The sequence below is a fragment of the Candidatus Pelagibacter sp. HIMB1483 genome (assembly GCF_052048135.1).
Taxonomy (GTDB): Bacteria; Pseudomonadota; Alphaproteobacteria; order Pelagibacterales; family Pelagibacteraceae; genus Pelagibacter.
This window is the reverse complement of sequence record NZ_JBNAIM010000002.1, coordinates 1-461373: the sequence shown is the minus strand read 5'-3', so window position 1 is coordinate 461373 and position 461373 is coordinate 1. Positions and strand designations below refer to the sequence as shown.

General features: G+C 28.5%; 477 protein-coding genes, 7 tRNA genes, 1 other RNA gene and 2 riboswitches (1 of these 487 only partly in view). Of the genes, 214 read left to right on the top strand and 271 right to left on the bottom strand.

Annotation, left to right across the window (positions count from 1 at the left end; genetic code table 11):
* Positions 1 to 531 carry the 3' portion of a 4-hydroxythreonine-4-phosphate dehydrogenase PdxA gene (locus tag ACTTAV_RS03085; protein ID WP_440670129.1) on the top strand. 438 nt of this gene lie to the left of the window's left edge, so 531 of the gene's 969 nt are visible here — the last part of the coding sequence; the start codon falls outside the window, past its left edge; the stop codon is at positions 529 to 531.
* Positions 528 to 1307: a 16S rRNA (adenine(1518)-N(6)/adenine(1519)-N(6))-dimethyltransferase RsmA gene (rsmA, locus tag ACTTAV_RS03080; protein ID WP_440670127.1), complete on the top strand. Its 780-nt coding sequence runs from the start codon at positions 528 to 530 to the stop codon at positions 1305 to 1307. The genes ACTTAV_RS03085 and rsmA overlap by 4 nt, the downstream gene beginning before the upstream one ends.
* On the opposite strand, the gene gmk is transcribed toward rsmA, so the two are convergent.
* The 4 genes from gmk to fabD are packed head-to-tail and all read right to left on the bottom strand — an operon-like array spanning position 1302 to position 3892.
* On the bottom strand, positions 1302 to 1934 hold the full coding sequence (gene gmk / locus ACTTAV_RS03075) for a guanylate kinase (protein ID WP_440670126.1): 633 nt from the start codon (positions 1932 to 1934) through the stop codon (positions 1302 to 1304). The two genes, rsmA and gmk, sit on opposite strands and share 6 nt — an antisense overlap.
* 8 nt (positions 1935 to 1942) lie before the next feature.
* Positions 1943 to 2182: an acyl carrier protein gene (locus tag ACTTAV_RS03070; RefSeq protein ID WP_008544320.1), complete on the bottom strand. Its 240-nt coding sequence runs from the start codon at positions 2180 to 2182 to the stop codon at positions 1943 to 1945.
* Between the two features lie 49 nt (positions 2183 to 2231).
* Entirely contained in the window at positions 2232 to 2969 is a 738-nt protein-coding gene (gene fabG, locus ACTTAV_RS03065; protein ID WP_440670124.1) for a 3-oxoacyl-ACP reductase FabG, read from the bottom strand.
* Positions 2966 to 3892 carry an ACP S-malonyltransferase gene (gene fabD / locus ACTTAV_RS03060; RefSeq protein ID WP_440670123.1) on the bottom strand — a complete coding sequence of 309 codons (927 nt, stop codon included), beginning with the start codon at positions 3890 to 3892 and terminating at the stop codon, positions 2966 to 2968. Before fabD ends, fabG begins: the two co-directional genes overlap by 4 nt.
* Positions 3893 to 3978: 86 nt before the next feature.
* On the opposite strand from fabD, the gene rpsF reads away from it, so the two are divergent.
* The 13 genes from rpsF (at position 3979) to ACTTAV_RS02995 (ending at position 16802) form a co-directional block, all read left to right on the top strand.
* Positions 3979 to 4332, top strand: coding sequence for a 30S ribosomal protein S6 (gene rpsF / locus ACTTAV_RS03055; RefSeq protein WP_440670122.1), 354 nt, complete (start codon positions 3979 to 3981; stop codon positions 4330 to 4332).
* Between the two features lie 2 nt (positions 4333 to 4334).
* Positions 4335 to 4607, top strand: a complete 273-nt coding sequence (gene rpsR / locus ACTTAV_RS03050; RefSeq protein WP_440670121.1) for a 30S ribosomal protein S18 — start codon at positions 4335 to 4337, stop codon at positions 4605 to 4607.
* Between the two features lies 1 nt (position 4608).
* The gene (gene rplI / locus ACTTAV_RS03045) at positions 4609 to 5067 is read left to right on the top strand and encodes a 50S ribosomal protein L9 (protein ID WP_440670119.1); all 459 of its coding nucleotides are present in this window, start codon (positions 4609 to 4611) and stop codon (positions 5065 to 5067) included.
* A gap of 67 nt (positions 5068 to 5134) precedes the next feature.
* Positions 5135 to 6550, top strand: coding sequence for a replicative DNA helicase (locus tag ACTTAV_RS03040; protein WP_440670118.1), 1416 nt, complete (start codon positions 5135 to 5137; stop codon positions 6548 to 6550).
* A gap of 21 nt (positions 6551 to 6571) precedes the next feature.
* Positions 6572 to 8956, top strand: coding sequence for an efflux RND transporter permease subunit (locus tag ACTTAV_RS03035; protein WP_440670116.1), 2385 nt, complete (start codon positions 6572 to 6574; stop codon positions 8954 to 8956).
* Positions 8957 to 9502, top strand: coding sequence for a CvpA family protein (locus ACTTAV_RS03030; RefSeq protein ID WP_440670115.1), 546 nt, complete (start codon positions 8957 to 8959; stop codon positions 9500 to 9502). It begins immediately after the preceding gene.
* Complete coding sequence (gene purF, locus ACTTAV_RS03025; protein ID WP_440670113.1) at positions 9456 to 10937, top strand: amidophosphoribosyltransferase; 1482 nt, start codon at positions 9456 to 9458, stop codon at positions 10935 to 10937. Before ACTTAV_RS03030 ends, purF begins: the two co-directional genes overlap by 47 nt.
* Positions 10938 to 11495 carry an HD domain-containing protein gene (locus tag ACTTAV_RS03020; RefSeq protein WP_440670112.1) on the top strand — a complete coding sequence of 186 codons (558 nt, stop codon included), beginning with the start codon at positions 10938 to 10940 and terminating at the stop codon, positions 11493 to 11495.
* 29 nt (positions 11496 to 11524) lie between these two features.
* Positions 11525 to 12820 carry a glutamate--cysteine ligase gene (locus ACTTAV_RS03015; protein WP_440670111.1) on the top strand — a complete coding sequence of 432 codons (1296 nt, stop codon included), beginning with the start codon at positions 11525 to 11527 and terminating at the stop codon, positions 12818 to 12820.
* Positions 12810 to 13736 (top strand): glutathione synthase, encoded by a 927-nt coding sequence (gene gshB, locus ACTTAV_RS03010; RefSeq protein ID WP_440670110.1) that lies wholly within the window; start codon positions 12810 to 12812, stop codon positions 13734 to 13736. The genes ACTTAV_RS03015 and gshB overlap by 11 nt, the downstream gene beginning before the upstream one ends.
* A complete protein-coding gene (locus ACTTAV_RS03005) occupies positions 13733 to 14593 on the top strand; it encodes a DMT family transporter (protein ID WP_440670109.1) in 861 nt (286 codons plus the stop codon). Before gshB ends, ACTTAV_RS03005 begins: the two co-directional genes overlap by 4 nt.
* 58 nt (positions 14594 to 14651) lie before the next feature.
* Positions 14652 to 15944: an MFS transporter gene (locus ACTTAV_RS03000; RefSeq protein WP_440670108.1), complete on the top strand. Its 1293-nt coding sequence runs from the start codon at positions 14652 to 14654 to the stop codon at positions 15942 to 15944.
* A 105-nt stretch (positions 15945 to 16049) separates the two neighbouring features.
* Positions 16050 to 16802, top strand: coding sequence for a hypothetical protein (locus ACTTAV_RS02995; RefSeq protein WP_440670107.1), 753 nt, complete (start codon positions 16050 to 16052; stop codon positions 16800 to 16802).
* A 5-nt stretch (positions 16803 to 16807) separates the two neighbouring features.
* Here the strand turns inward: ACTTAV_RS02995 and ACTTAV_RS02990 are convergent, their stop codons facing one another.
* On the bottom strand, positions 16808 to 17254 hold the full coding sequence (locus tag ACTTAV_RS02990) for an MOSC domain-containing protein (RefSeq protein WP_440670106.1): 447 nt from the start codon (positions 17252 to 17254) through the stop codon (positions 16808 to 16810).
* A gap of 41 nt (positions 17255 to 17295) precedes the next feature.
* Here ACTTAV_RS02990 and ACTTAV_RS02985 point away from each other — a divergent pair, with 41 nt between their 5' ends.
* Positions 17296 to 17523 carry a hypothetical protein gene (locus ACTTAV_RS02985; protein WP_440670105.1) on the top strand — a complete coding sequence of 76 codons (228 nt, stop codon included), beginning with the start codon at positions 17296 to 17298 and terminating at the stop codon, positions 17521 to 17523.
* Position 17524: 1 nt separating this feature from the next.
* Here ACTTAV_RS02985 and ACTTAV_RS02980 read toward each other — a convergent pair whose 3' ends face one another.
* From ACTTAV_RS02980 to mobA, 5 genes are read right to left on the bottom strand one after another with little or no spacing between them, the layout of a single operon-like run.
* Entirely contained in the window at positions 17525 to 18640 is a 1116-nt protein-coding gene (locus ACTTAV_RS02980; protein WP_440670103.1) for a serine/threonine protein kinase, read from the bottom strand.
* Between the two features lies 1 nt (position 18641).
* On the bottom strand, positions 18642 to 19859 hold the full coding sequence (locus ACTTAV_RS02975; protein ID WP_440670102.1) for an aminopeptidase P family protein: 1218 nt from the start codon (positions 19857 to 19859) through the stop codon (positions 18642 to 18644).
* A 15-nt stretch (positions 19860 to 19874) separates the two neighbouring features.
* A complete protein-coding gene (locus ACTTAV_RS02970; RefSeq protein WP_075519331.1) occupies positions 19875 to 20780 on the bottom strand; it encodes a DMT family transporter in 906 nt (301 codons plus the stop codon).
* Between the two features lie 49 nt (positions 20781 to 20829).
* Positions 20830 to 22083 carry a molybdopterin molybdotransferase MoeA gene (locus ACTTAV_RS02965; RefSeq protein ID WP_440670101.1) on the bottom strand — a complete coding sequence of 418 codons (1254 nt, stop codon included), beginning with the start codon at positions 22081 to 22083 and terminating at the stop codon, positions 20830 to 20832.
* A complete protein-coding gene (gene mobA / locus ACTTAV_RS02960; RefSeq protein ID WP_440670099.1) occupies positions 22076 to 22684 on the bottom strand; it encodes a molybdenum cofactor guanylyltransferase in 609 nt (202 codons plus the stop codon). The genes ACTTAV_RS02965 and mobA overlap by 8 nt, the downstream gene beginning before the upstream one ends.
* Before the next feature lie 43 nt (positions 22685 to 22727).
* On the opposite strand from mobA, the gene ACTTAV_RS02955 reads away from it, so the two are divergent.
* From ACTTAV_RS02955 to ACTTAV_RS02925, 7 genes are read left to right on the top strand one after another with little or no spacing between them, the layout of a single operon-like run.
* On the top strand, positions 22728 to 23126 hold the full coding sequence (locus ACTTAV_RS02955; RefSeq protein ID WP_075519328.1) for an iron-sulfur cluster assembly scaffold protein: 399 nt from the start codon (positions 22728 to 22730) through the stop codon (positions 23124 to 23126).
* On the top strand, positions 23119 to 23262 hold the full coding sequence (locus ACTTAV_RS02950) for a hypothetical protein (protein ID WP_440670098.1): 144 nt from the start codon (positions 23119 to 23121) through the stop codon (positions 23260 to 23262). The genes ACTTAV_RS02955 and ACTTAV_RS02950 overlap by 8 nt, the downstream gene beginning before the upstream one ends.
* A complete protein-coding gene (locus ACTTAV_RS02945; RefSeq protein WP_075519327.1) occupies positions 23262 to 23738 on the top strand; it encodes an HPP family protein in 477 nt (158 codons plus the stop codon). Before ACTTAV_RS02950 ends, ACTTAV_RS02945 begins: the two co-directional genes overlap by 1 nt.
* A 4-nt stretch (positions 23739 to 23742) precedes the next feature.
* Positions 23743 to 24582 (top strand): formate dehydrogenase accessory sulfurtransferase FdhD, encoded by an 840-nt coding sequence (gene fdhD / locus ACTTAV_RS02940; protein WP_440670095.1) that lies wholly within the window; start codon positions 23743 to 23745, stop codon positions 24580 to 24582.
* A gap of 14 nt (positions 24583 to 24596) precedes the next feature.
* A complete protein-coding gene (locus tag ACTTAV_RS02935) occupies positions 24597 to 26252 on the top strand; it encodes an NADH-ubiquinone oxidoreductase-F iron-sulfur binding region domain-containing protein (protein ID WP_440670094.1) in 1656 nt (551 codons plus the stop codon).
* Positions 26252 to 29020 carry a formate dehydrogenase subunit alpha gene (gene fdhF / locus ACTTAV_RS02930; protein ID WP_440670092.1) on the top strand — a complete coding sequence of 923 codons (2769 nt, stop codon included), beginning with the start codon at positions 26252 to 26254 and terminating at the stop codon, positions 29018 to 29020. The genes ACTTAV_RS02935 and fdhF overlap by 1 nt, the downstream gene beginning before the upstream one ends.
* Positions 29021 to 29025: 5 nt before the next feature.
* Positions 29026 to 30474 (top strand): protein adenylyltransferase SelO, encoded by a 1449-nt coding sequence (locus tag ACTTAV_RS02925; RefSeq protein WP_440670090.1) that lies wholly within the window; start codon positions 29026 to 29028, stop codon positions 30472 to 30474.
* On the opposite strand, the gene ACTTAV_RS02920 is transcribed toward ACTTAV_RS02925, so the two are convergent.
* On the bottom strand, positions 30475 to 31578 hold the full coding sequence (locus ACTTAV_RS02920) for an NAD(P)/FAD-dependent oxidoreductase (protein ID WP_440670089.1): 1104 nt from the start codon (positions 31576 to 31578) through the stop codon (positions 30475 to 30477). It lies immediately after the preceding gene.
* The gene (locus ACTTAV_RS02915; protein WP_440670087.1) at positions 31579 to 32046 is read right to left on the bottom strand and encodes a TspO/MBR family protein; all 468 of its coding nucleotides are present in this window, start codon (positions 32044 to 32046) and stop codon (positions 31579 to 31581) included.
* Positions 32047 to 32070: 24 nt separating this feature from the next.
* On the opposite strand from ACTTAV_RS02915, the gene ACTTAV_RS02910 reads away from it, so the two are divergent.
* Positions 32071 to 32832, top strand: a complete 762-nt coding sequence (locus ACTTAV_RS02910; RefSeq protein WP_440670085.1) for an SDR family NAD(P)-dependent oxidoreductase — start codon at positions 32071 to 32073, stop codon at positions 32830 to 32832.
* Here the strand turns inward: ACTTAV_RS02910 and ACTTAV_RS02905 are convergent.
* From ACTTAV_RS02905 to ACTTAV_RS02860, 10 genes are all read right to left on the bottom strand, one after another.
* Complete coding sequence (locus ACTTAV_RS02905) at positions 32829 to 33377, bottom strand: DUF3833 domain-containing protein (RefSeq protein WP_440670084.1); 549 nt, start codon at positions 33375 to 33377, stop codon at positions 32829 to 32831. The genes ACTTAV_RS02910 and ACTTAV_RS02905 overlap by 4 nt on opposite strands.
* 14 nt (positions 33378 to 33391) lie before the next feature.
* A complete protein-coding gene (locus ACTTAV_RS02900; RefSeq protein WP_440670083.1) occupies positions 33392 to 34570 on the bottom strand; it encodes a class I SAM-dependent methyltransferase in 1179 nt (392 codons plus the stop codon).
* Positions 34570 to 35328, bottom strand: coding sequence for a DUF1365 domain-containing protein (locus ACTTAV_RS02895; RefSeq protein WP_440670081.1), 759 nt, complete (start codon positions 35326 to 35328; stop codon positions 34570 to 34572). The genes ACTTAV_RS02900 and ACTTAV_RS02895 overlap by 1 nt, the downstream gene beginning before the upstream one ends.
* Positions 35321 to 36559, bottom strand: a complete 1239-nt coding sequence (locus ACTTAV_RS02890) for an NAD(P)/FAD-dependent oxidoreductase (protein WP_440670079.1) — start codon at positions 36557 to 36559, stop codon at positions 35321 to 35323. Before ACTTAV_RS02890 ends, ACTTAV_RS02895 begins: the two co-directional genes overlap by 8 nt.
* Before the next feature lie 6 nt (positions 36560 to 36565).
* Positions 36566 to 39436, bottom strand: a complete 2871-nt coding sequence (gene gcvP / locus ACTTAV_RS02885; RefSeq protein ID WP_440670078.1) for an aminomethyl-transferring glycine dehydrogenase — start codon at positions 39434 to 39436, stop codon at positions 36566 to 36568.
* A 2-nt stretch (positions 39437 to 39438) separates the two neighbouring features.
* Positions 39439 to 39816 (bottom strand): glycine cleavage system protein GcvH, encoded by a 378-nt coding sequence (gene gcvH, locus ACTTAV_RS02880; RefSeq protein WP_075519661.1) that lies wholly within the window; start codon positions 39814 to 39816, stop codon positions 39439 to 39441.
* Positions 39816 to 40919, bottom strand: a complete 1104-nt coding sequence (gcvT, locus tag ACTTAV_RS02875) for a glycine cleavage system aminomethyltransferase GcvT (RefSeq protein WP_440670077.1) — start codon at positions 40917 to 40919, stop codon at positions 39816 to 39818. Before gcvT ends, gcvH begins: the two co-directional genes overlap by 1 nt.
* Positions 40920 to 40995: 76 nt before the next feature.
* A riboswitch (glycine riboswitch) is annotated at positions 40996 to 41086 on the bottom strand.
* A gap of 31 nt (positions 41087 to 41117) precedes the next feature.
* Complete coding sequence (locus ACTTAV_RS02870; RefSeq protein WP_440670076.1) at positions 41118 to 41990, bottom strand: DMT family transporter; 873 nt, start codon at positions 41988 to 41990, stop codon at positions 41118 to 41120.
* Positions 41990 to 42937, bottom strand: a complete 948-nt coding sequence (locus ACTTAV_RS02865) for a biotin-dependent carboxyltransferase family protein (protein ID WP_440670075.1) — start codon at positions 42935 to 42937, stop codon at positions 41990 to 41992. The genes ACTTAV_RS02870 and ACTTAV_RS02865 overlap by 1 nt, the downstream gene beginning before the upstream one ends.
* Complete coding sequence (locus tag ACTTAV_RS02860) at positions 42927 to 43601, bottom strand: allophanate hydrolase subunit 1 (RefSeq protein WP_440670073.1); 675 nt, start codon at positions 43599 to 43601, stop codon at positions 42927 to 42929. The genes ACTTAV_RS02865 and ACTTAV_RS02860 overlap by 11 nt, the downstream gene beginning before the upstream one ends.
* Before the next feature lie 27 nt (positions 43602 to 43628).
* Here ACTTAV_RS02860 and ACTTAV_RS02855 point away from each other — a divergent pair, with 27 nt between their 5' ends.
* Together ACTTAV_RS02855 and ACTTAV_RS02850 are read left to right on the top strand one after the other, a co-directional pair.
* On the top strand, positions 43629 to 44402 hold the full coding sequence (locus tag ACTTAV_RS02855; protein WP_440670072.1) for a 5-oxoprolinase subunit PxpA: 774 nt from the start codon (positions 43629 to 43631) through the stop codon (positions 44400 to 44402).
* Entirely contained in the window at positions 44399 to 44893 is a 495-nt protein-coding gene (locus ACTTAV_RS02850; RefSeq protein ID WP_440670070.1) for a tetratricopeptide repeat protein, read from the top strand. The genes ACTTAV_RS02855 and ACTTAV_RS02850 overlap by 4 nt, the downstream gene beginning before the upstream one ends.
* Here the strand turns inward: ACTTAV_RS02850 and ACTTAV_RS02845 are convergent.
* Genes ACTTAV_RS02845 through ACTTAV_RS02835 form a run of 3 tightly spaced genes read right to left on the bottom strand, consistent with a single transcriptional unit; the run spans position 44890 to position 47730 of the window.
* Positions 44890 to 46200 (bottom strand): TRAP transporter large permease, encoded by a 1311-nt coding sequence (locus tag ACTTAV_RS02845; RefSeq protein ID WP_440670069.1) that lies wholly within the window; start codon positions 46198 to 46200, stop codon positions 44890 to 44892. The genes ACTTAV_RS02850 and ACTTAV_RS02845 overlap by 4 nt on opposite strands.
* Entirely contained in the window at positions 46201 to 46683 is a 483-nt protein-coding gene (locus tag ACTTAV_RS02840; protein ID WP_440670068.1) for a TRAP transporter small permease, read from the bottom strand. It abuts the gene before it with no gap.
* 51 nt (positions 46684 to 46734) lie between these two features.
* On the bottom strand, positions 46735 to 47730 hold the full coding sequence (locus tag ACTTAV_RS02835; protein ID WP_440670066.1) for a TRAP transporter substrate-binding protein: 996 nt from the start codon (positions 47728 to 47730) through the stop codon (positions 46735 to 46737).
* Positions 47731 to 47819: 89 nt separating this feature from the next.
* On the opposite strand from ACTTAV_RS02835, the gene ACTTAV_RS02830 reads away from it, so the two are divergent.
* Positions 47820 to 48431 (top strand): YjbE family putative metal transport protein, encoded by a 612-nt coding sequence (locus tag ACTTAV_RS02830; protein ID WP_440670064.1) that lies wholly within the window; start codon positions 47820 to 47822, stop codon positions 48429 to 48431.
* On the opposite strand, the gene panB is transcribed toward ACTTAV_RS02830, so the two are convergent.
* The 8 genes from panB to ACTTAV_RS02790 are packed head-to-tail and all read right to left on the bottom strand — an operon-like array spanning position 48428 to position 55278.
* Positions 48428 to 49201, bottom strand: coding sequence for a 3-methyl-2-oxobutanoate hydroxymethyltransferase (gene panB, locus ACTTAV_RS02825; protein WP_440670062.1), 774 nt, complete (start codon positions 49199 to 49201; stop codon positions 48428 to 48430). The two genes, ACTTAV_RS02830 and panB, sit on opposite strands and share 4 nt — an antisense overlap.
* Positions 49198 to 50760 (bottom strand): glutamine-hydrolyzing GMP synthase, encoded by a 1563-nt coding sequence (guaA, locus tag ACTTAV_RS02820; RefSeq protein WP_440670061.1) that lies wholly within the window; start codon positions 50758 to 50760, stop codon positions 49198 to 49200. Before guaA ends, panB begins: the two co-directional genes overlap by 4 nt.
* The gene (locus ACTTAV_RS02815) at positions 50750 to 51187 is read right to left on the bottom strand and encodes a tetratricopeptide repeat protein (protein WP_440670060.1); all 438 of its coding nucleotides are present in this window, start codon (positions 51185 to 51187) and stop codon (positions 50750 to 50752) included. Before ACTTAV_RS02815 ends, guaA begins: the two co-directional genes overlap by 11 nt.
* Complete coding sequence (gene guaB / locus ACTTAV_RS02810) at positions 51187 to 52263, bottom strand: IMP dehydrogenase (RefSeq protein ID WP_440670059.1); 1077 nt, start codon at positions 52261 to 52263, stop codon at positions 51187 to 51189. Before guaB ends, ACTTAV_RS02815 begins: the two co-directional genes overlap by 1 nt.
* Before the next feature lie 37 nt (positions 52264 to 52300).
* Positions 52301 to 52912: an RlmE family RNA methyltransferase gene (locus ACTTAV_RS02805; protein WP_440670058.1), complete on the bottom strand. Its 612-nt coding sequence runs from the start codon at positions 52910 to 52912 to the stop codon at positions 52301 to 52303.
* Positions 52913 to 53824: a glycosyltransferase gene (locus ACTTAV_RS02800; protein WP_440670057.1), complete on the bottom strand. Its 912-nt coding sequence runs from the start codon at positions 53822 to 53824 to the stop codon at positions 52913 to 52915.
* Positions 53824 to 54630, bottom strand: a complete 807-nt coding sequence (gene pssA, locus ACTTAV_RS02795; RefSeq protein WP_440670056.1) for a CDP-diacylglycerol--serine O-phosphatidyltransferase — start codon at positions 54628 to 54630, stop codon at positions 53824 to 53826. Before pssA ends, ACTTAV_RS02800 begins: the two co-directional genes overlap by 1 nt.
* Entirely contained in the window at positions 54631 to 55278 is a 648-nt protein-coding gene (locus tag ACTTAV_RS02790; RefSeq protein WP_440670055.1) for a phosphatidylserine decarboxylase, read from the bottom strand.
* Positions 55279 to 55351: 73 nt separating this feature from the next.
* On the opposite strand from ACTTAV_RS02790, the gene ACTTAV_RS02785 reads away from it, so the two are divergent.
* Positions 55352 to 56566, top strand: coding sequence for an NADP-dependent isocitrate dehydrogenase (locus tag ACTTAV_RS02785; RefSeq protein ID WP_440670054.1), 1215 nt, complete (start codon positions 55352 to 55354; stop codon positions 56564 to 56566).
* Here the strand turns inward: ACTTAV_RS02785 and alaS are convergent.
* The 6 genes from alaS to ACTTAV_RS02755 all read right to left on the bottom strand — a co-directional run bounded on the left by alaS (position 56558) and on the right by ACTTAV_RS02755 (position 63731).
* Complete coding sequence (gene alaS / locus ACTTAV_RS02780) at positions 56558 to 59224, bottom strand: alanine--tRNA ligase (protein ID WP_440670053.1); 2667 nt, start codon at positions 59222 to 59224, stop codon at positions 56558 to 56560. The genes ACTTAV_RS02785 and alaS overlap by 9 nt on opposite strands.
* A gap of 96 nt (positions 59225 to 59320) precedes the next feature.
* Positions 59321 to 60469, bottom strand: a complete 1149-nt coding sequence (gene recA, locus ACTTAV_RS02775; RefSeq protein WP_440670052.1) for a recombinase RecA — start codon at positions 60467 to 60469, stop codon at positions 59321 to 59323.
* Positions 60470 to 60575: 106 nt separating this feature from the next.
* The gene (locus ACTTAV_RS02770) at positions 60576 to 61871 is read right to left on the bottom strand and encodes a TolC family protein (RefSeq protein ID WP_440670050.1); all 1296 of its coding nucleotides are present in this window, start codon (positions 61869 to 61871) and stop codon (positions 60576 to 60578) included.
* Complete coding sequence (locus ACTTAV_RS02765; protein WP_440670049.1) at positions 61868 to 62797, bottom strand: uridine kinase; 930 nt, start codon at positions 62795 to 62797, stop codon at positions 61868 to 61870. The genes ACTTAV_RS02770 and ACTTAV_RS02765 overlap by 4 nt, the downstream gene beginning before the upstream one ends.
* Before the next feature lie 5 nt (positions 62798 to 62802).
* Positions 62803 to 63168 (bottom strand): GFA family protein, encoded by a 366-nt coding sequence (locus ACTTAV_RS02760; protein ID WP_440670047.1) that lies wholly within the window; start codon positions 63166 to 63168, stop codon positions 62803 to 62805.
* Positions 63169 to 63182: 14 nt separating this feature from the next.
* On the bottom strand, positions 63183 to 63731 hold the full coding sequence (locus tag ACTTAV_RS02755) for an SOUL family heme-binding protein (protein WP_440670046.1): 549 nt from the start codon (positions 63729 to 63731) through the stop codon (positions 63183 to 63185).
* A gap of 163 nt (positions 63732 to 63894) precedes the next feature.
* Between ACTTAV_RS02755 and ACTTAV_RS02750 the strand changes: the two genes are divergently transcribed.
* Both ACTTAV_RS02750 and ACTTAV_RS02745 read left to right on the top strand, forming a co-directional pair.
* Positions 63895 to 64290: a LexA family protein gene (locus tag ACTTAV_RS02750; protein ID WP_440670045.1), complete on the top strand. Its 396-nt coding sequence runs from the start codon at positions 63895 to 63897 to the stop codon at positions 64288 to 64290.
* Positions 64268 to 65545, top strand: a complete 1278-nt coding sequence (locus ACTTAV_RS02745; RefSeq protein ID WP_440670043.1) for a Y-family DNA polymerase — start codon at positions 64268 to 64270, stop codon at positions 65543 to 65545. The genes ACTTAV_RS02750 and ACTTAV_RS02745 overlap by 23 nt, the downstream gene beginning before the upstream one ends.
* A 4-nt stretch (positions 65546 to 65549) precedes the next feature.
* Here ACTTAV_RS02745 and ACTTAV_RS02740 read toward each other — a convergent pair whose 3' ends face one another.
* Genes ACTTAV_RS02740 through ACTTAV_RS02725 form a run of 4 tightly spaced genes read right to left on the bottom strand, consistent with a single transcriptional unit; the run spans position 65550 to position 69596 of the window.
* Positions 65550 to 66383, bottom strand: a complete 834-nt coding sequence (locus tag ACTTAV_RS02740) for a heparin lyase I family protein (RefSeq protein ID WP_440670042.1) — start codon at positions 66381 to 66383, stop codon at positions 65550 to 65552.
* Entirely contained in the window at positions 66383 to 67261 is an 879-nt protein-coding gene (locus ACTTAV_RS02735; RefSeq protein WP_440670041.1) for a glycosyltransferase, read from the bottom strand. Before ACTTAV_RS02735 ends, ACTTAV_RS02740 begins: the two co-directional genes overlap by 1 nt.
* A complete protein-coding gene (locus ACTTAV_RS02730) occupies positions 67261 to 68265 on the bottom strand; it encodes an adenosine deaminase (protein ID WP_440670039.1) in 1005 nt (334 codons plus the stop codon). The genes ACTTAV_RS02735 and ACTTAV_RS02730 overlap by 1 nt, the downstream gene beginning before the upstream one ends.
* Before the next feature lie 5 nt (positions 68266 to 68270).
* Positions 68271 to 69596 (bottom strand): glycosyltransferase family 39 protein, encoded by a 1326-nt coding sequence (locus ACTTAV_RS02725; protein WP_440670037.1) that lies wholly within the window; start codon positions 69594 to 69596, stop codon positions 68271 to 68273.
* Positions 69597 to 69674: 78 nt separating this feature from the next.
* Between ACTTAV_RS02725 and ACTTAV_RS02720 the strand changes: the two genes are divergently transcribed.
* Positions 69675 to 70223, top strand: coding sequence for a TraR/DksA family transcriptional regulator (locus ACTTAV_RS02720; protein ID WP_440670036.1), 549 nt, complete (start codon positions 69675 to 69677; stop codon positions 70221 to 70223).
* On the opposite strand, the gene ACTTAV_RS02715 is transcribed toward ACTTAV_RS02720, so the two are convergent.
* The 4 genes from ACTTAV_RS02715 to ACTTAV_RS02700 form a co-directional block, all read right to left on the bottom strand.
* Entirely contained in the window at positions 70220 to 70846 is a 627-nt protein-coding gene (locus tag ACTTAV_RS02715; RefSeq protein ID WP_440670034.1) for a glutathione S-transferase family protein, read from the bottom strand. The two genes, ACTTAV_RS02720 and ACTTAV_RS02715, sit on opposite strands and share 4 nt — an antisense overlap.
* The gene (locus ACTTAV_RS02710) at positions 70846 to 71862 is read right to left on the bottom strand and encodes an NAD(P)/FAD-dependent oxidoreductase (protein WP_440670033.1); all 1017 of its coding nucleotides are present in this window, start codon (positions 71860 to 71862) and stop codon (positions 70846 to 70848) included. Before ACTTAV_RS02710 ends, ACTTAV_RS02715 begins: the two co-directional genes overlap by 1 nt.
* Positions 71863 to 72183 (bottom strand): 2Fe-2S iron-sulfur cluster-binding protein, encoded by a 321-nt coding sequence (locus ACTTAV_RS02705; protein WP_440670032.1) that lies wholly within the window; start codon positions 72181 to 72183, stop codon positions 71863 to 71865.
* 85 nt (positions 72184 to 72268) lie between these two features.
* Positions 72269 to 73036, bottom strand: a complete 768-nt coding sequence (locus tag ACTTAV_RS02700; protein ID WP_440670030.1) for a bacteriorhodopsin-like — start codon at positions 73034 to 73036, stop codon at positions 72269 to 72271.
* Positions 73037 to 73251: 215 nt separating this feature from the next.
* Between ACTTAV_RS02700 and ACTTAV_RS02695 the strand changes: the two genes are divergently transcribed.
* Both ACTTAV_RS02695 and ACTTAV_RS02690 read left to right on the top strand, forming a co-directional pair.
* On the top strand, positions 73252 to 75153 hold the full coding sequence (locus ACTTAV_RS02695) for a propionyl-CoA synthetase (RefSeq protein WP_440670029.1): 1902 nt from the start codon (positions 73252 to 73254) through the stop codon (positions 75151 to 75153).
* Positions 75146 to 75478: a DMT family transporter gene (locus tag ACTTAV_RS02690; protein WP_440670028.1), complete on the top strand. Its 333-nt coding sequence runs from the start codon at positions 75146 to 75148 to the stop codon at positions 75476 to 75478. The genes ACTTAV_RS02695 and ACTTAV_RS02690 overlap by 8 nt, the downstream gene beginning before the upstream one ends.
* Here ACTTAV_RS02690 and ACTTAV_RS02685 read toward each other — a convergent pair.
* A complete protein-coding gene (locus ACTTAV_RS02685) occupies positions 75471 to 76778 on the bottom strand; it encodes a dihydroorotase (protein WP_440670027.1) in 1308 nt (435 codons plus the stop codon). The genes ACTTAV_RS02690 and ACTTAV_RS02685 overlap by 8 nt on opposite strands.
* A gap of 43 nt (positions 76779 to 76821) precedes the next feature.
* Here ACTTAV_RS02685 and ygfZ point away from each other — a divergent pair, with 43 nt between their 5' ends.
* Positions 76822 to 77709 (top strand): CAF17-like 4Fe-4S cluster assembly/insertion protein YgfZ, encoded by an 888-nt coding sequence (gene ygfZ, locus ACTTAV_RS02680; RefSeq protein WP_440670025.1) that lies wholly within the window; start codon positions 76822 to 76824, stop codon positions 77707 to 77709.
* A 5-nt stretch (positions 77710 to 77714) separates the two neighbouring features.
* On the opposite strand, the gene ACTTAV_RS02675 is transcribed toward ygfZ, so the two are convergent.
* Positions 77715 to 77800 (bottom strand) — tRNA-Leu (locus ACTTAV_RS02675).
* 56 nt (positions 77801 to 77856) lie between these two features.
* Here ACTTAV_RS02675 and nadA point away from each other — a divergent pair.
* Positions 77857 to 78846, top strand: coding sequence for a quinolinate synthase NadA (gene nadA, locus ACTTAV_RS02670; protein ID WP_440670023.1), 990 nt, complete (start codon positions 77857 to 77859; stop codon positions 78844 to 78846).
* Positions 78847 to 78852: 6 nt separating this feature from the next.
* Positions 78853 to 79689: a carboxylating nicotinate-nucleotide diphosphorylase gene (gene nadC / locus ACTTAV_RS02665; protein ID WP_440670021.1), complete on the top strand. Its 837-nt coding sequence runs from the start codon at positions 78853 to 78855 to the stop codon at positions 79687 to 79689.
* Here nadC and ACTTAV_RS02660 read toward each other — a convergent pair.
* Positions 79682 to 80053: a phosphoribosyl-ATP diphosphatase gene (locus ACTTAV_RS02660; protein WP_440670020.1), complete on the bottom strand. Its 372-nt coding sequence runs from the start codon at positions 80051 to 80053 to the stop codon at positions 79682 to 79684. The two genes, nadC and ACTTAV_RS02660, sit on opposite strands and share 8 nt — an antisense overlap.
* A 66-nt stretch (positions 80054 to 80119) precedes the next feature.
* Here ACTTAV_RS02660 and fumC point away from each other — a divergent pair, with 66 nt between their 5' ends.
* Positions 80120 to 81508, top strand: coding sequence for a class II fumarate hydratase (fumC, locus tag ACTTAV_RS02655; RefSeq protein ID WP_440670019.1), 1389 nt, complete (start codon positions 80120 to 80122; stop codon positions 81506 to 81508).
* Here the strand turns inward: fumC and ACTTAV_RS02650 are convergent.
* Positions 81496 to 82950, bottom strand: a complete 1455-nt coding sequence (locus tag ACTTAV_RS02650; protein ID WP_440670018.1) for a hypothetical protein — start codon at positions 82948 to 82950, stop codon at positions 81496 to 81498. The genes fumC and ACTTAV_RS02650 overlap by 13 nt on opposite strands.
* 32 nt (positions 82951 to 82982) lie before the next feature.
* Between ACTTAV_RS02650 and ACTTAV_RS02645 the strand changes: the two genes are divergently transcribed.
* Both ACTTAV_RS02645 and ACTTAV_RS02640 read left to right on the top strand, forming a co-directional pair.
* Positions 82983 to 85016, top strand: coding sequence for an ATP-dependent helicase (locus tag ACTTAV_RS02645; RefSeq protein WP_440670016.1), 2034 nt, complete (start codon positions 82983 to 82985; stop codon positions 85014 to 85016).
* Positions 85013 to 86710 carry a M24 family metallopeptidase gene (locus ACTTAV_RS02640; RefSeq protein ID WP_440670014.1) on the top strand — a complete coding sequence of 566 codons (1698 nt, stop codon included), beginning with the start codon at positions 85013 to 85015 and terminating at the stop codon, positions 86708 to 86710. Before ACTTAV_RS02645 ends, ACTTAV_RS02640 begins: the two co-directional genes overlap by 4 nt.
* Here ACTTAV_RS02640 and ligA read toward each other — a convergent pair.
* From ligA to ACTTAV_RS02540, 20 genes are all read right to left on the bottom strand, one after another.
* The gene (gene ligA, locus ACTTAV_RS02635; protein WP_440670012.1) at positions 86693 to 88723 is read right to left on the bottom strand and encodes an NAD-dependent DNA ligase LigA; all 2031 of its coding nucleotides are present in this window, start codon (positions 88721 to 88723) and stop codon (positions 86693 to 86695) included. The genes ACTTAV_RS02640 and ligA overlap by 18 nt on opposite strands.
* Before the next feature lies 1 nt (position 88724).
* A complete protein-coding gene (locus ACTTAV_RS02630) occupies positions 88725 to 89573 on the bottom strand; it encodes an outer membrane protein assembly factor BamD (RefSeq protein ID WP_440670011.1) in 849 nt (282 codons plus the stop codon).
* A gap of 51 nt (positions 89574 to 89624) precedes the next feature.
* On the bottom strand, positions 89625 to 90545 hold the full coding sequence (gene lpxC / locus ACTTAV_RS02625; protein ID WP_440670010.1) for a UDP-3-O-acyl-N-acetylglucosamine deacetylase: 921 nt from the start codon (positions 90543 to 90545) through the stop codon (positions 89625 to 89627).
* A 63-nt stretch (positions 90546 to 90608) separates the two neighbouring features.
* Entirely contained in the window at positions 90609 to 91313 is a 705-nt protein-coding gene (locus tag ACTTAV_RS02620) for a hypothetical protein (RefSeq protein ID WP_440670009.1), read from the bottom strand.
* Complete coding sequence (locus ACTTAV_RS02615) at positions 91306 to 91971, bottom strand: cell division protein FtsQ/DivIB (RefSeq protein ID WP_440670007.1); 666 nt, start codon at positions 91969 to 91971, stop codon at positions 91306 to 91308. Before ACTTAV_RS02615 ends, ACTTAV_RS02620 begins: the two co-directional genes overlap by 8 nt.
* Positions 91952 to 92866, bottom strand: a complete 915-nt coding sequence (locus tag ACTTAV_RS02610) for a D-alanine--D-alanine ligase (protein WP_440670005.1) — start codon at positions 92864 to 92866, stop codon at positions 91952 to 91954. The genes ACTTAV_RS02615 and ACTTAV_RS02610 overlap by 20 nt, the downstream gene beginning before the upstream one ends.
* Position 92867: 1 nt before the next feature.
* The gene (gene murB / locus ACTTAV_RS02605; RefSeq protein ID WP_440670004.1) at positions 92868 to 93806 is read right to left on the bottom strand and encodes a UDP-N-acetylmuramate dehydrogenase; all 939 of its coding nucleotides are present in this window, start codon (positions 93804 to 93806) and stop codon (positions 92868 to 92870) included.
* Complete coding sequence (gene murC / locus ACTTAV_RS02600; protein ID WP_440670002.1) at positions 93773 to 95170, bottom strand: UDP-N-acetylmuramate--L-alanine ligase; 1398 nt, start codon at positions 95168 to 95170, stop codon at positions 93773 to 93775. Before murC ends, murB begins: the two co-directional genes overlap by 34 nt.
* Positions 95160 to 96221, bottom strand: a complete 1062-nt coding sequence (locus ACTTAV_RS02595) for a UDP-N-acetylglucosamine--N-acetylmuramyl-(pentapeptide) pyrophosphoryl-undecaprenol N-acetylglucosamine transferase (protein WP_440670000.1) — start codon at positions 96219 to 96221, stop codon at positions 95160 to 95162. The genes murC and ACTTAV_RS02595 overlap by 11 nt, the downstream gene beginning before the upstream one ends.
* A 1-nt stretch (position 96222) precedes the next feature.
* On the bottom strand, positions 96223 to 97347 hold the full coding sequence (locus ACTTAV_RS02590; RefSeq protein WP_440669998.1) for an FtsW/RodA/SpoVE family cell cycle protein: 1125 nt from the start codon (positions 97345 to 97347) through the stop codon (positions 96223 to 96225).
* On the bottom strand, positions 97337 to 98632 hold the full coding sequence (gene murD, locus ACTTAV_RS02585) for a UDP-N-acetylmuramoyl-L-alanine--D-glutamate ligase (protein WP_440669996.1): 1296 nt from the start codon (positions 98630 to 98632) through the stop codon (positions 97337 to 97339). Before murD ends, ACTTAV_RS02590 begins: the two co-directional genes overlap by 11 nt.
* A complete protein-coding gene (gene mraY, locus ACTTAV_RS02580) occupies positions 98632 to 99717 on the bottom strand; it encodes a phospho-N-acetylmuramoyl-pentapeptide-transferase (protein WP_440669995.1) in 1086 nt (361 codons plus the stop codon). Before mraY ends, murD begins: the two co-directional genes overlap by 1 nt.
* Positions 99717 to 102560 carry a UDP-N-acetylmuramoyl-L-alanyl-D-glutamate--2,6-diaminopimelate ligase gene (locus tag ACTTAV_RS02575; RefSeq protein ID WP_440669994.1) on the bottom strand — a complete coding sequence of 948 codons (2844 nt, stop codon included), beginning with the start codon at positions 102558 to 102560 and terminating at the stop codon, positions 99717 to 99719. Before ACTTAV_RS02575 ends, mraY begins: the two co-directional genes overlap by 1 nt.
* Positions 102561 to 102563: 3 nt before the next feature.
* Positions 102564 to 104252, bottom strand: a complete 1689-nt coding sequence (locus ACTTAV_RS02570) for a peptidoglycan D,D-transpeptidase FtsI family protein (RefSeq protein WP_440669992.1) — start codon at positions 104250 to 104252, stop codon at positions 102564 to 102566.
* Positions 104245 to 104550, bottom strand: coding sequence for a cell division protein FtsL (locus ACTTAV_RS02565; RefSeq protein ID WP_440669991.1), 306 nt, complete (start codon positions 104548 to 104550; stop codon positions 104245 to 104247). The genes ACTTAV_RS02570 and ACTTAV_RS02565 overlap by 8 nt, the downstream gene beginning before the upstream one ends.
* Complete coding sequence (rsmH, locus tag ACTTAV_RS02560) at positions 104547 to 105557, bottom strand: 16S rRNA (cytosine(1402)-N(4))-methyltransferase RsmH (protein ID WP_440669989.1); 1011 nt, start codon at positions 105555 to 105557, stop codon at positions 104547 to 104549. Before rsmH ends, ACTTAV_RS02565 begins: the two co-directional genes overlap by 4 nt.
* Before the next feature lie 18 nt (positions 105558 to 105575).
* Positions 105576 to 107039, bottom strand: coding sequence for a cell division protein FtsZ (ftsZ, locus tag ACTTAV_RS02555; RefSeq protein ID WP_440669987.1), 1464 nt, complete (start codon positions 107037 to 107039; stop codon positions 105576 to 105578).
* Positions 107040 to 107053: 14 nt separating this feature from the next.
* The gene (gene mraZ, locus ACTTAV_RS02550) at positions 107054 to 107509 is read right to left on the bottom strand and encodes a division/cell wall cluster transcriptional repressor MraZ (protein WP_440669985.1); all 456 of its coding nucleotides are present in this window, start codon (positions 107507 to 107509) and stop codon (positions 107054 to 107056) included.
* 162 nt (positions 107510 to 107671) lie between these two features.
* Positions 107672 to 108025: RNase P RNA component class A (gene rnpB, locus ACTTAV_RS02545), an RNA gene on the bottom strand.
* A 50-nt stretch (positions 108026 to 108075) separates the two neighbouring features.
* Positions 108076 to 108792, bottom strand: coding sequence for an N-acetylmuramoyl-L-alanine amidase (locus ACTTAV_RS02540; RefSeq protein WP_440669984.1), 717 nt, complete (start codon positions 108790 to 108792; stop codon positions 108076 to 108078).
* Between the two features lie 76 nt (positions 108793 to 108868).
* Between ACTTAV_RS02540 and ACTTAV_RS02535 the strand changes: the two genes are divergently transcribed.
* Entirely contained in the window at positions 108869 to 109654 is a 786-nt protein-coding gene (locus ACTTAV_RS02535) for an MlaA family lipoprotein (RefSeq protein ID WP_440669982.1), read from the top strand.
* A 12-nt stretch (positions 109655 to 109666) separates the two neighbouring features.
* The gene (locus tag ACTTAV_RS02530; protein WP_440669981.1) at positions 109667 to 110257 is read left to right on the top strand and encodes an MlaC/ttg2D family ABC transporter substrate-binding protein; all 591 of its coding nucleotides are present in this window, start codon (positions 109667 to 109669) and stop codon (positions 110255 to 110257) included.
* 13 nt (positions 110258 to 110270) lie between these two features.
* Here the strand turns inward: ACTTAV_RS02530 and ACTTAV_RS02525 are convergent, their stop codons facing one another.
* From ACTTAV_RS02525 to ACTTAV_RS02500, 6 genes are all read right to left on the bottom strand, one after another.
* Positions 110271 to 111029 carry an FkbM family methyltransferase gene (locus ACTTAV_RS02525; protein ID WP_440669980.1) on the bottom strand — a complete coding sequence of 253 codons (759 nt, stop codon included), beginning with the start codon at positions 111027 to 111029 and terminating at the stop codon, positions 110271 to 110273.
* 13 nt (positions 111030 to 111042) lie between these two features.
* Positions 111043 to 111119, bottom strand: a tRNA-Ile gene (locus ACTTAV_RS02520).
* Between the two features lie 53 nt (positions 111120 to 111172).
* A tRNA-Val gene (locus ACTTAV_RS02515) sits at positions 111173 to 111247 on the bottom strand.
* A gap of 11 nt (positions 111248 to 111258) precedes the next feature.
* Positions 111259 to 113085, bottom strand: a complete 1827-nt coding sequence (gene rpoD, locus ACTTAV_RS02510) for an RNA polymerase sigma factor RpoD (RefSeq protein ID WP_440669979.1) — start codon at positions 113083 to 113085, stop codon at positions 111259 to 111261.
* A gap of 66 nt (positions 113086 to 113151) precedes the next feature.
* Positions 113152 to 114927 (bottom strand): DNA primase, encoded by a 1776-nt coding sequence (dnaG, locus tag ACTTAV_RS02505; protein ID WP_440669978.1) that lies wholly within the window; start codon positions 114925 to 114927, stop codon positions 113152 to 113154.
* Positions 114927 to 115388, bottom strand: a complete 462-nt coding sequence (locus tag ACTTAV_RS02500) for a GatB/YqeY domain-containing protein (protein WP_440669977.1) — start codon at positions 115386 to 115388, stop codon at positions 114927 to 114929. The genes dnaG and ACTTAV_RS02500 overlap by 1 nt, the downstream gene beginning before the upstream one ends.
* A gap of 126 nt (positions 115389 to 115514) precedes the next feature.
* Here ACTTAV_RS02500 and carA point away from each other — a divergent pair, with 126 nt between their 5' ends.
* Both carA and carB read left to right on the top strand, forming a co-directional pair.
* Positions 115515 to 116711 carry a glutamine-hydrolyzing carbamoyl-phosphate synthase small subunit gene (carA, locus tag ACTTAV_RS02495; RefSeq protein ID WP_440669975.1) on the top strand — a complete coding sequence of 399 codons (1197 nt, stop codon included), beginning with the start codon at positions 115515 to 115517 and terminating at the stop codon, positions 116709 to 116711.
* Entirely contained in the window at positions 116689 to 119913 is a 3225-nt protein-coding gene (gene carB / locus ACTTAV_RS02490) for a carbamoyl-phosphate synthase large subunit (protein ID WP_440669974.1), read from the top strand. The genes carA and carB overlap by 23 nt, the downstream gene beginning before the upstream one ends.
* On the opposite strand, the gene ACTTAV_RS02485 is transcribed toward carB, so the two are convergent.
* The gene (locus ACTTAV_RS02485) at positions 119910 to 120575 is read right to left on the bottom strand and encodes a hypothetical protein (protein WP_440669973.1); all 666 of its coding nucleotides are present in this window, start codon (positions 120573 to 120575) and stop codon (positions 119910 to 119912) included. The two genes, carB and ACTTAV_RS02485, sit on opposite strands and share 4 nt — an antisense overlap.
* The gene (locus ACTTAV_RS02480; RefSeq protein WP_440669972.1) at positions 120562 to 121512 is read right to left on the bottom strand and encodes a mitochondrial fission ELM1 family protein; all 951 of its coding nucleotides are present in this window, start codon (positions 121510 to 121512) and stop codon (positions 120562 to 120564) included. The genes ACTTAV_RS02485 and ACTTAV_RS02480 overlap by 14 nt, the downstream gene beginning before the upstream one ends.
* A gap of 21 nt (positions 121513 to 121533) precedes the next feature.
* Between ACTTAV_RS02480 and trxB the strand changes: the two genes are divergently transcribed.
* The gene (gene trxB / locus ACTTAV_RS02475) at positions 121534 to 122478 is read left to right on the top strand and encodes a thioredoxin-disulfide reductase (RefSeq protein WP_440669970.1); all 945 of its coding nucleotides are present in this window, start codon (positions 121534 to 121536) and stop codon (positions 122476 to 122478) included.
* On the opposite strand, the gene ACTTAV_RS02470 is transcribed toward trxB, so the two are convergent.
* Positions 122479 to 123666 (bottom strand): pyridoxal phosphate-dependent aminotransferase, encoded by a 1188-nt coding sequence (locus ACTTAV_RS02470; protein ID WP_440669969.1) that lies wholly within the window; start codon positions 123664 to 123666, stop codon positions 122479 to 122481.
* Positions 123667 to 123702: 36 nt separating this feature from the next.
* Between ACTTAV_RS02470 and uvrB the strand changes: the two genes are divergently transcribed.
* The 5 genes from uvrB to pgsA are packed head-to-tail and all read left to right on the top strand — an operon-like array spanning position 123703 to position 129448.
* Entirely contained in the window at positions 123703 to 125877 is a 2175-nt protein-coding gene (gene uvrB / locus ACTTAV_RS02465) for an excinuclease ABC subunit UvrB (RefSeq protein WP_440669967.1), read from the top strand.
* Positions 125859 to 126611, top strand: coding sequence for an SDR family oxidoreductase (locus ACTTAV_RS02460; RefSeq protein WP_440669965.1), 753 nt, complete (start codon positions 125859 to 125861; stop codon positions 126609 to 126611). The genes uvrB and ACTTAV_RS02460 overlap by 19 nt, the downstream gene beginning before the upstream one ends.
* Positions 126608 to 127033 carry a dihydroneopterin aldolase gene (locus ACTTAV_RS02455; RefSeq protein WP_440669964.1) on the top strand — a complete coding sequence of 142 codons (426 nt, stop codon included), beginning with the start codon at positions 126608 to 126610 and terminating at the stop codon, positions 127031 to 127033. The genes ACTTAV_RS02460 and ACTTAV_RS02455 overlap by 4 nt, the downstream gene beginning before the upstream one ends.
* Complete coding sequence (gene uvrC, locus ACTTAV_RS02450) at positions 127020 to 128855, top strand: excinuclease ABC subunit UvrC (protein ID WP_440669962.1); 1836 nt, start codon at positions 127020 to 127022, stop codon at positions 128853 to 128855. The genes ACTTAV_RS02455 and uvrC overlap by 14 nt, the downstream gene beginning before the upstream one ends.
* 8 nt (positions 128856 to 128863) lie before the next feature.
* A complete protein-coding gene (gene pgsA, locus ACTTAV_RS02445) occupies positions 128864 to 129448 on the top strand; it encodes a CDP-diacylglycerol--glycerol-3-phosphate 3-phosphatidyltransferase (RefSeq protein ID WP_440669960.1) in 585 nt (194 codons plus the stop codon).
* On the opposite strand, the gene ACTTAV_RS02440 is transcribed toward pgsA, so the two are convergent.
* Complete coding sequence (locus tag ACTTAV_RS02440) at positions 129445 to 130326, bottom strand: branched-chain amino acid aminotransferase (RefSeq protein WP_440669958.1); 882 nt, start codon at positions 130324 to 130326, stop codon at positions 129445 to 129447. The two genes, pgsA and ACTTAV_RS02440, sit on opposite strands and share 4 nt — an antisense overlap.
* A gap of 69 nt (positions 130327 to 130395) precedes the next feature.
* On the opposite strand from ACTTAV_RS02440, the gene ACTTAV_RS02435 reads away from it, so the two are divergent.
* From ACTTAV_RS02435 to ACTTAV_RS02425, 3 genes are read left to right on the top strand one after another with little or no spacing between them, the layout of a single operon-like run.
* Positions 130396 to 130833 (top strand): MarR family winged helix-turn-helix transcriptional regulator, encoded by a 438-nt coding sequence (locus ACTTAV_RS02435; protein WP_440669956.1) that lies wholly within the window; start codon positions 130396 to 130398, stop codon positions 130831 to 130833.
* Positions 130826 to 131503 carry a response regulator transcription factor gene (locus ACTTAV_RS02430; RefSeq protein WP_440669955.1) on the top strand — a complete coding sequence of 226 codons (678 nt, stop codon included), beginning with the start codon at positions 130826 to 130828 and terminating at the stop codon, positions 131501 to 131503. The genes ACTTAV_RS02435 and ACTTAV_RS02430 overlap by 8 nt, the downstream gene beginning before the upstream one ends.
* Positions 131484 to 132803 carry an ATP-binding protein gene (locus ACTTAV_RS02425; RefSeq protein ID WP_440669954.1) on the top strand — a complete coding sequence of 440 codons (1320 nt, stop codon included), beginning with the start codon at positions 131484 to 131486 and terminating at the stop codon, positions 132801 to 132803. Before ACTTAV_RS02430 ends, ACTTAV_RS02425 begins: the two co-directional genes overlap by 20 nt.
* On the opposite strand, the gene ACTTAV_RS02420 is transcribed toward ACTTAV_RS02425, so the two are convergent.
* Entirely contained in the window at positions 132792 to 133028 is a 237-nt protein-coding gene (locus ACTTAV_RS02420) for a hypothetical protein (protein WP_440669953.1), read from the bottom strand. The genes ACTTAV_RS02425 and ACTTAV_RS02420 overlap by 12 nt on opposite strands.
* 51 nt (positions 133029 to 133079) lie before the next feature.
* On the opposite strand from ACTTAV_RS02420, the gene lgt reads away from it, so the two are divergent.
* Genes lgt through ychF form a run of 7 tightly spaced genes read left to right on the top strand, consistent with a single transcriptional unit; the run spans position 133080 to position 139018 of the window.
* The gene (lgt, locus tag ACTTAV_RS02415) at positions 133080 to 133874 is read left to right on the top strand and encodes a prolipoprotein diacylglyceryl transferase (protein ID WP_440669951.1); all 795 of its coding nucleotides are present in this window, start codon (positions 133080 to 133082) and stop codon (positions 133872 to 133874) included.
* Positions 133840 to 134883, top strand: coding sequence for an SAM-dependent methyltransferase (locus tag ACTTAV_RS02410; protein WP_440669949.1), 1044 nt, complete (start codon positions 133840 to 133842; stop codon positions 134881 to 134883). Before lgt ends, ACTTAV_RS02410 begins: the two co-directional genes overlap by 35 nt.
* Position 134884: 1 nt before the next feature.
* Positions 134885 to 135646 carry a peptidoglycan editing factor PgeF gene (gene pgeF, locus ACTTAV_RS02405; RefSeq protein WP_440671026.1) on the top strand — a complete coding sequence of 254 codons (762 nt, stop codon included), beginning with the start codon at positions 134885 to 134887 and terminating at the stop codon, positions 135644 to 135646.
* Between the two features lie 8 nt (positions 135647 to 135654).
* Positions 135655 to 136587 carry a ribose-phosphate pyrophosphokinase gene (locus tag ACTTAV_RS02400; RefSeq protein ID WP_440669948.1) on the top strand — a complete coding sequence of 311 codons (933 nt, stop codon included), beginning with the start codon at positions 135655 to 135657 and terminating at the stop codon, positions 136585 to 136587.
* A gap of 45 nt (positions 136588 to 136632) precedes the next feature.
* A complete protein-coding gene (locus tag ACTTAV_RS02395; RefSeq protein ID WP_440669947.1) occupies positions 136633 to 137349 on the top strand; it encodes a 50S ribosomal protein L25/general stress protein Ctc in 717 nt (238 codons plus the stop codon).
* A 35-nt stretch (positions 137350 to 137384) separates the two neighbouring features.
* The gene (pth, locus tag ACTTAV_RS02390; protein WP_440669946.1) at positions 137385 to 137945 is read left to right on the top strand and encodes an aminoacyl-tRNA hydrolase; all 561 of its coding nucleotides are present in this window, start codon (positions 137385 to 137387) and stop codon (positions 137943 to 137945) included.
* Positions 137945 to 139018: a redox-regulated ATPase YchF gene (gene ychF / locus ACTTAV_RS02385; RefSeq protein WP_440669945.1), complete on the top strand. Its 1074-nt coding sequence runs from the start codon at positions 137945 to 137947 to the stop codon at positions 139016 to 139018. Before pth ends, ychF begins: the two co-directional genes overlap by 1 nt.
* Here ychF and ACTTAV_RS02380 read toward each other — a convergent pair.
* Genes ACTTAV_RS02380 through petA form a run of 3 tightly spaced genes read right to left on the bottom strand, consistent with a single transcriptional unit; the run spans position 138995 to position 141562 of the window.
* Positions 138995 to 139747: a cytochrome c1 gene (locus ACTTAV_RS02380; RefSeq protein WP_440671024.1), complete on the bottom strand. Its 753-nt coding sequence runs from the start codon at positions 139745 to 139747 to the stop codon at positions 138995 to 138997. The genes ychF and ACTTAV_RS02380 overlap by 24 nt on opposite strands.
* Before the next feature lie 27 nt (positions 139748 to 139774).
* Positions 139775 to 141043: a cytochrome b gene (locus ACTTAV_RS02375; RefSeq protein ID WP_440669943.1), complete on the bottom strand. Its 1269-nt coding sequence runs from the start codon at positions 141041 to 141043 to the stop codon at positions 139775 to 139777.
* Positions 141044 to 141052: 9 nt separating this feature from the next.
* The gene (gene petA / locus ACTTAV_RS02370; RefSeq protein WP_440669942.1) at positions 141053 to 141562 is read right to left on the bottom strand and encodes a ubiquinol-cytochrome c reductase iron-sulfur subunit; all 510 of its coding nucleotides are present in this window, start codon (positions 141560 to 141562) and stop codon (positions 141053 to 141055) included.
* A gap of 93 nt (positions 141563 to 141655) precedes the next feature.
* Here petA and ACTTAV_RS02365 point away from each other — a divergent pair, with 93 nt between their 5' ends.
* The 3 genes from ACTTAV_RS02365 to greA are packed head-to-tail and all read left to right on the top strand — an operon-like array spanning position 141656 to position 143436.
* A complete protein-coding gene (locus ACTTAV_RS02365; protein WP_440669940.1) occupies positions 141656 to 142129 on the top strand; it encodes a tRNA (cytidine(34)-2'-O)-methyltransferase in 474 nt (157 codons plus the stop codon).
* Position 142130: 1 nt separating this feature from the next.
* Positions 142131 to 142958 (top strand): oxygen-dependent coproporphyrinogen oxidase, encoded by an 828-nt coding sequence (gene hemF, locus ACTTAV_RS02360; protein WP_440669939.1) that lies wholly within the window; start codon positions 142131 to 142133, stop codon positions 142956 to 142958.
* 1 nt (position 142959) lies between these two features.
* Complete coding sequence (gene greA / locus ACTTAV_RS02355) at positions 142960 to 143436, top strand: transcription elongation factor GreA (RefSeq protein WP_440669938.1); 477 nt, start codon at positions 142960 to 142962, stop codon at positions 143434 to 143436.
* Here the strand turns inward: greA and ACTTAV_RS02350 are convergent.
* The 4 genes from ACTTAV_RS02350 to ACTTAV_RS02335 all read right to left on the bottom strand — a co-directional run bounded on the left by ACTTAV_RS02350 (position 143433) and on the right by ACTTAV_RS02335 (position 147345).
* Positions 143433 to 144707, bottom strand: a complete 1275-nt coding sequence (locus tag ACTTAV_RS02350; RefSeq protein ID WP_440669937.1) for a CCA tRNA nucleotidyltransferase — start codon at positions 144705 to 144707, stop codon at positions 143433 to 143435. The genes greA and ACTTAV_RS02350 overlap by 4 nt on opposite strands.
* Positions 144708 to 144710: 3 nt before the next feature.
* Positions 144711 to 144784, bottom strand: a tRNA-Gln gene (locus tag ACTTAV_RS02345).
* A gap of 32 nt (positions 144785 to 144816) precedes the next feature.
* A complete protein-coding gene (locus ACTTAV_RS02340; protein WP_440669935.1) occupies positions 144817 to 145662 on the bottom strand; it encodes a GHMP family kinase ATP-binding protein in 846 nt (281 codons plus the stop codon).
* Entirely contained in the window at positions 145663 to 147345 is a 1683-nt protein-coding gene (locus ACTTAV_RS02335) for a tetratricopeptide repeat protein (protein ID WP_440669934.1), read from the bottom strand. It lies immediately after the preceding gene.
* Positions 147346 to 147356: 11 nt separating this feature from the next.
* Here ACTTAV_RS02335 and ACTTAV_RS02330 point away from each other — a divergent pair, with 11 nt between their 5' ends.
* The 3 genes from ACTTAV_RS02330 (at position 147357) to ACTTAV_RS02320 (ending at position 149832) form a co-directional block, all read left to right on the top strand.
* Entirely contained in the window at positions 147357 to 148073 is a 717-nt protein-coding gene (locus ACTTAV_RS02330) for a uracil-DNA glycosylase (RefSeq protein WP_440669933.1), read from the top strand.
* Positions 148073 to 148633: a ribonuclease HII gene (locus ACTTAV_RS02325; protein WP_440669932.1), complete on the top strand. Its 561-nt coding sequence runs from the start codon at positions 148073 to 148075 to the stop codon at positions 148631 to 148633. Before ACTTAV_RS02330 ends, ACTTAV_RS02325 begins: the two co-directional genes overlap by 1 nt.
* A 119-nt stretch (positions 148634 to 148752) precedes the next feature.
* Positions 148753 to 149832, top strand: a complete 1080-nt coding sequence (locus tag ACTTAV_RS02320) for a site-specific DNA-methyltransferase (protein ID WP_440669930.1) — start codon at positions 148753 to 148755, stop codon at positions 149830 to 149832.
* On the opposite strand, the gene ACTTAV_RS02315 is transcribed toward ACTTAV_RS02320, so the two are convergent.
* On the bottom strand, positions 149823 to 150962 hold the full coding sequence (locus ACTTAV_RS02315; RefSeq protein ID WP_440669929.1) for an FAD-dependent monooxygenase: 1140 nt from the start codon (positions 150960 to 150962) through the stop codon (positions 149823 to 149825). The two genes, ACTTAV_RS02320 and ACTTAV_RS02315, sit on opposite strands and share 10 nt — an antisense overlap.
* Positions 150962 to 151942, bottom strand: a complete 981-nt coding sequence (locus ACTTAV_RS02310) for an A/G-specific adenine glycosylase (RefSeq protein ID WP_440669928.1) — start codon at positions 151940 to 151942, stop codon at positions 150962 to 150964. Before ACTTAV_RS02310 ends, ACTTAV_RS02315 begins: the two co-directional genes overlap by 1 nt.
* Between ACTTAV_RS02310 and ACTTAV_RS02305 the strand changes: the two genes are divergently transcribed.
* From ACTTAV_RS02305 to rnhA, 15 genes are read left to right on the top strand one after another with little or no spacing between them, the layout of a single operon-like run.
* Complete coding sequence (locus tag ACTTAV_RS02305; RefSeq protein WP_440669927.1) at positions 151943 to 152431, top strand: DUF721 domain-containing protein; 489 nt, start codon at positions 151943 to 151945, stop codon at positions 152429 to 152431.
* Positions 152428 to 153003: a thioredoxin domain-containing protein gene (locus ACTTAV_RS02300; RefSeq protein WP_440669926.1), complete on the top strand. Its 576-nt coding sequence runs from the start codon at positions 152428 to 152430 to the stop codon at positions 153001 to 153003. The genes ACTTAV_RS02305 and ACTTAV_RS02300 overlap by 4 nt, the downstream gene beginning before the upstream one ends.
* An 8-nt stretch (positions 153004 to 153011) precedes the next feature.
* Entirely contained in the window at positions 153012 to 155408 is a 2397-nt protein-coding gene (locus tag ACTTAV_RS02295) for a chromosome segregation SMC family protein (protein ID WP_440669924.1), read from the top strand.
* Positions 155409 to 155423: 15 nt separating this feature from the next.
* Positions 155424 to 155699, top strand: coding sequence for an AtpZ/AtpI family protein (locus tag ACTTAV_RS02290; RefSeq protein ID WP_440669923.1), 276 nt, complete (start codon positions 155424 to 155426; stop codon positions 155697 to 155699).
* Between the two features lie 11 nt (positions 155700 to 155710).
* Entirely contained in the window at positions 155711 to 156445 is a 735-nt protein-coding gene (locus ACTTAV_RS02285; RefSeq protein ID WP_440669922.1) for a F0F1 ATP synthase subunit A, read from the top strand.
* 18 nt (positions 156446 to 156463) lie between these two features.
* The gene (locus ACTTAV_RS02280; RefSeq protein WP_006997791.1) at positions 156464 to 156691 is read left to right on the top strand and encodes a F0F1 ATP synthase subunit C; all 228 of its coding nucleotides are present in this window, start codon (positions 156464 to 156466) and stop codon (positions 156689 to 156691) included.
* A gap of 4 nt (positions 156692 to 156695) precedes the next feature.
* Positions 156696 to 157286: a F0F1 ATP synthase subunit B family protein gene (locus ACTTAV_RS02275; RefSeq protein ID WP_440669921.1), complete on the top strand. Its 591-nt coding sequence runs from the start codon at positions 156696 to 156698 to the stop codon at positions 157284 to 157286.
* Complete coding sequence (locus ACTTAV_RS02270; RefSeq protein ID WP_440669920.1) at positions 157261 to 157773, top strand: F0F1 ATP synthase subunit B family protein; 513 nt, start codon at positions 157261 to 157263, stop codon at positions 157771 to 157773. The genes ACTTAV_RS02275 and ACTTAV_RS02270 overlap by 26 nt, the downstream gene beginning before the upstream one ends.
* A 39-nt stretch (positions 157774 to 157812) precedes the next feature.
* Entirely contained in the window at positions 157813 to 159273 is a 1461-nt protein-coding gene (gene crtI, locus ACTTAV_RS02265) for a phytoene desaturase family protein (protein WP_440669919.1), read from the top strand.
* Complete coding sequence (locus tag ACTTAV_RS02260) at positions 159273 to 160157, top strand: squalene/phytoene synthase family protein (RefSeq protein WP_440669917.1); 885 nt, start codon at positions 159273 to 159275, stop codon at positions 160155 to 160157. The genes crtI and ACTTAV_RS02260 overlap by 1 nt, the downstream gene beginning before the upstream one ends.
* On the top strand, positions 160144 to 161211 hold the full coding sequence (locus tag ACTTAV_RS02255; RefSeq protein ID WP_440669915.1) for a lycopene cyclase family protein: 1068 nt from the start codon (positions 160144 to 160146) through the stop codon (positions 161209 to 161211). The genes ACTTAV_RS02260 and ACTTAV_RS02255 overlap by 14 nt, the downstream gene beginning before the upstream one ends.
* A 5-nt stretch (positions 161212 to 161216) precedes the next feature.
* On the top strand, positions 161217 to 162161 hold the full coding sequence (locus ACTTAV_RS02250) for a Brp/Blh family beta-carotene 15,15'-dioxygenase (protein ID WP_440669914.1): 945 nt from the start codon (positions 161217 to 161219) through the stop codon (positions 162159 to 162161).
* The gene (ispH, locus tag ACTTAV_RS02245; protein WP_440669913.1) at positions 162142 to 163086 is read left to right on the top strand and encodes a 4-hydroxy-3-methylbut-2-enyl diphosphate reductase; all 945 of its coding nucleotides are present in this window, start codon (positions 162142 to 162144) and stop codon (positions 163084 to 163086) included. Before ACTTAV_RS02250 ends, ispH begins: the two co-directional genes overlap by 20 nt.
* Entirely contained in the window at positions 163087 to 164052 is a 966-nt protein-coding gene (locus ACTTAV_RS02240) for a homoserine kinase (protein ID WP_440669912.1), read from the top strand.
* Complete coding sequence (gene rnhA, locus ACTTAV_RS02235) at positions 164052 to 164477, top strand: ribonuclease HI (protein ID WP_440669910.1); 426 nt, start codon at positions 164052 to 164054, stop codon at positions 164475 to 164477. The genes ACTTAV_RS02240 and rnhA overlap by 1 nt, the downstream gene beginning before the upstream one ends.
* Here the strand turns inward: rnhA and ACTTAV_RS02230 are convergent.
* From ACTTAV_RS02230 to ACTTAV_RS02190, 9 genes are all read right to left on the bottom strand, one after another.
* Positions 164469 to 164954 (bottom strand): peroxiredoxin, encoded by a 486-nt coding sequence (locus tag ACTTAV_RS02230; protein WP_440669909.1) that lies wholly within the window; start codon positions 164952 to 164954, stop codon positions 164469 to 164471. The two genes, rnhA and ACTTAV_RS02230, sit on opposite strands and share 9 nt — an antisense overlap.
* Complete coding sequence (gene thrC, locus ACTTAV_RS02225; RefSeq protein WP_440669908.1) at positions 164954 to 166333, bottom strand: threonine synthase; 1380 nt, start codon at positions 166331 to 166333, stop codon at positions 164954 to 164956. The genes ACTTAV_RS02230 and thrC overlap by 1 nt, the downstream gene beginning before the upstream one ends.
* A complete protein-coding gene (locus ACTTAV_RS02220) occupies positions 166334 to 166987 on the bottom strand; it encodes an SURF1 family protein (RefSeq protein ID WP_440669907.1) in 654 nt (217 codons plus the stop codon).
* An 8-nt stretch (positions 166988 to 166995) separates the two neighbouring features.
* The gene (locus tag ACTTAV_RS02215; protein WP_440669906.1) at positions 166996 to 167784 is read right to left on the bottom strand and encodes a cytochrome c oxidase subunit 3; all 789 of its coding nucleotides are present in this window, start codon (positions 167782 to 167784) and stop codon (positions 166996 to 166998) included.
* A 9-nt stretch (positions 167785 to 167793) separates the two neighbouring features.
* Positions 167794 to 168327: a cytochrome c oxidase assembly protein gene (locus tag ACTTAV_RS02210; RefSeq protein WP_440669904.1), complete on the bottom strand. Its 534-nt coding sequence runs from the start codon at positions 168325 to 168327 to the stop codon at positions 167794 to 167796.
* Between the two features lie 118 nt (positions 168328 to 168445).
* Positions 168446 to 169357 (bottom strand): heme o synthase, encoded by a 912-nt coding sequence (gene cyoE, locus ACTTAV_RS02205; protein WP_440669903.1) that lies wholly within the window; start codon positions 169355 to 169357, stop codon positions 168446 to 168448.
* 20 nt (positions 169358 to 169377) lie between these two features.
* On the bottom strand, positions 169378 to 171012 hold the full coding sequence (gene ctaD, locus ACTTAV_RS02200; protein WP_440669902.1) for a cytochrome c oxidase subunit I: 1635 nt from the start codon (positions 171010 to 171012) through the stop codon (positions 169378 to 169380).
* Positions 171013 to 171014: 2 nt separating this feature from the next.
* The gene (gene coxB, locus ACTTAV_RS02195) at positions 171015 to 171827 is read right to left on the bottom strand and encodes a cytochrome c oxidase subunit II (protein WP_440669900.1); all 813 of its coding nucleotides are present in this window, start codon (positions 171825 to 171827) and stop codon (positions 171015 to 171017) included.
* Positions 171828 to 171887: 60 nt separating this feature from the next.
* Entirely contained in the window at positions 171888 to 172589 is a 702-nt protein-coding gene (locus tag ACTTAV_RS02190; RefSeq protein ID WP_440669899.1) for an RsmE family RNA methyltransferase, read from the bottom strand.
* 17 nt (positions 172590 to 172606) lie between these two features.
* Here ACTTAV_RS02190 and ACTTAV_RS02185 point away from each other — a divergent pair, with 17 nt between their 5' ends.
* The gene (locus ACTTAV_RS02185; protein WP_440669898.1) at positions 172607 to 173272 is read left to right on the top strand and encodes a haloacid dehalogenase type II; all 666 of its coding nucleotides are present in this window, start codon (positions 172607 to 172609) and stop codon (positions 173270 to 173272) included.
* A 1-nt stretch (position 173273) separates the two neighbouring features.
* Here the strand turns inward: ACTTAV_RS02185 and ACTTAV_RS02180 are convergent, their stop codons facing one another.
* Positions 173274 to 174332, bottom strand: a complete 1059-nt coding sequence (locus ACTTAV_RS02180) for a homocysteine S-methyltransferase family protein (protein WP_440669897.1) — start codon at positions 174330 to 174332, stop codon at positions 173274 to 173276.
* A gap of 70 nt (positions 174333 to 174402) precedes the next feature.
* Positions 174403 to 174468, bottom strand: a riboswitch (SAM riboswitch).
* A gap of 174 nt (positions 174469 to 174642) precedes the next feature.
* Here ACTTAV_RS02180 and ACTTAV_RS02175 point away from each other — a divergent pair.
* Genes ACTTAV_RS02175 through ACTTAV_RS02160 form a run of 4 tightly spaced genes read left to right on the top strand, consistent with a single transcriptional unit; the run spans position 174643 to position 177092 of the window.
* Positions 174643 to 174879, top strand: coding sequence for a CDGSH iron-sulfur domain-containing protein (locus tag ACTTAV_RS02175; protein ID WP_440669896.1), 237 nt, complete (start codon positions 174643 to 174645; stop codon positions 174877 to 174879).
* A 3-nt stretch (positions 174880 to 174882) separates the two neighbouring features.
* On the top strand, positions 174883 to 175251 hold the full coding sequence (locus tag ACTTAV_RS02170) for a DoxX family protein (RefSeq protein WP_440669895.1): 369 nt from the start codon (positions 174883 to 174885) through the stop codon (positions 175249 to 175251).
* 36 nt (positions 175252 to 175287) lie between these two features.
* A complete protein-coding gene (locus ACTTAV_RS02165; RefSeq protein ID WP_440669894.1) occupies positions 175288 to 176124 on the top strand; it encodes a pirin family protein in 837 nt (278 codons plus the stop codon).
* Positions 176121 to 177092: a quinone oxidoreductase family protein gene (locus ACTTAV_RS02160; protein ID WP_440669893.1), complete on the top strand. Its 972-nt coding sequence runs from the start codon at positions 176121 to 176123 to the stop codon at positions 177090 to 177092. The genes ACTTAV_RS02165 and ACTTAV_RS02160 overlap by 4 nt, the downstream gene beginning before the upstream one ends.
* Here ACTTAV_RS02160 and ACTTAV_RS02155 read toward each other — a convergent pair.
* A complete protein-coding gene (locus ACTTAV_RS02155) occupies positions 177089 to 177493 on the bottom strand; it encodes a DUF2721 domain-containing protein (protein WP_440669892.1) in 405 nt (134 codons plus the stop codon). The genes ACTTAV_RS02160 and ACTTAV_RS02155 overlap by 4 nt on opposite strands.
* A gap of 51 nt (positions 177494 to 177544) precedes the next feature.
* Between ACTTAV_RS02155 and ubiA the strand changes: the two genes are divergently transcribed.
* Genes ubiA through ACTTAV_RS02130 form a run of 5 tightly spaced genes read left to right on the top strand, consistent with a single transcriptional unit; the run spans position 177545 to position 183172 of the window.
* Entirely contained in the window at positions 177545 to 178411 is an 867-nt protein-coding gene (gene ubiA / locus ACTTAV_RS02150; protein WP_440669890.1) for a 4-hydroxybenzoate octaprenyltransferase, read from the top strand.
* Positions 178411 to 180147: an ABC transporter ATP-binding protein gene (locus ACTTAV_RS02145; RefSeq protein WP_440669888.1), complete on the top strand. Its 1737-nt coding sequence runs from the start codon at positions 178411 to 178413 to the stop codon at positions 180145 to 180147. Before ubiA ends, ACTTAV_RS02145 begins: the two co-directional genes overlap by 1 nt.
* Positions 180147 to 181388, top strand: a complete 1242-nt coding sequence (locus ACTTAV_RS02140) for a 3-deoxy-D-manno-octulosonic acid transferase (RefSeq protein ID WP_440669886.1) — start codon at positions 180147 to 180149, stop codon at positions 181386 to 181388. Before ACTTAV_RS02145 ends, ACTTAV_RS02140 begins: the two co-directional genes overlap by 1 nt.
* Entirely contained in the window at positions 181378 to 182319 is a 942-nt protein-coding gene (gene lpxK, locus ACTTAV_RS02135) for a tetraacyldisaccharide 4'-kinase (protein WP_440669885.1), read from the top strand. The genes ACTTAV_RS02140 and lpxK overlap by 11 nt, the downstream gene beginning before the upstream one ends.
* Complete coding sequence (locus ACTTAV_RS02130; protein WP_440669883.1) at positions 182312 to 183172, top strand: lysophospholipid acyltransferase family protein; 861 nt, start codon at positions 182312 to 182314, stop codon at positions 183170 to 183172. The genes lpxK and ACTTAV_RS02130 overlap by 8 nt, the downstream gene beginning before the upstream one ends.
* 2 nt (positions 183173 to 183174) lie before the next feature.
* Here ACTTAV_RS02130 and ACTTAV_RS02125 read toward each other — a convergent pair whose 3' ends face one another.
* Entirely contained in the window at positions 183175 to 183372 is a 198-nt protein-coding gene (locus ACTTAV_RS02125) for a DUF2093 domain-containing protein (protein ID WP_440669882.1), read from the bottom strand.
* 21 nt (positions 183373 to 183393) lie between these two features.
* On the opposite strand from ACTTAV_RS02125, the gene purD reads away from it, so the two are divergent.
* Together purD and rsmD are read left to right on the top strand one after the other, a co-directional pair.
* Positions 183394 to 184659 (top strand): phosphoribosylamine--glycine ligase, encoded by a 1266-nt coding sequence (gene purD, locus ACTTAV_RS02120; protein WP_440669880.1) that lies wholly within the window; start codon positions 183394 to 183396, stop codon positions 184657 to 184659.
* Positions 184656 to 185219 (top strand): 16S rRNA (guanine(966)-N(2))-methyltransferase RsmD, encoded by a 564-nt coding sequence (gene rsmD / locus ACTTAV_RS02115; protein ID WP_440669879.1) that lies wholly within the window; start codon positions 184656 to 184658, stop codon positions 185217 to 185219. Before purD ends, rsmD begins: the two co-directional genes overlap by 4 nt.
* On the opposite strand, the gene ACTTAV_RS02110 is transcribed toward rsmD, so the two are convergent.
* From ACTTAV_RS02110 to ACTTAV_RS02085, 6 genes are read right to left on the bottom strand one after another with little or no spacing between them, the layout of a single operon-like run.
* Positions 185199 to 186365, bottom strand: coding sequence for a glucose-6-phosphate isomerase (locus tag ACTTAV_RS02110; protein ID WP_440669877.1), 1167 nt, complete (start codon positions 186363 to 186365; stop codon positions 185199 to 185201). The genes rsmD and ACTTAV_RS02110 overlap by 21 nt on opposite strands.
* A complete protein-coding gene (locus tag ACTTAV_RS02105) occupies positions 186365 to 186691 on the bottom strand; it encodes a DUF3035 domain-containing protein (protein WP_440669875.1) in 327 nt (108 codons plus the stop codon). The genes ACTTAV_RS02110 and ACTTAV_RS02105 overlap by 1 nt, the downstream gene beginning before the upstream one ends.
* Positions 186678 to 187172: a signal peptidase II gene (lspA, locus tag ACTTAV_RS02100; RefSeq protein ID WP_440669874.1), complete on the bottom strand. Its 495-nt coding sequence runs from the start codon at positions 187170 to 187172 to the stop codon at positions 186678 to 186680. Before lspA ends, ACTTAV_RS02105 begins: the two co-directional genes overlap by 14 nt.
* Complete coding sequence (gene ileS, locus ACTTAV_RS02095; RefSeq protein WP_440669873.1) at positions 187157 to 189886, bottom strand: isoleucine--tRNA ligase; 2730 nt, start codon at positions 189884 to 189886, stop codon at positions 187157 to 187159. The genes lspA and ileS overlap by 16 nt, the downstream gene beginning before the upstream one ends.
* Positions 189883 to 190806: a bifunctional riboflavin kinase/FAD synthetase gene (locus tag ACTTAV_RS02090; protein ID WP_440669871.1), complete on the bottom strand. Its 924-nt coding sequence runs from the start codon at positions 190804 to 190806 to the stop codon at positions 189883 to 189885. The genes ileS and ACTTAV_RS02090 overlap by 4 nt, the downstream gene beginning before the upstream one ends.
* 1 nt (position 190807) lies before the next feature.
* Positions 190808 to 191626 carry a TIGR01459 family HAD-type hydrolase gene (locus tag ACTTAV_RS02085; protein WP_440669869.1) on the bottom strand — a complete coding sequence of 273 codons (819 nt, stop codon included), beginning with the start codon at positions 191624 to 191626 and terminating at the stop codon, positions 190808 to 190810.
* 124 nt (positions 191627 to 191750) lie between these two features.
* Between ACTTAV_RS02085 and groES the strand changes: the two genes are divergently transcribed.
* Entirely contained in the window at positions 191751 to 192041 is a 291-nt protein-coding gene (gene groES / locus ACTTAV_RS02080; protein ID WP_440669868.1) for a co-chaperone GroES, read from the top strand.
* Positions 192042 to 192062: 21 nt separating this feature from the next.
* Positions 192063 to 193724, top strand: a complete 1662-nt coding sequence (gene groL, locus ACTTAV_RS02075; protein WP_440669866.1) for a chaperonin GroEL — start codon at positions 192063 to 192065, stop codon at positions 193722 to 193724.
* A gap of 177 nt (positions 193725 to 193901) precedes the next feature.
* Here the strand turns inward: groL and ACTTAV_RS02070 are convergent, their stop codons facing one another.
* A complete protein-coding gene (locus ACTTAV_RS02070) occupies positions 193902 to 195053 on the bottom strand; it encodes a hypothetical protein (RefSeq protein ID WP_440669865.1) in 1152 nt (383 codons plus the stop codon).
* Between the two features lie 416 nt (positions 195054 to 195469).
* Here ACTTAV_RS02070 and typA point away from each other — a divergent pair, with 416 nt between their 5' ends.
* A complete protein-coding gene (gene typA, locus ACTTAV_RS02065; RefSeq protein WP_440669863.1) occupies positions 195470 to 197296 on the top strand; it encodes a translational GTPase TypA in 1827 nt (608 codons plus the stop codon).
* Here the strand turns inward: typA and yczE are convergent.
* The gene (yczE, locus tag ACTTAV_RS02060; RefSeq protein WP_440669861.1) at positions 197293 to 197940 is read right to left on the bottom strand and encodes a membrane protein YczE; all 648 of its coding nucleotides are present in this window, start codon (positions 197938 to 197940) and stop codon (positions 197293 to 197295) included. The genes typA and yczE overlap by 4 nt on opposite strands.
* A gap of 52 nt (positions 197941 to 197992) precedes the next feature.
* Here yczE and ACTTAV_RS02055 point away from each other — a divergent pair, with 52 nt between their 5' ends.
* Positions 197993 to 198670 carry a DUF6134 family protein gene (locus ACTTAV_RS02055; protein ID WP_440669860.1) on the top strand — a complete coding sequence of 226 codons (678 nt, stop codon included), beginning with the start codon at positions 197993 to 197995 and terminating at the stop codon, positions 198668 to 198670.
* Between the two features lie 6 nt (positions 198671 to 198676).
* On the opposite strand, the gene ACTTAV_RS02050 is transcribed toward ACTTAV_RS02055, so the two are convergent.
* On the bottom strand, positions 198677 to 199993 hold the full coding sequence (locus ACTTAV_RS02050) for a TldD/PmbA family protein (RefSeq protein WP_440669859.1): 1317 nt from the start codon (positions 199991 to 199993) through the stop codon (positions 198677 to 198679).
* Positions 199993 to 201405 carry a metalloprotease TldD gene (gene tldD / locus ACTTAV_RS02045; RefSeq protein ID WP_440669857.1) on the bottom strand — a complete coding sequence of 471 codons (1413 nt, stop codon included), beginning with the start codon at positions 201403 to 201405 and terminating at the stop codon, positions 199993 to 199995. Before tldD ends, ACTTAV_RS02050 begins: the two co-directional genes overlap by 1 nt.
* A 91-nt stretch (positions 201406 to 201496) precedes the next feature.
* On the opposite strand from tldD, the gene ACTTAV_RS02040 reads away from it, so the two are divergent.
* Positions 201497 to 201844, top strand: coding sequence for a thiol-disulfide oxidoreductase DCC family protein (locus ACTTAV_RS02040; protein WP_440669856.1), 348 nt, complete (start codon positions 201497 to 201499; stop codon positions 201842 to 201844).
* Here ACTTAV_RS02040 and ACTTAV_RS02035 read toward each other — a convergent pair.
* From ACTTAV_RS02035 to ACTTAV_RS02020, 4 genes are read right to left on the bottom strand one after another with little or no spacing between them, the layout of a single operon-like run.
* Positions 201841 to 202134, bottom strand: coding sequence for a hypothetical protein (locus ACTTAV_RS02035; protein WP_440669855.1), 294 nt, complete (start codon positions 202132 to 202134; stop codon positions 201841 to 201843). The two genes, ACTTAV_RS02040 and ACTTAV_RS02035, sit on opposite strands and share 4 nt — an antisense overlap.
* A 30-nt stretch (positions 202135 to 202164) precedes the next feature.
* Positions 202165 to 203343, bottom strand: a complete 1179-nt coding sequence (locus ACTTAV_RS02030; RefSeq protein ID WP_440669853.1) for a hypothetical protein — start codon at positions 203341 to 203343, stop codon at positions 202165 to 202167.
* Positions 203344 to 203373: 30 nt separating this feature from the next.
* Positions 203374 to 204561, bottom strand: coding sequence for a class I SAM-dependent methyltransferase (locus tag ACTTAV_RS02025; protein WP_440669852.1), 1188 nt, complete (start codon positions 204559 to 204561; stop codon positions 203374 to 203376).
* A 1-nt stretch (position 204562) separates the two neighbouring features.
* Entirely contained in the window at positions 204563 to 205447 is an 885-nt protein-coding gene (locus tag ACTTAV_RS02020; protein WP_440669850.1) for a dihydrodipicolinate synthase family protein, read from the bottom strand.
* Positions 205448 to 205496: 49 nt separating this feature from the next.
* On the opposite strand from ACTTAV_RS02020, the gene ACTTAV_RS02015 reads away from it, so the two are divergent.
* Positions 205497 to 206456, top strand: a complete 960-nt coding sequence (locus ACTTAV_RS02015; protein ID WP_440669849.1) for a glycosyltransferase family 9 protein — start codon at positions 205497 to 205499, stop codon at positions 206454 to 206456.
* On the opposite strand, the gene ACTTAV_RS02010 is transcribed toward ACTTAV_RS02015, so the two are convergent.
* Positions 206453 to 206956: a J domain-containing protein gene (locus ACTTAV_RS02010; RefSeq protein WP_440669847.1), complete on the bottom strand. Its 504-nt coding sequence runs from the start codon at positions 206954 to 206956 to the stop codon at positions 206453 to 206455. The two genes, ACTTAV_RS02015 and ACTTAV_RS02010, sit on opposite strands and share 4 nt — an antisense overlap.
* A gap of 16 nt (positions 206957 to 206972) precedes the next feature.
* Here ACTTAV_RS02010 and ACTTAV_RS02005 point away from each other — a divergent pair, with 16 nt between their 5' ends.
* Together ACTTAV_RS02005 and ACTTAV_RS02000 are read left to right on the top strand one after the other, a co-directional pair.
* The gene (locus tag ACTTAV_RS02005; protein WP_440669846.1) at positions 206973 to 209048 is read left to right on the top strand and encodes a S9 family peptidase; all 2076 of its coding nucleotides are present in this window, start codon (positions 206973 to 206975) and stop codon (positions 209046 to 209048) included.
* Between the two features lie 100 nt (positions 209049 to 209148).
* Positions 209149 to 209595, top strand: coding sequence for an Hsp20 family protein (locus ACTTAV_RS02000; protein WP_440669844.1), 447 nt, complete (start codon positions 209149 to 209151; stop codon positions 209593 to 209595).
* 47 nt (positions 209596 to 209642) lie between these two features.
* Here the strand turns inward: ACTTAV_RS02000 and ACTTAV_RS01995 are convergent, their stop codons facing one another.
* Together ACTTAV_RS01995 and ACTTAV_RS01990 are read right to left on the bottom strand one after the other, a co-directional pair.
* Positions 209643 to 210965: a uracil-xanthine permease family protein gene (locus ACTTAV_RS01995; protein WP_440669843.1), complete on the bottom strand. Its 1323-nt coding sequence runs from the start codon at positions 210963 to 210965 to the stop codon at positions 209643 to 209645.
* A gap of 114 nt (positions 210966 to 211079) precedes the next feature.
* Positions 211080 to 211382, bottom strand: a complete 303-nt coding sequence (locus ACTTAV_RS01990) for a hypothetical protein (RefSeq protein WP_440669842.1) — start codon at positions 211380 to 211382, stop codon at positions 211080 to 211082.
* Positions 211383 to 211529: 147 nt separating this feature from the next.
* Between ACTTAV_RS01990 and ACTTAV_RS01985 the strand changes: the two genes are divergently transcribed.
* A complete protein-coding gene (locus ACTTAV_RS01985) occupies positions 211530 to 212813 on the top strand; it encodes an NCS2 family permease (protein ID WP_440669841.1) in 1284 nt (427 codons plus the stop codon).
* 53 nt (positions 212814 to 212866) lie between these two features.
* Here ACTTAV_RS01985 and ACTTAV_RS01980 read toward each other — a convergent pair whose 3' ends face one another.
* From ACTTAV_RS01980 to uraH, 6 genes are read right to left on the bottom strand one after another with little or no spacing between them, the layout of a single operon-like run.
* Positions 212867 to 213391 (bottom strand): phosphoribosyltransferase, encoded by a 525-nt coding sequence (locus ACTTAV_RS01980; protein WP_440669839.1) that lies wholly within the window; start codon positions 213389 to 213391, stop codon positions 212867 to 212869.
* Positions 213392 to 213406: 15 nt separating this feature from the next.
* Positions 213407 to 214318, bottom strand: a complete 912-nt coding sequence (locus ACTTAV_RS01975) for a urate hydroxylase PuuD (RefSeq protein ID WP_440669838.1) — start codon at positions 214316 to 214318, stop codon at positions 213407 to 213409.
* Positions 214319 to 214789: a nucleoside deaminase gene (locus tag ACTTAV_RS01970; RefSeq protein WP_440669837.1), complete on the bottom strand. Its 471-nt coding sequence runs from the start codon at positions 214787 to 214789 to the stop codon at positions 214319 to 214321.
* Between the two features lie 4 nt (positions 214790 to 214793).
* A complete protein-coding gene (xdhB, locus tag ACTTAV_RS01965) occupies positions 214794 to 217097 on the bottom strand; it encodes a xanthine dehydrogenase molybdopterin binding subunit (protein ID WP_440669836.1) in 2304 nt (767 codons plus the stop codon).
* Positions 217097 to 218533 (bottom strand): xanthine dehydrogenase small subunit, encoded by a 1437-nt coding sequence (gene xdhA / locus ACTTAV_RS01960; protein WP_440669834.1) that lies wholly within the window; start codon positions 218531 to 218533, stop codon positions 217097 to 217099. Before xdhA ends, xdhB begins: the two co-directional genes overlap by 1 nt.
* Positions 218533 to 218883 (bottom strand): hydroxyisourate hydrolase, encoded by a 351-nt coding sequence (gene uraH / locus ACTTAV_RS01955; protein ID WP_440669832.1) that lies wholly within the window; start codon positions 218881 to 218883, stop codon positions 218533 to 218535. Before uraH ends, xdhA begins: the two co-directional genes overlap by 1 nt.
* A gap of 65 nt (positions 218884 to 218948) precedes the next feature.
* On the opposite strand from uraH, the gene uraD reads away from it, so the two are divergent.
* Complete coding sequence (gene uraD, locus ACTTAV_RS01950; protein WP_440669831.1) at positions 218949 to 219449, top strand: 2-oxo-4-hydroxy-4-carboxy-5-ureidoimidazoline decarboxylase; 501 nt, start codon at positions 218949 to 218951, stop codon at positions 219447 to 219449.
* On the opposite strand, the gene ACTTAV_RS01945 is transcribed toward uraD, so the two are convergent.
* Positions 219446 to 219757: a c-type cytochrome gene (locus tag ACTTAV_RS01945; protein WP_440669830.1), complete on the bottom strand. Its 312-nt coding sequence runs from the start codon at positions 219755 to 219757 to the stop codon at positions 219446 to 219448. The genes uraD and ACTTAV_RS01945 overlap by 4 nt on opposite strands.
* 65 nt (positions 219758 to 219822) lie before the next feature.
* Here ACTTAV_RS01945 and ACTTAV_RS01940 point away from each other — a divergent pair, with 65 nt between their 5' ends.
* A complete protein-coding gene (locus ACTTAV_RS01940) occupies positions 219823 to 220122 on the top strand; it encodes a DUF1330 domain-containing protein (protein WP_440669829.1) in 300 nt (99 codons plus the stop codon).
* On the opposite strand, the gene ACTTAV_RS01935 is transcribed toward ACTTAV_RS01940, so the two are convergent.
* Both ACTTAV_RS01935 and ACTTAV_RS01930 read right to left on the bottom strand, forming a co-directional pair.
* Positions 220109 to 220744: a DNA-3-methyladenine glycosylase family protein gene (locus ACTTAV_RS01935; protein WP_440669828.1), complete on the bottom strand. Its 636-nt coding sequence runs from the start codon at positions 220742 to 220744 to the stop codon at positions 220109 to 220111. The genes ACTTAV_RS01940 and ACTTAV_RS01935 overlap by 14 nt on opposite strands.
* Entirely contained in the window at positions 220737 to 221621 is an 885-nt protein-coding gene (locus ACTTAV_RS01930; protein WP_440669827.1) for a DMT family transporter, read from the bottom strand. The genes ACTTAV_RS01935 and ACTTAV_RS01930 overlap by 8 nt, the downstream gene beginning before the upstream one ends.
* Positions 221622 to 221656: 35 nt before the next feature.
* Here ACTTAV_RS01930 and msrA point away from each other — a divergent pair, with 35 nt between their 5' ends.
* From msrA to ACTTAV_RS01910, 4 genes are read left to right on the top strand one after another with little or no spacing between them, the layout of a single operon-like run.
* Positions 221657 to 222100: a peptide-methionine (S)-S-oxide reductase MsrA gene (gene msrA / locus ACTTAV_RS01925; protein WP_440669826.1), complete on the top strand. Its 444-nt coding sequence runs from the start codon at positions 221657 to 221659 to the stop codon at positions 222098 to 222100.
* 2 nt (positions 222101 to 222102) lie between these two features.
* The gene (locus ACTTAV_RS01920; RefSeq protein WP_440669824.1) at positions 222103 to 222918 is read left to right on the top strand and encodes a sulfurtransferase; all 816 of its coding nucleotides are present in this window, start codon (positions 222103 to 222105) and stop codon (positions 222916 to 222918) included.
* A 6-nt stretch (positions 222919 to 222924) separates the two neighbouring features.
* The gene (locus ACTTAV_RS01915; RefSeq protein WP_440669823.1) at positions 222925 to 223794 is read left to right on the top strand and encodes an efflux RND transporter periplasmic adaptor subunit; all 870 of its coding nucleotides are present in this window, start codon (positions 222925 to 222927) and stop codon (positions 223792 to 223794) included.
* Positions 223795 to 226923, top strand: coding sequence for an efflux RND transporter permease subunit (locus tag ACTTAV_RS01910; protein ID WP_440669821.1), 3129 nt, complete (start codon positions 223795 to 223797; stop codon positions 226921 to 226923).
* On the opposite strand, the gene ACTTAV_RS01905 is transcribed toward ACTTAV_RS01910, so the two are convergent.
* A complete protein-coding gene (locus tag ACTTAV_RS01905; RefSeq protein ID WP_440669820.1) occupies positions 226913 to 227512 on the bottom strand; it encodes a transglycosylase SLT domain-containing protein in 600 nt (199 codons plus the stop codon). The genes ACTTAV_RS01910 and ACTTAV_RS01905 overlap by 11 nt on opposite strands.
* A complete protein-coding gene (locus tag ACTTAV_RS01900; RefSeq protein WP_440669818.1) occupies positions 227493 to 227894 on the bottom strand; it encodes a hypothetical protein in 402 nt (133 codons plus the stop codon). Before ACTTAV_RS01900 ends, ACTTAV_RS01905 begins: the two co-directional genes overlap by 20 nt.
* 44 nt (positions 227895 to 227938) lie before the next feature.
* On the opposite strand from ACTTAV_RS01900, the gene ACTTAV_RS01895 reads away from it, so the two are divergent.
* Entirely contained in the window at positions 227939 to 228652 is a 714-nt protein-coding gene (locus ACTTAV_RS01895; protein WP_440669816.1) for a 2,3-bisphosphoglycerate-dependent phosphoglycerate mutase, read from the top strand.
* Here ACTTAV_RS01895 and ACTTAV_RS01890 read toward each other — a convergent pair.
* The 7 genes from ACTTAV_RS01890 to polA are packed head-to-tail and all read right to left on the bottom strand — an operon-like array spanning position 228630 to position 237105.
* A complete protein-coding gene (locus tag ACTTAV_RS01890; protein WP_440669815.1) occupies positions 228630 to 229319 on the bottom strand; it encodes a sugar phosphate nucleotidyltransferase in 690 nt (229 codons plus the stop codon). The genes ACTTAV_RS01895 and ACTTAV_RS01890 overlap by 23 nt on opposite strands.
* A complete protein-coding gene (locus ACTTAV_RS01885) occupies positions 229316 to 230254 on the bottom strand; it encodes a phosphotransferase (RefSeq protein ID WP_440669813.1) in 939 nt (312 codons plus the stop codon). Before ACTTAV_RS01885 ends, ACTTAV_RS01890 begins: the two co-directional genes overlap by 4 nt.
* 6 nt (positions 230255 to 230260) lie before the next feature.
* On the bottom strand, positions 230261 to 230716 hold the full coding sequence (gene tsaE, locus ACTTAV_RS01880) for a tRNA (adenosine(37)-N6)-threonylcarbamoyltransferase complex ATPase subunit type 1 TsaE (protein WP_440669812.1): 456 nt from the start codon (positions 230714 to 230716) through the stop codon (positions 230261 to 230263).
* Positions 230700 to 231986, bottom strand: a complete 1287-nt coding sequence (gene ahcY / locus ACTTAV_RS01875; RefSeq protein WP_440669811.1) for an adenosylhomocysteinase — start codon at positions 231984 to 231986, stop codon at positions 230700 to 230702. The genes tsaE and ahcY overlap by 17 nt, the downstream gene beginning before the upstream one ends.
* Before the next feature lie 45 nt (positions 231987 to 232031).
* Positions 232032 to 233573, bottom strand: a complete 1542-nt coding sequence (locus tag ACTTAV_RS01870; protein WP_440669810.1) for an ATP-binding protein — start codon at positions 233571 to 233573, stop codon at positions 232032 to 232034.
* Positions 233573 to 234280 carry a response regulator gene (locus ACTTAV_RS01865; protein ID WP_440669808.1) on the bottom strand — a complete coding sequence of 236 codons (708 nt, stop codon included), beginning with the start codon at positions 234278 to 234280 and terminating at the stop codon, positions 233573 to 233575. Before ACTTAV_RS01865 ends, ACTTAV_RS01870 begins: the two co-directional genes overlap by 1 nt.
* A gap of 50 nt (positions 234281 to 234330) precedes the next feature.
* Positions 234331 to 237105: a DNA polymerase I gene (gene polA, locus ACTTAV_RS01860; RefSeq protein WP_440669807.1), complete on the bottom strand. Its 2775-nt coding sequence runs from the start codon at positions 237103 to 237105 to the stop codon at positions 234331 to 234333.
* Positions 237106 to 237151: 46 nt separating this feature from the next.
* Between polA and ACTTAV_RS01855 the strand changes: the two genes are divergently transcribed.
* The gene (locus ACTTAV_RS01855) at positions 237152 to 237703 is read left to right on the top strand and encodes a biotin transporter BioY (protein ID WP_440669806.1); all 552 of its coding nucleotides are present in this window, start codon (positions 237152 to 237154) and stop codon (positions 237701 to 237703) included.
* On the opposite strand, the gene ACTTAV_RS01850 is transcribed toward ACTTAV_RS01855, so the two are convergent.
* Positions 237696 to 238259 (bottom strand): ActR/PrrA/RegA family redox response regulator transcription factor, encoded by a 564-nt coding sequence (locus tag ACTTAV_RS01850; RefSeq protein ID WP_440671022.1) that lies wholly within the window; start codon positions 238257 to 238259, stop codon positions 237696 to 237698. The genes ACTTAV_RS01855 and ACTTAV_RS01850 overlap by 8 nt on opposite strands.
* A gap of 152 nt (positions 238260 to 238411) precedes the next feature.
* Here ACTTAV_RS01850 and ACTTAV_RS01845 point away from each other — a divergent pair, with 152 nt between their 5' ends.
* From ACTTAV_RS01845 to speB, 3 genes are read left to right on the top strand one after another with little or no spacing between them, the layout of a single operon-like run.
* Positions 238412 to 239596 (top strand): type III PLP-dependent enzyme, encoded by a 1185-nt coding sequence (locus tag ACTTAV_RS01845; protein WP_440669805.1) that lies wholly within the window; start codon positions 238412 to 238414, stop codon positions 239594 to 239596.
* A complete protein-coding gene (locus tag ACTTAV_RS01840; protein WP_440669804.1) occupies positions 239596 to 240639 on the top strand; it encodes a 1,9-bis(guanidino)-5-aza-nonane synthase in 1044 nt (347 codons plus the stop codon). The genes ACTTAV_RS01845 and ACTTAV_RS01840 overlap by 1 nt, the downstream gene beginning before the upstream one ends.
* 4 nt (positions 240640 to 240643) lie before the next feature.
* Positions 240644 to 241519: an agmatinase gene (gene speB / locus ACTTAV_RS01835; protein WP_440671020.1), complete on the top strand. Its 876-nt coding sequence runs from the start codon at positions 240644 to 240646 to the stop codon at positions 241517 to 241519.
* Positions 241520 to 241521: 2 nt separating this feature from the next.
* On the opposite strand, the gene ACTTAV_RS01830 is transcribed toward speB, so the two are convergent.
* The 4 genes from ACTTAV_RS01830 to ACTTAV_RS01815 are packed head-to-tail and all read right to left on the bottom strand — an operon-like array spanning position 241522 to position 245051.
* Positions 241522 to 242070 (bottom strand): queuosine precursor transporter, encoded by a 549-nt coding sequence (locus tag ACTTAV_RS01830; RefSeq protein ID WP_440669802.1) that lies wholly within the window; start codon positions 242068 to 242070, stop codon positions 241522 to 241524.
* Positions 242070 to 242384, bottom strand: a complete 315-nt coding sequence (rpmB, locus tag ACTTAV_RS01825; protein ID WP_440669801.1) for a 50S ribosomal protein L28 — start codon at positions 242382 to 242384, stop codon at positions 242070 to 242072. Before rpmB ends, ACTTAV_RS01830 begins: the two co-directional genes overlap by 1 nt.
* A gap of 52 nt (positions 242385 to 242436) precedes the next feature.
* On the bottom strand, positions 242437 to 243489 hold the full coding sequence (locus ACTTAV_RS01820; RefSeq protein ID WP_440669800.1) for a quinone-dependent dihydroorotate dehydrogenase: 1053 nt from the start codon (positions 243487 to 243489) through the stop codon (positions 242437 to 242439).
* Positions 243489 to 245051, bottom strand: coding sequence for a lysine--tRNA ligase (locus tag ACTTAV_RS01815; protein ID WP_440669799.1), 1563 nt, complete (start codon positions 245049 to 245051; stop codon positions 243489 to 243491). The genes ACTTAV_RS01820 and ACTTAV_RS01815 overlap by 1 nt, the downstream gene beginning before the upstream one ends.
* An 88-nt stretch (positions 245052 to 245139) precedes the next feature.
* Between ACTTAV_RS01815 and ACTTAV_RS01810 the strand changes: the two genes are divergently transcribed.
* From ACTTAV_RS01810 to ACTTAV_RS01800, 3 genes are read left to right on the top strand one after another with little or no spacing between them, the layout of a single operon-like run.
* Entirely contained in the window at positions 245140 to 246579 is a 1440-nt protein-coding gene (locus ACTTAV_RS01810) for a TrkH family potassium uptake protein (RefSeq protein ID WP_440669798.1), read from the top strand.
* 2 nt (positions 246580 to 246581) lie between these two features.
* The gene (locus ACTTAV_RS01805; protein WP_440669797.1) at positions 246582 to 247958 is read left to right on the top strand and encodes an AmpG family muropeptide MFS transporter; all 1377 of its coding nucleotides are present in this window, start codon (positions 246582 to 246584) and stop codon (positions 247956 to 247958) included.
* The gene (locus ACTTAV_RS01800; RefSeq protein WP_440669795.1) at positions 247948 to 248700 is read left to right on the top strand and encodes a C40 family peptidase; all 753 of its coding nucleotides are present in this window, start codon (positions 247948 to 247950) and stop codon (positions 248698 to 248700) included. The genes ACTTAV_RS01805 and ACTTAV_RS01800 overlap by 11 nt, the downstream gene beginning before the upstream one ends.
* Here ACTTAV_RS01800 and ACTTAV_RS01795 read toward each other — a convergent pair.
* Both ACTTAV_RS01795 and hisC read right to left on the bottom strand, forming a co-directional pair.
* Positions 248697 to 249593 carry a prephenate dehydrogenase gene (locus ACTTAV_RS01795; protein ID WP_440669794.1) on the bottom strand — a complete coding sequence of 299 codons (897 nt, stop codon included), beginning with the start codon at positions 249591 to 249593 and terminating at the stop codon, positions 248697 to 248699. The two genes, ACTTAV_RS01800 and ACTTAV_RS01795, sit on opposite strands and share 4 nt — an antisense overlap.
* Positions 249590 to 250675 (bottom strand): histidinol-phosphate transaminase, encoded by a 1086-nt coding sequence (gene hisC / locus ACTTAV_RS01790; RefSeq protein ID WP_440669793.1) that lies wholly within the window; start codon positions 250673 to 250675, stop codon positions 249590 to 249592. The genes ACTTAV_RS01795 and hisC overlap by 4 nt, the downstream gene beginning before the upstream one ends.
* A gap of 195 nt (positions 250676 to 250870) precedes the next feature.
* On the opposite strand from hisC, the gene metX reads away from it, so the two are divergent.
* The 12 genes from metX to ACTTAV_RS01730 are packed head-to-tail and all read left to right on the top strand — an operon-like array spanning position 250871 to position 259892.
* Positions 250871 to 251995 carry a homoserine O-acetyltransferase MetX gene (gene metX / locus ACTTAV_RS01785; protein WP_440669792.1) on the top strand — a complete coding sequence of 375 codons (1125 nt, stop codon included), beginning with the start codon at positions 250871 to 250873 and terminating at the stop codon, positions 251993 to 251995.
* The gene (metW, locus tag ACTTAV_RS01780; RefSeq protein ID WP_440669791.1) at positions 251992 to 252588 is read left to right on the top strand and encodes a methionine biosynthesis protein MetW; all 597 of its coding nucleotides are present in this window, start codon (positions 251992 to 251994) and stop codon (positions 252586 to 252588) included. Before metX ends, metW begins: the two co-directional genes overlap by 4 nt.
* Entirely contained in the window at positions 252589 to 253308 is a 720-nt protein-coding gene (gloB, locus tag ACTTAV_RS01775) for a hydroxyacylglutathione hydrolase (RefSeq protein WP_440669790.1), read from the top strand. It abuts the gene before it with no gap.
* A gap of 58 nt (positions 253309 to 253366) precedes the next feature.
* Entirely contained in the window at positions 253367 to 253765 is a 399-nt protein-coding gene (rplU, locus tag ACTTAV_RS01770) for a 50S ribosomal protein L21 (protein ID WP_440669788.1), read from the top strand.
* 12 nt (positions 253766 to 253777) lie between these two features.
* Positions 253778 to 254032, top strand: coding sequence for a 50S ribosomal protein L27 (gene rpmA / locus ACTTAV_RS01765; RefSeq protein WP_440669787.1), 255 nt, complete (start codon positions 253778 to 253780; stop codon positions 254030 to 254032).
* A gap of 28 nt (positions 254033 to 254060) precedes the next feature.
* Complete coding sequence (gene cgtA / locus ACTTAV_RS01760; protein ID WP_440669786.1) at positions 254061 to 255044, top strand: Obg family GTPase CgtA; 984 nt, start codon at positions 254061 to 254063, stop codon at positions 255042 to 255044.
* Positions 255034 to 256140, top strand: coding sequence for a glutamate 5-kinase (gene proB, locus ACTTAV_RS01755; RefSeq protein WP_440669785.1), 1107 nt, complete (start codon positions 255034 to 255036; stop codon positions 256138 to 256140). Before cgtA ends, proB begins: the two co-directional genes overlap by 11 nt.
* Positions 256140 to 257390, top strand: coding sequence for a glutamate-5-semialdehyde dehydrogenase (locus ACTTAV_RS01750; RefSeq protein ID WP_440669784.1), 1251 nt, complete (start codon positions 256140 to 256142; stop codon positions 257388 to 257390). Before proB ends, ACTTAV_RS01750 begins: the two co-directional genes overlap by 1 nt.
* Before the next feature lies 1 nt (position 257391).
* On the top strand, positions 257392 to 257913 hold the full coding sequence (gene nadD, locus ACTTAV_RS01745) for a nicotinate (nicotinamide) nucleotide adenylyltransferase (RefSeq protein WP_440669783.1): 522 nt from the start codon (positions 257392 to 257394) through the stop codon (positions 257911 to 257913).
* A gap of 17 nt (positions 257914 to 257930) precedes the next feature.
* Positions 257931 to 258281 carry a ribosome silencing factor gene (rsfS, locus tag ACTTAV_RS01740; RefSeq protein ID WP_440669781.1) on the top strand — a complete coding sequence of 117 codons (351 nt, stop codon included), beginning with the start codon at positions 257931 to 257933 and terminating at the stop codon, positions 258279 to 258281.
* Complete coding sequence (locus ACTTAV_RS01735; RefSeq protein WP_440669780.1) at positions 258278 to 259414, top strand: S41 family peptidase; 1137 nt, start codon at positions 258278 to 258280, stop codon at positions 259412 to 259414. Before rsfS ends, ACTTAV_RS01735 begins: the two co-directional genes overlap by 4 nt.
* A 1-nt stretch (position 259415) precedes the next feature.
* Complete coding sequence (locus tag ACTTAV_RS01730) at positions 259416 to 259892, top strand: RNA pyrophosphohydrolase (protein WP_440669779.1); 477 nt, start codon at positions 259416 to 259418, stop codon at positions 259890 to 259892.
* Here the strand turns inward: ACTTAV_RS01730 and atpC are convergent.
* From atpC to ffh, 29 genes are all read right to left on the bottom strand, one after another.
* Complete coding sequence (gene atpC / locus ACTTAV_RS01725) at positions 259885 to 260277, bottom strand: ATP synthase F1 subunit epsilon (protein ID WP_440669778.1); 393 nt, start codon at positions 260275 to 260277, stop codon at positions 259885 to 259887. The genes ACTTAV_RS01730 and atpC overlap by 8 nt on opposite strands.
* Positions 260277 to 261692 carry a F0F1 ATP synthase subunit beta gene (gene atpD / locus ACTTAV_RS01720; RefSeq protein ID WP_075519848.1) on the bottom strand — a complete coding sequence of 472 codons (1416 nt, stop codon included), beginning with the start codon at positions 261690 to 261692 and terminating at the stop codon, positions 260277 to 260279. The genes atpC and atpD overlap by 1 nt, the downstream gene beginning before the upstream one ends.
* A gap of 2 nt (positions 261693 to 261694) precedes the next feature.
* Positions 261695 to 262570, bottom strand: a complete 876-nt coding sequence (locus tag ACTTAV_RS01715) for a F0F1 ATP synthase subunit gamma (RefSeq protein ID WP_440669777.1) — start codon at positions 262568 to 262570, stop codon at positions 261695 to 261697.
* An 8-nt stretch (positions 262571 to 262578) separates the two neighbouring features.
* Entirely contained in the window at positions 262579 to 264114 is a 1536-nt protein-coding gene (atpA, locus tag ACTTAV_RS01710) for a F0F1 ATP synthase subunit alpha (protein ID WP_075519850.1), read from the bottom strand.
* Position 264115: 1 nt separating this feature from the next.
* Complete coding sequence (gene atpH / locus ACTTAV_RS01705; RefSeq protein ID WP_440669776.1) at positions 264116 to 264673, bottom strand: ATP synthase F1 subunit delta; 558 nt, start codon at positions 264671 to 264673, stop codon at positions 264116 to 264118.
* Positions 264674 to 264781: 108 nt separating this feature from the next.
* On the bottom strand, positions 264782 to 266737 hold the full coding sequence (gene priA / locus ACTTAV_RS01700) for a replication restart helicase PriA (RefSeq protein WP_440669775.1): 1956 nt from the start codon (positions 266735 to 266737) through the stop codon (positions 264782 to 264784).
* Between the two features lie 22 nt (positions 266738 to 266759).
* Entirely contained in the window at positions 266760 to 268160 is a 1401-nt protein-coding gene (gene lpdA / locus ACTTAV_RS01695; protein ID WP_440669774.1) for a dihydrolipoyl dehydrogenase, read from the bottom strand.
* Positions 268161 to 269459, bottom strand: a complete 1299-nt coding sequence (odhB, locus tag ACTTAV_RS01690) for a 2-oxoglutarate dehydrogenase complex dihydrolipoyllysine-residue succinyltransferase (protein ID WP_440669773.1) — start codon at positions 269457 to 269459, stop codon at positions 268161 to 268163.
* A gap of 6 nt (positions 269460 to 269465) precedes the next feature.
* On the bottom strand, positions 269466 to 272339 hold the full coding sequence (locus tag ACTTAV_RS01685; protein WP_440669772.1) for a 2-oxoglutarate dehydrogenase E1 component: 2874 nt from the start codon (positions 272337 to 272339) through the stop codon (positions 269466 to 269468).
* Positions 272340 to 272373: 34 nt separating this feature from the next.
* Positions 272374 to 273249, bottom strand: a complete 876-nt coding sequence (gene sucD / locus ACTTAV_RS01680; RefSeq protein WP_440669770.1) for a succinate--CoA ligase subunit alpha — start codon at positions 273247 to 273249, stop codon at positions 272374 to 272376.
* Entirely contained in the window at positions 273250 to 274410 is a 1161-nt protein-coding gene (sucC, locus tag ACTTAV_RS01675; RefSeq protein WP_440669769.1) for an ADP-forming succinate--CoA ligase subunit beta, read from the bottom strand. It lies immediately after the preceding gene.
* Complete coding sequence (mdh, locus tag ACTTAV_RS01670) at positions 274410 to 275372, bottom strand: malate dehydrogenase (protein ID WP_440669768.1); 963 nt, start codon at positions 275370 to 275372, stop codon at positions 274410 to 274412. Before mdh ends, sucC begins: the two co-directional genes overlap by 1 nt.
* Positions 275373 to 275380: 8 nt before the next feature.
* Positions 275381 to 276874, bottom strand: coding sequence for a CoA-acylating methylmalonate-semialdehyde dehydrogenase (locus tag ACTTAV_RS01665; protein WP_440669767.1), 1494 nt, complete (start codon positions 276872 to 276874; stop codon positions 275381 to 275383).
* Between the two features lie 42 nt (positions 276875 to 276916).
* Positions 276917 to 277696, bottom strand: coding sequence for a succinate dehydrogenase iron-sulfur subunit (locus ACTTAV_RS01660; protein WP_440669766.1), 780 nt, complete (start codon positions 277694 to 277696; stop codon positions 276917 to 276919).
* Positions 277696 to 279471: a succinate dehydrogenase flavoprotein subunit gene (sdhA, locus tag ACTTAV_RS01655; protein ID WP_440669764.1), complete on the bottom strand. Its 1776-nt coding sequence runs from the start codon at positions 279469 to 279471 to the stop codon at positions 277696 to 277698. Before sdhA ends, ACTTAV_RS01660 begins: the two co-directional genes overlap by 1 nt.
* A complete protein-coding gene (sdhD, locus tag ACTTAV_RS01650; protein ID WP_440669762.1) occupies positions 279468 to 279791 on the bottom strand; it encodes a succinate dehydrogenase, hydrophobic membrane anchor protein in 324 nt (107 codons plus the stop codon). Before sdhD ends, sdhA begins: the two co-directional genes overlap by 4 nt.
* Position 279792: 1 nt before the next feature.
* Complete coding sequence (gene sdhC / locus ACTTAV_RS01645) at positions 279793 to 280176, bottom strand: succinate dehydrogenase, cytochrome b556 subunit (RefSeq protein WP_440669761.1); 384 nt, start codon at positions 280174 to 280176, stop codon at positions 279793 to 279795.
* Positions 280166 to 281173: an aspartate-semialdehyde dehydrogenase gene (locus ACTTAV_RS01640; protein WP_440669759.1), complete on the bottom strand. Its 1008-nt coding sequence runs from the start codon at positions 281171 to 281173 to the stop codon at positions 280166 to 280168. Before ACTTAV_RS01640 ends, sdhC begins: the two co-directional genes overlap by 11 nt.
* Before the next feature lie 15 nt (positions 281174 to 281188).
* Positions 281189 to 282298: a dimethylsulfoniopropionate demethylase gene (locus ACTTAV_RS01635; protein ID WP_440669758.1), complete on the bottom strand. Its 1110-nt coding sequence runs from the start codon at positions 282296 to 282298 to the stop codon at positions 281189 to 281191.
* The gene (locus ACTTAV_RS01630) at positions 282295 to 283071 is read right to left on the bottom strand and encodes an alpha/beta fold hydrolase (RefSeq protein WP_440669757.1); all 777 of its coding nucleotides are present in this window, start codon (positions 283069 to 283071) and stop codon (positions 282295 to 282297) included. Before ACTTAV_RS01630 ends, ACTTAV_RS01635 begins: the two co-directional genes overlap by 4 nt.
* Before the next feature lie 8 nt (positions 283072 to 283079).
* The gene (locus ACTTAV_RS01625; protein WP_440669756.1) at positions 283080 to 284696 is read right to left on the bottom strand and encodes a long-chain-fatty-acid--CoA ligase; all 1617 of its coding nucleotides are present in this window, start codon (positions 284694 to 284696) and stop codon (positions 283080 to 283082) included.
* Position 284697: 1 nt separating this feature from the next.
* Positions 284698 to 286461 carry an acyl-CoA dehydrogenase family protein gene (locus ACTTAV_RS01620; RefSeq protein WP_440669755.1) on the bottom strand — a complete coding sequence of 588 codons (1764 nt, stop codon included), beginning with the start codon at positions 286459 to 286461 and terminating at the stop codon, positions 284698 to 284700.
* Between the two features lie 26 nt (positions 286462 to 286487).
* Positions 286488 to 287594, bottom strand: a complete 1107-nt coding sequence (leuB, locus tag ACTTAV_RS01615; protein ID WP_440669753.1) for a 3-isopropylmalate dehydrogenase — start codon at positions 287592 to 287594, stop codon at positions 286488 to 286490.
* Positions 287587 to 288192 carry a 3-isopropylmalate dehydratase small subunit gene (gene leuD / locus ACTTAV_RS01610; protein WP_440669751.1) on the bottom strand — a complete coding sequence of 202 codons (606 nt, stop codon included), beginning with the start codon at positions 288190 to 288192 and terminating at the stop codon, positions 287587 to 287589. Before leuD ends, leuB begins: the two co-directional genes overlap by 8 nt.
* Positions 288192 to 289595, bottom strand: coding sequence for a 3-isopropylmalate dehydratase large subunit (gene leuC / locus ACTTAV_RS01605; RefSeq protein WP_440669749.1), 1404 nt, complete (start codon positions 289593 to 289595; stop codon positions 288192 to 288194). The genes leuD and leuC overlap by 1 nt, the downstream gene beginning before the upstream one ends.
* A gap of 11 nt (positions 289596 to 289606) precedes the next feature.
* Positions 289607 to 290176 carry a 50S ribosomal protein L19 gene (rplS, locus tag ACTTAV_RS01600; RefSeq protein ID WP_440669747.1) on the bottom strand — a complete coding sequence of 190 codons (570 nt, stop codon included), beginning with the start codon at positions 290174 to 290176 and terminating at the stop codon, positions 289607 to 289609.
* A 16-nt stretch (positions 290177 to 290192) separates the two neighbouring features.
* A complete protein-coding gene (trmD, locus tag ACTTAV_RS01595; RefSeq protein WP_075519325.1) occupies positions 290193 to 290879 on the bottom strand; it encodes a tRNA (guanosine(37)-N1)-methyltransferase TrmD in 687 nt (228 codons plus the stop codon).
* A gap of 14 nt (positions 290880 to 290893) precedes the next feature.
* Positions 290894 to 291301, bottom strand: a complete 408-nt coding sequence (rpsP, locus tag ACTTAV_RS01590; protein ID WP_440669745.1) for a 30S ribosomal protein S16 — start codon at positions 291299 to 291301, stop codon at positions 290894 to 290896.
* Between the two features lie 13 nt (positions 291302 to 291314).
* Complete coding sequence (gene ffh / locus ACTTAV_RS01585) at positions 291315 to 292673, bottom strand: signal recognition particle protein (protein ID WP_440669744.1); 1359 nt, start codon at positions 292671 to 292673, stop codon at positions 291315 to 291317.
* A gap of 161 nt (positions 292674 to 292834) precedes the next feature.
* Here ffh and dapF point away from each other — a divergent pair, with 161 nt between their 5' ends.
* Positions 292835 to 293659: a diaminopimelate epimerase gene (dapF, locus tag ACTTAV_RS01580; protein ID WP_440669742.1), complete on the top strand. Its 825-nt coding sequence runs from the start codon at positions 292835 to 292837 to the stop codon at positions 293657 to 293659.
* Positions 293659 to 294576, top strand: a complete 918-nt coding sequence (gene ftsY / locus ACTTAV_RS01575) for a signal recognition particle-docking protein FtsY (protein ID WP_440669741.1) — start codon at positions 293659 to 293661, stop codon at positions 294574 to 294576. The genes dapF and ftsY overlap by 1 nt, the downstream gene beginning before the upstream one ends.
* Here the strand turns inward: ftsY and ACTTAV_RS01570 are convergent.
* The 21 genes from ACTTAV_RS01570 to hspQ form a co-directional block, all read right to left on the bottom strand.
* Positions 294569 to 295135, bottom strand: a complete 567-nt coding sequence (locus ACTTAV_RS01570; protein ID WP_440669740.1) for a hypothetical protein — start codon at positions 295133 to 295135, stop codon at positions 294569 to 294571. The two genes, ftsY and ACTTAV_RS01570, sit on opposite strands and share 8 nt — an antisense overlap.
* 46 nt (positions 295136 to 295181) lie before the next feature.
* A complete protein-coding gene (locus tag ACTTAV_RS01565) occupies positions 295182 to 295898 on the bottom strand; it encodes an alpha/beta hydrolase (protein WP_440669739.1) in 717 nt (238 codons plus the stop codon).
* A gap of 85 nt (positions 295899 to 295983) precedes the next feature.
* Complete coding sequence (locus tag ACTTAV_RS01560) at positions 295984 to 296889, bottom strand: DMT family transporter (protein ID WP_440669738.1); 906 nt, start codon at positions 296887 to 296889, stop codon at positions 295984 to 295986.
* Positions 296890 to 296900: 11 nt separating this feature from the next.
* Complete coding sequence (locus ACTTAV_RS01555) at positions 296901 to 297077, bottom strand: hypothetical protein (protein ID WP_440669737.1); 177 nt, start codon at positions 297075 to 297077, stop codon at positions 296901 to 296903.
* Position 297078: 1 nt separating this feature from the next.
* Positions 297079 to 298404 carry an amidase gene (locus ACTTAV_RS01550; protein WP_440669735.1) on the bottom strand — a complete coding sequence of 442 codons (1326 nt, stop codon included), beginning with the start codon at positions 298402 to 298404 and terminating at the stop codon, positions 297079 to 297081.
* A 13-nt stretch (positions 298405 to 298417) separates the two neighbouring features.
* Positions 298418 to 299779: a TRAP transporter large permease gene (locus ACTTAV_RS01545; protein ID WP_440669733.1), complete on the bottom strand. Its 1362-nt coding sequence runs from the start codon at positions 299777 to 299779 to the stop codon at positions 298418 to 298420.
* Complete coding sequence (locus ACTTAV_RS01540; RefSeq protein ID WP_440671019.1) at positions 299769 to 300356, bottom strand: TRAP transporter small permease subunit; 588 nt, start codon at positions 300354 to 300356, stop codon at positions 299769 to 299771. The genes ACTTAV_RS01545 and ACTTAV_RS01540 overlap by 11 nt, the downstream gene beginning before the upstream one ends.
* Positions 300357 to 300441: 85 nt before the next feature.
* Entirely contained in the window at positions 300442 to 301599 is a 1158-nt protein-coding gene (locus tag ACTTAV_RS01535) for a TRAP transporter substrate-binding protein (RefSeq protein WP_440669732.1), read from the bottom strand.
* 118 nt (positions 301600 to 301717) lie between these two features.
* Positions 301718 to 302671 (bottom strand): 2-hydroxyacid dehydrogenase, encoded by a 954-nt coding sequence (locus ACTTAV_RS01530; protein ID WP_440669731.1) that lies wholly within the window; start codon positions 302669 to 302671, stop codon positions 301718 to 301720.
* An 18-nt stretch (positions 302672 to 302689) separates the two neighbouring features.
* Entirely contained in the window at positions 302690 to 304063 is a 1374-nt protein-coding gene (locus ACTTAV_RS01525) for an FAD-binding oxidoreductase (RefSeq protein ID WP_440669729.1), read from the bottom strand.
* Between the two features lie 38 nt (positions 304064 to 304101).
* Positions 304102 to 305268 carry a pyridoxal phosphate-dependent aminotransferase gene (locus ACTTAV_RS01520; protein WP_440669727.1) on the bottom strand — a complete coding sequence of 389 codons (1167 nt, stop codon included), beginning with the start codon at positions 305266 to 305268 and terminating at the stop codon, positions 304102 to 304104.
* 5 nt (positions 305269 to 305273) lie between these two features.
* Positions 305274 to 306437: an alpha-hydroxy acid oxidase gene (locus ACTTAV_RS01515; RefSeq protein ID WP_440669726.1), complete on the bottom strand. Its 1164-nt coding sequence runs from the start codon at positions 306435 to 306437 to the stop codon at positions 305274 to 305276.
* A complete protein-coding gene (locus tag ACTTAV_RS01510; RefSeq protein WP_440669725.1) occupies positions 306437 to 307588 on the bottom strand; it encodes an alpha-hydroxy acid oxidase in 1152 nt (383 codons plus the stop codon). Before ACTTAV_RS01510 ends, ACTTAV_RS01515 begins: the two co-directional genes overlap by 1 nt.
* Before the next feature lie 9 nt (positions 307589 to 307597).
* Positions 307598 to 308110 (bottom strand): acyloxyacyl hydrolase, encoded by a 513-nt coding sequence (locus ACTTAV_RS01505; RefSeq protein ID WP_440669723.1) that lies wholly within the window; start codon positions 308108 to 308110, stop codon positions 307598 to 307600.
* 11 nt (positions 308111 to 308121) lie between these two features.
* Entirely contained in the window at positions 308122 to 308487 is a 366-nt protein-coding gene (locus ACTTAV_RS01500) for a cytochrome c-type biogenesis protein (RefSeq protein ID WP_440669722.1), read from the bottom strand.
* Complete coding sequence (locus ACTTAV_RS01495; protein ID WP_440669721.1) at positions 308484 to 309002, bottom strand: DsbE family thiol:disulfide interchange protein; 519 nt, start codon at positions 309000 to 309002, stop codon at positions 308484 to 308486. The genes ACTTAV_RS01500 and ACTTAV_RS01495 overlap by 4 nt, the downstream gene beginning before the upstream one ends.
* Complete coding sequence (locus tag ACTTAV_RS01490) at positions 308992 to 310869, bottom strand: heme lyase CcmF/NrfE family subunit (RefSeq protein WP_440669720.1); 1878 nt, start codon at positions 310867 to 310869, stop codon at positions 308992 to 308994. Before ACTTAV_RS01490 ends, ACTTAV_RS01495 begins: the two co-directional genes overlap by 11 nt.
* A gap of 2 nt (positions 310870 to 310871) precedes the next feature.
* Positions 310872 to 311291 (bottom strand): cytochrome c maturation protein CcmE, encoded by a 420-nt coding sequence (ccmE, locus tag ACTTAV_RS01485; protein WP_440669719.1) that lies wholly within the window; start codon positions 311289 to 311291, stop codon positions 310872 to 310874.
* 10 nt (positions 311292 to 311301) lie between these two features.
* The gene (ccmD, locus tag ACTTAV_RS01480) at positions 311302 to 311529 is read right to left on the bottom strand and encodes a heme exporter protein CcmD (RefSeq protein ID WP_440669718.1); all 228 of its coding nucleotides are present in this window, start codon (positions 311527 to 311529) and stop codon (positions 311302 to 311304) included.
* Entirely contained in the window at positions 311526 to 312233 is a 708-nt protein-coding gene (gene ccmC, locus ACTTAV_RS01475) for a heme ABC transporter permease CcmC (RefSeq protein WP_440669717.1), read from the bottom strand. The genes ccmD and ccmC overlap by 4 nt, the downstream gene beginning before the upstream one ends.
* 169 nt (positions 312234 to 312402) lie before the next feature.
* A complete protein-coding gene (hspQ, locus tag ACTTAV_RS01470) occupies positions 312403 to 312723 on the bottom strand; it encodes a heat shock protein HspQ (RefSeq protein ID WP_440669716.1) in 321 nt (106 codons plus the stop codon).
* Between the two features lie 87 nt (positions 312724 to 312810).
* Between hspQ and ACTTAV_RS01465 the strand changes: the two genes are divergently transcribed.
* Positions 312811 to 313362 carry a septation protein A gene (locus ACTTAV_RS01465; protein ID WP_440669715.1) on the top strand — a complete coding sequence of 184 codons (552 nt, stop codon included), beginning with the start codon at positions 312811 to 312813 and terminating at the stop codon, positions 313360 to 313362.
* Positions 313355 to 313702: a DUF2794 domain-containing protein gene (locus ACTTAV_RS01460; protein ID WP_440669714.1), complete on the top strand. Its 348-nt coding sequence runs from the start codon at positions 313355 to 313357 to the stop codon at positions 313700 to 313702. The genes ACTTAV_RS01465 and ACTTAV_RS01460 overlap by 8 nt, the downstream gene beginning before the upstream one ends.
* 2 nt (positions 313703 to 313704) lie before the next feature.
* Here ACTTAV_RS01460 and ACTTAV_RS01455 read toward each other — a convergent pair whose 3' ends face one another.
* Positions 313705 to 314466 (bottom strand): Bax inhibitor-1/YccA family protein, encoded by a 762-nt coding sequence (locus tag ACTTAV_RS01455; RefSeq protein ID WP_440669712.1) that lies wholly within the window; start codon positions 314464 to 314466, stop codon positions 313705 to 313707.
* An 80-nt stretch (positions 314467 to 314546) separates the two neighbouring features.
* On the opposite strand from ACTTAV_RS01455, the gene ACTTAV_RS01450 reads away from it, so the two are divergent.
* The 6 genes from ACTTAV_RS01450 to ACTTAV_RS01425 are packed head-to-tail and all read left to right on the top strand — an operon-like array spanning position 314547 to position 319316.
* Positions 314547 to 315584, top strand: coding sequence for an aldo/keto reductase (locus tag ACTTAV_RS01450; protein WP_440669711.1), 1038 nt, complete (start codon positions 314547 to 314549; stop codon positions 315582 to 315584).
* A complete protein-coding gene (locus ACTTAV_RS01445) occupies positions 315575 to 316087 on the top strand; it encodes an invasion associated locus B family protein (RefSeq protein WP_440669709.1) in 513 nt (170 codons plus the stop codon). The genes ACTTAV_RS01450 and ACTTAV_RS01445 overlap by 10 nt, the downstream gene beginning before the upstream one ends.
* A gap of 2 nt (positions 316088 to 316089) precedes the next feature.
* Positions 316090 to 317277: an argininosuccinate synthase gene (locus tag ACTTAV_RS01440; RefSeq protein WP_440669708.1), complete on the top strand. Its 1188-nt coding sequence runs from the start codon at positions 316090 to 316092 to the stop codon at positions 317275 to 317277.
* Positions 317278 to 317337: 60 nt separating this feature from the next.
* Complete coding sequence (locus ACTTAV_RS01435; protein WP_075519600.1) at positions 317338 to 317790, top strand: UbiA family prenyltransferase; 453 nt, start codon at positions 317338 to 317340, stop codon at positions 317788 to 317790.
* Positions 317790 to 318170 carry a phosphate-starvation-inducible PsiE family protein gene (locus ACTTAV_RS01430; protein WP_440669707.1) on the top strand — a complete coding sequence of 127 codons (381 nt, stop codon included), beginning with the start codon at positions 317790 to 317792 and terminating at the stop codon, positions 318168 to 318170. Before ACTTAV_RS01435 ends, ACTTAV_RS01430 begins: the two co-directional genes overlap by 1 nt.
* 6 nt (positions 318171 to 318176) lie before the next feature.
* Entirely contained in the window at positions 318177 to 319316 is a 1140-nt protein-coding gene (locus tag ACTTAV_RS01425) for an FAD-binding domain-containing protein (protein ID WP_440669705.1), read from the top strand.
* Here the strand turns inward: ACTTAV_RS01425 and ACTTAV_RS01420 are convergent.
* Genes ACTTAV_RS01420 through ACTTAV_RS01395 form a run of 6 tightly spaced genes read right to left on the bottom strand, consistent with a single transcriptional unit; the run spans position 319313 to position 322567 of the window.
* Positions 319313 to 319534 (bottom strand): hypothetical protein, encoded by a 222-nt coding sequence (locus ACTTAV_RS01420; protein WP_075519603.1) that lies wholly within the window; start codon positions 319532 to 319534, stop codon positions 319313 to 319315. The genes ACTTAV_RS01425 and ACTTAV_RS01420 overlap by 4 nt on opposite strands.
* Before the next feature lie 14 nt (positions 319535 to 319548).
* Positions 319549 to 319890 (bottom strand): heavy-metal-associated domain-containing protein, encoded by a 342-nt coding sequence (locus ACTTAV_RS01415; RefSeq protein ID WP_440669702.1) that lies wholly within the window; start codon positions 319888 to 319890, stop codon positions 319549 to 319551.
* A complete protein-coding gene (locus tag ACTTAV_RS01410; RefSeq protein ID WP_440669701.1) occupies positions 319887 to 320606 on the bottom strand; it encodes a type 1 glutamine amidotransferase in 720 nt (239 codons plus the stop codon). The genes ACTTAV_RS01415 and ACTTAV_RS01410 overlap by 4 nt, the downstream gene beginning before the upstream one ends.
* A 5-nt stretch (positions 320607 to 320611) precedes the next feature.
* A complete protein-coding gene (locus tag ACTTAV_RS01405) occupies positions 320612 to 320740 on the bottom strand; it encodes a DUF2256 domain-containing protein (protein ID WP_440669700.1) in 129 nt (42 codons plus the stop codon).
* A gap of 1 nt (position 320741) precedes the next feature.
* A complete protein-coding gene (locus tag ACTTAV_RS01400; RefSeq protein ID WP_440669699.1) occupies positions 320742 to 321071 on the bottom strand; it encodes a hypothetical protein in 330 nt (109 codons plus the stop codon).
* Between the two features lie 5 nt (positions 321072 to 321076).
* Positions 321077 to 322567 (bottom strand): cryptochrome/photolyase family protein, encoded by a 1491-nt coding sequence (locus tag ACTTAV_RS01395; protein WP_440669698.1) that lies wholly within the window; start codon positions 322565 to 322567, stop codon positions 321077 to 321079.
* A gap of 27 nt (positions 322568 to 322594) precedes the next feature.
* Here ACTTAV_RS01395 and ACTTAV_RS01390 point away from each other — a divergent pair, with 27 nt between their 5' ends.
* A complete protein-coding gene (locus tag ACTTAV_RS01390; RefSeq protein ID WP_440669697.1) occupies positions 322595 to 323305 on the top strand; it encodes an SDR family NAD(P)-dependent oxidoreductase in 711 nt (236 codons plus the stop codon).
* Positions 323280 to 324374 carry a PQQ-dependent sugar dehydrogenase gene (locus tag ACTTAV_RS01385; RefSeq protein ID WP_440671017.1) on the top strand — a complete coding sequence of 365 codons (1095 nt, stop codon included), beginning with the start codon at positions 323280 to 323282 and terminating at the stop codon, positions 324372 to 324374. Before ACTTAV_RS01390 ends, ACTTAV_RS01385 begins: the two co-directional genes overlap by 26 nt.
* A 7-nt stretch (positions 324375 to 324381) precedes the next feature.
* Here ACTTAV_RS01385 and ACTTAV_RS01380 read toward each other — a convergent pair whose 3' ends face one another.
* From ACTTAV_RS01380 to hemC, 7 genes are all read right to left on the bottom strand, one after another.
* The gene (locus ACTTAV_RS01380) at positions 324382 to 324642 is read right to left on the bottom strand and encodes an SHOCT domain-containing protein (protein ID WP_440669696.1); all 261 of its coding nucleotides are present in this window, start codon (positions 324640 to 324642) and stop codon (positions 324382 to 324384) included.
* 3 nt (positions 324643 to 324645) lie between these two features.
* Positions 324646 to 324849: a hypothetical protein gene (locus ACTTAV_RS01375; RefSeq protein WP_440669695.1), complete on the bottom strand. Its 204-nt coding sequence runs from the start codon at positions 324847 to 324849 to the stop codon at positions 324646 to 324648.
* Positions 324850 to 324928: 79 nt separating this feature from the next.
* Positions 324929 to 325774, bottom strand: a complete 846-nt coding sequence (locus tag ACTTAV_RS01370) for a bifunctional 5,10-methylenetetrahydrofolate dehydrogenase/5,10-methenyltetrahydrofolate cyclohydrolase (protein ID WP_440669694.1) — start codon at positions 325772 to 325774, stop codon at positions 324929 to 324931.
* Positions 325775 to 325779: 5 nt separating this feature from the next.
* Complete coding sequence (locus ACTTAV_RS01365; RefSeq protein ID WP_440669693.1) at positions 325780 to 326070, bottom strand: YggT family protein; 291 nt, start codon at positions 326068 to 326070, stop codon at positions 325780 to 325782.
* Positions 326067 to 327152 (bottom strand): mechanosensitive ion channel family protein, encoded by a 1086-nt coding sequence (locus ACTTAV_RS01360; protein ID WP_440669692.1) that lies wholly within the window; start codon positions 327150 to 327152, stop codon positions 326067 to 326069. The genes ACTTAV_RS01365 and ACTTAV_RS01360 overlap by 4 nt, the downstream gene beginning before the upstream one ends.
* 2 nt (positions 327153 to 327154) lie before the next feature.
* Complete coding sequence (locus ACTTAV_RS01355; protein ID WP_440669691.1) at positions 327155 to 327853, bottom strand: uroporphyrinogen-III synthase; 699 nt, start codon at positions 327851 to 327853, stop codon at positions 327155 to 327157.
* Position 327854: 1 nt separating this feature from the next.
* A complete protein-coding gene (gene hemC / locus ACTTAV_RS01350; protein ID WP_440669689.1) occupies positions 327855 to 328772 on the bottom strand; it encodes a hydroxymethylbilane synthase in 918 nt (305 codons plus the stop codon).
* Between the two features lie 56 nt (positions 328773 to 328828).
* On the opposite strand from hemC, the gene tsaD reads away from it, so the two are divergent.
* From tsaD to acs, 3 genes are read left to right on the top strand one after another with little or no spacing between them, the layout of a single operon-like run.
* Complete coding sequence (tsaD, locus tag ACTTAV_RS01345; RefSeq protein ID WP_440669688.1) at positions 328829 to 329902, top strand: tRNA (adenosine(37)-N6)-threonylcarbamoyltransferase complex transferase subunit TsaD; 1074 nt, start codon at positions 328829 to 328831, stop codon at positions 329900 to 329902.
* A complete protein-coding gene (locus ACTTAV_RS01340; protein WP_440669687.1) occupies positions 329899 to 330318 on the top strand; it encodes an EVE domain-containing protein in 420 nt (139 codons plus the stop codon). Before tsaD ends, ACTTAV_RS01340 begins: the two co-directional genes overlap by 4 nt.
* A 10-nt stretch (positions 330319 to 330328) precedes the next feature.
* The gene (gene acs, locus ACTTAV_RS01335; RefSeq protein WP_440669686.1) at positions 330329 to 332428 is read left to right on the top strand and encodes an acetate--CoA ligase; all 2100 of its coding nucleotides are present in this window, start codon (positions 330329 to 330331) and stop codon (positions 332426 to 332428) included.
* Here the strand turns inward: acs and ACTTAV_RS01330 are convergent.
* Positions 332425 to 333048 (bottom strand): esterase, encoded by a 624-nt coding sequence (locus tag ACTTAV_RS01330; RefSeq protein ID WP_440669684.1) that lies wholly within the window; start codon positions 333046 to 333048, stop codon positions 332425 to 332427. The genes acs and ACTTAV_RS01330 overlap by 4 nt on opposite strands.
* A gap of 125 nt (positions 333049 to 333173) precedes the next feature.
* Between ACTTAV_RS01330 and ACTTAV_RS01325 the strand changes: the two genes are divergently transcribed.
* From ACTTAV_RS01325 to purH, 6 genes are all read left to right on the top strand, one after another.
* On the top strand, positions 333174 to 333434 hold the full coding sequence (locus ACTTAV_RS01325) for a DUF4212 domain-containing protein (RefSeq protein ID WP_075519621.1): 261 nt from the start codon (positions 333174 to 333176) through the stop codon (positions 333432 to 333434).
* Entirely contained in the window at positions 333434 to 335248 is a 1815-nt protein-coding gene (locus ACTTAV_RS01320) for a sodium:solute symporter family protein (RefSeq protein ID WP_440669683.1), read from the top strand. Before ACTTAV_RS01325 ends, ACTTAV_RS01320 begins: the two co-directional genes overlap by 1 nt.
* Positions 335249 to 335316: 68 nt before the next feature.
* Positions 335317 to 335673, top strand: coding sequence for a hypothetical protein (locus ACTTAV_RS01315; RefSeq protein WP_440669681.1), 357 nt, complete (start codon positions 335317 to 335319; stop codon positions 335671 to 335673).
* A 28-nt stretch (positions 335674 to 335701) separates the two neighbouring features.
* A complete protein-coding gene (rpe, locus tag ACTTAV_RS01310; protein ID WP_440669680.1) occupies positions 335702 to 336361 on the top strand; it encodes a ribulose-phosphate 3-epimerase in 660 nt (219 codons plus the stop codon).
* A 4-nt stretch (positions 336362 to 336365) separates the two neighbouring features.
* Positions 336366 to 337973 carry a heparinase II/III family protein gene (locus tag ACTTAV_RS01305; protein WP_440669679.1) on the top strand — a complete coding sequence of 536 codons (1608 nt, stop codon included), beginning with the start codon at positions 336366 to 336368 and terminating at the stop codon, positions 337971 to 337973.
* Entirely contained in the window at positions 337973 to 339508 is a 1536-nt protein-coding gene (gene purH / locus ACTTAV_RS01300; RefSeq protein ID WP_440669678.1) for a bifunctional phosphoribosylaminoimidazolecarboxamide formyltransferase/IMP cyclohydrolase, read from the top strand. The genes ACTTAV_RS01305 and purH overlap by 1 nt, the downstream gene beginning before the upstream one ends.
* On the opposite strand, the gene ACTTAV_RS01295 is transcribed toward purH, so the two are convergent.
* Positions 339505 to 339840 (bottom strand): 4a-hydroxytetrahydrobiopterin dehydratase, encoded by a 336-nt coding sequence (locus ACTTAV_RS01295; protein ID WP_440669677.1) that lies wholly within the window; start codon positions 339838 to 339840, stop codon positions 339505 to 339507. The two genes, purH and ACTTAV_RS01295, sit on opposite strands and share 4 nt — an antisense overlap.
* Positions 339841 to 339863: 23 nt before the next feature.
* A tRNA-Gly gene (locus ACTTAV_RS01290) sits at positions 339864 to 339938 on the bottom strand.
* Positions 339939 to 340002: 64 nt separating this feature from the next.
* On the opposite strand from ACTTAV_RS01290, the gene ACTTAV_RS01285 reads away from it, so the two are divergent.
* On the top strand, positions 340003 to 340650 hold the full coding sequence (locus tag ACTTAV_RS01285) for an LON peptidase substrate-binding domain-containing protein (RefSeq protein ID WP_440669676.1): 648 nt from the start codon (positions 340003 to 340005) through the stop codon (positions 340648 to 340650).
* A gap of 2 nt (positions 340651 to 340652) precedes the next feature.
* On the opposite strand, the gene ACTTAV_RS01280 is transcribed toward ACTTAV_RS01285, so the two are convergent.
* A complete protein-coding gene (locus ACTTAV_RS01280; protein ID WP_440669674.1) occupies positions 340653 to 341723 on the bottom strand; it encodes a ubiquinone biosynthesis protein UbiB in 1071 nt (356 codons plus the stop codon).
* Positions 341724 to 341788: 65 nt separating this feature from the next.
* Here ACTTAV_RS01280 and ACTTAV_RS01275 point away from each other — a divergent pair, with 65 nt between their 5' ends.
* Both ACTTAV_RS01275 and ACTTAV_RS01270 read left to right on the top strand, forming a co-directional pair.
* Positions 341789 to 343879, top strand: coding sequence for a DNA translocase FtsK (locus ACTTAV_RS01275; protein ID WP_440671016.1), 2091 nt, complete (start codon positions 341789 to 341791; stop codon positions 343877 to 343879).
* A complete protein-coding gene (locus ACTTAV_RS01270; RefSeq protein WP_440669673.1) occupies positions 343854 to 344426 on the top strand; it encodes a LolA family protein in 573 nt (190 codons plus the stop codon). Before ACTTAV_RS01275 ends, ACTTAV_RS01270 begins: the two co-directional genes overlap by 26 nt.
* On the opposite strand, the gene ACTTAV_RS01265 is transcribed toward ACTTAV_RS01270, so the two are convergent.
* The 7 genes from ACTTAV_RS01265 to hisB are packed head-to-tail and all read right to left on the bottom strand — an operon-like array spanning position 344427 to position 348250.
* Positions 344427 to 344930, bottom strand: a complete 504-nt coding sequence (locus ACTTAV_RS01265; RefSeq protein WP_440669672.1) for a GNAT family N-acetyltransferase — start codon at positions 344928 to 344930, stop codon at positions 344427 to 344429.
* On the bottom strand, positions 344927 to 345292 hold the full coding sequence (locus ACTTAV_RS01260) for an HIT domain-containing protein (protein WP_440669671.1): 366 nt from the start codon (positions 345290 to 345292) through the stop codon (positions 344927 to 344929). Before ACTTAV_RS01260 ends, ACTTAV_RS01265 begins: the two co-directional genes overlap by 4 nt.
* Positions 345289 to 345561, bottom strand: a complete 273-nt coding sequence (gene hisE / locus ACTTAV_RS01255; RefSeq protein ID WP_440669670.1) for a phosphoribosyl-ATP diphosphatase — start codon at positions 345559 to 345561, stop codon at positions 345289 to 345291. The genes ACTTAV_RS01260 and hisE overlap by 4 nt, the downstream gene beginning before the upstream one ends.
* A 1-nt stretch (position 345562) precedes the next feature.
* Complete coding sequence (gene hisF / locus ACTTAV_RS01250; RefSeq protein WP_440669669.1) at positions 345563 to 346318, bottom strand: imidazole glycerol phosphate synthase subunit HisF; 756 nt, start codon at positions 346316 to 346318, stop codon at positions 345563 to 345565.
* A complete protein-coding gene (hisA, locus tag ACTTAV_RS01245) occupies positions 346311 to 347027 on the bottom strand; it encodes a 1-(5-phosphoribosyl)-5-[(5-phosphoribosylamino)methylideneamino]imidazole-4-carboxamide isomerase (protein ID WP_440669667.1) in 717 nt (238 codons plus the stop codon). The genes hisF and hisA overlap by 8 nt, the downstream gene beginning before the upstream one ends.
* Entirely contained in the window at positions 347028 to 347654 is a 627-nt protein-coding gene (gene hisH / locus ACTTAV_RS01240; RefSeq protein ID WP_440669666.1) for an imidazole glycerol phosphate synthase subunit HisH, read from the bottom strand.
* Positions 347655 to 347659: 5 nt separating this feature from the next.
* Entirely contained in the window at positions 347660 to 348250 is a 591-nt protein-coding gene (hisB, locus tag ACTTAV_RS01235; protein ID WP_440669664.1) for an imidazoleglycerol-phosphate dehydratase HisB, read from the bottom strand.
* Positions 348251 to 348341: 91 nt separating this feature from the next.
* On the opposite strand from hisB, the gene hslV reads away from it, so the two are divergent.
* Positions 348342 to 348857 (top strand): ATP-dependent protease subunit HslV, encoded by a 516-nt coding sequence (gene hslV / locus ACTTAV_RS01230; RefSeq protein WP_440669663.1) that lies wholly within the window; start codon positions 348342 to 348344, stop codon positions 348855 to 348857.
* Positions 348857 to 350230, top strand: a complete 1374-nt coding sequence (hslU, locus tag ACTTAV_RS01225) for an ATP-dependent protease ATPase subunit HslU (protein ID WP_440669662.1) — start codon at positions 348857 to 348859, stop codon at positions 350228 to 350230. The genes hslV and hslU overlap by 1 nt, the downstream gene beginning before the upstream one ends.
* A gap of 2 nt (positions 350231 to 350232) precedes the next feature.
* Here hslU and ACTTAV_RS01220 read toward each other — a convergent pair whose 3' ends face one another.
* From ACTTAV_RS01220 to ACTTAV_RS01210, 3 genes are read right to left on the bottom strand one after another with little or no spacing between them, the layout of a single operon-like run.
* Positions 350233 to 350997 carry a sulfotransferase domain-containing protein gene (locus tag ACTTAV_RS01220; protein ID WP_440669661.1) on the bottom strand — a complete coding sequence of 255 codons (765 nt, stop codon included), beginning with the start codon at positions 350995 to 350997 and terminating at the stop codon, positions 350233 to 350235.
* A gap of 42 nt (positions 350998 to 351039) precedes the next feature.
* Positions 351040 to 351450, bottom strand: a complete 411-nt coding sequence (locus tag ACTTAV_RS01215; RefSeq protein ID WP_440669659.1) for a Smr/MutS family protein — start codon at positions 351448 to 351450, stop codon at positions 351040 to 351042.
* Positions 351451 to 352047 carry a Tim44/TimA family putative adaptor protein gene (locus tag ACTTAV_RS01210; protein ID WP_440669657.1) on the bottom strand — a complete coding sequence of 199 codons (597 nt, stop codon included), beginning with the start codon at positions 352045 to 352047 and terminating at the stop codon, positions 351451 to 351453. It lies immediately after the preceding gene.
* A 57-nt stretch (positions 352048 to 352104) separates the two neighbouring features.
* On the opposite strand from ACTTAV_RS01210, the gene ACTTAV_RS01205 reads away from it, so the two are divergent.
* A complete protein-coding gene (locus ACTTAV_RS01205) occupies positions 352105 to 352530 on the top strand; it encodes an FxsA family protein (protein ID WP_440669655.1) in 426 nt (141 codons plus the stop codon).
* On the top strand, positions 352514 to 352936 hold the full coding sequence (locus ACTTAV_RS01200; RefSeq protein WP_440669654.1) for a protein-export chaperone SecB: 423 nt from the start codon (positions 352514 to 352516) through the stop codon (positions 352934 to 352936). The genes ACTTAV_RS01205 and ACTTAV_RS01200 overlap by 17 nt, the downstream gene beginning before the upstream one ends.
* Here the strand turns inward: ACTTAV_RS01200 and dnaQ are convergent.
* The 5 genes from dnaQ to ACTTAV_RS01175 are packed head-to-tail and all read right to left on the bottom strand — an operon-like array spanning position 352933 to position 356377.
* Positions 352933 to 353598: a DNA polymerase III subunit epsilon gene (gene dnaQ / locus ACTTAV_RS01195; RefSeq protein ID WP_440669653.1), complete on the bottom strand. Its 666-nt coding sequence runs from the start codon at positions 353596 to 353598 to the stop codon at positions 352933 to 352935. The two genes, ACTTAV_RS01200 and dnaQ, sit on opposite strands and share 4 nt — an antisense overlap.
* Positions 353599 to 354168: a dephospho-CoA kinase gene (gene coaE, locus ACTTAV_RS01190; protein ID WP_440669652.1), complete on the bottom strand. Its 570-nt coding sequence runs from the start codon at positions 354166 to 354168 to the stop codon at positions 353599 to 353601.
* Positions 354165 to 354959 (bottom strand): shikimate dehydrogenase, encoded by a 795-nt coding sequence (gene aroE / locus ACTTAV_RS01185; protein WP_440669651.1) that lies wholly within the window; start codon positions 354957 to 354959, stop codon positions 354165 to 354167. The genes coaE and aroE overlap by 4 nt, the downstream gene beginning before the upstream one ends.
* Positions 354960 to 354978: 19 nt before the next feature.
* Positions 354979 to 355560, bottom strand: a complete 582-nt coding sequence (locus ACTTAV_RS01180; protein WP_440669650.1) for a nucleoside triphosphate pyrophosphatase — start codon at positions 355558 to 355560, stop codon at positions 354979 to 354981.
* Positions 355553 to 356377 (bottom strand): pyruvate, water dikinase regulatory protein, encoded by an 825-nt coding sequence (locus ACTTAV_RS01175; protein WP_440669649.1) that lies wholly within the window; start codon positions 356375 to 356377, stop codon positions 355553 to 355555. The genes ACTTAV_RS01180 and ACTTAV_RS01175 overlap by 8 nt, the downstream gene beginning before the upstream one ends.
* A gap of 284 nt (positions 356378 to 356661) precedes the next feature.
* Here ACTTAV_RS01175 and hemE point away from each other — a divergent pair, with 284 nt between their 5' ends.
* From hemE to ACTTAV_RS01125, 10 genes are all read left to right on the top strand, one after another.
* Complete coding sequence (gene hemE / locus ACTTAV_RS01170; protein WP_440669648.1) at positions 356662 to 357666, top strand: uroporphyrinogen decarboxylase; 1005 nt, start codon at positions 356662 to 356664, stop codon at positions 357664 to 357666.
* Positions 357663 to 358697 (top strand): ferrochelatase, encoded by a 1035-nt coding sequence (gene hemH / locus ACTTAV_RS01165; RefSeq protein WP_440669646.1) that lies wholly within the window; start codon positions 357663 to 357665, stop codon positions 358695 to 358697. Before hemE ends, hemH begins: the two co-directional genes overlap by 4 nt.
* The gene (gene hemJ / locus ACTTAV_RS01160; RefSeq protein WP_440669645.1) at positions 358690 to 359124 is read left to right on the top strand and encodes a protoporphyrinogen oxidase HemJ; all 435 of its coding nucleotides are present in this window, start codon (positions 358690 to 358692) and stop codon (positions 359122 to 359124) included. The genes hemH and hemJ overlap by 8 nt, the downstream gene beginning before the upstream one ends.
* Positions 359125 to 359188: 64 nt before the next feature.
* Entirely contained in the window at positions 359189 to 360457 is a 1269-nt protein-coding gene (rho, locus tag ACTTAV_RS01155; RefSeq protein WP_440669643.1) for a transcription termination factor Rho, read from the top strand.
* A 9-nt stretch (positions 360458 to 360466) separates the two neighbouring features.
* Positions 360467 to 362146, top strand: a complete 1680-nt coding sequence (locus tag ACTTAV_RS01150) for an O-linked N-acetylglucosamine transferase, SPINDLY family protein (RefSeq protein ID WP_440669642.1) — start codon at positions 360467 to 360469, stop codon at positions 362144 to 362146.
* A gap of 45 nt (positions 362147 to 362191) precedes the next feature.
* On the top strand, positions 362192 to 363523 hold the full coding sequence (gene mnmE / locus ACTTAV_RS01145) for a tRNA uridine-5-carboxymethylaminomethyl(34) synthesis GTPase MnmE (RefSeq protein WP_440669640.1): 1332 nt from the start codon (positions 362192 to 362194) through the stop codon (positions 363521 to 363523).
* Positions 363524 to 363639: 116 nt separating this feature from the next.
* Positions 363640 to 365511, top strand: a complete 1872-nt coding sequence (gene mnmG, locus ACTTAV_RS01140) for a tRNA uridine-5-carboxymethylaminomethyl(34) synthesis enzyme MnmG (protein ID WP_440669638.1) — start codon at positions 363640 to 363642, stop codon at positions 365509 to 365511.
* The gene (locus tag ACTTAV_RS01135) at positions 365511 to 366158 is read left to right on the top strand and encodes a 16S rRNA (guanine(527)-N(7))-methyltransferase RsmG (RefSeq protein ID WP_440669637.1); all 648 of its coding nucleotides are present in this window, start codon (positions 365511 to 365513) and stop codon (positions 366156 to 366158) included. The genes mnmG and ACTTAV_RS01135 overlap by 1 nt, the downstream gene beginning before the upstream one ends.
* Complete coding sequence (locus ACTTAV_RS01130; protein WP_440669636.1) at positions 366155 to 366949, top strand: ParA family protein; 795 nt, start codon at positions 366155 to 366157, stop codon at positions 366947 to 366949. Before ACTTAV_RS01135 ends, ACTTAV_RS01130 begins: the two co-directional genes overlap by 4 nt.
* Complete coding sequence (locus tag ACTTAV_RS01125; RefSeq protein WP_440669634.1) at positions 366949 to 367791, top strand: ParB/RepB/Spo0J family partition protein; 843 nt, start codon at positions 366949 to 366951, stop codon at positions 367789 to 367791. The genes ACTTAV_RS01130 and ACTTAV_RS01125 overlap by 1 nt, the downstream gene beginning before the upstream one ends.
* On the opposite strand, the gene holA is transcribed toward ACTTAV_RS01125, so the two are convergent.
* The 4 genes from holA to ACTTAV_RS01105 are packed head-to-tail and all read right to left on the bottom strand — an operon-like array spanning position 367781 to position 372368.
* Positions 367781 to 368770, bottom strand: a complete 990-nt coding sequence (gene holA / locus ACTTAV_RS01120) for a DNA polymerase III subunit delta (protein WP_440669633.1) — start codon at positions 368768 to 368770, stop codon at positions 367781 to 367783. The two genes, ACTTAV_RS01125 and holA, sit on opposite strands and share 11 nt — an antisense overlap.
* The gene (locus ACTTAV_RS01115; RefSeq protein WP_440669632.1) at positions 368767 to 369222 is read right to left on the bottom strand and encodes a hypothetical protein; all 456 of its coding nucleotides are present in this window, start codon (positions 369220 to 369222) and stop codon (positions 368767 to 368769) included. The genes holA and ACTTAV_RS01115 overlap by 4 nt, the downstream gene beginning before the upstream one ends.
* A gap of 6 nt (positions 369223 to 369228) precedes the next feature.
* Positions 369229 to 371763: a leucine--tRNA ligase gene (leuS, locus tag ACTTAV_RS01110; protein WP_440669631.1), complete on the bottom strand. Its 2535-nt coding sequence runs from the start codon at positions 371761 to 371763 to the stop codon at positions 369229 to 369231.
* Between the two features lie 26 nt (positions 371764 to 371789).
* A complete protein-coding gene (locus tag ACTTAV_RS01105; protein ID WP_440669630.1) occupies positions 371790 to 372368 on the bottom strand; it encodes a DUF3576 domain-containing protein in 579 nt (192 codons plus the stop codon).
* A gap of 214 nt (positions 372369 to 372582) precedes the next feature.
* On the opposite strand from ACTTAV_RS01105, the gene ACTTAV_RS01100 reads away from it, so the two are divergent.
* Positions 372583 to 373554 carry a porin gene (locus tag ACTTAV_RS01100; protein ID WP_440669629.1) on the top strand — a complete coding sequence of 324 codons (972 nt, stop codon included), beginning with the start codon at positions 372583 to 372585 and terminating at the stop codon, positions 373552 to 373554.
* Positions 373555 to 373589: 35 nt separating this feature from the next.
* On the opposite strand, the gene ACTTAV_RS01095 is transcribed toward ACTTAV_RS01100, so the two are convergent.
* Positions 373590 to 374135: a thiamine phosphate synthase gene (locus tag ACTTAV_RS01095; protein WP_440669628.1), complete on the bottom strand. Its 546-nt coding sequence runs from the start codon at positions 374133 to 374135 to the stop codon at positions 373590 to 373592.
* On the opposite strand from ACTTAV_RS01095, the gene ACTTAV_RS01090 reads away from it, so the two are divergent.
* Positions 374130 to 374789: a YggS family pyridoxal phosphate-dependent enzyme gene (locus tag ACTTAV_RS01090; RefSeq protein ID WP_440669627.1), complete on the top strand. Its 660-nt coding sequence runs from the start codon at positions 374130 to 374132 to the stop codon at positions 374787 to 374789. The genes ACTTAV_RS01095 and ACTTAV_RS01090 overlap by 6 nt on opposite strands.
* On the opposite strand, the gene ACTTAV_RS01085 is transcribed toward ACTTAV_RS01090, so the two are convergent.
* The gene (locus ACTTAV_RS01085; protein WP_440669626.1) at positions 374786 to 375277 is read right to left on the bottom strand and encodes a L,D-transpeptidase family protein; all 492 of its coding nucleotides are present in this window, start codon (positions 375275 to 375277) and stop codon (positions 374786 to 374788) included. The genes ACTTAV_RS01090 and ACTTAV_RS01085 overlap by 4 nt on opposite strands.
* Positions 375278 to 375290: 13 nt before the next feature.
* Between ACTTAV_RS01085 and ACTTAV_RS01080 the strand changes: the two genes are divergently transcribed.
* Positions 375291 to 375857, top strand: a complete 567-nt coding sequence (locus ACTTAV_RS01080) for a winged helix-turn-helix domain-containing protein (RefSeq protein ID WP_440669625.1) — start codon at positions 375291 to 375293, stop codon at positions 375855 to 375857.
* 86 nt (positions 375858 to 375943) lie between these two features.
* Here ACTTAV_RS01080 and ACTTAV_RS01075 read toward each other — a convergent pair whose 3' ends face one another.
* The 7 genes from ACTTAV_RS01075 to grpE form a co-directional block, all read right to left on the bottom strand.
* Positions 375944 to 376873, bottom strand: coding sequence for an adenosine kinase (locus tag ACTTAV_RS01075; protein ID WP_440669624.1), 930 nt, complete (start codon positions 376871 to 376873; stop codon positions 375944 to 375946).
* Between the two features lies 1 nt (position 376874).
* A complete protein-coding gene (gene nth, locus ACTTAV_RS01070) occupies positions 376875 to 377528 on the bottom strand; it encodes an endonuclease III (protein ID WP_440669623.1) in 654 nt (217 codons plus the stop codon).
* Positions 377528 to 378304 carry a 4-hydroxy-tetrahydrodipicolinate reductase gene (gene dapB / locus ACTTAV_RS01065; RefSeq protein ID WP_440669621.1) on the bottom strand — a complete coding sequence of 259 codons (777 nt, stop codon included), beginning with the start codon at positions 378302 to 378304 and terminating at the stop codon, positions 377528 to 377530. Before dapB ends, nth begins: the two co-directional genes overlap by 1 nt.
* Positions 378301 to 378471 (bottom strand): hypothetical protein, encoded by a 171-nt coding sequence (locus ACTTAV_RS01060; protein WP_440669620.1) that lies wholly within the window; start codon positions 378469 to 378471, stop codon positions 378301 to 378303. Before ACTTAV_RS01060 ends, dapB begins: the two co-directional genes overlap by 4 nt.
* 2 nt (positions 378472 to 378473) lie before the next feature.
* On the bottom strand, positions 378474 to 379610 hold the full coding sequence (gene dnaJ / locus ACTTAV_RS01055) for a molecular chaperone DnaJ (protein WP_440669619.1): 1137 nt from the start codon (positions 379608 to 379610) through the stop codon (positions 378474 to 378476).
* Between the two features lie 28 nt (positions 379611 to 379638).
* Positions 379639 to 381564, bottom strand: coding sequence for a molecular chaperone DnaK (dnaK, locus tag ACTTAV_RS01050; protein ID WP_440669618.1), 1926 nt, complete (start codon positions 381562 to 381564; stop codon positions 379639 to 379641).
* Between the two features lie 63 nt (positions 381565 to 381627).
* Positions 381628 to 382281 (bottom strand): nucleotide exchange factor GrpE, encoded by a 654-nt coding sequence (gene grpE / locus ACTTAV_RS01045; protein ID WP_440669617.1) that lies wholly within the window; start codon positions 382279 to 382281, stop codon positions 381628 to 381630.
* Between the two features lie 36 nt (positions 382282 to 382317).
* Between grpE and rdgB the strand changes: the two genes are divergently transcribed.
* Positions 382318 to 382920, top strand: coding sequence for an RdgB/HAM1 family non-canonical purine NTP pyrophosphatase (gene rdgB / locus ACTTAV_RS01040; RefSeq protein ID WP_440669615.1), 603 nt, complete (start codon positions 382318 to 382320; stop codon positions 382918 to 382920).
* Here rdgB and ACTTAV_RS01035 read toward each other — a convergent pair.
* Complete coding sequence (locus ACTTAV_RS01035; RefSeq protein ID WP_440669613.1) at positions 382904 to 384058, bottom strand: ABC transporter substrate-binding protein; 1155 nt, start codon at positions 384056 to 384058, stop codon at positions 382904 to 382906. The two genes, rdgB and ACTTAV_RS01035, sit on opposite strands and share 17 nt — an antisense overlap.
* 32 nt (positions 384059 to 384090) lie before the next feature.
* Here ACTTAV_RS01035 and rsmI point away from each other — a divergent pair, with 32 nt between their 5' ends.
* Positions 384091 to 384954, top strand: coding sequence for a 16S rRNA (cytidine(1402)-2'-O)-methyltransferase (rsmI, locus tag ACTTAV_RS01030; protein ID WP_440669611.1), 864 nt, complete (start codon positions 384091 to 384093; stop codon positions 384952 to 384954).
* Complete coding sequence (locus ACTTAV_RS01025) at positions 384944 to 385537, top strand: BON domain-containing protein (RefSeq protein ID WP_440669610.1); 594 nt, start codon at positions 384944 to 384946, stop codon at positions 385535 to 385537. The genes rsmI and ACTTAV_RS01025 overlap by 11 nt, the downstream gene beginning before the upstream one ends.
* Here ACTTAV_RS01025 and ACTTAV_RS01020 read toward each other — a convergent pair.
* Positions 385534 to 387819, bottom strand: a complete 2286-nt coding sequence (locus ACTTAV_RS01020; protein WP_440669609.1) for an NADP-dependent malic enzyme — start codon at positions 387817 to 387819, stop codon at positions 385534 to 385536. The two genes, ACTTAV_RS01025 and ACTTAV_RS01020, sit on opposite strands and share 4 nt — an antisense overlap.
* A gap of 50 nt (positions 387820 to 387869) precedes the next feature.
* Between ACTTAV_RS01020 and murJ the strand changes: the two genes are divergently transcribed.
* The 4 genes from murJ to ACTTAV_RS01000 are packed head-to-tail and all read left to right on the top strand — an operon-like array spanning position 387870 to position 392144.
* A complete protein-coding gene (murJ, locus tag ACTTAV_RS01015; protein WP_440669608.1) occupies positions 387870 to 389399 on the top strand; it encodes a murein biosynthesis integral membrane protein MurJ in 1530 nt (509 codons plus the stop codon).
* A 3-nt stretch (positions 389400 to 389402) separates the two neighbouring features.
* Positions 389403 to 390404, top strand: a complete 1002-nt coding sequence (gene trpS / locus ACTTAV_RS01010; RefSeq protein WP_440669607.1) for a tryptophan--tRNA ligase — start codon at positions 389403 to 389405, stop codon at positions 390402 to 390404.
* A gap of 51 nt (positions 390405 to 390455) precedes the next feature.
* Positions 390456 to 390995 (top strand): NifU family protein, encoded by a 540-nt coding sequence (locus ACTTAV_RS01005; RefSeq protein ID WP_440669606.1) that lies wholly within the window; start codon positions 390456 to 390458, stop codon positions 390993 to 390995.
* On the top strand, positions 390996 to 392144 hold the full coding sequence (locus tag ACTTAV_RS01000; protein WP_440669604.1) for a glucosaminidase domain-containing protein: 1149 nt from the start codon (positions 390996 to 390998) through the stop codon (positions 392142 to 392144).
* Here the strand turns inward: ACTTAV_RS01000 and ACTTAV_RS00995 are convergent.
* The gene (locus tag ACTTAV_RS00995; protein ID WP_440669603.1) at positions 392141 to 393202 is read right to left on the bottom strand and encodes a polysaccharide deacetylase family protein; all 1062 of its coding nucleotides are present in this window, start codon (positions 393200 to 393202) and stop codon (positions 392141 to 392143) included. The genes ACTTAV_RS01000 and ACTTAV_RS00995 overlap by 4 nt on opposite strands.
* Here ACTTAV_RS00995 and ACTTAV_RS00990 point away from each other — a divergent pair.
* The 12 genes from ACTTAV_RS00990 to pnp all read left to right on the top strand — a co-directional run bounded on the left by ACTTAV_RS00990 (position 393195) and on the right by pnp (position 406075).
* On the top strand, positions 393195 to 393536 hold the full coding sequence (locus ACTTAV_RS00990; protein ID WP_440669601.1) for a peptidase M22: 342 nt from the start codon (positions 393195 to 393197) through the stop codon (positions 393534 to 393536). The genes ACTTAV_RS00995 and ACTTAV_RS00990 overlap by 8 nt on opposite strands.
* An 8-nt stretch (positions 393537 to 393544) precedes the next feature.
* Entirely contained in the window at positions 393545 to 393964 is a 420-nt protein-coding gene (locus ACTTAV_RS00985; protein WP_440669600.1) for a Fur family transcriptional regulator, read from the top strand.
* Complete coding sequence (miaB, locus tag ACTTAV_RS00980) at positions 393957 to 395285, top strand: tRNA (N6-isopentenyl adenosine(37)-C2)-methylthiotransferase MiaB (RefSeq protein ID WP_440669599.1); 1329 nt, start codon at positions 393957 to 393959, stop codon at positions 395283 to 395285. The genes ACTTAV_RS00985 and miaB overlap by 8 nt, the downstream gene beginning before the upstream one ends.
* Before the next feature lie 2 nt (positions 395286 to 395287).
* On the top strand, positions 395288 to 396292 hold the full coding sequence (locus ACTTAV_RS00975; protein ID WP_440669597.1) for a PhoH family protein: 1005 nt from the start codon (positions 395288 to 395290) through the stop codon (positions 396290 to 396292).
* Entirely contained in the window at positions 396279 to 396740 is a 462-nt protein-coding gene (ybeY, locus tag ACTTAV_RS00970; RefSeq protein ID WP_440669595.1) for an rRNA maturation RNase YbeY, read from the top strand. The genes ACTTAV_RS00975 and ybeY overlap by 14 nt, the downstream gene beginning before the upstream one ends.
* Position 396741: 1 nt before the next feature.
* On the top strand, positions 396742 to 398286 hold the full coding sequence (gene lnt / locus ACTTAV_RS00965) for an apolipoprotein N-acyltransferase (RefSeq protein WP_440669594.1): 1545 nt from the start codon (positions 396742 to 396744) through the stop codon (positions 398284 to 398286).
* Positions 398279 to 399448 carry a methionine adenosyltransferase gene (gene metK, locus ACTTAV_RS00960; RefSeq protein ID WP_440669592.1) on the top strand — a complete coding sequence of 390 codons (1170 nt, stop codon included), beginning with the start codon at positions 398279 to 398281 and terminating at the stop codon, positions 399446 to 399448. The genes lnt and metK overlap by 8 nt, the downstream gene beginning before the upstream one ends.
* Positions 399449 to 399546: 98 nt before the next feature.
* A complete protein-coding gene (gene nusA, locus ACTTAV_RS00955; protein ID WP_440669591.1) occupies positions 399547 to 401100 on the top strand; it encodes a transcription termination factor NusA in 1554 nt (517 codons plus the stop codon).
* 10 nt (positions 401101 to 401110) lie between these two features.
* The gene (gene infB, locus ACTTAV_RS00950) at positions 401111 to 403330 is read left to right on the top strand and encodes a translation initiation factor IF-2 (RefSeq protein WP_440669589.1); all 2220 of its coding nucleotides are present in this window, start codon (positions 401111 to 401113) and stop codon (positions 403328 to 403330) included.
* Positions 403330 to 403698: a 30S ribosome-binding factor RbfA gene (rbfA, locus tag ACTTAV_RS00945; protein ID WP_440669588.1), complete on the top strand. Its 369-nt coding sequence runs from the start codon at positions 403330 to 403332 to the stop codon at positions 403696 to 403698. Before infB ends, rbfA begins: the two co-directional genes overlap by 1 nt.
* Positions 403699 to 403705: 7 nt before the next feature.
* Positions 403706 to 403954, top strand: coding sequence for a 30S ribosomal protein S15 (rpsO, locus tag ACTTAV_RS00940; RefSeq protein ID WP_440669587.1), 249 nt, complete (start codon positions 403706 to 403708; stop codon positions 403952 to 403954).
* A 48-nt stretch (positions 403955 to 404002) separates the two neighbouring features.
* On the top strand, positions 404003 to 406075 hold the full coding sequence (gene pnp, locus ACTTAV_RS00935; RefSeq protein WP_440669585.1) for a polyribonucleotide nucleotidyltransferase: 2073 nt from the start codon (positions 404003 to 404005) through the stop codon (positions 406073 to 406075).
* Positions 406076 to 406208: 133 nt separating this feature from the next.
* Here pnp and ACTTAV_RS00930 read toward each other — a convergent pair whose 3' ends face one another.
* From ACTTAV_RS00930 to fabA, 4 genes are all read right to left on the bottom strand, one after another.
* Positions 406209 to 407459 (bottom strand): MBL fold metallo-hydrolase, encoded by a 1251-nt coding sequence (locus tag ACTTAV_RS00930; RefSeq protein ID WP_440669584.1) that lies wholly within the window; start codon positions 407457 to 407459, stop codon positions 406209 to 406211.
* 196 nt (positions 407460 to 407655) lie between these two features.
* The gene (locus ACTTAV_RS00925; protein ID WP_440669583.1) at positions 407656 to 408441 is read right to left on the bottom strand and encodes an enoyl-ACP reductase FabI; all 786 of its coding nucleotides are present in this window, start codon (positions 408439 to 408441) and stop codon (positions 407656 to 407658) included.
* 3 nt (positions 408442 to 408444) lie between these two features.
* Positions 408445 to 409656, bottom strand: coding sequence for a beta-ketoacyl-ACP synthase I (fabB, locus tag ACTTAV_RS00920; RefSeq protein WP_440669581.1), 1212 nt, complete (start codon positions 409654 to 409656; stop codon positions 408445 to 408447).
* Positions 409656 to 410156, bottom strand: coding sequence for a bifunctional 3-hydroxydecanoyl-ACP dehydratase/trans-2-decenoyl-ACP isomerase (gene fabA / locus ACTTAV_RS00915; RefSeq protein ID WP_440669580.1), 501 nt, complete (start codon positions 410154 to 410156; stop codon positions 409656 to 409658). The genes fabB and fabA overlap by 1 nt, the downstream gene beginning before the upstream one ends.
* A gap of 72 nt (positions 410157 to 410228) precedes the next feature.
* Between fabA and ACTTAV_RS00910 the strand changes: the two genes are divergently transcribed.
* From ACTTAV_RS00910 to ACTTAV_RS00900, 3 genes are all read left to right on the top strand, one after another.
* Positions 410229 to 410645 carry a Fur family transcriptional regulator gene (locus tag ACTTAV_RS00910; RefSeq protein WP_440669578.1) on the top strand — a complete coding sequence of 139 codons (417 nt, stop codon included), beginning with the start codon at positions 410229 to 410231 and terminating at the stop codon, positions 410643 to 410645.
* 88 nt (positions 410646 to 410733) lie between these two features.
* Positions 410734 to 412914, top strand: coding sequence for a catalase/peroxidase HPI (gene katG, locus ACTTAV_RS00905; RefSeq protein WP_440669577.1), 2181 nt, complete (start codon positions 410734 to 410736; stop codon positions 412912 to 412914).
* A 20-nt stretch (positions 412915 to 412934) separates the two neighbouring features.
* A complete protein-coding gene (locus tag ACTTAV_RS00900; protein ID WP_440669575.1) occupies positions 412935 to 413537 on the top strand; it encodes an aspartyl/asparaginyl beta-hydroxylase domain-containing protein in 603 nt (200 codons plus the stop codon).
* Here ACTTAV_RS00900 and ACTTAV_RS00895 read toward each other — a convergent pair.
* Genes ACTTAV_RS00895 through ubiE form a run of 6 tightly spaced genes read right to left on the bottom strand, consistent with a single transcriptional unit; the run spans position 413530 to position 418624 of the window.
* A complete protein-coding gene (locus ACTTAV_RS00895; RefSeq protein WP_440669574.1) occupies positions 413530 to 413973 on the bottom strand; it encodes an SH3 domain-containing protein in 444 nt (147 codons plus the stop codon). The genes ACTTAV_RS00900 and ACTTAV_RS00895 overlap by 8 nt on opposite strands.
* Positions 413973 to 414710 carry a HesA/MoeB/ThiF family protein gene (locus ACTTAV_RS00890; RefSeq protein ID WP_440669573.1) on the bottom strand — a complete coding sequence of 246 codons (738 nt, stop codon included), beginning with the start codon at positions 414708 to 414710 and terminating at the stop codon, positions 413973 to 413975. The genes ACTTAV_RS00895 and ACTTAV_RS00890 overlap by 1 nt, the downstream gene beginning before the upstream one ends.
* Positions 414707 to 415144 (bottom strand): dUTP diphosphatase, encoded by a 438-nt coding sequence (dut, locus tag ACTTAV_RS00885; protein WP_440669571.1) that lies wholly within the window; start codon positions 415142 to 415144, stop codon positions 414707 to 414709. Before dut ends, ACTTAV_RS00890 begins: the two co-directional genes overlap by 4 nt.
* Positions 415144 to 416343 carry a bifunctional phosphopantothenoylcysteine decarboxylase/phosphopantothenate--cysteine ligase CoaBC gene (gene coaBC, locus ACTTAV_RS00880; RefSeq protein ID WP_440669569.1) on the bottom strand — a complete coding sequence of 400 codons (1200 nt, stop codon included), beginning with the start codon at positions 416341 to 416343 and terminating at the stop codon, positions 415144 to 415146. Before coaBC ends, dut begins: the two co-directional genes overlap by 1 nt.
* An 8-nt stretch (positions 416344 to 416351) precedes the next feature.
* The gene (gene ubiB, locus ACTTAV_RS00875; RefSeq protein WP_440669568.1) at positions 416352 to 417920 is read right to left on the bottom strand and encodes a 2-polyprenylphenol 6-hydroxylase; all 1569 of its coding nucleotides are present in this window, start codon (positions 417918 to 417920) and stop codon (positions 416352 to 416354) included.
* A complete protein-coding gene (gene ubiE, locus ACTTAV_RS00870) occupies positions 417920 to 418624 on the bottom strand; it encodes a bifunctional demethylmenaquinone methyltransferase/2-methoxy-6-polyprenyl-1,4-benzoquinol methylase UbiE (RefSeq protein WP_440669566.1) in 705 nt (234 codons plus the stop codon). The genes ubiB and ubiE overlap by 1 nt, the downstream gene beginning before the upstream one ends.
* A 31-nt stretch (positions 418625 to 418655) precedes the next feature.
* Between ubiE and mutM the strand changes: the two genes are divergently transcribed.
* From mutM to dnaN, 4 genes are all read left to right on the top strand, one after another.
* On the top strand, positions 418656 to 419519 hold the full coding sequence (gene mutM / locus ACTTAV_RS00865; protein ID WP_440669565.1) for a bifunctional DNA-formamidopyrimidine glycosylase/DNA-(apurinic or apyrimidinic site) lyase: 864 nt from the start codon (positions 418656 to 418658) through the stop codon (positions 419517 to 419519).
* Positions 419520 to 419567: 48 nt separating this feature from the next.
* On the top strand, positions 419568 to 419831 hold the full coding sequence (gene rpsT, locus ACTTAV_RS00860; protein WP_440669564.1) for a 30S ribosomal protein S20: 264 nt from the start codon (positions 419568 to 419570) through the stop codon (positions 419829 to 419831).
* 275 nt (positions 419832 to 420106) lie between these two features.
* Positions 420107 to 421522: a chromosomal replication initiator protein DnaA gene (gene dnaA, locus ACTTAV_RS00855; protein ID WP_440669563.1), complete on the top strand. Its 1416-nt coding sequence runs from the start codon at positions 420107 to 420109 to the stop codon at positions 421520 to 421522.
* On the top strand, positions 421512 to 422624 hold the full coding sequence (gene dnaN, locus ACTTAV_RS00850; RefSeq protein WP_440669561.1) for a DNA polymerase III subunit beta: 1113 nt from the start codon (positions 421512 to 421514) through the stop codon (positions 422622 to 422624). Before dnaA ends, dnaN begins: the two co-directional genes overlap by 11 nt.
* Here the strand turns inward: dnaN and ACTTAV_RS00845 are convergent.
* The 4 genes from ACTTAV_RS00845 to argH are packed head-to-tail and all read right to left on the bottom strand — an operon-like array spanning position 422621 to position 426068.
* Positions 422621 to 423322 (bottom strand): lysophospholipid acyltransferase family protein, encoded by a 702-nt coding sequence (locus ACTTAV_RS00845; RefSeq protein ID WP_440669559.1) that lies wholly within the window; start codon positions 423320 to 423322, stop codon positions 422621 to 422623. The two genes, dnaN and ACTTAV_RS00845, sit on opposite strands and share 4 nt — an antisense overlap.
* A 12-nt stretch (positions 423323 to 423334) precedes the next feature.
* Positions 423335 to 424549, bottom strand: a complete 1215-nt coding sequence (lysA, locus tag ACTTAV_RS00840) for a diaminopimelate decarboxylase (protein ID WP_440669558.1) — start codon at positions 424547 to 424549, stop codon at positions 423335 to 423337.
* On the bottom strand, positions 424549 to 424680 hold the full coding sequence (locus tag ACTTAV_RS00835; RefSeq protein ID WP_440669556.1) for a hypothetical protein: 132 nt from the start codon (positions 424678 to 424680) through the stop codon (positions 424549 to 424551). Before ACTTAV_RS00835 ends, lysA begins: the two co-directional genes overlap by 1 nt.
* Positions 424677 to 426068 carry an argininosuccinate lyase gene (gene argH / locus ACTTAV_RS00830; RefSeq protein ID WP_440669555.1) on the bottom strand — a complete coding sequence of 464 codons (1392 nt, stop codon included), beginning with the start codon at positions 426066 to 426068 and terminating at the stop codon, positions 424677 to 424679. Before argH ends, ACTTAV_RS00835 begins: the two co-directional genes overlap by 4 nt.
* Positions 426069 to 426092: 24 nt before the next feature.
* Between argH and ACTTAV_RS00825 the strand changes: the two genes are divergently transcribed.
* Complete coding sequence (locus ACTTAV_RS00825; protein ID WP_440669554.1) at positions 426093 to 426602, top strand: TlpA family protein disulfide reductase; 510 nt, start codon at positions 426093 to 426095, stop codon at positions 426600 to 426602.
* Here ACTTAV_RS00825 and ACTTAV_RS00820 read toward each other — a convergent pair.
* Complete coding sequence (locus tag ACTTAV_RS00820) at positions 426599 to 426802, bottom strand: twin transmembrane helix small protein (protein ID WP_440669553.1); 204 nt, start codon at positions 426800 to 426802, stop codon at positions 426599 to 426601. The two genes, ACTTAV_RS00825 and ACTTAV_RS00820, sit on opposite strands and share 4 nt — an antisense overlap.
* A 49-nt stretch (positions 426803 to 426851) precedes the next feature.
* Here ACTTAV_RS00820 and ACTTAV_RS00815 point away from each other — a divergent pair, with 49 nt between their 5' ends.
* The gene (locus tag ACTTAV_RS00815) at positions 426852 to 427517 is read left to right on the top strand and encodes an alpha/beta hydrolase (protein ID WP_440669552.1); all 666 of its coding nucleotides are present in this window, start codon (positions 426852 to 426854) and stop codon (positions 427515 to 427517) included.
* Positions 427518 to 427548: 31 nt separating this feature from the next.
* Positions 427549 to 428118 (top strand): HNH endonuclease, encoded by a 570-nt coding sequence (locus ACTTAV_RS00810; protein WP_440669551.1) that lies wholly within the window; start codon positions 427549 to 427551, stop codon positions 428116 to 428118.
* A gap of 1 nt (position 428119) precedes the next feature.
* Here ACTTAV_RS00810 and ACTTAV_RS00805 read toward each other — a convergent pair whose 3' ends face one another.
* From ACTTAV_RS00805 to ACTTAV_RS00795, 3 genes are read right to left on the bottom strand one after another with little or no spacing between them, the layout of a single operon-like run.
* Entirely contained in the window at positions 428120 to 428650 is a 531-nt protein-coding gene (locus tag ACTTAV_RS00805; RefSeq protein ID WP_440669550.1) for a demethoxyubiquinone hydroxylase family protein, read from the bottom strand.
* The gene (locus ACTTAV_RS00800) at positions 428631 to 429119 is read right to left on the bottom strand and encodes a disulfide bond formation protein B (protein ID WP_440669549.1); all 489 of its coding nucleotides are present in this window, start codon (positions 429117 to 429119) and stop codon (positions 428631 to 428633) included. The genes ACTTAV_RS00805 and ACTTAV_RS00800 overlap by 20 nt, the downstream gene beginning before the upstream one ends.
* Positions 429112 to 429717, bottom strand: a complete 606-nt coding sequence (locus ACTTAV_RS00795) for a YqaA family protein (protein WP_440669547.1) — start codon at positions 429715 to 429717, stop codon at positions 429112 to 429114. Before ACTTAV_RS00795 ends, ACTTAV_RS00800 begins: the two co-directional genes overlap by 8 nt.
* A 59-nt stretch (positions 429718 to 429776) precedes the next feature.
* On the opposite strand from ACTTAV_RS00795, the gene ACTTAV_RS00790 reads away from it, so the two are divergent.
* Both ACTTAV_RS00790 and ACTTAV_RS00785 read left to right on the top strand, forming a co-directional pair.
* Positions 429777 to 429861 (top strand) — tRNA-Leu (locus ACTTAV_RS00790).
* Between the two features lie 4 nt (positions 429862 to 429865).
* A complete protein-coding gene (locus ACTTAV_RS00785) occupies positions 429866 to 431566 on the top strand; it encodes an AMP-dependent synthetase/ligase (RefSeq protein ID WP_440669546.1) in 1701 nt (566 codons plus the stop codon).
* A 345-nt stretch (positions 431567 to 431911) separates the two neighbouring features.
* Here ACTTAV_RS00785 and ACTTAV_RS00780 read toward each other — a convergent pair whose 3' ends face one another.
* The 6 genes from ACTTAV_RS00780 to ACTTAV_RS00755 all read right to left on the bottom strand — a co-directional run bounded on the left by ACTTAV_RS00780 (position 431912) and on the right by ACTTAV_RS00755 (position 436678).
* Positions 431912 to 432772 (bottom strand): CarD family transcriptional regulator, encoded by an 861-nt coding sequence (locus tag ACTTAV_RS00780; protein WP_440669545.1) that lies wholly within the window; start codon positions 432770 to 432772, stop codon positions 431912 to 431914.
* Complete coding sequence (fdxA, locus tag ACTTAV_RS00775; RefSeq protein WP_440669544.1) at positions 432714 to 433040, bottom strand: ferredoxin FdxA; 327 nt, start codon at positions 433038 to 433040, stop codon at positions 432714 to 432716. The genes ACTTAV_RS00780 and fdxA overlap by 59 nt, the downstream gene beginning before the upstream one ends.
* Complete coding sequence (locus tag ACTTAV_RS00770) at positions 433040 to 433450, bottom strand: TerB family tellurite resistance protein (RefSeq protein ID WP_440669543.1); 411 nt, start codon at positions 433448 to 433450, stop codon at positions 433040 to 433042. Before ACTTAV_RS00770 ends, fdxA begins: the two co-directional genes overlap by 1 nt.
* Positions 433451 to 433456: 6 nt before the next feature.
* On the bottom strand, positions 433457 to 435934 hold the full coding sequence (locus ACTTAV_RS00765) for a helicase-related protein (RefSeq protein ID WP_440669542.1): 2478 nt from the start codon (positions 435932 to 435934) through the stop codon (positions 433457 to 433459).
* A gap of 120 nt (positions 435935 to 436054) precedes the next feature.
* On the bottom strand, positions 436055 to 436480 hold the full coding sequence (locus ACTTAV_RS00760) for a PaaI family thioesterase (RefSeq protein ID WP_440669541.1): 426 nt from the start codon (positions 436478 to 436480) through the stop codon (positions 436055 to 436057).
* Between the two features lie 121 nt (positions 436481 to 436601).
* A tRNA-Arg gene (locus tag ACTTAV_RS00755) sits at positions 436602 to 436678 on the bottom strand.
* A gap of 72 nt (positions 436679 to 436750) precedes the next feature.
* Between ACTTAV_RS00755 and ACTTAV_RS00750 the strand changes: the two genes are divergently transcribed.
* Complete coding sequence (locus ACTTAV_RS00750; protein ID WP_440669540.1) at positions 436751 to 437926, top strand: acetyl-CoA C-acetyltransferase; 1176 nt, start codon at positions 436751 to 436753, stop codon at positions 437924 to 437926.
* Here the strand turns inward: ACTTAV_RS00750 and ACTTAV_RS00745 are convergent.
* Positions 437923 to 438099, bottom strand: a complete 177-nt coding sequence (locus ACTTAV_RS00745; RefSeq protein ID WP_440669539.1) for a hypothetical protein — start codon at positions 438097 to 438099, stop codon at positions 437923 to 437925. The two genes, ACTTAV_RS00750 and ACTTAV_RS00745, sit on opposite strands and share 4 nt — an antisense overlap.
* Before the next feature lie 36 nt (positions 438100 to 438135).
* Between ACTTAV_RS00745 and aceE the strand changes: the two genes are divergently transcribed.
* From aceE to ACTTAV_RS00730, 3 genes are read left to right on the top strand one after another with little or no spacing between them, the layout of a single operon-like run.
* Positions 438136 to 441174, top strand: coding sequence for a pyruvate dehydrogenase (acetyl-transferring), homodimeric type (gene aceE / locus ACTTAV_RS00740; RefSeq protein ID WP_440669537.1), 3039 nt, complete (start codon positions 438136 to 438138; stop codon positions 441172 to 441174).
* The gene (locus tag ACTTAV_RS00735) at positions 441174 to 442433 is read left to right on the top strand and encodes a 2-oxo acid dehydrogenase subunit E2 (RefSeq protein WP_440669535.1); all 1260 of its coding nucleotides are present in this window, start codon (positions 441174 to 441176) and stop codon (positions 442431 to 442433) included. The genes aceE and ACTTAV_RS00735 overlap by 1 nt, the downstream gene beginning before the upstream one ends.
* A gap of 8 nt (positions 442434 to 442441) precedes the next feature.
* Positions 442442 to 443332, top strand: a complete 891-nt coding sequence (locus tag ACTTAV_RS00730) for a DMT family transporter (protein WP_440669533.1) — start codon at positions 442442 to 442444, stop codon at positions 443330 to 443332.
* Here ACTTAV_RS00730 and ACTTAV_RS00725 read toward each other — a convergent pair.
* Positions 443329 to 444096, bottom strand: coding sequence for an undecaprenyl-diphosphate phosphatase (locus ACTTAV_RS00725; RefSeq protein ID WP_440669532.1), 768 nt, complete (start codon positions 444094 to 444096; stop codon positions 443329 to 443331). The two genes, ACTTAV_RS00730 and ACTTAV_RS00725, sit on opposite strands and share 4 nt — an antisense overlap.
* A 182-nt stretch (positions 444097 to 444278) precedes the next feature.
* Between ACTTAV_RS00725 and ACTTAV_RS00720 the strand changes: the two genes are divergently transcribed.
* Both ACTTAV_RS00720 and gltB read left to right on the top strand, forming a co-directional pair.
* Positions 444279 to 445718 (top strand): NAD(P)-dependent oxidoreductase, encoded by a 1440-nt coding sequence (locus tag ACTTAV_RS00720; RefSeq protein ID WP_440669531.1) that lies wholly within the window; start codon positions 444279 to 444281, stop codon positions 445716 to 445718.
* Positions 445718 to 450223 carry a glutamate synthase large subunit gene (gltB, locus tag ACTTAV_RS00715; RefSeq protein ID WP_440669529.1) on the top strand — a complete coding sequence of 1502 codons (4506 nt, stop codon included), beginning with the start codon at positions 445718 to 445720 and terminating at the stop codon, positions 450221 to 450223. The genes ACTTAV_RS00720 and gltB overlap by 1 nt, the downstream gene beginning before the upstream one ends.
* On the opposite strand, the gene ACTTAV_RS00710 is transcribed toward gltB, so the two are convergent.
* On the bottom strand, positions 450216 to 450962 hold the full coding sequence (locus tag ACTTAV_RS00710) for a serine aminopeptidase domain-containing protein (RefSeq protein ID WP_440669527.1): 747 nt from the start codon (positions 450960 to 450962) through the stop codon (positions 450216 to 450218). The genes gltB and ACTTAV_RS00710 overlap by 8 nt on opposite strands.
* A 42-nt stretch (positions 450963 to 451004) precedes the next feature.
* On the opposite strand from ACTTAV_RS00710, the gene ACTTAV_RS00705 reads away from it, so the two are divergent.
* The 9 genes from ACTTAV_RS00705 to ACTTAV_RS00665 form a co-directional block, all read left to right on the top strand.
* Positions 451005 to 452159: a glycosyltransferase family 4 protein gene (locus ACTTAV_RS00705; RefSeq protein ID WP_440669525.1), complete on the top strand. Its 1155-nt coding sequence runs from the start codon at positions 451005 to 451007 to the stop codon at positions 452157 to 452159.
* Positions 452160 to 454079, top strand: a complete 1920-nt coding sequence (thrS, locus tag ACTTAV_RS00700; protein ID WP_440669524.1) for a threonine--tRNA ligase — start codon at positions 452160 to 452162, stop codon at positions 454077 to 454079.
* Positions 454080 to 454625 (top strand): translation initiation factor IF-3, encoded by a 546-nt coding sequence (gene infC, locus ACTTAV_RS00695; protein ID WP_440669523.1) that lies wholly within the window; start codon positions 454080 to 454082, stop codon positions 454623 to 454625. It abuts the gene before it with no gap.
* Positions 454626 to 454678: 53 nt separating this feature from the next.
* Entirely contained in the window at positions 454679 to 454885 is a 207-nt protein-coding gene (gene rpmI / locus ACTTAV_RS00690) for a 50S ribosomal protein L35 (RefSeq protein WP_075519530.1), read from the top strand.
* 1 nt (position 454886) lies between these two features.
* The gene (gene rplT, locus ACTTAV_RS00685; protein ID WP_440669521.1) at positions 454887 to 455243 is read left to right on the top strand and encodes a 50S ribosomal protein L20; all 357 of its coding nucleotides are present in this window, start codon (positions 454887 to 454889) and stop codon (positions 455241 to 455243) included.
* A gap of 43 nt (positions 455244 to 455286) precedes the next feature.
* Positions 455287 to 456354 carry a phenylalanine--tRNA ligase subunit alpha gene (gene pheS / locus ACTTAV_RS00680; RefSeq protein ID WP_440669520.1) on the top strand — a complete coding sequence of 356 codons (1068 nt, stop codon included), beginning with the start codon at positions 455287 to 455289 and terminating at the stop codon, positions 456352 to 456354.
* Entirely contained in the window at positions 456351 to 458756 is a 2406-nt protein-coding gene (pheT, locus tag ACTTAV_RS00675) for a phenylalanine--tRNA ligase subunit beta (RefSeq protein ID WP_440669518.1), read from the top strand. The genes pheS and pheT overlap by 4 nt, the downstream gene beginning before the upstream one ends.
* A 7-nt stretch (positions 458757 to 458763) precedes the next feature.
* A complete protein-coding gene (gene lepA / locus ACTTAV_RS00670) occupies positions 458764 to 460572 on the top strand; it encodes a translation elongation factor 4 (protein WP_440669517.1) in 1809 nt (602 codons plus the stop codon).
* A partial coding sequence (locus tag ACTTAV_RS00665) for a glycosyl transferase family 17 (RefSeq protein WP_440669516.1) occupies positions 460569 to 461373 on the top strand: 805 nt, incomplete at its 3' end. The genes lepA and ACTTAV_RS00665, both read left to right, overlap by 4 nt.

The following is a 461373-nucleotide window of genomic DNA, read 5'->3' as shown; positions in this document are numbered from 1 at the left end:
AAATTTGCCATGTTAATATACAATAACGAACTATCTGTATGTCCTTTAACAACTCATTTACCTTTAAAAGAAGTTTCAAAAAAAATTTCAAAAAAAATGTTAATTGAAAAGATAACACTTATAGACAGCTTCTACAAAAACTACCTTAAAATAACACCGAAAATAGGAGTTGTTGGTCTCAATCCACATTGTGAAAGTATTCATCCATTTGATGAAGATGAAAAAATAATAAAGCCTGCAATCAAATATTTATCTAAATCTAAATATAAAGTTTTTGGGCCTTATGCAGCTGATACAATTTTCTTAAAAAAAAACAGAAAAAAATATGATGTAATAGTTGGAATGTATCATGATCAAGTTTTAACGCCAATTAAAACATTATTTGAATATGACGCTATTAATATTACTTTGGGTCTTCCTTACCTTAGAGTTTCACCAGATCATGGCCCAAATGAAACCATGCTTGGAAAAAATTTATCAAATCCACAAAGTTTGATTAAAGCTTTAACTTTTTTGGATCAACAAAAGTGATTAAACCAAAGAAAAGTTTAGGACAAAACTTTTTAAATGATAAAAATATATTAGCTAAAATAGTCAGTGTGACAAAAATTGATGGTAAATCAATTCTTGAGGTTGGACCTGGAACTGGTAATCTTACTTCATACATCTTAAAAAAAAATCCAAAAAAAATTTTTTTAATAGAAAAAGATAAAAATTTAATATCTATTTTAATAAATAAATTTAAAGATCAGACAATTATAAATGATGATATATTGAGAATTAATGAAAAAAAAATTTGTAAAGAAAAATTAACTGTATTTGGAAATCTTCCATATAATATATCTACTGAAATATTATGTAAATGGATTTTAAATTTAGATAGAAACTATTTTTGGTTTGATAGTCTGGTTTTAATGTTTCAAAAAGAAGTTGCTAATAGAATCGTTTCAGAGACTAACACATCTAATTATGGAAGGTTGTCTGTATTAGCAAATTGGAAATTAGATATAAAAAAAATTTGTGACATCAAACCTAGTAGTTTTTTTCCAAAACCTAAAATTGATAGTTCTTTATTGATTTTTAAACCAAAAAAAAAATTCCATAATATAAAAAATTCCAAAAATTTAGAGACAATTACCAAAGTTTTTTTTAATCAACGAAGGAAAATGTTAAAAAAACCATACAATCAATTATTCAATGGAAATTTTGAAATTGCTAAGAAATTAAATATTGATTTGAATTTAAGACCTCAAAATTTAAGTCATGAAATATATTATGAATTAACTGAAGAATATGAAAATTTATGAGGTAAGCTTTTCTACGTGACTTCTTATATATTCCTTGTCATAGTCTTTTGAGCCATTATTTATTTCTGCATCAATTAAATTTTTAATCTTTTGAAAACATTTTTCTAAATCATTGTTAATTACGACATAATCATAATTTATCCAGTGTAAAACATCACGTCCAAATTGTTTCATTCTCTCATCTGCTATTAATTTATCTTTCATATCTCTATTAGACAATCTATCAAATAATACCTCTTTACTTGGAGGTAAAATAAAAAAAGTAATTAATTTATAGTCTAATTTGTTATTTTTTATTTGATCAGCTCCTTGCCAATCAATATCAAAAAGAACGTTTTTTCCTTTACTTAAATTATTTATTACAGGAGTTCTTGTTGATCCGTAAAAATTATTAAAAACTTTAGCATACTCTAAAAATTCCTGATTATTAATTAGCCTTTTAAATTCAGTTTCATCAACAAAATAATAGTCTTTGTTCGGAACTTCATTATGTCTTGGCTGTCGGGTAGTATGTGAAATTGAAATTTCAAAATTATTTAATTTAGACAGTAAATTAACTAAAGTTGTTTTACCAGCTCCAGAAGGAGATGATAAAATAATCATTACCCCATCCTTATCTGTGGGCATGAAAAAAGTTAATTTGCTTTTCCTTCAATAAATTTTACAGCATCACCTACTGTTAAAATTTTCTCAGCTTCACTATCAGAAATTTCTGATCCAAATTCTTCTTCGAAAGCCATTACTAATTCAACTGTATCTAGACTATCAGCACCTAAATCATCTATAAAACTAGACTCTTCAGTAACTTTTGCCTCATCTATACCTAGGTGATCTGCTACTATCTTTTTAACCTTGCTTGAAACATCTTCTGACATATTCATCCTTTTTGTTATAAAATTCTTAATAGTTTAAATACTTGTTTTGTCAAGCCATATACATGCCCCCATTAACATGTATTGTCTCCCCATTAATATAATTAGATTGATCAGAAGCCAAGAAAAGAACTGCATTAGCGACATCATCAGGTTCACCTAATCTTGCAGAGGGTATTTTTGATATTATTAATTCTTTAAATTTTTCATCTATTTTATCTGTCATAGCAGTTTTAATAAAACCAGGCGAAATACAGTTAATATTTATATTTTTTTTTGCGTATTCAATTGCTAAACTTTTTGACATCGCCACAATACCAGCTTTTGATGCAGTATAATTTGTTTGTCCTAAATTACCTGTGTGTCCTACTACAGAAGTGATATTCACTATCTTGCCAGACTTATTTTTTAACATTTTTTTTATTGCAAATTTACTTAACAAAAATGTTGAGGTTAAATTAATATCTATTACTTTTCTCCACTCTTCTAAACTCATCCGAATTGCTAAATTATCTTGAGTCAAACCAGCATTATTTATAATACAATCTAAATTCCCACCAAGTTCATTAGTTGCATTATCAATAAATTCTTCAATTTTATCACTTTGGGAAATGTCAAATTTTATAATATTAATATTTTTATATTTTGATTTAAGTTCCTCTAATTTTTCAATTTTAGTTCCTGTTGCAAGTATATTTGCTCCGAAATCACTTAATTTTTTTACTATTGAATTGCCAATTCCACCAGATGCACCTGTAATTATTATTTTTTTTTTATTAAGGTTAATCATATTTTTAAATCTTTTATATCACTATCGTTATTTATTGTATTTATTTTTACATTCTTATCTATTCTTTTTATAAGTCCTGACAATACTTTTCCAGGTCCAATTTCAATGAAGTGATCAACTCCTTTGCTAATCATGTTAACAACACTTTCTCTCCATCTCACTCTACTTTCTATCTGTTCTATTAGTAGTTTCTTTAATTCTTCTTGATTGATAATTTCTTTTGCAGTCACATTTGAAATTAATTTATTTTTAGATTCTTGGAAATTCATTTCTTCAATTTTTTTTTTCATTATTTCGGTCGATTTTTTCATAAGTTTACAATGAAATGGCGCACTTACTGGTAATTTTATATTTTTGATATTTTGTATTTTTAATAATGGGATTAATCTAGTTAAATCATTATTTTTTCCACTTAATACAATCTGCCCTTCAGAGTTATCGTTAGCAATTTCAACTGTAAAATCTTTTTCATTTTCTTTTAAAATATTTTCTATAACTTCAACTTTTGAGCCCAAAACAGCTAACATTCCACCTTCTCCTTTAGGCACTGCATTTTGCATAGACTCTCCCCTTGCTCTCAAAAGTTTAATTGTATCTGAAAAATTCAAATAATTTGCAGATGATAATGCTGAATATTCACCCAATGAATGGCCTGCAAAGTATTTTGCTTCATTTAAGTTTATATTAAATTCTGTTTTCATAACCTGAAATATAGAATAACTAACCAAAAAAATTGCTGGTTGAGTATTGATTGTTAAATCTAACTCTTCTTTAGGTCCCTCTAAAATAATTTTAGATAAAGAAATTCCTAAAGATTCGTCAGCTTCTTTAAATAAATTTTTTACTAAACTATATTTTTCAAAAAATTCTTTTCCCATGCCAATTGATTGGGAACCTTGACCGGGAAAAATTACTGAAAACATCTAAAAAAAACCTTTTTTTTATACTTTTTGCTATTGATAAATAAGGGTTATAATAGTATATCCTCACATTTTATTAAAGAACTTAAATGAATTTATACGAACACACAATTATAGCAAGGCAAGATACTTCGCCTAGTGAAATCAAGCAACTAACAGAAAAATATTCTAAAATTGTAGAAAAGAATAATGGTGAAGTAATTAAAACAGAAAATTGGGGTCTTTTAAATTTATCTTATTTGATTAAAAAGAATAAGAAAGGAAGTTACATACACTTTAAAATTAAAGGTAAAGGCAATGTAATTGATGAATTGGAAAAAAATGAAGCAATCGATAAAAAATTATTGAGATATTTAACAGTAAGAGTCAAAGAGTTTGATTTAGACTCTAATTATTTTTCAAGAAAAGAAGAGTCTGAAAAAAAAGAAAGTACTAAAAATTAAATATGCCAAAGAGACAAAGTGGGAATAAAAGAGGAAAACAAAGCAATTTTGCTAAATTAAGTATTTTTCAACCAAATAAATATAAATTTAAAAAAAGTTGTCCTTTATCAGTCAAAGGAGCCCCAAAAATTGACTATAAAAATATTAAACTACTTAAAAGATACGTATCAGAAAATGGAAAAATACTACCCTCAAGAATTACAAACGTTAGTCAAAAAAAACAGAGAGAATTGTCTTTATCTATAAAAAGAGCTAGAAATCTCGCCCTATTATAAAATGAAAGTTATCTTATTGGAAAATTTAAAAAGAATTGGATCTATAGGTGAGGTAATAGATGTTAAAAGAGGTTTTGCAAGAAACTTTTTAATTGCTAATAAAAAAGCATTATACGCTTCGAAAAACAATATAAAAGAAGTAGAAAAAATTAAATCTCAGTTATCTAAAAAAGATAACGAAAAAAAATTAGAAGCAAAAAAAATTGCTGAAAAGATTAATAAAAAAGAATACAAAGTAAAAAAACTTAGCACTGAAAACAAAGAATTATATGGCTCTGTTAAGCCAACAGAAATTTCAAAACTTATTCAAGAAATAGAAAAATTGGAAATTAAACCATCAATGATACAGCCAATAAAAGAAATTAAGTCATTAGGAAAATTTAAAGTAAAGATTTCTTTACATTCAGAGATTGATGCAGAAATACATATTGTAGTTGAGTCTGCAGAAACTATTGGATAATTATACAATTTTTTCCCCAATCAATATTAAGAATTTATTTTTCCTTAAATTTATATAAATTCTTAAAATGGAAAATAACCTAAGTTTAGTTAAAGATCAATTCAAAGAATTACCAAATAATATTGAAGCAGAACAATCTGTCATTGGATCAATTCTAGTTAATAATGAAATTTTTGATGACTTAAATACTATAATATCAAGTAAAAATTTTTTTGATCCAATGCATCAAAAAATCTTCGAAGCAATTGAAAATTTAATCTACAAAGGAATGCTTGCTAATCCAATTACTTTAAAAAACTATTTTGAAAATGAAAAAGATGAATTAAATGTCCCTGAATATTTAGTTAAAATTACAAAATTTTCAACATCTGTAAGACAGGCAACTGAATATTCCAAGATCATATATGATATGTTTGTAAGGAGAGAATTAATAAAAATTTCTGAACAAACAATTGATACTGCTAAATTAAATGACTTAAACACAAATGGTCAAAATATTATAGAAAGACAAGAAAAATTGTTATTTGAATTAGCAGAAAAAGGTACCTCTAGTTCCTTAATTAAATTCGACGAAGCTATCAAACAAACAATTGAAATGGCTTCAGCTGCTTATAAAAATGAAGAAGGTATCGTGGGAGTACCAACAGGTCTTAGAGATTTGGATGATAGATTGGGTGGACTTCATCAATCAGATTTGATCATCATAGCAGGAAGGCCTTCTATGGGAAAAACTGCATTAGCAACAAATATAGCATTCAATGCAGCTCAAAAACTACAAGACAGAGGAAAAAAATCTTCAATAGCTTTTTTTTCACTAGAAATGTCCTCAGAACAACTTTCAACTAGAATACTAGCTGAACAATCAAGAATTAAATCAAATGACATAAGAAGAGGTAAAATCTCAGATGAGCAATTTGATAAATTTATAGAAACTTCAAAAAATATTGCAGAACTACCTTTATATATTGATGAAACACCAGCTATAAGCATTGCCGCAATGAGCAATAGAGCAAGAAGAATTAAAAGAAGATTTGGCTTAGATATGATTGTAGTAGACTACATTCAGCTTATGAAAGGAACTTTTAATAATAAAGATGGGAGAGTTCAGGAAATTTCAGAAATTACACAAGGATTAAAAGCTATTGCCAAAGAACTTGGTGTACCAGTTCTAGCACTTTCACAACTTTCTAGAGCTGTTGAACAGAGAGATGATAAAAAACCTCAATTATCTGATTTAAGAGAGTCAGGTTCAATTGAACAGGATGCAGATGTTGTTATGTTTGTTTATAGAGAGGCATATTATTTAGAAAGAAAAGAACCTAGACCTGCGACTGTTGAACATGCAGAATGGCAAGCAAAAATGAATGAAATTTCAAATTTAGCAGAAATAATTATTGGTAAACAAAGACATGGTCCAACGGGGAATGTCACTCTTGAGTTTGAGGCGATGTTTACCAAATTTAAAGATACTCAAAACAACTAAATTCCAATATAAAAGGGTTAAATGATTGCCCAATTTTATCAAAACATAATCCTTAAAAATCCTAGGTCTATTTTTGTAATTTTGCTAATTACTTTATTGACTTTTGGTTATTATTCTAAAGATTTCAAATTAGATGCTTCATCTGATACTTTGCTAATTGATGGTGATCCTGATTTAAAATATTTGAAAGAAATTACAGAGCGATATGGGTCTAAGGAATTCTTAATTCTTACATATACTCCAAAAGAAGGGATGATTTCAGATGCCTCAATCAATAATCTTTTAAGTTTAAAATATAAAATACAAAGTTTAGATTGGGTTCATAGTGTTGTTACACTTTTAGATATTCCATTATTGAATAGTTCTGATGCTCCTTTACAGGAAAGACTTGAAAATTTCAAAACTTTAAAAGATGAAGAAATCGATAGAGATAGAGGATTTAATGAAATTCTAAGTAGCCCAGTTTTTAGAAACTTCGTTATCAGTGAAGACGCTAAAACTAGTGGAATAATTGTAAACATAAAAAAAGACAGAGAGCTGGAAGATATTTTGAATAAAACAACAAAAGAAATAGAAGCTTACAAGGATGAGATCAAAAAACAAAATCATCAAAATATTCTTGAAATAAGAGATGTTATTAAAAGCTATGAAAATGTAGGAAAAATACATTTAGGTGGGATTCCAATGATAGCTGATGACATGATGACATTTATAAAAAGTGACATCATTGTTTTTGGAATAGGAGTTTTTTTATTTATTATTGGAACTTTGTGGTTTGTTTTTAGAAGATTGATTTGGATTATAGTTCCAATAAGTAGCTGTTTTTTTTCAGTAATAATTATGACAGGATTATTGGGTTTATTAGGGTGGAAAGTAACTGTTATTTCCTCAAACTTTATTGCCTTAATGTTAATCTTAACTATGGCTATGAACATTCATATGAGCACAAGATTTTTACAAATCAAAGAATATCATCCAGATAAAAAAACTGAAGAATTATTAGTTTTAACAACACGTAAAATGTTTTGGCCAATTTTATATACTGCTCTAACAACAATAATTGCTTTTCTATCATTAATTTTTAGTGAAATTAAGCCAATCATTGATTTTGGCTGGATGATGACTTTGGGTTTGGTTACATCATTTTTAATTACTTTTACTTTACTGCCATCATTAATAAATTTTGCACCTAAAGAAAATATTTCACAAAAAAAATATGGTGATTCAAAAATTACATCTTTTTTTGCGGAAATATCCTTGAAAAATCATAAAACAATTTTCACTGTAACAATTATAGTAATTTTACTTAGTCTAATTGGTATAAGTCGTCTAGAAGTAGAGAATAGCTTTATTAATTATTTTAGTAAAAAAACTGAAATTTATAAGGGGATGAAACTAATAGATGAAAAATTAGGTGGCACAACGCCTCTTGAAGTGATTTTAAAATTTCCAAAAAATAAAAATCAAGAAACTGATGATGACTTTGAAGATTGGGATACCGGGGAAAATAAAGATGATGATAAATATTGGTTTACAAAGGATAAAATCGACAGAATTTCCTTAGTGCATAACTATCTTGATAGTTTACCGCAAGTTGGAAAAGTTTTATCATTTTCATCAATAATTGATGTTGCTACGATGCTTAATAATAATAAGCCTTTAGGAACTTTAGAAATGGGTGTGCTTTATTCTAAAATACCTGAAAGTATAAAAACAGAAATAATTGATCCATATATTTCTATAAAAGATAATGAGGCAAGAATTAATTTAAGAATAATAGACTCACAAGATAATTTAAGGAGAAATGAATTAATCAATAAGATAAATTATGATCTTAAAAATAAATTAGGTATTGAAGAAAAAGACTTTAAGTTAGCTGGTGTTTTAATTTTATTTAATAACCTCCTTCAAAGCCTCTTTAAATCACAAATTCTTACTTTAGGTTTAGTAATGGTGGGTATATTTGGAATGTTTTTAGTTCTTTTTAAGAATATTAAACTTTCTTTAATTGGTGTAGTTCCAAATTTTATTGCTGCTTTTTTTATTTTGGGAGTTATTGGATTACTTGGTATTCCTTTAGATATGATGACAATAACTATTGCTGCAATTACAATTGGCATTGCGGTCGACAATAGCATTCATTATATTTATAGATTCAAAGAAGAGTTTGATAATTCAAAAGATTATAAGAAAACTTTAGTGTTGTGTCATTCAACTGTTGGGAAAGCAATTTTGAATACATCAATCACAATTGTTTTTGGTTTTTCAATATTAGTTTTATCAAAATTTATACCAACAATTTATTTTGGTATTTTTACTGGATTAGCAATGTTACTAGCAATGATTTCAGTATTAACCTTGCTCCCCTCCTTAATATTATTTATAAAACCATTTAAAGATATTTAAATGCAGGATGTCTTTGTAAATTTTTATGAAGCTACTTCAATTATTGATTTGATTTATATAATCATAACAATATTGTCATTAATTAAATGTTATAAAAAGGGTTTTGTTTTAAGCATTCTTTCAATGGCGAAATGGCTAGTGGCCTACATAATAACTCTTTTAATATTTCCTAAAATAAAACCTTATTTAAAAGACATTATTGATAATGAGTATGTTCTCGACATTAGTCTTGGAATTGCAATATTTATTGTAGTTATATTTCTCGTTTTAATGGTTAATAAAGGTATAAGTAAAGCCATCAATTATACTGGTCTAGGTAGTTTAGATACTGTATTTGGATTCTTTTTTGGTTTCATAAGGGCATATATCATCTCTATATGCATCTTTTCTGGTGCTCATATAGTCTATAATCATGACAAATGGCCAATAAATTTAGATAGATCATTCATCTTCCCATATTTAGAAAAAGGTAGTAATTATTTATTGAAAGAATTTCCTAATGAAAAAACTTATAAAGACTCAAAAGAAAAAATTGAAGATCTTTAATCCAAAGCTTAAAGAAGAATGTGGTATATTTGGCATTAGTAATGCTAAAGATGCCTCAGCATTAACTGCGTTAGGTCTTCATGCCCTTCAACATCGTGGACAAGAAGGCTGTGGTATAGTTACATTTGATGGAAAACAATATTTTTCTGAAAAAAGATTTGGGTTGGTTGGCGATAACTTCAACAAAGAAAAAATTCTAAAAAAACTTCAGGGAGATTATGCCATAGGACATAATCGATATAGTACAACAGGTGAAAATACTTTAAGAAATATTCAACCTTTTTTTGCTGACACAAATGCTGGTGGTATAGGAGTAGCACATAATGGAAATTTAACAAATTCAATTTTTTTAAGAAAAAAATTAGTTGAAGAAGGTGCAATTTTTTACACAACATCCGATACAGAAACAATTGTGCAACTAATTGCAAAATCAAAAAGAACAAAAACTATAGATAAAATTGTTGATGCTATATTTCAAATACAAGGTGGATATGCTTTAGTAATGCTAACTCAAAGATCATTAATTGGAGTTAGAGATCCATTTGGTATCAGACCGCTAGTAATTGGAAAATTGAAAAATAGTTATGTTTTAGCATCGGAAACATGCGCTTTAGATATAATTGGAGCAAAATTTATTAGAGAAGTTGAGAATGGAGAGATTGTGCTTATTGAAAATGATAAATTAGAAAGTATTAAACCTTTTCCGAAAAAAAAAGTTAGACCTTGTGTTTTTGAATATATATATTTTGCAAGGCCTGACAGTATTCTTGATGGCAAAACAGCCTATGAACATCGTAAAAGTCTTGGAGCTGAACTTGCTAAAGAAAATGATATAGATGCAGATATTATTGTTCCAGTTCCAGACTCAGGTAATGCAGCAGCATTAGGTTTTGCTCAACATTTAGGTATGAATTTTGAGCTAGGATTAGTGCGTAATCATTATGTAGGTAGAACTTTTATTGAACCTAGTCAAAAAATCAGGAGTTTAGGAGTGAAATTAAAATTAAATGCAAATCAATCAGCTATTAAAAATAAAAAAATAATTCTTATTGACGACTCTTTAGTTAGAGGAACTACATCTTATAAAATTGTAAAAATGCTTTATGATGCTGGAGCAAAAGAAGTTCATGTAAAAATTGCTTGCCCAGAGATTAAATATCCTGATTTCTATGGAGTGGATACTCCGACTAAAAAAGAATTGTTAGCTGCAAATAAAACCAATGATGAGATATGTGAATATATAGGGGCAAAATCTTTAAAGTTTTTATCAATAGACGGAATGTATAGAGCTATCGGGTTTGAGAAAAGAAACGAAAGTTATCCCCAATTAACTGATCATTATTTTACAGGAGATTATCCGGTAAAACCAATTGATGAACTTGGTGATAATAAAATTACTCAACTATCTTTATTAAGTACTGCTTCAAATAACTAAATGAAAACAGTTAATTTTACAGAAATGAAATCAGGCACAAAAGATGAATATCTATTGCTAGATAAATATGAACAAGAATACATTAATGGAACAGCTGATAGAATTTTGAATTTTATGAAAGGTCTTACAGCTACCTTGGAAGGATATAAAATATCAAGACTTGAACATTCTCTTCAAACAGCAACAAGAGCATATAAAGATAAGGCCGATGAAGAGATGGTTGTTGCAGCTTTGCTACATGATATAGGTGATGAGCTAGCTCCTTTAAATCACTCTGAATATGCCGCAGCTGTCTTGAAACCCTATGTGAGTAAAAAAACCCACTGGATAATAGAGAAACATGGAGAATTTCAAATGTACTATTATGCTCATCATTTAGGTAAAAATAAAAATCAAAGAGATAAATATAAAGATCATGAATACTACAATGATGCTGTTAACTTTTGTGAAAAATGGGATCAAGCATCATTTGATCCAAATTATAAAAGTATGACACTTGAAGACTTTTCTCCGATGGTAAAGAGAATTTTCTCAAGAAAACCTTACTCTTTACTTTAAATAACAAAAAAAAGTATTATTTAGATCTTATGATTAATACCAAAGAACAAATTATTAAATATTTTCAATCTGGAGTTAAAGATCAAAAAAATTTTAAAATTGGAATTGAACATGAAAAATTTTTATTTGATAACAAAAACAATAAGCGAATAAACTACACAAAAATAAAAGAAATGTTTTCAGCCTTGTTAGAATTTGGTTGGAATCCAATTTTAGAAAAAGATAATATAATTGGTTTAAGTAAAGGTGAAAAAAATATTACCCTTGAGCCTGGGAATCAAATTGAATTGTCTGGAGAAAAATTAAACAATATCCATGAAGCTTGTGCTGAGTCTCAAGATTATTTATTTGAACTTAAACAAGTAACAAAAAAAATAAATATAAGCATTGTAAGTTCAGGCTTTGATCCAATATCAAAACTTAATGAAATTCCAAATAATCCAAAGCAACGGTATAAACTAATGACAAAAGATATGCCTTTAGGAGGAGAATTGAGTCTTGATATGATGTATCGAACTTGTGGAACTCAATTAAATATTGATTACAGTTCAGAGAAAGACTTTGTTAAAAAATTCAAAATTGTAAATTCCATTGTTCCTATTTCAATTGCTTTGTTTGCTAATTCTTCAATTGTTGAAAAGAAAAAAAGTAATTATTTATCTTATCGATCTAAAGTATGGCAGAATACTTCTCGAGGTGGCTTGCCAAAATTATTCTTAGAGGATTTAAATTTTGAAAAATACGCAGATTTTGTAATGAATTTTCAGATTTTATTTATTCAAGAAAAAGAGAGATATATTTCAGGACAAAAATATAGATTTAAAGATTTTATGAATGGTAGTGTTGATGAAATTAATAATCGTTTACCCAATGAAAATGACTTATCAACCCATCTAAGTACAATTTTTACTGAAAACAGATTAAAAAAATATATTGAACTTAGATCTATGGACACATGTGGCTGGGATTGTTTGTGCGCTGGTCCAGCTTTTAATGTTGGTTTGTTATATGGGAACTTAGATGAAGTTTATGATTTAATTTCAAGATGGGATAAAGATAAAATTATTAACGCTTACCTTGAGGCTCCAAAAAAAGGGTTTAATACAGAATTGATGGGTAAAAATCTTCTTTATTGGGCTTCAACTTTATTGGATTTATCTAGAAAAGGATTAGAAAATAGAGATGTTCTTAACAAAAGTAACAAAAATGAAACTTTATTTTTAAGACATTTGCAAAAAGTAATTGATAATAAAACGACAAACGCAGATCATATGATTAATAAATTTTCAAAAAATGAAAATTTAAGTGAACTGTATGATAAATAAAATTGTTGCTATTCAAGGAAATCATCCATCAAAACTTAATCCTTTAACAGATACAAGTATTTTTTTAGCAAATGAAATTCAAAAAAAAAACTATAAAATATTTTATTATGAACCTAAAAATATATCCATCATTAACTCAAAAGTTATTGCTAAAGGATTTTTTGTAAAATTTAATTATAATAAAAAAAATATTTGTAAAATATTAAGAAAACAAAAATTAGATTTGTTAAAATGTAAATTTATTTTAATAAGACAAGATCCTCCTTTTAATCTTGAATATATTTCAACAACTTACATGTTGGATACTATTAATGATAAGGTTAAAATTATAAACAATCCAACATCAATAAGAAATATTTCTGAAAAATTTTACTCAGCAAAATATCAAAAATTTATGCCTAATACTATTTTTTCTCAAAATTTAAATGAAATCAAAAATTTTTTTAAAGCTAACAAAAAAGTAATTCTTAAACCAGTGCATAGCTTTGGTGGTAATGATATTTATTTATTCTCTAAATTTAATTTTAAATCAATCCAAAAACTTCTTAAAAAACATGGCTTCATGATGTGTCAAAAATTTTTACCTAAAATAAGTAATGGAGACAAAAGAGTGTTCATAATCAATGGAAAAATTTCTGGTGCTATATCAAGAGTTCCTAAAAAAGGGTCTTTTTTAAGCAATATGAGCAAAGGTGGTAAAGCAATAAATACAATTCTTACGATATCTGAAAAAAAGATATCAAAAAAAATAGCAAGTGACTTAAAAAAAGAAAATATTTTTTTTGCAGGAATAGATTTTATAGATCAAAAACTTAACGGTGATATCAATGTTACATCCCCAACAGGATTAAAAACTTTATATGATTTATCAAAAATTAACCTGGCGAAAACTTTTTGGAAAGAATTAAAAGCATGAAAAATCTGACCGATCAACAAAAAGGTTCCTTAATGGCTTTTGTGGCAGTAATGTTTATTACACCTGATTCTTTATTTATAAGACTTTCAAATGTAGATACATGGGGATTAGTTTTTTACAGAGGGATAATTCCTTTTTTCACTGTTTTCTTAGGGATGCTTATAATATATCAGTTAAATTTTTTTAAAATTCTTTTTAGCAGTGGTTACCATGGGATTATTTATGTCGCAACATTTAGCTTAACAAATATTACTTTTGTGCTTTCAATTCAAAATACAAATGTTGCTAATACTCTTGTTATGATTGCCACTGCCCCAATGATATCAGCAATACTTGGAGCAATATTTTTAAAAGAACCTCCAGATAAAAAAACGTGGATTTCAATTATAGTTACTTTTTTAGCTATAATTTACATTTTCTTTGATTCATTAAAATTAGGTAATTTTTATGGGGATATTTTAGGTTTCATCACTGCGCTTGGTTTGGCCATCGGTGCTATCACTGTAAGATCAGCTAAATCAAAAAATTTAGTTCCTGCTGCTGTTGTTGGTAAATTATTTGTAGCTACTTTTGCTTTATTTTTTATTGAAAGTTTTGTGCTTATTGACAAAGATTTAATCATAATACCTTTGATGTGTATTCTATGTGTTGCAATACCATTTGTATTAGTAACCATAGCTCCAAGGTTTATTCCAGCAGCTGAAGTAAACCTGTTTTTCTTGTTAGAAACTATTATCGGTCCAATCTGGGTTTGGTTGATAATTAAAGAACAACCGAGCATAGAAACCCTGCAAGGTGGAGTAATTATTATAGTTACAATTGCAATCCACTCATTTATGAAGCTTAAAAATTCTTAAGCTTGTCACAATTAAGTCTTGATTTATTAATACATCGCGAATACTTACGTCGATTTTTATGAATAAAGTTTTAAAAAATTCATGGGCACTATTTTTAGGTATGGGCTTTCTTATGATGGCCTATGGTTTTCAAGGCTCTCTTCTAGGTGTCCGAGCTGTTCAAGAAGATTTTAGTTTGACTGCTACTGGTTTTATGATGTCTGGTTATTTTGTCGGATATTTCATTGGTGCAGCTACAATTCCAAATATTATTTCGAGAGTTGGTCATATCAGAGTTTTTGCTGCTTTTGCCTCATTGGCATCATTAGTAATTTTAGTCCATTCTATTTTGATACATCCATTTATTTGGTTTTTATTAAGAGTATTAACGGGAATAAGTATGGTGTGTATTTATACAGTTGCAGAAAGTTGGTTAAATGACAGATCAAGTAATAAAAATAGAGGAAGTGTTTTATCAATTTATATGGTGGTGCTGTATGGATCAATGGGTGTAGGTATGTTTTTGCTTAACTTTAGTAGTCCACAAAATTTTCAACCTTTTATTTTAGTTTCAGTTATTACCTCAGTAGCATTAATACCAATATTGTTAACTAAAAAAAAAGCACCAACATTTAAAAGAATTCAAGCGATGAGTTTAGTGGATTTGTATCAAGCTTCCCCATTTGGAATGGTTAGTTCGTTATTTTATGGAACTATTCAATCAGCATTATTTACACTTTTAGCTGTTTACGCAACCTCCATGAACTTTTCGATATTAGAAATTTCAATTGTGACCTTTTTATTAGCAACCTCTGGCTCAGTTGCACAATTTCCTATTGGAAAATTTTCAGATATTTATGATAGAAGAAAAGTTATTGTTTATTCTACATTTGCCGCAGCAATATTTGCTATTGTAGCAATAATTGTTTCTAGACAAATGTATTTACCAGAAGGTCTTGCAACAAGTAAAACTTGGTTTTATATATTTTTTATTCTTTTTTCTTTTTGTAGTTTGCCAATGTTTTCTTTAATCTTAGCACACACTAATGATTATATATCAAAAGATAAATTTGTAGCTGCAGGTGCAGGACTTCAATTTGCTTTTGGATTAGGTGCGATGAGTGGTCCTTTTTTATGTTCAATATTTATGGATTTAGTTGGTCCTAATGGATTTTTTATATTTTTATTTTTCTTCCATTCTGTAATAGGAATTTTTGGAATTTATAGAATGAAAGTTAGAAAAACGGTGGATAATCCTGACTCACAGTTTGTTGCAATGCCACAAACTATTACACCTGCTGGTATTGAGTTAAATCCAACTACTGAGCCAATAGATGAACCAGAAAAAATATCTGAACAGGCTACAAATTAATAATTTTATTTAAAAAAAAAATCACTTTCAGGTTGTACCCAATTTAGTCAGATTTTAAAATTTATTTATAAAATTTTGTTGAAAAAAAGTTTTTTCTTTAGTGAAATGGAAAAAATTAAAATGCCACAAAAAAAAAAAATTAAAAATAAAAATTTAAAAAAAAAGGCTGGTTTAGCAAAATTTGCTACGTTTACAACCAAGTCACTTAGCAGTGCATTCAATAATTATAAAAAAAATAAAGAACTTGAAAAAATTAAAACAATTAAATTACAAAAATTAGAGGAAAAAAATAGAATTTCTAATGAAAGAAAAGATCTAAAAATTTGGGAAGAACGACTTTCAAAAGAAAGTAATAAAATTAAAATAAAAGAAGAAGAGTTAAGAACGAAAGAAAAAGAACTTGATTTAAAAGAAAATACACAAAAAATAGAGTCAGATCGTTTAATTAAAAAGGATGAAGATCTTATCCAAATAGCAAAAGAATTAAGAAATAAAGAAAAAGAGCTTAAATTAAAAGAGGAAGCTCAAAATAGAAAAGATATTGATTTAAAAGTTAGAGAAGAAGAACAAAAAAATCTAGAATTAAAAGAAAAAAGACGAAGAGAGAGAGCTTTAAAAGTAATTAAGGAAGAAGAGGAAAGACAAAAAAAATTAGAATATTTAAAGATTAAAGAATGGGAAGAAAAATTTGATAGAGAACAAAAAGCAAAAGAACATCGAGAAAATTTAAGAGAACAAAGACTAAGACAAAGGGAAATGGAAAGACTGAAATCATTTGAGGAAAAAGAAAATTCTATAGAAAACAATATTTCTACTGGTTTAGAAAAATTTGAAATTAGTAAAACTAAAGAAAATTAAAGAAGTCAATCTATAATTTTAATTTGATCTCCAACTTTTATTTTTGCTGAAGTTAAAATCTGACATCTGAGACCACCTCTTCTTAAAAATTCTTTTAAAATGTTTTCTTGATCTAGCATTTCTGTCAAATGTCTACAAGGTCTGCATAAATCTATTCCTTCTATGCTAACTTCTCCAACTTTAATTTTTTTTCCAATTAATTCGTTTAACTTGATACCTTTAGTAACTATATTTCTCCTAAAATTTATATAAGGAATATTCAAACCATATTTAGAATTATAATAATCAATATTTTCTGATTCTATTAAAGATAATTGGCAATAAGGATCGTTAAAATCATCAAAGTGTCTATCTCCTACTACACCTTTATTAGCTAAAACTTCTATAGATGCTACTTCCTTAATTTCACTATTATTTTTATCGGTTATACCTAACTTAAAAACTTTAGACATAATTTACTATTTAAGGTTAACAATATAATATTTCAAAGTAAATGAATAAAGAAAACGCAAGTAAACTCTGGAAAATTATTCAGGAAGCTGGCGATTATTTGAAAGGACAACTACCAGATCACCCTAATCATCCTAAAGGAAGAAATCCATATGCCCATGTTGCAATTTGTATAAAAACTAAATTCAATTCGTCTTATAAAGATATTCCAGATGAAAAATTTAATGAAGTTTTAAGTTATATTGAATTTTTAAAACAAAACCCAAGTTAATCTATTGTTTAGGAAAATAATCTTTTAATTCCCCTTCTCTATAAACATCTGCTGTACAACAATGAAGACCTCCACCAAAAGCATAAGCATCTCTCAAATCTACTGGAATTACCTCCATCCCTAACTTATCTAATTGTTCCGCTTGATATTTTTCACTTTTTTCTACACAGACTGTTTTAGGGTCTAAAACCAAAACATTCATTGAAAGCCAAACTGATGAATAACATAGTGCTGGCGGCTCATTGTGAGCAGGTTGAGCAGCGTCAATTATTTCCCATCCATTTTTTTCAAATAGTTTTCTTTGCTCTTGCGGTAATCTTCTCTGAGGATTGTTTATGATTAAACCTTCTTTAATTGGTGTGAATGTTGCATCAATATGAATTGGATAAGGATCGCCAGGAAAATTTACTGCATGAACTCTGTGATCTTTGTAATGTCTTTTCAACCAATCTATACCTTTTAAATTTGTAGTAAAACCATGTTGAACTACCAAATCTTTTCCAAATCTTAATACATCAGCTGCATCAAACAATGGTTCCTCTTCAGTTGTTACAAAAAATTTATCCTCAGTCCATTTAAGTCTTTTTTGAATCCCTATTTTGTCAGACAAATAATCTTTTCGATAATCAGCATCTGTTAATCTAGGTTTAGGTGCAGACTCATGTCTCATATTAGGGTCATTATTATAATAATCTTTTAAAAGTGGTCGATAACATAAGTATTCAAACCAACGACATCTATAACTCATCGTCGCTTCTAAAATTTCATTTCCAACAGTGAGCAGCACATCTCTTGGAGGCATACACCCAAACATTGTCTCTGACTCCCAATCTGGTGTTGAAGTTTTTTGATTAAAATCAATAGGTGATGGCCTATCTACTTTTATGCCTCTTTTTATTAACATATTTGAAAAATCATCTAAAAGCTGGTTTGCTTTATCAACAGTGTCTTTAGTTCTGGGACCAAATTTTCCTCTCATATCAGAATCTTCTGGAACTTTTGCATCAAGAGCAGGCTCAGGTGCAGGAATACAAGTTCCATCTGCTCTACCAACAATTACATGTTTAAGTGGATCCCATTCATTCCAGCTATTTACAATAACTTTATTTTTATTCATTTTACCCCTTAATTATATTATGTTCAGGTCCAAATGGAAATTTAGTAATATTTTCTGATCCATTTTTACCAATAACTAAAATATCGTGTTCCCTATAACCTCCAGCACCCGGTTTACCCTCAGGAATTAAAATCATTGGTTCCATAGAGACAACCATATTTTCTTCTAAAACTGTATCAATATCCTCTCTAAGTTCTAAACCTGCTTCTCTTCCATAAAAATGTGAAAGGACACCAAAAGAATGTCCATAACCAAAAGTTCTATATTGTAAATATCCAAGTTCAGCAAACAGTTCATTTAACTCATTACAAATATCCGAACACTTAACACCTGGTTTAATCAATTCTAATCCTCTTTTATGAACTTTTACATTTGCTTCCCAAGCTTTTAAAGATTGATTGTCAACAGAATTTAAAAAAAGAGTTCTTTCAAGAGCTGTGTAATATCCTGAAATCATTGGAAAAGTATTTAAAGATAAAATATCACCATTTACTAATTTACGATTAGTTTTTGGGTTGTGAGCACCATCAGTATTTATTCCTGACTGAAACCATACCCAAGTATCCATATATTCAGCAGCAGGATAAGTAATTGCAATTTCTCTTTCCATCTTATCTCTTCCACTAATTGCAATTTCTAATTCTGTTGCTCCTTCTTTAATATTTTTAACTATTTCTTCGCCACCTATATCAGCAATTCTTGCTCCATTTTTAATTATTTTAATTTCCTCATCAGATTTTATCATTCTAAGTTTCATAAGTTCTTTTGAAATATCACTAAAGACTGAAAATGAAAAAATCGAGCGAATTTTTTCACTCATCTCTAAAGTTACATGGTCATTTTCAATTCCAATATTTTTTGGAGGATCATCTCTGCCTATAATTGAAACTATAGCTTTTAAAAAATTATCTCTTTTCCAATCAGTATAAATAATATTATCGCAGTGTGATCTTCGCCAAGGCTGACTTGCGTCTATATTAGCTGAGATAGTTGAAATTTTCTTATTTGTTATAACACAGCCGTAAGGTCTTCCAAAGGAACAATAAATAAAACCTGTGTAATAAGCAATATTGTGCATTGAAGTTAAAATAATCATATCAATATTATTTTTATCCATTACAGATCTTAATTTACTTACCCTTTGATCGTATTCTTTATTTGAAAAAGGAAGTTTTACTTTTTCACCATTCTTTAATGTAAAAAAATCAGGTCTTTCCATAAAATAATTTAGAAATTAATTTAGAGCAATATATCTCTTATTCCATCGCATAATAAGACTATAATAAATTAATGAAACAAAAAGAAAAAATCCACCAACTATTGTGTTTGTTGAAGGAACTTCGTTAATACCAAATAATGGTAACCATACCCAAAAAATTCCACCTATTACTTCTGTTAAAGATAGTAAGGTTAATTCAGCTGCGGGAATTGCTTTTGATCCTATAGAGTACAAAATAAGTCCTAAACAAACTAATGTACCATGCAATGAAAACATCGCGCTGTTATAGCTTGTTGCAAAAAATGGCTGACCTTTGGCCAAAATCATTATAGTAGCAATTACAAAACAAAATAGACCAGCAACAGCAACAGTTGTAAATTTAGGAGTTTCTTTTCTCCATCTTAAAGTAACTGAAAATATAGAAAAACCTATAGAAGATGTGATACCAAAAACAAAACCTATTAAAGAGTTTTTTTCTGTATTTCCTACAGCCATTATAATAATCCCTATGGTAGCAATAATAATTGATATCCAAACATTTAAAGAAATCTTTTCTTTTAAAAATAAAAAAGCTAGTAAAGCAGTAAAAAAAGGCATTGCGGCCAAACATAAAAGAGTGATTGCTGCTGAAGTATTGGTTATTGAATAAATGAATGAAATCATTGCTATTCCAAGCCCTATTCCACCAACAAGTCCAGATTTTCCGACTTTTTTATAATTTTTGTAAAAATTAATTCCTTCTTCAAAATACAAATAAAGATTTAAAATTATAAAAATCGTTAATCCTCTACCAAATATATATTGCCAAGGCACCATATGAGGATCACTCATATATCTTACAACCAAGGGACCAAAGGACCAAAGGATACCAGCAAACAAAACAACAGGAACTGCTATTTTTTCATTTTTAAGCTCAACCATATTCGATATTTAATTCTAATTAGTTTGAACTACAACAAAAATAGCTTTTTCAGATTAAAATTTTTTGTGGATGATTTGGAAGATAACATTCGACAATATCTCCTTTTTTAAATTTAGATTTACCAGATGGTAATAAAGTCCAAATATTAGATTTTATGAATGATTGAATTCTAAAAGATTCTTGACCTTTTAATATTTCAGTTTCAATTTTACCATTTTTAGTTGTACTAATTTTGCTTTTGACGAATCTTGTAAAATTAATTTTCTTAATAAATTTATTTTTTAAAACTGCTTTAAAAGGTTTTTCTTCATCAATTCCCAAAAGATTTTGTAAATATGGATAAACAAAAAATCTAAAACAAGCAGCAGATGAAATGGGATTTCCAGGAAGACCGAAGATAGCTTTGTGTTTGTTTTTAAATTTTGCAAATAAAATAGGTTTACCAGGTCTAATAGAAACACCTTTAAAATAATTCGAAAGCTTATGTTTCTTTACAACACTCGGTACAAAATCAAATTTACCTGCTGATACTGCTCCAGAAGTAATGATAATATCAACTTTTGAACTAAACATCTTTTTAATTTCTTTTTCAAATTTAAATTGATGATTATCTTTTAAAGTTCCGCCATTTATAAAATTAAACAAAAAATTATCACTCAATGAGTTAATATAATGACTATTGGAATTCCTAACTTTCCAATCAGGAATTTTTTTTTGATTTGATATTTCGTTTCCTGTTGAAAAAAATAATATATTGGGTTTTCTCTTCACTTTAACAGAATCTATTCCTAACGATCTTAAAGCTAAAATATGAGCTGGAAGTAAAATAGTGCCTTTTTTAATTAATAAATCATTTTTTTTATAATCAGACCCTTTAAATCTAATATGTTGATATTTCTTAACTCTTTTATTAACCAAAATATATTTAGGGTTTTTTTTATTTGGATAAAAAACTATTTGCTCTATTGGTATAATCGTATCAAAACCTTTTGGAATAATTGAGCCAGTCATTATTTCATAAGTTTGGAACTTTTTAGATTTTTTATTAATTGTTTTGTCCCCTGCTGCGATTGTTCCAATAATTTTGAATAATCTTTTTTTTTTCTTATTCAAATTTCTTGTATCTTTTGAATTAATCACAAACCCATCAAAAGCAGCATTATCAGCTGCAGGATTGTTAGCTTTTGAAAAAATATTATTTGCTGTCACTCTATTTACACAACTATTTATTTTTATAATTTCATCATTTATTTTGATTTTTGATTTTTTAAGTATTTGTATAGAGTTTTTATAACTAATCATTTTCTATCATCTTATATGCTTTTTCTAAATCTTCCCTAGTATTGATATTAAAAAAGGGATCCTTTTCTTTATAATCAATATTTATTATCTTTACGTCTGCTGAATCTGCCCAAAGTTCAACTTTTCTCTCACCTTTATGAAGATCAGATTCTAGCTTATCCAACAGATCCAAAGACCAAAGTCCGAATATATTATGCCTCGTATTTTTATTTTTAATAAAAAATAATTTATTTTTTTTAATATCAATCTTCTCATAAAAAATTTTTAACTCATTTTTTGTAAAAAAAGGTGTGTCTGAGGGAAATGTTGATATCCATTTGTAATCTTTTTTATTATTTTTTATCCATTTCATTGCAGTCAAAATACCACCTAAGGGTCCTAGTCCTTCAATGATATCCTTTGTTGTTGATATCTTTGTTGAGTGCTTAAATTTAATTTGATTATTAGAAATAATTAAAATTTCATTGAATTGATCAATAATTTCCGAAAGAATATAGTCTATTAATAATTTATCATTTAACTTTACTTGTGATTTATCTTCGCCAAATCTCTGAGATTTACCACCTGCTAGTACAACGCCTAAAATCTTGTTATGATCCATTAAAGAAAATATAAAACATTAATATTTGATTTAAAGAGATAATATGGATTTAAGAATTTTAGAAATAGCATCAAATACAGAGAACAATAAAATTCTCGATAAACACACACATAAATCTAAAAACAAAAACCCAATTTGTGGTGATGAAATGGAAATTAGCCTTATAGTCGAAAATAACAAAGTTGTAGATATGGGTTATCAATGTAAATCCTGCGTTTATTGTCAGGCATCTGTAAGTCTTCTATCACGAAATATTAAAGCTAAAACTCTAGATGAAGTAAAAGATTTTATAAACAGTTGTGAAAATATTTTTGAAAATAGTAAAATTGTTTTAGAAAAAAAATGGATAAGTTTTAAAGAACTTTTTGATAAAAAAAATATATCAAGAAAAGAATGCTTACTACTTCCATTACGAACTGTTAATAAAGCAATTAATGATTGAGCTAATAGATCAAATTTTTAATGGATATTTAAGAATATTGGTTGGACTAATATTTGTTGGTTTAATATTTTTAAGTCTTTTTTTTTCATCTAAGAAAACTCTTAAACATCTATTTGAATCTAAAGATAAACATTAATGATTAAGTTAAATAAAGAAATTTTTAAAAAAGCTTTGATTGCTGGTTTCTTTTCAGCATTTACAATTGGCGTGTTGACTGTTCTTACTTACAAAAGTGCCCTAGGTTTATTTTTAGCTGGATCATTTGGATCATCAATGGTTTTATTATTTGGCTTTCCGGAAAGTCCTTTTGCTCAACCACGTAATGTTTTTTTTGGACACTTAGTGACAACTTTGGTTGGAATTCTTTTTGTAAACTTAATACCATTACCAATATTCATCAATATAGCTATTGCTGTCGGTGTAGGAATTTTTTTTATGATATTATTAAATGTAGTACATCCTCCTGCAGGTGGAAATCCTGTAATGGTTATCATTGGAAGCGTATCATACGATTATCTGCTCTTCCCAATAATCTCAGGGTGCTTTATAATTATACTATTAGCAATAATTATTAATAAATTTCTCTTAAAAAAAAACTATCCTTTAAAATAATAAAATGAATTCTAAATATAAAATTACAAAATTTATAAAAGGAAAATTAGAAAAAATTGAAGATTTAATTTCTATTGAAGAACCTTTGGAAATTTCATTAAAATTTAAAGATAAAGAAAAATGGATAACACAAAGTTTATCGATAACAATGAGAACTCCGGGACATGATGAAGATTTAGTTAAAGGATTTTTATTCAACGAACAAATTATTCAAAACTTAAAAGATATCGAAAATATAGAGAGTTTTGGTGATAAAGTAGGTCAATATAACATTCAAAATAAAATTCTTGTTACTTTAAATAATTCTCAAAATGTAAATATTTCAAAAATTAAAAGAGATTTTTTAACAAACTCATCTTGTGGTGTATGTGGAAAATCCTCTCTTGATGCTTTAGAAATTATAAAAAAAGATAAAACTCCTAAATCAAATCCAAAATTATCCAAAGAAATAATAATTAATTCACCATCGACCCTCAGAAAAAACCAATCTGAATTTGCAAAAACTGGTGGTATCCATGCTAGTGGATTATTCTCATCTGATGGTAGTTTAATATCTTTAAGAGAGGATGTAGGTAGACACAATGCGTTAGATAAAATGATTGGAGATTCACTGGCGAATAACTATCTTAAGCCAAATGATCAATTTATTACATGTTCGGGACGTCTAAATTTTGAATTAGTTCAAAAAGTTTTGATGACAAATATTGGCTTAATGATCGGGGTAGGTGCGCCAACTAGCCTGGCAATTGATCTTGCGAATAGATTTGACATGACCTTAGTAGGTTTCGTAAAAGAAGACAGTTTTAATATTTATACAAATAACCAAAAAGTTATTGTAAGTTAATAAGGAGTTTTGCGGTGTCTAAAAATATAAGTAATTTATCAGGAAGAATTGGCTTAAAAGACAATTTATTTAAGAAAATGTCTGAGAATGTTCTTAATGACTCGCCAAAAGATATTAAAGAAATTGCAAAAGAATATAACTTAGGTGTTTCAACAATTCATGGTGCTGAAAGTTTCTATGAATTCCTAAGACCTTCTCATAGAGAAAAAAAAGCTTTTGTTTGTAACGGAAGTGCTTGCATGTGTGCTGGAACCCAAGAAAAATTAAAAGATAAACTAAAAGAAAAATTAGGTGATGACAAAGTTGGAGAAATGTTCTGCTTAGGACATTGTTATGAAAACCATGCATTTCATTATGATGGGGAAAATTATGCTGGAAAAGATATTGAAAAAATTGATCAAATTCTTAAAGGTGAAAATATTAAGCAAGAAAAATTTTTTTCAAAAAGTTATGCTACAACAAGTTTTTTGATGGATGATAAACTTTCTTCTACAGATCAATTCAAGGAGCAATTAAATAAATTTCTTAAAACAGATAAAAAAGAAATCGTAAAATCATTACTGGATTCGAATTTGACTGGTAGAGGTGGTGCTGGTTTTCCTACAGGAATGAAATGGGATTTTTGCAGTAAAGCAAAAGGAGATAAAAAGTATGTTATCTGTAACGCTGATGAAGGAGATTCTGGTGCTTTCTCAGATAGATATTTGTTAGAGGATCAACCTTTAAAAGTTATTTTTGGAATGGTAATTTGTGGTTTTGTAATAGGAAGCAATGAAGGAGTTTTATACATCAGAGGTGAGTATCCTAAATCTATAGAGGCGATAAATGGAAGTATTAATGAACTTAAAAAGTTAGGTCTTTTGGGTGAAAATATTTTAGGAACAAATTTTTCATTTGATTTAGGAATTTGTATCGGACAAGGTGCTTATATCTGTGGAGAAGAAACAGCTCTTATTGCATCAATAGAAGGTAGAAGAGCAGAAGTTGATGTAAGACCACCCTTTCCTGTAACAGAGGGACTTTATAAAAAACCAACAGTAGTTAATAATGTCGAAACCTTAGCTGCTGCATCTGGAATATTAATTAATGGATCAGATAAATTTTCTTCAATTGGAAATAAAAAATCAGCAGGTACGAAATTAGTTTGTTTAGATAGTTTCTTTAATAATCCTGGTGTTTATGAAATTGATATGGGTACTCCAATGAAAAAAATATTTAACGAAATTGGTGGGGGATACAAAGAGGAAATAAAAGCATTTCAAATCGGCGGGCCATTAGGTGGTGTCGTTCCCTTAGCTGAAATAGATAACTTAAACTTAGATTTTCAAGAATTTACTGCCAAAGGATTTATGTTAGGTCATGCAAGTGTCGTGAGTATTCCTAAAGATTTTCCAATGACTGAATATATTCATCATCTATTTGAATTTTCAGCGGAAGAATCGTGTGGCAAATGTTTTCCCGGAAGACTTGGATCTTACAGAGGAAAAGAAATGTTTGATCAGGCTAAGAAAAAGACTGCTAAAATTCCATTAAAATTATTAAATGAATTGTTGGTAACTATGCAAAAAGGCTGTTTATGTGCCCTTTGTGGTGCAATTCCTACTCCCATTATGAACATCTTAAAATATTTTGGTGATGAAATGAAAAGTGATATGGTAAAAGATAATTAATGAGTTCTGAAAAAAGAAAAATTGCTTATATAGATGGTAAGCCATATGAAATTGGTGCAAATCATACCTCTATTCTAAAATTTGTAAAAAGTTATGTTGGAGAAAAAAAAGTTCCAACACTTTGTGATGATCCAAATTTAGCACCTTATGGAGCATGTCGAGTTTGTTCAGTTGAAGTGGCATTAGAAAAAGATGGTCCTACAAAAGTTGTAGCATCTTGCCATACTCCGGTTGCTGAAAATCAGCATATTTTTACTTCAAATGAAAACCTTCAAAATTTAAGAAAAAACATTGTTGAATTGGTTCTTACTGATCATCCAATGGAATGTGATACTTGTGAAGTTAATAATAATTGTGAACTTCAAACTGTTGCTAACGATTTAGGTATTTCTGATCACAGATATAACAGTCCTAAACAACATAAAGGGATTCCAAGAGATACTTCTCATGATTATATGAGAATGAATTTAGATAACTGTATAAATTGTGGAAGATGTGTAAGAGCTTGCGATGAAATACAAGGTTCATTTGTACTTACAATGTCAGGAAGAGGATTTGAGTCTAGAATTACAACTGATAATGACATGATGTTCGGTGATTCATCTTGTGTCTCATGCGGTGCTTGTGCACATACGTGCCCAACTGATGCGATATCAGATGTCTTTCAGTCTAAATCTGCAGCTGTAGATAAAAAAGTTAGAACAACTTGTTCTTATTGTGGAGTTGGTTGTAATTTAGAAGCATCAATTAAAGATGACAAAGTTGTAGCTATTGATACACCAAAACAAACTGAGGTTAACGCAGGTCATACTTGTATTAAAGGTAGATATGCATTTGGATTTTATGATCATCCTGACAGATTAAAAACTCCATTAATCAAAAGAAATGGTAAATTTGAAGAAGCATCCTGGGATGAAGCTTATGATTTTATAAAAAAAGAAATGCAAAGAATCATTAAAGATCATGGGCCAGATGCTTTTGCTGGAATATCATCTGCAAGATGTACAAACGAAGAAAATTATGTTTTCCAAAAAATGATAAGAGCAGCTGTTGGGACAAACAGTGTTGACTGTTGTGCAAGAATTTGTCACTCACCTACTGCCTGGGGAATGCAGCAAACATTCGGAACTGGTGCTGCAACTAATTCCACTGAAGATATTTATCATGCTGATTTATTTTTAGTCATTGGAGCAAATCCTACTAATGCACACCCTGTAACGGGAGCGAAAATAAAACAACAAGTTATGAAAGGTAAAAAACTTATAGTTTTAGACCCAATCACAACCGAACTTGCAAAACTTGCTGATTACCACATCAAATTAAGACCAGGAACAAATGTTGCTGTGCTTAATATGATGTTACATTTTATTATTAAATCAAAATTATATAATTCTGATTTTATTAGAGATAGAACTGAAGGATTTGATAATTTCCTGAAAGAAATTGAAAGACAAGATGTAGACCATTTAGCAAAAGTTGCTGGTGTTGACAAACAATTAGTTAAAGAAGCAGCAATAGCTTATGCAACTGCAAAAAATTCAATGGAGTTTCATGGTTTGGGAGTAACAGAACATGAACAAGGTTCAAAAACTGTAATGCTAATTGCTGATCTTGCAATGATTACTGGGAACATTGGAAGAAAAGGAGTTGGTGTAAATCCATTGAGAGGACAAAATAATGTTCAAGGTGCTGCAGATATGGGATGTCAACCACATCAAGGTGCAGGATATTTTGAAGTTTCAGATGAAAAAAATCAAAAATTTTATTCTGAAAAATATGGTGTAACTCACCCAACAAAAGCAGGATTAAAAATTCCACAAATGTTTGATGCAGCAATTAAAAAAGATATTAAAGGTATCTGGATCATTGGTGAGGATATTGTTCAAACAGATCCTAATAGTGCTCACGTTGTTGAAGCGATGAACTCACTAGAGTTATTAGTGGTGCAAGAAATATTTATGAGTGAAACTGCAAAACTAGCAACTGTTGTTTTACCTGGAACTACATTCTTGGAAAAAGATGGAACATTTACTAATACTGAAAGAAGAGTACAAAGAGTTAATAGAGCTGTTACACCACTGCCTGGCACAAAACCTGATGGTGTTATCGTAACGGAAATGATGCAAAAACTTGGATTTAATCAACCAGACTATGATGCTGATCAAGTATTAGCTGAAATTGCAGATATAGTTCCATTTTTTAAGGGCATTACAAGAGAAAGATTAGGAAAATTCGGATTACAGTGGCCTGTAAAAGAAGATGGGACTGACACTCAAATTTTACATACTGAGGAATTTAAATTAGGAAAAGGACGACTAAAAAGCTTCGACTGGAAAGAATCTACTGAAATTACAAATAACCAAAAAGACTATCCATTAATTTTAACTACTAGCCGTGTTTTACAACATTATAACGCAGCTACAATGACTAGAAGAACAAATAATATAAATATTGTTGATGAAGATGTGTTGTTAATACATCCTAAAGATGCTGCAGATAGAGATTTAAACACAGGAGATATAGGAAGATTGTATTCTGGAAGAGGTGAAGTTGCTCTTAAAGTAGAGGTTACAGATAAAGTTAAAGAAGGTATTGTTTTCACTACATTCCATTTTCCAGAACATATGGTTAATATGGTAACTGGCCATGGTAAAGATGAAGAAACAATGTGCGCTGAATACAAAGTTTCTTCAGTTCAGGTACAAAAAATTTCAAATCAATTTAAAACTGAAGTTAAACCTAAAGAACACCAAGCAGAAGTAAGTTAGATCTAATGACCATTGGATGGTGTTTCGATAATACTTATTCTAAATTACCAGATCCATTTAAAGAAGAAATTGGTCCTATTCCTGTTAAAAATCCAGAATTAATTATTTTAAATAAAAATCTTTCTAAAGATTTAAATTTAGATTTTTCTAATCTAGATAATAAAAAAATTTCTGAGTTGTTTTCAGGTAATACTCTTCCAGAAGGAAGTAGCAGTATCGCTCAAGCATATGCAGGCCATCAATTTGGTCACTTTACAATGTTAGGTGATGGAAGAGCTGTTTTAATTGGGGAACATCTATCTAAAAAAAAAGAAAGATACGATATTCAGTTTAAAGGATCTGGAAAAACTGCATTTTCAAGAAATGGTGATGGAAGAGCTGCCTTAGGACCAATGTTAAGGGAATATATAATTAGTGAGGCAATGCATAGTTTGGGTATTCCTACAACAAGAAGTTTAGCAGTTGTAAAAACAGGAGAAGATGTAATAAGAGAAACAGCTTTACATGGAGCAATACTAACAAGAGTGGCCTTAAGTCATATAAGAGTTGGAACTTTTCAATACATTGCTGCTAGAGAAAAAAAAGATGAATTAGAAATTCTATTAAATTATGTGATCAAAAGACATTATCCAAATATAGAAAAATCCAAAAATAAAGCATTGGATCTTTTAGAAGTGGTAATGGAAAAACAAATTGATCTTGTTGTTGATTGGATGAGAGTTGGTTTTATTCATGGTGTCATGAACACTGACAATATGAGTGTCTCTGGAGAAACAATTGATTATGGTCCTTGTGCCTTTATGGATGCTTATGATCCAAAAACTGTATTTAGCTCGATTGATCATATGGGAAGGTATGCGTATTGTAATCAGCCAGTGATTACAAAATGGAATCTATCAAGATTTGCAGAGTGTCTAATTCCATTAATCGATAAAGATCAAAATAAATCAATAGAACAAGCTACTGAAATAATTAACTCTTTTGAAAAAAAATATGAAGAAAAATGGCTAAATATGATGAGAAATAAATTAGGATTATTTGGAATAGAAGATAAAGATAAGTTTTTAATTCTTGATTTGTTAACTTGGATGCATCAAAAAAAATTAGATTATACAAATACGTTTTGTCATCTAATGAACTCAGAGATAGAAAAAAATGAAAATTTTAAAGATCATGATTTTCAAAATTGGAAAAAGAGATGGCAGGAAAGATTAAAAACTAATAACAATTCTCCTGAAAAATATATTGAATTAATGAGAAGTGTTAATCCAATGGTGATACCAAGAAATTATAAAGTAGAAGATGTTTTAAATGAAGCTAATAATAATAACATAGAACCACTAAAGAGATTTTTAGAGATTTTAAATAACCCCTATTCTGAACAAAAAAATATTAAAGAATTTCAATTACCCTCATTTTCAAAAGAAAAATATCAAACTTTTTGTGGAACTTAATTAAAGAACATAAGGCTCAGGTCTAGCCTTTTTTCCTAAAACTCTTTCGACTGCCATATTCGATATATCAATTGATTGATATGCACCAGTTGTGATTAATTCTGTAAGTGCCCTTCCTATTCCAGGTGCTTGCATTAAACCTCTTCCAGTAAACCCTGTAGCTAAATAAACATTATCGAATTTAGGATGTTTTCCGACAACTGCATTATTGTCTAATCTGTTGCAATCATAATAGCCTGCCCATCCTCCTGTTAATTTCAATTCCTCCATCGCAGGAATTCTATGTGCTAAAGCAGGCCAAACAAGTTCTTCAAAATCATCCCAAGCAGGCTCAAGATCTTTTGCATCAAAGACTGATTTAGGTGATCCTGCTAAATACTCTTTTCCTTCTGGTCGCCAATAAACTCCTGTTGTTAAATCTCCTGTTAAAGGCATTTCAGGAATATGTTTTGGACACTTAACTCTAAACACTGTGTGTTTCTGAGGTTCAACAGGTATATCTTCTAAAAGTTCTTTCGTCCAACATCCTGCAGCTGAAATAATTGTTTTAGCTTTTATTTCTGAAAGTGATCTTACTTCACCCTTAGTAAATTCTGCTCCAAGTTCGGTAGCTTTACTTTTTAAAGCACTATGAAACATAAATGGATCAATCCAGCCTTCACTCTGATTATCGGTAAAAGTTGCCGTTTCAATTCCATCACTATTAATATAAGGAAAAAATTTTGTTAATTCAGAACCTTTAATATTTTTTGTTCCTGCTTCACAAGCTTTGTGATTTTCTAAAGCTTTATATTGTTCTTCTGCATGTTCTGGCCCAAACATTAGTAGATAGCCATTGGTTACCATGCTAGCTGTTGGTTTAGGATTTTTTTCAGTTTTTAATAATTCAGGAATCTGAAAAATAAATTCTCTAGCGAACTTTCCAAGCAAAATATTTTCTTTTTGAAAAAATTGTCTTCTAAATCCACCTAATGAAAGTGGGAATGATGCATTTTTATAAGTTGGATCTCTTTCAATTACTTTTACTTTTCTACCCTCTTTAGATAAAAAATAAGCTGTCGCAGCTCCAATTATTCCACCACCAACTATTACAACATCATCCATTTAATTTAATAATAATATGTTAAGATTCAGAAATAATGCATAGCAGCACCAAAGTAAATAGGGAATCATTAAGTAATAACTCACAAAATTGACACGCTTAAATTTAATAATGAGAGTCATTATTAAAAGTATTAAAATTATTAATACAACTAATGCTAAAAATATTTGATGGAAACCAAAAAAAACAACACTCCAAGTTGTATTGAAGGCTATATGAATAAAGTAAATATAAACTGTATTCATATCTCGGTTTTTAGAATGCCAAAAAAACCATATAGCCAACGTCATCATTAGATATAATGTTGTCCAGACAGGAGCAAATATCCAATCAGGAGGATTATAATTTGATTTTATTAATTCTGAATACCATGGTTCTTTATAAGTTATTGTTGTTAAACCACCAATAAATGAGGCTGAAAAAGTAACAATAAAAAAAAGAATAAATGATAAAAATTTATTTTTTAACATATAAGTATTATACATCTTAATATAATGAATAAAAAAACAATTTGGATAACTGGTGGAAGCACAGGGATAGGCAAAGCTTTAGCTATAAAATTTGCTAATGAAGGTTGGAATGTAGCAATTTCAGCAAGACGTGAAAATCTACTTAATGAAATTTCTGATAGTTACGAAAATATTCATGGATTTCCTTTAGATGTAACTGATAAGTCAAAATGTAGAGAAGTTTTTGAGCAAATTAAAAATAAGTTTCAAAATGTTGATATTTGTTTTTTTTCTACTGGGACTTGGAATCCAAAAAAAGAAAAGGATATCGATGTTGAGCAAATAGAAGAAGTATTTAAGATAAATTTTTTTGGCACACTAAATAGTATCAAGGCTGTAGAAGAATATTTTAAAAATAAAAAAGAAGGTATTATAACTATCGTTTCATCTATAGCTGGTTATAGAGGATTACCTAATTCTACTGGTTATGGACCTTCTAAATCCGCTCTCAATAATTTAGCAGAGAGTTTATATTTTGATTTTAAAAGATCTAATGTGCGTGTTTGCTTAGTTTCACCTGGATTCATTAAAACACCAATGACAGATAAAAATGATTTTAAAATGCCATTTTTAAAAACTACAGAATATGCAGCTGAAAAAATTTATGATGGATTAATAAATAAAAATGTATTTGAAATTCATTTTCCAAAATCATTAACTCTAATACTAAAAATTTTGAGCTTCTTGCCTAGCAAAATATATTTTAGTTTAATTGGAAAAATGACAAAATATCAAAAAAAAAATTAATCTTTAACAAACACAACAGTAAGCTCAGCTACTTTGATTCCAAACTTTGTCATAGTTGCTCTATTTATAGCTACACGGTCATCTTGTTTAAATATCCAGTCATCAAATGTAATTTTCATTTCTTTTCCTTTAACCGGGACTAAAAGTACGTATTCAAATTTAAAAGCTGGTCCATATGAGTAGCCTTTTGCTTTTCCCACCACATCCCCTGCAGTACCTTCATAATTGTTTTCATCAATTTTAGTTATTTGCCATTGTCTATTTTGAATTTCTCCATCATCCCAATTAAATTTTTCATCAAGAATTAATTGGCTTCCATCCCATGTACCATTTAAATCTGCTGAAAACTGTCTCGTAACTTTACCAGATCTATTTTGAAGAACTCCCCAAGCTTTGACATTACCTGATAAATATTCTTCTATAATTAATCTTGGTTCTTTACCTTTAAAATCTTCTGGTTTCATAGCACTATTATTTGAACAATTAGTAATTAAGAATAAAGAAATTATCAATAAAATTGATTTAAAGTTAATTATTTTTCTCACATCTCTCCTTTTTGTTATTTATTTTGTAATGAAAATTGAATTAGGTCAATATTTTTTGATTTAAATCCAGCTTCACAATATGAAAGATAAAATTCCCACATTCTTTTAAATGTTGAGTCAAAACCTTGTTTCTTAATTAATTCCCACTTTTTATTAAATTCATTTCTCCACAATGATAATGTGCTAGAGTAATGGTCTGCGTAAGAATCGTAAGACTTTATCATTAAACTATTATCAGACACATATTTATTTAAACTATTTTTACTTGGAAGAAATCCTCCAGGAAAAATATATTTCTGGATGAAATCTTGTTTATTTTTATACCTATCAAATAAACTATCATCTATTGTTATTGCTTGGATTGCTGCAGTACCACCATTTGCTAAGTTTTCTTTAATGGTTTTAAAATAACTTTGTAAATAATTTTGACCAACTGCTTCGATCATTTCAATTGAAGCTATTGAATCATATTTGTCTTTTAAATCTCTATAATCTTTTATTTGAATATTAACTTTTTCATTTAAACCACAATTATGAATTCTTTCTTTTGCATATTCATACTGTTTTTTTGAAATGGTAATGCAATCTAGTTTTACATCATATTTTTTTCCTAAATATTCTGCAAATCCTCCCCAACCACATCCAATCTCTAAAACTTTATCTCCATTTTTTGGTTTAATTAGATTAATCAATTTTTGATATTTATTATTTTGAGCATCTGATAACTCTTGATTTTTTTCCTCAAAAATAGCGCTTGAATATGTAAGAGTTTTATCTAGCCAAAGTGCAAAAAATTCATTTCCTAAATCGTAATGTTTGGCAATATTTTCTTTACTTCTGTTTTTTGTATTCTTAATAAAAATATTTTTTAAAAAATTTATAAACGGTAAATCTAATAATCCAGAAAATTTATAGATGATTTTTATATTCCGAGCTGTAATTTCAATTAAGTTTGATAGATTATCTGTTTCAAATTCATCTCTCATATAACACTCAGCGAAACCGATACTTCCACCTTTAATTAAATTGAAAGTAAAGTTTGGTTTTTTTATTTTTATATTTGCTTTCAAAGAATCTTCAGGATTTCCAAACTTCATTATTACGCCATCAAAACTTGTAATTTCCAAATAACCGGACTCAATATCCTGTAAAATCTTAAATACAATCTTATCTGCGAAGTTATAAAAGTTCATTAATTTTCAAACGTTATATTATTTCTTATTTTAAATTTTTTTTTAATAAATCTTATTCCTTTAGCCCATAATTTAAACGCTTCAAAATGTATCGCTGAAATAATTTTAAAGGTCATTAATGGATGTTTGAAATATGATTTTATCAGCTGTGAGCTTGTTAGATCCGCTCTTGTTCCATCTTGAGAGGCATATAATATTTTTTCGTTTAATTGATATTGATCAATTATGACTGATATTTTTTCTGAAGGTTTTAAAATTCTAAAAAAGTAATTACAGTTCATTTCAATAAATGGTGAAACATGAAATTTTTTTTCACAATTATGTTGTAAAAGATTGTCATTTTCTACCTTAAAAATATAAGTATGTTGCTCTCCAAATGTGTTTTTAACCTCATACAATATAGAAATTAATTCTTCTTTATTGTTATAAACATAAAAAACACTTAGAGGATTAAACACATAACCTAAAATTCTTGGATAACACAAAAGTTTTATCCTAATATTTTTATTTTCTATTTTATTTTCATTTAAATTTTTTTTAACCCATTCAACTAATGATGTTCCATCTCTCTCTCCATGGTCTTTGTCAAAGAAACTAATTAAATTAAAACTATTATATGAAAAAAAACTTATATTTTTATCTAAAGTGTTTAACTCTGATAAATCGATTAGAAGTGAAAATACTTTATATTTAAAGAAATGTAACTTTGGTTTAAATCTTTTATGAATTACTGTTCCATTATAAATTGCACTAGTCATTAAGGTTTTTTAGCATTTCAATAGATGATTTTATTCCATCTTCATGAAAACCGTAACCAAAATAACTACCACAAAAAAGAATATTTCTTTTATTTTGTAAAATTTTAAGCTTACTTTGATTAGCTAGTGCTAACTGATCAAAATATGGATGAGTAAATTTTACTTTTTTAATAACTTTTGATGAATCTATTTCAAAATATGGGTTCAAGGTTAAAAAAATATTTTCTTTACATTTTAAGTTTTGTAATAAGTTTAACCAATATGTGATTGAATTTTTTTCAATTTCATTTTTTTTAATTGATGAATTCCATGAGGACCATGCCCTTTTATTTTTAGGCATAATATTTTCATCAGTATGAATATAAGCAATATTTTCTTTATAACTAAAATTAGATAAAATTTTCTTTTCATCTTCTGAAGGGTCTTCAATCATTGAAAGCGCTTCATCAGCATGAGTTGCTAAAATAACTTTATCATAATTAAAAAATTCGCTTTCACCACCATAATACAAATCAATTCCATTTGTATTGCATTTAATTTTTGTAACTTGATAATTTTTAAAATGTTCACCACTTATCTTAGATAGAATATTTTCAACATAAGTTCTGCTTCGATTTGAAACTGTGTACCATTGTGGTCTATCTTTTAATTTAAACAAACCATGATTTTGAAAAAATTTTAGAAAAAATTTTAAAGGCATTTGATTTGCTTCATAAGGAGGCATTGACCAAATAGCAGAAACCATAGGTATCAAATGATAATCTATAAATTCTTTTGAGACATTTTCTTTCTTTAAATAATCACCAAGTATTATTTCTTCATTAAACTCAACAAGATTATCACATTTTTTATAAAATTTAATAATATCAAAAAACATTCTTAAAAATTTAAAATTAATAAGATTAGATCTATTTGAAAAAATTCCATTTAATCCTCTACCACAATATTCAAAAGATGAGTCGGGAACTGAAACTGAGAAAGACATATCACTTTTTTCAATTTCAATTTTATTTTCATTAAAAAATTTAATTAAATTTGGATATGTTTTGAAATTAAATACAATAAAACCAATATCTACAGATATTCTTTTTGATCCAAGTGATAATTCTATTGTATGAGAATGTCCTCCAAAATGATCATCTTTTTCAAATAAATCTACTTGATGTTTTTTTGATAAATAGTAAGCAGCGCTTAAGCCTGAAATTCCTGAGCCAACTACAGCAATTTTCATTAAGCTTTATGCTGCATCTTCTTTAAATTCATCCATGCTTGGACATGTGCAAAAGATATTTTTATCACCATATACATTATCTACTCTTGCTACTGGAGGCCAAAATTTATTTGCTTTTAAAAATTTTGCTGGATAAGCTGCCTCTTCTCTAGTGTATTTATGTGTCCATTCATCAGATGCTAATTCAGTATCAGTATGAGGTGCATTCTTTATTGGATTGTCAACTTTATCGAACTTGCCAGTTTTTATTAGATCAATTTCTTGTTTTATCTTAATTAATGTGTCACAGAATCTATCCAGTTCAGATAAACTTTCACTTTCAGTAGGTTCAATCATCATCGTGCCAGCTACTGGCCATGACATTGTCGGTGCATGAAAGCCAAAATCAATTAATCTCTTAGCAATATCTTCCTCGGTTACACCTGTTTCAGATTTTATTGTTCTAATATCAATTATACATTCATGTGCAACATTGCCTTTGGATCCTTTATATAAAATTGGAAAATGATCTTTAAGTCTATTAGCAATATAATTTGCATTTAAGATTGCAACTTGAGTAGCAAGTTTAAGTCCCTCGGACCCCATCATTTTAATATACATCCAAGAAATTGATAAAATACTTGAGCTGCCCCAAGGAGCTGCTGAAACAGGACCGATTCCTGTTGCAGGACCACAATCTTTAACAACTGGGTGGTTAGGCAGATATATTTGCAAATGTCTTTTACAAGCAATAGGTCCCATTCCAGGTCCTCCTCCACCATGTGGAATACAAAATGTTTTGTGCAAGTTTATGTGACAAACGTCTGGTCCAAAATTTCCTGGTTTAGCAATCCCAACTAGAGCATTTAAATTTGCCCCATCCATATAAACTTGACCTCCATGCTTATGAATTAAATCACAGATATCTGATATTTTTTCCTCAAAAACTCCATGAGTAGATGGATAAGTTACCATTAATGCTCCAAGATTTTCAGAATGAGTTTCTGCTTTTTTCTTTAAATCTTCAAAATCAACATTCCCCTCTTTATCACAATTAACCACAACAACTTTCATTCCAACCATCTGGGCACTTGCTGGATTAGTTCCATGTGCTGAGCTTGGTATTAAACATATATTTCTATTTTTATCACCTCTATCTAAATGATATTTTCTAATTACCATTAACCCTGCATATTCACCTTGAGCACCTGCATTAGGCTGGAGTGAAACTCCTGAAAAACCAGTAATTGATCTTAGCCAATTTTTAAGATCTGTGAACATTGTTCTATATCCTTCCATCTGTTCAATAGGCACAAACGGATGAGGCTCTGCCAGTTCTCTCCACGAAATAGGTATCATTTCTGCAGTAGCATTTAATTTCATAGTACATGAACCTAGCGCAATCATAGTTCTATTAAGAGCTATATCCTTGTCCTCTAACTTTTTAAGATATCTAAGCATTTCTGTTTCTGAATGATAAGAATTAAAAACAGGGTGCTCTAAATATTTTGAAGTTCTTAATAAGTTTTTTGGTAGATTAGGTAAACTTACTGTCGGATCTTCTTTCTTAATTGATTCAGCTGCATTAAAAATTTTTAATAGTTGATTTACTCTATAAACATTTTTCTTTTCATCAAAAGAAACAGCAAGCATTTCTGAGTTTACTTTTCTTATATTAACTTTTTGAGCCAAAGCATTTTTAAAAATTTGATCAGTTTTTTCTTTAGTAACAATTGTTACAGTATCAAAAAAATAATCTGAATATAATTCGTATCCAGATTGTTTAATTTTATCAGCAAAGTTTTTGGCTAATTGAGAAACTCTTTCAGAGATACTTTTAATTCCATCAGGTCCGTGATAAATTGCATACGCTGCTGAAACTATTGCCAATAAAGCTTGAGCAGTACAAATATTGCTTGTCGCCTTATCTCTTCTAATATGTTGTTCTCTAGTTTGTAAAGATAATCTGTAAGCTTTATTTCCATGTCTATCAACTGACACACCAACAATCCTTCCTGGCATTGACCTTTTATACTCATCTTTTGTTGCAAAAAAAGCTGCATGAGGTCCTCCATAACCCATTGGAATACCAAATCTTTGAGAACTACCCACTGCAATATCGGCTCCAAGCTCCCTTGGTGTTTTTAGCTTTGCGAGTGCCAGTAGATCACATGCTAAAATTGCTTTACCATTTTTTTTATGAATTTTGCTTATTGCCTCACTAGGATTTTTAATATCACCTAAAGTTCCAGGATACTGTAAAATTCCACAAACAATATCTTCTTTTAACTGCTCCAAAACTTTGTCCTCATTCCCAACAAGAACTTTTAGACCCATAGGCTCAGCCCTAGTTTGTATTACGTCAATCGTTTGTGGATGACAATTTTCTGAGACAAAGACTAAATTACTATCACTTTTATTAAGTCTGTGACTCAAGCCCATAGCCTCTGCAGCTGCTGTACCTTCGTCTAGTAAAGATGCATTTGCAATATCCATTCCCGTGAAGTCAACAATCATTTGTTGAAAGTTTAATAACATTTCCAATCTTCCTTGTGCTACCTCTGGCTGATAAGGTGTGTAGGAAGTATACCAACCAGGATTTTCTAAAATATTTCTTAAAATTACATATGGTGTATACGTTCCATAATAACCCATACCAATAAAATTTGAGTAAACTTGATTTTGTTTTGAAATTGCTTTTAATTTTCTTAATGCTTCATATTCTGAATTTGACTCACCAATGTTTAATTCACCTTTAAACTGTATTTTTTCTGGAACAGTATTATCTATCAAGTCATCCAGTGATTTATAATTTAATCTTTTTAACATCTTTGATTGATCCTCTTCGGAAGGACCAATATGTCTTTTTAAAAAATCTTTTTGTGAATTGTGTAACATTATTATGAGCTCTCCTTTGCAAATTTATCATATTCATCTTTGTTCATTAAAGAGTCCATTTCCGATTTATCTTTAATTTTTAATTTAAAGAACCAAGCAGTATTTTCAGGATCTTCATTGATTTTTGATGGATCATCTACAATAGCTTGATTGGTATCAACTACCTCTCCACTTACAGGTGTGTACACATCACTCGCAGCTTTTGTTGACTCAACGACTCCTGCTGTTCCATCTTTATCTACATTAGAACCTTTTTCTGGAAGCTCTGTAAAAACTATATCTCCTAACATTTCTGTTGCATGTTTTGTAATGCCAATAGTAGCTGTATCCCCTTCTAATTTAATCCACTCATGCTCTTTTGAATATTTAACTTCACTCATTAGTTTACTCCTTTCACATAGTTTTTTTTATAAAATGGTAATCCACATATATTAGCTGGATGTTTTTTTCCTCTTACTTCTAAAAATACTTTTGTATCTTTCTTTGAAAATTCATTCTCTACATAACCCATAGCTACCGGTCCATTTACACTTGGTCCAAACGTTCCACTAGTGATCTCACCAATATGTAAGTCTTCTTGATTAAATATTTTAGTTTTTTCTCTAGCTATTATTCTTCCCTCAGGTCTAATTCCAACTCTAACTTTTTGAACACCAGTATTAAGTTGTTTAATAATAATATCTGATCCAATAAAATCTCCTTTTAAAATTCTCTCTTTTGAAATTGCCCATTTTAGATTTGCCTCGACTGGTGTCTTATCTTTACTTAACTCATGGCCATACAAACATAATCCTGCCTCTAATCTTAGAGTATCTCTAGCACCAAGGCCAATTAGTTTAGCTCCTTTTTCTATTAATTTTCTTGTAAATTTATCTGCTAATTCATTTTCTACAGAGATTTCAAATCCATCTTCACCAGTATATCCAGAACGAGTAATATAAACTTTTTTGTCATTAAATAAAAACCAATTACCTGTCATAAAATTAAGATCCTCAACACCTTTGATAACATCATTTAAAATTTCTACCGATTTAGGTCCTTGAATAGCAATCAAAGATCTTTTTTCATCTAAAACCATTTCATATTTATTATTTAATAACTTACTCAAGATTTCAAAATCACTTTCTTTACAAGCAGCATTAAGTATAATTAAAAAACCATTTTCTATTTTAGTAATTATCAAATCATCATATATTCCAGCATCATTATTCATCAAAAAACTATACTTTGAGTGATTTAATTTTAATTTCTTCAGATCTAACGGAAAAATTTTTTCTAAATCATTTACTAAATCTTCACTTCCATGAATAAATAATTGGCCCATATGTGAAACATCAAAAATACCAGAATGGTTTCTAGTAAATTTATGTTCTTCAACTATCCCATCAGAATATTGAATTGGCATTTGATAGCCTGCAAACTCAACAAATTTTGCATTATTATCTTGATGCAGTTGATACAAAGATGTTTTTTTTGTTTCCATATTAACTCACTTACCCATCTGTATATTTGCCTGAGAGTATTACTCCTTCGGCGAGAATTTAATCTCTTTCCAGAGTTAATATGTTACGGTCCTTTTTGCCTGAGAGATTCCTGGGTAGTTGCTCCTTCGGCGCTACAAATTTATGTAGTCTCTCCCGTATTTATAATTAGTACCACAAAAATAGATAAACTTAAATAATTAAAGTGACTGTTTTTCCTTAATAAATTTATTTAAAAATTGAATAACAACCGCTGTAATTACAATTGAGCCACCGATTAAAACTGTTAATGGAGGATTTTCATTTGCAAACATCCATGCCCAAAAAGGACCCAAGACTGCTTCGGTTAACATTATTATTCCTACAAAAGCAGCTGGTGTTGATCTTGCTCCAATCGTAATAAAAATAAAACCAAACCCAACTTGAAAAAAACCTGCTAAGAAACCTAAAAAAATATCTTTAGATGAAACTATGATTGTCGGTGACAACAATAAACCTATAATCATGGCAAAAATACCAGCAACTAGTTGTAATGGTATCATATCAACTTCAGGGAACTTTCTTACTATTAATATTAATACTGCAAAAGAAATTGGCATGATGAATGCAACAAGATTACCAGTCATTTGTCCTGGAGAAATTGAAGTCCCTAACATTAAAAGTATTCCCGAAATTGCTAGGAAGATACAAAAAAGGGTGAGTTTAGAAATTGTTTCTTTCAAAAAGAAATAACCAAAAATTGCTAAAAATAAGGTTTGTGTTTGAATTATAAAATTAGCATTTGCCACAGTTGTCTCATACATTGCAAAAACATAACTGGCAAATCCCACAGATAAAATTATTCCACCAACTAAGCCTGGTAATCCAGACTTATAAAGTGCACTGAAAACAGTTTTTTTATAACTAATAAAAAGAAAAATACTTATAACAAGTATAAAAAAAACTGACCTCCAAAACAATATTTGCCACAATGTAGACCCTTCAAAAGACTTAACTATAAGACCTCCAAAACTTAAGCTAACAGCACCCAAAAAAACTAGAAATGGACCAGGAATATTTTTTAATAAATTCATTATATTTGAGAAATTAGACTCTGTGTCTCCAAGTCATACAATTTAAAAAAAGTTTCTGCACTAGATAAATTAACTTCTTTAAATTTTACTTTTGAACCAGGAGTTAATTGGACTAATTTGTCATAGTCAGCACTTATAACTACACCTATTTTTGGATATCCTCCAATTGTGCCATGATCTGAAAGCATTATTATTGGATTACCATCTGCCGGAACTTGAATTACTCCTTTGATTAAACCCTCAGACTTTATATTTGTATCAACAATATTTTCTATTTTAGGCCCCTCTAATCTCATACCCATACGATCAGATAATTTAGAAACTGCGAACTCTTTCTCAAAAAAAGTATCTTTTCCCTTTTGAGAAAAATAATCAAAATTTGTCCCTTTCAGCACTCTTATGTTTTCTATTTTTGTATTTATATATTTTAGACTTTTGTGATTTATATTTTCATTAATCTTAGAAATATTTATTTTTTGATTTAATTCCAATTTTTTACCATCATTAGCTCCGATATTTGCTTTAGTATTAGTTGAACAACTAGACCATTGATATTTTACATCTACTTCACCACTTATAGATAAGTATCCGTAAACAGACTTATTAGTAGATAAAATATCTATTTCATCTTCATTTTCCAGAGTAAATGTTTTGTAGCAGATACCATCGATTGTATCTTTTTTCTTTTTTAATAAAAATTTAACATCACCTGTAACAGAAATATTTATTTGATCTCCAAAATATTTTAATTGGGGACCTTGATAAGCAAATTCGATAACAGGCGAATTATAATTATTTCCAACAAGTTTATTAGCAATTAAAAAATTTCTTTTATCCATTGCACCACTAAAAGGGATTCCAATATGATAAAGATTTTCTCGACCTAGGTCTTGAAATGTTGTGTTTATTCCTGCTCTTAAAACTTTAAAATAATTCTTAATCATCATAATTTAGATATTGATCTTTAGTAATTTTTTTAAAAACAATTAAATCACCAGGATTAATTAAATTTGGACTGGTCTCCTTAGAATTGTCGAAAATACTAATCGGAGTGTTACCAATAATATTCCATCCTCCTGGACTTTCAAATGTATAAATATTTGCAAATTGTTCTGTTAAACCAACTGATCCTCTTGGAACTTTTACTCTAGGTGTTTCAAGGCGTTTTACTCTTAAATTTTTATCAAGGTCTCCTAAAAAAGGCATGCCAGCGATAAAGCCTGTCATATAACAAAAAAATTCTTTATCAAAAAAATTTTCATAAATCTTTTCTCGTTGCATCTTTAATTTCTCTTCTAATCTTTTTATATCTAATGAGAAATTGTCATCGCAACAGACAGGTATTTCAATTTTTTTACTACTTAAAGTTTCATTATTAACTATATCTAAATCTTCAATCTCTTTTTTTAAATTTTGAAAATTGGTTTTTTGTAAATCAAAAGAAACTATCAACTTGTTATAAGATGGGGTTAAATTATTTACTCCCTGAATTTTTTTTTTTTGAATACTTTTAAAGTATTTTATTACTCGAGTATTAGTGTCTTTATTTACTTCTTGTCCAAAATCGCAATAAAGTGCTGCGTCACCAAGATTTGATATATTTTTTATCATGCCATGTTATACTTAACTATTAAGAGTATGGAAATTAATATAAATTGTGATTTAGGTGAGAAATCAAAACATCATTCTAATAAATATGATCCTGATTTATTAGAAATAGTAAATTCAGCAAATGTTGCCTGTGGATACCATGCTGGTGACGAAGAAACAATGAATCAAGTTATTGAAATTTCGAAAAAAAATGGAGTTAGTATTGGTGCTCATCCTTCTTTCAATGATCCAGAAAACTTTGGAAGAGAAAGAATGAACTTGTCATCATCTGAAATTAAAAAACTTATTACTAACCAATATGAAATACTTCAGAAAATAGCATTAAAACATGGAGAAAATGTAACTCATATTAAACCCCATGGTGCTTTAAATAATATGGCTTGTGAAGATATTGAATTAGCTACAGTGCTTGCAAAAACAATAAAAGATATAAATAAAGACTTAATTTATTTGGTTCCAACTGGCTCAAAAATGCAAGAAGCAGCTAAAAAATTAGATATGAAATTTGCTTGTGAAATATTTGCAGATAGAAATTATGAAGATGATGGAAATCTTGTTTCAAGAAAAAAACCTCATGCTTTAATTACTGATCCAGAACAAGCCAAAATACATGTTCTTAAAATGGTGAAAACTCAGTCGCTTAATTGTCACAGTGGAAAGCAAATACCTTGTGAAATTGACTCAGTATGCATACATGGAGATAATCTAAGTTCGTTAGCAACTGCTAAATCAATAAAAGAAAATTTAGTTGAAAACGGCTTGGAGCTTAAAACTTTAAACAATATGAAAAAATTTACATGATAAATGAAAAATTATTAGCTTCTATTTTCTTATCAATATTATTAACATTTAATGCTTTTGCTGCAGGCTCAAGTGATAGCGGCTCATCTAAAACAAAAACACAATATGATATGGCAGTTTCACATATTAATGCTGCAAAAAAATTTGAGCAAAAAAATAAATTGGATAAAGCAAAAAAAAGATATGAGAAAGCTCAAAAATTATTAATTAAGTCTAATAAAAAATTTCCTAATAAAGCTGATACTTTAAACTACTTAGGATTTACTACCAGAAAATTAGGTGATTTCGAAAATGGAGAAAAGTATTACTTGCAGGGTTTAGCTATTGATCCAAATCATAAAGGAATAAATGAATACCTTGGTGAATTATATGTTGCAACAAATAGACACAATCTAGCAGTCGAAAGACTTGAAGTGTTAAAGAGTTGTAACTGTGAAGAGTATGAAGAATTAAAAGCTATAATAGCTGGCGAAAAAGTTTCTAAATATTAATTTATATTTTTAACCATTTGATCGGGCATCCATAAAGCTATCTCCGGAAATATTACTACAAGTATTACTGCTAAAACCATTAATAGAAATAATGGAAAAGCACTTTTAGCGATATATCCCATATCTTTATTGGCCATACCTTGAAGAACGAATAAATTAAATCCAACTGGAGGTGTTATCTGTGCCATCTCAACTACAATAACTAAAAAAATACCAAACCAAATCATATCAAAACCTGCCTGTCTTATCATAGGTTCTATAATTGCCATTGTTAAAACTACAGCAGATATACCATCAAGAAACATTCCTAAAATTATATAAAAAATCATTAATACAAAAATCAATACATATGGAGATAAATCCATATTCTGAATCCATATTGCTAAATTTCTTGGTAAACCAGTAAAACCCATAGCTAAAGATAAAAAAGTTGAACCAGCTAATATAAATGCGATCATGCAAGAAGTTTTTGTTGCACCCAACAAAGAAGATTTAAACGTTTCCAAAGTTAAACTTTTTTGAAAATAAGACAAAATTAATGCACCAACAACTCCTAATGAAGCTGCTTCTGTAGCAGTTGCTATTCCTGTATAAATTGATCCAATAACAGCCAAAATTAATAATATAACTGGTAAAAGTTGTTTGGATCTTTTGACTTTTTCCAAAAATGAATATTCCTCAAGGATTTTTGGCATTTCTTTTTTATTTATTAAAGACCAAATGATTACATATGACATAAATATTAAAGCAATCATTATGCCTGGTATAATTCCAGCAATAAATAATTTTGCTATAGACTCTTGAACTGCTACTCCATAAATTATTAAAATAATCGATGGGGGTATCAATAAACCTAGAGTTCCTGAACCAGCTAAACTACCAAGTAAAATTTTTTCCGGGTAATTTCTTTTTCTTAATTCAGGGATCGACATTTTTCCAACTGTTGCAACTGTTGCTGCAGATGAGCCTGATATTGCTGCAAATAAAGCACATCCAACAACGTTAACATGTATTAATCCTCCTGGTAATTTTTGCATCCATGGTGAGAGCCCTTTGAATAGATTTTCAGATAATTTTGTTCTAAATAAAATTTCTCCCATCCAAACAAAGAGTGGTAAAGCAGTCAAAGTCCAAGAAGATGAGGTTCCCCATATTGTTGTTGCCATAGCATCGCCCACTGGCCTTGATGTGAAAAGCATCATACCAATGGCAGATACTCCAATCATGCTAAGAGCTACCCATATACCTGAGCCCAGAAAAAATAATAAAACACTAATAAAGAATATTGTTAAAAATATTTCTACCATTTAATTTTTTTTAAATATTAAAATAAGTTGATGAAGAACACATATAAAAAATATTGTAGATCCAATTGCTACACTAGTTTGAGGTATCCAAATTAAAATTTCATCTGCTCCTTCACTTCTTTCTTGAAACTTGTATGAAATAATTAACATTTTTATAAAATAGAATGCTAAATATCCTGAAAAAAAACTTGCTACAGCTAAACACCAAATTTCAATAATCTTTTTTTTTAATCCTGATAATTTTTCTAAAAAAAGAGTTATTCTGATATGACCCCCTTCAACAAATGTATAAGCTAAAGCAAAAAAAGAGGCTGCAGCCATACAATATCCAGAATATTCAGCAAGCCCCCTTATATAAAAACCAAAAATTCTAGATGAAATACCAATAAGGATAAAAATTGCTACAAAGATTAGAAATGTTGCAGCAATGTATCCGGAAAATTTATAAAGTTTATTTAAATTTCTATTTAAAGATTCAAACATATTTATTTAAGGCCACTTAAATAAAATAAGTGGCCTTAATGTTAAATTTGATTATTTGTAAGCTGATAAAACAGCTGCACCTCTTGATCCAGCTTTATCAGACCATTCCTTAGCCATAGTCTGTCCAACTTTTTCAAAATGAGTTTGTAAAGATGAATTAACTTTGCCCACTACCATTCCAGCATCAGCCAAAGCTTTTTTATCTCCAACATTTCCTTGTTTTGATAGTTGCCAACCTTTTCTTTCAGCTAAAGCAGCTTGCTTCATAACTAGATCTTGAGTTGCTTTATCTAGTTTATTCCAAGCATCTTTATTAACAATCACCATATTTTTTGGAAACCATGCTGCAATGTCATAAAAATATTTCACACCATTTTCCCAAATTTTAGAATTTTTTCCTGTTGTTGGAGATGTGATCATACTTTCAACTGCTCCCGTTGAAAATGCCTGACTTATTTCAGCTGCTTCTATTTTAGTTGGAGCCATACCTGTTAACTCAGCTATTCTAATAGTTGCTGAATTATACGCTCTAAATTTTAATCCTTTTAGGTCGTCAACAGAGTTAATTTCTTTTTTACTGTAAAGACCTTGTGCTGGCCATGGTACAGCGTAAAGAAATACTAAACCCTTTTCGTCCAATCCTTTTATAATCTCAGCTTTTGAAGCTTTATATAATTTCATAGCATCAGCATAAGATGTTGCTAGGAATGGTTGTGAGTCCACTTCTAACAATGGATCCTCTTTTCCTAAAGCAGACATAAATCTTTCACCGATCTGTGCTTGTCCAGTTCTAACTGCTCTGAAAATTTCTCCACCTTTAAACAATGAACCACCTGGGTGAGTAACTATTGTTAGTTTTCCTCCACTTTTTTCAGTAACATTTTTTGCAAATTCAGCAGCATTAGCTGAATGAAAATTACCGGCTCCATATGCTAAAGCCATGTCCCATTTTTCAGCAACTGCTGTATTGATTGACAAAATTAATGAAACTAAAATTGTTGATAAATATTTTATGAATTTCATTTGTCCTCCATTTTTTTTAAACATATTTCATTATGTATTAAATTAATTATCAATAAAAAAATAATACTACTTTTAATTGAATTATTATGAATATCTAATATTATGTTTCTACTTTGTTAGAAGAATTACTTATATTAGCTCAAATTATTTTCATTACGATTATCTTAACAGCAGATAATGCAATAATCATTGGTGTCATTTCAGCAAATTTTATTCCAAAAAATAAAAAACAAATAATTTATTGGGGTGTCGCTGGAGCTTTAATTTTTAAAGTTATATTTGCACTTTTTGCAACTTATTTATTTAAATTTTATTTTGTAAAAATATTAGGTGGTTTACTTTTAATTTGGATAGTGAATGATTTGAGAAAAGACCTATTTGAAATAAAAAAGATAAAATCTCCGACTAAAAAATCTAAAGAACCATCTTTTATTCAAAGTGTTTTCAAAGTTTTATTTGCAGACATAATGATTAGTTTTGATAATGTGATCGGAGTGGTTGGCGCAGCTAAAGGAAATTTTGGTTTTATGATATTTGGACTTGTGCTTTCCGTTGTACTAACAGGAGCTTTAGCAACATATCTTGCAAGCTATATTCAAAAACATTTATGGATTGTTTATATTGGTTTAGGCTTTATCCTATTAGTTGCCATTCAATTGGTCATTGGAGGACTTGAAGATTTAGACATCTTATCAATAAATGAACAGTTTAAAAAATATTTTTAATAAGAGTGCTTTTTAGATGGATATTTTTTAGATCTCACGTCTGAAGCATATTTTTTTAAACCTAAATTTATATATTTCTTTATATTTAAAAATCTTTTTACAAATTTAATTTTTGTTTCATTTAAACCAAGAAGATCATCTGTTACAAGAACTTGACCATCACAATGAACTGAAGATCCTATTCCAATTGTAGGGATTTTTAAATCTTTAGTAATTTGTTTCGCTATTGGTGTCTTCACACATTCTAATACAATTGCAAAAACTCCAGTTTTTTGAAGTAACATAGCATCATTCATAAGTTGTTTAATTTCTCTGGAGGTCTTACCTTTAGATTTAAATTTTCCTTTTACAGATTGTGGAAGCAATCCAAGATGACCCATCACTGGAATTTTATTTTTAATTAAATATTCAACTTGTTTGATAACTTTTTTTCCACCTTCTAATTTGACAGCATCACATTTGGTTTCGTTCAATATTTTTTTTGCATTTTTTAATGCTATATTTTTTGTAGTATAAGTTCTGAAAGGCATATCGACTACCATTAGACTTTTTTTTACTCCTAATCTCACACTCTTAGAATGATTAATCATTTCTGTTAAAGTAACTTTTCTGGTAGATGAATAATTGTAAAGTACTGAGCCTAATGAGTCTCCAACTAAAATAATATCAACATGTTTATCAATTTCTTCTGCTATATTTTTTGAGTATGCTGTGAGACAAACAATTTTCGATCTATTTTTTTTATTGATTATTTTTTTAATTTTCTTCATTCAAGTTCTATTGTGCTTGGTGGTTTAGATGTTACATCATAAACTACTCTATTTATTCCTCTTATACTATTTACAATTTTATTTGAAATCATTTGAATAAATGTTTTTTTAAAATCATAAAAGTCAGCTGTCATTCCATCTTCAGATGTTATTGCTCTTAATAAACATAAGTATTCATAAGTTCGATTATCACCCATGACACCAACAGTTTTAACTGGTAACAAAGCTGCATAAGCTTGCCAAATTTTATTATATAAATTGTTATCTTTTAACGCTTTAATAAAATAATAATCAGCCTCTTTTAAAATCTTAATTTTTTCCTTTGTTATGATTCCAGGCATTCTTATTGCTAAACCAGGTCCAGGAAAAGGATGTCTGGATATAATTTCATTACTAAGATTGAGTTCCAATCCTAATTTTCTGACCTCATCTTTAAATAAAAACTTAAGAGGTTCAACTAATTTTAGCTTCATTTTTTTTGGTAATCCACCTACATTATGATGTGATTTGATCTTGGATGTTTGACTTCCAGTTACAGATTTACTTTCAATCAGATCTGGATAGAGAGTTCCTTGAGCTAAAAATTTTACATTTTTTATTTTTTTCGCGTATCTTTCAAAAATTTTAATAAATAGATTGCCAATTATTTTTCTTTTTTTTTCTGGATCAGAAATATTTCTTAACTTTTTAAGAAATTCATTTTCAGCATTCACATAAATTAAATTTATCTTTAATTTTTTTTTAAATGTTTTGACTACTTGGATTTCTTCGTTTTTTCTTAAAAGACCTGTGTTTACAAAAATACAATATAATTTTTTACCAATTGCTTTATTTAATAATTGTGCAACAACACTGCTATCCACCCCTCCAGATAAAGCACATATAACTTTATTTTGACCCACTTGTTGTCTAACTTCTTTTATAAGCTTAATCTTTTGATCCTTAGAAGACCAATTTCTTTTAATCTTACAAATTAAAAATATAAAGTTTTTTATAATCTTTTTACCATTTTCTGTATGAGTGACTTCAGGATGAAATTGTACACCAAAATGATTTTTAGATTTATTCTCAATGATTGCAAATTTAGAATTTTGACTTGAGGCAACTACATTAAAATTTTTAGGTAGTTTTGAAACTTGATCTGCATGACTCATCCATACTTTATTTATTTTCTTATTATTAAAAAAATTTTTTATCAAAACACTTTCCTTTTTTTTGTGAATACTGGCTAGACCAAACTCTCTATATTTTGACTGTTTAACTCTTCCGCCATTTAATTTTGATAAGATTTGATGTCCAAAACAAATACCTAAAATTGGTTTGTTATTTTCCAAAATTTTTTTATCAAAAGAATATTTTTTAATTTGATAAACATTTAATGGACCCCCAGACAAAATTATTCCTTTAACAGATCTATTGATATCTTTATTCTTAACCTTCTTGTGACTTATTATTTCACAGAATACTCCAAGTTCCCGTATTCTTCTTGCAATAAGCTGTGTAAATTGTGATCCAAAATCAATGATTAGGATTTTTTCTAAACTTTTATCAAGACTCATTTTTTGGTTCTATATTTGCAAGAGTCTCTAAAATATTTTTATTTTCCTCACAAAGATTTTTACAAACTTGTGTAAATGTATTTGATAAATCTTTTACTTTTGAATAATTAGATTTTTCTAAAGCTATTTTCATTGACATCAATATTGCCTCTTCATTATTAGGCTCAATCAGTAAAGTTGTTTCTAAATTTTTTTCCTCTTTATCTTTGTCATCCTCGATATTATAAATTTTTGCTAAATAAAGATAAGAATTTGAGTCTTTTGGATTGAAAACTATACTTCTTTCAAACATAAACTTTGCATCTTCATACTTTTTATCTTTATATAACTTCAAACCTTTATTAAAAAAATTTTCTTCTCCAATTGAAAAATTAGATAAATTGATTGCTAAATAAAATAATAATGTAAATTTAAATATATTTCTCATCAGTACTTATTATCATTTTTTATTATATCAACATTATGCACCATGCTTTCGTAAAATCCTGCTTTCGTAATTTTAACGAATTGTGGTTTATTTCTTAAATACTTTATTTGTTTTGATCCAAGATAACCCATTGAAGACCTTAATCCACCTACTAATTTATAAATTACTTTTTCAACTTTACCTTTATATTTTGATAATCCTTCTACGCCCTCTGGTACATATTTTGATGTATCTTTTTGTTTAGATTGAAAATATCTATCTGCAGAACCCTTATTCATTGCTCCTACTGAACCCATCCCTCTAAAACTTTTAAATAATTTTCCATTTTTCCGTATTAATTTACCAGGAGCTTCATCTGTTCCAGCAAATAATGATCCTATCATGACAGCATCTGCTCCAGCTGCAAAAGCTTTTGCTAAGTCTCCTGAGTATTTTATTCCACCATCTGAAATAATTTTTATATTTTTATTTTTAATTCCATTTCTAACATTTAAAATTGCACTAAGCTGTGGAACCCCAATACCTGCAACTAATCTAGTAGTGCAAATTGAACCGGGTCCAATTCCAACTTTAATTACATCTACACCTAATTTTAAAAGGAATTTAGCCGCTTCTGGTGTTGCAATATTTCCAGCGCATAAAACAGTTTTTTTATTTTTATTTTTTTTAATAAATTTAATCATTTCTGAAACTTTTTTTGTATGACCATGTGCTGTATCTACAACAATCATATCTAAATTTTCTTTTAATATCTTTTCAGCTCTTTTAAATTCTTTAAGGCTAGCACCAACTGCAGCACCGACTAATAGTTTTTGTTTTTTTACCTTTTTAATCTCTAATACTTGTTTATTTATATCTAAATTTCTGTGAATTATTCCTAGCCCACCAGCTTTAGCAATGGCAATAGCCATTTTACTTTCAGTTACAGTATCCATCGCTGATGATAATAACGGTATTTTAAGTTTTAAATTTTCAGTTAATTTTATACTTGTATCAACTTCAGAGGGTAATATCTCTGAATACTTTGGGGCAAGTGTAACATCATCGAAGGTAAGTGCTTCTTTTATAGGAACCATAATCACTTATATATGATTCCTTTTAAATTTAAAGTATCTATCTAAGTTTTTTACAAATAATAAAACTTTCTTTAGAGTCTTTTCTGCTAGACTTCGGTTTAAAAACCTTCACTTCTTTAAAAATCTTTTTTCCAAGTGCGACAATTTCATTAAAAGAACCGCCCATAAATATCTTAGAAATGAAAACACCATTCTCAGCCATAACCTCCTTAGAAAAAATCATAGCCTCTTTACATAATTCACCTGTTTGAATTGAGTCTATATTTTTTATTCCAGTAGTATTCACAGCCATATCAGACATCACTACATCTGAACCTTTGTTAAGATTTTTTTTAATAGTGTTTTGAGTATTTGTTTCTGTAAAATCTCCAATTATTTGAATAGTGTTTTTAATTGGTTCCATCTTTTTTAAATCAATCGAAATTATTTTTCCATTTTTAACGACTTTTGAAACGTACTGAGACCAACTACCTGGAGCGGCCCCAACATCTATCACACTCATTCCACCTTTAAAAACTCTAAACTTTTCATCAATCTCGATTAATTTGTATGCTGATCTAGCTCTATACCCATCCACTTTTGATTGACGAACATACGTATCGCGTCTCTGTTTATTAACCCAATTTTTTGAAATTTTATTTTTTTTCAACTAATTACTAAATCTTAAACTTTTTATTATTTTTTTTCTGTCTAAAGTTTCTAATTCTATTTCTACACTTTTGTCTACTCTCATATCTACACCATTCTTCCATATTCCTGCAGCAAGATGCATTATACCAATTTTATAATTTGGTAAATATGGCTCAACAAATGTATTATTTTTTTCATCAAATTTTGGAAGTAAATTACTTGTAATCCAATTACAATTTAAAGGTAAAAACTCTGTATCTAGATCATCAATATATACTGACATATTTATTGCCAATCCCTCTGAACCAAAAATATTTCCAGCTTTAAGAGTTTTCGATAAATTATTTTGCCAAGATTTCCATCCATTAGAATCTTTTTCCAATGAAAAAACTCCAATATTTATATGAGGAGCAAAAGCTAATTTCCTTGCTTTATCTAAACCAATTTTTGATTTGATAGCATGTTTAAAATTTTGTGATTTGATCAAAGCTATTTTACCAAATAACCAGCTTGCTTTTGAAGTAATCTTATATCCGGGCCCTATAGTTTGCGTAATACCAAGTTTACCATTATCACATGCTTTAAAATATAACTCTACACTACTCCAATCATTTACCCAGGCATCGCAGTCTATCCATAAATACTTTTCATAATTTGGAAAATATTTTGGTAAAAATGCTCTTGAGACTTGACTTTTTAACCATTCTTTTCCTTTTACTTTAAATTCAGGAACTTCAATATCCCATTCTGCAGATTTAATTTCATCTACTTTCTCAAGTAATTTTTCTTTTTGATCTTCATTTAAACCTGCATCTAAAATACAAATTGCTGTATCGCTAGCCTCTTTAAATCTTTTAATAGAGTCTATTAACTCTTCTAGAAGTGGAAAATAATTAGCATCAGCTAATGAAACAATTACATTTTTTTTCATTAAAGTATATCTTCAAGATCATCATCTTCATCTTGAATTTTGTCATTTTCATGTTTCTTTTTAATTTTTTGAAAATGAAGATAACTAATTGGCAGTAAAAGTACGTAAATCATTGCACTTAAGGCAATCACATTAAAAGTGTATATTAATAAAAGCCCAAAAAATAAAACTATTCCAAATAATAAAAATATTGTGGTTCTTCTAGGGATTACAATTTTCTTAAATGAATAAGTTGGAAATTTACTAATTAATAAAAATGAAGTCACAATAAAAAATATTGGGACAATTGTATTGTAATTAAGTTGAAAATAATCAAATCCACTCAAACTTATTATTAAAGGCGTCAGAACTAATATTCCTCCTGCTGGTGAAGGTACTCCTTCAAAAAAGTTATCTTTCCATGACGGCTCTTGGCTAGAATTAATATTGAATCTTGCTAATCTTAAAGCAACACAAATTACATAAACTAAACACAATAACCAACCAAATCTCCCTAAAGAATTAAGGTTCCAAAAATACATTACAAATGCTGGAGCAACACCAAAACTAATCATATCAGTTAGGGAGTCTAATTCTTTTCCAACTTTAGATGTTCCTTTAATTAATCTTGCTATTCTTCCGTCAAGACCATCAATCAAAGCAGCGAAAATTATTGCAATAATTGCCAGCTCAAATCTTCCATCTAAAGCAAATCTGATTGAAGTTAAACCAATGCAAACACCAATTAATGTAAGCATATTTGGCAAAATTACTCTAGCGTTTTTTTTTTCTGCTACAATTTTAAAATTATTTTTTTTTTGTTCCATTTATCTTTTTGCTAAAAGTGTCTCTCCTGAAATAGCTCTTTGCCCAACTTTAACTAAAGGTTCATAATTTTCATAATATACATCTACTCTACTTCCAAATCTAATCATTCCAATTCTATCTCCTTGTTTCAATTCTTGATCTTTACTAGATTCGCAAACAATCCTTCTAGCTACAAGGCCAGCAATCTGGACAACAATTATATCATTATTGTTAGGGTCCTTAATTTTGAAATAATTTCTCTCATTATCTTCACTTGCTTTATCAAGAGAGGCATTAAAGAATTTACCTGGCTTATATAAAATTTCCTCTATCTTTCCGCCACAAGGAGTTCTATTTACATGACAATCAAAAACATTCATAAAAATACTTATCTTTTTAAATTTTTTATTTTCAAGACCAAGTTCTTTTGGTCCATCTACCTCTTCAACTTTGATCACTTCTCCATCTGCTGGACTTACAAGATAATTGTCATTCTCGATGATCACTCTCTCAGGGTCCCTAAAAAAATAGTAAACCCATACAGTTAAAACAAGACCTATTAGACCTAGAAAGTCACTAAAACTATAAAACACTAAGGTTATAATTACAGCTATAACTAAAAACTTATATCCCTCAGCGTGAATTCTTGGAAATATCTTACTAAACATATTCTTCTATTTGATAATTTTTCATTAATATGTATATAAAATCGCGAAATTCAATTATTAAGATAAAATATAAGTGAGCAAAATTACCGTAAAAAACCCAATTGTAGAGTTAGATGGTGATGAAATGACCAGAATAATCTGGGATTTTATCAAAAAAAAATTAATTCTTCCTTATCTAGATCTTGGCATTGAATACTATGATCTTGGAATGAAAAGTAGAGATGATACAGATGATCAAATTACAATCGACTCCGCTAATGCAATTAAAAAAATTGGTGTTGGAATTAAATGTGCAACTATAACTCCTGATGAAGCAAGAGTAGAAGAATTTAAATTAAAAAAAATGTGGAGATCTCCTAATGGAACTATAAGAAATATTATTGGAGGAACTGTGTTTAGGGAGCCAATAATTTGTACTAACATTCCAAAATTAGTACCCTCTTGGTCTGATCCAGTGGTAATTGGAAGACATGCATTTGGAGATCAATATAGAGCAACGGACTTTAAAGTACCTGGTAAAGGCAAAATGGAAATAAAATGGACTTCTGAGGATGGAAAAGATGAAATTAAATATGAAGTTTTTAATTTTACAGGACCAGGAGTTGCACTTTCAATGTACAATTTAGATAAATCAATTGAAGACTTTGCAAGATCTTGTTTTAGTTATGGATTAATTAAAAACTGGCCAGTTTATCTTTCCACTAAGAATACAATTCTTAAAAAATATGATGGAAGATTTAAAGATATATTTGAGGAAGTTTTTAATAATGAATTTAAGAAAAAATTTGAAGATGCTAAAATTACTTACGAACATAGATTGATTGATGACATGGTAGCTTGTGCAATGAAATGGAGTGGTAAATATATTTGGGCTTGTAAAAATTATGATGGAGATGTTCAGTCAGATACTATGGCGCAAGGTTATGGATCACTGGGTTTAATGACAAGTACATTATTAACACCTGATGGAAAAATAATGGAAGCCGAAGCAGCGCACGGAACTGTTACTAGACACTATAGAATGCATCAGCAAGGTAAAGAAACATCCACTAACCCCATTGCATCAATTTTTGCTTGGACAAGAGGTTTGGCCCATAGAGGAAAATTAGATGGTAATGATGAGCTAATTAAATTTGCAAATACAATAGAGCAAGTTTGTATAGAATGTGTAGAAAGTGGATCAATGACTAAAGATCTTGCGATATTAATTGGCCCATCAAGTAAATATCTTACAACAAATCAATTTTTAGATGTAATAGATCAAAATCTAAAAAAAAAATTAAATTAAGCTTTTAATTTTTTCAAAAGCTTCATTAATTTTACTTTGGTCTTGACCTCCAGCTTGAGCAAAATCTTTTCTTCCACCACCACCTTGACCACCAATAATCTCTGAACTTAACTTGACAAATTTTACTGCATCAAATTTTTCAGTTAATTTATCTGTTATACCAACTGCAACACCTACTTTGTCATCCTTACAAGCAAAAACTACTACGATACCTTCACCCAAATCTTTTTTGCCATTGTCTACAAGCTTTCTTAATTCTTTTGAAGGTAGACCTTCAATATTTTGAAATCTTATTTTAACACCTTTGATTTCATCATCTTTAATTTTATTCTTTGTTTTATCATTAAGAATAGAACTAACCGATAAAGTATCTAACTGTTTTGTTAAATTTTTTATCAACAATTTTTGATCTGATTGATTAATATTTGGTTTACCACCTAAACTAATTATCTGTTTAGTTAGATCTTTTATTAGCTCATCATTTTTTTCAGAAGATAAATTTAATTGTTTTTCTTTGTTGTTTAAATAATCTTCTAATTGCTTATCTCTTAAAGCCTCTATTCTTCTTACTCCTGCAGCTATAGAAGATTGGTTTATAATTTTAAACTTACCAATATCACCTGTATTTTTAACATGCGTACCACCACATAATTCAGTTGAAAAATACTTTCCATTATCATCTCCCATTGAAAGTACTCTTACTTCATCGCCATATTTTTCTCCAAACAGCGCTAAAGCTCCATTCTCTACAGCTTCATCTGGTGTCATAAGCCTCGTTCTAACATCTGATTTTTTTGAGACCATTGAATTAACAAATGACTCTATTTTGTCTATTTCCTCATTGGAGATTGGTTTCATGTGACTAAAATCAAATCTTAATCGACTTGGCTCAACTAATGAACCTTTTTGAGTAACATGAGTACCTAGAACTCTTCTTAAAGACTCATGTAATAAATGAGTAGCCGAATGATATGCTCTTGTATCATTTCTTCTAACTTCATTAATTTTCATTTCAACATTTTCACCTAATTTAATTGAACCACTTATTACTTTTCCATAATGAACAAAAAGATCCCCTAATTTTTTCTGGACGTCTGTTACCTCAAATTTAAAATCTCCAGAAATTATTTCACCAGTGTCACCTACTTGACCACCAGACTCTCCGTAGAAAGGTGTTTGATTTGTGATAATCATTCCTTCATCATTTGTTTTTAATTCTTTAGTTTCCTTATTATTTTGTAATAAAGATAAGATCACTCCTTCAGCTTGATTTGTTTCATAGCCTAAAAATTCTGTAGCACCTAATTTATCTCTAATGCCAAACCAAACATCTTCAACTGCAGCATCTCCTGATCCTTTCCAATTTTTCTTAGCAAGTTCTCTGCTTTCTTTCATTAAAGATTGAAATTTTTTTGTATCAATAGAAAGAGATTTGTTTCTTAATATATCTTCAGTAAGATCTAATGGAAAACCATAGGTGTCATATAATTTAAAAGCAACATCTCCTGGAAGCACTTTGTCTATTTTGGATATCTCGTCGTTTAAAATTTTTATTCCTCGATCTAAAAGAACTAAAAATTTCTCCTCTTCCATTTTTAAAGTTTCTTTAATTAAAGACTCGGCTCTTTTTAATTCTGAATAATTGCCTGACATCTCATTTTTCAAAGTTTCAAATAAATTGTAAAAAACTGGTTCTTTAGATCCTAGTAAATGAGAATGTCTCATTCCTCTTCTCATAATTCTTCTAAGAACATAACCTCTACCTTCATTGGATGGCAAAACTCCTTCGGCAATCAAAAATGAACTTGCTCTTAAATGATCAGCTATAACTCTAAAACTTGAAAGATTGCTTTGATCAGGTTTTTTCTTAACAATATCTGAAGTGGATTGAATTAATTTTTTAAAGTGATCAGTTTCATAATTATCATGTGTCCCTTGTAAAAGAGCTGCAATTCTTTCTAAACCCATACCGGTATCAACAGAAGGTTTTGGAAGATTTATTCGTTTATCTTTTGTTACTTGCTCATATTGCATAAAGACCAGGTTCCATATCTCAATGAAACGATCTCCATCCTCATCTTTTGTTCCTGGCAAACCACCTTTTAAATGATCACCATGATCATAAAAAATTTCTGAACAAGGACCGCATGGTCCTGTTTCGCCCATTGACCAAAAATTATCTGATGTTGCAATTCTGATAATTCGATCATCGCTTAAACCAGCTATTTTTTTCCAGAAATTGAAAGCTTCATCATCTTCATGAAATACTGTTACATAAAGTCTATTCTTATCTATTCCAAAATCTTTAGTAATTAAATCCCAAGCATAATGAATTGCCTTTTCTTTAAAATAATCTCCAAATGAAAAATTTCCTAACATTTCAAAAAATGTATGGTGCCTAGGAGTGTATCCAACATTTTCTAAATCATTATGCTTTCCACCAGCTCTTACACATTTTTGTGAAGTAGTTGCTCTTTGATAGTCTCTTTTTTCTAAGCCTGTAAATACATTTTTAAACTGAACCATTCCAGAATTAGCAAACATTAGGGTTGGGTCATTATTTGGGACTAAATTGCTAGACTCTACAATCTTATGATCATTCTTTTCAAAATATTTTAAGAATGTTTCTCTTATTTGATTTAATGATTTTTGAGCCATATTTTTAAAATACAGCTTTTTTATTCTATGTCTAGATGGTGATAAAGGGGGAAAGGCGCTTATTATAAGCGCCTTTTTATAATTTAAAGATGACCTTTAATTCTTTTTAGGAGGTGTAGCTTCTTTAGCGGCTTCTTCTTTTTCAGCTACTTTCTTCTCTTTTTCAATCTTTTCAGGATCTAGTGGATTTCCCTCAATTTTTTTCGAAATCACACCTGCTTTTTCTCTAATTGCCATTTCTATTTCTGCAGCAACCTTAGGATTTTGAGCAAGATAAGTTTTAGCATTTTCTCTACCTTGGCCAATTTTCTCACCTTTATAAGCATACCATGCACCTGATTTTTCAATAATGTCAGCTTTAGCGCCAAGGTCTACTAATTCACCCATTTTGCTAATACCTCTTCCATACATCAAATCAAACTCAACAACTTTAAATGGTGGTGCAACTTTGTTCTTAACTACTTTTACTCTTGTAGTGTTTCCAATAATTTCATCCTTATCTTTAATGGCACCAATTCTTCTAATGTCCATTCTAACTGATGAATAAAACTTAAGTGCATTTCCTCCTGATGTTGTTTCAGGGCTTCCAAACATAACTCCAATTTTCATTCTGATTTGGTTGATGAAAATCATCATTGTATTTGTATTTGAAATTGAACTTGTTAATTTTCTTAAAGCCTGACTCATTAATCTTGACTGAAGACCAACATGATGATCTCCCATCTCACCTTCTATTTCAGCTTTTGGTGTTAAAGCTGCAACAGAGTCAATAACGATAACTGAAATAGAGCCTGATTTTACTAGCGTATCAGCTATTTCTAAAGCTTGTTCACCTGCATCTGGTTGTGAAATTAAAAGTTCTTCAGTATTTACACCTAATTTCTTAGCATAAACTGGATCTAAAGCATGTTCAGCATCTACGAATGCACAAATTCCACCTGCTTTTTGAGCTTCAGCAACAACTTGCAATGCTAATGTTGTTTTTCCAGAAGACTCTGGTCCATATACTTCAATAATTCTACCTTTTGGCAAACCACCAATTCCCAATGCTAAATCAAGACTTAAAGAACCAGTAGATATCGACTCGATATCCATTGCTCTTTTTTGGCCTAGCTTCATTACTGAACCTTTTCCAAAATTATCTGTGATTTGGCTAATTGCTGCTTCTAAAGCCTTATTTTTCTCTTTGTTTTCCAATTCTTGATCTTTTGTAGATTTAACTACTTTTAGGTTATTTTTAGTCATTTTTTGCCTCTTTTTTTGCTTTTTTTAACACTCGAATCATAAAATAAATGTACACATTTTGTTCTCATTAGCAAGATAAATTATTTTTTGTCAAAAAAACCAATAATTATCTAATTTTTAGATAATCGCTATTTAGCAAACCTAAAGATTTAAGAAGGTTGAACTGAGATAAAATATAATTTCTCTCAGAATCGGCTAAAGAAATTTGAGCGTTCAATAGAAGAGAGTTAGATTGAATTACTTCTAAAGTAGTCCTTCCCGCTCCACTATTATATTCAGCTGCAATTCCTTCATTTGCTATTTCGGCAGCTTTGACTTGAGATTGAACTGAATTTAACAAACTTTTGTTTGATTGATAATTAGACCATGCACTAGCTACATCAGTTTGATTTTGTTTAATAGCACTATCTAAAATCAATCTTTTTCTATTTTCTAAACTTTTATTTTTTTTATATTTAGCAATGTTTTTTCCTCCTGAGAAAAATGGCCAAGAAACAGTTGCTTTCAATACATCTTTTTCTCTTTCATCATAAGTTGTACTTAAATCTTCCGTATAAGTTCTCTCAAAAGATAGTTTTGCTGTTGGTGCTAAATCTGATTTTGCAATTGATTTATCTTTCATTGATTGTTCATATTCAAGTTTAGCAATAATCAAATCAGGGTTATTCTTTTTTGATAATTCTATGGCTGATATCAAGCTTCCTGGAAGTTCGTAATCTGATATAGATCTTTTATCTAGAGATTTTGGATCATCAATATTTCCAATAATATTTTCATAATTAAGTTTACTTGTGATTAAATCGTTTTCTGCTTGAATAAATTTTGCTTGCGCTCCAGCTAATGAAGATTCTGATTGTGAAACATCAGATAAAGAAATTTGTCCCCTACTTAATCTAATTTTATCAGTTTCAACTTGTCTACTTAGAAGCTCAACATTAGATCTATTTATTTCTAATTTTTCATTAGCAGAAATCAACCCAGTATATGCTTCGGTAGTTTTATATAAAATATCTTGCTCCTTTTTTAAAAGTTTTGCTTTAGCAAGATCAATTCCAATTTTATTTTTTGCAAAATCAGCTCCTCTTCCAAAATCGATTAAAGTCTGAGTTACTGAAACAGATTTGGTTTCAGGGTCCACATCACTTATAGATGCATTTCCACCACCTTGATTTGTAAGTTTATTTGTCTCTTCCTGACTTCTAGTACCTTCTAAAGTAATTGTTGGCAGATAAGCACTTATTGCAATATTTAAATCTTGTTCTGAAACAATTATGTTTTCTCTTTCAGCATTTAATTCAGAATTATTTTCATATGCCTTTTTAAGTGCAGATGAAAAAGTTTCTGCAAATACATTAGAAAATAAAAACAATGTACTAAAAACAATTAATAAAATTTTTTTCATTTGTTTCTATATACTGCAGATTTTATTTGATGGTTACTATTTAAATTAAGAATAATTGAGGCATATTTAGGCATTTTCTTAAACATATTTTGAGTAATTCTTTGGTAAGTTTGCATAAAATTAATTACATCTCCTTTGCTCATAATTTTTAGATTCGACTTTTTCTTAGTATTTAACCAAAGTTTACGTTCTTGTTTTAATCTCCATTTTTGAAGCAAATTAAAATTTTTTGCTTTTAAATAAATTAGACAATTGAGTTGAGAATATAAGTTTTTATATTTTGATTTCAATTGTTGGTTTACGTATTTTCTCCAAACTTGTTTATGATCTTTTGCTTTTTCTAAAGAATTAATGTTTTTCTTTAAAGAATTATTTTTTTCTGACTTTGCACCAACACACCATCCCTCAAAAATGATAACATCTGGTTTAGCTTTTAAATCATACCAATATTTTTTATTAAATCTGTCATCTACTGCTTTATTAAAAGTTGGAAGTCTTAATCTCTTAAACTTTTTGCTTTTTGCTTTTTTGAAAAAACTTAGCATCATATTAATATCGTGAGTTCCAGGCACTCCTCTTGTTAACAGCATAGGATGAACTCTTTTTGCTAAAATAATTCGTTCTTTTCTAGTTTTATAAAAATCATCAATAGAAATTCTGAAAACTTTTAATTTAAAATATTTGGTTAATATTATTTTTATTATTGAACTTATTGTAGTTTTTCCAGTGCCCTGCCCCCCTGCTAAACCCACAAAATAAGGCCTCTTTTTATCAGCCTTTTTGCTAATCCAAAAACATAATGGAATTAAGAAAGATTTAATCATTCTTTCTTTATTCTTAAATTTATCTGCTTTTGTTTCTTGGGATTGAATAAATTTTAAGCAATCTTTTTTTACCTTACCAAAACAAAAATTGACTGATTGCATTTAAATTATTTTTTCTGATCTAAAGGATGATTGTGACCATCATTTACTGAAACTTCACCTAATTTAAATGAGTCTATTTCATCAATACATCCAACATTGAAACCTGTCATTGCAGGATTACTTCTAGGATTGTGATGTGTATAAATTCCACAAACTGAGCAAAAATAATGTTTAGCAACTTTTGAATGAAATTGATAAAGTGTTAATTTATCTTCACCCTTGATAATTTTGAAATCCTCATTCTTCACCATAGACATTATGGCTCCTTTTCTTTTGCAAATAGAACAATTACATCTTAGAACTTTTTGTAAATCACCCTCTAAATTAATTTCAGCTTCTACTGCACCGCAATGGCAAGTTAGTTTTTTCATTATTTTTTTCCTTTCTATAAATCTACCCTATACATTACTTCATTTCTTTTTAATATTGGCAATGTAAATGGTGAATTATATGATGCTCTTATTGGTGGACTTAAAACCACTATGTTATCTTGTTTGAGTGCTTTATCCAAAATATCTTTATTTTTTAAAAAATTTTTATCTGAAGATCTACCTGAATATTTAATCACAGCATAATATCCACCTTCAATTGTTAAAATTTTTACTTCAGAATTTACTGGTTTGGGTGCATTATCTTTATTAAATCTTGATGGCAAATAAAATTGCATAGTCATATTTCCATTTTTAACTTCTTGAGTAACCGGAACTGTCATTTTTATTTCTTCATTTTCTTTATTATTGCCTGAAATATAATTAAATAGCTTTCTAAAACCATTACCTTGTATTGAATTCGTTTCAATAACTAAACGATCAGAGTATTTTCTGATTTCGTAATTTTTATTCTCTTTTATTATTTCGTAATTTGCTTCTTCGTATGCCATCACTTGAGAACTTAAGATTAATATTGAAGATAGAATTAATAAAATTTTTTTCATTTTCGAATTATTTAAACTATCTCTGGTTAAAGTTATCCACAAGCATACAAAATGTAGTTTTGATGTTCACGTTTTGATTCACTTTTGATTCAGTTACAGACTCAAAATACAACCTCTTGCGTGTATTGTATAAATGCGCTATAAATTAGAACAAAACAAGAACATGAAACTGACTATCCCTTATTATCTACATAAAGCTGGCGCTGGTTTTCCATCACCTGCCACTGATTATATCGAAGAAGATATCGACCTTAATATGCATTTGATCAGAAATGTTCCAGCAACCTTCATTATTAGGGTTCAAGGAAAATCCATGGTCGATGTTGGTATTAATGATGGGGATTTATTGGTTGTCGATAAAAGTTTAAAACCAAAAAACTTTTCAACAGTTATTGCAAATGTTCACGACGAACTTGTAGTTAAAACTTTAGTTCAAGAAAGGGATAAAAAATTTCTAACATCCGGATCTAAAGATTTTTCTAATAGAATTTTGATTAATGAAGAAGAAGATGTTTTTATTTGGGGGGTTGTAACTTATGTCATCCATTCAACATACTAGAAAATTAGCTCTAGTTGATTGTAATTCTTTCTACGTTTCTTGTGAAAGATTATTTAATCCAAAAATAAGAAAGAAACCTGTTGTGGTTTTATCAAATAATGATGGCTGTATTATTTCAAGATCTAATGAAGCAAAAGCTTTAGGAATTAAAATGGGTGAACCTTATTTTAAAGCAAAAGATATTATTCTTAAAAATAAAGTTGAAGTTTTTTCATCAAATTATTCTTTATATGGAGATTTATCTAGAAGAGTAATGAGAACGCTTAAAAGATTTAATACTGAAATAGAAGTTTATTCAATTGATGAGGCATTTATAGATTTATCAAACTTTCCAGACTCTGAGGTTGAAGAGGTTGGAAAACAAATAAGAGAAACAGTTCTACAATGGACTGGTATTCCAACTAGTATTGGTATTGCTAAAACAAAAACTTTAAGCAAAATTGCAAATCATATTGCAAAGAAAAAACAATCAGGTGTTGTTAGTTTAATTGGTGTAGAAAATTTAGATCCAATTTTAGAAAAAGTTGAAATTAATGATGTATGGGGTGTGGGTAGACAGTTAACAAAGTTTTATCAAAAAAATGGAATTTATAATGCAAGGCAACTTAAGAATAAATCTAACACATGGATTAAAAAATGCTCCAATGTTTTAAGTTCAAGAACTGCAATGGAGCTTAGAGGCATTCCTTGTATCAATTTAGAAACTACTCAAACAAAAAGAAAGAGTTGTGTAGTTTCTAGATCATTTGGCAAAAGAATTGAAAGTTTTCAAGAACTAAAAGAAGCGGTTGCAAACTATTGCTTAAATGCATCTGAAAAAATTAGATCAGAGTCTTTAACTGCAAAAGCAATCACTGTTTTTGTTAGAACCAGTCCATTCCAAAGAGATTATGGCTATTATTCAAATGCAAAAACTGTTGATTTTCCAATTGCAACAAATAATAGTATTGAAACTGTTAAAATTGCAGTTTCAATCCTAGAAAATATTTTCAAAAATGGCTATCGTTATCAAAAAGCAGGCGTCATGCTTACAGGGTTACGTAATGATGATGGTAGAAAAAATTTATTTTCATCAGATAAAGATGAGAAAATAAAAAATTTAATGAGATCAATTGATAATACTAACTACAGATATGGAAGATCTACATTAAGTCTTGCAAGTGCTGGGGTTCATAAAAAATGGAATATGAGAAGACAATATTCTTCTAAAATCGATACTGCTGATTTTTATTGTCTACCAACGATTAGAGCTTAGTTAATTAATTTTGAATTAATTTTAAAAGTTTCTCTTTACTGTTAGTTCTAAATAAATTGTCATAATAGACAATTTGTGTTGGATATTCACCATGCACTTCATCGTTCCATCTACTAATCCAACTATGATAAATTCCAAATTTATTGAAAAATTTTCCACCATAACCAGTTCTTCCTCTGTAATGATTGTAAAGGACATCATTTACATACATCTTTACAAATCCTTTATCTGGATCTTTGGACATTTTGGTGTGAAATATAATTGTTGTCCACTTGCCCCGCATATCATCAATTTTAAGATGTTTGTATATCAACCCCTGTGAGTCCATTCCATTTACAGCAAAATATCTTGGTTCTAAATTGCCTCCCTTAACTCTTAACATCACTCTTGGATGTCTTTGTTGATCTGTATTTCCCCATTCGTATATCTGAAAAAGCGAAGTGCTTACAGGTTCAACTGATTTAAAGTCAGTTGGTATAAAAATACTTACTGAAATCCATTTCTCTCCAGTATATCTGTTTGAGGATGTGGAATATTCACTTCTAGCGCGATCTCCTCCTCCATGTCCAACAACAGCATCTCTTCCATTATTTTTACAATCAGAATAGTCACCCTCTTTATCTCTGCCACAATCTCGTGGAAGTAATGTAATTTTCCATGCTTTTTCACCTAAAGCTGGAGAGGTAACAGTTTCTCTAAACTTTGAAAGTTTCTTACCTGTAGCTACACTTTTTTTCCATTGAAGGTTTGTAATTTCTTTAGCATCAGCTTCATTAGATAAATTTGCATTTCCTATAGTTAATAAACTGAAGAGTATTAATACTAAAACCTTATTCATTAATTAATGTCTTTAATTTTTTTAATATCATTTATATTTGATAAAGACTTATCAAACTCAGACATATTTTCTCTTAAAGCTAAATGAGAAATTGAATAAACAGCTATTAAGAGAAAAACTAAAGGAAGGGCTGTAATTACTGAAGCATTACTTTTAATAAAATAAATATACAAAATTATAAATATTCCTGAGCGAATTAAAAAAGTATTTCTAAACACACTAATAATTGATAGCGAATGTTTGATTAATTTATAAAAACTCATTTTAGTAGGACCAAAATATCTTGTTCCTCTTACTGAAGGTATTGATATTAAATCATTTTCTATTTTTCTTAATGATCCTGAAAAACTATTCCAGGTAGCTTTTTCATTAACCATTTTTTCAACAGTTGATTTTGGCAAACAAGTAAAATTCCCAAACTTAATTGATTTACCTGTAAAAGTTAGAGTAATTAACTTATGTAATTCATAACAAGTCTTAAATAATATATCTTCAGATCTTTTAACCCTTTCACCAACAATAGGTTTTCCATTTGTATTTGAAATTTTATTAATAAAATCTTTTATTTCTTCAGGTCTATCTTCTCCATCTCCATCCATTGGAATGACATAGTCAAAATCTTCTTTTTCAAAAATATATTTAAGTCCAGTTGCAATACACCTTCCATGACCTTGATTTATTTTCATATTTAAAATTTTTATTGAATGAATATTTTCAAAATTCTTATCTTCTTCTTTTCGATCATGATTTGAAGCATCATTGATTATTACAACTGAAATCTCATGTTCTAAATTTAATAAATTTGAATTTATATCATCCAATAACTTAGAAACAGATTGCCAATCATTATAAACAGGTATTAAAATTTTAACTTTCATTAATTAATCTTTTCTAACCATTTTTCTTTTTTTTCATTTTCTAAAAATGAAGATTTAAAGGAATTTTCAATTAATTTTTTTATATCCTCAAGATTAAGATTAAGAGCCTTTGACGTTTCAATCAAATTTTTATTTAAATAACCACCGAAATAAGCTGGATCATCAGAATTAACCATTACTCTTAAACCTCTATCAAGCATCTTTTTTAAATTGTGGTTTTCAAGTTTATCAAACACACATAATTTAATATTTGATAAAGGGCATACTGTTAAAGGAATTTGCGCATGGACTAACTTATTAACTAATTTCTCATCATTTAAACATTGAACTCCATGATCAATTCTTTTTACTTTTAAAATATCTAAACTGTCCCAAATATATTCTGGGGGACCTTCCTCTCCAGCATGAGCAACAGTTATAAATCCTTCTTTCATTGCTTGTTCAAATAATCTTTTAAATTTTACTGGTGGGTTTCCTTTTTCAGATGAATCTAATCCTACTCCAATTATTTTATCTTTATGATTACAAGCTTGTTTCAAAACATCAAAACAAGGTTCTTCATCTAAATGTCTTAAAAAACACATTATTATTTTTGAGGTAATACCAAAATCTTTTTCAGCTTTTTTTAATGCTTTATGAATTCCTTTGATAACTGTATCAAAGCTTACTCCTCTTGGTAAATGAGACTGCGGATCAAAGAATATTTCTGTATGAACTATATTATCCTGCTTACATCTTAAAATATATTCCCAAGTTAAATCAAAAAAATCTTCCTCTGTAATTAATACATTTGATCCTTCGTAGTAAATTTTTAAAAAACTATCTAAATTAGTAAAATTGTAAGCAGATCTTATTTCATCAACAGTTTTAAAAGGAATTTCAATTTTATTTCTCTTCGAGAGCTTGAACATTAATTCTGGTTCTAAACTACCCTCAATATGTAGATGTAATTCTACTTTTGGAGTTTTTTTTATAAAATTAATATTGGTATCTAAGTTGTTCATTATCTTTATTTATAAGTGCCAACACAAATATCATCAATACATAGATACTCATCGGCTATGTTAAGTGTTTCATTGTTTATAAACCCTTCCCAAACAGGCCTTGATTTAAGATGATAGGATAAATTTCCAGCTTTCCATTCATCACCAACTACAAAATCTATAGATTTATTAAAATCTTGATCCCAAGCTAATTGAACTTTTTTTGCAATTTCTTTTCCTAGATAATCAGTTCTTTTATTTGTTTCTGAAATTGAAATATATGAATAAAGCATAGGTGATAAAAAAAATAAAAATAAAAATCCATATAAAAATGAATTAATTTTTTTTAAGTTTATTTGAGAGTGAAATATATAAACAAACAACACACCAAAAAACAAATAAAAAGGTGTCATCCACATAGTTCTTATTTTAGAGCCCGTGATCATAGAAGTAACAAGCATTAAAAAAATTGGCAAAATATTTACAAACAATAAAAAAAGTAATTTTTTATCTTTTAAATTAATCTTTAATTTAATCTTTTTTGCTAAAAGCCAGATTAAAAAGAAAAAAGGAATTAATATTCCTATTTGTTTAAAAATAAAAATTGTTGGATGTTTTAAGTGATCTAAAATATTAGATCCTTCTAATCCTGTTCTTTTTAGACCGTAAAAAACTGTAATAAAGTCATTGTTATAAAGCCACATAAAATGGGGTATCAATAAAACAATAAAAACTTCTAATGTTATCAAATACTTAAAGTCAAATTTTTTAATATTTTTAAAATAAATTAAATAAATAAACAGGAGCGTAATAGACAATAAAAGATAAATAAATAAATACTTAGATAAAAAACCTATTGCAGCAAATAATCCAATAAGAAAACAATCTTTAAATTTTATGTCTTTTGATTGAAATATTCTCCAAGAGTAATAAACAACCAAAGACCAAAAAGGTAATTGACATACATTCACATTAAATTCTGGGGTTGTAAAATTATAAAAAAAAATTGATGAGAGTAAAAATACAGAAATTAAACTTAATTTGATATTATCAAAAATTTCATTGGCAAATTTAAATACATAATAAAATGAAATTAATACAAAAATCTGACTTAAAAGATAATAAGCCCAGTCTTGAGGACCAAAAATTTGATAAAAAATTTCAGGAAAAAAAGCACTTATAGGTGGATGTTTGTTAAATCCCCAATCTAAATTACTTCCCCATGCAAGAGCTTCAATAGTGTCTAATGGTAAATTTTTATTAGTCAAAGATGGGACTAGTGTCCAAATAATTAAATGTGATATAAGGAAAATAAAAAAAATATTATTAATATTTCTGTTTAAAACATTCATAATCAAATATTTACAATAATTAAGGTTGCTTGACACCCCTATTTTGCTGAATATACTCCCTCGAATTCAAATTGAAATATGCCTAAAACCAGCAAAGCAAAAAAAAAAGTTACAAAAAGTAAAGCTAAACCTGTTGGTAAACCAAAAGTTAAAGCTATAAGTAAACCTAAAGCTAAACCTATAAGTAAACCTAAAGAAGTAGACAAAGGTTCAATCAAAATCTCAAAAACTTATATACCAAAAGACACTGAAAAATATATGTGTGAAAAACATAAAGTTTTTTTTAGAATGAAATTGCAAGAATGGAAAAAAGAATTAATTAAAGCTAACAATGAAGCTCTTTATAATGGCAGTATGGATGACAATAGCATATCTGCTGATATTGTCGATCAAGCTAGCTCATACACTGATAAAAATGTTGAGATGAAAGCAATCAATAGACAAATTAAGTTAATCTCTGAAATTGATAAAGCCTTGGCTAGAATTAGAGAAGATACTTATGGATATTGTTTAGATACTGCCGAGCCAATTGGATTAAAAAGATTAATGGCACGTCCAGTTGCTAAATATACTATTGCTGCTCAAGAAAAACATGAAAAAGACGAAAAAGTTCACGCAGACGACTAAGGCTGAGGAACAATCTCTTTTTCATCCATAAAAGTAAAACCTTTTTTAACAGCATCTCTTTTAGAAATTTCTAGATACCATCTAGTTAAACTCTTAAAATTTGTTAATCCAATGTCGTGCCATTGATGTCGAGCAATCCAAGGGAAAGTTCCAATATCTGCAATCGTATATTCATCTCCTGCTAAGAATTTTGATTTAGATAATCTATTTTCAAGTTCCTGATATATTCTTTTTGAAATCTTAAAATATCTATCCTCACCAAACTTACTTTTTCCAGGATTGTAATGATGAAATTGATGATGTTGACCTAGCATAGGACCAACATAACCCATCTGAGCCATCAACCATTGATTAATTTCTAAACGATTATCTTGATTATAAAATTTCCCACTTTGTTCAGCTAAATAAATTAAAATTGCACCTGACTCAAATATAGTTTTATTATTTTTATGATCAATAATTACAGGAATTTTACTGAATGGACTTATTTTTTTAAAATCTTCTTTAAACTGATCACCATTATTAATATCAATTTTAGTTACTTTGTATTCATAGCCAATCTCTTCCAACATAATACTAATTTTTTTTCCATTCGGAGTATTTGCTGAAAAAAGTTCAATCACTATTTAATTTTTCCTAATCGTCCTTTTAAAGTTTTAGATGAAGTAGTAAATTCAAATCTATATTTTTCATTTGGTCGGGCTAATTTAAAACAAGCTCTTGCTGCTAAAGCCCCTTCGTGGAAACCAGATAATATTAGTTTTAATTTACCTGGGTAATTACATATATCTCCCACAGCATAAATTCCTTTTTGATTAGTCTCAAATTTCTCTGTATCCACCTCAATAGTTTTTTTATCAATATTTAAACCCCAGTTAGCAATTGGACCAAGTTGCATAATTAATCCGAAAAATCCTAAAACATAATCAGTTTTTAAGTTTTTGATCTCTCCATCATCATGCTTTATATCAATGCTTTCTATTTGATTGGAACCATTTGCTTTACTTAATTGATATTTTGTTAAAAGATTTATTTTTCCTGATTTTACTAACTCATGCACTGTATCTACTGTTAACTGTGCTCCCCTAAATTCATCTCTTCTATGAATTAAATTTACTTTTGAATTTTTAGATAGTTCAACTGCCCAATCTAGAGCACTATCACCACCTCCAAAAATTGAAACAGTTTTTCCCTCAAATATCTTCTTATCTTTTACAGAGTAAAATAATGATTTATTTTCAAATTTTTCACATTCTTTTGGGGAAAATTTTCTGGGCTCAAAAGAGCCTACTCCACCTGCAATAATAACATTAGGTGTTGAAAAAACTTTTCCATTATTTGTTTTAACTATCCAATTATCTTTTTCTTTTTTAACTTCATCTACCCTCTCATTTAAATGAAATTTAATATCAAATGGTTTTAGTTGATTAATTAAATTATTTGTTAATTCTTCACCTGTGCATTCTGGAATAGCTGGAATATCATAAATTGGTTTATCGGGGTAAAGCTCAATACACTGACCACCAATCTTATCTAAGTTATCAACTATTTCACAATCTAAACCGATTAGTTTTAATTGATGAGCTGTAAATAAACCTGTTGGACCAGCTCCAATTATTAATGCATCTGTTTTGTTCATTTAACTTTGCTTTGATGGAATATCTACTACAAGACCATCTAATTCGTCTGAAACAGTAAGTTGACAACTAAGTCTACTATTTTTTTTTGGTTCAAAGGCCATGTCCAACATATCTTCTTCACCATCTTCTTTTGTTGGAAGTTTATTTAACCATTCTTCTTTGACATAAACATGGCAAGTCGCACAAGCCATGCCCCCACCACAATCAGCATCAATTCCTGAAATATCGTTTTGAACTGCTCCCTCCATAACTGTTAAGCCGTTTTGAACTTCTACAGTATGGCTTTTTTTATCATGTGTGATGTAAGTAATCTTGGCCATAAATTATATATAAGCTTAAAAAAAAATAGGGCAAGTATGCAAAAACATACTCGCCCTATTAAAGTCTTTAATTAAGTAAAACTAATTATCTAGCTCTACCAGGTTGTTGCATAGCTGCTGCCCAAATGATTAGACCGAAAGCGATCTTGTTCAAGAAGTCAGCTGCGTTGTAAATCACGTTAAGTGTATTTGCGTCTACACCACCTGTTAGGTAACCAAAAATGTAACCTAATGGGTAGATAGCCCAACCTACAGTAACGATCATTCTCATCGCACCAAAAGCAGTAACAAGAGCTTTGTTTCCACTCTTAGCAGCTTTTTTACCTGCTTCACCAGAGAATACTTCATAAAGAATGTAGATCCATCCAGCCATACCGATTACGAAACCAAGTGTAGCATTGATGTATCCAGCTTCTCCTAAGTATCCACCTACTAGCATTACTAATGTTCCGATCATCAGTCTCCAGAAAATTCCAGAGTCTGCTTTGTTTACTGCTGCTAGAACAAAATAGAATTCTAACATTAGTAATGGAACCGTAATTAACCAGTCAATATATCTGTAAACTGTTGGTGAGTCGCCAGTCATGATCCATACTTCTCTCATATATACGTAGTGTACGAATGCAATACCAGTTACTAGACCAGCAACAGTCATTGAAACTCTCCATCCAGCTGGAACTGAACTTCTTTCTAAGAAAAAGAATACAGTTGCTGCTAAACAAGCCATTGATACTAGCCAGAATGAAATTCCAACAAAGTCATCAGAAGCTAAAAGGACAGTTTCTGCATTTGCTGCACCAGTTACACCCATTAGGGCAACAACTGTAAGAGCAAACAATTTAAGTTTTTTCATAAAAAACTCCCTCTTTAGTTAGTTTTTATTTATTTAGTTTATATAAACTAGGCTTAAGTTTCCCTAAGCCAAAGTTGTGCGTTAAGTATCAAATTAAATCAGTTTATTGAAGACTTAATTATCATTAATTTGCATTGATTTTACTGACTTTTTAAAATTAAATACAATTTTTAATTTAAAAACCTGATAAATAATGAATATCGAATCAAATTTTTATGTCTGAAAAATTCAACAAAATTTATCAAGAGTCTATAAATAATCCTGAAAAATTCTGGCAAGAAGCTTCGAACGATATCTTTTGGTTTAAAAAACCGACTAAAATTTTAAACAAGTCTAACCCTCCTTTCTACAAATGGTACGAAGATGGAGTGACAAATACTTGCTACAATGCATTAGATATCCATATTGATCAGGGAAAAGGAAATAAAACTGCTTTAATTTACGATAGTCCTATTACGGGAAACAAAAATAAATTTACCTATGAAGAATTAAGATCAAAAGTATCAAAATTTGCAGGCGCACTTAAAAACCAAGGTGTCAATAAAGGTGATCGAGTTATAATTTACATGCCAATGATACCAGAAGCTGTAATTGCTATGCTTGCATGCGCAAGAGTTGGAGCAATACACTCAGTTGTATTTGGTGGATTTGCTTCTAACGAACTTGCAAGTAGAATTGATGACAGCAAAGCTAAACTTTTAGTAACAGCTTCATGTGGTTTTGAACCTGGAAGAACTGTTGAATACAAACCACTTGTAGATGAAGCAATAAAACAAGCCAATCATAAGATTAACAAAATGATCTTATTCCAAAGAAAAGGTCATGAAGTTAAATTAAATGCACCAATGGAGATAAGTTGGGATGAAGCTCATGCCGATGCTAAAGATGTTGATTGTGTTGAAATGAATTCAAATGAATTTGCTTACATACTTTACACATCAGGTACTACAGGAACACCAAAAGGTATTGTAAGAGATATTGGGGGTCATATCGTTGCTTTAAAATGGACGATGAAAAATATTTATAATATTGATGAAGATGATATTTGGTGGTCAGCGAGTGATATTGGCTGGATTGTTGGACACTCTTACATAGTTTACGCTCCATTATTTAAAGGATGTACCACTGTACTATTTGAAGGTAAGCCTGTGGGTACACCTGATGCAGGAGCTTTCTGGAAAATCATTTCAGATTATAAAGTTAAATCTTTGTTCACTGCACCAACAGCCTTTAGAGCAATTAAAAAGGAAGATCCTGAGGGCAAGTTTTTCTCAAAATATGATTTGAGTAAATTTGAAAGTTTATTTCTTGCAGGGGAACGAGCTGATCCAGACACAATCAAGTGGGCAGAGAATTTATTAAAAGTTCCAGTAATTGACCACTGGTGGCAAACAGAAACAAGTTGGGCAATTAGTTCAAATTGTACTGGTATTGAAATGATGAAAACAAAATATGGTTCAGCTTGTAAAGCAGTGCCTGGTTATGATGTAAAAATTATTAAATCTGATCAAAAATTAGCAAAACCAAATGAAATGGGAGATATAGTTGTTAAACTACCTTTGCCTCCTGGAACTTTTCCGACTCTATGGAATGCAGATCAAAGATATAAAGAAAATTATATGTCAAATTATGAAGGCTATTATCAAACCTATGATGCGGGTCATATTGATGAAGATGGTTACATTTGGATTATGTCTAGAACTGATGACATTATAAATGTTGCAGGTCATAGATTGTCTACCGGCGCAATTGAAGAAGTGTTATCTGAACACCAATCTGTTGCAGAATGTGCAGTGCTAGGAATTGCTGATAAATTAAAAGGTCAATTACCTATCGGATTAATTGTTTTAAAAGCTGGCGTAGATAAAGATAACGAAACAATTTCAAAAGAATGTATTAAAATGGTTAGAGACAAAATAGGTCCCGTAGCTGCTTTTAAGGTTGCAATAGTAATAAAACGACTTCCGAAAACAAGATCAGGAAAAATTCTTAGAGGAACTATTAGAAAAATTGCTGATAATGTTGAATATAAAATGCCTCCAACTATTGACGATCCTGCTATTCTTGATGAAATCAAACAAGACCTAATTGATAACAAAATACTAAATAATGGTTAAAACATATTCCTTTTTACTTATTGCTATATTTTGTGAGGTTGCTGGAACAATGTTGTTGCCAGTTTCACAAAATTTTACCAAGATTATTCCAACAGTTTGTCTTACAATATTTTATCTCGTGTCTTTCTATTTAATGACATTTGTCATGGATAAACTTCCTATTGCAATTGTGTATGCCACTTGGAGCGGATTAGGTGTTTTTACAATAGCAATTCTTGGGTATTTCTTTTTTAAACAAACTTTAGCTTGGCAGGCCATTGCAGGATTATTCCTTATTGTTATTGGCGTGGTACTTGTTAATAGTTTTGCTGGAAAAATTAATTAAAAACTAGTGGCGCTCCTTCAGGATCACCAAGAATTTTACCATCTTTCATCTTTGTTTTTCCTGCAATGATTGTCGCTACTGGAGTGCCTTTAAATTCGTTTCCATTAAACGGAGACCAACCACATTTGCTTTCTATATTTTCATTATTAATTAAAATTTTTTTATTCATATCCACTATTGTGAAATCTGCATCATAACCTTCTTTAATAAATCCTTTATTTTGAATACCAAAAATTTTAACTGGATTTTCACAAACAAGATTTATTAATTGGTTAAGAGATAACCTTCCTTCATTCACATGGTTCAACATCACTGGCATTAAAGTTTGAACACCAGGCATACCTGATGGTGAGTTTGGGTATTCTTTATCTTTATTTACTTTTAGATGGGGTGCATGGTCTGAACCAATTGTATCATTTATATTATTTTTTACTGCGTACCATAATCGATCATAATGAGATTTATCTCTTAATGGTGGATTCATCTGAGCATATGTTCCTAGTTTGTCATAACAATCTGGTGCATAGATTGTTAGATGTTGTGGGGTAATTTCAAAAGTAATATTTCCTTTATGTTGAGACAAAAAATCTATTTCTTGCTTTGTTGTTATGTGAAGCACATGAGCTTTTTTCTTATATCGTTCAGCAATTTTAACAATTCTTCTTGTAGATGATATTGCACACTCCTCGCTTCTCCATACTGGATGTGAATGGACATCTCCTTTTTTGATTAACTTTTTATTTTTATTTAATATTTCTTCATCTTCAGAATGAACCGCAACTACTTTAGAACTATTTTGAAATACTTTTTCAATATCTTTTTCTTCAGCAACTAAAAGATTACCAGTTGAAGAACCAGCAAAAAGTTTAATTCCACAACAACCTTCTAAATTTTTAAGCTCTGCTAATTCATTGACATTGTCAGCCGTAGCACCAAAATAGAATGCGTAATTGCAATACATTCTATTTTTCGCAAGATCTAATTTTCTTTGAAATTCTTTTTTATTTGAAGTTGGAGGATTAGTGTTTGGCATTTCAAAAACAGCAGTAATACCTCCCGCTACTGCAGCTCTACTTCCAGAATGAAGGTCTTCTGTATCAGTCGATCCAGGTTCTCTAAAATGTGTTTGTGTATCTATACATCCCGGTAAAACAATTAGTTCTTTTGCATCATAAACCTCTCTTGCTTCTTCAGAGATTTCTCCAATTTTAAATATCTTACCTTCTTTTACAGCAATGTCCTTATTTTCTAACCTACCATTGATGTAACATTGTCCATTTTTGATTATTAGATCTAACATTTATGAAAAAAGTTATTATATTAAATTTACGTATCAATCAAATATGAATAACAGCGTCTATATATTAGAAGATAGAGCCATACTTTATATTTATGGTGAGGATTCAAAAGATTTTTTACAAAATTTAATTAGCAACGACATAAATAAAGTCTCAGATAATTCAAGTTGTTTTGCCTCATTGCTAACTCCCCAGGGAAAATTTTTATATGAATTTATAATTGTAAAACATAAGTCAGGTTATTTTATTGATTGCGAAAAGTCTCAATCTGAAGATATATTTAAACAACTTAATTTGTATAAGATAAGGTCAAAAGTAGAAATTTTAAATTTGAGTAATGAATTTGTTGTTGCTAGTTTTGGATTTGATAAATATTTATCTATTGAAGGTGCAAAAGACATTTTAGGTTTCACTTTTAAATATAGAGAAGATCCCATAATATTAGACCCAAGAAATAAAAAATTAGGTGCTAGATTAATAATTAATTTAGAAAAACTATATTTATCTTTAAAAAAACTTGGATTAAAAAACGATAAAATTGAAAATTATTATCATCATAGTCATAAACTTGGAATTGTTCCGAAAAATCTTAACAAACTAAAGAATAAATTATTTGGTATTGAATGCAATTTCGAAGAGCTAAATGGAATTGACTTTAAAAAGGGATGTTATGTTGGACAAGAAAATACTGCAAGAATTAAACTAAAAAATAAGCTTTCTAAAAGATTATTACCAATTGAAATTATTGATGGAAACCTAACTGAAGATGAAACAATATTTTTTAATGATGTTGAAATAGGCAAGGTTTTAATTAATAAAGAATATCCTTTTGCAATAATTAAGTATTCAAATGAGAATTTTAATAAAGATTTCATATTTAAAACTAAAAATGGATCTATTAAAATTTTTGTACCTGAATGGCTAAAAATTTAATATTTTGGTGCGGCCAGAGAGACTCGAACTCTCATGGACTAGGTCCACACGGCCCTCAACCGTGCCTGTCTACCAATTTCAGCATGGCCGCAAATATGACCCACATTAAATCAATGACAAGTAGGTTTCAAATTGATAAATTTTAATATGGAATTTAATCAAGAAGTAAAAAAAGCTACCGACTCTATTTATCAAAAAATATCAAAGGTTGTGCCTGAGATTGAGTGGTCAGTACACGCTCCATACATTCACAAAATTAATAAACTTAAAAAAGAAAAAAATGCGGTAATTCTTGCTCACAACTACCAAACGCCAGAAATCTATCATGGTATCGCCGATTTTTCAGCTGACTCTTTAGCACTTGCAGTTGAAGCTTCAAAAACATCAGCTGATATTATTGTAATGGCAGGAGTTCATTTTATGGCTGAAACTGCAAAATTGATGAGCCCAAATAAAAAAGTTTTATTGCCAGATATGGATGCAGGATGCTCTTTATCATCATCAATTACAGGTAAAGATGTAAGATTGTTAAAAGAAAAATATCCTGGGGTTCCTGTTGTTTCATATGTTAACACGTCTGCTGATGTAAAAGCAGAGACAGATGTATGTTGTACCTCGGCTAACGCTGTAAAAATTGTAAAATCTTTAGGTGTAAAAAAAGTAATCTTCTTACCTGATGATTATCTGGCGAAATATGTTGCGTCACAAACAGATGTTGAAATTATTTCATGGAAAGGAATTTGCATAGTTCATGATCAATTTAATGAAAATGAAATAAATGATATAAGAAAAAATAATCCTGGAATAAAAATTATTGCTCACCCTGAATGTCCACCAGAAGTTATAAAAGCTAGTGACTTTGCTGGTTCAACTTCAGGTATGATAAAATATGTCAAAGATAATCAGCCAAAAAAAGTTATGATGGTTACTGAATGTTCTATGAGTGATAATATTCAAATTGAAAATCCAAATGTTGAATTTATCAAGCCGTGTAATATGTGCCCACATATGAAAAAAATTACTTTACCGAAAATTCTTGATTGTTTAGAAAATGAAACAGGAGAAATCATTATGGATCAAGAGACAATAAATAAAGCAAGATTGTCAGTGGAAAAAATGGTAGCTATTGGTAGATAGTTTTTTGTGTCTCAAATTAAATTAAGTAAAAATTTTATCAAAGATCGAGTTAAACTTGCTCTCACAGAAGACCTTTACCCTTCTGGAGATATAACCTCAAATTTATTAAAAGAAAATAAAATTATCACAGCAAAATTAGTTTGTAATCAAAAAGCTGTTATTGCAGGTTTATTGTTTGCAAAACAAGCCTTTGTTCAAGTTGATGATAAAGTCAAATTTTTAATTAAAAAAAAAGACGGATCTTTAGTAAAAAAGAATTCTTTGGTAGCAACAATAAAAGGTAGGGCAAACTCGCTTTTAATTGCTGAGAGAGTCGCCTTAAATTTCTTATCTCATATTTCGGGTATAGCTACTAAAACAAATAACTTTGTAAAACTTGCGGGGAAAAAATGTAAAATTTGTTGCACTAGAAAAACTATTCCAAATTATAGGGTCATTCAAAAATATGCAGTTAAATTAGGTGGTGGCACTAATCACAGATTTAATTTGAGTGATGAATTTTTAATCAAAGATAATCATATTGCTAGCTCCAATATTAGAAATCTTGTTTTATCAGCAATTAAAAATAATAAAGGTAAAAAAATTACTGTTGAAGTTGATAATATCAAACAGCTTAAAGAAATTATAGGACTGAAATTTAATCGAGTTTTATTTGATAATATGAGTATTAAAAATTTAAAAACAGGTGTTAAGCTTGCAAAAAAATATTATGAAACTGAGGCATCAGGAAATATTAATCTTAAAAAAATAAGATCAGTTGCTGCAACTGGAGTAAATAGAATTTCTGTTGGAAGCATTACTCATAGCGCTCCTGCTATAGATTTTAAATTAGAAATCATTTAACAAACTTCGAAAGGTCGGGCCTAAAGTAATTAGGACCTTTCATTACTTTTCCATGTTCATTATAAATTGGCTTGCCATTTTCATCTAATTTACTCATGTTTGAATTTTGAACCTCTTCAAAACATTTATCAAGATTAATACCAAACGCATGCCCTGCTCCATAAGTAACATAAAGAATATCTGTTAATGCATCAGCAACCTCTAATAAATCTTTATTGTTCATTGCCTCTGTTAGCTCGCTGAGTTCCTCTTTAATTAAATCGAGCCTTAGTTTGTTAATTTTATCTGTGCTAAATGAGGGTTTTATTTTAACTTCTTGGCCAAAAGTTTTCATAAAAGTTCCTACTTTATCAAAATTTGTCATTTTGCTCCTGTAAGTTTAAATAAAAGTAATATATATCTACTGTATATACTTTAAGAAATATAATTCATGAAATTAAGAAAAGAGTTCGATAGCATTGGAAAAATCAGTGTTCCAGACGATAAATATTGGGGTGCATCAACTCAAAGATCAAAAAAATATTTCGACATCGGTGAATTTTTAGTTAGACCGATTCTTATAAAATCTATTGCAATAATTAAAAAAGCAGCAGCTATTGTTCACAGAAAAGAAAAACAGATTTTACCAAATATCTCTAATGCAATTGTGAAAGCATCGAATGAAGTAATTAGTGGTAAATTAGATGAGCATTTTCCATTAAAAGTTTGGCAGACAGGCTCTGGCACTCAAACAAATATGAATGTAAATGAAGTTATTGCTAATAGAGCTATTGAAATTCTTGGAGGGAAAAAAGGCACAAAAAAACCTGTTCATCCAAATGATCATGTAAATAAATCTCAATCTACAAATGATGTATTTCCCACTGCAATGCATATCGCAATAGCTCTTGAAACTAAAAACAAACTATTACCATCATTAGAATTGTTAAATAAAGAATTAAAAAAAAAAGTTTCTCAATTTAAAAATATAATAAAAGTTGGCAGAACTCATCTTCAAGATGCTACCCCCTTATCTTTAGGCCAAGAATTTTCAGGATATCAATCTCAATTGGAAGATTGCATTGGTAGAATTAAAAATGCTTTAAAAGAAATTTATTTTTTAGCCCAAGGAGGAACTGCTGTTGGAACAGGAATTAATAGTAGAAAAGGCTTTGACAAAAAGATAATTAATGAAATTAAAAAAATTACTAAATTACCATTTAAACCAACAAAAAATAAATTTGCTGCATTAGCTGCACATGATGAAATAGTAAATTTTTCTGGCACTTTAAATACTACAGCTGTTTGTTTGATGAAAGTTGCTAATGATATAAGATTTTTAGGATCTGGACCAAGAGCTGGGTATGGTGAAATCATTCTACCTGCAAATGAACCTGGTTCATCAATTATGCCTGGTAAAGTTAACCCAACTCAATCTGAAGCAGTAACCATGGTTTGTGTAAAAGTTATAGGTAATCACAATGGTATTACAATGGCAGGTTCACATGGACATTTTGAACTAAATGTTTTCAAACCACTAATCGCTCACAACATACTTCAATCTATTGATTTGTTAGCTGATAGTACAAAAAATTTTTCACTATATTGTGTTAAAGGAATTAAAGCTGATAAAATTAAAATAAAAAAATTTTTAGATAACTCTTTAATGTTAGTTACTGCTTTGGCACCTCATATTGGTTATGATAATGCGGCAAAAATCGCAAAAACAGCTTTGAAGAATGGAACAACGTTAAAACAAGAAGCTATAAAAACAAAATTAATTAACGAAAAAGATTTTGACAAAATCGTTGATCCTAAAAAAATGATCTATCCAAAATAAGCTTGGATAATTTTATTTATAAAAGTTTTGAAGGTTATCTTATTAAAAAATTTTTCATCATTTGAATTAAATTCAGTTATAAATTTTTCTAAATTTTCATTGGTTTTATTATCAAACCTTAAATTATCAAAATAAACTTTGTTTTCATTAAAATCAAAATTAAAATCAAATTCTATCTTTTTTAAATCTTTTCTTAATTCTTTATTTATTTGAAAAGATTTATAAAAATCATCTTTGTCATTTATATTAACTGTCATTTTGCCATTAAGGCTAATTTTATCATCTTCAAAATTAAGTAAAGTATCTTCAAAACTTAAATCTAGATTATCTTTCCATTTAATTTTTGAATTTGAAAAAATCATTTTTCCTTGTTCAACTTTTAATTTTAAAGACAAGTTAGAAAACCTGTCAAAATCGTATATTTTTTTTACTTTAAAATTTATATTAGCGTTCAAATTTTGATTGTTAAAAATCTGGGATTTAAAGATTTCCATTAAAATAGGGTTAAAGAAATCTTTTAGATTTAATGCTTGATAGATCAAATCTGACTCTAAATAAAATGGTTTAAATTCTAACAATCCAGAATAAATTTTATTTGTATCTTTTAAATTAAAATTTAAAGAATTTTCTTTTATTTCGTAATTAAATAAATTGTTTCTATTTTTAAAAGTAATCTTTAGAGTGCCTTCCTTTTCTTGATTGCTATAATTAGTTTTATTTTCAATTTTAAGAACTAATTTATTTGAGTCTAATTTAATCTCTAATTCTTTATTTAACTTATCGTTTTTTATTAAAAATTTATATGGAACATTAAAAACTTTATTTTTTGAACTTAAGACATTTTTTAAGTTTTGTATGTCAAAATAAAATGAACTATCTTTAATTTGATTTATAAATAAAACTTCATCATTTTCATTTCGGAAAAAAATATTACTTTTCTTTATGACAATTTTATTCTTACTAGGTTCTATTTTCATAAGATTAACAAAAAAATCTAAGTCATTTTTTTTAATATTAAAATCAGTTTTATCAAATATTAAATCTAAAGTTTGAATTTGATTTATCTTAAAAAAATTTTTAAAGCTTATAAATATTTTAAAATTTTTAACTATTCCTATTTCTTTTTCATTGTTTAATATTTGAAATAAATTATAATTTAGCTTATTATTAAATTTAATATTAATTTGATATTTTTGAAATATTTGATTCTCTATTTCTGCTTGAATTAAATTTTTATTATAGGCAGATGGGATTAAGAAATATATAAGCGTCAAAAAAACAATTGCAACTAATCCTAAAAAAACTCTATTATTCTTATCAAATTTAAATTTTTTAAGATTTAATATAAATTGTCTTAATTTATTAAAATAACTTTCTATTAGAGTATTTATAGATAGAATTTGTTTTCCAATTTGTTTAAACGATAAATTTTGTTTTCTCATAAATTTGGACAAGTTATAATTTAAAATTAAAAATGTTAAACTCTGAATATTTAAAAAATCTTAACAAAGCTCAAAAAGAGGCCGTAATGCATCTTGATGGGCCTCTATTAATAGTGGCTGGGGCTGGATCAGGTAAAACCAAAGTTCTCACAACAAGAATAGCCAATATTATTAGAGAAAAAAAAGCTTTTCCTAACCAAATTTTAGCAGTCACATTTACAAATAAAGCGGCAAAAGAAATGCAGATAAGAGTAAGCAAAATTCTAGGCTCAAGTGCCACTGGATTGTCATGGCTAGGAACTTTTCATTCTATTTGTGCTAAACTCTTACGAAAACATGCTCCAGCAGTAAATCTAAATTCAAATTTTACAATTATTGATACTGATGATCAAATAAGACTTGTTAAAAATATTTGTAAATCAGAAAATATTGATATCAAACAGTTAGCTCCACGTTATATTTTAGCAATAATTGATCGATGGAAAAATAAAGGGTTTTATCCTGATGAAGTTGTTTTGGGAAAAAAAGATATTTATGAGAAAACAATTTTGCCAATTTATAAAATTTATCAGCAAAAACTTACTGATTTAAATTCATGTGATTTTGGGGATTTAATTTTACATTCTGTTAAAATTTTAGAGAAAAATTTAGATATTAGGGAGATTTATTCAAAAAACTTTAAATATATTCTTGTTGATGAATATCAAGATACAAATTTTATTCAAAGCAAATGGTTAAAATTACTCTCAGAAAAAAATAAGAATATATGTTGTGTGGGTGATGATGATCAATCAATCTATAGTTGGAGAGGTGCTGAAATAAAAAATTTTTTAGAATTTGATCAAGTGTATGAAAATACAAAAGTAATTAGGTTAGAGGAAAATTATAGATCAACGGAAAATATTTTGTCTGTAGCATCTAATTTAATTTCAAATAATCAAAATAGAGTTGGTAAAACATTAAAAACTACAATGGAAGAAGGTGAGCTAGTAAAATTAAATTGCTACAAAAATGGAAAAGATGAAGCCATAGGAATTTCAGATGAAATTGAGAATATTAAAAAAGATTATTCATATAACAACATCACTATTCTTGTTAGAGCTATATTCCAAACTAGAGAATTTGAGGAAAGATTTTTAAAAATTGGAATGCCATATAGAATTTTAGGTGGAATTAAATTTTATGAAAGAGCTGAAATAAAAGACTGTGTTGGCTATTTAAGATTAGTTTATCAAGAAAGAGATGATTTGGCTTTTGAAAGAATTGTTAATAATCCAAAACGTTCTATTGGAGATAGTACTATCAAAAATATACACGAGTATTCAAAAATACAAAAAATTTGTTTAGAGACCTCATCAAGAAAAATGATTCAAGAAAACTTAATTAAGCCAAAAGCAAAAATTGGATTGTCTTCTTTTTTAGACTTACTCTCAAAATGGAGAAATGATATGAGGATCAAAAATATGAGCCACGTAAAATTACTACAGACAATTCTTGATGAGTCAGGATATTCTGCAATGCTCAAAAACAAAAAAGACTTAGAAAACGAAAACAGACTAGAAAATATTAAGGAGTTATTAAGTGCAATGAAAGAGTTTGATAATTTAGAGAGCTTTTTAGAACATGTGTCTTTAGCAACATCAGTTGATCAAGAGTGGGAAGGTGAAAAAATCAATATGATGACTATGCATGCAGCCAAAGGTCTTGAATTTGATGTAGTTTTTTTGCCAGGTTGGGAGGAAGGACTTTTTCCACATCAAAAGTCAATTGAGGAAAAGGGTCAAAATGGCTTAGAGGAGGAAAGAAGATTGGCCTATGTGGGTTTAACGCGAGCAAAGAAAAAAGTGATTATATCTTTTTCAATGAATAGATTTTATCAAGGTGATTGGATTGATAGTATGGCTTCAAGATTTATTGATGAACTTCCTGAAAAATATTTAGAAAAAAATTCTTTTTTTGATGAAAATAAAGATAATCTAGATGAATTTGAATTTAATCAGGATTTTGATAATGAAAACAACATAAATAGTCCTGGGTGGATTAGATATCAAAAAAGAATTAAATGATTAAAAAAAGAATAAAAATTTTAGTTAAAAAATTCAAAAAATATAAAATTGATGGTTATGTCATACCAAAAAATGACCAGTTTTTTTCAGAATATTCTGAAGAAGACAGATTGAAAATAATTTCAAATTTCTCAGGGTCAGCTGGCTATTCAATTATTTTAAAAAATAAAAATTATTTATTTGTTGATGGAAGATACACAATTCAAGCACAAAAAGAATCTGCAAATAATTTCAAGATTGTTAACTATAACAATATTTTTAATTGTAAATTGTTTAAAAACCTCACACTGGGCATAGATCCAAAAATATTTACTTCAGAACAAATAAGAAAATTTTTTTATAAACATAATAAAATCAAAATTATTAAGAAAAATTTAGTGGATGAAATTTATAAAAAAAGCTCTAAATCAAATAAATCTTTTTATTCATTGGAGAATAAAATTGTTGGAGAAAATTATAAAAAAAAAATTTTTAAAGTCATTAATTACATCAAAAAAAATAAGTCAGATTTTTTATTTATTACTGCACCTGAAAATGTTGCATGGCTACTTAATATTAGAGGCTGGGACAACCCAAATAGTCCCATACCTAACTGTCATTTATTGATTGATAAAAAAAATAATCTTTATTTGATTTCAAAAAAAAATAAGGCTTCAAAATTGATCCATGAAAAAAAATTGAAATCATCGCAAATTATTGACCCAAAAAATTTTAAAGATTTAATTTTTACACTTAAAGGTGAAAAAGTTATAATCGATAAAAAAACCTGTTCAATATTCTACGAAGATATTTTAAAAAATAAATTTAAAATTTTGAAAAAAGAAGATCCAATTTACTTATACAAATCAATTAAAAATAAAAAAGAAATTAAGAATATGATTAATGCTCATATTATTGACGGTGTTGCACTTACAAAATTTATTTATTGGATAAAAAAAATTAATAAAAAAAAAATTAGTGAATTTGATGCACAAAATAAGTTAGAATTTTTTAGAAAAAAAAATAAAGATTACTTATTTCCTAGCTTTAATACTATTGCTGGAACGGGCGGTAATGCTGCGATAGTCCACTACAGAGCAACAAAAAAAAATACCAAAAAAATAAACAAAAAAGATATCTTTTTATGTGACTCAGGTGGTCAATATAAATATGGCACTACTGATGTTACTCGTACAATTTGTTTTTCAACACCTAAAGAAAATATCAAAAATATTTTTACAAGAGTTCTAAAAGGTCACATTGCAGTAGTAAATTCAAATTTGAACAATCATACGACTGGTAAAATAATTGATATAAAGGCCAGAAAATATCTAAAAGAAATTAATTTAGATTACGAACACGGAACAGGTCACGGTGTAGGTTTTTTTTTAAATGTGCATGAAGGTCCACAAGCAATTTCTAAATTTAACAAAATTAAAATTCGTGAGGGAATGATTTTAAGTAATGAACCTGGTTATTATAAAAAAAACTTATTTGGCATTCGTATTGAAAACTTAATTTATGTTAAAAAGAAAAAAAATAAACTTTACTTTGAGAACTTAACATTAGCTCCGATTGATAAAGATTTAATTGATTACAATTTACTTACAAATAAAGAAAAAAATTATCTTTTTAGATATAACTTAGATAATTACACTAAACTCAGTAAATATCTAAATTTTAATGAAAAAAAATGGTTAGCTAGTTTTATTTAATAAATTAAACCATTCAGCCTGTTTCAAAATTTTTATTTTTAATTCCTTTGCAGTTTCTACTTTTCGTTTTGTTGGCTTTTCTCCAATTATTAAATAATCAAGTTTTTTTGATACATTGCTCACAATTGTTCCAGAATTCTTTTCAATTAAAGATTTAGCCTCAGCTCTACTGATACCTTGTAATTTACCAGTGAACATAAAAGTTTTATTACTTAAAATACCATCCTTTTTATTTTCTATTGCATTATTTATTTTAAGAATTTTTTGAAGGCTATTAACAACTTTGAGATTAGTTTGGTTAAGAAAAAATTTTTTTAAAGAATTTATTTGAGTTTCTCCAATACCATCAATGTTTAAAAGCTCATTTATTTTTTTATCTTTAGAAAGATTAATAAAATTTTCAGCCTTTTTTAAAGTTTTTGAAATTAATTTTGCATTTTCAAAACCTATATGTCTAATGCCAAGAGAATATATAAATCTTTCAAAAGAAATATTTTTTTTTTCTTCAATTGAATATCTTAAATTTGCTACTGACTGTTTTCCCCAACCATCCATTTCTTCAATTTTCTTAAAATCTAAATTAAAAATATCTTGAGGCAATCTTATCATTTTCAAATCCCAAAAATTTTCAACAATTTTTTTTCCAAAACCATCAATATTAAACGCTTCTTTTGATACAAAATGTTTAATTTTTTCTATTGCCATCTTTTCACAATCATAACCTTCACTTGAACATCGTCTGACTGCATCTTTTTTTTTTGTTGTTAAATTATATTCTTTAATTGTTTCTGATCCACATGAGGGACATTTAGTCGGAAAAACATATTTTTGAGAATCTTTTTTTCTTTTTTTTAAATCAACTTCAATTATATGTGGTATTACATCTCCAGCTCTTTCTACAACAACCACATCACTTACTCTTATATCCTTTCTTATTATTTCATCCTCATTATGAAGAGTAGCGTTAGATACAACTACGCCTCCAATATTAATTGGTTTAATTTTAGCAACAGGAGTCAAAGCTCCAGTTCTACCGATCTGAATATCAATATTTAAAATTGTTGAAACTCCATTATTAGCTGAAAATTTATGTGCTATTGCCCATCGAGGGGAATTAGCAACATTCCCTAAACGTTTTTGTAAATCAAAAGAATTTATCTTGTAAACAATGCCATCAATATCAAAATTAATCTCATTCCTATTTTTTTCAATTTCAGAATAATTTATCATTAAATTTTTTATACCTTTTATTGTTTTATTAAATGGATTTATTTTAAATCCCCACTCACTCAATTTACGTAAATATTCATCTTGTTTCTTAATTTTCATTTCATTCACATATCCATAAGTATACGCAATGAACTTGAGTGGTATCTTTTTTGTATCATCAGGATTTTTTTGCCTCAATGATCCTGATGCAGCATTTCTTGGATTTGCAAATTTATCTTTTAATTTTTCAAAGTCTTTATTTTGAATAAAAATTTCCCCTCGAATATCAATTTCAGTTGGAAAATCCTTTGCTAAAATATTTTTAGGAATATCATTTATTGTTCTAAGATTCTGAGTGATATCTTCACCTTCTTTACCATCTCCTCTCGAAAGGCCCATTGCAAACTCTCCTCTTTTATAGGTTAATGAGGCAGAAATACCGTCTATTTTAGGTTCAGCACTATATTCTATTTCGTAAGAACTTTTCTCATTTAAAAAATTAATTATCTTTTTTTCATAATTAATTAAATCTTTTTCATCAAAAGCATTTGATAGTGAAAGCATTGGAACTTTATGTTGAACCTTTTTAAAATTTTTTGAGGGTTTAAAACCTACTTTTTTTGAGGGTGATTCCTCGCTATGTAAAAAATCGTGTTTTGCCTCTAATAATAAAATTTCTTTTTTAATCTGATCATATTCTTTATCATCTACCAAGGGTTTGCTAAGGTCATAATAGTGTTTATTAAGATTAACTAATTTTTGTATTTTTTTTAAGTAATTTTTTTTAATCTTAGTCTTGTCCATCTCACTCAATTAGAGATTTAAATTTTTTAAGAAGACCGCCGCTCTTTTTTTTATAAGTTTTAAATCTCTCTTTTTTTTTTATTTTATAATTCTTGTCAAATAAACTATAAGAGTTTTTATACCATGTTGAAGATTTATAATTATATCCCAATAATTGAGCATACTTCTCTGCTTCATCAATTAAACCTAAGGTATAATGTACCTCTACCAATCTATGAAGAGCTTCTTCTGCATAAATTGTTGTTTCATAATTATCAATAATTTCTCTAAATCTATTAATTGCAGGGATCCATTTTTTTTTGTCAAAATAATACCTACCTATATACATTTCTTTAGCTGCCAAAATGTCGGCAATTAAATCTAATTTAAAATCAGCATCTATCGCATATTCGGTATTTGGATAATTATTTAATATTATTTCAAAATTTTTTTTTGCCTGAATAATTGCTCCTAAATCTTTTTTTTCATCCACAATTTGTTCGTAGTAACAAATAGCCAACAAATAATAAGCATACTGTAAATTTTTATGTTTTGGGTAAACAATTATGAATCTTTCCAACTCTGCAATTGCATCACCATAATAGTCTTGAGTATAGTAAGCATAAGATGCCATTAATGCTGACTTAGGTGCCCAGTCACCTTGCGGAAATAATATTTCTGCTTCATTAAATTTTTTTGCAGCAAATAACACGTCTCCACTTTCCAATGCCTCTACACCTTCCCGATAAGCTTCGATCACTTGTAAATCTAGACTTTTTCCTTTTATTAAGTTTTCTTCAACTACTTCTTTAGAACAAGAAGTTAAAAAAATAATGAATACAAATAATATAATAAACTTTAATCTATACATAGATGTTTTATATAGATTAAAATAACAATTTTAAAGATCTATATGATCCTTCTATGCTATAGATCTCAATAAACTTTTGTTTATTAATGTATGTGGAAGGTTTCTTTCTTGAATTTCTATAATTGAAAAATTCTCTTTATTTTCAAATACTTTTCTTAAAAGTTGATTAGTTAAAAAATGACCACCTTGAGAACAATTTATGCTTCCAATAATTCTATAGCCACTTGTGTATAGATCACCAATACAGTCAAGAATTTTATGATTAACAAATTCTTTTGAATTTCTTAATTTCTCAGAATTTAATATCTCATTGTCTTTAACAACAATTGCATTATCCAAGCTCCCACCTTGAGCCAATCCATTTTTTTTTATTTTTTCAATATCTTCAAATAAACAAAAAGTTCTTGACTCAAATATGTTCTTTAAATCATCTTCATAAACATTAATTTTATTCTTTTGATTTCCAATTAAAGAATTTTCATATTTAAGCTCAAAATTTATATCTAGACTTACTTTCGATGGTTCGATTGAAATTGATTTCTTACCATGATTATATGTAACTTTATTTTTAATCTTTATTATTTTAATTGGAACTTCACTTTTTTTTAATCCAGATAAAGTTAATTTTTCAATAAATTCTTTTGCAGAACCATCCAAGATTGGCACTTCCTCATTATCAATTTCTATTAAAGCATTATCAATTCCTAATCCAAATAATGCACCCATCAAATGTTCTATAGTAGAAATTTTAACACCATGTTCATTAGATATTGTTGTGTTTAATGATGTATTGCTTACATTTATAAAACTTGGATAAACTAAGTTATTATCTTTTAAATCGACTCTTTTAAAAACAATTCCTGTATTAGGAGCAGATGGATTAATGGAAATATTTGTTAATTTACCACTATGAAGACCTATACCACTGAATTTGGCAGTTTTATTAATTGTTTTTTGATTTAATAAAGTCACGAATGACTTTTAATACCCTTAGAAAAAAAACTAAAAACAACTAATATTACTGTAAAATACGAGTTAATTAAAAAAATCAAAAAATTTTTCAAAAAAACCCTTATTTTTTGAGGTTTTGCGAACTAATAAGACCTCATTTTCATTCAATCCAGACTTAATTCTGCTAGCAGTTGTAAAAATATTTGGATTTTTTTGCTCTATAAACCTTTCAATATAGTTTGCACAAAATATTTGTTTTACCAAAATATGATATTTTTTTAGAGCTTGCTCTATTTCTCTAACAAAATTTTTTGGTAAACAAATAAATCTAACATCTAATGAAAAAAAATTACATTTTAAATTTTTAGGTAATGAAAAATAATTTTTATCATCAATTAAGTAATTTTCTATGAGTATGTGAATTATTTTTTTGTCATTAAAATTTGATTGACAAGTGTTTTTAAGATCATTTAGAGGATATGATAAAACATTTGGATCAATATAATTTCCATTATTACTTTTTTTGATAGATAATTTTATCGGAAAAAATTCATCACTATCTAAAATAATGTAAATATTTTTGACAAAATTTTTTAGAATTTTTTCAATTTTAAATATGTTCTTTTCTAAAAATTCATTAAATATTTCAAAATTTAAATTATTTTGATTATCAGTTATAATTTGTTGTTCAAAATATATTGTTTCGTATGAAGTATCGTCAATAGCAGAAATAGCAAATTTTTCTTTAGTTATTAAAATATAAGTTTCAAAATTAATTTCACTATTCATTTATGATAACCTGGTTTTTCTGACGAACATCTATTAATTTAATATTACTAAATTTTTCATCAATTAATAAATCTAAAGAGAAATCTAATGATTCTTTAATTCTTTCATTGGGTAATCTAATCAAAATTTCTGAAAAGGTTTCTATGTCCCATCTTCCAGAGGGAAAAAAATATAGATTTTTTATATCTTGAAAGTTTAAATTCGATTTATCAATAATATTTTTTAAATTTAAAAAACTGTTAATATCTAAATTGCCAAAAATATAAGGTAAGTTTTTTGTATTATCTTTAGTTTCAATTAATTTTCCATTTGATCCAACAAAAAAATTTTTGCCATCAATATTTGTAATAGCTAAAAATTTTGTTTCTATAATTTCTACTTCTAATGATGAAGGATATCTTTTAAAAATATTATATTCCTCAATAAGATTATTTGAATTAAATATTTGAATTATTTGAAATTTATCTATAGAAAATAAATTATTTACTTTAAAAAATTCTAATTCTTTATTTAAATTATTATCTATATTTAAACCAATAATCTTAATCGAATTAATTTTTGGAAAACTAAAATTATTTAGATTTTTATTATTTAATGTTCCAAGTATAATAAATAAAAAAAAATATATTAAAATTTTTCTATTTATTTGTTGAGGCATCTTTTAGAATTAATTCGATTAGTTTAATAAAATTTATACCATGGTGTGATGCTATCTCTGGAACTAAAGAGAGTTTTGTCATTCCAGGCTGAGTATTTATTTCTAATAGATAAAATTTTTTTTTAAAATATTTAAAATCAGATCGTGTTACACCTCTACACCCAATTAAATTATGTGCTTTTAGAGAAATATTCATCAGCTCATTATATTCTTTTTGAGATAAATTTACTGGAATGATGTGTTTTGTTTTTGCTTTAGGATTATATTTTGCTTGATAGTCATAAAATTTCCTTTTTGGTATCAATTCAATTGCACCCAATTTTTTTTTCCCAATAATTGCAGCTTGAATTTCTCGACCTGGAATAAACTCTTCAATGATTAATCTTTTATAAGATTCTAAACTTTTTAATTTTGCAAATATATTTTTTTTGTTACAAATAAAAACATTAACACTTGAACCTTCATTTAAAGGTTTGACGACAACTGGAAATTTAAGTTTTTTTTCAACTAATTTGATCAAATCTTTTTTTGTTTTATCAAATTTGTAAAGTAAAAATTTAGGTGTAAGTATTTTATTCTTAATAAAAATTTTTTTTGATAAAATTTTATCCATTGCTATAGCAGATGGAATTACTCCTGAATGTGTATAAGGAATGTTTTCACTCTCTAAAATAGTTTGAATATATCCATCCTCACCGAATTGACCATGTAAAGCATTAAAAATTATATGTGGTTTAAATGAACTAATAATTTTTGTTAACTTAAAACTTGGTTCTGAAATTTTAACAGAGTAATTATTTTTTTTAAGTTCTTTAGAAACTTGTTTACCTGTATCAAGACTTATTGCTCTCTCTTTGGAGATGCCACCAGAAATTATTAAAATTTTTTTTTTCAATTTATTCCAATATTTTGATTTCTTTTTCTAAACTAATCCCAGTTTTTTCAAAAACCTTTTTTGTTACAAATTTGATCAAGTTATTCATATCATTAAAGGTAGCATTACCCTCGTTTACAAAAAAATTACAGTGTTTGGCTGAAATGGAAGCATCCCCAAAAGTTTTATCTAAGGGCACCGATTGCTTAATAAGTTCCCAAACTTTTTTATTTGTTTGGGAGATTGGATTTTTAAAAGTACTTCCACTTGTTTTTATTTTTGTGGGCTGTACTTGCTCTTTTTTCTTTTTTAGTTTGGCTGTCTCTAATCTAATTTTCGATGAGCTCGATTTTACTCCTTTAAATGAGGCACTTAAAAAAATAAGATCATCATTTAAGTCATTTTTTCTGTAATCAAAATTAATATCTTTACTTGGAATAGTCACGACATTTCCTGATTTATCTATTGCTTGGATTGATAATAATATATCTTTAAACTCTTTACCAAAGCATCCAGCATTCATTTTAATCCCTCCTCCAACTGTTCCCGGAATACAAGATAAGAACTCAAAACCACTCAAATTATTTTCAGATGTAAAATCTGACAAAGATTTATCTAAAACAGCACTGCCTGCTATAACAACATTTTCTCTCAGAAGCGAAATATTATTAAAATTTTTGCTAAGTTTGATTACTATACCATCAAATAATTTATCTGAGACTAGTATATTTGAACCTGCTCCAAGAATAAAAATTTTTTCTTTATTATTTATCTTTTTTAAAAATTTTACTAATTCTTTTAGATTATCAGCCTTAAAAAAAGCTTTTGTTTTTCCACCTATATTAAACCAGTTTTTTTTTTTAAGATCATATTCGAATTTAACACTATCACCAAACTCACCTAAAAATTCTTTTAATTCACTAAGTGTCATTTCATTAATTTTGGAAGTTCTTTCATCCAATTTGATATTGAGCCTGCACCCATTCCAATAACAATTTTTTTACCGTACATATTTTTTTTTAAAAAGTTTGCTAATTGATTTTTATCATTGATTAAAAATAATTTAACTTTTGAATTTCTGATTATTTCTTTTGCAAAATTTAAATAATTAAAGCCTAATTTCATTTTTTCTCCTGCTGAATATATTGGACACAAAATGACCGTATCAGCATTTTTGAAGGCAAAAGAAAATTCTTTTCTCAAATCTTTAAGTCTTGAAACTCTGTGAGGTTGAAAGATGCAAACCTTATCATAACTTTTATAAACTTTATTTACACCATCTAATACTCCTTTAATTTCAGTAGGATGATGAGCATAATCATCAAAAAAATCTATATTATTATATCTAAAAATTTTATTAAATCTTCTCTGAACACCCTTAAAATTTAACAAACCCTTTTTAATATCCAATACTGAAATACCAATTGTAATTGCTACTGCTGAAGCGGCAACTGAATTTCTTACATTATGGACTCCTAATAATGGTATCTTGATTTTTTTTATAAGTATTTTTTTTTTGTTAGGCAAGTTAACCAATAAATCAAAATCAGTATATTCTTTATTTTGATGTATATTCTTTATATAAAAATTTGATTTAGGATTTGTTCCATAGGTATAAAAATTTTGGTTTTTTAATTTTTTAATAATTTGCCTATTAATTTTGTCATCCAAACAAATAAATGATTTACCAAAAGAGGGAACCTTATCAATAAACTCGATAAAATATTTCTTTAGTTCATCAATTGATTTGTAAAAATCCATGTGCTCTCTATCTATATTTGTAATAATTGAATAAGTTGGAGGAATATGAATAAAACTTCCATCTGATTCATCTGCTTCTAAAACTGACCAATCACTTTTTCCTAATTTAGCAGTATTTTTTATAGAATTAATCACACCACCATTGATTATTGTGGGATCTAATTTTGTTTTTTGAAGTATAGAAGCTACTAAAGAAGTTGTGGTTGTTTTGCCATGTGAACCTACTACTACAATATTTTTCATTAATGAAACAATATGTGCTAACATTTTTCCTCTAGTAATTATTGGTAATTTTTTTTTTTTTGCTTCTTTCATTTCAGGATTATTTTTTTTAATTGCTGAAGAGATAACTACAATTGTTGCATCTTTAAGATTTTGTTTTTTATGTCCAATAAAAATTTTTATTCTTTCTTTTTTTAATCTTTCAATATTTTTGTTTAAAGATAAATCGCTACCTTGAACTTTAAAACCTTTTCCTTTCATTATTAAAGAAAGCCCACTCATTCCTATTCCGCCAATTCCAACAAAATGGATAATTTCGGTTTTTGCTAGTTCAATTTTCATTTATAGTTTCTAATATTTTTTGATTAACATTAATCCAAGTATTTTGATAATTTAATCTTTTTAAATTCTCTTTTTTAGTTAAAAAATCTGTTTTATTTTGAATTATATTAACAATCAGTTCCTCTATTTTTTCCTCAAAAAGTTGTTGTTTTAATATCCAACAGCAATCTTTACTTTTATAAAAATTTGCATTTTCAAGTTGATGATCATCTTTTGAAGTTGGTAAAGGTACAGTTATAAACGGTATGTTCAAAATAGATAATTCAGCTAAAGTTGAAGCTCCTGCTCTAGTGATACAAAGATCTGACTTTATTAAAATTTTTTCAAATTCTGGATCAAAGGAAAAAATTGAACACTCAACACCATTCTTTTGATAATAATCTTTTAAAATTTGAATATTTTTTTCGCTAGTTTGATGATAAATTTTAATTTGGAATTTTTTTGAAATATTAACAAACTTCTTTTTTAATTCATGGTCAAAAACCTTGGCACCTTGGCTTCCACCAACTACTAATATATTTAATTTATCATTATCAGAGGATGTGCGATTGATTTTATAAATTTTTTGTCTAACCAATGGATCTATAATTTGTATCTTATTTATATGTTTTGACGGAAAATTTTTAATTTTTTCTGTATAACAAAAAATTTTTTGGCATGAGTCTAAAAAAAATTTATTTGCTCTACCTAAAACATGATTAGGTTCTATTAAATAAATTTTCAATTTCAATAATCTAGCAGCTAATATTACTGGTAAAGACATATAACCACCTGTAGAAAATAATTTTTCAATTTTTTCAGTTTTTAATAATAGATATGATTTTATAGTAAGTATAAAAACAATTACTAAATTAAGTGGTAATAAGAAAAGATTATTTAGTTTTGGGGTATTAATAATTTTATATTTACAATCTTTTTCTAAATATTTTAATCCTCTTTTATCACTAGAAATAATTACATTTGTGTCTTTTGCCAAATGTTCATAAAGTATTATTGCGGGTATTACATGTCCTCCAGAACCTCCTGTGGAAATTAAATAATTTTTACTCATACTAATTTATTTTTCTTTTAGTCAAATTTAAAATTACTCCTGATAGTATCGAGATACTTATGATTGATGATCCGCCATAGCTTATAAATGGGAGTGTCATTCCTGTTGTTGGAAATAATCTTATATTTACTCCCACATGTATCATTGTTTGCATTAAAATTAGACTTATGGATCCTACTAAAATTAATTTTATTTTTTCATCATTTTCAAAATAGACTTTTTTAAAAACAGAATAAATAAATACTAAAAACAAAAATAAGATTAAAATTATGGCAATAACGCCAAACTCCTCAGATATTACAGAAATAATATAATCTGTATGAGCTTCAGGGACTCTATTCTTCAATGTTCCCTCTCCAATACCCTTTCCAAAAAATCCTCCACTTGTAATAGATTCTAGGGCTTTATCTGACTGAAAATTATAGGTACCACTCTCAGAGTCGAAAAAGGATATTAATCTATTTTTAATATATTCAAATTTTGGAACAAAAAAAATTACATAAAAAAAAACGATAGCTAAAATTGAAAAAAGAATAATTAGAAAAATTATACTTATACCTGAGGTAAAAATTAATATTGACCAGCTAAACAATACTAAAAGTGTTTGTCCTATATCAGGTTGAAGAGATAGTAATAGAACAACACTTAATGTAATGATAAAAGAGAAACAATATTTAAAAATAATATTATTATACTTTTGGTTACATAAGATTAAACTAGTAAAAATTATCAAAAAGGGTTTAACCAATTCAATAGGCTGGAACCTAGGTAGAAAATATAAATCTATCCATCTCTTTGACCCTTTAACTTCAATGCCAATTAAAGGAACTAGTAACAAAAAAACTAATGAAATAAAAAAAACTACAATTGAATATTTAAAAAGTTTTTTTTGATCTATTGATGAAAAAATGAAAATTACAGTTATTCCTAATATTATAAAAAATAAATGTTTAAAAAAAAATGAGTAATCATTAGTATCCAAATTATCTGATACTATTAGTGATGTTGATACTAATGAAAAAAATAAACCAACTAAAAATAACAGAATTATTAAAGAAAATATAAATTTATCAATATTTTTCCACCAACTATAATATAAACTATATAAGAGATTCTTACTTTCCATTTAAATGTTGCTTAATCAGTTGATTAAAATAATGCCCTCTATCCTCAAAATTTTTAAAACTATCAAATGACGCTGCGCAAGGACTAAATAGTATTACATTTTTTTTTAACTTTTCTAGCTTAATTAATTTAAAAACATTCTTCAAAGCATCGTTTAGTTTTATAAAATTTTTAAATTTAACTTTACCTTTAAGCTCATTATTAAAAAAAATTTTATTCTTTCCATATATAAAAGCTCTTACATTTTTAAAGTCTTTTTTTCTCAAATTAAGTTTATCTCCTTTTTTAAAAACTCCTCCTAATAACCACATTATATTTGATTTTGATTTTAAAACATCTATGCTTGAAGCAAAACTAGTCGATTTTGAATCATTAATAATAGTTAAAGAATTACTTTGAAAAATAATTTGTTGACGATACTTTAATCCTTTAAATTTTTGTATTGTTTTCAAAATCAAATGTTTTTTAAGTTTTAATTTTTTTGATATTTCTAAAACAAAAGATAAATTTTCTTTATTAGATTCTGAAAAAAAATAACTATTTTTTATTTTTTTGAAAAAATTATAATTTTTATTGACGTCAATTTTTATAATTTTGCAATTGAATTTTTTTAATTTAAGTTTTTTATTAATTAATTTGTCATCTTTTTTTATATAAGCAAAACTTTCTTTTGTTTGTGAATCTATTAATTTAAACTTAGCATCAACATATTTTTTTAAACTTTTGTGTCTTTCAATATGATCAGCGCTTATATTTAATATTGCTGCATATTTTGAAGTAAACATTTTACTGTATTCCAGTTGGTAAGAGGACACTTCAATTACAAAAATTGTTTTTTTTGTAATTTTTTTCTCTGATAAAGCTGGATTGCCAATGTTGCCTATTAATCTAACATCTTTCTTCTGATCTAACAAAATATCAAATAAAATTTTCGCTGTAGTTGATTTTCCATTTGTCCCTGTAATTGCAATACTCTTATTTTTATAAAAAGAATAAAAAACATCTAGATCTGTATAAATTTTTGATAAATTTTTTTTTAAATATTTTGATAATCTACATTTTAAAATATCAATACCAGGGCTGATAATAATTCTTTCAAAATTTAATTTGGATATTTTTTTAAAACTTATTAATTTTTTTTTTAAATTTAAATTATTTCTTAAATTATCATCAAATAAGTAAACATCTGCTTTTTTTTTTAAAAATTTATATGATGAAATTCCACTCTTACCAAGTCCATAGATTAATATTTTTCTTCTTGAAAAAATATTCTCAGTATTTTTCATTATCTTAATTTTAGTGTGGCTAAACCTATCATCGCTAAAATTATTGATATTATCCAAAATCTAATTACAACTGTTGACTCAGGCCAGCCTTTTTTTTCAAAGTGATGATGAATAGGTGCCATTTTAAATATTCTTTTTCCTGTTAATTTATAAGAAATTACTTGAACCATTACTGAAACTGCTTCTAAAACAAAAAGTCCTCCTGTGATTGCTAATACAATTTCGTGCTTAGTAATGATTCCTATAGCACCAAGAGACCCTCCAAGTGATAATGAACCTGTATCTCCCATAAAAATTTTAGCTGGTGGTGCATTAAACCAAAGAAAACCTAAACATGAACCAATTATTGCACCACAAAAAATTGAAACTTCTCCTGTGTCCTCAATATACGGTATTTGCAAATATTCTGAAAAGACAATATTTCCTGTCACATAACTAATAAAAGCAAAACAAGCCGCAACTAATATTACTGGAACTGTAGCTAAACCATCAAGACCATCAGTAAGATTAACAGCATTTGATGAACCAATAATCACAAATACTGAAAAAGGTATGAAAAACCACCCAAGATTTAAAATTAAATTTTTAAAAAATGGAAAATATAGACTAGTCATATCCTGATAATCTACTAAATAAACAAAAAAACTAACTCCTATAGTCGCTAATATAATCTGTATAATTATTTTTAATTTAGATGAGAGTCCTGAAGAGCTGCTATATTTAATTTTTTTGTAGTCATCTAGAGCTCCAAGTAATCCAAAAGAAACTGCCACGTATATACAAAACAAAATATTTATATTTGATAAATCTGCCCAAAATATTACTGAAATCAATAAACCTAATAATATTATTACTCCTCCCATTGTTGGAGTTCCAATTTTTTTAACAATATGATCTTCTGGGCCATCTTCACGTATGGGATTTAAAATTTTCTGATTAGAAAAAAATTTTATAAATGGACCTCCAATTATTAAAACAATTATTAAAGATGTAAAAACAGATAAACCAGTTCTAAAAGTTAAATATCTAAAAACATTTAAGAATCCAAATGTGTCTACAAAATTTAATAAAAATTGATATAACATTAGCTTAAGCCTTTTATTTCTTTTACTATCTGATTGAAACCTGTCGCATTTGAGGCCTTAATCATTAAATAATCATTATTTTTTAAATCTTTTTTAATCAAATCAATAATTTGAGGTTTGTTATACAAAATCCTCCCTTTTTTACTTTTTAAAAGTTTCTCATATGTAAAGAATGCTTTATTTCCCTTTATAAAAACTTTGTCAATTTTAGTTTTATTGATTATAGGTGCAATTGATTGATGAAGTTTTTTTGAATGTTTTCCAAGTTCCAACATGTCTCCTAGTAAAAGATATTTCTTTGACTTTTTTGTCTCAATTTTATCATAGTTTAGTATTGCTGATTTAAGAGATAGAGGGTTTGAATTATAACTTTCATCAATTAAATTAATATTTTTTTTATTAATTTGAATTTTAGTAAAATCTCCTCTCCCTGGAGGTATTTCAAAATCTAAGAAAACATTTTTTTTCAATTTAGAAATATCTAGGTAAATACTCATAACTGCTATTGCAGATAAAATATTATAGATATTATTTTCAAAACTATTAGAAGTTAGAAAATGTTTTATTAAATTATTTACTTTTATTTTGATTAAAAATTTTTTTTGTTTTTTAATAATATTTATAAGTTTGATATTTGATTTATAACTTTTTATACCAAAAGAAATAATATTTAAATTTTTTTTCAATGCTATGTCATTATGTAAATTAAAAAAACTATCATCTGCATTTAAAACAACAAATCCATTTGATCTAGTATTGTGAATTATTTCTGATTTTGCTAAAGCAATATCTTTTATACTTTTAAAATTTTTTGCATGAGCATAATTTATGTTAGTAATAACGCTCACATCTGGATTTATAATTTTAGATAAATGATCTATTTCTCCTTTTTTATCCATACCCACTTCCAAAACTCCATAATCATCTTTCTGACTTAAGTTAAAAAGACTTAAAGGTACTCCAAATTTATTATTATAAGATTTTGGCGAAATACTAACCTGAGAAATTTTTTTTAAAGAATTTCCTAGTAGTTCTTTTAAAGTAGTTTTTCCACAACTTCCTGTTATTGCAATTATTTTAGTATTTATAATTTTTCTAAAAATTTCTGAAGTTTCAGTTAAAAATTTTAATGTATTCTTAACTTTAACTTGACGTTCTTTATTAAATTTATTTTGAATTTTATTAACAATTACAATTGATGCTTTTTTTTTAAAAGATTGCTCAACAAATTTATTTCCATCATGTTTTTTTCCTTTAATTGCAAAAAAAATATCATTTCTTTTTACTTCTTTAGAGTTTATTCTTGATTTCTTTAAAGACAAATTGGATGGAATTTTTTTGTTTTCCGATAATTCTTTTATTATATTAAGTTTTAAACTATTTGATAAACTTGAATTTTTAAACTTTATCTCATCTAAAATTATTTTTTTATCTGAAAAATAAATTTTTTTTTTACCTAAATCTTGAATTTTTTCATGACCTTTACCAGCCACTAGTAATATGTCACCTGAATTTAAATTCTTAATTGCTTCAGATATAGCTTTAACTCTATTGGAAATCTCTTTAATTTTTCTTTTTTTTATTCCTTTCTTTATATCTTTTCGAATTTTATTAGGATTTTCAAATCTAGGATTATCATCAGTAAGATAAATTTCATCAGCATAATCATCAGCAATTTTTCCCATTTTAGACCTTTTATTCTGATCTCTATTTCCACCACATCCAAACAATAGATTTATTTTTTTATTTGGAAATTGCTCCCTCAAATTTAAAAGACATGTTTTCAAAGCCTCTGGAGTGTGTGCATAATCAAGAATTACCATTGACTTATTCTTAATATCTCCAATTTTTTCAAATCTACCTTCCACAGATTTTAGATTTGGAATAACTGATAGAATCTTTTTAAATTCTAGATTACTTTTTTGGGCAGCAATAATTGCCATTAGTAAATTTTTTAATTGAATTTTTCCTATTAAATTAAAATTAATATTTTCTATTGAGTTTTTATATTTTATTTTAAGAGTTTGAGCTTCTCCTTTAAACGAATGAGATAAAATTTGAAAATTATTACTTTTTTTATCTAAAGTATAAAGTTTTAAATTATTCTTTTTTGTAATACTTTCAATTTTCTTAAATTGAGGTATTTCTTGATCTGTTATTACATTGCCTTTTCTTTTAATAAGATCTTTAAATAAATAGAGTTTTGCTTCTAAATAGTTTTTTAAATTTTTATGATAATCCAAATGATCTTGCGATAAATTTGTAAATATCCCTGAGCTAAATTGCAAACCATCAAGTCTATTTTGATTAAGACCATGACTTGAGGCTTCCAAAATTACATTATCTATTTTTTGATTTTTAAGTTTATTTAATATCTGCCCTAATTGTATTGGATCAATTGTTGTATTGGATAAATTTAAGTTAATCTTATTTGATTTCACTCCTAACGTTCCTATGGAAGCAACTTTTTTTTTATTTAAATTTAATATCTGATAGTAAAAGTTTGCAACAGATGATTTGCCATTAGTTCCTGTGACAGCAATTAAATTTTTTGGTTTATTTTTGTATATCTTAAATGAAACTTTAGCTAATAATTTTCTAATATTTCTAGTTTGAATGAATAATACTCCATTTACAAATTCTTTTACTTTTTTTTCAGTTATAATAATTTTTGACCCTCTTTTGATTGCATTGGGTATAAAATTATTTCCATCAATTTTACTACCTCGTATTGCAAAAAAAATATCATCTTTTTTTACTTTTGTGCTGTCAAATGAAATGCCTGAAAAAAAAAACTTTTTAAATTTTTTATTAATATTTGGAATATAATCTTCAAGCAGCATATATTAATTAACTTCACTGTATTTTGTGGCTAAAATAGGCCCAATTTTTTCTAAAATTTGCCCTGTAACTTCAACTGTAGTCCAACCTGCGGTATTGAATGGAGTGCCTTTATATTTAATATTTGATCCATCCCTATAGTGATAAATATAATTTTCATTTGTTTTTGGCTCATCTAACATTAGAGCAAGAACAAACCTTGGTTTAGAAGTTGGAAATATAGCTACAAAAGAATTAATTTTTTTTTTTGAATAACTCCCTTTAAAACTTTTTTCAGCAGTTCCTGTTTTGCCTCCAACCTCATAACCATTTACATTTGCTAATGAAGCTGTCCCTTCTTTTGTTGTAACAATTTTTCTCAAAATTGGTAAAATTTTTCTTGATACTTCATCATCTAAAATTTTTTCTTTTTTCTCTTTTTTGGAATTCATTAATAAACTTGGGTTAATATCATAACCACCATTTACAATTATTGAATAAGCTTTTGCTAATTGAAGTAATGTTGTGGTAATTCCATGACCAAATGAAGCAGTGGCAAGTGGACATTTTCCCCAATTAAATTTGATTGGTGTGCCAGTTTCCTCAATATCAAAGTTGATTTGTTCTACAACTCCAATCTTTGACAAAAACAACTTAAATTTTTCTTCACCTAATTGTTGTGCAATTCTAACAGAACCTATATTCCCAGATCGAACTAAAATTTGTTCTGCAGTTAAATCTGATGGTATTTTCTTATCATATTCTCTAATTTGAAACCCAGCACAATTAAGCATTTTTGGTAAATCATTGAATTCAGTTTCTGGTTGGATAATTTTTTCATTTAAAGCAGCTGCTAGCGTAAAAGTTTTAAAAACTGAGCCAAACTCATATACTCCTTTTGTAACTCTATTAATATAATTTGAGTCAATAATTTTTTCCCTTTTATTTGGATTGAAATCAGGCAGGGAAACTAAAGAAAGAATTTCACCATTATTTACATTCATTAAAATTGCTGCACTTCCTATGGTGTTAAAAATTTGGTTAAATTTAATTAATTCAGTTCTAATTAAATATTGAATATCTTTATCAACAGTTAATTTAATTGGTTTTTTTATGTTTTTTAAATCAATATCTAATGATTTTTCTAATCCTGATATTCCATTATTATTATCATCTATTTGACCAATTATATGACTAAATAAATTTTTTTCTGGATATATTCTTGTTAATTTTTCTTCTGGTTGAATAGATTTATCTCCCAATTTCATTATTTTTTCATAATTTTCTTCTGATATTTTTTTCTCTAAGTAAAAAAAATTTTTACTTTCTAATTGAGATTTGATTTTCTTAAAATCTTTGTCAGGAAAAATATATTTTAAATTAATGATTAATCTTTTTTTATCTATAACTTTTTTGGTACTTATACCAATATCAATCGAACTCACTGTTTTACTTAAATATCTGCCATTTCTATCAATAATGTCTGCTCTATATAAATTATCAGAAGATAAAATTGAAGTATCAGTAAGCTTTGCCTTTGCACTTCTAGAGCCTAGATGAAGTAAATGAATTGAATAAATAATAAAAATTATGAAAAAGATAAAAAAAATAAATGAAATTCGATTAAAAGAAATTTTCAATTTTGATTGATTTTTTTCAAATAAAAAAGCATTTGGATCTTCCTCTATTATGATTTTTGGATTTTTATTATTCATTCGTAAAACTAAATTCGTTAACTTGAAATTTATTAGAATCTTTCTTTATTGTTCTAATTTCCAAAATGTCTTTTTTAATTAATTCGTTATCAAAATATGAATTTTGAAATTCAAGTAATTTTTCTGCGGAGCTCAAATAATCATACTCCAACTTTATATTTCCAAAATCTTTTTTTAAACTTCTGATATTTTCATTTAAAACAAAAATCTCATCATCCAATTTTTTTGTTGAATTTTTAACTATTGCTGTAAATAAAATTAAAAAAAATATTAATGATACAGTTAAAATTTTATTCATAATTTGATTCCATAATTTTCTATTTCAATTAAGTTTTGAAATTTTTTTTTAATATCAGTCTCAAAATTATAAAAATCTTTTTTTTTAACTACATACCTTAATTTAGCTGATCTAGAGGGCATGTTTTCTCTTAACTCTTTTGGAGAAGGTGTTATGGGTTTTTTTTGGACCATACTAAATAAAGTTTCTGGTTGTTCTAAACTAGGAACATAGCGTGATACACTTTTTTTTTCTGATAAACTTTTAAAAAAATGTTTAACTATTTTGTCCTCTAATGAATGAAAAGTTACAACTGCTAAAATGCCATCTTTTTTTAATACTTTTGAAGCAATAATTAATCCATTAATTAATTCACTTATTTCTTTATTAACAAATATTCTTAATGCTTGAAAAACTTTTGTAGCACTATGTATTTTAAAATTTTTTCTTTTTTTTGAATCTTCAATCAATTGAACTAGTGTTTTGGTATCAATTTTTTTTACTTTTCTTGTTTTAACTATATTGATAGCAATTTTTTTTGCTTCTTTTTCATCACCAAAAAACCTGAAGATTTTTTCCAATTCTTTAATATCTAAATTATTAATCACATCTTTTGCAGAAAATTCATTTATGCCCATTTTCATGTTCAATTCACCAGAAGAATTAAATGATAAACCTTTTGCGCTATCTTTTATTTGTGAATATGAATAACCTAAATCAAAAATTATACCTCTTACATTTTGATTTTTAAGTTTAAGATTATCTAATTGACTGAATTTTTTATTTTTGAAAACAAATCTTTCTTTAAAATTTGCAGTGATTTCATCTGCTTTTTTTTTACTTTCTATATCTCTATCTAAAGCAATTACTTGAGTATTTTTATAACTAAGTATTTTTTTTGTGTAACCACCTTGACCAAAAGTGCAATCAATAAATGTGCCACCATGTTGAGGGGTAATAATGCTAATTATTTCATTAAGCAATACCGGATAATGTTTTGGAGCATCCGATACCATGGTGGCTTCCATTTATTTTTTCGAAGACCATTAATTTTTTTGTCTTCGTAAAAAAGCAGGTATTTCTAAATCATCTTCTTCATTATTGTCTTCTGATGAATCTAATAAATCTTCTGATAATGAAGTTTGATTTTCTGAACTGAATAAATCTGGTTCATCAGCTTCAACACCAAATTCTTTTAAATCATTAAAAGATTCTTGTTCATTTTCTCTTGTTGCCAAAACCTCTTCAGAAAAAGAAGTTTCATTTTCATTAGAAGTATTTTCAACAATATGTTCTGCTTCTTGATTTTTTAACAACTCTTCATGATACTGGTTGTTAACCTCATCAATAGATTCATTTCGTACTTGATCTGACACAACCTCGTTTTCAAGTTTAAGAGCATTAGCTCCATGGGATACTGGGTTTGGAGTTGCATTTGAAAAACTAAATGAAGCTGCTCCATTACCTGTTGTAAAATCAGAATATCCTGGATTACGATTTTGAATACGATGAACCATATTGATTACTGATTTGGTTTCAGGTTGTTGCCCATCTAAAGATGTGGCCACTATCGATACTCTCATTTTGCCTTCAAGTTCAGGATCTGTAATCGCACCAATAATTAATTCGGCCTCAGGATCTACTTCGGCTCTTACTTTATTGACTGCTTCATCAACTTCAAATAATTTTAAATCTTTACCACCTGTAATATTAACCAACAATCCTTTTGCACCCTTCAAAGTATAATCATCAATTAATGGATTACTTATAGCCATTTCAGCAGCTTTCATAGCTCTGCCTTCACCTTCAGCTTCACCAGTTCCCATCATAGCTTTACCCATTGAAGCCATAACTGACTCCACATCAGCAAAATCAAGATTTATCAATCCTGGTCTAACCATTAAATCAGTTATGCTTTGAACTCCATGCATTAAAACATTATTTGAAAGATTAAAAGACTCTTCAAATGTAGTTTGTTCATTTGCTATTTTAAATAAATTTTGATTAGGAATTACTATAATAGTATCCACATGTCTTCTAAGTTCTTCTAAACCTTGTTGGGCTCTTCTCATTCTTGATGGACCTTCATATAAAAAAGGTAGCGTAACTACTCCAACAGTTAGAATATTCAATTCTTTTGCGGCTCTTGCAATCACATGTGCGGCTCCAGTTCCTGTTCCGCCACCCATTCCAGCAGCTATAAATACCATGTTGGCACCTTGCAAAATATTTACTATATCGTTTAAAGATTCATCTGCTGCAGCTTGACCAATATCAAGTTTTGCTCCTGCGCCTAATCCTTTGGTTAAATTTAAACCAATTTGAATTTTTGATTTTGCTTTACTATGTTTTAAATCTTGAGCATCAGTATTCACTGCAATAAACTCCACTCCTTGCATTCCGTTATCAATCATTTCATTTATTGCGTTTCCACCTGCTCCACCAATTCCCATTACCAAAAGTCTTGGCTGCAACTCTTTTATCTCTGGTACTTTAAAGTTAATCGTCATTTTATTATCCCCCGTTATTTGTTAAGTTGATGCTCCCATTTAAGGCTTGCTCGATTTAAATTTGCTTTTTTTCTTGCATTAACCTTAAATTTTTCAAAGATTGTTGGTTCCCATATTTGGAATGTTTTTCCTTGACCAACAAATATCATGCTATTTTTAATTTTTGCATGCTTTAGTAATTTTGGAGTTAGTGAAATTCTACCCTCGCTATCAAACTGTAAATTTATACTTTCAGATAAGATTGATGTTGCAAAAAAATCTCTTTTTTCTTCAAAAGGATTAAGTGAGTCAATTGTATTGGAAATTTTCTCTATCCTATCTTGTGGCCATGCTTCAATTGATTGATTGTTAAATGATGGATAACAAATTACACCGTTATATCCTAGGTTAGACAAATACGACCTAAAACTTGCAGGCACTGACACCCTCCCTTTTTTGTCCAATTTGTTTTCGTAGGTTGATAAAAACATAAACCATAAATTCCTTTATTCCCAGTTTATGGGAATATATGGGATAATATGGGTTTTTAAGATTAGAGTCAACAATTACTATTTGTAATTGAGACTTATAAATTTGCCCAAAATTTAGGAATCAAAACGTGAACATTTCAAATATTTATATTTAGGAAATAATTAGCCAGATGAACTATAAGCCGGGTTCTGTCATTAAAACTTATCATTTGTCTAGACTTAAGATCACTCTTAAGCTCAAGCAACTAACCCTGATGACGAGCCAAAGATAGCTTTTAGTTATTCACAATGTCATCTCTACTTAGTCTTGCTCCCAGTGGGGTTTTCCAGCGTTCATTGTTACCAATAGAACCGGTGTGCTCTTACCACACCTTTTCACCCTTGCCTTGTTAAGGCGGTATATTTTCTGTGGCACTATCCCTAGGGTCGCCCCTGCCAGGGGTTACCTGGCACTGTATCTTTGTAGAGTCCGGACTTTCCTCTTTAATTTCTTAAAGCGATAAGTCGTTCATCTGGCATATACAACTTATAGTTAAAAAAGGATTTTTCAAGTTTATTTTCAAAGCTTAAATAAGGTTTTTACTTATTAAATAACACTCTTTATCTACTTTTCCATTAATAAGACTTTGTCTAAATCTTCTTTGAAAAGCTGTTGTAAGATATTTATTGCTAGCAATTGTACTAAGTCCTTTAATATTATTATAACCAATTTTATGCAGATTCTTAAAAAATTTATTTTTTTCTGCTTTCGAATTGAGCTCGACTTTTCTAAATTTTTTAATTTTTTTTAGATCTAGCCTATGCCACCATGCTAATTTTTTTTTTGCTAGTGTCTGCCAAGGGAATTTTTCACCTGGATCTTTTTTTCGATTAGGAGAAATATCAGAATGGCCTAGAATAAACCTATTATCTACTTTATAATTTTTTATTAAATATTTTAACAGTTTTTCTATTGAAATTATCTGTTTTGGAGAAAAATTTTTATAACCATGTTGATGGCCGGGATTGGTTATTTCTATTCCTATTGATGAGCTATTCAAAGACTTATAATTTTTCCAATTAGATATACCTGCATGCCATGCCTCATAACTAACTGGCACCAAGTTTAAAATGTCTCCATTTTTTTTTATATAAAAATGTGAACTAACTTTAGATTTAGGATCTTGCAATTTTTTTATTGCACCCGACTCAGTCTTCATTCCAGTGTAATGAAAAATAATAAATTTAATTTTTTTTTTTGATCTTTTGCCTAAGTCAAAGTTAGGAGAATAACTTGCGGTCATTTTTATGCCCATTTTTAGATGCATTTTTAATAAATAGTTAATTTACTTTAGTAATTAATATAATATAAGATCGATAATGATGAAAAAAATTATGCTAATAATGCTTACAACCCTCGCGCTAACTTTAAATGTAAGTGCAGGCACAGATGGAGAATTAATATTAAAAAAAAATGAACCATCAGAAGTAAAAGACTGTTTTGAGAAAATAAACAGAGTTACTTTTGCATTTAACCAAACTCTAGACGGAGCGATTTTTCAACCAGTTGCATCGCTCTATAGAAAATTACCCTCTCCTGCTAAGACAGGTGTTAGCAATTCTTTAAACAATCTTTCTCATTTATTAACTATTCCAAATAATGTCATCCAAGGAGATTTTAAAGAAGCAGGAGTTAATACAAGTAGATTTGTAATAAACACAACTATTGGTATCTTAGGAATTTTTGATGTTGCTCAATATATGGGTCTTATAGATTATGAAAAAGAAGATTATGGACAATCATTAGCTAAGCTGGGTGTTGGTCCTGGCTGTTATGTTGTATTACCAGTTTTAGGTCCAAGTACAGCAAGAGATACTTTAGGTTCAACTTTAAATTTTTTTGGAGGAGATCCTTGGTATAACGTGACAATAAAAAATGATACTCAGTATTTTGAAAATTCAGATTACTACTTTTCAAAAGGAGCTTCTGGAGTTGATTTTAGAGCAAAAAATTATGATTCAATCGAAAATTTAGAAAAAAATTCATTAGATTTTTATGCTTCAGTGAAAAGTTTATACTTACAAGACAGACAACAAAAAATTCTTAATACCAAAAAAATTATCAGCACTCAGGATGATAGTGATTGGGAAGAAATCAGCCAATAATTAAAATAAATTATGAGAATTAAAAAAATTATTATAGTAATTTTTTTATTTTTATCATCGATAAATAACTCATATTCAATTGAAGCTGATGTATTTGTACAGTCAACAGTAAACAGGGCCTCAAAAGTATTATCTGAAAATATTTCTAAAGATGAAAAAATCAATAAGCTTAAGATTATTGCAAAAGAGACAGTAGATATTAGAGGAATAGGATTTTATACACTTGGATCGATTAGAAAAAGTTTAACTGATGATCAAAAAATTAAATATGAAGAATTATTTAATGAGTATTTTCTTAAAAGTTTTTCTAGTAGATTATCTGAATATACAAACCCAGAAATTGATGTAACATCAAAAGAGAAATTAAGCGAAAATTACACATTAGTTAACAGTATTTTAAAAGGAACCTCTGAAAGACCAGAAGTAAAAATTGATTGGAGAATTTATACAAAGAATCCAGAAAATCCATTAATTAGAGATTTAATAATTGAAGGTTTAAGTTTGGCAAGAACTCAAAAAGAAGAGTTTGCATCAATTTTAAATTCTAATGATAATGATATAAATGCTCTTTTTAAAACCTTAGAAGAATTTTCAAAAAATTAGATATATTAAATTTTTATATTTTTTTTAACCCAGTAAAATTAACTGATGACTCATTTGGTATCATAAATGCATTATATCCTTTTAAATATATCCTATAATCATTTTTTTTAAAAAAATTTATTATCTCCTCATTTTTAGTTTTCAAAAGTTCAATAAATAAAAATGGTCTAAATTTGATAATAAGATTTCTAGCACCATTTACCGCAACTTTTTCCATACCTTCTATGTCTATTTTAATAAAGTCTACCTCCTCATCAAAACTATCTAATTTAATTGTTTCAACTTCTTCAAATAATCCAGACCTTTTCATGTCAAAATTATCTGAATTTTTGAAAGGTTTGTTTAATTCAAAACCCCCAAAATTATTAAATTTGGAATAATCGGGAAGTTCAATTTTTATAACTTCATTATTTTTATCACTGACTGCATTTCTATAAAGTTTTATGTTTTTTATTTCATTAATTGAAATTGTTTCTTCAAACATTTTACAAATATTTGATTGGGCCTCAAACGCCCTAATAAATATTTTATCCTTAAATATATTAGATAGAGCTAACGAGTGACTTCCAATATTTGCACCAATATCGTAAAATAATATCTTGTCTTTATTTTTACACTTAATCTCTAAAAGCTTCGAAATAGCGAGTATGTCATCTAAGCCCCAATAATTTTGATTCAAAAAGGCTTTTCCTATGTATTGATCATTAATATTAATAACAATTTTTCCAAATTTAGTATCTATTGTTTTTAAATTATTATCAAACTTTATCATTAATTAAATGGTTTGGTGGGCCCGCCAGGACTCGAACCTGGGACCAATACATTATGAGTGTACTGCTCTAACCAACTGAGCTACAGGCCCAAACGAACATTTCTACTTTGTTTTTAATTTATAATCAATCAAGTATTTAATTATGGTGGGCCGTGTTGGTTACGCTCCAACTACCCCTGCAATGTCAATGCAGTACTCTACTATTGAGCTAACGGCCCAAAGATTAACTTTAACTTTCTAAGAAACTTTTTAATTGTTTTGATCTACTTGGATGTTTTAATTTTCTTAATGCCTTGGCTTCAATTTGTCGTATCCGTTCTCTAGTTACCGAAAATTGCAAACCAACTTCTTCTAAAGTATGATCAGTATTCATTCCTACTCCAAATCTCATCCTTAAAACTCTTTCTTCTCTTGGTGTAAGAGTAGATAAAATTTTTGTAGTCGCTTCACCTAAATTTGATTTAATCGCCTGTTCTAATGGAGCTAAAGCTTTTGTATCCTCAATAAAGTCACCAAGACTACTATCCTCTTCATCGCCAACTGGTTTTTCAAGAGATACTGGTTCTTTAGAAATTTTAAGTACTTTTCTAACTTTATCTAAAGGCATTCTCAGCTTTTTAGCTAACTCTTCTGGTGTAGCTTCTCTTCCAAATTCACTCAATATAAGTCTTTGTGTTCTTACTATTTTGTTAATTGTTTCTATCATATGCACAGGTATCCTTATTGTTCTTGCTTGATCAGCAATCGATCTTGTAATTGCTTGTCTAATCCACCATGTAGCATATGTAGAAAACTTATATCCTCTTCTATACTCAAACTTATCAACTGCTTTCATCAATCCAATATTTCCTTCTTGAATTAAATCAAGAAATTGCAAACCTCTATTCGTATATTTTTTTGCAATTGAAATAACCAATCTTAAGTTAGCCTCTACCATTTCTTTTTTAGCTATTCTTGACTCTTTTTCTCCCTTTTGAACTCTGCTAACTAATTTTTTAAAATCAGTAACTGACATACCAATTTTATGACTAATTTCTATTAATCTCTCTCTTATTTCTTTAAATTTATCTTTATTCTTTGCAAAAAATTGCTTCCAGACATTATTGGTGTCTAAAAATTTTTTAAGGTTTGGATTAATTTCATTACCAATATAAAATTTTATAAACTCATTTCTTGGTATTTTATAATCCATAGCTAATCTTAAAAGATTACCTTCTAAAGAAATAATTTTTTTATTTTCGACATAGTGCTTTTGAACTAATTCCTCAAGAACTGATGGTGATAATTGAAGCGATTTAATATTTTCAAGAATTTCTTTAACAATTTTATCATAACTTTTTTCTTTTGCAGGTGAAAAAAGTTTAGACTCTAAAGTACAATCTAATTTTTCTTTTTGATACTTAATTAGTTTATTATAATCTTTTGTTATTGAGTTTATTGTTTTTAAAACTTTGGGTTTTATTTCTGTTTCCATTGCTGCAAGTGTTGGATTAAAGTCTTCATCACTATCATCACCAGATCCTTCTTCTCCATCAGTTTCACCAGCATTTTTTTGTTTTGCACTCGGGCCTGTTGACTCATCCTCCATATAGTTTGTATCAATATCAATAATCTCTCTAACTAAAATTTCGTCCTTTTGTAATTTTTCGTTCCACTCAAAAAATTGCTGGGCTGTAATTGGACTTTGAGACAACGCAATTAGCATTACATCTTTTCCAGCTTCTATTCTTTTAGCAATAGCAATTTCACCTTCTCTTGATAATAACTCAACTCCACCCATCTCTCTTAGGTACATTCTTATAGGATCATCACTTTTTTCAATTGTTTTACCTTCCTCTTTAGAAGAACCTTCTTTTTTTCTTAAAACTTTGAAATCTGATTTTTTTTCTACTAAAGATATTTTTTCATCTAAAATATGTATAAATGCTTGAGCAAGGTTCTCATCTGAAAGATTTCTTTTCCCAAGAGATTTATTTAATTCTTCATAGGTGATGAAACCTCTATGAGTTCCTCGTCCCATTAAGCGAGCAAATGATTTTGTAATTATTCTTTCCACACTAATAAATTTGAATAGTCTTATATAATGTCAAATATATAAAAATCCATTATTAATTTATTGAGATTAATTGATATTTTGCTTTTTTTTAAGCTCTTTTAGCTCGTTAAATGTCGCTTCGCTCAAATCTTTAGAAAACTTCGATTCTAATTCTTGGATTCTAAACTCTAAGTCATAATTATTTAAGTCTCTACTTATGTCGTCTAAAATTTCAATTACTTCATGTTCGTTATTAGGCTTATTTTTTAAGATATATTTAATAGGAGCAAACTTAATTATTTTATCAATTAATTGGTCATCAATATCTAATTTGTTAATTGATAATTTTTTTCCTGATTTTAATTTTAATAAAATTTTTTTGAAGATTTGCTTATTAACATCTGTAAATAATTTAATATCTTCAACTAAGTGAATATTTTCTTGTATTAGATCTAAATTGTTTATCATCAAGTAAATCAACGAAAATTCTTTTAGTTCTACTCCAGTGAGTGATTTACTATCATTATAATGTTTTTTTGTTGTTGCTAATGATTTGGTTTTTTTAAAATAAAAATTTTTTTTATTTTGATTGGTGTGTGGTGTTAAATCAGAGATTTTTTCTAAAAAATATTCTAATACATATTTTTTTATATAATTGTCTTTGATTGTATTAGCTATATCTCTAAGTTTTTTATCAAAAATTGCCATTGAGGATGGGTTATTTTCAGTATGCTTTTTATAGTGAGTAAATATAAATTGATGAATTGAAATTTTATTCTGTGTCGAATAGTCAATAAAATAATTTTTTCCATTTTTATTTACAAAGCTATCTGGATCCTCGTTATCTGGTAAAAATAAAAATGATATTTGTTTTTCAGGTTTTAGATCTTTTATAGAATTTTCTGCAGCCCTAAGTGCAGCCTTGTAACCACTTTCATCGCCATCGAAACAAATAATAATTTCATCAAAAAATTGGTTTAATGTAAATATTTGCTTGTCTGTTAAAGATGTTCCTAAATTAGCCACAGCATTTTCAATTTCATTTTTACTTAACCCAACAACATCCATATATCCTTCAACCAAAAAAATATTTTCTAATTTGTTTGATAGTTTTCTAGCGAAATCTAAATTATATAAATTTGAACCTTTTTTAAAAAAAGAAGTTTCTGGAGAATTAATATATTTTGCAAGAAAATCACTTTTTTCAATTATTCTTCCCCCTAATGCTATTGGCTGTCCTGAGATATTATTTATTGGAAAAATTAACCGACCTCTAAATCTTTCAACATAGATTTTTTTTTTCTCATCTAGATAAAATAATCCAGTTTCAAGTAGATCATCAGTATTAAAACTATTTTTTAATTTTTCAAATAAATTTGGATTTTTTTCTATGTAACCAATTTTAAACTTTTTTACTTGATCTTTATCAATAGACCTATTTTTTAAATAGTCTCTGGCAATAGAACAGTTTTCATTCTTTAAAAGCTCATCGTGATAATAATCAACATACTGATTGAAAATTGCAGAATAAATTTTCCATTTTTCTTCTCTTATTTCATCTTGTTTTGAGAAAATATAAGGTTGCATACCAGCAAGATTAGCTAAATATTTTACAGCTTCACCAAATCTTAAATTTTGTGTTTTCATGACAAAATCAAATATGTTTCCATGCTCAGATGTTGCGAAACAATGATAAAATTCTTTTTCATCATTCACTGTAAACGATGGTGTTTTTTCATTTTTAAAAGGTGAAAGACCCACATACTCTTTTCCTCTTTTTTTTAAGCTAACAACTTTTGAAACGACTGTTGAAACCTTCAATCTTGTTTTGATTTCATTAAGATATTCTTTTGGATATTTCATTATTTATTTAATAATTCTTTAAGTAAAATTCCTGCTTTTGAGAAATCGATTTCATCAGCATGTTTTTTCTTTAACTCACCCATAACTTTACCCATATCTTTAATTGAACCAGCTCCTAACCTAGAAATTATTTCTTCACATATTTTTTTTGTATCTTGCTCACTAAGTTGTTTAGGTAAAAAACTTGTCAAAATATCGTATTCATTTTGCTCCACCTCTAAAAGATCAGCACGATTATTTTTTTTATAAATATCAATTGATTCGGCTCTTTGCTTAACCATCTTCTTGAATAATTTTTTTATATCCTCATCATCTGTCTCTTTTTTGTTAGGACCTGATCTATTGGAAATATCTAGATCCTTAATAGATGATAAAATTAACCTATAAGTTGATATTTTGGTTTTATCTTTTGATTTTAAAGCATTTTTATATTCAGTTTCGATTGTTTCTTTTAATGACATAATTTTTTAATCTACTGCAAAGATAAAATTCTTCAAAAGAAAAATTGTTTTTTTACAATTTTATAATACATCTCTGTTGCGATAATAAACCATTTATTGTATTAACCTTTAACTCATGAGTTGTAATTGAACAAAAAAGCAAAAAAAACAACCTCAAAAAAAATCTCAAAAATTCATACAGGCATTTTAGTTCTTGAAAATAAAAAAGTTTTTAAAGGCATTGGCATTGGTTATCAAGGAGCTGCTACTGGTGAGGTTTGCTTTAATACTTCATTAACAGGATACCAAGAAATAATATCTGATCCATCTTATGCGGGACAAATTATAAATTTTACATTTCCTCATGTTGGAAATGTTGGCACAAACAAAGAAGACTATGAATCTGATAAAATCTGGACTAAGGGAGTTGTGTTTAATTCGGAAATAACATCACCATCTAATTACAGATCATTTCTTCATCTAGACGCTTGGCTAAAAAAAAATAAAATTGTTGGAATTACAGGATTAGACACTAGAAGTTTAACTAATTTTATAAGGGATAAGGGCGCTCCTAAGGGGACAATTGCTCACAATAAAACGGGTAAATTCAATATCAGTAAATTAACTAACTCAACAACTAAGTGGAGTGGACTAAAAAACCTTGATCTTGCAGAAAAAGTCACAACATCAAAAAACTATGTGTGGAAAGGACTTAAGACTTGGAAAAAAGAAACTGGTTACAAAAAAAATAATAAAAGTATTTTTCATGTAGTTGCGATTGATTATGGAATAAAAAAAAATATTTTAAGGTATTTTTCCGACTTTAATTGCAAAGTAACTGTTGTTCATTGCAAAACATCAGCTGATAAAATTTTATCGCTTAAACCAAACGGTATATTTTTATCAAATGGTCCAGGGGATCCTGCTGCGACAGGAAAATATGCAATTAATATAATTAAAAATTTAATTAAAAAGAATTTACCTATATTTGGTATTTGTTTGGGTCATCAAATACTTGCACTAACACTTGGTGCAAAAACCAAAAAAATGAAACTTGGTCATAGAGGTGCTAATCACCCTGTTAAAAATTTAATTCATGATAATGTCGAGATAACCAGTCAAAATCATGGCTTTGAAATTGTTAGAGAAAGTTTGCCAAAAAATATTGAAATTACTCATAAATCTTTATTTGATAATTGTATTGAAGGTATCAGATTAAAAAATAAACCAATATTTTCAGTTCAATATCACCCCGAGTCAAACCCAGGACCTCAAGACAGCGTTTATTTATTTCAAGAATTTATTAACAACATGAAAAAAAATGCCAAAAAGAAAAGATCTTAAAAAAATATTGGTTGTTGGAGCAGGTCCGATCATTATTGGGCAAGCTTGTGAGTTTGATTATTCAGGAACACAAGCGTGTAAAGCATTACGAGATGAAGGATACAAGGTAGTATTAATTAACTCAAACCCTGCAACAATAATGACTGATCCTGATGTTGCGGACAAAACTTATATAGAGCCCATTACTTTAAAAGTTTTAGAGAAAATTCTTAAAAAAGAAAAACCTGATGCAATTCTTCCAACTATGGGTGGTCAGACAGCCCTTAACCTTGCAATGGAGGCTGAGAAAAAAGGACTACTAAAGAAATACAAAATAGAATTAATTGGGGCAAATTCTAAAGCTATCTCAAATGCAGAAGATCGAAAGAAATTTAGAAAAAATATGATTGATATAGGTTTAGATCTACCTAAATCTGAAATTGTAAACAATATCAACCAAGCATCTAAAGTTTTAAATAAAATAGGATTACCTGCAATCATTAGACCTGCATTTACTCTTGGTGGACTTGGAGGTGGAATTGCTAAAAATAAAAAAGATTATCTTAAAATTATTAAAACTGGATTACATGAATCACCTGTTAATCAAGTTTTAGTTGAGGAGTGCTTAGAAGGTTGGAAAGAATTTGAAATGGAAGTTGTAAGAGATAAAAAAGATAACTGTATAATTGTTTGCTCAATAGAAAATGTTGATCCAATGGGAATACACACAGGAGACTCAGTTACAGTTGCTCCTGCTCTCACTTTAACTGATAAAGAATATCAAGTAATGAGAAATGCTTCAATTGCATGTCTAAGAAAAATTGGAGTTGAAACAGGTGGATCAAATGTTCAATTTGCAATTAATCCTAAAAATGGACGAATGGTAGTAATTGAAATGAACCCAAGGGTTTCCCGTTCATCGGCACTTGCATCAAAAGCAACTGGATTTCCAATTGCAAAAGTTGCCGCAAAACTTGCTGTTGGCTACACATTGGATGAGTTAAAAAATGAAATTACTAAAGTTACTCCTGCATCATTTGAACCAAGTATTGATTATGTAGTAACTAAAATTCCAAGATTTACATTTGAAAAGTTTTCAACATCTCCTGCAACATTAGGCACTTCAATGAAATCAGTGGGAGAAGCAATGGCAATTGGAAGAAACTTTAAAGAGTCACTTCAAAAAGCATTAGTTTCTCTTGAAACTGGTTTTTCGGGTTTAGATAGAATATTTAATTTAAATAAAAAGCAAATTGAAAAGAAACTTAAAGAAAATATACCAAATAAAATTTTGTTAGTTGCGGAAGCAATTAGAAAAAAAATTGATTTAAAAAGAATATTCACACTATCTAAGATTGATCCATGGTTCTTAGAGCAAATCAAAGAAATTGTAGATAATGAAACTAAGATTAAAAATAAAGGTTTACCTAAAGATTTTAATGAATTTAACCGAATAAAATCAATTGGCTTTTCTGATAAAAAACTATCAGAATTAACTAACATCTCTGAAGATACCGTTAGACGAAAAAGAACAGCACTTAAAATCCTACCTGTATTTAAAAAAGTTGATACCTGTGCAGCTGAATTTAAATCTTTTACTCCCTATATGTATTCAACATATCAGCGTAACTTTTCAATTAATTCTGAATGTGAAGCAAATCCATCATCAAAGAAAAAAATTATTATTTTAGGCGGTGGACCTAACAGAATAGGTCAAGGAATAGAATTTGATTATTGCTGTTGTCAGGCTAGTTTTGCATTAAAAGATGTGGGCTTTGAAACAATCATGGTTAACTGTAATCCTGAAACAGTTTCAACAGATTATGACACGAGCGATCGATTATACTTTGAGCCTTTAAAAGAAGAATATGTCTTTAATATAATTAAAAAAGAAAAAGAAAAAGGAAACCTTATTGGTATTATTGCTCAGTTTGGTGGACAAACTCCAATTAAACTTGCAAAATTTTTGCATGATAACAATCTTCCAATTTTAGGTACCCAATATACATCAATTGATTTAGCAGAGGATAGAAATCGATTTAGAAATTTATTAAATAAATTAAAACTAAAACAAGCTAAAAGTGGAATTGCTAAAACCTTTAAACAAGCAATTCAAATTTCTGATAAAATTGGTTTACCCTTAATGGTAAGACCTTCGTATGTTTTAGGTGGAAGAGCAATGGAAATTGTTTATGAAAGAAGTCAGCTTAAAAATTTTGTAGAGGAAGCATTTAAAGCTGCTGAAAAAAATCCAATTTTGATTGATAAGTTTATTGATCATGCAATGGAGGTAGATGTAGATGCTATTTCTGATGGAAACCAAGTTCATGTTGCAGGAATAATGCAACACATTGAGGAAGCAGGAATTCACTCAGGTGACTCGGCATGTAGTCTTCCTCCTGTTTCAATTAAGCCTTATTTAATAAAAGAAATAGAAAATCAAACTAAAAAACTTGCTCTTGCCTTAAAGGTTAGAGGTTTTATGAATATACAATTTGCAATTAAAAAGGATGAAATTTATGTAATCGAAGTAAATCCAAGAGCTAGTAGAACAGTTCCTTTTGTATCAAAAGCAAAAGGGCTTCCATTAGCTAAAATAGCTTCGAGAGTGATGGCGGGAGAAAAATTATCTAAATTTAATTTAAAAGATAAATCAAAAGGAATGTATGCAGTAAAAGAAGCTGTATTTCCATTTAACAAATTTCCAAATAGTGACTTGCTTTTGGGACCAGAAATGAAATCAACAGGTGAAGTAATGGGTTTTGATAAAAATTTTGGTATGGCTTTTGCGAAAAGTCAAATTGCGGCAGCAAACTCGTTACCCACAAAAGGCTTAGCTTTTATATCATTAAAAGATTCACATAAAGATGAGGGAATTGATTTGGCAAAAGATTTAATCAAGCTTAATTTTTCTTTAAGCGCTACAAAAGGAACTGCGGATTACATAAAAAAACACGGCATGAAGTGTAAAATCATAAACAAAGTAAGTAGTGGCTCACCTCATATTGTGGATATTTTAGACTCAAAAAAAATTGCACTAGTAATAAACACTGGTGGAGGAAACAGTGAGCACAGGTTAAATGATGCTATAGCTTTGAGGAGGGCTACTCTCAAAAATAAAGTTCCTTATTGCACAAATATGTCAACAGCACATGCATGTATAGAAGCAATTAAATCATTAAAAACAAGAAATTTAGAAGTAACTTCTCTTCAAGATGTTTAAGAATTTACTTTCCAGTCTGTTTTAAAAGTAACATAATTTACTTGAAGACATCTTCTTTCTTTGACTATCTTTTTTTTTTCCATTCCATGCCACGTATTTGGACCACTGGTAAATAAATACCCATAGTTATGTTTATACGGAACAGTTTTAACTTTTTCTAATTTTTCATTATAAAAATCTGTCCCTAAGTCCTCAGACTCATTCTCATTATTTATAAAGATCAAACCTGACAATAACTTTTCTTTAATATCACAATGAGGTTTCAGCCAAAATCCTTCCCTATCACAAATAACCTCAACCCTGACATATGAATTGGATAAATCTTTATTAATCATTTTTGAAATCATTTCATAAGTTTCTTTTGACTGAAGTTCATTTATAAATTTTACAAGGTTTGGAAATTGAGATGCATTTTCTTTTGTTACAAAACACCTAAATTTAATTGCTTTGCCTCCTGACGCTATTCCTTTTCTATATTCTGCAGCTCCATCATCTATAGCTCTAGTTCCATCATAAGATAAATTATGTTTGCTTACGTCAGGGATGTCAGCACCAATAATTTCTTTAATTGCATTCTCAGTTAGAGGATCATTATATTCCCAGTGATCAAATGGGAAATCGTGTTTTTTAGATTTATTTAAAATTGAATCAAGAAAAGTCATATTTTTTAAATTGTTCTTTTATATAATCTGAAATCTTATCAGTTTCATTAAGTTTATCATAACTCCATTTTTCTAATGAATTTTCCAAATCTTTAATGATTTTTAAAGATTTAAATAATTCAAAAAATTTTTTAAATCTGTAATTATTTCTAACTGGCTCCATCTGAGCTACATAAATTGGCTTACCAGTCATTGCTGCCTCTGAAATCATTGAAGTTGAATCGCATGTCACAACAATATAATCAGTCAATTTTAATGATGAGAGGTAGGCTTTTTTATCAACCTTATCAATAATTATTTGATTATTATCAAAATATTTCTTTGCATAATCAATTATTTTTTGAGGTGTCCTTATTGATGGTATAAAGATTAATTGATAGCCCTTAATGATAAAATTGTCATTTATTTTGGAAAATATTCTATTAATTTCTTTTTCATTAAAATCATAATATTTATTTGGACCGCCAGTAACCAAAGTTACAATTTTTTCTTTGTTAATTTTAGGTTTTAAATAATCAATATTTTTTTCTAATTCATCATTTCTTAGATAATGAATTGCTCCTTTGCTTTTGAGAACATTTTTCCCATTTAAACCATCATGTTCTGGAATAACAACTAAATCAAAATTTTCTAATGAAACCTTTGGATCCTGAATATGAATATTCATTATCTTATTTTTATATATTTTTTTTAGATAGATAGATGGGATGACACTTTTTCTCCCACAAGAAATTACAATATTAAAATTTTGATTAATTTTATTTTTAAAGGTAAAATTTTGAGCTGGAGTAAGTTTTGGAGGAATCATTTTCCAAAAATTATTAAGTTCAATTTTCTCGTGTATAAAATCTAAATCCAATGCCTTAGCAAGACCTTCTACTTGGCTAATCATGCCATGCATTCCTTCGGTCAATAATAAACCTTTTAATTTAGTCATTAATCACTATATAGCTTTCATATGAGTCAAAATCCAACTAAACACACAAAAGTGTTAATAATTGGATCCGGCCCTGCTGGATACACTGCTGCTGTTTATGCAGCAAGAGCAATGCTTAATCCAATTTTAGTTTATGGTTCTGCCCCAGGCGGACAATTAACAACTACTACAGATGTTGAAAATTATCCAGGATTTGCCGATGTAATTCAAGGCCCGTGGCTAATGGATCAAATGAAAGATCAAGCAAAAGCAGTTGGGACTGAAATGATTGAAGATCATATCGCATCAGTTAATCTAAAGTCTAAACCATTTGAAGCAGTTGGTGATAGTGGTCAGAAATATACTGCTGATAGTATTATCATCTCAACTGGAGCACAAGCAAGATGGTTAAATTTAAAATCAGAGCAGGAGTTTAGAGGGTTTGGAGTTTCGGCATGTGCGACTTGTGATGGTTTTTTTTTTAAAAATAAAGAAGTTGCTGTTGTGGGTGGTGGTAATGCTGCAGTAGAAGAGGCAATGTTCCTTACAAAATTTGCATCAAAAGTAAAATTAATTCATAGAAGAGATAGTTTAAGAGCAGAAAAAATGCTCCAAAAAAAATTAATGGAAAATAAAAAAATTGAGATTATTTGGGACTCGGTTGTTGAAGATGTTGTTGGTGATAAAGAACCTAAAAACGTTAAAGGAATAAAAGTAAAAAACATCAAAACAAATAAAGTTGATGAGTTAAAATTAGATGGATTATTTATTGCGATTGGTCATGATCCTGCAACTCAATTATTTAAAAATCAATTAGAAATGGATAAGGAAGGATACCTAATTACAAAACCCGACTCAACAGAGACTAATATTCCTGGTGTTTATGCGGCTGGGGATGTGAAGGATAAAACATTTAGACAAGCTGTAACTGCTGCTGGGATGGGATGTATGGCAGCACTAGAAGCAGAAAAGTTTTTATCTCACTAACTAAGAAATACTTTCACAAAAGGATTTAATTCTACTCATTGCTTTTTTTAAATTTTCCATTGAAGTGGCATATGAAATTCTAAAATAGCCATCTAAACCAAAAGCAGAGCCTTGGACAACTGCAACATTTTCTTTTTCTAACAATTTTTGAACAAAGTCACTATCTGTTTTAAGTTTTGTTTTTTTATTTAGTAAACCTTTACAGCTTGGAAACACATAAAATGCGCCATTAGGTGTCAAACAACTTATTCCCTTAATGCTATTTAAATTTTTAACAACAAAATCTCTTCTTTCCTTAAAGGCATTTGATCGTTCTTGGATAAAATCTTGTGATCCATTTAAAGCCTCTACAGCTGCAGCTTGACTTACTGAAGATGGGTTTGAAGTTGATTGAGATTGAATTTTACCTATTGCCTTAATGATATCCTTGGGACCAGCTGCATATCCAATTCTCCAACCAGTCATTGCATAAGATTTACTCACTCCATTCATGGTTAAAGTTCTATCTTTTAGTTTAGATAATTGGGCAATAGTAAAAAAATTAAAATTGTCATAACTAATATGTTCATAAATATCATCGCTTAAAATATGAACCTTTTTATTTTTAATTAACACTTTAGCTAGATCCTGAATTTCATCTTTAGTATACCCTGCTCCTGTTGGATTTGATGGAGAGTTAAGAATTAACCATTTTGTTTTTTTTGAAATTGCCTTTTGGAGTTTTTTTGCAGTAAGCTTAAAACCATCTTTCTCATCACATTTAATTATTTTTGGTTTTCCACCTGCTAATAAAACCATATCAGGATATGAAACCCAAAAAGGTGCAGGTATAATTACTTCATCACCTTTGTTTAAAGTTGCCATAAAAGCATTATAAAGTACTTGTTTACCACCAGTTCCAACTGTTATTTGATCAGTGCTAAAATCGAGATTATTTTCTCTTTTGAATTTTTCAACTATTGCTTTTTTAAGAGCAGGAGTTCCATCAACTGCTGTATATTTCGTATCTCCGCTTTTGATGGCTTTAATAGCTGCGTCTTTTATATTGTCAGGTGTATCAAAATCTGGCTCACCAGCTCCTAACCCAATTACATCTTTACCAGCTTCTCTTAGTTCTCTTGCTTTTTGTGTAACAGCTATAGTTGGAGATGGTTTAATTCTCTTTAAACTGTCTGATATTATGCTCATTGAAATATAAATTAATTCTACTACGTTGTTTAATATATGGAAAATACTTATCAAGATTTAATTACTGATATTCAGAGTAAAAATCCTAAAATCAGTGGAAAACTTGAAGGTGGTAAAAAATTTAAAATTAAATCTGATTTTAAACCAGCTGGTGACCAACCAGAAGCTATAAAAAAGTTGGTTGATGGTGCAAATAAAGAAGAATTTAATCAGGTACTTCTCGGTGTTACCGGTTCAGGAAAAACCTTTACTATGGCAAAAGTAATAGAGGCTACTAATAGACCAGCATTAATTTTAGCTCCGAACAAAACTTTGGCTGCTCAGCTTTATGGTGAGATGAAAACTTTCTTCCCTGATAATGCTGTCGAATACTTTGTGTCTTATTATGATTATTATACTCCTGAAGCATATGTTCCAAGATCTGATACTTATATTGAAAAGGAAGCATCAATAAATGAACAAATAGATCGTATGAGACATTCTGCAACAAGATCTCTTCTTGAAAGAGATGATGTTCTTATAGTGGCCAGTGTGTCATGTATTTATGGTTTAGGATCAGTCGAGGCTTATAGCAAGATGACTTTAACGCTTCAAAAAAATTATGATTACAATAGAGAACAAATAATTAAATCTTTAGTTGCTCTACAATATAAACGTAATGATCAGAATTTCTATAGAGGCACATTCAGAGCTAGAGGTGAATATTTAGAAATTTTTCCGTCACACTTAGAAGATAGGGCTTGGAGATTAAGTTTATTTGGTGACAAACTTGAACAAATAGAAGAGTTTGATCCTCTTACAGGGGATAAAGTAAGAGAATTAAGTTTAGTTAAAGTCTATGCTAATAGTCATTACATCACACCAAAACCTACTATTGAACAGGCAATAATAAATATAAAAAAAGAATTAGAGATAACATTAAAAAAACATAGAGCTGAAAATAAATTACTTGAAGCTCAAAGATTAGAAGAAAGGACAAAGTTTGACCTTGAAATGATTGAAGCAACTGGTTCTTGTGCTGGAATTGAGAACTATTCAAGATTTTTATCAGGAAGAAAACCTGGAGAGCCACCTCCTACATTATTTGAATACTTTCCAGATAATACTTTAATTTTTGTTGATGAGTGTCATGTAACAGTACCTCAGCTCAATGGAATGTATAAAGGTGATAGATCTAGAAAAAGCACATTAGCTGAATACGGTTTCAGACTTCCATCTTGCATGGATAATAGGCCACTTAAATTTGAAGAGTGGGATTTAATGAGGACACAAACTGTATTTGTTTCAGCAACTCCAGGCCCTTGGGAATTAGAACAAACAAAAGGGAAATTTATAGATCAAGTAATAAGACCTACAGGATTAATTGATCCACCAGTCGAAATAAGACCAGCCAAAAATCAAGTAGATGATTTAATGCATGAATGTAAAAAAGTTATTGAAAACAATCATAGGGTTTTGGTGACAACACTTACGAAAAAGATGGCTGAAGATTTAACTGAATACCTTCATGAAAATGGAGTGAAAGTTAGATATTTACACTCAGACATCGATACTCTTGAAAGAATAGAAATCATGAGAGATTTAAGAATGGGGGTATTTGATGTTCTTGTTGGAATAAATTTATTAAGAGAAGGCTTAGATATTCCTGAATGTGCTTTAGTTGGAATTTTGGATGCTGACAAAGAAGGTTTCCTTAGATCTGAGACTTCTTTAATTCAAACAATTGGAAGAGCAGCAAGAAATGTTGATGGAAAAGTGATCCTTTACGCAGATAAAGAAACAAAAAGTATTAAAAAAGCAATTCAAGAAACAGAACGAAGAAGAAAAATTCAATTAGCTTATAACAAAAAACATAAAATTGATGCAAAGACTGTTAAAAAAGAAATAAATGATATTTTAGAGAGTGTTTATGAAAAAGATTATGTAACAATCAGTGAAGGTTCTAATGTTGGGGGAAATCTAAAAAAACATCTAAAAGCTTTAGATAAAAAGATGAAAGAAGCAGCTTCAAACTTAGAATTCGAAGAAGCAGCCAAAATTAGAGATGAAATAAGAAAACTAGAAAGTACAGAATTAGAAATTACATTAAATCCAAAAATACGACAGTATGATGTAAAAAATAAACTTTATCCTAAAGGTAGATCCACTATGGGCATGCCTGGTACAAAAGTTACAAAAAAAAGAGATAAAAAATGGAAGCACGGAAGATAATTATCACAGGTGGCGCAACAAGAATAGGAGCCGCGATTGCAGAAAAATTATCTGGATCAAATAAAGAAATCATTATTCATTATCATAAATCAAGATCAAAAGCAGAATTTTTAAAAAATAAACTTAAAAAGAATGGAACTAAAGTCTATTTGGTTAAGGGCGATTTAAATAAAGAAAAAGATGTAAATAAAATAATTAAATTTGCGAAATCAAAAATAAAATATTTTGATTGTTTAATTAATAATGCATCAATATTTGAGAATGATAAATTAGAAAATTTTAATAAAGCTAGCTGGGATAAACACATATCAACTAATTTAAAAGCTCCTGCTCTATTAACTAAAGAATTTTCAAAAAATGTAAGAGGAAAAAATAACAACATTATAAATATCATAGATCAAAGAGTTTTTAAACTCACTCCATACTTCTTTTCTTACACAATTAGTAAAGCTGGGCTTTATACTTTGACCAAAACTAGCGCAATGAGCCTATCACCCAATATAAGAGTTAATGGTATAGCTCCAGGTCCAACTATAAAGAATATAAGGCAATCAATAAATCACTTTAAAAAACAATATTTGGCTACTCCCTTAAAAAAACAGGTTGATGTAAAAGAGATTTGTAATGCAGTTGACTTCTTCATTAAAAACAGTTCTATTACAGGTCAAGTATTAGCTGTTGATAGTGGTCAAAGCTTAAACTGGCAAACACCTGATGTTTTGGGAAAAGAATGAAAAAAAATAATTTCAAAATAGTAAAAATTCATAAAGAAAAAAGATTATTTAATTATGAAAAAAAAATACTCATAAATGAATTAATTTTAGATCTTAAACTTGGCTACTATGACTTTGAGAGAAAAAAGGCCCAGAAGGTTAAATTTAGTCTTGAAATTGATTACGAAGATAAAAAACCTAGTAACGATAAAGATTTAAAATCAATAGTTAATTATGGAACAATCGTTAAACTAATTACAAAACTAGTCAAAAAGAAACATTATAATTTTTTGGAAACTTTAGCTGAAGCTGTATTCGATGAACTATTTAAAGACAAAAGAATTGGAAAAATAATGTTAAAAATTGAAAAAATGGAAATTTTAAAAGAGTGTTCATCTGTTGGTATACAAATTACCAAAAAAAGAAGTCATGATAAGTTCTGAAATTGGCAAAGAAGTAATTAAAAAAGAACTCCCTTTAATACCTAAACTACCTGGTGTTTACAGAATGTTAAATGATAAGGGAGATATTCTTTATGTTGGGAAAGCAAAAAATTTACCTAACAGATTAAAGAGCTATGTATCAGAAAAAAATCACATAATAAGAACTGAGAGAATGCTATCCCAAACAAGAAGATTGGAGATTACAACAACTTCAAATGAAAGTGAAGCTTTGCTACTTGAAGCAAATTTAATCAAAAAACATAAACCCAAATTTAATATTTTACTACGAGATGATAAATCTTTTCCATTTATTTTTATAGGCAACAAAGATAAGTGGCCTCAAATAAAAAGGCACAGAGGAAAAAAAACAAAAGAAGGTTTTTACTTTGGTCCATTTGCATCAGCTGGATCAGCTAATTGGACTATAAAAATGATACAAAAAATTTTCCAATTAAGAGTTTGTGATGATACCGTTTTTAAAAATAGAGAACGCCCATGTATTCTTTATCAAATAAAAAGATGTTCTGGACCATGTGTGGGTTATGTTGAAAAAGATGAATACAAAAAAACTGTTGATGATGCTATTGAATTTGTCTCTGGTAAATCAAGAAAAATACAAAAAAATTTATCTGAGCAAATGGAAAAGGCAAGTGATGATTTAAATTTTGAAAAAGCGGTAATTTTAAGAGATAGAATAAAATCTTTAAATATTATTCAATCTTCTCAAAGGGTTAATGAAGCAAATTTAATTGAAGCTGATGTAGTCGCTGGATATAAAGAATCTGGCAAAACATGTATTCAGGTTTTCTTTTACAGGTCAAAGCAAAATTGGGGCAATCAAGCATTTTTTCCAAAACATGATCCAGATGAAAAATTAAGTGATATATTGAATTCGTTTGTTTCACAATTTTATGAAAATAAAAGTGTTCCCTCTTCAATAATTTTATCTGAAGAGATAAAAGAAAAGAACTTGATTGAAAAAACTCTTTCTGAAAAAGAACAGAAGCAAATTAATATTTCTGTTGCAAAGAAGGGATCAAAATTAAAAGTTATTCATCAAGCAATCAAAAATGCAAAAGATAGTTTAAATAGAAAACTTTATGAAAGTCAAAATAATAGAGAATTATTTGATTCTGTTGCAAGTAAATTTAATCTAGAAATAAACATAAATTTAATAGAGGTTTACGATAACAGTCACATTCAAGGAACTAATAGTGTTGGCGCATTAATTGCTTATGGTGATGAAGGGTTTATTAAAAAAAGGTACAGAAAATTTAATATAAAACTGCAAAAGAATGAACAAGATGATTATGGAATGATGCGAGAGGTTCTCAATAGAAGGTTTAAAAGAGCTATCCAAGAAAAAGACAATTATTTAACATTTCCTGACTTAGTAATGGTTGATGGAGGAAAAGGACAATATTCTGTAGCTCGAGAGACCTTAAATGAGTTAGGTCTTCACGACTTACCAATTATTGCTATAGCGAAAGGTAAATATAGGAATAGCGGTAATGAAACTTTTTTTCATAACGGAAAAGAATATAAATTTACAAAAAACGACCCAACTTTATTTTTTCTCCAAAGAATTAGAGATGAATCTCACAGATTTGCAATAAGCGCTCACCGAGCTAAAAGAAAAAGAGGAATTAGTAAATCTTTACTTGATCAGATCGAGGGTATTGGATCTATCCGAAAAAGAGCATTATTAAACCATTTTGGTTCTGCCAGAGCAGTAGAATCTGCAAGCCTTGATGAAATAAAATCTGTTGAAGGTGTTGAGGAAAAAGTTGCAAAAAAGATATATAACTTTTTCCACGAATAAATATTTTTATGCTTAAAAAAATACCAAATATATTGACTGTAGGAAGAATTTTAATCGTTCCATTTTTTGTTTTAGCATTCTATCTTCCGGGCTTTTATGGAGATTTGACAGCACTTATTTTATTCATCATTGCATCGTTTACAGATTTTTTAGATGGTATGTTGGCTAGATTACTTGGAGAGGAGTCTAAATTAGGTGAGTTATTAGATCCAATAGCAGACAAAATTATTGTTGCTACTGCATTAATCTTGTTAGTAATGGATGGAACTATCCGCAATTATGAAGTAATTGCTGCAATTATAATTTTAACAAGAGAAATTTTAATTTCAGGTCTAAGAGAATTTTTAGCAAAAGGGAAAATTAAATTACCTGTGTCAAATTTAGCTAAGTTGAAAACAGTTTTACAAATGGTGTCTATTGCACTTTTACTCTCTGGTGATACTGGAAATAAAATTATCAATTTTCAAGATTATAATGCTCAAACTATTGGAATAATTCTTTTATGGTTGTCTGCAGCTTTAACTTTATTTACTGGATATGATTATATGCGTAAAGGAATTGATCATGCAATATCTGAGGATAGCAAAGATTAGGCTGCTTTTTTCTTTTTAACTAAAGCAAGATAGCTTTCATTTAAATCAATTATCATTTCACAAACTTTAAATTGATTTTCAGCAATGCAAGACACAGGTGTCACTTCAGCAGCTGTACCAGTCAAGAAACATCCTACAAAACTTTTTAATTCCTCAGGTTTAATTTTTCTTTCATGAACTTTAATATTTTTAGATTTTGCTATTTCAATTACAGTTCTTCTAGTAATGCCATCTAAAAATGAATCTGGAATTGGAGTGTGCAAGTCTCCATTTTTATCCTTAAAAAAAATATTAGCTCCTGTAGCCTCAGCAACATTTCCATCATGGTCCAACATAAGTGAATCGGTGTAACCTTGTTTTTCTGCTTCATGTTTTGAGAGTGTACATATCATATAAAGCCCTGAAGCTTTCGTGTCCCAAGGAATCGTGTTAGGCGCAGGTCTTCTCCAGCTAGATATATTTAATCTAATACCTTCAATTTTAAGTTTAGGATCAAAATATGATCCCCACTCCCAAGTCGCAATAGCAACATGAATTTTTGTTTGTTGTGCTGAAATGGCCATCATCTCACTCCCTCTCCAAGCAACTGGTCTTACATATCCATTTTCTACTTTTTGTGTTGCAATTATTTTTTTTGAAGCATTATTTATTTCATTCTCGCTGTATGGAATTTCAAATCCCATTCTTTTTGCAGAATAAAACAACCTAGATGTATGTTCCTCTAATTTAAAAATTGAACCATCGTACACGCGTTCACCTTCAAAAACACAGCTAGCATAATGCAATCCATGGCTCAAAACATGAACTTTAACTTCTGACCAATCGACTAATTCGCCATTGTACCATATTTTTCCTGATCTTTTGTCGTAAGGTATCATTTTATGAAATAAAAAATTCTTACTGAAAAATATCTTTGTATCTATAATATGTCAATATAACTTACCAAAATGAAACAACTTTTATATCTAAAAGATGATCAATTAAAAGATTTAATAGAAAAGCTTTTTATTGGTTACAGAGAAACTTTCTCAGATTCAAAAAAGATTCTAAATAAGTATAAAATTGGTATAGCACATCAAAAAGTAATTCATCTACTATCTATGTATGAGGGAATTTCTATTTCAGAGCTTCTCAAGAGACTTAAAGTTACAAAACAAAGTCTTAATAGAGTTTTAAAAGATTTGATTAAATTAGAAATAATAATTTTCAAAAAAGATGAAGTAGATACTAGAATTAAACACATTTTCCTGAATGAAAAGGGAAAAAAAATATTTAACGAAATATTTGAAATTCAAAAAAAAAGGATCCATAGTGCTTTGTTAAATTCTAGTTCTGAAGAAGTAATAAATTTTGACAATGTTTTAAAAAAAATAATAAATGGATAATCTAATTGCACACATATTGGTAGTAGATGATGATGATGGGATAAGAACCCTGGTAAAAAAATATTTGAATGAGAATAATTATCTCATCACGACAGCTATTAGTGCGGAAGATGCATTAGAAAAAATTAAAATAATCAAATTTGATTTAATAATTTTAGATATAATGATGCCTGGAAAAAGTGGCTTAGAATTTATTAAAGAAAATCAAAAAAAACTGGAAACACCAATAATTTTACTAACAGCGAAAGGTGAAGCAAATGAAAGGGTCGAGGGGCTTGAGATAGGTGCTGATGACTATTTACCAAAACCTTTTGAACCTAAAGAACTCTTATTAAGAATTAAAAATATTCTTGAAAAAACAAAAAAGAATGACCAAAAAAGAGTTATAAAATTTGAAAATATTGAAATTGACCTAAATAAACAAATAATTTCAAAAAAGAATAATGAATATAAGATTAATAATACAGAAAAAAAAATTTTAGAAAAAATGATCAATAATCCAGGTAAAACTTTTTCCCGTGAGGATATAGGTTTTTTAATTGAATTAGATAAGGAAAGATCTATTGATGTGATTATTACAAGATTAAGGAAAAAAATAGAAATAGATCCAAAAAATCCCAAATTTTTACAAACTATCAGAGGAGCTGGATATGTTTTATGGATTGAGTAAATTCATTAAAAATATTCTTCCAAAAAGATTATTTTATCGTGCGCTTTTAATTGTAGCAGTCCCTGTAATTGTTTTGCAATTGATAATTACAATCGTTTTTTTTGATAGTCTATGGATTAAAACAAATAAAGGTATGACTAAGGCTTTAGTGAATGAAATTAATACATTTATTGAAGTGTATTCAGATGAAATTTATGACAAAAATGAAATAACAAGCTTATTTTCTGTCTACCAAGATTTAAATATTGAATATGTTGAGGATAATAATTTTGATTATCTTTATGATGAGAGGTGGTTTAGTCCAATTGATAGAACTTTAAGAAGAGAACTAAAATCAAAATTTGGTAGTGGAGAATTCTGGTTTGATACTACAGGATATAAAGAGTTAATTGATCTAAGAATTAAATATCAATCTGGTTACTTCAAATTTTTAATTCCACGTGACAGAGTAACAAGCTCATCAGCCAGAATATTTGCACTTTGGATAACTGTTCCAGCAGTTATAATGGTTTTAATTTCATTAATTTTTTTAAAAAATCAAACAAGACCAATTACTAATCTTGCTAAAGCTGCAGAAAAATTTGGTAGAGGAGAAGAAATAGATGAATTTAAACCATCTGGTGCTGCAGAAATAAGACAAGCTGGTTATGAATTCGATAGAATGAGAAAAAGAATTTTGAGACATCTTAACCAAAGATCAGAGATGTTGTCAGGAATTAGTCATGATTTAAGAACTCCACTTACAAGGATGAAGCTTCAAATTGCTTTTATTAAGGACAAAGAATTATCCAATAAATTGGCTGAAGATATAAATGAAATGGAAAAAATGCTTAATGAATATCTTCAATTCACCAGCTCTTCTTATCTTGAAAAAGATGAACAATTTGATCTTAGTGATTTAATCAATGAAATTGTAAAAAAATATGATAATAAAAATATTTTTTCCAATATTGCGCCCAGGATATATATTAATGGTAGAAAAAACTTAATTAAAAGATGTATTAACAACTTATTAGATAATTCAATCAAATATGCTAAAAAAATAAATATTAGTATCTCTAAGGGTAGCAATAATATATTTATTAAAATTGAGGATGATGGGCCAGGTATTCCCAAGCATGAATATGAAAATGTTTTTAAACCATTTTACAAAATGGATAAAGGAAGAGCAGATTCAAAATCTAGTGTTGGATTAGGAATGTCAATTGCCTCTGATATTGTCAGATCACATGGAGGAAATATAAAATTAGCTAAATCTGTAATGAATGGTTTAGAAGTTAAGATTTTTTTACCTTTTTAGTTTTTTTTTGATTTTTTTTGATTGATTAATTTTTTTTTCTAAATTTTCAACCCTCTTAGAAAGAATTTCAAACTCATCCTTGCTTGTTAACCTCATTTTAAAGACTATTTCATCTCTTTTTGATTTCAAAATTGTTATTAATTCGTTAGAAATATCTTTTGTTGATATCAGTCCTTGTTCAATCAATTTAGCTATTTTATCAATAACAAACTTAGAATTTTTCATATATTTATCTAATTACTTAATTATAACTATAATCTATAGTTATAATTAAAAATGTTCATTAATAATTTTGACCCAGTAGCAATTGAAATTCTTTCAATTGAAATAAGATGGTATTCTCTTGCTTATATTATTGGAATTTTGTTAGGTTGGATTTTAAGTAAAAAGATTTTCATCTCAAATCCCAAAGTTAATGAGAAATTTGATGATTACATAACATACCTAATTTTAGGAATAATAATTGGAGGAAGATTGGGATATGTATTATTTTATAATTTAAGTTTTTATTTTAATAATCCACTAGATATTTTTAAAATTTGGGAAGGCGGTATGTCATTTCATGGAGGTGTGATTGGAATTATTATTGGAACAATTTTATTTGCAAAAAAAAATAATCAAAATTTATTTAATTACCTGGATGTAGTGGCTTTTGTTGCACCTATAGGTATTTTTTTTGGAAGAATAGCAAATTTTATAAATTCTGAACTTTACGGAACAGAAACAAATGTGGTGTGGGCGGTAAAATTTATTCAGATAGACAATTTATATAGACATCCTTCGCAATTATATGAGGCTTTATTCGAGGGCATTATTTTATTTTTAATTTTAATATATTTTAGAAAAAAACATTTTGCTAAAAATCCAGGATTTATTTCAGGCATATTTCTAATTTTTTATTCAATCTTTAGGTTCACAATAGAATTTTATAGAGTTCCAGATGAACAATTGGGTTATTTATTATTTCATTTAACAATGGGACAAATAATAAGTTTATTTTTCTTATTATTTGGATTTTATTTAGTAATCACAAAATATGAAAATAAAAAAAAAGAATTTCCCATTAGATAGATTTATAAATTATTCTCTTTACGACAAAAAATCTGGATACTACATGAAAAAAAATCCATTTGGTAAAGATGGAGATTTTATAACCGCCCCAAATATCTCAAGACTATTTTCTGAAATGATTGCTATTTGGGTTTTAAGTTTTTGGAAAAGTTTAGGATCTCCAAAAGAATTTGAGTTGATAGAATTGGGAGCAGGAAATGGTGAAATGATGAGTGTGCTTTTAGAAAGTTTTAAAAATTTTCCAAAATTTTTTAAAGCTTGTAAATTTAAAATTATTGAAAAAAGTCCATCCTTAATAAAGATTCAAAAAAAAAAATTATATAAAAATAAAATATCTTGGATCAAAAATGTAAAAAACATAAAAAAAAAACCTACAATTTTTTTAGCAAATGAATTTTTCGACTCTCTTGAAATAAAACAATTCACTAAAAAAAAAGGTTTATGGTTTGAAAAATTTGTACATCTAAAAAATAATAATAAAGCACACTTTTTTGAAAAAAAAATTAATATGAAGAATTACGAAAAAAAAATAAGGTTTAATATTTCAAAAAATCAAAAATTTATTGAATATTCTGAGCCTGGTATAAGTTATTTAAAAGAAATTTCTAAAATTATTAAAAGAAACTCGGGTGGTATACTGATAATTGATTATGGATATATTGAAAATAAAATGAAAAATACCCTTCAAGCAATTTCTAAACACAAATATTCAGATATCTTAGAAAAGATTGGCAATGCTGATATTACGCATAATATAAATTTTAAATTATTTCAGAAGATCATTAAACATATGGGGGGATTAAGATATAATTTAACCACTCAGAAAAAGTTTTTGATTAAGATGGGAATAAATGAAAGAGCAGAAATAATATCTAGAAATTATAATTTTTTAAAAAAAGCAGATTTATATTATAGATTAAAAAGATTAATTGATGATAAACAAATGGGTAACTTATTCAAAGTAATGTTAATTAGAAACCATAAAAATAATTTTAAATTAGGATTTTGAACTGATCACTTCAAAAAAATTATCAAAACAAAAAGATATTAGTCATGGTTTTTTTAATAAAATTGGTGGCAAATCAAAAGGTATTTATAAAAGCCTTAATTGTGGAATAGGCTCTTTCGATAATAAAAAAAATGTTAAAAAAAATTTAAAAATTGTAAAAAAAAAATTATCTAAAAAAGGAAAAAATATTTTTTTAGTTCATCAAATACATAGCAATAAATTTGTGTTTATAGATAAAAATTATAATTTAGGTAAAAAAACTGTAAAGGCAGATGCAATAATAACTGATCAAAAAAATCTTCCCATTGCCGTTTTAACTGCCGATTGTACCCCATTATTGTTCTATGATAAAAAAAGAAAAATGATTGCAGCAGTTCACGCAGGCTGGAAAGGTGCTTTTAAGGGAATTATAAAAAAAGTTATAAATTTCATGCTTAAAAAAGGTTGTCAAAGAAAAAATATTATAGCTGCTATTGGTCCATCAATAGCTCAAAAAAATTATGAAGTTAAAACAAAGTTTATGAATAAATTCATCAAAAGTCATAAAAAAAACAAAATTTTCTTTAAATTTAAAAATGATCTTATTTTTTTTGACCTACAAAAATACATAAAATCTCAACTAAAATTTCTTAAAATTAATAAGATTGATATGATAAATACTGATACTTTTAATAAAAAAAATAATTTTTTTAGTGCTAGACGATCTTTAAGTTTAAAACATGATGATTATGGTAGAAATATTTCAATAATTATGATTAATTAAATTTTTCAATGAAATTATTAACTGGAAATAGTAACAAAGTTCTTAGTAAAAATATTTCTAAATATTTAAAAACAAAACTTGTTAATTCAAGTATCAGAAAATTTGCTGACGGAGAAATATATGTTGAAATAAATGAAAATATCAGAGGTAATAGTATTTTTATAATTCAATCAATATCGTCACCAGCCAATGATCATTTAATGGAGTTGTTGTTGTGTATTGATGCTCTCAAAAGATCATCGGCAAAAAATATAACAGCTGTTATTCCATATTTTGGATATGCAAGACAAGATAGAAAAGTTGTTCCTAGAACATCAATATCTGCTAAATTAGTTTCAAATTTAATTACTAAGGCAGGTGCTGATCGGGTTGTAACCGTTGACTTGCATGCTGGGCAGATTCAGGGTTTCTTTGACATTCCTGTAGATAATTTATTCGCAACACCAATTTTTGCAAGACATGTAAAAAAGAAAATAAAAAGTAAAAATATGATTTGTGTTGCACCAGATGTTGGTGGAACCGAAAGAGCAAGAGCACTTGGAAAACTTTTAGGTGTTGGTTTAGCGATTGTTGATAAAAGACGACCAAAGCCAGGACAATCTAAAGTAATGAATGTAATTGGGGATGTAAAAGACCAGACCTGTATAATTGTTGATGATATTATTGACTCAGGTGGAACAATAGTTAATGCAGCTAAAGCTTTGAAAGAAAGAGGTGCAAAAGAAGTTTATGTTTATATTACTCATGGAGTATTATCTGGGGAAGCAGTAAAAAAAATTAAAAACTCTGTAATAAAAAATTTAGTTATTACAGATACCATTGATAATGGTGAAAAAACTAAAAATGTTAAAAATATAGAAGTTTTACCTATTTCTGGCCTAATGGGAGAGGCGATAAAAAGAATTTCTAACTCAACATCTGTCTCAGATTTATTTAAATAATTACCTTGATTATTTGTCAACATGGGTTAAAAAACTTTGTTTTTTATGAATTCAGTAGACGCAAACATCAGAGACAACAAAACTAAAGGACAATTAAATTCTATAAGAGAGAATGGTGCTGTTCCAGCTATCATCTATGGAGGAAAAGAAGAAAATCAAAAAATCTCTATTCCAAAAAAAATATTAAAAGTATTAATTGAAAAAGAAAACTTTTTATCAAGCATAATTACTTTAAACATTAATGGTAAATCTCAAAACGTTTTACCTAGGGAAGTTAAATATCATATTCTAAGTGATGAACCTACTCACGTAGATTTCTTAAGAGTTTTGCCTGGTGTAAAAATAAAAATTGAAGTACCAGTTAATTTTATTAATCATGAAAAGTCTCCAGGGTTAAAAAGAGGTGGTGTTTTAAACATAGTAAGAAGGAAAGTTGAATTAAAATGTCCAAGTGAAAAAATTCCTGAAAGTTTAACTTTAGATTTAGATGGTATAGATATTGGTGAAAGTTTCAAAATCTCCTCAGTAAAACTTGATCCAGAGGTTTCACCAACTATTCAAGGAAGAGATTTTGTAATAGCAACTTTAGCAGCGCCAACTGTTATGAAAGAACCTGAGAAGCCTGCCGAAGCAGAAGCGACTGAGGGTGAAGAAGGTTCAGAGGGAGCAGAGGCAGCAGCGGGCACAGATGGTGAAAAACCAGCAGCAGAGGGTGATAAAAAAGAAGGTGAAGACAAAAAACCCGCTGAAGAAAAAAAATAATCCAACAATTTTGAAATATAAATTTTAATATTTTTATGCTTTTATTCGTAGGATTAGGTAATCCAACACCAGATAGTGAAAAAAATAGACATAATGTTGGATTTAAAATTATAGACACAATCAATAAAGAGTTTGGACTTACGAAACAGAAGCCAAAATTTAAAGGTTTGCTTACAACTGGAAATATTGATGGCAAAAAGATTTATGCAATTAAGCCTCTTACTTTTATGAACAACTCAGGAGTTTGTATTAGAGAATTAATTGAATATTTTAAGATTGATGCTGAGGATGTAATTGTTTTTCATGATGATCTGGATGTTGAATTTGGAAAAATAAAAGCAAAATTTGGTGGATCAAGTGCAGGCCATAATGGAATATCGTCAATCGATAAATTTATAGGAAAAGATTATTCAAGAGTACGAATTGGTATTGGTAAACCTAAAGGAAATATAAATGTGGCTGACTATGTATTACAAAATTTTGATGAAGACGAAATAATTGGTATTGAGAAAATTTCAAAAAATATTACCGAGTCAATTTCGATACTTGTAGAAAAAAAATTAGATTTATTCTCAAGCACTGTAAATAATAAGTAATGAGCTTCAAATGTGGAATAGTCGGATTACCAAATGTGGGTAAGTCAACTCTATTTAATGCTTTAACTAATTCAAACAAAGCTCAAGCAGCAAACTTTCCATTTTGCACAATTGATCCAAATGTTGGAGTTGTGCCTGTACCAGATGAAAGATTACAAAATTTAGCCAAAATTTCAAAATCAAAAAAAATTATTAATACTACCATTTCATTTGTTGATATTGCAGGGTTGGTTAAAGGTGCATCTAAAGGTGAAGGATTAGGAAATAAATTTTTGTCTCATATTAGAGAAGTAGATGCAATTATACATATGATTAGATGTTTCGATTCAGACGATATACAAAATGTAAATCCGACTGTGGATCCTATAAGAGATCTTGAGATTATAGAAACAGAGATGATGCTTGCTGATCTTGAATCGATCCAAAAAAGACTTGAAAAAAACAATAAAAAAAATATTGATGAAGATCAAATCAAGATCCTTGAAATTGCTTTAGACTCTATCAATAATAATAAAGATATTTTAAATTTGAGAACCCAATTTGAAAAAAAACAAATTAATCAAAGTGGGTTATTATCTTTAAAACCAAAGATATTTGTTTGTAATGTTGATGAACAAAGTGTCCAGAATGGAAATGAATATACGAGAAAATTCATAGATAAATATGATATTAAAAATACTTTAGTTATTTCAGCCGATATAGAGAATCAAATAAATGCACTAGATAACAACGAAAAAAAAAATTACATGGAAATGATTGGCTTAAAAGCAACTGGATTAGATATATTAATTAAAAAAGGTTATCAAATTCTAGAGCTAGATACTTTCTTTACCTCTGGACCAGAAGAAACAAGAGCATGGACAATCCAAAAAAACTGTACTGCACCAAAAGCAGCAGGTGAAATACATACTGATTTTGAAAAAGGTTTTATCAGAGCAGAAACAATTGCATATGAAGATTTTATTGCTAATGATGGATGGGTTAATTCAAAAACTAACGGTAAAATGAGACTTGAGGGTAAAGATTATATTGTGAGAGATGGTGATATTTTAAACTTTCGTTTCAATACGTGACCAAATCCTTTTCATGCTGAAATAGACTAGCACAGTAAGTATAATCAAATATACAATCGCCTTAAATCCCATTTGATGTCTTGCCTCTAAATGAGGTTCAGCCGCCCACATTAAAAAAGTTGTTACATCTTTCGACATTTGCTCTACTGAGGCAACAGTGCCATCACCATATTCAACCAACCCATCAGATAATGGATTTGCCATTTTTATTTTATTTCCATACATATATTTATTGTAATAGACCCCCTCATCTAAAGTTAATCCTATTGGAGGATCTTCATAGCCTTGTAGTAAAGAGTAAATATAATCTACACCACCTCCTCTAGCTTTGGCTAAAACTGACATGTCAGGAGGGTATGCTCCACCATTTGCCGCTTGGGCTGCCTTTACGTTTTCATAAGGCATTACAAATTTATCCGATAGTCTTCCAGGTCTACTAAACATTTCTCCATCCGAATTAGGTCCATCAGTTACTTCAAATGATGCAGCAATTGCTTTAGCTTGTTCCGTAGAAAATTCTGGACCTCCCTCCTCCGCCAGGTTTCTATAACTTAGATATTTCATAGAGTGGCAAGATGAACATACTTCGGTATAAACTTGATAACCTCTTTGAAGTGCACTTCGATCAAATTTTCCAAAAAGACCTTTAAAACTCCATTCAGTTTTCAAATATTCAACTTTTTCAGCAGCATTGGAACTAAATGGATATCCAAATAATGTAATTAGTATACTGAGTATTCTTAAAGAATTTTTCACTTAATTATCTAAACTTTCTTTATTACTATTTTTTGCAGTAGCAAGATTTGGAGATCCTCCAAGAACTGGGTCTGTAATACTCAATGGAACAGGAAGAGTTTTCTCTTTTAAACCCAAAATAGGTAGTATAACTAAAAAATGCAAAAAGTAATAAGCAGTAGCAACTCTGGCAACTAATAAGTATAAACCCTCCGCAGGCATTGCCCCAACGTAACCCAAAATTAAAACATCAGCTACTAAAATCCAATAAAACTGTTTATACAAAGGCCTAAAAACAGCAGATCTAATTTTTGAAGTATCTAACCATGGTAAAGCTGCTAAAATCAAAATAGCTGATAGCATAGCAACTACTCCTAAAAGTTTGTCAGGAACTGATCTTAAAATTGCATAGAATGGCAACAAATACCATTCTGGAACAATGTGTGCTGGGGTGACTAACGGGTCAGCTTCAATATAATTGTCTGCGTGACCTAAAATGTTTGGTGTATAAAAAACAAAAAAAGCAAAAACTATCATAAACATTAACAAGGCAAATCCATCTTTAATGACTATGTATGGATGAAAAGGAACAGTGTCTTTTGAAGGCTTTTTTATATCAATTCCAACTGGATTGTTATTTCCAGGAACATGTAACGCCCAAATGTGAAGAACTACCAATCCTAAAATTAAAAAAGGAATTAAATAATGAAGAGTAAAAAATCTTGTTAGCGTTGGGTTATCAACTGAATATCCTCCCCATAGCCAAGTTACTATCCCCTCACCAACTAAAGGTATCGCACTAAATAAATTTGTAATTACTGTAGCTCCCCAAAAACTCATTTGTCCCCACGGAAGTACATAACCCATAAATGCTGCTGCCATCATTAGCAGATAAATAATTATCCCAATAATCCAAATAATTTCTCTTGGTGCTTTATAAGAACCATAAAATAAAGATCTAAATATATGAATGTAAACGGCCAAAAAAAACATTGAAGCTCCATTGGCATGAATATATCTAATCAACCAACCATAGTTAACATCTCGCATAATATGCTCAACACTCTCAAAAGCCATATCTGCATGGGCTATGTAGTGCATAGCCAAAGTTAAGCCTGTAACAATTTGAGTTATTAGACAAAAAGTTAATATACCTCCAAATGTCCACCAATAATTTAGATTTTTAGGAGTTGGATAATCTGTTAAATGATTTGCGAGTGTTAATAATGGTAATCTATCATTGAACCATTTTCCAACTTTAGATTTAGGGGTATATTCGTGATCACTCATAATATTAACTTAACCAATCTTAATTGTATTTGAATTAACAAACTCATATTTAGGGATTTCCATATTTGTTGGGGCCGGACCTTTTCTAATTCTTCCCGAGGTATCATAGTGAGATCCATGACAAGGACAGAACCAACCATTGTAGTCTCCTTTTTGGTCTAAAGGAACACAACCTAAGTGAGTACAAACTCCAAGCATGACTAGCCACTCAGGATCTTTAGCTCTATCTTCATCCTTTTCAGGATCTTTTAAATCTTCTAACTTAACGGCTCTTGCTTCAGTTATTTCTTCTTCTGTTCTTCTTCGAATAAAAACTGGTTTTCCTCTCCACAAAACGGTTATCGTTTTACCAGGGATTACTGAGCTTACATCCACTTCTGTGCTAGCTAAAGCTTTTACTGAAGCATCAGGATTCATTTGATCAATCATAGGCCATATCGTTGCGCCAACTCCCACTGCTCCTACAGCATAAGTAGCTGTAAATAAAAAATCTCTTCTATTGGTTTTTTTTTCTGACATTGTTAGTTTTATTTAAATATACTCAATATAGATAATTTCTACTTAAATATATGAATTCATATAATATAAAATATTATATTTACTACTGAAAGAATGACACATAATTCAACTAAACATGGTCCAAAAATTGCTTTATTTGAACCAGATATACCCCAAAATACTGCAGCAATAATCAGAACCTGCTCATGTTTAGGCGCAAAATTGGAGATTATAGAGCCCTGCGGTTTTCTGCTAAGTGATAAAAGATTTAAACGTGTAGTCATGGACTATATGGATGAAAAGGAAATCAAATTCTATCAAAGCTCAGACGAATTTTTTGATTCTAAAAAGAATCAAAGAGTTATATTAATGACTACAAAAGCATCTTTGTCTTATACTGAATTCAAATTTGATAAAAATGATACAATTTTATTTGGCAGGGAAAGTGCGGGTGTTCCTGATAAAGTTCATAAGATTGTTAAAGATAGACTAAAAATACCAATGAAAAATAAAATGCGTTCGCTTAATATTGCCTCATCTGTTGCTATAATATTGGCAGAAAGTTTAAAACAAACTAAGTTAATTTGATATGGAACTAGAGATTAAAAAAGATTTAACAAGTAATTGGTTTAAGATGTTACAGGATTCTATTTGTCAAAAAATAAGTGAGATTGAAAAAAATAAAGTTGAATTTAAATCAACAATTTGGAAAAGAAATCATAAAAAAGATGAAGGTGGTGGTGAATTTAAAATTTTAGAAAATGGTAAAGTATTTGATAAAGTTGGAGTTAATTTTTCTAAGGTTCATGGGAAATTTCCTAAACAATTCCAGAAAAATATTTTGGGCGCAAAAAAAAATCCTAACTTTTGGGCATCTGGTATTTCTGTAGTAATGCATATGAAAAATCCCTTGATTCCAGCAATGCACTTTAACACGAGATATATTTGCACTACACAAAACTGGTTTGGTGGTGGCATAGATGTAACACCTTCAAAAAAAGACAATAATGAAAAAAAAGAATTTCATAAAATTTTAAGAAATATGTGTAATCGTCATAATAAAAATTATTATTTAAAGTATAAAAAATGGTGTGATGAATATTTTTATTTACCTCACAGAAAAGAGACTAGAGGAATTGGTGGTATTTTTTTTGATTATAAAAAAGATAATTTTGAAAAAGATTTTAAATTTATTAGAGATGTTGGAACTACATTTGAAAATATTTTTCAGAAAATCATTAGAAAAAAAATAAAAAATAAATGGACTAGAAAAGATAAGGAAATACAATATATCAAAAGAGGAAGATATGTAGAGTTTAATTTATTGTATGATAGAGGAACAAAATTTGGATTACAAACTGGTGGAAATGTTAAAGGAATATTAATGTCATTACCACCTTTGGCAAAATGGAAATAGTATGGAAAAAGAACCAATAACTTTAAATGGACTAAATAAACTTAAAGATGAACTAATATTTCTAAAAGAAAAAAAAAGACCCGAGATTGTAGCTGCTATAGCTGAGGCAAGATCTCATGGGGATTTAAAAGAAAATGCTGAATATCATGCAGCAAAAGAAGAACAGTCACACAATGAAGGACGAATTAATGAGATAAACGATATTATTTCTAGAGCAAATATTATTGATGTTACAAAATTAAATAATGATGGAAAAGTAATATTTGGTTCAACTGTTTTTCTAGAAAATTTAGATACTGGAGAAAAAATTAATTATAAAATTGTAGGAAAAGATGAAGCTGATCTCAAACAAAAATTAATTTATTTTCAGTCTCCCATTGGTAAAGGATTGATTGGGAAAAATAAAAGTGATTTAGTGGAAATCAATACTCCTGCCGGAATAAAAAACTTTGAAATTAAAGATGTTAAATATATTTAATTATCAATAATATTATTAATTTGTTTATCAGAAATCTCAAAATTATTCTTAACCCACTCTTCTTCTATAATTTTAAGTTTTGCTCCCAATTGTTTTCCCTCTGGAATATTGAATTTCTCCATTAAGAAGTCTGCACCCACTGGCATTTTTGGAACTAATTTATTCGAGTAATGATTAATTAATTCTATAAGGCTTTTTTCAGACTTTTTTGATTTTATAATTTGAAAGTTCAAAATATCAATTACTGCTTGCTTTCCATCAAAATAAAAAATTCTGTTCATATTATTTTCTGAAAATGTTTGAGAATGAATTTTTTCTTTATAAAAATTATCAATAATCTTTAATCTTTTATGATCTTTTTTTGAAATATTGAATTTATATAAAAAATATTCAGTATTATCTCCCTCATCAATAATCATCAAAGATAGTAAAAAAATAAAATCAAGATTTTTAAGTATTGATTTTTTCTCAGAATTCAATTTTGAGAAAATATTTATATTTTTTAATTCAGGAAATATTGATTGAATAATCTCTAAACTAATACTGTTTTTAGCTAATCTCTCTAAGGTTTCTACCTGAGTAATCTTTTTTAATTCATCTAAAAGTCTTTCTTTTGATAATTTTGATATTCCACCAATGTTAATTTTAATTTTTCTAATTAATTCAGGGTTATGAGGATATTTTGAATAATTGGTGAAAAATCTTAAGTATCTTAATATTCTCAAATAATCTTCTTTAATTCTTATATCAGAATTACCTATAAAACTTACTAACCCGTTTTCTAAATCTTTTTTACCATCAAATGGATCAAACAAATTACCCTCTAAATCAGAATAAATTGAATTCATTGTAAAATCTCTTCTAGAAGCATCTTCTTTCCAATCTTTGGAATATTGTACTTTTGCATGTCTTCCGTCTGTTGAGATATCTTTTCTTAACGAAGTGATTTCGAATTTATATCCATCAATCAATGCAGTAACCGTTCCATGTTCAATTCCAGTCTCAAAGTAATTAATATTATTTTTATTAAGAGCTTCACAGACCTCATGAGGATTTAAATTTGTTGCTAAATCAATATCATCGACTTTTTCTTTTTTAATTATCTTTCTGATGCAACCTCCCACATATCTTACTTCACTTTCTGATGAGTGAGAATTTATTGCGTAAAAAATTTTATTTGCTGGTGTGTTTTTTGTTAAATCTTTTATATTTTGACTTAAATAATCTAGATTATTTGATCTAAAAAAAATTGTATCTAAAAAACTTTTCATATTTGGCTGGGGCGCTAGGATTCGAACCTAGGATGCAGGTACCAAAAACCCGTGCCTTACCGCTTGGCTACGCCCCAATAATAAGTTCGTATAACATAAAAAAAAAAGTTTATATAGTTTTTGATGCTATACACCAGTAATTTTTATAATTTCTATTAAACCTTTTTTTCGCAAGTTCACATCTTTTTTTTGTTTGAAAATATGCAACTAAAGCTGATCCTGACCCTGTCATTCGCACAAAAGCTGGATCTGATGAATTCTCGAGATATGATTTGATAATTTTTAATTTTGGATATTTAAATAAAGCCACATCTTCTAAATCATTTTTCATCGTTTTTAAAAAATCAAAACTAAACATTTTTTTATTTGCTTGATTAAGTATAACTTTGTGAAATTTCTTTACTCCAGCATATATATCTTTAGTGGAGCAACCAAAATTAGGCTTTACAACTAGAGGGTAAAATTTTTTGATATTGTTAAAATACACAACTTTATTTTTTGAGTTTAAAATTGCATTTTTTTGATTTATTCCCAAAATCACATCTGATCCAACCAAGTTAGAAATATTTTCTATCTCTTTTTTTTTTATTTTAATAAACTTTTTTTTCATTAAAAATTTTAAAATACTTGCCGCATTCATTGAACCTCCACCAAGGCCTGCTTTATTTGGTATATATTTATTAACTATAATTTGAAATTTTTGATTTTTTAATATTTTTTTCTTCTCTAATATTTCTAATAATTTAGAAATTGTATTTTTCTTTTTTATATTTTTAGAAAACTTTCCATAAAATCTTATTACATGTTTTTTTGATTTAATTTTTTTAATCTTTATTAAATCATATAGATTGATAAATGATATAATGCTCTCAATCCTATGCAAAGAATTTGTTTTTCCAACAATGTTCAGTGCTAAATTTAACTTTGCATAAGATTTAATTTTTGAATATGACATTTAAGAATTCAAGCCTTGAATGATTTTTATATTAATCTTTTCAATCATTTCCTCCTCGGTGTCATTCATATCAAGTACATTCTTCCAAAAATAGCGTGCTTGAATTTTTCGATCAAGCTTCCATAAAATATCACCGTAATGATCGTTAACTATTGGATCATCTGGCATTAACTCTACCGCTCTTTTAAGTAATTTTTCAGCCTGCAAATAATCATCAATTAAATAGTATGCCCAACCTAATGAATCAATAATGTATGGGTCATCGTTTTTAGCCCTATAAGCTATTTTCAACATATCAATTGCTTCATCAATTTTATAATCTCTTTCAAGCCAAGAATAAGCAAGATAATTTAGTATATAAGCATCGTCGGGAGTAATCTTTAGAGCATTTTGTAAATCTTTATCTGATGCTTCATAATTCTTAATTCTCTCATAACTTCCACCTCTACGATATAAAATATCAGATTTTATTTCTGCGCTATCATCTAAGTCGTTAATAATTTTAGTGTAATAATTTATTGCTTCTTCATAATTTTTTGATTTTTTATAAAAATTGGCGATATCAAATAATATCTTTTTATTTGGATTATCTATTTTTTTAAAATTTGAAGTGATATAATTTAAAGACTCTTGAATATTTCTTTGTTTTTCAATAATTTGAGCCTCTTTCTTTAATCTATACCAGTAATAAAAGTCCTCCTCTTCTGTAAATTTTTTTAAAACTTTTTTTGCTTTATCATAATCTTGATTTAAATAATGATTTTCTGCCACTAAAGACAAATTAAATTTAAATTTTGGATTTAGAAAATTTGACAAATTTAAATAAAAATTAGACATCTCAAAATTATCTTGAGAAGAATATAAGTTTGAAATCAAAAATAAAAACTCTGCAATTAAGTCATTGTGATTTTTGCATGAAAAAACTTTTGCAAAATTGTCGAAATTTTTATTTTCAATCCAACTTTTTCCCTGAGATAATAATAAAGTTGAATTGATATATTCCAAATCATCAGTAATTTTCTTAGCTTTTGCTAATTCATTATTTTCTATTAAGAAACTAAGATAAAAATAAATATATCTCGTAAAATCAGATTCTGGATCATTAATTAAATTAAGAAAGTAATTTTCTGTCTTTGGATCTTTAAGATAACATCTTTGGAATGTCTCTGAAATAATTGATAATTTTCCAAAATTCTGTTTATTGTCCAAGAACTCTTTCTCTTTAAATAAATAAACATACTGTTTTAAGCTTTCTAAAATTGCTAAGTTAAATCTGTCTTGCTCTGAATAATTAAACGCATCTAAAATGTATTGAAACGCTAATTCCAAATCATTTTTTTTTAGACTATCTAAAAATATTAATAAGTAAGCATCAAAAAATTGAGTATTATTCTCATCTTTATTTTGTCTTACTATGTTAATTGCTTGTGATACTTTGTTTTCCAGTACTAAAGAAGAAACATATCTTTTTAAAAAAGGATCGTGCTTATTAATTAAAACTTTAGATGAGTCGAAAAATTTTAAAGCCTCTGAATTTTTTTTATTTCCAAATGCTACAATACCAGAAAAGTACTTTGATAAATTTTTAGAATCAATTTTTTCTAAACTATTGCTTTTAGAAAATAATGGTGTCTGATAAAGTAAAACTAAAATTAAAATAAATTTAATTTTTTTTAACAACATTAGTACAGTTTATGATTAAAAAGACTTTAAATCAAAATGCCAAATATGCTCAAGAGTTATTAAAAACTGCCGAGCCCGACTTTGTCTTTAGTAATAAGCCAATAAATAGACTTAAAATTATTCAAAACAACAACAATTCTAAAAATAAAAAAAAAAATGAACTTCTGCTAAATTTGAAAGAACAAATTAATTCAATTCAAAATTGTAATTTAAAAGAAAACTCAAAAAATCTGATTATTGGTGATGGCGACTCAAACTCTCCCATAATGTTAATTGGTGGGGCTCCTGGAAAAATTGAAGACGAGTCTGGATCTACTTTCCAAGGTGATATTGGTTCTCTTCTAAACAAAATGCTACTTGCAATAAACATTAAAAGAGAAAATGTTTACACAACTTATTCAGTAAATTTTAGACCTCCGGAAGATAGAAAACCTACATTACAAGAAATCAAACGTTACTCAATATTTCTTAAAGATCATATTTCAATTATTAATCCAGAAATTGTTATTCTAATGGGAAGCACAGCAATGGAGGCAATTACTGGTTTAAACAAAATATCTAATGAAAGAGGTAAGTGGAAAGAGATAATTTTGAACAACAAAACATTTCCTTTAATGATTACTTTCAGTCCATCTTACTTAATTCGATTTCCTGAAAATAAAAAATATTCCTGGGAAGATTTAAAAAAAATCAGACAAAAGATAGAAGAATTAAAAATTAAAATTTAATGAAAATAATTGCTGGTGTAGACGAAGTTGGCAGAGGTAGCTTGATTGGACCTGTATATGCTGCCGCTGTAATACTCAATAAAGGTATTAATAAAAAATTACTAAAAGACTCTAAGAGTTTGACCAAAAATAAAAGAGAATTTTTAGAAAAATACATTAAAAAAAACTCGATTTGGGCAGTGGGAAAAGCTTCTGTTAAAGAAATTGAGAATATGAATATTCTTCAAGCAAGTTTATTAGCAATGAAAAGATCAATAAAAAAACTTAAAAAAAGACCAAAACTTATTTTAATTGATGGAAATAAATTACCTGAAATTGAAAATTACAAACTTAAATCAATTATTAAAGGTGATCAAAAGATACCATCCATCTCTGCAGCTTCAATTATTGCTAAAGTTACTCGTGATAAAATGATTTCTAATTTAGGAAAAAAATTTAAAGATTATCATTGGGAAAAAAACTGTGGTTACGGAACGAAACAACACCTAAAAGCAATTAAGAAGTTAGGAATTACCAAACATCACCGAAAAAATTTTTCACCTATTAATAAAAAAATATAGGTTTCACGTAGAAACACAATATCTTGTTATCTAAAAAAAAATCAGCACAAATCGAATCTAAATAATTCAATCATAGGTTGACCCAAGAATCTTTTTGGAGTCTAATTTATTTTTATAAAATGAATTTAGACTTAAAAAATAAATTAGTTAATGGAGATAGTTTAAAAGAGCTTAAAAAAATTCCTAATGAAACTTTTGATTTAATTTTTGCTGACCCTCCTTACAACTTGCAATTAAAAAGTGAACTCACAAGACCTGATAGATCAAAAGTAAATGCAGTAAATGATAAATGGGATCAATTTGAAAATTTTAAAAAGTATGATGACTTTACTTATTCTTGGTTAAGCGAATGTAAAAGAATTTTAAAAAAAAATGGAGCTATCTGGGTAATCGGTAGCTATCACAATATTTTTAGGGTTGGGACTGCAATTCAAAATTTAGGTTTTTGGATTTTAAATGATGTTATTTGGAACAAAAAAAATCCCATGCCGAATTTTAGAGGAACTCGTTTTACCAATGCTCATGAAACTTTAATTTGGGCATCTAAATCTGAAAAATCAAAATACACTTTTAATTATCAATCCTTAAAGTGTTTAAATGATGATCTTCAAATGAGATCTAACTGGGAAATACCAATTTGTAACGGCTCAGAGAGACTTAAAAAGAACGGCAAAAAAATTCATTCAACACAAAAACCAGAAGCTTTACTTCATAGAATTTTACTAGCAACTTCAAATAAAAATGATTTAATTTTAGATCCTTTTTTAGGATCTGGGACTACAGCAACAGTTGCTAAAAAATTAGGAAGAAATTATTACGGAATTGAAAAAGAAAAAACCTATTTTAAAGCTGCTGAACTAAGACTAAAGAAAGCAAAACCTATAGAAGATGATTTTCTAGATACTTTGCAGAATGGTAGATCTAAACCAAGAATACCGTTTGGTTCATTAGTTGAATTAGGAATAATTAAACCAGGAACTACTATTTTTGATAATAAAAAGAAAATTAGCGCAAAAATAATGGCTGATGGCAGTATTAAACATGATCAAACAGAAGGTTCAATTCACAAAGTAGCAGCTACAATCTTGGGTGCTGAAAGCTGCAATGGTTGGACTTATTGGCATTGTGAATTGGGAAGCTCTTTCGTACCAATAGACAATTTAAGGCAAAGATTCCTTCTAAATAAAAATCATCTATAAATTTTACCAAGATAACTTTCTAAAAACTTTTTATTTTTTGTTAATCTTTTTAAAAAAATATTTCTTATATTTTTTGTTAAAGGATTTGATAAATGGAATGCAAATTGATTAAATTTTGATCTTATATTTATTTTTTTTGTTTTATTAACTCTATTTTTATAAAAATCTTTTTCTGTATTATTTTCTATATTCTTAAATAATTCATATGCTCCCTCTATTGATTGAGATGCTCCTTGAGCAAATGAGGGTGGAAAAGCAAAAAAAGCATCACCTATGAATTGAATATTATTATTTTTTGTTTTAAAAAAATCATCACTAACAAATACTGGGAATATTTTTAATTCCTTAACTTCATTTAAAAATTCTTTCATTTCTGATGGGATATTATCCAATATCCCTTTAACAAAATTTTCATCACTAAATAATGAGTAGTTTTTTTGTTCATTGATAGAAAGATTATATTTCATTATTGCTATAAAATTAAAGTCTCCAGTTGGACTTACAGGATAAATTACATAATGAAAATTAGGACCTAAAAATAACGAAATATTTTTACGATCGATTTTAGAAGAACTGGTTATCATGCCTCTTAAAGCCAATGTATTATTGTATTTTGGTTGAGCTTTATTATTTGAAATAAGATTTTTACTTTTTGAGAAAACTCCATCTGAAATAATTAAATAATCACATTCAAAATTTTCGTTGTTTTGAAAAGTAAGTTTAATTTTTTGATTTTCTTGATCTATCTTCGAAATACTGTGATTGGTTTTAATTAAGCTACCTAAATCTGTTTTTAAGAAATTAACTAAATCAGACCTTCTCAAAGTTGTATACTTACAATCTTCTGAATTAAAATCTGAAATATTTAAATCACATATCTTGTTTGAGCTCTTAATTGAGTAAAAATTTATTTTATCTGGATTAAACTTTTTATCATTTTGAAATTTATCAAATCCAATTTGATTTAAAAGCTTCACACTATTCACTGATAATTGAATTCCATAACCCCCTTCTGTATCAGTTGAGCTATTTTTTTCATATACTGTAATTTGATAATTTAAATTTTTTTTAAACAAATTTGCAATGAACAGCCCCGAAATACCAGCTCCAATAATAGCAACTTTTTTCATTAATTTTTTTCTAAATATTGAACAACTTTCTTTGTAAATGATGGTAACATAAATGTATTCATTTTTTTTCTATCCACCCAATATGATGATGGAAATTTTTTATAATCTTTTGAATATTCAATTTTTATATTCATATTCATATTAGACATTTTAAAATTTAAATTTTCATTAAAATTTTTTGGATTAAATAATTCTTCCATGGGAAATATTGACAAATTTTTCAAAAAATTAAATTTAGTATTTTTCACAAGTAAATATTTTTGTTTTTTTTTATAAACCTTAAGAATAAAATATTTTTCTTTATTATTCTTAACGCTCTTAGTTAAAGTAAAATCTTTCTTTTTATAAGATTTACAATTTTTTGAAATTGGACACTGATCGCATACTGGATTAATCGGCTTACATATCAAAGCCCCAAGTTCCATTAGCGCTTGCGCATAATCACTAGATCTAGATGAAATGCCAAGAACAGACTTTTTCTTTAATAAATTATCTTTTTTAATTTCACTATCTTTTTTTAAGTAAAGATATCTTTTTAAAACTCTTTCAATATTTCCATCTAATGGAACGAAAGGTTTATTAAATGCTATGGCCATAATCGCGCTAGCAGTATAATTGCCTATTCCAGGTAAAGATTTTAATTGATCGTAATTTTTTGGAATTTTACCACCAAAGTTATTTACAATTAAATTAGCTGTTTTTTTTAAATTTCTTGCCCTAGAATAATATCCAAGACCTTCCCATAATTTAATTAATTTTTTTTCTTCTACATTTGCAAGTTTTGTTAAAGAAGGTAAGTTTTTAATAAATCTATTAAAGAATGGAATAACTGTTGCAACCTGGGTTTGTTGCAACATAAATTCACTTACTAATGTAAAATATTGTTTTTTTTGTAAAGATACTTTTTTTCGCCATGGTAAAGATCTTTTACTAATATCATACCATTTAAGAATTTTTTTTGTTATTATCTTTTCTCTCATATGCAATATAAAAATAATAGTAAGCAGAGATTTGGAAGCATTCAAGGATTAAGATCCTTTAAAGACACTTTGCCAAAAAATATCAAAAAGGTAATTAGCAAAAGAGGTCATATTTATTCAGAGACACTAAATAATTGGAAATATATTGCTGGTGAAAAACTTTTTAAAATCTGCTATCCAAAATCATTTAAAAGTTCAAATAAATTTAGTGTAAGTACTCTTTTAATTATGGTTCAAAGAGGGCATGAGATTGAGCTTGAATATTCAAAAAATGAAATAATGGATAGGATGAACAAATTTTTTAAGGAGGAAGTTGTTAAAAGAATAAAATTTACCAGTTTTGAGGAGGAAAACAAAATTAAAGAAAAAGAAATTTTACAAAATACAAATGTGACAAATAATAAATATATGTCTAAGATAAAAAATGTTAAAAATGAAAAAATTAAAAAGTCATTAATTGAACTTACAAAGGTATTTAAAGAAAAATGAAAAAAATTTTAATATTCTTAATTTTATTTTTTGGGTTAATTACAAATATTAATGCTGAGGTCAAAAGAATAACTTCGGGAAATGAAAATGCAAAAATAACAATTATAGCTTATGAGTCACTCACTTGTAGCCATTGTGCAAATTTTCATAAAGATGTTTATCCTCAATTAAAAAGGGATTATATCGACACAGGATTGGTTAAAATTGAATTTAGACACTTTCCTCTAGATATAGCAGCTTTTAATGCAGCTAAAATTTCACAATGTAAAGAAGATCAAAGTTTAAAAATTTTAGAAAGCCTTTACTATAATCAACAAGCTTGGGTAAAAGGAAGCACTATAGAAGAGGTAAATGAAAATCTTAAAATATTTCTTTTAAGTAAGGGTTTTAATGTTGATTATGATAATTGCATTAACAACAAAGAAATAGAAGATTTTGTTTTAAATGATCGAATCGAAGGAACTAAAAATTTTAAGGTAAATGCTACTCCTACGATAATAATTAATAATGAAAAGTTCGAAAAAACCCTTAATTATAAAAATTTAAAAAAAACTTTAGAAAAACTGATATAATTTAATCCATGGAGTTTAAAAAAATCCAACTCAATGGATTTAAATCCTTTGCTGACAAAACTAACTTCTTAATTGAGGATGGTTTAACAGGAATAGTTGGGCCAAACGGATGTGGAAAATCAAATATAGTTGAATCTTTAAGATGGGTAATGGGAGAAACCTCTGCGAAGAGTATGAGAGGCTCTGGAATGGAAGATGTTATATTTTCAGGAACTTCCAACAAGCCCTCAAAAAATATTGCTGAGGTTTCAGTTACAGTTTCTAATGACAATAATGAAGGTCCAATTCAATTTAGAGAACTAGATGAGGTAAATGTTAGAAGAAAAATAGAAAAAGATAAAGGATCTAAATTTTACATTAATGATAAAGAAGTTAGGGCAAGAGATGCACAAATGTTTTTTGCAGACTTATCGACTGGTGCCCACTCACCTTCCATGATTAGCCAAGGTCGTATTGGAGCGCTTGTTACTGCGAAACCAACAGATAGAAGAGCAATATTAGAAGAAGCGGCTGGTATTTCTGGTCTTCATGTTAGAAGGCATGAGGCTGAACTAAGATTAAGTGCAGCTGAAAATAATTTAAAAAGAGCAGATGAGCTCAGAAGACAACAAGAGAAACAATTAGCAAATCTTCAAAAACAAGCTGAAGAAGCTACTAAATATAGAAATATTTCAGATGAAATTAAAAAAATAGAGGCAGGACTATACTATCTAAAGTTATTAGAAATTGATAAAGAAATTAGGATTGAAAATGAGATTAATACTGAAGCTGAAGGAGAAGTAAGTGGGTATAATAATAAAATTGAAGAAATAGAGAAACAAATCAAATCTGAAACTGAAAAAGTTACACCTTTAAGAGAAAAAAATATCGAAAATTTATCAAAGATACAAAGACTTAACTTAGAACTTCAAAGTCTTGATGAAGAAAATAACAGAATTCAAGATGAAATTAGAAATATTAAAAACTCTCTTCAAACTTTTGATGATGACATCAGTAGAGAAAAAGGAATTGTAATTGATGCAAATTCAAATGAAAAAAGATTAAAAGAAGAAAAAAGTGAACTTATAGAAATCGACTCAAAATATTATCAAACTGAAAAACAGTCTAACGAAGATCTTAATAATTCTAAAAATAAATTAAAATTAGAGATAGACAAAGTAAAAGAATTAATTTCATCAAAAAAAAATGAAGAAGCAATATCAGCACTTGATAATTGTTACAATATTATTGATGATTATGCTGATAGCTATAGCAAAAATCAAAATATAAAAAAAGAATCTGTTAAAAGAAATGAAAGAATAAATGTAATAGATAAAGAAATAGAAAGTTGGAAAAATTTATTATCTAATTCAGAAAAAATGGTTACAGAACTTAGTGAAAGGAAGAATAAAATTAATTCAAAGCTAGATGAACTAGATAATCAACCAAAATTACAAGCAGAAAAAAAAGGGCAAATTTCTGAAAATCTAAGAATTTCTGAAGAAGAAAAAAATGAAAATGAATTAATAATAAATACAACTGATGAAAAAATAGAAAGCTTAAGAAGTCAACTCAATGAAATTCAAGAGCAATCAATTCAAATTAGAGAGCGAAAAGCAAGTTCGGGTGCAACAATTGAAGGACTTAAAAAAAGAAAAAATGATTTAGTTGACAGAATAATTTCAGAATTGAATTTAACTGAAGAAAATATTTTAGAAAATTCAAATTTATTTGGTAAAGAGGAATTTCCTGATGCTATTAATCAGGAGGATTTGTTAGATAAAAAAAAACAAGAAAGAGAAAAATTAGGTTCAGTTAATCTTAAAGCTGATGAAGAAACTAATAAATATGAAGCAGAAATTAAAAAAATGGAACAAGATAGAGCAGATTTAGTAACAGCAATAACTAAATTAAAAGATAGTATTAATGAATTAAATCAAAAAGGAAGGGAAAGATTAGTAGAAGCTTTTGAAAAAGTTAACAGAAAATTTAATGAAGTATATACTCAATTATTTAATGGGGGTAATGCTAAACTAGAATTGGTTGACTCTGATGACCCTTTAGAAGCAGGTTTAGAAATGTTGGTAAGTCCCCCGGGAAAAAGGCTTCAATCTATAACTTTGCTATCTGGGGGTGAGCAAGCCTTAACAGCACTTTCGTTAGTATTTGCTGTTTTCCTAACCAACCCATCACCAATTTGCGTGTTAGATGAAGTGGATGCTCCATTAGATGATGCAAATGTTACTAGATTCTGTAATTTACTCGAAGAACTTACAAAAATCACTAATACTAAATTTATTATAGTTACCCATCATGCTTTAACCATGTCTAAAATGAATAGATTGTACGGAGTAACTATGCCAGAGAAAGGTATCAGCCAGCTTGTAGCTGTTGATTTACAAAAAGCAGAAAGTATGGTCGCTTAATCAAGACTTTTTAAAATGCCTAAAGATCCATTTAAAACTCGCTTAGAGATTGCAAAAAAGAAAGCTAATAAAAGAAATTTAGACAATAGAAAACACGATCCATCCCCAATTGGCACTGCTTTTAAGCTTAGCACTGAACTAGTTTCGGCAGTAGCTGTAGGGACAATTATTGGGTTTATTTTAGACAAGACCTTTGGTACTAAACCATGGTTAATTTTAATATTTTTTTTTGTAGGGGTAATTACTGGAATAACCAACGTCATTAAATCTGCAAAAAAAATGCAAAAATAGATAAAAAATTTATGGCAGCAAATCCAATGACACAGTTCGAAGTTTATCGAATTGGTCCAGAAATAAAAATAGGTGCTTTTGATATTTCATTTACAAATGCAAGTTTGTTTATGGTTGTAAGCTCACTTGCAATTTTAATTATTTTTAATCTTGGATCTAAAAAAAATTCAATTCTACCAAATAAAATTCAACTTCTTGCCGAATTAAGTTACTCATTTGTGTCTAAAATGATTAGTGATACCGCAGGTTCAAAAGCTAAACCTTATTTCGCTTTTATATTTTCATTATTCATGTTTGTGCTTTTCTGCAATATGTTTGGAATGATTCCCTACACTTTTACTGTTACTAGTCATATAATTGTAACTTTTGTTCTTGCAGCTTTTATATTTATAGGGGTAACAATAATTGGTTTTATTAAACATGGGTTTGGCTACTTAAAATTATTTGTACCAAGTGGAGTACCTATTGTACTGTTACCTTTAATAGTAGTTATTGAAATTATTTCATATTTAAGTAGACCTATAAGTCTTTCAGTTAGGCTTTTTGCAAACATGATGGCAGGTCACACTATGATGAAAGTTTTCGGAGGCTTTGTAATAAGTCTTGGAATAGTCGGTGGATGGCTTCCACTGAGTTTTTCGGTTGCTTTGACTGGTTTGGAGATCTTAGTTGCTTTTCTTCAAGCTTATGTTTTTGCAATATTAACATGCATCTATTTAAACGATGCATTAAACTTACACCATTAACTAACATAGGAGGATATAATGGAATTAGAAGCAGCAAAAATGATCGGGGCAGGTTTAGCAGCAATAGCTCTAGCTGGTGCCGGTGTTGGTATAGGAATAATCTTTGGAAACTATTTATCAGGTGCGATGAGAAATCCATCTGCTGCACAAAAACAATTTCCTAATTTGCTTTTAGGATTTGCTCTTGCAGAAGCAACAGGATTATTTGGTTTAGTAGTTGCGTTAATCATTCTTTTTGCATTTTAAATTAATGATTAAAAAAATATTTTTTCAGTTAGTATTTTTCAATTTCTTTTTTATTAAAGAAGTTTTTGCGGCTGAAAGTGGAGGTATGCCTCAATTAAATCCTGAATTTTGGATTTCACAAATATTCTGGCTAACATTAACTTTTGGTATTTTATATTTTGTACTATCCAAACTAATTCTTCCAAAAATAAGTGCAAATCTAGAATTAAGAAAATCTCAAATCCAAGAAAATATTGAGGCGGCAGAAAAACAAAGAGAAAGTAGTGAGTCAAAACTTAGAGAATACGATGAAATAATCCAAAAAAGTAAATTAGAAGCAAAAAATATTTTTAAAGATGCTAGAGAGAAAATGCTTAAAAATATAAATTCTAAAAAAGAAATTTTAGATAAACAAATTGATGAGGAAATTAGTAATGCTGAAAAAGAAATAGAAACTTTAAAAAAAGGAGCTGCTGAAAAAATTAATAAAATTGCAATCGAAACATCTTCAGATCTTGTAAAAAAATTAATTGGAGCAGAAGTAAATAATAGCAGTATATCAGCAATTGTTAACGATCTTTCAAAAAAAAATGGAAATAAATACTATGGTTCTTGATTCAACTTTTTGGGTAGCGGTTTCTTTTTTTATATTTTTTGGTGGGCTAATTTATTTAAAAGTTCCACAAAAAATAAATGAAATATTAAATAAGCTTATTTTAGATATTAAAAACGAAATAGATGAAAGTGAAAAATTAAGAACTGAGGCTAAAATATTATTGGATAATGCTCAAAAAAAACTTGATACTGCTCAATCAGTAAGTGATGAAATTTTAGACCAAGCAAAAAAAGATAGCGATAGATTAATTATAGAATTAAATGATAAGTTTCATAAATCTTCTGAAATAAAAAAAAATTCAACACAAGCTAAAATCACACAAATGAAAGATACCGCAATTAAGGAAATAAAAAATGCTTCTGTTAAAATTGCAGTAGATTCAGTAAAAAAGATTATTACTACCTCTGTAGATAAATCTAAATTAGATACCTTATTTCAAAAAAATTTAGAGGAAACTAAAGAAGAGTTAAAAAAAATTAACTCATAATCCTCTTACAATTATTTGAAAAAACTATAAATTATCATAATGAATTCTGTTGTAATTGGGTCTGGTTTTGGAGGTATAGCTGCCGCACTGCGCCTAAAAGCAAAAGGTCATGATGTCACCTTAATTGAAAAACACCCAGATCTTGGGGGAAGAGCTAGAGTATTTAAGAAAAATGGATTCATATATGATGGGGGTCCAACAGTTATTACAGCACCCTACTTAATTTATGAGTTGTTTGAAATATTTAAAAAAGACCCAAAGGATTACATTAAAATTTCTCCATTAAAAATTTGGTATCAATTTGTTTTTGAAGACAAAACTAGATTTAATTATTCTGGTAATGAAATTGAAATGAAAAGACAAATTGAAGAAATAAACAAAGACGATGTAAAGGGCTATGAAAAATTAGTAAATTTCACAAAAAAGATTTTTGATAAAGGTTTTACTGAACTTGCTGATGTTCCATTTGATAAACCGTTTGTAATGATGCAACAACTACCTGCCCTTTTAAAACTCAAAAGTTATAAATCAGTTTATTCATTAGTTTCATCTTACATAAAAAATGAAAAATTAAGAAGAATGTTAAGTATGCATCCATTATTAGTTGGAGGAAATCCCTTCACCACAACCTCTATTTATGGATTAATTTTATACTTGGAGAAAAAATGGGGAATTCATTATTCAATGGGAGGAACAGGAAATATTGTAAAAGGTTTTGAAAAATTAATGAATGAGGTTGGTATTAAAATTATCAAAGGCAAAGAAGTAACCAAAATCATAACTAATAACCGAAAAATAAGTGGCATACAATTAAATGATCAAAGTATTATAAATTCTCAAAATGTTATTTGTAATGCTGATCCACCTGCTGTTTATGAAAAAATGCTAAATGGTAACAGTAAAAATTCATTTTTTTTTAAATGGAAAAAAAATAGAATGCAGTATTCTATGGGTCTGTTTGTTTATTACTTTGGAACAAAAAAAAAATATAATGATATAGAACACCATACAATAAAATTTGGTAACAAATATAAAGAACATCTTGATGATATATTTAATAATAAAAGATTAAATAATGACATCAGTTATTATCTTCACAGACCTTCAGCAACTGACAAATCAATGGCACCTAATGGAAATGATTGTTTTTATGTGTTAGTTCCTGTGCCTAATAATCAATCAAAAATAGATTGGAAAATCGAAGGTAAAAAAATGAAAAACTTGGTAATTGATAAAATGGAAAATGATTTAATGCCTAATCTGAGAGAAAATATTATTGAAGATTTCTATTTGACGCCTGATTACTTTGAAACGGAGTTGAATACAAAATATGGATCTGGTTTTTCAATTCAACCAAAATTTTCTCAATCAGCTTATTTTAGATTTCATAATAAATCTGAGATTTATGAGGGGTTATATTTCGTTGGAGCTGGAACGCACCCTGGTGCTGGTGTACCTGGTGTTTTATCCTCAGCAAAAGTATTAGACAAAATAATTTAATGGATAAGAAAAACTATCTAGCTATTTTTGCTAAATCATTTAATTGGGCAGGGTTTTTTTTGCCCAAAAAAGTTTATGAAGATTGCGCCAAACTTTATGCATTTTGTAGAATTCTAGATGATGTAGCTGATGAAAAAACAAATTTAGACTCTAGAATTGAAAAATTCAATAAAATAAAAAATTTTTTCAAAAAATCTTATGATTTAAAAAATAACGAAGAACTCGAATTAAATGAAAATGAAAAAATTATAAACGAAGTAATCAATCTTGCAGCAAACAATAATATAAAAATAATTATTTTTGAAGACTTGATTGATGGTGTTGGCTCTGATTTAAAAAAAAAAATTCATATTAGATCAGTAAAAGACTTATTAGTTTATTCTTATAGAGTTGCGGGATCTGTAGGTTTGGTTATGTCAAAAATATTAAATGTGAATGATAGAAGAGCTTTAAAAGGAGCAATTGATCTAGGTATAGCAATGCAATTAACAAATATCGCTAGGGACGTAATTGAAGATAAAAAAATGAATAGAGAATATATCAAACCAGACTTTGAAAATATTCAAGCAACCCTAAAACTCGCAGAAATGTTTTATGATAGCTCATTCAGTTCTATCCAGAAAATCCCATTTAAATATAAATTTTCAATAATTGTTGCGAGGAGAATTTACAGACAGATTGGAAGAAAAATCTTACAAAAAGGTAATATGGAAAATTATGAAAAATCAGGCAAAATTTATGTAAATAATTTTGAAAAAATTTATCAAACAATTATTTCTATATTTGACTTGATATTAGTTTATTTAAAAGAAATAGAACCTCATCAAAGAGCAAAAGAGCATAATATTATTAGTCAGGAAGTAGATTTAGATGAAAGAATTTAATTATATAATTATTGGTGGTGGGTGTGCAGGTCTATCACTTGCATATGAGTTAGATATTCACGAAAAATTAAAAGATAAAACTTTAGCAATTATTGAACCTAGATCAGAATACAAAAAAGATAAAACCTGGTCTTTTTGGAAAGTAACACCTCATAACTTTGATGATTGTATTAAGAAAAGTTGGGAAAATTTTTCAATCAACATACCAGGTAAAACTAATTTTCTAGAATGTAAAAATTATCCATACCAAAGCATAGATAGTGGATTATTTTATGAAAAAATAAATAATAGATTAAAAGAAAACAAAAATATTTTTTTCTTTAAAGATATTAAAGAAATTAATCCAAAAAACTCATTCATTTTTAACAGTGTACCACATATTAAAAAAAATCATCTAAATCTTTGGCAACATTTTTGTGGTGTGGAAATTGAGACAAAAAATAATTTTTTTGATGAGGAAATTTTTAATCTAATGGATTTTGATTGTGAACAAAGGAATAGCGTTCATTTTTTTTACACACTTCCTTACTCAAAAAATAAAGCTTTAGTTGAAACAACTTGGTTATCTAAAATGAATGATAATTCTCAAAAAAACTATGATCAACAAATTAAAGATTACATTGAAAAACATCTCAAAATTCAAGACTATGAAATTACCTACAAAGAAGAAGGTGCAATACCCCTTTTCTATCCATCTTATGAAAAAGAAAATAATAAAATAAATATTGGGACTGCTGGTGGAATGACAAGGTTAAGCACTGGATACACTTTTTTAAATATTCAAGAACACAGCAAATTTATCAGAGAAAATATTGAAAACATTTCTACGGCCACTAGATTTGAAATAAATAAAAAATATCAATTTTTAGATGATATTTTTCTGCGTGTCCTAAATAAACATCCAGAAAAAATGCCTGATATTTTCTTCAATATGTTTAAAACTTCACCTAAGACCGTGATAAAATTTTTATCTAACAAAAGTAATTATTTGGAGGATTTAAGTATAATCTTAAGAATGCCAAAAATGACTTTTATTAAAGCATTATTTTATTAAAAAAAATGAATAATCGAATAAAAAAAATTAATCTAAATCATTCTTTTATATTTTTTTTATTTTGTAATATTTTTTCTTTGGTAACTTTTGTTATTAATTATTTTACAATCTCACCATTAATTTGTTTATTATTAATTTTAAGTGTTGGAATATCTCATGGTTCACTTGATAATCTTAAAGGAAAAAAACTTTTTCAAATATATGGTATTAATAATTCTAATATTTTTTACTTAGTATATATTTTTATTTCTATCACAATAATAATTCTATGGGTAGTTATCCCGATGTTATCTTTAGTGGTTTTCTTGATTGTAGCTTCATATCACTTTGGTAAAGAAGATACTCAATTTTTGATAGTCGAAAATTCATACTTTAATCAACTATTATTTTTAATTAAAGGTTCCTTGATAATATTAGCACCAATGTATTTTCATTTTAATGAAACAGTTTCCATCTTTAAATTACTCCTTATTGATAATGAATTTTTCTATAAATTTCTAAATTTTATTGAAACGAACAGAATTTTATTTTTTGGAATTATTTTAGCAACTCTATCAAATATTATATTATTCACTAAAAATTTTGAATTTAAAAAATTTACTATTTTTTTAGATTATTTTTCAATTTTAATTATCAATTACTATTTTTCTCCATTAATTGCTTTTACTATCTATTTCTGTTTTTTACATTCAATTAGGCATAGTATTACTTTAATGTCTGAATTAAATGAAACTGACTTAAATTTAGGATTTAAATTATTCATAAAAAAAGCCTTACCATTAACTATTTTTACTGCCACTTTCTTTTTATTTGGTCTGTATTTTTTGAATAATTATTACAGTTTTAACTCCTCAATTTTAAAAATTATATTTATAGGTTTGGCGTCCTTAACCTTTCCACATATATTGCTGGAATATCTTTTGGAAAAAAATGAAAAACAAAGAAATTAAAATTTTATTATCTGCGCCGAGAGGTTTTTGTGCTGGGGTTGAAAGAGCTATAGAGATTGTAGAAAAATCAATTAAAAAATATGGAGCTCCTGTTTATGTAAGACATGAAATAGTTCATAATAAATATGTAGTTGATGATTTAAAAAATAAAGGAGCTATTTTTGTTGAGGAACTTGAAGAAATAGAGGATAGATCAAGACCAGTTATATTTTCTGCTCATGGTGTCCCAAAAAAAATTCCTGAAGATGCAAAAAATTATAATATGACTTATGTTGATGCCACTTGCCCTTTAGTTTCAAAAGTGCACAGAGAGGCAGAAAATCTCCATAAAGCTGGTTATCATTTAATCTTAATAGGTCATCAAAATCATCCTGAGGTTATTGGTACAATGGGTCAATTACCTAATGGATCTATAGATCTTATTCAAAATGAAGATGAAGCAAAAAAATATAAAGCCAAAAATCTAGATAAAATTTCTTATGTAACGCAAACAACTTTATCTGTAGATGATACAAAAGAAATAATAAATATTTTAAAAGAAAGATTTCCAAATATTAAAGAGCCAATGAAGGAAGACATTTGTTACGCAACAACAAATAGACAAATGGCAGTAAAAAATATTGCAAAAAAATGTGATTTATTTTTTGTTATTGGCAGTAGAAATTCATCTAATTCGGTTAGACTTGTTGAAGTTGCTAAAAAATCTGGATGTCTAAATTCTCAATTAATCCACTCACAAAGTGAAATCCCATATGAGCTAATTGAAAAATCTGAAACTATTGGAATTTCATCTGGCGCATCTGCTCCAGAAATTTTGGTAAATAATTTTATTAATAGCTTAAAAAAAAGATTTACAGTCAGCATAGATGAAGTAGAAGCAATAAAAGAAAACGTTGTTTTTAAAATTCCAAAAAAATTAAATTAAATGGCTGTATACACAAAAATAAATAAAAAAGATCTTTTTAATATAAACAAAAATTTTGATAGTAAAAAATTTATTAGGTTTAAAGGTATCAAACAAGGTATAGAAAATACAAATTATTTAATCAGGTCAAAAAAAGAAAAGTTTATTTTGACTATTTTTGAAAAAAGAGTTTCGAAAAAAGAAATACCCTTTTTTATGAAATTAATGGATCAATTAAATGACTTAAAAATTAATTGTCCAAAGCCATTAAGAAATAAAAAAGGAAATTATTTATTTAAATTAAGAAATAAGACTGCATGTATTGTATCTTTTCTTAAAGGAAAAGATAAAAAAACACTTAATATCAAAAATTGTCATGACATTGGAAAAATGATTGCTGAAATGCATTCTTCTACTAAAAAAATTAAACTTTATAGAAAAAACTCTATGGGGATAAAAAACTTAAATCCATTATTAAATAGTATTAAATTTAAATCAAAAAAATTCACAAATATAGAAAAATTTCTAAAAATAAATTTTAAAGATATAAAAAAAAAATGGCCTAAAAAATTACCCAATGGAATAATTCATGGAGATTTATTTATAGATAATATTTTCTTCAATAATAATAAACTATCTGGGATTATTGATTTTTATTTTGCTGCTAATGATTATTTTATGTATGAAATTGCGATATGTGTTAATGCATTATGTTTTGATAAATCTAAAAATAGATTTATTTTAAATAAAAAAAAGGTAAAAAATTTAATTAAAGGATATGAAAGTATCAAAAAATTTTCAGTTAAAGAAAAAAATTCATTAAATATTTTATGTCGTGGTGCTGCAATGAGATATTTTTTAACTAGACTTTATGATTATACGAATACTCCTAAAACAGCATTAATAAAAATTAAGGATCCAAGGGAATATTACCAAAAGTTATTAATACATAATAATTTACGCAACTATAAAGATTACCTTAATTAATGATTAAAATTTATACTGATGGTTCGTGTTTAGAAAATCCAGGGAATGGGGGTTGGGCGGCTATAATAAATAATAATGGAGAGATTAAAAAAATTAATGGAAATGAAAAAAATACCACTAACAATAGAATGGAATTAATGGCTCCAATAAACGCTCTAAAAAATATAAATTCTGATGAGGAAATAAATATTTTTACAGACTCTCAATATGTAAAACTTGGAATAACTGAATGGATAAATACATGGGTTAAAAATAATTGGAAAAATTCAAAAAAAGAAGAAGTAAAAAATAAAGATCTTTGGATTGAGCTTTATAATTTAAATAAAAGTCTAAATGTGAAATGGAATTGGGTTAAAGCTCATGCAGGAGATCCATTAAACGAAGAAGTTGATTTATTGGCAAAAAAAGCGGCTGGACTAGACTAATTCTAAAAAGTTTTCTGCAGCTGAAATTTCGCACGAACCTGTGTCTTTTTCTTCCTGAATTTTAATAACTTTTAAACTATCTACTAACATTGTGTATCTATTGGATCTAATTCCTAGCCCTCTTCCACTTTTGTCAACTTCAGCACCTATCGCTTTAGTAAAGTTTAAAAAAGGATCTCCCACCATTATAATTTTATCACCTACATTATTTTCTTTGCCCCATGCATTCATAACGAATGGGTCATTAACAGATATACAGATAATTTGATCTACTCCCTTTTGTTTGTATTTTTCACTATTGTTAACATAACCTGGTAAGTGTTTTGCAGAACAAACTGAGGTATAAGCTCCGGGTAATCCAAAAATTACTGATTTTTTATTTTTTAGAATATTTTCTATATTTTTTTTTACTGGCTCACCATTTTCAAGTACAAAAACTTCTGAATTAGGTAAGGTTTCATTTTCTTTTATTTTCATTAAATTTTCTCTTTAATATATTTTTTGATTTTATCTAGATTATTATCAATTATATCATATTTTTCTTTCTCATCCATTATAAACATTAATTCTTTAGGTAACTCGGCGTTTTGATCTATTGACTTTTTTATTGCATCTGGAAACTTACATGGATGAGCAGTAGCTAGTACCACATTATTTCCTTTCAATTTAATCTTATCAAAAGCATTATAGCCAATTGCAGTATGAGGATCTAAGATTGTTTTGTGACTATCGTAAACATTTTTTATAGTTTTTATAACTTCTTCTTCATCAACTCTTGCAGATAAAAAATCAACATTTATCTTTTCTAATTTTTTTTTATCAATGAAATAATTTCCTTTTTCTTTAATGTCTTTCATGACCATAGCTGTCTTGATATCATCATGATTATTGACATCATACAAAAGTCTCTCAAAATTACTGGCTAGTTGAATGTCCATACTAGGAGAGATGGTCTCAGAAACTTTTTCAATAGTATATTCACCCTTAGAAATTGCTCTATGCAATATATCATTTTGATTGGTTGCTACCACTAGCTTATTAATTGGTAGACCCATTTTTTTTGCCAAATAACCAGCATATACATCTCCAAAATTTCCAGTTGGAACAGAAAAATTAATTGGTTTGGATCTATCCTTAATCAAGAAAAAACTATAAAAATAATAAACGCTTTGAGCAACTATTCTTGCCCAGTTTATTGAATTAACTCCAGACATATTGATTGAACTATAAAATGATTTATCAGCAAACATTGCCTTAACCAAATTTTGACAATCATCAAAGTTCCCATTTATAGCAACATTAAATACATTTTTTTCGTTGCCTGTTGTCATTAATTTTCTCTGAACAGGAGAAATTCGATTATGTGGATGAAGTACAAATATGTTTATATTTTTTTTTCCTTTAATAGCATCAATCGCTGCAGCTCCTGTATCACCTGATGTTGCTACAACTATATTTATTTTTTCATTTTTATTACTTAAATAATATTCATAAAAATTACCTAAAAGCTGCATAGCAACATCTTTAAAAGCCAATGTTGGACCATGAAATAATTCAAGAACATATCTATCACCGACCCTATTAAGCTCTACAACATTTTTTTTTCTAAAGACTGAGTAAGATTTATCTATAATATCACTTAAATCTTTTTCATTCACAAAATCGCCCATGAATGGATAGATAATTTTTTTTGCTAAATCTGCGTATTGCAAATTTTCAAAACTATTTAAATCTTTTTGGGTATATTTATGAAGAGATTTAGGAATATATAAACCACCATCATCAGCTAAACTTTTGATAAAAACGTTTTTAAAACTGAAGTTATTTAAACTATTTCTAGTGCTAATGTAATTCATTTAATAATTTTTTCTTCTAAAATATAAATATAACAAAAGAATTGAAATCGCTAATGAAAACCATGTAATTGCATATTTTTTATGATTATTAGAAATATTAGCAGTAATTTTTTTTGGTTTTGGAAATTGATAATTGCCATCTAAATATATTATATAATTAGAAAATTTTTTGCCTGTAAATTCTAAAATATCTTCTCTGTCTAAACTAAACCAATAATTTTCTTTGATATCATTATCTGGTTTAAAAATATTTTTTCTTCCCTGAGATTTAAGTATTCCAATAATATTATTTTCATCAAACTCATAAATTTCCTTAGAATCTTTTTTTTTAAAAGGTATCCACCCTCTATTAATTAAATAATTTTTACTATCAATTATTATAGGATTTATAACTTCAAAACCTGGTGTACCATTTTCATTTAAATTATATAAATAAATTTGTTTATCAAAATCTATGGAACCTGATGTTTTTATCTTCAAGAAATTAGTTACATTAGTCTCTGACAATTGAACTGGAGGTTTTTTTATAGAAGATTCAATTTCTAAAATAAGATTATTTTTCCAATTTAACCGAATGATTTGCCATGAGCCCAAAGAAATAAAAACTAAAATGAAAAAAATTACAAAAACTGAAAATAAAAATTTATGTTTCAAGGATCAAATTAACTTCCCCAAATATATATAGCAGCGAATAAAAATAACCATACAACGTCAACAAAGTGCCAATACCATGCGGCTGCTTCGAAACCAAAGTGATGATCTTTATTGAAGTGACCTAATTTTCCACGCCATAGACATACTGCTAAGAAAATAGTACCAACAATTACATGGAAACCATGAAATCCTGTTGCCATATAAAACACTGATCCATATATATGATCTGAGAAAGTAAATGTTGCATGATGATATTCATAAGCTTGTAAAGCGGTAAAACAAACTCCAAGGATCACTGTTAAGATTAAACCATTAATAAAACCCTTTCTGTCATCTTCTAAAAGAGCATGATGGGACCAAGTAACCGTTGTTCCTGATAATAGCAATATTAATGTATTGATTAATGGAATATCCCATGGATCAAAAGTCTCAATATCTTTTGGTGGCCATACATTACCAACAAATTCATTTGGAAAAAGACTGACATCAAAATAGGCCCAGAACCACGCAACAAAAAACATTACTTCTGAAGCTATAAATAATGTCATTCCATATCTGTGGGAAATTTGAACAACTGGAGTATGATGGCCTTGATGTTCTGCTTCAATAACAACTTCTCTAAACCACATATATGCTCCATAAATTAATAAAGCAAAACCTAGATACATTCCCCAAGAAATTTCATAATGCATATATGAGACAGCACCAATCGCTAGAACTAAACAAGCAAATGAAACATATATTGGCCAGGGGCTTGGATCTACTAAATGGTAATCATGTTTTTTTTCAGCTGACATTTTTTTGGATTATGATTGTTTATAGTAATCTGTCGAGAAAAAAGTATACGACATAGTTACATCTTCTAGGTTTTTCACAGTCGGATCATTGACCATTTCGGGGTCTAAATAAAAAGTCATAACATAAGTTGCTTTTTCACCAGCTTTTAATTCTTGTTTTTCAAAACAAAAACACCCCAATTTACTATAATATTTACCAAAACTTGCAGGTGAAACATTGAAGCTTGCTACTCCAGCTGTTGGCTCATTACTATAATTAGTTACTTCAAACTCAATTTTGTTAACTTGACCAACTTTAACATCCATAACATTTGATTTAGCTTTAAAATCCCACGGTAGATTATTTACATTAGTATCAAATCTCACACTTACAACCTTATCTAAAACTATTTTTGGAGCACTATTTGATACTTGAGTAGTTCCCCCAAATCCAGTAACCCTACAAAAAAGATCATACAAAGGCACTGCGGCATAAGACAAGCCTAACATTAAAACAAAAATTCCAGCTAAAACTAGTGGAGTTAATTTTTTTCTTTCAATCATATAGCCCTATCAAACACTCCAGTGTTATATAATGTAAAAAAGAAAAGAAATATCATGAAGGCAATTATTGCTATTGCTGTAAAAATATTTTTTCTCTTTGTTTTTTTATCTGGCGAAATCATGTTATTTTATCTATCAGAAAAAGTACAAAAACCAAAAATAAATATAATATTGAGTACCCAAATATTGATTTGGCTTTTTTAGAGTTAAATTTATTTTTTTTATAATTATAAAGCTCAAAACATAAAAAATTATAATAAAAAGTTAACAATAGTGATGGAATTAAAAAAATTAATCCAACAAAATCAATTAAATATGGAAAAATTATAACTGGCAGCATTAACAATGAATAAACAAATATATTTATTTTTGTGCTCTCAACTCCATTTGTTATGGGAAGCATTGGTATATTGGCTCTTTTATAATCATCAGATTTATACAGACTTAAAGCCCAAAAATGTGAAGGCGTCCAAAAAAATATAATTAAGAAGAAAGCTAATGGTTCAATTGAAAGTGAACCAGTTGCAATTGTCCATCCAATCACAGGTGGAAATGCTCCAGCAGCTCCACCAATAACAATATTTTGCGGCGTTCTTCTTTTCAGCCAAATTGTATAAACAAAAACATAAAATAAAATTGTTAATAGTAATATTGCAGCTGAAATTCTATTCGTAAAATAATCCAACGCTACTACAGAAACAATTGATAGAGTAACTCCAAATATAAGAGCCTGATTTTTATTTACTTTTCCAGTTGGTATTGGTCTTAAACAAGTTCTAGTCATTAAAGCATCAAGATCAGACTCATACCACATATTCAATGCTCCAGCGGCTCCAGCGCCTAATGAGACTAATAAAATTCCAATTATAGCATCTTTTGTTGAAACAAGATTTGGTGCAGTTAATAAACCAACTGCACATGTAAAAATCACCAAAGACATAACTCTTGGCTTCATCAATTTAAATAACTCAGAGAAATTAAATAAATCTTCTTGTGATAAATTTGTTTTTTTTAACTTTGAACTATCCATCAATTTTTTTAGCTTTTATTTTAGCTGTGTGATTTTTCTGTCTCTTGATCATCAACAAACTTTGGCAATTCCTCAAATGTATGGAAATTAGGTGGAGATGGCACAGTCCATTCTAAAGTTGTAGCACCTTCACCCCAAGGATTTTGTTCAGCTGCTTTCTTCTTTGCAAAAGCATAAATAAGATTTGCAAAAAATACTGCTAACCCGGCAACCGCAACATAAGAACCTATTGAAGATATATAATTCCATCCAGCAAATGCATCTGGATAATCTGCATATCTTCTTGGCATTCCTGCCAAACCTAGGAAATGTTGAGGGAAGAAAATTAAGTTAACACCTATAAATGTTAACCAAAAATGTAATTGGCCCATCCATTCAGAATATTCGTAGCCTGACATTTTTGAAAACCAATAATAGAAACCTGCAAAAATTGCAAAAACTGCACCTAATGAAAGCACATAATGGAAGTGAGCGACAACATAATAAGTATCATGCATTGCAGTATCTACACCTGCATTTGCTAGCACAACACCTGTTACACCACCTACTGTAAACATGAATATAAAACCAAGAGCCCACATCATAGGTGTTTTGAATGAAATAGATCCACCCCACATAGTTGCTATCCATGAGAAAATTTTTATTCCTGTTGGCACTGCAATAATCATTGTTGCTGCTAAAAAGTAAGCCTTAGTATCTGTACTTAATCCAACTGTGTACATATGGTGAGCCCATACTACGAAACCAACTATTCCAATTGCTACCATGGCATATGCCATACCTAAATAACCAAAAACTGGTTTTCTAGAAAATGTTGATACAATATGACTGATCATTCCAAAACCTGGTAAAATTAAAATATAAACTTCTGGATGACCAAAGAACCAAAACAAATGTTGAAACAAAACTGGATCTCCTCCGGTCTGTGCCTCGAAAAAGGCGGTTCCAAAATTTCTATCAGTTAATAACATTGTAATTGCTCCAGCCAAAACTGGTAATGACAATAACAACAAGAACGCTGTTACCAAGATCGACCAAGCAAACAATGGCATTTTATGTAATGTCATTCCTGGAGTTCTCATGTTTAAAATTGTTGTAATAAAATTAACTGCTCCCAAAATTGAAGATGCACCAGCTAAGTGTAAACTTAAAATTGCTAAATCCATAGCTGGTCCTGGCTGACCTGCTTTAGATGATAACGGTGGATAAATAGTCCAACCACCACCAACTCCTGTTTGACCTGGAGGGCCATCAGCAAAAATTGATAAGATTAATAAAGTTAATGAAACTGGTAATAACCAGAAAGAAATATTATTCATTCTAGGAAATGCCATATCGGGTGCACCAATCATAATTGGTACAAACCAATTACCAAAACCACCTATCATGGCAGGCATGACCATGAAGAAAATCATAATTAAACCATGGCCAGTAACTAAAACATTATATAAATGATAATTCCCACCTAAAATACCATCGCCAGGATGCATTAATTCCATTCTCATTAAAACAGAAAAAGCTGTGCCTATAACTCCTGCAACTATTGCAAAAATTAAGTACATTGTACCAATGTCTTTATGATTAGTAGAGTACGCCCAACGTTTCCAACCTGTTGGTGTATGATGATCGTCGTGTGATGCTGTTTGTGTATACATATTTATTTACTCGCTAATTTAAGTTTATCATTTTCAATTTCTTCTTTTGCAAATTTTACACGCGCCTCAGATAACCATTCTTGGTATTCTTCTTCACTTACTACCTTAACAGTTATTGGCATAAACGCATGTTTAATCCCACATAGTTCTGAACACTGGCCATAGTATGTTCCAACTTTTTCTGCTTTAAACCATGTTTCATTAATTCTACCAGGTACCGCATCTCTTTTTACTCCAAACGATGGTAAGGCCCAAGCATGTAAAACATCGTTAGCAGTGATTAAAACTTTTACAACTTTATCAACTGGGACTACTACTTCATTATCAACTGCTAATAATCTTGGTTGATTTGCTTCTAAATCTTTTTCCTCAATCATATAAGAGTCGAAAATTATATTTTCATCCGGATACTCATATCCCCAGTACCACTGATAACCAATAGCTTTAATTGTTAAATCTGCTTTTGGTATTGTGTCTTGTTTATATAAAATTTTAAATGAAGGGACTGCCATGACTATTAGAATTAAACATGGAATTAAAGTCCATAAAACTTCCACAGTTACATTATGTGTTCTTTTTGAAGGATTTGGATTTGCTGATGCTCTAAATCTTACACATGCATAAAGCATTAAAAATAAAACGAACACACTTATTGCAATAATAATTGGTAATAAAAGTTTGTCATGAAAAGCAACAATTTCTCTCATAGACTCTGATGCAGCTTTTTGAAAACCTAATTGCCAGTCAACAGGCTGATTAGCAAAAGCATTTTGCGATATAAAAGTTCCTGAAAATATGTAAAAAATTTTTTTCATTTTTAATAGCTATATAAAGCCCTTTTATAAAAATTACACTTTAGTTTTCGCGACAATTTATCAATTAATCACATAATTTATGATCGAAATAGCAGATATCACTGCTGTTTCTGATCTTAAAATATTCTCATTAATTTTAAGAGACTGAACACCTTTAAAAGAGAGAATCTCCTCTCTCTCAGCCTCTGAAAAATCACCCTCTGGACCTATTATAATGCAAATAGGCTTATCTGTTAACTTTGATTTTTCAATTTTTTTATTATCTGAATTTAAATCAGTAAAAATTAAATCCATTGAATTTGAGTTTAAAAAATTTTTTAAATCTTGTGCTTTCTCAATTTCAGGCACATTTAATCGATTTGATTGTTCACTAGCTTCAATAACTATTTTTTCTAAACGCTCGTTATTAATTTTCCTCACAACTGTTCTATCAAAAATAATGGGTAAGAATTTTGTTACTCCTAATTCTGTTGCTTTTTGAATCATAAAATTTTGATAATTTGATTTTATTGGAGAGAATGCTAGCCACAATTCTTTTGAACTTTCTTTTTTTCTTAATTGTTTAACTGTTTTAAATTCAACAATACCTTTGGATATCTTCAAAACTTTTGCTTCCCATTCTCCATTTTGATTAAATATTGAAAAAACTTCACTTTCTTTAATACGCATAACTTTAACCAAATAATGTGATTGGGACTTATCTAATCTATCAGTCGTATCTGCGGATAATATGTTTGAAAAAAATAATCTAATATTGCTCATTTGTGTTAAGTTAGTTTATGAAAAATGTTAAAGCAATAATTTTTGATGCTTACGGAACGCTGTTTGATGTTAACTCAGCTGCTGAAAAATGTAAGGATAAAATTGGTAGCAAATGGGAGGCTTTTGCAAATTTTTGGAGGACTACACAATTAGAATATACTTGGCTTCGAAGTTTAATGGAAAGACATAAAGATTTTTGGCAAGTTACTGAAGATAGTTTAGATAAGTCAATGAAAGCTTTTAATATAGATCTTTCTATGAAAGATGAATTACTTAATTTATATAAAGTACTGTCACCCTACAAAGAAGTTCCTGAAACTTTAAAAAACCTAAAAGAAAAAAAATTTAAATTAGCTATTCTTTCTAATGGCACTCCTTCATTACTAAAAGAATTAGTTAATAGTAATGATTTAGATAATTTATTTGATGATATATTTTCTATTGAAGAAGTTGGGATTTATAAACCAAGTTCTAAAGTTTACGATATTCCAATAAAAAAATATCAGATTGAAAAAAGTGAAGTTGCTTTTTTAAGTGCTAACACTTGGGATGTTTCTGGTGGTGGAAATTATGGTTATCAATCTATTTGGGTAAACAGAAATAATAATATTTTTGATAACCTTGATTATGAGCCCAAAAATCAAATCAAAAATTTAAAAGATCTGTTACCCAAAATAAATTAATTTAAGCTTTATCTCCATACTCAGTCATGTGTTTTGGAATTCTTTTATTTTTCCCATACATGAAATGATTTTCCATATTTTCTCTATACTTACTTGCAGGAACTTTTAATCCAATTGACTCTGCAACTTCTCTTATCAACATTGGGTTAGCACCACAGCAAACACCAAGATAGTTTATGCCTAGTTCATGAGCGTCTTTTGCAAATTTTCCAATCTCATATCTGTTACAAAAATGTGGATCAAGTGCTGTTGGAAATGTTCTTCCATGTGGAGATGGACAAGAACAATCATCTCTATCTGGTAAATTGAAAAAAGTTGGATGTTGATCGTTAGTTCTATAAGGAATAGGTAAAGCTCCTACATGACACTTAACGGCTTTTCTTATTTCTTTTAAAAAAGGAAACATGGTTGCTGGTCCTCTAAAACAATTTAAACCAACTACATCCGCACCTTTTTGCTCTAATTCTTTACAAGTATCAACAACAGAATTTCCATCTCGCATTACATTTTCACCCATTGGAGAAATAGTTAATACAGTTGGAAGATTTGCTTTTTTCATAACCTCAAGAGCTTTGAAAGCTTCTTCGGCATAATAAAAAGTTTCACCAATAAGTATATCTGCTCCTTCATCTACTGCCCATCCAATCATTTCAGAAAACATACTCTCAACTTCTTTTTGAGATTGTTTGTCATTTTCTTTCCAAATGTTAGAATTAGAAATATTTCCTGCCATCAAATTTGGTTTCGATCCTTTGGGTGTATCTAATGCAACTTTTTTTGCTATTTTTAAAGCTGCACGATTTAAAGGTTCAAGTAATTCTTCCTTGCCAATTACTCTCATTTTTTCTCGATGTCCATTGTAAGTAAATGCTTCAACAACATCAGAGCCTGCATGTTGAAATTCTCTATGTAAATTTTCAAGTACTTCAGGATGATCTAAAGAAACCATTGGCACAAACTCTCCTGATGCCATGTAGCCTCTTCTTTCAATTTCAAATAAAAAACCCTCTGCACAAATTACAGGTCCTTTATCTAATCTTTGTTTTAATTCATTAGCCATTTTCTTTCCTCCAATAAATAAATGGAGAAAAGAGACTAATAAAAAACCAAGAGGGTAAAAAATTGTCTCTTCTCTCCTTTTTAGTGCTTTAGCATAATGCAAGGTGCACAATATGGTTCAAATACCCGGTTTAGTTTTGGAAGTTCAAAAAAAAACCACCAGCTGAAGCGGTGGTTGAAGCGTCGCTTTAGCTGGATTTTTAAAGCGCCCGCAATTTAACTTAAATCGGCGCTATATTTATTTATAACATAAAGCTATATTTAAATCAACAAAATAAAACTTATTAAGTAATAGCTAAGGATATTAATTTATGACTAAAGGACAAAGAGCAGGTAACGGAGCAATTGCAGTAGAAGTTGAAGAAGGCAAATCTTATTTTTGGTGTAGTTGTGGTAAAAGTTCAAAACAACCTTTTTGTGATGGCTCTCACAAAGGTTCTGAATTTAATCCTGTTGCATATAAAGCTGAAGCGACAAAAAAAATGTTTTTTTGTACTTGCAAACAAACTAACAATCAGCCATTCTGTGATGGATCACACAATAAATAGAATATGACAAATATATTGGATTTAATTGGTAGAATTTTTATCTCTATAGTTTTTTTATTAAGTGGATTTCATAAAATAGGAAATTATGAGGGAACAGTTGGTTGGATGGAAAGTTTTGGGCTTCCTGGATTTTTATTGATACCAGCAATTATTTTAGAAATAGCTGGACCAATATTGATTATTGTTGGTTATCAAACAAGAATTGCTGCTGGAGCTCTAAGTTTGTTTTGTATAGCTACTGCTGTTATCTTTCACAATGATTTTTCAGATCAAATGCAATTTATTGCATTTATGAAAAACATCGCTTTAGCAGGTGGATTTTTATTTTTAGTTGTGAATGGTGCTAAAGGTTATTGTTTAGACAAAAAGTAACCTTGAAATAAATATTTAATTAATTATTTGAATGACATGAAAAATATTGAAGTAAAACAAATTATTGATCCTATCCCTGCTTCTGATGGAGCTGGTGTTAAGCTTAAGAGAAGTATTGGAGTTGAACCAAATTATTTTGATCCCTTTTTGATGTTGGATGAATTTGGTTCAGAAAATAGTGAAGACTATATTGCTGGTTTTCCTCCACATCCGCACAGAGGGATTGAAACTGTTACATATATGTTGGCAGGTGATTTTGAACACAAAGATAGCACTGGTGGTGAAGGTAGAATGACAGCAGGAGATGTTCAATGGATGAAAACTGGAAGTGGAATTATTCATTCTGAAATGCCTGCAATGAAGGAAGGTAAACTTCATGGGTTTCAATTGTGGATTAACATGCCAGCCAAATTAAAAATGAGCAAACCTGAATATATTTATATTGATGCAGATAAAATGAGTGTGCATCAAGATCAAGACAAGCAAGTAAAAGTAATAGCTGGTAAGTTTGAAAAAGCTGAAGGTCCAGTAAAAGGACACAATGTTGAGCCTATATATTTTGATGTTGAGCTACATAAAGATAAAGAATTTAATTTTAATTTACGATCTACACATAATACTTTTGTTTATTTAATTGATGGTGAAATAGAAATTGGTTCAAAAAAACATGATAATGTCAAAAATAGCACTTTGATATTACTTACAAAAGGTGAGGAATTAAAAATTAAAGCAAAAACAAAAGCAAAATTTTTAGTTATATCAGGTAAACCAATTAATGAAGAAATTGCAAGAGGTGGACCTTTTGTTATGAATACCAAAGCAGAGATCTTGCAAGCTGTTCAAGATTATCATAATGGTACATTTGTAAAATGAAAGCAGTAATAATTTCAAAAAATGGCGGACCAGAAGTTTTAGAATTAAAAGATATTAAGTTAGGTGAACCTAAATCTGGTGAAGTTTTAATTAAAAATGAAGCTATTGGTTTAAATTATATTGATACCTATCATAGATCGGGCCTCTACCCTGTTGAATTGCCATCAAATATTGGAATTGAGGGTGCAGGAATAATTGAAAAAGTTGGACCAGATGTAAAAGACTTTAAGGTCGGAGATAAAGTTGCTTATGCATCAATGCCAATCGGTTCATATGCAACACACAGAATTTTTCCAACTAAAAAATTAGTTAAAGTACCTGATAAAATAGAATTAGAAAACGTTGTAACGTTAATGACAAAAGGTTTCACAGTTTTTTATCTTCTTCATAAAACATATCCAGTGAAATCAGGTGAAACTATATTATTTCATGCGGCTGCGGGTGGTGTTGGACAAATATTTTGTCAGTGGGCAAAAAGTTTGGGTTGTACTGTTATTGGAACTGTTGGATCTGATGAAAAGATTGATATAGCTAAAGCTAATGGCTGCGATCATGTAATTAATTATTCTAAAGAAAACTTTGCTGAAAAAGTTAAAGAAATTACTAACGGAGTTGGTGTTCCGGTAGTTTACGATGGTGTTGGTAAAAAAACATTTGATGATTCAATTGAATGTTTAAAAGTTAGAGGAATGATGGTTTCTTTTGGAAATGCATCTGGTCCTATAGAACCATGTAATGTTGGAAAATCTTTAGCACCAAAAGGATTATATTTAACAAGACCAAGTATTGCTCATTACACTTCTACAAAAGAAGAATTGGATGAGGCAGCTAATAAAGTTTTTGAAATGTTCATCAATAAAAAATTTAAATTAAATATTTTTAAAAAGTATTCTTTAGAACAAATTGTAAAAGCACATCAAGAGTTAGAAGGAAGAAAAATTTTAGGACCTGCTGTAATTATTCCTTAATCAACATCAACATCCATATCTGACATATGAAGTTTTAAAGCATTAGTTGATAAGTGAATTTCTCTTATAAAAAATAATATAGATATAATCATAGATAAACAACAAGATCCAAAAATTAATCTAGCAATAAAAACTTCGTTTAAATAAAGTCCAAGAACTGTAAGCATGTTGAATAAGAAACCAAAAGCAGCAAACATAATAGTCCATCTCAAAAGTGTTATTCTTCCACTTAAATTAATAAACTGCTTTTTCCATTCAGGAGGTATATGTTTTTCATAAACATGTTCATCATGTAATTCTCTAATTAACTTACTTAAGGTATGAAATCTGTTGCTATAAACGCTCATTAATAGAGGAATAGCTGGAAACATCAAAGCTGTGACTGTGTAATCTATATTCATACGAATCAATTTGATTATCAATCTTGCCTTTGTTATTTACAAGTAAATTTTATGAACCAATTTATCTTATTTATTGAACTTACTAGACTAAAAAAGCCAATTGGATATATGTTGCTTTTTTGGCCATGCGCATGGGGTTTAACTCTAATTTATGATTTTTCTCAAAATTTAAATAATTATTTATTTTATCTTTTACTTTTTTTTCTAGGCTCAGTTCTAATGAGATCAGCAGGATGTATAATAAATGATATCCTTGATAGAAAATTTGATAGCCAAGTTTCACGAACTAAGAATCGACCAATTGCATCAAAAAAAATTTCAGTATCAAGGGGTTTAATCTATGCAGCTTTTTTATGTGGATTAGCGTTTCTGGTTCTTATAAATTTTAATTATTTTACAATCTTGGCAGCATTAGCATCAATGCCTTTGGCATTCACTTATCCTTTAATGAAAAGATATACTTATTGGCCCCAACTTTTCTTAGGTATTACTTTTAATTATGGTTTAATTCTTGGTTGGACGTCAATAACAGAAAGTATAAATATCATTCCAATAATTTTTTATTTAGGGGCCATATTTTGGACACTAGGATACGACACAATTTATGGATACCAAGATATAAAAGATGATGAAATTATTGGATTAAAATCAACTTCGATAAAGTTTAAAGGAACAGCTAAAACTTTTTTAATTATATGTTACTCAATATTAATATCTTTATTAGTCATTGGAGGTTATCTAATGGATTTTAATTTTCTCTACTTTTTATTTTTAATTATTCCTGCAGCTCAATTGTTTTTGTTTCAAATCAAATGTTTTGATTTAAATAACACAAGTACTTGTTTAAAAATATTTAAGAGCAATAATTATTTAGGATTAATAATCTTTATAAACATTCTAATTGGCAAAATTTTTTAATGAATAAAACTATAACTCTTAAAAGACTTTTTAGAGAATACACAAAAAAATATGTTAAACAAATTTTTATAGCTGTATTTTTTTCTCTTTTAGTTGCCGCAAGTACTTCTTCTATTGCATGGCTTTTGGATCCAGCCATTGAAAAAATATTTATTGAAAAAGATCAAACTTTATTAATGATCATTCCAATACTAATAGTTATTGCTTTTACAACGAAAGGTGTCTCCCTTTATCTTGCAAAAATTATCATGATTAATGTTGGGGAAGATATTAAAAAGAAACTTCAATTTGACATGTTAAATACTTTAATTCGAGCAGATACTCAGTCAATTGATGAAAAACACTCTGGAAAGTTTATTTCTAATCTTACTTATGATGTTATGCACATTACAAACCTTCTTAGCCATGGAATACTTAATCTTTTTAAAGACAGTCTAACCTTAATTGGACTACTTACGGTAATGTTTTTACAAAATTGGAAACTTTCTCTTATAGCAATAGTTTTGATACCAATAGCAAGTACTGCTGCAAGAAGTTTAGGAAAAAGAATGGGTAAAGTTACAACACAAGCCCAAGAAAAATCTAGTTTCTTAACAAAGTATCTTGTTGAATTGTTTAAAAATCACAGACTGACAAAAATTTTTCAAAAAGAAAAATACGAATCAAATAGAGCTGATAGTTATTTAAATCAACTTAAAGAAAAAAATAAAAAAATTGGACATGTAATAGTTAGAATTTCTCCAATAATGGAAGTATTAACTGGAATTATGATTGCAATTTTGATCTTTTATTCAGGAAAATTAATTGCGCGAGACGAACTAAGTGTTAATAATTTTTTTTCATTTCTTGCTGCAATGATGTTAGCTTATCAACCTGTAAGATCTTTATCGACTTTAAATGTCATTCTTAATCAAGGTCTTTCTGCAGCATCTAGAATTTTATCAGTTGTTGATACTGAAATTTTTATTAATGATAAATCTGATGCAAAAAAACTTGATATCAAAAATGCCCACATCGAATTTAAAGATGTAAATTTTAGCTATAATAGATCAGATGGAGTAGTTTTAAAAAATGTTAACTTGATTTTTGAAGGTGGAAAAATGACTTCTCTCGTGGGTCATAGTGGATCTGGAAAATCTACTATTTTGAATTTAATCCCAAGATTTTATGATCGTGCAACAGGTGATATAAAAATAGATAATCAGTCTATTTATGATTGTACAATTGATACTCTTAGAAAAAATATCTCATTAGTGAGCCAAGAAACAACTTTATTTGATGACACAATCAAAAATAATATAAAATATGCTAATTTAGACGCTTCTGATGAAGAAGTTTATGAGGCTGCAAAACTTTCACATTCTGATGAATTTATAAATAAATTACCAAATAAATATGAAACTTTAATTGGTGAAAATGGAGTTAGACTATCAGGAGGAGAAAAACAAAGGATTTCTATTGCAAGAGCTATGCTTAAAAAAAGCTCTATAATTCTTTTAGATGAAGCAACATCATCTCTAGACTCTGAAACTGAAACAAAAATTCAAGAAGCGTTAAAAATTTTAACAGAAAATAGAACTACAATTGTAATAGCACACAGATTATCAACAATTTTAAATTCAAATAATATTTATCTCATAGATTCTGGAAGAATAGTTGATAATGGGAAACATCAAGAATTACTAAAGAAATCTGAAATTTATAAGAACTTTCATGATAAACAAATTAAAAGATAATGATTTTTTTTATTTACCAATTATTAATTCTAATAATACTATTACTTGCACCTATAATTATAACTCATAGAATTCTCAAAGGTAAAGAAAATAGAAAAAGCATAAAAGAAAAATTTTGTTTTTTTTCAAAAAAAAGAGGTCCTGGTAAACTTATTTGGTTTCATGGTGCAAGTGTGGGTGAAATACTGAGTATAATACCAATAATTAAAAAGTACGATAATGATAAATCTATTAGTAAGATTTTAATCACATCTAGTACATTAAGTTCATCAAACGTTTTGGGGGGAATTAAGTTTAAAAAAGTAATTCATCAATTTTATCCTATCGATTATTTTTTCTTTTCAAATAAATTTTTAGATTATTGGAAACCCAATATTGCTATTTTTTTAGAATCAGAAATTTGGCCTAGTATGTTTAAATCAATTAAAAAAAAAAATATTCCTTTAATTCTATTAAATGCAAGGATTACAAATAAGTCATTTAATCGTTGGTCAAAATTAAAAAGTTTTTCAAATTCAATTTTTAACTTAATTGATATTGCATATCCCCAAAATAAAGAAACAAAAAATTTTTTTCAAAAAATTGGATTAAAAAAAATTAAGGTAATTGGAAATTTAAAATATATTGATGATGTCTCACAAAATACTCAAATTGACCAAAAATTATTTTCTCAATTTAAAAAGTATAAAGTCTTTATTGCTGCAAGCACTCATGATACAGAAGAAATCTTTGCAGTAAAAACTCATATTCTACTAAAAAAGAAAATTAAAAATTTAATTTCAATTATAATACCGAGACATATCAATAGAGTTCCAGAAATAGTTGATCAAATTAAAAAACTTAACCTTAACGTAATTACAAGAAGTTCAAAAAAGAAAAAATTAATTAATACTGATATCTTTATCGTTGATACCTTTGGAGAATCTAGAAAATTTTATAAGATTGCTACCTCAGTCTTTTTGGGAGGCTCAATAATAAAAAAAGGTGGTCAAAATCCATTAGAGCCAGCTCGATTTGGAGCTAAAATATTGCATGGTCCTGATGTTGGTAATTTTAAAGAAGTTTATCGTTATTTGAGTCTATTAAAAATATCACATAAGGTAAAAACTCCATTGCAATGTGCAAATTCAATTATATTTAAAAAAAATATGAAAAAAGTACAAAAAATGAAATTTCTTGGAGATAGTATTCTTAAAAATACCTTAAATGAATTAGATAAATCAATAAATAATGATACTTAAAAAACCCAAATTTTGGGATTATAAAAAACCAAATGTAATTTCATATATACTTTGGCCAATATCTATCTTAATTGAAATTGTTAACTTACTCAAAACTATTAATCCAAAAAAAAAATATTCATCAATCAAAACAATTTGTGTAGGTAATATTTACATTGGGGGTACTGGAAAAACCTCATTGAGTCTAAAAATAAATGAAATTTTAAATAAAAATAAAATTAAAACATGTTTTGTAAAAAAATTTTACCGAGATCAAATAGACGAGCAAAATATATTAGAAAATAATGGCAAACTTTTTAAAAATAAAAAAAGAGCAGACTCTTTAGAAAGAGCTATTAGCGAAGGATACAAACTTGCAATTCTTGATGATGGACTACAAGATCCGTCTATTAATTGTGATTTTAATATTGTCTGTTTTAATAATATCAATTGGATCGGAAATGGACTTACAATCCCATCTGGACCTTTAAGAGAAAATATAAAAAATATTAAAAAATATAAGAATGTATTTCTAAACGGAAATAATGAAAATTTAGAAGAAATGAAAAAATTTATACTTAATATTGATCCAAATATAAACATTTATCAAGGTATATATGTTGCTAAAAATTTAAGTGAATTTAACTTAAATGATAATTTTTTAGCATTTTCTGGAATTGGTAATCATGAAACTTTCATATCGATGCTTAAAATTAATAAATTTAAAATTATAAAAGATATTGAATTTCCAGATCATTATAAATATTCAAAAAAGGATATTGATAATATTATTTCTATCTCAAAAGAATTGGATTGTAAGATTATTACAACAGAAAAGGATTTTATGAGATTAAAAGAAAATAAATATGATGATGTAAAATATATAAAAGTTAATCTAGAATTATTAGATGAAAAAAAATTTGTGAGAGATATATCAAAACTTTATGAATAAATTAAAATATTTTTTTCAATTTATATTAATTATTATAATTTTTTTTATTTTTAAAATTTTAGGTGTAAAAATTTCATCTTTTCTTGGAGGAAAATTATTTCAATTAATTGGCCCTTTTTTTAGATCAAAAGAAATAATTAATAAAAATATAAAAAGAGCATTTCCAAATATAGATAAGGAAAGATTAAACAAACTTAAATCATCAATGTGGAATAACTATGGAAGAGTTTTTGCGGAATATATGTTTTTAAAAAATTTTAGAAAAGGGTTTCTTGATAAGAATATTACTATTGATGGAGAGGAAATTCTCAATAAAATAAAAGATAATAATCAAAAAGTGATTTTTATTTCAGGACATTTTAGTAATTTTGAATTGATGGCAATGCAAATTGATAAATTAGGTTTAAATATTGCAGCAATCTATAGACCTTTAAATAATATTTTTTTAAACAGTATTATGGAAAAAATAAGAATTAGATATATTTGTAAAAATCAAATTAAAAAAGGTATAGGTGGATTAAAAGAATTAATGAGATTAAATTATCAAGGATACTCTACAGCACTAATGATTGATCAAAGGGTCTCTCAAGGAATAAAATCAAATTTCTTTGGTGAAAAAGCGTTTACAACTACCATCCCAGCTCAATTAATCAAAAAATTTGAAATCCCTGTTGTTCCAATTTTTATTGAAAGATATGAAAACATAAAGTTTAAAATGAAAGTTTTTGAACCAATTAATTTCTCTAAAGAAGATTCAATAATGAATATTACTGATAGATTAAATGAGATACTTGAAAATATGATATTAAACGATCCAAAAAGTTGGATCTGGACACATAATCGTTGGAAATAATTCTATTTTTTATCTAATTCCTCTCTTTTTATAGAAGCCTCAATGTATGAATAATAAGGCTCTTGTAAATCAACATTCCAATAATTTAGATTTTCAAGACTAATTGATTTTCCAGAAACTGCACAAATAACATAGTCACCTGGTTCAATTACTTGAAAATTATTTGGTAAATATTTTAATTTTGCTAATTTTTTATTCATTTATAGTTTATATGTTTATATATGAAAGTTGGTATTATTGGAAGTGGAGGACGAGAACACGCAATTTGTCACTCAATAAATAAATCAAAAAAAATAAATAAAATTTATTGTTTTCCTGGAAATGCAGGTACTTCAAAAATAGCTGAAAACATAGATATAAATTTTGATGAATTTGAAAAAATAAAAGATTTCATTTTAGAAAAGAAAATAGATCTTGTAATTGTTGGCCCAGAAAAACCGTTGGTAGATGGAATAACTGATTATCTTGAAAGTTATAATATAAAAGTATTTGGACCAAATAAAATAGCTTCTAAATTGGAAGGCTCCAAAATTTTTACAAAAGAAATATGTAAGAAATACAATATTCCTACAGCAAATTTTGGAATTTTTAAAAATAAAATTGAGGCAAATATTTTTTTAGATAAATCAAATCATCCAATAGTGATTAAAGCAGATAATTTAGCTGCTGGTAAAGGTGTTTATATTTGTGAAAATAAAGATCAATCAAACCAGGCAGTCAAAGAAATTTTTGAAGGTAAATTTGGGAAAGCGGAAAATGTTCTTATTGAAGAATTTTTAAAAGGTGAGGAAATGAGTTTTTTTATAATTACCGATGGTTCAAGTTTTCAAAGCTTTGGCACAGCACAAGATCATAAAAGAGTTTTAGAGGGTGACAAGGGAAAAAATACAGGTGGAATGGGTGCATATTCTCCGTCAAGATTAATTAGTCAAGAATTGGAAAAAAAAATTTTAAACAAGATCATAAATCCAACTCTTAAGGCCATAAGAGATTTAAAAACTCACTATAAAGGTTTTTTGTATGCTGGATTGATGATAAATAATAATGAACCGTACTTAATTGAATATAACGTAAGAATGGGAGATCCAGAATGTCAAACTTTACTTCCTAAATTAGAAAGTGATCTTTATGAAATACTAAACGCATGCTGCGAAAGTAATTTAGATAAAATAAAAATTCAATGGAATAAAAAAAAAAGTTTGTGTGTTGTTTTATGTTCAAAAGGTTATCCAGATAAATACAAAAAAAATGTAATAATAAAAAATTTAAATAATTTGAATCTTGAGACTGATGATTATTTGTTTCATGCTGGAACCATAAAAAAAGATACTCATATTTTAGCAACTGGAGGACGAGTATTAAATTTTGTCTCACTATCAGATAGTTTTGCAAAAGCTAGAAACAAAATTCATAAACAGATAAATAACTTAAACTGGGAAGATGGTTTTTTTAGAAAAGATATTGGTTTTAAAGTAATTGATAAATGAGAATAATTGGTGGGTATTTTAAAGGAAAAAAAATTTTAGTTCCAAAAGATAAAGAGACAAGACCGCTAAAGGATTTAACAAAAGAATCTATTTTTAATGTGTTAAATCATTCAAATAAATTTAAAGTAAATATAGAAAATTCTATAGTTTTAGACTTATTTTCAGGTGTTGGATCATTTGGCATAGAATGCTTATCAAGAGGAGCTGAACATGTCACTTTTGTTGAAAATTACAGTGGTGTCTTACCAATTTTGAAAAAAAATCTATCTAATCTAAAAATTACCAATAAATATGAAGTGATTGATCAAAATTTATTATCAAATTTCAACTTTGAAATAATCCTTAAAAAGTTCGATATAATATTTTTAGATCCACCATATAAAGAAAAGAAATTGAATAGTTTGATAGATAATATCTATGATAATAAGATTCTAAAAAATAATGGTTTACTAATTATTCACAGACACAAAAAGGAGAAAGATCAATTCTCTAAAAATTTTAAAATTTTAGAACAAAGACAATATGGTATATCTAAAATTTTATTTGGGACTTTGAATTAACAGTTTTTTGGTTTCTTTTTTTATAAGTTCGACAGCAGGTTGATTATAAGGATTAACTTTGAGAGCTCTACCGATTAAAATTGTTTCTAAAATAAAAAAACAAAACAATTCACCCAATGTTTTTTCATCTCTTTTTTTAATCTCAAAACTTCTAAATGGAATATTCTTCAAATTAAAAACTTTTTCTGTAGCTTTTTTTTGTGAAAAAGTAATTTCACTAATATTGTTTTTACTTATAAATTTATGAGATGGTAAAATATTTTTTCCTAAAATTTTTGAATAACTATTTTCATGTGTGTAAAAAAAAGTAAAAAAATTATTTTTAAATCCATCCAAGTAAAGTTGCATGACGCTATGATTGTCTTTGGGCATATTTGATAATATTGGCAATATACCTGTCTTATTTTTACCCAAGCTTTCTGCGACTAACTGTTGGTACCAAGAAAATAAATCTTCAGATTTTTTATCATAATTTATAATGACTGAATTAAATTTTTTTTTTTTTATAAAATAAATTATTGCGCTTACATTTGAAATCAGTGCATTCAAATATTTCTTATTTTTAATAAGATTATTAAATTGTCTAAATCTTTTAGAATTTAACCCCATTAGCTCAGCTGGTAGCATTCCAACTTCTGATAAAACTGAATATCTCCCACCAATGAAGTTATTATGGTGAATAATTTCTGCTTTTAATTTTTTTGCAAGTTCATGAAGATAGTTTTTTTTATTTTCTGTAATAAATATATTTTTATCATTTTTCTTTACATAGATATTTGAATTAACAATTGTCTCGATCGTATTACCTGATTTAGATACAATTAAATTTAAATATTTTTTTCTTTTACTAATTTTTTTAACTGGAGATAGATTGTTAATAAAAGTAAAATTTTTTTTAATTTTATGTTTTAAAAAATTATAAATTGCTTGTGTCCCAAGAGATGATCCACCCATCCCTATAATTCTCACATCTTTATAATTATTATAAATTTTAAGATTTTTTTTTTTAAAATTATCTTTGTAGTTATTTCTTAGTGAATTAATTACAAAATCTTTATCGTTAATTAAACTTTTTAGTTTTTTTTGAATATTAAATTGATTTTTTTTTAATTTAAAATTTTTAAAAAAAATTCCAGTAGTTATCATTAATTCTTTTTAATTTTTTCTAAAATAGAATTCTCAAAATTTTGACTTTGATTTACATTACTTTCTGTATCAGCCAAAGAATTTTCATTATTAGAGATTAATGATTTTATATTACTCTCTTCAACTTGTTCTGGATTTTCATTAGTATCACTTGGTAATGGTAACTCGTCAAAATCTGGTGGCATTACAAGTGGTGATTTTTTTTCAACCAAAAATTCATCAATACTATCTTTCTTTTGCGATCTAAAACCATCTTTTACTGTGTTGCATGCATTTAGAAAAACAATTGGAATAATAATTATTAATAATATTTTATTTTTTTTCATTAGTTTGTTTATAAATTAATTCTTGTAAAATCAAAAATAATACTCCTAAGGATATAAATATATCTGATACATTGAAAATAAACCAATGAAAATTTCCAATATGAAAATCTATAAAATCTGGAACTGCTTTATAAAAAATTCGATCATATAAATTACCTAATGCACCACCTAATATCATCAAAAGTGAATATTTTTTTATGCCTTCACTTCTCAAAATCATAAAAAAGATTATGGTAATTATAATAGCAATTAGAACTGTCAAAAAATTATATAAATTAACTTCATTAAATGAGAATAGACCAAACGCTATTCCTTGATTCCAAATTAAACTTATATTTAAATATTTAGATGCGAAAATATCGGGTGATAAATTTTTTTCATTTAACAATATTACATAATATTTAGAAATTCTGTCTAAAGCAAAAATAATTATAACTATCAAAAAATTTGAATACAAATTTTTATTTATATAATCTGACATTTGGGATGTCTTTCACATGGTTCATTTCTTATTTTCCAACAAACTGAACATTTTTTTCCTGATGCTTTTTTAGTTGTAACCAAGGTTTCTATTTGATCCTCAAAAGAAATGTTTACTTTCGATGTAATACACAACTCAGATAATTCAATATTATTTAAAATTTCTTTAAATTTAGTATCAAGTTTTATGTTAAGCTCAGCTTCTAAACTTGATCCTATTTCTTTACTAGCTCTTTTTTCCTCAATACTTATATTACAAATATCCCTTATCTTAATTAATTCAGTCCATTTTTTTTCAACTTCTTTATTTTCAAAATTTTTTGGGAAATTTAAAAAATTCTCTAAATGAATACTTTTATTTTTTTTTGATGCCAATTGATAGATCTCTTCAGTGGTAAATGAAATGATTGGAGCAAACCATCTAAGCAATGAATTCAGTAAAATATTTAAAACAACTATAGATGATTTTCTTTTTTTAGAATTTAATGGATCACAATATAACGTGTCTTTTCTGATATCAAAATAAAATGCTGACAAATCTACAGTGCAAAAATTTAGTAATTCTTTATACAAATTATGAAAATCATAATTATTAAAATATTTTTTAAACTGTATGTTTAAAGTATAAATTTTGTGCAGGATAAACTTTTCAAGCTCAGGTAAATTATTGATATCAACTTTTTCTAAATCAACATCTTCAAAATTATCATTAAGATTCCCCAATAAATATCTAAAAGTATTTCTTATCTTACGATATGATTCTGAATGTTGATCTAGTATTGAATAATCTATTCTAAGATCCTCTGCATAATTAGATGAAGCCACCCAAATTCTTAAAATATCAGCTCCATACTTTTTTAAAATATCTTCAGGCGCAATAACATTTCCTAAAGACTTAGACATTTTAAGACCTTTGCCATCTACAACAAACCCATGGGACAATATTGACTCAAATGGCGCTTTTCCTCTTGTGCCACAAGACTCTAATAAGGATGAATGAAACCATCCCCTGTGTTGATCAGAGCCTTCAAGATACATAGATGCAGGCCACTTTAAATCATCTCTTTTTTCTAATACAAAAGAATGCGTAGATCCGCTATCAAACCATACCTCAACAATATCACTAAGTTTTTCAAAATCTTCAGATTTATATTTATTCCCAAGAAATTTCTGAGGATCGTCAGAAAACCAACAATCGGAACCTTCTTTTTCATAAATACTTGCAATGTTTTCAAACACATTTTCATCAACTAAAATTTTTTTTGTTTTTTTATTTACAAAAATTGGTAATGGAACTCCCCATACCCTTTGCCTTGAAACACACCAGTCAGGTCTAGTTTCAATCATTGATCTCAATCTTTCTTTACCTTTGCTCGGATAGAAATTTGTTTCATCTATTGCTTTTAATGCTTTGCTTCTAAGTTTGTGACTTTCCATAGAAATAAACCATTGTGGCGTAGCTCTATGAACTAATGGGGCTTTTGATCTCCATGAATGAGGGTAAGAATGAATCAGCTCTCCATTAGATAAAAGTTTTTTTTGTTCTTTAAGCTTTTCAATTACAATAGGATTAGATTTGAAAATGTGCATTCCTTCAAATAAAACAACGTTATTGGTATATTTTCCGTCTCCATCAACTGTCTCTATTGCCTTGATACCATTATTTAAGCAGAGATTGAAGTCATCTGGGCCGTGACTTGGTGCACAGTGAACAATGCCAGTTCCTTGATCAGTCGTAACAAAACGTGCTTCTAGCATTGGTATATCATAATCATAACCAAGACTATGAAATGGATGGTTGCAAATAGTTCCCTTAAATTCTTTGCCTTTAAATTTATTTAAATTTTTATATTCTTTAATTCCACAATCTTTGATAACAGAATCTAACAATGTCTCTGCAATTACAATTTTCTTATTTTCAAATTCACTCTTGTCTTTAATTTCTATCACTAAATAATCTAAACTTTCGTTATAAGCTAAAGCTTTATTTGCTGGAATAGTCCAAGGAGTTGTAGTCCAAATAACAACATCACAATTTCTTAAATCGTCAAGATTTGTAAATTTAACTGGAAAGCATGCATAAATAGTATCTGATTTGTGATCTTGATACTCCACCTCTGCATCTGCTAAAGCAGTTTTTTCTACAGTTGACCACAAAACTGGTTTAAATCCTCTATAAAGACTCCCTTCTTTTAAAAATTTACCAAGCTCTCTAACAATTTGAGCCTCTGCATCAAAACTCATTGTCGAATAATAATTTTCCCAATCACCAACAACTCCAAGTCTTTTGAATTGCTTTTTATGAACTTCTATCCATTTTTCAGCAAAGGATCGACATTCTTTTCTAAATTCTACTATTGGGACCTCATTTTTATTTTTTTTATTTTTTTTATATTGTTCTTCTATTTTCCATTCAATTGGCAAACCATGACAATCCCAACCAGGCACATATACAGAGTCTTTGCCATCCATTTGGTGAAATTTTACAATAATATCTTTTAAAATTTTATTAAGAGCTGTACCCATATGTATATTCCCATTTGCATATGGAGGACCATCATGAAGTACAAATTTTTCTTTTCCTTTTCTATTTTTTCTTAATTCTTGATAAAGATTTATTTTATTCCAAAGTTCTAATATTTCTGGTTCTCTGACTGGCAGATTAGCTTTCATTGAAAAAGCTGTTTTTGGTAAATTTATTTCAGTTTTGTTCATTTTGTTTTTCTCGCAATCGAAAGGTCAATTTTAATTTGTTTTTTCAATTGTTCTACATTTTTGAATTTTTTTTCACTTCTAATAAATTTTAAAAATTCAACTGTTAAATACTTATTATATAAATTTCCATAAAAATTAAATAAATGAACTTCTAATAATATTTTTTTCCCATTAAAAGTTGGTCGATAACCTAAATTTGCTATCCCTTTTGTATAATTTGAACTTTTTTGTTTTTGAGTTTTTACTGCATATACTCCAGGTTTTGCCAGTATATAATCTTTGATATCTATGTTAGCTGTTGGGAAACCAATTTTTTTTCCCAGCTGTTTTCCTTTTTGGACTCTTCCTGTAATAGACCAGTTTCTTTTTAAAAGTTTATTTGCATCTTTTAATTTCCCAATTTGAAGATATTTTCTTATTAATGAAGATGAGATTACTTTTTTCTTTATTAATAAGGGTTGTGGTTTAATTATTTTATAATTATATTTTTTTTCATATTTTATTAATTCTTTAACATCTCCTTCTCTTTTATTTCCATATCTAAAATTGTTACTAACAAATATAAACTTTGGTTTTAGTTTATGACCTATAATTTCTTTAATAAATGAAATAGATTTTGTTTTTGAGAAATTTTTATCGAATTTTTTTGTAATAACAAAATCAACATTTAATTTATCAAAATTATTAATTTTTTGTTGTAAATTTGATATCCTAAAATTTTTTAAATTATTGTTAAAGTACATTTTTGGCATTGGCTCAAAAGTCAACACACCAATTTTTAAAGAATATTTTTTTTTGTAAGTTTTAGCTATATCAAATAGTTTTTGATGACCAGAATGAATGCCATCAAAATTACCAATTAGAATAATTGAATTTTTATGAAAATTTTTAATTTTAAAATTCTTATATATTTTAATCATTTTACCATTTTAGATCTGACTGAATATAATTACAAATTGCTTCATATGATTTTGAAGTTTTTTCAATACCCATTTGTTCAATTTCATTTTTATGTATTCCATTTGAAATTATTAATGAATCATAATTTAACAGATTAGCACCTTTAATATCTGTATTTAAATTATCACCGATTGAAAGTATTTTCTTATTTTCGTTGTTAAAAGACATATTATATACTTCAGGATAAGGTTTACCAAAATAGATAACATCTCCTCCCATTTTTTCAAAAACCATCGCAACAGAACCAGCACATAATTCTCGAACTCCTCCTTTGTCAACTATTAAGTCTGGGTTTGTACAAATCATTTTTTTTGAAATAAAATTTTGAAGAAAATTTTTATAATAATTTAAGTCAATCTTTTGCTCATCATATAAACCTGTGCATAATAAGTAATCTGCATTTTCAATTTTTTCTACCTTTTGATTTCTAAAATCAATAAATAAGTCAAAATCTCTTGGAGGACCGATGTGAAAAAATTTTTTTGAAAAAAAATTTTTTTTAAGATAGGCTAAAGCTGCTTGACCTGATGTATATACATGATCCCTTAAATTTTTCTCCATTCCTAATTTTTCTAAAAAATTTCTTACATTTGAATTTGGTCTTGGAGCGTTTGTTAAAAGAACAAAATCTTTTTTTAACTTTCTTAATTCATTAAGTGCTTTAATAGCATTTTGAAATAATTTAACACCATCGTGAGTAACACCCCATAAATCTATATAAAATAACTGATATTGATCAGCTATTGCTCTTAGGCCATCTTTATCTAAATTTTTGGTCATCAAAATAATCTATAACCGAAAAAATGCTTTATTTCCTATCTTTTTTAACAAACTATTTATGAAGTATATCTTGAAATAGTAAGACCAATCTCTATATGAAACGCATATTTATAAAGGAGAATTTATGAAATTTAGACCGTTACACGATAGAGTTCTAATTGAAGTGTTAGACAGTAGTGAAAAAACTGCTGGAGGAATTATTATACCTGATACAGCTCAAGAAAAACCACAGGAGGGTAAAGTTGTTGCAATTGGTGGTGGGGCAAAAACTGAAGATGGAAAAGTGATACCAATGGATGTTAAAGTTGGTGATAAAGTTCTATTTGGCAAGTGGTCAGGAACTGAAGTCAAAATCGATGGTAAAGAGTACAGCATAATGAAAGAGTCTGACATTATGGGTATTTTAAGTAAATAATATAATTAAAGGAGAAGTATAATGGCAAAAATTGTTAAATTTGACGCTGAAGCAAGAGCAGCAATGATAAGAGGAGTAAATATCTTAGCTGATACAGTTAAGGTTACGCTAGGTCCAAAAGGAAGAAACGTTGTGATGGATAAGTCATATGGAGCTCCAAGAATTACAAAAGATGGTGTTTCGGTCGCAAAAGAAATTGATCTAGAGGATAAATTTGAAAATATGGGTGCACAAATGGTTAAAGAAGTTGCCAGCAAAACTAATGATGAAGCTGGAGATGGTACAACCACAGCAACAATTTTAGCTCAAGCAATAGTTAAAGAGGGTGTTAAATATGTTACAGCTGGCATGAATCCTATGGATGTTAAGAGAGGAATTGATGCAGCAGTTGATGTTGTTAAACAAAATTTAGTCTCTTCAGCTAAAAAAGTAAAAGATAGCGATGAGATTGCACAAGTTGGAACTATTTCTGCCAATGGTGATAAAGAGATTGGTAGTATGATTGCAAAAGCAATGCAAAAAGTTGGTAATGAGGGTGTAATTACTGTTGAGGAAAATAAAGGAATTGAAACCGAGCTAGATGTTGTTGAAGGTATGCAGTTTGATAGAGGATATTTATCTCCATACTTTATTACTAACAGTGATAAGATGACTACTGAATTAGACAATCCATTTATTCTTTTACATGAGAAGAAATTAACTAACCTACAACCGATGGTTCCACTTTTAGAGGCTGTTGTTCAAGCTGGAAGACCATTAATGATTATTTCTGAAGATGTTGAAGGTGAAGCTCTAGCAACTTTAGTAGTAAATAAATTAAGAGGTGGTTTAAAAGTTGTAGCTGTTAAAGCTCCAGGATTTGGTGATAGAAGAAAAGCTATGCTTGAAGATATTGCAATTTTAACTGGTGGAAGTGTCATTTCTGAAGATTTAGGAATTAAACTTGAAAACGTTAAATTAGATGATCTTGGATCATGCAAAAAAGTTAAAGTTGATAAAGATAATAGTACTATCGTAAATGGTAGTGGTAAAAAATCTGATATTGAAGCAAGATGTTCTTCAATTAAACAACAGATTGATGAAACAACTTCTGATTATGATAAGGAAAAACTTCAAGAAAGATTAGCTAAATTAGCTGGTGGTGTTGCTGTAATTAAAGTTGGTGGTGCAACTGAAGTAGAAGTTAAAGAAAGAAAAGATAGAGTTGAAGATGCTTTAAATGCAACAAGAGCTGCTGTTGAAGAAGGTATTGTAACAGGTGGTGGATGTGCATTACTTTATGCTGCTCAGGATTTAGATAAAGTTAAAGCAAAAGGAGAAGATCAAAAAGCCGGTGTTGATTTAGTAAGAAGAGCACTAGAAGCACCAATAAGACAAATTACTAAAAATGCTGGTGTAGATGGTTCAGTAGTAGTTGGTAAATTGTTAGAACAGAATAAAAAAACTCACGGCTACGATGCACAAAATGAAGAATATTGTGACATGTTCGCAAAAGGAATTATCGATCCTGTAAAAGTTGTTAGAACTGCTTTACAAGATGCAGCCTCAATTTCCGGATTGTTAGTAACTACTGAAGCAATGATTGCTGACAAACCTGAAGAAAAAGATGCTAGTCCTGCTGGAATGCCTGGTGGAATGGGCGGCATGGGTGGTATGGGAGGAATGGGTGGCATGGGAATGTAATCCCCATTTTTCTCCAACAAAAATTCAAAAAGGGCAGTTTTTACTGCCCTTTTTTTTTACCCTAAACAAAAATCTGCAATGAAGTTTGCAATGAATGTTCAATGAAGTTTTTAGAATCAAAAAACGGTGCTGAAGGCAACCCTAGTTTATTATTAAAAACAAAGAGTAATTAATTTCTTAAGCAGGATTTGGACATTCTATTACTCTACCCATAGAGTCTCTATCTCCACATTTTTTTGGTTTTACTTTATAACCCAATTGTAAATATATTAAACTATAATAGTCATAATTTCTTTCAACAGAATGAGCAGTAATAATTCTGTTATTATCAAAATCAATAACCACTTGTTGTCCGTGAGCACCATCCATCATTAAAATAGGTCTGTCTTCTAATCCGATTGGGTCAAAGTGAAACTGGCCACCGTAAGTTTGTGTAGCGCTGTGATTACCTCTAAACTTACTATACTCACTAAATTGTTTATCAACTCTATTTTCATACATTGTTTTTAAATACTTACCAACACAAGTATCATTGTTCCAATGATTCATCATCATGTTAGCAATTCTTAAATAATCATATCTGTCAGCATAAAAAGAATATCTACCATACTCACCAGATTTTCTGTTACCTTTATCAGCATTTAAAGTCTTATGAAAATAAACTCTTTTAGCAACTTTAGCGTCTTCTACAAATATCTTATGTAATAACTTGTTCCAGTCATCACCAGTTTTGTAAATAACATAGTTCATAATAACATTGGTTGTCATGGCACTATAGTTATAATAAGTACCAGGTTCTAAACCATCAACACCTTTAAAGTATTTCTTCATAACTTTGTGAATTGGTATTGTGTTAAGATTAGGACCTTTACCTTTGTAAGGGTTATCCCATGCATATATTCTTTGTCCTACTATTTTATCATCACCTGCCTGCATATTAAGTAAGTTAATTAATTTTTGATTTTCATATAAAGTTCCTGCAACCGTTGGGTAATCTATTCTGTCATAAACGGTATGATTAATATAACCACCACATATTGCATAACCTGTAACTAAAGATACCAAAGACTTACCTATGGAATGTGAAGGATAAGGTCCTTTGTATTTACTTTTTCTATTTTCATCAACTAAAATTTTATTGTTTTCAAATAAGATGTAAGAAACTAAACCAGTATCTTTACGTGATATTTGTTCTTTAACTTTTACAGATAATTTATTAGTTTGTAAATCAATCTCAAACTCATACGTGTCATTTTTCTTATCACCTATTTTGTATTTGTGGTGACAATTAAAACAATATTTTTCACCAGCAAATGTTACGCCGATCATTATAAATAAAGAAAGGATAAAATAAATAATTCTACTCATTAAATTTTGTATATTGAAAATTTAACTGAATTCTAAAATGAAGTCATCTTTTAACTTGCTTTTAAATTAGAGGATTTTCTCAATGAAGTTTTCAATGAAATTTTTTAAAAAGTAAGATATTATGCGAGGTATGAGAGAATGTTCTGCGAATGTAATCCCTTCCAAATAAAAAATTATGTCTAAACGTTATAGTGGAAAATCATTTAAAGATTCGAGTGTAAAAAAAAAGTCTAAATTAAGCTTTAAAGAAAAAAGAAAGATTAAGAGAGAAAAGCGAAAAAAGCTTAATTAACTACAATATATTCAAATTATGCATGTTAAATATGGTTTTTTTTAAGTTTTCAAAACAATTTATTTATGTATAAGAGCCTCAAAAAATGACAAACAATATAAGAAACATCACTATTATTGCTCACGTTGACCACGGGAAAACAACTTTAATTGACAACTTAATGAAGCAAAGCGGCTCATTTAGAGAAAATGAGGTTGTTGATGAAAGACTAATGGACTCTGGAGAATTAGAAAAAGAAAGAGGAATAACAATTTTAGCAAAACCTGCATCAATAAATTGGAAGGAATCAAGAATTAATATTATTGATACTCCTGGTCACAGAGATTTTGCTGCAGAAGTTGAGAGAGTTTTAAGTATGGCAGATGGCGCTCTTCTATTAATAGACTCTGCAGAAGGTGTAATGCCACAAACAAAATTTGTATTATCAAAAGCACTAAAACAAGGACTTAGGCCAATTGTAGTAATTAATAAACTTGATAAGTCTGATCAAAGAGCAAATGAAGTTTTAGATGAAACTTTTGATTTATTTGTGAGTTTGGATGCAAACGAAGAACAGTTAGATTTTCCCGTTCTATATGCAAGTGGGAGATCTGGATGGGCAGATAATGAGGTAGATGGCCCAAGGAAAAATTTAAACCCTTTATTAGACAAAATTATTGAACACGTTGAACCTGCTCAATTAGATAAATCAAAACCATTTGCTATGCTATCAACACTTCTTTATGCAGATAGTTTTTTAGGAAGAAGTTTAGTTGGAAGAATTACTCAAGGTACTGCTAAAGCTAATCAAGCAATAAAGGCAATTAATTTAAAAGGTGAAAAAGTTGATGAAGGAAGACTTACTAAAATTTTTAGATATGAGGGCACAAAAAAAGTTCCTATTGAAGTTGGTGAAGCTGGAGATATTGTAGTAATTGCAGGTTTAGAGAAGGCTAATGTTGCAGATACTATATGTGACCTGGAGGTTAATGAACCAATTAAAGCAACACCTATAGATCCTCCAACAATGTCTATTACAATCACTGTAAACACTTCCCCTCTAGCAGGCACAGAAGGTAAAAAACTTACTAGTACACAAATTAGAGATAGATTAATTCAAGAAGCACAAAATAATGTTGGAATTACATTTTCTGAAAATGAGGGAAATGACTCTTTTGTAGTAAGTGGTCGAGGAGAATTAATGTTAGAAATTTTACTCACTCAAATGAGAAGAGAAGGTTTTGAAATGACTGTAAGCCCACCAAAAGTTTTGTATAAAAAAGATGAAAATGGAAACAAACTTGAGCCAATTGAGGAAATTACTATGGATCTTGATGAGGAGCATTCATCAAAAATTATAGATTCTATGAACAGAAGAAAAGGTAAATTAATTGAATTAAAAGATACAGGTAAGAATAAAAAACGACTTATATTTCATGCACCAACGAGAGGCTTGATGGGATACACAAGTAGATTTTTAACTCTTACTAAAGGTAATGGGGTAATAAACAGAATTTTTCATTCTTATGGTCCATTTGAAGGTGATATGGAGGGAAGAAGAAATGGTGCATTAATTTCAATGGAACAAGGAAAAGCAGTTGCATTTGCAATATTTAATTTACAGGCAAGAGGAGAGATGTTCGTAACACACAATGATCCAGTATATCCAGGTATGATTGTAGGACTATCACCTAAACCAGGTGACATGATTATAAATGTCATGAAAGGAAAAAAATTAACTAATATGAGAACACAAGGAACAGATGAAAATGTTGTCTTAACTCCAGTGAGAAAAATGTCAATCGCAGAACAATTAAGCATGTTAAATACTGACGAAGCTTTGGAAATTACACCAGATTCTTGTAGATTAAGAAAAGCTATTTTAGATCCACACGAAAGAAAAAGAAGTGAAAAAGCTGGCGCAGCAGCTTAATCAAATATTTTATCAACTAAATAAAGTCCTAAAGCAACACAAGGGCCTATTCCAAAAGCAAATAACAAAGTTCCAACACCAACAGTTCCACCTAAATACCATCCAATACTAACAACTGAAATTTCTAAAGTTGCTCTGACAACGGCTATAGGAAAATTTGTAACTTTTTGTAAACCAATCATCAATCCATCCCTTGGACCTGCTCCTAAATTAGAAACTAAATATATACCTCCACCAATACCAACTGTAATTACAGATATAACTGCTAAAATTAATTGATTAATATAATTAGTTGGAGTTGGAACAAATTTGATACAAAAATCAATCATCAGTGCAATTATTAAAGCATTAAAGATTGTTCCCATGCCTGGCTTTTGACCTAAAGGTATCCACAAAATTAGAACAGCAATACTAATCAATAAAGTTATTGTGCCAATACTTAAATTTACTTTAAGAGAAATACCTTGTGCTAAAACACTCCAGGGAGAAGCTCCTGTAAAAGAAACAATCAATAAACCTTCCCCTAGTCCAAACAGCATTAATCCAAAACATAAAAAAAAGAATGTTGAGAATTTTGGTTTAAGATTATGTGGTCTATCTGATGTCCAATTAACTTTTGGTATTTTCTTAATTTTTAAAAACATTTTTTGATAAACTACTTCTATTATAAAAAAAGTCTATTATTGTAATCATTAAATGAAAAAAATTTTGATCATAATTATTATATTATTATCCCCAAATGTACTTGCCCATATAGACCATTATAAAAAATATAATAAAATTGAAATGGAAATTTTTAGGAATGGTGAATTAATAGGATACAATTATTATTTTTTTACAAGAAAAGGTGATGAAACAATAATAACTAATGAAATAAAGTTTTCTGTTAAACTTCTTGGAGCTACAGTTTTTCAAGTAGAAGGATCTGGAGAAGAAAAATATATAAAAGATCAATTAATTTCTTTTAACTCTAAAACTTTGCAAAATGATAAAGAAAAATTTGTTAATTTAGTTTTTGATAGAAATAAACAAAAATTTGTTATAAAAGGTTCCTCTTATTCTGGAGAAGCATCAATTGATAATATTGTGGGAAATTGGTGGTCTCATAAAATTTTACAAACTAATAGTCAGATTAGTCCAATTTCAGGAAGTATAAAAGAACAAGTTGTGACGTTTATTGCTAAAGAAAAAATTGATCTTTATGGAAAAACTTATGAAGTTGATCATTTTAAACTTAGATCAAAAGATATGAGCTTACCAAAAGATAAAAGATTAGATTTTGATATATGGTATGATCCAGAAAGTTCTCAAATTATAAAAGTATCATATTCGAGAATGGGTGATTGGGAATATCGTTTAAAAAATTTTGAATAAATTCTATTATTTACCTGCTACAACCATACCTTCAATCATCATAGTTGGAGAGTTAGTTGCATATTTAAATTCTAGATCATTAGCTAGAGTAATGTTTTTGAACATATCTTTAAAATTTCCTGCAATTGTAATTTCATTTATGGGGTATTTAAATTCCCCATTTTCAACAAGAAAGCCTGTTGCTCCTACTGAATAGTCTCCTGTTACAATATTGCTTCCATGACCTATTGTTTCTGTAATATAAAGGCATCTTGGATTAGAATTTAAAAGATCATTATAAGAAATATTTCCATTATCAAAATAAAGATTGCTTGTGCCTCCACATCTTCCATTCGATCTAATATTCAATTTTTTTCCATTATAAGTGTCCATTAAGTAATGCTTTAAAACACCCTGCTCCACCAACTTTAAAGTATTTGTTTTTACCCCTTCTGAATCAAAGCTTCTAGAACCAAGACCTTTTAATATATCCGGCTTATCAAAAATATCTATTTCATCTGAAAATATTTTTTGATTTATTTTATCTTTTAAAAAAGAGGTGCTTCGTGAAATAGCAGAGGAAGATATTGCGCCAGCAAAAGTACTTAAAATTCCTTTTGCAATTCTTTTATCAAAAATTATAGCAATTTTTTCACTACCAATTTTTTTTGGGCTAAGTTTTTTAATAGTTTGTTCAGCAGCTAATTTTCCTAATTCTTCTGCACTATTAATATCATGTAAATGACATTTGCTAGTATATTCATAATCACGCTCCATGCTTTTATCATCTTTAGCAACAATCACACTTGATGCTGTAAATGACGAACTTTTATAACCTTTCGAAAAACCATCGCTATTTGCTAAAATGAAGTTTGATTTATCTTCAATAAAACTGGATTCTGTATTTACTATTTTTTTATCACTTGAAGCTGATGCCTCTAATCTCTCTAAATATTCAATCTTATTTTCATTTTTTATATGAGTATCATCATATAAATTCAAATCTTTTAATTCTTTGGCAAGTAAATCTTTATCTGGAAGTGAGTTAAATTCATCCTCTGGAGTATTTTTTGTAGTTTCAATACATTTTTCTATTAGAGTATCTAAATTTTCTTTTAATAGATTTGAAGATGATATTGATGATTTTTTTTTACCAATATAAATTGTAATACCTATAGCAAGATTATCTGATCTATTTGATTCGTCTAATTTTTTGTTCCTAAAATTTACTGATTCAGAAATTGAATTACTTACAACAACGCTTGAATCTGTTGCCCCTAATTTTTTTGCTAGATCTAGACAATAAGATGCTTTTGCAGATAGATATTCCTGATCTTTGATCATTAAAGTTTTGTTCCACCTACTGTCATTTTGTTGATTAATATAGAAGGTTGAGCAACTCCAACTGGAACACCTTGACCAGCTTTACCACAAGTTCCAATTCCTGGATCTAACATCATATCATTTCCAACCATCGATACTTCTTTTAATATAGATGGGCCATCACCTATGAGAGTCGCACCTTTAATCGGTGACCCAATTTTACCATTAATAATTTCATATGCTTCAGTACAATTAAATACAAATTTACCTGAAGTAATATCAACTTGCCCACCACCAAAACTTACAGCAAAAATACCTTTATCAACTGATTTAATCATCTCTTCTTGAGTATGATTACCATTTAACATCATAGTATTTCTCATCCTTGGAAGAACAATATGTCTATAGTTTTCTCTTCTGCCACTACCAGTCGATCTGGTTTTCATTAATCGCGCATTTAGTCTATCTTGCATGAAATTTTTTAATATTCCATTTTCAATCAATACTGTTTTTTCTGATGGAGTTCCTTCATCATCTATTGTGAGACTACCTCTTCTGTTATCAATGGTGCCGTCATCAACTATAGTAACACCTTCACTCGCCACTTTCTGGCCCATTAAATTATGAAATGCAGAAGTTTTTTTTCTATTAAAATCTCCTTCTAAACCATGACCTACTGCCTCATGAATTAAAATAGCTGGCCAACCTGGACCCAATACAACTTTCATTTCCCCTGCTGGAGCAGGCTTACTCTCTAAATTTACTGAAGCTATTCTTAAAGCTTCGTCACAAACTTTTTTCCAGTTATCGTCTTTTAAATAAGCATCATATGATTGTCTTCCACCTATACCGTACCCCCCTGACTCTTTTCTTCCATTTTTTTCTAGCATTACTGATACATTAAATCTAACTAAAGGACGTATATCAGTTAATGTTTCTCCACCAGATCGGATTATTTCTATAGACTTTTTTTCCCCAAGAAAATTTGCTGTTACTTGCTTAATATTATTATCTTTTGATCGTAGATATTTATTTACTTTGTTTAAAATTTCTATTTTTTCATTTAGTGTTTTTTGTTCAATTGGATTAATGTTTTCATAATATTTTTTATTAGATTTAGGTATTTCATGGTTATAAACACCTTTAGCTGATTTTAATGTAGATTTGAGATTTTCAGAAGATTGTTTAAGGGAGTTTTTTGATATCTCATTTGAATGGGAATAAGCAACAATTTCATTAGAAATAGCTCTAAACCCAAAGCCTAAATCAGAACTATAACTAGAATTTTTAATTTTATTATCATCTAATAAAATTGATTCTGATTTAGAATTTTCTAAATATAATTCGCCATCATCACATTTCTGCAATGTGTCTGAAATTATACTTTCTGCATCACTTCTTGATAAATCTGATTTTTCGAAAAAATTACTCATAGCCACTAATACATAGTTTGTTTAAAGAAATTTTCAACATGTGTATTTTACGCATATACATAACTTTATTTTTTTGTAATTATTATACTTTATGAAAGTTTATTTTAATAATTCTTGTAAAATATGTAGGGCTGAAATTGATTTATATAAAAAAGAAAAAATTCAAGAAATTGATTGGATAGACATTACAGATAATACTTTAGCTACAGAGGAAACATCAAAAAATAGCAAAGAACTGCTTCGAAGGCTTCATGTAAAAGATGGCGAAAAAATTTTAGAAGGTGCAGAGGCTTTTTTGCTTGTGTGGAAAAAAATACCTAAATACAAATTTTTATATAATTTTTTTAAATTACCAATAATCTTTAATATTTTTTCTTTCACTTATGAAATAGTGGCTTTCTTTCTCTATCTAAAAAATAAGAGACAATTAAAAAATTAACTAGTAAAAAATAATAAGAATTTACTTAATAATGACATTGAGGCTATAAACATTATAAGTACGATTGAATACATTAACAAAATAACTTTATTTTTTTTTCTTCTTAACCTTACAAAATCCTTATCATCTAAATCGGAAATATCTCGCTCACCAACAACAGGATAATCATAAGTAAACCTCCAAGTACTTTCTCCAAGCCTAGCATCTAAATTATTATAGTACGTTATCCAAGCAATGATGTACCTTAATATCAAATACAAAATAATTAAAAAAGCTGTTCCTAAAATCATTACAGATAATACCTAAATAAATAAAAATATTTAATTATTATTTTTAACTCTTTTTCTTGCAATTAGTTGCGTTAAAGAGTCTACCATTGTGTCAGATGCTTTGAATATATCTACACTTCTAAATTCATGAGAAATATTTTTTTCAGGATTTGATTTGTCCTCAATAACTATACCTTCATCAGGAGAATTATTTTTAATGTAAATTAACAATAACCACTCTTCATCTTCTGACTCATCCCATTTAATAAAAATTTCTCCTGTTTCAAATCTTCTATCGATGCATCTAAAAATAGACATATCACGGGTAATATGTCTTTTATTTAATTGAAAGACCAAACTACTAGCACTTCTATAAAAACTTTCTAATGCGAACTCAATTTTTTGACGAGCTAGCGTATATTCTTTTTCTTTTAATAATAAAGTATCTCTATCCTCATCTCCTTGAAGTTTTACACCAAGAGCTTCAACTCTTTCTTTAATTTTTTGATCTCTAATTATTCGGTATTTTTCTTTTAATTTATCAATTCTTTCTTGTAACCCAGCATAATCTTCTCTTTTTTCTTTTAATGAAATTTTTTCAAGTCTTTCTAGCTCTTTAACTTCTCTAATTCTAAATTTTTCAATTTGTTTTTCTAATCTTAATTGTTTTAAAAATTGTTTTTGTTTTTCTGCTTGTTCAATTCTTAAAAGAGCCTGCTCTTTTCTTAAAAATAATTTTATTTCTTTTGTTCTCTGTTTTTCTAATCTAGCTTCCTCTTTTAACTCTTGTTCCTTTAGTTTTACTTTTAACACTTCTTCTTTTTTTTTTTGCTTTTCAAAAGCAATCTTTGCTTCTCTCTCTTTTTCAATTTTTTCTATTTCAAGCCTTCTTTTTTCGTCTTGTTTTAAGTCTTTATAACTCGAAATAGTTTCAGAAATTTTATCAAAAAATCCTTGAATATATTTTTCTAAACTAAAATTAATTTTGAAATTGAATTGTGGCTTTAATGATAACTGCAGTTTTACTAATTTTAAAACCAAACTTTCTTTTTGAGTTTTTTTAATTTTGAATTTATATCTTGTTTTTTTTACTTTGGTTTTTTTTAGTTTTTTAATTTTAACTTTTTTAATCCTTTTTTTTCTTTTTTTTGACTTTTTAACAGATTTTCGAGTTGATATTTTTCTTACAATTTTACTCTTTCTTTTTGATCTTTTTTTTTTATTTTTCATTTTTTGAGGAAATAAGATTCTATCAATAATTTATTGATAAATATAGTCCCTAGTAACAGGAGTTGATCTATAATTTTTCGTAAGTTGAAATTGATATACAACTTGATCTCCCCACTTGAATGCCATTTCACAACCAGCAAGATAAAATTCCCACATTCTGAAAAATTTATCATCAAACATATCAATTATTTTATCTTTATTTTTTAAACAATTTTCTTTCCAATGTCTTAATGTGTGAGAATAATGAAGTCTTAAAACCTCAATATCTGTCACTATTAAACCTGCATTTTCTATTGGAGTGGTAACCTCACTCAAACTTGGCGTGTAACCTCCAGGAAAAATATATTTTGTTATCCATGGATGAGGGTCTCTTGGTGGATTAACTGATCCAATTGTATGTACTAATGAAACTCCATCTTCTTTTAATAAATTCTCAATCTGATTAAAAAATTTTTTATAGAATTTTCTTCCAACGTGTTCAAACATTCCCACACTTACAATTCGATCAAATTTTTCCTTTAATTCTCTATAATCCATTAATTTAAATTTCACTTGGTTTTCTAAATTCATCTCTTTAGCTTTTTGTTTACAATAATTAAGCTGATTTTCTGACAAAGTAATTCCAGTCACTTCACACTTTGCACTTTTTGCTATATCAATAGCAAGTGATCCCCATCCACATCCTATATCTAAAACTTTTTGATTAGATTTAATGTTCAATTTTTTAATTATATGTTGGATTTTATTATTTTGGGCAGTCTCAAGACTATCGTTCTCATTTTTGAAATATGCACATGAGTATTGTCTTTTTGGATCTAAAAATAAATCATACAGATCATCTTTAATATCATAATGATGAGAAACATTCATTTTAGATTTTTTAATAAAATTAAAATTAGTTAAGTATCTGTAAGATCCTCTCAATCTATTAATTAAATAACTAAAAAAATTTAGCTCACCTCTTCCAATATTCATTAAGGCTAAATCTAAAAAATCTGTCAATGATCCATTCTCGATAATTATATCTCCATTTGTATACGCCTCTCCAAAATAAAGGTCAGGATGAAATAGCAATTTATAATGAAGGCTTTTATTTAGAATTTTTAATCGAATTGGATTGTTGTCTGGTTCACCAATTATATAATCTTTTGAATTGGCATCTGTTAAAATAAAACCTCCTTTTTTAAAAATTTTATTTAAAAAACTTGCCAATTGCATTTTAAGCTGCCTGTTGTGAATTTGATTTAAAATTAAGATCTTTTAGATCTTGCATAAGTTGTTTTTCATCTGAAGTATTTAAGAGACTTAAAGGTGGTAACAAATTTTTATAAATCTCATCATCTTTAGAAAAGAATGTATGAAGTGATGAAATTAAATTATATTTTTCAAAAGCAGCTCTTACATCAATTAATTTTTGATTATTTAACTGATCTTTATTATTTATAAAATCATCATATACGCTCCGCGCAAGCTGTGAAGTGGCATTACAAGTAGCTGTTATAATTCCTGAACAACCATGTTCTAAACCTTTTAATAATTTTGCTTCAGAACCTGGCATAACTGAAAAGTTATCTAGCTTTAAATTTTCAAATAAATTATATGAACTATCTTTTACTCCAACTATTTGCTCAGGAAATTTCTTAACAAGTTCTTCAACACATTCAATGCTAAATTTGTAACCACTCAATTTTTCAAAATTATACAACACTATTTCACTTTCAGGTACAGCATCAACGATTTTTGAATAAAAATTTATTACATCCTTATCTTGATATTTGTAATAAGCAGGTGGCATAATCAAAAATTTTTTAAAACCTAATGAGAGTGATATTTTTAAAAAATTAATTGTTTCATTTAATGAATTCATTCCAGTTCCAATTAAATGTTTGTCTTTATATTTTGAATTTGAAAGAATATTTAATAGCTTGATCTTTTCTGAAATTGGAATTAACTGAGCTTGTCCAGTGCTTCCAAAAATTGCTGTTCCATGACAACCCTGATCAATGAGATTTTCGGCATGATTTATTGTTTTTTCAATGTTAAGGCTTAAATCTGGATTAAGCACTGACATTGAAGCTGCGAATATCCCACTTATTTTTGTCATAATAAAAATTTATATAAAAAAAATGATTAGTAAAGTTTATAAATAACTTATGAAAATATTAGCTATCCAAAATAGAATGGGTATTGGAGATACTGTAATTTTTTTACCTTTTATTAAGGCTATATCAAAAAAATATAACTCACCTATTAGTATATTGGTCAAGGAAAATACAAAAGCTGAACAGTTTTTATATGAAACGAATTATATTGATAAAATTTTAATTCTAGAAAGAGATCGAAATAATAATAATCATGGAGGTTTTTTTGGAACTTTTAAATTAATAAATTATATAAAAAAATATAAATTTGATAAAATTTTTATATTTAATTCGTCCCTTAGATTTTATTTGATCGCAAAACTTTGTGGTATACCTGAAATTTTCCAATATCCTTTATTAAATAAAACTGGTCAACATATTATTGATACTCCAAAAAAATTTTTAAAAGATAAATTGAATATTTATGTTAACGATGATCCTAAAATTCAAATCAATAATTCAATAGTTTCACAAACAATTACTAAATATAAAATAAATAAAAACGATATTAATATTCTTTTAGGAATTGGTGGCTCAGGTCCTACAAAAAGAGTACCATCAAAAATATTTTTGAGTTTTATTGATAAAATAACAAAAGTTAAAAATTGCAAATTTTTTCTTGCAACTGGTAAAAATAAAGAGGAACAAATTATATTGAATGAAATACTCAATTCAAAATATAAGAATAATTGTGTACCTCTTGACGATTTAAAAATAAAAGAAATTTTACCAATAATTAAAAATTGTAATTTATCAATTTGTAACGACTCTAGTTTTAGTCATTTATCAGCTGCATTAGATGTAAAAACAATAACCTTAATGGTAGATACACCAATAATTTATGGAAATTATAATTCTAAAATGTTTCCAATTATTCCAGATGGTGAAAAAACTGTCAGCCACCATACTTCTGGTAAGAATAAAATAAATCCACAAAAAATATTTGATAAAACAATTGAAATTTTAAATTAAGAAATATCATTTAGCACAATATCCTTAGCTTCATTTACAATTGAAGACAATCTAGAGGTTTCTGGTGATACATCGGGGTGAATTTTTTTTTGTATCTTTACGTATGCTTTATTTACATCTTCTTTTGTAATTTTCTTATTCATATCTAAATTTAAAATTTTATAAGCTTCTGAAACCGATATAGAGGATGAGTTATTTGAACCAGACTGATTAAATGAAAATCTTCCTGATCTTCTCAAGGTTTGAATAAGTCTAAATAAAGATATTAATTGAAAAATTGATAAACCTTTTAATTTTAATAAAGCTAAACTTGCTAAAGTTAGGGGTAAAGTAAGCAAAAATCTTCCAGCAACAGCAAATAGAATTGCTAAAACTATTAATCCTAAAACTAAAATAATTCTTAGGCCTTTCGATATCTTTTTTGAAGAAATGTTACTTATAAATTTAAGAAGAAAGTAAAAAATGGTCAAAATAACTAGTGTATAAATTATTATATTCATATATTTCTTCTTTTTTATGAAAGTACCACAACTTAGAAAAAAACCAGAAATAAAATCTTGTCACAATGTTACTTGGGAAGATAATTATAGCTGGATACACCAAAAAGATATTTTAGAAGTTTTAAAAGATAAAAATAAGTTAGATCCAGAGGTAAAAGAATATCTAATTAAAGAAAATAATTTCACTGATTATCATTTAAAAGAAACTAAGCCATTACAAAAAAAATTATTTGATGAAATTAAAGGTAGAATTAAGCTTGATGATGAATCTCTTCCCTATAGAGATCATACTTATGATTACTGGACAAAAACTACAGTTGAAGGAAACTACTCGATAAAACTTAGAAAAAAAATAAATTCTAAGGATGTTGAAGAAATCTGGAATGGAGATAAGGAAAAAGAAAAGTTAGGAGTTGAATATTTTGGAGTTGGTGATTTAGAAGTGAGTCATGATGATAAACTTCTGGCATACTCTTTGGATACAAAAGGATCTGAATATTACACAATTTTTATCAAAGATATCTCCTCTAATCGAATAGTAACAAAAGAAATTAAAGAAACATCTGGCAGCATAATTTTTAGTTTAGATGATAAATATATTTTTTATTCAAAACTAGATAACAATCATCGAGCTAGAAAAATTTTTAGGCATAAAATTGGAAATTTTGATGATGAAGATGAATTAATCTTCGAAGAAAAAAGTGAAGCTTTCACAGTAAGCATAGGTATAAGTTCAGATGAAAAATATTATTTTATTTCAACATCAGATCACAATACCTCTGAACAATATTATTTTTCTATAAATGAAAAACTTCCTAAACCAAAACTCATAATTAAAAGAGAAAAGGGAATTCTGTACTCTGTAAATTCTTGGGATGGAAAATTTTATAATCATACAAATAAAGATGCTGAAGATTTTAAGATTGATATTTCTGAAAGTTTAGAAAAACAGAATTGGAAACCTTTTGTTACTGGAAAAAATGAGGTCCTTGTTGGGGGCTGTATATTTTTAAAAAATTGGATAATTCGTTCAGAGACTTCAGAAGCATTAGATAAATTATTTGTAAGAAATATTTCTACAGACAAGGAGGAGGAATTAACTTTTTCTGAAGAAAAAGTGTGTGTGCCAAATATTTCTTTAAAACAAAAAGATAGAAACACTGATGAAATTTATATTGGATATTCTTCTCCAAAAACACCTTCTAGAGTTTATTCTTATAATCTTTTAACAAAATCTAAAAAACTTTTGAAAGAACAAGAAATTCCATCTGGACATAATCCTGATGATTATATTGTTGAAAGAGTTGAATATGAGTCTCACGATGGCAGAATGGTTCCGCTTACAATTACAAGACACAAAAAAACTAAAATTGATGGTTCAGCAAACCTACTTCTATATGGATATGGTTCATATGGAAATTCTATGAGTCCAAGTTTTTCATCTACGAGACTAAGTCTTATTGATAGAGATATAATTTGGGCAACCGCACATATTAGGGGTGGGATGGAAAAAGGTATGAAGTGGTGGAAAGAAGGAAAACTTACAAATAAAAAAAATACATTTGAAGATTATATTTATGCAGCAAAATATTTAATTGAAAAAAAATACTCCGCAAATAAAAAAATAATTGGAATGGGTGGTTCAGCTGGAGGGTTATTAATGGGAGCTGTGGTAAATAAAGAACCACAATTATTCTTAGGAATTATTATGGCCGTACCATTTGTAGATTCTCTTACTACCAATCTTGATCACTCTTTACCTTTGACGGTTGGTGAATTTGATGAGTTTGGAAATGCTAAAGATAATAAAGAACATTTTGATTATATATTTTCTTATGCACCCTATAACAATATAAAAAAAATGGACTACCCACACATTTTAATTACTACAAGCTTAAGTGACAATAGAGTGTTATTTGATGAACCAGCAAAATTTACTGCAAAACTAAGGGACTTTAAAACAGATAACAATCTTTTACTTTTAAAAACTGAAATGAATGCAGGACATGGTGGTAAATCAGGTCGAGATGGGGCCATTGAAGAGATAGCTTTCGATTATGCATTTGCATTAAAGATTTCAAAAAAAAATTGATTTAACAATCTTGAAAAAATTAAACTAATTACCATATATAATTTGTTGGTCGCCTTATGGGGCTAACAAAAATAAACTTGCTTAAAAAAGGAGGATATATATGACAAGTAAGGATCTATCTATATTTAACTCACTAAGACCATTTTCAATAGGTTTTGACGATATGTTTGACCAATTTGAAAATATGTTGGGCAATGGTGCAATGACTATGCAGTCAAACTATCCACCATACAACATTAGAAAAACTGGTAAGGACAACTACGCCATAGAAGTTGCTTTAGCTGGTTTTAATAAAAAAGATGTCGAGGTTGAGTTTGAGGATAATTTATTGACTGTAAAAACTAAACAGGTTGATAAATCTGAGAACAAAAATGCTGATGGAGAGATTATCCATAAAGGTATTTCTCAAAGACAATTTGCAAGATCATTTACTATTGCTGATGATGTAAAAGTGAGTGGTGCTGAACTTAAAGATGGTCTTTTAACAATATCTTGTGAAAGAATTGTTCCTGAGCATAAAAAGAAAAAACTTATTGAAATTAAATAAGTTAAGCCTTGCTTGTGGGGATAAATCCCCACAAGTTTTATATTAAATTATTTTTTTGCCATTACTGCATTTAAAACAAATGCCAATAATCCAGCTGGTATTAATCCAGTAGTTAATAAAAGCTTTAAACTTATACCAAAATCTGGAATATTTTTTACAAAGTCTGGTAATAGAGACATTCCGATACCAAAAGAAAGAGAAAGTCCTAAAATTAACATGTTTCTCTGACTCATTTCCGATTTTGAAACAAGTTTTATTCCTGCAGATGCTATCATACCAAACATTATAATTGCAGCTCCACCAATTACAGATTCTGGCATTGCAGCAATAATACCTCCAAGTTTAGGAAATAAACCCATTAGTATTAAAATCACTCCTGCAACTGTTCCAACATGTCTGCTTACAACACCAGTGAATGCAACTAGTCCAGCATTTTGAGAGTATGATGTATTTGGCATTGCATTAAATAGTGCACCAAAAGCAGTTCCTACTCCATCAGCCATTATACCACCTGATAATTCTTTATCAGTAGCTTCTCTCTTAGCGCCTCCCATTGTTGTGGCACTAATATCACCGATAGTTTCAATTGTTGTTACAATTGACATGAACAACATTAAAATTATAGCTCCAGGCACAAAATCAATTCCATACTGAAGTGGTGTTGGAAAAGCAAACCATGCAGCTGAGGAAATTTTACCATAATTGACCATTCCTAAAGCCATAGCAACTATATAGCCTGCAATTATACCTATAAGGATTGAAGCTGAAGACATCATTCCTTTACCCTTCATATTAAAAAATAAAGAAACAATTAAAACAGTAAATGCAATTGTTAAATGATTAGCATTGGCAAATAATTCAGGCTTATTATTCATCAACCAGCCACCACCACCTGCATACATAAACCCTACTTTTAATAAACTAAATCCAATCATTAAAACCACTATTCCAGTTACAAGTGGTGGAAATAAATGTCTTATTGGTTTTAAAACTTTACCAATAAAAAATTGAAAAATACCTCCAATAAAAGCTGCTGTGAAAACCGCACCTAATCCTGCTGCTTTAAAAGGCAACATAATTGGTATAAATGCAAAACTTGTTCCTTGAATAATTGGTAATCTAGATCCAATATCTTTATATCCAATTGTTTGGATAATTGTTGCTACCCCTGCAACAAATAATGCCATTTGAATTAAAAATATTTTTTGTTCAGGTGTTTGACCAAATACTCCAGCAACAATAATTGGAACAGTAATATTTCCAGCAAACATAGCCAGAACATGCTGTATACCCAAAGGTATAGTTTTATTCATTGGAAGTTTTTGGTTTGGATTACCTGTAGATCTATTATTTGATCTTTTTGACGCCATGTATCCTCCGTTTGTTTTTCTAACCTTAAAACAAATCAATTTGAATGTAAAATTTAACTAATTCAATTAAATGTGAATTTTTATTAAATTATTGTTCAATTTGGGGTGATTATTTTAGATACACCCACTCGAAGTAAAACTCTCAATAATATTATTTTGATTAATTTCGAATTTTCTCTCGCAAGGAATTCCATATTTTTTTGTTTTATAAACAAATACCTTGTTGCCTGACTCATTAATGTAGTCTTCTGTAGGATTTCCTAATTCAATTTTTAAATCATTCATCTCTTTCCCAACTAATTTTCCATATTTTGCATTTTCTTTTTCAGCAATAGAGTCTGATTTTTCTTTTATTGTTTGGCATCCTGAAAAAATAAAAAAAATTGATAAAATGACTAATAAATTTTTTAAATTCATTTTAAAAATGTATCACAAAATAAGGACAAATAATTAACCTAAGAGTTGTAAATTTGATTGAATTAGTAACAATTCCTCATAAATGAACACACTACAACAGGATTTTTTGAATCGAATCAAATACTGTACCTTAAAAATGGAGGTCTAATGTTAGATAACTACTTTAAATATAAACAACATAAGACGGACTTTAAAACAGAAGTTGTGGCTGGAGTGTCAACTTTTTTGACTATGGCTTACATTATGTTTTTAAATCCACTTATATTGTCTGAAGGAGGCTTTGATAGAGGTGGTGTTTTTACCGCAACTGCTTGTGCGACGGCACTAGCTTGCTTTATCTGTGCTTTCTACGCAAAGACTTGGCCTGTTGGACTTGCGCCTGGTATGGGAATAAACGCGTTTATTGCATATGGTGTATGTCTTGGAATGAATTATACGCCTGAAGAAGCTTTAGGTGCTGTATTAGTTGCAGGTGTAGTGTTCTTGATAATTTCACTAACACCAATCAGGGCTTGGTTAATAAACTCAATTCCAAAAAGTTTAAAACTCGGAATAGGAGCTGGAATTGGATTATTCTTAGCAATTATAGGATTCCAAATAATGGGATTAACCGCAGATAATCCAGCAACTTTGGTAGGTCTTGGAGATTTATCAAATCCACTTTTATTACTTGGTGCTGGAGCTTTTGTTTCAATGATTGTGATGGAACAAAAAGGTATCAAAGGAAATATAATTATTGGAATTGTAGGATTTAGTGCAATCGCTTGGGTAACAGGTTTAGGAGATTTCTATGGTGTTGTATCAGCACCACCATCAATGACTTATCTCTTTAAATTTGATCTAGGTGCTGCGCTTTCAGCTTCAATGGTAACAGTAATATTTACTTTATTCTTTATCGATTTTTTTGATACAGCTGGAACACTAACAAGTGTTGCAAATGTTTCTGGAAAAATTGGAAGAGATGGTAAAATACAAGACATTGATAAAGCAATGCTATCAGACAGTGTGTCTACAGTTGCTGGTGCCATGATGGGTACTTCTACTGTAACTACTTATGTCGAGTCAGCTGCAGGAGTGAAAGCAGGTGGTAGAACTGGAATGACATCTTTGGTAATAGGTATTCTATTTCTTTTATGTTTATTCTTTAGTCCACTTGCAACAAGCTTACCAAAAGAAATAGATGGGGCTGCGCTTATATATATTGCAACACTTTTTGTTAGAAATATAACTGATATTGAGTGGAATGATATATCTGAGTCAGGTCCTGCTGTTCTTGCTATGATAGCAATGCCATTTACATATTCTATATCACATGGAATTGCATTGGCATTTATTTCATACGCTGCAGTAAAACTTGTAACAGGTAGATTTGATACAAATCCTGCTATTTGGATTATTGCTATAGCAAGTGTAATAAGTTTTGCTATATAAATTATAGAGATATATTTAAATTTTTTAAAAGGCGGTCTTTTAGATCGCCTTTTTTATTTTTTATGTTTTTTTTTAATTTCTTCTATTCTAATTTCTTCGTAAATTTCAAAGGGTTGCACAATCCAAGGGTCAGCATTTAATTTGATTGCACAGAAATCCGGGTTAAATGTGGATTTTTTTTTCTTCCACAATGTTGCTGTTTTAATATCTTCAATTTTACCTTTAATTGGTTCATATTTTTTTAACCAATCAATACTTTTGTTGAATGTAATTCCTGTATCAGATAGATCATCACACAATAAAATTCTTCCCCCCATATTAGGGGCAATAGAGCTCATTTCCCTTGAAAATACAATATCTCCTTGCTCATCCTCCACACCTTTTCCGCTGTAAGACTCAACTGCAAGATAAGCGCATTTCAATTTAAAAATTCTACTAAGTACATCAATCATTGGAGCAGCACCTCGCATAATTCCAATCAATATTGTTGGCTTATAGTCACTTTCCTCTATCTGAATTGCCAACTTTTCAACTGTATTGTTATAGTCTTCCCAGCTAACAATTAATTTATCTGACATTTTAATATTAATATATTACGTTTTAAATATAAATATAACTGCAGCAAGTAATAGCAAAGCAATTATTGAAGTAAATAAAATACTTGGTTTATTAATATTTCTACCTCTTAAGTTAAAATAATGTCTTCCAAGTGCTGATATAATTGCGATTAGACATAAAATTAACCAATTATATTTGTGATAAACTAAAAAGCTATAATGCCCTGATAACATTATGAATAACACTAAAAATGTTGAATAATTGTTATGTATTGATCTTTGTTTAGCAGCTAAAGATAAGCTCATATCAAATTCTTTATTATTCTTGGCACTATTAATAATGTTCATCTGATTTGGAATTATTACAGTAAAAACATTAGCAAACATATTTGTTCCTATAATTAAACCAACACTTAAAAATGCAAATTTTGCCCCAAATACTTTTGTTAAACCAAATGATAAAAGGCCTAATAAAATTAACATCGTGGTCAAAAATAAAAAATTATTTTTTATTAGTCTAGATTTGCACAAAAAGTCATAAACAACCCAAGATAAAATTAATGATAAAACTGAATAAGAAATTGCAGTTAATGGGGATATTTCTAAAACTCTTTTATCAACTATTAATACACCTGAGTTGTAATAATATATAACCACCAGCAATAGTATCCCAGTGACAAATGTTAAATAACTTTGCCACTTAAAAATCACAAGTTGATTTAGATAAGATTTATTTGGAGAAGTTTTTAACCTAGATAGCTTATAAAAGAAACCTGAATGCATTAGATATCCTTCACCATCTGCATTTTCTGAGCTTATATTTTTATTTAATTTATTATCTAGATAATTAAACAGAAAACTATTTCCAACCCACAGGATTGCAAATAATACGTGGCCCCATCTCAATATTACCTCTGACCATTTAAGTGCGTATGTGAAAACTTCCATTTAATATTTAATCTTATCTTCTTTATTTTGCCAAATCTTAAATGCTTCAAGTGCTTCGTCTCTATTTAGTTGAGTCATTTTAATTTTTCTTTCATTTATTTCTTTTTTAACTTCTGAATAGATAAATGAATCATCAAAATCTATGTCTTTTGCATCCATTCTGGTATTTGCATAATATATGTTGTCTACATGTGACCAATATATCGCCGATAAACACATGGGGCATGGCTCACAACTTGTGTAAAGATCACATCCCTTTAAAAAAAAATTATTTAATTTTTTACACGCATTTCGAATTGCAACTATTTCTGCATGAGCTGTTGGGTCATTATTTGATGTTACTTGATTGTGTCCCTCAGCAATTATTTGATTATCTTTCACTACAACACATCCAAATGGGCCACCCTTGGCTTTTGCACTCTTTATAGAAAGCTCTATAGCTTTCATCATGAACTTAGAATTATTAGACATCAATTTAAATTATATTTTTTAATTTATTTATACTCAATAATATTTTTTCAGGTGTTGCTGGAGCATCAATAATTGGTGATTTTTTATAATTTGCTGTAGAAGCAATTGCATCTTTAATTGCAAAAAAAACACTCATTGCCAGCATAAGTGGAGGTTCTCCAGTAGTTTTTGCTTTGTTCACAACTTTTTCAACATTTAAACCTTTTTTAAAAATTTCAACATTAAATTTTTTTGGAATATCGTTTATTGCAGGTATTTTATAAGTTGATGGAGAATAAGTTTTAATTTTTCCAGACTTATCCCAAACAACTTCCTCCATTGTTAACCAACCTTGACCTTGAACGAATCCTCCTTCTATTTGGCCGTGTTCAAGAGCTGGGTTAATCGCATTTCCAACATCGTGTAGAATATCAACTCTATCTAGAACACTCTCACCTGTAAAAGTATCAATAGTAACCTCTGTGACTGCTGCTCCATAACAAAAATAGTAAAATGGCCTGCCTTTGAAAGTTTTTTTATTGAAATTAATTTTTGGTGTAGAGTAAAAGCCGGAAGATGAAAGAGATATTCTGTTTAAATAGGCCTGCTTAATTATCTCCTCAAAATTAAATATTCTATTTCCAACGTATATATTTCCATTTTTATATAAAGGTTCAATTTTAGAAAAAATCTTATATTTTTTTTTGATAAATTTATTCAAATTGGATTTGATTTTTGAAACTGCATTTAGGGTAGCTGCTCCATTTAAATCAGTTGTCGAAGAAGCTGCACTAGCTGAAGTGTTAGGAACTTTTGATGTATTGGTAGATGAAATTTGTACTTTTTCATAAGGTAAACCAAATGAGTTTGCTACTAACTGTGCAATTTTTGTATGTGTGCCCTGACCCATTTCAATACCACCATGATTCATATGGATACTTCCATCTGTATAAACATGAACAAGAGCGCCTGCTTGATTAAGATGTATTGTGGTAAAAGATATTCCAAATTTAACAGGTGTTATTGCAATACCTTTTTTTTTAAATTTGTTTCTTTGATTAAATTTTTTAATTTCACTATACCTTTTTTTATAATTTGATTTAATTTTTAAATCTTCAAATATTTCATTAATAACATTGTCATTAATTTTCATTCCATAATAAGTTATATTTCTACTTTTTTTTCCATAAAAATTCCTCTTTCTAACTTCAGAAGGATCTTTGTTTAAGTGTCGAGATATGTTGTCAATGATATTTTCAATAGCCATCATACCTTGATTTCCACCAAATCCTCTGAAAGCTGTTGAAGAAGCAGTATTAGTTTTACATAAATAATTTTTTATTTCTAAATCTGTTAAACAATATGCATTATCAATATGTAATAAAGCTCTTTCATTTATTGCAAGTGAAAGATCTGGAGACATTCCACATCGAGATGCAAGTTTTAATTTTAAACCATTAATGCAACCATCATCATCAAATCCTACCTCATAATCAGAATAAAAATCGTGTCTTTTTCCAGTTATGATTATATCGTCATCTCTATCCAACCTAAGCTTTATTGGTTTTTTGGTTTTATGAGATAAAAGAGCACAAATAGCAGAAGTCATAAAATTAGTCTCCTTACCACCAAACCCTCCACCAATTCTTCTTACTAAAACATCAATTGAGTTACTTTTTTGATTTAACATTTTTGCAATAATCTGTTGCGTTTCAGAAGGATGTTGGGTTGAACTATAAACTGTATAATTATTATCTTCTTTAGGGATCACAAAAGCAACCTGTCCCTCCAAATAAAAATGTTCTTGGCTGCCAGTTGTGAAATTACCTTTAATTTTATTTTTTGACTTTTCTATTTTTTGATTTGGATTACCTTTTTTTATAATTCTAGGTTTGAATAATAAGCTATTTCTTTTTAAAGCATCATCAATTGTAACTATTGGTTTTAAATCTTGATAAAAAACTTTTGCTTTTAATACAGCTTTTCTGGCAAGCTCTATTGTAGTTGCAGCAACTGCAAAAAGTGGTTGCCCATAATATTCCACTTTATCTTTTGGAAAAATAGGATCACCATCAAATACAGGTCCTACATCATTACGACCTGGTATATCAGAATGAGTTACTACGGTTAAGACTCCTTCACTATTTTTAACAGCATCTAAATCAACTCTTTTAATCTTTGCATGTGCATTTCTACTCCACCCTATAGCACCATAAAGTGTATTTAATGGTTCACTAATATCATCAGTATATTTTGCTAATCCTGAAACATGTTTGGCTCCACTATCATGAGCTATACTCTTATTGAATAAAGAATTATCACTTTTCATCAGTTTATCCTAATGTTCCTTTTGGTTTTTATTTCATAAAAAAATTTCATTAAAAGATTTCTAGCAATTTCTAATCTATAATTTTTACTTGCTCTCATGTCACCAATTGGTGAAAAATCATCTTTAATCAAATTCTGAGCATTTAAAAAAAGCTCTTCAGAAAACACTGAATTATTAAGTTTTTTTTCAATTGAAGTTGCTCGTTTTGGTATTTCAGACATTCCACCATAAGCTATTTTTGCTTCTACTATCTTATTATTTTCAATCAAAAAATTAAATGAGGCACATACGGTTGAAATGTCATCATCAAATCTTTTTGAAATTTTATATGCTCTAAAATAGTTTTTCTTACTTATCGGTATTTTTACTGAATAAACAAAATCACCTTTTTTTAGCTTTGTTTTTCTATAAGAAATAAAAAATTTATTTAAAGGTATTGTTTTTAGACCACTTTTAGTTTGAATTTTAACAACAGCATCCAAACTTAATAATAAGGGCAATGTATCACCAATTGGTGAAGCTGTAGCAATATTTCCCGATATTGTTCCAACATTTCTTATTTGAACTGAACCATATCTTTTCAATATATTATAAAAATCTAAATAATAAGATTTAATTATATTTTGAAAATCATATAAAGAAACTCCAGCTCCAACTTCTATAAAATTTTTATTTTTCTTAACAAAATTTAATTCTTTAACAGAATTTAGAGAAATAATGTTTTTAATTTCTCCTCTTAATTTTGTAACTTCTAAAGATAAATCTGTTCCACCACTTAAAAAGTGAGCATTAGGATTTTTTTTGATAATTTTTTTTAAACTATTTGTAGATCTTGGTGAATAATATTTTTTATCTTTATAAGTAATTTCGATTTCATTGTTATTAATTTTTTTCAGTAACTTTATAATTTTTATTTGATCTTTTTTAAAATGATCATTGTCTTTTTTATTGTTTAGGCTTTTAGCTGCATCAATAATTGGTCTATACCCAGTGCATCTACACAAATTACCAGAGAGTGTTTCTTCAATAATTTCATCATTGAATTTTTTAAAATTTTTATACATTGCAAATAATGACATAATGAATCCGGGGGTACAAAAACCACATTGCGAACCATGAAATTTTACCATTGCTTCTTGAATAGGATGCAATTGATTTTTTTTGGACATTAAATTTTCAACTAAAATTAAATGTTTTCCATTAATTGAGGGCAAAAAACTTATACAAGAGTTAATTGATTTATATATCAGCTTTGAATTTTTTAATTCTCCAAGAACAACTGTGCAAGCACCACATCCACCTTCTGCACATCCTTCTTTAGTTCCATTTTTTTTTAAATCATTTCTAATGTAATCTAGAACTGTTTTATTGGGATCAGGATTTTTTATACTATAAATTTTATTGTTATAGATAAATTGTATCGTGTTGGAAACCATTAGCTTCCTCTATAAGTTGAGTAACTCCAGGGTGAGACTAGTAAAGGAACGTGATAACTTTCTTGGTTATTTGAAATGCCAAATCTAACAATTACTTCATCTAAAAATGGTGGATCTTTAGTTTCAATAATTTTGTTAAAGTAATCACCGATATAAAAAATCAACTCATATTTTCCAGATATAAATTTATCTTTTTCAACTAGGGGCTTATCTGTTCTTCCATCATTATTTAAAATCAAAGTATTAATTTTTTCTTTTTTTTCTCCATTAATAAAAAATAAATCAACTTTAATACCTTTACCTGGCTTACCAGAGTAAACATCTAAAACATGTGTCGTTAATTTGGTCATATAGTACTTATATACTATACAAAAATTCAATAATAAATATATTAAAACATCAAGTTAAAGACATAATGAATTTTATAAATAATTTAAACTCCTTATCTGAAAATGAATTTGTGTCTATTTTTGGAAGTGTGTTTGAAAAGTCAGAATGGATTGCTAATGAAGCTTATAAATTTAAACCATTTAAAGATGCAGAGGACTTAATGAATAAAATGACAAACATTTATGAAAATTGTTCTAAAGAAAAAATTCTTGAAATCTTTAATTTACATCCAAAATTAGCCATCGAAAAAAAATTGACTAACTTTTCCTCGAAAGAGCAAAGTGGAGCTAAATTAGATAAATGTACCAAAGAAGAATTGTTAGAATTTGAGAATTTAAATTCGAACTATGAAAGGAAGTTTAAATTTCCATTTATCATTGCCGTAAAAGGAAAAGATAAAAATAATATACTTAGTAATTTTAGACAAAGAGTTCAAAATGACTATTTCACAGAATTCAATGAAGCAAAATCACAAGTGAAGAAAATAGCTTTATTCCGTCTAAATGAAATTTTTATTAATAACTAATTATTTGTGCTTTTAGATACATAGTAAGAGACAGCATCTATTTCATCATCACTCAAAACTCCCATTGCTGAAGGCATTACTCCAATTCCATTTACAACTGCATTTTTAACTCTCTCAGCGACTGGTCTAATTTCATCTAAACTTGGGCCTATGTTTGCAACTGAGCCTGCATCTTTTAATGAATGACATGCGGCGCAATTTCCAGAATTAAGAAAAATCTCTTTACCTTTTAAAAAGACTTCGTCAGACGATAAATTTTGAAAAAAAAATATTTTAAAAAATAAAATAATGTAGATAAATAATTTCATGTTAAAATTCTGTTTTATTCGATATAAATAGTAAATTTTATAACTAATTAAAATAAAAAATATTAATGAAAAAAGCTTATTGGATAAGTTTATATTTAGAAGTAAACAATCAAGAAAACCTAAAAAAGTACGCTGAAACAGTAACACCCATAATCAAAGGTTATGGTGGAAAGCCTTTAGTAAGAGGTGGCAATCATCAAACTTTTGAAGGAGATGATTTTGTAAGAACTGTAATTTGGGAGTTTCCAAGTTATGAACAAGCTTTAAAATGTCATAAGTCAAAAGAATATCAAGCAGGTTGGGATCTAGCTAAAGACACTACAAGAAGGCACATGCAAATCGTTGAGGGATTTAGTACTGAATAGGTTCAGGATCAATACTTCTCCAAAGATACCATGTGGCTACCGAACAATAAGGTGAAAACCTTTTTCTTAAAAAATTTACGAACTTTTCTGGAGGTAAATATTTTTTTTTATAATTTTTTGAAATTGCTCTCAAAAGACCAATATCTTGAACTGGCCAAATATTAGACCTGTTGTAAGTAAATAATAAAATCATTTCTGCTGACCACCTTCCTATTTGTCTTAATTTTGATAAATATATTATTGCCTCTTCATCATTCATTTTACTTATAAGTTTTGGATTGAAGGATTTATTAAGAATTACCTTTGATAAACTTTTGATGCCTAAAACTTTTTGTCGACTAAGACCACAACTTTTTAATTGAGAGGAGCTTAATTTTGAAACTATTTTTGCATTAATTTTACCATTGCATTTTTTTTTAAATTTTAAAAAAACAGAATTAGCCGCAGCAACACTAATTTGTTGTCCTATTATGCTTTTACATAAAGAAAAGAAAACATCTCTTCTTGATGTTAAAATAATTTCAGAAGGACTTTGATAACTTTTAATTAATTTATACATTATACGATCTTTTTTAGATAAGTACTTTTTTGCCTTATCCCAATATTTTGGAACTTTAGTCATTGATTGTTTTAGAAGTAATAATTTTTTTATTATAAATTTCTCTTCTAAAAATTATCAGTGTTGAAATAATTACTAATAAAGCACCAGCTAATGTTTTAATTGTAGGTATTTCCCCCCAAATGAGATATCCAAAAATTATCGCAAAAACTAACGCTAAATACTTTAAAGGAGTTACTAGAGAAACTTCAGAAAATTTATAAGACTGACTCAACCATAAATTTGCAACTCCACCAAAAATTCCAATTAAAGATAGTAAAAGAAGATGATTAAAGCTAGGCATAACCCAACCTTGTGGAATTGTAAAAAAACTCAATAAAGTAATCGATAATGAAAAATAAAAAGAAATTAACCAAACAGGTTCTGTTGATGATAGTTGTCTAATAGTTATTGCTACATAAGAAAGCCCTAAACAAAATATTATCGGAAATATATAGTAGATATTTAATTCACTTATTCCTGGTTCTGTAATTATTAAAATACCTATAAAACCTACAATCACTGCAAGCCATCTAAAAATTCCTACTTTTTCGCTTAATAAAAAAATTGAAAAAATAGTTGTAAATATTGGTGCAGCAAAAGAAATACTTACTACTGTAGCTAATGGTAGTTCTCTTAATGCTATAAATATTGCTACTAATGCAATTAATCCTGAGGCACATCTTAAAAAATGTAAACCTGGTCTTTTTGTTATATAAAAATTATGAAGTCTGTCCCTTGGTATAATAAAAAAATAAAAAATAATTCCAAAAAAACCTCTGAAAAATAAAACTTGTCCCAGTGGATAGTCAACTGACCATTTTACAATTACATCCATTAGTGAAAATGCACAAATAGACATAAACATGTACAAAAAACCCAATTGATTTTTACTAAGCATATGAATAATTTGTAAATTAATTTAAATCATAATCAATGGAAATAGCAGTTTTAGCTCTTGGATGTTTTTGGGGACCCGAAATCAAATTTAGCAAAATTGATGGTATTATTAAAACTGAAGTTGGTTATTGTGGTGGCAATAGCTCTACAACAACCTATAAAGAAGTTTGTACTGGCACAACCAATCATGCAGAAGTAGTCAAACTTGATTTTGACGAGAAAATTATTTCCTATGAAAAAATTTTAAATATTTTTTTTGATATCCATGACCCGACTACTCTTAATTCTCAAGGGCCTGATTTTGGAACACAGTATAGAAGTGAAATATTCTATTTGAATGATGAACAAAAAAAAATTGCTGAAAAAGTTTTAAACAAAGTGAATAAAGAATTATCTGGTAAAGTAGTCACTAAAATTTCATTAATAAAAAATTACTGTCCAGCTGAAGAATATCACCAAAAATATTTAGAAAAAAGATAATTATGTCTTTAATTGAAACTGAGTGGTTAGAAAAAAATTTAGATAATGTAAAAATTATTGATTGCTCTTGGCACATGCCTCAGACTGAACGAGATGGTTACGAAGAATATAAATCACAACATATTCCAAATGCTATTTTTTTTGATTTAGATAATAATTCTAAAAAAAATACTAATCTACCTCACATGCTAGTCAATAAAAGAGATTGGGAAAAAATCGTATCAGGAATGGGTATCAACAAAAATGATAAAATAGTTGTATATGACAACTCTGATGTAATTAGCTCATGTCGTTGTTGGTTTAATTTTGTTTATTTTGGCCATGATCCAAAATTAATTCATGTTTTAAATGGTGGTTTAAATAAGTGGTTAAAAGAAAAAAGAGTTATAACAAAAGATATATCTCACATTGAAAAATCAAATTATAAAAGTTTTGAAAAAAAAGAATTGGTCAAAGACAAATATTCAATATATCAAAATATAAAATCAAAAAAATTTAAAGTAATTGATGCTAGAAGCAAAGATAGATTTTTAGGGAACGTTCCAGAACCTAGGAAAGGATTAAGAAGTGGAAAAATAGAAAATTCTTTTTGTATTCCATTTAGTTATTGTATTAATAACGACAAAACATTTAAGAGTAAAAAAGAACTAGAAAAAATTTTTCTATCTTGTTTAGAAAATATAAATGAAAAAAATATAGTTTTTTCGTGTGGTTCTGGCGTTACAGCATGCGTTTTGGCACTAGCATATTCTTTAATAAATGATAAATATCAGCCTAGTATTTATGACGGTTCTTGGTCTGAATACGGTATAATTTAAATCGACATGAAAAGATCAACTAAAATTACTTCTATAGTTCTTATATTTTTCTTAATTATTGCAATTGTAATAGTTGGAAGAACAATGATTGGAAATCATTTTAAAAAAAAATTTAGTAAAAGACCACCTCCAGGAATCATAGTAACTGAAGTTATTAAAAAAGAATTCTCAGATAGAATAGATACTTTTGGTACTGCAATTTCAAAAAAGTCAGAAACATTTAAAATTAGAAAAGAAGATCTTTTCGAAGAATTAAAGTTAAAAAACTTTGTTAAAAAAGGAGAAATTTTAATTAAATTAAAAAGTGGAAATATAATAGCTCCTTTTAGTGGAGTTCTTGGATACACTGGTCTTACTGAGGATATTTTAATATCAAATAATATTTTTATTATCACACTTGATGATAACTCAATTATTTATTCTGATATAAAAATTCCAGAAAATTATTCTGCATCAATAAAAAAAGGTTTGCCAGTCGAAGTTAGGTTATCAAGCTTAAAGGACAAAATTTTTTTAGGAGAGGTTGATTTTGTTTCAAGCAGAATAAACGCAGATACAAGAAGCTTATTATCACGTATTAAAATTGCTAATACAGATTTAGAATTAATCTCAGGATCTTTATTGGAAGTAAGTGTCAAATTTAATCTAAGAAATTCATTAAGTGTTCCTGATACTAGCGTCATGGTAGAAGGAGACAAATCCTTTGTTTATAAAATTAATGAAGAAAATATAGCTAACAAAACTGAAGTTAAAACTGGATTAAGAGCTAATAAAAATATCGAGATAATTTCTGGACTTAATGAGGGAGATATTATTGTGGCTGAAGGTTTAAAAAAAGTCCGTCCTAGAGGAAAAATAAAACCAATTAATAAATAAATGTTTATTACTGAATTAAGTATTAAAAGACCAGCTGTTTCATGGGTAATGTCCCTAATATTGATTGTTTTTGGTTTATTTGTTTTTTGGAAATTGCCAGTTCGAGAATTACCTAATGGTATCCAGCCCCCTGTTGTTCAAGTACAAATAAACTATAAATCTGCATCTGCTTCAATAGTGGATCAAGAAGTTACTCAGGTTGTTGAAGATGTAATTGGTGGTGCTGAAGGAATAAAAAATATTGATTCTAAATCTGAAAATGGAAGAAGCACAATAAACGTCGAGTTTGATACTAGCATTAATCTTGATAATGCAGCTAACGACATTAGAGAAAGAGTTGCGAGAGTAGTTGATAATCTACCATCTGAGTCTGATCCTCCTCAAATTCTCAAAAGAGCTGCAGGATTTACAACTACAATGTGGCTATCTTTGTCATCCTCTACTTGGAGTGATCTTGAGTTAGGAGATTATGCCGAGAGATATTTAGTGGATCAGTTTTCAAGTATTAAAAATGTTGGAAGAATATTGGTTGGAGGTTTAAGAGAGCTAAGTATTAGAGTTTGGGTTGATCCAATTAAACTTGCTGCAAATGATCTAACTATAAAAGAAGTTGAATTAGCTATGCGAGGAGAAAATATTAGTCTACCTGCGGGAACTCTTGAAGCAGATAATATTGATCTAACACTTAATTTGGATAAGTCGTATAATGATATAAATTCAATCAAACAACTCCCAATTAAAAAAACTGCTAATAAAGTTATTTTATTATCTGATATTGCTAATATAGAATTTGGTCCTGTTTCTGAAAAAACTTTATTTAAATCTCAAACTAAAGATCAAGTAAACTTGAAAACAGTTGGAATTGGGATTTATGCAAGAAGTGGAGCATCAACTGTTGAACTTTCAGATGATATTAAGAAAAAAATAATTGAAGTTAAAAAAACCTTACCAGATGGACTTGATTTAAGAGTCTCTTTTAACAGAGCTAACTATGTGGAAGCTGCTATTGAAGAAGTATACAAAACTCTCCTAATAGCATTTATTTTAGTTGTACTAATAATCTATTTGTTCTTAGGAAATCTTAAAGCAGTAATTGTACCTGCTATTGCTCTACCTGTTAGCTTAATTGCATCATTTTTAGGTCTTTATATTTTTGGTTTATCAATAAATATTTTTGTACTTTTAAGTTTTATTTTAGCAATAGGAATTATTACTGATGACTCTGTGATAATGACTGATGCAATTTATAGAAGAATAGAAAATGGTGAAACACCACTGGTTGCTGCATATAAAGGTTCTAAACAAATTTCATTTGCAATTATAGCAACTACACTAATTTTGGTAGCAGTTTTTCTACCATTAATTTTTATTGAAGGTATTTCTGGTACACTATTTAGAGAAACAGCAATTGCATTATCATTTTCAATTGTTGTTTCCTCTTTTGTGGCATTAACTTTATCTCCAATGCTTGCAAGTAAATTTCTGAACAAAAGAACATCTAAAAGAGTTTTGATTAAAAAATTTGAAAATATTTTTTTAAGTTTTGCTAATTTTTATAAAGAAACTTTAGAGATTGTTATTTATAAAACTAAAACTATAAGTTTGTTTATTGTTTTAATTATTATATCTTCAGTTTTATTATTTAGTTTTTCAAAAAAAGAACTTCTTCCTCAAGAAGACCGTGGTGCATATTTGATAATTGGTTCTACTGATGAAGGAAGTTCTTTTGAGTATACTCAAGAACAAGCCCAAAAAGTTGAGGCAAGATTGATACCACTTCTGCAAGCCGAAGATAGTCCATACTCTAGATTTATAATGAGAGTACCAGGTTTTGGTAGCTCAGCTAATTCTTATAATAGTTTTATAATTATTGCCTTATTGGATGATTGGAAAAACAGAAAGAAAGGTCAAGAAGTAGTTTTGAGAGAAGCTATTGGTAAAATAGTTACTTTACCTCAAGCGTTAGCTTTTCCAATATCTCCCCAATCAATAAGAGTCTCGAATTACAACAAGCCAGTTCAAATGGTTGTTTATGGAAGTACGTATGAAGAACTTGAAGAAATTCAATCAAAAGTAATAAGAAAACTTAGATCTAATAGAAATCTTTCCAGAATTGAATCTGATTACAATCGAAATAAACCAGAAGTAAAACTAATAATTGATCAAATTAAAGCTAAGGATTTAGGTGTTTCAACAAGGTCAATAGGTGAAACTTTAGAAACTCTTTATGGGGGAAAAAGAATTACTACATTTAATAGATTAGGCAAAGAGTACCCTATCATTGTTCAACAATATTTGTCAGATAGAAGGAATAAAGAAGGGATTTCAAAAATATATGTACGTTCTGAAACTAATGGAAAACTTATTTCTTTAGCTAATTTAGTAAATTTTAAAGAGGAAGGTACTGCAAAAGAGCTTGCTAGATATAATAGACAAAGAGCTATAACAATTTCTGCTAATATTAGTGAAAGCTATACTTTGACAGAAGCAATCAAATTTTTTGAACAAGTTATGTCTGATGAAGCACCAGAAAATCAAATTACCTGGAAAGGTAAATCTGAAGAAATTAAAGAAACAAGTAATGAATTATTTATAATTTTTGTATTAGCTCTGCTTACATCTTATCTTGTGATGGCAGCCACATTTAATTCATTTGTTCATCCTTTTATAATTTTTTTAACAGTACCATTAGCAATTTTTGGAGGGCTGGTATTTATTTTATTTTTAAATAGCTCTGTAAATATTTTTTCTCAAATAGCTTTGATAATACTAATTGGGATCTCAACCAAAAATAGTATTTTAATTGTTGATTATGCAAATCAAATTAGAACTATGGGAAAAAATATAGACATAGCGGTTAAAGAGGCTTGTTCAGTTAGATTTAGACCAATTATAATGACATCTCTAAGTACTATGATAGCGATGATGCCATTAGTAATAGGTAATATTGGACCTGGTGCTGGTGAGGGCTCAAGATTAGCAGTTGGATCAACCATATTAGGAGGAATGATTATTTCCACTTTCTTTACATTGTATGTTACACCATCAATGTATTTAGCTTTAGCAAAAAATACTAAACGAATTGATACTATAGATTTAGAATTAAAAAGAGAGTTATCTAAAAAATAATATACTTTTTCTTATTAAGTAAATTTCTACAATTAAATAACTGTTTTTTGTAAATATTTGATTGCTTTTCTACTTTTTTTGCAAGTTTAATTACTTTTTTATTAATTTTATAATTTTTATAATTTCCCCACCCTTCATGATATGCAATATATTGTTTAAAAGCATCTTTTTTAGAAATTTTTAAAATAGACTCAGTTTTATTTGTATACCATCCAATAAAGTCTACGCTATCTTTAAATCTGACTCTAGTAGCTAAATTATTTCCTGTTTCTTTTTTATATTGCTCCCAAGTTCCTTTAACTGCTTGAGAATATCCAAATGAACTTGACGGTCGCTTATAAGGAATGACTTTAAAAATTTTCTGTCTTGCTGGTTTTGCCAACCAATCAAAGTCGGATTCCATCTTAATTATAGCAAGTTGTATATAAATAGGAGTACCCCATTTTTGTTCAACTTTTTTAGTATGTTTGTACCAAAGATATCTTTCATCAAAAATTTGACAACTGTTGGCTGTATTTGACGGAATCGATGAACATCCAGTAAATAAAAAAAAAATTAAAATTATTAAATTATTTTTTAAATACTCCATATTTATATATAAGATTGTGAATAAAAATTACAACAATCACAGCTAATAAATTTCCAAACAAGTCTGACCATTGAAAACTTCTCTCAGGTATTATTAAATGTAAAATTTCAAGTAAAATTGATGATAAAATTAGATAAATTATTAAAATTTTTAAATCTTTTTTTTTTTTTGAATACGTGAAAAACCCTACTATTGAAATAATCAAAAATGCATAAAAATGATTCGAAGAAATTATAGCTAAATCTGGAGTAATTTGAGGCTGTCTTTTACAGTCATCTAAGAAAATACAACCAAAGATACTTCCTGGAAAAAGGTATAAAAAAATTAAACATACATTTATAAAATAAAAAATAACTTTATATTTAAAAAAAAATTTTATCATTTATTTAAGTGATTTAATTATAAATATATTTTAAAAATTATGATATGAGTTTTTTAATATTAGTTAGACATGGTCAAAGTGTTTGGAATTTAGAAAAAAGATTTACTGGATGGGTTGATGTTGATCTAACAGAAAAAGGTAAATTAGAGGCTGAAAAAGCTGGTTTATTAATTAAAAAAAAAAATATTCAAATTGATTTTTATTACTCATCTCTTCAATTAAGAGCAAATAACACTTTAAAGATAATACAAAAAATCATTAATGATGAGAAGTTGTTTACAAAATCTTGGCAACTTAATGAAAGACATTATGGCGCTCTCACAGGTTTAAATAAAATTGAAATGAGTGAAAAACTTGGCAAAGACAAAGTTTATGAATTTCGAAGATCCTGGGATATTAAACCAGACCCATTGAGTAAAAATAGTCCATATCATCCAATAAATATTGGAACATATAAAAATTTATCGCAAAATTTTATTCCTGACACAGAATCACTCAAGGATACTTATGCAAGAGTTGTTGAATATTTCGAAAAAGAAATTAAAGAAAAATTGGTCAATCAAAATATTTTAATTTCTGCACATGGAAACTCTATAAGAGCTTTATGTAAATATTTATTTAAATTAGATAATAATCAAATATCTGATTTGGAAATTCCAACCGGAAACCCTTTATTAATTGAATTTGATGAAAAATCTGAAATAAAGAGTTGTGAGTACCTTGATAAAGAAAGAGCTAAAAATCTTTTAGTTTTTTAAAAATCTCTAAATTTGTTAAGTGATAAAACTTATTAAAACTTTCAAAACCATTTAATTGTTTTTTATTTAACAATTCATTCCATACTTCAGATATTGAAAAATTATAAACTTTATATTTTTTAAAGAGATTTTTATTTAAAATTTGACAACCAATATAAATAAAATCTTTATTTAAATTTTTACTAAGTAAATTATCTTTTAATTGAAAATCCCCTTTAAGATTTTTATCATAGCTTAAATTCTTGTTTGTAACCAAAAGAATATTACTTAATTGATTTGAATAATAAAAATTTTGCAGTTGATTTATCTCATTTATATAGTTTTCTTTCCACAAAGTATCAGGATTAAAAACTAAATAATCATCATCTTGAGAATTACTGATCATATTCAAAATCCCACCTCCAGTATTGAGGATTTCTGTGCCATCCTCTACTATTCTGATATCCGCAGAAAATTTTTTATCATTCAAAAAGTTTTTAATTTGTTCACTTAAATGAAAGGTATTTAAAATAATTTTTTTTATTCCTAAACTTAAAATCATATTAATACAATTTTCTAACATTGTTACATTGTTTACTTTTAAAAGTGGTTTAGGTGTTGATAGAGTTATTGGGTTTAGCCTCTTTCCATATCCAGCACATAATATTAAGGCAGTTTTGATTTTCATAATTTTCTCTTTAAATTTTTACTTAAAAGATTTTTTAAATCTAGAAACAACTCATTTTCATGAATTCTTAAATCAATTAACTTCCAAGCATAAGGTATTAACTTTAAGTAATTTTTTTTATTATCTCTATGTGCAAGACGCATAAATATGCCAATTATTTTTAAATTTCTAAGAATGGATAATATTTCAAAATCGTTTTTAAACTTATAAGTATTCAAGTTACTCTGTTTACTTAAATAAAAATTAAAAATTTTTTTTTTAAACGAGTTTGAAGTTTTTAATCTTACATCATCAATTAAAGATGCCAAATCATATGCCTTGTTTCCAATTAAAGCATCCTGACTATCAATTAAACCTATCTTATCACCAACTAACATTAAATTAGAGACATGAAAATCTCTATGTACAAATACGTTATTTTTTAATTGTAAATTGAATGCTAATTTTTTTACAATTTTTTTAAATTTTTTCGTAAATATTTCTCTCTTTTTTTTAGATAATTTTTTTTTTATATACCAATCACAAAATAAATTTGCTTCTTTAACCAATATATTAGTATTATATTTTGGAATTTTATAGTTCCTTTTTTTAAAATTTTTTATTTTCGTGTCTTTGATTAATTGTATTTGATTTAGTATTTTAATAATTCTTTTGAAATAATGAAATTTATCATTTTTATTTCTTTTTAAAATTTCAAAAATTGTTTCGTTGCCAAAATCTTCTATTTCAATATAATTTTTTTTATAATTTTCTTTGTATAAATTTGGTGCTAAAATTTTATTTTTTCTCAAAATTTTATTTATAGCATCATAAATTATTAAATTTTTTAATTTTTCTTTTTTTGCAAAAACTATAATAGAGCTTAAATTTTTATTTTTTTTTCTATAAAATTGTCTAAAGGATGCGTCTCCTTTTAATTTTTTTAAATTTTTCATTTAAAATTACAAATTTATACCTTTTATTTGTACAGATCTTTGTTGGTGATTTTCATCATATTTAAAAACTAACTCTATCAAATTTTTAGGTTTTTTATTAATTATTTGTGGCCATTCAACTAAAGTAATTGAATTTAACCTGTCATCAAATAAATCTAAATTTCTAATTTCATTCAATGATTTGATTCTAAATAAATCAAAATGATTAATCTTGGTTTGTTTAATTTCATATTCATTTATTAAATTAAAAGTTGGGCTAGTAACTTCGGTCATCTTTAAGTTATTTACTCTTTGAAAACCATTTATCAAATATCTGACAAATGTTGTTTTGCCTACTCCTATTTCACCGTATAAAAAAACTACATCTCCAAGTGTTAATTTATCTATAAATTTATTTGCTAATTCTTCTGTTTTTTTTTCTGTAGATAAAATTATTTTATCATTACTAGTAGCGATAGGCATTAGGTTTAAAAGGCCCTTCTACTCCTACACTAATATAGTCTGCTTGTTCTTTGGATAGCTTTGTTAATTTAGCACCAACTTTTTTAAGATGAAGAGTAGCAACTTTTTCATCAAGATGTTTTGGCAATACGTATACTTTGTTTTCATAATTTTTGTGATTATTCCAAAGTTCTATCTGCGCAATAACTTGATTCGTAAATGAAGCACTCATAACAAAACTTGGATGCCCTGTTGCACATCCCAAATTAACTAATCTTCCTTCAGCCAAAAGAATTATTCTTTTTTTACTAGGGAGTTCGATTTCATGTACTTGTGGTTTGACCTCACTCCATTTATAATTTTTTAGAGCTTCAACTTGAATTTCATTGTCAAAATGACCAATATTACATAGTATGGCTCTATCCTTCATATTTCTCATATGATCAGCAGTGACGATATCTTTATTGCCAGTAGCTGTTACAACAATATCAGCTTTACTAATTGCTTCATCCATTAAAACAACTTCATAACCTTCCATTGCTGCTTGTAATGCACAAATAGGATCTGCCTCAGTAACCATAACACGCGCTCCACTTTGTCTTAAAGACGCTGCACTACCTTTTCCAACGTCACCAAATCCTGCTACAATCGCAATTTTACCCGACATCATCACATCAGTTGCTCTTCGAATTCCATCAACTAAACTCTCTCTACACCCATAAAGATTATCAAATTTTGATTTTGTAACTGAATCATTTACATTAATTGCTGGCACTAGAAGCAAATTATCTTTTTCCATTTTATTTAATGCCTTAATTCCAGTTGTAGTTTCCTCTGACACACCTCTTACATCTTTTAATAAACCTTTATATTCATTGTGCATTATTGCAGTTAGATCACCTCCATCATCTAAAAGCATATTTGGTTTCCAATCTTTTTTACCAACTATTGTTTGTTTTATACACCAAAGGTATTCTTCTTCTGTTTCACCTTTCCATGCATAAACAGGTATTCCTGCTTTAGCTATAGCAGCTGCAGCATGATCTTGAGTTGAAAAAATATTACAAGATGACCATCTCACTTCAGCACCTAAATCAACCAATGTCTCAATTAGTACTGCTGTCTGGATTGTCATATGAAGGCATCCAATAATTTTTGCTCCTTTTAATGGAGACTTACCAGAATATTCTTCTCTTAATGCCATTAGGCCTGGCATTTCACTTTCTGCAATCGAAATTTCTTTTCGACCAAATTCTGCTAAAGAAATATCTTTTACTTTATAATCTTCCATGGACGGACTTCTAGCAATAAAGGATTAATTAATCAATAGAACTCTTTAAACTCTAGGAAATACTATTTCCATACTCGCTCCTTTTTTATCTGACCTGTTAGAAGCACTTATTGTTGCATTATGCAAATCAACTAAATTTTTTACAATATTTAGACCAAGCCCAGAATGTTGTCCAAATTTATCTGGTCTATTACTATAGAATCTTTTGAATATTCTGCTTGTATCTTTTTCTTTAAAACCTTGGCCTTCATCTAATATTTTAACTGACACACCATTATTATTTGATACTGAGACTTTAACCAAAACATCTTTATTATCTTCACTAAATGATATTGAATTATCTAAAAGATTGGCAATTATCTGTTCAATTCTATTTTCTATTCCATTTATAAAATATCTTTTTTTTCCATCATTTAAATATGAAATTTTTATCCCTCTTTTTAATTTATAAATATTATTAAAATCATCTACAACAGATTTAATAATTGGCTCTATATCTATTTTCTTTATCTTTTCTTTACTTAGAGCAACCTCATCTTTGAGCATTTGAGAGTAATCTGTGATTAATCTTTCAATTCTCTGAACATCATGGCTCAAAATATCAATTAATTTTACTCGTTGATCTATATCATTTGTGTCATGTAAAATTTCAGAAGCACTTTTTAAAGAAGCTAAAGGATTTCGTATCTCATGAACCAAATCAGTTGAAAAATTTTCAGCCTGTGAAATTCTTTTTTGTAACTCAAAAGTCATTTCATCTAAAGACTTCGAAAGTAAACCTAACTCATCATTTCTTATTTTTAAAGAATCTATGTTGGTTTTTTTTGTATCTTTATTTCTTATATTTTTCGTATAACTAACTAAATTTTTTATTGGCTTAAGAAAGTATCTATTTAAAACAAATGAAAATATTAATATTACTATTCCAACTGCGATTGCAGTCCTAATAATAAATGTTTTTCTCTCATCAATTGCAGCTTTAACATCATTTGCATTTTCAGTAATAGCCAAATACCCAATATTTTTCCCATCCCTTGTTACATTTTTGATTGTAGATAATTTGAACTTATTAAATTCTTCTTGAATAAATGTGAAATGAAGTCCAAAATTTTTTGATGAAGCATAATTTATCAACACATCATTTAAGGATATAACATTTTTATCGCCAACAGCTATATTTTTACTCTCAGTAATTTCTTTAGTTTTTTCATCACTTAAAATCTCTAACTCTACAGTGTCTAGTCTTTTTGAAAATGATCTTGGGTCTAGATCAAGTGTATCTGAGTCTCCAACAAGATTTAATTTATCATCAAAAAATATTACCCTATCAAGATTTTGAAAAAGAAATCTTGTTGAAAACAAAAATTTTCTAATATCTTCTTCAACAAATTTAACGTTTAATCTGTTTAAATTATCAACTGTATTATTAATTACCTCTATATGAATTGATGATTTTTTCTTTATTAAGTTTGGTTGTACATTTTTAAGATAAATAAATGTAAATAATCCAATTATTGTAAAAAATATTAAATTTAAAAATAAAAATTTTTTTAAAATAGATAAATTTTTAAGAAAGTTACCAAACATTAGCTAACATTCCACCTATACCCACTCCCATATCTTGTCTCTATAGCTGAAAAGTCTGGATCAACTTTTTTAAATTTTTTTCTAATCCTTTTAACATGACTATCAATAGTTCTGTCTTCTATATCAGTATCTTCTCTGTAAGCTATATCCATTAATTGAGCTCTTTCTTTTATAATTCCTGGCCTTTTAGCTAATTCTTTTACTAACAAAAATTCAGTAGTTGTAAGTTTATCTGGTAATTGTTTACCATTCCATTCACATTCTAATTGTGACGGATCTAATTTTAATTTACCATGAGATATAATGCTCTTATTTTCTTCTAAAATTTCTTTCGAATCTTTTTTTCGAAGCTGAACTCTTATTCTCTCTATTAATACTTTAATTGAAAAGCCTCCTGATTTTTTAACAAAATCATCTGCACCTAATTTTAACCCAAGCAATTCATCAATTTCATCATCTTTGGAAGTTAAGAATATAACTGGTAAAGAAGTTTTTTTTCTTAATTTCTTAAGTAATTCCTCACCATCCATTTTTGGCATTTTAATATCTACTATTGCAAGATCAGGAGGGGTTCTGGTTAAACCAATTAAAGCACTTTCACCATCAATATAAGTTTGAACTTTGAAACCTTCTTTTTCTAAAGCTATACTTAAGCTTGTTAATATGTTTCTATCATCATCAACTAAAGCAATTGTTTGTTTATGCATAACTTTATATAAAAATACTAAATTGTTCTAATTTGGGCAAATGAATTTAATTAGTGGAGTGTCCCCCAATTTTCACCTGTATTCAAATCTACTGTTAAAGGTATTGAAAAGGAATGCTGGTCGCTTTTTGCAACACTTGTCATTTCATTAATTATGATTTCACTGATTCTTTTTGCTTCATCTTTAGGTGTTTCGAAAATTAGCTCATCGTGGATTTGTAAAAGCATTTTAGTTTTATCATTTTTCTCGTCACTTAATTTTCTGTAGAGTCTTATCATAGCTAGTCTCATGATTTCTGCTGCTGACCCTTGAATTGGAGCATTTATCGCAGCTCTTTCTTGAAAATTTCGAACATTATAATTTTTGTCATTTATGTTAATAAAATGAGATCTTCTACCAAATATATTATTAACGTATCCACTCTTTCTGCAAAATTTTATCGTTTGCTCCATATAAACTTTAATCTCAGGAAATTTAGCAAAATATGCATTTAAGAATTCTTCAGCTTCATAGTTCGAAACATTTATTTGTTTTGCTAATCCATATTGAGAAATTCCATAAATAATTCCAAAATTAATTGCCTTGGCTTTTCTTCTTTGATCTTGATTTACCTTTTTTATATCAACATTAAAAATTTGGCTTGCTGTGAGTGAATGTATATCTTCATTGTTTTTAAAAGCTTTTTTTAATTCCTTAACATCTGCTAGGTCTGCTAAAATTCTCATTTCAATTTGATTGTAATCAGCAGAAATTAAAACATTATCTTTTTCTGCTATAAAAGCTTTACGAATATCTTTTCCATCCTCTGATTTAATTGGAATATTTTGCAAATTAGGATCACTTGATGCCAATCTACCAGTGTTAGTAGCTGCTAATAAAAAAGAAGTATGCACTCTATTGGTATTAGGGTTAATATGTTCTGGTAAGGAGTCTGAATAAGTATTTTTAAGTTTTGACAATTGTCTCCAGTCTAAAACCAATTGTGGAAATTTGTGTCCTTTAAAAGCAAGATCCTCTAAAACTGCAGCACTTGTAGCAAAACTTCCTTTTTTTGTTCTCTTCAAATCTGCTATTTTAAGATCATTATATAATATTTCTCCTAATTGTTTCGGTGAAGCAATATTAAATTCTTTTTTTGATATTTTAAAAACTTCTTTTTGAATTTTTTCAATTTTTTTTTCAAATTTTGAAGATAATACTTTTAAAAATTTATTATCTATTTTTACTCCCTCCATTTCCATTAAAGCTAAAATTTTTAACATCGGTTTTTCAAAACTTTCATAAATATTTATTAATTTTTCCTGCTTTAAACTTTTATGAAATTTTTTGTATAATCTATAAGTAACGTCAGCATCTTCAGCAGCATAATCTTTTGCTTTTTCAACATCTACATCTCTAAAATTTATTTCTTTTTTCCCAGATCCAACTAAATCTTTAAACGCAATAGTTTTATGATTTAAATGAATTTCCGACAATGTATCCATATTATGTCTATTTTTACCTGCATCGAGCACATAAGACATGAGCATCGTATCTTCCATTGATGTCATATTAATTCCATGCTTAAAAAATACTATAAAATCAAATTTAATATTTTGACCTATTTTTTTAATACTAGAATCTTCAAGAATAGGTTTTAATTTTTTTAATACTAAATCTTTACTTAAAGATTTTTTTGAGTCGTGTCCTATAGGAATATAACAAGCTTTACCAATTTTTGAACTTAATGAAACACCAATTAAACTAGCTTGGTGAGGGTCTAGTGAGTCAGTTTCTGTGTCAACTGCAATTTCACCAACTTGTTCAGCATCTTTAATCCATTTATCGATTTGTTTTAAGTCTGAAATTAAATGATAATCATTTTTTGTGATTGCTTTTTGACTTTCAACAGTTTTATCTTCACTTTTATGACTGCTTAGATTTGGTTCTCCATAAGCTGAAATTGCAGAACTTAATAGTCTATTAAATTCCATTTCTCTTAGAAATTTATAAAGTTTATCTTTATCTACTTGCTTTAATGCAAAATCATTTAAATCTTGATTAACAGGTGCATCATTTTTTAATGTAACTAATTTTTTACTTATTAAAGCTTTATCTTTATTTTCAATAAGCGTCTCTCTTCTTTTATTTTGTTTTATTTCATGTGCAGATTTTAAAAGTGTTTCTAAATTACCATATTTGTTAATTAGTTCTGCGGCAGTTTTTACTCCAATTCCTGGAACACCAGGAACATTATCACTGCTATCTCCAGCTAAAGCCTGAACATCTATTACCTTACTTGGATCAACTCCAAATTTTTTATGTACATCTTCTTCAGAAATAAATTTATTTTTCATTGGATCATAAATACGAACATTTTTTCTGTATAACTGCATTAAATCTTTGTCAGAAGATACTATTGTCACTTTAGCTCCTCCTTTTAAAATTTTATCTACATAAGTTGCTATTAAATCATCTGCTTCATAATTAATTAATTCAACAGAGGGTAAATTGAATGCTAAAACAGATTTTCTTATATATTCAAATTGTGGAGCTAAATCGTCTGGTGCTTCTGACCTATTGGCTTTGTAATCACTATAAATTTCATTTCTGAATGTCTTTCTAGCTGAGTCAAAAATTACAGCAAAATGTGTTGGTTTTTGTAAATTCTGATTTGATTTAGAGTCTTCTAGTAATTTAAAAAGCATACTACAAAATCCACTCACAGCTCCTGTTGGTAGTCCATCACTTTTTCTTGTTAAAGGGGGAAGCGCATAATATGCTCTAAATATATAACCAGATCCATCTATTAGATAAAAATGATCTGTTTTTTGAATTTTGCTCATTATAAATTAATATAGATTATTAAAAAAATAAGAGTATTATTATTTTATGGAACTTACTAAAAACTTTATTAACAATTCAAAAATAATTAGATCTACTATATTTGTATTGATTGGCTCTGCTTTACTGGCTATTTCGTCTAAAATACAAACTCCATTTACACCAGTACCTGCAACCATGCAAACTTTTGTGGTAATGTTTCTTGGTATAGTTTTAGGATATAAATTAGCAACTTTGACGGTAATTATATATTTAATTGAGGGTTCTTTTGGTTTGCCAGTTTTTGCAAAAGGTGGTGGAATAGGATATTTATTCGGACCAACGGGAGGTTACTTAATTGGTTTTATTTTTACAGCATTTTTTGCAGGTCATATAAATGATAAAAAAGATCCAATAGTAGTATTTTTGTATTTATTATTTTCAGTAAGTATAATTTATGTTCTTGGATTAGGTGGGTTATGGAATTATATGGGTTTAGATAAAAATTTTAATGAAATTTTTTTGGTTGGAGCTAAACCATTTTTATTAATAGAAATATATAAAATATTGATACTCACAGTATTATCTAAACAGCTATTTAAAATTAGAAAATTTATTTAGGTGATCTTTTAGACAATATTCTTTGCAAAGTTCTTCTATGCATTTTAAGCCTTCTGGCAGTTTCAGAAACATTTCTATTACAAAGTTCAAACACTCTATGTATATGTTCCCACTTAACTCTATCTGCTGACATTGGATTTTCTGGTGGAGCAGCCTTTTTTGCTGGATCAGCTAAAAGAGCTTTCTCAACGTCATCTGCATCTGCAGGTTTAGCCAAATAGTCGATTGCACCCTCTTTTATTGCTGCAACCGCAGTTGGGATATTTCCATATCCAGTTAACATTATAATTCTACTATTTGAATTAGAAGATTGAATTTCTTTAACAACCTCTAAACCATTGCCATCAGCAAGTCTTAGATCAACTACAGCGAATCCTAGTTTTTTTGCTCTTACTGTATCAATCCCTTTTTTCACACCCTCAGCTTGAATTACCTCAAATCCTTTTTTTTCCATAGCTCTGGCCAATCTTTCTCTAAATGGATTATCATCATCCACTATAAGTAAGGATTTATTATTAAAATCAGCTAAATTTTGTAGTTGTCCTTCATTTTTCATAGCACTTATATGGCCATTTTTTTCCACAATTCAATAGGTCATTATTTGCTTTACATTGAATAACTATTGAATTAACTGCTCGAATTATGAAAGTTTTTTTAAAATAAAAAGACTTTTTTTTTGTTAAATTTTTTTTTGGGGGGCATTATAAAATGCAAAAATTTAAGTCAGTTGAAGATTTAGTAAATCAACTGAGACCAGACAAACCGGTATACTGTATAAGGAAGAAATCAATTCTTTCTGCGTCAAATTTTTTTCAAAAAAAGTTTCCTGGAAAAATATTATACGCTGTGAAAACTAACCCACATCCAGAGGTGATCAGAACTTTATTAAAAAGTGGTATAAATCAATTTGATGTTGCTTCAATAGAAGAAATTAAATCAGTTAAAAAATTTGATCAAACAGCCAAATGTTCATTTATGCATACTATTAAAAGTAGAGAAAGTATTAGTGAGGCATATTTCAAATATGGAGTTAAGACTTTTGCTTTAGACACAAAAGATGAGTTAATTAAAATTATTGAAAGTACTGGAAACGCCAAAGATCTAGAATTGTTTGTAAGAGTTGCAGTATCTAATGAACATGCAGAAATTGATTTATCTAAAAAATTTGGTGCTTTAAATTCTGAGGCTGCTGGATTATTAAGATTAGTTAAACAACATTCAAAAAAAATTGGTTTAAGTTTTCATGTTGGTTCTCAATGTATGCATCCAATTTCATATGCAAAAGGAATTTCAGAAATTGCAAATATTATAAAAAAAACAAAAATTATTCCAGATTATATAAATGTAGGAGGAGGTTTTCCTACAATTTATCCTGATTTAGTTCCGCCATCCTTAGATAGTTATTTTGATGAAATCAAAAAAGGATTTGAAAATTTAAAGATTGATAATTTACCTGAAATTATTTGTGAACCTGGTAGAGCTTTGGTTGCTGAAAGTGGTTCAACAATTGTTAGAGTAAATTTAAGAAAAAAACAGAAACTTTATATTAATGATGGAACTTATGGAACGCTTTTTGATGCGGGTACACCAAATATTGTTTTTCCATCTAAGATGATTAAAGATAATTCAAACAAAATTATCTCAAAGAAATTAACAGCCTTTGATTTTTATGGTCCAACTTGTGATAGCATGGATTATATGAAGGGTCCTTTTCTTCTACCAAACAATATTAGAGAAAATGATTATATTGAACTAGGTCAACTTGGGTCATATGGGCTAACTTTTAGAACACAATTTAATGGTTTTTATTCTAATGAAATTTATGAAGTAGAAGATAGTCCAATCATGAGCTTATATGATAAAGACATCAATAAAGCTACTTTAGTTGCTTAATGTCAAAAAATAAAAATTTAGGCCACAATAGTAAAAAAGATTTGCTTAAAAACCCAGTTGAACACATCGATATAACATCATTTGACACTCGTAAGATTATTTCATCTATGGAAAAAATGTCTTTTGTTTCAAGAGAAACTGCTAATGCTGCAAATATTTATAATGAAATGCTAAAAGATAAGGAGTGTACCATCTTCTTAACCTTAGCTGGGTCTACTTCTGCAGCTGGATGTATGAATATTTATAAGGATCTTGTTAAATATAATATGGTAGATGCTGTTGTTGCAACTGGTGCATCCATCATTGACATGGATTTTTTTGAAGCATTAGGATTTAAACATTATCAAGGATCTCAGTTTCAAGATGACACTGAACTTAGGAAAAACTACATTGATAGAATTTACGACACATATATTGATGAAGATCAATTACAAATCTGTGATAAGAAAATCTGTGAAATTGCCGATAACTTAGAGCCTAGAAGTTATACTTCAAGAGAATTTATCTTAGAAATAGGAAAATATCTGAAAAAAAATTCTGTAAAAAAAGACTCTCTAATTGAAACAGCTTATGACAATAATGTTCCGATATTCTGTCCAGCATTTACTGACTCGAGTGCTGGATTTGGCTTAGTTATTCATCAAGAAAAAAATCCTAAAAATCATATTACAATTGACTCAATTAAAGAATTTAGAGAATTAACTGAAATAAAAATTAGATCAAAAGGTTCTGGCCTTTTTATGATTGGTGGTGGTGTACCAAAGAATTTTATTCAAGATACTGTAATATGCGCTGAACTTTTAGGTAAAGAAGTTGATATGCATAAATATGCTGTACAAATCACTGTTGCAGACTCAAGAGATGGAGCTTGTAGTAGCTCTACCTTAAAAGAAGCAAGCTCTTGGGGCAAAGTTGATGTAACAAAAGAACAAATGGTTTTTGCTGAAGCAACAAGTGTATTACCATTGATTGCTAGTGATGCTTATCACAAGGGTGAATGGAAAAAAAGAGATAGAAAAAACTTTACAAAAATTTTTGGATAAAAAATTGCAATATCTTTCTAACAAAAATGGTTTTCTAGGAATTGATAACAAATTCAATTTCAAGGAAAAAGTTATTATAGTTCCTTTTGGTTTGGAAAAAACTGTAAGTTATGGTGGTGGTACAAAAAATGGTCCTAAAGAAATAATCAAAGCATCACATCAAGTTGAATTGTATGATGAAGAACTAAATTGTGAGCCATATAAAAAAATTGGGATAAAAACTCTAAAACCATTCAAGATTGACAAAAATATTAAGAAAGCCTTAAAAAAAATAGCCAGTGTAAATAAAGAAATATTAGATAAGAAACTTTTTCCAATGACATTTGGGGGAGAGCATTCAATTACACCAGGATGTATAGTCCCATTTGTAAAAAGATACAAGAAAATATGTCTATTACATTTTGATGCTCACGCAGATTTAAGAGATAGTTATAATGGTGAAAAGTTTTCACACGCATCTGCAATAAGAAGATGCTTGGATTATAAAAATGTGTCACTAATTTCATTTGGAATTAGAAATATTTCTCAAAGTGAAATCCCATTTTTAAAAAAAAATAAATCCAGAATAAATATTTTTTGGGCAAAAGATAAAAACAAGTGGGATTTAAAAAAATTTCAAAAATTAATCAAAAATAAAACTGTATATTTAACTTTTGATGTTGATGGTCTTGACTCAAGCATTATGCCAGCAACAGGAACTCCAGAGCCTGGAGGGCTATTATGGGATGAAACTTTAAATATTTTAAAAATAGCTTCTAAAAACTCCAATATTATTGGTGCTGATATAAATGAGTTAGCGCCAATACAAGGATTTAACTCATATAATTTTTTAGTAGCAAAACTCGCTTACAAAATATTATCGTACAAATTTCTTTGCTAAATTTATATTGGCCTAAATGTTTTCAAAAGTAATCTAAATGGGATAAGCATTAGCAATGCTACTAAAATCTTAACACCAAGATCTCCTAATGATAATGTAATCCATGGTACATCAGTTGCATAAAATGCAATCGAAAAAAATAAAAATGTATCTATTGTTGAACCAATTATTGATGAAGTAAGTGGTGCTACAAACCATTGTTTTTTTCTTAATTTATCAAAAATCTGAACATCTAAAAGTTGTGCAACTAAAAAGGCTGATCCAGAACCTATTGCAATTCTTATAGAAATATAATCTGCAAAATCTGTGGAAAATATAATGGTAAAGCTAACGCCTAAAAAAAAACCAAAATATACAATTTTTCTAGCAATCATTTTACCAAAAGATCTATTTGCTAAATCAGTTATCAAAAATGCGATAGGATAACTTAATGCACCATATGTTAAAATTTTATTTAAACCATAATAATTAATAGGAAATTGAACTAAATAATTTGAAGATAAAACAACAACTCCCATCAGAAATGAGAGAGAGAGAAATGATTTATTCATTAAGCAGTTTTAGATTGAACTATTTTTTTTTGAAAAGGAGATTTAATTAGCAAACTTTTTTTTAATTTTTTTAATCTTGGAGATAAATTTTTATTCTTAACAGTTTTTAAGAACTCATCAAAACTACCTTTTTTATCTACAGATCTTACTCCTGCATTACTAACAGTAAGCTTTAAGCTTCTTTTTAAAAGCTCACTTGTAAACTTAACCTTCTTAAGGTTTGGTAAAAACCTTCTTTTTGTCTTATTGTTAGCGTGACTAACGTTATGACCTTTTAGAGGAATTTTTCCAGTTAATTCACATTTTTTTGACATAATAACAACGACTATATAAGGTGCGATAATGATTGCGTCAAGTTTATAAGATTTAAGATATTGTTTTTTTTCCTATAATTTCAGTAAAATTTTTAACACCATCTTTTAATAACAATTCTTTTAGCTCCTTTTTAATCATGTTAACAATATTTGGGCCTCTATAAACCATACCCGTATAAAGCTGAACATAGCTAGCTCCAGCCAAAATTTTTTTATAAGCACTGATTCCAGAGTCTACCCCTCCAACTCCTATGATCTTTATCTTATTCCCAAGTATATTATAAAATTTATTAATTAAATCTGTAGATTTATCTTCTATAGGTTTACCAGATAAACCACCTTTTTGATGTTTCTGAATATCGTTTAATTTATCTCTAGTTGAGTCAGATGTATTTGAAATAATAACTGCATCAATATAATTGCTTAAAAGAACATCAGAAATTTTTTCTATTTCTTCATTTCTAATATCTGGTGAAACTTTAACTACAATCGGTATTTCTGAACTCAATTTATTTTTTTCTTCTCTAATTGTATTTAATAAAACATCTAATTTTTTTTGATTATGAAGATTTCTTAACTCCTCTGTATTAGGTGAAGAAATATTTATTGTAATATAATCTGCAACTTTATGAAAAGTTCTTAAACATTCAACATAATCTTGAAGTCTGTCTTTTGTATCTTTATTTGGGCCAATATTAACTCCTAACAAACCAATTTTCTGATTTGATAATATCCTATCTAAAATATTTTTTGCACCTAAGTTATTAAATCCTAATCGATTAATTAATGCTTCATCTTCAACTAACCTAAATACTCTAGGCTTAGGATTACCATATTGTTTTAAAGGTGTGACTGTTCCAACCTCCACAAAACCAAAACCAAGTCTAAATAAAGAATTATATACCTCAGCATTTTTATCAAATCCTGCTGCCATACCAATTGGGTTATCTAAATTTTTATTAAATAGTTTTGTTTGAAAAAATGAATTGTCCTCATCTTTGTCTAAAATATTTGGCACAAAATTAAATTTTAAAGATTTTATTGCTAAACTATGGGCTGTCTCAGGATCTAATTTAAAAATTAAAGATCTTATATTTGAAAACATTATTTAATCTTATTTATTATAAGATCTTTAGTTTCTTTAACACCAAAAAAACTTATAAAAAAACCCATCCGAGGCCCGTTTTCAACACCAAAAACAACCTCATAAATTAATTTAAACCATTCTCTCAGATTTTCAGAATATCCATTCTCTTTTCCTGTAGAGTAAATCAATGTTTGGATATCTTCTGGTGCCATTTTATCATTGCAAGACTCTAGTGTTTTTATTAATGCCTCTAATGCTTTTTTTTCTTCTTGATTTGGAGTTTTATATTTTTTTTTAGATTTAATCACATCATTAAAATACTTAATTGCATATCCAACTAGATTATCAAAAATTGGATAATCTTTTTCAGAAATATCTTTTTTATATTTTTTAACAAATTTCCATAAAAGTTTTTTAGTATCTGCATTACTGGTCTCAACAAGATTTAATAACATTGAAAAACTCATTATCATTTTTTCTTTAGGAACTTTACTATTATGTACATGCCATACTGGATTCATTAATAGTTGCAATTCATTTTCCGTTTTAGCTTTTTCTATAAAATCTAGGTATTCATCAACAGCTTTAGGAACTATTTCATTATAAAGTTTTTTAGCTCTTTTAGGATTTTGATACATATATAATGATAAACTTTCAGGAGACGCATAATCTAACCATTGTTCTATGGTAATACCATTTCCTTTTGATTTTGAGATTTTTTCACCTTTTTCATCCAAAAAAAGTTCATAAGCAAAACCTGATGGGTTCGTTTTTCCTATCAATTTTATAATTCTAGTTGATAATATTGCACTCTCAATAAGATCTTTTCCGTACATTTCAAAATCTACATCAAGTGCAAACCATCTCATTGCCCAGTCTACTTTCCACTGAAGCTTGCAGTGTCCATCTAAAATACTAGTTTCTAAATCTTTTCCTTTGTTATCAAATATTATGGTAGATTTTTCTTTTTTTATTTCTTTTACAGGAATCTCTAAAACATGCCCAGTCTCAGGACATATTGGTAAAAATGGACTATAAGTTTTTTGACGTTCCTTTCCTAAAGTAGGCAAAATAATTTGCAATATTCCGTCATAATTTTCTAAAATTATTTGGAGTGTTGAATTAAAAAAACCAGATTTATAAAGTTCAGTAGAACTTTTAAAATTATAATTAAAATTAAATTTATTTAAAAAATTTTTTAACATTTGATTGTTATGCTCTCCAAAACTTTTAAATTTTCCAAAAGGGTCTGGAACTTGCGTTAAAGGCTTATGTAAATTTTTTGTTAATAATTCTTTTTCAGGAACATTATCTGGTACTTTTCTAAGACCATCCATATCATCTGAAAATGTAATAATTTCTGTCGGTAAATCAGTTAAATGTTTTAGAGCATTAACCATCATTGATGTTCTAGCAACTTCACCAAAAGTTCCTATGTGCGGTAGTCCACTGGGTCCGTAACCTGTCTGAAGTATGATTTTACCTTTTTTTTCTATAAAAGATTTTCGTTCTCTAAGCATTTTTTTAGCTTCAACAAAAGGCCAAGAGCTTGTTTTTTCTAAATTTTCTTTCTTAATCATGAATAATACAAATATAATCTAAAATTAACGATCTACTTAATTCTTATAGAGTTGAAATTTATTTACCATAAAATAATGTTCTTTCAAAATGACTAATTATAAAACAGTTTTTTTTACTCTAGGAATTCTTCAAATAATTCTAGGTATTTTTATGCTTGTTCCAATAATTGTACAATTTATTTATGATGAAATAGACTCATCTTTTTTTGGGGCTTCAATTGTAACGATTATTTTTGGTACCTTATTTTTTTTGTCAAACCTAGATCATGAGAAAAAACTAAATTTACAACAGGCATTTTTATTAACCGCATTGTCTTGGTTAAGTATAGCTGTTTTTGGTTCACTTCCTTTTGTATTTTCTGATTTAGAATTTTCAATTACAGATGCATTTTTTGAAAGTATGTCAGGAATTACAACAACTGGATCAACTATAATTTCAAATTTAGAAAGTATGCCAAAAGCTATATTGCTTTGGCGTGCAATTCTTCAATGGCTAGGTGGAATAGGTATTATCATCATGGCTATAACATTAATGCCAATTATGAATGTAGGAGGAATGCAACTTTTTAAAATATCAAATAACGATTCCTCTGAAAAAATTCTTCCTAAATCAAAAGAAATTGCTTTAAGATTGATTTATATCTACTTTGGTCTAACTATTCTTTGTGCAACAACTTACATTGTATTCGGCATGAATATTTTTGATGGCATGACTCATTCAATGACAACTATAGCAACAGGAGGTTTCTCTAACTACAACCAATCAATTGGATTTTTTAATAGTTTGGCAATAGAAACTGCAGCTATGATATTTATAATTTTAGGTAGTATACCTTTTATTATTTATATCAAATTTATAAATGGAAATAGATCTATTTTCACTTCAGATAGTCAAATAAGAACTTTTTTTAAAATCATATTTTTATCCATTATAATTTTATCAATATATCTTGCTTTTAATAATTCAAATTCATTTAACATTAGGACAATTTCTTTTAACGTTGTTTCAATTTTAACAGGTACAGGATATGTAAATGCGCAATTTGATAATTGGGGTAGTTTTCCTTTAGTTTTATTTTTAGCATTAATGTTTATTGGTGGGTGTGCTGGTTCAACAACATGTGGAATAAAGATATTTCGTTTTCAAATTCTTTATTCTTTTGTGATAAACCAACTAAAGAAAATAATTTATCCTAAAGGTATATTTGTATTAAAATATGATAAAAATCCTATAGATAATAAATTTATATCTTCAATAATTTCATTTATTTACATGTATTTAGTAATTTTTTTTCTATTAACAGCATTGTTATCTCTTTCAGGACTTGATTTTGTAACAGCAATCTCTGGTGCAGCAACTTCAATTTCAAATGTAGGTCCAGGTCTTGGTTCTATAATTGGTCCTAATGGAAACTTCTCAACTCTGCCAGATATTTCAAAATGGATTTTAACTTTAGGTATGATTTTAGGAAGACTTGAGTTGTTTGCAATTTTAGTATTGTTTTTACCGTCATTTTGGAGAAACTAATTATGATTGAAATAAAAAAACAATCCTTGTCAGAAACATTCTCAGTTTACTTTGATAAACGAATGTTAAAAATATTATTACTTGGAGCAATTTCAGGTTTTCCATGGGTATTGATTGGTAGCAGCCTAAGCTTGTGGTTGAAGGAAGATGGATTGAGCAGATCTACTGTTGGTTGGGCGGGTCTTATATTTGCTGTTTATGCATTTAATTATTTGTGGGCCCCCCTTATAGATCGAATTCAAATACCTTATCTAACAAAAAAGATTGGTCATAGAAGAGGCTGGATTGTACTCATGCAGTTATTTATCTTAATTTCACTTTTTTTATGGAGTATAATTGATCCATCGGAAAATTTAGCTTTAGTCATTTCTGTAGGTCTTTTAATTGCAATATCATCTGCAACACAAGATATTACTGTTGACGCATTAAGGATTGAGCAAATTGGAGAGGATGAAAGTAGATCAATGGCAGCAGGTGCCGCCATGGCAGTAGTTGGGTGGTGGAGTGGATACAAATTAGGTGGTGTATTATCTTTATTTTCAGCGGAATTTTTTGAACGAGCAGGATTTGAAAACTACTGGCAACTAACATTTTTAATTTTAGGAGTTTTAATAATTTTAATGAATATTGGTCTGATGTTTGTTCATGAAAAAAATGACTCAATTAGACAAGAGACTCAAAAAGAAAATGATAGAATAATTTCAAATAAATTTAATAAAAAAAATATTCTCACACAAACTTTAACTTGGATAAGTGGAACAATTAGTGGACCCATAATCAGTTTTTTCAAAAAAAATGGATTTAAAATTGCAATTGGAATTTTAGGATTCGTTTTTTTATTTAAAGTTGGTGAAGCTTTTCTGGGTCGTATGTCGATAATTTTTTATAAAGAAATAGGTTTTAGTAAATCTGATATTGCTATTTATTCTAAAACGTTAGGATGGATAACAACAGTTATATTTACACTCTTGGGAGGTCTTTTTGTAATTAGATCTGGTGTTTTAAAGGCTATGTTTTTAGCAGGAATTTTAATGGCAAGTACCAATCTCTTATTCAGTATCTTGGCATGGAGTGATAAATCAGAATTTTTATTTGCTGTTGCGGTAATTTTTGATGACATAGCTGCAGCATTCGCAACAGTTGCATTCGTAGCATTTATTTCATTACTAGTTGACAGAACATATACAGCCACTCAATATGCTCTTTTAGCATCAATTGGAACTGCTGGTCGAACTACTCTTGCATCTTCTTCTGGAGCTCTTGTAGATTGGCTCAATGGTGATTGGGGAGTATTTTTTATTTTAACAGCTTTAATGGTTATTCCTTCATTAATAATATTATGGATTTTAAAAAATAAATTAAAAATCTATGAAAAATAATTTTTTAAATTCATCTTTTGCTAATATTAATTCTAAACCATCCTCAAACTCTGAAGTGCTTTCACAAATTTTATATGGGGAAAAGTTTAAAATTTTGAGTAAAAAAAAAAACTGGGTAAAAATTCAAACTAGTTATGATAATTATGTTGGTTACATCAAAAAGGATAAATTTTATGAGAAATTTATTCCAAAACTAAAGATATTTAAGGTTAAGTCAAAAATATTTGTAAAAAAAAATAATAAATTTTTACCTTCAAAAAATTATTTGTATTTTGCATCTGGAATATCTGTTTTGAATAAAAATAAAAATTTTATAGAATTTAAAAAAAATAGATGGATAAAAAAATCAGATACAAAATCAATTTCACATCAAGAAAAAAATTTTACAAAAATTTTTAAATTATTTTTAAATAGCAAATATTTATGGGGTGGAAAAACTAGTGATGGTATTGATTGTTCAGCATTGATACAAATTTATTTTTACTATAATAGAATATTTTTTCCAAGAGACTCAAAAGATCAGATTAAATTTTGTAAAAAAAAGAGTGTAAAAAAAAATATAAAAGGTGACATTATTTTTTGGAGAGGTCATGTTGGAGTTTGTATTAATAATTCAAAATTCATTCATGCATATGGTCCTAAGAAAAAAGTTATAATTATGCCTACTAAATTTACTGTTGATTTGATTCATAAAACAGCAAATTTGATTGTAAAAAAAATAAGTAATATTAAGAATTATTAATCTCTTCCAAAATCAGGTTTATTTATATCCTGTTTTAATTTGATGATTTTAGATCTTACTTTTTTAGTTTGAATTAACTTTTTTAAAATTGATTTATTATTTTTTGAATTAATATCTCTTTTAAAAGCATTTAAGTTTTTAATAAATATATCAATTGCTTTTGATACATTTTTTTTATTATCAAAAAAAATATCTCTCCACATAATCTCATTAGATGCAGCTATTCTTGAAAAATCTCTTAAGCCACCAGCGCTGTATTTAATCAAATCATATTTTTGTTTTTTTTCAAAATCTTGAGCTGATTTAACCAAGTTATAAGCAATCAAGTGTGGAAGATGGCTAGTAATTGAAAAAATTTTATCATGCTTTTCGGAGTTCATTATAACAACTTTAGAGCCCATTTTTTTCCAAAAATAATTTAAGAATTTTAAATGTTTTAAATTAGTTGATTTATCTTTAACTAAAATACACCATTTATTCTCAAACATATCTGGCTTACCATATTCTGGGCCACTTACCTCAGATCCAGATATTGGATGACCTGAAGTCCAAAAAATATTTTTCTTTAAATTTTTTTTTATAACTTCTTTGGATTTTAATTTTGATGAACCAATATCTGTAATTATATGTTTTGAATTAAGATTTTTATTAATTCTTAATATAATTTTTTTGTATTCACTCATAGGTGTACAAAAAATAATCAAATTTGATTTTAAAACTGCTTCGTTAATTTTTTTTACTATTATACAAGGTAATCTTAATTTTTTTATTTTTGATATATTTTTTTTTGATTTTTCATAAACAAAAATTTTCTTTGCAACTTTTTTTTTATGAATACTTCTCACTAAAGAAGATCCCAATAAACCACAGCCAATTATTAATATATTTTTCATCTTTTAAATATACTTTTTACTGCACTCATAAATCTGGCATTATCTTTTTTTGAACCAATAGTTAATCGTAACATGTTTTTGATTTTATAACCATCTTCGGTTGATCTTAGTATGATTCCTTTATTTTTTAATTTTTCATTAAAATATCTAGCTTTAATTTTACATTTCTGAAAATTTAATAATAAAAAATTTGCAGATACTTTATTCGAGGTGATGCCATAATCATTCAATAAAAGTTTCAGTTTTTTAGCATAAAAAAGATTATGCTTAATCGATCTATTTATAAATTTAGAATCTTTTAAAGACTCTATTGCTGCTTTTTGTGCAACTTCATTGACATTAAATGGTGGCTTTATAATATTTAATGCTTCAATAATTTTTTTTGATCCATGGCCCCATCCAATTCTTAAAGAAGAAAGTCCATAAATTTTTGAAAATGTTCTTAATATAAAAACGTTTTGTTTGTTTTTAAATAAATCTAGTCCAGACTTATAATCTAAATTTTGCATATATTCAGCATATGCGTCATCTATGACTAACAAAATATTTTTTTTTAATTTTTTTCTTAATTCAATAAGTTCTAATTTAGTCAAATAAGTTCCTGTTGGATTATTTGGATTAGCCAAAAAGACAATTTTTGTTTTTTTGGTAACTTTTTTTATTATCTCTGAAACTGAAGCTTTAAAATTTTTTTCTTTCGAAAATATTACTTTACCACCTACTATTTTTGCATAAATTCTATACATCAAAAAACTAAACTGAGGGACTACCACCTCATCATTTGGTCTAAGAATTAATTGACAAAGCATCTGTATCACTTCATCTGATCCAGCTCCACAAATAATTTTATCTCTGTCACACTTAAATTTTTTGGATATTTCTTTTCTTAGTTGTTTCGATTTTGGATCTGGGTATCTAAAAAAATTTAAATTATTATTAGTTATAATTTTCTTAACTTTTGGACTTACTCCTAAAGCAGACTCATTTGCAGATAGCTTTACAATATTCTTGATATTTTTAATTCCAGATTTACCTGGCTTATAAGCTTCTATATCGAATTTTTTAAATTTAACTATTGTCATAATTTTTAAATTTTAAGACCTTTATAATTAAAATAACAATTTTTTATACTGTATTAGTGATAATATTTTAAAAATTGACATACTAAATAACTTCTTGTACAAAAAATTCGTGCGCTGATTTAACTGAATTGCGAGCGCTTTAAAAAAACCGCTAAAAAAGTTTTTTCTCGCTAAATTCAATATTCAGCTTTAATTATGAATATAAATGAAAATATAAAAACCTTGGTAGTTAAAAAACCACTTAAACTTGATTGTGGAAAAACTATTAACAACTTTCCTATAGCATATGAAACTTATGGCTCACTAAATGCTAATAAAGATAATGCTATTTTAGTATTCCATGCATTAACTGGTGATCAATTTGTTGCTGGCATTAACCCTATTACCAAAAAAGATGGATGGTGGTCGTATGCTGTTGGTCCCGATAAAGCTATTGATACTAATAAATACTTTGTAATTTGTGCAAATGTTATAGGTGGATGTATGGGTTCTTTTGGTCCAAGCCATGAAAATCCTGAAACAAAAAAAATCTACGGCATAGATTTTCCCGTAATTACTATTAACGATATGGTGAATGCTCAAGCAAATTTATTAGATTTTTTTGAAATAAAAAAACTTTTTTCTGTTGTAGGTGGTTCAATGGGTGGAATGCAAGTTTTACAATTTGTAAGTAATTTTCCTGATAAAACTAAAACAGCAATTCCAATTGCTTGTACCTCGAGTCATTCAGCACAAAATATTGCATTTAATGAACTTGGAAGACAGGCTATTACTGCAGATCATAATTGGTCAGATGGAAAATATATATTAAAAAATATTGTACCTGACAAAGGTCTAGCAGTAGCAAGAATGGCTGCTCATATAACTTATCTGTCTAAGAAAGGATTGCAGGAAAAGTTTGGAAGAAAACTTCAAGAAAGAGATGATCTTAAATTTGGTTTTGATGCTGACTTTCAAATAGAGAGTTATTTAAGATATCAGGGCTCAATATTTGTTGATCGTTTTGATGCTAATAGTTATCTTTATATAACCAGAGCTATGGATTATTTTGATTTGGTTAAGCAGTTCAATGGAAATTTATCTATGGCTTTTAAGAATACAAAAGCTAAATTTTTTGTGATATCTTTTACCTCTGATTGGCTTTATCCAACACATGAAAATAAAGATATTGTTATCGCATTAAATGCAATAGGAGCAGATGTAGGTTTTGTGGAAATTGAGTCTGACAAGGGTCATGATTCTTTTTTGTTAGATGTGCCAGATTTCTTAAAAGCTCTTAAAAATTTTATAGATAAATCTTACACTGAAAAAAAATTATGAAATTAGAATATAATATAATTTCAGACCTTATTGAAAAAAACTCAAGAGTACTTGATGTTGGATGTGATGATGGAACTTTAATGCAATATTTAAAAACCAATAAAAATGTTGATGTGAGAGGAATTGAAATTTCAAAAGATAAAGTTCAAATTTGTATTGAAAAAGGATTAACTGTAATTGAGGGAAATGCAGAATTTGACTTAAAACAATTTCCGAACAACTCATTTGATTATGTTGTACTTGGTCAAACATTACAAGCATTTATTAATCCAGAAACAGTAATTAAAGAACTTTTAAGAGTTGGAAAAAAAGCTATCGTAACAATTCCCAATTTTGGTCATTGGAAAGTAAGATTTAGTTTATTAACTAAAGGAACAATGCCGATTACAAGTTCATTACCTAATGATTGGTATAATACGCCTAATATTCATATGTGTACAATTAAAGATTTTTTTAAATTTTCAAAAATAGTTAACTTTAAGATTTATAAATCTCTATCACTTATGAACAAAAATGTTTCAAATATAAATAAATCTAATTTATTTATTAAAAATTTGTTTGGTGAACTGGGTATATTTTTAATTGAAAAATAAATGGATATTGAAATAATCAAGTGCCTTAAAGATAACTATAGTTATCTAATTATTGACAAAAGTACTCAAGGAGCATGTGTGGTAGACCCTAGTGAAGCCAAACCCATAATAGATACTATTGAACAAAAAAAAATTAATCTTAAATATATTTTAAATACCCATCACCATTATGACCATGTTGGTGGCAATCTTGAATTAAAGAAAAAATATAATTGTGAGATAATTGGATACAAAGATGATAAATATCGTATTCCAGAAATAGATATCCTTGTTGAAAACAATGAAGTTTGGAAAAGAGATAATTTTGAGTCAAAGATTTATCACATTCCAGGTCACACTACAGGACATATTGCATTCCATTTTTTTAAAGAAAACAAGATCTTTACAGGTGATACTTTATTTTCCCTTGGTTGTGGTAGAATTTTTGAGGGAACCTATGAACAAATGTTTAATTCATTAAACATAATTAAAAAACTTCCAAAAAACACAGAAATTTATTGTGGTCACGAATATACGTTACAGAACTCAAAATTTTGTAAAATTAACGATCCAAAAAATATTAAGCTAAAGAATAAAATTGAAAAAATAAAGGAAAAACTAAAGAAAAATTTACCTACTATACCAAGCACTTTAAGTGAAGAATTAGAGTGTAACATATTTCTTAGAGCAAAAGACTTAGAAAGTTTTTCAAAATTGAGAGATTTAAAGGATAATTTCTAGTTAATAAGCTTGACTAAAAGTTTGCTCTGATTATATTGCGGTAATTAAAAAATACGCTATGTCATTCGCAGTTATACAAACAGGTGGAAAACAGTACAAAGTGAAATCTGGTGAAATATTAAAAATTGAAAAACTTCCAGATTCTAAAGATAACACCAAAATAGAATTTAAAGAAATCTTAGCTTATGGAGATAACAAAACTGTAGAAATTGGATCGCCGATCATTCAAGGAGCAAAGGTTGAGGCTAATTTAATTAAAAATAGTAAAAATAGAACAGTTTTAATTTTTAAAAAAAGAAGAAGACAAAATTCAAGAAGAAAAAATGGTCATAGACAACAATACTCAATGATAAGAATTAATAAAATTTTTTCAAAAGATGGTAAAGTTTTATCTGAAGCTGAAAAAATCTCCAAACCTTCTGTAAAAGAAGTATCTAAGAAAGAAGTGAGTAAATAAAAGGTATAAATTATGGCAACAAAAAAAGCAGGTGGATCATCAAGAAACGGACGAGATAGTGCTGGAAGAAGACTTGGTGTTAAAAAATATGGTGGGGAGACTGTAATACCTGGCAATATAATTGTAAGGCAAAGAGGTACCAAGATATTTCCTGGTGAAAATGTTGGAATGGGAAAAGATCACTCAATTTTTTCGGTAGTAAAAGGCAAAGTAGTTTTTAAAAAAACTAAATCAGATAGAACTTTTGTTTCAGTAAAACCCAATTAATAGTACAACTTAAAAATAGTGTTGTATTATGAAATTCTTAGATCAAGTAAAAATCTATATTAAAGCTGGAAATGGTGGAGACGGATCACCAAGTTTTAGACGAGAAAAATTTATTGAATATGGTGGTCCAGATGGTGGTGATGGTGGAAATGGAGGCTCAGTAATATTAAGAGCAGAAAGAAATCTTAACACCTTAATTGATTATAGATATCAACAACATCATAAAGCTAAAAGAGGAAATAATGGTTCAGGTCAAAATAGAACAGGAAAAAGTGGAGATGATTTGATTCTAAAGGTTCCTTTAGGTACTCAAGTTTTTGAGGAGGATAATAAAACTTTAATTTTTGATTTTACAGAAATAGGTGAAGAATTTGTTGCAGCCGCTGGAGGGAAAGGTGGACTAGGAAATACCAGATTTAAGAGCTCTACTAATCGAGCTCCAAGAAAATTTACCAAAGGTACTTCTGGTGAAGAATTTACTATTTGGCTTCAGCTAAAAACAATTGCTGATGTTGGAATAATTGGATTGCCTAACGCTGGAAAATCCAGTTTACTAGCGGCAATAACTAATGCAAATCCAAAAATTGCAAATTATCAATTTACAACTTTAAATCCAAATCTTGGGGTAGCAAGTTATGATGATAAAGAAGTTACTATTGCAGATATCCCTGGTTTAATAGAAGGTGCACATAAAGGAACTGGTCTTGGTATAAAATTTTTAAAACACGTTGAAAGATGCAAGTCTCTTTTGCATATGATTGATATTACTAATGATGATATTAAAAAAAGTTATAATCAAGTAAAAAAAGAATTAAAAAAATACAGCGCTAAGCTATCTAAAAAAAAAGAGTTAATAGTTTTGAATAAAATAGATTTAATTGATGAAAAAAAAGTAAGGGATATTGTTAATGAATTCAAAAAAAATACAAAATCTGAAATAATCACAATGTCAACATTAGAAAAAAAAACTATATCTAAAATTAAAGCAAAATTAATATCTTATGCATCTTAAAAATTCTAAAATAATCGTGATAAAAATTGGATCTTCTTTACTAGTCAACAAAGATAGAGAAATTAGAAAAAAATGGTTGTCAAGTTTTGCCGAAGATATCAAAAAACTAAAGACTAATAATAAAAAAATTATTATCGTTAGCTCAGGTGCAATTGCTCTTGGTTGTAAAAAAATGAATTATAAGAGAATGAATTTAAAACTAGATAAAAGTCAAGCTATTGCATCTGTTGGACAAATAGAATTGATGAATCTATTTTCACAAACATTTTCAAAATTTAAATTAAATATTTCCCAAATTTTATTAACTTTAGAAGATACTGAAGAGAGAAGAAGATCAATAAATGCAAAAAGAACTTTTGAGAATTTATTTGAACTTGATTATATACCAATTGTAAATGAAAATGATACTATAGCTACTTCAGAGATTAAGTATGGTGATAATGATAGATTGGCGTCTAGAGTAGCTCAAATAACAAATGCTGATACCTTAATTTTATTATCTGATGTTGATGGATTATTCACTAAAAATCCAAAACTATATAAAGATGCTAAACTAATAAAAAAAGTAAATGATTTTGATAAAGATATAAAAAATATTAACATCAAAGGTATTACAGAATTTGGTAAAGGAGGAATGAATACAAAAATTGAAGCAGCAAAAATTTGCAACTTAGCTGGTTGTAATATGATTATTGCTAGCGGCTTATATCTAAATCCTATTGATCAGATAGAGAAAAAAAATAATTGTACTTTATTTGTTTCAAAAATAACCAAACTACAGGCGAGAAAAAAGTGGATAATTAGTTCTGTTTCACCTAAGGGAGAACTTATGATTGATGAGGGTGCTAAAAGAGCTCTTTTAAATGGAAAAAGTTTATTGGCTGCTGGTATAAAAAAAGTTTCAGGAAAATTTAACAAAGGTGATCACATTAAAATTATGGATATCAAGAGAAATGAATTCGCAAGAGGTTTAAGTTCTTTTTCATCAGAAGAAATAATCAAAATTGCTGGGTGTCATTCAGGTGAAATTGAAAAAATACTTGGCTATATTTCAAAATCTGAAGTGGTACATAAAGATGATATGGTTAAAATTTGATGAAAAATCTATTAGAAAATATTGGTAAAAAATCAAAGAAGGCTTTTTTTCAAAAATTAAGTTCAAAAAAAAAAGATAAAGTTTTAAGGGATTATTGTTATCTTATTAATAAAAATAAAAAATTAATAATTAATGAAAATAAAAAAGATATTAAGATTGCTTTAAAAAAAAAATTAAAAATTAATTTAATACAGAGGCTTATTTTAAATGATAAAAAAATTTCAGATATAATTAATTCAATAAAAAAAATCATAAAATTAAAAGATCCTACTAATGTAATATTGCAAAAATGGAAAAGGCCAAACGGTTTAAATATTTCTAAAATTTCAATTCCTATTGGTGTTATAGGGGTTATCTATGAAAGTAGACCTAATGTTACGTCAGATGTAGCTTCTCTATGTTTTAAATCTGGAAATGCAGTAATACTAAAAGGTGGTACTGAAGCTTTTTATTCAAATTATATACTGTCAAAATTATTTAGAAAATCTTTACAAAAAAATGGTTTGGATGAAAATTTTGTTCAATTTTTAAAATTAAAAAATAGAAAAGTGGTTGATTTTATATTAACTCGAATGAATAAATTCATTGATGTAATAATTCCTAGAGGTGGAAAAAGTTTAGTAAAAAAAGTTCAAGATCTCTCAACGGTTCCAACTATTGGTCATTTAGAAGGGGTTTGTCATTCCTATGTTGATGTAGATGCAAACCCTAAGATTGCATCAAAAGTAATTCATAATGCTAAATTAAGAAATACAGCAATTTGTGGTGCAACAGAGACAATTTTATTACATGAAAAAATAGTTAAAAAAATTGGAAATCAAATTTTAAGAAATCTAGAAAAAAATGGATGTAAAATTATTGGTGATAATAAAATTAGAAAAGCTTACAGTAAAAAAATTAAAAAAGCTTCAATAAATGATTGGTCAAAAGAATATTTAGCTCCAGTGGTCTCTGTAAAATCTGTCAAAAATCTTGAGGAAGCAATTCAACATATAAACAAATATGGTACTATGCACACAGATTGTATCATTACACAAAACAAAAAATCTGCGAAAAAATTTTTAAATGAAGTAAAAAGTTCAATTGCAATGCATAACACATCAACACAATTTGCTGATGGAGGTGAGTTTGGTTTTGGTGGAGAAGTTGGAATTTCTACAAATACTCTTCCACCACGGGGACCTGTTGGACTTAATCAGTTAGTTTCTTATAAATATCAAATCACAAGCAAAGGTGCAGTAAGGAAATAAATTGGACTTGAAAAAAAATAAAATTGGTATTTTAGGTGGTTCATTTGATCCAGCCCACAAAGGTCATTTAGCAATATCAAAAGAAGCTGTAAAAAGATTTAAATTAAAAAAAGTAATTTGGGCAATAACTAAAAAAAATCCATTTAAAAAAAAAAGTAGCCTAAATCTTAATGAAAGAATTAAGACTTGTAAAAAAATCTTGAAAAAAATAAAAAATATAGAAGTAAGATTTTATGAAGATAAAATTAAATCTAACAAAACTTTAAATCTTATTAATTATTTTACTAAAAATAAAAATAATGAAATATACTTTATAATGGGAGCAGATAATTTAATTAATTTTCACAAGTGGTATAAATGGCAAACAATTTCAAAAAAATGCAATATTATTGTATATGACCGTTATGGGTATAAAAAAAAATCTCTAAATTCAAAGACTTATAAAAGCCTAAATAGGGACAAATTGAAATTTATAAACTTTAATAAAGTCAATATTTCTTCTTCTCAATTAAGAAAAATTTGATAATCTTTTAACAATTAATGGATAAAATTACAGATTTAAAAAAAATTATCATTAAAACATTGGATACCAATAAAGCTCAGGACATAATAAGCATTGATCTTAAAGATAAAAGTTCAATGGCTGATTTTATGATTATAGCAAGTGGAACTTCATCAAGGCACATACAATCATTGTCTGAACAAGTTTTAGAGAAATTTAAGGATAATGGTATACAAGAATCTAAGATTGAAGGAAAAGATAGTAATGAATGGAAGTTGGTGGATGGAATAGATTTAATTGTACATATTTTTCATCCTGAAAAAAGAAAGTTTTATGAACTTGAAAAAATGTGGTCAGAATTAATTCCTAAAGAAAAATTAATCATATGATTAAAAAAAGATTATTATCAATTTTGTTTTTTTATTTTATTTTATTAAAAGGTGTTTTTTCCTCTGAGACTAATATTTATAAAAAAATTGATTTATTTGGTGAAGTACTTGATAAAATAAATAGAGAATATGTAGATGAAGTAAACCAGTCTGAAAGCATGGATTCTGCAATAAATGGTTTGTTACAATCTTTAGACCCTTATTCAGCTTATATGCCGCCTGAAGTTTTTGATGAAATGCAAACTGAGACTAGTGGCGAGTTTGGAGGCTTGGGTATAGAAGTAACTATGGAGTCAGGAGTTGTAAAGGTTATTTCTCCTATAGATGATACTCCAGCATCAAAAGCAGGAATAAAAGCAGGAGATTACATTGTAAAAATTAATAATATTCAAGTTCAGGGAAAATCATTAAACGAAGCAGTTGATTTAATGAGAGGCCCAGTTGGATCAGGGATTGAATTGACTGTTAGAAGAAGAGGTGAAAAAAAAGCTTTAATATTTAATGTAGTTCGAGAAGTTATTCAAATTCAGTCTGTTAAAGCTGATTTGATAGAAAAAAATATTGGTTATATAAGATTAACTTCTTTTAATGAAAATAGTGGAAAACAAATTGAAAGAAAAATTCAAGAATTAGAAAAAAACAAAGCAGTAAATTCATATATTTTAGATCTAAGAAATAATCCTGGAGGATTACTTTCACAGGCTATAAAAATTTCAGATTTTTTCCTAGATAATGGTGAAATTGTATCTACAAAAAGTAGAAAGGTTTCTGAAAATAGAAAATGGTTTGCAAAAAAAGGTGATGTAATAAATGGAAAAACTCTTGTTGTTTTAATTAATTATGGTTCAGCTTCAGCATCTGAAATTGTTGCTGGTGCTTTGAAGGATCATAAAAGAGCAATTTTGATAGGTGAAAATAGCTTTGGAAAAGGATCTGTTCAATCAATAATACCTCTTAAAAATAATGGCGCAATTAGACTTACTGTAGCAAAATATTATCTACCTTCAGGAAAATCAATCTCTGAAGTTGGTGTATCACCTGATATAGAGGTTGATGAAGAAGGTGAGGAATTTAGGATAAAAACAGAAACTGATAATCAATTAAACTACGTAATTAAATTACTTAACGGTTAATATGAAAGAAAAATTTAAAAACCTTCCACTTAGAAGTGGAGTGGGCATCATTGTTTTAAATAAAGATAACAAAATCTTTGTTGGTAAAAGAATTGATAATCCAAAAAATTTTTGGCAAATGCCCCAGGGAGGAGTTGATAATGGAGAAGATTTTTTAACCGCTGCATATAGGGAGCTAGAGGAGGAAACTAGTATTAGTAATGTGAAATTAATAAAAGAAATTAATGGTACTTTGACTTACGAATTACCAGATAATTTATTAGGAATTATTTGGAAAGGTAAATATAAGGGCCAAAAACAAAAATGGTTTTTAATGAGATACTTAGGTGAAGACAAAGATATTAATATAAAAACAGACAAACCTGAATTTTTAGAGTGGAAATGGGTGGATATAGATAAAATCACTGAATTTGTAGTAGACTTTAAACTTCATGTTTACAAAGAACTTAAAGAAAAAGTTAAAAAAATAATTAATTAATTGATTTTAATGTTTCAACTTTTTGATCGGCTAAAAATTTATATTGATCACTTTTATCTGCCTTGTTAGCTTCTTCCTCAGCAATTTTAATTAAATCTTGTAACTTATTTTTTTCAATATCTTTTAAATTTAAGATTGAACTGGTAAGCACAGATAAATTATTATTTTTGAACTCAACAATTCCATCTTCTATATAATACTTCTCCTCCCCAGATTTTGATTGGATAGTAATTATTCCTGGTTTTAAAAAAGAAATTATCGATATATGATCTTTAAGTATTCCCATTTCACCCTCAAATGCTGGCACAACCACTTCTGTAACGTCCTCTTTAAACAAAAAAGAGCTATCTGGATTTACAATTTCTACTTTAAATTCTTCACTCATTAAGCAGCATCTTTTTTCATTTTTTCAGCTTTTTCAATAGCTTCCTCTATTGTACCAACCATATAAAATGCAGCTTCAGGAAGATGGTCATACTCACCTTTACAAATTGCATCAAAACCTTTTATTGTTGATTCCAAATCTACAAGTTTACCTGGTGATCCAGTAAATACTTCAGCAACAAAGAAAGGTTGAGATAAAAATCTTTGAATTTTTCTAGCTCTTGCAACAGTTAATTTGTCTTCTTCTGACAATTCGTCCATACCCAAGATTGCAATAATATCTTGTAAAGATTTATATGTTTGAAGAACTTTTTGAACCTCTCTTGCAACTCTATAATGCTCATCACCAACTATTCTAGGATCAAGGATTCTTGAAGTAGAGTCTAATGGATCCACAGCAGGATAAATTCCAATTTCTGCAATTTGTCTAGAAAGTACTGTAGTTGCATCTAAGTGCGCAAATGAAGTTGCGGGCGCAGGATCAGTTAAATCGTCTGCTGGAACATAAATAGCTTGTACAGAAGTAATTGATCCTTTGTTTGTTGTTGTAATTCTCTCCTGTAAGTTACCCATATCGGTTGCTAAGGTAGGTTGATAACCAACGGCCGATGGTATTCTTCCTAAAAGTGCCGATACTTCTGAACCAGCCTGAGTAAATCTAAAAATGTTATCAACAAAGAAAAGTACATCTTGACCTTCTTGATCTCTGAAATATTCTGCTACAGTTAATCCTGTAAGAGCAACTCTAGCTCTTGCTCCTGGGGGTTCATTCATTTGACCATACACTAACGCTGCCTTTGAACCTGAACCATCTTTTTTTATTACACCAGACTCTATCATCTCGTGGTAAAGATCATTTCCTTCTCTAGTTCTCTCACCAACACCAGCAAAAACAGAAAAGCCACCATGTGCTTTTGCAACGTTATTAATTAACTCCATAATAAGAACTGTTTTTCCAACACCAGCACCTCCAAATAAACCAATTTTTCCACCCTTGGCATAAGGAGCTAACAAATCAATTACTTTTATTCCTGTAACTAAAATTTCTGTTTCAGTAGATTGATCATTAAACTCAGGTGCAGGTCTGTGAATTGGCCAACTCTCTTTTGTTTTGACATCGCCTCTTTCATCAATAGGTTCACCAATTACATTAATAATTCTACCTAGAGTCTCTGGACCCACAGGAACTTTAATCGGCGCCTTTGTATTAACTACTTCATCTCCTCTTTTTAATCCCTCAGTAGCATCCATCGCAATAGTTCTCGCTGTGGACTCTCCTAAGTGTTGAGCAACTTCTAAAACTAAACGATTGCCACCATTTTTACATTCTAATGCGGTTAAAATTTCTGGAAGTTCTCCTTCAAATTTAACGTCTACTACTGCCCCAATAACTTGTGTAATTATTCCTTTGCTCATAACTATAAACTTTCTGCTCCTGATATAATTTCTATTAGTTCTTTTGTAATTGCTGCTTGACGGCTTCTATTATACTCAATAGTAAGTTTGTCAACCATTTCACCTGCGTTTCGAGTAGCATTATCCATTGCACTCATTCTTGCTCCTTGTTCGCTAGCTGAATTCTCTAACATTGCTTTAAATATTTGTGTTGAAATATTTTTAGGCAATAAATTGTTCAAAATTTCATCTTCATCTGGTTCAAATTCATAACTTTCATCTGAACTATTATCATCATTATTTTCAGTATTTAATGGGATAATCTGTTGAGCCTGAGGTATCTGAGTTATCACATTTTTAAATTGATTATAAAAAATCGTACAAATATCAAATTCCTCTTTTTCAAATTTTTCAATTATAATTTTTCCTACTTTTTCAGCATCGAAATAATTTGCATTTTTTGAATTTTTAAAAGATATATTTTCAATTATTTTATCTCCATAAAGTCTTTTTAGCTGATCATTACCTTTGGACCCAACAGTAATAATTTTTAATTCTTTACCTTCCTCTTTTAATCTTAAAAAAAAACTTTTGGCTTTTTTGATTATATTAGCATTGAAACCACCACACAAACCTCTGTCAGAAGTCATCACTACACAAAGATGAATTTGCTCATTTCCTGTACCCGATAAAAGTTTAGGAGCATTACTCTTATCAGATATACCACTAGATAAATTTAAGATAACATTATTCATTTTTTGTGAATATGGTCTGCCTTTTTCTGCGCTATCTTGAGCTCTTTTAAGTTTAGCAGCTGCAACCATTTTCATAGCTTTAGTGATCTTTTGTGTAGATTTTACACTGGAAATTCTTTTTTTTAGATCGTCTAAACTAGCCATAAAATTTATTAAGATTTAAAATTCTTTTTTAAATTAGATATCACTTCAATTAAACTTTTTTCGGTATCTTCCTCTAATTTTCCTGAACTTAAAATTGATTCAATAATCTCAGGTTTATCAGATTTACATCTATCAATTATCTTATTTTCAAAATCTGCAATATCTTTTAGGTCTATATCATCCAAATATCCTTTTACTCCACAAAACACCGAAATCACTTGTTCTGCAACTGTCATTGGAGAATATTGTTTTTGTTTTAAAAGTTCAGTTAATTTGGATCCTCTGTTTAAAAGTTGTTGAGTTGAGGCATCTAAATCAGAACCAAATTGAGCAAATGCAGCCATTTCTCTGTATTGAGCCAATTCAAGTTTCATCGAACCTGACACTTTTTTCATTGCTTTAGTTTGAGCAGCTGATCCAACTCTAGAAACTGACAATCCAACATTAATAGCTGGTCTTATACCTTGATTAAATAATTCTGTTTCTAAAAATATTTGTCCATCTGTAATTGAAATTACATTAGTTGGAATATATGCAGACACGTCACCACCTTGTGTTTCAATAATTGGAAGTGCTGTTAAAGATCCTCCACCATGTTCATCACTTAATTTTGCTGCTCTTTCTAATAATCGACTGTGTAGGTAGAATACATCACCCGGATACGCCTCTCGTCCTGGAGGTCTTCTTAATATTAGTGACATCTGTCTGTATGCTACAGCTTGTTTTGAAAGATCATCATAAATAATTAATGCATGCATTCCATTATCTCTAAAATATTCACCCATAGCACAACCAGTATAAGGAGCTAAAAATTGTAAGGGTGCAGAGTCAGAAGCTGTTGCAGCTACAATAGTTGTATATTCCATTGCACCAGCTTCTTCTAAAGTTTTTTGAATTTGTCTTACTGTTGATCTTTTTTGTCCTACAGCAACATAAATACAATATAATTTTTGTTTCTCATCACCCGACTCATTAATTTTTTTTTGGTTTATTATTGCATCAATTGCAACAGCTGTTTTACCAGTTTGTCTATCACCAATAATTAATTCCCTTTGACCTCTTCCAATTGGAACAAGACTGTCTATCGATTTTAATCCAGTTTGCATCGGCTCACTGACTGATTGTCTTGGAATAATCCCAGGAGCTTTTACTTCAACCCTACTTTTCTTAACTCCTTTATCTAAAGCACCTTTTCCATCAATTGGATTTCCTAATCCATCTACAACTCTACCTAATAACTCTTTTCCAACTGGCGTATCAACAATACTTCCTGTTCTTTTTACAACATCTCCTTCTTTAATATTTCGATCATCTCCAAAAATAACTACTCCAACATTTTCACTCTCTAAGTTTAAAGCCATACCCTTAGAACCATCTGAAAATTCAACCATCTCTCCAGCCTGGACATTGTCTAAACCATAAATTCTTGCTATCCCATCACCTACAGATAAAACTTGTCCTACCTCAGAAATTTCAGCTTTTTCTCCAAAATTTTTTATTTGTTCTTTTAATATTTTTGTAACTTCAGACGGATTAATTTCCATATTATGCCTCTATCATTCTAGTTTCTAATTGTTGTAATTTTTTTTTAATAGAAGTGTCAATCATTGTACTACCAATTTGTACAACTAAACCTCCAATTAAACTTTGATCGTGAGTGTAGTTTAATTTTATTTCAGACTTAAAATTATTCGACAATTCTTGTGTAATCTTATCTATTTCTTGTTGAGTTAAATTTTTGGCTGATTTTATCTCTGCTTTTAATTCACCTCTTTTTTCTGAGCAAATCTCATTAAAGTTTTTTAAGATCTGTTGTACATAAAAAAATCTTCTTTTTGCAATTAAAAAACTTAAAAAATTTTTGAATAAAACTTCCAAGCTAAAATTATCAGATATATTCTTTATAACATGGTTTAAAATATCTCTACTTATCGTAGGGTCTTTTATTAAGTCATTAAAATCTTTACTGTTTGAGATTAATTTCAATAATGCATGTGAATTCTCCTCAATTTTTGACAGAGAATTGGACTCGCTAGCTAATTCATATAATGCTAAAGAATATCTATTAGCTGAAGTATCAGAAAATCCTTTATTTTTACTCACCTTATTATCCTCAAATGTAAGTGATTAATTTTAAAATCACGCTCTAATTAGCATATGCAATTATAGTCTTCAAGTAACACATTCGCTAAAAACTCTTTTTTTTAGCCTTTAATTAAAGCTTATTGGATCAACATCAACTGAAAGTTTTATTCCTGATGAAAATTTATATCTTGAAATTATTGAAGCTAAAGAGTTCTGTAATTTTAAAGTTTTTGAACCTCTTATAAGTAGTCTAACTCGATATTTTCTCTTTAACCTAAATATTGGTGCACTTACTGGACCTAAAATTTTTCCATAAATTTTATTTTCTATAGCCAGTTTAAATTTCATAGCCTCTGTCTCTAATTTAACTTCATTTTCTCCTGTTAAAATTAGCGAAATAAATCTTTGAAAAGGGGGAAGGCTATTTTTTTTTCTTATTTCAATTTCTTTATCTAGAAAAATTTCAGGATTTTTATCAGTAATATCTGAAATCATTTTTGTATTATAATTATAAGTTTGAAAATAAACTGTTGAAGATTGACCTGTACGCCCTGCTCTTCCAGATAGCTGATGATATAATTGTAAATTTTTTTCAGCACTTCTTAAATCATGGCCTTGGGAAGACAAATCAATATCAACTACAACAATACAATTTAAATTTGGAAAATGAAAACCCTTAGATATTAATTGTGTGCCAACTAAAATTTGAATTTCATTATTAATTATTTTTTCTAATTTATCCTTTGAACTTTTTTTATTCATTGTATCGCTAGAAAAAATTTCAATTTTTTTTGACGGAAAATTTTTCTTCACCTCCTCTGAAATTCTTTCTACACCTGGTCCACTGAATATAAAATCACAAAGCCCATCTTTTGTGCAATTTCTTTCTAGAGAAGATTTAAAACCACAGTAATGACATAATAAATTTTTTTTATTTTTATGATAAACTAAATTTATTGAACAGTTAGGGCACGAAAAACTATTAAAACATTTTTTACATAAAACATTAGGTGAAAAACCTCTTCTGTTTAAAAAAAATAAAACTTGATCTTTTTTTTCTAAATGAGAATTTACTTTATTAATTATCTGCTTAGAAATCCAAGAATGATTTTCTAATTTAACATCATTTAGATTTATTATTTCATAATTTGGCAAAGAGGCATTTTTGTATCTCTTAGTAAGTTTAGAAATATTGTATTTTTTCTTTTTGATATTTTCGTAAGTTTCTACTGATGGGACTGCAGTAATTAAATTAATAGGGATATTTTCAAATGATGCTCTTGAAATTGCCATGTCTCTTGCATTGTATATTACTCCTTCATCTTGTTTATATGATTGATCATGTTCTTCATCAACAATGATCAATCCTAATTTTTTAAATGGCAAAAATAATGATGATCTTGCTCCTATAACAACTTTGATTTCACCATTTATTATTCCACTCCAGATTATTTCTTTATTTTTTTTAGTAATACCTGAATGCCATATCGCTGGCTTAAAACCAAAAAATTCTATAAACTTCTTTTCAAATTGATTTGTTAAACCAATTTCTGGTAACATTATTAATCCTTGAAAACCTTTTTTCAAAATTTTTTTTAAAGCCTCAAAATAAACAATTGTTTTTCCTGATCCAGTTGTGCCTTGTAATACATGAACATTAAATTTTTGATTTGAAATATTAATCTCATTTAAAATTTTTTTTTGTTCATTTGTTAACTCAAACAAGTTTTTTTGAATTGTATTATTAAAATCTGAATCAAATTTTTTATCAAATTTTTCAACAGCTTTTCCACTTAATAAAACAAGTTTTAAAGCCATCCCTTTTGGAACAATATTGTATTCTGAAAACCAGTTTAAAAATTGTAATGTCTTTTTTTTTAGATTTGGAATTTCTAATTTTCTAATTATTTTCCTAACTTTAAAACTTTTCTTACTATTTTTTTCAAAATTATCCCAGACAACACCTGTAATTTTAGATTTACCAAAGGGTACTTCAACAAAATCTCCAATCTTTAATTCAATATCACTTTCATATGTAAATGGATAATTGAAGATATTCGGTAAAAGAATCGGAAATTTCATATTTTAATAATATGAAAATATTTTAAGAGTGTATTGCTCTTTTATCTACCGATAATGCTGCTTCTTTAACAGCTTCTGAAAATGTAGGATGAGCATGACAAGTTCTTGCTATATCTTCTGAGCTTGCCCCGAATTCCATGGCAACACCAATTTCTGCAATCAATTCACCGGCATGAGGACCTATTAAGTGCGCTCCTAAAACTTTATCTGTTTTTGCATCTGCTAAAATTTTTACAAATCCTTCAGATTCATCAATGGCTTTTGCTCTTGAATTAGCCATAAATGAAAATTTTCCAATTTTATAATCTATCTTTTTTTCTTTTAACTGTTCTTCTGTTTTGCCAATTGAAGCAACTTCTGGTGTTGTATAAACAACTCCGGGAATAGTATCATAATTAACATGGCCTGACTGACCAGCAATATTTTCAGCAACTGCTATTCCCTCATCTTCAGCTTTATGTGCAAGCATAGGACCAACTATTACATCTCCAATAGCATATATATTATTTTGATTAGTTTTAAAATTTTTGTCTGTTTTTATTCTTTTTTTGTCATCAAGCTCAATTCCTGCGTTCTCAATATTCAAACCATTGGTATTAGCTTTTCTACCAACCGAAATTAAAACAACTTCACAGTCAAAATCTTTCTTATTTCCATCTTTGTCTGTAGTTGAAACTATTGCACCCTTATTATTTTTTTGGATTTTTTCAACTTTGTGCTGCATATGGAATTTCATTCCTTGTTTTTTTAAAATTTTCATAAACTCTTGAGAGATTTCCTTATCCATTCCAGGAGTAATATGATCTAAAAATTCTACTACATGAACTTCTGCTCCTAATCTTAACCAAACAGAACCCATTTCCAGACCGATATAACCTCCTCCAACAACGACCATTTTTTTTGGAACTTGCTCGATTTTCAAAGCTCCTGTTGAAGATAATATTGTTTTTTCATCAAAATTAATTCCAGGTAGTGACACAGGAACTGATCCTGTAGCAATTACTATATTGTCAGCTCTAATTATCGTTTCTTTATTGTTTGCATCTTTTATATTAATTTCATTTTTTGACTTAAAGCTTCCATGACCTTTAAAATATGTAACCTTATTTTTCTTTAAAAGAAATTCTACACCTTTAGTTAAAACTGTTACGGCTTTATCTTTACTTTTCATCATTTTACTCAGGTTTAGTTTTACCTCACCAACTTCTATACCCTTATTTGATAAATTTTTAACTTTATGAAATTCTTCTGATAAATTTAGTAAACTTTTAGAGGGAATACATCCAACATTGAGACAAGTTCCTCCTAATGAACCTCTGGACTCTATACACGCAGTTTTTAATCCTAATTGTGCTAATCTGATAGCACAAACATAACCACCAGGACCACCACCAATTACTACTGCTTGAAATTTATCTGCCATTTAAATATCTAAAAATAACCTTCTTGGATCTTCCAAATTTTCTTTAATCATCTTTAAAAATGATACGGACTCCTTACCATCAATAATTCTATGATCATAAGAAAGTGCCAAATACATTATTGGTCTAATCTTTATTTCCCCATCGACAACAACTGGTCTATCAACAATATTATGCATGCCTAAAACACCAGATTGTGGAAGGTTTAAAATTGGAGTTGATAACATTGAACCATAAACTCCTCCATTGCTTATAGTAAAAGTTCCACCTTGAAGATCTTCTATGGTAAGTTTACCATCTCTAGCTTTTTCTGAAATTTGTTTAATATTTTTCTCAATATCTGCAAAAGATAGCTCATCTGCGTTTTTTAATACAGGAACCACAAGACCTTTATCTGTGCCTACTGCAAAACTTATATTATAATAATTTTTGTAAACAATCGTATCACCCTCAATTTCTGCATTAACTGCAGGAAAATTTTTCAATGCAACAACACAAGCTTTAACAAAAAAAGACATAAAACCTAATTTAACACCATATCGATTTTGAAAATCATCTTGATTTTCTTTTCTCATATTCATGATATTCGACATATCAACTTCATTGAAAGTAGTAAGTAATGCAGCATTTTCTTGTGCTTGTTTTAGCCTTTTAGCAATAGTTTGTCTTAGTCTGGTCATTTTAATTTTTTCCTCATGACCATATTTAATTTTTCTTTCTGAAGGAGGTGGATTTACTCCCATTAAATTTATTAAGTCACCTTTTAAAACTCTTCCATCTTTTCCAGTTCCTTTTATTGATGAAATATCAATTTTATTTTCAGTCACAATTTTTCTTACTGCAGGAGATAAATTTTGATCATTTTTTGATTTAGTTTTTTTTGGTTCTACTTTGATTTCTTCTGTCAGAATTAATGGTTTTTCCTCTTCTGCTTGAATTTCTGTTTTTTCCTCAAAAATTTTTGGCTCTTCCTCATCTTTTTGAGTTTCTAACTTAATTACATTATCCTCTTTTACTGTTGGCTGAATTTTTTCTATTTCCTCTGTTTTTTTTGAAGCTGAACCATTCTCAGAAACAGATCCTAAAAGAGCACCAACTTCAACAATTGAACCATCTTTTGAATTAATCTCAGTCAATGTCCCTGAAATAGGTGATGGTACTTCTAAATTAACTTTATCAGTTTCTAACTCAACAATTGGTTCATCAGCTTCAACTGTATCTCCCTCATTTTTTAACCATTTTGAAACTGTGGCTTCTGTAATACTTTCACCAAGAACTGGAACTAAAATTTTTTCACTCATTATTTATTATTCAAAAACTTTCTTAATAATTTCTTGTTGTTGAGAAATATGTCTTTTAACATATCCAGTTGCAGGAGACGCATCAGGACTTCTTCCAATATAAGAAATTTGATTATTATTAGCCTTAATACTGTCTAATGTCCATTGGATATAGTCTCTAACCGAAAACCATGCTCCCATATTTTTTGGTTCTTCCTGACACCAATAAAACTTAGCCTTTTTTGCATAAGGCTTAAGTTCTTTAACAAGACTTTTTGCTGGAAATGGATATAGCTGCTCAATTCTATAAAAAACTATATCATCCTTTTTTAGTTTTTCCCTAGTTTCTAAAAGATCAAAATAAATCTTACCAGAACACAAGATTACTTTCTTAATATCGTTTGATTTTTTAAGTCTTATGAAGCCCTTGCTCTTTGGATCAATAGCATGATCCCACAAAACTCTATGAAAAGAATTTCTTTTACTAAAATCCTCAATATTTGAAACACAATATTTATGACGTAATAAAGATTTAGGTGTCATTATAATTAATGGCTTTCTAAAATCTCTATGCATTTGTCTTCTCAAAGCATGAAAATAATTTGCTGGTGTTGTACAATTCATGATTTGCATGTTATCGTTTGAACAGAGTTGTAAAAATCTTTCTAATCGCGCTGAAGAATGCTCTGGACCCTGACCTTCATATCCATGGGGCAACAACATAACCAAACCAGATGCTCTAGACCATTTTCTTTCACCTGATGCTATAAACTGATCAATAACAACCTGTGCTCCATTTGCAAAATCTCCAAATTGTGCTTCCCATAAAGTCAAAGTGTTTGGTTCTACCAAACTATACCCATACTCAAAACCTAAAACTGCTAATTCAGATAAAAAACTATCAACAACTTCAAAATTTTTTTGATTTTTTGAAATATTATTTAATGGAACATATCTTGAATTATCAATTTGATTTCTTAAAACTGAATGTCTTTGACTAAATGTTCCCCTCCCAGAGTCTTGTCCAACTAATCTTACAGGATAACCCTCTTCTAAGAGTGAACCAAATGCTAATGCTTCAGCTGTAGACCAGTCAATTCCAGATCCATTTTTGACACTAAGTTTTCTGTTATCTAAAATTTTGGTAATAGTTTTATGAATATTAATTTCATTAGGAATTGTATTAATCCTGTTAGATATTTCTAATAACTTTTTAGTATCCGATCCAGTGACGCCTCTTTTATCTTTACCTCTCTCAGGTTTATATCTAGACCAAGTTCCCTCAAACCATTCAATTTGAGGTTTGTAATCTTTAGCTGTTTTAAACTGATCATCTAGCAGATTCTTAAACTTTGTTATAGAGACATTCAAAAAATCTTTTGAAATTGACTTGTTGTTAATTAATCTTTCTCCGTAAACATTTACAGGAGATGGATGGGATTTAATTTTTTTATACATTAATGGTTGTGTAAATGAAGGTTCATCACCTTCATTATGTCCAAATCTTCTATAACAAATTAAATCTATGACAACGTCTCTGTTAAATTTTAATCTAAAATCTGTTGCTATCCTCGCGGCATAAACAACTGCTTCTGGATCATCCCCATTTACATGAATTATTGGAGCCTCAACCATTTTTGCAATATCTGATGGATATGGTGAAGATCTTGCAAATCTTGGACTTGTAGTAAACCCAATTTGATTGTTAATTATAATATGTATAGTTCCTCCAGTATTATGACCTGGCAATCCTGACATTGCAAAACATTCTGCAACAACTCCTTGTCCTGCAAAAGCAGCATCACCATGAATCAAAATTGGAATAACCTTTTTTCTTTCTTTATCTTTGTGAAAAAATTGCTTAGCTCTTGTTTGCCCTAGAACAACTGGATTGACAGCCTCTAAGTGAGAAGGGTTGTCAGTTAAACTTACATGAACAGAATTTCCATCAAATTCTCTATTAGAAGAAGCTCCAAGATGATATTTTACATCTCCAGCACCATCTTCTGAAGTGCTAATTTCACCTGCAAACTCATTAAAAATTCTTTTATAAGATTTTTGCAAAACATTAGCTAAAACATTAAGTCTTCCTCTATGAGACATTCCTATCTTAACTTCTTTTACTTGAGACTGTCCTCCAATTTTTATTATTTGCTCTAACGCTGGAATTAAACTTTCACCACCATCAAGCCCAAATCTTTTTGTTCCTACATATTTTGTGTGTAAAAATTTTTCAAACCCTTCAGCTTGTATCAATTTATTTAAGATTGCTTCTTTACCATTTTGGGTAAATTTAAAATCATCAGCTTTTTCAACTCTATCTCTAAACCATTTTCTTTCAGTTGGATTAGAAATATGCATAAATTCATATCCAATAGACCCACAATATTTATCTTTTAAAAATTGTAAAATTTCTCTTATATTTGAATATTGTTTATTTGTTACTCCATCTAAAAAAATTTTCTTATTATAATCATCTTTTTTGAAACCATAAGATTCTGGGTGCAATTCATCTAAATATTCAGATTTCATCATGCCTAATGGATCAAGCTTAGCTATAAGATGACCTCTCTGTCTGTATGATCTAATCAGGGCTACTGCTTTTATTGAATTTGCATTAGATTTGATTATCTCTAGTTCATTTGTTTTACTATTTTCCTCAGAAACCTGCTGAAGATTTTCAATTGAAATTTTATTTTTTTTTGGGCTCCATGAAGGTCCATTAATTTCATTAACAACAATGTCCACCTCATCACCAATTTCATCAAAGTAATTTTTCCAACCCTCTGGTAAACTTGGATCTTTATTGATGTATTGTAAATACATCTGCTCAATAAATGCACTGTTAGATTTACTTAAAAACCCGGTTTTTTCAAATTCTAGATTTTTTGATGAAGACATCTTTTATTTTAATATAATCCTAGAAACGAATATTTCAATTAGACAATTTATTAAAAAGAGTTTTACCAATTTTTGAAGGTGAATTGGCAATAGTTATGCCACAATCTTCCATTTTTTTTATTTTATCTTGTGCACCACCTTTTCCACCTGAAATAATAGCTCCAGCATGTCCCATTCTTCTTCCAGGAGGAGCTGTAACGCCCGCAATAAACCCAACTATTGGTTTTTTAATTTTATGATTTTTAATAAATTCTGCTGCTTCTTCCTCAGCAGTTCCTCCTATTTCCCCTATCATTAAAATTGATTGAGTTTCTTCATCATTTAAAAATAAATCTAAACAATCTATAAAATTTGTACCATTAATTGGATCTCCACCAATTCCAATGCAAGTTGACTGACCAAGTCCGTTTTCGGTTGTTTGGGCAACAGCCTCATAGGTCAATGTTCCCGATCTAGAAACAATACCAACTGATCCTTTCTTATGAATATTACCAGGCATAATGCCAATCTTACATTCTTCAGGAGTTATAATTCCTGGACAGTTTGGACCAATCAATCTCGAATTTGATTTTAATAATCTTTGTTTTACTCTTAACATATCCTGAATAGGTATACCCTCAGTAATACAGACTATAAGTTCAATTGATGAGTCAATTGCTTCAATGATTGCAGCAGCTGCAAATTTTGCAGGAACATAAATCATTGTAGCATTTGCATCTTCAGAGTCTTTAGCTTCCTTTACAGTATTAAAAACAGGAAGTCCTAAATGTTTTTGTCCACCTTTTTTAGGTGTAACACCACCAACCAATTTTGTTCCATATTTAATTGCTTGTTCAGAATGAAATGTTCCATGTGAGCCAGTGAAACCTTGGCAAATTAATCTTGTATCTTTATTAACTAAAACTGACATTTATTTAATTGCCTCAACAATTTTTTTAGCTGCATCATCAAGGTTCTCAGCAGAAATTAATTTTAAACCAGAATTATCAAGTATTTCTTTTCCCTCTTTAAAATTTGTGCCCGCTAATCTTACTACAAGTGGTGCACTAATATTAATTTCTTTTGCTGCATCAACAACACCTTGGGCAAGAACATCACATCTCATAATCCCTCCAAAAATATTTATTAATATTCCCTTTACGCTTTTGTCTGACAAAATTATCTTAAAAGCAGCTGAAACTTTTTCTTTTGAAGCTCCTCCTCCAACATCTAAAAAATTAGCTGGTTCTTCGCCATATAACTTAATTATATCCATTGTTGCCATAGCTAGTCCTGCACCATTGACCATACAACCAATACTTCCATCTAATTTTATATAAGCTAAATCGTGTTTACTTGCCTCAATTTCTGCTGGATCTTCCTCATTTAAGTCTCTAAGTTCTAAAATTTCCGGATGTCTAAACAAAGCATTGCTATCAAAATTAACTTTTGCATCTAAACAAACAATTTTTTTTTCTTTAGTTAATATTAGTGGATTTATTTCAACCATATTTGCATCTGTCTTAATAAACATTGTGTAGATTGATTTAATTAGAGAAATTGCTTCATTTTTAGAACTACCTTCTAAATTAAAAATTTTAATTATTTTTTCACAGTCTTCGTTTGAAATTTCTTCATTTAACTCAACTTTAGTTGTCAAAATTTTATCTGGAGATCTAACGGCTACCTCCTCAATATCCATTCCTCCTTGATCGCTAGTAATAAATGCAATTTTTGAAGTAGCTCTATCTACCAAACAAGATAAGTAAAATTCTTTTTCGATGTTTGATGATACTTCAACATATAGTCTTTTTACTTCTCTTCCTTCTGGACCAGTTTGATGAGTAATTAATTTTTTTCCTAGAAGTTCTTTTGCTGATTTTTCTAATTCATTTAAATTATCTAAAATTTTTACACCACCAGCTTTTCCTCTGCCACCTGCATGGATTTGAGCCTTTAAAACATATTTGTCTGTTTTTAATGATTTGCATTTTTCTAAAAGTTCTTCAACAGTGAAACCAAATACTCCCTCCGGTACAACCGCACCAAATTGTTTCAAAATTTGTTTAGCTTGATGCTCGTGTATGTTCATTATTTAGCTAAATCTGTATCTATATTAGACGCTGCTTCCCAAAGTTTTTTTACAGCTTCGACAGAGTGAAGAAATTCAGATTTTTCTTTCTCATCTAAATTTATTTCTTCAATTTTTTCAACACCATTTTTACCTACAATAATTGGAACACCGGCATAAATATCTTTAATTCCATATTCTCCATTCAAGTAAGCAGCACATGGAAGCATTTTTTTTTCATCTTTTAGATAAGCTTTAGCCATCTCAACTCCTGAAGCTGCTGGTGCATAGAAAGCTGAACCTTTTTCCAAAAATTTAACAATTTCAGCTCCTCCATCTCTTGTTCTTTGGTTTATTTCTTCCAATCTTTTTTGAGAAATTTTTCCTTCTTTAACCATGTCTAACAAAGGTTTTCCAGAAACTTTTGTAAATCTCGGCAACGGAACCATTGTGTCACCATGTCCACCCATTACCATTGCCTCTATTTCTCTTACTGGAACATTAAACTCTTCCGACAAAAATAATTTAAATCTTGAACTATCTAATATACCAGCCATTCCTACAACTTTGTTTGGAGAAAGACCGGAAAATTTTTGAAACGCCATTACCATTACATCTAAAGGATTAGTAATACATATTACAAATGCATCTGGAGCATTTTGTTTTATTCCCTCAGCAACTTGTTTAATTATTTTTAAATTAATTCCAAGTAAGTCGTCTCTACTCATTCCAGGTTTTCTTGGTACTCCAGCTGTGATAATTATTACATCTGAGCCTTTAATATCTTTGTAATCATCAGTTCCTGAAAACTTAACATTGAAACCGTCAACTGATGATGACTGAGCAATATCAAGAGCTTTACCTTTTGCTATCCCACTAGCCACATCAAATAAAACTACTTCATTAACTAATTCTTTTATTCCAATTAAGTGTGCGAGAGTTCCGCCAATTTGGCCTGCTCCAATTAAAGATATCTTGCTCATTTTCTCCTTTATTTCATTGTTGGCATCACAAATTCAGCATTAGAACGAATTCCAGAAGGCCACCTTGAAGTTATTGTTTTTAATTTAGTGTAAAATTTTATTCCTTCCATACCATGCATAGCACTGTCACCGAATAAAGATCTTTTCCAGCCTCCGAAACTATGGAAAGCCATTGGAACTGGTATTGGAACATTTATTCCAACCATTCCAACTTGAATTTTACTCGCAAATGTTCTTCCAGCATCACCATCTCTGGTATAAATACTAACTCCATTTCCATACTCATGATCATTTATTAATTTTGCAGCTTCTTCAAAAGTTTTTACTCTAACAACTGACAAAACAGGCCCGAATATTTCCTCTTTATAAATTCTCATTTCTTTTTTTACATGGTCAAACAAACAACCACCGATATAAAATCCATTTTCATATCCTTGTAATTTTAAGTTTCTTCCATCAACTAATAATTTTGCTCCCTCTTTTACTCCTAAATCAACATAACTTTTTACTTTTTCTAAGTGTTCTTTTGTAACTAAAGGGCCCATTTCAGAATTTTTATCCATTCCAGGTCCAACTTTTAAAGCCTCTGCTTTTTTTGATAATCTTGATACCAACTCATCTCCAATGTCTCCAACAGCAACTGCAACTGATTGTGCCATGCACCTTTCACCCGCCGACCCATAAGCAGCTCCCATCAAACCATTTACAGCACCATCTAGATCACAATCAGGCATAACAACTAAATGATTTTTAGCACCACCTAATGCTTGAACTCTTTTTTCGTTTTTAGCAGAATTTTCATATATATATTTTGCTATAGGAGTTGATCCTACAAAACTTACAGCCTTAATATCTTTATTTGTAAGAATTGCATCTACTGCCTCTTTGTCTCCATTTACAACATTAAAAACACCATCTGGTAACCCTGCCTCTTTTAAAAGTTCCGCTAATTTTATTGAACATGATGGATCTTTTTCTGATGGCTTTAATATAAAACTATTTCCACAAGCAACAGCTATCGGAAACATCCACATTGGAACCATAGCTGGAAAATTGAATGGTGTAATTCCTGCAACGACTCCTAAGGGTTGTCTTATAGACCAACTATCAACGTTAGTTCCAACGTTTTCCGAAAATTCTCCTTTAAGTAAGTGTGGAATACCACATGCAAATTCAACAACTTCAAGTCCTCTAGTTAAAGATCCTTTTGCATCTTCATAAACTTTTCCATGTTCTGCTACAATTAATTGTGTCAGTTCATCTGAATTTTTTTCTATTAACTCCTTAAATTTAAACATTATTCTAGCTCTTTGAAGAGAAGGTTTTAGTGACCACTCATCAAACGCTTTTTTTGCAATTATAACTGCTTGATCTAAATCTGCTTTAGAAGCTAATCTTACTTCTTTCTCTTGTTCTCCAGTTGCAGGATTAAATACTTTGCCTTTTTTATCAGAAGTTCCTGGTATTATTTTTCCACCTACAAAATGTTCAATTAATTTCATGAATAGGATCTTTTAGAGTAAAAATTCTTATTAGTCTATTATTTAAATATTAGCTGTTGCTAACATTTTTTTTATTTCAGCTATTGCTTTTGCTGGATTCAATCCTTTAGGACACGCACTTGTACAGTTAAGAATTGTGTGACAACGATACAACTTAAGTTCATCAGCAACTTTTTTTAATCTAGCTTCTCTTTCCTCATCTCTGCTATCTACAATCCATCTATATGCTTGTAATAAAACTGCTGGGCCTAAATATTTATCACCATTCCACCAATAACTAGGACATGAAGTTGAACAACATGCACACATTATACACTCATATGCACCATCTAACTTTGCTCTATCCTCTTTTGATTGAATTATTTCTTTAGTTTCTGACTTAGAATTAGATTTTAACCAAGGTTCTATTGATTGATATTGTTTGTATAGGCCATCTAAATCACCAATCAAATCTTTTTTAACTTTTAGATGGGGTAGTGGATAAATATCAATATCTCCATTAATTTCAGAATGCGGTGTTGTACAAGCTAAACCATTTTTTCCTCCCATATTCATTGCACATGAGCCACAAACACCGTGGGCACAAGATCTTCTATAAGTTAACGTTGGATCTATTTCATTTTTAATTTTATTCAAAACATCTAATACTTTGGAAGGACAGTTATCCATATCAACTTCATATGTATCAATTCTTGGGTTTTCTCCAGTGGAGGGATCCCATCTATAAACATTTACTTTTCTAAGATTTTTGGATCCAGTCTTGTCTTTGTAATATTTACCTTTTCTAACTTTAGAATTATCAGGTAAATTAATTTGAACCATTAATAAACTCTCTCCTGAGGTGGAAAATATTGAACTTCATTTGTTAAAGTAGATTTATGAACTTCTCTATAACTTATTTTTGTATCTTTGCCATCACACCAAGCAAGTGTATGCTGCATAAATTTCTCATCATCTCTTTTAGGAAAATCTTCTCTTGCATGTGCTCCTCGACTTTCTTTTCTGCTATATGCAGAATCAACTGTTACGACCGCTTGTCTAATTAAATTATCAAATTCTAAAGTTTCAACTAAATCAGTGTTGAATATTAAAGATTTGTCTTTTACAGACAAACTATCTAAACCATCAAAAGTTTTTCTTATTTCTTCAACACCTTCTTTTAAAGTTTTTTCTGTTCTAAAAACCGCACATTTAGATTGCATTGTTTTCTGCATTGAAAGTCTTAATTCTGCGGTCCCAATTTCTCCATTAGCATTTCGGATTTTGTCAAAACGATCTAAACACTTTTGAGTTTCTGTTTCACTTATTTCCTCATGTGGTGTTCCTGGCTTAATAAGTTCTGCAGCTCTTTTGGCTGCTGCTCTTCCAAAAACAACTAAATCAATTAATGAGTTTGAGCCAAGTCTATTTGCACCATGAACTGAAACACACGCTGCTTCTCCAATTGCCATTAGTCCTGGGACAGTTTTTTCTGAACCGTTCACTGTTAAAACTTCAGCTTTATAATTTGTTGGGATACCACCCATATTATAATGGACAGTTGGCACAACTGGAATTGGTTCTTTAGTAACATCTACATTTGCAAACAATCTTGCAGCATCAGTTATACCTGGTAATCTACTCTCAATTATATCTTTATCTAAATGACTTAAATTTAAGTGAACGTGGTCTTGGTCCTTTCCAACACCTCTACCTTCATTAATTTCAATAGACATCGATCTACTTACTACATCTCTTGATGCTAAATCTTTTGCTTTTGGTGCGTACCTTTCCATAAACCTTTCACCCTTAGAATTTGTTAGATATCCTCCTTCACCTCTTGCACCTTCTGTTATTAATGTCCCATGTCCATAAATTCCTGTAGGATGAAATTGAACAAACTCCATATCTTGTAAAGGCAATCCTGCTCTTAAAACCATTGCATTACCATCTCCAGTACAAGTGTGAGCAGATGTTGCTGAATAATAAACTTTACCATAACCACCTGTTGCAATAATTACAGTATGAGCTCTAAATCTATGAATAGTTCCATCATTTAAATTCCAAGCAATTAGTCCCTTGCAGGCTCCATCTTTCATTAATAAATCCAACGCAAAATACTCAATAAAAAATTCTGTTTTATGCTTTAGTGCTTGTCCATACAAAGTATGTAAAATCGCATGACCAGTTCTATCAGCAGCAGCACAAGTTCTTTGTACGATCCCATTTCCATAATTTTTAGTCATACCACCAAATGGTCTTTGATAAATTTTTCCATCGTCTGTTCTGCTAAAAGGCACACCATATTTTTCTAGTTCTATAACTGCTTTAGGCGCTTCTTTACAAAGATATTCAATACTATCTTGATCTCCTAACCAATCTGCACCTTTTACTGTATCATACATGTGCCAACGCCAATCATCTTCACCCATATTGCCAAGGGCAGCTGAAATACCTCCTTGCGCAGCAGAAGTATGACTTCTAGTAGGAAAAACTTTTGAAATACATGCTGTCTTTAGTCCTGCCTCACTCAAGCCAACCGCAGCTCTTAACCCTGAACCACCAGCTCCTAAGACTACCACATCATATTCATGATCTATAATTTTATAAGAATTCATAACCTAGATATTAATATAATTGTAATTAGTGGAATTACCACTGCCGATGCATACAAAAGTCTGTTTGCGACATTTTTGATTTGATCATTTTTAATATAATCTTCAAAAACCTCGCTAATACTTAGTGCTGAAAAAAAATAAGCATTAATAATGAATAAACTAAATAAAAACTTTGATAATGGGCTCGTAAAAAAATTTATAACAACAAAGTAGGTTTGATCATAAATTGTAATAAAATTTAAAATAAACCATATCATTAATGGAACTAATGTTGCCCCACTAATTTTTAGAAAAATCCATTTTTTAGTTGCATTAATCATTTTAAAAAAAATTCTTTCCAATTAAATAGAAAGCTATTGTTAAAATTATCGATCCAAATATTACAATTAACCCAGTTATTTTTGTCGTTCTAAGTTCAAAACCATACCCCAAATCCATAATCAAATGTCTTATCTCACTCAAAATTTGAAAAGAAAAAGACCATGTAAGTCCTAAAATAAAAAATTTACCTATTAGTGAACTTAAAAATAAATTTATGAATTCATAATTACTTTCACCAAAAACAAGTAGTGAAACTAATAAACAAATAAATGAAATTGCAATTATATTTATAATTCCCGTAATTCTATGAGATATAGATACTAAAGATGAAATATGCCATTTATAAATTTGAATATGAGGAGATAATGGTGTTTTATTTTCCATAAAAATTATTCTTAATTAGTGTCTCAGCAATTTCTACTGCATTCAAAGCCGCGCCTCTTAAAAGGTTATCCGAAACAATCCACAAATTTAATCCATTTTTTATAGTCTTATCCTCTCTTATTCTTGAAATGAATGTTTCGTCTTTTCCCTCTGCTTCTAATGGAGTTACATATCCACCATCAACTCTTTCATCAATTACCTTACAACCATCAAAATTATTTAATGCATCTTTGACTTTTTCTATAGAAAATGACTTTTCAAATTGTAAATTCACTGACTCTGAATGTGAAACAGAAATAGGTAATCTTACACAAGTTGCTGTTAAATCAATTTTTCTATCTAAAATTTTTTTTGTTTCATTAGTCATTTTTAATTCTTCTTTTGTGTAACCGTCATCTGAAAATATATCGATATGGGGAATAGCATTAAAAGCTATTTGTTTAGTAAAATTTTTAGATGTTACTAATTTGCCATCTAAAACTAATTTTGTTTGCTCAATCAATTCATCCATTGGTGCTTTACCACCACCTGAAACTGATTGATATGTAGAAACTACTATTCTTTTAATTACAAAAAGGTCATGCAAAGGTTTTAAAGCGATCACTAATTGTGCTGTTGAACAGTTTGGGTTAGCAATGATATTTTTTTTAATATTTTTTAAATCATCTGAATTTACCTGTGGAACAATCAAAGGGACATCTTGATCCATTCTGTAGAAACTTGAATTATCAATAACTAGACAATGTTTAGCAGCTTTCTCTGCAAATTTTTCTGAAATTTTTCCCCCAGCTGCAAAAAAAGCAATTTTAACTTTGGAAAAATCAAAATTTTCTAAATCAAAAATCTCATGCTCTTTACCCTTAAAACTAATTTTTTTCCCAGCACTTTTGGATGAAGCAACTAAATATAGATTATCAATAGATAGTTCTTTTTTTTCGAGAACTTCTAAAGTTTTTCTTCCAACATTTCCTGTTGCTCCTACAATTGCAATATTCATGATGTAGGTTTTATACTAGATGAAAGGCAAATCGCAAACTTTTACAGCTAAAGAATTTCCTTCAATTTCCAACAATCCCATTGTAGATGGTTTGCAATAAGGCTCATTTATCATTGCTATTCCTATAACTTTTTTAAAATGTGGCGAATAACAAGCTGATCTTAAATCACCAATAAAATTTCCCTTATCATCTTTAATGTTTAATGATTTGGTTAAGTTAATTTTATTAGCATCTATTTGGACTCCCATTAATCTTCTTTTGATACCTTCTTGTTTAATTTTCTTTAATTTTTCTTTACCTAAAAAAATTATTTCAGATTCTAAGTTTACATATTTATCAAAGCCACATTCAAAAGGATTATCATTATTATCAAAATCATTTCCGTAAGATAAAAGGCCACTTTCGATTCTTTCTATAAGATTTGGGCAGCCAGGTTTTAAATTAAATTCTTCACCTATTTCAAAAAAATAATCATAAAGATCTAAACCGGATTGGGTATTTTCTACATATACTTCAAATCCTCCTTGTTTAGACCATCCAGATCTAGCAATTAAATGCTTAACTCCTTTAAAATCAAAATAATCAAAACCAAAGAATTTTAATTCATTTATTTTTTTTCCAAAAACTTTTTCCATTAGATCAAATGATTTTGGTCCTTGTATTGCAATTATGTCGACATTAGGTTCAAAAATTTGAACTTCAAAATTATTCCCAGATGCAAGGCCTTTGGCAAAAAAAATAACATCTGAATCAGCAATTGAAATCCACCATCTATCTTCAGCTAATTTCAAAATTACAGGATCGTTTACTAAGTTTCCATTATCATCAATAATAGGACAATAATAACACCTTCCTATTTTTGATTTTGACAAATCTCTACAAGTCATCAGTTGAACAAGTTTAGCTGCATCTTTTCCATTAATTTCTACTTGTCTTTCAGCTGCAACGTCCCAAACTTGAACATTTTTTTTAAGATGGTTACACGAATCTTCTACAGAACCAAATGCAGCAGGTAGCAACATATGATTGTAAACGGTATATGCAGTGACACCTTGTTTTTCTATTCTTGAAGTATAAGGAGTACTTCTTATTCTTCTTGATTTTGCAATCGAATAATTTTTCATGAATTTAAAAATTCTAAAATCTTTTCTCGCATTTCAAAAGCTTTTTCAATCATTATCATATGTCCACACCCCTTAATTACATGCGTTGTTGAGTTTTTTATTAGACCTGAGAATTTTTTTGCTGTCTCTAGATTAACCATTTTATCTAAGTCCCCAAAAATTAATAAACTAGGAAAATTTATTTTTTTTGCTGCCTCAGTGCCGTTAAAGTAATTATTACATGCATTTAAATCAACTGCTAATATTTCACTTATATCTCTAGGAGATTGAATTATTTTCTCCACAGGATTTCCACCAATAAATTTTTTTGAACCCTCATATCCCCATTTCATCATTAATTTGACAGCATCTGAATCTCCATTTTGAGAAAGTTCTATTAAATCAGGATGAACAGGCATTTTGTTTGATCCTCCAACAAAAACTAATTTATTTATTCTATTTTTATATTTGTTTGCATACTCAAGTATTTCTAAACAGCCTTGTGAATGACCAACTAAAATTAGATTAACTAAATTTAATTTATTAAATACTTTTTCTAACCAATCAGCAATTTTTTCTATACTATCTAAACAAGGTCCTTCAGAATTTCCATGGCCAGGTAAATCTATTGATAATACGTTAAAATTTTTATTTGAAAAAAATTGTTCACTTAGAGACCAAACAATGTGAGAAAGGCCACTTCCATGTAAGAATACTATAGTTTTTTTCGTGATATCTAAACCTTGACCAGCATCTGATGCATGAATGTTTCTATTTTCTATTTGAAATATCAATTACTTACCTAAAATTTTTTTCTAAGCTCAAACTTTTGAATTTTACCAGTTGAAGTTTTAGGTAAATCACAAAAAACTACTTGTTTTGGTACTTTAAATCCAGCAAGTGTTTCTTTACAAAAACTTATTAATTCTTTTTCTGTTACGGGTTTGTCTTTAACCATTTCAATAAAAGCACATGGAACTTCACCCCATTTATCATCTGGTTTAGCTACTACCGCCGCAATAGATACGGAAGGATGTTTTGATAAAGTATTTTCTATTTCAATTGAAGAGATATTTTCGCCTCCTGAAATAATGATATCTTTTGATCTATCTTGAATCTTAACATATCCATCAGGGTGCATGACAGCTAAATCTCCAGAATGAAACCAGCCTCCATCCATTGCTTTAGATGTAGCTTCTTTATCTTTAAAATATCCTTTCATAACAACATTTCCTTTGATCATAATTTCACCAATAGTTTTTCCATCTTTAGGGACCTCTGTCATTGTTTCAGGATTCATTACCGCTATTCCCTCAGTATTTGGATATCTCACTCCTTGTCTTGCTTTAATCTCGTTCTGTTTTTCTTCATCAAATTCATTCCAAGCATCATTCCAAGCACATTGGGTAACATGCCCATAAGTTTCTGTTAATCCATAAACATGCATCACTTCAAAACCTAACTCATTCATTTTTTTAAATATAATACTTGGCGGTGGTGCTCCAGCAGTTAGCACATAAACTTTTTGTTTTAATTTTTTTCTATCAGTCTCTGGTGCGCCAGTAATCATATTCAGTACTATTGGTGCTCCACCAAAGTGAGTTACGTTATATTTGTCAATTAATTCAAATATTTTTTTAACATCAATATTCCTTAAACATATAGTCCTTCCATTTAACATGGGAATAGTCCACGGGTACCCCCAACCATTGCAATGAAACATTGGAACAATAGTTAAAAAATTTAATCTATTTGGCATATTCCAGGCGACTGCACTTCCAGTAGACATAAGGTATGATCCTCTATGATGATAAACAACTCCTTTTGGATTTCCTGTAGTACCAGATGTATAACTTAATGATATTGCTTGCCATTCATCCTCAGGCATTTTCCACTCATAATTTTCGTCACCAGTATTTAAAAAACTTTCATACTCTAGTTCGCCAATTTTTTCACACTTAGATTGATCTGCAAATTTATCATTTATATCAATTATTATAATTTTTTTTTTAAGAGAACTTAAAGCCTTTTTCACTTCTACATGGAGTTGTCTATCAACAACTAATACTTTTGCTTCGCTGTGATCTAAAATATAAGCAATTGTTTTAGCATCTAATCTAATGTTAATAGTATTTAACACTGCTCCTGTCATTGGCACAGAATAATGGCCTTCAAAAATTTCTGGGGTATTAAATGCTAAAAAAGAGACTGTATCACCTTTTCCAACACCAATTTTATTAAGTGCACTAGCAAATTTAACTGTCCTTTTATAAACCTGATCCCAAGTATATTTACGGTCCTCATAAATAACTGCTTCATAATTTGGATAAATTTCTTTAGCCCTTTTTAAGAAAGTTAAAGGGGTTAATGGAATATAATTTGCATTATTTTTATCCAAATTAGTATCGTAATGGCTCATTTTAATTAAATTTGAAATTCATTAAATTTGAACTACCAGAGATACCTGACTTATAATGTTGTTCAACTCTTGGTAATACTTTGTCAAAGTAAAATCTTGCAGTATTTATTTTATCATCATAGAAGTTCTTATTTTCATTATAATCTTCAAAGCTAACCTCTAAAACCTTAATCCATGCATACGCAATAGACACATAACCTAAAATTTTCAAATAGTCGTTTGCAGCTGCACTCACGTCATCTTTTTCTGTTTTTGATCTATCCATCATCCAATCACTAAATTTTTTCAATACACTTAGATGGTTATTAAATTCTGATATAAATGGTTTAATTTTTTCATTATTAGATTTACATTCAGATTTTACCTGGTCTAAAAATTTATTGATTATACTCCCATTTTTATTTGATAATTTTCTAAAAACTAGATCAGAAGCTTGAACTGAGTTAGTTCCCTCATATATGGGTGTAATTCTGTTATCTCTATATAACTGTTCTATTCCTTGATCTTTTGTATACCCATAGCCCCCATGAATTTGCATTGCATCACTAGTTATTTCCATAGCCAAATCAGTAAATAATGCTTTAACAACAGGAGTCATCAGAGAAACATAGTCAGACGCCTCTTGACGAACTTTTTCATCTGGATGGTACAAACTAACTTCAGTCTGTTGAGATAACCAGAAACATAAAGCTCTCTCACCTTCGATAATTGACTTCATATTTAATAATGTTCTTCTAATATCTGCATGTTCAATAATAAAATCAGCTCCATTTTTTGATTTCGTCTTATTTGTTTTTCCTTGTTTTCTTTCTTTTGCATATGACAGAGAGTTTTGGTAAGCAATTTCTGAAATACCTAAACCTTGAATACCAACAACTATTCTCTCAAGATTCATCATCGTAAACATGGCACTCAAACCTTTTTCTTTATTACCAATCATATATCCGGTGGCATCATCAAAATTTAAAACACAAGTAGCTGATCCTTTTATACCCATCTTAGTTTCTATCGATCCTGTTGAAATCCCATTTCTAGGTCCTATAGTTCCATCATCCTTAACAATAAATTTAGGTACTAAAAATAAACTTATTCCTTTTGTTCCTTCAGGAGAGTCATCAGCCCTTGCTAAAACTAAATGAATTATATTTTCGGTCAGATCATGATCGCCAGAAGTAATGAAGATTTTTTGTCCGGTTAATTTATAAGTTCCATCAGATTGTTTTTTTGCTTTAGTTTTAAGTAAGCCTAGATCAGTTCCACACACCGGCTCTGTCAAACACATGGTGCCACTCCATTTACCTTCAACTATTTTTGGTAAATATTTATTTTTAATGTCGTCTGTAGCATGATGATTTATACAATTATACGCACCAATACTAAGTTCACTATAAAGTTTAAATGAAAGACTAGCTGAGGATAACATTTCATCGAAAAAAGCACTTACTGTTTTTGGCATGCCTTGTCCTCCATATTTTGGATCACAAGATAATGATGTCCATCCATCCTCAATATATTTTGCATATGCTTCCTTGTAACCAGGAGGAGTTCGCACGACTCCATTTTCTAAAACTGCAGGATTTTCATCTCCAGCTTTTGCTAGCGGTAATATAAGATTTTGATTTATCTTTGCTGCTTCTTGTAAGATATCTTTTACAAGGTCTGGGCTTACATCTTTATATTTTTCTAATTCATTATAATTCTTGTTGTTTCTCAATTTTTCAAAAAGAAACATCATGTCTTCTACTGGTGCTGTGTAGCTTGGCATAAAATTAGTTTAAAATAATTAATTGATTATTGCAATTTTGAAATTATCGCATCACCCATTTGAGAAGTAGATACTTCCTTCATTCCATCAGATAAAATATCTTTTGTTCTCAATCCATCGTTAAGCACGTCCTGTACAGCTTTTTCAAGCACCTCAGCTTCTTTATCTAAATCTAAAGAATACCTTAATGCCATAGCAAAACTTAATATTGTTGCAATTGGATTTGCGATACCTTTCCCAGCTATATCAGGTGCAGATCCATGTATAGGCTCATACATAGCTCTCATTTCTCCATCTTTATTTTTAGCTCCTAACGACGCTGAAGGCAAAAGACCTAATGAACCAGTTAACATTGATGCTTGATCAGATAACATGTCTCCAAAGAGATTATCTGTCACTATTACATCAAACTGTTTTGGATTTCTTAGCAGTTGCATTGCACAATTATCCGCAAGCATATGACTTAACTCTACATCTTTATATTCTTTATCATGTAGTGTTTGGACTTCTTCCTTCCAAAGTTGCCCTGCTTCCATGACATTTGATTTTTCACAAGAGGTAACTTTATTAGATCTTTTTTTAGCTAAATCAAAAGCAATTCTGGCAACTCTTATTATTTCACTACTTGTGTAAGTGTGAGTATTAACTCCTTTTCTCTCACCATTTTCAATAGGTTTAATTCCTCTTGGTTCACCAAAATAAATTCCTCCAGTTAATTCTCTAACAATCATTATGTCTAGACCAGAAACAATTTCAGGTTTTAAAGTTGACGCATCAACTAATTGCTTAAAACAAATTGCAGGTCTTAAATTTGCAAATAATTTTAACTCTTTTCTTAACTTTAAAAGTGCTCTCTCTGGTTTTTTAGAAAACTCTACGTTATCCCATTTAGGACCACCAACAGCACCCAACATAACAACTGCACTTTCTAAAGCTTTATAAAAAACTTCATCAGTAATAGGTGTCCCATGTTTATCGTAAGAACAACCACCAGCTAAATCTTCGTCTATTTCAAAATCCAAAGATTTTTTATCATTAAACCAATTAATTATTTTTTTTACTTCACCAATAACTTCAGGTCCAATTCCATCTCCAGGGAGTAATAATATTTTTCTTTTTTTTACTTTAATCATTAATAATCCATGGTTTTTGGTTTCTTAAATTTTTTTCAAAATTTTCAATTTTGTCAGATTTCTTTAAAGATAATGCTATATCGTCGAGTCCTTCGAGAAGACATTTTTTTTTAAATGAGTCTACTTTAAATTTTACCTCATTATTTCCATAGATTATTTTTTCTTCATTCAAATCTACTGAAATTTCTTCTTTTCTATTTGCATATTCTGATAGCTCTTTAATTTTTTCATCATCAAGAATAATTGGTAAAATTCCGTTTTTAAAACAATTGCTAAAAAATATATCCGCAAAACTAGAACTAATAACACATGTTATACCAAAATCTAATAATGCCCAGGGAGCATGTTCTCTAGATGATCCACAACCGAAATTCTTACCTGCTATCAATATTTTCGAATTATTAAAAGGATTTTGATTTAAAATAAAATCATTAATAATTTTTCCTTTTTCATCATATCTCATTTCATAAAATAAATTTTTACCTAGACCCGTTCTTTTAATTGTTTTTAAAAATTGTTTTGGAATAATCATATCTGTATCAATATTCACTATTGGTAAATATGCTGGAATACTTTTTAATGTCGTAAATTTTTGCATTAGTTTTGATACTTTCTCACATCATCTAAATTTCCTGAAATTGCTGCTGCAGCGGCCATTCCAGGACTTACAAGATGAGTTCTCCCACCTCTACCTTGTCTTCCTTCAAAATTCCTATTTGAAGTTGAAGCACATCTCTCCTCTGGTTTTAATTTATCTGCATTCATTGCCAAACACATTGAACAGCCTGGTTCTCTCCATTCAAATCCTGAATTAACAAATATTTTATCTAAACCTTCTTGTTCAGCTTGCTCTTTAACTAATCCAGATCCTGGAACCACCATTGCATGAACATGTGAGGCAATTTTTTTATCCTTTAAAATTTTTGCCGCTTCTCTTAAATCCTCAATTCTTCCATTTGTACAACTCCCAATAAAGACTTTATCTATTTTAATATCTTTAGCTGCCATATCAGGTTTTAGACCCATATATTTTAAAGCTCTTTCTATTGAATTCTTTTTGTCCTCATCTTGCTCAGTATTTGGATTAGGAACTTTGCCATCAATCGTAATAACATCTTGAGGTGAGGTTCCCCATGTAATCATTGGCAAAATTTCATTTGCTTCCAAACTAATTTCTTTATCAAAAGATGCATTATCATCTGAGTTTAAATTTTTCCAATATTCAAGAGCCTTGTCCCATTTTTCACCTTTTGGTGACATTGGTTTTCCGTGTAAATATTCAAAAATTTTTTCGTCTGGTGCAATTAATCCTGCCCGTGCTCCACCTTCAATAGTCATGTTACATATGGTCATTCTTTGTTCAACACTTAAAGAGCGAATTAAATCACCAGCATATTCAACAACGCAACCAGTCCCACCAGCAGTTCCAATTTTTCCAATTATTTGCAAGATTACATCTTTTGAAGTAACACCTAATGGAAGTTTTCCATTTACATTTATTCTAAAATTTTTTGCTTTTTTTTGAACTAATGTTTGTGTTGCCAAAACATGCTCTACCTCTGATGTTCCAATTCCAAAAGCTAAAGCTCCAAATGCACCATGAGTAGCTGTATGGCTATCACCACAAACAATTACAGTACCTGGTTGAGTAAATCCTTGTTCAGGACCAATAATATGAACAATCCCTTGTCTTTTATCATCCATACCAAAAAGTTGAATGCCAAATTCTTTACAATTATTTTCTAAAGTATCAACTTGAATCTTGGACTCTTGATCAGCTATTCCATTTGTTCTATCTGTTGTTGGAACATTGTGATCTGCTACCGCCAAAGTTAATTTAGGATGTCTTACCTTTCGATTTGAATTTCTTAGACCTTCAAATGCTTGAGGACTAGTTACTTCATGAACAAGATGTCTGTCTACAAAAAGTAAAGCCGTACCATCAGTTTGTTGGTCAACTAGGTGATCATTCCAAATTTTATCGTATAATGTATTAGGCATTGAAAAAAAAATTATTTTTTTTCTGGTGAACTTTCCGTTTTATTCTCAGCTTCTACTTTTTTTGGTTCTGCTTTAGGAGTTTCTTCCCTTTTTGTTTCTACTGCAGATACAGTTTTTTCTTTAGAAGATTCTTCTTTATTATTATCTGGTTCTAATGTAGCTGGCGCTAGGTTTTCCTCATTTACAGTCTCTGGCTTAACATCAAGATCAATACCAATTTTCTTTCTGATCTTCTCTGCAATTCTAGCTGATTTACCTGTTCTATCTCTTAAATAATATAGCTTGGCTCTTCTAACCTTTCCTGATCGAATTACTTTAATTGAATCTATTACAGTTCCAAATAGTGGAAATGTTCTTTCAACACCCTCACCAAATGAAATTTTTCTTACAGTGAATGAAGAATTTAAATCTCTATTTTTTTTTGCAATACACACACCCTCAAAATATTGAATTCTTTCTTTTTTTCCTTCAGTAATTCTCACTCCAACTTTAACTACATCTCCTGGAAAAAACTCCGGTAGTTTCTTTTCAGAAAGAATTTTTTTTACATTGTGCTGGTTTATTTCTTCTATTGTTTTCATATTAGTATTTAGCAATTTAATCCTTCTTATATTTTTGCCATAAATCTGGTCTTCGGACGCGTGTTATAGCCTCAGATTGAGATAAACGCCAGTCTTTAATTTTGCTATGATCTCCTGATAATAAGACTTCTGGAACTGATTTTTCCTCCCAAATCTGGGGTTTTGTATATTGAGGATACTCTAAAAGTCCATTTTCAAATGTTTCATCTGAAGCTGATTTATCATTTCCCAAAACACCTGGTAAAAGTCTCAAAACACTATCAAGAACTACTAAGGCTGCTGTTTCACCGCCTGATAAGACATAGTCACCTATGCTTATTTCTTCAATATTTCTTGTAGATAAAACTCTTTCATCAACTCCCTCAAAATGTCCACAAATTAAAGAGAATGAATTTTCTTTTGATAAATCTTGAGCAAGTTTTTGGTCAAATTTTTTACCTTTTGGTGAAAGATAAAAAATTCTCTCTCCTTTTTTAACATTATTGTCAATGGAGTTTGCCAATACATCAGGTTTAAGCAACATACCTGAACCACCACCATAAGGAGTATCGTCCACTGTTTTGTGTTTATCTTTTGCTGAGTCTCTAATATTAATCACATTTAAGCTCCACAAATTTTTAGCTAATGCTTTACCGTAAAGACCTTTGTTTAAAGGTCCAGGAAAAATTTCTGGATAAAGTGTAAATAATTGAGCTTGCAACATGGATCAAATCAAGATTATTTCTTCTCCTCTTTAGGAGCTTCTTCTTTTTTAGCTTCTGCCGCTGGTGCTGCATCTGCCTTAGGAGCTTCTTCTTTTTTAGTTTCATCAGAGCCCTCTTTTTTTCTATCTTTTTTTGGAATTGCTTTTTGAGGATTTTTTCCATTAGCAGGCATAGGCATTAATTCGTTTTCACCTAAAATTCTTGCCACTCTTGTTGTTGGTTGTGCACCTTGACTTAGCCAATATTTGATTCTCTCAGCTTCTAATCCAATCCTTTCTTTTTTCTCTTTAGGTAACAATGGATTAAAAAAACCTACTTTCTCTATAAATCTTCCATCCCTTGCAAATCGACTGTCAGCAACAACAACCTTATAAACAGGTCTCTTTTTTGTGCCACCTCGTGATAATCTTAGTTTTAACATTTACTCTCCTTTTTTATTTTAGTTGATTAAATAATTCTGGAGGTATTCCTTTGTCAGACATACCTTTCAGATTTCCTTTTGACATCTTTTTCATCATTTCAGACATCATTTTAAATTGTTTTAACAATTTATTGATAGTGGCTGGATCAGTTCCAGAACCATTAGCAATTCTTTTTTTTCTAGAACCATCAATGATTTTTGGGTTCTCTCTTTCTTTTTTAGTCATAGATAAAATTATAGCTTCATTTTTAGTAATAACACTTTCATCAATTCCAGCTGCATCCATTTGTGATTTTACTTTAGAAACTCCAGGCATAAATGACATGATACCTTCAATTCCACCCATTTTTTTCATTTGTCTTAATTGAGTTAAATAATCTTGCATGGAGAATTGCCCTTTTTTTAAATTTTCCTCAGTCTTTTTAATATTTTCTTCCCCTAAATCTTCAGCTGCTTTTTCAACAAGGGATACAATATCTCCCATTCCAAGAATTCTGTTTGCAATTCTATCTGGATGAAATACCTCAAGATTGTCAATTTTTTCACCTATACCTAAAAATTTAATTGGAACTTGTGAAACAAATTTCATACTAACCGCAGCTCCACCTCTAGCATCACCGTCTGCTCTAGTTAAAATTATTCCTGAAAGATTTACCGTGTTTTTAAATTCTTTTGCTACAGAAGCTGCTACTTGTCCTGTAAGAGAGTCTGCCACTAAAAAAATTTCAGCAGGATTTATGATGTTTTCAATTTGCTTAATCTCACTCATCATTTGCAAATCAATCTGTGTCCTACCAGCTGTATCAAATAATATGATATCAGCACCATTTAAATTAGCAGCACTGATAGCTCTTTGACATATTTCAGTTGGCTGTTGACCTTCAATTATAGGCAAAGTTAAAATATTATTTTGCTCACCTAAAGATTTTAATTGTTCTTGTGCTGCTGGCCTATAAATGTCTAAGCTGACCATCATTACTTTCTTTTTTTTTGTTTTTTCGAGATATTTAGCCAGTTTGGCAGTTGAAGTAGTTTTACCTGAACCTTGTAACCCTACCATCATCATAGGTACTGGCGGAACTGCATTAAGATTTATATCATTATTTTTTTCACCTAATAAATTTACTAACTCGTCATAAACAATTTTTACAACCATATCTCCTGGAGATGTAGATCTGATTATTTCTTGGCCTAAGGCTTTAGGTTTAACTTTCTCAATAAAATCTTTTGCAACTTCTAGAGACACATCCGCCTCTAGCAAAGCCTGTCTTATGCCTCTTAATCCCTCATCAACTTGATTTTCATCAAGTGATGGTACTTTTTTTAAAGAGGAAAAAACTTCCTCAAATTTATTTGTCAAATTTTCAAACATATTTATTACACGCATTAGTAATCGCACTAGTGGGCGAACCCTCGCTGACTAGTGTCGATCTCTTTGTTTCCAAAGACACCGCAAATTTAACGTTTTTGCGGAAACTGGCACAAACTATAATAGAGGTTCAAAAAGTCAATAAATAAGTTAAATAACTATATATGGACATTAAAGCTTTTAAAATGGATGGATTAGGTAATGATTTTGTTATCATTGATAATAGACAAAAAACTACCAATTTAACTAAAGATCAAATAATTAAAATTTGTGATAGGAATTTTGTTGGTTGTGATCAATTAATATTAATTGGAACTGACAAATCTGTTGATGCTAACTTAAAATTTTATAACTCTGATGGTGGTGAGTCTGGAGCATGTGGTAATGGAACTAGATGTGTAGCAGATTTAATTTCAAAAGAACTTAATAACAAAAGTGTAGTTTTAAAAACTTTATCTGGAAACTTAAAATCTAAAATATTAGGAAATAATATTGTTACAACAGAGATAGGAAAAGCTAAAATAGAATGGAATGAAATACCATTGTCAGAAAAATTAAATACTAATAATTTGAATATCAAAATTAATGACAGAAATAATAAAGAATATTCAGGTGGTACAGCAGTTAATGTTGGTAATCCACATATAATTTTCTTTGTCAATGAAATTGATAATTTTGATATCAAAAAAATTGGTCCAAATATTGAAAATCATAAAATTTTTCCAGAAAGATGTAATGTCACAATTGCTCAAATTATTAATAGGAGTTTAATTAAAGTTAAAGTCTGGGAGAGAGGAGCTGGTTTGACTAAAGCGTGTGGCACTGCTGCATGTGCGACTGCCTTTGCTGGTAAATTAAACAATCTAACAGATAACGAAACTGATATAGAATTTGAAAAAGGGAAATTAACAATTTCAATTGATGAAAAAAATTCAATTCATATGAGAGGTCCTGTTTCAGATATTAAAGAGATTAATATTAAATTATAATGGGAATTTTCGATAAATTTAAAATAGGTTTTAAAAAAAGTGCTTCAGCTCTTACATCGGGAATTAAAGAAATAATTATAAAAAAAGAAATAGATGATGAAAACTTAAACAAAATAGAGGAATTTTTAATTCAATCAGATGTAGGTGTGGAAGCGGCATCAGAAATAAAAGAAATTATTTCAACAAAAAAAATTGATCCTAAAAAAGATTTATCAAATGAAATAAATCTAATTTTAAAAGAGTACATTATTTCATTAATGAAACCTTTGGAAAATAATTCATTTTTTGAAAAGAAAGATAAACTTAATGCAACTTTAATTTCAGGTGTAAATGGTGTTGGCAAAACAACTACTATTGGAAAAATTGGTAAAATTTTAAAAACTAATGGAAATAAAGTTATGTTTGCCGCTTCAGATACTTTTCGAGCTGCCGCAATTGAACAATTAGAAGATTGGGCAAACAAAATAGGTGTTCAAATTACTAAATCATCACAAGGGTCTGATCCAGCATCTGTTGCTTATAAAGCAGTCGATGAAGCTATAAAAAATAATTTTAATCAAGTTTTAATTGATACAGCCGGAAGACTTCAAAATAAAAAAAATTTAATGGAGGAATATAAAAAGATAGCTAATGTAACAAAAAAAATAGATCCAGATGCACCACATAATGTAATTTTAGTTTTAGATGCAACTTCTGGACAAAATGTAATCAATCAAGTTGAGGAATTTAATAAAATTATTCCTATAACAGGTATAATTATGACAAAATTAGATGGAACAGCAAAAGGTGGTATTCTTTTAGCTTTAGCAAAAAAACATAAACTCCCTATCATTGCATTAGGCTTAGGTGAAAAAGAAGATGATTTACAATTATTCGACGCTAAAAAATTTGCTGAAGCTTTTACACAAATTAATTAATCAAATTACTTGAAATTAAAGGTTTATAGATATTGCACTTATAGTTATCTTTAAATTTATAATATCCACAATCTTTAGAAAAAGATGAAATAATAAAATCAAATTTACCAGTAGTTGGATACAGTTCTAATCTTTTATTAATTATGTCATATTTGAAATTTGCATTTAAACTTTTTACTGCACTAATCATTACTAAAGTTTTATCGTCTTTTAATAAATAGTATGCAAAATCATCTGGAAATACAGGAAAGTCATATTCTTGTAAAAAATATTTAGCTTGTGAAGGAAACCAATCATAAGAGATTAGGGGAGAAGATAATTTGGTTGAATGATTATAAATATAAAGATCTTTTGGATAATCATTTATATAATTACTTTCTTCACCTCTAGCTAAAATAGATTTCTCTCTACCCTTAAAATATAGTGTAAACTCTTTGTTATGTGAGTCCATATGATCAATATGAAATAAGTCATCAGGCTGAAAAAACTTATCTTGAGAATAAGCAAAATTTATTAAAAAAAGATAAGAAACAAAAAATAAATAAATTTTTTTCATCATTCTAACTTTAAAAAAAAATTTGAAATATCTTTGTTTGGATTATGGCTTAATTTATACTTTTAAGAAAAGAATTTAGAGCTTTTATAAGATTTTCGTCATATTCCATCATATGATTGTCATGTTTTGTAAAATAAGAATATTTTGGTTCATTGGCAATTTCGTACATTTTTTTACCCATAAAAAAAGGTACTATTTGATCAACTTCACCATGCATTATTAAAACTGGAATACTTACATTTTTAATCTTACTTTTATTGTCAAACTTGTCTTTCAACAACAAGCCTACAGGTATGTATGGATAAAAGGTTTTTGCTGCATCAATCATGGATGTAAAAGGAGTTTCTAAAATGAGACCACCAAAATTCTTATTTTGTGACAAATGGGTAGCTACGCCAGTACCTAGTGACTCACCATAAATAACAATATCTTTTTCCTTAACACCTTTTTCAAGCACCCAATTTATTGCACTTTTGCCATCTTCGTATAAACCTTTTTCCGACGGTTTTCCTTTGTTACCGCTAAAACCTCTCCATGCAATAATTAAAAAATTAACATCCATTTCGCGAAAATGATTTAATTTATGGATCCTATTTTCCAATGATCCTGCATTTCCATGAAAAAAAATAATTGTTTTATGTTTTTTTAAATCTTTTTCATGATACCAGCCTAATAATTTAATATTATCACTGGTACTAATGTTTACTTTTTCAACATAAACAGACAATTGATCGTCAAAATAATTATTTTCATTAGGATGGTACATTAGGTTCCTTTGATAAAAATATAAAAAAATTAAGATTATAAAATATACAAAAATGATTATTTGAAAAAGTAACAACAAATTAATCCTAAACTTTTTTAACATTATTTTTCTTTGCTAAGTATATTCCAATAAATACTAAAATTGTTCCAATGAAATGATAATTTTCAAATTTCTCATCAAATAAAAAGTATCCGTAAATTGCTCCATAAACTGTAAAAACATAAAGTGTAAATCCTGTTAAAGAAGCACCTAGTTTTTTTTGAGCCATCGTATAAAGTGTAAAAGCAATTATTCCTGGTGAAATAGCTGCAAAAATTACCCATAAATAAAATTCAGGTATAAAAACCGTCTGTTTGTAAAATAACTCTTCCCCGATATAAAAAGGTAATAAACTTAATGCTCCAAAAAATGATATTAAGGTAAATCTTTCAAAAATTTTTAATTTAGAGTTCCAATAAAATAAATAGATAGAATATAAAGCCCAACCAATAGCTGCAGCTAACATCCATAGATCACCAATTGTAAATTGCAAATTAATTAATAAATTTAAATCACCTTTAATTATAATTGTAAAAACACCGATTAAACAAGCAATCAGACCAACTATTTTTGTAAAATTGATATTTTCATTGAAGAAAAAATATGAAATCAAAATTATAAATACTGGTGATGATGTATAAATAATTCCCATATTTGTAACTGTTGTAGTTTCTCCAGCTAAAAATGGGAAGGCCCCACAAACTCCACATCCCATGGAACCTAAAAAAAATAGTTTTTTATATTCTTTTTTAATTACATTAAAATTTTTTTTCAAACTCAAATAAGTAAAAGGAAGTAATAAAAGAAAAACAACTGTCCACCTCCAAAAAGCCAAAGAGATAGGTGGCACAAATTCCACACCTCCTCTTGCAACCACCAGATTACTTGCCATAAAGATCGGCTGAATAAATAATAATAAAAGCGGAAAGAAATTAATCTTAAAGTTTTTCAATTTAGCTAAAATTAATTTTTATCAAAGAAAGCTTCGTAAACCATCATCACTATCGCAATACCCATAAGTATATAAACTGGTAAAACATCTAGAAAACCAATCATCATTGATCTAGTTAATGTAGTTGCTAAACCAACTAAAAAAAAGATTGCAAAAGATAAACCAACAATTGTAGTTATTTTATTCATTTTATTCGTGACATTCCTTTTCTAACCATCTAGCTACTCCCAAAAATCTATGATCATCATATCGATCACCGACTAATTGAACTCCTAATGGTAAATTATTTTCGCCCTCAAGTAAAGGAAGAGAAATACACGGGGTGCCTAGATAAGACCAAACTTTATTGAATTCTGCCGTACCTGTGCTCTTTAATCCCTTTGGAGCAACACCAGGACTAGAAGGTGTTATTACTCCATGATAATCTTCAAAAACTTCTTGATAAGATTCATAGCTTTGTTTTTTAAAATCAATTGCCTCGGCATATTCTTTTGCAGAATGTTTATTGCCCTTCGCAATAGCAGTTTGCATATATTTTGATAATTTTGATTTATATTTTTTATAATAAATACCAAAATTATTTGCTAAATCTGTTTCATGAATTATTTGATGATATTTATGTATATCTTTAAAATAAGAAGGTGTATCAAAGACTTCAATATTTTTAAATGATTTGATAAAATATTCAAAAGCCTCCCTTGATTTTTTTTCAATTATCTTCCAATAGTCAGTTTTATAAAAAATAAATTTAGGTTCAAACAAAGGTCCTTTTTTAGTTTCATTTAAAATATTCTCTGCTGAATAATAAATAGTTGCTGGATCATAATTATCTTTTTTTATCAATACTTTTGCTAATAAGGCAACATCTTCTATTGTTCTCCCAAACATTCCTATGTGATCCAAAGTATATGAAGTTCTTAATACCCCGTTTCTTGAAATCAAACCATAGCTGGGTTTATATCCAACTACCCCACAATATGATGCTGGTCTTATAATCGAACCGCCTGTTTGAGAACCAATTGACAATGGCGCCATTAAAGAAGCCACGGATGCAGCAGAACCACTAGAAGATCCACCTGGTGTTCTTGAATAGTCATGTGGATTAGTAGTTTTCGGAGGTCCTAAATATGCTAGTTCAGATGTTGTTGTTTTGCCCATAACTATTGCACCTGCTGCATGCAATAAATCAACTATCTCAGCATTTTGCGAATAGGATTTACCTTTTCTGATAACAGTCCCACATTCAGTTGGCATATCTATTGTGCCTACAATATCTTTAACAGCTACAGGAATTCCATGTAAAGGTCCAACTGGTTTTCCAGATCTTCTATATTCATCTGCCTCTGAAGCTTTTTCTAATAAAACTTTTTTGTCAAAATGAGCCCAAGCCTTAACATCTTTTTCAAATTTATTTATTCTTTCAATATACTTTTGACAAACTTCAACTGAAGTAATTTGTCCATCCTTAATTTTTGATGCCAACTCTTCAACGCTTAAAGAAAAAATATCTATCATTTAGGTCTCAAAATTAATTTGCAAATAATGTCTCTGGCAACCATAAGGCAATTCCTGGGAACCAGTACATTAAAACCATCGCTAATATTACAATGGCTAAAAAAGGCATTATACCTCTAAATATATCCATTAATTCAACATTTCTAGATTGAACACCTTTTAAATAATAAGCAGACATTGCCATTGGTGGTGTCAAAAATGATGTTTGTAAATTTAAAGCAATTAACATTGCAAAGAAATATGGATTTACTCCAAAAAATTCTACTAGTGGTAAGAAAATTGGAACAAAAATGATTAATATTTCAGTCCATTCCAATGGCCATCCTAATAAAAAAATAATTATTTGAGTGATAACTAAAAACTGCCAAGGCTGAAGATCTAAAGATTTAAAGAAATGTTCGAACACTTCGTGACCACCTAAATATGAAAATACAGATGCAAATGTCCAGGAACCAATAAATAACCACATTATCATTGCAGTTGTTTTAGCTGTTAAAAACACTGACTCTTTAAAATTCTTCCATTTCAATGTTTTATAAAAATAAGATAACACTAAGGCTCCAAATGCTCCTACTGCTGCAGCTTCTGCTGGAGTAGCAATACCGGCAAGTATCGTGCCTAAAACTAAAATGATTAATGAAAATAATGGTAAAAATGAAACTAAAACTTCTCTCATGATTACTGCAGTTGGTGGAATTTCTTCTGCTGCTGGCTTAGGTGCAATTGATGGATTTAGCCAGGCTCTGAAAATTGCATAACCAATGTAAAGTCCTGCCAACATCAATCCTGGAAATATAGCTGCAGCAAATAATCTTAATGGAGATAATTGCGCAATAACAGAGTAAACGATCAGCATAATACTAGGTGGTATTAAAATTCCTAAACATCCACCTGCACAAATAATTCCTGATGCAAATTTTTTATCATATCCTGCTTTAACCATTGCTGGCCAAGCTAAAAGTCCCATCAGAGTAACAACCGCACCTATAATACCAGTTGCAGTCGAAAATAATGTACAAGTTATTAAAGCTGCTACTGCCATAGAAGCTGGAAGTTTATGTGATGCTAATCTTATTGCAAAAAATAATTTTGCAACTATCCCCGCTCTTTCAACCAAGTAACCCATAAATAAAAATAAGGGCACGGCGGTTAGTACATTGTTATCCATTACTGTATAGGTATTTTGTACAAATAATTGGAAAATCCTATTATCAAATAGATGCTCCATCTTTGTTGGGTCAAAATAAGCGTAATAACCAAAGCCTAAACCCATTGCCATTAACGTGAAGGCAATTGGGAAACCTAATAGAACTGCAAATAAAAATATTCCCATCATTAAAATTGCAACTTCAGGATTTGTGAGGCTAAATAACATCGTCCGTATTACCTTTCTGTGCAGTTCTCATTAATAATTTTTCTGTCTCTTCAGCATCTGCTGAATCTCTCTCTGGCCAATTTCCAGTTTGAATACAAATAATACATCTAAAAACTTCACTAACACCCTGAATAGTTAAAAGTGCACCCGATAAAGGTATTAAAGATTTAGCCATATAAATTTGAATTTGCGCAGGACTATTCCAGCTCGTTTCCTTAATCTTCCAAGCTAAAGCTGCATATTCATAACCATAAAATGCAAGAGCAACAACTCCAGGAAAAAAGAAAATGAAATATAAAACTAAATCAATATAAGCCTGAGTTTTTTGAGAAAATAATCTATAAATTACATCTCCTCTTACATGTGCTTCAGTTGATAATGTATAAGCCCCAGCCATCATGAAAATAGCACCATACATTTGAAGACTAAAATCAAAATTCCATAAAGTGGGAGCATTTAATGCATATGCCATAAAAACTTCATAGCAAGTTCCTCCCATTAAGATCACTATGCACCATGAAAAAGCTTTACCCATGGAGATGCTTAATCTATCTGCAAATTTTATAAATGATCTCATCATAAATAAAGACTTTTATTGAATTGTCTTGAATTAATCAAATAAAAAGGGGGCCGAAGCCCCCCTTTTAAAATTTTAAAAGTTATTAGATTTTAACTTTTCCAATTGGTCCAAACTCATTTTCATATGCAAGTTTGTAATTAGGCTGATTCATCAGCAAGTATTTCATTACTTTCTTCGCATATGCTTTTTGAGAATCAACGATCTTCTTAAAGAAAGGATCTTTCTTATTGAAGTCACCGATTACTTTATCCCAACCTTTTAATTGTTCAGCAAGGATAGCATCTGAAGTTTGGTAAACATTTACTTTATGCTCATTCATTAACTTCGCAAGGTCGTTTGAGTATCTTACTAGAGCTTTAAAGTAGTTATCACTGTTTGCAGCATAAGCAGCATTCTTCAATATTGCTTGGTGTGCAGGTGATAAACTATTATATGTTTTTTTGTTAACTGGAATCTCAAACATCTCTTGAGATTGGTGGAAGCTTCCTAAGTGATAATGCTTAGAAACGTCTTGCATACCAAATTGAGAGTCTGAAGTTGGGTTGTTAAACTCAGCAGCTTCAATCAAACCAGTTTTCATTGCTGGTTGAATTTCACCACCTGGTAATTGTCTAACTACCATTCCCATTGCAGTTAAAACGTTAGTCGCTAAACCAACAGTTCTGTACTTCATACCTTTTACATCAGATACTTTAGTTACGTTCTTTTTGAACCAACCAAAAGGCTGTGCAGGCATAGGCATATGGAAGAATCCAACATAATCGAAACCAACTTTTGCAAGTGTTTCGTCATATAATTTTCTTCCTCCACCATACTCCATCCATCCCATAACTTCTTGAGATGACATTCCGTATGAAGGACCAGTTCCAAATAGTGATGCAGCAGGATTTTTACCATACCAATATGCAGTCACCCAGTGACCCATATCTACTACACCGGAACTTACTGCTTGTCCGATTTCTGAAGTTTTAACAACTGCACCAACGGGTTGAAGATCTATCTTAAGTGTTCCTCCAGACATTTCATCTACCATTCTGCAGTAGTCTCCAGCCATTTCAAAAAAGATGTTTGCTCCACTTGGCCATGCAGCTTGCATCTTTAAAGTTTTATGACCGCTTGCAGTTGCGATGTTTGGCATTGCAACTGTAGCTGCAGCTACAGCACCAGCTTTAGCAGCAGTTTTAAAGAACTTACGTCTTGAAGATGTTTTCACCTTCAATGATTTATTTTCTTTTGTCATTATTTCTCCTATATGAGTTAATTAACTGTTCAAATTTAAGCATAAAATTAGATTAGAGTCTTTCTAAAAAGTAGCGCAGATATCTATAAATTGTATTTTTATACAATCTTGAGTAGTATTAATTTACTTTGTTCTTACAATTTCCTGTTTTAAAAAACTCATCAATATTATCAATAGCCAAGTTAGCCATTGCAATTCTTGTATCTTTTGTTGCGCTTCCTAAATGAGGTAAAATAAAAGCTGATTTAATTTTTAAATACCCAGGATTAAGATTGGGTTCATTTTTATATACATCTAAACCAACTGCATAAATTTTCCTTCTATTCAAAGCATCAATAAGAGCTTCGTCGTCAACTATATCTCCTCTTGCAACATTAGTAATAACGGCCCCTTTTGGAAAATACTCTACTGTTTCTTTGTTTATCATATTTTCTGTTTCTTTAGTTGCAGGACAACAAATAGATAAAACATCAGATACTGAAAAAAGGCTTTTTATATTATCATGATAAACAGCACCTTGTTCTTTATCTTCACTTAACTTTGATCGATTATGATAGTGAATTACCATTCCTAATGATTTCGCAATTTTTGCTATTTTTTGACCTATTCTTCCCATTCCTAAAATTCCAAGTCTTGTCCCTGTTAATTGTTTTCCAATTAAATAGTCCGCTGACCATTTCCATCCACCATCTCTAGCAGCCTCAATCCCCTCAGCTGCTCTTCTACATGCACCTAAAATTAACAAAACTCCAATTTCTGCAGTTGCATCTGACAAGACCTCAGGTGTATTTGTAACTGCAATACCTTTTTTTTTGGCTGCTTCTAAATCTATGTTACCAAAACCCACTGCAAAGTTTGAAATGATCTTAATTGTATCTGGTAATTTATCGATTGTATCCTTATCCATTTTATCTGTTAGAGATGTTAATATTCCATCACAACCATTACTCATCTGTATTACTTTTGATTGAGAATATAATTCATCATTAGAATTGAATATTGGATCAAAAGTTTTGGAAGCTTTATCTTCACTATCTTTAATTAGTTTTCTTGTAATTAAAATTTTTTTCATAAATTATCCTTTAAATTATCAGTTAAGATCAAATATTTTACCTGGATTCATTATATTGTTTGGATCTAATGTTCTTTTAATTGATTTCATTACTGGAATATTATCAGGATGTTGTTCTAGCAAATACTCTTTTTTGTGAAGCCCAACACCATGTTCACCAGTAATAGTTCCATTAAGCTCTAGTGATTTTTTTATTAGCGTATCGTTGAAAGCTCTAATTTTTTTATAACTTTCTTTATTTTCTGGATCAAAAGGTAAAATCACATGAAAATTCCCGTCACCCATATGGCCTACCATTGGAGCTCTAACTCCAAATTTTTTTGCTTGCTCTTCCGCAAATTTTACACACTCTGTGATCTTAGATATTGGAACACATACATCAGTTGAATAAACTCTACCATTGTTAATTAGAGCTTTAACAGAATAATATACATCCCACCTAGCTTTCCAAATTTTATTTCTTTCCTCTAAATCCTTAGCCCACTTAAATGAGCTACCATTATTATCTTTTGATATTTCCTCTACAATTTTTATGTTTTCATTATTAGAAATTTCAGATCCATGAAATTCAAAAAATAAAGTTGGTACTTCCTGAATGTCTTTTAGTTTAGAATAATTTATGCTTATGCCCATTTGTTCTTTATTAAGCATCTCTATTCTTGCTATTGGGACACCATATTGAATAACCTGTTGAGCTGTCATTACAGCATCCTCTAAAGAAGGAAAATGGCAAACAGCACTCATTATATTTTCTGGTATTGGGGACAACCTTACGTGAACTTCAGTGATAATACCTAAAGTTCCCTCTGATCCTATAAATAAATTTGTTAAATTATAACCTGCAGATGTTTTTTTAGTTCTACCACCAGTTTTTATAATATCACCATTAGGCAAAACTACCGTAAGACCTGAAATAACTGTTTTCATGGTTCCATATTTTACCGCCATTGTACCTGATGCAGAGGTCGAAGCCATTCCACCTAAGGCAGCATTAGCCCCTGGGTCAATTGGAAAAAAAACTCCATCCTCTCTTAAATACTCATTCAATTGTTCTCTTGTTACACAAGCTTGAACTCTACAATCAAAATCCTCAACATTAACACTTAAAATTTTATTCATCTTCTCCAAACAGATGGTTATGCCACTTTCATTACCCACAACATTTCCTTCTAAAGAAGTTCCTGTTCCAAACGGGACAACAGGGATTTTATGTTCATTGCATAATTTTAATATTTTTGAAACTTCCTCATTAGTTTCTGGAAAAACTACTGCTTGAGATAAAACTGGGTCATAAGTATCTTCACCTCTAGCATAATTAGCTCTCGCAGATTCAGAGGTTGAAAACCTTCCATTAAGCATTTTCTTTAACTCTGCTTGGACTTGTTCATTCATATTATTTGATATTATTAAAGAATTACAAAAAAAACATCTTATTTAGTGAGCATTTTCTTTATATTCTCTAAAGCCTGAGAAATATTATCTCTAGACGCAGCAAAACTAAATCTAACATAATCATTGCAAGTTTTTCCAAATGCAGTTCCAGGTACTATTGCCACACCTGCTTCATGCATTGCCTTTTTACAAAATTCAGATCCATTCATACCTGTTCCAATAACTTTAGGAAAAGCATAAAAAGCACCACCAGGTAAACTACATTCAACGCCCGGTAAATCATTTAAACCCTCATGAATTAGTTTTCTTCTTGCCGTAAATTTTTCCATCATTTCATGAATTGAGTCATCTGGACCGTCCAAGGCGGCAATACCCGCAAACTGAGCTGCAGCGTTTACACAAGATACACTATTGATTAATAATTTATTTACATGTTCAATTAAGTTTTCTGGCCAGAAGCTCCAACCCAGTCTCCATCCAGTCATTGAATATGCCTTACTCCATCCTTCTAAAACAATTAATCTATCTCTTAATTCTGGATAATTAAAAAAAGTAGGCATTTCTTTATTATCAAAGATTTGTCTACTATAAATTTCATCACTTAAAATAGTTACATGAGGATGTTTTTTTAATCCTTCTGCCAATTTATCAATTTCTGATTTTTCAACAAAACTTCCTGTGGGATTATTAGGGTTAATTAAAATTAACAATCTGGTTTTTTCAGTTATTAAAGATAAAATTTTTTCTGCACTAAATTTTAGATCTTTATCTTCGGTAAGATCATATGGAACTGCAGTAGAGCCAGTATAATTTATCATCGACTCATAAATTGGAAAAGCAGGTGTTGGGTGTATTATTTCTGCCCCAGGTTCTCCAAAACATTGTATTGCATAATGCATAGTAGGTTTACCACCTGGCATTATAAGAATTCTTTCAGGATCTACATCTGCACTGTAACGTTTCTTAATCCATCTAGTTACTGCTTGTCTACACTCTAAAATTCCGTTTGATAAAACATAACCATGATGTCCATCATCTAAAGCTTTTTTTGCAGCATCAACAACGTGTTTAGGTGTTTTAAAATCAGGCTGACCTAAACCTAAGTGTATCATTGGTTTTCCTTGAGCCTCTAATTTTTTTGCTTCAGCTAAAACTGAAAACGCAGACTCTGTTCCTAGTCTTTCTAAACTTGTAGCTAATTTCATAAATTTTATTTTTTATAAGAAGTTCTATAAATTAATTTTGAACTATTCAACTCTTTTAAGTTTTTGCAGCCCATTAAAACCATATTCCTATTTATCTCATCGTGCATGTTTTTAAGCAATTGTTCAACTCCCTGCTGACCCCCTGCGGCTAAAGAGAACAAAAACATTTTTCCAAAACTGCATGCTTTAGCACCTGCTGCAAGAGCTTTTAAGACATGGGTACCACGTCTTACACCTCCATCTAAAATAATTTCGAGCTTATCACCTACAGCATCTGCAATAGCTTTAACTTGATCGAAAGGAGATCTTGATCCATCCAGTTGTCTTCCTCCATGATTTGAAATCATTATTGCTGTACACCCAATATCAATAGCTCTTTTTGCATCTTCGACTGACATCACACCTTTCAATGCAAATGGACCATTCCATTTTTTAACGCAATATTCAGCATCTTTCCAATTCATTGCAGGATCATATTGTTCGTTAATATATTCAATGACTGATTTAGCAATATTTGTGCCTTTGTCAGTTTTTGTTGCAACATTAGCTAATTTAAATTTTCCATGAGTTAAATAATTAAAAACCCAATTAGGATGCAGCGCAAAACTCATTAAACTCTGCAAAGTTAATTTTGGTGGAGTCGTAAATCCAGTTCGATGATCTCTTTCTCTATTACCTGCAACTAAGGTATCAACGGTCAAACACATGCCATCAAACCCAGATCTTTTACAACGATCTATTAAATCATTAGTAATTGATTGATCCTTATGAACATAAAGCTGAAATAGTTTTGGACCACCAGAAATATTTGAAATCTCCTCAATAGTGTTATTAGCCATTGTAGACATACTGTAAAATGTTCCAAATTTATCAGCAGCTCTAGCCGAAGCCTTATCACCCTCATGATGGTAAAGTCTTTGCATGGCACAAGGTGATAAAAAAATTGGCATATTAATTTTTTTACCAAAAATAGTTGTTGATAGATCTGGTTTGCCAACACTTGCAAGTATATTAGGGACTAAGTCACAATCATCAAAAGATTTTGTATTTCTTTTAAGAGTAATTTCATCATCAGCTCCACCGTCAATATAATGAAAAATTGGTGAAGGTAATTTTTTTTTTGCTAAATTTCTAAAATCCTCAAAATTATAACAATCTTTTAAGGTCACTATCTTCTAAATCTTAAATTGCTTCTACTTAATTCTGAAATATTTGTGCAACCCATTAATTTCATATCTCTTACTAATTCAGATTTATATTTTTCTAAAGCTCTTTCAACACCTGCTTGTCCTGCAGCAGCTAATGCATAAAGATAAAGTCTTCCACCAGAACAAGCTTTAGCACCCAAAGATAATGCTTTTAACATATGTGTTCCTCTATGAATTCCACCTTCACAAATTACATCTAATTTATCTCCAACAGCATCAACAATTTCTGCAAGCTGATCAAAGGGCGATCTAGATCCATCAAGTTGTCTACCACCATGATTAGAAACCATTATTCCAGTACATCCAATATCGACTGCTTTTTTTGCATCTTCAACACTCATAATTCCCTTTAAAGCAAAGTGACCACCCCATTGAGCACAAAGTTTTTCTGCATCTTTCCAATTCATAGATTGATCCAACATAGTTGAAAAATAATTTCCAATTGAAGTATTTGTGCTGGTTCCTTCTTTTACATAATCTTGAAGATGTGGTAATTCAAATTTACCTTTAGTTAAATAATTTATTCCCCACATTGGTTTAGTCGCAAAACTGAATAAACTAGATAATGTAAGTTTAGGTGGAGATGTAAAACCTGTTCTCAAATCTCTTTCTCTATTTCCTCCTGTAATTGTATCAACTGTTAAAGCCATTACATCAAATTTTGCAGCTTTTGCTCTTTCCAAACATGAGTCGTTTAATCCTCTATCTTTATGAAAATAAAACTGAAACATCTTTGGAGTATCAATCATAGAAGATATTTCTTCCACGCTAACTGTAGCTAAAGCTGAAACACCAAACATTGTATTAAATTTTTGTGCTGCTCTGCCTACTGCTCTTTCACCATCATAATGAAAAAGTCTTTGAAGAGCTGTTGGTGCTAAATAAAATGGTAAATCTAATTTTTTTCCGAATATTGTTGTAGATAAATCTACGTCCTCTACACCTCTTAATACATTAGGAACTAAATCGACATCATCAAAAGCACTTGTGTTTCTTGCATAAGTAATTTCATCATCTGCTGCACCATCAATATAGTGAAAAATAGGCGAGGGTAATTTTTTTTTCGCAAGTTTTCTAAAATCACTAAAATTGTGACAATCTTTTAATTTCATCACTATAATTTAGAACTTTTTAAGAAAGTTAAACATATAACTATTTGCCCCAGGATTTTTATCTCCTAAACTTGCGTTAGATAAATGATTATATGAAAAACCGAGCTGACTATCTTTTTGTAAATTAAGAGAAAGTTGTACCTCACTTTTAAATTCCAACATATGTCCTAAGTCTTTACCATCTCCTTGTTCATAAAGACCCGGAGTAAAGCTTGGAATTATATTTAATGCACCAAGTGAGTAATGCGCCTGAACACCAGTATAAATGTAAGCTGCATTGTCGGCAGTTAACATCAGGCCTGTAATGGGAGATAAATTTCCTAAAAATGTATCTCTATTTAAATCTACATTTTGATGTTGAAACCCAATTAATGTTGATCTCTTGCCATCATCACTAAAATCAAACATTCCTGTATAAACGTTAAACTTTGTATTGTTGTTATTTACTTTAAACTCCTCAGCAATTGAGGAAAACGCAACAAAAGATAATATTAACAAAAGTTTTATAATTCTTAAATTCATACTTTAAAAAATTATTTTTTTTTAAATATAGATAATTTAAATATAATTGCACCACCTAATAAGAATATCAAAATTGGCAATAACCAAAGGAAATAGGTGTTTTTATTAAATTCTGGATCATATAAAATCCATTCACCATATTTATCTTTTAAAAAATCGTAAATTTGTTTTTCATTGAGACCTTGATCCAATTTTTTATTCACTAATATTTTTAGACTATTTGCAAATTCAGAGTCTGAGTCGTAAACTGATTGTCCTTGACAAATTAAACATCTCAAGTTTTTTGTAATTTTAGCACTTTTATTTTCAGTTTGAGAATATACAAAACTAGAACTAAATAAAAAAAAACAAATAATTAAAAATTTTAAAATTCTCATTTAATTATATCTTTTATTTCAAATAATGATTTTTGACTTATTGGTCCAATAATTTTTTTTATAATCTTATTATCATAAATCAAAAAAGACTCAGGTACACCATAAGCACCTAATTCAATTGATATTGTTCCATCTTGGTCTGAATAAATCGAATTATACGGATTATTTAATTCATCTAAAAAATTTTTAGCATTTTCATATTTATCTTTGTAATTAAGTCCAATTAATTGAATATTTTTTTCTTTGCTAAGTTCCACTAAATACTTGTGTTCTTCTCTACAAGGGACACACCAAGAGGCCCAAATATTCAATAAATAGAATTTATTGGACTCAAAAATTTGATTTGAATCTATTAGATTATCTGAAGCAAATTTTTTAACTTCAAATATAGGAATTTTTTTTTCAATATTATTTTCTGGTACATAGATATTAGAATTTTGTAACCCTTTGTAAAAAATGAAAAAAACAGTTATAAAAATAACAAACCAAATTATTGGAAAAATTTTACTTTTCATACTTCCTTTGAACAAAACCTAATAAACCACTTAAGCTTAACATTATTGTAGAAAGCCAAATCCAAAACATAAAAGGTTTAAATTGGTATCTAATATTAAAATAATCTTCATTCTGAACATAGTTCATAGTCATAAATTTATCATAAAATAAATTAATTTTTATATCAGCTTCACTGGTAATTATATTTGGTTGATTGTAAATTCTTAGCTCTGGTTGCATTACGTCAATATCTTTACCTAATTCCTCTATAATAAATTTTCCAATAATAGATTTAAAATTATTTTTATTTTTTTGCTCTATACTTTCAAAAGTTATTTTAAATTTCTCTGTTTCAAAAGTTTCATTAACTTTTAGATTGGTAATTAATTCAGAGGAAAATATATTGTTAAATAAAATACTAAGTATTAATAAACTGAAACTAAAATGTGCAAAGTTTTGAGAAAAATTTCTTATTTTTTTCCTAAAAAATTCCCTCAGTGAAATAAAGAATAAAAAAAATGCTGATGTAATTAAAATAGTATTTATAAGAAAATTTATCTTTAGGTCTTTAATTATAATCATTGATAAAATTAAAGAAATTATGAAAAATGAAAGTAGATAAAATTTATCTTCTATATTTGATTTTATCCATTTTAGTTTTGGCCCAATAGCCATAGCAATTAGAAAAGGAACTAAAAAAGGGATTATTAACTTGTTATAAAATGGTGGGCCAACAGAAATTTTTTCTGAAGATATCACTTCTAAAAAAATTGGATAAGTGGTTCCCACTAAAACTACAGATAAAAAATACATCATAAACCAATTATTAATTAAAATTGATGTTTCTTTACTTAAACCAAAAAAGTTTTTTGTATTTTTAGTTTCTTTTTTATAAAAAATTAAAAAAACAAAAAAAGATAAAAAAATTAAAATAAATAAAAAAATTAAAATAAATAATCCTCTTTCTGGATCATTTGCAAAAGTGTGAACAGAATTTAAGATCCCTGATCGCACTAAAAATGTACCACACATACTTAAAGCAAAAGTGGTTATTGACAATATTACAACCCAAGAAGTAAGAATTAATCTTTTTTCTAAAACTAATATACAATGTAATAATGTAGTCAGTGCAAGCCAAGGCATTAAAGATACGTTTTCAACGGGATCCCAAAACCAAAATCCTCCCCATCCTAATTCATAATACGCCCAAACTGAGCCAAGCAAAATTCCTAAAGTTAAAAAAATCCAAGCAACTAAAATCCACTTTTTAATATGTGAGGCCCATATTTGTGAAATATAATTTGAACAAATAGCGGCAAGAGCAGAAGAAAATATTATAGATGTACCAACATAACCTAAATATAAAATTGGTGGATGAATTGCTAATAAAGGGTCTTGTAAAATTGGATTTAAACCTAATCCTTCTTGAGGCACTGGAAAGATATAATTAAATGGATTTGAAGTTTTTAATAAAAAAACAAAAAAACCAAAAATAATAATTTGCTGGAATAATAATGTTAAAATTCTATATTTTTTTGGTTGATCTTTAGATTTGATCAAAAATAAAAATAAAAATAGTGTTAATACTAACAGCCAAAGTAAAAGACTGCCCTCATGATTTCCCCAAGTGCCAGATATTTTATAAAAAAGTGGTTTAGTTGTATGTGAATGGTTAAAAACAGTTTCATTACTGAAATCAGAGTTAACAAATGAAAAAATTAATCCAAAAAAACTAATTGTGACTAATAAGAGTTGTAAAAAAACTAAATTAATAATTTTGGTATCTAGTTCTTGCGTATCATTTAAGTTTTTAATAGAAAAAAAATATATAAAAAAAGATAAACAAATTCCAAAAATTAAAGAATAATATCCAATTAAACTGGGCAAATTTATTTCTCCTCTAATGCAGCTTTTACTTCAGGCGGCATATAATTTTCATCATGTTTTGCTAAAATTTTTGTAGCTGAAAAAAAACTTTTATCTTTTAAATATCCCTCTGCCACAACACCTTTACCCTCTGTAAATAGATTTGGAACTACCCCAGAATACACTACATTAATTTCATTTTTAAAATCTGTAATTATAAAATTTAATTTTTTATCAACAATATTAATTGAATTTTTTTTGACCATACCACCAATTCTAATTTTACTCTTGCTTAATTCTGGTAATATTTGAATATCCGTTGGTGATTTAAAAAAAACCACATTTTCCTCTAGAGATTTTAAAATTAAAAATACTGATAATGCTAAGGTTACTAAAATTAATAAAATGTAAAAAAATCTTAATTTAACTTTACGACCATACATGGTTTAAAAGTTAGATATTTGACGAGTTAGATAAAATTTCTTTATTAATACTTTGATTTCTTGCAGAAGCTGCTCTTTCAGAGTTTAAGTTTCCAAATTTTGCTATAAACTTGTTTTTTTCTTTAACGTATTGAGTCTTAACAACAAGATACAAAGATAAAAAACTTAAAAAAGTAAAAAGAAATGAAGACCAAACATACAGCCCATAGCCATTCATTGTTAATAATTCATTTATCATAATCTATCTAAACCTTTATTTTTTATCTTTATCAGTTCTGTATTATATTTCATTAAAAAAATAAGCAATGAAAAAAGAGCAAATGCCGCAGTCATAATCAATAAGGGAAACAGCATAGAAGAATGAATTGATGATTTTGAAAAAATATTAATTGATGCTGGCTGATGAAGTGTATTCCACCAATCTACTGAATATTTAATGATGGGCACATTAATTATTCCTAAAATTGTTATAATGGTACTTACTTTAAAAATTTTTTCTTTATCCTCATGAATTCTCCAAGAAATTAAATACATTCCATAAAATAAAGCTAATATAAGCATTGAAGTTATCCTAGCATCCCATGCCCACCATGTGCCCCATGTTGGTTTACCCCAAATTGAACCAGTAACTAAAGCGACTATATTAAAAACAAAACCAGAGGGTGCTAAACTTTTTGCAATTAGAAAAAAATTTTTAGACTTTGTAATATAACCTAAGATTGACAATAAAGTAATTGCTGAAAAAATCCCAAGTGTAATCCATGCAGCGGGAACATGAACATACATAATTCTTACTGAGTGACTTTGTTTGTAATCCTCAGGAGACAAAATTAATGCCTCAGTTAATCCAACTGATAAAACAATTATAAATAAAAATAAAACGTATTTTGGAGCTTTTGAAGTAATTGAAAAAATCTTATTTGGTTGAAAAAGTTTAAGCATAAATATTTAGTTTTTTTTAGAATATTTATTATGAAAAGATAATCTGATCAAGAATGCAGAGGGAGATAATAACGAAGGGTATAATTAACACTCTTGATCAGAATTAACTAAATATATCAATCTCCTGTGACCAACGTTTGAACTAAATGTGTTTAAAAAGTGATTTTCTTTAATTTGAAGGCTTAAAATAAGCAGAGCCTTTTTTCCCTGAAAAAATCTCCTCAATAAGAGGGTGCTTAATTGGCTCATCTGAATCATCCACTAATAAATTTTGTTCTGAAACATAAGCTTCATAAGTAATTTCATCGTTTTCAGCTAATAAATGGTAAAACGGTTGATCTTTTCTTGGCCTAACGTTTTTAGGGATAGATTGATACCACTCTTCAGAATTATTAAATTCAAAATCAACATCATAAATTACACCTCTAAATTCGAAATGTTTATGCTTTACGATATCGCCAATTGAAAACTTAGCTTTTTGAATTGCCATATACTTAGTATGGGTATTTCAAAACAAAAATCAATAACAAAAATTTAGAGTTTCTTTGAAAATATTATTTATGTTAATATCTTTTAAGTGAATAAATCTTTTTTAAAGTTTCTTACTGATTTTGGGCCTTTAGTAATTTTTTTTTACTACTATTACGATAGTGGAAAAGACTTAAAAGTTGCAATTCCTCCATTTATAATTGCGACAATTCTAGCATTAGGGATTGTTTGGTTTTTAGAAAAAAAAATACCAAAAGTTCCTTTATTGAGTGGTGTGTTAATTACTTTTTTTGGAGGTTTAACAATTTATTTTAATAATCCAGTTTTTATTTATATCAAACCAACAATAATAAATGTTATGTTTGGTCTTGCTCTAATATTTGGAAGATATTTCACAAGTGAACCAGTTTTAAAAAAACTAATGGGCAAATCAATTTCTTTAACTAATGAGGGTTGGGAAATATTAAATAAAAGATGGATATATTTCTTTTTTGGATTAGCAATTTTAAATGAACTTGTTTGGAGAACACAATCTGAAGAGTTTTGGGTAAATTTTAAAGTTTGGGGATTATTGCCAATAACTTTTATTTTCACAGCTTTTCAAATAGGATTAATTAATAAATATAAAACTAATGAATAATAACTTACGTCTTGTAGTAAATAATACTGATATTAAAAGACTAGAAGATAACCATTTTTTTGAAAAGGATGAGTTAAAAATTATATTAGATCTTTATGCAAAAATGGTTTCGGAGGGATCTTGGAAAGATTATGGACTTAGCATTTCAAGTAAACAGGTTGGCTTTAGTGTTTTTAAAAATGCAGCCGAAAATGCAATTTATAAAATTTGTAAAAATTTCAAACCAAAGAATAAAAATCTCAAATATTTAATTACAGATACTAACGGAAAAATATTGAAGAATTCGTCTGAATTAAACTCATTATTAAAAAATACTAACTGGAAAAAACTTCAGAAATAAAATTATCTTCTTTGACCAAAAAGTCTTAAAAGCATAATAAAAAGATTAATAAAATCTAAATAAAGAGTTAAAGCGCCCATCACAGCTTTTTTACCCAACAATTCACCTGAATCTGAAGCTACGTACATATTTTTAATTTTTTGAGTATCGTAAGCAGTCAAACCAACGAATATTAAAACTCCTAAAATTGAAATAACAAAATACATCATAGAAGATTTCATAAAAATATTAACTATTGAAGCTATGATGATCCCTATTAATCCCATCATTAAAAAAGATCCTAATTTTGTTAAATCTCTTTTAGTTGTATATCCATAAATACTCATCGCCCCAAAAGTTGCTGACGTTATAAAAAACACTCTTGTCACACTCATTCCAGTGTAAACTAGTAAAATTGAGGATAAAGATAATCCCATTAGAGCTGCAAACACCCAAAAGGTTGTTTGTGCTTTTGATGCACTCATTTTACTAATGCCAAAACTCATATAAAAAACAATTCCAAGTGGCGCTAACATTACAAGCCATTTCAATCCAGATAGATAAATTGCATTGCCCATTTGAGTAAGACCCACAATTGATCCGGAAGCATCTGTAACAACAGACATTTTAAAAGTTAATAATGCAATTATTCCAGTAAGCAAAACCCCTGTTGCCATGTAGTTGTAAACTTTGAGCATATAAGCTCTTAAACCCTCATCGGTTACAGCTGTTTCTTGAGCTGCTGCTCTTGCTCTTGCTAGTATGCCTTTTTTATCAAATTCCATATGAATAAGATATATAGTCTTTTACTAATTATTCAAGATGCCTTAAAAGATTGTTAAAATAAATAATACAAAAAACCTTAATGAATTACAAAAAATTAGGAAATACTGATCTTGATGTAAGTACAATTTGTCTCGGTACTATGACTTGGGGTGAACAAAATACTGAAGCAGAGGGGTTTGAACAAATGGATTTTGCTTTAGATCAAGGTGTAAATTTTTGGGATACTGCAGAAATTTACTCCGTTCCACCAAAAGAAGAAACTTTTGGTAATACTGAAGAAATTATAGGTAATTGGTTTGAAAAAACAAAAAAAAGAGACAAAGTAATTCTTGCTTCAAAAGTTTGTGGACCAATGAGAGAATATGTGAGAGGTGGTGGAAATCAATTTGGTAAAAAAAATATTACTGAAGCTTTAGAAGGAAGCTTAAAAAGATTAAAGACTGATTACATAGATTTGTATCAACTTCACTGGCCTGAGAGAAAAGCAAATTTTTTTGGCAAATTGGGTTATGAGCACACTGATGATGGTGAATGGACAAAATTTGAAGATGTTTTAGAAAATCTAAAAAAATTTATTGAAGAAGGAAAAATAAGATATGTTGGATTATCAAATGAAACTCCATGGGGTTTATCTAAGTTTTTAGAAATATCTAAAGAAAAAAATCTTCCAAGAATGCTGTCAGTTCAAAATCCATATAACCTATTAAATAGATCTTATGAAATTGGTCTTGCAGAAATGTCAGTAAGAGAACAAGCGGGACTTCTTGCTTATTCTCCTCTAGCTTGTGGATATTTATCAGGGAAATACAGAAACAATCAATTACCGAAGGGTTCAAGAATTGAGCGTGATGGCGATTTTTGGACCAGATATAATAAACCAAACTCAGGTAAAGCAGTTGATGCTTATTATGAAATAGCAAAAAAATATAAATTAGATTTAGCACAAATGTGTTTAAAGTTTTTAGAAATTCAACCTTTTGTAACCTCAGTTATAATTGGAGCTACGACAATGGAGCAGTTGAAAACCAATATAGAAAGTGTAAATATAAATTTGACAAAAGAAATTATAAACGAAATTAATGAAATACAAAAAATCTATCCAAATCCATGTCCATAATTAAAAAAATCATATTTTTATCATTTGTTGTGTTGGCAGTTTTTGCCTCAAAAACATTTGCAGATGATTTAAAAAAAATAGGCAAATATAAGGATTGGGAAGTAATGGTTATGTCAGAACAATCTGGAAAAGTATGTTTTGCTCAGTCAATACCAGTTTTACAGGCACCCAAATCAAATAAAAGAGATGCAAGATTATTTGTAACATTTAGACCGGGTGAAAAAATTTCTAACGAAATAAGCGCAACTGGAGGGTATGAATTTAACAAAAATAATACCGTTTTAGCAACTTCAGGAAATAATAAATTTAAATTTGATATTAAACAACAAGGCTTTGCTTGGATGACAAGCAATAAAAAAGAAAACATAATGGTTAAAGTTATGAAAAAAGGATCAAGAATTATGGTTAGTGGCTATAATGAAAAAGGATCTCAAACTATAGATCATTATTCTCTACTTGGATTTACAAAAGCATATAATACTGCGAAAAAAGCCTGCAGTTAAAAATGAAATCAAAAAAAAGAATTGTTTTAGCTTATTCGGGAGGGTTAGATACATCTATAATTTTAAAATGGCTTCAAGAAAATTATAATGCTGAAGTCATTTGCTATACAGCAGACATAGGTCAAGAAATAGATCGAAAAAAAATTATATCGAATGCAAAAAAATTTGGGGTTAAAAATATAATCATTAATGACCTAAAAGATATATTTGTAAAAGATTATGTTTACCCAATGATAAGGGGACATGCCATTTATGAAGGTGTGTATTTATTAGGAACTTCAATTGCAAGACCTTTAATAGCAAAAGATCAAATTAAAGTTGCAAAAAAATATAAAGCATACGCAGTCTCTCATGGATCAACTGGTAAAGGAAATGATCAAGTAAGATTTGAGCTTGGATATCATTATTTTAGCCCAAAAATAAAAATTATCGCCCCCTGGAGAATTTGGAAATTGAAATCTAGAACAGATTTAATTAATTATGCAAAAAGATATGGCATCCCAATTCCCAAGGACAAAAAAGGTGCACCACCTTTTTCTGTAGATGATAATTTATTTCATACTTCAACAGAGGGAAAAATTTTAGAAAATCCAAAAAATTCAGCTCCAGAATTTATTTTTCAAAGAACTATTTCACCTGAAAAAGCTCCGAATAAACCAACCTTTGTTACTATAAGTTTTAAAAATGGAGATCCAATTGGAGTTAATGGAAAAAAATTAAGACCTTCAAAACTGCTTGAAAAATTAAATCAATTAGCTGGAAAGAATGCAATTGGAAGAGTTGATCTTGTTGAAAATAGATTTTTGGGAATTAAATCGAGAGGAGTTTATGAAACTCCAGGCGGAACATTGTTAATTCATGCACATAGAGCAATTGAGTCTGTTACTTTGGACAAAGAAACAATGCATAAAAAAGATAATATTATGTCTAGATATGCAGAGCTAATTTACAATGGCTATTGGTACTCAAAGGAAAGGTTCAAACTTCAAAAGATTGTAGATCTCAAAAAAAACAAAGTTAATGGATCAGTTAAACTTAAACTTTATAAAGGCAACATAACTATTCAATCTAGAATTACTAATAGTAGTGCTTATTCTATGAAGAAAGTTTCTTTTGAAGAAAATAAATCTTTTAATAAGTCAAATGTTGAGAAATTTATAAACTTTCATAAAAAAAAGTTAAGAAACTAACAATTATTTACGGACAATTTAGGCATTGTTAATCTTGAAAAAAAACTTAGTTTAGTTCATATGGATGGTTTAAAAAAATGGATGCAAGAGTCAGCTAATATACTATTTGATGATAGTAAAAATGACCTTAGATCTTTGCCTAAAGCAGTAAGATTACAAATATTGTTAGTATTAAGTTTTATTTGGACAACTGTATTCAGTTTATACGTTTTTTCTTATACAACTTTTGCTTTTGGATGGGCTGGAACATATATAGCTCATGTAGGACTAATATTTGCAGTGTATATGACATTTAAGCAATTTCATAAAGCAGAGGAAAAATCGAGTAGTGTTTTTGAAACAAAAAATTTTGATCCATTTAAAATTATGGTTATTGTTTTTGTAATTGTTTTTATCTTCGTTTTTTCGAAAGGTATTGAGGTTTTAACAAATACTAACTCTTATTCGATACCTTATGATGGACCATCAAAATCAGTATTTGAAAAATGGTTACCATTTAGTAAAGATAAGTAATGGAAAAAATAGCAAAAAATTTACAACTCGTACTAATGGTTATCATTTTGATAAGCACAGTAATCGCCGTTGGAATTGAAATAAGTAAAATGTTTCAAAATCGATCTGTAACTTTAGCTGACTTGCTATTGATGTTTCTATATTTAGAAGTGCTTGCTATGGTAAGAGTTTTTTGGCATCAACAATCAATTAGTATTACTTTGCCATTGTTAATTGCAATTACTGCACTAGCACGATTTATCATTCTTCAAGGTAAAGAAATGGATCCAGCAGCATTAGTTTATGAAGCTGTTGCGATCGTTCTTATTGCTGGAGCTATTGTAATCTTAAGATTAAGACACAGTGATAAATTAGGTCTAAAGAAAAAAAAATCAAAATAATTTAAAATGAATTTTGAAGCTTCAAGGGCTAAGGCCTTAGACAAATTAAATTATTTTATAGAAAATAATCTTTCAGAATATTCTAAGTTAAGAAATTTTGATTTTGGACCAGAGAATAGATCCAATATTTCATGTTTATCTCCTTATATTACTCATGGAATTATAAATGAGGAAGAAGTGATTAAAAAATCACTTGGTAAGTTTTCCTTTTCAAAAAATGAGAAATTTATTCAAGAAATTTTGTGGCGTACATATTGGAAAGGTTGGTTAGAATTAAGACCAGATGTTTGGTCAGACTATTTAATAGAATTAAATAAAATTAGAGAAGATTTCAAAAACAATCAGAATTATATGAATGCTGTTGAAGGTAAAACAAATATTGAATGCTTTAATGCTTGGGTAAATGAGCTTAAAGAAAACAACTATTTACATAATCATACAAGAATGTGGTTTGCTAGTATTTGGATTTTTACCTTAGAATTACCTTGGCAATTGGGTGCAGAATTTTTTATGCAATATCTTTATGATGGAGATGCTGCATCAAATACTCTTGGCTGGAGATGGGTTGCTGGAGTTCAAACTCAGGGGAAACATTATTTAGCAAGCGAATGGAATATCAAAAAATTCACCAATAATAGGTTTAATAATATTAAATTAAATGAAAATGCTCCTCCAAAAGTTTCTGAAAAAACTTATTCGATTAATAAACAAGATTTTAACAATCCACAAAATATAGTGGATAAAAATCTTTTAATCTTTGAGAACAATCTCGCTTTTGAAATAACTGATTTTCAGAATAATAAATTTAAAAAAATTTATTTAATTTCTAATAAAAATGATAATCGATCTATCGAACTTAGTGAAAAAGTAGTGAAATTTAAATCCCTTTTGATTGAAGACCAAGAACAAAGATTAAAAGCTAAGTCTTTTGATTGTGAAGTAATAAATATAAGTGAAATTAAAAAAATTGAAAATTGCTATGCTTTATATCCAACAGTGGGTGAAAACTTGGACTATTTAAATTCAAATAATATAAAGATAGATTTTTTATATAGAAAACTTGATCAGTATTCTTGGCAATATTGCAATAAAGGTTTTTTTAATTTTAAAAGTTATATTCCTAAAATTATTTCAACTTTTAATTAAAACCACCTAAACATCCCAATAATACCAGCTGTAGCATAAAAGAATTGTAAAAATAATATTCCTCTATGACCGCCCCTATAAGCCCAAATTCCAATTAATATTGCAGATATAAGTAATAAACAAAAACCAAAAAACTCTATACCAATATTCATAGCTACAAATAATGAATACAATATTGCAGTAATGACCCCTGCCCATTCAAAAATTTTATTATTCATGTTGTTTGGATGTTTTAAAATTTACTCAGTAACACTAGACCACTTTTTGAGTCTTGTATTTTTTGATCAATCTTAGCAACTTTTCCTACATTAAAACCAGCATCTTCAATCACGTTTTTAAAATCTTTTTCTGTAAATGATGTACTTCCAGAAAAGTTAATGAATGCAACACCTTCCTGCCATGAAACGTTTATATCATTTTCTCCTGTAGCAGCTTTAAGTTCCTTCGTTACTTTCTTTTGACAATCTAAACAAATCATCCCATCTACCACACCAATCATAGCTACTTCACCAGATATCGCAGGTTTTTGAGAGCAAATTAGAAATGTAAATATAATTAAGATAAATTTTTTCATAAGAGTTTTTTAAAATTATTATACAAAATATTTGAATAATTATTCATGTCAATCATATTATCTTTTGCAGATTTATCAAATTTTTCTAATGCTCCATCACCTAATTGATCTTCTAAAGCTTTTTTATATTCTGGTACACATCCCCACTCGTTGACTGTTGTGTCCTTTATTTCAATATGAAATTGAATTCCATAAGCATGATTTTGATATTTGAAAATCTGATATTTGGTCACTGGTGATGAGGCTAATAAGGTAACATCTTTATTATTTTCTATTCCTTGAACCTCATACGAATGCCATTGCAAACTTTTAATCTTATCAGGAAATTTAGAAAATAAATTATCTTGATTTTTTTCTTTGGTAAAATTGATATCCAACATTCCAATCTCTGCTGGACTTGATTTAACAACCTTACCACCAACAACCTCACCTAATAACTGACAACCTAAGCAAAAACCTAAATAAGGTTTTTTTAGATCAACAACAAACTCTTTAATTCTTTTTTTTTCTTCAATTAACCAAGGATATTCTTTTTCCATATGAGTATCCATTGGACCACCCATGCAAAACATTCCATCAAATTTACTAAGATCCTCTGGTATTTTTTCACCTTCGTCTAACTCTATTGTGGTTAAATTAAATCCATCAGATAACATTAAATCTTTAATGTAGCCTGGATCCTCTATTTTAATATGTTGTAGTACAATTATATTCACTATGACTAACTTAACTTAGAACACTTCTTGGAACAATATTTTACTCTATCCCAATTAAGTTTCCATTTTTTCCGCCACGTAAATGGTCTTTTACATATAGGGCATATTTTTGTTGGTAAGTTTTCTTTTTTCAATTTAATATTCTTTAAAATTTCTATTCCAAAGATCTAAAGCTTCATCCCAGCTTGGAATTTGATCGCTTTCATAACCATATGTAGAGCCTGTTGCAATTGCTTTAAAATTTCTCATGGCTTTTGAATGCTCATTTCCATTTAAATATTTAACCATCAGCTCTCTATCTTTCCAGGCCGTTAAAGTATGCTGGTATCCTTTAAATGACTTTGTTTCACAAAATATATTTCCTTCAGCTTTTTGTGCTGCTCTAAAAGATGTAATTGCTAACAACCAAAATCTTAATTTTGAAAAAAAATTTTTTGGCTTTAAACCAGTAATAGCAATATACATAAAATTTAGTTAGTATTTTGTTTAATAAATTTATCTGCAGCTGACAAAATTAATTTTTTTCTTTCAGTTTTCATTTTATCAAAAATTCTTACCATCATAGAAAGTCTTGGATTTTTCAAAAAAAATTTTCTATTACGATCAATAAATCTCCAATATAATCCATCCATTGTATTACACCACTCGCCTTTTTTAAAATCCATCATTTTCATAAAATAACTAGATCCACATATATAAGGTTTGGTAGCAAATATTCCACCATCACTAAACAATCCCATCCCATAAACATTAGGTACCATTACCCAATCAGAAGAATCTACGAACATCTCCATGAACCATTTGTAAACAAGAGTTGGTTTTATTTCACATAGATTCATTATGTTGGATAAAATCATTAATCTTTCGATATGATGAGACCATCCATAGTTTAAGGCATTCTTAATTGCATAATCGAGTGGAGGCAATCCAGTTGTGCCCTCATACCAAGATTTTTTCATTTTTCTATTTTGTTTGAAGAAATTTACAGTTTCCATTTCGTTTGAATAACTTTGATAAATTCCTCTCATAAACTCTCTCCAACCAATTACCTGACGTATATAACCTTCTAGTGAATTTAATCTTATCTTTTTACTTTTGTGGAATTCTAAAACTTTTTTAATAATAAATTCTGGAGTGATCAAACCTAAGTTAATGTATGGACTTAATGCACTATGAAATAAAATATTATCTTTTTGATCAACAGCATCTTCATAATCTCCAAATAAATTTGATTTCTCTTTGATAAAAAAATTTAAAAGTTTGATGACATCATTATATTCAGTAGCAAACCAAAAATTTCCAGTTTTGCCTGGATGATCTTTGAATAATTTTTCAATAATTGGTTTTAACTTTTTAGTATGATTAGTTTCATTTATTTTTGGAAATTTTGGAATTGAAATATTTTTTGGTAATTTATTTCTATTATCTTCATCAAAGCTCCATTTACCTCCAATCGGGTTTCCATCCGAACCCATTAATATCCCTGATTTTTTTCTGACATCTTTATAAAAGGTTGCCATAAAAGGTTTTTTTGATTTGGATAGATATTGTTTAAATTCATCTCTTGAATTTAAAAACATTGGAGTTTGAATAATATTCCATTTTATTTTTTCCTTTTTAAGAAATTGATTTATTTTTTTTTCAAAAAACTTATCTTCAACTTCAAAACTGGAAATTTCTTTTATTTTTTTTGAGCTAATTACTTTTTTTAATTTTTTTAAATAATCATCCTTGAATTCTTTATCCTCAATTTTTATATACTCTAATTTAAATTTATCTCTTTTAAGACTGTCTGCATGTGAACGCATTGATGATAGGAAGAGGAGTATTTTTTGTTTATGATGTTTTTCATAAGTACATAATTGGTAATCTTCAGCCATAAAAAATAGGTGGTCTTTTTTGAAGCGGTCCAAGTATTTTGATGGAAATAATTGATTACCCAGTATAAAAAATAACTTCATAGTTAAATATAACTAATAAAATTTTTTATGTCAGAAAAATATCTCATTTTTGGTGCGACAGGTTCAATCGGATCTAGCTTAGCTGAGCAATTAGTAAACTCAGGAAATTCTGTTCATTTGGTTGGAAGAAATGAAAATGAAACAAAAAGTATTTCTGAAAAAATTGGTTGTGCTTTTACTGTAGCTGATGTTTTAGAAGATGGATTTATAGAAAAGGTTAAAAATGATATTTCAGATATAAAAGGTGTTGCTTATTGTGTTGGTTCAATAGATTTAAAACCTTTAAGAATGGTAAATGAAAATGATTTTAATAAATGTATGAAATTAAATCTTTATTCAGCAGTTGAGGTTATTAAGGGTTATCAAGAAAGTTTAAAAAAAAATAAAGGTTCAGTAGTTTTATTCTCTACAGTAGCAGCACAACGAGGATTTACTAATCACGCAATAATTGCTTCAACTAAAGCTGCGGTCGAAGGATTAACTGTTTCATTAGCAGCTGAATTCGCTCCAAATATAAGAGTGAACTGTATTGCTCCAAGTTTAACTAATTCAAAGATTGCTGAACCAATGTTGAAGAATAAAGCATTAGCAGATGGAATAGCTAAAGCTCATCCCTTAAAAAGATTAGGTGAAGGAAAAGATTCAGCTTCTCTTGCAAAATTTCTCATCACAGATGACAGCTCTTGGGTTACTGGTCAGATTATTGCTGTTGATGGTGGTAGATCAAAGCTTTCTTAAAGTGAGAAAATTTTTCATTTCCATATTCTTTTTTTTAATTTCTATACATGTTTCATTTGCAGAAAATCTTAATTTTGAAAAGATTGCAGATTTAAATGACCCATGGGGCTCTACATTCATCAATAATAATGAACTTTTGATTACTGAAAAAAGTGGAAAAATTAAATTGATTGATCTTAATTCTAAAAAAATCTCTGAAGTTAATCATGATCTTAATTACCTCGAGCATAATCAAGGAGGTTTGTTAGACATTTTGTTTAAAGATACTTTTGTTTATATTTCTTATTCAGAAAATAGAGGGGATGGAAAAACTAGTACTTCTATTGCTAAAGCAAAATTTAACGACAAAAACTTAAATTTTAAAAATATTTTTCAAGCTAATCCTCCCATCAACTCTGGTTATCACTTTGGATCGAGATTAGCGATTAAAGATAATTTTTTATTTGCATCGGCTGGTGAAAGGGGTGAGGGTATGATTGCACAAGATCCAAAAAAACACCCTGGAAGTATTATTAGAATTAATATTGATGGAAGCATTCCAAAAGATAACCCAAAATTTGAAGGCAAATCTGATTGGTTACCAGAAATTTATCAAATAGGAATAAGAAATCCTCAGGGTTTAACTTTATCTCCATTTGATGGAAAAATTTATTTAAGTAACCACGGAGCAAGGGGTGGGGATTGGTTTGGTGAGGCAAAAAAAGGTGAAAATTATGGATGGAAAATTTTAGGATGGGGAGGTACAAATTATTCTGGTATTCCAATTGGTCCTAAATGGAAGCCTGGCTTTACAAAAGCGATATATTACTGGGTACCTTCAATCGCAACAAGTGCAATAACTATTTATAGAGGCAAAGAATTCAGCGAATGGAATGGACATGCTTTAATCACATCGCTTAAAGATCAATCTTTAAGAAAATTAATATTTAGTGACTTGTCAAATATTAAAGAAGATATCATTTTTAAAAATAAAATTGGAAGAATAAGAGATATACAAGTTCACCCGGTAAATGGAAAAATATATTTTCTTGCAGGAAATAGCTTATGGTTAATGGAAAAAACTTATTGAATTATAATTAATTTTCGAGAATTTTTTTTTTAGCTTTTTCAAACTCTTCTTGGGTTAAAACTCCACTTTTTAAAAGTTCATTTAGTTTATTTAATTCACTACTTAGTTGATCAGAATTACTTGTGATGCTTTCAAAGTTTTCTTCCTCATTTTTTTCAGGTCTGTTAGATACTTTCGCAGCAAAACCTTTCATAATTGCTGATCCACCTAAATAAATTACAAATGCCAAAGCTGGAAGTGCTAATGAAAAAAAAATTATCTTTTCCATAAATTAATCTTCATCCTCATTTCTCCAACCTTTTTGATACATCAAATAACCTGCTAAAATTACAGCCAATGTACCAGCTATCATCCCAAAATTAAAGCCCATCATCTTTCCGTATAGATACCATCCCAGTTGAGTTGCTCCAATTGGAATTACAGTTAATATCAGCATGATTATTGCAATTCTATATTCATAAGGTGGTTTCTTCATATTTTAAACTTATCAAAGAAAAAATTTAAATAACCAAAATTTCATAAGTTGAGACAATAATACTTAAAATTAAAAATGTTTATTTTTGGGATCTTTTAAAACAATCAATTGTATTTTTGAGTAAACAAGCAATAGTCATAGGTCCTACGCCACCAGGTACTGGTGTTAGTGCTTTCGCATTTTTAGAAACTTCATCAAATGCTACATCGCCAACAATACCTTTGTCGGTTTTATTAATACCAACGTCAATTACAATTGTATCTTTTTTAACCCAATCACCTTTAACAAGTTCAGGTATACCAACTGCAGCAACAATAATATCTGCTTCTAAACATTCTGCTTTTAAATCCTTAGTACGTGAGTGTGTGATTGTCACAGTGCAATTTTCTTTTAAAAGAAGTTGTGTCATTGGTTTACCATTTAAATTTGATCTCCCAACTACTACTGCCTTTTTACCACTTAAATTCGGTTCGATTTTTTTAATTAATAAATAACATCCTAAAGGAGTACATGGCACAGAACTTTCATAGCCTGACGACAGGTTTCCTACATTCATTGGATGAAAACCATCTACATCTTTTGAGGGATCAATTGCTTCAATAACTTTTTGCTTATCAATATGTTTTGGTAAAGGTAGCTGAACTAAAATACCAGATACTGATTCATCTTTATTCAATTCCTCTATTTTATCTAATACAACTTTTTCTTCTACACTGTCCGGATATTTTATTACTTCAGACTTAAGCCCCACTTCGTTAGCTGATTTTTCTTTATTTCTCACATAGATTTGACTTGGAGTTAAATCACCAATCAAGATTACAGTTAATCCAGGAACTTTGTTAAATTTGGTTTTTAATTCTGAAACCTCTTTTTTGAGTTCTTCTCTTAAAGATGCAGCTTCTTTTTTACCATCAATTAAAATCATAAATTTTAGAATATTATCGGTGCAATATAGAGCTTCATACACATTTCTATAAACCAAATCAATAGTAGTAAAACGATAGGGGATATATCTAGGGCACCTAAGTTTGGAAGGAAACCTCGTATTCTGCTTAGAAAAGGTTCAGTTAATCTATAAGTGAGTTCTAAAAGAGCATAAACAAATCTATTTTGCGTATTTAAAACATTAAAAGCAATTAACCAACTCACTATAACATTCGCTATTACAACATAAGAATAAAGTTTTAATATTTGTAATACTAAATAAAAAATGGCGATCATTTTTTTTCAATATAAATTGAAGAACTTGGAAACGCGAACGAAGCTTTATTATTTTCTACAATCTGTTTGATTTCGATAGCAAGTTTTTCTTTTACTGATAACCATTCGTTCCAACTACCAGATTTTGTAAAACAACGAACATACATATCTATCGAACTATCTGAAAATTTATCAACCCTTACCGCCACTCCAACACTGGTATTAAAATCTTCACTCTTATTTATATGATCTTCAATTTGATCTCTAATAGTTTTTAATTGATCTACAGTAGTGTCATATTGCAAAGTAATAATCCAACTTATCAACCAATTAGAAGTTTCACTTATGTTAACTACCGCATTTTCTGCAAACTGAAAATTAGGAATAATTGCTAAAGACTTGTCAAATTTTCTAATTGTTGTTGAGCGAAAACCAATTTTTTCAACTATGCCCTCAATGACTCCATCAACTAAAATCCAGTCACCTATTTTAAACCTTTTTTCAACAAGAACTAAAATCCCAGAAATTAAATTTTTAAATAAATCTTGTGCACCTAGTGCAACTGCTACTCCAAACAATCCCAGTCCAGCAATAATTGGGCCTATCTTAATTCCCCATAGTTCTAAAACTGCTGCAAGTCCTAATATAAATATTAATATTTTTAGTGATTTAATAATCCAACCAATTAACTCTCTTGTTAAAAGTTTGTCGAGCCCACTTAAAATATAAGAAACAGGTTCAATAATCTGATGAATAACCCAAAAAATTAAAATTGTTATTAATGTTCTGTTAATTGTATCAACAATTTCTCTACCCTCTAATGAGAATGTCATATAATAGCTTGCAATAAAAAATCCTAAAACAATAGGTAAAAATCTTGCTGGTCCAATTAATGATGAAACAAAAGTGTCATCTAATTTATTTGTCGTTCTTTTAGAAATTATTTCCAATTTTTTAATAATTAGCTTGCTGATTATTCCTCTAAAAATTAAAAAAATTAGAAAGATTCCTATTCCAATTAATATTTGGAAAATATCGACACCAAGAATTCCTTTATTCCAAACTGATAAAAATATTTCCGAAAAATTATTTAATAATTCCATAATTAAATTTTATATAACAAAAACTCCTCTTCACCAGGATTAAAAAGAAATATTTTTTTCCATTTAACATCGTTCAATATAGATGAAGTTTTTTCACCTATACACATTAAATTAGTATTCATCCAAAGGCTTTGTAATTGATTATTTTTAATGAAATTTAAAAAACTTAATGCGCTATTTTGTGAATAAACATAGACAATATCAGGCATATTTAGTCGAAGCTCTTTAATGAATTTTTCATCGAAATTTTGATTATGACTTGCTCGATAATTAATAATTCTTTTAATATCGAAGCCCTCATTTAATAAATGTCGATCTAGGTCAAATGAGATTGATTCACCACTAACATACAACATTGGTCTACCTTTAGTTTCATAGTTTTGTAAGATTAATTCTTTTAAATTTGAAACATTTCCCTCAGCAGCAATAGTTTTCTGAAAACCAATGCTTCTAGCTTTTTTTTCAGTCGCTTCTCCGACACAAAAACATGCAATATTTTTATCTAATTTTTCTAAATTTAAAAATTTTATCGCATTAGCACTGGTAAAAATTATCCCACCATAATCAAAAAAATTAATTTCTTCATAATTTATTTTTTCTATATTTAATAATGGTAGATGAGACACATTATGACCTAATGATTTAAACTTTAAAATCATTTCTGAACAATCTTCTAATGGTCTAGTAAATAAAATATGCATATTATCTTTTATATGAATTATTTGATTTAGTTTTTAAAATTTGTCCAATTTCTTTTCCAATTTGTCTATATTTGTCAGTTTTTTCAATTTTTTTTTCATAAAATCGCTCTGAGCCATCTAAAGAAAAAAGTTCTGCTTCAAGAATAATATTTTCACCTTCAATTACAGAATGTGCTCCTACAGCAGTTTCACAATCGCCTTCTAAAACTTTTAAAATATTTCTTTCAGCATGAGCTCTTTTATAGGTTTCATCATGATTAATCTTTTTTAAAAGAGAGATTATTTCTTGACTATCCTCTCTACATTGAAGTGCAATAATACCCTGGCCTGCACTTGGTATTATTTCTTCAGTTGTGAATATTTCAGATACTTCATTCTCAAGATTTAAACATTTAATTCCTGCATAAGATAAGATGATCGCATCATACATACCTTCTTTTAATTTTTTTATTCTGGTATCAACGTTCCCTCTAATAAGTTTACAATCTAAATCAGGTCTTATTTTTTTTATTTGAAACTCTCTTCTATATGAGGACGTTCCGACTATTGATTTAGTTTCTAAATCTTTTAATTTTTTATTATTTTTAGAAATTAAAATTTCTTTTGGATCATTTCTTTCTAAAAAAGTGTCTGTGATTAAGCCAGCTGTCTCAATAGCAGGTAAGTCCTTCAGAGCATGAACTGCTATATCAATATTTTTGTTTTGAAGCTCTTTTTCTATATTGCTTGAAAATAAACCTTTGCCTCCAAAATCAGACAATCTTGCATCTTTTACTTGATCACCTTCGGTAGTTATAGTTTTTATAATAACTTCAGATTCACCAAAGTCTGTATTCTGAATAATAGTGTTCTTAACATTTTGTGCATAGAGCAATGCTAATTTACTACCTCTAGATCCAATTAATATTTTTTTACTCATCAATAAATTTATTTCTTTTTTGTATTGAGATTGTACAATTATTAAAAACTATTTGAATGAGTAAAAAGCCCTTTATTTTAGGAATTGAGACTAGTTGTGACGAAACAGCTGCATCAATAATATCAATTAATGATGATGGAAGTCCAATCGTTTTATCTAATGTTGTATCCAGTCAAGTGGATGTTCATAAGGAATTTGGTGGGGTTGTACCCGAACTTGCTGCTAGATCTCACATAGAAAAGATTGATTGGATTGTAAAGAAAGCAATTCATGATAGTGGAATAAATATTAAAGAAATAGATGCTGTAGCATCAACAGCCGGACCAGGCTTAATTGTTTGTCTTTCTGTTGGTTTGAGTTTTGGAAAAGCTTTTGCCGCATCTATAAATAAACCATTTATTGCAGTAAATCATTTAGAAGGTCATGCATTAAGTCCCAAATTAAATTCAGAATTAAATTATCCATATTTACTACTACTAATTTCAGGAGGACACTCTCAATACTTAAGTGTAAAAAATTTAGGTGAATATATAAGACTTGGAACAACAATTGATGATGCTATTGGTGAGGCATTTGATAAAACTGCAAAACTTTTAGGTATTGAATTTCCTGGTGGTCCACAAATAGAAATTTTAGCAAAAAAAGGAAATCCAAATAAATATGATTTACCGAAACCAATCTTTAATAAAGGAGGATGTAATTTATCATTCGCTGGACTTAAAACAGCAATATTAAAAATCACAAAACAGATTAAAACTGAACAAGAAAAATTTGATTTAGCAGCATCTTTTCAAAAAACAGTTGTGGAAATTTTGTATAAAAAAACAAAAATAGCCTTCACTGAATTTGAAAAACAAGTGAAACCGAAAGAAAAAAAGTTTGTTGTTGCAGGTGGTGTTGCTGCAAATAAAGATATTAGAAGTATGTTAATTAAACTTTGTAAAGAAGAAAACTACGAACATATTTTCCCACCTATTGAATTGTGTGGAGATAATGCAGCAATGATAGCTATGGTTGGATTAGAAAAATTTAAGTTAAACCAATTTAATAATTTAGATTTTCCTGCAAAACCAAGATGGCCCTTAGATGAAAAAGCTGCCTTTCTAAAAGGTGCTGGTGTTAAATTATGAGTAAAAAATATTGGTTATTAAAATCTGAACCAGATGTGTGGTCTATTGACCAACAGAAAAAAGCTGGAAACAAAGGGGCCACATGGGATGGTGTAAGAAACTATCAAGCTGCAAAAAATCTAAAGGCAATGAAAAAAGGTGATCAATGTTTTTTCTATCATTCCAATATTGGTAAAGAAATAGTAGGAGTTGTTGAAGTTATTAAAGAAGCTTATCTAGATAAAACAGACCAATCTGGTCGGTTTGTTGCTGTCACTGTTAAATTTATTAGAAAACTTGATAGACCTGTTGCGCTTGAAAATATCAAGAAAAGTAAGGAATTACAACATTTATCACTCATAAAACAAAGTAGACTGTCTGTAATGTCTATTGACTCTAAAAGCTGGAAAATTTTATATAACATGAGTAAAATTTAAATATTCATTTATGCCAAAAAAAAAGAAGAAAACAAAATCAAAAAGAAAAACTTCAAAGAAAAGAAGAAAAAAAATTAAGAAAAGGTCATCTAAAAAAAGAAAAGTCTTAAAAAGAAAAAATAATACAGGAAAAAAATATCAAAAAAAAACAAAAGAAAAAAATAATCAGACATCTTCTGAATTGATTTTCAAAACTAAACCAGAATGGATAAAAAGTAGTCTTGCAAATAAAGCTCAATATCAAAAAAAATATAACGACTCTATTAAAAATAATAATGCTTTTTGGAAAAAAGAAGGAAAAAGAATTACCTGGATTAAACCATATAAAAAAATTAAAGATGTCAAATATAGTAAAGATGAAGTGAGGATTAAGTGGTTTGAAGATGGTACATTAAATGCTTCAGCGAACTGTATTGATAGACATTTAAAAGATAAAAAAGATAAAACTGCAATTATTTGGGTTGGTGATGATCCAAAAGATAATCAAAAAATTTCTTATAAACAACTTCATCAAAAAGTTTCTAAGGCTGCAAATGGATTAAAAAAATTAGGAATAAAAAAAGGAGATAGAGTTACAATTTATCTTACTATGATACCTGAGCTAGCAATTTTAATGTTGGCTTGTGCAAGAATTGGAGCTGTTCATTCAATAATTTTTGGAGGTTTTTCAGCAGAATCTATATCAGGAAGGGTTAATGATTGCGAGTCGGAGTATATAATTACTGCTGATGAAGGTGTGCGAGGAGGAAAAACAATTCCATTAAAAGCTACAACAGATGAGGCGTTAACTAACTGCCCTAATGTGAAAAAATGTATTGTTGTAAAAAGAACAGGTAATTATGTTTATTGGAATAATGATCGAGACGTATGGTATCACGACTTAATTAAAGATGTTTCTAATAATTGTGAACCAGAGGAAATGAATGCTGAAGATCCTCTTTTCATTCTTTATACTTCGGGATCTACAGGCAAACCAAAGGGTGTTTTACATACGACTGGTGGATACATGGTTTATGCATCAATGACTCATCAATACATTTTTAATTACAAACCAAAAGATATTTATTGGTGCACTGCTGATATCGGTTGGGTCACTGGACATAGTTATATAATATATGGACCTTTATCAAATGGTGCTACAACCATAATGTTTGAAGGTGTGCCTAATTATCCTGACAGCTCAAGATGGTGGCAAATAGTTGATAAATTTAAAGTAAATACTTTTTATACTGCCCCAACTGCAATTAGAGCTCTTATGAGAGAAGGCAGTGATCCAGTCAACAAAACATCGAGAAAATCACTAAAACTTCTTGGAACAGTAGGTGAACCAATAAATCCAGAAGCATGGATGTGGTATTATAAAACTGTTGGAAATTCTAAATGTCCAATTGTTGATACCTGGTGGCAAACAGAAACAGGAGGAATATTAATTGCTCCTCAAACTGGAGCTATCCCTTTAAAACCTGGGTCAGCAACAAAGCCTTTTTATGGAATAAAACCTTGTCTTGTCGATAAAGATGGCCAAGAAATTAAAGGCGCTGGAGAAGGTAGATTGTGTATTTCTCAATCATGGCCAGGTCAAATGAGAACAGTCTATGGAGATCATCAAAGATTTATAGATACATATTTTTCTCAATTTGATGGAAAATATTTTACTGGTGATGGATGTAGAAGAGACAAAGATGGATATTATTGGATTACAGGAAGAGTAGATGATGTAATTATTGTTTCTGGTCACAATCTTGGAACAGCAGAAATTGAAAGTGCATTCGTTGCACATCCAAAAGTAGCTGAAGCGGCAGTTGTGGGATACCCACATGATATAAAAGGAAATGGTTTATATTGTTATGTAACTTTGAATGCTGGAGAAACTGAAACAGGTGATCTTGAAAGAGAACTTAAACTTTGGGTTAGAAAACAAATTGGGCCATTAGCCACTCCAGATTTAATTCATTTTACTCCAGGACTTCCTAAAACAAGATCAGGAAAAATTATGAGAAGAATTTTAAGAAAGATAGCAGCTAATGAACATGGTCAATTAGGAGACACAACGACGCTAGCTGACCCAAGTGTTGTAGATAGTTTAGTGGAAAATAGAAAAAACACTTAAAAGTTTATTCTTTCATTAAATTCTTTTTTAACCACATCCCATTTTAAGATTACTGAATTTAAAACAATCTTACGATCTAAGCTTTTTAATTCATCAGATATTGGGGCCCATTCGTAAAGGGATAAAGCACTAGGATTAAAAGGTAAGTCTTTATAATAATTATCCCAATTTAATTTATGTAATCTTTCATCAAAATCTTTTTTAGCTTTATCAATGATATCTAATGGCATTTTATTTGATATCTCATCATCTAAAATTTTAAAAAAAATTTCTTTTGCTTTGTTAACTTCATTATAATTATTATTCACTTTCAAATGGGAAAATGTAAAAAAAGTAAGATCTTGAAGAGCAACTGCATAAATATTCCATTTGGCTAGATTTACAGAAGACATAAACTCATCATTATCAAAATGAAGAACATATCTAGTTCCCATTCTAGTTTTTAAATAACTATAAAGTGTAACTTGGGATACCCAAGCTGACTTAGTTTGTATAAAAATCTCAAGATCGTCCAAGGTTTTAATTTTTTTCTTGGGAATAAAAGCTTTAAACATTGCAAATAGGTAAACTTTAAAATCATTCCAAGTCAGATCTTTCCAGGATAATTTATATTTTGACATAAAATGCGGTATTTTGCATACTTATAACTCAAAAAGTCCCTTATTATTAACAATTTTAATACTTTAAATCTCTTTCATAATGGTTATGGTTTTTGCCAGTTATAACTAAAAAGAGAGAGGTATATATGTCAAAACAAGCACAACACTGGGAAAAAACCAGGGGATTGCTATTTGTTACATTAGCAATTTGGTTTGTATTCTCAATGGGCATCTTCCTTTTTGGGGCAGAAATGAACGAAGTTACGGGACCATTTGGTTATCCGTTAACTTATTGGTTCACTTGTCAAGGTTCTCTTGCAATTTTCGTAATCCTTATTTTCTGGTTTTCGAATAGACAAGAAAAAATTGATGAAGAGTTCGGCTTCAGCGAGAGAGGAGATGACTAATGATAAAAGGTAATTTTATAGACAATTTGCCTAAAGTTTATGGAATCTATACAGGAGGATTTATAGGTTTCATAATTATTATGGCAATTGCTGAGCAGATGGGTATGTCGGCTAAAGCGATTGGTATCGCTTTCGTAGCATTTACAGTAGCCATCTATGCTATAATTGGTTATCTATCACGTACAGCTCAAGCAGATGCATATTACGTAGCTGGAAGACAAGTACCAACCGTGTTCAATGGAATGGCGACAGCAGCAGACTGGATGTCTGGTGCATCGTTCGTTGCAATGGCAGGTGGTATTTATTTCAAAGGTTATGGTTATATGGCACTACTTGTAGGTTGGACTGGTGGATACGTGTTGGTTGCATCTTTATTAGCACCATACCTAAGAAAATTTGGCTGTTACACAGTTCCAGATTTTATCGGTACAAGATACGGTGGTAATTTAGCTAGATTTTGCGCAGTTGTAGTCTTAACTGTTGCATCATTTACTTATGTGACTGCACAAATTAACGCGACTGGAACTATTGCATCTGTTGCTTTAGATATTCCATTCCAATACGCTGTTTATGTTGGATTAGTAAGTATCTTATTATGTTCAATGTTAGGTGGTATGAGAGGAGTAACTTGGACACAGGTTGCACAATACATCGTGTTGATTATAGCTTATCTACTTCCAGTATTCTGGATCAGTAACAAAATTGGTGCAGGGTTTTTCCCTCACTTCATGCTAGCAGATGAAGTAGCTAGAATTGCTGATTTAGAACAACAGTTTGGTTTTGTAGCTAACTCGAAAGAGAATCTTGCTATGGTACCAAAAGGTTTAGCTGGAATAACTAAAGCTCACTCAGCGGTTAACGCTACACCTTGGGCATTTATTTCATTAGCACTAGCGATGATGATGGGAACAGCTTCATTGCCACACGTGATGATGAGATATTTCACTACTCCAAGTGTAAAAGCAGCTAGAAAATCTGTAGGTTGGTCAGTATTCTTTATCTTCCTACTTTATTCTTCTGCGCCAATGTTAGCGACACTGTCTAAATTAGCATTGATTGATCCGTCATTACCAACTGGTATTATCGGTAAATCAGTAGCAGATGTTCAAGCGATTGATTGGTATCAAAACTGGAACCAAGCTAATCTGATGTTTATCAGCGACTTTAACGGAAATGGAACTGTTGAATTAAACGAGTTCTTCATGGGTGGTAAAGCCGTTGTATTAGCAACACCAGAAATAGCTGGATTACCATATGTAATCTCAGGTCTAGTTGCAGCCGGTGGTATGGCAGCTGCCATGTCAACAGCAGATGGTTTAATTCTAGCAATTGCAAACGCTATATCACATGATGTTTACTATAAGATCATTGATCCAAAAGCGGAAACTGCAAAAAGACTAGTTGTTGCAAGGGTACTACTTGTAGTAATTGGTTTTGCTGGAGCAACAATCGCAGCTATGGAGATCCAAGGTATCTTAGGTTCAGTTATCTGGGCTTTTGACTTTGCGATGTCTGGTTTATTCTTCCCACTTGTACTAGGTGTATGGTGGAGTAGAGCTAACAGAGAAGGTGCAATAGCTGGTATGGTTCTAGGATTACTTTCAGGATTAGGTTACCTAATTTGGGTACGTAATGGTGGAAGTGGATTCTTAGGTATCACACAGTTAACATTTGGTATCTTCGGATCAGCTGTTAGTTTAGTTGCTATGGTAGTTGTAAGTTTAATGACTTCAGCACCTAATGCTGCTACACAAAGAATGGTTGATGAGTGTCGTATACCATCAGGTAAATCGATACTTGGAAAACAACACTAAATAATCTTATTAAGGGGCGATTAATTTCGCCCCTTTTAATTTCTCAAATTTTCCAATATAAATTTTAAATGTCAGCTAACTTTCATCCTTTAGTTTATATAATTGATTATATTCTTGGAGTGATTATGTGGACTTTAATTGGAAGAGTGGCTATGAATATTTTTCAAAGAGAAGACTCTCAATTCTTTTTTATGAGGGTGTTTGTAAAATTTACAAACCCTTTGATTACTTTATTTAAACCAATAACTCCTTCTTTCATAATCGGGCCTATGGTGCCTTTATACGTGGCATGGTTTTTCTTTATGATAAGATTTTATCTAATGCCTTGGATTTTAGGATATTCGGTAATGGGGATGTTATCTTTTCCATTGGAAAGTGAAATTTCGAGACAAATTTACCAATTTTTTAATTCAATTAAATTTTAAAAATTGATACTAGTTATTCTGGTTATCAATGAAAAAAATACAAATTTCACCCTCGATTTTATCAGCTGATTTTAGTCAGCTAGGTAATGAAATTAAAAGATTAGAAGAAGCTGGTGCGGATATGATACATGTAGATGTTATGGATGGCCATTTTGTTCCAAATTTAACTATTGGTCCTCCAGTAATAAAGGCATTAAAAAAACAATCATCAATGATTTTTGATGTCCACTTAATGATTTCTCCAGTTCATAAATATATCGAAGCCTTTTCAGATGCTGGCGCAGATATAATTACAATTCATCCTGAAGCTACTGATGATTTAAGTTCATCAATTCAAAAAATAAAAAAATTAGGAAAAAAAGTAGGTGTTTCTTTAAATCCTGAAACCAAAATTCAAGTGATACTTGATCACCTAGATAAAATAGATTTAGTTCTAATCATGAGTGTTAATCCTGGATTTGGCGGTCAAAAATTTATGCCAGAAGTATTAAATAAAATTAAAGATTTAAAAAAAATACAAAAAAGTAAAGGGTTTGATTTTGATATAGAGATAGACGGAGGTATCAATTTTGAAAACTCTAAAGAAGCTATAGAGGCTGGAGCAAATATTTTAGTTTCGGGAACTACAATTTTCAAAAGCAATAATGGAGATATTAAAAAAAATATTGAATTATTAAAATCAAAGTAATTTCATGATTTATATAAATCGATTATTTTTTAATTTTTTTGATTATATAAGAAAAATTTACCTTAACTCTACTTTTTATGACAGAAAAATTTCTAAAATTGATAATCATAATTTAATTTATAAACCTAGTCCTCACTTACTTTCATCATTAATTAAATATCATAAGCAAAAATTTAGAATTGAAGATTTTGCATTGGATAAAATTTGGAATAATAACAATATAACTACCAAAGATTTTAACCGTTTAAATAATTTTTATTGGTTCTTTAGCTTAGATTTAAAATCGTCAAGAAAAAATACTCAATCTGTTATAAACAATTGGATCAAACATAATTTTAAATATAACGAAAAAAGTTGGAATTTTGACTTAACAGCAAAAAGAATAATTGCTTGGTTATCTTGCCATAATCTTACTTATGATAATGATAATGAAGATTACAGAAATAACTTTAATTTAATTATTCAAAAACAGACAAATCACCTAATAAATGAAATAAATAAATCAAAATTAATTGATGATAAATTAATTGGGTGTGCATCAATCATATTAGTTGGTCTTTGTTATCAAAATGAGAATAAATATTTATCGTATGGATCAAATTTATTAAAAAAAATATCTAAAGAAGCTTTAGATAATTTTGGTTTTCCAAAATCAAGAAATGTCAAACAATTAGTTCTTTACTTAAAATATTTTATCTTAATTAGGGAGTGGTACAAAGAATCCCAAATTAAAATTCCCGAACATATTGATGAAACTATTCATTATCTCGGACAGGGCTATGCTTTTGTTTGGCAAAATATAAACTTCGATATTTTATATAATGGAAACAACAACTCAGATAATATTAATTTTGACAATTACCTTAAAAGATTGGGATATAAATTCAAAAATGAAAATCAAGATTTCGGGGGGTATATAATTTTAAAAAATAAAAAAATTTGTCTCACAATGGATGTGGGGCCAGTCCCGGTTTCAACATTTTCTAAGGATTATCAATCTGGTGCATTATCAATTGAAATAGTTTCTAATGGAAAAAAACTTATTACTAATTGTGGTTATTCAAAAAAAAATAACATCAAATTGAATGATTTATCAAAATCAACTGCAACACATAATACTCTTACAATTGATGACAATTCCTCTTGTAAATTTTATAAAATAGATAAAGTTTTATTTGTTAAAAAAGGACTTAAAGTATTTAAAAAAAATACTGTTTATGAAAAAAATTATTGGAAAATCAACGCTTCACACGACGGTTATAAAAAAAAATATAAAACAATACATGAGAGAGAAATTGAATTTTTTCCTGAGCAATCAACCTTTGTAGGTATAGATAAAATTATAAAAAAAATTAATAAAAATTACAAATTTGATATCAGATTTCATGTAGAGCCTGATGTTAAATTGATGAAAACACAAGATAACAAATCTATCTTAATTCAGTTAGAGAATGAAGGTTGGAAATTTACTTGTGATAACTTTGATATAAATATTGATAATGGTTTATATTTCGGTAATAAAAATTCATATACAAATAATCAAAATATTTTTATTTCTGGAATTTCTAACAACCAGATTGAAAATATAAAATGGAAAATTGAAAAGATATAATGAAAAAGATTAAATCAGCATTAATTTCTGTTTCTGACAAATCAAATCTAAAACCACTTCTGGAAATATTAAAGAAAAATAAGATCAATTTAATTAGTTCTGGTGGAACATTTAAAATAATAAAAAAATTAAAATTTGATTGCACCGAGGTTTCAGATTACACAGGATTTAAAGAAATTCTTAATGGCAGAGTTAAAACATTACATCCAAAGATTCATGCTGGAATTTTAGTAAAGAGAAATAATAAATCTCATTTAAAAGAATTAAAAAAAAATAACTTTGAAAATATTGACTTAATAATTGTCAATTTTTATCCTTTTGAAAATACTATAAAATTCACCAATAATAGAAATAAAATTATTGAAAACATAGATATTGGTGGACCTGCAATGGTTAGAGCAGCAGCAAAAAATTATAATGACGTAACTGTCATTACTTCTACAAATCAATATTCAGAACTTATAAATCAATTAGAAAAAAATAATGGAGCTACTTCATTAAAGTTTAGAGAAGAAATGTCTACAATAGCTTTTGCTGAAACGGCTTATTACGATTCTGTCATATCAAATTATCTTAATTTTAAATCTAATAATCATTTTCCCGAAAAGAAAACTGTTTATGGTAATTTAATTGAAAAATTACGTTATGGCGAAAATCCTCATCAAGAAGCTGCCTTATATTCACAGGGTGAAAATTTACCATTTAATAAACTTCACGGAAAACAATTAAGCTATAATAATTATAATGATATTTTTTCAGCATTAACTATCTCTAAAAATCTGCCAAAAAATGTGGGTACAGTTATAGTTAAACATGCCAATCCCTGTGGAGTATCAAGTTTAAAAAATAAAATAGATAGCTTTAAATCTGCTTTAGCATGTGATCCAATAAGCGCTTTTGGTGGTATTGTGTCTTGTAATTTTAGAATTAACAAAAAATTAGCAAAAGAAATTAATAAAATTTTTTTTGAAGTTATTATTGGTAATGGTTTTGACAAAGATGCTCTTCGAGAATTAAAATTAAAAAAAAATTTAAGAATTATTGATGCTTCAAATCTTTCATTTAGTGAAATTCTTAAACTCAATTCTGTAAATAACTCAATTTTAGTACAATCTGAAGACAATAAAATTTTTTCAAAAAAAGATTTTAGAATTGTTTCAAAAAAAAAACCAACAAAATCCCAATTTGATGATTTAATCTTTGCCTTTAATGTTTGTCGTTATGTTAAGTCTAACGCAATAGTGCTTGCAAACAACAAAAGTACTGTTGGTATTGGATCTGGACAGCCTAGCAGAGTTGACAGTTGCCAGATTGCAATTGATAAAATGAATAAATTTAATAATAACAAACATGAGATTGTTGCTGCATCTGATGCTTTTTTTCCTTTTGTAGATGGTGTGGAGAAATTAGTTCAATCTGGTGTTTCAGCAATTATTCAACCAAGTGGATCTATAAGAGATAAAGAAATTATTAAATTTGCTAATTTAACCGACACAGTCCTAATTTTTTCTAAAACTAGACACTTTAGACACTAAATCTTATCGATTTTGGCTGCCAATATAAAATCATTTTCTGACAACCCTTCTATTGCATGAGTTGTAATATTTATTTTAGCATAACCCCAGCCAAATGTAATATCTGGATGATGACCTTCTTCTTCAGATATTTTTCCTACTTCATTAATAAATTTCTGACTTTCTAAAAAATTTTTAAATGTAAATTTTTTTTCCAAAAAATATATATTCTTTTTATCATTCACTATATCCCAGCCATCAACTTTTTTTTGATATTTATGAATTTCTGAAATATCAAATGGCAAAACACCACCCTCGCATGGAATACATTTTTTTTCTGAAAGCTCTGACATATAAAATTATCTTTATGTTTTTTTGGAGCGGGCAAAGGGGGTCGAACCCTCGACCTTCTCGTTGGCAACGAGACGCTCTACCACTGAGCTATGCCCGCAAAAAAATTTAATATAGTGTGTCGTTTTTTTTAATTCAAGTAATATTAAATATGGTATGTTTTTATGATGAAAAAAGAAGAACTACCTCAAATATTATCAATTTTTCCTTTAAGCAATTTTATAATTTTTCCTAAAACTACAGTACCCTTAAATATTTTTGAGCCAAGATATATTGATATGATTAACGATAGTATGAGTAATAATAAACTCATAGGAATGATACAGCCAAGAAATTCAAAAAATGATCAATCTATTCCTCAGTTATATGATGTTGGTTGTATGGGAAAAATAACCAGTTTTAAAGAAAGTCAAAATGGTCAATTTTTGATTGAATTACAGGGTATAATTAGATTTGAAATAGTAAATGAAATAAAATCAGCCAAAAAATATAGAGAGTGCAAGATAGAATTTAAAAATTTTTATGAAGATTTAAATACACAGAATGACAATATCCAATTTTCAGATTTAAAATTAATTTTTAAAGATTTAAAAACTCTTTTTGAAAAACGAGGTTTTATTATTAATTGGAAAGGACTAGAAAAACAGAGTTTAAATGAAACAATAAATGCCTTGGCTATGGCATCTCCATTTACACTTGAAGAAAAACAAATTCTATTAGAAGCTAAAAACCTAGAATTAAGAAAAAACAGAATTTCACAAATTCTAACAACTTATTCATTTGATAACTACAATAATACTACAATTCAGTAGTGTCAAAAATCTAATCCGTTATTAGCTATTTTTTCAAATGATTTGTTTAAAAATTTGTTTTTTCCAATTACCTGAATTGATTTGCTTAAAATATTATTGTCCATCTTACTTTCAAGATTAAAAAATTCATAAACATAATCTATTCCGCGAGAAAAAAGATAATTTTTATGTTTAGTTTTTTTTTCAAAATCAATACAAATTGATTTATCTAATTCTAATCCATTATCTATTCTACAATTTATTAATTCACACAAAATATTAATATCCCTTATAGTCATATTAAAACCTTGTCCTGCGAGTGGATGTATTCGATGCAACAAATCTCCAAATGCTAAAATATTGTTGTGATAATAAGATCTTAGGTTAGTTGATTTTAACTCAAATGATGCTGGTTTTTCAAATAAAACTGATTCATATTTAAAATTATATTTTTCAAATAATTTTTTTAAATCAATATTTTTTTCACCTTTAACTGAATATACAATAGAAGTCTCTGTTTCTGATAGAGGTAAGAAAGCCAAGGGGCCTTTTCGAGTAAATATTTGACAGGCAACATTATTTTTTATTTTTTTATGTTTAATAATTGTAGTGTGTGCAAAACTATTATATTTTTTAATCAAATTTTTATAAAAAAATTTTTTTGTTATTTGATTTCTACTATCGCAATTAATAATTAAACTATATTCTTTTAAATTTAAATTTTCATAATTTTTTTTTTTTTTAAAATTACAAAATTTGTTAATTGTAAGTTTTGAAAGTAACTCTTTTTGTAATTGAAAATTTTTAATCATTGAAAAAAGGTCATAATTATCATTTTCAAAATTAAGGATTTTTTCACCCTTTAAATTTTCAGAATAAATTTCTATTTTATTTATGTTCCATAAAAATTTTTCAATATTTAGAATTTCACGATTGAAAAAATCAATATTTTTTTTTGATAAACCTATCGTTCTTTTTTTATTAAAATCTAAATTTTTTTGATCCAAAAAAATATCAACAAATATTCCTTTATTAACCAAAGATTTGGCTAAACTTAAGCTTGTTAATCCATTTCCTAATATACCAAGTTTCATAATATTTTTTTAATTTTAACAACAAAAATTAGATGATACAAAGTGTTAAATTTGATTCATCTAATATGGATATAAAAAAACTATCAAATACAGCATTGGCTTTTATTATCAAAAGATTAATTGAATTATTTGGTATTTGTATTTTTTTATTAGGTATTTTGTTAATTATTGCTTTAATCTCGTATTCTCCTGAAGATCCAAATTTTATTTTTCCAGAAAATACAGAAATCAAAAATATATTAGGATTTCAAGGCAGTTTCACATCAGATTTAATTTTTCAATCTATTGGTATTATTGCTTATTTAATTCCTTTTACTTTTATTTTCACAGGATTAAATATTTGTAAAAAAAAAGAAATTTTACTTTTTATAGAAAATTTTTTTCTAATCATAATTTATTCTTCCATAGGATCTTTATTTTTTAATTTTTATTATACAGAAAGTTTTGAATTTTATATAAATGGAAGTGGAGGTTTTGTTGGTAATTATTTGAACAAAACATTTATAAGCAATATAATTGAAACCCAACCAAATTTTTTCTACTATTTTCTTATATTAGCAGCACTATTTTTTTTCTTATTAAGTATAAGTTTCAACTTAAAGAATTTTTATCTAAGTTTAAAAAAATTAAATCTAATTTTCTTTAAAAAGGATATTAAAAATTATACGAATAAAAATGAAATTATAAATGAGTTCATTCCTCAAGATGAGATAAAGGATTTAATTCAAGAGGATCTACCATTTATTAAAGCAGAAAGTAATAGATCAACTAACAAAACCAAATTTTCCCTACCTACTGTCGATCTTTTAAAGATTCCAACAAAAAAAGAAAGAGACAATTCAGAAAAAAATGAAAATAGTGATCCAGAATTTCTTGAAAAAATTCTTTTAGACTTTGGTGTAGATGGAAAAATTAAAAAAGTTAGTAATGGGCCTGTTGTTACTTTAAATGAGTTTGAACCAGCGGCTGGCATTAAAGTTTCAAAAATAATTAATCTTTCTGATGATATTGCTAGAAATACAAGTTCCGAATCTGCACGTATTGCAACAATACCAGGGAGTAATACTATAGGAATAGAGCTTCCAAATATTCAAAGAGAGAATGTTTATTTAAGTGAAATAATTAATCACATAGATTTTAAAAAAAAGGATATCAAATTACCAATAGCTCTAGGAAAAAGTATTTCTGGTACACCATTAATCGGTGATTTATCATCTATGCCTCATTTACTTATAGCTGGTACTACTGGTTCTGGTAAATCCGTATGTATTAATACTATAATATTATCTCTACTCTACAAACATTCACCTGAGCGGTGTAAATTTATTCTGATTGATCCTAAAATGTTAGAACTTTCTACTTACGAAGGAATTCCACATTTATTATGCCCAGTTATCACTGAAGCCAAAAAAGCTGCATCTGTTTTAGGTTGGGTTGTAAAGGAAATGGAAAGTAGATATCGGTTAATGACCAAAGAAGGAGTTAGAAACATAGATGGCTACAATTCAAAGCACAAACTTCCTATGCCTTACATAGTTGTAGTTGTTGATGAAATGTCTGATTTAATGTTAGTTGCTGGAAAAGAAATAGAGAATTATATTCAAAAATTATCTCAAATGGCTAGAGCAGCTGGAATTCATATAATTATGGCTACTCAACGTCCAAGTGTCGATGTAATTACAGGCACAATCAAAGCAAATTTCCCAACTAGAATATCTTTTCAAGTAACATCAAAGATAGATAGTAGGACAATCTTAGGCGAACAAGGTGCAGAACAATTATTAGGTAAAGGAGATATGTTATATATGTCCTCTGCCAACAGAATAATAAGAATACATGCACCTTTTGTATCCGATAGTGAAATTGAAAAAATTAATAATTTTTTAAGATCTCAAGCTGAGCCAGATTATGTTGATGAAATTTTAAATTTTGCAGATGAAAAAGAAATGAATGAGTCCTCAAAAAATCAAGGTGATAAAGATGAATTATATCAAACCGCAGTAGAAATAATAAAATCTGAGGGAAAAGCATCAACCTCTTTTTTGCAAAGAAAACTTCAAATCGGATACAATAGAGCTGCAAGAATTATCGATATGATGGAAGCTGATGGTATTGTTAGTAAAGCAAATCATGTTGGAAAAAGAGATGTATTATAGTAAAAAAATTTTTGTAATTATTATTTTTACTTGTTTAATTAACAATGCCTCAGCCTCAATTAAAGAGAATATAATAAATAAATTTAAGAACATTGAAAATATATCATTCCAATTTGAACAAAATATAAATGGTAAAGTTGAAAATGGTAATTGCACTATTGAGTATCCAAAAAAAATTTATTGTAAATATGATCTTAGTAATCAAAAAATCCTGGTTTCTAATGGAAAATCTTTAGTTATTAAGACTTTAAGTAGCTACTATTTATATCCATTAGAAAAAACACCTTTAAATTCTATTCTAAATAAAGATTTCTTACTAAATAAAATTAAAAGTTTAAACGAAAGAAATGTTGGCGAAAACTTTATCAACTATAAATTTATTGAAAATGAAAATGAAATTAATTTATTTTTCGACAAAAAGACTTTCAACTTAATTGGCTGGCAAACTATTGATTTATACCAAAATATCAGCATTACTTATCTCTCTTCTATAAAAAGAAATCAAAAATTAGAAAAAGAATTATTTGTACTACCTAAACAAAATTAATTATAAAAATATAGTTTCAGTTTTAAAAATCCTCATGCCCCTAGCAATATAATTATTTAATGCATTTTTATGATCTAGTGAACAAGTGTGCACCCAAACTCTTTTTGCTTTATATAAAAATGAATTTCTAATAGCTTTTGATAGTAAATATGAGCCCAAATTTTTATTTTGATATTCCTCCAATAAACCCAGATACGCTATCTCAACCTCATTTTTCTCTGGATGTAAATTCAGTTCAAAATAACCTACAAAATCATCTGCATTTTTTAGAACATATGTTTTTACATTTTTATTAGATACATAATCAATCCATTGTTTTTCAGTCCAAACCAACCTATCTACCCAATGATGTTTTTTTCCAATATTTTTGTAAAAAAATTTATTCAATTGAAAATCAACAGGATCTACAAGATTAATAGAATAGTTTTCTGAAAAATTAGACTTCTCTTTTAAATCTTCTAAAAAATTTATTTCTAAATAATTTCTTTGAACTTTTTTGCTCACTCAACCATTTTACCAACTCTTTCACCTCCAAATAAATGAAAGTGTAAATGAGGTACCTCTTGGCCTCCATGTTCACTGATATTAGCTAGAGCTCTATAACCTTTTCCTGTATCTACTGAAATCCTAAGTTTTTTAGCAACAATATTTATTCCTTTTAATAGACCCACCATTTCATCAGATGATGCATTTAAACTAAAGTCGTCAAGATCGATATATTTTCCTTTTGGTATAACAAGGGCATGGATCTTTTTTTGGGGATTAATATCATGAAATGATAATACAAAATCATCCTCATAAATTTTTTTACAAGGAATTTCTCCTCTTAAAATTTTTGCAAAAATATTATTATCGTCGTAACTCATTTTTTTCTTTTGTTTAGTTCATTCATAACATCTTCTATTCTTACATCATTTGACTCTAAATACATTATTAAGTGATAAAAAACGTCAGCAGCTTCATGAATTTTGTTTGAATTATTTTCTACAGCCTCGATAAGTTCATTAATTTCTTCTAGTACTTTTTTTTTACTTAAAGACTTGTCACTTAATAATTTGTTTGTATAGGACCCATCTATAGGAGATTTTTTTCGTTCTCTCGCAAGATTGAATAAATTTTCTAGAGCACTTAGCATATCAAATTCTAACAGGTATTCCTTTTGAGTCCAAATATTCCTTTGCTTCTTTTACTGAATGTTTTCCGTAATGAAATATGGATGCAGCTAGAACAGCACTTGCTTTTCCTAATTTAATTCCATCTACCAAATGATCTAGATTCCCAACTCCACCCGATGCTATCACTGGTATATTTACTTTAGATGAAATTTTAGACATCAAATTAATATCATAACCAACTTGCGTACCATCTCTATCCATAGAGGTTACTAATAATTCTCCTGCACCATTTTCTTCCATTTGTTTTGCATAATCCAAAGCATTAATCCCACTGTTGTTTCTTCCCCCATGAGTGAATACTTCCCATTTATCTCCATTCTTTTTGGCATCTATTGCAACAACAATACACTGAGATCCAAACTTTTTTGAACTTTCTAGAACTACTTTTGAATTTTCGACTGCAGCTGTATTTATAGAAACTTTGTCAGCACCGCAGTTAAGTAGTTTATTAATATCTTCTACACTTCTAATTCCACCACCTACTGTTAAAGGAACAAAACATTTCTTCGAAGTTTTTTCTACAACATTATAAATTATATCTCTATTTTCATTAGAAGCTGTAATATCTAAAAAACAAATTTCATCTGCTCCACCATCACTGTAGATTTTGGCTTGTTCTACAGGATCACCTGCATCTTTTAGATCAACAAAATTTATACCTTTTACAACACGTCCATTTTGAACATCTAGACAAGGGATTATTCTATTTTTAAGCATCTTCTTTTACTAATTCTTCTAATTTAATATCACCATCATAGATGGCTTTACCAACTATTATACCTTCAATATTTTTTAAATTCTTTGCTTGTTTAATATCATCTATAGATGAAACTCCACCAGATATAACTACAGGGCAATTTGATAATTCAGCAACTTTTAATGTTTCATCAAAATTTGGACTTTGTTTCATACCATCACGATTAATATCTGTATAAATCAATCTGCTAACACCGTAATCGTTAACCTCTTTTAAGTAGTCTAAAGTTAATTGATTAGAACTTTCTTTCCATCCAGATACTGACAAATACCCATCTTTAGCATCTAAACCTAAAGCAATCTTATTTGGAAATTTTTCACATGCTTCTTTTAAAAAATTTTTATCTTTTATAGCAGCACTTCCTAAAATTACTTTATCTACACCAGCGTCTATATATTTTTGAATATTATCAAGATTTCTAATACCACCACCTATCTCAACCCTAAGATCAAATTTAGCAATTATGTCTTTAATGATATCTTGATTAACTGTTTCACCAGTTAAAGCACCATCTAAATCAACTATATGTAAATTTTTAAATCCATGCTCTTTGTATTTTCCTGCTTGCTTAACTGGAGACATTTTATACTCAGTTTTATTATCAAAATCTCCTTTAACTAACCTCACACACTTTTTATCTTTAATATCAATTGCTGGAAATATTTTCATTTACAAATTTATAAAATTATTAATTATTTTTAGACCAATCTTATCACTCTTTTCAGGGTGAAATTGAGTTCCAAAAATATTTTCTTTTTCAACAGAACAAACAATATTTGATGAATAATCAGTTGTTGCTGAAATTACATTTTTATCATTTGGTATAAATTCATAACTATGTACAAAATACATGTGAGAGTTATTTTCTATATTTTGAAAAATTTTACTTTCTTTTACAATATTAATTTGATTCCAACCAACGTGAGGAAGTTTAAATTTTCCATTTTGATTATCTATTTTTGATACTTTACCTGGAATCCAACCTAAACCTTTTCTTTCAGTTTCTTCATATCCAAAATCAGCAAACATTTGTAAGCCAACACAAATCCCAAGAAGAGGTTTTTTATTTGTGATTGCAAATTCGTTAAGTGTATCTGTAAGGCCTTTAATTTTGTTTAAAGCATCTACACAGCTTTTAAATGAGCCCTGCCCTGGTAAAACCACTTTATCACTTGATTTAATCTTATTTAAGTCTGAAGTAACTTCAATATTTACTTTATCTTGAGCAACTTCTTTAAAAGAGTTTATCACCGAGCTTATATTGCCCGAGTTATAATCAACAATAGTAACTTTCATTAATTTTATAATGAACCTTTAGTAGATGGAATTGATTTACTATTCCTAGGGTCTATTTCTAGTGCAGCTCTTAATGATCTTGCTAATCCTTTAAAACAAGACTCAATGATATGGTGACTATTATCACCATAAATATTTTCTACATGCAAAGTGATTCCTGCTGCTTGAGAAAAAGCTTGAAACCATTCTTTGAATAATTCCGTATCCATCTCACCAAGCTTTTCGACTTTTAATTTTACTTTCCAAATTAAATAAGGTCTATTCGAAATATCAATAGCAACTCGAGATAAAGTTTCATCCATTGGTATCATCGCATGTGCATATCTTCTAATGCCAACAGAATTTTTTAGTGCCTTTTTCAAAGCCTCACCGATTGCTATACCTGTATCTTCCGTAGTGTGGTGGAGATCAATATGAGTATCTCCTTTGGCTTTAATACTCATATCAATTGATGAATGCTTTGATAACTGTTCAAGCATATGATTAAGGAATCCTATTCCAGTATTAATCTTATACTTTCCCTTACCATCAATATTGAGATCAACACTTATACTGGTCTCTTTTGTTTTTCGACTAATTTTACCTTTACGCTTCATAATTTAAAAGAGGTATACATATATTATCCAAATATGGCAATAATACTAAACCTAGCCTTGAACTATTAAATTTAATATCCATTTATAAGCTATGACAACAATTGTGCTAGTGAGAAAAAACAACGAAGTAGTAGTTGCAGGTGATGGCCAAGTAAGTATGGGAAATACAGTGGTTAAAAGCACTGCTTCAAAAGTTAGAAAAATTGATAAAAGGGATGTTGTGGCTGGTTTTGCAGGATCTACTGCAGATGCATTAACTTTGTTTGAAAGATTAGAAGCTAAAATAGAAAAACATGCTGGAAATTTATCGAGAGCGGCTGTTGAATTAGCAAAAGATTGGAGAACAGATAAATATTTAAGAAGACTTGAAGCATTAATGGCTATTGGTGACAAAGATAATAGTTACATTATTTCTGGTACAGGTGATGTTTTAGAGCCTGAGGGAGATGTTATTGGAATTGGATCTGGTGGAAACTATGCTTTAGCGGCAGGAAAAGTTTTAATGAATACAGATATGAGTGCTGAAGAAGTTGCAAAAAAAGCAATTGAAGTTGCATCTGAAATTTGTGTTTTTACAAACAATAATATCAAAATTGAAAAAATTTAATGGAAAAATCTAACGTTACACCTCTAGTTCCTAAAGAAAAAAATTCTAAAGAAAATGAAACTTTAGTTAGTTCTTTATCTCCAAGAGAAATTGTATCTGAACTAGATCGTTTTGTAGTAGGCCAAAACAAAGCAAAAAGAGCTGTAGCTGTTGCCCTTAGAAATAGATGGAGAAGACAAGCTTTAAAAGGTGAAATGAAAAATGAAGTTTTGCCAAAAAACATTCTAATGATTGGACCGACTGGTGTTGGTAAAACAGAAATATCCAGAAGGCTATCGAAACTAGCAGAAGCACCATTTGTAAAAGTTGAAGCCACAAGGTTTACTGAAGTTGGTTATGTAGGAAGAGATGTCGAACAAATAGTAAGGGATTTAGTTGAGATTGCTATTTCAATGGAAAAAGTGAAGAAAAGGAAAGAAGTTTTCGCTAAAGCACAAAAAATGGCTGAAGAAAAAGTTTTAGATGCATTAGTTGGAAAAAAAGCAAGTTTAGCAACAAGAGAAAGTTTTAGAAAAAGACTTAGAGATGGTGATCTAGATGACAACGAAATAGAGATTGCAGTAAGTGATAGTGGTGGTAATAGCACCTCTTTTGAAATTCCAGGAATGCCTGGTGCCAATGTAGGCATGATTAATATTGGGGAAATGTTAGGCAAATCTATGGGCGGCAAAGAAAAAAAGAAAAAAATGACTGTTAAAGAGTCTCATGAGATTTTAATTAATGATGAGTCAGATAAATTAATTGAACAAGATAAGATTATTAAAGCCGCTAAAATTTCTACTGAAAATAATGGAATAGTTTTTTTAGATGAAATTGATAAAATTTCAGGAAGAACTGACAGAGTTGGAGGAGATGTTTCAAGAGAAGGTGTTCAAAGAGATTTATTACCTTTAATTGAAGGAACGACAGTAAACACAAAGTATGGGTCTATTAAAACTGACCATATTTTATTCATTGCCTCAGGAGCCTTCCAGCTTGCAAAACCATCGGACTTATTACCTGAGCTTCAAGGTAGACTTCCAATCAGAGTCGAATTAGAGGCTTTAACTAGTGATGATTTTAAGAGAATTTTGAAAGAACCAGATTTTAGTTTAATTAAACAATATATAGCTTTATTAAAAACTGAAAATGTTGATTTAGAATTTTCTGAAGATGGAATTGATACAATCGCAAAAATCGCTTCCGAAGTAAATACCACCGTAGAAAATATTGGTGCTAGAAGATTGCACACTATTATTGAAAAAATTTTGGATGAAATTAGTTTTACAGCAACTGATAGATCTGGAGAAAAAATTATAATAAATAAAGAATATATAAATAAAAATTTAGATACTCTTGTTAAAGATACTGATTTGTCAAAATTTATACTATAAAATCATTTTAGATAATTAAGTTCTCTCATCTCATTTTGAAGTTCTTTTTCTAAATTATGCTTAATTTCTTTGCTTGGACTAAGATTTTTCTGTAGTTCAAGCCCATTTATTTTATTTAAATCACAGGTTTTTAATGTGTTTTGAAATTTATCTTTCTCTAGAGTAAAGTTAACTTTACCCATACGAGAAATAAATTTTAAAATTTCTATAAAAACTTTTTCAGTGTCATAAATTATGTCTTCATATTTAATTAGACAATACCTGTTAAATTTATCAAAAGTTTTCCATGAATTATAATGATATTTCCAAGAACCTAGATAAGTTGTGCAATGATTTGAGGAATCTTTTCCTAGATATTGATGAGTCAAAATAATTTCTGATGATTGTTGATCAGATTGCTTAAAATCATTGGTCAAAGAAGACAATATACTTATAGGATCTCTAACAATATAAATTACTCCAAGAGTGTTATGTTTGTCAGTGAATTGAAAATCTTTTCTACTTACAAAACAACTATGTGTTTTTAAAAATCTAATAGCGTTTCCATCGGAATATAATTTTTGTGCTTTAATATAATTTCTATACATTGTTTCTTCATTGTTTATGTCCACTCCTAATTGCTTGAATAGTTCATTGTCAGGAAACTGTTTAATATTATTTAGTAATTCAGGATTATAAGAACCATCTTGTGAAAATACATATGTGGATAATAATGTTCTTATGATCTCATCTCCACTCTTAGGATATGATGCTAGCCAAATTATCATAACTAAAGTTATTATATTTGAGAATTACCAAAAATAAATAAATTATTTTTTTTTCAAATAAATATAAAAAGCTCCACTACCCCCATCCTCTATACTTGCCTCTTTAATATCAGAAATAATTTTCATGAGTTCTGAATTATTTTTAACAAACTCTGGTATTGAATATTTCAAAATACTAAGATCTTTTGAAACATATGGATTTTTTTCATTATCTGAGTGAAGACCTTTGCCGGTAACAATTATTAATTTGAAAATTTTTTCTTCATAAGACTTCTTAATGAAATCCTCGAGTACCTTATTAGCATTATCTAAACTATAGCCATGAAGATCTAAAGATTTTTTTTTTTTAACTTTTTTATTATTTTGAATATTATCCTTGTCAGGTAAATGATCTTTATTGGATAAAAAATTTTCCCAGTCCTTTTTATCTTTATTTGAAATTTTATTATTCACTTAGTTAAGAGTATTAACTAATAACCAATTTGGGTTAGGTGATCTCATATCTCTCGAAAATGTCCAAGTATCATATATAGTTTTTATTTTATCTGGACTTCCTGATATAATTTTTTTTTCTTTATCTCTTATACAAGTTATTATTTCACTTACAAAATCTACTGTCACTTGTAAGACTTTATCAATTTTTTTATGCTCTTTTATATCTGCTGACTTAATGCCAATAAAAGTTATCTCAGCAAAATGACCTCTATCATTTCTTTCTTTTAATGCTTTATTAAATTCTTCATAAATTTTTTTGCTAAGTAGAGGTTTGCTTGCAATAAGCTTATTATCGTTATCGCTGAAATCTGTAATTATAGTTTCATAAGCAATTTTAGCACCTTTCAAAAAATCACTCTGTGCTTCTTTATCAAAATTATCTTTTTTATTAATTTTATTTTCTTGATGGACTTTGTTCAAAACATTTTCAAATTGTGGTGATGTTTTTCCTTCAAAACCAGTCCTTTTGCCAAGAATTCCTCTTAATCTTAAGAAAATAAATCCAGCAATCATGGCTAATAGAATGATGTCTATATATTCGAAACTATAATTCATAGTAATAATTTAATTACTATGTTGATTAATTTCAACTAGCAATTAGATTAAAGACAAATGAACTCAGTATTAATTACTATTATCTTGGTACCGATTGTTGAGATTTATCTATTTATAAAGATTGGCGGAGAAATAGGAGCTTTAAATACAATTTTCCTAATATTTATAACTGCAATTATAGGCATAATATATGCCAGATACGAAGGTTTAAACACTCTTAGATCTGGATTTTCTCAGTTGATAAAAAATGAAACTCCTGCTTTTGAAATAATATCGGGTGCAGCGATTGCATTTGCTGCAGTGCTTTTAATTGTACCAGGATTTTTAACAGATATTTTGGGATTTATTTTAATATTTCCTATTACAAGAAAAATTCTTTTTAAGAAGTTTTCAAAAAAATTTAATGATGATACAAAAATAAAAAAACCATATATAGAAGGTGAATTTGAAGATTTAGAGGAGGATGATGAGCGAAAATTATAAAATAATGACTAAATTTATAAAAGATATATCTGGGGAAACACCTGATGTTGAAACATACATATATGCAAAAGATTTAATATCTAAATATCAGTTAAATATTGAAATTAACTCAAAACCTTTAAAAACACAGATAGTAGAAATTAATACAATGATTAAATTTCACGATAATACCGAAAGCAAAAAAAAAGCTCATTTTGAAATGACTTTTACAACGGTAATCAAATTAGATGACCAAATTAAAGATAAAAATATTTTACAAAAAATAATTTTATGTGATGTTCAAAAAGAAGTATATCCAGAAATTGAAAAAGCATTATTAAATCTTTTACATACCTCGGGGTACCCAAATATTAAATTTGAGAAAAAGGTTGATTTTGAGGAACTGTATAACAAGAAATTTAATTAAAAAAAATTTTTTTTCAAAAAATCTTTAAGATATTTTTCATGTTTTAGTTTTTCCTGTTCATTAGGTTTTATAATTTTTTTAAAATATAAAACATTTTTTTGATTTTTTATTTGTTCATTATTTAAATTTTCTTCTTCGAAATTTAAACTTGGTTCTTTTTGATCTAGCAAATTAATATAAACTTTTGATAATAATTGACAATCAATTAAAGCTGTATGGTTAGTTCTTTGAGAATTATCGATTCTATATTTTTTACAAAGTGCATCTAAACTAATAGAAGACCCAGGAAATTTATCTCTAGCCAAAATTAATGTATCGACAACTTCATTTTTGATAGAATCCTTTCCTGCTATTTTCAACTCATTATTCAAATGAGATATATCAAACTCTGCATTATGAATAATCAATCTCTTGTTTTTTATAAAACTTAAAAATTCATCAACTATTTCTTTGAATTTTTTTTTATCTGATAAAAATTCATCTGTATAACCATGAACCTCTAGAGCTTTTTCAGAAACTTTTCTCTCAGGGTTTAGGTAACAATGAAAATTGTTTTTTGTAGGTATTAAGTTTTCTAACTCTATACAACCTATTTCCACAATTCTATGACCATCTTTGGCCGATAATCCTGTTGTTTCTGTATCTAAAATAATTTCTTTCATTTATTGAATTTTTTTTAAAATATATTTTATATCTTTTTTTATGGATTTATTTGTAAAATTATTTTTTATAACAAATCTTGACCTTTTCTTTTTGTAGTCTAGTGGAAGTTGAATTTTTTTAAACCTCTTTACCAAATCACGATTAAAGTTATTCCTTTTTTTTAGTCTCCGATTTATGTCATTTTTTTTTGCTTGAATAAATATTAAAATATCACTTTTTTTATTAATCTTATTTTCTAACAATAACGGAATATCTAAAATAATTATTTTCTTTTTTTTATTTTTCCTCAAAAAAATTTTTAATTCTTTTCTAATTTCTAAATGGATAATTTTTATTATTTTTTTTAGGTTAATTTTATTTTTTAAAATAGCGCTAACAATTTCTTTTTTATTAATAGGAAATGAAGTAATAAATTTTGGTAATTGTTTTTTTAATTTATTAAATATTTTTTTATTCGTTTTATATAATTTTGATACTTCTGAATCTGCGTTAAAAACAGGATAGCCAAAATTTTTAGCTACATAACTTTTGCCAGAACCTATATCTCCTAAAATACCAATCCTAATCATTTGTCCAACAGCTTATATATTTCTTCATTTATTACTGGCTTAACTCCATGCCACAACTTAAAAGCCTCATAAGCTTGGTAGATAAACATTTTTTTTCCATTAGCAGTAAGATTTCCTGATTTTTTGGCATTCTTAAGAAAATTTGTTTCCGGTGGATTATAAATAATGTCAAAGAAAAACTTGTTTTTTTCTAATTTTGAAAAATCTAATTCAATTTTATCACTAAAATTTAAACCTAAACTTGTAGCATTAATTATCATATCAAAATCAGGTAGGTTTCCCCAATCCACAACTTTTATGTTTTTAAACAATTCTTTAACGTTTTCTGCTTTTTTTCTAGTTCTATTGCTCAATGTAATATCATTGACTTCCATTTTTTTAAGAGCAAAAATAATTGATGGAACTACTCCACCAGCACCAAGTATGAAAACTTTTTTTCCTTTAACATTAAAGTTTGTATCCTTTAAAGAATGTTCAAACCCTGCTATATCTGTATTATGCCCAATAATAGTGTCTTCATCTAAATAAATTGTGTTAACTGATTGAGTACTTTCTGCCTCTGGACTAAGTTTATCTAAATATGAAATTATTTCTTTTTTAAATGGTACTGTAACATTAACACCATTGAGTTTTTTTTCTCTTATTTGATCTACTAAACTTTTAAGATCAGAAGTATTTAATTTTTTCTTATCGTACTCTGCAAATATATTGTTTTTTTTTATCCAATAATTATGCAGTAATGGGGACAAAGAATGTTCTATTGGATTTCCAATTACAAGATATTTTTTCATTCCAAATAAGTTTTATTCATTAGTAATTGCTTAAGTATTCCTTTATCTTTTTTATAGGAAGACCCATTATTGTATCTTCATCACCATCAATATTTGAAAACAAATGTCTTCCCTCTCCTTCTATTTGATAAACATTATATGAATATAATGCTTCATCTGATATTTTTGACAAATATTTTTTTAAATCATTATCATCAAATTTTTTCATAGTAAGTGTTGCTTTATCTGTAAATTCCCAAATTCTTGTACCATTTTTCGAAATACAAACTGAACTCACTAGATTGTGTTTTTTTCCATTTAATTTTTTTAAAATTTCAAAAGCCTCTTCTCTACTTTTGGGCTTAGAAATTAATTCACCATCCAAATCAATCACACTATCTGCACCTAAAACTAGTTTATCAATTTTTTTTTGGCTGACTTTACATGATTTAAGTTCAGAAAGATTTTTTGATATAATTTCTGGTGAAGCTTTTTCTTTTAATAGACTTTCTTTTATAACATCTTCATCTACATTAGATGGTTGAATTGTGTTTGGAATATCATATTTGTCTAATATGTCCTTTCTAACCTTACTTTGAGATGCGAGAATTATTTCAACCATTTTGTTTATATATTTCGTATATTTTAATTACTGAAGCCGCAGTTTCCTCTACCGACTTTCTAGTAACGTCTATTAAAGGCCATTTATATTTTCTAAAAGTATTTTTTGCATCCTCTACTTCTTTTCTTATCTTATCAATATCAACATATGAATTATTCTCTGTTTCTTTTAATGTGTTCATTCTATTTTTTCTTATCTCAGCCAATCTTTCTGCCTCAGTACTTAGTCCTATTACGCATGATATTTTTGGATTTTCCTTCAAAATTTTTGGTATAGAGTTTTCATTTACTAATGGAATGTTTGATGTTTTAAAGCCTTTGTTTGCTAAATAAATTGATGTTGGTGTTTTACTTGTTCTGCTTACACCCAACAATATTATATCTGACTTTTTAATTTCTTTAACAAGATTGCCATCATCATGGTTCATTGTAAATTGGATTGCTTCTATTCTCTTATAATATTCATCATTTAATTCATATTGACCACTTGGTTGATGTGAAGCTTTTTGATTTAAAAGTTTCGAAAAACTTAAAATTAAATCACCTAATATACCGAAACATGGAATTTTTTTTTCATCACTTACTTTGGCCAGATGTTTAGCAAGATTACTATCCACTATGGAGTACAAAATTATAGAGCTAGAGTTTTTTTGTGCCTCAGAAATTATTTTACTAATTTGATTCTCGGTTCTTGTAAAAGAATAAGTGTGTATTTTATAATCTATATTGGTAAATTGAGCTTTAATAGCAGTAAAAATCCTATCCAAGGTTTCCCCCGTAGAATCAGATATTAAATAAATTTGATAAGTATTACTCATGTATAAAATGTTGATAAAATTGTTTAACCCATTCTATTAATAACATTTTTTTTATTATTAAAAATTTTGTTGTAAAACATAGCTTTTATTAACATTATTAAACAACTGTATAAAGTTTTTGCATGAATTGTGGATATATTATAATTAGCTTCAATTTTACTTATATATTTAATTAATTTTACACTCTAAACGTTAACAAAAGCTTTATAAAATGTGTATAAAAATTAATCCCCATTACTCACTAGTTATACTACAAATACAATTAATTATATTAAATTATTAATATGTCAGACATCAAAAGAGTTATTTTAGATAAAAATACAGATTTAAATCCTATATGGATTATGAGACAAGCGGGAAGATATTTACCTGAATTTAAAGAAATAAGAAAACAAAACCCAAATTTTATTAATTTGTGTCTCAATAAAGATTTATCATCAGAAATTACTTTACAACCACTTAAAAGATTTGATTTAGATGCAGCAATAATATTCTCTGATATTTTGATGTTGCCGTATGGATTAAATCAAAAAGTAGAGTTTAAAAAAGATTTTGGTCCAATATTAGGTGAATTAAATTTAAATGAAATTTCAAAAATAAATGAAATTGATTTTACTAAAAAAATTTTACCTGTTTATAAAGCAATCAATATTGTCAGTAACCACAAACTTACTAAGAGTAAAAGCACAATAGGATTTGTTGGAGCTCCGTGGACGCTATTAGTCTATATGATCAATCAACAATCACCTAAAAAAAAATTAAAAGATAATTTTTTTAAAGATGATTTTTTAATTAATGAGATTCTATTAGTTATTGAAAAATTTTTAAAGATTCATATAAAAAATCAAATTAATAATGGTGCAGATATTATTCAAATTTTTGATAGTTGGGCAGGCCTTTTGGATGAAAAAGATTTACCAAATTACATTTATAATCCTACTTTAAATTTAGTTAACTATATAAAATCTTTAAATACTCCAGTTATATGCTTCCCAAGAGAAATAAAAAATTATAAAGAGTTTTGTGAAATCGTTAAACCTGACGCTATTAGTATTGATTATAATGCAAATCCCAAAGAAATTATCAACAATATAAAAATTCCTGTCCAGGGTGGTTTAGATCCTAAAATTTTATTAACAAATAAAGAAACATTAAAAAAAGAGGCGACAAAATATTTACAAATTTTTAAAGATCATCCCTATATTTTTAATCTTGGGCATGGGATATTGCCTGAAACCAATCCAGAAATGGTAGAATATTTAGTTAAAATAGTAAAAGAGTTTAAATGAAAAAAGCTGTAATTTTATTTAATTTAGGGGGTCCAGATAAATTAGAAAACGTAGAGCCTTTTTTGTTCAATTTATTTAATGATCCTGCAATTTTAAATTTGCCAAGTTTTTTTAGATATCCTTTAGCCAAATTAATTGCTAACAGAAGAGCTCCAACAGCAAAAAAAATATATGAGGAATTAGGAGGCTCATCACCCATCTTAAAACTTACTAAAGAGCAGTCTTCTTCTTTGGAGTTAAGATTAAATCAAGATGATAATTCATCAGATTATAAATGTTTTATAGTTATGAGATGTTGGCACCCAAGAGCAGAAAATGTTATTAAGGAAGTAATCAATTACAATCCTAAAGAAGTAATTTTAATGCCGCTTTATCCTCAATATTCAGCAGCAACCTCAGGTTCATCAATTAAAGAATGGAATGACATTTGTAAAAAAAACAATTTTAATGTTAAAACAAGCACTATTTGTTGTTATCCAACTGATGACAATTTTGTTCAAGCACACATAGATGAAATAACAAAAAAAATTTCAAATATAGAAAATTTTAAATTAATTTTTTCTGCACATGGGTTGCCTGAAAAAAATATTAAAAAAGGAGATCCATATCAATGGCAAGTCGAACAATCTGTTTATAAAATAGTTAAGTCTTTAAATATTCAAAATTTAGATTGGATACTAAGCTATCAAAGTCGAGTTGGACCTTTAAAATGGATTGGTCCTTCTACTGAGGACATCATTGTTGAAAATTCAAAATTAGGAAAACATATAGTTTTAGTTCCAATTGCTTTTGTATCAGAACATTCTGAAACTTTAGTCGAGCTAGATATAGAATATAAAGAATTAGCTGATAAAAATGGGTGTAAAAATTATTCAAGAGTGCCAGCACTTGGGACAAATAAAAATTATATAAAAGCAATGTCAAATTTAATTATTAATAAACAAGATTATGATTTGAATGGAAAGCTTTTTCCTCCAAAGACACAATGTCCAAATCAATTTAAAAAATGTCCATGTTCAAGTTATGAATAGTTATTTGTTATTCAAAAGTTTACATTTAATTGCACTCGTTTCTTGGATGGCTGGTCTTTTATACCTTCCCAGAATTTTTGTTTATCATGTTGAAAGCAAAGATAAAAAAGTAGTTACGGATGTGTTTGAGGTGATGGAAAAAAGATTATTCTTTTACATTATGCGACCAGCTATGTTGCTTACCTGGATTTTTGGATTAATATTAATTTATCTCAATGGAATAGAAATTTTTTCTCAATTATGGATGCAAATAAAAATTGTTCTAGTTATTTTCTTGTCAGCATATAATGATTATTTGGGCAGATGCCTTACTGCTCTAAAAAATTCTACAAACACAAGATCTGCAAAATTTTTTAGAATTATTAATGAAATTCCCACAATAATTTTGATAATAGTTGTATTTTTGGCAATTTTTAAGCCAATCTAGGGTTGAATATTTTTAAACAGCATATATATTACAACCATTATTAAGTCCTTAATAATTTAAAATCATGAACATACAAGAATTAAAACTTAAATCGTCTGAACAGCTTATCACTCAAGCAGAAGAGCTTGGTATAGAGAATGCTAGTACTTTAAGAAAACAAGAAATCCTTTTTGCAATTTTAAAAAAAGTAGCAGAAAAAGAGGAAATAACTGGTGCTGGAGTTTTGCAATTACTTCAGGATGGTTTTGGTTTCTTGAGAGCTATGGAGTCCAATTATTTACCTGGTCCAGACGATATTTATGTCAGTCCAAGTCAAATCAGAAAGTTTGGTTTAAGAACTGGCGACACTGTTGAAGGTCCAGTTAGAGCCCCAAAAGAAGGTGAGAGATATTTTGCTTTGCTGCAAGTAAGTAAAATTAATTTTGAAGAACCAGAAAAATCTAGACATAAAATTGCTTTTGATAACTTAACGCCTCTATACCCAGATAAACAACTTGTCATGGAGGTAGAACAAACAAAACCAGATAAAAAACAAGACTTAACACCTCGCTTGATAGACCTTGTTAGTCCAATTGGCAAAGGTCAAAGATCTATTATTATTTCACCTCCTAAAGCCGGTAAAACAATGATTTTACAAAGCATAGCAAACTCAATAGCAAAAAATTATCCAGAATGTTATTTGATAGTTTTGTTAATTGATGAAAGACCAGAGGAAGTAACAGATATGCAAAGAACTGTAAAAGGTGAAGTTATAAGTTCAACTTTTGATGAACCTGCCCAACGACACGTTGCTGTTGCTGAAATGGTTATAGAAAAAGCAAAAAGATTAACAGAACACAAAAAAGATGTTGTAATTTTACTAGATTCAATAACAAGATTAGGTAGAGCTTATAATGCCGTTATACCTAGTTCAGGAAAAGTTTTAACAGGTGGTGTTGATGCCAACGCATTGCAAAGACCAAAAAGATTTTTTGGTGCTGCAAGAAATATCGAAGAAGGTGGTTCATTAACAATTATTTCAACAGCTTTGATTGATACTGGTAGTAGAATGGATGAAGTAATTTTTGAGGAGTTTAAGGGGACTGGTAATAGTGAAACAGTTCTTGATAGAAAAATAGCAGATAAAAGAATCTATCCAGCAATCGATATTACGAAATCGGGCACAAGAAGAGAAGAATTGTTATTTGACAAAAATGATTTGCAAAAGATGAACGTTTTAAGGAGAATAATAGCCCCAATGGGAACAATGGATGCAATTGAATTTATTAATTCTAAATTAAAAGATACAAAAAATAATGCTGAGTTTTTTAATTCTATGAACAAGCCAGCATAAAATTATTAAATGGCGTCAATTCAAAATTTAGAATTTGAATTACAAAATTTATTTAAAGAAAAAAGATACTCAGAAATAATCTTTGAAATTACTTCTAAAACCAAAGAAGAGGACAGGAACGCTGGATTATTTGTTTTGTTGGGCATCAGTAGAATGTCTCTTGGCAAAAAAGATAAAGATCAAGTTAGTCTAGCTGTAAATGATTTTAAAAAAGGATATCTTAAAGAAAAAGAGAGCGTTAATGGTCTTAATGCTTTAACTAATTATGTAGTAGCTAGTTCAATTTTGAGTGATTTTGAAGATAGCAATGTAGATTTTGATGAGATAAAAAGTTTTTATAAGGCTTCACCAAAACCTTTTTGCGATCAAAGGCCAATAAACATTGCTATGTCTACAGTTTATTCTAGGTTGAGCGATTATAAAGGAATGATATTTCATCTTGAAAAAATAATTAAATCTAAAGATTTTATTATTCAGGATTTATGTAATTATGGATATTGGAGATGTTTTGATAAAAGTTGGTCTCAGCAGGACTTCTTTAAATTTGGTAAGTTTTTAAATGATAATTTAAGAGAATACCCTCAAGAAAAAATAATAAAGTTATCTAATAAAAAGAACAAAAAAATAAAAATAGGCTTTTTATCAGCTGATATTAAAGAGGCTCATTCAGTTACTTATTTTTTAAAAACAGTATTGTTAAACTATGACAAATCAAAATTTGAGATAGTTTTATTTACCAATCAAATTAAAGAGGACAAGACATCAGAGGAATTTACTAATTTAGTTGATAAAACAATTAATGTTGGGAAATTTAACGATTTTAAAGCACTCAATACAATAAGAGAATTCAATCTAGATATAATGATAGATATTATGGGATACACCTCAAGAAATAGAATTGAATTATATAAAAATAGATTGGCCAAAAAACAAGTTATTTGGATGGGTTACTGTAATACTTCTGGCTTAGATAATATGGATTATATTATTACAGACCCAAATCTTATTTTAAAAAGTGAAAAAAAATATTATTCAGAGAAAGTATTATATTTACCAGAAATTTGGAATTGTCATTCTGGTATGAATTTTAAAAGAAAAGAAAATCCAGCTCCTTTTTTGAGAAATAATTATTTAACTTTTGGTTCATTTAACAATCCTGCTAAAATAAATGACAATGTTATTAATTGTTGGTCAAACATATTAAAAAAAATTAAAGGTTCAAAATTGATTATTAAATGTGCAAATAGAAGAAGAAAATTAGATAGAATTGAAAAATTATTTAAAAAAAATGGAGTTCTAGACTCTGTGTCATTTTATACTCGAATTGATAATGTAGAGGATCATTTAAATTTATACAAAGAAATAGATATTGCATTAGATACCTTTCCATACAATGGTGTAACAACGTCATTTGAGGCTATTTGGATGGGCGTTCCGGTTATCACTTTGTCTGGTTATAATTTCAATTCTAGATGTGGTGAGTCAATTAATAGAAATTTAAAAATGGAAAGTTTAATAGCTAGCAATGAGGAGCAATATTTGTCGAAGGCAATAAATTTATCGAAGAATACAAAAGAATATTTAGACCTAAGAAAAAATATCTTTCTTAATGCTCTAGAAAGTCCCTTATTCAATCAAAAAAAATTTTCAGCGAGTTTTTTTAAAGCTATTGAAGAAATTACTGTTTAGAAATATTTATTTCCAATATCTTAAGTATAAGATTATACTTATTACATGACAATCTATGCTCTTTCCTCAGGTCCAGGTATTTCTGGGGTATCAATTATTCGTCTTTCGGGTCCAGAAACGGCAAAAGTAATAGAGACACTAACTGGTAAAGAAATTCCAACTCCAAGAATGGCAACCCTAAGAAAAATAAACAATATCAACACTTCTGAGCTTATTGATGAGGGCATAATTTTATGGTTTCCTGGACCTGAGAGCTACACAGGCGAAGACATGGCCGAATTACATGTTCATGGTAGTAAAGCAGTTGTTTTAGCTGTACAGGAAGCAATATCTAATATTAAAAATTGTAGATTAGCAGAGCCTGGAGAATTTACTAAACTTGCATTTCAAAATGGAAAGATAAATTTATTAAAGGCTGAAAGTATAGCTGATTTAATTTCTTCTGAAACTGAAATTCAGAGAAAACAAGCAATTAAAATCATGAATGGGAGTACATCTAAAAAATTTAATGAATTAAGAGCAAAATTATTAAAAATTTTGTCCTTTGTGGAAGCAAAAATAGATTTTCCAGATGAGGATCTTCCTGATGAAAACATAAAAAAAATAAAAATAGATATCAATGATGTTCTGAATGAAATAAAAAAAATTTTAGATGATCAAAAAGTTGGAGAAATAATTCGTGAGGGTTTCAAAATTGCTATAGTAGGCCCAACTAACGCTGGTAAATCTAGTTTGTTAAATAATCTATCAAATAGAGAAGTTGCTATAGTATCTGAGATTGCTGGTACTACTAGAGATGTCGTCGAAACACATTTAAATATAGATGGATATCCGGTTATTATTTCTGATACTGCGGGCATAAGAGATTCAAAAGATGAAATAGAAAAAAAAGGAATAAGATTGTCTCTTAAAAAAGCTGAGAATGCTGACTTAAAATTAGTAGTAGTTGATGCTAAAAGCATTGATATTAAAGGCTTTTTGAACGATTTGTTGAAAAATGATGCTATTTTAGTCATAAATAAATCAGATCTTCTAAATACAAAATTGGATCCAAAAATTCTTAAACTTAATCACGTTTTGATATCATTAAAAGATAATTTAAATATAGATAATTTAATTTCAAAAATTAAAGACAGTCTAAAGAATAAATTTATAACTGAAGAGGATATTTTAATAACCAGAGAAAGACACAGACAACATTTAATACAATGTGTGGATCACTTAATAAATTTTTTAGAAAAAAATGAAAAAGAAGATTTTGATAAAGCGGCTGAGGATTTAAGGTTAGCAAGTAGACATTTGGGAATGATTGTTGGAAAAGTTGATGTAGAAGAGATATTAGGCAGTATTTTCAATGATTTTTGCATTGGAAAATAATGACGATTTTGCTGTATTTTTAGCCTTTTTTTTATTCTTTTCGTTGATAAATATAGCTTATTTGAGAAAAAAAACTCAAATCTTGTAAATATTTTAATCAAATATAAATTTATACCATGAAAAAAGATTTATCTTTTGATGTAGTTGTAATTGGCGGCGGTCATGCAGGTTGTGAGGCAGCTGCAGCTTCTGCGCGACTTGGAATTAACACAGCCTTATTTACTCACAACATAAATACCATAGGGGAAATGTCATGCAATCCTGCTATTGGTGGTTTAGGTAAAGGTCATCTAGTGAGAGAAATTGATGCTCTAGATGGGCTCATGGGAGAAGTTGCTGATAAGTCTGGAATACAATTTAGATTATTAAATAGAAGTAGAGGACCTGCTGTAAGAGGACCCAGAACTCAATCTGATAGATATTTATACCGTAAATTTATGCAAGAAAAGCTTGTAAACTATTGTAATTTAAGCATTTTTTCTGATCCTGTAACACAATTTATTTTCTCAAATAATGAAATAAGTGGATTAATAACACAAAAAGGTTACAATATAAGTTGCAGTAAATTAATCTTAACAACTGGCACATTTTTAAATGGATTGATACATATTGGTGATACAAGAACTCCCGCAGGTCGTTTCAATGAAAAACCAAGTACAGGTTTAAGCGAACAGTTAAAGAAATATAATTTTAAAATTGGTAGATTAAAAACTGGGACCCCTCCTAGACTAGATTCCAGATCAATTAATTTTGAAAATTTAGAAAAACAATTTGCAGACGATAATCCATATTTTTTTTCTTTCCTAACAAAAAAGAATTTAAACAAACAAGTGTCATGTTCAATGACCTACACAAACGAAAGGGTTCATAAAATTATTGAAAAAAATTTATCTAAAAGCGCAATGTACTCGGGTAGCATTCAGGGTGTCGGTCCAAGATATTGTCCTTCTATAGAAGACAAAATAGTAAAATTTGCAGATAAGACTAGACACCAGATATTTTTAGAGCCTGAGGGTTTAAATGATCACACAATTTATCCAAATGGTATATCAACATCTCTACCTGAGGTTGTTCAGTATGAAATACTCAACAATATCAATGGTTTAGAAAATGTTAAAATAATTAGACCAGGATATGCAATTGAATATGACTATATTGATCCCAGAGAGCTTTTTTTGACATTAGAGACAAAAAAAATCAGGAATTTATATCTCGCTGGACAAATTAATGGAACCACGGGTTATGAGGAAGCAGCTGCTCAAGGTCTTATAGCTGGTATTAATGCTGCTTTATCTTTTAAAAATATGGAGCCATTTATACTAGATCGATCAGATGCTTATATTGGTGTAATGATTGATGATTTGGTAACCAAGGGTGTTGTTGAGCCTTATAGAATGTTTACTTCTCGAGCTGAGTATAGATTAAGTCTTAGATCTGACAATGCAGATTTAAGACTAACACAGAAGGGTATTGAGATAGGTCTAATATCAGCGACGAGAAAAGAGATATTTGAGGATAAATTCAATAAATTGAACAAAATTTCTTTACAAATGGTAAATTTGACTATTTCTCCATCAAAAGCAGATAAATTTGGTATAAAAATTGCAAAAGATGGTGTTCTTAGATCCGCTGATGAAATTTTAACTCAAAAAGAGGTTAATATGAAAAAAATCAGAGAGATTTGGCCAGAAATTATGGATAGTGGCTTTGAGATCGATGAGCAGATCGAAATCAACTCTCATTATAGAGGTTATTTAAAAAAACAAAAGGCTGATATCTTAGCTTTTAAAAGAGATGAAAATTTAACGATTCCTGATAATATTGATTATGACCAATTTTCCGGTCTTTCTAATGAGGTTAAATCTAAATTTAAAGAAATAAGGCCAAAAACGATGGGTCAGGCACTCAGAATTGATGGAATTACTCCTGCAGCTGTATATATTTTGTTGTCACATGTCAAAAGAAAGTCTATTAAGCATATAGCTTGATGGATAATTTGATTTTAAATTCTTATTCTAAAATTTTTAGTTTTAATGTTTCACGTGAAACTTGTAATCAACTTGAAACCTTAATTTCAATGATACTGGATAAAAATAAGCATATAAACATTATAAGCAAAAAAATACAGGAAAAACAGCATATAAGAGAACGTCATATAATTGATTCTGCGCAAATAATTGATTTTGTTGATTTAAATAGTAATACAACCTCTGATTTAGGTAGCGGGGGAGGAATGCCCGGCTTAATCGTAGCTGTCGTGATGAAACAGATAAAAAATAGTATGAAAGTCAACCTTTATGAAAAGAGTTACCATAAATGTGCCTTTTTAAGAGAAGTTTCAGAAAAATTAAATTTAAACACAGAAGTAATTCAAAAAGACATTTTTACAGTTAAAGATATTGAAACAGGAACAATAATGTCCAGAGCTTTTAAACCAATGCCGATAATACTTAATTTAATAAATAAAAATTTTAATAAATATAAAAACATAATTTTTTTTATGGGAAGTAGTGGTAGAAAAATTCTAAAAGATACACTTCAAGATTGGGATTTAGATTATGAAGAAAAAAAAAGTCTAACTAACAAAGACTCATTTATACTTAATATAAAAAAAATTAAAAAAAAATTTTCATGAAAATTATTTCTATAATAAATCAAAAAGGTGGTGTTGGTAAAACAACAACTGTTATTAATTTGGCTTCTGCATTATCTCAACAAGGTAAAAAAATTTTAGTAATTGACCTTGATCCACAAGGGAATGCCACAACTGGTCTGGGGTTGTCTAATACTGAGCAATCGGACCAAACAATTTATGGAATTCTTAATGGGACGATGTCAATTTCTAGTGTGATAAAAGAAACAAAATTTAAGGATCTTGATTTAATAAGCTCTAATGTAGATTTGTCTGGGTTGGAAGTAGAAACTGCTGGTGATAGTGATAGAGCCTTTATTTTGAAGTCTAAATTAACCGCATATTTAAATGATTCTAGAACATTATATGATTATATCTTAATAGATTGCCCCCCATCCCTTAGTTTGTTAACTGTAATGGCTTTAGTATCATCAAATTCTCTATTGGTACCACTTCAAACGGAATTTTTTGCATTAGAAGGACTTACTCAATTAATGAAAACTATTGAACGAATAAAAGTTAAATTGAATCCAAAACTAGAAATACAGGGGATTCTGTTAACAATGTATGACAGAAGAAACAAACTATCATCCCAAGTAGAACAAGAAGCTAGAGATTATTTTAAAGAAAAAGTTTATCAAACAGTTATTCCTCGTAATGTTCGTTTATCGGAAGCCCCATCTCATGGAGTCCCAGTTTTGATATATGATAAAAATTGTCCTGGTAGTAAATCATATTATAGTTTTACTGATGAATTTATAAATCAAGAGAATAATCTAGGAAGTGCTGCATAATGAATAAAATCAAAAAAGGACTAGGCAGAGGGTTATCTTCACTTATTGGTGAGACAAAAGTTGAGTCTAAAACGAATAAGTTATTATTAAGTGATATTATTCCAAATAAATTTCAGCCAAGGAAAAACTTTGATGAAGAGAATTTAGATGACTTATCTAATTCAATAAAAGAACGAGGAGTAATCCAGCCAATTATAGTTAGGAAATCTCTGTCAGAAAATTCTAAGTTTGAAATCATTGCAGGTGAGAGAAGGTGGCTAGCTGCTAGAAAAGCAGGCCTACATGATATACCTGTCGTAGTTACAGAGGCAGATGATTTAAAGTCACTAGAATTTGCAATTGTTGAAAACGTCCAAAGACATGATTTAAATCCGCTTGAAGAAGCACAAGGTTATAAAAGATTAATTGATGAATTTTCATATGATCAAGAAAAAGTCTCTAAATTTATTGGTAAAAGTAGAAGTTATATCACTAATTCTTTGCGATTATTATCGTTACCTACTTCTGTATTAAAGTACATTGAAGAAAAAAAAATTAGCGCTGGACATGCTAAAATATTAGTAGGCATGGATAATGCTGAATTTATAGCTTCTAAAATAATAGAAAAAAAACTCTCTGTTAGACAATCTGAAAATTTTGTTAAAATTTTTAAGAAAAAAAAAGGATCTTTTTCAAAATTAATAGACCCGAATATTCAAAATCTCGAAAAATCTATTTCTGATAAAGTTGGATTAAATGTTTCTATAAAGAATAATAAAAGAAACAAAGGAACCATTACCTTTTCATATCATGACCTTGATCAATTGAATAAAATTATAGATATAATTAAATCTAATTATTAGTATTTGAGCCTTGCTCTAATATAAAGTTTGTTACAATTAAAATTGGATTATTAAAACTTTTCTTGATTTGAAGTTCTGTGTTATTCAGCTTATAAATTAATTCTTTTATTTTTTGTTGATTCCATTTTTTTAATTGTATTTTGACAATTTCTTTATCTTTCCAAAATATTGGAGGTTTAGCAGACGAGATTGTTTTATTTAAATCATTATTTTTTTCTAATTCCTGAGAAAGTTTAAGAACCTTTTTTGCTTTCATCAAAAAAGTTCTTAAAATAACTATACAATCTTCGTTGCTAAAGTTATTTTCATTTAAAATATTTATAATTTTATTTTTGTTTTTAGCTAAACAGTTATCAATTAATTCTGCAAAACTGTGATTTTCACTTAAATTTATAAGCTTTAAGATTTCCTCCGTAGAAATGCTTTTTTTTTGTAACGCAAAAGTTTTTATTTTTTCAAGCTCACTTTTAAGATTATGTCTGTCTCCATTGCATTTGTTTACAATCAAATTTATATTTTGTTGAGAAATTGAGATTTTTCCTTCTTTAAAAAATATAGCTGCCAATCTAGCTAGTGTTTCATTATTATCTGGATATACTGGTATACAAGCTAGTTTTTTTTCTTTTTCAAATAAAGATCTTAGTTTTGATTTTTTTTCAAGAATTTCGGCGTTTATTATAATTTTTATATCTATTATTTTTTTTTCTATTAATTCAAGTATCAAATCATGAATCTTGTCACTCGCCCTATTTATTATGATCAATTTATTAGTTTCAAATAATGAGCCTGATAAAATATTTTCAAAAAAAATTTCTTTTTCTTCAAAAATTTGTTTTTCTTCATAATTTAAAATTTTCCCTTTATTTCTTTTTGTTATTTCTTTAATAATTTCTTCTTTTAATCCTTCATTTTTTCCATGAAGTAAATAAAAGGTATAATCATTACTAATTTTATTTATTTCGTATGATTTTAATATCATTCAATAATTGACAATCTAAGGATTAATCTTTGCGATATAGATGTAGCTAAATTTTTCTTTATATTCTCTTCATAATTTTTTTCTTCATATTTATCTGTCATTTTTTGAAAATTAAATTTCTCATTAACAGTAAATGTTTTAAGATTTTGATTTTTCTCAATTGAAAAAGTAGTAACCGCTGTACTCTGATAGTCAGTAATGTTTCCTGCTGTATTTTTTGCTAAAATATTTTTTGTATATTCAGAATTTATTTTAATAGTAATAATTTCATTAGAATCTTTTTGACTATTTCTTAAAATACTATCCACTAGAAATTTGTTAAATTTTTTGTCACCAATTATATCAGTTACAACAATTTTATAATTTGTCTTATTAGATTCTGAATATATTGGTTTATATTCACAGCCTGTAAAAATGATAAAAGTAAGTATGATTAAAATTTTTTTTTTCATCAACATTTAAACTATTATATTCATTAGTTTATCTTGAATATAAATTTTTTTTTTTATATTTTTTTGGTCAGTATACTTCATTAATTTCTCATCATTCTGAATTATTTCAAAAAGTTTTTCCTCTGTCATATTTGGTTTAGTTGAAATTAGTCCTCTTTTTTTACCATTTATTTGAATAACGATATTTATTTTATCTTCTTTTAACATTGACTCATCATACTCTGACCACTTGAAATCTTTTATATTCATTAATTCAAGACATTCACTTGCAAAATGTGGAATAACAGGTGTGATTGCAATTAAAATTTTTTGATAATTTCGAAGAAGAGTTTCTTTAGTGTAAGGCTTATCTATTTGTTTATTTAAGAAAGTGTGCATTTCATGTAAATTAGCAATGATTTTGTTGTAACTAAAACTTTCAAGATTATCAGTAACATTTTTTAAAAACTTATTTGTATATTTTTCTATTTCAATATCATTGTCTTTTGAGTGATTTTTTTTTACTTGATCAGTAATTTTTTCATTTAAAGTCCATAATTTTTGAATAAATTTGAATGACGAAGCAATCCCTTCTTCTGACCATTGAACATCTTTTTCAGGAGGACTATCAGATAAGATGAATAATCTAGCAGCATCTGCACCATAATTTAAAATAATATTTTCTGGGTCAATTGTATTTTTTTTTGATTTGGACATGGATTCAGAGGGCCCGACCGTAATCAATTTAGAAGTATCCTTTTTCAAATATCGCTTTCCATCAATGTTTTCAATTTCATCAGGACTGACCCAATTATTGTCAGGGTCCTTATAAGTTTCATGACACACCATACCTTGAGTAAAAAGACCGTTGAATGGTTCTAATAAGCTAAACTCTTTGTTATTGTATGAAAGAGCTTGCATAAAAAATCTCGAATACAGTAAATGCAAAATAGCATGCTCAACTCCACCAATGTATTGATCAACAGGCATCCAATAATCTATATCTTTTTTATTAAATCCATTAGCTGTTTCTTTTGGTGAGCAAAATCTTAAAAAGTACCAAGATGAACAAACAAAAGTATCTAATGTGTCTGTTTCTCTAACTAGATTTTTTCCGTCAATGACAACTTTTTTCCACTCTGTTTGGCTATCAAGAGGATTACCTTTAACATTAAGGTTTATATTTTCTGGGAGCTTTACAGGTAACATTGACTTAGGAATTGGATAAGCTTTACCATTTTCATCATATGCCACTGGTATTGGGCAACCCCAATATCTTTGTCGAGATACTCCCCAATCTTTTAGTCTAAAATTAATTTGTTTTTTGCCTAATTTTTTTTTTTCTAAAATTTTTATAGTTTCTAGGACTGAATTTTCTGGTGCTTCAAAACCATTTAAAAACTCTGAATTAATTATTACACCGGCACCTGAATAAGCTTCCTTTTCTACTTTAAAAGAATTATCTTTATCGTGAGGTCTAACAACTGTTTTAATTTCAAGATCATATTTCTTTGCGAAATCAAAATCTCTTTGGTCATGGGCTGGACAACCAAAAACAGCTCCAAATCCGTAGTCCATTAAAACAAAATTAGCAAAATAAACTGGAACTTTCTGTTTTGGATTTAAAGGGTTTTCAGCAAAAAGATTTGTTTTAAATCCAATTTTATCTCCAACAGCTATTGCCTCTTCAGTTGTGCCTGTTTTTGAACATTTTTCTTTAAATTTAGAAAAATTATCATCATTTTTATAATATTTTGAAATTTCATGATCTATAGATAATGCAATAAAAGAAAATCCAAAAAGAGTATCAGGCCTAGTAGTAAAACATTTTATGTTTTTTACAGGCAAGTCTCCCTCTATTTTAAAATCAATCTCACAACCAAATGATTTTCCTATCCAATTCTTTTGCATTGTTTTTACTTTATTAGGCCAAGATTCTAACTTTTGTAGTCCATCCAATAAATCTTGAGAAAATTTAGATATGTTAAAAAACCACTGGCTTAATTTTTTTCTTTCAACAACAGCACCTGAGCGCCATCCTTTTCCTTCAATTACCTGTTCATTTGCAAGAACTGTTTCATCAACTGGATCCCAATTTACATAATTTTCTTTACGGTAAACAAGTTTTTTTTCTAATAGTTCCAAAAAGAATGCTTGTTGATGTTTATAATATTCTTCACTGCAAGTTGAAATTTCTCTATCCCAATCAATAGATAGACCGAGTTTTTTTAATTGTGTTTTCATTTTTGAAATATTAGATTCGGTCCAGGTTTTTGGATCTAAATTATTTTGTTTAGCTGCATTTTCAGCTGGCATACCAAATGAGTCCCAACCCATAGGGTGTAATACATTAAAACCTTTTAAAGATTTATATCTGGCAAGCACATCTCCTATTGTATAATTCCTCACATGTCCCATGTGAATCTTTCCCGAAGGATAAGGAAACATTTCAAGACAATAAAATTTTTTTTTTAAAGAATCTGTTTCAACTTTAAAACTCTTATTTTCTTCCCAAAAAGTTTGCCACTTAGACTCAATAGATTTAAAATTATATCTGCTCATAACTATTAATAGTAAGTTTTAAGTAATTATTCGCGTTCGTTATCCTGAGTAGATTGGCGATAAGGTTTAAAATTTTTATCCTTCTTTTGTTTTTGATAAATTGTAGCTTTTGTAAGTATTTGTTTTGTGATTTCTTTTTTTAGTTTTCCATCTTGTTTATTTATTTTACAATTATTTATTGTTACACATTTTTTGTAAAATACATCCACACTAATTGCATCGGATCTAATTTCATTACTTAGAAATCTAATTGTAATTTTTATGGCCTCATCTGCATTTCCTTGTTCAGAATACCAATCAGTGATTATTACCCCACCACTATAATTAGCTGATGTTAATGGCATAAAATCTAAAATATCAAGTGAAGCTCTCCATAATTCATTTGAACTTGCAAATTCAAAATTAGTTCCCTTTCTTGCCCCACCTATAGCATCGTTAAGTCTAAAACCTCTTCCCTCTTCTAAATTTTTCTTAACCCTTTCTCTTGGATCAGGAGGATTTTCTCTTGCATCTCCAGGTTTAAAGAAATCCTTTCCACATGAATTAAGAGTAAAAAGAAAAACTATGCATGTGAGTAAAATTTTATTTGATATTATTTTTAACATTTGTGAATTTATAAAATGAAACTTAAGTAAATATACATTTAATTCTAATATATTAAAAAAAATTCATGAATTTTGGCCTTTAATTGTGTTGCATAAATACAACATAAAGTAAAAAATTATTAAAAAAAGGGATATTTGAACGTTTTTCTTTTAAAAAATGATAATTTGCTCGTGTTTATTATTAATAATTAAACAATAAAAAGGAGTAATTAATATGAACAATTTAAGAAAAATTGGATTATCAGCTCTTGCTGGTTCTCTTGCTACTTTTTCTGTAAATGCTGCTGAAGTATCAGTATCAGGTGGCGCGTCAATTTCATTAGACGACACTAACAGAGGTGGTAACGAGGCTAATGGTACTAGAGGCAATGGCTTCTACATGGGTGATAGTCTTAAGTTTAACATGAGTGGTGAAACAGATGGCGGTTTAGGCGTTGCTGTTTACTACGAAATAGATGGTGGTGCATTAGATGACTACGACATGACACTATCAGGAGACTGGGGATCATTAAAATTTAATGGTTCTGGTTCTTCATCTGCATTCGGTGCGGTTGACGATGTAACTCCAAATGCTTACGAAGAAGCTTGGGATATTGTTGACGATGATGGAACAGCTACAACTGGTTCTCCAACTGTAATCAATGGTGGTGGTGGAGCAAATATGTTCATCTACACATCTCCAAGTGTTGGTGGAGCTACGTTTACTATGGCTTACCAAAATGATGGTGGTGGTGCTGCTGTTGCTGAATCATACACTGACTTTGCAATCGCTGTATCTCCAGAAGGTATTGACGGTTTAACAGTTGGTTATGCATCTTCTGACAACCAAGAAGGTGTTGCTGTAGATGCAGCTGAAACTACAATGTATGCTAAGTATGCATGGGGAGCTTTCACAGTTGGTATACAAAACTCTGATAGAGACCACACAACTGCAAACTCTGACCAAGAGTCACAATCTATGGGTATTACATACGCTATAAATGATGACTTCTCAATCGGTTACAATAAACACACAGTGGATTTTGAATCGGCTTCACTAGATGACCAAGTGTCAACTGGTATTTCTGCTTCATACACTATGGGTGGAATGACACTAGCTGGTGCTACAAACGAAGTTGATAACATTGCTGGTACTGCTGCTAGAGATACAGAAGGTTACGAGTTCACGTTATCATTTGCATTCTAATTAATTTAGATATCAAATTTAAAAAGGGCCCCTTTTTAGGGGCCTTTTTTTTGTTCAAAAAAAGATATACCGGCAAAATGTGTAATCTTCATTAAATTTAGTTTTTTTAGATTTTTCCCAGATATACCACCTAAAGCAATAATATTTTTTTTCGTATATTTTGAAATCTTTTTAAATTTATAAAGTCCTAAATAGTTTTTATTTTTTTTAAATAAAGAAGATATAAAAATACTTTGAACTTTTTGAAGTTCTTTAATTCTTATTTCATTTAAATTGTGAGCAGACCCAATTATAATAAAATTTGGATGAAATGAAAAAGATAAGTGTTTTAGTTCTTTATTGAATGAAGGAATATACACACCATCTAATCCTAATTTTAAGGCCAATCTAATGTTATTTGCTAGGAGAAATTTATTGCCACGTTTTTTTAAAAAATTTTTTAATCTTAATATTCCACTTATATCAATCTTAGATGAAGTATAATTTCTATAAATTATAATAGTTTCTTTATCTTGTTTTATGATATTTTTTGTATCAAGTGACTTAATAAAGTAGTATTTTTTTAATGATTTATAATGCATAAAATAATCCAAAATTTAATTAACATCCAAAAAGAAATAAGATCTAATTTAGATAATTCAAAGTTAGTTAAAGTACCAAAGATTATTGCTGTATCAAAGACTTTTACTATTGATAAAATAAACCCCTTAATTGAATATGGACATTTGGATTTTGGCGAAAATAAAGTTCAAGAAGCTCTAGATAAATGGACTAACATTAAATTAGTTAATAGAAATATTAATTTACATTTAATTGGTAGTTTACAAACAAATAAAGTTAAATTTGCAGTTAAATTGTTTGATTACATTCATTCAGTGGATAGTGAAAAACTTGCAAAAAAAATTTTTGATGAACAAGAAAAACAAAATAAAAAAATAAAAATTTTTATTCAAGTAAATATTGGAAATGAAAATCAAAAATCCGGTGTAAGCAAATTATCTCTTCCTTCTTTATATTCTTACTGTAAAAGTTTAAATTTGAATGTAATAGGTCTTATGTGCATTCCACCTCTAGATAAATCTGCTAACATTTATTTTAAGGAAATGAATAAACTAAATAAAGATCTTGGGTTAAGCGAATTAAGTATGGGTATGTCCTCAGATTACTTAGATGCAACACTAAATTCAGCCACTTACTTGAGAATTGGATCTAATATTTTTGGCAAAAGGTCTTAATAAATATTAATTTTTGTTTTCCTATCTATCAATCTTAACATGATCAAAAAATCTTTTTTACTTAATGCTATGCAGCCAGCAGTAGGTTTGTAGTTTTTAGTTAAATGAATAAAAATACAACTTCCCTTGGATTTTATTGGATTAGAAAAGTTGTATTTAATTGGTATTATTAAATCGTATTTAAAATCTTTTCTGTATAACTTTTCTTGTTTAATCTTTTTATTTATAACAAGCCTGTTATAATATTTTGAAATATTAACATCATCACACCAACCCATTTTTCTATTAATCTTTATACATTTTAATTTTGTTGATGGTTTTCTTATCCTGTCATTTCTGTAGTATAAATTTTCAATCCCAAATGACCCAATTGGTGTTTTTTTGTCACCTTCTATTTTTCTCTTACTTATTCCATTTTTTCCTACACAACATTTAAAACTAAAATCATCAATCATGAGAGTGTGTTTATTTTTTAAGTAAATTATCATATTGTATTTATATATGAGTAATCAAAATTTATTTATTTATGAATTTGAAGAATTATATAAGATCTTGAGTGAAATTAAAAAAGATATAAATGTTGATTTGGATAAAGCTTCTGAAAATCAACTTTCTGAGATAAACCAAAGATCAAATAGTTTGATTTTTACTCGAAAAAAAATCCCTGACGTAGATAATCAAATTATTTTCGATAAATTTCCAGTATCTATATTTAAATTATTAGAAAAAATTAATATAGAATTTTTAAAAAAAAATTTTAGTGAACAATCTGAAATTGAGATTGGTACATATAAATTTAATTTAAATTCAAGAGAAATGTATAAAGAAAAAACTAAAATTAAACTTACAGAAAAAGAGATTAATTCTATAATTTATTTAAATAAAGCAGGAGAGTCAGTCAAAATTCAAGAACTTCAATCAAAGGTTTGGGGATATCAATCTGAATTAGAAACCCATACTGTTGAAACTCATATATATAGACTTAGAAAAAAAATTTTAAAAATTTTTAATGATGAAAATTTCATAATAAGCGATAAGAATGGTTACAAAATTATCAAAGAAAAATAAGTTTGCTCAAGACTTGTTTACTAAAAAATATAAACCTAGAATTATAAAACCAAAAAAAGGGAAAGGTAGTTTCAAAAGAAAAAAAATTAAAGTCTAGCTCCAATTTGTTGAATTATTTTTGATGATAATTCAGTCCCTTTTTCTAAACAATCTTCTTTAGAAAGCTTATTAACAAAACCATGTAAATAACCTGCTGCGAATAAATCTCCAGCACCAGTTAAATCTTTTATTTGTAAATTTTTTATGGCATCAATTTCCGTAATTTCATCTTCTATTATGGATACAGCTCCTTTTTCACCCCTAGTAATTACTAAATGTTTATTAATTTGTTTAGCAAATGTAATTACTTCATCAAAATTTTTAGCATTTATTAAAGACATAATTTCTCCCTCATTAGCAAAAGTTATGTCTAATTTTTCTTTTACTAAGTTTAAAAAACTTTTTTTATGTCTCTCTACACAAAATTGATCAGAAAGAGTCATAGCTGCCTTATTTGAATTAATAATTGCTTTCTCAAATGCTTTTTTTGGCTCACCCTCATCCCATAAATAACCTTCAAGAAAAATTATTTCACTTTCTTTAATTGTCTGAATTTTAATATCATTTTCATTTATTTTTCCTGCTATTCCTAAAAAAGTACACATTGTTCTTTCAGAATCAGGAGTAATTAAAATCAAACAAGTTCCAGTAGGAATAGTCTCTTTTTTTTTTGAATAAAAGTATTTTACATTTTCTTTTATAAGCCCTTCTTCATATTTATGACCCAAATTATCATCTGCAATTTTACCAATAAATCCAACATCATTTTTTAATTGAGATAAACCCACTATAGAATTAGCAACAGATCCACCAGATATTGTTTTTTCAATTTTAAGATTTTTAATTAAATTTTTAAATTCACTTTCATCAAAAATTAATTTCATTGTGCCCTTGGTTAAATTATTTTGGGAAATAAAATTTTCCTCTACCTTACAGATCACATCAACTATTGCATTTCCTATACCAAGAACTTTCATATTAAGCTTTTTTTGTTTTAACAGGTTTTTTTCTTTGAGGATAACAAGTGGTGCAAATTTTACAAGTTATTCCATAACAATCTCTTGCTTTGCAAAATTCTCTTCCATAATAAATTATTTGAAGATGAAGTTTATTCCAATTTTTTTTTGGGAATAGTTTTTTTAAATCTTTTTCGGTTTGGATTACATTTTTTCCATTGGTCAAACCCCATCTTTGAGCAAGTCTGTGAATGTGTGTATCAACCGGAAATGCTGGGTGACCAAATCCTTGAGACATTACTACACTCGCTGTTTTATGACCAACACCTGGTAGTTTTTCTAGTTCTTCAAATGTTTTTGGAACTTTACCCCTATGTTTTGAAATTAATATTTTTGATAAATTATAAATACTTTTGGCTTTAATTCTAAAAATACCTATTTTTTTTATAAGTTTTTCAATTTTTTTCCTTCCCAATTTTACAAAATGTTTAGGTTTATAATATTTTGGATAAATATTTTTTGTAACATTGTTTACATTTACATCGGTACATTGAGCTGAAAGAAGAACAGAAATTAATAAAGTAAATACATTTCTACTTTTTAGTGGAACTGTTATTTTAGGGTATGTTTTATTTAAGATTTTTAAAACTATTTTAGCTCTATGAATTTCATTCATTATTTGAAATTCATCATGTCTCTCATTGAATAAAGACCAGGCTTTTTATTTATTAACCATCTCGCAGCTGATAGTGCTCCTTCAGAGTATAGAGCTCTATCAAAAGCCTCATGATTTAAAGTTATAATTTCTTTACCACTAGAAAATTTAACCTCATGTTCTCCAATAATTTCACCTTTTCTTAAAGAATTAAAATTAATTTTTTTTCCATAGGGAAAATTTTTTTTATTTAAATATTTTTTTCCTATTAAACTGTAAAAATTTTTATTTTTTCCTACAGCAATTCCTTTACCCAACATTAATGCTGTGCCCGAAGGATAATCTTTTTTATGTTTATGATGTACCTCAAAAACTTTACTTAAAAAATTTTTTCCTAAAGAGCTTGACGCTATTTCTGTTAAATACATTAAAAGATTTATACCAAGACTCATATTACCTGCTTTTAAAATTGGTATTTTTTTAGAAAATTTTTGAATTAATTTTTCTTCATTTTTTGTAAATCCAGTTGTCCCTATAACTACTCTTTTTTTTAATTTTGAGGCTATCTTTAATATTTCAAAAGTGCATTTTGGAATTGTGAAATCTATTATTATATTCGCCCGCCTAAATGCATTTTCACTATTTACAGTTAATTTAATCCCATTAATTTTTTTGTTTATTTTTTTATTTTCTGTGAGGGAAATTATTTTAAAATTTTTGTTTGATCTAACGGATTTAATTATCTGTTGACCCATTCGTCCCATACATCCTGAAACTGCTAGATTAATTTTTTTCATTTAAAAATAAGATTTAAAACTACCACAATAGATATGACAATTACAGACCAAATAAATAAATTCTTAAAGAATTGTTTTGAATTTGAATTTGAACTTAAAAAGCCTGGTAGAACTAAAATTAAAACTGCTATTAAAAAAATTGCTGGAATTATTTGCTCTAATCCCATTATCAACCATTCCAGAAACTTTTAGCTTTTTGGAAAAATTTTTTAATGCTTGGGTTAGATTTTTCGTTTTCAATTTTTCTAAATCTTTCTAGTAAATCCTTTTGTTCTTTGTTCAAATACACAGGTACTTCAGTTTTAATTTGTACATATAAATCTCCAAAATCTCCTCTTCGCATAAATGGCATGCCTTTTCCTTTTAGTCTAAATTGTTTTCCATCTTGAGTACCATCAGGGATCTTTATTTTAGCTTTTTTACCATCAATAGTAGGTATTTCAATTGTTGTGCCAAGAGCTGCATCAGCTATGGAAATAGGAAATTCAAAAAATAAATTTACATCTGATCTTTTAAAAAGATCGTGAGATTTAACATTTATAAATAAGTATAAGTCTCCACTAGAGCCACCTCTAGTGCCAGCCTCACCTTTTCCTGCAAGTCTAATTCTTGTTCCATCATCAACACCTTTAGGTATTGAAACAGATATTTTTTTTGTGGCTTGTTTATTTCCTGCTCCTCCACATTCATTACATGGATTAGTTATTTCTTCTCCACTTCCAGCACATTGTGGGCATGTTTGTTGAACAGTAAAAAACCCTTGGTTAGATCGAACCCTTCCATTTCCACCACAATAAGTACATCTATCTGGACTTGAACCTGGTTTAGATCCATTACCTTTGCAGGTATTACATTTTTCAGAAGTAGAGAATTGTATATTTTGTTTTTTTCCTAAATATGCTTCTTCCAATGTTATTGATAAATCGTATCTTAAATCTGAACCGCGATTGTTGGAATTTCTTCTACCTGAACCTCGCCCACCTCCACCGAAATCACCAAAGAAGTCCTCAAAAATATCTGAAAAATCAGCACCACTAAAACCACCAAAGCCACCAAAGCCTCCTCGACCGCCTCCACCATTTTCAAAAGCAGCATGACCAAAATTATCATAATTTTCTTTTTTTGATTTGTCTGAAAGAACTCCGTATGCTTCACTTGCTTCTTTAAATTTATCCTCTGCAGTTTTATCGCCTGGATTTTTATCTGGATGATATTTTACAGCTAACTTTCTATAAGCAGATTTTAATTCATCTGGACTAGCATTTTTTGTAACACCCAAGACATCATAATAATCTCTTTTAGCCATTAAAATAACCTGGACAAATAGATGTCAGTTAAGCGCTTTTTTCTTTATTTTCGTCTTTTACTTCTTCAAAGTCCGCATCAACAACATTATCGTCTTTTTTTTCCTTTTTGTCTTTTCCATCATCTTTATTAGAATCTGGTTTTGAGCTTTGTTGTGATTTATAAATTGCCTCTCCTAATTTCATTGAAGCCTGCACTAATGTTTCAGTTTTTTTCTTGATATCTTCAATATCTTCACTTTTTAAGGATTCTTTAAGTGCATTTGATCCATCCTCAATTGCTTTTTTCTCTGCATCTGAAATTTTAGAACCATGCTCTTTTAGATTTTTTTCAGTTGAGTGAATTAAAGTGTCAGCTTGATTTCTGGCATCTACAGACTCTCTTTTCTTTTTGTCAGCTTCTTTATTTGCTTCAGCATCTTTTACCATTTTTTCAATTTCTGCATCACTTAATCCACCAGATGCTTGAATTTGAATTTTTTGCTCTTTACCAGTTCCCTTGTCTTTTGCTGACACATTAACAATTCCATTTGCATCTATGTCAAAAGTTACTTCAATTTGTGGAACACCTCTTGGAGCTGGAGCAATTCCAACTAATTCAAAATTTCCTAGTAATTTGTTATCTGTTGCCATTTCTCTTTCACCTTGAAGAACACGTATCGAAACTGCTGGTTGATTATCTTCAGCAGTTGAAAATACCTGGCTTTTTTTTGTTGGTATTGTCGTATTTTTTTCTATCAATTTTGTTGATACACCACCAAGTGTTTCAATACCAAGAGACAACGGTGTTACATCTAACAAAAGAACATCTTTGACGTCACCTTGTAAAACACCTGCTTGAATTGCAGCACCCATAGCAACAACTTCATCGGGGTTTACACTTTTATTTGGTTCTTTACCAAAAAAGTTTTTAACCTCAGATATTACTTTAGGCATTCTAGTCATACCACCAACCATCACAACTTCATCGATATCATTTGAGGAAATTCCTGCATCTTTAAGCGCAGTTTTGCAAGGTGGAATAGTTCTAGCAATCAAATCTTCCACTAAAGCTTCAAGTTTTGCTCTAGTCAATTTTAAATTAATATGCTTAGGACCAGTCTTATCTGCAGTTATAAATGGTAAATTGATATCTGTTTGTTCAGCAGCAGATAATTCAATTTTTGCTTTTTCAGCAGCTTCTTTTAATCTTTGTAATGCTAACTTGTCTGTTTTTAAATCTATACCACTATCTTTTTTAAATTCAGCAATTAGATATTCTACAACTGAGTTATCAAAGTCCTCACCACCTAAAAACGTATCACCATTGGTAGATTTAACTTCAAATACACCATCACCCAATTCTAATATAGATACATCAAAAGTTCCACCTCCTAAATCATATACTGCAATTTTTTTATTTTGTTTTTTATCCAAACCGTAAGCAAGTGAGGCAGCAGTAGGTTCATTAATAATTCTTAAAACCTCTAGACCAGCAATTTTTCCAGCATCTTTGGTAGCCTGTCTTTGTGCGTCATTAAAATATGCAGGAACTGTAATTACAGCTTTCGTGACTGCTTGCCCTAAATACTTTTCAGCAGTCTCTTTCATTTTTTGGAGTATAAAGGCTGAAATTTGTGAAGGTGAATATTTTTCTCCTTTTGCTTCAATCCATGCATCACCTTTTTCAGAATTTACAATTTTAAAAGGCGCTGCTTCAATATCTTTTTTTACTGTTGAGTCTTCAAAATTTCTACCAATCAATCTTTTTACAGCAAAGATTGTGTTTTCTGGATTAGTGACAGCTTGCCTTTTAGCTGGTTGTCCAATTAATTTTTCATTTTCATCTGTAAATGCAACTACTGAAGGAGTCGTTCTTGCCCCTTCTGCATTTTCTAAAACTTTTGCCTGTGTCCCTTCCATTATGGCAACACATGAATTTGTTGTTCCTAGGTCTATTCCAATAATTTTACTCATAATATTAATTTCTCTCCTTGGTCATATAGGGTTTAAATGTGAAACTACAAGTTGATCCTATAATTATTTATTTTCTAATTTTTCCTTATTTTCTTTCGTTTTTTCATCTTTTTTTGCAACATTTTTTGATACTCCAACCAATGAGGGTCTTAGAAGTCTATCTTTAATAGTAAAACCTTTTTGAATTTCTTGAATAATAGTTCCAGGCTCTTTTGTATCATCTTCTATTTCCATCATTGCTTGGTGAAAATTTGGATCAAGTTTTTTGTTAAGACTATCAATTTGTTTGATATTATTTTTTTCAAATATTGAAATTAAATCTTTTTTAATAATGTCTAAATGTTCTAGAGTTTTTTTTAAAGCTTTTGTTTCTTTTAGCTCGTCATCACTTTCCAGAACTTGTTTAGAACGATCGAGGTTATCGATTAAATTAAGGGCTTCTTTTGCAAAGCTATAACCACCATATTCAAAAGCATCCTCTTTTTCTTTTTCAAATCTTCTTCTTTGATTTTCCATTTCAGCAAAAGTTCTTGTAAGTTTATCTTCAAGTTCATTAACTTTTTCTTCTGGAGTTGGTTCTTTAATTTCTTCTTTAGATTCCTGGCCCGTTTCTTTTTTATTTTTGGAGTTTAAATTTTCTTCATTTTTAACAGATTCTTCAACCGTATCTTGATTTTGTTCTTTATAAGTATTTTTTTGGTTTTCTTCTTTTTCCATAAGAGCTTATATGGTAAGGATTTTGATAATTTCTAGATGTCTAAGCAAAAAAATAATAAATTACTTATTGGAACAAACAACAAAGGTAAATTAGGTGAAATCAAGGCTTTATTACCAAAAAGTATCAAGATTTATTCTACAACTGAATTTAATCTTAAAAGTCCAACTGAAAATGGAAAAACATTTGAGAAAAATTCTTTAATTAAATCTAAGTATTTTTCGAAAAAATCAGGATTGATGTGTTTGGCAGATGACTCTGGTCTAGAGATAGATTTTTTAAATAAGAAACCTGGAATTTATTCTGCAAGATGGGGAGGAAAGCATGGTGATTTTAGCAAAGCAATAAAGAGAGTTTATAGAGAGTTAAATAAAAAAGATAAAAATTGGAAAAAGAGAAAAATCCGAGCCAGATTTGTTTGTGCTTTATCAATTTCATATTTTAATAAAAAAATTGCTTGTGTTTTAGGAAAAGTAGAAGGGTATATATCACATAAGCCAAAAGGAAAGAATGGATTTGGTTACGATCCAATTTTTATACCTTTAAAAAAAAAAAGAACTTTTGGACAAATGAAACCATCACAAAAATATAAGTTAGACCATAGGTATCAAGCTTTTAAAAAAATCAGAAAATTTCTTTAATTTTTCCCTCATCAATTTCATAAAAATTTAATCTATGATTAATTTTGTTATTCTTAATATCAAAAATACCAATTTTTCCTTTAAAAGAGTTTTTTTTCTTAAATAAGTCATTTATGTTCGATAAATCATTTTGAAATGATAAATAATATATTAGACCCAACAAATCATAACTTAGTAGACTTAGGTGATTAGGTTTTTCATTAAATTTTTTTTCAAATTTTTTATTAAAATTTTCTAAATTTTCTTTATTTATTGATGGATAATATAATGGTTGAATATTTACTTCCTGAAATAAACTTTCATCAAACCATTGATTAAAAGTAATAAACAATTTTTTTCTTGGTGATACATCTGTGTATAATAGCGATGTAATTACACTTTTTAGACTTTCATCAAAGTCTGATATAATTACAGAGTCAAAATTCACATTCCCAATCGTGTATCTTTTTTTAAGTTTTTCAAGTTGCTTTTCTTTATCCGGAAGATCAGAATTTTCAACTCTATAAATTTCATCAGCCAAATTTTGTTTACGAATTTTATAGTTTGTAATCTCTTCAATTTGGTTAGTGAGTATGGTTGGCTCAGTATCATATACGAAGTGTTTATAAACTTTAAGTTTTGAATCTTTTATAGCTCTTTTTATTTCATCTTTATAATCAAGATCTGGTGTTAGAAAAATAGTTTTTTTTTTTTCATTTAGTTCTAAAAATTTTTTTATTGTATTTATTTGCGATAATGAATTTACACCACTACTAATTACATTGTTTGGAAGATCTTTAGTTTTATTTGTTAAAGATAAAAAAACCACATCTTCAACTTCATCTAAATAGAGTAAACTTTTAAAAAAAATAGGACCTATAAAAATTTTTACACCTTCTTTTTTAAGCTCTAGAGCAGATTGTAGAGCTATATTTGGATCTATATTTGTATTTCTGGGATAAATTTCAATTTCATTTGTACCAATATCATCTAAAGCCATTCTAGTTGATTTGATTATTAATTGTCCTAATTCCTTATATTCACCAGATAAAGGTATTAATAGACCAATCTTAATTTTTTCATTATCTGCAAATGCATGTTGATTATTAGATAGACCTATAATTATTGTTAATAAAATAATTTTAAAAAATTTATACATTTTAGTGATATTATATTATTTCAATAATAAATATGATTGTAAAATCAAAATGTTTAAATACAGATAAAAAAAAAAACCTTTATATTGTATCAACACCGATCGGCAATTTAAGTGATATTAGCTTTAGAGCAGTGGAGACACTAAGAAAATCAGATTATATTTTGTGTGAAGATACCAGAGTATCTAGAAATTTATTAGATAAATACCAAGTTCAATCAAATTTAATCTCAAATCACAAGTTTAATGAAAAGAAAAATTTATCTAAGATTATTAAATTAATTAATGAGGGTTATTATGTTTCTTTAATATCTGATGCTGGCACTCCAAGTGTATCCGATCCAGGGGCAATTTTAATTAGGGAATGTATAAAAAATGATATTGAAATTATACCATTACCGGGTCCATCCGCTGTTACATCTGCTGTAGCAATTTCAGGCTTTTCTGAAAAATTTTTCTTTTATGGTTTTTTTCCAGAAAAAAATAAAGTTTTAATAGATGATTTAGACGCATTATCTAAAATTGATTGTTCAATAGTTTTTTTTATTTCTCCTAAGAAAATTAACAAATTGATCCTATTAATTAAAAAAAATTTTGCAGGAAGAAAGATACTTATTTGTAGAGAAATGACAAAATTTTTTGAAGAATATTTAAGATCTGAAGTTAACAAATTAGAATTATTTAAGCATAATTTAAAAGGGGAATTAACTATTGTTATTTCAGAAAAAACTGATCAAAGAAAAAACTCCAATATTTTAAGTGAATCAGATAAAAGATTTGTTAGAAAAATGATAAATAAAATTAGCATTAAAGAAATATCAAATTTTTTAAATCAAAAAAGTAAAATTTCAAAAAAAATTATTTATGATTATTGTTTAAAAATTAAAAATGAAAAATAAATTATTTATAATAATTATTGTAAGTCTATTTTTAAATGGATGTGTTGGAGTTTCATCATCTGGGATTTTTGGAACTGGTGTAAGTGTTGCAATTGATCCTAGATCCTTAGGTACACAAATAGATGATTCATTAATGCAAAAAAATCTATCTGCAAGAATTCTTATTGAAAATAAAAATTATCTTTTAAAAGTTAAATCTAAAGTTTTAGACGGTAGAGTTTTTTTAACAGGCAAGGTTGATGAGCCAGAAGAAAAATTAAAATTAACAAAAATAGCTTGGGAAACAGAGGGTGTTAGATCAGTTAGAAATGATATTAAAATAAAAGAAGAATTTAATCTGAAACAATCTACTAAAGATTTATTAATCACTTCTCAATTAAGAACTGCTATGATCTTAAATAAAAATATAAAAGCTACAAATTATCAAATAGATACTTATAAAAAGAAAATTTATATATATGGAATAGCTTTAACTGATGAAGAAAAGAATTTAGTGATATCTGAAGCTAAGGAAATTTTAGATGTTGAGGATGTCATAGCTAGTATTTTACTTGTTGATAATTTAAGAATACAAAAAAATTAATTTTTTTTATAATCAATTACATCTGCTGAATAAGCTGCGATTGAAGCTAAATTAATAATTTCAGATGTTGAGGTTCTTAAAGGTGCAATCTCAATAGGCAATCCTAAACCAATCAACAATGGTCCTATAACTTTTGCTCTACTCATGGATTTGATCATTTTATATGAAATTGCTGCACTGTGTTGACTTGGCATAATTAATACATTTGAATTTCCAACAATTTCAGAAAAAGGATAAAGTTCTTTATAAATTTCCTCTAATGCCACATCTGGCTGCATTTCTCCATCAAATTTAAAGTTAACTTTTTCTTTTTTAAGTATTTCAACTGCATCGCTAAGTCTTTTTGTTCTATCAGTAGCTGGTTGACCAAAAGTTGAGTGAGATAAAAAAGCAACCTTAGGATCAAAGCCAAAAAGTCTAACAACTCTTGCCGCTGATTTTGCCATTTCAACTAATTGTTTCGCGTCTGGATATTCTATTACGGAAGTGTCACAAATAAAAATAGTTTTACCTCTATTAACTATTAGGTTTAAACCAAACATAATTTCACCATCTCTTGGTTCAACAACTTGTGTTATTTTTTCAAGAGATGCAGAGTATCTCCTTGTATTGCCCGTAACCATTGCATCAGCGTCACCACAGGCAACCATACAAGAGGACCAAATCACTCTATCATTTCTTATTAACCTGTCACAATCCCATTCTAACATACCTTTTTCTCTTTGAAGTTTTTTGAATAAAAACTTTACATATTTTTCTCTTTTTGAAGTATCTTTTGAATTAACTATTTCAATATCAAAATTTTCATTATAACCAATTTTTTTTATTTGATTTTTTATTAGCTCTTCTTTTCCTACTAAAATTGGTATTCCAAGTTTTGAATTTTTAAAAGCTATAGCTGCTTTAAGAGTATTTTCATCTTCACCATCTGCAAAAACAACTTTCTTTTGTTTTTTCTTAATATAACTATGCACACCTTGCATAATAGTAACTGTAGGATCTAATCTTTGTTTAAGTTGATCTTTGTAGATATCAAAATTTTCAATTTTTTTTCTTGCAACACCAGTATCCATGGCAGCTTTAGCCACAGCTGATGGTATTACACTTATTAATCTTGGATCAAATGTTGATGGAATTATGTACTCTTTTCCGTAGTGGGGTCTCTCACCTCCCATTGCAGCAACAACTTCATCTGGTACATCTTCTTTTGCCAAGTCAGCAATTGCTCGGGCAGCAGCAATTTTCATTTCTTCATTTATAGTTTTTGATCTCACATCTAATGCACCTCTAAATATATAGGGAAAACCAATAAGATTATTTACTTGATTAGGATAATCTGATCTTCCAGTAGCGATAATTGCATCGTTTCTTACTTCCTCAATTTCCTCAGGTGTTATTTCTGGATCAGGATTTGCACATGCAAAAATTATCGGGTTTTTGGCCATTTTTTTTACCATTTCTTTAGTTAAAGCACCTTTTGCCGATAAACCTAAAAATACATCTGCATCTTTAATGGCATCATCTAATGTTCTATCTTTAGTTTCAATAGCATGACCTGATTTCCACTGATTTAAATTTTCTCTTCCTCTAAAAATAACACCTGTTCTATCAACCATTGTAATGTTTTTTTGTGGTACACCACTTTTTTTGAATAAATTAGTACATGCCATTGCAGAAGCTCCTGCACCATTTACAACAATTTTGACTTTATCAATTTTTTTTTTGTTTATGTCGAGTGCGTTAATTAATGCAGCAGTCGTGATAATAGCTGTTCCATGTTGATCATCGTGAAAAACAGGTATATCCAATATTTCTTTTAGCTTTTCCTCTATAACAAAACAATCTGGAGCAGCAATGTCCTCAAGATTTATACCTCCAAAACTTGGTGCGAAATTTTTAATACTGTTGATGATTTCATTTGTATCAGCTGAATCAATTTCGAGATCTATAGAGTCAATGTCTGCAAATCTTTTAAATAAAACAGCTTTTCCCTCCATAACAGGTTTAGATGCTAAAGCACCTAAGTTTCCCATTCCTAAAATTGCTGATCCATTACTTATGACAGCAACAAGATTTCCTTTACTTGTATAATCATACGCAGCTTCAGGATTGTCATTTATTGCTCTTACAGGCGCAGCTACACCTGGAGAGTATGCCAAAGCAAGATCCCTTTTTGTTGTCATATTTTTGGAAGAAGATATTTCAATCTTCCCAGGTTTTTTATGACTATGAAAATCTAAAGCTTCCTTATCTGTATAATGATCAATTTTTGTTTTTTTCATTTATGTTAATTAGGTGTACAAATGGGGTAAAATTAAGACTAATATGATTTATGAATTTAATTAAGTCAACAGGGACTTTTGGTTTTTATACTATAATTAGCAGATTACTTGGCTATTTAAGAGATGTTTTAATTGCTATCTTTCTTGGAACAAGTTTTTTGGCGGATGCATTTTTTGTTGCTTTTAGAATACCAAATACTTTTAGGAGATTATTTGCTGAGGGAACATTTAATGCTGCTTTTGTCCCGAGTTACACATCAGAGTTAGTTAAAAATAAATCAAAATCAAAAACTTTTGCAAATCAAATTTTTAATTTGTTATTTTTAAGTTTATTTTTTCTAGTTTTGTTAATTGAAATTTTTATGCCCACATTTGTGAGTTTAATAGCACCAGGTTTTGTTCAAGATCCAACTAGAATTGATTTAGCAATTCAACTAACAAGATTAACATTTCCATTTTTAATGTTCGTTAGCTTAGCTTCTTTTTTCTCAGCAATTCTGAATTCGCACAATAAATTTGCCGCAGCTTCTGCCGCACCAATTATATTGAATTTAGTTTTAATAGGAATTTTGTTGGTTGGAAAATATCTAAATGATGACCTGGTTTATTTTCTTTCATATGGTGTATCAATTGCTGGATTTCTACAACTTATTTTTTTATATAAATTTGTTAAAAAATTTTATGTTATTAAATTAAATTTTAAATTTACAATAAGCAGCAAAGTTAAATTTTTCTTTAAAAAACTTTTACCAAGTATTTTTTCATCAGGTGTTACCCAAATAAATATTTTGGTAGGAACTATAATTGCTTCTTTTCAAGCAAGTGCTGTTTCTTATCTATATTATGCTGATAGGATCTATCAAATAAACCTAGCTATCGCTGGTATAGCCATTGGTGTTGTTATTTTACCTCAGCTTTCCAAATACGTTCATCTAAAAAACAAGAGCAAGATCCTACAAATTCAAAATAAGGCTTTGGAATTAAGTATTTTTTTAAGCTTACCAGCTGCCGTTGCTTTGTTCGTTGGTTCTGAAGAAATTATTTCAGCACTATTTGGTTATGGTTCATTTAGTGAAATTGCTGTTTTAAATTCTTCAAAAGCGCTTTATTATTTTGGACTTGGCTTGCCTGCTTTTGCATTTATAAAAGTTTTTTCAACTTTCTTTTTTGCAAATCACGATACTAAAACTCCTTTTTATATTTCGTTGATTGCTGTAATTTTAAATATTCTTATTAGTATCTATTATTTCAAAAATATTGGTTTTATAATTATTCCAATAGCAACGACAATTTCCTCTTGGTTTAATGCATTAGCTCTGCTTATTTTTTTGTATCAGAAGAATTTATTTAATTTTAATGGAATATTTTTTATAAAATTTATAAAAATATTTGTAGCTTCAATTATTATGGGAATGTTATTTAAATATCTTATTTCATTTTTTGAATATGAATTAGCATACGATTTTAATCTCAAGTCTATTTATTTAATAATGTCAGTTTTTTTGAGTATTATTTTTTATTTATTATTTTCATTGTTTATCAAAGCTTTCAAATATAAAGATATTAATTTAAAGTATTAAACTATGGGAAAAAAAATATTTTCAGGTGTCCAGCCAACAGGTAATCTTCACTTGGGAAATTATTTAGGTGCAATAAAAAACTTTGTAAAATTGAATAATGAATCTGAAAATGAATGTGTTTTTTGCGTTGTAGATCTTCATGCTATTACTGTAAATCAAGATCCGAAGGATTTAAGAAACAATATACGTGAGACAGTAGCTGCATTTGTAGCAAGTGGTATTGATCCAAAAAAAAATATTATTTTTAACCAATCACAGGTAAGTGCTCACTCTGAGACAGCGTGGATATTAAGTTGTGTTGCGAGAATGGGATGGTTAAATAGGATGACACAATTTAAAGAAAAGGCTGGTAAAGATAAAGAGAAAGCAAGTGTTGGACTTTATTCTTATCCAGTTCTAATGGCTGCTGATATTTTGTTATATGATACAACGCATGTGCCAGTTGGTGACGATCAAAAACAACATTTAGAACTTTGTCGAGATATAGCTCAAAAATTTAATAATGATTTTAAAGTTGAAGATTTTTTTAAGATACCCGAACCTTTAATTCAAAAAGAATTCTCAAGAATTATGAGTTTAAAAGATGGTACTAAAAAAATGAGTAAATCAGATCCTTCAGATTTAAGTCGTATAAATTTAACTGATGATAAAGATCAAATAGTTAATAAAATTAAAAAAGCAAAAACAGATCCTTTACCATTACCATCAAATATTATGGATTTAGAAAAAAGACCTGAGGCTAAAAATTTGATTGGCATTTATGCAAGTTTAACAAATTCAAATTTAGAAAAATCAATTAATGAATTTTCAGGAAAAAATTTTTCAGAGTTTAAAGATAATTTATCACAAGTTTTAGTTGATAAAATAATTCCAATATCAGAAGAAATTAAAAAGCTTTTAATTGAAGAAAAGTATCTTGATGAAATACTTTTGAATGGATTTGAAAAAGCAGACAAAATAGCATCAAAAAAAGTGAAGAAAATTCACGAAATTATTGGTTTTTAAATTAATATATTATCAAGTTTCAATTTTAAAATTATTGATTATATATAAAATATGTTTGTTCAAACTGAAATTACACCAAATCCAAATTCTTTAAAATTCTTGCCTGGTAAAGTAGTTTCTAGTGATGGTTCGTTCGAAATTACAAATAAAGAAGAAATAGACAACGAATTAGTAAGAAATCTTTTATCGATAAATGGTGTAGAAGGAATTTTTTTAGGTAAAGACTTTATATCAATTAATAAGTATGATGATTTTACCTGGGATGAAATTAAGCATATAGTAATTTCATTAATAAATGATTTTTATTCAGATGGGAAAGAATGTGTTATTGAAAAAAATTTAAATGAAATTAATGATGATTTAAAAGATATAGAAAAAAAAATTATAAAATTATTAGATGAAAAAATAAGGCCAGCTGTTGCAAAAGATGGTGGAGATATTAAATTTAAAGAATTTAAAAATGGAATAGTGAAAGTCCAACTCCAAGGTAGTTGCTCAGGATGTCCAAGCTCAACAATGACTTTAAAACAAGGTGTCCAAAATCTTCTTTGTCATTATCTACCTGAAGTTAAGAAAGTAGAGGCTATTTAAATGTTTAGTTTCAAATTCAAAAATTTTAAACTCTTAAATCAAATAATTATTTTTAAATCAAAATTTTTATTTTTTAATATTAGAAGAAAAAATTTAAAAATATTTAAATATTTTGATGATAGAAGAATTGGTTCGATACCAAGAACATTTTTAACAAGTATTTTTGTTATATTTAGTTTTTATTATATTCCTTCAATAATAGAGTTTACGAATAAACAATTTGCAAATAATGAAGAGTTTCAAAATAATTCCAAAGCTATTTTGGCATATACTTTAAACAAAAAAAACAGCGGAATATCTGATAATGAAAATTTAAATGAAAAAGATTTGTTAATAGATATTTTTAGCTTGAATGATCTTGAAACAGACACTGTAAGATTAAATGCATCTACCATTAAACAGTTATTTGAGGATACAGATTATAAACTGGATGACGTAAGAGAGACAAAATTAGTTAAACCTGTTGCTCTAACTCTTCTTCCTGCTGAAATAAAGATGATTGAAAGCACAAAGAAAAGGAAGGAGTTTTTTATTCAAATTGTCCTACCTTTAATTCTTAAAGAAAATAATAATATTCGGTTGGATAGGAAAACACTTTTTAATATCATTAATAAAAGTAGCAATACTCAATTAGAAAAAAAGTGGCTTGAAAAAAAATATAAACAATATGGTGTGATCTCAAAAGATCTCTCAATATTAAAAATTAGAATGGATGAAGTTCCTGTTTCGTTAGCTATTGCGCAAGCAGCAAAAGAAACAGGCTGGGGAACTTCCAGGTTTGCTCAAGAAGGTAATGCTCTTTTTGGACAATGGACATGGTCAGGTGAAGGTTTAAAGCCAAAAGAGGCTGATGAAAATAAAGGTCACAAGGTAATGAAATTTAATGTCTTACAGGCATCAGTTAGAGCATATCAAAGAAATTTAAATACTCATCCAACTTACGAGAATTTTAGATTAGCACGTGCGCATTTGAGAGACAAAGGAAAAAAGCTCGACAGCATAATACTTTCTCAGTTTTTAGATAATTACGCAGAAACAGGAAATCAATACGTAGAGGTTTTACAAAAAATTATACAACAAAATAATTTACAAGATTTTGACGATGCTAAATTACTTCCATCAAGTGTTGAGCTAGAAAGTTTAATTTAATTTTTTATTATTACAAATTGAGTACCAAACCAACGCCACTTACCATTATCATTTAAAGAACAGTTAATTCTTCCTCTTCTAGGAATGAATTTTTCGTCAAAATTAATTATAAGTATATTATCGTTAAAGCTTAAATTTGATCTTTTCCAGTTACCACCATCATCTGAATAACAATTAATGTTTTTGATATTTTTTTGTTCCTTAAAAAATTCAATTACTAATTTTGGTGGATTGTTTTCACTAGTAAGTTTTTTTTCTTCAGGTTTTATAGACTTGTATTCTAAAGGAAGGTAATTAATTAAAGATTTAAATCTTTTCATTTCACCATATTTTTCATTGATAGGAAATCTAGGAAGCTCGAATTTATCTTTATTTATATCAATAACTCCAGAGTGTTGTCCAAAAGCAATTTTAAAATTTTTAGAAATATATTTTTTCATATAGAGAGAGTACTCACCAAAAGGATATGAAAAGATTTGAGGTGAATATCCAATTTTTTCTTTAAAAATATTTGTTGCAGTTTCAATATCATTTATAAAATCATGTTCTTTCATATCAATTAAATATTCATGTGTGTGAGAATGATGTCCTATAAATCCAAATTCAGAATCCTCTACTTCTTTAATTTCATCCCAGTTCATATATCCAAATTTTCCAACTGGTTCTGTTGAAATAAAAAGAATAAATGGAATTTTATGTTTTTTTAAATATGGCCAAGCTTCATTATAAAAAGATTTAAATCCATCATCAATCGTAAGCAAAATTTTCTTTTTTTTTTTGGGTTTGTGAAATTCATCTATTAAGTATTTTGGATTATAGAATTCATAACCATTATTTTTTAAAGCTTGCATTTGCTTATCAAAAATATCCATTCGAATATTTGTTGAAGGGTATTTATTTTCATTAAATCGATGATACATCAAAGACAAAATTCCACTATCATTTGAATAATATTTACTATTATTTTCATCTGAATTAGAATTATGAACTAATAAAAATTGAAAAATGATTAGACTAATAATTGATGCTGCTACTGATAAAATTTTTTTAATGATCATTAATAATGATATTAATTATCATATGTCTTTTGAAAATAGTAAAAATAATTTCGAAAAATTAACTTTACTTATTAATGAATTTTTGAAGATGAAAAATTTGGATATAAACAAAGTTAAACAAATTTATGTAAATAGGGGTCCTGGAAGTTTTGCTGGAATAAGAAATTCTCTATCAATAGCAAAAGCCTTAAATGTGGCTAATAGTATTGACTATTATTCTTTCAGTTTTACAGACTTTGTTGGAGAAAATGACATAAAATTTGAAAATATACCCGCACTATGTAAAAAATTTAAAGTTAAAAAAAATTTGATTAATCCCATTTATTTGAGTTAAAATTAACTATGTCAGAAACAATAGAGCAAAAATGTTTATCTAAAGGTGTCAAACTTACAGATCAGAGGCGAGTAATAGCAAAAGTAATGTCAAAGTCTACTGATCATCCTGATGTAGATGAGCTGTACAAAAGAGTTTCTCAAATTGACCCAAAAATAAGTATCGCAACAGTTTATAGAACAGTTAAGTTATTTGAGGAGTCTGGCATATTAACTAAGCATGAGTTTAAGGGTGGTAAGGCAAGGTATGAAGAATTAAATGAAGGTCATCATGATCATTTGATAGATGTGAAAACAGGTGAAATTATTGAATTTGTTAATGATGATATTGAAAAATTACAAAAAAAAGTTGCTGAAAAATATGGCTATAAGTTGGTAGATCATAAACTTGAGTTATATGGAGTTAAAATAAACTCAAAAGATGAGTAAAAAAATATTTATCAAAACTTTTGGTTGTCAAATGAATGAATACGACTCCAATCGTATTCTTGATACTGTTAAAGAAATTGGGTTTTTTAAAACTAATAATATTGATGAGGCGAATTGTTATTTGTTAAATACTTGTCATATTAGAGATAAGGCAAAAGAAAAAGTTTATCATGAGATAGGAAGAGTAAAAAAAAATTTTAGATTTAAAAATAAACCTCTTGTTATAGTTGCTGGTTGTGTGGCTCAAGCAGAAAATGAAGAAATGCTCAAAAGAGAACCATATATTGATTTAGTAATTGGACCTCAAGCTTATCATAAGATTAATGGTAAAATTAAAGATTATTTAAAAAAACAAAAAAGATTAGATGAAACAGAATTTGATGCTATTTCAAAATTTAATTTTTTTGAAAAAGTTAAAAATTCATCACAAAAAATATCCTCTTTTTTAACTATTCAAGAAGGTTGTGATAAATTTTGTCATTTCTGTGTTGTCCCATACACACGAGGACCAGAATATTCTAGACCTTTTGAGACAATTATTAATGAGGCAAGAATATTAGCAGCTAACGGAGTAAAAGAAATTACTCTTCTTGGGCAAAATGTGAACGCTTATAGAAATGAAAATTATAGCTTATCTAACTTAATTTTAGAGATTGAAAAAATTCCAGGAATTTTAAGAATAAGATATACCACATCTCATCCAAAAGATATGACAGATGATTTAATCGAAACTTACGCTAAGTCAAAAAAATTAATGCCATTAGTTCATTTACCAGTCCAAAGTGGATCAAATAAAGTTTTAGAATTAATGAATAGGAAACATATTATTGAAGATTATTTCAAGATTTATCATAAGTTAAAAAAGATTAATTCTTCAATCAAATTTTCAAGTGATTTTATTGTTGGTTATCCTGGTGAAAATGAAAATGATTTTAATGATACACTCGATTTAATTAAGGAAATTAAATTTATAAATTCTTATTCATTTATATTTAGTCCTAGACCAGGCACAGTCGCTTCAAAATTAGAATTAATTGATAGAAAAATATCTTTAAATAGACTCGAGAAAATTCAAAAAGAATTATTCAATCACCAAACTGAAATGAACAAATCGTTAGAAAATAATATTATTGATGTTTTGGTTGAAAACAAGACAGAAGAAAGAGGTAAATTTTTTGGTAAATCTGAGTACATGACTTCAGTAATATTTAATGCTAAAGAAGAGCATGTGGGTAAAATTGCAAAAGTTAAAATTAACAAAAGTAACCAAAACACTCTCTTTGGTGAGATTGTAAAAAACACTAAACTGAAAGTAGCTTAAATTTGAGTGATACTATAAAGAAAAATATTCAAAACAGCTTAAAATTTGTTTATTCAGAAAATAATACATTAAGTGTAATATTTCATGACAATAACTTGTTAATGGGAATTGTAGGTGAGTTTAATAAAAATCTTAAAGAACTAGAGAGGATTACAGGTGCTAGTTTGTATTCAAGAGGAAACTCAATTTTAATTAAATCATCTAGTGAGAAAAACGAAATTGTAAAAAATGCAATTCAATTTTTGGTTAACCAATTTTTAAATAATGGCAGCATTGAAAACAAAGATATTTTGTCTTCAATTGATCAGTTTATGATCAATGAAAAAGTAAAAAATACAAATGTAACAGATATTATTAAAACTCCAAAAAAATCAATTATTCCAAGATCCGAAAAACAGAAAGAATATGTTAGGGCATTGAGAGAAAAAGAGATTATTATATCAGCAGGCCCTGCAGGAACTGGTAAAACATTTTTGGCAGTTGCAATTGGTTTAACAATGTTACTCGAAAAAAAAATAGAAAGAATAATTTTGTCTCGACCTGCAGTAGAAGCTGGTGAGAGATTAGGTTTTTTGCCAGGTGATATGAAGGAAAAAGTTGATCCATATTTGAGACCTTTATATGATTCACTTTATGACTTATTTCATTTTGAAAAAATTCAAAGAATGATTGAAATTGGAGATATCGAAATAGCTCCTCTTGCATTTATGAGAGGTAGAACTTTAAAAAATTCTTTTGCTATTCTTGATGAGGCACAAAATGCTACTGATACCCAAATTAAGATGTTTTTAACAAGAATTGGAGAGAATTCTAAAATTGTGGTTAACGGGGACCCTTCACAAATTGATTTACCTAACAAACAAGCGTCGGGTTTAGATAGAGCAAAAAAATTATTATCTCATCTAAATGAAATTTCAGTAGTAGATTTTGATCATTCTGATGTTGTTAGACATCCTTTAGTATCAAAAATTGTTAAAGCATATTCTAACAACAATGATCAAAGTTAATGTAATATCTGAAGAAGAGTCTTGGTCAAAAAAATTAAAAAAAAAAGAAATTTTTTTTAATAATCTCTGTAAAAATTTTCCTGAAAGATTTAGATTTACTAAAAAAAGAGTTTATCTAACTCTTTTACTTTCAAATAATATAAATATTAAAAAATTAAATCGAAGATTTAGAAATAAAAATAAAGATACAGATATTTTATCATTTCCATTCCATCAAAAATTAAAAAAGACGAAAGAAATTTATTTAGGAGACATAATAATTAGTTTTAATTATATGAATAAACCTAAAAATTTAAGCTTATATGATTTTAAAAAAAAAGTAGCAAAAATTTTTATTCATGGTTTTTTACATCTATTAGATTTTGATCATATTAAAAAAAAAGATTACTTAAAAATGATTAAAGAAGAGAAAAAAATTTTTAAATCAGTTCAAAAAATTATTAATTAAATTGAAGAAAAAAATTATATTTGATGTTTTAATAATGTTAACTTTGGGTGCCTTAAGTTCATTGAGTCTTCCACCAATTAATTTTTTTTTAATAAATTTTTTTACATTCAGTATATTTTTTATTTTTTTATTTAAAAAATTGGACTTTCAAAATAGTAAAAAAACTTTTTTTTTATACGGTTGGTTATTTGGTTTTGGCTATTTTTTAACAAACACTTATTGGATAACTATTTCTTTGTCATTTGATCAAAACTTATATTTTTTGATACCTATTGCTCTTATAGTAATCCCTGCATTTTTGGCAGTATTTTATGGAATTGCAACTTTAGTTTTCTATGTTTTTAACTTTAGAGATGTAACAAGCTCCTTTCTTCTTTTTTCACTACTATTTGGGTTAACTGAATATATTAGAGGAAATATATTAACGGGTTTTCCATGGAATTTGATAATTTATAGCTTTTCAGAAAATTTAGAATTCATAAGTTTTCTTTCAATTATAGGAACTTATTCATTTAATCTTATTGTGATTAGTTTTTTTACGGTACCTGCAATTTATATATTAAGAAAATCAAAAAAAGAAATTTTTGTTTTTATTTTATTATTACTATTTCCAATTTTATTATTTACATATAGCAATTTCTATAAAAAATTTTTTTTAGCAAAAGAATTAAAAGAAAATCCTTACACAGTAAGAGTTATAAGCTCTAATATAAGCTTAGATAGATTTTATCAAAATATAGATGCTGAAAATGTTATAAATGAATTAATAAGTTTAAGTTCTCCCAATTCTGAAAAAAAAATATTTTTTTTATGGCCAGAAGGAATAATACCAGACACTTATCAGGATCAAATAATTTTATACAAACATTTGTTTAAAGATAATTTTGATAAAAATCATTTAATTGGTCTTGGTATAACAAGTAGGTTGATGAGTGATGATCAATATAAATATTATAACTCTTTTTCAGTTTTTGACAGTAATTTAAATTTAGTGGATTATTACAAAAAAATTAATCTTGTTCCATTTGGTGAATTTCTACCACTTGAAAATCTTTTAAATAAATTTGGTTTTAAAACAATTACTAATAATTTTGGATCTTTCACAAGTGGTGAAGAAAGAAAAATTATTAATTTAGAAAATGATTTTAAAAATTTTAGTTTTTTACCACTTATTTGTTATGAAATAATATATAGTGGAGAACTTACAAAAAATTTTAATTTTAATTATATCTTAAATATCTCAGAGGATGGATGGTTTGGAAAATCTGTAGGACCACAACAACATTTAGCCCACAGTATTTTTAGAGCAATAGAAAGTGGTAAATATGTTGTTAGATCTGCTAATAATGGTGTGGCAGTAATTATTAACCCACTTGGTGAAATAGAAAAAAAAATAGATTATGGAAAAGATGGTTATATTGATTTTACAAGCAGAAGAGATCTAGAACCAACGATATTTTCTATATATGGAAATAAAATATTTTTAATTTTAATTTTGTTGTATATTTTTTTAATTTTTTCATTTAATAGGTTCAAAAATGAGTAATTTAAAAAATTTTCTTTTTACAAGTGAGTCAGTCTCAGAAGGACATCCAGATAAAGTTTCAGACAGAATTTCTGATATGGTAGTTGATACATATATATCAGGAGATCCTTATGCAAGAGTTGCCTGTGAGACACTCACTACTACAAATAAAGTTGTTTTAGCTGGTGAAGTTAGAGGTCCAGAAGTAAAAAAAGATCATTTAATACACAAAGTAAGAGAATGTATAAAGGATATTGGATATGACCAAGAAGGTTTTACATGGAAAGAAGCAACTAAAATAGAAAGTCATCTTCATTCACAATCAGCAGATATTGCAATGGGAGTAGACTCAGCTGGCAACAAAGATGAAGGAGCTGGAGATCAAGGAATTATGTTTGGTTATGCTTGTAATGAAACAGAAGTTTTAATGCCTGCTCCAATACACTATTCACACAAAATTTTGAGATTGATGGCAAAAGATAGAAAATCTGGAAAATTAAAAAACATTGAACCAGACTCTAAAAGCCAAGTAACTTTTGAATATGTTGATGGCAAACCATCGAAAGTAAAATCTGTTGTAATTTCTTCACAGCATTCAGCTGATGTAAATCAAGATCAAGTGAGAGAATTATTGAGACCATATATGATTAATTCAATACCTGGAAGTTTCCTTGAGGGGTTTGATGAAAAAGATTTTTACGTAAATCCAACTGGTAATTTTGTTATAGGTGGTCCAGACGGTGATTGTGGACTGACAGGAAGAAAAATTATTGTAGATACATACGGGGGTGCAGCACCACATGGTGGTGGAGCTTTTTCGGGAAAAGATCCAACTAAAGTTGATAGATCTGCAGCTTATGCAGCAAGATATATTGCAAAAAATGTCGTTGCTTCGAAAATAGCAGACAAATGTTTAATTCAATTAGCTTATGCAATTGGAGTTTCAAAACCACTTTCAATTTATGTAAATCTTTTTGATAATGATTTAGATAAGAATAAATTTGTAGAAGAAAAAATTAAAGAAAATTTTGATTTGAGTCCCAGAGGTATTAGAGAAATGCTTGGTTTAAATAAACCAATATATGAAATAACAGCAGCCTATGGTCATTTTGGTAGAGAACCTGGGGACGATGGTACCTTTTCATGGGAAAAAACCAATAAAACTGACATTTTTTTAAAATAGTTTTTATTGAATAATTAAAAAACTTTTATATATTGCGCTTACATTGTTGAATTATCAAAATGGGCCTTGGCCCATTTTTTTTTGGAGTAAGCAAAATTATGTTAAATAAAAGAGCAGACAAGCTTGAATTACTAAGAATCGCTGAAGCAGTAGCTTTAGAAAAATCTATTGATAAAGAGTTAATCATTAGCTCAATGGAAACTGGTATTGCAAAAGCAGCAAAATCAAAGTTTGGACAAGATAATGAAATCAAAGTTGTAATTAATAGAGATAATGGAGATATTGAAATTTTTAGAAAATTAATCGTTTCTGAAAATCCTGAAAACTCAAATACTGAAATAAAATTAGAAGATGCAATAATTTTAAATGAAAACAATAGAGATAAAAATATTGGTGATGAGGTTTTACAACCACTGCCATCTTTTGATTTTGGAAGAATTGCCGCACAAACAGCGAAACAAGTTATCAATTTTAATGTAAGAGAAGCTGAACGTGAAAGACAATTTAATGATTTTATAGACAAAAAGGATACTATTTTAAGTGGAATAGTAAAAAGATTAGAATTTGGTAATGTAATAGTTGATTTAGGTAGAACAGAGGCAATTATTCAAAAAAATGAACTGATCCCTAGAGAAAATATTAAAGCTGGAGATAGAATTAAAGCTTATTGTCATGATGTTAGAAGAGAACCAAGAGGGCAACAGATCTTTTTATCTAGAGCTCATCCTAAATTTATGGAGAAATTATTTGTTCAAGAGGTTCCTGAAATTTATGATGGGTTAATAGAAATTAAATCGTCCTCAAGAGATCCTGGAAGTAGAGCAAAAATTTGTGTTAAAGCTGTTGATACATCTCTTGATCCGGTGGGTGCATGTGTAGGAATGAGGGGCTCAAGAGTGCAAGCAGTAGTAAATGAACTTCAGGGTGAAAAAATTGATATTGTTAACTGGTCAGAAGATCCAGCAATTTTAGTTTCAAATGCATTGTCACCTGCAGAGGTTCAAAGAGTTAGTGTTGATTTAGAGAGAAAAAAGCTTGATGTAATTCTTACAGAAGAAAATTTAAGTAAAGCTATTGGTAGAAGAGGTCAAAATGTAAGACTTGCTACTAAATTATTAAATTATGAGATCAACATAATGACTGATGCAGAAGACTCAGAAAGAAGACAGTTAGAATTTAAGGAGAAAACAGATAATTTTGTAAAAAATTTAGAATTAGATGAAACATTAGGTCAATTACTTGTGGCTGAGGGTTACTCTACGATAGATGATATAAAAGACAGTTCTGTTGAAAATTTATTAAAGATAGAAGGAATTGAAGAGGAAACTGCAGAAGCTCTTATTGAAAGGGCAAAAGAATTTTATAAAAAAGATCAAGAGGATATTTCAGATAGGATTAAAGAATTGGGTCTTGAAGATTCATTAATTAATTTAAAAGGATTGACACCAGGAATGTTAGTTACATTAGGTGATCAAAAAATACTAACCCTTCAAGACTTTGCTGATTTGGCTTCCGATGAATTAACAGGTGGTTATGACGTTGTAAAAGGTGAGAGGGTAAAAGTTCAGGGTTACCTTGAGGATTTTGCACTGTCAAAAGAGGAAGCAGATGGATTAATTATGTCTGCAAGAGATATCATTTATAAAGACTGAGAGATGAGCTATGGAGAAAAAAACAAAATTAACAATATCTGGTGGCATAGCAAAAAAGTCTATTAAAAATATTGATAAAGCAAAAAATCTTGGAAAAAATTCAGTAATAATTGAAAAACAAACAGGAAAATTTCCTGGTAAATCAGGAACATTTAAACCAGTTTTTTCTAAGTCAAAAACTAGCTCAACATTTAGTAAAGGGAAATTTAATAAATCAAATTATAACGTAAAATTACCCTCACCAACAAGTGATTTTGAAAGAAGAAAATTAGCTGAACAAAGGGCTACCAAAAGACTTAAAGATGAAAATGAAAATAAAAATAAAAAAATAATAAAATCTAGCACTAATAAGAGAGAACTAAAACTAACTGTTTCTAGAGCTCTAAGTGATCAGATTGAAGCAAGGGAAAGAAGTTTAGCTTCAGTTAAAAGAGCAAGACAAAAAGAAAATAGAAATTTAACAAAAGAGGAAGTTCAAGAAAAATTAAAAACTATAAGAGATATAAATATTCCTGAGGTAATTACAGTAAGAGAACTTGCAAATAGAATGGCGGAACAGTCCAGCAATATAATTAAACATATGTTCGGCATGGGAGTAACAGTAACCATAAATCAAAATTTAGCTGCGGATACAGCTGAGTATTTAGTTAAGGAGTTTGGACATAATCCAATTAGAGAAGAGAAAGCAGAGGAAATAATAAAAAAAATAAAAGCCTCGAGAACAGAAAATTTAAGAAATAGACCACCAATAATTACAGTTATGGGCCACGTTGATCATGGAAAAACGTCTGTTCTAGATGTTTTGAGAAGTGCAAATGTAGTTTCAGGAGAATTTGGAGGAATTACTCAACATATAGGAGCTTATCAAATTGAAAATCAAACAAACAAATTAACTTTTATTGATACGCCAGGTCATGCTGCTTTTACTGAAATGAGGGCTAGAGGATCAAAACTTACTGACATTGTAGTTCTTGTTGTTGCAGCTGATGATGGAGTAAAACCACAAACAGTAGAGTCAATTAAACATGCTAAAGCCGCAAATGTACCAATAGTGGTAGCAATAAATAAGTGTGATTTGCCAGATGCAGACCCACAAAAAATTAAAAATCAGTTATTAGAATATGAACTAATTGCTGAAGATTTATCTGGGGATACTTTGATGGTTGAAATTTCCGCCAAAACAAAAAAGAACTTAGATAAATTAATTGAGGCAATCACTCTTCAAGCTGAAATTTTAGATCTTAAAACTGATTTTGAGTCAAAAGCTACAGGTGTTGTTTTGGAGTCTAAAATTGATACTGGAAGAGGACCTGTTGCAACAATTATAGTTACAACAGGAACTTTAAAGAAGGGAGACTTTTTTGTAAGTGGATTGAAATGGGGAAAAATTAGAGCAATCATTAATGATAAGGGAAACAATATTGATGAAGCTTTACCCTCAACACCAGTTGAAATTTTAGGCATAAATGGTGCTGCTAAAGCAGGAGACGATTTTATCGTTCTTGACAATGAGAAAGAAGCAAAGACTTTAAGTGAAAATAGAGCTCAAGAGAGTAAAGATGGAAAGAATCCCCTGACTTTTGCCACACAAGAATCGGCATTTTCAAATAAATCAACTGAGGAATTAAATCTAATTATTAAATCTGATGTACATGGATCATCAGAAGCAATTAAAAACGCAATTAGTCAAATTAAGCATGAAGAAGTAAAACCAAAAATAATTTTAGCAGATATTGGAATGGTAACGGAGACAGATGTGACATTAGCAAAAGCATCACAAGCAGTATTAATTGCATTCAATGTTAAACCAAGTAAAGAAGCAAAAAAACTTGCAGAAATCGAAAAAATTCAAATTTCATCTTATAATATAATTTATGAAGTTTTAGATTTTGTGAAAAAAAAGATGTCTGGACTATTAACACCAGATGTGGAGGAAAAAATTATTGGTGTTGCACAAATTTTAGAAATATTTAAGGTTTCAGGAGCTGGCAAGGTTGCAGGTTCAAAAGTAACAGAAGGTGAAATTAATAGTAATTCAGATGTAAGAATAATTAGAGATGGCACAATTATTTTTACTGGAAAAGTTGGAAGTTTGTTTAGAGAAAAAAATCAAGTAAAACAAGTAAACAATGGGCAAGAATGTGGAATTACAGTCAAAGATTATATTGATTTCCAAAAAAATGACACAATAGAGGCTTTTAGTGTTACAACGAAGGAAAGGTCGATTTAATGGCAGATAGGATAGGAAAACCAGTTTCGCAAAGACAGTTAAGAGTTGGTGAAATGATAAAACAGTCTTTAAGCATGATTTTTATCAGAAATGAGGCTAAGGTTCCAAATTTAGAAACTAACAATATAACGGTTACTGAAGTAAGAATGAGTCAGGATTTAAAAATTGCTAAAGCATATGTCCTTCCACTTGGAGGAAAGAATGCTGAGGAAACAATTGATATTTTAAAAGAATATTCATTTTTAATTAGAAAAATTTTATCACAGAAAGTGGTTATGAAATTTTTACCAAAATTACTTTTTAAAAAAGACGAGTCTTTTGAGTATGCGGAAAAAATAGAAAACTTAATAAAACAAACAAATAAATAGGAAAACTATGAACAAAAAAGCACAAGAACTAGCAATGCATGATAAAGATACTGGATCATCGGAGATACAAATTGCATTGTTAACAGAAAAAATTGATACTCTCTCAAAACATATTAAGCAATTCAAAAAAGATAAACATTCATCAGTTGGGTTGTTGAGAGCGGTCAATAGAAGAAAAAAATTGTTAGATTACCTAAAAAAAAATAAGGTAGATTCTTACAAAAATGTACTGTCGAAATTGAATTTAAGAAAATAGAAGTCAAAATAGATAGAACGAAATGGAACGAAACGAAATGGAAATGAAATGTTTAAAGTATACAAGAAGGAAATTGAAGTAGCAGGAAAGAAGATAAGTTTAGAAACAGGTAAAGTAGCAAGACAGGCAGACGGTGCAATAATCGCAACATGTGGAGAAACGGTTGTTTTAGCAACAGTGGTAGGAGCAAAAAAAGTAAATCCTGATGTGGATTACTTTCCATTGTCTGTAAACTACCAAGAAAAATATTATGCAGCAGGAAAAATTCCAGGCGGATATTTTAAAAGAGAAGCAAGACCAACCGAAAGTGAAACATTAATCTCAAGATTAATTGATAGACCAATTAGACCATTGTTTCCTGATGAATTTAAAAATGAAGTTCAGTTATTACCAACTGTAATTTCTTATGATAAAGAAAATGAAGCTGATATTTTATCAATTACTGCTTCATCAGCAGCATTAGCTATATCAGGAATGCCTTTTATGGGCCCTGTGGGTGCTTCTAGAGTTGGATATATTGATGGAAAATATGTTTTAAATCCATCAAAAACAGAATTAGAAAAATCAAAATTAGATTTAGTTGTAGCAGGTACAAAAGATGCCGTGCTTATGGTTGAGTCAGAAGCAAGTGGTTTAACAGAAGAAGAAATGTTAAATGCAGTTAAATTTGGTCATGAGGGTTTTGTTCCAGTAATTGAAATGATAGAAGAACTTGCAAAAGAGTGTAGAAAACCAGAGTGGACAGTTGAAAAAAAAGATCTATCTGAAGTTAAGAAAAAACTTGAGTCAAATTTTACAGAAGATCTTAAGAAAGCTTTTGGAACAAGAGATAAACAAGATAGATCAAATCAAATATCAGAAATCACAGATAAAGCTAAAAAGCTTTTTGAGGAAGATGAAAATTATACAGACTTAGATGTAAATTCTGAACTTAAAAAAATCGAAAAATCTATTGTTCGAACAGATATTCTAAAAAATAAGAATAGGATTGATGGAAGAGGATTGTCTGAGGTTAGACCTATTTCTTGTGAAGTGGGTATTTTACCAAGAACTCATGGTTCTGCTTTATTTACTAGAGGAGAAACACAGGCAATAGTTACAGCTACTTTAGGTACTTCTGATGATGAACAAAGAATTGAGAGCTTAGATGGACTTCAAAAAGAAAGATTTATGCTTCACTATAATTTTCCACCATTCTCAGTTGGAGAAACAGGAAGAATTGGAACTGGTAGAAGAGAAATTGGACATGGTAAATTAGCATGGAGAGCTATTCATTCTTCATTACCTTCAAAAGAAACATTTCCGTATACTTTTAGGGTTGTTTCTGAAATTACAGAGTCTAATGGGTCATCTTCAATGGCTACTGTTTGTGGAACATCATTAGCATTAATGGATGCCGGTGTGCCAATTAAAGAACCAGTTGCAGGTATAGCAATGGGTTTAATTAAAGAAGGTGATGATTTTAGTGTTCTATCGGATATCTTAGGTGATGAAGATCATCTTGGGGATATGGATTTTAAAGTTGCAGGTACTAAAGATGGGATTACTTCACTCCAAATGGATATAAAAATTACTGGTATTACATTTGAAATAATGGAACAAGCATTAAGCCAGGCTAAAGATGGAAGAGTTCATATCTTAGGAGAAATGAATAAAGCATTATCAGCTTCAAGAGCAGACGTTGGGAAGCACACTCCAAAAATGGAAAAAATTAATGTTGATAAAAAAGATATTGCCGCTGTGATTGGAAAAGGTGGAGCAACGATAAGAGAGATAGTTGAAAAATCAGGTGCAAAAGTAGATGTAAATGACGAAGGTGTAGTAACAGTTGCTGCTCCTGATGAAGAATCTAGAAACACTGCTATGCAAATGATCAAAGATATCACTGCTAAAGCTGAATTGAACAAAATTTATTCAGGTAAAGTTATGAAGATTATGGAGTTTGGTGCATTTGTTAATTTCTTAGGAAAACAAGATGGACTAGTTCATATCTCAGAACTTGCAGATAAAAGAGTTGCTAAAGTTACTGACGTTGTCAAAGAAGGTGACGAAGTAAAAGTTAAAGTGATTGGTTTCGATAGAGGTAAAGTTAAACTTTCTATCAAACAAGCTTCTGAATAAATTTAGGGGCACCTGGCAACAGAACGCCCCTAAAAATTAGATAACCTTTTATTTCCAACAAAACTTAAAAATTATTAACTATGTACCTACATCATAAAAATAACTTTTTCTTAAATTAAGGATTAATAGTATTCTAAAGATGAAAGAAACTCATACAAGTATGAACATCCGGATCCATCTTGTCGGGTATTCTTTTAAAGTTAATATGTGTTCCTATTTCAGCATTATTCCAATGTGCTTTTTTATGCAAAATTCTATTTAATAATCTTAAATCTAAATCACAGTATAAGTGTCTGCTATTATCTTTGCCTTTTACTATTTGTATGTTCTCGTTTTCTATTTTTAAATAAACATTAGACTTTACTTCAATATTAAATTTCTTAATTCGATCAATAAATTTGTTCGAAGCTAAATTTAGTTCATCTTTTAATATAGAAATATTAGGCATTTCATCATTTTCATACTCATATTTTTTATCCTTCAACGATTGGATATATTTTTTCATCTCATTGACATCTAATTTCTCATACTTTTCTAATTGTTTTTGATTTTTAATATCGTAAATTTGATTTTCTCTTAAACAAAATACTTTAGAATCAAAGTTCAAATTTTTGTTAAGATACTCAGCACACTCGTCCCAAGTTGTAGTTCCTAAATATTCATTCTTATAATAGTTTTTACCTCCAATAATATACGATCCTGCGAATGGTAATACTGATTTAGGTTGAAGAATGGGAATAATATTACACAAATGATCAAAGTTTCTTTTTAATATTCTTTGATTTTCACTTATTTTTTCTTCAGTAGTTAAATTGTCAAAACAAGAAGGATAAGGTCCTGCAGCGTTATAATTTAACATTGCTAAATCAATATTTTTAAATCTATTTTTTAATAAAATACACGCATCTTTATCAGGTCCGTTATCATTAAAATTGATGGCGGTTACCCCTTCATTTTCTAAAACTAAAGCACTATCAATTAAATTACCAATTAGGGACTCTTCAAAAATATGTTTTGTAAAAGGTTTGAATAAGGTTAATTTGAACTCTTTAAATTCTGTTGTTTCTTTATCTTTTATTTCTATAAAATTACTATAACCTTTATTAATTAGATTTTTTTTTAAAAAATTTGGTCCCTCATTTAAAATGATCAGGGGTATGTTTTTTGGAAAATCAAAGTTTCTTTCGTCATAATGGTCTGGGTGAATATGACTAACATAAATTCCATCTACATCTTTAATATCAGATAATTTTGTCTTAAGTGGTGGATAATGATACCAGGCATCTTCAAATACCCCATCTACTATCCAAGGATCACATAAAATTCTAGTTCCCTCTGAACCTATGAATATACTACCAGCATTACCAATAAATTTAAATTTCATTATTTTGATATATTTCTATTTTAAATATTGAATATTATAACCCTTAAAAATATTTTCTAGTGCGCTAAAAACCTCAATTACAAAGTTATCACAAAGAAATGATCAAAAGACTATGTACCCTACTATGTACCTATTCAAAAAGTGTTATATTCTGTTATAAGTTGAATTAGGACTGACAACAGAACGCCCCCTATTTTTAAGTTATGTTTTTAGGATCTGGCATTCCAACTTTGTTATATCCAGCATCTACATAGTGAATTTCACCTGTAACGCCGTTTGCAAGATCACTAAGTAAATATAATGCTGAATTCCCTACATCATGGATATCTACATTTCTCTTTAGGAAAGAATGGTCTTCATTCCATTTATACAAGAATTTTGCATCTCCAATTGCAGATGCAGCTAATGTTTTAATAGGTCCTGCACTAATTGCATTAACCCTCATACCTTTAGCTCCTAAATCTCTAGCTAGATATTTAACACTTGCTTCAAGGGCTGATTTACATACCCCCATAACATTATAATTAGGAATAGCTTTTGTGGACTCATAAGTTAAAGTAAGAAGACTTCCTCCTTGTTTCATTACTTTTGATGCTTCTTTTGCCACTTCAGTAAATGAAAAACAAGAGATCAACATACTTCTTAAAAAATTTTCTCTAGTAGTATTTAAATATTCACCCGATAATTCTGATTTATCTGAAAAAGCAACTGCGTGAACAACAAAATCAATTTCTCCCCATTGAGATTTAATATCCTCAAATAATTTGACCACTTCTTCTTTTTTTTCAACATCACAACTGAATGTCACTTTTGAATTTAATTTTTCAGCTAAAGGTACCACTCTCTTTTTTAGTGCATCACCTAAATATGTGAATGCCAATTCGGCTCCTGCTTCAGCGAGTTTTTGAGAAATACCCCAGGCAATAGATCTCTCATTAGCAACACCCATAATTAATCCTTTTTTACCTTTCATTAAACTCATAAATTAAACCTTTTCAAAAATTAAAGCTGCATTAGTTCCACCAAAACCAAAACTATTCGACATTACCGTATTTAAAGTTGCACCTATTTCAGTTTTTGAAACTATAGGAAATTTTTTAGCCTCATCATCCATGTCAGTAATGTTTGCTGATCCAGCAATGAAATTATTTTTCATCATAATTAAACAATAGATAGCTTCATGAACAGAGGCAGCACCTAAAGGATGACCTGAGAGAGATTTTGTCGAACTTATTTTTGGAATATTGTCTCCAAAAGTATTTTTAACTGCATTTAGTTCTGTAATATCTCCTACTGGAGTGGAAGTTCCGTGAGTATTGATATAATCAATTTTATTTTTAGCTGTTGCCATTGCCATTTGCATACATCTTACTGCTCCCTCACCAGATGGTGCTACCATATCATATCCATCTGAAGTTGCTCCATAACCGGTTAATTCTGCATATATTTTAGCTCCTCTAGCCTTAGCGTGTTCGTATTCTTCAAGCACCAAAACTCCACCACCACCAGCGATTACAAATCCATCTCTAGTTTTGTCATAAGCTCTTGATGCTGTCTCTGGATTATCATTATATTTTGATGATAGAGCAGTCATAGCATCAAACATTGCAGTCATTGCCCAATGAATTTCCTCACTACCGCCAGCAAAAACAACATCCTGTTTACCCATTTGAATCAATTCCATAGAGTTTCCGATGCAGTGCCCACTAGTTGCGCATGCAGAACTCATTGTATAGTTAGTTCCTTTTATTTTGAAAGGTACAGCAAGTGTTGCGGAAGCTGTACTTGCCATTGTTCTTGGAACAATGAATGGTCCCATTAATTTTGGAGTTTTAGCTCTAGTTTTGTCTGCTGCTAAAATTACATTTTCAATCGATGGACCACCAGAGCCCATAACAATTCCAGTCTTAAAATTACTTACTTCTTTTTCTTCTAGGCCAGAGTCTTTGATAGCTTCTTTCATTGCAATATAGTTGTAAGCTGATCCTGATCCCATAAATCTTATCGTTTTTCTATCAACATGATCCTCAAGTTTAATATTAGGTTTCCCATGAACATGGCTTTTGAGATTGTGTTCTTTATACTCTTCAGAAAAAGTAATGCCTGATTTTGAGTTTAAAAGTGATTGATGAACTTCTTCTTGATTATTTCCTAGACAAGATACAATACCTAAACCTGTAATTACAACTCTTCTCATTATTTAAATAACCCCACTTTTAAACTATCTGCTGAATAAATTTTTTTACCATCAGCTAAAACAATACCATTAGCTAGACCAACAGTTGTTCCACCAGGAGACATAATTTTTTTCATATCAATTTCATATGTTACTAATTTAACATTTTGGAGTACTTCACCTGTGAATTTCACCGTTCCAACTCCTAACGCTCTTCCTTTTCCAGGGTTACCTATCCAACCCAAATAAAACCCTACTAGCTGCCACATAGCATCAAGTCCTAAGCAACCTGGCATTACAGGGTCTTCTTTAAAATGACAATCAAAAAACCAAAGGTCTTTTTTAATGTCTAATTCCGCTTTTAATGATCCTTTTTTAAAAGCGCCATTACTATCATTAATTTCTGTAATTCTATCAAACATAAGCATTGGAGGAAGGGGTAATTTGGCATTACCAGGCCCAAAGAGCCCTCCATTTCCACAATTTATAAGCTCATCATAAGAATAGGAGTTTTTTTTCATAAATTGAACACCTTATTACTTGATTTTAGATCATTATAATATACATAAAGTTTAGAATAATTATAAGATACAATGATAAAAAACCCTGAATTTACTTATAAATTAAGATCCTCAGGTCTAAGACCCACAAAACAAAGACTAAAAATCTGTGAGGTGTTGTTTAATAGAGAAAAAACTTTCCATTTTACAATTAATGATCTAGCAAAAAAGATCTCTAATGAGTTAAACGAAAAGATATCTTTAGCGACAGTTTATAACACAGTCCATGCGTTTAAAAAAAAAGGTTATTTAAAGGAAATTTCTATCATTAGTAGTGGTAAAAGCTATTTTGACACAAACACAGCTAATCATCATCATTTTTTTGATGAAAGAACAAGTGAACTAACTGACATATCAGAAGATAAAATAGAAAAAATTAAATTAAATACATCTTTACCAGGAAAAAAAATCACTTCTGTTGAAGTTCTAGTGAAAGTAGAAAACAAATAATCATTAAAATTTCCAATTATTGCTATTGAATTCTAGTTTAGAATGATTATAAAGTGCATATATTTAACATCAAAAAAAAGGATAAAAAATGAGTTCAGAAATTTCTAAAAATGGATCAGGAAAATGTCCTGTCATGCATGGCGGTATGACAAAAACAAATCAATCACCAACATCTGAATGGTGGCCTAAAAATTTAAATCTAGATATTTTGCATCAACATGACTCTAAAACTAATCCTATGGATGTTAAATTTGATTATAAGAGCGAAGTAAAGAAACTAGATTTTAATGGTATAAAAAAAGATTTAATTAATTTGATGACTGACAGTCAAGAATGGTGGCCAGCAGACCTTGGACACTATGGTGGACTTTTTATTAGAATGGCGTGGCACTCTGCAGGAACATACAGAATTGCAGATGGTAGAGGTGGAAGTGGAACTGGTAATCATAGGTTTGCACCATTAAATTCTTGGCCAGATAATACAAACTTAGATAAAGCTAGAAGATTATTGTGGCCAATTAAGAAGAAATATGGAAATAAAATTAGTTGGGCTGATTTAATGATTTTAGCTGGCAATATGGCTTATGAGTCAATGGGACTTAAAATGTATGGTTTTTCTTTTGGAAGAGAAGACATTTGGCATCCAGAAAAAGATGTGTATTGGGGATCAGAAAAAGAATGGTTAGAAAATAAAAGATACGACAATAATGAAGACAGAACATCACTTCATAATCCTTTAGCTGCAGTTGTAATGGGTTTAATTTATGTAAATCCAGAGGGTGTAGGTGGTAAGTCTGATCCTTTGAGAACGGCTCATGATGTAAGAGAGACTTTTGGTAGAATGGCTATGAATGATGAGGAAACTTGTGCATTAACTGTTGGAGGTCACTCAGTAGGAAGAGCTCATGGAAATGGAGATGCTTCGTTGTTAGGACCTGAGCCAGAAGCTGCTGATATCCATGAACAAGGTTTTGGTTGGAATAAAAAAGGTGGAGGTGGTCTTGGTGTTAATCAAGTGACTAGCGGTATTGAAGGTGCATGGACAACTCACCCAAATAAGTGGGATCATAGTTATTTAAATTTACTTTTAAACTATGATTGGGAGCTCAAGAAAAGTCCTGCAGGAGCAAATCAATGGGAACCGATTAACATGAAAGAAGAGGATAAACCTGTAGATCTAGCTGATCCTTCAATAAAAAGAAATCCAATAATGACTGATGCAGATATGGCAATGAAAATGGATCCGAGTTATAAAAAAATTGCTGAAAAATTTCATAAAGATCCAAAGTACTTAGAAGAAACATTTGCTAAGGCTTGGTTTAAATTAACTCATAGAGATTTAGGTCCTAGAAAATATTATATTGGTCCTGATGCTCCAAAAGAAGATTTAATCTGGCAAGATCCAGTTAGTGATGGAAAAGATTTTGATGTAGAAAAAGCAAAAAAATTGATTGAAGGTACTGGTTTAACTAGCTCTGAAATGATTTCTACAGCATGGGATAGTGCAAGAACATATAGAAGAAGTGATCATAGAGGTGGTGCAAATGGAGCAAGAATAAGATTAGAACCTCAAAAAAATTGGGAAGGTAATGAGCCCGCACGACTAAACAAGGTACTAGGAAAACTTGAGAGTGTTGCTTCTGAAACCGGAGCTAGCGTTGCTGACATAATTGTTCTTGCAGGAAATGTTGGCCTTGAACAAGCAATCAAAAAAGGCGGATTTAATATTAAGGTACCTTTTTCTGCAGGCAGAGGTGATGCCACACAAGAGCAAACTGATGTAGAGTCGTTTAAAGTGTTAGAACCTATTCATGATGCCTTCAGAAACTGGGTTAAAGAAGAATACTTAGTTGATCCTGAGGAATTAATGCTTGATAGGGCCTCTTTAATGGATTTATCAGCAAAAGAAATGACAATATTAATCGGTGGTATGAGAGTACTTAATACTAATCATGGAAACAGCAATCATGGAGTTTTAACTGACAATGTTGGTGCTCTTACGAATGATTTCTTTGTTAATCTTACAGACATGAAGTTTAAATGGAATTTAGTTGATAAAAATCTTTATGAGATTGTAGATCGTAAATCTAATAAAGCTAAGTTTACTGCAACAAGAGTAGATTTAGTATTTGGTTCAAATTCTATTCTTAGATCTTACGCTGAAGTTTATGCGCAAGATGATAATAAAGAAAAATTTGTTAAAGACTTTGTTGAAGTGTGGAATAAGGTTATGAACGCTGATAGACAAGAGTTAAAAAAAGTTCATTAATATTTAATTAAAGAAGGTTAATGAATTTAGCACAAGAAAATATGTTTGCTGATTTTTATCAGGTTCCAAATTTAAAATTTGATATATTAAGACTTCGATCAGATTTAGAGCTTGTATTAAAAAGAAGAAAGTTCAATACACCAGGTATAACTCATTTTGGAGCTATACCAGTTAATCAGATACCTAACGACGATGACTCTATTAAAGGGCACAAATTAAGAGGACAATATTGGACTATTCCTGATGAGACTGGAAAAGAAGTATCCAGAGACATCCAAATAGATGAGTCTAAATATACTCAGTTAGTTCCTGAATTTCACAACACTTATTTCAAGGAAGTTTATGAAGTTTTAAGTAAGCGTTTTAAACTTGGAAGAGTAAGGTTGTTATTAAAGGAACCTAGATCTACACTAAGCTGGCATAAAGATCCAGAACCAAGATTACATGTACCAATTATTACAAATCCAGGTTGTTCAATGGTAATAGAAAACGTCGCAAAACATTTACCAGCAGATGGATCAGTCACGATCACGAATAATAGAAAGTATCATAATTTTTTCAATGGTGGAGAACAAGATAGAATACATTTAGTTGCTTGTGTTTTGGAAAATCCGTTTAATTAACTAAGCCCCAAACATTATCTATTTTAATCCAACCTTTGATTTTTTTGGTTTTAACTTTGCACCATTCGCCTTCACATTTTTGAACTATTAAAAGCCGACCTTCTTTAATTTTCGCTATAGGTTTTGAAAAATTGGAAGGATTTTTAAATAAAATTTTATCTTCTAAAGGAATTATAGAATTGATTTTTTTTAATTGAGACCAATGTATCCATCCACTATTATTTTTAGAATCTATAATTCTTCTCCAATTTTCTTTCTTATCAATTTGTTTTATTGGTAAATGAATTTTTTTATACACAAATTTAATTGGTGACTCAAAACTTGGACCATATCTTACGTTTACTTTATTTTTTTTTAAAGAAAGAAATATTTCATCTGAAACTAAATAAGATGGAACTAAAAGCCAAATAAATGTTAAAAAAAAAATTTTTTTCATTATTTTTTTTTAAATTTAACTTTTCTAAAATTAAGATTTAATAGGTCTATAATTAATATTTGATTTTTCAAGTTTTGACCAATCTCCATTATCATTTTTAAAGCTTCATTTGCTTGGGTAGTGCCTACTACTGACGCGGTTGTACCCAGAACTCCTTCAAATTCACAATTTAAAATATCATCAGAAATCTCTTTTTCTTGGTAAAAATTTTTTAATGATGCTGTCTTTTTATTTTTGAAGTCAAATGTAAATATATGACCATCAAATTTACTTATAGCACCAGTTACTAGTTTTTTTTTTAATTTCATACAGTAATCATTAATTAAGAATTTAGTTTTAAAATTATCAGTACCATCAACAATAAGTTCATAATTTTTAATTATCTTTTCAATATTATTTCTGTTGAGTCTTGATTTGTAAGTTTTAATCTTTGTAAGTGGATTTATTTCTTTTAGTTTTTTTGCCGCTATACTAACCTTTGTTTTTTTTATATCTTTTGAATTAAATAAACTTTGTCTATGAATGTTTGAAAGGTTAACAATATCATTGTCTATTAAGCCTATAGTACCAATGCCTGCTCTTACTAGATTTTCTGCTGCAGGGCACCCTAAACCACCTAATCCAACAATCAAAACTTTAGAGGTCATAATTTTCTTTTGTCCTTTAGCACCTATATCTTTTAAAACTAATTGTCTTGAAAATCTTTCTACTTGAGATTTGTTTAAAGTATTTTTCATTTACCAGTTGATCCAAAACCTCCCTCACCCCTTATAGACTCTGGAAGTTCTTTTGTTTCCTCTAATTCCATTTTTATAATTGGAGTTAATACCATTTGAGCAACTCTATCTTTGTTGTTAATTATAAAATTTTCACTCCCGTGATTAAATAAAATAATTTTAATTTCACCTCTATAATCGCTATCAATGGTTCCTGGTGTATTTAAAACACTTATATTATTTTTTGCTGCTAAGCCAGACCTTGGTCTAATTTGAATTTCATATTCTTTCGGGAATGCAACTGACAAGCCAGTTGGAACAAGACAAGATTTACCTGGTTTTAAATTAATTGGTTTTTCTACAAAAGCCATCAAATCCATGCCAGATGCACCATTAGTTTTGTATATGGGCAATTGGACATTGGCACTTAATTTTTTGATTAAAACTTTAACCATTAATTCAAATGATTAATAATTTTTTCTACGACTTCATCTGAAATTTCAGATTTAGGTTTATATTTAATTTTTTCAGAATTTTTATTTTTATAAAAAATTGACACTTCATTAAAATCTGAATCAAATCCAATTTTCTTATTAGATACATCATTTCCAATTATCCAATCACAACTTTTTTCATTTAGTTTTTCATAAGCATGTTTTTCTAAATTGTTTGTTTCTGCAGCAAATCCAATTACAAGCTTTGGTCTCAAAGAATTATGATTAGAAATGTAATTTAGAATATCTACATTTTTCTCTAATTCTAAATTGAGATTATCTTTTTTTTTAATTTTTTCTTTAGAAACATTTTTTACTTTATAATCACTGACTGCTGCAGAAAATATTGCAACATCAGCAGGTAAGCTATTAAGTGTTGACTGAAACATTTCTTCAGCAGTTTCAATCTTAATTAAATTAATATTGTCATTTACTTTCAAATTTGTTGGTCCAGAAATTAAGGTTGTGTCAAAACCTTTGTTTGATAACGATTTTGCAATCTCATATCCTTGTTTTCCGCTTGATTTATTTGTAATAAATCTTACTGGATCAATGTATTCATTAGTAGGTCCTGCGGTTACTATTGCTTTTAACTTATTGTTTTTTTTTAAACTTTTAAAATAGTTTTCTAATTCATTTACTATACTTATTGGTTCAGACATTTTTCCTTCACCGTATTCACCACATGCCATATCTCCTATTTCAGGACCAATTAATTTATAGTTATAAGTTTTTAGTTTAGCTATATTTTGTTTAGTAGATTGATGATCCCACATTCTTACATTCATTGCAGGAGCAATGAAAATTTTTTTGTTTGATGCAAGAGCAACAGTGGATGCTAAATCATCAGAATTTCCATTGGCAAGTTTAGATATTGTATTAGCTGTTGCAGGAGCAATTAAAATTAAATCTGCCCATCTAGAAAGGCTAATATGATCCATTTCTGCTTCATCTTCTATATTGAAAAGATCTTGATAAACTTTTGATTGAGATAACGAAGTAATCGAAAGAGGTGTTACAAATTCAGCACCATTCTTGGTAAGGATTGTTTTTATAATTACACCACATTTTTTAAGAAGTCTTATTATCTCAAGACTTTTGTAAGCAGCTATTCCTCCACAAATTATTAGTAGAATTTTTTTATTGTTCAAATTATTCATCGTGTGAATTAAAATACCAATAGACCAAAAATTACAAGAACTAATAATCCAATAATAGATTGATTTTTAAAAGCTGTCATTTCTGACTTTTGATTATTCAAAGCTGTATAAGAGTTGGAGTTTTGAGGTATTTGCCCACTAGCTAAGTAAGTAAGAGCTTGATTAGCTTTATCCATTATTTCTGGAAAATCTGGTAATCTTTTGATTACTTCTGATGTATTTTTAAGAGTCTCGTTTAATTTTGTCATCGGATCTTTAGTTTCTTTTAGCCAGCTTTCAAGCACAGGTTTTGATGTTGTCCAAATGTTTGTTTCAGGATTTAATTTTCTTGCTACTCCCTCAACAACAACCATTGTTTTTTGTAGCATAAGTAATTGAGGTTGTGTTTGCATGTTAAATTTTTCAGTTACATCAAAAAGTTGTTTTAATAATTTTCCTCCAGAAATATCTTTCACCGCTTGACCAAAAATTGGTTCTCCAATTGATCTCAATGCCTGTGCAAGGTCATCTATTGGAACTTGTTTTGGAACTAAGCCTGCAATTAAATGTACTTCAGCAACTTTACGGTAATCTCTTTGAATAAAACCAAACAATATCTCAGCTAGAAATCTTTTGCTCATCTCATCTAATCTACCCATAATACCAAAATCAATAGGTACAATTTGACCATCTTTATCTATAAAAATATTTCCTTGATGCATATCGGCATGAAAAAAACCATCTCTTACAGCATGTCTTAAAAAATTTTGAATAATGTCTTCTGCAATTTTTTTAGTATCAAAATTTTTATTTTTGAGCTCTTGGGTTTCTCTGATCGATATTCCATCAATCCAATCTAACGTCATTACATTTTCACTTGTATAATTCCAATAAATTTGAGGTACCTTAAATCCCACATCATTTTTAGTATTTTCAGCGTATTCATTTGCTGCAGCGGCCTCAAATCTTAGGTCCATTTCTAAATTTGTAATTTCTTTTAATAAAAAAACTACTTCAACTAATTTAAGTCTTTTTGTTTTTTTTATAAACGACTCAACTAAAAAAGCAAAAAGCATAATTGCATCTATTTCTTCATTAAATATTTTTTTAATATTTGGTCTTAGAATTTTAATTGCTACTTCTTTTATGGTACCGTCATCATTTATTTGAGCTTTGTGAACTTGTGCAATAGAAGCGGCTGCAACTGGATCACTCAAGTTAATTATAGAATTATATGTATCTTTTCCTAAATCATTTTTTATTATTTCTTGCGCTTGAAGTAATGAAAATGGAGGTAATTTATCCTGAAGATTTTCTAATTTTTTTGAAAGCTCTTCTCCAATAATGTCTGGTCTTGTAGCTAAAAACTGACCAAGTTTTATAAATGTTGTACCCATCGATTCAAGAGAGCTAGATAATCTTTCTCCTTCGTCTTTATCTCTGTTTATCTTTTTTTGCCCAGAAAAAGAAAAAGATAAAACTTTAAAGAGTATCTTTATGGCTAGAGGAGGTTCTTGAAATTTTGATACTATGTTTAATATATCAGATTTAGCAACTTTTCTTCCAAGATAAAACAGTGTTATTAATTTTTTAATCATTAAATTTTCCATCCGCTATGTATAGAAACTATACCTCCAGATAGATTTCTATAAGTACATTTTTTAAAATTTTGTTTTTCCATTAAATCAATTAATTCATTTTGATTTATGAAATCTTCTATACTTTTAACAAGATATTCATAAGGTTCATTTTCACCGACAATGAATTTTCCAATTGTTGGTATAATTTTTGAATAATTTTTATAAATTAAATTAAGACCTGAATTCTGTATTTTTGAGAATTCAAGACACAAAAATCTTCCACCAGGTTTTAAAACCCGATAAGCTTCAGCTAGAGATTTATCAAGATTTTTAGTATTCCTTAAACCAAAGCTTATTGTGTAAAAATCAAATGAATCGTCCTTAATAGGTAGTTTTTCTGCAGGCGCTATAATCCAACTTAAACTCTTATACTTGCTTAATTTTTCTTTACCTTTATTTATCATTCCTTTATTTGGATCAACACATGTAATTTTAGAAAATTTATTTACATTTTCTAAAAAGAGTTTAGCTATGTCACCCGTACCACATGCAACGTCAATTATTTTCTGGTTTCTAGAAGGATTCATCATATTTAGCATATTTTTTTTCCATAATCGATGAATTCCAAAAGACATAAAATCATTCATAAGATCATATCGATCATAAACTTTATCAAAGACATTTTGAACTAGCCCTTTTCTATTTTGAAGATATTGTTGCATAAAAAAAAATATATATTCAATATAGTATTAAATGCCAGAATTACCAGAAGTAGAAATTGTAAGACAATCACTGAATAAAAAGGTTAGGAATCAAAAGATAAAAAAAGTGATAGTTAGAAATCACAAACTTAGATTAAAAATTCCTGCTAATTTTGAGAGTTTTTTAAAATTTCAAAAAATCATAAAGATTAAAAGATTTTCAAAGTATATAATTTTCTGTTTTTTAAATGGTAGTTATTGTTTGTTACACTTAGGCATGACTGGGACAATTCATATCATAAATAATAATAAAAAAAACTTTATTACTAATGCAAGTTTTTATAGTTCACCTACTTTACCAAAAAAACACAATCATGTAGAAATAATTTTTAAAAATTTAAAAATTATTTATAATGATCCAAGAAGATTTGGTTTTTTTGAAATTATAAAAGATTCATCTTTACTAAAAAAAAAATTTTCAAAATATGGTCCCGAACCATTCCAATCAGAATTTAATGTAAAATATATTCTTTCATATTTTAGCAAAAAAAAAAGGACTGTGAAAAATTTTTTACTTGATCAGAATTTTGTATCAGGAATTGGAAATATATATGCAAGTGAGATTTTATTCTTAAGTAAAATAAAACCTCACAAAAAAGCATTTTTAATAGGAAGAAAAGATTGTGAAAGAATCGTAATTAATTCAAAAAAAATTCTCCTTAAAGCCATTAAAGAAGGAGGTTCAAGTATAAGAGATTTTAAGAACACTTCTGGTAAAAAGGGAAATTTTCAAAAAAATTTTAATGTTTATGAAAGAAATGGATTAAGTTGTAAAAGAATTGGATGCAGTGGTATTATTAAAAAAAAAATTATTTCAAACAGATCTACTTTTTTTTGTAATTTATGCCAATTATGATCAATTATTTAATTGACCAATATAAAATCTCAAGTTATACCCCTGCGCATGGCTAACACAAAATCTGCAATTAAAAGAATAAGAAGAATAGCAAAACAGACTGCTGTTAATAGAGCAAGAAAAAGCAGATATAAAAATGCTATAAAAAAAATGAATACATTAATCGAGAGCAAAAAGAAATCAGAAGCTCTAAAGTTCTTACCTAAGTTGAATTCAGAACTAATGAAAATAGCAAAGTCTGGTATAATTAAGAAACAAAATGCTTCAAGAAATGTTTCAAGATTTACTAAAAAAATTGCTTTAATTAATTAAATAACACTTCAGGTTGTTTAATAATACAACTTTTAATTCTACATGATCTGCGATTAAAAATTTTTTCAATACAAGATTTAGATTTAGTAAATAAATAAATATATTTTATTCAATTATAAATTTTATTTCTAAATTTAAATAAATAAATTTTTATAAAATATTTTTTTTATTATTGTAAAATTTGCACAATCCTAGATTTTATTTTTTTTTATTTTTAATAAATTATTTGTTGCAAAATTCCAATTATAGTTCTAACTGAACTTTCTCCAACATTTATGAATAATTCTAACATAAACAAAAAGTTAAATAGTTCTAACGCTCAGAAGATTGACTGGAAGTTAATTCAGGATCAAATGAAAAATAAATTAGGGTTAGATATTTATGAAAGTTGGTTAAAAAAAATTGATTTTGTTGAAGAGATTAATAATTATGTATTATTGTCAGTACCAACAAGGTTCATTCGCGATTGGATTGTCTCAAGATATTTAGATCAAATATTAAATATTATTAGATTGTTTAGAAAAGATATTATTCGTGTTGAATTTAAAATTATAGAACCAAAAAGATATATTAAAGAAAATGAAGTAAATTCTAAGAATCCAGACAAAAATGAAAATATTTCATTCATCAAGGATTCATATTTGCAATATAACCGTATAGATCCTAATAAAAAGTTTGAAAACTTTATTATAGGAGCAAGTAATAAACTAGCTTACGAAGCATCATTAAAGGTTTCAGAAAATATTTCTCATTATAACCCACTTTATATTTATGGTGGTGTGGGCATGGGAAAAACGCACCTTTTAAATTCAATAGCTTATGAATTGAAAAAAAATAACAAAGTTATGTTTATTTCAGCTGAACGTTTTATGTATCAATTTGTAAAATCAATTAAAACCAACGATATGGTTAAATTTAAAGATTATTTTAGAAATACAGATATATTGCTAATTGACGACATACAGTTCATGAATGGTAAAGAGGCGATGCAAGAAGAGTTTTTTCATACTTTTAATGCACTTCTTGATAAAGAATCACAAATTATCATTTCCGCTGATAGAGCTCCAAATAAATTATCTAGAATTCAGGAAAGAATAAAATCTAGATTTGCAGGTGGCTTAGTTGTTGATATCCAAAAACCTGATTATGATCTTAGAAAAAAAATTATAGAACAAAAACTACAAGAATTTAACAACTTACATTCTGACCAATTTAAAATATCAACAGATATAAAAGATTTTATCAGCAAAGAGATTACAGCTAGTATAAGGGAATTAGTAGGGGCTATTAACCGAATTATATCGTTTTCGAGAATTTATAACAAAATGCCCAACTTAGCTGAGACAAAAGTTGTTTTGAAAGATTTACTAAATCTTAATGAGAATAAAGTTACCATAGATTTAATCCAGACTATCGTTTGTAAATTTTTTAAAATTAGCAAAAATGAAATGTTGTCGTCTAGAAGATCTAGATATTTAGTAAGACCAAGGCAAACAGCTATATATTTGACAAAAATTTTAACTTCAAAATCATTGCCAGAAATTGGAAGAGAGTTTTCAAATAGAGATCATACGACAATAATACACTCAGTGAAAACTATAGAGAAGTTAAAAGAAATAGATCCAGATATGATAGATAATATTAACAAGCTCAAAAATCAAATACTGTATAATAAAGAAAATGAAATTTAATGTAAATCAACAAGATCTTCAACAAGCGTTAAATTACTGTCAAGGAGTAATAGAAAAGAGAAGCACACTTCCAATATTATCAAATATACTTTTAGATGTTAAAAATACAAAATTAACTATTACTGCGACAGATTTAGATTTAATTTTTATTCATCAATTGAATAACATTGAAGTTGAAGAGCAAGGTAAAACCACAACTACATTATCAACTATTTATGATATAGTTAGAAAACTTTCCTCAGGAAAAAAAATAAATTTAAATTTAACTGATACAAATAAACTGCATTTAGAATCTGAAAAATCTATATTTAATTTAAATTGTATAAGTGCATCAGAATATCCTCTAACTGATGAAAATTTTAATGAAAATGAATTTATAATAAATTCTAAAGATTTGTTAAAATTATTAAATAAGTGCAAATTTTCGATATCAAATGATGAAACAAGACATTATTTAAGTGGTATCTACTTACATCAAACAGAAGTTGAAGATAAACACTATCTTACTGCAGTAGCAACAGATAGTCATCGAATGTCTATCTCTAAATTAAGATTAGACAAAAAAAAAGATTTCGAGCCTGTGATTCTACCAAAAAAAACTATTTTTCAGCTATGTTCGTTATTAGAAAACTATGATGGAGATATAAAAGTTTCAAATATAAAATCAAAAATTAAATTTGAATTAAATAATAGTATTTTGATTTCAAAGTTAATTGATGGAAAATTCCCAAATTATATACAAGTCATACCAAAAAATAATCAAAAAAAATTAGACATTAACCTTAAACTTTTTCAAGACTCAGTAGATCGTGTGGCTTCAGTGTCACTTGATAAAAAAGATGGAGTAAAATTTAATCTGACAAAAGATACTTTAAATTTATCAGTGAATAATGCTAATAGTGGAGATGGAAAAGAGACAATTGTTGTAAAATTTGATCATGATTTAGAGATTAGCTTCAATTCTAAATATTTAATTGATGTAGCCTCTCAAATTGATGGAGAGAGAATCGAATTATTTTTAAATGACACAGGTTCACCTGCATTAATCAAAGATCCAGGAGATTATGATAGTATTTTTGTTGTCATGCCAATGAAGGGTTAGTTTAATAAATTCAATTCAGAATAAATATTATCCTCTAAAATATTGAGAAATTCTTCTTTTGAGTAATTAGCTTTGATCGGTTTTAAAATTGAAATAGTTATAGTTTTATTACTTTGTTTAATACCTTTTTTAGGCCAAACGTAACCAGAATTGATAGCTATTGGCTGACATGAAATTTTTAATTCTTGATAAATTCTAGAAGCCCCTTTTTTAAAAGGAGGTCTTTCAATAGGTAAAACTCTAGTTCCTTGAGGAAAAATTATTAGAGGTCGGTTAGAGTTTAAGACTGATTTTGAAATATCTTCGAAGAAATTTAAGTTTTCTTTTGATATTTTGTTTCTTTTAATTGAGATAGATCCAATTTTTTTTAAATACCACCCAAAAACAGGTATTAAAAGTAATTCTTTTTTAAGTATAAAAACTGGAGAATTAAAAATTGTTTGTAGATAAAATGTTTCAAACATTGATTGATGTGATGAGGCAATGAAAAATTTTTCATCATTAATTATATTTTCTTTACCTTTGACAATAATTTTTGTAGACAAAAAAAATTTTAAACAGAAACTTGCCCAATGTCCCATTAATTTTCCACCAATAAGAGTAATCCTTTGAGGTAAAATTAGTGCTGGTAAAAAAATTATTGAAATAAAAATTATTCCAATAAAAAAGAAAAATGAAAATATGACACTTCTAATCATTAATGTAGAAAGTTAAATTATATCTCTATATTTTTGCCTTTTTTTAATAACTCTAATTTTTGATCCATTAATCAATATTTCTAATGGTTTAGGCCTAAGATTATAGTTTGAACTTAATGACATTCCGTATGCACCAACATCACAAATAGCAATTATGTCACTTTCTTCTAATAACTGAAAATTTTTAATAGATGAAAATTTATCTGTGCTTTCACATATTGGCCCAACAAATTCATAAATTTTTTTTGATTTTTTATTCTTTTTAATTGATGGTAATATTTGATGAACTGCTCCATAAAGTGCTGGTCTTATCAAATCATTCATTGCAGCATCAATTATAATAAAATTTTTTTTATCATTTTTTTTTATATAAATAATTTTTGAAACTAAAATTCCAGTATTTCCTACAATAGCTCTTCCTGGTTCAAATATTATTTTCATTTTTTTATTTTTTAGAAATTTTTTAATGGCTGAACTATATTTACTGTAGTTAAGTTTTTTTGATTCTTCATCATATGCTATACCCATTCCACCGCCTAAATCAATAAAATCAAAGTTATAGTTGGTTTTTGTAATTATTTTATCAATAACTTTAAGCATCTTTTCGTAAGGTTTATGGTTTAAGATTTGGCTTCCTATATGTACGCTTAAGCATTTGAGATTTATATTTTTAGAACTCTTACAAAATTTAACTAGTTCATAAAAGAGTTTGCTATTTACACCAAATTTATTTTCTTTTTTACCAGTAGAGATTTGATTTAAAGTTTTTGCATCTGTATTTGGATTTAATCTAATTCCTATTTGGACTTTTTTTCTTTTTAATTTTGCAATTCTTTCAATTTCATATATTTCACTTTTTGATTCAGCATTAATTAATAAAATATTTTTATCTATTGCATAACTTAATTCTTTAGCTGTTTTACCAACACCTGAAAAAACAATTTTTTTTGGATTTATACCAGCTTTTAATGCTAAAATTAATTCCCCTAATGATACCACATCTGCTCCAAGTCCAAATTTTTTTATTTGCTTTATTAAATTTAGGTTGGTATTTGATTTAATTGCAAAACATATTAATGGTGAAAAAGATTTAAAATTTTTTTTAAATTTTAGAATATTTTCTCTTAGTTGTTTGTAGGAGTAACAATATGTTGGTGTTCCATATTTTCTAGCAATGCTTTGAACTGTTACATTTTCAATTTTAAGTTTATTACTTTTAAATTTCATTAAACTTTGTTTATAAAGAAAATTTGTAATTTAGCATTATTTCCAGGTTCTTTATATTCAGGATCCCCTTTTTTTCCACAGGAAAATATTATTAAACAAACAATTAGACTCAAAATAATTTTTTTAATCATTTTAACTTTTTATATTTCATTATCATTTTTTTAATATTATCAAAAGATGTTCCGCCATATGATTTTTTTGAGTCAACAGAATTGTTTAAATCAAACACTTTTAAAACATCTTTTGTGAGTTTTGGCTCAATTTTCTTTAATTCTTCGATAGTTAATTGATCAAGGGTTTTATTTCTTTTTTCAGCCAAATTTACAATAGCAGCAGTTCTTTTGTACGCTGTCCTAAATGACATAGATAGGTTTTTTACAAAATAATCTGCTAAATCAGTTGCTGTAATATATCCTGAACTTGCCAGTTCTAGCATTTTTTTTTTATTTGGTTTAAAATTTTTGAGAACTTCATCAAATATTTTTAAACAATTAATTAAAGTGTCATTTGATTTAAAAATGATTTCTTTATCATCCTGTAAATCTTTAAAATATGATAAGGGCAAACCTTTTAAAATTGTAAGCATAGAAAATAAGTTTCCATAAGTGATTCCTGATTTTCCTCTCAGGTATTCTAAAAGATCTGGATTCTTTTTCTGGGGCATAATAGAAGATCCCGTAACTATTTTATCTGATAAGTTAATTAGTTTGAAAGCATCGGAATTCCAAATTATTAATTCCTCAGAAATTCTAGAAATATGCATAGAACATACAGAAACACTATAAAGAAAATCTAAAACAAAATCTCTATCTGATACCGTATCAATAGAATTATTTGTAGGTTTTTCAAAACCTAACTTTTTTGTTGTATAATTTCTATCTATATTAAAAGAAGTTCCGCTCAAAGCAGCTACACCTAAAGGGTTTTCATTTAAGCTTTTTAAATTATTGTTAAATCTATTTTTATCTCTTTTAAACATTTCAACATAGGCCATTAAATAATGTGCGAATGAAACTGCTTGAGCATTTTTTAAATGAGTAAAACCTGGCATAATAGTATGAATATTTTTTTCAGCTAATTTAAGAATATTTTTGATTATAGTGTCCAATAAGATATCAATTTCTTTAGTGTTTGTTTTAATCCAAATTTTAAAATCTGTAATTATTTGATCATTTCTTGATCTGGCAGTGTGAACAAAGCCAGCTTCTTCACCAATAATTTGAAAAAGCCTCTTTTCAATATTTATATGAATATCTTCATATTTATTATTAAATTCAAATTTATTATTAGATATTTCGCTTTTAATCTTATTAAGACCAAAAACAATTTTATTTTTGATTTTAAAAGATATAATTTTTTGTTTAAATAACATTTCGACATGAGCAATAGATCCAACAATATCCTCTTTGTATAATCTTTTATCAATTTCAATAGAACTACCTACTTTTTGAAAAAGTAATGAAGTATTTTTCTTTATTCTAGTACTCCATATTGCCTGGTTGTTTTTATTTTTTGTCATGATAATTAAGTATACCTATTTAACATGAGATTTTTAATAATATTTATTTTTTTAATAGCCAACTCTTACGCAGAAGAAGTTTATGATATAAAAAATCTTATAATTAACAAAGAGTTGAAAAAATATGAAAATTTGAGCTTTTTAAATGATCAAAATAAGCAAGTTAATTTGGATGATTTAAAAGGAAATTTGATTTTATTGAATTTTTGGGCAACCTGGTGTGCTCCATGTAAAGAAGAGATGCCATCACTAGATAAATTACTAACAGACAAAAATTTAGATAATTTGAAAATATTTCCAATTAATGTTGGAAAGGATGATTTAAAAAAAGCTTCAAAATTTTTTGAAGATTTGGATATTAAGAATTTAAAGATATATTTTGATAATCCAAAAACCTTGGCAAAAACTTTTCAATTAAGAGGTGTGCCTACAACAATATTAATAAACAAAGATGGACTTGAATTTGCTAGGATTATAGGATCAATTGATTTTAACAACCAAAATTTTATCAATTGGTTATCTGATTATAATTAATTTTTAAAAAAGTAAGCAAAGCCAACTAACGCTAATATAGCTATAAATTGTAGCAAAACTCTGAGCTGCATTAATTTATTTGAATATTTTTTACTTGTCTCTCCACCTTTAAATAAAGTGCCAATACCAAGTATGAGAACTATTCCCACTGCAACTAATAGAACAATTGATAATATTTTTACTACAAATCCTGAAATCATAAATGTATTGTAGAATGTTTTAAAATAAAAAAAACATAAATTATCCAGTATGACATTTTGCCTAGATACGACCTTGATTAAACCAGAAAAAGATAAAGACATTAAAAATGCTATTATTTTACTTCATGGTTACGGAGGGGATGGAAAAGACATAAGCATGTTGTCATTAAATTGGAAAAGACACTTGCCAAATACATTATTTATTTGTCCCAATGGACCTGAACCTTGCTCTATAAACCCAAGCGGTTATCAATGGTTTGACTTAACAAAAGATGATCCTAAATATATCTTAGCTCAATCAATAAAAGCAGAGAAAAAATTATATCAATTTATTGGTGAGATTAAAAAAGAATTTAATTTAAAAAATGATAAAATTTGTTTATCAGGTTTTAGTCAGGGTTGTATGATGTCAATAAATTTAGGTTTGATATCTGATGAACCTTTTAATTGTGTTGTAGGTTTTTCAGGAAAAATAATTAATCAAAACGATTTACTATTAAGAAAAAAAACTACAACTAACATTCTGTTGATTCATGGAGATTCAGACCAAGTTGTCTCACCTAACTTTATGTTAGAAGCTAAAGATTTCTTTATTAGAAATAATTTAGAAATTGAGACACATCTTATAAAAAATTGTGATCATCATATTCCTATTGAAGCATCGAGTATCGCACTAAATTATATTTTAAAAAAATTAAATAATCCTAAATCTTGAAATAAATTTTGATTTAAGCTAAACTTAAATTATGAATAGTACTTTTGAACAAAACATGTCATTAGAAAAATGTCCAGCATTGGTTTTAAATGCAGATTATAGACCTTTAAGCTATTATCCTTTGTCATTGTGGTCATGGCAAGACACAGTAAAATCAGTTTTTTTAGATAGAGTAATTATAGTTAGTAATTATAATAGAGTTGTTAGAAGCCCATCATTTAATATGCAATTACCAAGTGTTATTGCGTTAAAGGATTATATCGTCCCACAATCAAAACCAAGTTTTACAAGGTTTAATGTTTTTTTAAGAGATAAATTTTCTTGTCAATATTGTGGAAGTGGTGAGGAATTAACTTTTGACCATTTATTACCAAGATCAAAAGGTGGGGAAACGCATTGGGATAATGTGGTAACAGCTTGTTCTGCTTGTAATGTAAAAAAGGGTGGAAAATTATTAAAGACTTCAGGCATGAAATTAAATCAGTATCCTTACCAGCCATCAACTGAAGACCTTCATCGTAATGGTAAAAATTTTCCTCCAAATTATTTACATAAAAGTTGGATGGATTATTTATATTGGGATGTAGAGTTAGAGTCTTAAATTAAATTTTTTCTGAAATATTAATTGCTATTTTTGAACCAGTTTTAATTATCTTATCCATAATTGAATAAATACCTTTTTTAGTAGCACCTTTTTCATAGGCTATGTCTTTGTGATGTAATTCATCTTGTCTAAATTTGATTATTTTTTTTTTAAGAGCTTTTTCTTCAGATCCTAGTTGGTTAATCTGATTTTGATAATGTTTATCAATAACTTCTTCCACAGATGCAGTACATAACATTGCTGCTTTTTTTCCAAGAAGGGTTGAGCCAAAACCCAAACTAACACCTAATAAATCCCATAAAGGTAAAAATTTTGTTGGTTTTATTTTTCTTCTTTTAATTTCTTTTTCAAAAAAATCACAATGTTCTTTCTCATGAACTTTCATTTCTTCAATTGTTTTCTTTAAACTCTCATTTTTAACCAAGGTATTTAGGGCTAGCAATTGACCTTCATAAATTTTAACAGCACCCCTCTCTCCAGCGTGATCAACTCTTATAAATTCTTCAGTTCTATTTTTTGAATTTTTCATAGTTAATAAATATTTTACTTAATATAAATATTATAAATAAACTAATTATTATATTAATTGTAGTGAGTGAAAACCCAAAAATTCTAAATGTCACATCTTTACAACTTACATTTTTAACTTGCAATTGTTTTAATAATTCCTCTTTAGATATAATTTCAGATGAATTTTTTAATCCACAAACTGCTGATTCTTCAAAAAAACCTTGTTCTATACCAAGATGATAAAATGATATAATAAAAGAAAATAAAAATGTTAAAATTAGCAGTACAATAAAAAAATACTTATTTTTACTAAAAACATAATTAAAAATTATTAAAATTAAAGCTAATCCATATGGAATCCGCTCTATGAGACACAGATTACAAGGCTGATAACCAAGAATATATTCGATGAAATATGCAACAAGAATTGAGATAAAACTAATTAAAAATATTATTTTTAAATAGGTTATTATTTTAAAATTATACATAATGTTTAAATATCAAATAGATTATTATTGCAAATATAACAATTAATATACCTATGGCTGTAAACCATTTAGACCCGTGATTATCCATAAATTTTGTAAAAATATCTCCAAACTTATACGAAAGATAAGACACAATGAAAAAACGTAGTCCTCTTGAAATTAGGCTAATTAAAATAAAAATTAGAATATTAAATCCAATTAAACCGCTCGCTATTGTAAAGACTTTGTATGGTAGAGGGGTAAACCCTGCTAAAAAAAGAATTCCAAGCCAAGCATAAAAACCCTCACTATTGACTAGATTATCTTTAATAATACTTAATTTATTTTCATAACCATAAAAACTCATTATTTGAGCGCCAAGTTCAAAAAAGAATGCTCCAATAAAATAACCTAATATACCACCCAAAACAGAAAATATTGTTGCAATAAAAAAGATTTTTATGAAATCATTTTTTTTTGAGATTACCATTGGTATTACCATTACATCGGGTGGAATAGGAAAAAATGAACTTTCGATAAAAGAAACTAAAGCTAAGTAGTATTTTGAACTTTTATGCGCTGCTAAATACAAACATTTTTTATAGATAGTATTAAACATTTTTTGGTTTTAATATAATTTTAGTTCTTATACTATTTAATAAAATATAGAACAATTAAGGGCGAATGGCGGAACTGGTAGACGCGCACGACTCAAAATCGTGTTTCGCAAGAAGTGAGAGTTCGATTCTCTCTTCGCCCACCAAATTATGGAATTAAATAGAATAAATAGTTTAGTCGAATTTTTTTTTAAAAAATATGAAGAATTAAGTTCTGTTTCTGATAGGCCATTTCTAAAATCATTAAAAAATAATCAAAAAAATTTTTTAACTTGGGAGCAAGTTAAAGAAAATATTTTAATTTTATCTGATTACTTAAGTAAAAATTTGTCTTCAGGAGATAGATGTGTTTTGTTATCTGAAAATAGACCTGAATGGTTGATAGGGGATCTGGCTATTATGAATTCAGGAGGTGTAACAGTACCTTTGTTTACAACATATTCAGAAAAAGATTATGAATACATAATTAATAATTGCAAACCAAAGATATGTATTGTTTCAAACAATATTCAATTTAAAAAAATTGAAAAATTTGTTTCAAGTGAAGTTAAAGTTATATCATTTGAAAAATTGAATAATAAAATTGAAAATATCCAAAATATTTTAGAAAATTATAATCAAAATCAATCAATTAATTTATCTAAGGATTACAACAAAGATATTAGAAGAAAAGATCTTGCATGTATTATTTATACATCTGGAACAACTGGTAATCCTAAAGGTGTTATGTTAAGCCATGGTGGTATTTTATCAAATTGTGAAGGTGCACAAGAAATTTTATTTTCACTTGTTAAAAAAGATGATCCAGTTTTTTTAACTTGGCTACCGTTGTCTCATTCATATGAACATACAGTTCAATATGTACAAATCTCTCTTGGTGCAAAAATTTTTTATGCAGAAAGTTTAGAAAAACTGTTACCCAATATGATTATAGCTAAGCCTACTATTATGACAGCTGTTCCAAGATTTTATCAAAATTTATATAGTAAAATTTCTCTAAATTTTTCAAAACAAAAAGGATTTAAAAAAAAATTGATAGAAAATACTATTTTTCTTGGAACAAAAAATTTGAATAAAAAGAGACTTAATTTGAATGAAAAAATTATTGATTTTTTTTGTGAAATATTGGTCAGAAGAAAGATTAAAAATCAATTTGGAGGTAAATTAAAAGCTTTTGTTTCTGGCGGAGGCGCATTGGATCAAAAAATTGGTGAATTCTTAAATTCCATAGGTTTACCAACTTTACAAGGTTATGGATTAACAGAAACTTCCCCAGTAGTAAGCTGCAATATCCCTGGAAAAATAAAAATTGAGACTGTTGGTCCACCATTTAAAACTAACCAAGTAAAAATTGCTAACGATGGAGAAATTTTAGTCAAGGGAGAGAATGTTATGCTTGGTTATTGGAATATGAAAAAAGAAACAGATGAAGTTTTAAAAAATGGTTGGCTTCATACAGGCGATATAGGTGAATTTACCAAAGAAGGAAATTTAAAAATAACAGATAGGAAAAAAGAAATAATTGTAAATTTAGGAGGTGATAACATTTCACCATCTAAAGTTGAGAATTTATTATGCTTAAACGAAAAAATTAAGCAAAGTTTTGTATACGGTGACAAAAAAACTTATCTAGTTGCTTTAATCGTAAGTGAAAGTGAAGAAAATAGAAAAGAAATTGAATTTTATTTAGAAAATTTAAATAAAAATTTATCTTTAGTTGAAAAAGTTAAAAAATTTAAATTAATTAAAGAAGAATTTACAATTGAAAATGGAATGTTAACGCCAACATTAAAGTTAAAAAGAAAAAAAATTTTAGAAAGATACAAAGAAGATTTAGAAAAACTTTATTAATTAAATAAAAATATTTGATTATAAAGCGCATAAACATTAACTTTTTTAACTATTAAAATAAAAAAAAATTATTTTTATATAAAAAAAAAATTTGAAAATTTTAACTTTAATTAAAGAATTGACATAACGTGTATAAAAAAATAAAAATAAGTAACAGCGAATCAATTTGATTCGTTTAACTTAAAGGGAGCTAAAGATGGCTAAAAGAAGAAAAAAAGCAAAGAAGGCTAAGAAAAAAGCTAAGAAAAAAGCTAAAAAAAGAAGAAGAAGATAGTAACTTAGTATTCTTTAATAAAAACGCTTCTCATAACGATTTACGTGTGGGAGGCGTTTTTTTTTATATCTTTAAAGTTCATTTTCAGACATGTTTTCTTCCTCTGGCAACTCTCCGGGAGTTTGTTTCTCAGGAGTAATTGCTGCTTGAGGTTGAGAAGCCAAGTTTCTTTTTAAAGCTTTATCTAATTTTTTTTGTGTATCTTCGAGTGACAAATTTAAAATAATTTGAAATTCTGTTAAAATTCTCTCATATGCCTTTTCAAAAAGTTGTCTTTCACTATATGATTGATCAACCATTAAATCATCTCCTTTATTAAGATCTCTTACAACTTCAGCAAGCTCATATATCTTTCCAGATGAAATTTTTGTCTCATATTCTTGTGCTCTTCTACTCCACATAGATCTTTTTATTTTAGGTTTACTTTTAAGTATTGAAATACACTTGTTCACCTGGTTTATAGATGCAAGAGCTCTAAGATGTGATTGTTTATTTACAGGAACCATTCCATTTGCTTTATCTTTTTCAAATTTTATTACATAGGCCTCTACATCAATTCCACCAATATTAATTTTTTTAAATTCAGTTATTTGTCCAACACCATGTTTTGGATAAACCACGTAATCTTTGATTTTATATTCTCGTTTTTCAGTTTCTTGTTTTTTTACTTTTTTAATTTCTGGTTTTGTTTCTGTATTTTTAGAAATTCTTAGATTTTCAGATTTTATTTCTGCTGGTTTTTCAATAGTAGTGTTATTTTTTTTTTTTGAATTTTTTTTTATCTTAATATTTTTGATGATCTTCGATGTTTTTTTAGTTTTTGTAACTTTTTTTGAGGTTACTTTTTTTTTAATTTTTGTTGATTTTTTTTTCTTAAATGTTTTCTTTAAAATATTTTTTAAACTTATCTTGCTCATCTTTATATTTTTCATGATCCGAAGGTGGATCTTTTTTTTCTGTTATATTAGGCCAGAGCTCAGAATATTGTTTATTGATATCTAACCATTTTTCGCTCCCAGGTTCCGTATCTGCTTTAATGGCATCCACAGGACATTCTGGTTCACAAACGCCACAATCTATACACTCATCCGGTTTAATTACAAGCATATTTTTTCCTTCATAAAAGCAATCGACAGGACATACTTCAACACAATCCATTAGTTTACACTTAATACAATTTTCATTAACTATGTAGGTCATTATTGATTTTCTTTTTTAATTTTCTCTTTGATATCGCCCATAATTTTGTTGTCAATATACAATAATCCAGCAAGTCTTCTCATTAAACTTGTTTCGTATATATCGGCATCTTTATTAGAATAAATTATCTTCCATAAGGTTTCTATAATTTCTACTTTCTTTTTTTCCTCCATATTTTTTACTTCTTTAGTGAAATCTAATATTTGATTGGCATTTTCTTCTAATTTTTTTCCTTGTCGGAAAATATCTTCTATATCTTGATTTTTAGCACCTAATTTTAAAAGAGCTTGATTAATTATATTTTTTTCTTCATTTTCAAAATTTTCATCTATCTTTGCAGCATGTATCAATAATGCCGCAACCTTGGCTAAATCTTTATTATCATTTTTATCTTTTTTTTTAAATAACATAAGATTTTAACCTAAATTCAAATTTTTTAAGATACCAAAAGGACTTTCTTTTATAGTCTTATTGTTAGATTTTTTTATATTCTTTCTTGGAATATATCTAAAAAAAATATCCTTTTCTTTTTCAATAATTTTATAATTCATATTTTTAAGAAGTTTTTTAAAATTATCTTTATTACATCCCAATAAATTCAACATTTCAGGAACTAACTTTATTTCTTTTTGTTTTTCTGGATTTGAATTAATGATTTGAACAAATAATCTTTCTAAAATATCTATCCTTACATAAATCGTATCAAATTTTTCAAAACCACAAAGTAGCATAAAGTTTCTATTTTTAATTTTGTTATTATCTAAAAAATTAAGACCAAAAGTAGGTGGCTGTAAATTAAAGTATTTTTGATAATAATTTTTCCAAAGTAAAGTTCTTAGAGACACTGCTTCAGGTTTAATTAGCTTGAACAAAAAAACATGATATCTTCCAAACTTAACCCCAAGATCTCTTAAAATTTTTCTTTCATTTTGACCAAGATTTTTTAGATAGTCAGAAACTTTGTTCCTCTCAAGAACACCATTGTTTTCATAAAGCTGGTAAGCAAGCGCTTTAATAGATGAATTTTTTTCTTTTAAATCTTTTAAATCAATTAAACTTTTAAGGGTAGTATCTATTTTATTTTTTAACCATTTTTCTAAATAATTGATTAATTTCTGCGTTTGATTGTGTTCTAGAATATCATCTACTATAAGTTCGAAATTTGGAGTTAAATAATCTCTACCAGATGATAATTTTGCTATTGGTGATTTTTGCCAGTAAATTTTAAAGTCATCTTTAAGTTCGATTAAACCTGTTTCAATTATATTTTCAATTCTTTTTAAAAGCTCAGGACCGACACTTTGTCTTGCGGCTTTTTTAAGAGATTTGATATCAGTTTCTAATGCTCCTTTTTTTAGGTCAAGCTCTAATTTAAGTCCATTAATTTTTCCAATAAATTGATTGTCAATCATTACTTCATTATTTTCTAATATTTTAGTCTCAAATTCCATGTCTTGTTTTAGACCTCTAGCAAGGACACTTGCTCTTTTATCAATAAAAGTTTTTGTAAGTTCTTCATGCAATCTATCTGAAAGTTTATCTTCTAATAATTTTGTTTTTTCTATCCAGTAATTTTGATTTTCTACCCAATTATTTTTATTAGAAACATATGACCAAGTCCTCACATTTGCAATTCTATTTGACAAAGAATCTACATTTCCGTCTAATTTGTCCAATTTCATTAACTGTAAGCGCATAAAATCTTCAGGTATCCTGCTTTTTACACTATTCAAGTATTTAAAAACACTTTCAATGACCTGATAGTGATTTCCATATGTTTTTTTAACGAAATCAGGTATTTGACAACATTCCCAGAGTAAACTTAATTTCTCTTTTTCAAATTTAATATTTTCTAGATTTTTTTCTCTTAAAAAAAATTTTAGAGCTTTTTCGTCCTCACATTCATATATTTTTCTCAACCAACTGTTCTTTGGTTTTTTTTCTAGTGATCTAAGAAGTGCCCCTGGACTATCAAAATTTAAATCTGAGTTTCTCCAAAATAGAGATTGAATTTCTTCAAATTTATGACTCTCAATTAAATTAACTTCTTCAGCATTTATTTCTTTACACTCTCCAGTTATTCCAAAATTACCATCATTTAAATATCGACCTGCTCTTCCAGCTATTTGTCCAATTTCAGACAAGTTAAGTTTCCTTAATTTTCGACCATCAAATTTTTTTAAGTTTGAGAAATAAACATTATTAATATCCATATTTATTCCCATTCCGATAGCATCTGTGGCGACTAGAAAATCAACATCACCAGATTGATATAATTCTACTTGTGCATTCCTTGTTTTTGGGCTTAAAGATCCCATCACTATTGCAGCGCCACCTTTTTGTCTTCTTATAAGTTCTGCAATAGCGTAAACTTCTTCAGCAGAGAAAGCAATAATTGCTGTTTTTCTATCTATTCTTGATATCTTTTTATGACCCGAGTATGTAAGTTTTGATAATCGATTTCTGTTTATAAATTCTACATCATCACCTAAATTTGAAATGATATTTCTAATTGTATTTGACCCCATAAACATGGTTAATTTATTTCCTCTTATATTTAATAACCGGTCAGTAAAAATATGGCCACGCTCATGATCTGAACACATTTGTATTTCGTCAACTCCTACAAAATCTATTTGTTTATCAATTGGCATAGACTCAACTGTGCAAAGAAAATATTTTGCATTGGGGGGGATAATTTTTTCTTCTCCAGTAATTAGTGCAACTTTATCTATCCCAGTTTGTTTAATAACTTTGTCGTATACTTCTCGAGCTAATAATCTTAAAGGAAATCCAATCATTCCACTGTCAAAAGACAACATGGTTTCAATAGCCAGATGAGTTTTTCCTGTATTCGTTGGTCCAAGAACAGCGGTAATTTTATTTTTAGTCATTTCTATCTTTGGTATACCAAAATTTTTATCTACCAGATGTTGTTAGTGTCAAAGAACAAAAATGGACTAAAACATGACCGAATCGGAGGATAAAAAGTTCTCATTTTAATTTCAATTATCTTAACCACCAGGTCCTAGATTAGATGGTTTAACTTTTAAAATTTTCCAAACTCCTGATGCAGATGTGATTATTTTATTATTACATCTTAATTCACAAAATAAAAATACAAGAGTTTTTGTTTTTTTGAGGATTTTTACATTACCTGTAATTTCATCACCAATTTTTGATGCACCAATAAATTTTAGATCCAAAGATATTGTAACACATGGTGCATTATCAACAGATCTATGTGCTGCTGTGCCCGCTCCAGCATCTACCAACGCTGATAAATATCCTCCATGAGTTATGCCTGCTGCATTTAAATGATTTTCATTTATAGTTGATTTAAATTCGTACTCATTTGCAGAAATGTTTCTAAATAGAACACCTCCATTATGTTTCATAAAACCTGATTTAATACTAATTTGTTCGAACTTTTCAGACATAATTTTTTTATAATATAAAAGTTAAAATTAATAAAATCACAAAAATTATGATGAAAAAATAAATTACGGACATTTGTAAAGAAGTATTAATTAACCATTTAAACATATTATTTCCTATTCATGGTGCGCCTGCTAGGAGTCGAACCCAGAACCTCCTGGTCCGTAGCCAAGCGCTCTATCCAGTTGAGCTACAGGCGCATTTTTAATTTTATTTAATTATAGTATACCATTTTTTAGTGTATTTTAATGATAAGACAAATTTAAAATTTTATGTGTAATAAATTAAAAGAAGTGGTTATTATAAGCGCTATAAGAACACCGATTGGTATTTATAAGGGGTCGTTAAAAAACATAAAATCTGATCAACTTGGATCTATAGTTATAAAAGAAGTTCTAAAGAAATCTAAATTTACAGCAGAAGAAATCGATGAAGTAATTATGGGTCAAGTTTTAACTGCGGGAGCTGGACAGAACCCAGCAAGGCAGGCCGCTGTCAATGCCGGAATTCCAATTTCTAAACCAGCACACATAGTTAATCAAGTTTGTGGATCTGGACTTAGAGCTGTTATATCAGGTTATCAATCGATAAAATTAGGAGAGTCAAATAATGTAATTTCAGGAGGTCAAGAAAATATGTCTTTAGCTCCACATTCAATTTTTTATAGAGATGAAAAAAAAATATCAGAAGATAAATTATTAGATACAATGGTTAATGATGGGTTAATAGATGCATTCAATAATTATCATATGGGTGTAACAGCAGAAAATGTTGCAAAAATGTATAATATAACAAGACAAGAACAAGATAAATTTGCTTTAAAATCTCAAAAAAAAACAGAATTAGCTATTGCTAATAACAAATTTAATGAAGAGTTGGTAAAAATAAATCATGATGGGAACATTTTAAATACTGATGAACATCCAAGGATAGGATTAAAAATGTCAGATTTAGAAAAACTAAAAACTGTTTTTCAAGATAATGGAACTATTACACCAGGTAATTCTTCAGGTATTAACGATGGAGCTGCAGCTTTATTATTAACTTCATTAGAGGAAGCAGAAAAAAGATCCATAAAACCATTAGTAAAAATTGTATCATGGTCTTCAATTGGAGTAGATCCATCCGTAATGGGTTTAGGGCCTATAGAGGCTGTCCGTGTGGCAAGTAAAAAAGCAAAATGGAATTTAGATGAAATCGATTTATTTGAAATTAATGAGGCTTTTGCATCTCAAAGTATTGCAGTAATCCGAGAATTAGGAATTGATGAAAATAAAGTAAATGTTAATGGTGGAGCCATAGCTCTTGGCCATCCTATCGGTGCCTCAGGAGCAAGAATACTTGTAACTTTGATACATGAAATGAAAAGACAAAAAAAAAATAAAGGTTGTGCAACACTCTGTATAGGAGGTGGTATGGGTATAGCTTTGTGTGTGGAGAGAATTTAGGAATTAATTTTTCCGTATTTCTCTTCTAGCAAAATTTTTTGTATCCATATTTTAGCATCTACATAAGTGCTAACTTTGGGTTGAATAAGTGTTTTTAATAACTTTTTAATCATTTTTGAAGCATGTATGTAAAGAGTGTCAAAAAATTGAACAGAATGTGGTAAGATTTGCATTTAACAACTTTTTTATAGTGTATAAGACATAAAAAAATGACTGAAAAATTATTAGTTCCTGACATTGGTGATTTTGAGAATGTTGAAGTAATTGAATTATTGGTTAAAGAAGGTCAAGAAATTAAAAAAAACGATCCTGTTATAACTATAGAAAGTGATAAATCTAGTGTTGAGATACCATCAATTTTTGCAGGTAAGATTGAGTCTATAGTTGTAAAAGTTGGTGATAAAGTTTCAAAAGATGATTTAATTTTAAATATATCAAGTGTTGATCAAAAGCTTTCTTCTTCACAAGATGTTCCAAAAAATACTGAGAATTTAATTCAAGAAGCAGAAAGTTCACTAAAAAAAAATCAAGAACAAAAAAAACCAATTCAAAAAATAAAAAAAGAAAAACCTGAAATAATTCAGGTTGTAAATGAGGGAGATATTGATCCATTAGAGACAAGTGAATGGCTTGAATCTCTTTCAGAAGTTATAGAAAAAGATGGTAATCATAGAGCCCATTATTTAATCAAAGAATTAATTAATAAAGCTTATATGGAAGGTGCTAATATTCCTTATACACAAAACACACCCTATATAAATACTATCCCAGTTAGTGAAGAAAAAAAGTCGAATGGTGATCAGAATATTGAAAGAAGAATTAGATCATTAATAAGATGGAATGCTGCTGCGATGGTAGTAAGAGCAAACAAAAAATTTCCTGAACTTGGAGGCCATATAGGAACTTTTGCATCTGCAGCTACTCTTTATGATGTTGGAATGAATCATTTTTGGAGAGCAAAAAACAATAAATTTGGAGGTGATTTAGTTTACTTTCAAGGTCATAGTGCACCAGGGATGTATGCTAGAGCTTTCCTTGAAGGTCGACTTAATGAAAAGCAATTAGATAGTTTCAGACAAGAGGTTAATCCAGGTGGACTGTCCTCGTATCCACATCCATGGCTGATGCCAAATTTTTGGCAATTTCCAACAGTGTCTATGGGGCTAGGCCCAATGTTAGCAATCTATCAAGCAAGGTACATGAAGTATTTAATTAATAGAGGTTTAATTAAAGATGAAGGTAGAAAAGTTTGGGCATTTTTAGGTGATGGAGAAATGGATGAACCAGAATCCTTGGGCGCTATTGGCTTAGCAGCAAGAGAAAATTTAGATAATTTAATATTTGTAGTGAATTGTAATCTTCAAAGATTAGATGGTCCAGTTAGAGGTAATGGAAAAATTATACAAGAATTAGAGGGAATTTTTAGAGGAGCAGGATGGAATGTGGTTAAGGTGATTTGGGGTTCATACTGGGATCCGCTATTAGCAAATGATAAAACAGGCCATTTAGTTAAAACAATGAATGAAACTGTTGATGGAGAGTATCAAGCAATGAAGGCTAGAGATGGCGCTTATGTGAGAGAAAAATTTTTTGGTAAATATCCAGAAACAAAAAAGTTAGTATCAAGTCTTTCTGATAAAGATATTTGGAGATTAAATAGAGGAGGACATGATCCTCATAAAGTTTTTGCTGCTTACGATAAAGCTTCAAAAAATATTGGAAGCCCCACAGTAGTAATTGCAAAAACTATAAAAGGTTATGGAATGGGGAAAAGTGGAGAGAGTGTCAACACTACACATCAAACAAAAAAACTAGATATAGATGATTTAATGTATTACAGAGACAGGTTCGATGTGCCACTTACGGATCAACAAGTAAAAAACATAGAATATTACAAACCAGATCCAAATTCTTCTGAGATTAGGTACCTTAAAGAAAGAAGACTTCAATTAGGTGGTTTTATTCCAGAGAGAACTACTTATGCAAAACCGATTAAGGCTCCTCCAAAAGATATTTTTGACAACATGAAAGAATCCACAGGAAAGAAAGAAATGTCTACTACTATGGCTTTAGTTCGAATGCTTACAAATCTTTTAAGAGATAAAAATGTTGCTCCGAGATTGGTGCCAATTATTCCCGATGAAGCTAGAACATTTGGTATGGAAGGTTTTTTTCAAAAGATTGGTATTTATGCTCATGAAGGACAAAAATACGAACCTGAAGACTCTGCACAATTAAGTTCTTATAGAGAAGAAAAAAGTGGACAAGTTTTAGAGGAAGGAATTAATGAAGCTGGTGCAATGTCCTCTTGGATTGCAGCAGGAACTTCATACACAAATCATGATATTGAAATGATACCTATTTATCTATTTTACTCGATGTTTGGATTTCAAAGAATTGGGGACCTTGCATGGGCAGGTGCAGATAGTCAGTCTAGAGGATTTTTGATTGGAGCTACAGCTGGAAGAACAACTTTAGCTGGCGAAGGGCTACAACATCAAGATGGTCACAGCCATATTATGGCTTCAACTATTCCTAACTGTGTATCATATGACCCCACATTTCATTATGAATTAGCAGTTATTTTTAGAGATGGATTAAAAAGGATGCATGAAAAAAAGGAGAATATTTTCTACTACATTACAACTATGAACGAAAATTATCCTCATCCAGCTATGCCCAAAGATAAATCTTGTGAAGAAGGAATTATAAAAGGAATGTATAAAATTAAAGAATTTAGTAAATATAAAAAGACTAAAATCCAATTTTTGGGATCTGGCACAATTTTAAGAGAAATGATTGCAGGTGCTGAAATATTACAAAAAGAATATCAAATAGATAGTGAGATTTGGAGTGTAACAAGTTTTAATGAGTTAAGAAGAGATGGTCTAGAGATAGAAAGATATAATCTTTTAAATCCAGACAGGGAACCAAAGAGGTCCTACGTTGAAAAATGTTTGGGTAAAACAGAAGGACCTATTTTAGCTGCTTCGGACTACATGAGAATGAATTCAGATCAAATTAGACCCTATGTTAATAAAAGTTTTTATTCACTAGGAACAGATGGTTTTGGACGAAGTGACACTAGAAAAAATTTAAGAAATTTTTTTGAAGTTGATAAAGAGCATATTGTTACTTATGGATTAAGTGTATTAGCTAAAGAACAGCTTATCGCATCCAAGTATGCTAAAGAGGCAATCAAAAAATACAAAATAGATATTAATAAACCTATGCCAACAAAATTATAATGTCAGTAATTGAAATAAAAGTACCCAATATCGGAGATTTCAAAGACGTAGAAGTGATTGAGGTTTTAGTATCTGAGGGTCAAACTTTAAAAAAGAATGATCCTATAATAACAATAGAGAGTGACAAATCTAGTGTAGAAATTCCCTCAAATTTTGAGGGTAAAATTAAAACTTTAAAAACAAAAGTGGGAGACAAAGTTTCAGAGGGTGACTTGATCTTAATTTTAGAAAAAATTAATGAAGCAGAAGAAAAAATTGAAAAAAAACCAACAATTGAAAAAAATATTAAAAAAACTCAAGAAACAAAACCAGAGATTAAAAAGATATTAACTGATCAAAATAAAGTTTTTAATATATCATCTGCAAGTCCAAAGGTTCGAAAATTTGCAAGAGAACTTGGAGTAGATATTAATCAAGTTGCAGGCAGTGAACGCAAAGGTAGAGTTGTTGAGGAAGATATAAAATTATTTGTAGCTTCAAAATCTAAAAACTTGGTTAATAATGAAAATAAAAGTAATGAAAAGATAAAACAAGAATACTCTCATTCAGAATTTGGAGAAGTAGAAATAAAAGATATACCAAGAGTTAAAAAATTATCATCAAAATACTTGATGAATTCTTGGACAAATATTCCTCATGTAACAAATCATGATGAAGCAGATATCACAGAGCTAGAGGAATTTAGAACATCGCTTACCGATATATACACGGGAGAAAAAAAAAAAATTACACCTTTAGCTTTTATTGTCAAAGCTTTGACCGCTTCATTGAAAAAATTTCCCAATTTTAATAGCTCTATCGATGATATTGATGTTGGAAAAATGACTGTTAAAAAATATTATCATATTGGAATAGCCGTGGATACTCCACATGGTTTAATGGTTCCTAAGCTAAGAAATGCAGACAATAAAAATATTAATCTTATAAGTTCTGAACTTAAAAATCTTAGTGATCAATGTAGAAATCTTAAAATTGATAAGAAAGAATTATTTGGTGGATCTATGACAATAACAAGTTTAGGTGGAATTGGAGGATCGTTTTTCACACCTATTATAAATTTTCCTGAGGTTGCGATATTAGGAATTGGAAGATCTGAAAAAAAGCAAGTTTTCTTAAATGGAAAATTTATTACAAGAACTATGTTACCTTTATCACTGTCTTATGATCATAGAATTATTGATGGAGCAGAAGCTGCTCGTTTTAACAACGAGTTAAAAGAAAATTTAGGAAAAAACTTTGCTTACAAATTAGCAGTCTAAAATAGATTATGTCAAAAACAGTCTCATTATTTAGTGCATTATTATGTACATTTATTTGGGGAACCACTTTTATTGCCCAGGATACAGGTATGGACAATATAGGTCCTTTCACTTTCAACGCCGTAAGATTTTTTGTAGGGTTTTTAGCAATTGTTCCTCTCGCATTTTTATTTGAGGTAAAAAAATTTAAATCTGAGTTTAAATTAGATTTTAAAACATTTGTTACACTCTCTTTTTTAATTGGATTATCACTTTTTTTAGGTTCAGCATTACAACAAGTTGCTCTTTTGTATACAGATGTAGCTAACGCAGCATTTTTCACTATTTTTTATGTCCCTATGGTACCAATAATAATTTTTCTATTTAGAAGAAAATCAATACATTGGAGTGTGTGGCCTTCTGTAGTTTTATGTTTAATTGGTGGTTATCTACTTACAAATTTCCATGATGCAACAGTAAGACTTGGAGATACTCTTGTTATACTAGGAGCTTTGTTTTGGAGTACACATATTATTTTTACTGGAATTATAGTTACAAAATATAATTTACCATTAACCTTAGGGGCTATTCAAACTTTATTGGTTGCACTTTTTTCTTTTGTCATCGGATTAATTTATGAAGAATTTATATTTGAAAATATTCTAAATGAAATAGACTCCATCTTATATGCGGGAATTTTATCTGGAGGATTTGCTTTTGTTTTACAAATTTATGCACAAAAAAATATTACACCTGCTCCTGCAGCAATAATTTTTTCTTTAGAGGGTGTTTTTGCAACTATAGCAGCATGGTTTTTATTAAATCAAATTTTAGGAATAAATAATTTATTAGGTTGTTTTTTTATTTTATGTGGAGTCTTGTTATCTCAACTTCTACCTTTAATGAAGAGAAGTGTTTAAAAATATATTATCGATAACAAAACTAGAGCAATTATTATTCTGTAAATTACAAAAATATTTAAAGAAAATTTATTTAAATAATTAAGAAAAAATTTTACAGTTAAATAAGAAAATAAAAAAGATAGAATTATTGCAATAATAACTAATAGATTCATTTCTATAGTTTCACTTGATATATCTTTTAAACCAAGAAAACTTGCTCCTGCTAAAGCAGGAATTGAAAGCAAAAAAGAAATCTTACCTGAGTCAACTCTGTTGAAATTCAAAAATCTTGCAGCTGTCATAGTTATTCCAGCCCTACTTACCCCAGGTATCAATGCAAGTATTTGAAATAGTCCAATGAATATAATTGACCTGATATTTAAATTTGTAGAAATATTTTGATCAATTTTTCTTTGATCGGCGAAATATAAAATGACTCCAAAAAATAATGTTGTCCACGCTATAACTTTAACATTTCTTAAAAGATGTATTAATTCTGTTGAATGAAATATATACCCAAAAATAATGAGTGGTATTGAACCTATTATAATTAATTTTAATAATTTTTGATTATGTTTAAGATCAAATAAATCTTTTTTAAAAAAAAAAATTATTGCTAACAAAGAACCTAAATGTAAACTAATATCAATTAACAAAGAGCTTGCTTTAAGATCATATAGGTTAGACACTATAATCAAATGAGCCGAAGAACTTATTGGCAAAAATTCAGATATTCCTTGTACCGCTGATAAAATGATAATTTCTATAAAATCCTGAATCATATTGATGTCGTAACCCAAAAAATATTGATTTTAAACAATTCGATTTAATCATATTAGCTATGCAAATTTTAAATTAACATGGATATACAGTAAATTTAGTAAAAATTAGGTCATAAATACTGACATAAATAATTCTTTTACTAGGTAAAACAATGTATAATTTGCCAAAATAAAAAAATAATATGTCTGATAAAATGTTAAAATTTGTTAAAATAGGTCAACAAACTCCACCTAAAAGAAAAGTTGATAAAAGAAAAGATGATTTTAAAGAGATTTACGATGAATTTATCACTCAAAAAGCTCAGGAACAATCAAGTAGATGCTCTCAATGTGGAGTCCCTTTTTGCCAAGTTCATTGTCCTTTAAGTAATAACATACCCGATTGGTTAAAATTAACTGCTGAAGGGAGAATAAAAGAAGCTTACGAATTATCTCAAAGTACGAATAATATGCCAGAGGTATGTGGAAGAATATGCCCTCAAGACAGATTATGTGAAGGAAATTGTGTAATAGAACAATCAGGTCATGGAACAGTTACAATTGGTTCAGTAGAAAAATATATTACTGATACTGCCTGGGAACAGGGATGGGTTAAGCCGATATCAATAAAAAATGAAAAGAGTCAAAGTGTTGGGATTATAGGAGCTGGTCCTGCGGGTTTAGCAGCTGCTGAAGAGCTTAGAAAAAATGGTTACAAAATTACAGTATATGATCGGTATGATCGTGCAGGTGGATTATTAATTTATGGTATTCCAAATTTTAAATTAGAAAAACATGTTGTTGAAAGAAGAACACAATTACTAAAAGAAGGTGGAATTGAATTTGTTTTAAATTTTGAAGTTGGTAAAGATGAAACTTTAGAACAACTCAGAAGAAAACATGATGCAATATTAATAGCTACAGGAGTTTATAAGCCAAGAGAAGTAGAACTGCCTGGAAATGATTTGGAGAATATTTTTCCTGCTATGGAATTTTTGACAGCTTCAAATAAAAAAGGATTAGGAGATAAAGTTGATTTATTTGACAAAGGAACATTAAATGCAGAAGGTAAAAATGTGGTGGTTATAGGCGGAGGAGATACTGCAATGGATTGTGTAAGAACCTCTGTTAGACAAAAGGCAAAATCAGTTAAATGTCTTTATAGGAGAGATAAAGAAAATATGCCTGGCTCAGCAAGAGAAGTTTTAAATGCTGAAGAGGAAGGGGTGGAATTTGTTTGGTTGTCTAGTCCAAAAGAATTTAAGGGCAAAAATAAAATTGAGCATTTATTAGTCGATCAAATTAAATTAGGGGAACCAGACGAGTCAGGTAGAAGAAGGCCAGAAATTAAAGAGGGTTCTGAATTTGAAATAAAAGCAGATATGGTTATTAAAGCACTTGGATTTGACCCTGAAAACTTACCATTATTATTTGATGCACAAGAATTGCAAGTTACTAAATGGGGAACACTTAAAACAGATTTTGATACTATGGAAACAAATTTAAAAGGCGTTTTTGCTGCAGGAGATATAGTTAGAGGAGCTTCTTTGGTAGTGTGGGCTATTAAAGATGGTAGAGATGCTGCCTCATCAATAAAAAAATACCTTGAAAATATTTATTTAAAAAAATCAAAAGTTGCATGATGAATAATTATAAAAAAAATCTAGAATTACTCTCTAAAAATCATGTTTATTCAAGTGAAATGGAACATGATGCTTGTGGAGTTGGATTGATTGCATCGACTGAGGGCAAGAAATCAAGAGCGGTAGTTGAGTATGGTATTGAAGCATTAAAAGCTGTTTGGCATCGTGGTGCAGTAGATGCCGATGGCAAAACAGGTGATGGAGCTGGAATACATGTTGAGATTCCAAAAGATTTTTTTATAGAAAAAATTGAAGTTACTGGACACAGCTATGATAACTCAGAAATTTGTGTAGGAATGATTTTTTTACCAAGAAATGATTATGCCTCCCAAGAAAGTTGTAAAACAATAGTAGAAAGTGAATTAACAAAAAATAATTTTAGCATTTATGGATGGAGACAAGTTCCAGTAAATCCAAAGGTTTTAGGGGAAAAAGCATTTCAAACTATGCCTGAAATCATACAAGTATTATTTAAGTCAAATGATTATAATTTACTTGAAAAAGATTTAGAAAGAAAAATTTATGAAACAAGAAAAAAAATTGAGAACAAGGCATTTAATTTATCTTTAAATAATTTTTATATTTGCTCAATTAGTTCTAAATCTATTATTTATAAAGGAATGTTTTTGGCTGAAGCAATTTCAGATTTCTTTTTAGATTTAAAAGATAAAAGATTTATTTCAAGATATGCAATTTTTCATCAGAGATTTTCAACTAATACCGCACCAAGTTGGAGTTTGGCCCAACCATTTAGAGCAGTTGCACATAATGGTGAAATAAATACATATAAAGGTAATAAAAATTGGATGAAAGTTCATGAACAAGAAATGAGCAGCCCTCTTTTTGATAATGTAGAAAATTTAAAGCCAGTGATACAAAAAGGAGTTTCAGACTCAGCCGCTCTAGATAATGTTTTTGAATTATTAAATAAATCTGGTCAACCTGCACCTTTAGCAAAATTAATGTTAGTGCCTGATGCATGGTCAAAAAAAAATAAAACATTACCAAAAAGCCATCAACAATTATTTAATTTTCTAAACAGTACAATGGAACCATGGGATGGACCTGCAGCAATTGCAGCAACTGATAATGAATGGGTTATTGCAGCAAATGATCGTAATGGTTTAAGACCTCTTAGATACGCAATAACAAAAGATAAATTTCTTTTTGCTGGATCAGAAACAGGAATGATAGAACTAAATGAAAAAAGAATTTTAACTAAGGGGAGGCTTGGTCCAGGTGAAATTATTGGAGTAAGGATTGAGAAGGGAAAAGTTTTTACTAATGATCAAATTAAAGATTATTTAGCAAAAGAATTTAAACATTTTAATTCTCAAATTATTGATTTGGATGAAAAGCTACCAATTTCAAGTGAGAAACATAATTTTGATGGCGAAGATTTAAGAATAAGACAACATACCTTTGGAATTAGTTTAGAGGATTTAGAATTAATTTTACATCCTATGGCTGAGGATGCAAAAGAGGCAACAGGCTCCATGGGGGATGATACTCCTTTAGCTGTTTTGTCCGATAAATATAGACCACTATATCATTTTTTTAGACAAAATTTTAGCCAGGTAACCAATCCTCCAATTGACTCTTTAAGAGAAAATAAAGTTATGAGTTTAAAAACAAGGTTTGGAAATTTGGGAAATATTTTAGATTTTGATACTCTAACAAAAGAAAATATATATGTTTTAAACAGTCCGATTTTATCAAATTCACAATTTAACAAATTTATAAACTTTTTTGGAAAAAATTCTCTTTCTATTGATTGCACTTTTTCAAGTGAGCAAAATCTATTTGATGCTATCAAAAGAATTCAAAGAGAATCTGAAATTGCTGTAAGACAAGGGGTTACTCAAATTATTCTTAGTGATAAAGAACTTTCATCAAAAAAATTACCAATGCCTATGTTGCTGTGTGTAGGAGCGATAAATACTTTTTTGATAGAAAAAAAATTAAGAGGATATGTTTCAATTAATGTTCAATCGGGTGAAGCTTTAGATACACACTCATTTGCAACATTAATTGGTGTAGGAGCAACAACTGTAAACCCATATCTAGCTTTTGATAGTTTGTATCAAAGACATAAAAAAAAATTATTTGGTCAATACAGTTTTGATGAATGTGTGGAGAGATATATTAAATCTGTAAATGCTGGTCTTTTAAAAATAATGTCAAAAATGGGTATATCTGTTCTAAGCTCTTATAGAGGAGGATGTAATTTTGAGACTGTTGGATTAAGCAGAACTATTGTAGATGATTATTTTCCAGGTATAACATCTAAAATTTCAGGGATTGGTTTAACAGGTATAGAAAAAAAAATAAGACAAATTCACAAAGAAGCTTTTGAAAGCACATACAATGTTTTGCCAATAGGTGGTATATACAGATATAGAAAAAATGGAGAAACTCATCAATATCAAGGTAGACTCATTCATCTTTTACAAAGCGCAGTAGGTTCTAATTCTTATTCGGCATATAAAAAATATGCAGATGGAATTTACAATTTACCACCAATTAATTTGAGAGACTTAATTGATTTTAGAAAAAAGAAATTAGGTCCATCAATCAATATTTCAGAAGTTGAGCCAATAGAAAAAATATTAAAGCGATTTGGTAGTGGAAGCATGTCTCATGGAGCACTGTCAAAAGAAGCTCATGAAACATTAGCTATTGGAATGAATAGAATTAAAGGTGCATCCTGTAGTGGTGAGGGTGGAGAGGATGCAAAAAGATTTAAGGTTATGGATAGTGGTGATAGTGCAAATTCAAGAGTAAAACAAATAGCATCTGCGAGATTTGGTGTAACAATAAACTATTTAAATAATTGTAACGAAATTGAAATTAAAATTGCTCAAGGTGCTAAACCAGGTGAAGGCGGTCAATTACCAGGTTTTAAAGTAACTGATGAAATTGCAAAGTTAAGGCATTCAACTCCAGGAGTAACATTGATTTCTCCACCACCTCATCATGACATATATTCAATAGAAGATTTGGCTCAGTTAATTTATGATTTAAAACAAATTAATCCAAAAGCAAGAATAGGAGTAAAACTAGTTGCATCCTCAGGTGTTGGAACAATTGCAGCTGGAGTTGCAAAAGCAAAAGCTGATATAATTTTAATTTCAGGACATAATGGAGGCACTGGGGCTACTCCACAGACTAGTGTTAAATATGTAGGTATACCATGGGAAATGGGACTTACAGAGGCAAATCAAGTTCTTACATTGAATAATTTAAGGCACAAAGTAACTTTAAGAACTGATGGTGGAATAAAAACTGGAAGAGATGTTGTTATAGCTGCAATGATGGGAGCTGAAGAATATGGTGTAGCAACTACAGCCTTGGTAGCTATGGGCTGCATTATGGTAAGACAGTGTCATTCGAATACTTGTCCTGTAGGTGTTTGTACGCAAGATGAAAAATTAAGAGAAAAGTTTACTGGCACACCAGATAAAGTAGTAAACTTATTTACCTTTATTGCTACTGAAGTAAGAGAAATTTTAGCTGAACTTGGTTTTAAAACATTAAATGAAATAATTGGTAGAACTGATTTATTGATGCAGGTAAGTAAAGCTTCACCAAATTTAGATGATTTAGATTTAAATCCATTATTCGTTCAGGCTGACTCAGGAAATAATAAAAGATATTGTGAAACATCTGAGATTAATCAGGTTCCAGATACATTAGATCAAGAAATTTGGCCTGAAATAGAAAAATGTTTAGATAAATCAGAAAAAATTAATAAAGAATTTTCAATCAAGAATACAAATAGAGCAGTTGGAACAAGGATATCACATCACTTATATAAAAAATACGGATATGAAAAATTAAAAGAAAATTTTTTAAATTTAAATTTTAATGGGTCAGCCGGTCAATCCTTTGGCGCTTTTATTTCAAAGGGGTTAAAATTAAATTTAAAAGGAGATGCAAACGATTATGTAGGAAAAGGATTATCAGGAGGAACTATTTCAATTAAGCTTCCTGATGAAAGTAATTTGGTATCAAACGAAAATACAATCATAGGAAATACTGTACTTTATGGCGCTACATCAGGTAAACTTTTTGCTGCTGGTCAAGCAGGCGACAGATTCGCTGTAAGAAATTCTGGAGCGATAACAGTTGTAGAGGGATGTGACTCTAATGGTTGTGAATATATGACAGGTGGTGTTGCAGTTATACTTGGAAATGTAGGAGATAATTTTGCAGCCGGCATGACTGGTGGTATGGCTTTTATCTACGATAAGTCAAAAGAATTTGAAAAAAAAGTAAATCAAGACTCAGTGATATGGCAAAATGTTGAGACAGAATATTGGTCATCATTTCTAAAAAAGCTTATTTTAGAACACTTTAATGAAACTGGATCGAATTTATCAAAAAAAATACTAGATAATTTTGGTGATGAGCTAATTTATTTTATTCAGGTTTGCCCAAAAGAAATGATAGATAAACTCCAAAATCCTCTTTCGTTAAAACAAAAAATTAAAGAAGTTAGTTAATAATTAATTTTAGCTCTTTTTTTAAAATTTGCAGATTTTTAGTAGATGACAAACTATGATCACCATTTTTAATAATTACTAATCTTTTTTTAGAATTTTTGAAAATTTTTAAAACTTTTTTCGAATAAACTACAGGAACCGAATTATCTTTACTACCATGAACCATTGTGATTTTGATGTTCTTTAAAATTTTTTTTTTTAGTATTTTATTTTTTCGACCGTCTTTTATTAATTGATAAGTAACTGGATATTCATAATCTCCATGATTTAAATTTAATATCCCATCCTTTTTAATTTTATATTTCATTTTTTTGGTAAATTTTTTCCACATTAAACCTTCAAGGAACTCAGGCGCTGAACCTATTCCTAAAAAACCTGTAATTTGTTTTTGAAAAAAACGGAATTGATTCAATGATATCCATGCCCCCATACTAGATCCAATGAGAATTATATTGTTTTTTTTAACAATTTTTCTAATCATTAGAACTGTATCTTTCGTCCATTTTGAGATGTTACCATTTGTAAATTTTCCAGAAGATTTTCCGTGGCCCGAATATTCAAGAGCAAGATAGCCAAGCTTATTTTTTTTAGCAAAATTTAAAAAAGTTTTAGGTTTTTTTCCTTCTAAATCAGACATAAAGCCATGCAGAAAAACTATATAAGGTTTGTCTTTTTGATAGTGTTTTAAATATCTTATTCTTCTAGTTTTGTTGATTTTTAAATATTTGAAATTTGTCATAAAAGTTTATTAGTTCTATCTATTATTATATAAACATATTTAATGTCGTCTAATATAAAAGTTTTACAAGTAATACCAAAATTAGGTTTTGGAGGTGCAGAAACTGGTTGTTATGATATTGCACATTATTTACCAGAAAATAATTGCAAATCTTTTATTGTAACAAGTGGAGGAGAATTAACAAAATTTATAGATAAAAAAAAAGTAAAATTAATCAAGTTACCAGTTCATAGTAAAAATCCATTATTGATGCTATTAAATGCATTTATCTTGATTGGAATAATTTTATTTTTCAATATTACAATAGTTCATGCAAGAAGTAGAGCTCCCGCATGGTCATGTTTGTTAGCAACGAAGCTGACAAATAGAAAGTTTGTTACAACATTTCATGGCACTTATAATTTTAGTGGAAAATTAAAAAAATTTTATAATTCCATTATGGTCAGATCTGATCTTGTTATTGCTGGTTCAAATTTTATTTTTTCTCACATAAAAGATAATTATTCAGAATTCTTAAATTCAAAAAAAAAATTTCTCGTAATCTTTAGAGGAATAAATGTAGATTATTATGACCCATCAACAAAATTAGAAGAAGATGAAACAAAACTTCTTCAAGAGTGGGAAATAAATAAAGAAAAAAAAATAATTTTATTACCTGGAAGACTTACTTCTTGGAAAGGACAAGAATTATTTATTGAAGCGATTAATTTAGTTAAAATTGAGCTGGGATATGAAGCTTTTCATGTGGTAATATTAGGAAGTGAACAAGGAAGAAGTTTATATAAAAAAAAATTAGTTCGTTTAACAGAACAATATCGCCTTACAAACCAAATAAAATTTATAGATCATTGTAAAGACATGGCTTTAGCATATCAAGTTTCAGATATTATAGTTTCATCATCAATAGAGCCAGAAGCTTTTGGTAGAGTTGCAGTTGAGGCACAATCGATGGAAAAACTCATTATTGCTAGCAACATTGGAGGCTCAAATGAAACAATAATAAATGAAAAAACTGGACTTTTGTTTGAGTCTGGAAATGCACACTCACTTAGTCAAATGATTATAAAAGCCCTTACAATGGATGAAAGATCTATTAAATTATTAGGTGCAGAGGGAAGAAAAAACGTAAAAAAAAAATTTAATGTTGAAAAAATGTGTTTTTCTACTTATTCAGAGTATAAAAGATTACTAAAATAAATGCCTACAATTACTCTACCAGATGGAAATAATTTAGATTTTCCTAAAAAAACTACTGGGAAAGAAATAGCTGAAAAAATTAGCAAATCATTAGCTAAAGATGCAATAGTTATAAGTGTTAATGGAGAACTAAAAGATTTAGATCATTTAATAGAAGATGATTGTTCTATAAAAATTTTTACTTCAAAAAATAAAGAAGGCCTTGAAACAATAAGACATGACACAGCTCACATCTTAGCAATGGCAGTTCAAGAATTATTTCCAGGAACTCAAGTTACGATTGGACCTGTTATCGAGAATGGTTTTTATTATGATTTTGCAAGAAAAGAGCCTTTTACTGAAGAAGACTTAAAAAAAATTGAAGATAAAATGAAACAGATTGTGGACCGGGATGAAAAGACAAAAAGAGAAGTTTGGAATAGAGACAAAGCTATTAAGCATTTTAAAAAAAAAGGTGAACTATATAAAGCAGAGCTAATCGAAAGTATCCCCAAGGATGAAGAAGTATCAATCTATTTTCATGGTGAATGGCACGATTTATGTAGAGGGCCACATTTATCTTCAACAGGAAAAATTGGAAAATTTTTTAAACTTACAAAAGTCTCAGGTGCGTATTGGAGGGGCGACTCGAACAATGAAATGCTTCAAAGAATATATGGTACTAGTTGGGCTAATCAGAAAGATCTAGATGCTTATCTTAAAAGAATTGAAGAGGCAGAAAAAAGAGATCATAGAAAATTAGGTAAGGAGATGGACTTATTTCACTTTAGAGAAGAAAGTCCTGGATCAGTTTTTTGGCATGAAAAAGGTTGGGCATTATTTCAAAAACTCATAAATTACATGAGGGCTAGACAAGATGTGGCTGGATATAAAGAGGTGAATACTCCTGAAGTCTTAGATAGATTGTTGTGGGAGAAATCAGGGCATTGGGAAAAATATGGAGAAAATATGTACACTTCAGAAACTCCAGATGAAAAAGTATTTGCAATTAAGCCAATGAATTGCCCAGGACATATACAAGTATTTAATCAAGGATTAAAAAGTTATAGAGATCTTCCATTAAGAATAACTGAGTTTGGAAAAGTTCATCGTTATGAACCGTCTGGAGCTTTGCATGGTCTTCTGAGAGTTAGAGCTTTTACACAAGATGATGCACACATTTTTTGTTCTGAGGATCAAATAACAGAGGAGTGTTTGAACGTAACTAATTTAATTTTAGATATTTATAAAGATCTAGGTTTTGAAAATGTAATTTTAAAATATGCTGACAGGCCAGAAATAAGGGTTGGTGACGATTTAGTCTGGGATAAAGCTGAGGCTTCATTACTAGAAGCCGTTAAAGCTTCTAAACTCGAATATAGTATAAATAAGGGTGAAGGAGCATTTTATGGTCCTAAAATAGAATTTGTTCTTAGAGATGCAATTGGTAGAGATTGGCAATGTGGAACTTTACAAGTTGATCTTAACTTGCCTGGCAGGTTAGAAGCATCATATGTTGACAAAGATGGCTCAAAAAAAGTTCCAGTTATGTTACATAGAGCATTATTTGGTTCTCTTGAAAGATTCATTGGTATTTTAATTGAACACTATGCTGGAAAATTTCCTTTTTGGATTTCACCACTTCAAACAGTTGTTATTCCAATTTCAGAGGATTTTGAAAATTATGCTATAAAAGTTTCTAATAAAATTAAAAGTGCTGGAATTTCTTCAATGGTAGATTTAAAAAATCATAATTTAAATTACAAAATAAGAGATCATTCATTAGCAAAAGTACCTCTTTTATTAATTTGTGGTAAAAAAGAAGTTGACAGTAACTCAGTAACCATTAGAAGGTTGGATTCTAATAAACAAGAAAATATGGAATTAAATTTATTTCTTAAAAAATTCTCAGCTTTAAACAAAGCACCCTCAAAAAACTAAGTGGCCGATTTTAAACAAAATTATTTCCAAAGAAGAACCAAGGATCGTGGTCCTAGATCAAATAATAGAATTTCATCACCAGATGTACAAGTAATTGCAAGTGATGGAGAAAATTTAGGAATTTTAAATACGAATGAGGCAATATCAATGGCAAAGGACCAAGGTCTAGATTTAATAGAAATTGCTCCAAACGCAAAACCTCCAGTGTGCAAAATTATGGACATGGGAAAATATAAATATGATGCACAAAAAAAAGCAAATCTTGCTAAAAAGAAACAAAAGATAATTGCTCTTAAAGAAATTAAAATGAGACCAGTAACTGAAACTCATGATTATGAGTTTAAAGTCAAAAATGCGAAAAAGTTTATCGCTAAAGGCGATAAGGTTAAATTTACTATAAGATTTAAAGGAAGAGAGCTACAACACTCACATCTGGGTAATGAACTTATGGCCAAGATAAAAGAGGACATGAAAGATATTGGTAAAGTAGAATTGCACCCAAAATTTGATGGTAAACAAATGATAATGGTAATTCAACCTTTATAGCCTTTAATATTGGTTGTAAATTTTCAACAATCTTTGTATAACCTCGCTCAATTATGCCAAAATTAAAAACAAAAAGCTCAGCAAAAAAAAGGTTCAAAATATCTGCTAGAGGCAAAGTAATGATGGCCCAAGCTGGTAAGAGGCATGGCATGATTAAAAGAACAAATTCTCAAATTAGAAAATTAAGAGGCACTACTGCGATGTCAAAACAAGATGGAAAAATTGTTAAGTCGTACATGCCATACAGTTTAAGAGGTTAACATGGCAAGAGTAAAAAGAGGTGTAACAAGTAAAGCTAAACATAAAAAAGTTTTAAAAGCTGTTAAAGGTCAGTGGGGAAGAAGAAAAAATACGATTCGAGTTGCAAAGCAGGCTATGGAAAAAGCTATGCAATATGCTTATCGAGATCGTAGAAATAAAAAGAGAGATTTCAAATCTCTTTGGATACAGAGAATAAATGCAGGCGTGAGAGCTGAGGGATTGACATATTCTAAATTTATTAATGGGTTAAATAAATGTGGAATAAAAATTGATAGAAAAATTCTAGCTGAGATAGCGTACGATAGCCCAGAAGCCTTTAAAACTATTGTTCAAAAAGCACAATCTGCTTTAAATTAATCTTCACTATTGTTTTATTTCACTGAAGAAATAATCTGTAAAAATGTCAGATATAAAAAAAATAAAAGAAGAGTTTATATCAAAACTTAAAGAGAAATTAAATCTTGCAGAAATAAATAAGATTAAATCAGATTTATTTGGTAAAAATGGATTAGTTTCATCTCAATTTAAAAAAATAGGAACAATTGCTGAGACAGAAAGAAAACAATTTGCTTCTGATCTTAATATCATCAAAGATGAACTGCAAAATTTAATCAATTCAAAAATAAATGAAATTGAAAATGCAGAAATTAATGAGAGATTGGAAAAAGAAAAAATTGATATTACTTTGCCAGAAAGGCCATTTGTAAGAGGTAAAATACACCCAGTATCACAAACAATTGATGAAATATCTTCTATATTTTCTGAAATAGGTTTTACTGTTGAGGAAGGTCCAGATATTGAAAATGAATATAATAATTTTACAGCATTAAATACTCCTGACAACCACCCAGCAAGAGATATGCATGATACATTTTACCTTGATGAAAAAAAAGAAAAATTATTAAGAACCCATACTTCCCCTGTTCAAATAAGAACCATGTTAAAAGGTAAGCCACCTTTTAAAATAATTGCTCCTGGCAGGACATATAGATCTGATAGCGATCAAACGCACTCTCCAATGTTTCATCAAGTTGAAGGTTTACACATTGATAAAGATATTAATATGGGCCACTTAAAAGGTTGTTTGAATTATTTTATTAAAGAATTTTTTGAGGTAGAGAAAATTAAAATGAGATTTAGACCAAGTCATTTTCCTTTTACAGAACCATCAGCTGAAGTTGATATTGGGTATGAATTAAAAGATGGAAAAATAATTATAGGTGAGGGAAATCAATGGCTTGAGATTTTGGGATGTGGGATGGTACATCCTAATGTTCTAAAAAATGTAAAAGTTGATCCAACAAAGTTTCAGGGATACGCATTTGGAATTGGAATTGATAGACTTGCTATGTTGAAATATGGGATTAACGACTTAAGGGCTTTTTTTGACTGTGATTATAGATGGTTAAATCATTATGGATTTGATCCTTTAGATGTGCCAACAAATTATAGAGGTTTAAGCAGATGAAAATCACATTTGATTGGCTGAAAGATCATTTAGAGACAAATTTACAAGAGAAAAATCTTTTAGAGCAATTAACAAATATTGGATTAGAGGTAGAAAGTGTCGAAAACCCAACTAAAGATAATGAATTGTTTAAAATAGCAAAAATTATCAAAACAGAAAAACACCCAAATGCAGATCGGCTTAAAGTTTGTGATGTAAATGTAGGAGAAAAAGATTTGAAAAAAGTTGTTTGTGGGGCCAAAAATGCGAAAGAAGGACTAATTACGATTTATGCCCCTCCAGGAGCAATTATTCCAAAAACTAATACAAAATTAGTAGTAGCTAATATTAGAGGTATTACCTCTTATGGAATGCTTTGTTCAGAGGCAGAATTAAATTTATCGGATGAAAGTGATGGAATTACTGAATTACCAAAATCTAATGAGAAAAATGTTGGTAAAAGTTATTTTATAAAATCTAAATCAAATATAATTGATTTATCAATTACCCCAAATAGACCTGATTGTCTTGGGGTTAGAGGAATAGCAAGAGATTTGGTTGCATCTGGTTTTGGAAAATTAAAAGAAATAAAAGAAAAAAAAATCAAATCAAAAATAAAACAAACTTTAAATGTAAAAATTAAAAAAGAAAAAAAACAAGGATGTTTGGCTTTTGGAAGTTGTTTAATTACCAATGTAAAAAATACCGAAAGTCCTCAGTGGCTCAAAGATAAATTAGTATCTGTAGGACAAAAACCAATTTCCGCAATAGTTGATATTACTAATTATGTTATGCTTGATATAAATCGTCCATTACATGCATACGATGCTGATAAAATTGAAAAAGGTATAATTGTTAGAAATTCTAAAGTAGGTGAGGAATTTACAGCTTTAGATAATAGGAATTACAAATTAGAAAATGGAATGTGTGTTATAAGTGATCATAAGGGAGTTTTAGGATTAGGTGGAATTATTGGAGGAACAAGGTCAGGCACTGAATTAGATACAAAAAATATTTTATTGGAATCAGCATATTTTGAGCCAAGATCAATAAGAAAAACAGCAAAAAGATTAAATATTGATACAGATGCAAAATTTAGATTTGAAAGAGGCATAGATCCATTATCTATTGAAGTTGGCTTAAATAAAGCAGCATCATTAATTAAAGAGATATGTGGTGGTGAAATTAGTAAGATCGATATCCAAAAAGTCCAAACTTATAAAAACAATACTATTAAATTTGACCCAAATTTATTTGAAAAGGTGTCTGGTTTTAAAATTTCTACCAAAGAAATGTTAAAAATTTTAAATTATCTTGGATTTAAATCTAAAAAAGAAAAAAAATATCTCAAATTATTAGTTCCATCTTGGAGACCAGATATTTCTCAACAAGTAGATATTGTAGAAGAATTAGTTAGAATAAGCGGCTATGATAAGATAAAAACTATAAATCCAATTAAAGAAAGAATTAAATCTACTTTAACACAATCTCAAAAGTTATTTCATTTTATACAAAGGTCAATTGCTTCAAAAGGTTATTTAGAGGCAATCACATGGTCATTCACAGATGGAAAATTTAATAATTATTTTAAAGGTAAAAATAATGAAATTAAAATTATAAATCCTATAAGCTCGGAATTGGGTGTCTTAAGAAATTCAATATTTTCAAATTTAATTATGTATATGAGTAAAAATATTGATAGAGGATTTAAAGATATTTCAATATTTGAAATTGGTCCTATTTTTACTGGTTCCAATCCTGGTGAACAACACTTAATAGCCTGTGGTTTGTTATCAGGTAAAAAATCTAGACTATCTTGGATTGAAAAAGAGAGAACGGTTGATGTATTTGATGTTAAAAGAGATGTAGTTCAAACATTGGTTGAGGCAGGTTATAACTCTGATAAGTTTTTTATAGATAAAGAAACGCCTAATTATTACCATCCTGGAAAATCTGGTAGATTATTTCTAAACAAAGAAAAAGATAAGATAGCAGCATATTTTGGCGAAATTCATCCAAATATTTTAAATAATATAGATATAAAAACAGAATCTTTGGTAGGTTTTGAAATATTTATAGATAATTTAAAATTACCTAAAAAAAAATTAAATGATCAAAAAACAAGATTTGTTATCTCAGACTATCAAAAATCTGAGCGAGATTTTGCATTTATAGTAAATAAAAACGTGAATGCTCAAGATTTGATAAATGCTGTTTCTAGTGTGGATCAAAATCTTGTAAGTAATATTAAAATTTTTGATGTTTATGAAGGAGATAATATTCCTAAAAACCAAAAATCAATAGCAATTAGTTTAACAATACAGTCATCTAAAAAAACATTGAATGATAGTGATTTAGAAAGAATAAATAAATCAATTATTGAAACAGTAGAAAATAAAACTGGCGCAAAAATTCGATCATAAAATTTAAATGAACACGATTGATAATATAAGAAATTTTGCAATCATTGCACATATTGATCATGGAAAATCCACAATAGCTGATAGAATTATTCATAAGTGTGGTGGTCTTACCGAAAGGGAAATGAAAGCTCAGGTTTTGGACTCAATGGATATTGAGAGAGAAAGAGGAATAACGATTAAGGCTCAAACAGTAAAATTAAATTATAAATCTAAAGACGGAAAAAATTATGTTTTAAATATTATTGACACACCAGGGCACGTAGATTTTAGTTATGAAGTTAGTAGATCCTTATATGCTTGTGAAGGATCTATATTAATTGTTGATAGTACGCAAGGAGTTGAGGCTCAAACTTTAGCTAATGTTTATCAAGCTCTAGATATTAATCATGAAATAATTCCTGTTTTAAACAAAATTGACCTACCAGCTTCAGATTTAGATAAAACTAAAAAGCAGATAGAGGATGTCATAGGTATTGATACAGAAAATGCAGTTCCGTGTTCTGGAAAAACTGGTGAAGGTATAGATGAAATTTTAGAAAAAATTATTAATCAACTACCAGGTCCAAAAGGAGATGCTAATCAAGATTTAAAATGTTTACTTGTTGACAGTTGGTACGACACTTATTTGGGTGTTGTAATATTAGTTAGAATAATAAATGGAAAAATAAAAAAAAATATGAAAATTAAAATGCTTTCTTCTAATCAAGATTACGTAGTTGAAAAAGTTGGAGTATTTACTCCAAAAGCAAAAAATATTGATGAATTAAATTCTGGTGAAATAGGTTTTATAACAACAGGAATAAAAGTTCTCTCAGAAACAAAAGTTGGTGATACAATTTGTGATGCTTCTAAACCGCTAGTAGACCCATTACCTGGTTTTAAACCAAGCAAACCTGTGGTATTTTGTGGTTTATTTCCTGTTGATAGCTCTGAATATCAAAAATTAAAAGATGGATTAGCTAAACTACAATTAAATGATGCAAGTTTTTCATTTGAAGCGGAATCATCATCAGCCTTAGGTTTAGGTTTTAGATGTGGTTTTTTGGGTTTATTGCATCTAGAAATTATCACAGAAAGATTAGAAAGAGAATTTGATGTTAATTTATTAACTACTACACCAGGTGTGGTTTATAAAGTAAATTTGAATAGTGGTAAAAGTATAGATTTGCAAAATCCATCTACTCTTCCTGATCCAACTTTAATCAGTTCTATTGAAGAACCTTGGATCAAAGCAACTATAATAACTCCAGATGAATATCTAGGTTCAATAATCAAATTATGTCAGGACAAAAGAGGAATTCAAACCAACTTATCATATTCAGGAAATAGAGCAGTATTGAACTATGAACTCCCTTTAAATGAGGTCGTTTTTGATTTCAATGACAGAATTAAATCTATGACAAGTGGTTATGCAAGTTTTGATTATGAAATATTAGAACATAGAGAAGGTGATTTAGTAAAACTTGGAATTTTAGTAAATAGTGAACCTGTAGATGCTTTAGCCATGATGATACATAAAGACTTTGCTCAAAAAACAGGAAGAGAAGTATGTGAAAAATTGAAGGATCTAATTCCTAGACATAATTTTATGATACCCGTTCAAGCAGCAATAGGGGGAAAAATAATTGCAAGGGAGACAATAAAAGGTTTTAAAAAAGATGTTTTAACTAAAATCCATGGTGGTGGAGCTACAGACAGAAAGAGAAAACTTTTAGAAAAACAAAAAAAAGGAAAAGCAAGATCAAAACAGTTTGGCAGAGTTGAGATACCACAAGAGGCATTTATAGGAGTATTAAAGATTAAAGGTACAAAATGAGGATTTACGATTGTTTTATATTTTTTAATGAGAATTTACTTACAGAAATAAGATTTAATATTTTAAATAAATTTGTGGATTATTTTGTAGTGTGTGAGTCATATTATGATCATAGAGGAAACGTTAAGGGTTATTTATTTGATAAAGAAAAATTTAGGAAATTTAGTGAAAAAATTATTTATATTAAAATTGATGAATTTCCAAAAAATCTTGGAATCTGGGATAGACAAGATTATCAAAGAGATTTTTTGAAAAATGGTCTAAATAATGCCAAACCAGATGATCTCATCATATATTCGGATGCAGACGAGATAATTAATCCAAATATAATTAAAAATTTTGAAAATATTGATAATAACGTAGCAATTTGTGAGCAGTATTGTTTTTACTATAAATTAAATTTGTTGTCTGATCGATATAGAGATGTTTGGGAAGGCAGTCGTGTTACAAAATTTGAAAATTTAAGATCATTTAGTTGGTTGAGATCAATAGCTAAGAAAAATCTTAAATATAATTTTTTTAGATTTGATAAATTTAAAAAGATTAAAATTTTTAAAGATGGTGGTTGGCATTTTTCATATTTAATGTCTGAAGAAGAAATTCAAAAAAAGATTAAAGCGTGGACACATTCTGAACTAGATACAATAGAAAATAATGATTTAGATATAATAAAGAAAAGAGTTGAGGAAAAAAAAGATTTATTTGGTAGAGAGATAAAATATACAAAATTAGAGTTTAGTGAAAAATATTTTCCAGATTATTTGGTTAAAAATAAAAAATTATATCAAAATTGGATTATAT

Excerpts from the sequence above, each read along its gene's own strand:
- ACTTAV_RS02915 (WP_440670087.1), bottom strand. The coding sequence starts at position 32,046 with ATGTTAAAAAATAAATTTTTATCATTTATTCTTTTTTTTATTGTTACT.
- ACTTAV_RS01295 (WP_440669677.1), bottom strand. The coding sequence starts at position 339,840 with ATGTCAGAGCTTTCAGAAAAAAAATGTATTCCATGCGAGGGTGGTGTT.
- ACTTAV_RS01425 (WP_440669705.1), top strand. The coding sequence starts at position 318,177 with ATGAATTTTGAAGCTTCAAGGGCTAAGGCCTTAGACAAATTAAATTAT.
- ACTTAV_RS01280 (WP_440669674.1), bottom strand. The coding sequence starts at position 341,723 with ATGAAACTTGGTATATTAGGAAATGGATTAACAAGCTTAAGTTTAGCC.
- hisB (WP_440669664.1), bottom strand. The coding sequence starts at position 348,250 with ATGAAGCGTAAAGGTAAAATTAGTCGAAAAACAAAAGAGACCAGTATA.
- ACTTAV_RS02690 (WP_440670028.1), top strand. The coding sequence starts at position 75,146 with ATGGTTAAAACATATTCCTTTTTACTTATTGCTATATTTTGTGAGGTT.
- mobA (WP_440670099.1), bottom strand. The coding sequence starts at position 22,684 with ATGGATCATAACAAGATTTTAGGCGTTGTACTAGCAGGTGGTAAATCT.
- ACTTAV_RS00890 (WP_440669573.1), bottom strand. The coding sequence starts at position 414,710 with ATGAAAAATACTTTAAACAAATCTCAAGTAGAAAGATTTTCAAGACAA.
- ACTTAV_RS01800 (WP_440669795.1), top strand. The coding sequence starts at position 247,948 with ATGAAAAATAATTTTTTAAATTCATCTTTTGCTAATATTAATTCTAAA.
- atpD (WP_075519848.1), bottom strand. The coding sequence starts at position 261,692 with ATGAGCAAAGGAATAATTACACAAGTTATTGGGGCAGTAGTAGACGTT.
- ahcY (WP_440669811.1), bottom strand. The coding sequence starts at position 231,986 with ATGGAAGATTATAAAGTAAAAGATATTTCTTTAGCAGAATTTGGTCGA.
- ACTTAV_RS02030 (WP_440669853.1), bottom strand. The coding sequence starts at position 203,343 with ATGAAAAATAAAAAAAAAAGATCAAAAAGAAAGAGTAAAATTGTAAGA.
- ACTTAV_RS02420 (WP_440669953.1), bottom strand. The coding sequence starts at position 133,028 with ATGAAAAATTCTAAGTTTGTTATTGATAAAATAGCTAAATTGATTGAA.
- ACTTAV_RS01935 (WP_440669828.1), bottom strand. The coding sequence starts at position 220,744 with ATGACTAAAGTTCCAAAATATTGGGATAAGGCAAAAAAGTACTTATCT.
- rpmI (WP_075519530.1), top strand. The coding sequence starts at position 454,679 with ATGCCAAAATTAAAAACAAAAAGCTCAGCAAAAAAAAGGTTCAAAATA.
- ACTTAV_RS02700 (WP_440670030.1), bottom strand. The coding sequence starts at position 73,036 with ATGAAAAAACTTAAATTGTTTGCTCTTACAGTTGTTGCCCTAATGGGT.
- ACTTAV_RS01625 (WP_440669756.1), bottom strand. The coding sequence starts at position 284,696 with ATGAGCCATTACGATACTAATTTGGATAAAAATAATGCAAATTATATT.
- ubiA (WP_440669890.1), top strand. The coding sequence starts at position 177,545 with ATGAACCAATTTATCTTATTTATTGAACTTACTAGACTAAAAAAGCCA.
- nth (WP_440669623.1), bottom strand. The coding sequence starts at position 377,528 with ATGAATGAAATTCATAGAGCTAAAATAGTTTTAAAAATCTTAAATAAA.
- ACTTAV_RS02855 (WP_440670072.1), top strand. The coding sequence starts at position 43,629 with ATGGAAATTAATATAAATTGTGATTTAGGTGAGAAATCAAAACATCAT.
- ACTTAV_RS01520 (WP_440669727.1), bottom strand. The coding sequence starts at position 305,268 with ATGAAATTAGCTACAAGTTTAGAAAGACTAGGAACAGAGTCTGCGTTT.
- dnaQ (WP_440669653.1), bottom strand. The coding sequence starts at position 353,598 with ATGAAAGAAATTATTTTAGATACAGAAACAACAGGATTATCGGCCAAA.
- fabD (WP_440670123.1), bottom strand. The coding sequence starts at position 3,892 with ATGTTTTCAGTAATTTTTCCCGGTCAAGGTTCCCAATCAATTGGCATG.
- ACTTAV_RS02750 (WP_440670045.1), top strand. The coding sequence starts at position 63,895 with ATGAAACTGACTATCCCTTATTATCTACATAAAGCTGGCGCTGGTTTT.
- ACTTAV_RS03005 (WP_440670109.1), top strand. The coding sequence starts at position 13,733 with ATGAAAAATCTGACCGATCAACAAAAAGGTTCCTTAATGGCTTTTGTG.
- trxB (WP_440669970.1), top strand. The coding sequence starts at position 121,534 with ATGAGTCAAAATCCAACTAAACACACAAAAGTGTTAATAATTGGATCC.
- ACTTAV_RS01915 (WP_440669823.1), top strand. The coding sequence starts at position 222,925 with ATGAAAAGATCAACTAAAATTACTTCTATAGTTCTTATATTTTTCTTA.
- crtI (WP_440669919.1), top strand. The coding sequence starts at position 157,813 with ATGAATTCTGTTGTAATTGGGTCTGGTTTTGGAGGTATAGCTGCCGCA.
- gltB (WP_440669529.1), top strand. The coding sequence starts at position 445,718 with ATGAATAATTATAAAAAAAATCTAGAATTACTCTCTAAAAATCATGTT.
- ACTTAV_RS02850 (WP_440670070.1), top strand. The coding sequence starts at position 44,399 with ATGATAAATGAAAAATTATTAGCTTCTATTTTCTTATCAATATTATTA.
- ACTTAV_RS02170 (WP_440669895.1), top strand. The coding sequence starts at position 174,883 with ATGACAAATATATTGGATTTAATTGGTAGAATTTTTATCTCTATAGTT.
- ACTTAV_RS01125 (WP_440669634.1), top strand. The coding sequence starts at position 366,949 with ATGAATAAAATCAAAAAAGGACTAGGCAGAGGGTTATCTTCACTTATT.
- ACTTAV_RS02210 (WP_440669904.1), bottom strand. The coding sequence starts at position 168,327 with ATGATTGAAAGAAAAAAATTAACTCCACTAGTTTTAGCTGGAATTTTT.
- ACTTAV_RS02070 (WP_440669865.1), bottom strand. The coding sequence starts at position 195,053 with ATGATCGGCGTAACATTTGCTGGTGAAAAATATTGTTTTAATTGTCAC.
- ACTTAV_RS00760 (WP_440669541.1), bottom strand. The coding sequence starts at position 436,480 with ATGTCTGAAAAGTTCGAACAAATTAGTATTAAATCAGGTTTTATGAAA.
- nadA (WP_440670023.1), top strand. The coding sequence starts at position 77,857 with ATGGAATTTAATCAAGAAGTAAAAAAAGCTACCGACTCTATTTATCAA.
- uvrB (WP_440669967.1), top strand. The coding sequence starts at position 123,703 with ATGGAAAATACTTATCAAGATTTAATTACTGATATTCAGAGTAAAAAT.
- ACTTAV_RS02430 (WP_440669955.1), top strand. The coding sequence starts at position 130,826 with ATGGATAATCTAATTGCACACATATTGGTAGTAGATGATGATGATGGG.
- ACTTAV_RS00810 (WP_440669551.1), top strand. The coding sequence starts at position 427,549 with ATGAATAGTACTTTTGAACAAAACATGTCATTAGAAAAATGTCCAGCA.
- gcvT (WP_440670077.1), bottom strand. The coding sequence starts at position 40,919 with ATGGAAACAAAAAAAACATCTTTGTATCAACTGCATCAAGATAATAAT.
- ACTTAV_RS01540 (WP_440671019.1), bottom strand. The coding sequence starts at position 300,356 with ATGAGATCATTTATAAAATTTGCAGATAGATTAAGCATCTCCATGGGT.
- ACTTAV_RS02160 (WP_440669893.1), top strand. The coding sequence starts at position 176,121 with ATGAAAGCAGTAATAATTTCAAAAAATGGCGGACCAGAAGTTTTAGAA.
- uvrC (WP_440669962.1), top strand. The coding sequence starts at position 127,020 with ATGATAAGTTCTGAAATTGGCAAAGAAGTAATTAAAAAAGAACTCCCT.
- ACTTAV_RS00815 (WP_440669552.1), top strand. The coding sequence starts at position 426,852 with ATGACATTTTGCCTAGATACGACCTTGATTAAACCAGAAAAAGATAAA.
- ACTTAV_RS01395 (WP_440669698.1), bottom strand. The coding sequence starts at position 322,567 with ATGAAGTTATTTTTTATACTGGGTAATCAATTATTTCCATCAAAATAC.
- ACTTAV_RS02255 (WP_440669915.1), top strand. The coding sequence starts at position 160,144 with ATGAAAGAATTTAATTATATAATTATTGGTGGTGGGTGTGCAGGTCTA.
- ACTTAV_RS02695 (WP_440670029.1), top strand. The coding sequence starts at position 73,252 with ATGTCTGAAAAATTCAACAAAATTTATCAAGAGTCTATAAATAATCCT.
- coaE (WP_440669652.1), bottom strand. The coding sequence starts at position 354,168 with ATGATTAGGATTGGTATTTTAGGAGATATAGGTTCTGGCAAAAGTTAT.
- ACTTAV_RS02055 (WP_440669860.1), top strand. The coding sequence starts at position 197,993 with ATGAAAAAAATTTTGATCATAATTATTATATTATTATCCCCAAATGTA.
- ACTTAV_RS02050 (WP_440669859.1), bottom strand. The coding sequence starts at position 199,993 with ATGATCAAAGATCAGGAATATCTATCTGCAAAAGCATCTTATTGTCTA.
- ACTTAV_RS00730 (WP_440669533.1), top strand. The coding sequence starts at position 442,442 with ATGTCAAAAACAGTCTCATTATTTAGTGCATTATTATGTACATTTATT.
- ACTTAV_RS02650 (WP_440670018.1), bottom strand. The coding sequence starts at position 82,950 with ATGAGAAAACAAAATTTATCGTTTAAACAAATTGGAAAACAAATTCTA.
- ACTTAV_RS02995 (WP_440670107.1), top strand. The coding sequence starts at position 16,050 with ATGGAAAAAATTAAAATGCCACAAAAAAAAAAAATTAAAAATAAAAAT.
- ACTTAV_RS02990 (WP_440670106.1), bottom strand. The coding sequence starts at position 17,254 with ATGTCTAAAGTTTTTAAGTTAGGTATAACCGATAAAAATAATAGTGAA.
- rpmA (WP_440669787.1), top strand. The coding sequence starts at position 253,778 with ATGGCAACAAAAAAAGCAGGTGGATCATCAAGAAACGGACGAGATAGT.
- ACTTAV_RS00985 (WP_440669600.1), top strand. The coding sequence starts at position 393,545 with ATGTCAGAAACAATAGAGCAAAAATGTTTATCTAAAGGTGTCAAACTT.
- dapF (WP_440669742.1), top strand. The coding sequence starts at position 292,835 with ATGGACATTAAAGCTTTTAAAATGGATGGATTAGGTAATGATTTTGTT.
- ACTTAV_RS00725 (WP_440669532.1), bottom strand. The coding sequence starts at position 444,096 with ATGATTCAGGATTTTATAGAAATTATCATTTTATCAGCGGTACAAGGA.
- ACTTAV_RS00930 (WP_440669584.1), bottom strand. The coding sequence starts at position 407,459 with ATGAAATTTAAATTTATTGGTAATGCTGGTAGTATATTCATAGGTTCA.
- ACTTAV_RS02640 (WP_440670014.1), top strand. The coding sequence starts at position 85,013 with ATGATTAAAAAAAGAATAAAAATTTTAGTTAAAAAATTCAAAAAATAT.
- ACTTAV_RS02955 (WP_075519328.1), top strand. The coding sequence starts at position 22,728 with ATGGATTTAAGAATTTTAGAAATAGCATCAAATACAGAGAACAATAAA.
- hemH (WP_440669646.1), top strand. The coding sequence starts at position 357,663 with ATGAAAAAAGCTGTAATTTTATTTAATTTAGGGGGTCCAGATAAATTA.
- greA (WP_440669938.1), top strand. The coding sequence starts at position 142,960 with ATGGAAAAAGAACCAATAACTTTAAATGGACTAAATAAACTTAAAGAT.
- ACTTAV_RS02985 (WP_440670105.1), top strand. The coding sequence starts at position 17,296 with ATGAATAAAGAAAACGCAAGTAAACTCTGGAAAATTATTCAGGAAGCT.
- tldD (WP_440669857.1), bottom strand. The coding sequence starts at position 201,405 with ATGAGTAATTTTTTCGAAAAATCAGATTTATCAAGAAGTGATGCAGAA.
- ACTTAV_RS01555 (WP_440669737.1), bottom strand. The coding sequence starts at position 297,077 with ATGAATAAAATAACTACAATTGTTGGTTTATCTTTTGCAATCTTTTTT.
- infB (WP_440669589.1), top strand. The coding sequence starts at position 401,111 with ATGGAGAAAAAAACAAAATTAACAATATCTGGTGGCATAGCAAAAAAG.
- ACTTAV_RS02190 (WP_440669899.1), bottom strand. The coding sequence starts at position 172,589 with ATGAGCAATATTAGATTATTTTTTTCAAACATATTATCCGCAGATACG.
- ACTTAV_RS02920 (WP_440670089.1), bottom strand. The coding sequence starts at position 31,578 with ATGGATGATGTTGTAATAGTTGGTGGTGGAATAATTGGAGCTGCGACA.
- ACTTAV_RS02500 (WP_440669977.1), bottom strand. The coding sequence starts at position 115,388 with ATGTCATTAAAAGAAACAATCGAAACTGAATATAAAAATGCTTTAAAA.
- aroE (WP_440669651.1), bottom strand. The coding sequence starts at position 354,959 with ATGAAAAAATATCTTGTAATTGGAAATCCAATAGAACATTCTTTGTCC.
- rpsP (WP_440669745.1), bottom strand. The coding sequence starts at position 291,301 with ATGTTAAAACTAAGATTATCACGAGGTGGCACAAAAAAGAGACCTGTT.
- ACTTAV_RS01320 (WP_440669683.1), top strand. The coding sequence starts at position 333,434 with ATGATAAAAGGTAATTTTATAGACAATTTGCCTAAAGTTTATGGAATC.
- fdhF (WP_440670092.1), top strand. The coding sequence starts at position 26,252 with ATGAGTTCTGAAAAAAGAAAAATTGCTTATATAGATGGTAAGCCATAT.
- ACTTAV_RS02425 (WP_440669954.1), top strand. The coding sequence starts at position 131,484 with ATGTTTTATGGATTGAGTAAATTCATTAAAAATATTCTTCCAAAAAGA.
- ACTTAV_RS01430 (WP_440669707.1), top strand. The coding sequence starts at position 317,790 with ATGGAAAAAATAGCAAAAAATTTACAACTCGTACTAATGGTTATCATT.
- ACTTAV_RS00805 (WP_440669550.1), bottom strand. The coding sequence starts at position 428,650 with ATGAAAAATTCAAAAAATAGAACTGAAGAATTTATAAGAGTTGATCAC.
- pheS (WP_440669520.1), top strand. The coding sequence starts at position 455,287 with ATGTCAGATATAAAAAAAATAAAAGAAGAGTTTATATCAAAACTTAAA.
- ACTTAV_RS02525 (WP_440669980.1), bottom strand. The coding sequence starts at position 111,029 with ATGATAAAGTTTGATAATAATTTAAAAACAATAGATACTAAATTTGGA.
- ACTTAV_RS01020 (WP_440669609.1), bottom strand. The coding sequence starts at position 387,819 with ATGAAAAAAACAAAAATTGATCATTATACAGATAAGGAAGCTTTAGAT.
- ACTTAV_RS01855 (WP_440669806.1), top strand. The coding sequence starts at position 237,152 with ATGGAACTTACTAAAAACTTTATTAACAATTCAAAAATAATTAGATCT.
- alaS (WP_440670053.1), bottom strand. The coding sequence starts at position 59,224 with ATGGCTCAAAAATCATTAAATCAAATAAGAGAAACATTCTTAAAATAT.
- ACTTAV_RS03040 (WP_440670118.1), top strand. The coding sequence starts at position 5,135 with ATGGAAAATAACCTAAGTTTAGTTAAAGATCAATTCAAAGAATTACCA.
- rplI (WP_440670119.1), top strand. The coding sequence starts at position 4,609 with ATGAAAGTTATCTTATTGGAAAATTTAAAAAGAATTGGATCTATAGGT.
- nusA (WP_440669591.1), top strand. The coding sequence starts at position 399,547 with ATGTTAAATAAAAGAGCAGACAAGCTTGAATTACTAAGAATCGCTGAA.
- ACTTAV_RS02145 (WP_440669888.1), top strand. The coding sequence starts at position 178,411 with ATGAATAAAACTATAACTCTTAAAAGACTTTTTAGAGAATACACAAAA.
- ACTTAV_RS02455 (WP_440669964.1), top strand. The coding sequence starts at position 126,608 with ATGAAAAAAAATAATTTCAAAATAGTAAAAATTCATAAAGAAAAAAGA.
- miaB (WP_440669599.1), top strand. The coding sequence starts at position 393,957 with ATGAGTAAAAAAATATTTATCAAAACTTTTGGTTGTCAAATGAATGAA.
- ACTTAV_RS01095 (WP_440669628.1), bottom strand. The coding sequence starts at position 374,135 with ATGCATTATAAATCATTAAAAAAATACTACTTTATTAAGTCACTTGAT.
- groL (WP_440669866.1), top strand. The coding sequence starts at position 192,063 with ATGGCAAAAATTGTTAAATTTGACGCTGAAGCAAGAGCAGCAATGATA.
- ACTTAV_RS00925 (WP_440669583.1), bottom strand. The coding sequence starts at position 408,441 with ATGAGTTTAATGAAAGGTAAAAAAGGATTAATTATGGGTGTTGCTAAT.
- dnaA (WP_440669563.1), top strand. The coding sequence starts at position 420,107 with ATGAATAATTCTAACATAAACAAAAAGTTAAATAGTTCTAACGCTCAG.
- pssA (WP_440670056.1), bottom strand. The coding sequence starts at position 54,630 with ATGGAACAAAAAAAAAATAATTTTAAAATTGTAGCAGAAAAAAAAAAC.
- ACTTAV_RS01380 (WP_440669696.1), bottom strand. The coding sequence starts at position 324,642 with ATGGAAAAGATAATTTTTTTTTCATTAGCACTTCCAGCTTTGGCATTT.
- ispH (WP_440669913.1), top strand. The coding sequence starts at position 162,142 with ATGAAAAACAAAGAAATTAAAATTTTATTATCTGCGCCGAGAGGTTTT.
- ACTTAV_RS01665 (WP_440669767.1), bottom strand. The coding sequence starts at position 276,874 with ATGAAATTAATTGAACATTTTGTAGGTGGAAAAATAATACCAGGAACT.
- dapB (WP_440669621.1), bottom strand. The coding sequence starts at position 378,304 with ATGAAAAAAATTAATCTAGCAGTTTCAGGATGTATGGGACGAATGGGT.
- ACTTAV_RS02840 (WP_440670068.1), bottom strand. The coding sequence starts at position 46,683 with ATGTTTGAATCTTTAAATAGAAATTTAAATAAACTTTATAAATTTTCC.
- ACTTAV_RS02815 (WP_440670060.1), bottom strand. The coding sequence starts at position 51,187 with ATGAGAAATATATTTAAATTTACATTATTATTTTATTTAGCAATCAAT.
- ctaD (WP_440669902.1), bottom strand. The coding sequence starts at position 171,012 with ATGTATACACAAACAGCATCACACGACGATCATCATACACCAACAGGT.
- ACTTAV_RS01870 (WP_440669810.1), bottom strand. The coding sequence starts at position 233,573 with ATGTTTGGTAACTTTCTTAAAAATTTATCTATTTTAAAAAAATTTTTA.
- atpA (WP_075519850.1), bottom strand. The coding sequence starts at position 264,114 with ATGGAAATTAATCCGTCTGAAGTTACAAAAATATTAAAAGAACAAATA.
- ACTTAV_RS00995 (WP_440669603.1), bottom strand. The coding sequence starts at position 393,202 with ATGATCATTAAAAAAATTTTATCAGTAGCAGCATCAATTATTAGTCTA.
- hslV (WP_440669663.1), top strand. The coding sequence starts at position 348,342 with ATGACAACAATTGTGCTAGTGAGAAAAAACAACGAAGTAGTAGTTGCA.
- ACTTAV_RS01285 (WP_440669676.1), top strand. The coding sequence starts at position 340,003 with ATGATGAAAAAAGAAGAACTACCTCAAATATTATCAATTTTTCCTTTA.
- rsfS (WP_440669781.1), top strand. The coding sequence starts at position 257,931 with ATGGATAAAATTACAGATTTAAAAAAAATTATCATTAAAACATTGGAT.
- ACTTAV_RS02175 (WP_440669896.1), top strand. The coding sequence starts at position 174,643 with ATGACTAAAGGACAAAGAGCAGGTAACGGAGCAATTGCAGTAGAAGTT.
- ACTTAV_RS01545 (WP_440669733.1), bottom strand. The coding sequence starts at position 299,779 with ATGTTATTTAGCCTCACAAATCCTGAAGTTGCAATTTTAATGATGGGA.
- ACTTAV_RS01715 (WP_440669777.1), bottom strand. The coding sequence starts at position 262,570 with ATGGCTAGTTTAGACGATCTAAAAAAAAGAATTTCCAGTGTAAAATCT.
- ACTTAV_RS02615 (WP_440670007.1), bottom strand. The coding sequence starts at position 91,971 with ATGCCTCAACAAATAAATAGAAAAATTTTAATATATTTTTTTTTATTT.
- ACTTAV_RS00800 (WP_440669549.1), bottom strand. The coding sequence starts at position 429,119 with ATGTATAATTTTAAAATAATAACCTATTTAAAAATAATATTTTTAATT.
- recA (WP_440670052.1), bottom strand. The coding sequence starts at position 60,469 with ATGACTAAAAATAACCTAAAAGTAGTTAAATCTACAAAAGATCAAGAA.
- rplS (WP_440669747.1), bottom strand. The coding sequence starts at position 290,176 with ATGAAAACAATAGAAGAAATAAACCAGCACAATGTAAAAAAAATTCTT.
- ACTTAV_RS00710 (WP_440669527.1), bottom strand. The coding sequence starts at position 450,962 with ATGACAAATTTCAAATATTTAAAAATCAACAAAACTAGAAGAATAAGA.
- ACTTAV_RS02870 (WP_440670076.1), bottom strand. The coding sequence starts at position 41,990 with ATGAATTTATTAAAAAATATTCCTGGTCCATTTCTAGTTTTTTTGGGT.
- ACTTAV_RS01810 (WP_440669798.1), top strand. The coding sequence starts at position 245,140 with ATGACTAATTATAAAACAGTTTTTTTTACTCTAGGAATTCTTCAAATA.
- ftsY (WP_440669741.1), top strand. The coding sequence starts at position 293,659 with ATGGGAATTTTCGATAAATTTAAAATAGGTTTTAAAAAAAGTGCTTCA.
- ACTTAV_RS02215 (WP_440669906.1), bottom strand. The coding sequence starts at position 167,784 with ATGTCAGCTGAAAAAAAACATGATTACCATTTAGTAGATCCAAGCCCC.
- metX (WP_440669792.1), top strand. The coding sequence starts at position 250,871 with ATGAATATAAATGAAAATATAAAAACCTTGGTAGTTAAAAAACCACTT.
- fdhD (WP_440670095.1), top strand. The coding sequence starts at position 23,743 with ATGAATTCTAAATATAAAATTACAAAATTTATAAAAGGAAAATTAGAA.
- ACTTAV_RS02295 (WP_440669924.1), top strand. The coding sequence starts at position 153,012 with ATGGAGTTTAAAAAAATCCAACTCAATGGATTTAAATCCTTTGCTGAC.
- ACTTAV_RS01750 (WP_440669784.1), top strand. The coding sequence starts at position 256,140 with ATGAAAAATCTATTAGAAAATATTGGTAAAAAATCAAAGAAGGCTTTT.
- ACTTAV_RS01550 (WP_440669735.1), bottom strand. The coding sequence starts at position 298,404 with ATGATAGATATTTTTTCTTTAAGCGTTGAAGAGTTGGCATCAAAAATT.
- ACTTAV_RS02945 (WP_075519327.1), top strand. The coding sequence starts at position 23,262 with ATGATTAAGTTAAATAAAGAAATTTTTAAAAAAGCTTTGATTGCTGGT.
- ACTTAV_RS02250 (WP_440669914.1), top strand. The coding sequence starts at position 161,217 with ATGAATAATCGAATAAAAAAAATTAATCTAAATCATTCTTTTATATTT.
- ACTTAV_RS02185 (WP_440669898.1), top strand. The coding sequence starts at position 172,607 with ATGAAAAATGTTAAAGCAATAATTTTTGATGCTTACGGAACGCTGTTT.
- ACTTAV_RS01305 (WP_440669679.1), top strand. The coding sequence starts at position 336,366 with ATGATTTATATAAATCGATTATTTTTTAATTTTTTTGATTATATAAGA.
- rpsO (WP_440669587.1), top strand. The coding sequence starts at position 403,706 with ATGAACAAAAAAGCACAAGAACTAGCAATGCATGATAAAGATACTGGA.
- ubiE (WP_440669566.1), bottom strand. The coding sequence starts at position 418,624 with ATGCAACAATATCTTCAAAATAGAAAAGGGCTAGTTCAAAATGTCTTT.
- ACTTAV_RS01495 (WP_440669721.1), bottom strand. The coding sequence starts at position 309,002 with ATGAAAAGTAAAATTTTTCCAATAATTTGGTTTGTTATTTTTATAACT.
- fabA (WP_440669580.1), bottom strand. The coding sequence starts at position 410,156 with ATGAAAAAAAACTCCTATTCTTATGATGAGCTTATAAATTGTGGAAAT.
- gshB (WP_440670110.1), top strand. The coding sequence starts at position 12,810 with ATGATAAATAAAATTGTTGCTATTCAAGGAAATCATCCATCAAAACTT.
- ACTTAV_RS01525 (WP_440669729.1), bottom strand. The coding sequence starts at position 304,063 with ATGAATGAACAAGTCCAAGCAGAGTTAAAGAAAATGCTTAATGGAAGG.
- ACTTAV_RS02865 (WP_440670075.1), bottom strand. The coding sequence starts at position 42,937 with ATGATGATTAAGAATTATTTTAAAGTTTTAAGAGCAGGAATAAACACA.
- sucC (WP_440669769.1), bottom strand. The coding sequence starts at position 274,410 with ATGAACATACACGAGCATCAAGCTAAACAAATTTTGAAACAATTTGGT.
- ACTTAV_RS01375 (WP_440669695.1), bottom strand. The coding sequence starts at position 324,849 with ATGAAGAAACCACCTTATGAATATAGAATTGCAATAATCATGCTGATA.
- metW (WP_440669791.1), top strand. The coding sequence starts at position 251,992 with ATGAAATTAGAATATAATATAATTTCAGACCTTATTGAAAAAAACTCA.
- ACTTAV_RS02335 (WP_440669934.1), bottom strand. The coding sequence starts at position 147,345 with ATGTTGTTAAAAAAAATTAAATTTATTTTAATTTTAGTTTTACTTTAT.
- ACTTAV_RS02140 (WP_440669886.1), top strand. The coding sequence starts at position 180,147 with ATGATTTTTTTTATTTACCAATTATTAATTCTAATAATACTATTACTT.
- ygfZ (WP_440670025.1), top strand. The coding sequence starts at position 76,822 with ATGAATAACAGCGTCTATATATTAGAAGATAGAGCCATACTTTATATT.
- hisH (WP_440669666.1), bottom strand. The coding sequence starts at position 347,654 with ATGAAAGTTACTATTGTTGATTATAACTCGGGCAATATAAGCTCGGTG.
- dut (WP_440669571.1), bottom strand. The coding sequence starts at position 415,144 with ATGGTTAAAGTTTTAATCAAAAAATTAAGTGCCAATGTCCAATTGCCC.
- ACTTAV_RS02325 (WP_440669932.1), top strand. The coding sequence starts at position 148,073 with ATGAAAATAATTGCTGGTGTAGACGAAGTTGGCAGAGGTAGCTTGATT.
- ACTTAV_RS02125 (WP_440669882.1), bottom strand. The coding sequence starts at position 183,372 with ATGAATAAAAAATTAGCAAAATTAAAATATTTACCAAATAATTTTCAA.
- hemJ (WP_440669645.1), top strand. The coding sequence starts at position 358,690 with ATGAATAGTTATTTGTTATTCAAAAGTTTACATTTAATTGCACTCGTT.
- gcvP (WP_440670078.1), bottom strand. The coding sequence starts at position 39,436 with ATGTTACACAATTCACAAAAAGATTTTTTAAAAAGACATATTGGTCCT.
- pgsA (WP_440669960.1), top strand. The coding sequence starts at position 128,864 with ATGCTTAAAAAAATACCAAATATATTGACTGTAGGAAGAATTTTAATC.
- pth (WP_440669946.1), top strand. The coding sequence starts at position 137,385 with ATGCTTTTATTCGTAGGATTAGGTAATCCAACACCAGATAGTGAAAAA.
- ACTTAV_RS02890 (WP_440670079.1), bottom strand. The coding sequence starts at position 36,559 with ATGAAAATTGCTGTAGTTGGCTCAGGAATTTCAGGCTTAAGCGCTGCT.
- ACTTAV_RS02910 (WP_440670085.1), top strand. The coding sequence starts at position 32,071 with ATGAATAAAAAAACAATTTGGATAACTGGTGGAAGCACAGGGATAGGC.
- purF (WP_440670113.1), top strand. The coding sequence starts at position 9,456 with ATGAAAAAACTTATAAAGACTCAAAAGAAAAAATTGAAGATCTTTAAT.
- xdhB (WP_440669836.1), bottom strand. The coding sequence starts at position 217,097 with ATGAAAAGTGATAATTCTTTATTCAATAAGAGTATAGCTCATGATAGT.
- sdhA (WP_440669764.1), bottom strand. The coding sequence starts at position 279,471 with ATGAATTCTTATAAAATTATAGATCATGAATATGATGTGGTAGTCTTA.
- acs (WP_440669686.1), top strand. The coding sequence starts at position 330,329 with ATGCCAAAAAAAAAGAAGAAAACAAAATCAAAAAGAAAAACTTCAAAG.
- ACTTAV_RS00770 (WP_440669543.1), bottom strand. The coding sequence starts at position 433,450 with ATGTTATTTAAAAAAAAAGATAAAAATGATAATAAAGATTTAGCCAAG.
- ACTTAV_RS01820 (WP_440669800.1), bottom strand. The coding sequence starts at position 243,489 with ATGTTTTCAAATATAAGATCTTTAATTTTTAAATTAGATCCTGAGACA.
- ACTTAV_RS00825 (WP_440669554.1), top strand. The coding sequence starts at position 426,093 with ATGAGATTTTTAATAATATTTATTTTTTTAATAGCCAACTCTTACGCA.
- ACTTAV_RS02770 (WP_440670050.1), bottom strand. The coding sequence starts at position 61,871 with ATGAAAAAAATTTTATTAATTGTTTTTAGTACATTGTTTTTATTTTCT.
- ACTTAV_RS02800 (WP_440670057.1), bottom strand. The coding sequence starts at position 53,824 with ATGAAAAAAAATGTAATTGTTTCATTAGCTGATGCTAATTATTTTCCA.
- ACTTAV_RS01420 (WP_075519603.1), bottom strand. The coding sequence starts at position 319,534 with ATGAATAATAAAATTTTTGAATGGGCAGGGGTCATTACTGCAATATTG.
- ACTTAV_RS02105 (WP_440669875.1), bottom strand. The coding sequence starts at position 186,691 with ATGAAAAAAAATAAAATATTATTAATAATTATTATTCCAATTGTTTTT.
- ACTTAV_RS00900 (WP_440669575.1), top strand. The coding sequence starts at position 412,935 with ATGAATTTAGCACAAGAAAATATGTTTGCTGATTTTTATCAGGTTCCA.
- ACTTAV_RS01505 (WP_440669723.1), bottom strand. The coding sequence starts at position 308,110 with ATGAATTTAAGAATTATAAAACTTTTGTTAATATTATCTTTTGTTGCG.
- ACTTAV_RS01500 (WP_440669722.1), bottom strand. The coding sequence starts at position 308,487 with ATGAGAATTTTAAAATTTTTAATTATTTGTTTTTTTTTATTTAGTTCT.
- ACTTAV_RS01995 (WP_440669843.1), bottom strand. The coding sequence starts at position 210,965 with ATGGCGTCAAAAAGATCAAATAATAGATCTACAGGTAATCCAAACCAA.
- ACTTAV_RS01035 (WP_440669613.1), bottom strand. The coding sequence starts at position 384,058 with ATGTATAAATTTTTTAAAATTATTTTATTAACAATAATTATAGGTCTA.
- dnaG (WP_440669978.1), bottom strand. The coding sequence starts at position 114,927 with ATGAAATATCCAAAAGAATATCTTAATGAAATCAAAACAAGATTGAAG.
- mdh (WP_440669768.1), bottom strand. The coding sequence starts at position 275,372 with ATGAGCAAGATATCTTTAATTGGAGCAGGCCAAATTGGCGGAACTCTC.
- ACTTAV_RS01105 (WP_440669630.1), bottom strand. The coding sequence starts at position 372,368 with ATGTTAAAAATAATATCAAATAAAATTTTACTCACATGCATAGTTTTT.
- groES (WP_440669868.1), top strand. The coding sequence starts at position 191,751 with ATGAAATTTAGACCGTTACACGATAGAGTTCTAATTGAAGTGTTAGAC.
- polA (WP_440669807.1), bottom strand. The coding sequence starts at position 237,105 with ATGAGCAAAATTCAAAAAACAGATCATTTTTATCTAATAGATGGATCT.
- ACTTAV_RS02035 (WP_440669855.1), bottom strand. The coding sequence starts at position 202,134 with ATGATTTTAGGAACAGCTTTTTTAATTATTTTGTATTTGATATTAAGG.
- mutM (WP_440669565.1), top strand. The coding sequence starts at position 418,656 with ATGCCAGAATTACCAGAAGTAGAAATTGTAAGACAATCACTGAATAAA.
- ACTTAV_RS03020 (WP_440670112.1), top strand. The coding sequence starts at position 10,938 with ATGAAAACAGTTAATTTTACAGAAATGAAATCAGGCACAAAAGATGAA.
- hisC (WP_440669793.1), bottom strand. The coding sequence starts at position 250,675 with ATGACAATAGTTAAATTTAAAAAATTCGATATAGAAGCTTATAAGCCA.
- ACTTAV_RS00720 (WP_440669531.1), top strand. The coding sequence starts at position 444,279 with ATGTCTGATAAAATGTTAAAATTTGTTAAAATAGGTCAACAAACTCCA.
- pnp (WP_440669585.1), top strand. The coding sequence starts at position 404,003 with ATGTTTAAAGTATACAAGAAGGAAATTGAAGTAGCAGGAAAGAAGATA.
- metK (WP_440669592.1), top strand. The coding sequence starts at position 398,279 with ATGAGTAATTTAAAAAATTTTCTTTTTACAAGTGAGTCAGTCTCAGAA.
- yczE (WP_440669861.1), bottom strand. The coding sequence starts at position 197,940 with ATGTTTTTAAAAATTAAGAAAATACCAAAAGTTAATTGGACATCAGAT.
- uraD (WP_440669831.1), top strand. The coding sequence starts at position 218,949 with ATGAATTTTATAAATAATTTAAACTCCTTATCTGAAAATGAATTTGTG.
- pheT (WP_440669518.1), top strand. The coding sequence starts at position 456,351 with ATGAAAATCACATTTGATTGGCTGAAAGATCATTTAGAGACAAATTTA.
- ACTTAV_RS02270 (WP_440669920.1), top strand. The coding sequence starts at position 157,261 with ATGGAAATAAATACTATGGTTCTTGATTCAACTTTTTGGGTAGCGGTT.
- fumC (WP_440670019.1), top strand. The coding sequence starts at position 80,120 with ATGAAATTAAGAAAAGAGTTCGATAGCATTGGAAAAATCAGTGTTCCA.
- ACTTAV_RS01990 (WP_440669842.1), bottom strand. The coding sequence starts at position 211,382 with ATGAATTTAAAAAATTTATTAGTCATTTTATCAATTTTTTTTATTTTT.
- hemC (WP_440669689.1), bottom strand. The coding sequence starts at position 328,772 with ATGAGTAAAAAAATATTAATTGGATCTAGAGGTAGTAAATTAGCATTG.
- ftsZ (WP_440669987.1), bottom strand. The coding sequence starts at position 107,039 with ATGACGATTAACTTTAAAGTACCAGAGATAAAAGAGTTGCAGCCAAGA.
- ACTTAV_RS02530 (WP_440669981.1), top strand. The coding sequence starts at position 109,667 with ATGAGAATTAAAAAAATTATTATAGTAATTTTTTTATTTTTATCATCG.
- ACTTAV_RS01945 (WP_440669830.1), bottom strand. The coding sequence starts at position 219,757 with ATGAAATTATTTATCTACATTATTTTATTTTTTAAAATATTTTTTTTT.
- ACTTAV_RS01640 (WP_440669759.1), bottom strand. The coding sequence starts at position 281,173 with ATGAATATTGCAATTGTAGGAGCAACAGGAAATGTTGGAAGAAAAACT.
- ACTTAV_RS01365 (WP_440669693.1), bottom strand. The coding sequence starts at position 326,070 with ATGATCGCCATTTTTTATTTAGTATTACAAATATTAAAACTTTATTCT.
- leuB (WP_440669753.1), bottom strand. The coding sequence starts at position 287,594 with ATGATTAAAGTAAAAAAAAGAAAAATATTATTACTCCCTGGAGATGGA.
- ACTTAV_RS02485 (WP_440669973.1), bottom strand. The coding sequence starts at position 120,575 with ATGACTTTTCTTGATTCAATTTTAAATAAATCTAAAAAACACGATTTC.
- panB (WP_440670062.1), bottom strand. The coding sequence starts at position 49,201 with ATGAAGAAAATTAAAAAAATAATCAATAAAAAAAATAGATCGAAAATT.
- ACTTAV_RS02835 (WP_440670066.1), bottom strand. The coding sequence starts at position 47,730 with ATGTTTAAAAAAAATGGAGGACAAATGAAATTCATAAAATATTTATCA.
- ACTTAV_RS01620 (WP_440669755.1), bottom strand. The coding sequence starts at position 286,461 with ATGCCAAGCTACACAGCACCAGTAGAAGACATGATGTTTCTTTTTGAA.
- fdxA (WP_440669544.1), bottom strand. The coding sequence starts at position 433,040 with ATGACCTACATAGTTAATGAAAATTGTATTAAGTGTAAACTAATGGAT.
- ACTTAV_RS01450 (WP_440669711.1), top strand. The coding sequence starts at position 314,547 with ATGAATTACAAAAAATTAGGAAATACTGATCTTGATGTAAGTACAATT.
- ACTTAV_RS01315 (WP_440669681.1), top strand. The coding sequence starts at position 335,317 with ATGTCAGCTAACTTTCATCCTTTAGTTTATATAATTGATTATATTCTT.
- lepA (WP_440669517.1), top strand. The coding sequence starts at position 458,764 with ATGAACACGATTGATAATATAAGAAATTTTGCAATCATTGCACATATT.
- ileS (WP_440669873.1), bottom strand. The coding sequence starts at position 189,886 with ATGAACAAAACTGAAATAAATTTACCAAAAACAGCTTTTTCAATGAAA.
- ACTTAV_RS01570 (WP_440669740.1), bottom strand. The coding sequence starts at position 295,135 with ATGATGAAAAAAATTTATTTATTTTTTGTTTCTTATCTTTTTTTAATA.
- rdgB (WP_440669615.1), top strand. The coding sequence starts at position 382,318 with ATGTCTAAGCAAAAAAATAATAAATTACTTATTGGAACAAACAACAAA.
- ACTTAV_RS01340 (WP_440669687.1), top strand. The coding sequence starts at position 329,899 with ATGAGTAAAAAATATTGGTTATTAAAATCTGAACCAGATGTGTGGTCT.
- ACTTAV_RS00780 (WP_440669545.1), bottom strand. The coding sequence starts at position 432,772 with ATGAAAAATATAAAGATGAGCAAGATAAGTTTAAAAAATATTTTAAAG.
- ACTTAV_RS01985 (WP_440669841.1), top strand. The coding sequence starts at position 211,530 with ATGTTAGATAACTACTTTAAATATAAACAACATAAGACGGACTTTAAA.
- ACTTAV_RS00750 (WP_440669540.1), top strand. The coding sequence starts at position 436,751 with ATGTGTAATAAATTAAAAGAAGTGGTTATTATAAGCGCTATAAGAACA.
- ACTTAV_RS02375 (WP_440669943.1), bottom strand. The coding sequence starts at position 141,043 with ATGAGTGATCACGAATATACCCCTAAATCTAAAGTTGGAAAATGGTTC.
- lgt (WP_440669951.1), top strand. The coding sequence starts at position 133,080 with ATGTTCATTAATAATTTTGACCCAGTAGCAATTGAAATTCTTTCAATT.
- guaB (WP_440670059.1), bottom strand. The coding sequence starts at position 52,263 with ATGGTTCCTATAAAAGAAGCACTTACCTTCGATGATGTTACACTTGCC.
- ACTTAV_RS02285 (WP_440669922.1), top strand. The coding sequence starts at position 155,711 with ATGGCAGCAAATCCAATGACACAGTTCGAAGTTTATCGAATTGGTCCA.
- ACTTAV_RS01275 (WP_440671016.1), top strand. The coding sequence starts at position 341,789 with ATGGATATAAAAAAACTATCAAATACAGCATTGGCTTTTATTATCAAA.
- ACTTAV_RS02900 (WP_440670083.1), bottom strand. The coding sequence starts at position 34,570 with ATGAACTTTTATAACTTCGCAGATAAGATTGTATTTAAGATTTTACAG.
- ACTTAV_RS01330 (WP_440669684.1), bottom strand. The coding sequence starts at position 333,048 with ATGTCAAAATATAAATTATCCTGGAAAGATCTGACTTGGAATGATTTT.
- ACTTAV_RS02575 (WP_440669994.1), bottom strand. The coding sequence starts at position 102,560 with ATGCTGCTTGAAGATTATATTCCAAATATTAATAAAAAATTTAAAAAG.
- ACTTAV_RS02130 (WP_440669883.1), top strand. The coding sequence starts at position 182,312 with ATGAATAAATTAAAATATTTTTTTCAATTTATATTAATTATTATAATT.
- holA (WP_440669633.1), bottom strand. The coding sequence starts at position 368,770 with ATGATATTAAAATCATACGAAATAAATAAAATTAGTAATGATTATACC.
- ACTTAV_RS03000 (WP_440670108.1), top strand. The coding sequence starts at position 14,652 with ATGAATAAAGTTTTAAAAAATTCATGGGCACTATTTTTAGGTATGGGC.
- ACTTAV_RS01920 (WP_440669824.1), top strand. The coding sequence starts at position 222,103 with ATGTCTTTAATTGAAACTGAGTGGTTAGAAAAAAATTTAGATAATGTA.
- ACTTAV_RS01895 (WP_440669816.1), top strand. The coding sequence starts at position 227,939 with ATGAGTTTTTTAATATTAGTTAGACATGGTCAAAGTGTTTGGAATTTA.
- ACTTAV_RS01905 (WP_440669820.1), bottom strand. The coding sequence starts at position 227,512 with ATGGAGTATTTAAAAAATAATTTAATAATTTTAATTTTTTTTTTATTT.
- mnmE (WP_440669640.1), top strand. The coding sequence starts at position 362,192 with ATGACAATCTATGCTCTTTCCTCAGGTCCAGGTATTTCTGGGGTATCA.
- ACTTAV_RS01180 (WP_440669650.1), bottom strand. The coding sequence starts at position 355,560 with ATGGTTGAAATAATTCTCGCATCTCAAAGTAAGGTTAGAAAGGACATA.
- ACTTAV_RS02540 (WP_440669984.1), bottom strand. The coding sequence starts at position 108,792 with ATGACCGCAAGTTATTCTCCTAACTTTGACTTAGGCAAAAGATCAAAA.
- ACTTAV_RS01840 (WP_440669804.1), top strand. The coding sequence starts at position 239,596 with ATGTCAAAAAATAAAAATTTAGGCCACAATAGTAAAAAAGATTTGCTT.
- ACTTAV_RS01970 (WP_440669837.1), bottom strand. The coding sequence starts at position 214,789 with ATGTCTAATAATTCTAAGTTCATGATGAAAGCTATAGAGCTTTCTATA.
- aceE (WP_440669537.1), top strand. The coding sequence starts at position 438,136 with ATGACTGAAAAATTATTAGTTCCTGACATTGGTGATTTTGAGAATGTT.
- ACTTAV_RS02845 (WP_440670069.1), bottom strand. The coding sequence starts at position 46,200 with ATGGTAGAAATATTTTTAACAATATTCTTTATTAGTGTTTTATTATTT.
- ACTTAV_RS01090 (WP_440669627.1), top strand. The coding sequence starts at position 374,130 with ATGCATAAAATAATCCAAAATTTAATTAACATCCAAAAAGAAATAAGA.
- ACTTAV_RS02925 (WP_440670090.1), top strand. The coding sequence starts at position 29,026 with ATGACCATTGGATGGTGTTTCGATAATACTTATTCTAAATTACCAGAT.
- sucD (WP_440669770.1), bottom strand. The coding sequence starts at position 273,249 with ATGTCAGTTTTAGTTAATAAAGATACAAGATTAATTTGCCAAGGTTTC.
- ACTTAV_RS02275 (WP_440669921.1), top strand. The coding sequence starts at position 156,696 with ATGATTAAAAAAATATTTTTTCAGTTAGTATTTTTCAATTTCTTTTTT.
- ACTTAV_RS01060 (WP_440669620.1), bottom strand. The coding sequence starts at position 378,471 with ATGGGATTAGAGCAAATAATTCCAGCAATTTTTTTAATAGCAGTTTTA.
- ccmC (WP_440669717.1), bottom strand. The coding sequence starts at position 312,233 with ATGCTTAAACTTTTTCAACCAAATAAGATTTTTTCAATTACTTCAAAA.
- ACTTAV_RS02645 (WP_440670016.1), top strand. The coding sequence starts at position 82,983 with ATGTTAAACTCTGAATATTTAAAAAATCTTAACAAAGCTCAAAAAGAG.
- argH (WP_440669555.1), bottom strand. The coding sequence starts at position 426,068 with ATGACAAAAAATAAAAACAACCAGGCAATATGGAGTACTAGAATAAAG.
- leuS (WP_440669631.1), bottom strand. The coding sequence starts at position 371,763 with ATGAGCAGATATAATTTTAAATCTATTGAGTCTAAGTGGCAAACTTTT.
- ACTTAV_RS02180 (WP_440669897.1), bottom strand. The coding sequence starts at position 174,332 with ATGGCTAATGAATTAAAACAAAGATTAGATAAAGGACCTGTAATTTGT.
- ACTTAV_RS01435 (WP_075519600.1), top strand. The coding sequence starts at position 317,338 with ATGGATGGTTTAAAAAAATGGATGCAAGAGTCAGCTAATATACTATTT.
- hemE (WP_440669648.1), top strand. The coding sequence starts at position 356,662 with ATGTCAGACATCAAAAGAGTTATTTTAGATAAAAATACAGATTTAAAT.
- ACTTAV_RS02400 (WP_440669948.1), top strand. The coding sequence starts at position 135,655 with ATGAAATTATTAACTGGAAATAGTAACAAAGTTCTTAGTAAAAATATT.
- ACTTAV_RS00990 (WP_440669601.1), top strand. The coding sequence starts at position 393,195 with ATGATCATTAATAATGATATTAATTATCATATGTCTTTTGAAAATAGT.
- ACTTAV_RS01805 (WP_440669797.1), top strand. The coding sequence starts at position 246,582 with ATGATTGAAATAAAAAAACAATCCTTGTCAGAAACATTCTCAGTTTAC.
- ligA (WP_440670012.1), bottom strand. The coding sequence starts at position 88,723 with ATGGACAAGACTAAGATTAAAAAAAATTACTTAAAAAAAATACAAAAA.
- ACTTAV_RS01735 (WP_440669780.1), top strand. The coding sequence starts at position 258,278 with ATGATTAAAAAAAGATTATTATCAATTTTGTTTTTTTATTTTATTTTA.
- ACTTAV_RS01260 (WP_440669671.1), bottom strand. The coding sequence starts at position 345,292 with ATGAGTTACGACGATAATAATATTTTTGCAAAAATTTTAAGAGGAGAA.
- cyoE (WP_440669903.1), bottom strand. The coding sequence starts at position 169,357 with ATGGATAGTTCAAAGTTAAAAAAAACAAATTTATCACAAGAAGATTTA.
- ACTTAV_RS02260 (WP_440669917.1), top strand. The coding sequence starts at position 159,273 with ATGGATAAGAAAAACTATCTAGCTATTTTTGCTAAATCATTTAATTGG.
- ACTTAV_RS02965 (WP_440670101.1), bottom strand. The coding sequence starts at position 22,083 with ATGATTAGTTATAAAAACTCTATACAAATACTTAAAAAATCAAAAATC.
- lpdA (WP_440669774.1), bottom strand. The coding sequence starts at position 268,160 with ATGGCAGATAAATTTCAAGCAGTAGTAATTGGTGGTGGTCCTGGTGGT.
- ACTTAV_RS01865 (WP_440669808.1), bottom strand. The coding sequence starts at position 234,280 with ATGCATAAACAAACAATTGCTTTAGTTGATGATGATAGAAACATATTA.
- ACTTAV_RS01930 (WP_440669827.1), bottom strand. The coding sequence starts at position 221,621 with ATGCTTAGTAAAAATCAATTGGGTTTTTTGTACATGTTTATGTCTATT.
- sdhD (WP_440669762.1), bottom strand. The coding sequence starts at position 279,791 with ATGATTAATGCAACTAAAAAATGGATTTTTCTAAAAATTAGTGGGGCA.
- ACTTAV_RS02860 (WP_440670073.1), bottom strand. The coding sequence starts at position 43,601 with ATGATAAAAAATATATCAAATCTTGGTGACGCAGCACTTTATTGCGAT.
- ACTTAV_RS02395 (WP_440669947.1), top strand. The coding sequence starts at position 136,633 with ATGAATTCAGTAGACGCAAACATCAGAGACAACAAAACTAAAGGACAA.
- ACTTAV_RS02020 (WP_440669850.1), bottom strand. The coding sequence starts at position 205,447 with ATGACAAAAATAAGTGGGATATTCGCAGCTTCAATGTCAGTGCTTAAT.
- ACTTAV_RS02040 (WP_440669856.1), top strand. The coding sequence starts at position 201,497 with ATGAAAGTTTATTTTAATAATTCTTGTAAAATATGTAGGGCTGAAATT.
- ACTTAV_RS01080 (WP_440669625.1), top strand. The coding sequence starts at position 375,291 with ATGAGTAATCAAAATTTATTTATTTATGAATTTGAAGAATTATATAAG.
- guaA (WP_440670061.1), bottom strand. The coding sequence starts at position 50,760 with ATGAGTCTTGATAAAAGTTTAGAAAAAATCCTAATCATTGATTTTGGA.
- gmk (WP_440670126.1), bottom strand. The coding sequence starts at position 1,934 with ATGCCCACAGATAAGGATGGGGTAATGATTATTTTATCATCTCCTTCT.
- lpxK (WP_440669885.1), top strand. The coding sequence starts at position 181,378 with ATGATACTTAAAAAACCCAAATTTTGGGATTATAAAAAACCAAATGTA.
- ACTTAV_RS00785 (WP_440669546.1), top strand. The coding sequence starts at position 429,866 with ATGGAATTAAATAGAATAAATAGTTTAGTCGAATTTTTTTTTAAAAAA.
- ACTTAV_RS01510 (WP_440669725.1), bottom strand. The coding sequence starts at position 307,588 with ATGAAATTAAAAGATTGTCACAATTTTAGTGATTTTAGAAAACTTGCG.
- ACTTAV_RS01390 (WP_440669697.1), top strand. The coding sequence starts at position 322,595 with ATGTCAGAAAAATATCTCATTTTTGGTGCGACAGGTTCAATCGGATCT.
- ACTTAV_RS01795 (WP_440669794.1), bottom strand. The coding sequence starts at position 249,593 with ATGAAAAATATATTAATAATTGGCTGTGGTTTATTGGGATCTTCTTTA.
- mraZ (WP_440669985.1), bottom strand. The coding sequence starts at position 107,509 with ATGTTTTTATCAACCTACGAAAACAAATTGGACAAAAAAGGGAGGGTG.
- ACTTAV_RS02310 (WP_440669928.1), bottom strand. The coding sequence starts at position 151,942 with ATGAGAGAAAAGATAATAACAAAAAAAATTCTTAAATGGTATGATATT.
- ACTTAV_RS02460 (WP_440669965.1), top strand. The coding sequence starts at position 125,859 with ATGGAAGCACGGAAGATAATTATCACAGGTGGCGCAACAAGAATAGGA.
- ACTTAV_RS01975 (WP_440669838.1), bottom strand. The coding sequence starts at position 214,318 with ATGGAAGTTTTCACATACGCACTTAAATGGTCAGAGGTAATATTGAGA.
- ychF (WP_440669945.1), top strand. The coding sequence starts at position 137,945 with ATGAGCTTCAAATGTGGAATAGTCGGATTACCAAATGTGGGTAAGTCA.
- ACTTAV_RS00735 (WP_440669535.1), top strand. The coding sequence starts at position 441,174 with ATGTCAGTAATTGAAATAAAAGTACCCAATATCGGAGATTTCAAAGAC.
- ACTTAV_RS02630 (WP_440670011.1), bottom strand. The coding sequence starts at position 89,573 with ATGTATAGATTAAAGTTTATTATATTATTTGTATTCATTATTTTTTTA.
- ACTTAV_RS02090 (WP_440669871.1), bottom strand. The coding sequence starts at position 190,806 with ATGATTAAAATATATAAGAATTTTAAAATTAAAAATTTTCATAAAAAT.
- ACTTAV_RS02010 (WP_440669847.1), bottom strand. The coding sequence starts at position 206,956 with ATGAATATAATAATTTATACACTAGTTATTTTGACCATTTTTTACTTT.
- ACTTAV_RS02745 (WP_440670043.1), top strand. The coding sequence starts at position 64,268 with ATGTCATCCATTCAACATACTAGAAAATTAGCTCTAGTTGATTGTAAT.
- ACTTAV_RS02305 (WP_440669927.1), top strand. The coding sequence starts at position 151,943 with ATGCAATATAAAAATAATAGTAAGCAGAGATTTGGAAGCATTCAAGGA.
- rpsR (WP_440670121.1), top strand. The coding sequence starts at position 4,335 with ATGCCAAAGAGACAAAGTGGGAATAAAAGAGGAAAACAAAGCAATTTT.
- cgtA (WP_440669786.1), top strand. The coding sequence starts at position 254,061 with ATGAAATTCTTAGATCAAGTAAAAATCTATATTAAAGCTGGAAATGGT.
- ACTTAV_RS01730 (WP_440669779.1), top strand. The coding sequence starts at position 259,416 with ATGAAAGAAAAATTTAAAAACCTTCCACTTAGAAGTGGAGTGGGCATC.
- ACTTAV_RS02735 (WP_440670041.1), bottom strand. The coding sequence starts at position 67,261 with ATGAAAGTTAAAATTTTAATACCTGTTTATAATGATTGGCAATCTGTT.
- grpE (WP_440669617.1), bottom strand. The coding sequence starts at position 382,281 with ATGGAAAAAGAAGAAAACCAAAAAAATACTTATAAAGAACAAAATCAA.
- ACTTAV_RS01845 (WP_440669805.1), top strand. The coding sequence starts at position 238,412 with ATGCAAAAATTTAAGTCAGTTGAAGATTTAGTAAATCAACTGAGACCA.
- rho (WP_440669643.1), top strand. The coding sequence starts at position 359,189 with ATGAACATACAAGAATTAAAACTTAAATCGTCTGAACAGCTTATCACT.
- ACTTAV_RS02660 (WP_440670020.1), bottom strand. The coding sequence starts at position 80,053 with ATGACAAATTTTGATAAAGTAGGAACTTTTATGAAAACTTTTGGCCAA.
- ACTTAV_RS00795 (WP_440669547.1), bottom strand. The coding sequence starts at position 429,717 with ATGTTTAATACTATCTATAAAAAATGTTTGTATTTAGCAGCGCATAAA.
- ACTTAV_RS02025 (WP_440669852.1), bottom strand. The coding sequence starts at position 204,561 with ATGCAATTGGCAAGTTTTTTAAATAAAATTTTTAAAAAAGGAGGTTTT.
- ACTTAV_RS02765 (WP_440670049.1), bottom strand. The coding sequence starts at position 62,797 with ATGCAATCAGTCAATTTTTGTTTTGGTAAGGTAAAAAAAGATTGCTTA.
- ACTTAV_RS01830 (WP_440669802.1), bottom strand. The coding sequence starts at position 242,070 with ATGAATAAATCATTTCTCTCTCTCTCATTTCTGATGGGAGTTGTTGTT.
- hisF (WP_440669669.1), bottom strand. The coding sequence starts at position 346,318 with ATGCTTAAAAATAGAATAATCCCTTGTCTAGATGTTCAAAATGGACGT.
- thrC (WP_440669908.1), bottom strand. The coding sequence starts at position 166,333 with ATGAATTACATTAGCACTAGAAATAGTTTAAATAACTTCAGTTTTAAA.
- ACTTAV_RS02620 (WP_440670009.1), bottom strand. The coding sequence starts at position 91,313 with ATGAATAGTGAAATTAATTTTGAAACTTATATTTTAATAACTAAAGAA.
- ACTTAV_RS02110 (WP_440669877.1), bottom strand. The coding sequence starts at position 186,365 with ATGATAACTACTGGAATTTTTTTTAAAAATTTTAAATTAAAAAAAAAT.
- dnaK (WP_440669618.1), bottom strand. The coding sequence starts at position 381,564 with ATGAGTAAAATTATTGGAATAGACCTAGGAACAACAAATTCATGTGTT.
- ACTTAV_RS01535 (WP_440669732.1), bottom strand. The coding sequence starts at position 301,599 with ATGACAAAAGAAAATAAATCATTGAAGGTGAAAACATCTTCAAGACGT.
- ACTTAV_RS02315 (WP_440669929.1), bottom strand. The coding sequence starts at position 150,962 with ATGAAAAAAGTTGCTATTATTGGAGCTGGTATTTCGGGGCTGTTCATT.
- lspA (WP_440669874.1), bottom strand. The coding sequence starts at position 187,172 with ATGTCAGATTATATAAATAAAAATTTGTATTCAAATTTTTTGATAGTT.
- ACTTAV_RS02005 (WP_440669846.1), top strand. The coding sequence starts at position 206,973 with ATGAAAGTACCACAACTTAGAAAAAAACCAGAAATAAAATCTTGTCAC.
- ACTTAV_RS01270 (WP_440669673.1), top strand. The coding sequence starts at position 343,854 with ATGTTGGAAAAAGAGATGTATTATAGTAAAAAAATTTTTGTAATTATT.
- fabG (WP_440670124.1), bottom strand. The coding sequence starts at position 2,969 with ATGATTAACCTTAATAAAAAAAAAATAATAATTACAGGTGCATCTGGT.
- rplU (WP_440669788.1), top strand. The coding sequence starts at position 253,367 with ATGTCATTCGCAGTTATACAAACAGGTGGAAAACAGTACAAAGTGAAA.
- ACTTAV_RS02740 (WP_440670042.1), bottom strand. The coding sequence starts at position 66,383 with ATGAATAAGGTTTTAGTATTAATACTCTTCAGTTTATTAACTATAGGA.
- lysA (WP_440669558.1), bottom strand. The coding sequence starts at position 424,549 with ATGAAATTTAAAAGTAATAAACTTAAAATTGAAAATGTAACAGTTCAA.
- dnaJ (WP_440669619.1), bottom strand. The coding sequence starts at position 379,610 with ATGGCTAAAAGAGATTATTATGATGTCTTGGGTGTTACAAAAAATGCT.
- ACTTAV_RS01940 (WP_440669829.1), top strand. The coding sequence starts at position 219,823 with ATGAAAAAAGCTTATTGGATAAGTTTATATTTAGAAGTAAACAATCAA.
- rpsF (WP_440670122.1), top strand. The coding sequence starts at position 3,979 with ATGAATTTATACGAACACACAATTATAGCAAGGCAAGATACTTCGCCT.
- msrA (WP_440669826.1), top strand. The coding sequence starts at position 221,657 with ATGGAAATAGCAGTTTTAGCTCTTGGATGTTTTTGGGGACCCGAAATC.
- ACTTAV_RS02280 (WP_006997791.1), top strand. The coding sequence starts at position 156,464 with ATGGAATTAGAAGCAGCAAAAATGATCGGGGCAGGTTTAGCAGCAATA.
- odhB (WP_440669773.1), bottom strand. The coding sequence starts at position 269,459 with ATGAGTGAAAAAATTTTAGTTCCAGTTCTTGGTGAAAGTATTACAGAA.
- leuC (WP_440669749.1), bottom strand. The coding sequence starts at position 289,595 with ATGCCTAATACATTATACGATAAAATTTGGAATGATCACCTAGTTGAC.
- ACTTAV_RS01075 (WP_440669624.1), bottom strand. The coding sequence starts at position 376,873 with ATGAAAGTTCTTGGTATAGGAAATGCAATAGTTGATGTGATCTGTAAG.
- priA (WP_440669775.1), bottom strand. The coding sequence starts at position 266,737 with ATGAAATTTCCGATTCTTTTACCGAATATCTTCAATTATCCATTTACA.
- ACTTAV_RS02470 (WP_440669969.1), bottom strand. The coding sequence starts at position 123,666 with ATGAGCATAATATCAGACAGTTTAAAGAGAATTAAACCATCTCCAACT.
- ACTTAV_RS02975 (WP_440670102.1), bottom strand. The coding sequence starts at position 19,859 with ATGGAAAGACCTGATTTTTTTACATTAAAGAATGGTGAAAAAGTAAAA.
- petA (WP_440669942.1), bottom strand. The coding sequence starts at position 141,562 with ATGTCAGAAAAAAAAACCAATAGAAGAGATTTTTTATTTACAGCTACT.
- ACTTAV_RS02565 (WP_440669991.1), bottom strand. The coding sequence starts at position 104,550 with ATGAATAAAATTTTAACTGTATCATTAATATTTTTTTTAATTTTATTT.
- typA (WP_440669863.1), top strand. The coding sequence starts at position 195,470 with ATGACAAACAATATAAGAAACATCACTATTATTGCTCACGTTGACCAC.
- ACTTAV_RS02365 (WP_440669940.1), top strand. The coding sequence starts at position 141,656 with ATGACACATAATTCAACTAAACATGGTCCAAAAATTGCTTTATTTGAA.
- ACTTAV_RS02760 (WP_440670047.1), bottom strand. The coding sequence starts at position 63,168 with ATGAAAAAACTAACTTGCCATTGCGGTGCAGTAGAAGCTGAAATTAAT.
- tsaE (WP_440669812.1), bottom strand. The coding sequence starts at position 230,716 with ATGCCTATCGCTACTAGTAATGATAAAATAATTTTATCTACAGAAAAA.
- ACTTAV_RS02755 (WP_440670046.1), bottom strand. The coding sequence starts at position 63,731 with ATGAAAAAAATTTTATTAATTCTATCTTCAATATTAATCTTAAGTTCT.
- ACTTAV_RS01530 (WP_440669731.1), bottom strand. The coding sequence starts at position 302,671 with ATGAAAAAAATTTTAATTACAAGAAAACTAATTAAAGATAGTGAAGAT.
- trpS (WP_440669607.1), top strand. The coding sequence starts at position 389,403 with ATGGGAAAAAAAATATTTTCAGGTGTCCAGCCAACAGGTAATCTTCAC.
- ACTTAV_RS03015 (WP_440670111.1), top strand. The coding sequence starts at position 11,525 with ATGATTAATACCAAAGAACAAATTATTAAATATTTTCAATCTGGAGTT.
- ACTTAV_RS01135 (WP_440669637.1), top strand. The coding sequence starts at position 365,511 with ATGGATAATTTGATTTTAAATTCTTATTCTAAAATTTTTAGTTTTAAT.
- ACTTAV_RS01355 (WP_440669691.1), bottom strand. The coding sequence starts at position 327,853 with ATGCATATTTTATTTACTAGACCATTAGAAGATTGTTCAGAAATGATT.
- proB (WP_440669785.1), top strand. The coding sequence starts at position 255,034 with ATGCATCTTAAAAATTCTAAAATAATCGTGATAAAAATTGGATCTTCT.
- ACTTAV_RS02705 (WP_440670032.1), bottom strand. The coding sequence starts at position 72,183 with ATGGCCAAGATTACTTACATCACACATGATAAAAAAAGCCATACTGTA.
- gloB (WP_440669790.1), top strand. The coding sequence starts at position 252,589 with ATGGATATTGAAATAATCAAGTGCCTTAAAGATAACTATAGTTATCTA.
- dnaN (WP_440669561.1), top strand. The coding sequence starts at position 421,512 with ATGAAATTTAATGTAAATCAACAAGATCTTCAACAAGCGTTAAATTAC.
- ffh (WP_440669744.1), bottom strand. The coding sequence starts at position 292,673 with ATGTTTGAAAATTTGACAAATAAATTTGAGGAAGTTTTTTCCTCTTTA.
- ybeY (WP_440669595.1), top strand. The coding sequence starts at position 396,279 with ATGATCAAAGTTAATGTAATATCTGAAGAAGAGTCTTGGTCAAAAAAA.
- hslU (WP_440669662.1), top strand. The coding sequence starts at position 348,857 with ATGGAAAAATCTAACGTTACACCTCTAGTTCCTAAAGAAAAAAATTCT.
- ACTTAV_RS02435 (WP_440669956.1), top strand. The coding sequence starts at position 130,396 with ATGAAACAACTTTTATATCTAAAAGATGATCAATTAAAAGATTTAATA.
- rpe (WP_440669680.1), top strand. The coding sequence starts at position 335,702 with ATGAAAAAAATACAAATTTCACCCTCGATTTTATCAGCTGATTTTAGT.
- rpsT (WP_440669564.1), top strand. The coding sequence starts at position 419,568 with ATGGCTAACACAAAATCTGCAATTAAAAGAATAAGAAGAATAGCAAAA.
- rsmH (WP_440669989.1), bottom strand. The coding sequence starts at position 105,557 with ATGGAAGCCACCATGGTATCGGATGCTCCAAAACATTATCCGGTATTG.
- ACTTAV_RS02410 (WP_440669949.1), top strand. The coding sequence starts at position 133,840 with ATGAAAATAAAAAAAAAGAATTTCCCATTAGATAGATTTATAAATTAT.
- ACTTAV_RS02340 (WP_440669935.1), bottom strand. The coding sequence starts at position 145,662 with ATGTCATATTCAAAAATTAAATCTTATGCAAAGTTAAATTTAGCACTG.
- ACTTAV_RS01100 (WP_440669629.1), top strand. The coding sequence starts at position 372,583 with ATGAACAATTTAAGAAAAATTGGATTATCAGCTCTTGCTGGTTCTCTT.
- ACTTAV_RS02290 (WP_440669923.1), top strand. The coding sequence starts at position 155,424 with ATGCCTAAAGATCCATTTAAAACTCGCTTAGAGATTGCAAAAAAGAAA.
- ACTTAV_RS03030 (WP_440670115.1), top strand. The coding sequence starts at position 8,957 with ATGCAGGATGTCTTTGTAAATTTTTATGAAGCTACTTCAATTATTGAT.
- ACTTAV_RS01635 (WP_440669758.1), bottom strand. The coding sequence starts at position 282,298 with ATGAAAAATTATTCGATTGCAAAATCAAGAAGAATAAGAAGTACTCCT.
- ACTTAV_RS02950 (WP_440670098.1), top strand. The coding sequence starts at position 23,119 with ATGATTGAGCTAATAGATCAAATTTTTAATGGATATTTAAGAATATTG.
- ACTTAV_RS02595 (WP_440670000.1), bottom strand. The coding sequence starts at position 96,221 with ATGAGTAAAAATTATTTAATTTCCACAGGAGGTTCTGGAGGACATGTA.
- ACTTAV_RS02535 (WP_440669982.1), top strand. The coding sequence starts at position 108,869 with ATGATGAAAAAAATTATGCTAATAATGCTTACAACCCTCGCGCTAACT.
- ACTTAV_RS02000 (WP_440669844.1), top strand. The coding sequence starts at position 209,149 with ATGACAAGTAAGGATCTATCTATATTTAACTCACTAAGACCATTTTCA.
- ACTTAV_RS01205 (WP_440669655.1), top strand. The coding sequence starts at position 352,105 with ATGAACTCAGTATTAATTACTATTATCTTGGTACCGATTGTTGAGATT.
- ACTTAV_RS01400 (WP_440669699.1), bottom strand. The coding sequence starts at position 321,071 with ATGTATATTGCTATTACTGGTTTAAAGCCAAAAAATTTTTTTTCAAAA.
- ACTTAV_RS01460 (WP_440669714.1), top strand. The coding sequence starts at position 313,355 with ATGAATAATAACTTACGTCTTGTAGTAAATAATACTGATATTAAAAGA.
- ACTTAV_RS02320 (WP_440669930.1), top strand. The coding sequence starts at position 148,753 with ATGAATTTAGACTTAAAAAATAAATTAGTTAATGGAGATAGTTTAAAA.
- ACTTAV_RS00820 (WP_440669553.1), bottom strand. The coding sequence starts at position 426,802 with ATGATTTCAGGATTTGTAGTAAAAATATTATCAATTGTTCTATTAGTT.
- ACTTAV_RS03035 (WP_440670116.1), top strand. The coding sequence starts at position 6,572 with ATGATTGCCCAATTTTATCAAAACATAATCCTTAAAAATCCTAGGTCT.
- ACTTAV_RS01200 (WP_440669654.1), top strand. The coding sequence starts at position 352,514 with ATGAGCGAAAATTATAAAATAATGACTAAATTTATAAAAGATATATCT.
- ACTTAV_RS01210 (WP_440669657.1), bottom strand. The coding sequence starts at position 352,047 with ATGAATTATAGTTTCGAATATATAGACATCATTCTATTAGCCATGATT.
- ACTTAV_RS02590 (WP_440669998.1), bottom strand. The coding sequence starts at position 97,347 with ATGGAAAGTAAGAATCTCTTATATAGTTTATATTATAGTTGGTGGAAA.
- ACTTAV_RS01220 (WP_440669661.1), bottom strand. The coding sequence starts at position 350,997 with ATGATAATTTGGCTAGCATCATATCCTAAGAGTGGAGATGAGATCATA.
- ACTTAV_RS02165 (WP_440669894.1), top strand. The coding sequence starts at position 175,288 with ATGAAAAATATTGAAGTAAAACAAATTATTGATCCTATCCCTGCTTCT.
- ACTTAV_RS02155 (WP_440669892.1), bottom strand. The coding sequence starts at position 177,493 with ATGAATATAGATTACACAGTCACAGCTTTGATGTTTCCAGCTATTCCT.
- ACTTAV_RS02720 (WP_440670036.1), top strand. The coding sequence starts at position 69,675 with ATGCCTAAAACCAGCAAAGCAAAAAAAAAAGTTACAAAAAGTAAAGCT.
- ACTTAV_RS00845 (WP_440669559.1), bottom strand. The coding sequence starts at position 423,322 with ATGATTAGAAGTGTCATATTTTCATTTTTCTTTTTTATTGGAATAATT.
- ACTTAV_RS00745 (WP_440669539.1), bottom strand. The coding sequence starts at position 438,099 with ATGCAAATCTTACCACATTCTGTTCAATTTTTTGACACTCTTTACATA.
- fabB (WP_440669581.1), bottom strand. The coding sequence starts at position 409,656 with ATGAGAAGAGTTGTAATTACAGGTTTAGGTATTGTATCTTGTCTAGGA.
- ACTTAV_RS02980 (WP_440670103.1), bottom strand. The coding sequence starts at position 18,640 with ATGAATAAAAATAAAGTTATTGTAAATAGCTGGAATGAATGGGATCCA.
- murJ (WP_440669608.1), top strand. The coding sequence starts at position 387,870 with ATGAATTTAATTAAGTCAACAGGGACTTTTGGTTTTTATACTATAATT.
- mraY (WP_440669995.1), bottom strand. The coding sequence starts at position 99,717 with ATGTTATATCAATTTTTATTAAATTTTGTAGACACATTTGGATTCTTA.
- sdhC (WP_440669761.1), bottom strand. The coding sequence starts at position 280,176 with ATGGAAAATAAAACACCATTATCTCCTCATATTCAAATTTATAAATGG.
- ACTTAV_RS00835 (WP_440669556.1), bottom strand. The coding sequence starts at position 424,680 with ATGATTAAAAAAATTATTTTGAGTCTAATTGTTTGTTTAATAATATTT.
- ACTTAV_RS01980 (WP_440669839.1), bottom strand. The coding sequence starts at position 213,391 with ATGTCAGATAAATTAATTGTTAGCTGGGAAGACTATAACAATACAGTT.
- ACTTAV_RS02730 (WP_440670039.1), bottom strand. The coding sequence starts at position 68,265 with ATGAACAACTTAGATACCAATATTAATTTTATAAAAAAAACTCCAAAA.
- xdhA (WP_440669834.1), bottom strand. The coding sequence starts at position 218,533 with ATGGTTTCCAACACGATACAATTTATCTATAACAATAAAATTTATAGT.
- ACTTAV_RS00910 (WP_440669578.1), top strand. The coding sequence starts at position 410,229 with ATGATAAAAAACCCTGAATTTACTTATAAATTAAGATCCTCAGGTCTA.
- ACTTAV_RS01385 (WP_440671017.1), top strand. The coding sequence starts at position 323,280 with ATGGTGGTAGATCAAAGCTTTCTTAAAGTGAGAAAATTTTTCATTTCC.
- rplT (WP_440669521.1), top strand. The coding sequence starts at position 454,887 with ATGGCAAGAGTAAAAAGAGGTGTAACAAGTAAAGCTAAACATAAAAAA.
- carB (WP_440669974.1), top strand. The coding sequence starts at position 116,689 with ATGCCAAAAAGAAAAGATCTTAAAAAAATATTGGTTGTTGGAGCAGGT.
- ACTTAV_RS01455 (WP_440669712.1), bottom strand. The coding sequence starts at position 314,466 with ATGGAATTTGATAAAAAAGGCATACTAGCAAGAGCAAGAGCAGCAGCT.
- ACTTAV_RS01085 (WP_440669626.1), bottom strand. The coding sequence starts at position 375,277 with ATGATAATTTACTTAAAAAATAAACACACTCTCATGATTGATGATTTT.
- ACTTAV_RS02685 (WP_440670027.1), bottom strand. The coding sequence starts at position 76,778 with ATGTTAGATCTAATAATCAAAAATGGACAATGTTACATCAATGGTAGG.
- gcvH (WP_075519661.1), bottom strand. The coding sequence starts at position 39,816 with ATGAGTGAAGTTAAATATTCAAAAGAGCATGAGTGGATTAAATTAGAA.
- ACTTAV_RS03070 (WP_008544320.1), bottom strand. The coding sequence starts at position 2,182 with ATGTCAGAAGATGTTTCAAGCAAGGTTAAAAAGATAGTAGCAGATCAC.
- ACTTAV_RS01815 (WP_440669799.1), bottom strand. The coding sequence starts at position 245,051 with ATGATTAAGAAAGAAAATTTAGAAAAAACAAGCTCTTGGCCTTTTGTT.
- ACTTAV_RS01360 (WP_440669692.1), bottom strand. The coding sequence starts at position 327,152 with ATGGAATTATTAAATAATTTTTCGGAAATATTTTTATCAGTTTGGAAT.
- hisE (WP_440669670.1), bottom strand. The coding sequence starts at position 345,561 with ATGCTAAGTGCTCTAGAAAATTTATTCAATCTTGCGAGAGAACGAAAA.
- ACTTAV_RS01685 (WP_440669772.1), bottom strand. The coding sequence starts at position 272,339 with ATGTCTTCATCAAAAAATCTAGAATTTGAAAAAACCGGGTTTTTAAGT.
- ACTTAV_RS01890 (WP_440669815.1), bottom strand. The coding sequence starts at position 229,319 with ATGAAAATCAAAACTGCCTTAATATTATGTGCTGGATATGGAAAGAGG.
- katG (WP_440669577.1), top strand. The coding sequence starts at position 410,734 with ATGAGTTCAGAAATTTCTAAAAATGGATCAGGAAAATGTCCTGTCATG.
- hisA (WP_440669667.1), bottom strand. The coding sequence starts at position 347,027 with ATGAAAATATTTCCAGCAATTGATATTAAAGATAAAAAGTGTGTGAGG.
- ACTTAV_RS02570 (WP_440669992.1), bottom strand. The coding sequence starts at position 104,252 with ATGAATAATAAAAATCCAAAAATCATAATAGAGGAAGATCCAAATGCT.
- ACTTAV_RS01325 (WP_075519621.1), top strand. The coding sequence starts at position 333,174 with ATGTCAAAACAAGCACAACACTGGGAAAAAACCAGGGGATTGCTATTT.
- ACTTAV_RS02330 (WP_440669933.1), top strand. The coding sequence starts at position 147,357 with ATGATTAAAAAGACTTTAAATCAAAATGCCAAATATGCTCAAGAGTTA.
- purD (WP_440669880.1), top strand. The coding sequence starts at position 183,394 with ATGAAAGTTGGTATTATTGGAAGTGGAGGACGAGAACACGCAATTTGT.
- rnhA (WP_440669910.1), top strand. The coding sequence starts at position 164,052 with ATGATTAAAATTTATACTGATGGTTCGTGTTTAGAAAATCCAGGGAAT.
- ACTTAV_RS02790 (WP_440670055.1), bottom strand. The coding sequence starts at position 55,278 with ATGTTTAGTAAGATATTTCCAAGAATTCACGCTGAGGGATATAAGTTT.
- ACTTAV_RS01025 (WP_440669610.1), top strand. The coding sequence starts at position 384,944 with ATGAAAAATAAATTATTTATAATAATTATTGTAAGTCTATTTTTAAAT.
- rbfA (WP_440669588.1), top strand. The coding sequence starts at position 403,330 with ATGGCAGATAGGATAGGAAAACCAGTTTCGCAAAGACAGTTAAGAGTT.
- ccmE (WP_440669719.1), bottom strand. The coding sequence starts at position 311,291 with ATGTATGGTCGTAAAGTTAAATTAAGATTTTTTTACATTTTATTAATT.
- mnmG (WP_440669638.1), top strand. The coding sequence starts at position 363,640 with ATGAAAAAAGATTTATCTTTTGATGTAGTTGTAATTGGCGGCGGTCAT.
- ACTTAV_RS01005 (WP_440669606.1), top strand. The coding sequence starts at position 390,456 with ATGTTTGTTCAAACTGAAATTACACCAAATCCAAATTCTTTAAAATTC.
- ACTTAV_RS01415 (WP_440669702.1), bottom strand. The coding sequence starts at position 319,890 with ATGAAAAAATTTATCTTAATTATATTTACATTTCTAATTTGCTCTCAA.
- ACTTAV_RS02085 (WP_440669869.1), bottom strand. The coding sequence starts at position 191,626 with ATGACCAAAAATTTAGATAAAGATGGCCTAAGAGCAATAGCTGATCAA.
- uraH (WP_440669832.1), bottom strand. The coding sequence starts at position 218,883 with ATGACCAAATTAACGACACATGTTTTAGATGTTTACTCTGGTAAGCCA.
- ACTTAV_RS00765 (WP_440669542.1), bottom strand. The coding sequence starts at position 435,934 with ATGACTAAAAATAAAATTACCGCTGTTCTTGGACCAACGAATACAGGA.
- ACTTAV_RS01885 (WP_440669813.1), bottom strand. The coding sequence starts at position 230,254 with ATGAAAAATTTAAAAAAATTAAAAGGAGACGCATCCTTTAGACAATTT.
- ACTTAV_RS02970 (WP_075519331.1), bottom strand. The coding sequence starts at position 20,780 with ATGGTTGAGCTTAAAAATGAAAAAATAGCAGTTCCTGTTGTTTTGTTT.
- rsmI (WP_440669611.1), top strand. The coding sequence starts at position 384,091 with ATGATTGTAAAATCAAAATGTTTAAATACAGATAAAAAAAAAAACCTT.
- ACTTAV_RS02725 (WP_440670037.1), bottom strand. The coding sequence starts at position 69,596 with ATGAATGTTTTAAACAGAAATATTAATAATATTTTTTTTATTTTCCTT.
- ACTTAV_RS02480 (WP_440669972.1), bottom strand. The coding sequence starts at position 121,512 with ATGACTAAATTAAAAGGTTTATTATTGACCGAAGGAATGCATGGCATG.
- ACTTAV_RS01660 (WP_440669766.1), bottom strand. The coding sequence starts at position 277,696 with ATGGTTCAAATTAATTTACCTGATAATTCTAAAGTTAGAAAAGGTAAA.
- ACTTAV_RS01000 (WP_440669604.1), top strand. The coding sequence starts at position 390,996 with ATGTTTAGTTTCAAATTCAAAAATTTTAAACTCTTAAATCAAATAATT.
- ACTTAV_RS02440 (WP_440669958.1), bottom strand. The coding sequence starts at position 130,326 with ATGATACCTTACGACAAAAGATCAGGAAAAATATGGTACAATGGCGAA.
- hspQ (WP_440669716.1), bottom strand. The coding sequence starts at position 312,723 with ATGGCAATTCAAAAAGCTAAGTTTTCAATTGGCGATATCGTAAAGCAT.
- murD (WP_440669996.1), bottom strand. The coding sequence starts at position 98,632 with ATGAAAAATACTGAGAATATTTTTTCAAGAAGAAAAATATTAATCTAT.
- ACTTAV_RS01910 (WP_440669821.1), top strand. The coding sequence starts at position 223,795 with ATGTTTATTACTGAATTAAGTATTAAAAGACCAGCTGTTTCATGGGTA.
- ACTTAV_RS02300 (WP_440669926.1), top strand. The coding sequence starts at position 152,428 with ATGAAAAAAATTTTAATATTCTTAATTTTATTTTTTGGGTTAATTACA.
- ACTTAV_RS01370 (WP_440669694.1), bottom strand. The coding sequence starts at position 325,774 with ATGATTTTAATTGATGGTAAAAAAGAAGCTGCATCTTTAAGAGAAGAA.
- hemF (WP_440669939.1), top strand. The coding sequence starts at position 142,131 with ATGGAACTAGAGATTAAAAAAGATTTAACAAGTAATTGGTTTAAGATG.
- murC (WP_440670002.1), bottom strand. The coding sequence starts at position 95,170 with ATGAAAATTGAACTAGCAAAAACCGAAATTATCCATTTTGTTGGAATT.
- ACTTAV_RS02350 (WP_440669937.1), bottom strand. The coding sequence starts at position 144,707 with ATGAAAAGTTTTTTAGATACAATTTTTTTTAGATCAAATAATCTAGAT.
- ccmD (WP_440669718.1), bottom strand. The coding sequence starts at position 311,529 with ATGATAAATGAATTATTAACAATGAATGGCTATGGGCTGTATGTTTGG.
- ACTTAV_RS01850 (WP_440671022.1), bottom strand. The coding sequence starts at position 238,259 with ATGAAAAATGAAGGACAACTACAAAATTTAGCTGATTTTAATAATAAA.
- atpC (WP_440669778.1), bottom strand. The coding sequence starts at position 260,277 with ATGAGTGAAGAATTTAAAGTAGAAATTGTAAATCCAGATAGCTCTTTT.
- ACTTAV_RS01445 (WP_440669709.1), top strand. The coding sequence starts at position 315,575 with ATGTCCATAATTAAAAAAATCATATTTTTATCATTTGTTGTGTTGGCA.
- ACTTAV_RS01440 (WP_440669708.1), top strand. The coding sequence starts at position 316,090 with ATGAAATCAAAAAAAAGAATTGTTTTAGCTTATTCGGGAGGGTTAGAT.
- thrS (WP_440669524.1), top strand. The coding sequence starts at position 452,160 with ATGCCTACAATTACTCTACCAGATGGAAATAATTTAGATTTTCCTAAA.
- trmD (WP_075519325.1), bottom strand. The coding sequence starts at position 290,879 with ATGTTGCAAGCTCAATTATTTACACTTTATCCAGAAATTTTTCCTGGA.
- ACTTAV_RS02230 (WP_440669909.1), bottom strand. The coding sequence starts at position 164,954 with ATGAAAATAAAAGAAAATGAAACCTTACCTAATTCAGAAGTTTTTGTA.
- rpmB (WP_440669801.1), bottom strand. The coding sequence starts at position 242,384 with ATGTCAAAAAAATGTGAATTAACTGGAAAAATTCCTCTAAAAGGTCAT.
- leuD (WP_440669751.1), bottom strand. The coding sequence starts at position 288,192 with ATGCAAAAATTTACGACATTAAAAAGTATTCCAGCATATTTACCAATA.
- ACTTAV_RS02015 (WP_440669849.1), top strand. The coding sequence starts at position 205,497 with ATGAAAATATTAGCTATCCAAAATAGAATGGGTATTGGAGATACTGTA.
- ACTTAV_RS00705 (WP_440669525.1), top strand. The coding sequence starts at position 451,005 with ATGTCGTCTAATATAAAAGTTTTACAAGTAATACCAAAATTAGGTTTT.
- ACTTAV_RS01115 (WP_440669632.1), bottom strand. The coding sequence starts at position 369,222 with ATGAAAAAAAAAATTTTAATCATACTTACTTTTATCATTTTTACAGGC.
- tsaD (WP_440669688.1), top strand. The coding sequence starts at position 328,829 with ATGAGTAAAAAGCCCTTTATTTTAGGAATTGAGACTAGTTGTGACGAA.
- ACTTAV_RS02240 (WP_440669912.1), top strand. The coding sequence starts at position 163,087 with ATGGCTGTATACACAAAAATAAATAAAAAAGATCTTTTTAATATAAAC.
- coaBC (WP_440669569.1), bottom strand. The coding sequence starts at position 416,343 with ATGAATAATTTGAACAATAAAAAAATTCTACTAATAATTTGTGGAGGA.
- ACTTAV_RS01900 (WP_440669818.1), bottom strand. The coding sequence starts at position 227,894 with ATGATAAAATTTTTTTTTAAATATAAAGTTATTTTTTATTTTATAAAT.
- ACTTAV_RS01565 (WP_440669739.1), bottom strand. The coding sequence starts at position 295,898 with ATGTACCATCCTAATGAAAATAATTATTTTGACGATCAATTGTCTGTT.
- rsmD (WP_440669879.1), top strand. The coding sequence starts at position 184,656 with ATGAGAATAATTGGTGGGTATTTTAAAGGAAAAAAAATTTTAGTTCCA.
- ACTTAV_RS02895 (WP_440670081.1), bottom strand. The coding sequence starts at position 35,328 with ATGACTAGTGCAATTTATAATGGAACAGTAATTCATAAAAGATTTAAA.
- ACTTAV_RS02710 (WP_440670033.1), bottom strand. The coding sequence starts at position 71,862 with ATGAACAAAACAGATGCATTAATAATTGGAGCTGGTCCAACAGGTTTA.
- ACTTAV_RS01130 (WP_440669636.1), top strand. The coding sequence starts at position 366,155 with ATGAAAATTATTTCTATAATAAATCAAAAAGGTGGTGTTGGTAAAACA.
- ACTTAV_RS01175 (WP_440669649.1), bottom strand. The coding sequence starts at position 356,377 with ATGAGTAATACTTATCAAATTTATTTAATATCTGATTCTACGGGGGAA.
- coxB (WP_440669900.1), bottom strand. The coding sequence starts at position 171,827 with ATGAAAAAAATTTTTTACATATTTTCAGGAACTTTTATATCGCAAAAT.
- ACTTAV_RS01150 (WP_440669642.1), top strand. The coding sequence starts at position 360,467 with ATGGCGTCAATTCAAAATTTAGAATTTGAATTACAAAATTTATTTAAA.
- ubiB (WP_440669568.1), bottom strand. The coding sequence starts at position 417,920 with ATGATTAAAAAATTAATAACACTGTTTTATCTTGGAAGAAAAGTTGCT.
- purH (WP_440669678.1), top strand. The coding sequence starts at position 337,973 with ATGAAAAAGATTAAATCAGCATTAATTTCTGTTTCTGACAAATCAAAT.
- ACTTAV_RS00895 (WP_440669574.1), bottom strand. The coding sequence starts at position 413,973 with ATGAAAAAAATTTTTTTTTTAACATTTATTTGGCTTTTAGTTCCATCT.